Raw genomic sequence first — 459,216 nt, 5'->3', positions numbered from 1 at the left:
TGCAAGGGGGCAACATCTTCCCAACGTCTAGGGCATGTGGGGCCCGCGTATCACACATCGGGGGGAATATGGGAATCGACACCGATCGTTTTCAGATTGTTGCGAACCTTGACGACACCGGGCGTAGACAGCCCAAGCGCTTCCGCCTGTTCGGCAGCCGCCTGCGTTTCGACACTGCCTTCCAATGTTACGATACCGTCCTCGGCATGAACCTCGATGCTGTCTGCATCGATTTCTTTGCTTTCGATGAACCGTTCGGTAATCGCCGCTTCCAGTTCATCGTTATCGATACGGCTGGGTGGCAATGGCCCAATCGTGTGGGCCGTGTCTTCCTCAAGCCCGTTCGTGTCCGCGTTATCTCCAATCAGGCCAGAGGGGGTATCTTCGTCAAAGTTCGCTGGAGTGGTGCCATATTCTCGATTTTCCGGTTCGGTCGAACCTAGGGCGCTTTCGTCGGAATATGGCCAGCCTTCGCGGGCATCGCGATCCTGATAGTCGCGATAGTCCTCTTCTCGCGACAGCGATTTCTTCTTTCGAAACTGTGTCATAGCCAATCTCCTTCCCTTCAGCTCAAGAAACACGCTAAGCTCCGATTTGCTTCTCGGACGCCCATCCGGCTCCGCCGATCTGTTAGTGGTGCTTGAAATATTGCACCTCGCGCTCATGCTTTTCGGCCGCCTCGCGGGTCTTGAACGTCCCGAGATTCTTGCGCTTGTGTGTCTTCGGATCGAGCTTGCGTGAGTAGAGACGATATTCACCGGATTTCAGTTTGCGGATCATGACGGTTTCTCCTTTGCTATGGATATAACCCCCGTCGGCAGCCCTGGTTCCGATCGTGCCAAGCCGCGATAAAAGCCCATCCGAAAGGAAAGACCGGCTTTTCCTTCGCCTGTATCGAGGAGGAAATCATTCCGCGCGCCGTTCGCCGGCGCTTTCTCTCTCTGCCAAAATAAGCGAAGATCTTTTGCCTGGGATCGCCTTCGGGATTGCCGTGAACTGCCTACCAGCCGTAGCTGAAGGTAGCGCCACTGCCATTATCCCCATCCTGCTCCACATCGGTTTCAGTATTTCGTCCGTACTGGAAAATGCCATAGGCATTGTTGTTGCCGTTCTGCCGCAAGGTTGCGGAATGACCATTGCCCTGCTGCTGGATGAAGCCGAGATTGCCTCGGCCGGCCTGGGCAATGCCAGCCGCGTTCCCCCGGCCCAGCTGCCGGATGTCGGCGTCTTTCAGGCCGCGGTACAGCGAATAGACGCGCAGTCCGGTCGAGAAAAGATCCGCATCCTCGGCATTATCAGGCACAAGGTTGAACGAGATCCGGCCACCGGCATAGGCTGGCGCGGACAAGGCGACCTGTCCCAGGCTCCCGGCAAGAAGAGTGATGGTAAGGATCTTAAACACGCTGCGGGTCATCCTGATCTCCATTGGCCGGCTGTCTGAGCCGATGACCAACCTTCGCATCTTTAAGCTGAACCCAGTCGGAATTGCCCGTTCAGTTGTGGTTCAGTCGTCTGGAATTGCGTGAAACCAAAGAGACAGAGCGGTTCAGAGGCTCCGTGAGAAACTGAACCGCTCTAAACCTGATCGAAAGCAAAAGGGCGCCAGGAGCCGGCGCCCTTTTAAAGGGATTTGCAGAGTTTGGAGGCCGATTAGTTGTCGCCGACCTGCTTCGTGCAGCTGAAACTCTTATCTCCGATCACAATATCCAGCGTTGCCCTGTATGCGGTTCCTTTGGAGCCGAGCGAGACGGAGCTGAGGATTGCCGGATGCCCGGCCGTGGCATCGAAATCGCCACTCTGGTTGATCATGGAACTTCCACCGTCTCCCGATTTTTCGACGCGAAACGTGTAAGTCCCGCCGACATGCGTGTCGGCGTGGACGAGCGCATCCAGTCTCACCATACCTGCTCCAGGCGTTGCTTTGATTTCGCAAAGCCCCGCATCGTCAGATTGGTTGGCAGTCGTCATGGCCGCAACGGCGCCGACGGGAAGCAGGACCAGCGCGAGGATCGTCATCAGTCGGCGTGGATGTTTGACGCTATTTGGCATGGGTCATCTCCCCAAATGGTCTGCTGTCGCGTTTGTGACTTCTTTCACGTCATCGCGCGGTCGCTTAAGGGCAGGCCTGGACGAAGGCCGCGACATTGCCGTTGCCGCCCTGGCTGACATTGGCGCTGCAGCCATGGCCGACCTGGACGCCAGCCGCGATGTTGCCATTGCCGTCCTGGGTAAGAATGGTCGTGTGGTTGGAGCCAAACTGGCCGATGCCAGCTATGTTGCGGTCACCGTTCTGATAGGTGGCGCCGTAATTGTCATTGCCTTCCTGACCGATAGCCGAAAGGTTGTGGCGGCCATATTGATGGCCGACGATCCGGTTGTAGGCGCCGTTCTGGTAGGTTCTGATGCGGTTTGCATACCCTTCCTGAGCGCCGCCGGCGGAGTTCGACCAGCCATATTGTTCGATACGCACATCGTTGGCCATGGCGGGGGCCGCGGCGGTGATGCCGACGAGAGCGACGAGTGCGGTTGCAATGAAAGACGTGCGGATCATGACTGTGTCTCCTCAGGCGGATAAGACCGCGGTTGAACGTCTTTCTTTTAGACGCCGCCTTCGGAACAGAAGCTGAAAGCACCATTCAGCCCGGGTTCATTCGCGGAGATCGGTACCAGCCTCTCGCAATTAGCGTTCCGAAGAAATGACATGGTGGCTCATTGGTTTCTAGCGAGCTGGCAGCTACCCGCACGATGAAAATGGATATAGGCCGGCGATTGTCTGCTCTGAAGGTCGGAAACATCGCAGGTAAAGAGCTTCTGCTCGTCGCATTAAAAAAACAATGCAACGGCTTGGTGCATGCGAAGCCCCGCGGGCCGCCTCCCTTGGATCAAGATCAATGTGGCTCGGTGCTATGAAAATCTGTGTTCCTTCCCGGTCAACGGCGTGGCGAACAAAGCCTCGCCGATCTGGATCGGTCGATCGCCGTCGGTGCGTGCGACAAGTGATATCAGTTCGGGGACATCAAGATGAACGACCGTGTCGGCGCCGAGCCGCTCGATATGGCGCCCGATCTCGATGCCGCCCCCTTGATCAATGCAGCACGGACAAGCGCTATTCGGGTTCCTGAAGATCTTGCGATCATCGGCTACGACAACTCTCCGATGGCCGCCATGCCGCTCGTCGGCCTGACGAGCGTCGATCAAAACCAGATGCTGCTCGGGCGGACGGCTGTGGAGGTGCTGCTCGGCAGGATCGATGGCCGGCGCGAGGCCAGACATCCGCTGATCGAACCCCGCGTGGAATTGCGCGGCACCACTTGACGCGCGATCCGGACGAAAAGGTAGTAAGACGCACCCGGTCGTGTCCGCCGCCCCTGCTCGGCATGGGGACAGCCGGATAGCTAACCGCTGTTTGCAAAGGCAGACGGGAAACATGCCGGTGCCAGCAATTGGACCGAGGATTTTTTCCTCCGCCCGATTGCCGGTTTGTCTACTGGCTTTGGCCAGCGCGGCTTGCTGTTCGTTTTTTCAGAACTTGTAGCTCGCGCCAACAAGCACCTTGTTCTGAGTGGCGCCGAACTCTCCGATCGCCGACCCGAAATCCTTGTTTCCAAAATCGGAATAGCGGTATTCGCCGCGAATGATGACATTATCCGTGAAGGCGTGCTCGATGCCGCCGCCGGCCGTCCAGCCGATCAGGATATCGTCTTTTTTCCCAACGCCGGGGGCATCAACCTTGCCGCCGGCGGCAGCGAGACCGGCTGTCGCAAAGAGCAGCGTCCGGTCCAGGGCGTAACCGACGCGAGCGCGGCCCGACGCATCCCATTCGAGATCCGCTTCCTTCTTGTCCTTGAAATTGTAGTTGAAGTCGTTTTCGATACCGTAGACGATATTGCCGGATTGGAAATTATATCCGGCATGAACGCCAGCCGTGCCACCGTCGAGATTGCGGTCGGTGCCCAGAACGGTCCCTTTGTTCCAGACATAGCCGCCCTGTCCGCCGAGATAGAAGCCGGACCAGTCATAGGCCGAATAAGCCTGTTCGGCGGCTGGCGCAGAACGCTCATAGGTGAGGTCGGCGGCGAGGGCCGGAACGGCCAGGAACGACGCCAGGGCGCCGACGACGAAAAGCTTGATATGCATAATGGCAGTGCCTCATGTTTTGCACCAGCGGAAAGGCGTTCGCGTGTCGCATCCGCCCGGCTCATAGGGTGACTATGTCGTCCCGCAAGATTGCTGTGTGTGCTTTCATGTTCATTTTTGTTGCGACGGCGAAAAAACACTGGGGAGTGTCAAAAGATGCAAGGTCGGCGGGTTGTCGGATTTGAAAACGGGGCCATCCCGGCGCGTCCCATGCCGCGTGATTTCGCAGGAAACATCCAGGCCCATGCGGTCAGCGCTTTTCGGCCGCCCCGAACACAGGTTTGGCCGCGAAGCGAAGAAGTCGATGAAGGTTCGAACCTTCATGCGTTCGGCGGCGGGCTTGATAATTCTTGAGCCCCCGGCGGAAACCTTGATTGCGAAGGCACCGGGCATGTACATGTGATGGGAACCGCATTGCTATTCCAGAAGCGGATAAGGTTGGAGAGCCGCATGAACCTCTTCCTCAAAAGCCTTGCAGACGCGCGCCGCGCGGGCAAGCCGGTCGGAATTACGTCGGTATGCTCGGCGCACCCGCTCGTGCTTGAAGCGACGATGTCGCTGGCTCGGCGGGAGGGTGGTCCCGTCCTGATAGAGGCTACCTGTAACCAGGTTAATCAGTTTGGCGGCTACACTGGAAAAACGCCGGCGGATTTTGCCGGAGATGTTCTCGCGCTCGCCGCGGCCAACGGGGTAACGACTTCCGACGTCATCCTCGGTGGCGACCATCTCGGACCCAATCCCTGGCGGCGGGAGACCGCCTCCGCGGCAATGGCCAAGGCCGAGGTCATGGTTGCTGAATATGTGAGAGCGGGCTTCACGAAAATTCACCTCGACGCATCCATGGCATGCGCCGATGACCCATCCGCCCTCGACGATGCGATCGTGGCTCAAAGGGCGGCAAGGCTTGCCAAAATTGCCGAGCAGGCTGCGCGGGAAGTCGGCACCAAGCCGCTCTACGTGCTGGGGACGGAAGTCCCGGTGCCGGGAGGCGCGGACCACGCGCTCGATGTTGTCGAACCGACCGAGGCCGAAGCCGCCACCGCCACCATCGAGATCCATCGCGAGATTTTTGCGAGGGAAGGGTTGTCGGAGGCGTTCGACAGATGCATTGCCTTCGTCGTCCAGCCGGGCGTGGAGTTTGGCAATGAGAACGTCGTTGGCTACAGACCTGAGCTCGCTAGGAAACTAACCAGCGTGCTGGATCATGAAGTGGGTCTGGTTTTCGAAGCGCATTCGACAGACTACCAGTCGGAAAGCGCGCTGACCGCACTGGTACGCGATGGATTTCCAATTCTGAAGGTTGGGCCTGGATTGACGTTCGCGCTGCGAGAAGGTCTCTTGGCGCTCGACTTGATCGCAACGGAACTTGACCCGGACTATGACCGCGACCTTGCCGTCACCATGGAGCGCCTCATGCTGAAACATACGGGCGACTGGGCGGGACATTATCATGGCAGCGAAGAGGCTATACGGCTTCAACTTCGCTACAGTTACAGTGACCGCATCCGTTATTACTGGGGTTATCCGGAGGCTGTTGGCGCCGTTCAAAAGCTGACCGATACACTTCATCGCCGCGAAATTCCGCCGACGCTGGCAAGCCAGTTCCTCGGGCGGATGGCAGACAGGATCGGCGCGAAGGACAGCGTCGACAGGATCGTCAAGACGTTTGTCGGTGGGGTCCTCGAGACCTACGCCCGTGCGTGCCGACAAGCCGGCTGACCGATCGGAAAACGGCTCTCCTGCCGCATATTCCGTTCATCATTGCCACCTAAAGCTCGAAAGGCCTCGCGATCGAGGCTCTTGCCATTCCCGCTTATAGGATCGCCTCCGTCCAGCCTTGTGTCTTCAGGTCGCTGCGGATACGCCATTTCAGGATTTCATCGATCAGGCGGCGTTTGACATCCTGATAGGCGGGGTCGCTCCACAGGTCATTGACTTCATTTGGATCGACAGACAGATCGAAAAGCTGGCCTTCGTCGCTCTCGACGAAGTGGACCAGCTTGAACCGCCTGTCGCGGATCATCGTCATGAATTCCGTGCCGCTCAGGATACGGTCGCCCGCATGTTCGGAGAAGACGAATTCGCGCGGCGTGACGTTCGCACCGGTGAGGTAAGGAGCCAAGGAACGTGCTTCCATCCATTTTGGCGCTTCAAGTCCCGCCAGCTCCAGGATTGTCGGCCCAAAATCGAAGAGCGAAACGAGGTCGCCGACGATCTTGCCACGCTCGACACGGCCCGGCGACCAGACGATTGCCGGCACGCGCACGCTCGGCTCGTACATCGTCCATTTCTGGCTGTGTCCATGATCGTTCAGACAGTCGCCATGATCCGACGTGAAGATGATGATGGTATCCTCAAGAACGCCGCGACGCTCGAGCGCCTCCATGAGCTTGCCGATCTGCGTATCGATCATCGAGACGTTGGCGAAATAATGCTCGCGTTGGCGGCGCAATTGTTCCGGCGTCGGATTTTCAAGATGCACGACCGCATCATGATCGACGCTGATATGTTGTTCTCTAAGCTTCTTGAGTGCCGATGGCTGCCCATCCATTGCCGCATGGTCACGGATCGCTTCTGGCAGATCGCGATCCCTATATTTGTCGAGATAGTCCTGTGTCGGATCGTAGGGCGGGTGCGGACCTGGAATGCCGATCTGCAGGAAGAATGGTTCTTGGCCCCGGTAGCGATCAAGCCACATGGCGGCGAACTCAGGGACGAAATTGTCCGAATGCAGATCTTCAGGCAGATCCCAGACAAAGGCGCCAAGACGTTCGCGATAATCTTCGAGCCGTCGGTATGTGACGCGGCTCGGCTTTTCGATGCCTCGGCTCCAGAAAGCCTTGTCCCAGTTGTCGAGATAAAACGGCAGCCGCTCGGTCGCTCTATCCTTGTTTTCGACAACATGCCTTTCGTGAAAACCGAAGGACTCCTCGAAGGGCGAGGTGTGCATCTTGCCGACATTGACACAGCGATAGCCAGCATCGGCAAGGCGGCGAACCCAGCTATGCGTCCAGCGCTCATCGTTGCGGAAGACGCCGTTGGTGTGCGGATAGAGTCCCGTGAACAGGCTTGCCCGCGAGGGCGCGCAGGACGGTGACGTCACGTACATGTGGCTGAAACACGTGCCGTCCCGAACCAGGCGATCAAGATTCGGCGTGATCATGTAGTCGAAACCGGCCGCCGCGATCGTATCGAAACGCTGCTGGTCGGTCATGACGAAGACGATGTTGGGCCTGTTCCTTGCCTCTGTCACGTCAATCTCCATTCAGGGATTTAAAGGGCGAGCGGGTACTGTCGCGTGCAAGCAGTTCCCAGTCGACCACACTCGTTCGCGGGTCCTCGCCGTTGATCCGCGCGACGATCAATTCGGCCGTGAGTTCGCCGATCCGATGACGGTCGGGCTTGATGGTGCTGAGCGAAGGGGTGACGTAGCTTGCCGCCTCGCTGTCGCCGAAGCCGACGACGCCGATATCGGCGGGCACTTTCCTGCCGCGCTCATGCAGCGCCTTCAGGACACCGAAGGCGACGACGTCGCTGTTGCAGATGATCCCGTCGATCCGTGGATTGCTGTCGAGCAGTTCATGGGCGAGCTCTTCGCCGAGCGCCGGCCGGCCGCCTTCCTGTCGAACAGCATAGACGAGATCCGGCAATCCGGCCGCGGCAATGGCGCGTGCTGAGCCGTGGGCGCGTTTCCTTGCCCGCATGTCGTTTTCGCGCATGCTGCCGAGAAAGGCGAGATGCCGGTAACCGCACGCAATCATGTGGTCGGCCTGCGCCCCGCCGGCCTCCCGATGATCCATGCCGACCGCGGAATCGATGATGTCGCCGCCGACATCCCACATTTCGACGACCGGAACGCCCGAGGACGTCAGCAGCTCAGTGACCTTGGTCGGGTGGTCGACACCGATAATGGCAACCGCGGCTGGGCGCCAACTGAGGATCGAGCGCACGAGCGTTATCTCCTGGTCAGGATCATAGCGCGTATTGGCGAGCATGACCTGAAGATTGTCTTTGAGAAGCGCCGATTGCAGGGCATCGATAATGGAGGCAAATTCAGAATAATAGAGCGATGTCACGACGACGCCGACGATGTCGGATCTCGTCCCCGACAATCCCCCGGCCAGCCGGTTCGGCACATAATTCAGCTCGTCCATGGCCTTGGCGATCTCTCGCCGCAGTTCCGGCCTCACCGTGTTGGGCGCGCGAAGCGCCCGCGAGACCGTATTGATGGAAACCCCGACCCTGACGGCGATCGAAGCCAGTGTTGGTGCGCCGCCCTTTTCTCGCTCCTCCACGTTCGCCCCCATTCTCCTCGCAAAAATTTGCTCAAGTGAGCGTTGCGTTATCGTTAACTTTATGTCATTTCTCGAACGAGGAGACAAGAGCGCAAAATTTTTCCAACGAGACTTTCCATTGAAATTTGCGTTCTGGCAGCAGGGAAGGACGTAAAGCGTGGCCGACCGCCCCAATATCATCCTGATCATGACCGACCAGCAGCGATACGACTCCATCGCCGCGCTTGGATTTCCCTATGCGGTTACGCCCAATCTTGATGCGCTTGTCGAAAAGGGGGTGACGCTGACTGATTGTCATATCAACGCTCCCAGCTGCGTTCCCTCACGAGCCAGCCTCTTCACTGGCTACTATCCACATACCACCGGGGTGCTCGCCAATGGTCAGCGCTGGCAGAGGACATGGGTCGACCAGTTGAGGGATGCCGGCTATCGTTGCGTCAACGTCGGCAAGATGCACACCATTCCCTACAATTCGGACTCCGGTTTCCACGAGCGTTACGTCGTCGAAAACAAGGATCGTTACATGGAGGGGCGCTGGTATTTCGACGAATGGGACAAGGCGCTCGCCGCGAATGGTCTGGTCAAGCAGCAGCGCGAGACCTATCGTCGGCGGGAGGATTATCGCGAGCGTCTTGGCGCCTTTGATTGGGAATTGCCCGAGGAGCTGCATTCCGACGCTTTCGTCGGCAATATGGCGAAGTGGTGGATTGACACATATCCACGGACCGAACCGCTTTTCCTGCAGGTCGGCTTCCCAGGCCCGCATCCGCCGTTCGATCCGCCGGCGCGATATTCCGAGCCTTACCTCAAGCGCAACGATCTGCCGTTGCCCAAGCCGTCGCGCCAGGAGCTCGATTCCTTGCATCAGGAACTGAAGGAGAAGCGACAGCACGACGTCGAGGTCGATCACGATTCGGTTGTCTGGAGCCTTGATCCGTCGCCCGAGCAGATGCAGCGGCTCTGGGCTCACTATCTCGGCAACGTGACGCTGATCGACCAAAAGATCGGTGAGTTGCTGGAAGCCTTGAAGGAGCGCGGCTATCTGGAGGATGCGATCGTCATCTTCACCTCCGACCATGGCGAGTGCCTCGGCGACCACGGCCTGATCCAGAAATGGTCGATGTATGACGTCGTCACACGGGTGCCCACCATCATCTGGTCGACCGCAAATCGATTCGAGGGTGGCAGGGAGCTAAACGGCCTCTGCCAGCTCTTCGATCTCGGTCCGACCATATTGGAATATGCGGGGATCACGCCGCCGAAGAGCTTCGAGGCGCGCAGCCTGAAGTCGGCGCTGGAGACGGGTGAGTGGACGCCTCGTACCCACGTATTCTGCGAGCAGATCGGTGACGTCGCCATGAGCGGCGGCGTGGAATTCATGACCGGCGTGCGTAGCGAGGGATGGAAGTTGGTCCATTTCAAAGGGTCGAGCGACGGACAGTTGTTCGATCTCAAGAACGATCCTGGCGAGGTGCAAAATCTCTGGGACGATCCCGCATGCGAGGCGCGAAAGCGCGAACTTCTCGATGTCATGCGGGACTGGCTCATCGAGTCGAACTACCGCACGCGCGATGTCATGGCGGGTGTGCGGTGACAGATTTTCAGGAGGCAACCGCAACCAGATCGTCCCCGCCCGCAAAGGATGGGATGGTATGGATCGAAGGTGGCAGCTTCCTGATGGGATCGGAAGATTTTTATCCCGAGGAAGGGCCCGTTCATCGCGTGCGGGTCGACGGCTTCTTCATGGATGCCACGCCGGTCACGAACCGGGACTTTTCGCGCTTCGTCGCCGATACCGGTTATGTGACGGTCGCGGAGCAGACGCCGGACCCATCGGTTTATCCCGGCGCCGATCCGGCTATCCTGCAGCCGGGATCATTGGTCTTTCGAGCGCCGCGGAGGTCCGGCGATATGCGCTTCTGGGGTGATTGGTGGCACTTTGCGGCGGGTGCATGTTGGCATCGGCCCGATGGCATCTCGTCTCTGACGGAGGCGATGATGGATCATCCGGTGGTGCAGATCTGCCATGCCGACGCGACAGCCTATGCGCGCTGGGCCGGAAAGGCTTTGCCGAGCGAGGCGGAATGGGAGTTCGCCGCCCGCGGCGGCGTGGAAGGGGCGACCTTCGCCTGGGGCGAGGAGCTCGAGCCCGACGGCCGCAGGATGGCGAATATCTGGAACGGCGATTTTCCGATGGCCAATCTTCCCGGCAAGGCTGAGTTCGGCACCACGCCGGTCGGAGCCTTTCCCGCAAATGGCTATGGTCTTTCCGACATGATCGGCAATGTCTGGGAGTGGACGGACGATTACTGGACGGACCGCCATCCAGACGATGCAGCGAAGCCTTGCTGTGTTCCGAAAAATCCGAGAGTCGCCATTGCCGAGCAAAGCTACGACCCGCGTCAGCCGGCGATCCGCATTCCGCGCAAGGTGTTGAAGGGTGGATCGCATCTTTGCGCGCCGACTTATTGCCGCCGCTATCGGCCGGCGGCCCGGCATCCGGAAATGATCGACAGCGCCACGACCCATATCGGCTTCCGTTGTGTCAGCCGTCAGGCTGACAAGTCTCGCGGCGAGCAATGTGCAGTTGGGAGCGAACGCCAATGACCATCGCGACGAACGCGACCATACGCCCTGGCGCTCCGCGGCGCCCGTTGCTGACGACGCCTGCCGCGATGCTGGGTCTGAATGTGGCCGCTGTCGTCATCGGCATCGGCCTTTGGTGGCTGGTGACGGCCGAAGGGCTGGTTGGTCTGCCAACGCCTGCCCAGGTGGCCGCGGCCGCCGCCGCCGAGGCTAAAAATGGCATCCTGCTCGGCGATGCGCTGGCCAGTCTCGGCCGGGTCATGACGGGCTTCTGCCTCGGCCTGATCGTCGCTGTTCCCGTCGGCTTCCTGATGGGGTGGTATCGCATCGCCCGGGGCATCATCGAGCCCTATGTGCAATTCTTCCGCACCATTCCACCGCTGGCGATCATTCCGCTTGCGATCGTGACGATGGGCATCGACGAGACACCGAAGATCTTTGTCATCTTCCTCGCCGCTTTCCTGTCGAGCGTCGTTGCAACCTACCAGGGGGTGATTAGCGTCGACAAGACACTCATCAACGCCGCGCGCGTATTGGGAGCGGACGATTTCACCATTTTCCGCCGCGTGATCATTCCGGCCTCAACGCCTTATATCATGGTCGGCGTGCGCATTGGCCTCGGTTCGTCCTGGGCCACCGTCGTCGCAGCCGAACTTATCGCCGCGCAGTCCGGCCTGGGCTACCGCATGCAGCAGGCCCAGCTCTATTATGATCTGCCCACCATTTTCGTGAGCCTGATCGCCATCGGCGTTCTCGGCCTGCTCATGGATCGGATCGTCATGATGGCCGACCGTATTCTCACAGCATGGCAGGAAAAGCTATGACGCCGAAGATTTCGTTTCAGAACGTTTCGAAAAGCTTCGATCTTGCGGGTCAGGCAGCCTTTACCGCATTGCAAAACCTTGACCTCGATATCGAGGATGGCGAGTTCATCACCGTCGTCGGCCCTTCCGGCTGCGGCAAGTCGACAGCCATGAACATCGCCGCGGGATTGACCCCGCCGTCATCGGGGCAGGTATTGGTCGACAATATGCCTGTGAAAGGGCCGGGGCCGGAACGCGGTGTCATCTTCCAGCAATATGCCCTGTTTCCGTGGCTGACCGTGCGGCAGAATGTTGAGTTCGGGCTTCAAATCTCCGGCCGTCCCAAGGATGAGCGCCGCGGCATCGCCGACCATTTCATCGAGCTCGTCGGCCTAACGGACTTCGCCGATGCATTGCCGAAGATGCTTTCAGGCGGCATGAAGCAGCGCTGCGCCATTGCCCGGGCCTATGCGGTCAATCCGAAGATATTGCTGATGGATGAACCTTTCGGCGCGCTCGATGCCCTGACGCGCGTGCAATTGCAGGACCAGCTTCTTGCCATGTGGAGCAAGGAGCGCCGTACAGTGATGTTCATCACGCATGATGTCGACGAGGCGGTCTATCTGGCAAGCCGGGTTATTGTGATGGCGGCCCGTCCGGGTCGGCTCCACAAGATCATTCCCGTGGACCTTGCCTTTCCCCGGACGGAGGAGATGCGGCTTTCGCCGCGGTTTTCCGAGCTGCGCAACGAGGTCTGGCGGGCCGTCTATCACCCTGCCTCAAACTGAAGATCAGCAATCACAGGAGGACATGATCATGCTGACGAGACGCAGTTTATTGACGACGGCCGCGGCTCTGACGGCCGCCACCGCGATGCCTATGATCGCTAGGTCGGCCCGCGCGGCCTCAAAGCCGATCCGGATCGGCTATCTCTCCGACTTTCCCAATTCGAGCCTGTTCGCGATTGCCAACGATCAGAAGCTTTGGCAGGCCGAAGGGCTGGAGCCGGACCTGAAGGTGTTCACCAATGGTCCCATTCAGATCCAGGCCATGGGTGCGGGGAGCCTCGATTTCGGGACGATCGGGCCGGGCGCGCTGTGGCTTCCGGCCAGCGGCCATGCCAAGGTGCTCGGCGTCAACGATATCGGGTTCAGCGATCGCGTCATCGCCCAGGCGGCATTTACCTCGATCGCCGATCTCAAGGGCAAGAAGGTCGGTGTCCCACAAGGCACATCCGGAGAGATGATCCTGCGCATGGCTCTCGGCAAGGCTGGCCTGACGATCAAGGACGTGCAGGTCGTCCCGATGGATCCGAGCACCGTCGTGGCTGCATTCTCCTCCAAGCAGATCGATGCGGCGGGCATCTGGTATCCCTTGATCGATGCGATCAAACCACGTGTCCCCGATATGAAGGAGCTGGCCTCGAACAAGGATTTCTATCCCGATACCTCGTTCATCAACACCTTCGTGGCGCGCAACGAGACGATCCAAAGCGATCCCGATCTTGCCAAGAGCTTCCTGAAGGTCATCAAGAAGGCCATGGACTACAGGGTTGCCAATCTCGATCATTCGATTGAGTTGACGGTCGCCTTTACGCAATCGCCTCCCGATGCGACGGCCAAGGTTGCGAAAAGCCGAAAACTTCTAACGAGCGGCGAGCTGAACAAGTTCACCGAGGACGGCAGTGTCACGAAGTGGTTGGGTGAATTCAACAAGATGTTCGTCGATTTCGGAACCATCAAGGATCCGCTGCCACCGGAAAAATATTTCGACGCGACATTGTTCCTCTCCGCTTGAAAACGGGCCTGCATGGCGGCAAGGCTGTCGTGTGGCGCGGCAGCCGCGATCAAACATATTGGCCTTTCATACCGGAAGAGCGTGCCCATAGTCACCATCGTCCATTCGATCGAGGGGCAATCACATGAGGGCAAGCGCCGAATCTACGATCGTCCGGCAAGCAAACAACGGCTGGGGGCACGTGGCGGCGGCGCTTGGTTTCGTCAAATGATGGGAGGCCTTGCCAGCAACCTCCGCGGCCGCATCGCCAGACGGTGATGACAAGCGGATCACCAGAGCCGCGGATGCGGTCCTGGGGCTCATGGTCCATATTTCGGTCTATCCGACCTAATTGGTCACCGGCTCGCCGAGCGTATGCATCAGGCGGTTCGCCCAGCCGAAAATTGCCGACGAGAAGACGAGATCGATGGATTCCAATTCAGACAAGCCCACGTCGGCCAATGCCTGCGCATCTGCTTTCGTGGCTTCGGGCGGCGTTGGCGACAGGCGTGCGGAAAAATCAAAGATCGCCTGCAGGTGCTCGTCGAGTTCCGCATCCAGGCCGTCCGTGAAGATTGCTTCGATCACGTCGGTTCTTTTGGTCTGGCTGATGAAGCGGGAGGCGTGAACCGCGGCGCAGTAGACGCAGTGGTTGACGATGGACGCGGCCGTCGCGCCCAGTTCGCGCTCGCTCGAAGCAAGCCCATCCTTTCCGTACATGATCAGATTGAACAGTGGAGAGCGGACGCTCAGCGATTCCGGATCATGCGCGAGCGTCAGGACATAGGGCGAAATGCCCTTGTTTGATGGCGTCACCTGCATGGCCGCGCGCTGTTCCGCGGTCGCGGTCTCGAGGTCGACTGGAACGACATAAGGCTGCCAGCGCGGAATTTTGGTGGTGAAGGCATGGACGACCTCGCTCATTGTCTTGCTCCGATCAATGCCAATCCCGCGATGACGCGCACCTGGTAGTTCACGAAGGCTGCCAGTTCGGAGAGGCGGACGATGTCGGCATCGGCCACGCCGCTGGCGCGCAATGCCTCTATGTCGGCGCGGGTCGCCTCCCTCGGTGCGACGGTCAGCCGGTCGGCGTGACGAACGATCTCGGCGGCGCGTGGGTCCTCCACGGTCGTGCCAGGTGAGGAGAGCGGGGCAGTCGCGGTTTCGCCCGCCCGCTCCACGAGAGCATCATAGTGGCGCGCCAGCGCCTCGTTGTGATTTTGCCGGGCCATGCGGGCGGCAAGCGCCGCCCGAAGTCCATGGGACAGACCGCCGGGATCGCGTGGCAGCAGCACCGCGTCATGGGCTGCCTCGCTCAGGCGCAGGATCTCAGCGCGCTTTTCCATGGCTTCGGCGAGCGCGGAGCCAGGCTTCACGGAGACTAGGGTTTCGATGAGTGTCAAAACAGGCTCCTCGGGTGCGTCTTTGGGGGCAGCATCTAGGTAGGCGTGACACATCATTATGTCAAATGATAATGATTAAGCGACTTTCATGCGAAATAATTATCTAATTCCGATCGTCAAGTGAGAATTCTTATGCTTTACTCGCATTAAGAGGGGTGTTTCATGTCAATTATGCATTCTAACTCTTTCGATATTCGTCAACTTGAAGCCTTCGCGGCGGTGATTTCCGCGGGTAGCGTGACCGGGGCGGCGCGCTTGCTGGGCCGATCGCAACCGGCGGTCACCAGGCTCATCCAGGATCTGGAAGCCGATATCGGCTATGCGCTCCTGCATCGAAGCGGTCCACGGATCACGCCGACCTCGCGAGGCGTGCTGTTTCATTCCGAGGTCGAGCGCCATCTTGCCAGTCTCACACATATCCGTGAGCGCGCGGAGGCGATCGGTCGTGATGAACCACCCACGCTGACGATCGCGGCCACGCCGTCGCTTGCGGCGGGCGTTCTGCCGCGGGCACTCGCGGCCGTTGCCCCGGATCTGATCCCGCGTCATCTACATGTGCAGGCGCTTGCGGCCGAAAACGTCGTCCAGGCAGTGCTCGCCCGCTCGGCGGATTTGGGGATCGCAAGCCTGCCGCTCGAACATCCGGGCCTCGAAATACACTGGATCGCGGAGGCGCCATGTGTCGTCGCCATCGCCGCGAACGATCCGCTCGCCGACCGTGACGTGGTGCGTCTTGCCGATCTCGCCGATCGCCGCATCATCACCCTGGCAAATCCATATCGCTTGCGGCATCGAGTCGATGAGGCACTGGAACGGGCAGGGGTCTCGCCGGACCGGATTATCGACGTCAATGCTTCACTGACGGCGCTGTCGTTGGTTCGGGCAGGACTAGGGGTTGGCATCGTCGAGCCGGCGACCGTCGTCGGCGTGCCGCTTGACGGTGTCGTGATGCGCGTGCTTGATCACACCATCCCCTTTCTCTTCGGTGCGATATCGCCCGCCGCGCTGCCGCTCACATCGACGATCACGGCAGTGATCGAGGCGGCGCGCGCGGTGGCTTTAACGATGCCAGGCTGCCGCCTGTTCGACTCGAGCGGCGCGGAAGCGCTGGCCGATACCATTTACGGGCAAACCGCGAGACCTGAGGGAGCGTCGATATGAGCGACCTTTCAATCTTGCCGGACGGTCTCGATGCTCTTGAGGCGCGGCTGCGGCAGGATCTCGCCTGGCTGGAACTGCCGGCCAAATCCTGGGTGCCGCCGCGCATGATCGACGGTCAGCCTGTCGTCGATGTCGTCATCATTGGCGCGGGCATGGCCGGGCTCGTCGCCTCCGCGATGCTGAAGAGGCTGGGCGTCGCCAACCATGTCGTGCTCGACAAGGCACCCGCGGGTCGCGAGGGGCCTTGGGTCACCTTCGCCCGAATGCGAACGCTACGCTCTCCCAAACAGCTCACCGGTCCAGCGATGGGGCTGCCCGCCCTGACGTTTCGCGCCTACTATGAAGCGCGCTTTGGCCGGGAGGCGTGGGTCGCACTCGACCGCGCGCCGCGTGAGACGTGGATGGAATATCTGATCTGGTACCGTAAGGTGCTCGAGCTTCCCGTCCGCAACGGCGTGACAGTCGATGCGATCCTCCCACGCGAGGACGGAATGCTTGATCTTGTCTGCACCGAGGACGGTCTCAAGGAGACGATCATTGCGCGTCATGCGGTGTTGGCGACCGGCCGCGATGGTCTGGGCGGCCCGTTCGTGCCAGATATCGCGAAAAGTATCGGTGGCAAGTTCTGGGCGCATACCGCTGACGACATCGATTTCGCGATGCTGCGCGGCAAGCGGATAGGCGTGATTGGTGCCGGCGCCTCGGCGATGGACAATGCAGCGACCGCTCTCGAAGCCGGTGCGGCGCGCCTCGACATGTTCGTGCGCCGCAGGAAGCTGCCGCGGATCAACAAGTTCACGGGCATCGGCAGCCAGGGCGTCGTGCACGGATTCGCCGGCCTTCCCGATGAGTGGAAGTGGCGCTTCCTCAATTATGCCATGGCCCAGCAGACGCCGCCGCCGCGGCCGAGCGTCTTGCGCGTCAGTTCCTTCCCGCAAGCCCATCTCCATCTTGAGAGCCCGATCAGCAGGCTGGAGCAAGAAGGCGACCACGTCATCGTGACGACGCCGAGGGCCAGCTATCCCGTCGACTTTCTGATCTTTGGGACGGGCTTCAAGATCGACTTGAGCAATCGACCGGAGCTTGCCGCCTTCGGCCCACATATACGCTTGTGGCGCGATCGCTTCCCGGTGCCGACGGAGATGCCCAACGCCGAACTCGAGGAATCCCCCGATCTCGGAGAGGCGTTCGAATTCCTCGAAAGAGAGCCGGGCTCGTGCCCGACGCTGGCAAGGATTCACTGCTTCAATTTTCCGGCGACACTCAGTCACGGCAAGCTCACCGGCGACATCCCCGCGATCAGCGAAGGTGCCGACCGCCTGGCGCGTGGCATTGTCCGCGCCCTCTTTGTCGTCGACCGCGAGAAACACTTTGAAAACCTCCAGGCTTTCGACACGCCGGAACTCCTCGGTGACGAGTGGGCGGATGACGATACCAAGGAGCCTTCCGAACTATCTTCCGAAAGGACCTGAGACCCGCAATGCTTGAGATCAAGAACCTAAAGCTGTCTTACGGAAGCACGCAAATTCTAAATGGTGTGGACCTGTCGGTGAAACGGGGCGACGTGGTGTCGATCATCGGCCCGAGCGGCACCGGCAAGACGACGCTTCTCAAGTGCATCAACCATCTGACCAAGCCGTCCTCCGGCTCGATCGCGTTGGATGGCATCCGCATGGATTACGCTCGCCCCGACAAGGCTGCGGTGCAGGCGATCCGTCTTCGCACGGCGATGGTTTTCCAGCAGTTCAACGTCTTCAAGAACATGACCGTCATCCAGAACGTCATGGACCCGCTGGTGGTCGTTCAGCGCAAGCCGAAGGAAGAGGCCCGCGCGATCGCCGCGCGGGAACTCGAGCGCGTCGGACTTGCCGACAAGCTCGACAACTATCCCTCCCAGCTCTCAGGTGGTCAGCTCCAGCGGACCGGCATCGCCCGCGCCTTGGCGGTCAAGCCGGACGTGATGCTGTTCGACGAGCCGACATCATCGCTTGACCCCGAACTAGTGAACGAGGTCCTGAAGGTGATCAAGGATGTGACGTCCTCGGGCATCACATCGCTCCTCGTCACCCATGAGATGCAGTTTGCCAAGAACATCTCGAACCGCATCGTCTTTATGGACGGGGGCGTCGTCGCCGCAGACGGCACTCCGGCTGAAATCTTCGATACACCCTCCAACCCACGCCTCGCTCAGTTTCTCAATTCGGAACGCGCGATCCAGTAGAAAGGATGCCTGAAATGACTTCCATGAGTTCAATCTCACGCCGTGGCCTCGGTCTCGCCGTAGCAGGCGTCGCGATCGCCTTCGCAACCGCCTCGTTCGCCGAGGACGTCCGCACGATCAAGATCGCCACCGCGGCCGAATCGAAGCCGCTCTCCTGGGGCGCGATCGGCGTCGAGCCGCAGGGTTACGAACCCGACGTGCTGAGGGCGATCAACGCGAAGCTGCCCCAGTACAAGTTCGTCATGGAAGGTGCGGCCGACATCGCCCAGGAAACCGGCCTTGCCACCGGCAAGTACGACATCGCGACGGGCGGCTATTATCGCGCGCCCGCTCGTGAAAAGCAGTTCCTCATTCCTGAGGCCCCGATCGGTGCGAGCTTGATCAAGATCTATAGCCGCAAGGATAGCGGCATCAACGAGATGAAGGATCTGGTCGGCAAGAAGATCGTGCCCGTCACCGCAGGCGGCGGCATCTACAAGTTCGCAACGGCATGGCAGGAGCAAAACCCGGCCTACAAGATCGAGATCACCGCCTCAAGCGCCGGCGTTCCCTATCCGGACCGGCTGAAGGAAGTGCAGAACGGCAAATACGATGCGCTCGTGCTGCCATCCAACCTTGGCGAGCAGACCGTGATCGACCAGCAGAAGCTCGACATCAAGACAAGCGAGCCGGTCGCGATCAACCAGACCTTCGTGCTGATCCATCGCTCCGAGGAGAACAAGGCCCTCTCCGACGCCATCGACAAGGCTCTGAAGGAGCTCAAGGCCGACGGCACGCTTGCCAAGCTCTCGCAGAAGTGGTTCGGCGAAGACATCACCACGTATATGAAGTAATGCCGGGCGCCGACCCCGGTGGTCAGGCTCAAAGACTGAGAGAAGGAGTGTTCCGAAGTGGACCTTTCCATCATGATCCCAGAGCTGCTCTCGGCCCTGCCGCTGACGCTTGCGATCACGTTCACGGCCATGATCGCCGGCTTCGTGCTGGCGTTGATCGCGACGACGTTCCGGGTTCGCAGGATCCCGGTGATCAGCCAATTGGCGGATCTCTACGTATCCTATGCCCGCAGCGTGCCCGTCGTCCTGCAATTGTTCGTCGCCTTCTACGGGCTTCCCGTGCTTGTGGGTGTGTTCGGCGTCGCGGACTTCGTGTCCCCGACCATCGCGGCGATGCTGGGCTTGAGCCTCTATCACGGCGGCTATCTGTCCGAAGTCATGCGGCCGGCCTATCTCGCCGTCGAACGCGGCCAGCATGATGCGGCGGACAGTCTTGGCTATACGTTCCGCCAGAAGCTCACGCGCGTTCTCGGTCCACAGGCGGTTCACATCGCGCTTCCCGGCTACGGCAATTCGATCATCTATCTGATCCATAACGTCGCGCTCGTCATGTATATCGGCGCGGCCGATGTCATGGCGACCGCTCATCTTGTCATGGAACGCGACTATAACCAGTACCAGTTCGAAACATACCTCGTGCTGGCGGTGCTCTATTCGTTGCTTTGCCTAGTCGCCTGGTCTGTCGTCCGCTTTTTCGAGCTTCGTTCCGCGAGATTTTCTCCAGGCGCGAAGCGCGGCGGAACCACGATGATGGCAAGCGTCTGATCGAAGGAGTTGCTATATGTTCGATATCGACGTTCTTCTCCCCGATCTTTGGGATATCCTGGGTGCGGTACCCCTCACGCTCGCGATGGCGCTTGCGATCTTCGTCTTCTCGACGATCATAGGCAGCCTGTTTGCCATGGTGGAATATCGGCGTATCCCTGTCCTGCGGCAGCTTGTCGTCGCTTACAAGGTCGCGTTCAAGGGCGTGCCGATGGTCGTGGTGATCTTCCTCGCCTATTATGGCCTTCCCTCGACCCTGCAATTCCTGACATCGCTGATTGGCGTGGACTATAACGGCCATTCGACGCCAAACTGGGTCACGCTCATCGTCGCTCTGACGGCCTGCGTCGCCGCTTTCCAGGCGGAAGTCGTCAAGGGCGCGCTGAATTCTTTCGACACCGGCCAGGCCGATGCAGCCTATTCGCTCGGCTACAAGAAGAGCCAGCTCTTCCGCCGGGTCATGCTTCCGCAGGTCATCGTCGCGGCGATACCGGATCTTGCCAATTCCTTCATGGTCATCATGAAGGCGCTTTCCCTGGGGTTCGCCATCGAGGTGGTCGACATCTTCGCGCAGTCGCAACTGACCGCAGCGCTGAACTTCTACTATCTCGAGGCCTTCCTGGTCGCGGTCGTGATCTACATGGTGATAGCCTATGCAGTAACCCAGATCGCGGACAGGACGGAGCGAGCGCTCAGGGTGCGGACTTGATCTCGACCCAACGCTTCCCACGCGGCAAGACAAGACGGTCTCCATCGGCTGATCGTCCTTGAAAGCCGCGGCCGGGGACGAGCACCCGCGCCGTCTACTCTTTCCTCTCCAGGCCGCCTTTTTGGAAATTCATTTCTCCCCATTCTCGTTAGTCCACTTAATTTATAGACTAAAGTCAAATTGGAGAGAGTGGCAATGAGCATCGAAAAGTCCGACAGCGGTCTAGGAAGACGGGAGCTGCTGAAATTATCCGCGGCGGCTGGAGTTGCCGTTGCCGGCGCTTCGCTGATCGGGCGAAAGCCCGCCTTCGCGGCCGGGGAAGAGCCGTCCCTAAAGGGTAAGCGCATCGCCATCAGCGCGACCGGAACCGACCATTTCTTCGACCTGCAGGCCTATAATGCCCAGATCGAAGAGGTCAAACGCCTCGGGGGCGAGCCGATCGCCGTGGACGCGGGGCGCAACGACGCCAAACTGGTCTCGCAATTGCAGACGCTGATTGCCCAGAAGCCGGATGCCATCGTTCAGATCCTCGGGACGCTCAGCGTCATCGACCCCTGGCTGAAGAAGGCGCGCGACGCCGGCATTCCGGTTCTGACGGTCGACGTCGGCTCGACCAATTCGATCAACAATACCACCTCCGACAACTGGGGCATCGGCAAGGACCTGGCGCTCCAGCTCGTCTCCGATATCGGCGGCGAAGGCAATATCGTCGTCTTCAACGGCTTTTACGGCGTGACGCCTTGCGCGATCCGCTATGACCAGCTGGTCAATGTCGTCAAATATTTCCCGAAGGTGAAGATCCTCCAGCCGGAACTGCGCGACGTCATCCCGAATACCGTGCAGGACGCTTTCACCCAGATCACCGCGATTTTGAACAAATATCCGGAAAAGGGGTCGATCAAGGCGATCTGGTCGGCATGGGACATCCCGCAGCTCGGCGCGACCCAGGCGCTTGCCGCCGCTGGCCGCACCGAAATCCGCACCTACGGCGTCGATGGCAGCCCGGAAGTGCTGCAGCTCATCGCCGATCCGAAATCGCCCGCTGGCGCCGACGTCGCTCAACAACCCGCGGAAATCGGCCGCACCGCCATCCGCAATGTTGCGAAGCTTCTTGCCGGTCAGACGGTGCCGCGCGAGACCTACGTTCCAGCGCTTCTGGCCAACAAGGCCAATGTCGGCGAGGTCACCAAGAAACTCGGCATTGGCTGATAGTCCGCTCCGGGCGATGCCGCCATGGCTGGATCGCCCGGAACATGTCCGCTGGAGACCGAGATGAGCGCCATTTCTTTCAAGCAGCCGGTGACGGCAAAAGACGACATCATCCGCTTTGAAGGCATCGTCAAGCGCTTCGGCGGAGCGCAGGCGCTGGCGGGTGCGTCGCTTGGCGTCAGACGTGGAACCATCCACGGTCTCGTCGGCCAGAACGGTGCGGGCAAGTCGACATTGATCAAGCTGCTTGCCGGTCTTCATCAGCCGGATGACGGGAGGATCGAGATCGAAGGGCAAGCTTTCGATAGGCTGACCCCGCATCTCGCGAAAGAGCTCGGCGTTCACTTCATTCATCAGGATCGGCTTCTCGTGCCGACTTTTACGGTCGGCGAAGCCCTGTTTCTCGGCCGGGAGCCGCGCATACCAGGCACGCCATTTCTCGATCGCCGGCTGATGCAGCGCCGTGCATCCGATATCCTCAAGGATTATTTCGGTGTGCGGTTGCCGAATAGCGCGCTGATCGGTGAATTGTCGACGGCCGAAAAGCAGATCGTCCAGATCACCCGCGCGCTTCTCAACCAGCCTAAGGTGCTTGTCTTCGACGAACCGACGGCGGCATTGGTGCGTCGCGAGGCCGATATCCTCTTCCGCCTGATCCGTCGCCTGCGCGATGAAGGCGTGACCATCATTTACATCTCGCATTACCTGAACGAAATCGAGGAACTCTGCGACCATGTCACCGTGCTGCGCAACGGGCTGGACGTCGCTTCGGTACCGATCCGGGAAACATCGGCCGCAGCGATCGCGCGGCTGATGGTCGAGCGCGACATCAAGGACATGTTTCCGAAGCCGGTTGTTGCTCCCGGCGATGAAATCCTCAAGGTCGAACGGCTTTCGGCGCCCGGAAAATACGAGGATGTCAGCTTCACCCTTCGTCGCGGCGAGGTGCTGGGCCTCACTGGTTTGCTCGGTTCCGGGGCAAAGGAGCTGGTCCGCTCTCTCTTCGGTCTGGATAGGCCGGCCTTCGGCCGTATCGAAATCGGCGGCAAGGCTTTCCGTTTCGCCAATCCCAGTCGCGCGACGGATAACAGGATCGCCCTGGTGCCCGAGGATAGGCGCCGCCATGGCATCGCGCTCGACCTCAGCGTCGCGGAAAATATCAGTCTTTCCAGCCTCGATCGCTTCACGCGCCTCGGCTTTCTCGACCGCACGGGCGAAAGGCGGGAAGTCGATGCCCTGATTGAACGCCTGCAGGTAAAGACCAACGGGCGTAACGCCTTGCTGCGTACGCTTTCGGGTGGCAATCAGCAGAAGGTGGCGATAGCCAAATGGCTCAGTCGCCATTCCGAGGTCTACCTCCTCGACGAGCCGACGGTCGGCGTCGACATCGGCTCCAAGGTCGAGATCTATACGCTGATCGGCGAACTCGCGGCGCGCGGCGCCGGTGTCATAGTCCTGTCTTCCGACCTGCCGGAACTCCTTGGCATCACGGATCGCATCCTTGTGCTCTTCCGTGGCCGGGTGGTGCGGGAATTCATATCGTCGGAGACGACGGCGGATGCCGTGCTCGTCGAAGCCACCGGATCGTCGGAAGGACAGCGCCATGTCGGCTGAGGTAGAATTCGCGCCTTCCGGATTTTCGACCTTAGAAGAACCTGCCCGGCCGGCCGGCAATATAGCGGCCACGGCATTGCGCTTCGGGTCGCTGATCGCCTTTGGGGTCATCCTGATCGTCTTTTCGCTGACCGCGCCTTACTTCCTCAGCATCGGCAATATCGGCAATGTGCTCGGCCAATCAGCCATCTCCGGCGTGCTCGCGATCGGACTGACGATCGTCCTCATCGCCGGCGGCTCCAATGTCGTCACCGGCGGCATCGACCTGTCGCTTGCCGCCAATATGGGCCTCAGCGCCGCCGTCTATGCCAGCCTCACACAACTCGGCTTTGGTGATGTCACGGCGATCCTGGCATCGATCCTGACTGGTACACTGATCGGCGCGGCCAATGCTATCGCCGTCGTCTATGCCGGTATCGTGCCGCTACTCGCCACGCTTGCCGTCATGAACGTCGTTGCCGGCCTGGAACTGGTGCTGACGGGAAATACCGTCCTTCCGGCTTCCACGCCATTCCTGTCGGCGCTTTCTGCTTCGGACTCCCTCGGCATGCCGATCCTCGCCTATGTGCTCATTGGCTTCACGGCGATTGCGACGGCGATCGTGCAATATACGCCGCTTGGTCTGCGCCTTTACGCTGTCGGCGAGTTTCCGGATGCCGCGCGCGCCGCTGGCCTTCCGCTTCGTCGCCTGCTTGCCGGCGCATTCGTCGCCAGCGGCCTATCTGGCGGCATCGCCGGCATCCTCTCGGTTTCCTACCTGAGCGGCAGCACGACGGGTTCCGGCGAGATGCTGTTGCCCGTCGTTGTCACCGCTTTGCTCGGTTCGGTCTTTTCACGCAGGCTGGTTCCAACAGTGACTGGAACGTTGCTTTCAGCTCTGCTGGTCGGCTTCCTCACCAACGGTTTCCAGCTGCTCAATATTTCGAGCACGCTGGTCAGCGGCGTGCAGGGCCTGCTCATTCTCATCGTGGTCTCCGCGACCACCCTGTTGCGTCGGCAGGAGGCCTGAACATGTCGCTCCATGTTTCCGCACACGCCCCGGTTGGCTTGACGCGGCTGATCGCCGCCAACCTAGTGCGCCATGGGCTGATACTCGCGCTGGTTGCGGTCTTCGCCGTCTTTTCCCTGATCACACCGACATTCCTGACCCTTGCCAACCTGCAGAGCATCCTGGTCAACAATTTCACGTTGCTTGCCATCGTTTCCATCGCCATGACCTTCGCCGTTGCATCTGGCGGCATCGATCTTTCGGTGGGAACGGCGATGGATTTCGCAAGCTTTGCCTTCGTCTCGCTTGTCCTTGCCGGACAGCCGGTGGCATTTGCTGCGCTTACCGGATTGGGGGCCGGGGCGCTTGTCGGTGCTTTCAATGCGCTGCTGATCTCAGGGATTGGCGTCTCGCCGTTCCTTGCGACGCTCGGCACGCTGTTCATCGGCCGCAGCATCCAGCAGCTGCTGACCAATGGCGGCAATCCCGTCTATCTGCCGCCGAACGGCGTGCCAGAGGCTTTCCGTTTCCTTGGCCACGGCACGATCGGGGGGGTCCCTGTGCCGCTCGTTGCCGCCATACTCATCATCGCGGTCGCCGCGGTCATTCTTGCCCGCACGCGCTTCGGCCGCGTCGTGCTGTCGATCGGTATCCAGCCGGGTGTCGTGCGCTATTCCGGTATTGCGGCTCCCGCCTATATAGCGGCCACCTTCATATTGGTCGGATTGATCGCAGCCGTCGCTGGCCTGATTCTGACCGCGACCGTCACCGTCTATATCCCGTCTTCCGGCAATGCATTTCTGCTGAATGCCATCGGCGCAACCTTCATCGGCACGACGCTCAGTCCGCTCGGGCGGCCGAACGTCGCTGGTACCGTGCTGGGTGTGCTGCTGCTCAGTATCGTGGCCAATGGACTTTTATTGACCGATCTGAATTTCTACTGGCAGCAGGTCGGTACGGGAACACTGATCTTCACCGTGCTCGCCCTGAGCTTCATGAACCGGAAAGCGGCTGGCCGCCCGTGAGGCAAGCCGCTTTCCGACTGCTCTATCTGCCGCATTTTTCTCGCCCTGTCCGATTCCGAAATCTACGCGCCGAGCCAAGCGTCGGCTACGCTCGCAGATCCACACGCCTAGGTCGGGGCAGTGTTTAGCAACAGGCTTCGCCCGCCGAATTTTACGAAAAAGGGTCCCGGAGGACCCTTTTTGATTATATCGATAATAAACCTCCACCTACGGTGGAGGACTGGACGAGTTCTACACGGTAGTTGAGAGACCTCCTGCTTGAACCGCTGGGGTGGCCCAGACTTCGAACAAGGAGGTTTTATGGATGAGCAGACGCTCTCGCATGCGACGTGGGACTGCAAGTATCACATTGTTTTTGGCAGCAAATACCGAACGAAAAGGCTGTACGGGGACGTACGGCGTGAGTTGGGAGAACTCTTACGTCGGCTGGCACAGCAGAAAGGCTGCCAGATCGAAGAGGGTCATTTGATGCCCGATCATGTGCATATGTTGATCTCGATCCCGCCGAAATATTCGGTTGCGCATATTGTCGGCTTTTTGAAGGGCAAGACAGCCCTTTATGTTGCCAACAAGTATGCGCGCAAGCGCCGCTACAAGGGTTATCACTTTTGGGCGCGCGGCTATTTCGTATCGACGACGGGCTACAATGAGCAGGTCGTCAGACAATATATCCGTCATCAGGAAAAGGCCGACAAAGCTTCCGACTTTGCCGACCTCTTCAATCGTAGCTACTAAGCGCTAACAATACCGCTTCTAGCGGTTCAAGCACAGCGTTTCAAACCTCCACCTCTGGTGGAGGTCATGACTTACGCAGGTGGAAAATCAGCGCTGGAGATTGACCAGCACGTCCAGCAGGTCGGAGCCCGTCTGGAACACCTTGGAGTTGGCCGTATAGCTCTTCTGCGCCTGAATCATGTCGGTGAGCTGGCCCGCCAGATCGACGTTGGAAGCTTCCAGCGAGTTCGACTGGATGTAGCCGAGACCGTTGCTGTTGGCGAAGCTGGTGACGGTCACGCCGGAGTCGGCGTTGGCCTGATAGACGTTGCCGCTCAAGAGCGTCAGCTTGTCAGGGCTTGCAACGGTTGCGAGCGGGATCTGGTAGATCGCCTTCGGATCCCCTTTCGCGTAGTTCGCGTAGACGACGCCGTTCTTGTCGATAGTGACGCCGGTGACTGCGGCTGCCGCCTGCCCGTTAGTCGAGCCGGTGGAAGCGAAATCGGATGCCTTTTGGGTCATCTTGGTCAGATCCATCGAGATCGTACCGCCCGTCTTCGGATCAACGATATTAAACACACCCTTATTATCGATCGACTGATTTCCATTCGCATCGAATGTCAGCTGAGTGGTCCCGACGGGCGCCGATGAGTAAGGGAATGAGCTGCTGCCCGATGTATTTGCATCGTCGTGGCGATAAACCGTTACTTCCCATTGGCCCGATGTTGGTGGGGTTGCGGTGGAATCCGCATCCGCTATTTTGGTGTAATAAACGTCATACATGACGCTGTTACCGAGCTTGTCATAGGCAACAACCGAGCTCTTCTGGGTGTCGGTCGTAACTGTTGCGGTATTCGAGCTACCGGTGTAACCGGTGCTCGGCAGCGCCACGGTCGAGCTGGCTGTGACGGTGGTTGCATTCGAATTGAGGTTGCCTGTGAAGCTGCCGGATGTCGAAGCTTCGTTGGCAAGACCGCTCTGATTGACGTTGATCGGCACCAGGCCGTCGAAGCCGTTGACGACGACAGCCGGCGCTCCAGAAGCATAGGAGTAGCCCATCAGCGTATAGCCAGCGGAGTTCACGAGGTTCCCGTTTGCATCCGGCGTAAAGTCGCCCGCGCGGGTCAGGACGGTCTTGCCGTCGGCGCCCTGCACGACGAAGAAGCCGGCGCCCTGGATCGACAAGTCGCTGCTCGACGAGGTGGAGACGGTGTCGCCCTGCTGCGAGACCGAATAGCTGACGTTGGTTTCGACGCTGCCGGAGTTATAGTTGCCGCCGCCCGAAGGGAGAATCAACGACGAAAAGCTGGTGCTCGCCGACTTGTAGCCCGTTGTATTGACGTTCGCGATGTTGTCCGACACGGTGCTAAGCTTATTTGCCTGCGCGTTCATGCCGGAAACTGCCGTTTTCATGCTACCAAAGATGCTCATTGGTTCCTCGCACGTTGCTGATGCGGGGATGGTAGCGTTAATGACTTGTGTGAAGCTGGCTTTTTGGCGTGCGCCGCCAGTTTGAATCAGTTCAAAACATTCGACGATGCTTGAGCCGGCGCGCGCTCCACATTCCCGATTCGTGGGGCTCAAGGCATGCGATCCGGTTCATATCCTGGACGGCGCGCTTCGCGTTCCGCGGAGACTGCGACACAGGTCTCGATGGCCAGCGTCTCGGACCGCAAGGCATCATGAACGGCTATCGCCTGCCAAAGATCCCTGCCAAAGATAATGCCCTGGCCCCATGTTGGGTATTCGAGCCGGTCGCGGCGGCGCCTTACGTCGCCGTATCAAGATCAGTCCGGATGATGTCGGCCGTTTTCTCATAATGGAGTTGCAGCAACCGCTCGGCCTCCACGGTATCCCGGTCGAGCACGGCTCCGAGGATACGCGCATGCTCATCATTGACCTTGCGCACGCGAAAGGCTTTGCGGATCGAAAGCGCTCGATACCGGTAGAGCCTATCGGCCAGCTGCTCGCAAAAGCCTATCAATGGCTTAGATCCACATCCCCCGATCAGCAGCGCATGAAAGGCGCGGTGAAGCCTTTCCCATTCCGGATTGTCCTCGAACTGCTCCGGGTTGAGTGAGCGCGGGGTGCGCTCCAACCGATGATGGGCGACCAGAAGCGCCTCTTCCCAGTCAGGCGTTGCATTCGCCATGGATTCCCGCAGGGCCAGCGTCTCCACCCAGCAGCGCGTTTTCGTCAGCTCATGCAATTCGTCCAGGCTGATGGGTTTGACGAAGAAGCCGCGCTGTTCCTTTCCGATGACGAGGTCCTCCGTCGTCAATCTGTTCAATGCCTCGCGCAACGGGGTCTGGCCGGCATCATAGTGCTCGATCAGGAAGCGGAGCTGAAGCTTTCGGCCGGGCTCCAGGCGCGTCGAGAGAATGTCGGCCTTCAGCCGCTCATAGATGCTGGTCGCCAATGTCGCGGGGCTTCCGGCCTCTTTCTTCAGCAGGTTGACGTTCATGGTGCTCTCTGGCTTGCAAATCACTTTTTATATACACGAGGAAGCAGCAGCGCAAAATTTATAAATTTTATCTTTACGTGGTAAAGTTTGTACATTATGACGGCTCTTATTGAGGGAGGGCTCCATGAGCGGAACGAAAAAGCGAGCGTCGGGCGCCTTTGCGAACGGCTGCGCTTGTTGCGGCATTGATATCCACTGTCACGTGGTGCCCGCACGTTTTCCGCTTGCGGCAGGGAATGCTCCCACCCGTGGCTGGCCCTCGATGGTTGCCGCGGATGCTTGTCACGCAACGGTCGTTATCGATGACAAGCCTTATCGCACGGTCAGCGATGCCTGCTGGGTGGCCGAACGGCGGCTGGAGGAGATGGACAGGACCGGTATCCGCATCCAGGCTCTGTCTCCCATGCCTGAGCTCTTCGGCTATTGGATCGAAAAGACCGCGGCCCACGACCTTGTCCGATACGTCAACGATGCGATCGCTGTGATGATCGGGCAGGGCCAGGGTCGTTTCGTTGGGCTCGGCGGCCTTCCTCTTCAGGATATTGATCTTGCGATTTCCGAGTTGCATCGCCTCGTCGGCGAACTCGGTTTTCGTGGCGTCGAGATCGGCAGCAATATCAATGACGTGCCTATCGGTGATCCTCGTTTCCATCCCTTTTTTGCGGAGGCGGAGAAGCTGAATGCCGCTGTCTTCGTGCACGCCGTGCGGCCGACCGGCATGGATCGTCTCGTTGGGCCAGCGCCGCTTCAGCAGGTGCTCGCCTATCCGACCGATGTCGGATTGGCGGCAGGATCCGTGATCACCGGCGGGTTGCTTCAGAAATTCCCGAAACTGCGGATCGCCTTCAGCCACGGCGGGGGCACGTTTGCCTCGCTGCTGCCGCGGCTGCAGCAGGGCTATTCGGCCTTCCCGGCGCTCAGCGAAATCACGCATGAGAGCCCTGCCGCGCAGGCGCGGCGTCTCTATGTGGATTCGTTGGTTTTCGATCCGGACATGCTACGCCGCCTTGTCGCCGTCTTCGGCGAAGATCGCATCATGATCGGCACCGACTATCCCTTCAATTTCCGCGAGAAAGAGCCCATCGCTGGCGTCGAGGAGGCGTTTGCGGATGCGAGTTTGCGCGAGCGCCTGACATTTGCGAATGCGCGCGCTTTCCTGGGTTTGGATGAGGTTTGATCCCATGACTGAATTTCCTGTCATCGCTTTGCGCAGCGTGGAACTGGGTACGCCCGATCTCGCGTCGTCTGTCGACTTTTATACCCGCGTCTGGGGCCTGGATGTCGTCGCCGAAGTGGAGGGCAAGGTTTTCCTGGCGGCAACGGGTGCTGATTTTCATGTGTTGGAGCTAAAGCAAAGCAACCGTTCGGAACTGCGCAAGATCAGTTTTCGCGTCGGTTCGGCTGAAGCGCTGGCGTCGCTGTTCGCAAAGACGGTTACCGCAGGCTGTGCTGTCCTGCGCGACATCGGACCCGCTGATGGTGCCGCCGGTGGCGAGCGTTTCGTCATCCGCGAGCCGCAAGGCGCCGTTCTGGAATTCGTGCACGGCGACCGCCGCAAGCATGGCCGCGTGGTTCCCAACCGGCCGGAACGTCTGGCGCATGTCAACATTAACAGCGCTGATATCGAGGCGCTTTCGAACTTCTATCGCAATGTCCTCGGCTTCCGCCTGACGGACCGGTCGAAGCTTATGGCTTTCCTGCGCTGCAACGACGACCATCATGCGGTCGTGCTGGCCGAGGCACCGGTCAATGGGCTGAACCATGTCGCCTTCCTGATGCCCGACCTCGAATCCGTCATGCGAGGTTCTGGTCGCGTCGTCGATCACGGCTATCCGATCGGCTGGGGCGTGGGCCGGCATGGGCCGGGCGACAACGTCTTTGCCTATTTCGTCGACCCGCAAGGCGTAGTGATCGAGTACACCGCCGAAGTCCTGCGGGTGGACGACTCCTATCGCGCCCGAGGACCCGAGGAATGGGTCTGGCCGCCCGGCCGAACCGATCACTGGGGCATTGCGCCTCCCAAAAGCGACGCCTGCAAGAAGGCACAGATTTCCATCGGCTTTTCCGGCGCCTGATGCGCCCAATAGACATTTGCAGAGGCATGCCCGTGACGAACGATAACGATATTTCGAACTCTTATGACGTGCTGGTGGTCGGCTTCGGCCCGGCTGGAGCCGTGGCCGCCGGCATGCTCGGCGCGCAAGGCCATTCCACGCTCGTCGTCGATCGGTTGACCGGTATCTATGACAAGCCGCGCGCTATCGCGCTCGACCACGAAATCCTGCGCCACTTCGACAATATGGGCATCGCCGACGAGGTGCTTCCCCATACCGCGCCGTTCACGGCCTCCCAGCACTTCGGCGCAGAGGGGCAGCTCATCCGTCGTATCGACATGGTGCCGGAACCGTATCCGCTCGGCTACACCCCGAGCATGGTGTTTACCCAGCCTCCGGTCGAAGCCGTGCTGAGACGGCATGCCGAAAGTTTCGACTGCGTGACGATAGAACTTGGCACGGAAATGGTCGATCTCGATCCTCAGGGGAATGAAGTGGTCGCGACGCTTCGGGATTCGTCCGGCGAGAGCCAGAGGATCACAGCGAGATATGTGATCGGCTGCGACGGGGCGTGGAGCCGTGTGCGTGAACTGTCGGGAATGAAGCTTAAGGATCTCGTCTTCGACGAGCCGTGGCTCGTAGTCGATGTGCAGGTACATGAAACCGCGCTGGGCAAGCTACCACAGACTTCGGCCCAGTTCTGCAATCCGGCGCGTCCGACCAGCTACATCATGGGGCCCAAAAATCACCGTCGCTGGGAAATCATGCTTCTGCCGGGTGAGGATCCACGCGAGATGGAAAAGCCCGACAATGTCTGGCGGCTGCTGTCGCCCTGGCTGGCGCCGGAAGACGGCGAGCTTTGGCGGGCCGCCGCCTATCGCTTTCATGCGCTGGTGGCCGACGAATGGCGGCGGGGGAAAGTCATGATCGCCGGCGATGCCGCGCATCAGCAGCCGCCCTTTATCGGCCAGGGCATGTGCCAGGGCCTGCGCGACGTTTCCAATCTCGTCTGGCGGCTCGACCGCATCCTGAAGGGGCAGTCTTCCGAAGCGCTGCTGGATACCTACACGGTGGAACGCAAGCGGCATGTGCAGACGCTGACCGGCAAGATCAAGGCGATTGGCCAGACGATCTGCGAACGCGATCCGGAAGCCGCCGCGGCGCGTGATGCCCGCATACTTGCCGAGGGCGGCGGTCGGCCTCTTACCATTACCCGGCAGGAAATCGTCCCGCCCATCGAGGATGGGCTGATCGCCGAAGAAGGCACGCCGGCGCGAGGATTGTTGTTCCCGCAGCCGGCAATCGTCGAAGACCCCGCTCCGCGCTTGATGGATGCCTTTACCGGAGCGCAATGGCGGCTTGTGCTCGACGGCCGCCGGATCGGGATGGCGGAAGGACAGGCGCTCGCCGACGCGATCGACGGCATCGTGGTGAAGGCTGTTGTGCCTCAAGGCGATAATGCAGCCGATCCGGCCGCGCTCCGAGAAAGGGATGGCGTGCTTTCGGCCTGGTTCGAACGGCATGAAGCGATCGCTGCGCTCGTACGTCCTGACCACTATGTCTTTGGCGCCGCAGGCAACCTCGAGGCGCTTCGCCAGCAGATCGCGGACCTGCGCGCTCGCCTTGCCTGAGTCCCGCATCGGCAATCGCAGTTTTCTTTGAAGTTCTGGGAGGAACATATGTCTGAACCAACCATCGATACCGTCAGCAAATGGCGACCTTTTGCCGTCCTTATCCTGCTTTTCCTGTTCCAGACGCTGAACTTCTTCGACAAGCTCGTCTTCGGCCTTTCCGCGGTGTCGATCATGAAGGACCTCGGTATTTCGCCACAGCAGTTCGGCCTGATCGGCAGCAGCTTCTTTCTGCTGTTCTCGATTTCGGGCGTTCTTGTCGGTCTCTTCATGATCGGTCGTGTCCCCGTCAAATGGATCCTTGTCATTCTGGCGGCAATCTGGTCGATCGCGCAGATCCCGATCTATTTTACCAGCTCGGTGACGGTTCTGGTCGCCTGCCGCATTTTGCTCGGCCTCGGCGAGGGACCTGGGCTGCCGACGGCATTGCATGCCTGCCATAACTGGTTCAGCCCGCAAAAGCGCAGCGTGCCGAGCGCCGTCGTGTTGCAGGGCATCAGTGTCGGCTTGCTCGCCGGTGGGCCGATCCTGACCTATGTCATCGTCAATTACGGCTGGCGTTCGGGCTTCCTGTTCTGCGGGCTGATCGGTGTTGCCTGGATCATCGCCTGGCTGCTCATCGGCGGCGAAGGGCCGCATGCCGTCGCGGAAAATGAAAAGGCGCGCGCCGTAGTGGGCGAGACCCCGATCCCAGCCCGCAAACTCTGGCTCGACCCGACCGTGATCGGTGTCATCATCATGTCGACCATGTCTTACTGGATCGTCGGCATGTCGGCCACGTGGCTGCCGCCCTTCCTGCAGCAGGGCCTTGGCTATTCGCAGACCGAAACCGGCTCGATCATTTCGGCCGTCTATATCTTCCAGTCGCCGCTGTTGCTGGTTGGTTCATGGATCGCGCAGCGCATGCTTCAGAAGGGCGCCAGCAAACGCGCTTCCCTCGGCAGCGCTTCTGGCTATGCGCTTCTCGTCAGTGGATTGGCGCTGATCGCCTCGGTTCATGTCAGTGGTCCATTGCAACTGGCGCTGATCGCGATCGCTTTCGCTGCTCCAAGTCTGACCACGATATACGGCCCGATCACGCTCGGTAGCGTCGCGCCGGCTGTCCAGCGCGGCCGGCTGATCGTCGTGATCTATTCGGCGAATGCGGTGTCCGCACTCGCATCCAACGCCGTCACCGGCATGATCGTGCAGGCAGCCGGACCCGATCATGTCGCGGCCGGCTATGCAAACGCCATGCTGTTCACGGCCGCGATCCTCATCATTGGCGCAATTTCCGCCTTCGCGCTGATCTTCCCGGATCGCACCATCGAGCGCTTCGGCAAGTTAACGCGCTTCACCGATCAAATGCAGCGGGTGTGAACGCGCCCGTCGCCCAGTCCGACCCCCTAAAGGAGCAAGAACCATGAGACTGTCCACCGTCAAGATCGCCGGCTGCACGACCTGGGGCGTCATCGAGGACGATCGCTTCCTCGATGCCGGCGCGGTTCTCGCGTCACGCTATGCCGATCTCAAATCGGCTGTGGCCGGCGACCTTGCCGGCGTTGCCGAGGCCGCTGGTTCCGCCGCCGCCACGCCGCTAGGTGACGTCGAATGGCTGCCGGTCATTCCCAATCCCGACAAGATCCTCTGCGTTGGGCTGAACTATGAAATGCATCGCAAGGAGACGGGGCGTGCGGAGGTGGAAAACCCGACGATCTTTGCCCGCTATGCCAATAGCCAGACGGGCCATCTCGCCCCGATCGTGCGCCCGAGGGTCTCGACGGAACTTGATTTCGAAGGCGAGCTGGCGGTCATCATCGGCAAATCGGGCCGTTACATCACCCGCGATGAGGCCATGGGATACGTTGCTGGCTATGCCTGCTACAATGACGGCAGCGTGCGTGATTTCCAGCGTCATACGCATCAGTTCACACCGGGCAAGAACTTTCCCGACACCGGCGCTTTCGGGCCTTGGATGATGACGCCGGACGAACTTGGTCCGCTGCCCGATCTTCGCATTCAGACGCGCCTCAATGGGACCGTCGTGCAGGATGCGACCTTCGGCCAAATGATTTTCGATATCGCCCGGCAGATCGAATATTGCTCCAGCTTCACACGGCTGGAACCGGGCGACGTCATCGTCAGTGGCACACCGGGCGGGGTTGGCGCCAAGCGGCAGCCGCCGCTGTGGATGAAGCAGGGAGACGTCGTGGAGGTGGAGATCGACAGGCTCGGCATTCTTAGCAACCCGGTCGTTGATGAACTAGGTTAGTATATGCTTACAGTTTGCGGTTGCGAACTGATGGGCATCGACGGGCCGACAGGTGCCGCCAAAGTACATGAGGCGGCACGGTTTGCCCCCTTTAATTTGTCGGGATCGATTGAAATTCTTTGGGGAGGGATGCCGTGAAACAGTTCATTGCCTTATGTGCGGCCGTATCGTTGCTCGCTTCAACGGCTTTGTCGCAGGAGCAGCCGGCGCTTTCGGCCCGCGTCGCCAAGACGCTGACCATTGACGGGCTTTCCTTCAAGGATCTCAATCGCAATGGCAAACTTGATCCTTATGAGGACTGGCGCCTCCCGGCTGCCGAGCGGGCGGCCAATCTCATCAGTCAGATGACGCTAGAGGAGAAGGCCGGCCTCATGATGCATGGCACGGCTCCATCCGCCGGTCCCGGTTCCGGGATGGGGGTCGGGACCGAATATGATCTTGCACGCGCCAAGGAGATGATCGACGGGCGCAAGGTCGTGACCTTCATAACGCGATTGGCGGGCGATGCCGCCCTATTGGCCGAGCAGAACAACAAGCTTCAGGAGATCGCGGAAGCTGGCCGGCTTGGGATTCCAGCGACGATCAGCACCGATCCGCGCAATCATTTCCAATTCGTACTCGGCGCGAGTGTTTCGGCCGGCGGATTCTCGAAATGGCCCGAGACCTTAGGGTTGGCGGCCATAGGCGATCCATCGCTCGTTCGCCGTTTCGGCGACATTGTCCGTCAGGAATACCGCGCCGTCGGCATACAGGAAGCATTGTCTCCGCAAGTGGATCTTGCCAGCGAGCCGCGCTGGCCACGCACCAACGGTACGTTCGGCGAGGATGCGCAACTTTCCAAATCCATGGCGGAAGCCTATGTGGCGGGGTTTCAAAACGGCGAGAACGGCATCAACAAGGACAGTGTCGTCGCCGTGGCCAAACACTGGGTCGGCTACGGTGCGGCAAAAGACGGTTATGACAGCCACAACGCCTATGGACGCCACGCGACCTTTCCAGGCAACAATTTTGCCGAACATCTCATTCCGTTTGAGGGAGCTTTCAAGGCGAAGGTCGGCGGCGTCATGCCGACATATTCGATCCTTGACGGTGTGACGCTCGGCGGCAAGCTGCTGGAGCCGGTGGGCGCGGGATACAGCAAGCAGCTTCTGACCGATCTGCTGCGTGGCCAATACGGCTTCCAGGGTGTCGTTCTCAGCGATTGGCTGATCACCAACGACTGCAAGGGGACTTGCCTGGATGGCGAGAAGCCGGGCGTAAAGCCGACTTTGAACGAGGAAACCTTCGGCATGCCTTGGGGCGTGGAGGATTTGAGCCGTGTCGACCGCTTTGCCAAGGCCGTCAATGCCGGCGTCGATCAGTTCGGCGGTGTCACTTCTTCCGATCTTCTCGTTCAGGCGGTGAAGGAAGGAAAGATCAAGCAACAGCGCATCGATCAATCCGCAACTCGTATCCTTGTCCAGAAATTCGAGCAGGGCCTTTTTGAAAATCCCTATGTCGAACCGCAAAAGGCGCACGTGATTGTTGGCAATGGGGCATTTGCTGCGGAGGCAACCGCCGCTCAAAGCCGCGCCATGGTCTTGCTCGACAATAAGGCTGGCCTGCTGCCTGTGACGCCAGGCAAAAAGGTGTTCCTGTACGGCGTTGATGCAAAAATCGTGTCGGCACGCGGCTTTACCGTGGTGACGGACGCCAAGGATGCCGATTTTGCGGTGATGCGTCTCAGCGCGCCCTATCAGCAGCCTCATATGAACTATTTCTTCGGTTCCCGTCAGCAGGAAGGCGATTTGGATTTCAAGGACGGCAATGCCGATTTCGAGACGTTCAAGGAAACGGCGAAACAGGTTCCGACGGTTGTCTCCATCTATCTGGCCCGTCCGGCAATCCTCACCGGCATACGCGAGCATGCCGCTGCAATCCTCGCCAATTTCGGCGCAAGCGACACAGCCTTGTTCGATGTGATCGAGGGCAAGCGGAAAGCTGAAGGCAGGCTGCCTTTCGAGCTTCCTTCATCGATGGAAGAGGTGCGCGCGCAGAAATCCGATGTGCCGCACGACACATCCCGCCCGCTTTATCCGATCGGTTATCGCATGCAGTACTGATATCGGGCCGGTCCGACCTGGTTTGACAAATCGGCCCGATAGGTCATCAGCAGCCGGCGAAGCTGTTGATCGATCTGGCAATGGTAATATCGAGTTCGCGCATTTGGTCTCCCATCGCGTCTCGATGGGACGCGCCAGCTCAATGATATCTGCCCGAAGCCACCATGGGAGCTATAAGCAGGCGGTTCAAGCCCTTTTGAGACACTCTCTGAAAGACAGCGGAATGAGATCGGCCATGGGCGAAAAAGTCGCGCCAGCGACAATGGTGCTGTCGGTTCGATCCATTCGGCGATCCGATCATCGTTGTTGCGGGTTGCCGCGGGACCGATTGTTGACCTTGACCTTCCTATTCCTTGTAAGATCGTGAAGGTTTGGGAGCTATGTCGCTCTTGCACTGGGGACGACCAGGCTGACGTGACACGCTGGAATTCCGTGTCGGCCGGTCAGATGCGCTGCCGCCGACGCATCGGAAGGCCTTGATGCTTGATCGCCTCCGTCGGCCCCATTCTGGTGGCGCCCTGACCGACGCCTCGAGAAAGCACTCGAAACCAGGGTTCTTCAGCTTTACGTCAGTCAAAGAGACTATTTTCCCAGATAAACAACACGCCGCGGCTGTATGCACGTGTCGGCGGCGTCGGAGCGTTGAATTTGAATCTTGTTCTTAGGCGCTCGTCGTCCGTGGCGTCCGTCCCCGGATACGAGCCTGGCGGCTTCACCTATCGCCGCGATATCGACGGCCTGCGCGCCCTGGCGATCCTTCCGGTCGTTCTCTATCACACCAGCATCCCGGGGTTTGGCGGCGGCTTCGTCGGCGTTGATATATTCTTCGTCATTTCCGGCTTCCTGATGGCATCACTGATTTCCAAGGAAATCGCGACGGGCGAATTCAGTCTCGTCCGATTCTATGAGCGCCGTATCCGGCGGATTTTTCCGGCATTGTTCGCTGTCCTGGCCACGTCTTCGGTCGCGGCATGGTTCCTGCTGATGCCAGCCGAATTTGCCTATTTCGCGCGTAGCTTGAAGGCGGCCGCCCTGTTCACATCGAATATCCAATTCGACAAGGAGAGCGGATACTTCGATATCGGCGCGCAAATGAAGCCGCTGCTGCACACTTGGTCCTTGGCGGTCGAGGAGCAGTTCTACATTCTGTTTCCCTTGCTGTTATTGGTCCTAAACCGGTTTGCGCGACGGTATATCGCATCGATCCTGGCTGGATTGCTGGCCGTGTCTTTCGCAGCGGTCACATGGACGCTGTTCCGGTCGCAGCCCGACGCATTTTATCTGCTGCAATTTCGCGCCTGGGAGCTGCTCCTAGGAGCGATGCTGGCCTTCGGTGTCCTACCGATGCCAAAGCGACCCCAGGTGCGAGCCGGATTGGCCTGCGCCGGTGTGCTTTTGATCGCGATCGCCGTCTTCGGCTTTAGCGAGCGGGCACTCTTCCCCGGGCCGGCAGCTCTGCTACCCTGTCTTGGCGCGGCACTGGTGATCCATGCGCGAGACGAGCTCGGGCCAGCGAGCAGAGTTCTACGATCGCGGCCAATGGTCTTCGTTGGGTTGATCTCCTACTCGCTTTATCTCTGGCATTGGCCGCTCATCGTCTTCAGCCGCGAGGTGACGGGACGGGAGCTTTCGCTGATGCAGGGCGGCCTGATCGTGCTGGCGTCGCTCGCCATGTCCATCATCTCATGGCGCTTCATCGAGCGGCCGTTCCGTGGACGCGGCAGCCTGGTAAAGCGCTCGCCGTTATTTGCTGGGGCACTGACCGTCGTGATCGCCGCTGCCGGATTGGGAGACTATGTCGCCAATCACGGCGGTGTACCCGGTCGACTGCCGGCGGATGTGCAGCGGGTTTATGCTTCCACTTACGATCAGAGCCGCTTCAGCCTACCGCCGTGCTTTGCTGAATCCGACACGGCAGGGCGTCCTGCTGCGGATATTCGTGCGGGCAAGCTTTGTCCGCTTGGGCCGGAGGAGGCGGCGAAACCCACTTTTCTCGTTTGGGGCGATTCCCATTCCGGCGCCATGGCGCCCGCCATCGATGCGGCGGCGAGGCAGGTTGGGATCAGCGGCCTATTCGCAGGCCATTCGTCGTGCCCGCCTTTGCCAGATGTTCAGCTCACACCGCGCGGTGATACCGAGCTTTGCGGCGATTTCAACGGCGCGGTGCTCGATCTGATTAAGGCCCAGCATATTCCACTGGTTTTCCTGGTGGCCTATTGGCCCAAATATGTCCACGATGCCGAAATGCCCAATGAGGGGCCGTATTTCGATGCTTCCGTGCAGCCTCCAGTGGAGGATCGATCGGCGTCGGTCGTCCAATCGATGGACCGCCTGATTGCCGATCTGACTAGTCAGGGCATCAAGGTCGTGCTGGTCTCGGATGTCCCCGAAATGGGGCGCTATATGCCGGAGGCCGTCGCCAAGGCGATGATGCAAGGCACGTCAACGGAGGTTGCTCCCCCCTTGGAGTATATCGAGAAGAGGCAGGCGCTCTCGCATGTGATCCTGAGCCGTGTGGCTGCGAAATATGGTGCAACGATCATCGATCCGCTTCCAGCCATCTGCGGCAGCGATCGTTGCGATGCCGTGCGAAACGGTCTGCCGCTTTATAAGGATGCCGATCATCTCACAGCGACGTTCGCGGCGACCTTGAGCTCGCTCTACGTCCCCGTGCTGTCCGAAGCTCGTCAATCGCTGCGGGCGACCTTGGATTCCTCCGGAAAGTGAGTGGGACGAGAATGTATTTCGTTTCCACGGCTGACTCATGCTGCCGGCGTACGGGGGCAGGGAGGACCGATTGGTCGATCCGTATCGGCAGCCTCTCCCGAAGAAGGATTGGCTGCCGTAGCTGGCGATACAGCGAAATCGATTATATGGCGTTCCTCTAACTGTCCGATCCTGCAGCGCGTAATGCGAATGCTCATACAGCCAAGAAGATGGCCATAAGTGCGACATGGATGGCGGTCGGAGCGGTTCGAATGTCGGGTTTGGCGCTACGCCAGCGAAATCAGAGACTTGTCGCCAGTGCCTCCATCCAGATCGCGACGGCTGCTGCGCCACCGTCTTGGGTGCCGAGAGCTCTTTCGCCAAGATAGCTCGCGCGGCCGAGTTTCGGTACCATATCCGCCGTGCGGCGTGCGCCTTCGGCCGCGGCGGAGGCTGCCTGCTTCCAGGCCTCGGCGGCGGCCACCTTGACGCCGGCTGCCTTGAGCGCTCGCAAGGCCGGATCAAGCGCATCGAGCATGGTGCGGTCACCCGGCTTTGCTCCCCCGATCTCGCTGATGGCAGCAATACCGATCGCGAGGGCGGCGCGAAAATCTTCAGGCGAGAAACGATTGTGCTCGCCGAGATGGCGCCCAGCCCGCGTCAACGCGATTGCATAGAAGGGCCCGGAGCTTCCGGCGATCGCCCGCCGTAGCGCATTGCCGATTGCGACCAGCGCGTTGGCGGGGTTGATCCAGGCGCTTTCGGGCAGGGCGCGAATGGCTTCGGCGCCACGAAGCATGCTCGCGCCGAGATCGCCGTCGCCTGCCTTGCTGTCGAGCTCGGTCAGATGGGCTTCGGCCGCCTCCAGCGCATCACAGACGGCGAGACCGATGCGGCGCAAATCGTGAGGGTCGAACCGGCCCGCATCGCCGAGCGGAGCTTCGCTCTCCGGCATGTTCGGCACCCGCACGATATGGGGTGCTTCCGAGATCGCGCCGCCCCGCGGCCACGCGGTCGCGGACGTATCGGCATCCAGCAGTTCGATATCGCCCTCGTCCAGGTTCAGGAGTGAAATCGAGCAACCCGGCATTTCGAGCGCCGTCAGGAAATTGCCGCTCCAGGCCCGTTCGATCCTGAGACCACGAGAACGCAGCGATGCGATCGCGCGACGGGTGACGACCGCCAGCTCCATGGGCGGCGTTGCTCCGAGCCCATTGATGAGCAATGCGACCCTGGAACCTAACGCAAGCTGCATGTCCGTGACGATCTGCCCGATGATCCTGTCGGTGATGGCGTCCGCAGGCAGATGTTTCGTGCGCTCGACGCCCTTTTCGCCATGGATGCCGAGGCCAAGTTCGATTTCGTCATCAGCGAGCGTGAAACCGGCCTTGCCGGCGGCCGGCACGATGCAGGCACCGAGCGCTACGCCCATTGTGCCGAGTCGCGACGCGGCCGACCGAGCGATGGCGGCAACCTCCTTCAGGCTCTTGCCGCTCGCCGCGGCCGCGCCCGCGATCTTATGGACAAGTACCGTTCCGGCGATGCCGCGGCGGCGCTCACGCGGCACGAGACCGGAAAGCGCCACATCGTCCGCCACGACGACGAGCTCGGTCGGGATTCCCTCGATAGCGGCGAGTTCTCCGGCAAGGCCGAAATTCAAGCGGTCGCCGGTATAATTCTTCACGATCAGCAGCGCGCCGGCGGGGCCGGCGCTGGCGCGAATGGCGGCAAGCACGGCATCGACGCTCGGCGAGGTGAAGACCTCGCCGGTAACAGCCGCGGTCAACATGCCAGGCCCGACATACCCGGCATGGGCCGGTTCATGGCCGGCGCCGCCGCCCGAGATCAGGGCGACCGCCCGGTCCGCGATCGCGGGTAGGTCGGCGCGCAGGATGACATTCTCCGTGTCGAGCAGCGCAAGGCCGGGCGCGAGGGCGACAATGCCCTCCAGCATTTCCCGCACCACGTCAGCGGGTCGATTGATAAGTTTCTTCATTATCCTTCATCCTATTGCTGCTTGCACGGAAGCGCTTTCAGTCGCTTCGCACCTTCCTCGATGAGCGCCAGGATCAACGGCAAAACACATGTGTCGCAATCTTCCCCCCAGGCCCGAAAACCGAGCCCGGTGCGACCCTCACGCCTGCCTTCTCCAGGATCCTGCGCGCCATATCATAGCTGCAAGACGCGCACGTTCGCCAGCTATCGAGTTTCGATCCGATGATTTCGCGCCCACGCGTCGATCGAGCGATGTACACGGCTTTGTCGACTGCTATGGCGCCAGCATATCGGCGAGCGCATGCCGCATGGATTCGCTCGAAATGCCGAAGAGACCGCCATAGGGAAGGTCGAGATCCAAGATGACAAACATGACGCTCGCCACCGAAATGATGGCGACGGTGACAATGGAGCCGGTGAGCGGGTTTCTGGGGGCCTGAAGACCAAAGCTTAGGAATACCAGCATAAGCCAGAAGATCAGGACACCAAGAAACGGTGCCGAAAGCGAGCCGTGCGCGTCCTCGATCACGGTCCATCGCGCCGCCAGGAGATCACTGAAGAGCTGATTACAACGGGTCACGAGCAACTGATGCAAGGGATCGGTGGGCCGCTCGCGGGCAATGCCGAGACCCATATCATTGAGAATTGCTCCAAGAACGGGCGCTTCGCCAGTCAAAGGCAATTTTGATATGTCGGGATATGTCACCCCCGCTGGAACTGGCTCACCTGGCCATGTGCTGGCAATGACGGCGGTTGTGTAGCCGCGCAGAAGTTGTCGCTCATGATCCAATGCCGGGCCGTAATTCCTCAGACAGCGGTCCATCTCTGCCAGGCTGGCGGCGTAGCGGTTGCGATCGTGAGACGCCGTTGTGAATGCGTTCAGCTCCGATGCCAGGAGCAAGCTCATGACGAGTGCGGCAAAGGTGACAAGAAGGGCTGTAACGACCCGGAGAAAGTCCATCGTCTCGTTGCCGCGATGCGGGGCGGGTAATCTCGCGCGCAATATCGAACCGAGCGCGGCGCTAAACACGAGGAGAATAAACAAAGCCAGCGTCCACACCGCTTCGCGCTGCATCGAAAAATGCTCCTGCTCCATATGGCCGTTGATTATGTCATGTATATCGAGGAAGCGGGAGGATAAAAGCTCCATCCTTTCACGGGTGTTCGCATAGCCCAGCAGGCCGGTATCCCTTGCAGCCGGGGGAGTTTTGAAATCAGCTATGCGACAAGTTGGCAGAATGGGTCAGGTGCATACCGCGATGCAAACGGACAGCCAGATCAAGGCGACCCCAAGTGCCAACGCGCGCCTGGCACCGACAACTTTCTCCGCCTCTTCTTCCGCTACCGGCGTCGTTACGATCCAGGGCACGGAGCCGAGAGCCGCGAATCCGATAATGGCTAAGGCCACGACGAAATAATCGGATATGCGCCAAGGCCCCTGCTCATACACTCCCCAATAGCCCAGAAAGGCCATTCCCACTGCAAACATCGTCGCGGACGCCGAGCAAAGCCCCGTGACGGCGCCCGCGGGTGCCCGCAACTTGCTTTTTTCCGGTGTTGACCCGTTCATGACGCCATATCCACGACGGCAAGTCGCCTCTCCGCATATATGTCAGGAATTGCGCGCGACGTGAAGCGATTGAAATCGCCAAAGGCCGGATCGTAAGAATGACGATCATCATGTTCGATCTCCAACCTACAATCCGTCTCTCGCGGCCTCGATTCTCTAAAGCAGGATCAGTGGGCCGGCATCCAGCGCTCCCAGCCCGGCTTCTAACAGACCCGATTGGTCATGAACGGAAGAGGCCTCGAACATTTCAGGCCGCTTCCACTCTTATCCCCTTCACACCTTATCCGGAACCGGAGTGAGCAGTGGGTGCGGGCGGGACGTCGGCGCCCGCACCCTTCTCTTCGGCCGGTCTTTTGGTCCGGAGGAGGGACAGCACAAAGACGAAGAAGACCGGGACGAAGAAGACGGCGAGGATTGTCGCGGAGACCATGCCGCCGAAGACGCCGGTGCCGATCGCGTTCTGGCTGGCGGCACTGGGACCGGTGGCGATGGCGAGCGGTACGACGCCGAGCGTGAAGGCAAGTGACGTCATCACGATCGGGCGGAAGCGGACACGGGCCGCCTCGATCGCCGAATCGAGCAGGGACTTGCCTTGAGCACAGTAATCCCTTGCGAACTCGACGATCAGGATGGCGTTCTTCGCCGACAGGCCGATGATCGCGATGAGCCCAACCTTGAAATAAAGGTCGTTCGGCATCTCGCGCAGGATTGCCGCCAGCACGCAGCCGATGATGCCGAGTGGGACGACAAGCATGACCGATAGCGGGATCGACCAGCTCTCATAAAGGCCTGCAAGCAGCAGAAAGACGAAGAGGATACTGAAGGCGAAGAGGATCGGCGCCTGGCTGCCGGAGGTGATTTCCTCGCGCGACTGGCCGGACCACTCGTAGCCGAAGCCGTCGGAAAGTTCGGATGCGAGGCGTTCCATCTCGGCAATCGCAGCACCCGAAGACTTGCCTACCGCTGCCTCGCCGGTGATGCGGATCGTCGGATAACCATTGTAGCCTACGATCTGCGGATCGCCCTTGCGCCAGTCGGCGGTCGCGAACGACGAGAGCGGCACCATCCCGCCGCTTGCGTTGCGAACGTTCAGTTTCATCATGTCTTCCACCTGCATGCGGCTGCGGCCGTCCGCCTGCACGATGACCTGCTGCATGCGGCCGGCATTCGGATAGTCGTTGATATAGGAAGAGCCGAGGCTTGTGGTGATCGCATCGTTGATGTCGGAGAAGCCGACGCCGAAAGTGTTTGCCTTTTCGCGGTCGATCGCCAGCACGATCTGCGCAGCCTCCTGCATTCCCTCGATGCGGACATTCGTCACCACGCTGCTCTCGGCCGCCTTTGCCATCAACTCGTCTCCGGCCAGCTTCAGCGCCTTTTGCCCGCGCCCGGAGCGATCCTGGAGCCTGAGGGAGAAACCGCTTGCTGTGCCGAAGCCGTCGATCGGCGGCGGCGACAGCGCATAGGAGGTGGCGTCCTTCAATCCGGCGAGCTGTGCGTTGACGCGCTCGGCGATTTCAGGCACCGAACTGCCTGCCGGCCGAACGGCCCAGTCCTTGAGCGTCACGAAGGCGATGGCCGAGTTCGGGCCGTTTCCGGAGAAGCTGAAGCCCTGGACGGCGAAGACGTTCTCGACAGCCGGTTCTGCCCTGAAAATCGCTTCGATCTGCTCCAGCGACGCGATCGTGCGATTGGCGCTCGCTTCCGGCGGTCCCTGGATATCGACGATCAGGATGCCCTGATCTTCCTCCGGCACGAAGGAACCAGGCAGGTTGACGAAAAGATAGCCGAGGCCGACGACGAGCGCGAGATAGACGCCCATCACGCGTCCCGGCCGCCGCGCCAGCCCAGCCGCGATCTCGGTGTAGCTCGCGGTCATTCCATCGAACTTGCGATTGAACCAGCCGCCGAGACCCTTCCTCTCATGGTGATTTCCGTCGATTGGCTTCAGGAAGGTGGCGCAGAGCGCCGGCGTCAGCGACAGCGCCAGAAAGGCCGAGAACATGATCGAGGCGACCATGGTCAGCGAGAACTGGCGGTAGATGATACCGGAGGCTCCTGGGAAGAATGCCATTGGAATGAAGACGCAGGACAGCACCAATGTAATGCCGAGGATGGCGCCGGTGATCTGCTTCATCGCCTTCTGCGTCGCGGCTTTCGGGGGCAAACCTTCTTCGGCCATGATGCGCTCGACATTCTCGACCACGACGATCGCGTCGTCGACAAGGATGCCGATCGCCAGAACCATGGCAAACATGGTCAACACGTTGATGGAGAAGCCTGTCGCATACATGATGGCGCAGGTGCCCAGCAGCGCGACCGGCACGACGAGTGTCGGGATGACCGTGTAGCGGAAGTTCTGCAAGAAGACGAACATCACGATAAAGACGAGCACGATCGCCTCGATGAGCGTGTGAACGACCTTCTCGATCGAGGCATTGACGAAGGGGCTGGTGTCGTAGGGTATCGAGTACTCGACGCCCTTCGGGAAGAATTTCGACAGTTCGTCCATTTTCGCCCTGACGGCGCCCGACACGGCGACGGCGTTGCCGGTCGAGGAAAGCTGGATGGCAAGGCCGGCGCTCGGATTGCCGTTGAGCCGACTTGCGGTCGAATAGGTTTCCGCGCCGTCCTCGACGCGCGCGACGTCGCGCAGGCGCACGGTCGAGCCATCGGGATTGGCGCGGAGGATGACGTCGCCGAATTGCTTCGCACTGTCGAGCTGGCCTTCGACGATCACGGTCACGGTCAAATCCTGGCCGACCGGATTGGGCGTGGCGCCGATCTGGCCGGCCGCGACCTGCGCATTCTGGGCTGCGATTGCCGCACCGATGTCTGCCGCCGTCAAGTGAAGACCCACCATCTTATCCGGGTCGATCCAGACGCGTAGCGCCCGCTGTGAGGCGAAGACCTGAGCCCGGCCTACGCCCGGCAAACGGCGCAGCTCTCCAAGGATATTGCGGTTGATGTAATCGCCAAGCGCGATCTCGTCCATCTTGCCGTCGGTCGAGGTCAGGGCGGCGATCAACAGGAAGCCGGCGCTCGCTTCCTCAACCTGAATGCCCTGCGTGCGGACCGCCTGCGGCAGCCGCGCCTCGACGCGTCGAACGGCGTTTTGGACGTCGACGGTCGCCTTGCCGATATCGGTTCCGGAGACGAAGGTCGCATTGATGCTCACCGAGCCGGAATTGTCGGAGGTCGATTCGAAATAGGCGATGCCATGGACGCCGTTCAGCTCCTCCTCGATCAGGCGGGTAACCCCCTGATAGATTTCCTGCGGGGAAGCGCCGGGGTAGGAGGCGGAAATGGAGAGCTGCGGCGGAGCGACGGCGGGATATTGCGCCACCGGTAATACAGGAATCGTAATGATCCCCGCGATCATGATGAAGAAAGCGAAGACCCATGCGAGGACGGGTCGCCCGATAAAGAACTGTGCCATGATTTAATTACTTTGCGGCCTGGTCTGCGGTGTTCGGCTCCGCGTTTTGTGGCGTCCATGGTTCGGCGGCGACCTTGCCGCCGGGCGTGACCTTCTGGACCCCTTCGGCGATGATGGTTTCGCCGTCCTTCAGGCCCGAAAGGACGATCCATTCGGCGCCGAGGGATGCGCCGAGGGCGATATTGCGTATCTGGGCCGTTTGATCGGAAGAGAGCACGAGGACCTGAGGATTGCCTTCGGCGTCCCTCGTCACGGCTCTCTGCGGAATGGTAATGCCGCTCTTCTGGACGGCCTGCTCGATGCGCACACGCACATACATGCCCGGCAGAAGATCGCCATCGGGATTGGGAAATTCCGCGCGCAGCGTGACCTGTCCCGTATTGGGGTCTACATTCGCATTCGAAAACAAAAGCTTGCCGGACTTGGAATAGCTTTTCCCGCCATCGAGGACGAGTTCGACCAACGCCTCTCCGGGCGCCGGGCTCTGCAGCTTGCCTTCGCTGACGGCGCGCTTCAACGCCAGGAGATCCTGCGCCGATTGCGTGAAGTCGGCATAGACCGGATTGATCTGCTGGATGAGCGCGAGGTTGGACGCGCCCTCGGCAGTCACGAGTGTTCCTTCGGTTACGAGGGCTCCGCCGATGATGCCGGTGATGGGTGCCCGCACCTGCGTATAGCCGAGATTGATCTCCGCCTCGTCGAGCGCCGCTTCCTGGGACGCGACATCGGCGTCGGCCTGGGCAAGATTGACGGCGGCGGTATCGTAGTCGACGGCCGTCGAGACATTGCGCTCACGGAGCGAGCGTTGGCGTTCCAGTTGCTGCTTGGCATTGGCCTGCACGGCCTTTGCCTTCTGCAAGGCCGCCTTGGCGCTCGCCACCCGCACCTGAAACAGTTTCGGGTCGATCCGGTAAAGAACGTCGCCCTGATGGACGAGGCTGCCTTGTTGAAAGACGCGCTCCTGGAGGATGCCCGAGACCCGAGCACGCACTTCGGAGATCCTGGTCGCGGCTATGCGTCCGGGAAGCTCGCTCATGACAGGGACCGGATGCGCCTTGATTTCCAGGACACCGACGGCGGGCGGGGGCGTTTCGCCGCTCCCCTGTGCGTACGCGTGGCCGGAAACCAGCGCGAGCATCGCCGCCGCCGCCAATATTGCCTTCCAGCAAGGCAGTTCGAATGCAGATCGCATGAATGTATTCCCAATTGGCCGTGACGCGCCGAGATCGTCGCTTCGCGTCTTGCCGGCATGAACTATCCGAAAGGAGCCGCTTCAACGCCGGGCGCGAGTGGCACTTTCGTCCGAGCCTAAGCAAACATCGGGATTGTTGTTCTTTGGTCGACGTTTTGTGGAGGTTTCATGGAGGAGGGTGGAGGAATATTGACGTGCAGGCCCGTCTGACGTTTCTTCCGGGCAAAGGAGCCCTGGATGGAAAACGCGCTGATATTGATCGTGGAAGATGAGCCGGAGATTTCCGATATCCTTGAACGCTATTTCGAGAGCGAGGGATTTCGGGTGCTGACGGCCTCGGATGGCGAGATCGGGCTTTCCCATCACCAGCGGCTGAGGCCGGATCTCGTGGTGCTCGATATCAAGCTGCCGAAGCTTGACGGTCACACCGTGCTTGCCACCATTCGCCAAAGAAGCGATACGCCCGTCATCATGGTCACCGCGCTCGCCGACGACCTCGACAAGCTGCATGGGCTGCGCTCGGGCGCCGACGACTATGTGGTCAAGCCGTTCAACCCTGTCGAGGTGGTCGCCCGGGCGCGGGCGGTTCTAAGGAGGGCGACGGGAAGCGCTGCGAATAAGGTGCTGCGGGTCGGCAGGCTCGCCATAGATCCGGTAGCCCATATGGCGGTGGTGGAGGACGGCGAAAGCCGCATCCCGTTGAACCTGACGCGCACCGAATTCCGCATCCTCGAATACATGGCCGGCTTCCCGAACAGGGCCTTCGAACGCGGCGAAATCGTCGATGCCTGCCTTCCCGAGGGAGATGCGCTCGACCGCACCGTGGACAGCCACATGAGCAAACTTCGCCGCAAGCTGGATGCCGCCGGTGTCGGCGATCTTCTCAATGGCGTCAGGGGAGTGGGTTACCGCCTTGGCGACTTCGGTTAGCAACAGCCTTAACAGGCAAATCATCTGGTCGACGACGATCGTGGCTTTCGTCGCCCTGTCGGTGATGTTTTTCGGATTCCTGATCTACGGCTATGCCTACGAATGGCTATTCAAGGACTCCGCTCCGCCGGATGATTGGGCAGTCAGCGATTTCGTCGTGCTCGGCATCAACGTGGCGATCGGCCAGGCCGTCGGCGCCTATGTTGGATGGCGGCTCGCCAGGCGCCTTGTGAAGCCCCTGACGGCCGTGACGGAGGCTGCGCGTCTCATCGCGGAGGGAGACTTTGCCGGCCGGGCGACCGGCGAAGGCAGTTTTGGCGAAGCCGACCGTCTGATCAACGACTTCAACCGCATGGCGGAGGAGCTGCAAAGAGCGGAAAAGGAACTCCAATATTCAAATTCGGCGATCGCGCACGAACTGCGCACGCCTCTGACGATCCTGCGCGGCCGCATGCAGGGGCTGGCGGATGGGGTGTTCGAACCGAGCCAGGAGGTGTTTCGCGGTTTGATAGGGCATATAGATGCCCTGACGCGCATCGTCGACGACCTAAGGACGCTTTCGCTGATGAATGCCGGGCGCATGGAGCTGCAGCAATCGCGCTTCGACCTCGGAGAGGAAATCGGCGACATCCTCGAATCCGTAATGCCGACGCTTTCCAACCTCAACATCAGGATCGAATCCGACTTGCAGGAGATGCCTGTCATTGCCGACCGGGCGCGTATCCGGCAGGCCGTCCTTGCCCTCATCGACAATGTCGCGCGCTACGCTCCAGGCTCGACGCTAGCGGTGACCTCGCAAGCAGTCGACAATCTGTGCGTCATCATGATCTCGGATGACGGTCCGGGCATGACGGCTGCGGAGAGCGAACGGGCCTTCGAACGGTTCTGGAGAGCTGACGATGCCAGAACACGAAGAGGCGGTGGGTCAGGCCTCGGCCTCGCCGTTGTCAAGGCCATAGCCGAGGCACATGGCGGCCACGCGACGATCGACAGCCGCAAGGGCGGCGGCACGACCGTCGTGCTGACGATCCCGGGCTGCTGAAATGGTGTGGTGGGCGGCAAACGATCCGTTGCGGGCATGCAGGGACTGCCTCAGGCGGTGAGAATCCGCCCCAATACCTCCGCTAGTTCGCTCCGGCCTCGACGAATTTCACCGACATCTTGTTCAGCGTCTATTCGGCCCGCATTATGAGCGGCGTAAAGCTCGACGAGAAGTCGCGCGTAGTCCTCGGATAGGCCCGCGCCGATGAGCGCGGCCTGCCACTGGCTCTCGGGAAGCGGCTGGGCAACGACATCGCGACCGGTCAGTGAACCGATGGCCGTCGCAACGTCGTTCGGCGTATAGCGCCGGGGACCCTCTGCATGGACGATCCTGAGAGCGGCGTCCTGCTTCTCCAAAAGCAGCTCGGCGGCGAGCAAGCCCACATCGTGGGCGGAGATGGTCGGAAGAGGCTTGGTCAGCGGATCATAGAAGCTCGGTAATCGGCCGCGTTCTGCCGCCAGCTTCGCCAGACGTCCCCAGTTTTCCATGTGCTCGGCCGACCTCAACAGGATAAGTCTTCGGGCCTCCAGCTGACGCAGCCGTGCTTCGAGGGCGTGGAAGATCAAGGTGACGCCGGTGCCAGAGCTATGCTGTGCGCCATAGTCGGAAATGGCGAGAATGGTTCGCGGCCTGGCGGCCATTAGGGCTTCGCCAAGGCAGTCCACCACTCGCTTCATGCTGGAATAGGCCTCGACGGCACGAATATCGACCGGGCAGATGATCTGGACGGCGCTTACCCCTTTGAATGCGGTCGCCAGCGCCTCCCGGTCATGTATATCAGCAATGGCGATCTCGCAGCCGAGATCGGAAAAAGCCTGTGCTTTCGAGCCATCGCGCAGAATTGCGCGGACAGCAACGTCGGCCTTGCGCAGTGCGGTGATGGTCGTGCGGCCAACCTTGCCGGTGGCGCCCAGAATTGCATGCATTGCATCTTCTCCTGTCGATCCTGCTGCAGCCTAGCCCTGTATGCGCATGGGATCGCGCAGGTTCGGACGGTCAATTGCAGGTTTGGACGACAATCGAAGTCATGAATGCATTCGGCTCAGCATGCCGGGGGTGAGGCCGAGGATCCGCCGCATCCAGTGCGTCATGTGGCTCTGATGGGCAAACCCCGTCGCCAAAGCGATTTCTGCGAGCGGCATGTCGGTGGACAGGATGAGCAGTTTGGCGCGCTCGATCCGGCGCGTCAGTACATAGTGATGAGCCGGCATGCCGAAAGTGGCGCGAAAGAGTGGCTTTAAATGCGATACGCTGAGACCGATCGTCGCGGCGAGATCGCCAAGGGACAGCGACTGATCTATATGGGCTTCGATGAAATCCCTCAGGTGTCTTTGATGACGGATTGTCAAAGTTGCGCCTGTCGCGACTGTACTGACCGAAGACTGTTCGCCGCCTTCCATCAGGCGGATCGCCAGCGCCAATCCCAGCGCTTCCGCGTATGTCCTGTCCGACGGAACCGGCGCCTCGATTTCAGCCTTGATCGCCCAGGCGATCGATTCGATCCGAGAATCCCGAAGCTGGAATTTTGGCGACAGGGAGATGGTATCCGGATTTCCGCCGAGTGCTTCCGCAGCCGATTGAAGGAGTTCCTGCTGGATATTCAGGCGCAGAATGGTGCAGTCCCCGTCGTCCTCCCACCAGCCATCCAGCCCGGCAGGGACGATATCGATATCTCCGTGCGATTGACGACGGTGGTATTGGCGGCCGTCGCATTCGCAAAAAGCATTCACGGCCCGTCCGAAATGAATGCCGAGCCGATGCGTCTGCGACCCCGGCACATGGGTACGGCCGGCCTTGATATGAAGGAAATTCGCCTCCAGGCCCTTCCAGCCGCGATCCTTGCTGGAGAGGAGGGTCGCGGCGGTGCTGCTGAACTGGTCCATGATTGTGTGCTTCCGCCAAATCCCACGTCCGGAATGGAGGACGATCCAGGGAATATAGTTAGGCCGATGCTTTCGGTCGAGCCATCTTCGGATCACGGCTACGCCAATGATCCAATGTTCGGCTCAGGAAGAGCCGATGTCGATGTTCGAGCCTATCACCGATCTTGCCTCGTGTGCCACAGTCGCGGAATGTAGATCGTCGATTGCTGAATTTCGTAGCGCGTTTCAAAATGGCCTACGAGTAGCAGTCTGACTTCGCGCGGCCCGAACTCGAAGCCGCTCGCCGATTCTCGGGTTCTCGTTGAAGTCGCCGGCAAAGCGCGCCTAACGATAAAACTCCGACGGCGGCTTGCCGAAGTGCCGGCGGAACATTGCGGTAAAAGCGCTCTGGCTGGCGTAGCCGCAATCGAAGGCGACGTCGATGATGCGTTCGCCATTCGCCAGTTTGCTCAACGCGGACAGGAGGCGTGCCTGTTCGCGCCATCGCGCGAAGCTCATGCCCGTTTCCCTGGCGAAGAGGCGGTGCACCGTCTTGGCCGTTACATTCAAACGTTCGGCCCATTGCCCCGCGGTCGACGTGTCGGCAGGATGTGCGGTCATCGCCTCGCATATCCGTTTGATACGTTCATCCTCCGGCATGGGAAGATGAAGGGGCAAGACATCGGAGACACGCACTTCATCTAGGAGCAATTGCATGAGACGGTCGTCTCGACTGCCTTCCCCATAGTCGAGCGGAACTTGGACGGCGGCAACGATCAGCTCGCGCAACAGCGGCGAAACCTCGATGACACAGCTTTCCGCCGGCATATGGCGGATTGCCGTCGCATCGATGAAAACGGTTCGGATCTTGACCTCGCCGGACATCTTCACGTCATGCTCCAGCCCGGCGGCGAGCCACAGCGCCCGGTTCGGCGGCACCACCCATGATCCTTCCGCCGACCGCACGATCATCACCCCCTCGATCGCATGGAGCAACTGGCCGCGCGGATGCGAATGCCAGCCGGTGGAGGCGCCGTCAGGATAGTTGACGTCCATGGCCGCCATGGCGCGATGGGTATTATGAAACTCAAGATGTTTGCGCGTCGGATCGCTTTGCATGTCCCAATCTCTACAATCATGGTCATCATAGAGTGATACGGACCGGCTTCAAGACGATAAGCCAGGGCCTTCGAATTGGTCCATGGTTATCGCACATGAAAAACAACCTTGCATTCCTCTATCCCCTCGTCGCCATCGTCCTCTGGTCCGGAAACGTCATTGTCTCCCGGCTGTCAGCGCACACGATCGGACCGGAGGCAATCACCTTCTATCGGCTGCTTCTCGCCGTCTGCTTGATGAGCACCTTCGTCGCCATCCCCGCCTGGCGAAACCGCTTCGTCATCTGGCCGCATCTCGGGCAATTCGCCATTCTCGGCTTCCTTGCCATGTGCTTCTTCCAGAGCCTGTCCTATCTGGCGGCGGAAACGACCACGGCGACAAACATGGCGGTGTTCACGGCCTTGACGCCACTGCTTACGGTGGCTTTGAGCGCCTTTGTGCTGAAGGATACGCCGACCGTCGGCATGGTCGGCGGCGGAGTTCTGTCGCTTGCCGGGCTTATCTATCTGGTGAGTGCCGGCGATCCGACGGCGCTTGCTCGCGATGGCGTGCATCTCGGTGATCCGCTGATATTCATAGCGGCGCTGAGCTATGCCGTATATGGGGTTCTGCTCAAGCGCTGGAGCCTCCCAGTCGCTGGCTGGCAATCGACCTATATGCAGGCGATCTGCGCTCTGGTCATCATGTTTCCGGCGTTCCTGGCAACGCCTGCGCCCTTACGTTCGCTGAATGCCGAGACCTTGCCGCTGATTGCCTATGCCGGAGGCCTTGCCTCCGTCGTTCTTCCGTTCCTGTGGGTGCGCGGCGTCCACATTCTCGGACCAAATCGTTGCGCGGCTTTCATGAACCTCTTGCCGGTCTTCACCGCGCTCGGCGCCATCGTGATGCTCGGCGAGCCGGTGCACGCCTACCACGTCATCGGCGGCGGCGCCGCTCTGGTGGGTGTCGCCTGCGCCGGGCTTTTCCGCCGGCCGTTGCGTGGCTCATCTCCAATTGCCGCCGAGATCGTCGAGTAACGGTCTAAGGCATGGCAGGTGGACGCGGACTCGTTGGAGGCCGCGTCCACCTGTGTCGGTCGAACGTCACTTCCAGCTCGTATAGTCCGAGGCTGTACAGCCAAAGGGCGCGCGTTGATCACCGAAGCGCTTCTTTAGCTGATCGCAGCCCCAGCGGTTGAGTGGCGCCGGCATCATATTGTTGAGATCCATGGCGGGCGAGGTGAACTGCGAACTGGCACTGGTCACATACCAGACCCAGTAACCGAAAATGCCGGCGACGAAGAGAAGTATGACCAGGAAAACCCTGGCAAGCCGCGCCATGACGGACGGCCCATTCTTCCCTTGAGCCACGAGCTGCGGCGGATGACCGCCAAGTTCCGATGTCAGGGGCGCGAGAATGCCGGTACGTTCCTCCGCCGGCATGTCGATCCGCTCCAGTCGGCTGTCCAAAAGTACTGGGAGAGCCGCATTTCCATGCCAGACGGCGAGCGCCACCGCCTTGCCGTTCTTTGCACCGACGACCAGGGGTTCCTGTCCTGGCTCGAGGTTCGTATGGGCCACGCGCCCGGTTTTTCTGCCGGCGATCTTGTCGGTATAGGTCACCGTCAGCCGCTTGCCTCGCCGCTGGAAGGCTGTGATTTCCACCGGGACCGGCTCGAGCTGAGCAGCCCGGCGCAATTGCCCACGAACACGCCAGACACGCAGGATCTGGAAGATCATGGCGATGCAGGCGCCCCCAAGAAGGGCGACGAACACGGCTAGCGTTATGATCCGGTTCCACAGCATATCCAGCCCGAGGCTGAGGGTCGCCAGGTCCGGATGGTCACCGGAGATGACCAGGTCCGTGTCATAGTCACCGACATGGATATCGACGAACATGATCTCCACATCCTTGTCATAGGCCTGGCCATCGTAGACGTAGTTGAGATGCGCCTCGCAGGTTGTGAAGAAGCCCTTCCGGGTCGAGCATTTCCCATCGCGGATATCGCCGTTGGCGAGCTTGACGGGATTTTGGCTGATCGTCCAATCCCTCAATATGCCCGGCACTTCGGAAACAGCCATGAAAACCGTCAGACCGATCAGGATCGGCAGGGAGAAATAGACAGCTTTCGGCATTGAAATAAGGTTCTGGCCAAGCCTCAGCGCTCTCTCTGGAAGTTTGATTGTCGGGAATGTCATTGTCTGCCTGAAACTCCGAGTGATTGTGTGGGCATCCGCAAAGCAGGAAGCGAAGCAGAGGCCTCGCAAAATTCCGGAAGTCCCACTTTGCGCCCACAGCTGCGGCGCGAAGAAATAGACACTCTACCCAATGACTCAATACCCGGTTGTAGGCCATTCGACGAATTCATGGTGATGCTAGAGTAAACCCGTCTGGGTGTGACCTTTTTGTACCGCAACCTTGACCGGTACGGACGAGTCCGTCCGGAGCGCATCGCGATCTCTCAGATTCGTTTCTCGCCCTTAAGACTTCTGATCTCGCGCGTGTCGGTGTCACAAAAACGCTGCGCATTTTTGCGCGTCATGATTTAGCTTCCGCATCCATATGGATTTTCCAGACCGAAGAAGGATATCAATATGACCAATGCCGCCTGGCATGCAGAGCCGCTAAGTTGGGGTCACGGACCTCGTATATTCGAGGTTTTCCTGGAACCGACCTGCCCATTCTCGGTCAGGGCCTTCAACAAGCTCGATGCCTTGCTGGAGCAGGCGGGCGAGGACAGGATCACCATCAGGATCCGCCTGCAATCGCAGCCCTGGCATATGTATTCGGGTGTTCTGGTGCGCTGCATCCTCGCCGCGTCGACACTTGGCGGCGGCAGGGAAACCGCAAGGAAGGTGATGGCCGCGATCGGGGCGCACCGCGAGGAGTTTGAATTCGCCCATCACGCGGGCGGGCCGAATATGGATGTGACGCCGAATGAACTGATCGAGCGGCTGGAGCGCTACAGCGGTATCAAGTTGAAGGAGGCTTTCGCCATCCCGGATCTTGATCGGGAGATCAAGTGGCACTGCAAATATGCCCGGCAGAACGGCATTCACGTTTCCCCGACCTTCATGATCGACGGACTGGTGCAGACCGACATGAGCAGCGGCGATGACGTCGAAGCCTGGGTGAAGAGAATCTCCGCCTCGTGAAAGCCAAAGGACAAGGCGCCGATGTTTCCTCCATGGGCCCTCGCTCCAGAGGGCCCTTAGTCTTCGACGTTCGGCAGCAGGATCGTCAAAAGTCCGATCAGCGGCAGGAAGGCGCAAAGCTCGAATACGAACTCGATGCTGGTGTGGTCGGCAAGCACGCCAAGCGCGGCAGCGCCGATGCCGCCCATGCCGAAGGCGAAGCCGAAGAACAGGCCGGACACCATGCCGACACGACCCGGTAGCAATTCCTGCGCGTAGACGACGATCGCGGAAAAGGCCGACGCAATGACCGTGCCGATGATCGCGCTGAGAATGATCGTCGTTTCGAGATTGGCATGGGGCAGAACGACGGTGAAGGGCAGGATGCCGAGGATCGAACCCCATATGACCTTCTTGCGGCCGATGCGGTCGCCCACGGGGCCGCCGACCATCGTGCCGACGGCGACCGCGGCGAAGAACACGAACTGGCAGAGCTGAGCCGTCCGTTCCGTCACGCCGAACCGTGCCATGAGATAGAAATTGTAGTAGCTGGTGAAACTCGCCAGATAGAAATACTTCGAGAAGATCAGCGCGATCAGGACGGCAATGGCAAGACCGACGCGGGTGCGCGACAGGCTCAGCGCCTTATGGGGCTTGCCAGATTTCGCCGGCGCGCGCAGATGGCTGCCATTCAGCTGATACCAGCGGCCGAGGCCAGCGAGAATAAGAATGCCGGCAAAAGCCAGGCTCGCAAGCGCCGCCATTCCATGCTGGCCACGCGGAAGGATGAAGAAGGCTGCGAGCAGCGGCCCGAGTGAGGTGCCGAAATTGCCGCCGACCTGGAACAGGGACTGGGCGAAGCCATGCTTTCCCCCTGATGCCAGGCGGGCGATGCGGGAGGCTTCCGGATGGAAGATCGAGGAGCCGAAACCGAGCAGTATCGCGCCCATGAGTAGCGCTGGGTAATTGGGCGCCATGCCGAGCGTGATCATGCCGGCGCAGCTGCAGATCATGCCGAATGGCAATGAATAGGGCTGGGGCCGTCCATCCGTGTACCAGCCGACGAAGGGTTGCAGGATCGAGGCCGTGATCTGGTAGACGAATGTCAGCACGCCGAGCTGGGCGAAGCTCAGGTCAAAGCCAGTCTTGAGCACCGGATAGCTTGCCGGCAGCAATGCCTGGGTGACGTCGTTGATGAAGTGGCCAAGGCTCGCCACCATAATAACCGGATATATCGTCGTAGCCGCGCGGGGCGGATTCATCACCTGGCTCATGATCGTCACTTTTCAATGTGTCGTCGCGCTGATATTAGAAAACAAAATTGCCCGCTACCGCGACAGGGCGTAATTCTTACGAGACTGGGCCAGAATGGTCAGGAACAGCCGCATAGACCCATTCATCGATGTCGACCGGCCACTCATCGCCCTTGGCAATGAGTATGGCGACGGCCACCGCGTCGAACCGCACCAGCATCGCCGCGCCCAACTGCTCTACGGTTTTTCCGGCGTCGTGGTGGTGACCACGCCTGACGGCACGCTCGTCATGCCGCCGGAGCGTGGGATGTGGATCCCCCCGGGCGTGATCCATAGCGTTCGCATGCTCGGAAAGGTCAGCATGCGCAGTCTCTACATTGAGCCGGAAGCGATCAAGACGATGCCGGATCACTGTCAGGTGGTCGAAATCTCGCCCCTGCTGCGCACGCTCATCGCCGAAGCCGTCGATATTCCGGTCGATTACGACGTCAATGATCGGGCCGGCGCCCTGATGGCATTGCTTCTGCACGAACTGGCAAGGTTGAGGCCGTTGCCCTTATCCCTGCCGATCCCGCGCAACAGGACGCTGGCTCAGAAATGCCAGGATTTCCTCAGGCGGCCGGCAACGCATGATACGATCGATCTATGGGCCAGCCACATGCGCATGAGCCGCCGCGCGTTTACCCGCATGTTTCGCCTGGAGACGGGGCTGAGCTTCGTCAAATGGCGCGAGCAGGCCTGTCTGCATGCCGCGCTTCCGCGGCTTGTCGCCGGCGTGCCGGTGACGACGATCGCGATTGACCTTGGCTATAAGAATCCGGCCGCCTTTACGACCATGTTCAAGCGCGCCTTCGGTTGTTCGCCACGCGAAATGGCGCGCCAGCACGCTGGAAGCGGCTCCGCCGTTGCGAGTCCCCAGCCATGACCATCATGTCGCGTCGAGATAGGGCTTCAATGGCATGTCGTCGTGCCTGGGCACCGTCTGCCGTTCAATCATGTGGTGGATGACGGGCGGGCGGTCGCCGCGATGCAATCTGTCCAGGCGTTCGGCGACCTCGACATCGGCATGCGTCTGGCGCTGGCTGTGGCGAACATAATCGATCCAGGTCGGCAGATGGTAGCTTTCCGTCCAGGTGTTCGGCTTTTCCAGATCGCGCAACAGCGACCATTGCTTTGCCCCGTCGCGGATTCTCATCCGGCGACGCTGGGCCATGACGGCTAGAAATTCCGCCACATCCTCCTGATCGATGTCGTAGTCCACCATGACCAGGATGGGGCCGCTTCTGGAACGCAGGTCGAGCTGCAATTGTGGTTCGCTGAAGGTGTTCGTCGGATCGAGATTAAGCGATTCGAAATCCGGCTGGCGCAGCAGCAGGCCAAGCAGCCCGCCTATTGCCAGGCCGACGCTTGCGATGAAAAGCGCGCCCGTGACGCCGTGGGCGTCGGCCAGTGCACCCCACAGCCAGCTTCCGACCGCCATACCGCCAAAGGTCGCGGTCTGATAGAGCGACAGAGCGCGGCCGACCACCCAGCGTGGCGTGGAAAGCTGAACCGTGACATTGAAGAGCGAGAAGGCCTGCACCCAGGCGACGCCGGCCGGCATGAGAATGAGGCAGCTCAGCCATACCTGATTGCTTAGCGCAAGCAGGAAACAGCTCACCGCCAATGTGAAGAAGGCGCTGCGGATCACCCATTCATTGCTCAGGATATCGCGGATGCGGCCGATCAGCATCGCGCCGCAGATGGCGCCAAAGCCGAAGAAGCCGAGCATGATGCCGTAGGTGATCGCCGTGCCGTGGACATGGTCGCGCGCCACGAGGGGCAGGAGCGCCAGGATGACGATCGCCGCCAAGCCGAAGACGAAACTGCGGCACATGACCTTGAGAAGGTTCGGCGACATCAGCACATAGCGAAAGCCCGCCGACATCGCACTGCCGAACGGCTCGCGTGGCAGCGTATTGCGAGCGGGCGCGGTCTTCCACCGCCACAGGGTGATGATGAGCGCGAAGTAACAGAAGACATTGAAGAGGAACGCGAAGGCCGCACCGGCGGCCGCGACGATGACGCCGCCGATCGCCGGCCCGATACTGCGCATGAGGTTGTAGCTCATGCTGTTCAGCGCGACCGCACCCGGAAGGTGCTCGCGTGGCACGACATCGCCCATCGAGGCCTGCCATGACGGATTGTGGAGCGCGCCGCCGCAGCCGATCAGGAAGGTGAAGCAGAGCAAAAGCCATGGGGTCAATGCATTGCTGTAGGACAGGATCGCCAGCGTCGCCGAGACCGAGAGCATCAGCGTCTGCGCAATCAGCATGATCCGCCTGCGGTCGTAATTGTCAGCCAGCGCTCCGGCCGCAAGCGAGAAGATCATGACGGGAAGGGTGGTGGAGGACTGAACGAGCGCCACCATGCCATGTGATGTCGCGAGGCTGGTCATCAGCCACGCGGCACCGACGCCTTCGACCAATCCGCCGAGATTGGAGATGAGCGTTGCTGACCAGAGAGAGCGGAAAGTCTTCGACTGGAACGCGACGAGCGGAGAGGGTCTATTGGGCATGTCGGCTTTTCTTCGCAGGATTATCTTGCCCGGCGGCGCAGTGAGCTCGCTCAAAGCGTAGGCGCAGCCGAGTCGAGATCGAGCCTATAGTGATTTGCTAATTTCCGAAACGATTTTGGAATAATATTCTCGCCAATAAAGGCGGAATTCAGCAATCGCATGAATGAAGTCTCGGACGGCAAAGCTGCGAAGAACGGTTTTCACTCGAGCAACGTGCCAATTCGATCGGGGTCATTCTATCCGCCTTCCAATCCAATTGGGTAGCTCACCTAAATCTGCGGTAGATGCTAATATTCTAATTGCCGGCCTGAATGCCACCCTCGGGCCGGACAGTGCAGCGTCCGACGACTGCCCCCATCCTTTGTCGTCGGACGCACCCCTCAATATTGGCATCAGCTTTGAACGGCAGGTCGCTTTCCCCGAGAACTTGTCATCCACTCATTAGGTCAGTGCCGTGCAGTCGGGTATGGGCTAATACTGCCCGTCCGCGGAATCAGCGTCTGCGGTCTTCTCAGGACTTTTGTCTCTGCCAGATTTGGGGCTTCGACCATTTGAGGTTCCGCCGGTATTGCTGTTCTTCCGGTCGACCATGGCGCGGAATTCGGCTTCCGGGACAGGCGGGCTGAAGTAATAACCCTGACTCTCCGAGCAACCGGCCTTGATGACCATGTCGAGTTGGGTCTGCGTCTCGACGCCCTCCGCGGTGGTCAGCATCTTGAGATTACGACCGAGCGTAGCGATGGACTGGACGATGGCAAAGCTGTCGGGCCGGTTTTCCAGATCGCGCACGAAACTGCGATCGATTTTCAATTTATCGAAGGGGAAGCGCTGCAGATAGTTCAGCGAAGAATAGCCGGTGCCGAAATCATCAAGCGCGATGGTCAAGCCGAGCGAACGCAGCCGGTTCAGTACCTCGATGTTCGCCGCATTGTCCCGCAAGAGCACCGACTCGGTGATTTCCAGCTCCAGCCGCCGTGCATCGAATTCCGTGAATTCCAGCACACTCTTGACCATATCGACCAAATCCGTCTGACGGAACTGAACCGGAGAGAGGTTGACCGAAACGCGCACGTCCTCGGGCCAGTTCAGGGCATCCTCGCATGCCCGTTGCAGCACCCATTTGCCGAGCGTATCGATGAAGCCGGTTTCCTCCGCCAGCGGGATGAATTCGGCCGGCGGGATCAGCCCGCGCTCGGGATGGCGCCAGCGCACCAGTGCTTCGCTGGCGACGATCTTGCGGGTCTTATGCGAAATCTGCGGCTGATAGTGAATCTCGAATTGCCCAAGCTTGATGCCATGACGCATATCCGCCTCCAGATTGCGCCGGTTCTGGAGATCCTCCTCCATCTGCGGGGAGAAGATACGGTAGACTCCCTTACCATCGGCCTTGGCCTGGTATAGCGCCAGGTCGGCGTTCTTCATCAGTTGACCGGTATCACCGCCAGCGCGCGGTGCGACCGCGATGCCGATGCAGGTGCTGACAACGATCTCGTTGCCATCGACACGATAAGGCCGGCTGATGCTGGCAATGAGGCGTTCCGACAGATCGCGGGCGCTGTCGAGGGTGGAGTCCAGGCACCGATGCAGCACGGCGAATTCGTCACCGCCCAATCTCGCCACGATGTCATGTTGTGACGCGGTGTTGCGCAGCCGCCTGGCGACCTTGCGCAGCAACACGTCGCCCACCGGGTGGCCCAGCGTGTCGTTGACTTCCTTGAAGCGGTCGAGATCGAGATAGAGTATGGTGAATAACTGGCCGCCGGCCGCCAATGCGCGCAGTGCGTGGCTGACGCTTTCCCAGAACAGCAGCCGATTGGGCATATCAGTGAGTGCGTCGTGATGGGCCATGTGCACCACACGATCCTGCGCGCGATGACGCTCGCTGACATCCTCGAAAGTGCAGACCCAACCGCCTTCAGCCGTCGGCTCGTGCGATACGGCCAGCACCATGCCATTCGCGAGATGATGGATATGGTCGCTGAGCACCGCGATGTCATTCCGGACACGCGCCTTATCGCCAGCAACGCCGGGCGGCCCGCTGGTGGATAGTCCAGGAGGCAGTAATTCGGGCGCGATGAGGTCAGCCAAGGGGGTGCCGATCTTCGCCCGGACTTCGTCCAGACCGAACAGGGCCAGGAACCGGGGATTGTGCACGATGACGCGATATTGGTCGTCAAGCAGACAGAGACCGAGCGACATGGCTTCCATTGCCGCATCGAACCGTGCATTCTGGATTGCCAGGGTCTGCTCCTTGGCCTGCAGGATCTTCTGCGCCCGGCCCAGAAGACCATTGTGAATGAGCAGCAGCAGAATCAGCAGACAACCGCCGATGAGCATGCCGACGGTCACCCATGTCAGGGCCAGTTGCAGCGCGAGGAGGCCACGCCGGTCTTCGGCAATGCGCGCCGAATACCACATGTTGCTGTCGCTGGAGAGCCGCGCCAGCTTCGGATAGATCGGCTCCAGGATCGCAAGGATCCGCGCCGGTGTGCCAGGCACAGAAAGCTGGCTAAGCAGTGGGCGGGTCTGGTTGAGCGCCTCTTCGAGGTCGTCGAGGGTCTCGCCGATATGAGGGTTGGATTGTACGAACTTCTCGACCCCGTTGGATCGCAGGGTCTTGAGGCGATTGACGACGATATCGAAGCGCAGCCTGACTTCGTGTGCATCGACCTGGCCATCGTTCATGCCCATGGCACTGACGCGCTGTTCGAGCCTGGTGAACTCACTCGGAGCTTGGGCTATCGTCCAGGTGATGTTGCCCAGGCCGACATCTTGCAGGGCGGTCTGGCGCTGGAAAACCAAGGCGGAAATATAGATCGCCGAGGTGATGAAACCCAGGATCACAATGATCAGCGCTGTGCGGAGATAGCGCATGCGGCCCCGGGGCTATTTCACGGAGATTGCCTTGACCTGCCAGACGGCACGACCGTGATAGGGCTGTCCCTGCAGGATGGGGTTGCTGTCGAATGGATACATAACAAAGAACGGGCCCTGATCGTCGATAGGCATATATGCGCCATTGCGCTTGACGGCAAGGATCGTGCCGAACTTGGTAAAATCGCTGGTCGGGATATCGACGCTATAATCATTGAGGGCGATGACGGTGGCCGTCGCACCTTGGGCCTTGGCCTTTTCAAGCAACAGCGCCATTGGCACGCCTTCGAAGTTGACGACACCTTCGTTCCAGGGCGTCGAAGTCTTGATCGACACGAGGCCCATCGCCTCAAGCTGATTGCGATCGAAGGTCACCGAGCCCGAGGAACCGGTAATCGTCACTGACGGCACGTCCTGCGCCAGGGCGGGCGCGACGAACAAAGCAAGGACTGCAAAAATAACTGAGGCGAGAAGACGCATTGAGGGTCCGATGCTTTCGGGGTATGGGCCTTGCCCGTTCTATCTCCAGCCTGCACAACTGGCTGTTAAAGATCGGTTAAGTTCCACAGGGCGATGGAAACAAACTTAACAGCTCAAGATTTAGCGTAGCATTTGTCCGAACTCGCTGATCTATTTTCAGCTCGGTAAGATCCGGGTTACGTGCTACTGATCTGCACTTTTGCTATGAAGTCGACGGATGCCGATATGGATTTTCTCGGCAGCTTCGGCGGCTTTAAGGACGTTGCGATTTCATCTCCCCATCAATCATCCCCAAGACGTGCGGTGACCACACCAAAAAGTGACTGGCGCGACAGCACTTCTCCTTGCTACTCCTCGATAGTGAGCAAGTGCAACAAATTCATGATAGATACGGTCCCCGGCTTGCCCGCAACGGTTGGCGTTGCCAGCAAGAAAAATAGTTCAGCTTTTTGTTGAACTCATACGCTTTCCAACTGCGCCGCTCAATACAGAATGCGTCACGCCACCGGCTGCATAACTCCGAGTCGCTCGATTGGCGGGCGCGATGATCTATTGCAGCAGGATCGCGCGGAAGTCGTTGACGTTCGTGCCGGTCGGGCCGCTCACAAAGAGGTCGTCGATAGCGGCGAAGGCCGACCAGCTGTCGTTGCGCTGAAGGAAGTCGGCCGCATCCCTCTTTCGATCGGCAAGCCGGGCAACGGTGGTGCCATCGGCGAAGGCGCCGGCATTGTCCTCCGAGCCGTCGATGCCGTCCGTGTCGGCGGCGAGCGCTGAGATGCCCTTCTGGCCGGAAATGGCGCAGGCGAAGGACAGGAGGAACTCGCTGTTGCGGCCACCTTTGCCCTTGCCCTTGATCGTTACTGTGGTTTCCCCGCCAGACAGAAGAAGCATGGGGTCTTGCGACGCCATACCTCGCTGCAGGATCTTGGCGACGATCGCCGCATGTTGGCGACCGACCTCCGATGCCTCGCCCTCGATAGCATCGGACAACACGATGGTCTCGACGCCGGCCTTGCGGGCGACATCGGCGGCCGCATCCAGCGCGATGGCCGCCGAAGCAACGAGCTTCACCTCGTTGCGAGCGAAACGAGGGTCGGAGGGTAGGGGCGGCTCATCGCTATTATCTGCGAGATGACGCATCACCGCGTCGGGCAAGTCGAGACCGTAATGTTCTATGATCGCAAGTGCATCTGCGCGGATCGTCTCGTCGGCGATGGTCGGGCCGGAGGCGACCAGGGCTGGGTTGTCGCCTGGGATATCGGAAACGACGAGGGAGATGACCCTTGCCGGATGGGCAAGGGCCGCCAGCCTCCCTCCCTTGATGCGCGAGACCTGCTTGCGAACGGCATTCATGGCGCCGATCGGTGCGCCGGAGGCAAGCAGGGCCCGATTGACGGCGATCTCGTCGGCAAGCGTGAGATCGCCTGCCGGCGCGGGCAACAGTGCCGAGCCGCCTCCGCAGATCAGGGCGACGACCAGATCGTCTTCCGTAAGACCATTTACCGCTGCCATTAACCGATCTGATGCATGCAGACCGCTTTCGTCCGGCACGGGATGCGCGGCCTCGAGAACCTCGATGCGCTCACACGGCACGGCATAGCCATAACGCGTGACGACGACACCGGAGAGCGGTGCGTCCCAAAGACGCTCGAAGGCACGCGCCATCTGCGCCGCCCCCTTGCCGGCACCGACCACCACCGTCCGGCCCTTCGGCTTTTCAGGCAGATGGGGAACCAGTGCCTTATCCGGATCGGCGGCTGCGACCGCCGCATAGAACAGCTTTTCCAGAAAGGCGCGGGGATCGGCGATATCAGGCATCGGATTTCTCACACGTTACGCGACGGGATGGTTCGCCATGCGCTCCAGCGCCTTGACGAGACCGGAATGGTCGAGCCCGCTATCGCCATTGGCGACGCATTGGTTGAAAAGCTCCTGCGTCGCCGCGGTGTTCGGCAGTGAGACGCCGAGCGCCTTGGCACCCTGCAGGGCGAGGTTCAAATCCTTCTGATGCAGCGAGATGCGGAATCCGGGTTCGAAAGTGCGCTTGATCATGCGCTCGCCATGCACTTCGAGGATGCGCGAGGAGGCAAAACCGCCCATCAGGGCCGAGCGCACGCGAGCCGGATCGGCGCCGGCCTTAGAGGCGAAGACAAGCGCCTCGGACACGGCCTCGATCGTCAATGCGACGATGATCTGGTTGGCGACCTTGGTAACCTGGCCATCGCCGCAATCGCCAACGAGGGTGATGTTCTTGCCCATCAGTTGGAAGAGGGGCAGCGCCCGCTCGAAACTGGCTTCGGAACCGCCGGCCATGATGGAAAGCGAGGCGTTCTTGGCGCCGACTTCGCCGCCGGAGACGGGCGCGTCGATATATTCGGCGCCGGTCTCGCGAATCTTTCTGGCGAATTCCTTGGTCTCGATCGGCGAGATCGAGCTCATGTCGATGACGAGCTTTCCCTTGGACAGTCCGTAGGCGACGCCGTTCTCGCCGAAGAGCACGTCCTTCACTTCAGGTGTATCCGGCAGCATCAGGATGATTGTGTCGACGGTTTCGGCAAGCTCCTTCGGCGTTTCGACGAATTGCAGACCGTTGTCGAGCAGCTCCTGGCGCGGCGGAATGGCAAACTTTGATGTGACGACGATGTGGCCGGCATTTTGCAGATGACGCGCCATGGGAGTACCCATGATGCCGAGGCCGATAAATCCGATATGTGCCATGCTGTTTAGCTCCTGATATTGAGAATGGCTGCGCTTTCGGCGTGGCGGCCTGCTGCGGCAAACCAGCCGAGCCCCGCCGCGGTCGTGGTGCGCGGCTTGTATTCGCAGCCGATCCAGCCGTCATAGCCGAGCGCATCAAGCGCTTCGAAGACAAAGGGGTAGGCGATCTCGCCGGTGCCCGGCTCATTGCGACCCGGATTGTCGGCGAGCTGCACATGGGCAATCCGTGCCTGATGCTTCCTAAAGGTGCCGATCAATTCGCCCTCGGTGCGCTGCTGATGATAGAGGTCGTACTGAATGAACAGGTTGTCGCTGCCGACCTCGGCGATGATCGAGGCTGCCTGGTCCGGCGCGTTGAGATAGAAGCCGGGAATGTCGAACCGGTTGATCGGCTCAATCAGTAGCCGGATCCCGTGCTTGCCGAGCTCTTCCGCCGCATATTTGAGGTTGACGATGAAGGTAGTCCGCAGCACCTCATCGGGCACACCGGCTGGTGTAATGCCAGAGAGGCAATTGATCTGGCTGCAGCCGAGCGTCGTCGCGTAGTCGATAGCGGAAGCAACGCCGCGGCGGAACTCGTCGATACGATCGGGCAGGATCGCGATCCCCCGCTCGCCGCCGGCCCAGTTGCCGGCGGGCAGATTGTGCAGCACCTGCGCCAAGCCATGACGATCGAGTTCGGCGCGCAGCGCTTCCTTGGCAAAATCGTAAGGAAAGAGATATTCGACGCCCTCGAAGCCCGCCTTGGCGGCCAGCGCGAAACGATCGAGAAACGGCGCCTCGGTGAAGAGCATGGTGAGATTGGCCGCAAATTTCGGCATTGTGTTCCTCCTTCAGTCCAGAAGCGCGAGGATCGCCGTCGGCGCATCCTCGCCGCGCTCGGCAAGCTCCTCGAATTCGACGACGGCATTGATGTCGGCGCCCATGGCGATGTTGGTGACGCGCTCCAGAATGAATTCGATGACGACGGGAACCTGATGCTCCGCCATCAGCTGCTTTGCTGTCGTGAACGCTTCCTGGAACTCGTTCGGGCTGCGCACACGGATCGCCTTGCAGCCGAGGCCTTCGGCAACGGCGACATGGTCGACGCCATAGCCGGGTTCGGCATTATCAGTGGCATTGATGTTCTCGAAGGCGAGGCTGACCTCGAAATCCATGTTGAAGCCGCGCTGGGCCTGACGGATGAGGCCGAGATAGGAATTGTTTACGACCACATGCAGGTAAGGGAGCTTGTGCTGCGCGCCGACGGCCAGCTCCTCGATGAGGAACTGGAAGTCGTAGTCGCCCGACAGCGCGACGATCGGGCGGTCGGGATCTGCCGCGCGCACGCCAAGTGCTGCCGGCAGCGTCCAGCCGAGCGGGCCGGCCTGGCCGCAATTGATCCAGTTGCGCGGCTTGTACACGTGTAGGAACTGCGCGCCGGCGATCTGGCTAAGCCCGATGGTCGAGACATAGCATGTATCGCGATCGAAAGCCTTGTTCATCTCCTCGTAGACACGCTGTGGCTTCAGCGGCGTCTGGTCGAAATGCGTCTTGCGTAGCATGGTCCGCTTGCGCTTGCGGCACTCCTCGGCCCAGGCCGACCAGTCGCGCAGCTTGCCTTCGGTCTTCCATTCGGTCGCGACGTCGAGGAGGAGCTTCAGGGCGGCACCCGCGTCCGAGACGATGCCGAAATCAGGAGCAAAGACACGGCCGATCTGAGTCGGCTCGATATCGACATGAACGAAGGTTCGCCCTTCCGTATAGGTCGAAACATTTCCTGTATGGCGGTTCGCCCAGCGATTGCCGATGCCGATGACGAAATCGGAGGCAAGCAGCGTCGCATTGCCGTAGCGATGCGAGGTCTGCAGCCCGCACATGCCGGCCATCAGGGGATGATCGTCCGGGATCGTCCCCCAGCCCATCAGCGTCGGGATGACCGGGACGCCTGTGATTTCGGCGAATTCGACGAGCAGGTCGGAAGCATCGGCATTGATGATGCCGCCGCCTGCGACGATCAGCGGCCGCTCGGCCGCGTTCAGCATGGCAAGCGCCTTTTCCGCCTGTGCCCGCGTCGCCGAGGGCTTGTAGGGGGCAAGCGGCGCATAGGTGTCGATATCGAACTCGATCTCGGCGAGCTGGACGTCAACGGGCAGATCGATGAGCACAGGGCCAGGGCGACCCGAGCGCATCGTGTGGAATGCCTTCTGGAAGACGTAAGGAACCAGCGCCGGTTCCATGACGGTCACGGCCCACTTGGTGACGGGGGCTGCGATCTTGGCGATATCGACGGCCTGGAAATCCTCCTTGTCCAGACGGGCGCGCGGCGCCTGGCCGGTAATGCAGAGGATCGGGATGGAATCGGCGGAAGCCGAATAAAGGCCGGTGATCATGTCGGTGCCGGCAGGTCCGGACGTTCCGATGCAGACACCGATATTGCCGGCGCGGGCGCGGGTGTAGCCCTCGGCCATATGGCTTGCGCCCTCGACATGGCGGGCAAGTACATGGCGGGTAGAACCACGTGCCTTCATTGCGGAATAGAAGGGGTTGATCGCAGCGCCGGGAACGCCGAAGGCGCAGTTGACGCCTTCCTTTTCCAGAACCAGCACTGCGGCATCGACTGCGCGCATCTTCGCCATGAGATTTCCTCCGTTTCTGGATCGAAGGTACCGCATGGGTGAACAAGCGCAATCTAAAAATGGAAATTAATCCCATCATATGGAAATAAACATTTTCAACGAATCTGGAACAATCGCGGCGAAGCGGATATGTCATGAAGCCCAAGCGGGTCGCGCCAAATTGTGCGGCATGCGTTTGGTCCAGAGTGAGCGTCATGGCGGAAAATCGGGAAAAGACGAGGGGCAGGCCGGGCCGGAAACCGGCAGGGAACGCGGCGGCTTCATCCGTCCAAGTGCTCGATCGCAGTCTGAAACTCTTGGAGTTGGTGGCGCAAGCCGACGGCGCGGTTTTGACCGATCTCGCTGACCGGTCGGCCATGGCGCCGTCCACCGTCCACCGGCTACTGACGTCTCTTGCTCAGCACGGCATGGTGGCGCATGACGATGAGACCGGCGCCTGGACGATCGGGGTGAAAGCCTTCGAGATCGGAACCGCCTACTTGCGCTTCCGCAAGCTCGGCACGATCAGCCGGCCCTTCCTCAAGCAGTTGATGGAGGCATCCGGCGAGACCGCCAATATCGCCATCGAGGAGGACGGTGACGTCGTCTTCATCTCGCAAGCGGAAAGCCACGCGCCGATGCGCGCCTTCTTCCGCCCCGGCCGCCGCGGGCCGATCCATGCATCGGGCATAGGCAAGGCAATCCTCTCCACCTGGGCGGACAGCGAGATAAAAACTTTGCTCCAGGAGCGTCCGTTGCAGCATTTCACCGACAAAACCCGCGACACTCTGCCTATGCTGCTCGCGGATATGGACGAGATCCGCTCGCGCGGCTGGTCGATCGACGATGAGGAACATACGCTCGGCATGCGATGCGTGGCGGCGCCGATCTTCGATGAATATGGCGAGGCTATCGCCGGAATTTCGATTTCAGGCCCGGCTGTGCGGTTGCCGGATGAAAGGGTTGCTGCGCTCGGCCCTGTCGTGCGGGCCGCAGCGGAAGAATTGACGAAGGCAATGGGTGGACGCTCGAAGTGGACCTGAACATCTTCGCCGCCGTCTCTGCCGAGACGACGGCGTTGCCGGTCCGCCACATTTACTTGGTCAGGCGAGCTGCAGTTGTTCGCGTAGCGTCGTATCTGTCTTCTTACCCTTGGTCTTCATCGCCTTGCCGGCGACATAGACTTCGGCAACGCAACGGTCATCACCCATGGTCTGAAGGATAAAGAGCTCCTCCGCCAATGAGGTTGTCGTGCGCATGCGGAATTCCATGGCTGACTTGGCGCTGGAATCCAGCACGACGATATCGGCGTCCGCGCCCGCCTGCAGCGAGCCGATCCGCTTTTCGAGACCGAGCGCCAGGGCGTTGCCGCGCGTCATGCGATAGAAGGAGTTGAACGGCGTCAGCCGCTGCCCCTGCAGATGCAACACCTTGTAGGCTTCATCCATCGTTTCCAGCATGGAGAAGCTGGTCCCGGCGCCGACATCGGTTGCGACCGACCAGCGCGCGCCAAGCCTGTCGAACTGTGCGGCGTTGAAAAGTCCCGAGCCGAGGAAGAGGTTCGAGGTCGGGCAGAAGACACCCACCGCGCCGGTCTCCGCAAGCACCGCGACTTCCCGTTCGCTCATATGGATACAATGGCCGAGCAGCATGCGGTCGTTGAGCAGACCGTAGCGAGCATAGATATCCGTATAATCCTTGGCCTCGGGGTAGAGAGAGGTGGCAAAGGCGATCTCATCCCGATTTTCCGAGAGATGCGTCTGGACATAGCAGTCCGGATGCTCGGCGACGAGCGCCTTGCTCATTTCCATCTGCTCGGGCGTCGAGGTAATCGCAAAGCGAGGGCTGATGGCATAATGGACGCGTCCGCGGCCGTGCCACTTCGCAATCAGCCGCTTTGTTTCGTCATAGCCGCGCTGCGGCGTATCGCGCAGCGCCTCCGGCGCGTTGCGATCCATCATCACCTTACCGCCGATCATGCACATGCCGCGCGCTTGCGCCGCCGCGAAATAGGCGTCGACGCTTTCCGGATGCACCGAACAATAGGCAACCGCCGTCGTCGTGCCGTTCGACAGGAGTTCGTCCATGAAGCGGTCGGCCACTTCGGCCGCATGGGCGGCGCGGGCAAACTTCTGTTCCTCGACGAAAATATAGGTATTCAGCCATTCGAGCAGCTGCGCGCCATAGGAGGCGATCGCCTGCGTCTGCGGGAAATGCAGGTGCGTGTCGATGAAGCCCGGCAGGATGAGGTTCGGGCGATGGTCCGCGATCCTGATGCCGGCGTCAGCCAGCTTTCTCACGTCGCCATAGGTGCCGATTTCCACGATCTTGCCGTCGCGGACGAAGACGGCGCCGTCCTCGATATAGCGATAGGAGGCGGTGTCATCTATGCCTTGCGGCTCGGCAAGGAAGGTCAGCACGCGACCACGGATTAGGACTTCGTTCATTGGGTCTTCTCCCCATTGATGGCACTTTCATACCAGGAGACGAGCAGGCGGCGCTCCTCGTCGGTTATGTGAGAGGCATTGGCGGGCGGCATGGCGTGGCTGCGGCCAGCCTGCAGGTAGATCTCGCGCGCATGGGCGGCGATATCGCGATCGGTCTCGAACATCACCCCCTTCGGCGGAGCCACGATGCCCTCCCAGCTCGGCTCCTTCGCATGGCACATGGAGCAGCGACCCATCACGGTATCGCGGACCTTTGGGAAATCCTGCGCCGTGATGAAGGGCTGCTGGATGGCGGAGATCTTCGTTGTGGGTTCGCCGGTCAGCATTTTCGGTACCGTGGAGAGCCACATGATGATGATGAACAGGATGACGGTGATCAGCCAGGTCCAAGTCGGGTTGCCGGCATTGGCGTGCCGGGTATTGAACCAGTGGCGGATGGTGACGCCCATCAGGAAGACGAGTGAGGCGATGATCCAGTTGAACTGCGTGCCGAAAGCCAGCGGATAGTGGTTCGACAGCATCAGGAACAGCACCGGCAGCGTCAGGTAGTTGTTGTGCGTCGACCGCTGCTTGGCGATCCTGCCGTATTTCGCATCTGGCGTACGGCCGGCAAGCAGGTCGGCAACCACGATCTTCTGGTTCGGGATGATGATGAAGAAGACATTGGCCGACATGATCGTCGCCGTGAAGGCGCCGAGATGCAGGAAGGCGGCGCGGCCGGTAAAGAGATGGGTATAGCCCCAAGCCACCGCTACCAGAATGAAATAGAGCGCCACCATCAGCCGGGTATTATCGTTGCCGAAGGGCGACTTGCAGATCAGGTCGTACAGGAGCCATCCACCGGCGATCGAGCAGAGCGAAATGGCGATCGCCACCGGCTTGGAGACGTCAAGCACGGCCGGGTCGATCATGTAGAGATCGGCGCCGGCATAATAGACGAGACAGAGCATGCCGAAGCCCGACAGCCAGGTGACGTAGCTTTCCCATTTGAACCAGACGAGGTGGTCCGGCATGTTGGCCGGCGCCACCAGATACTTCTGGATATGGTAAAAGCCGCCGCCATGCACCTGCCACTCCTCGCCATAGGCGCCAGGCGGCAGGGCCGGATGTTTCTTGAGGCCGAGGTCGAGTGCCACGAAATAGAATGACGAGCCAATCCAGGCGATGGCGGTGATGACGTGCAGCCAGCGGACGGCGAATGTCAGCCAGTCCCAGGCGATGGCATATTCATACATGGGAACTCCTCCCGGCCTTCATGGGCCTGATCTTCACGGGACTGTTTGCCATCGGGTGATTTTCTCGAAAATCCCGGTGAATCCACCAACACTTTCAAAAAAATCTATAAGATGAACCCTGGTTTGTTCCGCGCGCCAATGTGGTAGAAGGAGCCATGTCCTATCTTGATAATGTCCGCGTCTTCGTTCGTGTGGTCGAACTCGGTACTCTCTCGGCAGCAGGCCGCGACCAGCGCGTCACGCCTGCGGTGGCGAGCAACCGCATCAAGGAGCTCGAGCGTCATCTTGGCGTGCGCCTCTTCAACCGCACCACGCGTAAGCTCTCGCCGACCGAACATGGCCGCGTTTTCTACGAAAAAGCGGTGAAGATCATCGAGGCGGTCAATGAGGCGGAAGCGGCGATCGCCGATCTTTCGCGAAATCCGAAGGGATCGCTGAGGATCACCGCGCCGCTCGGCATCGGCCGAAGGCTGATCGCCTCGGGCATTCCGGAGTTTCATGACAAATATCCGGATATCGAAGTACGCTTGCGCCTGTCGGACCACAATGTCGACATCCTCGCCGAAGGCGTCGACGTCGCCTTCAAGCTTGGCGTGCTGGAGGATTCGAACCTGCGCATGCGCGGTATCCTCAATTGCGAGCGGGTGCTTTGCGCATCACCTGCCTACCTTGCAAGTCGTGGCGTGCCGGCGAGCGCGGATGCGTTGATCGCCGACAAGCATGACTGCCTCTTGCTGCGCTATCCGGGATCGAAGGAGTATTACTGGACGCTGATGACGGCGGAAGGTACCCGCAAGTTCGAGGTCGCAGGCCCTTATGACAGCGATGATGGCGATGTGCTGACCCAATGGGCACTGGAAGACCGCGGCATCATCAACAAACCGCTGTTCGAGGTTAAAGCCTATCTGAGGGAAGGGCGATTGGTGGAGATCCTGAAGGAAAGTCCGCCAGCTCCGGTCCAGCTCGCCGCCATCTATCCGCACAAGCGTTTCCAGGATCCGAAGGTCCGCCTGATGATCGATTTCATGGCGGAGCGCTGTCAGCGGCTCATCGGCAAGCTGCTCGAGGACGAGCCAGTGGCCGCAGCCTCGTGAATCGAACGCGACAGATTGATCTCCACTTGGCTCAATTCAGTGAAATCACATATGACTATCGGTGGTCATATGGAGAGGCGGCATGAAGGAAATCCAGCTCAAGGATGCGAAGGCGAGGCTTTCGGCCGTGGTCGATCAAGCGGTGGCCGGTGAGCCGACCGTTATTACCCGCCATGGCCGGAAGGAAGCGGTGCTGGTTTCCTTCGAGGAATGGCAAAGGGTCTCCAAAGTACCTGATTTCCCCGATCTGCTTCTCGCCTTTCCCGGCGAGCCCGCCGATATTCCAGAGCGATCGCGAAAGCCCGCGCGTTCATTGCGTGAAAATGGCTTCTGATCTTGTATCTTCTGGATACCAATATCGTATCGGCCGATGCGCCGATCAAGCGCCAAGTCGGCGCTGAGGCATTCGCGGCCTGGCTGCGTGCCAATAGTGACCGGCTTTATCTTTCGGCCATCACCATCGCCGAGATCGAGGCAGGCATCGCCCGCATGGTTAGGATTGGGGCGACGACGAAAGCGGAGCACCTGCGCCGCTGGCTCGCCGCGGTGGAACATTTCTATGCCGGCCGTATCCTGCCCTTCGGAGTTGAGGAGGCGCAGCATGCTGGCCTGATGCTTGACCGGGCGCGCGCTCACGACCCCGGCTTCGAGGACATTGCCATCGCCGCCATCGCCGCTGCATGCCGCCTCACGGTTTTGACGGCCAATGAGCGGCATTTCGCGCCGCTCGGCGTGCCGGTCGCCAATCCCTTCAAGCAGTTGCCCGTTATCCGATAACAGGTTTTGTCGCGGCTAGCTGTGCCGCGGCCGTCCAAGTCAGCGCCGCTGTCATGATCTCGGCGGCGGCAAGCGTGGCGATGACCGTGGGACGCTTGTCTTTCACGGCCGTTCCGCCGATTGGGCAGACGAGGCGATCGAAAAGCTCAGCGTGCCCGCTTTCGCGCGACAGCCAGTTGCGGAAAGTGGCGCGCTTCGTCTTGGAGCCGATCATGCCGACATAGGCTGCATCGTTACGTTTGAGCGCCTCGGCGGCAATCAGGAAATCGAGCGCGTGATCATGGGTGAGAATGACGAAGCTGCTGCCGGCCGGCGCATCGCGCACGACAGCCTCAGGCATGGCCGTGAGACAGGTTTCAATGCCTGGCACGGAGCTGGCGACAAGCTCTTCCTCTCGCGTATCGACAAGTACCACGCGTAATGGCGCGAGCGAAAGCGCCATGGCAAGCGCATCGCCGACATGACCGGCGCCGAAAACATAGACATGTGGGCGTGTGGCCATCTCGCGGTCGCTCCGAGCTATGAGATCATTCGCAAGCGCTGGGCTGAGGGCGGTGAAGGCGAGGCCCACCCGACCGCCGCAGCATTGGCCGATCTCCGGGCCGAGCGGTACGTTCATCGGCTCCGCCGCAAGGCCGGAGCGCAATGCCCGTCGCGCCTGGTCGATCGCCATATATTCCAGTGTTCCGCCGCCGATCGTCGCAAAGATTGCCCGCTCCGATACCAGCATCCAGGCATCCGCATCGCGCGGTGCGGAGCCTGCGACCCCCGTCACCTCGACGAGAATCGATGCCGGTTCGCGGCGGAGAAAATCCCGGATGTCTTCACGGGCGGCAGGCATGATCTTACTCCTTCTTCGCCGCCTTGAGACGCTCGATCGCCATCAGTACCCGTTCGGGTGTCGCCGGCGCGTCGAGACGCGGGCAGATCTTGTGGTCGGCGACGCTCGCCACGGCATCCGAAAGGGCATGCAAGACGGAGAGGCCGAGCGGCAGCGGCGGCTCGCCAACCGCCTTGGACCGATGGATCGTCGGCTCATGGGCCTCCGACCAATCGGTTAGGGCCACATTGAAAATCTTTGGCCGGTCGGATGCAAGCGGGATCTTGTAAGTCGAGGGCGCGTGCGTTCGAAGCCGCCCCTTGCCGTCCCACCAGAGCTCTTCCGTCGTCAGCCAGCCCATGCCCTGGATGAAGCCGCCTTCGACCTGGCCGATATCGATGGCTTTATTCAGTGAGCGGCCGGTATCGTGCAGGATATCGGTGCGTTCAACGACATATTCCCCCGTCAGCGTATCGATCGATACTTCCGAGCACGCCGCGCCATAGGCATAGTAGTAGAAGGCATGGCCGCGGCCCGCCTTGCGCTCCCAATGGATTTTCGGCGTCTTGTAGAAGCCGGCGGCCGAAAGCTGGACGCGGGCCATGTAGGCCTTCTTGACGAGATCGTCGAACGGCATTTCGATGTCGCCGATGCGCACCCGGTTGGGCAGGAAGAGAACCTGGTCAGGCGATACCTGATGGCTTTCCGCGGCAAAGGCGATCAGTCGCTCCTTGATCTGGCGTGCGGCGTTCTGGGCCGCCATGCCGTTGAGATCGGCACCCGAGGAGGCCGCGGTCGGTGAGGTGTTCGGCACCTTGGCCGTGGTCGTCGCGGTGATCTTCACCCGGTCGAGATCGATCTGGAATTCTTCCGCCACGACCTGCGCCACCTTCAGGTGCAAGCCTTGTCCCATCTCGGTGCCGCCATGGTTCATGTGCACGGAGCCATCGCTATAGACATGCACCAGCGCGCCGGCCTGGTTCGACTCCGTCTTGGTGAAGGAGATGCCGAATTTCACTGGAGTCAGCGCGATGCCGCGCTTGACGATGCGGCTCTTGGCATTGAACTCGGCGATCGCCTTGCGGCGTCCGGCATAGTCAGCGCTTTCCTCCAGTTCGGCGACGATGCGCTGAATGATGCAGTCCTCGACCTTCTGGTGGTAGGGGGTAAGGTTGCGCTCACCATCGACGCCCATCGCGTCATAGAAATTCAGTTTGCGAATTTCGAGCGGGTCCTTGCCGACGGCGAAGGCCACCTCGTCGATGACCCGTTCGGCGCCGACCATTCCCTGCGGACCGCCGAAGCCGCGAAAGGCCGTGTTGGAGACGGTATTGGTATAGAGCGGCGCCGATTTCGCATGAACATGCGGAAAGAAATAGGCATTGTCGCAGTGAAACAGCGCACGGTCGCCGACCGGACCGGACAGATCGGCGGAGAAGCCGGCGCGAAGCGCGAAGGTATAGTCGACGGCAAGGATGCGGCCCTCGTCGTCAAAGCCCACTTCGTAGTCGATGGCGAAATCATGCCGCTTGCCGGTCGCGATCATGTCTTCGTCGCGGTCGAGCCGGATCTTGACGGCGCGCTTCAGCTTCTTGGCGGCGATGGCAGCGATCGCGGCGCATTGGTTCGCCTGGGTTTCCTTGCCGCCGAAGCCGCCACCCATGCGCCGAACCTCGATCGTAACAGCATTGCTCGGCACGCCAAGCGCATGGGCGACCATGTGCTGCGTCTCGCTCGGGCCTTGGGTGGAGCAATAGACAACCACCTCGTCGTCCTCACCGGGAACAGCGAGCGAGACTTGGCCTTCGAGATAGAAATGATCCTGGCCGCCGAGCCGCATTCGGCCTTTCACGCGCCGCGGAGCATTCGCAAGAGCGTCCGCCGGATCGCCACGCTTCAGCGTTAGCGGCGTGACGACCTGCTTATGAGAGGAAACATCCAGATCCCAAATGTCGATATCAGCAGGCAATTCCTCGTACTCGATCTTTGCCAGCCTTGCCGCGCGGCGCGCCTGCTCGCGCGTTTCGGCGATCACGCAAAAGATCGGCTGGCCATGAAACTCGACCTTGCCGGCGGCAAGCACGGGGTCATCATGCATATAGGAGGGCGAGATATCGTTGACGCCGGGCACATCCTCATGGGTGAGGACGGCAACGACGCCGGGGGCGGCCCGCACGGCTGAGAGATCGACGGATTTCAGGATGCCGTGCGCCACGGTGGACAGGCCGAGGCCGGCGTGAAGCGTGCCCGTGGGTTCGGTGATGTCGTCGATATAGACGGCGGCACCAGAGACATGCTTGTGGGCGGAATCATGGCGCGGGCTGGAATGGACGCCGCCAATGATGGTTTCGGGTTTGAGATCGGGAGTGTGCTTGTTCATGTCTTACGCGGCCTCGTATCTCGATACCTGCGCCGGCGCCGCGATGGACGTCGTTTCCAGGTAGAAGCGCAGCAGCAGGTTTCTGGCAGCCAACGCGCGATATTCCGCCGTGGCGCGCATGTCGGTCAGTGGCGCGTAATCCTCGGCATATTTCTCCATTGCCGTCTCCACGGTCCTCTCGCTCCAGGGCTGGCCGAGCAGCGCCCTTTCGACGGCGAAGGCCCGTTTCGGCGTCGCGGCCATGCCGCCATAGGCGATCCGGATTTCGGCAACCGTGCCATCTTCGCCAAGTACCAGCCGGAAGGCGCCGAGCGTGGCGGTAATGTCCTCGTCCCGGCGCTTCGTCACCTTGTAGATGGCGAATTTCGCCGCGGCTGCAGGAACCGGAATATGGATGGCTTCGACGAATTCGCCAGGCTGGCGGTCCTGTTTGCCATAGGCGATGAAGAAGTCTTCAAGCGCAATGGTGCGCCGAACGATGCCCTTGCGCAAGGTCAGCGACGCGTTGAGCGCAATCAACGCCGGTGGCGTATCGCCGATGGGCGAGCCGTTAGCGATGTTGCCGCCGATCGTGCCCATGTTGCGCACCTGCTGGCCGCCAATGCGGGTAATCAACGGCCCAAGCGCCGGGACATGCTGCGAAAGCGTCGCGAACGCCTCCGAATAGGTGACGCCGGCGCCGATGCTGATCACGCCGTCTTTCACCACGATCGATTTCAACTCCTGCAGCCCGGCAATGAAGATGACCGGCGTGACGTCGCGCATGTGCTTGGTGACCCAGAGGCCGACATCGGTCGAGCCGGCCACCACGGTCGCCGTCGGCGAGGCCTCCAGAACCGAGGCGAAATCATCAAGGTTCGCCGGCACGATCAGCCGATTTCGACCCTCGCCGATTTCGACGCGGGCGCCATCGCGAAGGGCCTGCAGGCGCGCGATCATGGTTTCGCGTTCGATCAGCAGCGGGTCGTCTTGCGTACCGCCATATTGGGAGATGGAGCGGGCGGCGCGCAAGATCGGTTCATAGCCGGTGCAGCGACAGAGATTGCCCTGGAGCGCTGTTTCCATCTGTTGATCCGTGGGATTCGGCGTCTGCATCCAAAGTCCGTAGAGCGACATGACGAAACCAGGCGTGCAGAAGCCGCATTGCGAACCGTGAAAGTCGACCATCGCTTGCTGCACCGGATGCAGGTGTTCGTCGCTCGGGGCGAGATGCTCGACGGTGACCACATGACAGCCATCCAGCGAACCGAGGAAGCGGATGCAGGCGTTGACGCTCTCATAGACGAGGCCACCCGCGGGCGTCAGCCGACCCACAAGCACCGTGCAGGCGCCGCAGTCGCCTTCGGCGCAGCCTTCCTTGGTGCCCTTCAGCGAACGGGAAAGGCGCAGCCAGTCGAGCAGCGTCTGGTCCGGCGCCACGTCGGTAAGAATGATGTCCCAGCCGTTGAGAATGAAACGAAGTTCGGAGCGGATTTTCGTCGATGTCATTTTCAGCTCCCGCGGTAGGTGGAGTAGCTGTAAGGCGAGAGGAGCAGCGGCACATGGTAGTGCGCTTGTTCATCAGCGAGACCGAAGCGGATCGGAATGATGTCTAGAAACATCGGGCTCGCCGATGTGCGGCCAAGATAGTCACCGGCATGGAAGCGCAGCTCGTAGGTGCCGGCCTGCATGGTTTCGCCTGATAGCAGCGGCGCATCGCAGCGACCGTCGTCGTTGGTTTCGGTGGACGTCAGGAGGTGCAGTGCATCGCCCTCGATCCGGTAGAGTTCGATGCGCAAGCCTTCAGCAGGTTTGCCGAGCGCCGTATCCAGGACGTGGGTCGTGAGCCGTCCGGCTCCTGGCGAATGAGACTGCATATTCTTCTCCCGAACGTAGCGCTCCTTTCTCTACTATCCGCCAGGCTCATTCCCATGAAAAGCAGCTGTAACGTTCGAGACTTTCAAAATTTCCAAGGGGAATGGCACGCGTGATTTGCGGTTAGACATTGGATGTCGAAACGTTTGGAGGAGCGTTTCATACGATGTCGCGGCGGGATGGATGAATACGGCTTGCGCGCTTCGCATGCGCTGAGGCCGGGAAATACGTGCCGGTATCGCGATATGCATTTCATGAAAATGCAGATTTCCGTATTGCATGGCGGACGTGATGAGCACGCCGATGTTCGGCCGACCCTGATGGGTATCGGGTAGAGGCGCTTGCGGCAGGGGGAATCCGATGCCGCGGTCTTCGTGATCAGCGTCGGTAGTGATTGACCATGGAAATAGCCGCGGCATGGCGGCCGCCGGGTTGCCAGCCGCGCTCCGGTCGATTTCCGCTGTCCGCACAGCGGGTCAGGTATCAAACCCAAGCGAACATATCGTCGATCGAGGAAGAGATGACTTCGGAGAATGGAAACGGGAGACCCATGAATGAAAGTGATCGAAATTCAGCCGCTGACGAGAGCCGCATTCGCGCCCTTTGGCGATGTCATCGAAATGGAGGGGGCACAAAGTTTCCCCATCAACGCCGGGAAATGCGTTCGTTATCATGATCTCGCAAAGGTCGAAGCGATTGGTGAGGAGGCACGCACGATGATCAGCTGGCTGCGCGGCGAACCCTATGCGCTGCCGCTGGAACTGAAGATGGTCGAGCGGCACCCTCTCGGCAGCCAGGCCTTCGTGCCGCTGACCGGCAATCCGTTCCTCGTCGTTGCGGCGCCGGAGACGGACAATGGTCCGGGCGAGCCCATGGCTTTCCGAACCAGGCCCGGACAAGGCGTCAATATCCGGCGCAACGTCTGGCACGGCATCCTGACGCCCCTCGACGGCATCTCGGATTTCATCGTTGTGGATCGCGGTGGCAAAGGCGTCAATCTTGAGGAGCATTTCTATGACGAGGCGTTCCTGATCCGCTGATCGGATCTCGATCGGTGCAGACAAATAAGGGGCGCTGCGGTTGCAGCGCCCCTTATTTGTCAAAGTGGTTCCCGTTCCTCGCAATCTGCGGAACGCCAAAAGGCCGGGTCATTCCAGCGAACGACCCGGCCTTGAAATCATTCCGCCGTCAATCCGCGAAGAAGGCGAAGCGTACGACGAACAGGGCCGCGACGATCTGTGTTGCCGGATGCAGCATCGACCAGCGGCCGGTGAAGACTTTCACGGCCACATAGGTGATGAAGCCAAAAGCAAGACCATTGGCGATCGAGTAGGTGAAGGGCATAGCAAGCGCGGTGATTGCCGCCGGTGCCGCCTCGGTCAGGTCATCCCATTCTATTTCGGTCAGCTCGCGCATCATCAGGCCCGCGACATAGAGCAGCGCCGGAGCCGTCGCATAGGCTGGCACGGAAGCCGCGAGCGGCGAGAAGAAGAGGGCGGCGATGAAGAGGGCGGCGATGGTGATCGCGGTCAGACCCGTGCGACCACCGGCCTGGACGCCCGACGCGCTTTCGACGAAGGCCGTCGTGCTGCTCGTGCCCATCAGTGAGCCGGCGACGATGGCCGCGCTATCGGCAAGCAGAGCCCGGCTCAGCCTGTTCGGCTTTCCTTCCTGGATCAGGTTCGCCCGCTTGGCGATGCCGATCAGCGTCCCGGTGGCGTCGAAAACCTCGACAAGCACGAAGACGAGGATGATATGGACCAGGCCGCCATGGAGAGCGCCGACGATGTCGAGCTGCAAAAAGGTCGGCATGATCGACGGCGGCGCCGAAACAATGCCGTGGAACTCGCTGACGCCGAAGATCCAGGAGAGAATGGTGACGGCGAGAATACCGATGAGGATCGAACCTCTTATTTTCAGCGCATCGAGAACGGCGATGACGAAGAAGCCGAAGATCGCGAGAAGGGGGCCGGTCTGTTTGAGGTCGCCGAGGCCAATGAGGGTCGCCTTGTTGGCGACGACGATGCCGGCGCTCTTGAGCGCGATGATCGCCAGGAAGAGACCGATACCCGCGGCAATCGCGCTTCTGAGCGAATGCGGGATGCCGGCAATCAGCCAGCTGCGCACGCCGGTTACCGTCAACAGGACGAAAATACAGCCCGAAATGAAGACCGCGCCGAGCGCCTGCTGCCAGGTAAAGCCGAGAGCCGAAACCACGGTGAAGGCGAAGAAGGCATTGAGCCCCATGCCCGGTGCCATGCCGATCGGCCAATTGGCGACGAGGCCCATGACGATCGAACCCAGCGCGGCTGCGAGACAGGTGGCGACAAAGACCGCGTTGCGATCCATGCCGGTCGTCGACAGAATGTCGGGATTGACGAAGATGATATAGGACATCGTCAGGAACGTCGTCACGCCGGCGATGAGTTCGGTGCGCGCGGACGTGCCGTGCTCACTCAATTTGAAAAGTCGTTCAAGCATTGTTCCTCCCTAAGCGTTCCCGACGCTCGTCAAATCATGGGGCTTGTCCCGCATCTCCTCCAGATGCTGGCGCGAGAAGCGGTTTTCGACGCTTCGTGGCGAGGGGAGATTGTGCGCTTTAAATGGCTTTGCGCGCTAGAGCCGGATTTCCCTGCAATTGGCGAAAGACATTCTAATTTTTCAAGCTATTTCGGCGCGAATTTCTTCTGGGTTGGGCACCGTAACGGAGTGGTCGAACCCACCTCTTCGTCCTGCACAATCGCTCGATGTAGTTGGGCAGAAAGATATGCACGATATTTACAGTGGCAAGGTGACAAAGCCAAACTATTTCCATCAGATGGCGAAACCGCGAAGGTTACACGGACGGCGGCCATGGAGGAGTGCGGTGAGCCTCCATATCTAAAATGGAGGTCGACCGAAGGTTTGAATTCCAATCGGAACGAAGCGCCTGATCATGATTGTCCGGCGCGATATTGATCGGCAATGTTCCTGCAGGCGCGGATGGTCAGGGCCATCACGGTCAGCGTGGTGCCGGCAATGCCGCTGCCCGGAAAGGCGGAAGCATCCGTCACGAGCAGGTTAGGGACATCCCAGCTCTGGTTATGGGGATTGAGGACGGAGTCCTTGTTCGATGTTCCCATGCGCGCGCCGCCGGTTTCATGGATGGCGGCGCCCATGCACATGGTCTTGCGGAACCATCTGCGGAACATGAAGCGGCTGAACGGATCGGCCTCGGGAAAGGCTCCACGGCCCATCTCCCTAAGACCGGTGGGCGAGCCGATGAATTCCAGTTCGCCGCCGACGTCACGCACCATGTCGATCAATACCTCTTGCTGCCGGCGCAGCAGGGCATGTTCCTCTTCGCCCATGACGCATCGGATATGGGGCACCGGAATCCCCCAGGCATCCTTGCGCGCTACATCGAGCGTGATGCGATTGTCGGCATAGGGCAGCATGCGGCCGAAGCCGAAGAAGGCCAGCCGCGAAGGCTCGTCATCCGGTGTCGGCGCGCGACCGATACTTCCCTGATAGTCGAAATCGCCGCGGCCTGTGTCGCCCTCTCCAAAGCGCGGTACGAAAATGCCGCCGGATGGATTGTAGAAGGGATCGACAGGCGCGGAATCATCGGCCGTCCAACCCTTCGCCTTGGAGAAGGAGCCGAAGGCAAGGCATGGAAGCTGATCCATGAAATAGCGCCCGAGCGCACCCGAGCTGTTGGCGAGCCCATGGGGGTGGCGAGCCGTGGCCGAATTGAGAAGCAGCCGGACGCTTTCAATCGGCGATGCGGAGAGCACGACGAGGGCAGCGCGCGCGGCCTCGACCTTGCCGGTCGCGCGGTCGATGAACTCGGCACCCGTCGCCCGGCCGCCGGCATCGTCGGTGGTGATACGCCGCACGATGGCGTCATGGCGGATGGTCAGCCGTCCTGTCGCCAACGCCTCGCGCAGCGGCTTCGGCGTCCGTTCGGCATCGGGCGCGATATAGCGCCAGGAAACGACATGCCGCTTCGGCCAGCGTCCTTCGACTTCCGTCTTGAAGATTTCTTCGGCCGGGGTCAGTTTCGCCGGATGGGCGTAGACGCCGTCGGGCAATGTCTCCACGCCATCCTCGTTGCCATAGAGACCAAGGCTTCCTTCGACCTCGGCATAATAGGGCGCGAGCTCGTCGTAGGAAACCGGCCAGTCGACGCCCTTGCCCGTCTTCGAGCGGATCTTGAAATCATCATCCGTCCAGCGCAGCAGCACCCGGCCGAAGCTGTGCAGACGGCCGCCGCCCTGGCGGCCGCGTATCCACAGGAATGGCGCATCCTTGGGGGTCGTATAAGGGTTCTTGCGATCGTTGACGAAGAAATGGCTGAAGCGCTCGGTAAAGAAGGCGGCGCGCGCCTGGATCGGCTGGCCCTTCAGCGTGGCGCGGGCGCGCTCCCAGATATTGATGCTGCTGGCCGGCGCCTTCTTGCGGTTCGGATCGAAATCCTTCTGGGTCACCGCCGGGCCGGCCTCGAGCAGCAGCACCGACAGCCCTTGGGCAGTCAATTCCTTGGCGGCGAAGGAGCCGGCGGCGCCGGAGCCGATCACCAGCGCGTCATAGACAGTCTGAGACATGGATAATTTCCGTATGCTGTGGAAGTGGTCTTAGAGGCGGGCGCCGTCAGCGCCGAAGAGGGAGGCCTTGGCGATATCGAGGCCGGGCGTGATCGCCGCACCCGGCTGGAGCGCGGCATCTCCCATGACGCGGTAGGAGAGGCTTCGGCCCGCCCAGTCGAACCACAGCACGGTATCGGCGCCCATCGGCTCGACGACCGAGACAGTGCCCGGAAGGGTAGGCCAACCCACGTCCGCGCCATTCGGCGCGATATGCTCCGGCCGGATGCCAAGCGTGGCGGGACCTGCCTTGACGGCGCTGAGGAAAGGGTAGCCGGCGAGGGGGATCGCAAGTCCGTTGCTTTCGAAGACCGGCGCGTCCGCCTTCGAAATGATCTCGCCCTCGATGAAGTTCATCGCCGGCGCCCCTATGAAGCCGGCGACGAAGAGATTGGCCGGGCGATGGTAGATCTCGGAAGGGCTGGCGAGCTGCTGGATCACGCCGTCCTTCATGATGGCGATGCGATCGGCAAGCGTCAGCGCCTCGACCTGATCATGCGTGACATAGATCATCGTGTTGCCGAGGCTCTGATGCAGCTTCTTGATCTCGACGCGCAGCTCGTTGCGCAGCTTGGCGTCGAGATTGGATAGCGGTTCGTCGAACAGGAAAACATTGACCTCACGCACAAGGGCGCGGCCGATCGCGACGCGCTGGCGCTGGCCGCCCGATAATTCCGAGGGTCGGCGGTCGAGCAGTTTGTCGAGGTGGAGAAGCGACGTCGTGCGGGCGATGCGCGCCTCGATCTCGGCCTTGGGAAGACCCGCCACGCGCAGGCCGAAGGAGAGATTCTTGCGCACCGACATGCGGGGATAGAGCGCATAGGATTGGAAGACCATGCCGATGCCGCGATCCTTCGGCTCGGCCCAGGTGACATTCTTGTCCGAGATCCAGATCTCGCCGTCGCGGATGTCTTGCAGGCCGGCGATCGAGTTGAGCAGGGTCGACTTTCCGCAGCCGGAAGGGCCGAGCAGCACGAGAAATTCGCGCGGAGCGATGTCGATCGACAGCTTGTCGATGACGGTGTGATCACCATAGGCGATCTTGAGATCCTTGACCGAGACGGCAGGCTGCATGGCATTACCCCTTGACGGCGCCGGCGGCGACACCACGCAGGAACCAGCGGCCGGAGAAGAAATAGATGGCGAGCGGGACGACGGCGGTCAGAATGGTGGCAGCCATGTTCACATTGTAGGCGCGCTCGCCCATGGTGGTGTTGACGATGTTGTTGAGCTGCACCGTCATCGGCAGGTTGTCGCGTCCGGCGAAGACCAGGCCGATCAGGAAGTCGTTCCAGATTCCGGTGAACTGGAAGATCGAGGCGACGACGATCATCGGCACCGACATGGGCAGCATGATCTCGATGAAGATCCGCCAGAAGCCGGCGCCGTCGACGCGAGCCGCTTTGCAGAGCTCCTCGGGAATGGCGACGAAATAGTTGCGAAACAGCAGCGTCACCAGCGGCAGGCCGAAGATCACGTGGACGAGGACCACGCCTGCCACTGAGTTATAAAGGCTGAGGTTGGCGAGCAGCCGCACCAGCGGATAGAGGAAGATCTGGTAGGGGATGAGGCCGCCGGCCATCAGAAGGCCGAATAGCAGGTTCGAGCCCCTCGGCCGCCAGAAGGACAGGGCATAACCGTTGATCGCGCCAATGAAGACGGAAATCGCGACTGCCGGCACCGTGATCCTGACCGAATTCCAGAAGCCGATGCGCACACCCAGACATTGGGTGCCCATGCAGGCTCCCGACCACGCTCTCTTCCAGGCGGTGAAATCGATGGTATCGGGGAAGGCGAAGATGCGACCCTGGCGGATCTCTTCCATCGTCTTTAGCGAGGTGACGAGCATCGTATAAAGCGGCAGCAGGAAGAAGAGCGCGGACAGGATGAGGAAGGCATAGAGCCCGATCTGGCCTGCCGTGAGCCGTGATGGCTTGGGACCACGGGGATGAAGAGCCGCCATCAATGTGCTCCCCTTCTTCTGGCGCGCATATGGAGCGCGTAGCGAAACGGAGCGACGGCCATGACGACCGAAAGCACGAGCACGGTGGCGCCGGCGCTCGCAAGGCCGAGGTTTTGGCGTTCGAAGAGATTATCCATGATGAATTTTGCCGGCACCTCGGTCGAATAGCCGGGGCCCCCACCAGTCTGCGCGACGATGAGGTCATAGGTCTTGATCACGCCCATGGAGAGCAGCATGCCCGATGCGGCAAGCGCCGGCCCAAGCTGCGGCAGGATGATCGAGGCATAGATGCGCCAGACCGGAATGCCATCGATCTGGGCGGCTTTCCATTGCTCCTCGCCAATCCCGCGCATGCCTGACAGTGCGATGACCATGACGAGACCGGCTCCCTGCCAGACACCGGCGAAGACCACCGTATAGATCGCCATGTCGCGATTGACGATCCAGTCGAAGACGAAGCTCTGCCAGCCGAGCGCCCTGACGGTCGCCTGAATGCCGAAGGTCGGGTTCAGCATCCACTGCCAGATGAGGCCGGTAACCACGAAGGACATGGCATAGGGGTAGAGGAAGATGGTGCGAAAGAGGCTTTCGAAACGAACCTTGCGATCGAGGGCCGCGGCGAGCACGAAGCCGAGAACAAGGCAGCCGGCGACGTAGAGAACGCCGAAGATCAGCACGTTTTCCAGGGATGCGAGCCATCGCGATGTCCGGAACAGCTTGGCATATTGGGCAAAGCCGACATAGTTGGACGAGGGGAAAATGGTCGAATCCGTAAAGGACAGGCGCACCGACCAGACCATGGTGCCGATATAGACGACGATCGCGGCAATCCATGTCGGCAGCAGGGCAAAGGTCGCAGCAAGGGGACGTCTGCGCTTGGTTTGCATAGGCAAACTTTCTCGAAAGGATGGGCGGTGCCGATCGACCGGAATTCGAGGATCGGCTCGCTGGAAGGCTATTCGAAGATCGCGAAGAACTTCTCCGCGCCCGAGGCGCTGTCCTCGGACGGATTGGTCCAGAACTCGTCAACGAAGTCGTTGAGTGCGCCGGCCTGCTGCGGCGAAAGGATCAGCGCCTGATCCGGCACGATCTTGCCGGCTCTCATCAGCTCAAGGCCTTTTTGCGCGCAGGTATCGAGCTTGGACTTGTCGACGTCGGTGCGCATCGGCACCGAGCCCTTCTTCAGCGAGAATTCGACCTGCACGGTCGGATCCATGGCGACCTCCGCAAGCAGGGTCTGGCCCTTTTGCGCGGCCGCATCGGCGATCTTTGGGAAGGAGAAGGAATCGGCGACGTAGACCATGCCCGGCGATTGCGGCACGAGCATGCAGCCATAATCCTTGCCCAGTTCCTTGCCGGCTGCAACGAATTCACCCTTGGCCCAATCGCCCATGAATTGCACGCCCGCCTTGCCGGTGATGACCATGGCGGTCGCGTCGTTCCAGTTGCGGCCCGCAGCCCCCTCGTCGACATAGGCGCGAAGCTTGCCGAGAATATCGAGCGTCTTCTTCACGCCCTCGACGGATGTATCGCCCTTGTCCTTGTTTGCATAGATCTTGAGGAAGCCGTCGATGCCGACCTGGGTCAGCAGGATCATGTTGAAGACCTTGGATTCCTGCCAGGATTGGCCGCCCCAGGCGACGGGCTGAATGCCGGCTGCCTTGAGCTTATCGAGTGCCGAGAAGAATTCATCCCAGCTCTTCGGCTCGCCGGTGAGGCCAGCCTTGGCGAAGGCATCCTTGGAATAGAACACCCAGCTCTCGCCATGGGCGCCGGTCGGGGAGAGGTAGACCTTGCCGTTATAGGTGATGAGATCGTAGATCGATTTCGGCAGGACGTCGGCCCATTTGCCGGCTTTCGCCACATCGTCGATCGGGTTCATAAGCCCCTGATTGACGAAATCGGCATTGGCAAGGCCGAGCACGGCCTGTTTTGCGATCGGCGGATCGCCGGCGACCAGACGGTTCTGGAAAGCGGCATCGGCCGCGCCGAAACCGGCGATGGAAGAGTCTTTCCAGGTGCCGCCGCGCTTTTCGAACTCCTGCTTGACGACGCTGAGGGCGGCGGCTTCGCTGCCTGATGTCCAGGAGGTCATCACCTCGGCCTGCGGCTTGTCTTCCGCATGGGCAGGAATGGAAGCCGTAACGAGCGCGGCTCCCATCAGTAGCATTTTCACTATGTCTTTCATCGTTCCACCTCTTCAGGAAAGCCCTCTTGGCGGGGCTATTCGTTTTCGGATCGTTGGTATCAGCGATAAATCGGCGAGAGCGCCTGTCTGACCAGCGTCAGGCCGTTGGCGATATCGCCGACCGGATCGGGCGCGGCATCCAGCTCGAGTATCGCCCAGCCTTCATAGCCGCGGTCGCGCAGCAGCCTGGCCCAGCCCGGCCAGTCGACCCGGCCGAGACCGAAGCCGCAGAAATAGGGGCGATGGCGATCATGGATATGCTCGTCGATGACCGTATCGGCCGGCATCGGGCCAAGCGCATCCTTCCAATGGGCGATGATGACGCGCTCATGGTGACGATCGACAAGCTGCAGCGGATCGGAGCCGGCAACGATGATATGCGCCGTATCCGGGCACATATGCACGTAGGCGGGATCGGTCAGCAGCATCAGCAGATCGACGTCGCGCGCTGCCGCGAAAATCGAATGCGCCTCGGTGTGGAGAGCGAGCCGCACACCCTTGGCGTAGAGAGCGGCGCCGAGGCGATTGAGGAAATCGGCAATCTTGCGCGCCTGCTCGAAATCGAAGAACCGTACCGGCTGAGCGCCGAGCGTCTGGCGAAGCGGCGCGCCGATGACCATGATATCGCTGCCGCATGCCTTGAGGAATTCGGCATATTTTTCTGCCTTACCGATGATGGCGGCCTGGGCGGAGGCCTCGGTGAAATCGCCGGCGGCTTCGAGTTCCGCGAAGAAGCCGCTCGCAAGCGTCAGGCCACGCCTGGAAAGCTCTGCGGCGAAGTTCTCGACCGAACCATAGGTCTTCGTCGCATCCTGCCAGTTGAAGGGCGAGAAGGTCAGTTCCACGCCGGTGACGCCGGAGGCTTGCACGGCATCCAGTATCTTGTCCCAGAAGGCGCGTGGCTCATTGCGCGATAGCGCGATGATGCCGTCATAATCCCCTACGCCCCAAAATCCGGGGTGGAAAAAGGTGACGAGATCGACACCAAAACGCAGCCGTTCCGTAGACGTCATGAGATTATCCGTTCTTAAGACATGGAAGATCGCTCGCGGAACCACGATCCACGGCAAATAATCCATAATGATTTCAATGCACTGCAAGTGGCAAACGTTTGCCGTGCCTAGATAGTAGACAAGTCGTTTTTATATGCAAGCGATTTTTGGCAAACGTTTGCTAAATGATAAGCTTTGCCGTAGCATCCCGCGCGACAGGCATTGGGGAGGACGCCAAAAAGTGAAGAATAACAAGGATCTGCCAGCAGAAGAGCATTCCGGCCCTTTGATGGCCGACGTCGCTCGGCTGGCAGGCGTCGCGATCTCGACGGTGAGCCGGGCGCTTGCCAATCCCGGTCGCGTCAACGAGAAGACCCGCGCCAAGATCGATGCCGCCGCCAAGCAGCTCGGCTATACGCCCAATGCCATGGCGAGGGGGCTTCGTGTCGGCAAGTCCAACGTCGTCATGATCATTCTGCCGGGCTCGCTTTATTACGGTGTCTCGCAGGTCATCCCCCTGGTCCTGCACGGTATAAACCGATCGTTGGGCCAGAACGGCTATCACCTGATGATTGCCAACCTTGATCGCGATGAGGCTTCCGAGCGCCATATCCTCGATCTGGCTTTCGGCGGCACGGTGCGTGGCGCCATCATTCTCTCCTCGGATCTGCCGGTCCATGGCGGTCGGTCACTGAAGGATTCGGCCCTGCCGATCGTCTCGCTTTTGTTCGATATGAGCCACGCGGCCCTGCCGAGCGTCGTGACCAATGATCGGCAGGCCGTTCGCGAGGCCACGGCCGAATTGCTTGCTCTCGGCCACCGGCGTTTCCTTTATCTTGCCGGCCCGGAGGGCAATTATCACGACAGAGAACGCTATCTGGGCGCCGTTGAAGCGCTTGCCGCCGCGGGTCTGCCGGAGACCGCGATCGTCAGGTCCGGCGGCAGCCTCGACTATCAGCATGGTTTCCAGATCGGCGTCGCCGCGGCGGCGGAATTTGCTGATCTCATCTTGAAGCCGACGGCCGTCATTGCCACGAGCGACGACATGGCGATTTCCTTCATGAGTTGCGTTCAACGCATGGGCTGGAAAATTCCGACAGATCTTTCAATCGTATCCTTCGACGGCGCTCCGGTCTGCGAATATTCGCTGCCGCCATTATCGACCATCGAACAGCCGGTGGAGGAAATGGGCCAGATGGCCGTGAGCTTGCTGATGGAGCGGATCGATGCGCCGGATAAGGCAACGGCCCTGCGTCATGTCATCGAAAGCAAGTTCATTCGGCGCGAGAGCTTTGGTCCGGCGCCGTCAAATGGTTAGGAACGGCATTGCATCGCTATCATCGGTGCCTCCATCCCGTCCAAGCGACGAACGGAACAGTCTCGGCGTCGTTCCGGTCCGCCGTTTGAAGATGTCGTAGAACCGGCTGCTGGACCCGAAGCCGCAGTCATAGGCGACCTGAAGGATCGGGCTGTTGGTTTCTGCAAGCTGCTGCATCGCCCGGGCCAGGCGATAGCGCGTCAGATATTCGTTGACGGAGATGCCCAATACGCTGCGGAATAGCTTGTTGGCCGTGCTGGGATGGATGCCGGCGAGCCCTGCCAGCATTGGCAGGCTTACCGGTTCGCAATAACGGGTATGAATAAGGTCCGTCAATGTTTCGGTGCGCTGCACGGCGATGCTGACGGCCGGTACCGAGCGCCGTCGGGCGTAGTCATGGTTGTCGTCGGGAGCATCGAGAACGAAACGCCGTATTCTGAGCTTGACCTCGTCGAGGATCAGCCGACGCCGAGCCATGTCGCCATGCTCCCAATCGGCCACCCATTGCGCCAGGAGCATCGCGTCGGCGGGGTAGGGGCGGCTGTCGGCCGAAAACCGTCCCTGCATGATCGACTGCCGCACGCTACGCTCGATCGGCAAACTCAGGAAATCGACGAGCGGAAGATAGATGCAGATGAGTGGCGCACCAGGGGTGACCGCAATCGTCCTATGCGGAATGGCGGCCCAGAACAGCACCAGTCGCCCCGCTTCGACCTGCTCCTGCCTCCCATTGAAGATATAGGTCATCTGCCCTTCCATGAGGAAGTTCAGCTCGACATGGTCGTGCCAATGCGCGGCGCTCATGGCATCGGCGATGTGCCGCTCGATCAGAAAGCCGCCGGCGGATGTGATGAGAGCTTCGCGCTCGACGGAATGGCTGGGTTTCGGCATGGGACCTATCTGGTGGCGCGAATCCGGGAATAATTTCATTGATAGCAGGAGGAAATTCCGAATTGAAAGAGGCATTGAGGCTCAAAGCTATTCCAAGCGGAGATCCCTTCATGCCAAAGATCTGCCTGATCGGTGCCGGCAGCACCGTCTTTGCCCAGAATATTCTGGGCGACGTCCTTTCCAGTCAGACGGGTGGCGATTACGTCATCAGCCTCTTCGACATCGATCCGGAGCGCCTGAAAACATCCGAAATCGTTGCCCGCCGGCTCTGCGAGGCGCTTCATCTCGACAAGGTGCGCGTCGAGGCGTCGCTCGATCGCCGACAAGCGCTGAAAGGTTCGGATTTCGTCATCCTGATGATGCAGGTCGGCGGCTATAAGCCGGCCACGGTGACTGACTTCGAGATCCCGAAACGGCATGGTCTCCGGCAGACCATAGCCGATACGCTCGGGATCGGTGGTATTTTCCGCGGGCTTCGCACCATTCCTGTTCTCGAAGAAATCTGCCGTGACATGGAAGACATGTGCCCCGACGCCCTGCTGATGCAGTACGTCAACCCGATGGCGATCAATTGCTGGGCGATCAAGGAGATCGCGCCCCACATCCGCACCGTCGGGCTTTGCCACAGCGTGCAGCACACGGCCGCCCATCTTGCCGATTGCCTCGGCGAGAATGTCGCCGATATCAACTATCTCTCGGCCGGCATCAACCATGTCGCCTTCTTTCTCAAATATGAAAAGCTGCACGTCGACGGCAGCCGCGAGGACCTCTATCCGCGTCTGCGCGCTCTCGCCGAAGAAGGACGCATTCCAGCTGACGATCGGGTACGTTTCGACGTTCTAAAAAGACTTGGCTACTTCGTCACGGAATCGAGCGAGCATTTCTCGGAATATACATCCTGGTATATCAAGGAAGGCCGTAGCGATCTGATAGAGCGGCTCAATATTCCCCTGGATGAATATATCCGCCGTTGCGAGGTCCAGATCGCCGACTGGCACGAGTTGCGTCGCGACCTTGAAGGCGGCAAGCCGATCGATGTCTGCCGGAGCAACGAATACGCGGCCGGCATCATTCATGCGGCAGTCACCGGGCAGCCCGCGCTGATCTACGGAAATGTCCCGAACAATGGACTGATCCAAAATCTGCCTGACGAGTGTATTGTCGAAGTTCCATGCCATGTCGATCACAACGGCATTCAGCCGATGCGCATCGGGCGGATACCTTCGCAGCTCGCCGCCGTCATGCGCTTAAGCGTTTCCGTGCAGGAGCTGACGGTCGAAGCGGCAGTGACGAAGAAGCGAGATCGCATCTATCAGGCGGCCCTACTTGATCCGCACACCTCGGCGGAACTGTCACCCGATCAAATATGGACGCTTGTCGACGATATGATCGAGCAGCACGGCAGTCTTTTGCCCGCCTACCACTAGCCCATCACGTCTTCAGCGAAGGTAATTCCCAAGCGCGGTCTCCTCAATAGAGGAGGCCGCGCGTTTGCATTTTTTGGTCTGAGGTGATCACAGGATTAAATCAAAAAAGATCAAAAGTCTGATTGACATTGATCTTATTGGGTGGAAGTTTGAGCGAAATAGAAGCAATTGCGAAAGAGGAACCTTCGTTGAGCCAGGCCGGTGGGGTGAAAGTCGATCGTCTCGATGCTATTCGCAGTCATCTCTATGCGAACGGATTTTCGACCATCCAGGCGCTCGCGGACGCCATCGGCGCGTCCCTGGCAACGGTGCGCAGGGACCTGCAGGTCCTCGAACGGGAAGGCGCCATCGACCGGGTGCATGGCGGCGCTCGCATCGCCGAGGGCTCCTCGGTGGAGCTTGCCTTTCAGGAGCGCGCCAAGCGGCATTTGTCGGCCAAACGTGCAATTGCAACAGCTGCCTACGATTTGCTGAGCCCGCGCACGGCGATCTTTCTCGACGCCGGAACCACCGTCTTGCAGCTCGCGCGTCTTATCCGCCTCAACCCGATCCCACTTCGCATCTTCACCAATGGCCTGACGGTGGCGCAGGAATTCCTTAATATTCCCAATCTGGACGTCGTCTTGCTCGGTGGCCAGCTTCGCAGCGAAAATGCTTCGCTCGTCGGGCCGCAGGCCGAAGCGATGCTTGAGAGCATCTGGTTCGATCAGCTCTTTCTCGGCGCGAGCGCCATCAGCCCGGATGGCGCGATCTATAGTGTCGACAGCGCCGAAGCGAGCCTCAATAAATGCATGCTCAGCCGCTCGGCGCACCGTTTCGTGCTCGCCGATTCCTCCAAATTCGGCACGATGGCGACCTATAAGGTCGCTCCCCTGAGTGCCGCCAAGGTGATAACCGATGCGGGTCTTTCCGCCCATTGGCGCGGCGAACTCGTCAACCTCGGCGTCGAGATGACAATCGCGGACCTCGGAGCGCCGGAATGAGCGACGAGCTGATCCTCGGCATCGATGGCGGCGGCAGCAAGGTGCTGGTCGCGCTCGCTGATAGAGCCGGCAACGTACTCCAGATGACGCGGAGCGGCGGCGTCAATCCGATGGACAATCCGAATTGGCGGCGCGAACTGGATCTTGCCCTGCGCCCCTTCCTGGAGCGGGAGCAGCCGGCCGCCGTCGCCGCCGCGCTGCCGGCCTATGGTGAGGTCGCCCACCTGTCGGAACGGCAGCGCGAGGCGATCGAGACCAGCTTCCCCAAGGCCAAGCGGCATATTCTCAACGATGTCGACGCGGCTCATATCGGCGCCTTCGCCGGAAAGCCTGGTATTCTGATCCTGTCCGGAACGGGTTCCATGGCCTGGGCACGTAACAGTGCTGGCGCATCTGCGCGCGTCGGCGGATGGGGCGATGTCATCGGCGACGAGGGCAGCAGCTATTGGATCGGGCGGGCAGCTCTCAGCCTCGTCAGTCAGAGTCTCGACGGGCGGGCAGGTCCGACCACGCTGGCGAAGGCCATGTTCGAATTCCTGAGCCTCGACAGCATCGACCCGGTCAATGCGCTGGGAGGATGGGTGAGCGAACTCGAAAACCCTCGCGCCGAGATCGCTGCCCTCTCAGTTCTCGTCGATCGCGTTGCGCGCGCTGGTGACGCAGCAGCCAAACGACTGATCGAACAGGCCGCCTCCGAACTGGCAAAGCATGTCGACGCCATAGCGCCGCATTGCGATCCGTCGGCAGACTGGACCCATGCCGGCGGAACATTTGCAAGCCGCGCCCTGCTAGCCGCGCTCGAGCGGCGCATCGGTCGCCCGGCCGTGAGCCCGAAGCTTCCTCCCATCGGCGGCGCCCTCCTGGCGGCCGCCCGACTCCTCGACTGGCCGGTGGATGACGGCTGGATCACGCAAATCGCCGCAACGGTAAAGACCGCAGCGGTGCATTCAGGTGAAGCAGACCTCAATAACAAGGAAAGAAGGGAACATGCGTAAATTTACTTTGCCATTCCTCGCTCTGGCGGCGCTCGTTGCCGCCGTACCGGCTCTCGCTCAGGATGCGAAACCGCTCGCAGGCCAATCGATCACAGTGCTGATGCCTTCGCCGCAGGCGCCGAACATTCCCGGCGACTTCGAAGCCGAGACCGGCATTCACGTCAATATGCAGACACTCTCGTGGGACGATATCCGCCCCAAGCTCGTCACCTCACTGATCGCGGGAACAGCGCCGGCCGATGTCACGGAATTCGATTGGTCATGGACCGGCCAGTTCAGCGCCGCGGACTGGTATCTGCCGCTCAACGACGTGATCGACGCCGATACGGTCAAGGATATCGGTGTCTCCAAGATCTTCACGGTCAACGGCAATCTGCTCGGCGTGCCCTATACCAACGACTTCCGCGTCATGCTGATCAACAAGAAGCATTTCGCCGACGCGGGCATCACGACAATGCCGAGGACACTCGACGAGCTTGTCGCCGCCGCCAAGCAGATCAAGGAAAAGAAGATCGCGACCTATCCGATCGGCCTGCCGCTTTCGGCGACCGAAGGCGCGTCGACCAGCTGGTATCTGCTGACGAAAGCCTTCGGCGGCGAACTGTTCGACAAGGATTTCAAGCCGCTTTTTGTCTCGAAGGATTCGGCCGGCTACAAGGCACTCGCTTTCGAGCTGATGCTGCTGAAGGAGGGGCTCGTCGATCCGGCGTCTACCGGCCTCAAGGACAGCCAGATCAATGAGAGCATGTTTGCCCAGGGCGTCACGAGCATCATGATCTCGGGCGAGCCGGGCAGGATCGGTCAGATGAACGATCCCAAGCAGTCGAAAGTGGCCGGTCAGATCGAGGCGATCCTGGTGCCGACGGCAAGCGGCGAGACCCGCAGCTTCGGCCTTCCCGAAGCACTCGCGATTCCCCGCGTTTCACAAAATAGGGACGCCGCCATCGCCTTCGTCAAATGGTTCACCAGCAAGGACTTCCAGAAGAAGAACGCGGCCAATGGCGCATTGCCGACCCGCACCTCGGCATTGTCCGAGCTCAACGCCGCCGGCCAGCTGCTGAGTGGCGATACGCTGGTCGCGCAATCGAAGACCGTCGAGCCGCTGTTCCCGCAGGGTACGCCTCCTTGGTATCCGGAATTCTCCAGCGCGGTAAATACAGCCATCAATAGCGCGGCGAAGGGCCAGGTCACCGTCGATCAGGCCATGCAGAACATCGCCGAAGCGGCAAAGCAGGCATCGGCGCAATGACAATCGCAGTCTCTGCCGATGGCAGGAGCAGGCGTGGTGCCGGCGTCAAGGCCGACACCATGCTGGGTATCCTGCTTGTCTCGCCGATCCTGATCACGATGGCGGCCCTTGTTTTCTACCCGATCGGAAGAACGGTGTGGGACAGCCTGCACAGGGTCAATCCGATGCAGGCGGGAACACCTTTCGTCGGGCTGGAGAACTACACCCGCATGTTCTCCGACGCGGCGCTTGGTACGACATGGATCAACACATTTCTCTATGTCGTGCTTGCGGTCATCGCTGAAACGGTGTTCGGCGTGCTGGCTGCCGCTCTCATCAATCAGGTCAAGGTTGGACGGCAATGGCTGCTCGCGGCTGTCGTCCTGCCCTGGGCGTTGCCCGGTGTCGTCAACGCGGTGATCTGGCTCTGGATCTATCAGCCCGGCGCGGGATTGCTGAATGGCATTCTATCGGCCGTGGGGTTGCCATTTGAAAACCACGTCTGGTTCAACGATCGCACCAGCGCCATCATCGCCGTCACGGTGGTTCACGTCTGGCGCATGATGCCCCTCACCGTCGTCATCGTGCTGGCCGCCATGCAGAGCATTCCCGCTCATCTCTATGAGGCCGCGCGCATCGATGGTGCAACGCGCACGCAGATGTTCGCCTTGGTCACGCTTCCGCTGGTGCGCAGCGCCATTGCCGTTGCCATGACCAACGCGACCGTCAATGCATTCAACCTCTTCGATGAGGCCTGGGTCTTGGCGGGTTCCAGCCTCGAGACGCGACCGGTTCTCGTCCAGATCTATCTCGAGACCTTCCAGAACCTGCGTTTCTCTTACGGCATGGCCTTGTCTCTCGTGATCACGTTGGTCTCGCTGCTGGTTTCGCTCGTCTATGTCCTGCGGGTCTATCGCAACACCAGGTTTGATTGATGAAACAGAGCCTTTCCTATCGTTTGCTGATCTGGGCCGGTGTCGCGGTTCTCCTGATCTGGTCGCTCGGGCCGATCTACTGGACGCTTGCAAGCTCCATCACTCCGACCGAGGACTTTTCGGCTAGACCGATCCATTTCTTTCCGCAGCATTTCACGCTGGACCATTTCTCGCGCCTCTTCGGCATCGATATTGCCAGGATCGGCGGAGTTCAGGTCTGGTCGCAGTTTCGCGCGGCACTGATCAACAGCATCGTCACCTCGGTGGCCGCGACGCTTCTTTGCGTGGCGATATCGGCCCTCGGCGCCTATGCCTTCACGCGGATCCAGTTTCCTGGTCGTGGTTTTTTGTTTGCAGCTGTGGTCGCGACACTGGCAATCCCCGGCTACGCGGTGCTGATCCCACTTTACCGGATCATGATCAGCCTTCATTTGGTCGACACCTATGTCGGCGTGGCATTGATCTATGTGTCGGCCTATCTGCCTTTGTCCCTGTGGTTGCTGCGCAGCGTCTTCGAGGCATTGCCGATCGCGCTTGAGGAGGCGGCACAGCTCGATGGCGCGGGCAGGCTCTACATCTTCTTCAACATCGTCCTGCCGCTTGCCGGTCCCGGCCTGACGGCGGCGGCCATCCTAACCTTTCTTGGCGCATGGGGGCAGTATCTCGTCCCGCTCATCTTCTCGCCGCAGGCGACGAAGCCCCTGACGGTGCTGATCCCGGAATTCGTCACCAAGAACTTCATCGACTATGGGCTGATCACGGCAAGCGGATCGATCGCCATCATCATTCCCGCCCTGGTCGTCATCTTTCTCAATCGATACCTCGTCAGCGGTCTGCTGGCAGGATCGGTCAAGTAAATCGGAGCTGATATGAATACGACGGAAAAGGTGATCTTCGAACAATTCCCTTATTGGGAAAAGGCGATCGGACCGGTCTCCGCCCCGCATGATGCCGAACTGACGGTTTTTCTGGGCTGCGGCACATCCTACAATCTTGCTTTATCGCTTGCGGCTCACGCCAATCTTGCCGGCTATCCGGCGATTGCCGTACCGGGTGCGGAATGGCTGAACCGGCCAGCCGCCGTCTGGCCACGCTGGCGGAAGGCCCATCTGGTGGCCCTTTCGCGCAGCGGCGAAACGACGGAAACCGTTGCCGCCGCCAAGGCAAGCCGCAAGGCCGGCGTTTTCGTCACCGCCATAACGGTCGAGCCCGAAAGCTCGCTTGCCAAGAACTGCGACCGGCTGATCGAAGCGGCGACCCACGGCGATGAGGGCATCGTCATGACGGTTTCGGCGAGCCTGATGCTGCTTCTGGGCATGCAGATGGTCGGCATGGAGATCCCGCCATCGATCGCCCAATCGGCACGCCGCCTGGCTGATCAGCTCGACGCGGCTCTTCCGAAGATCATCAAAGGTCGCTCGCATTTCGTCTTCCTCGGCAGCGGATCGCTCTACGGCATTGCCTTGGAGGGGGCGCTGAAGCTGATGGAAATGAGCCAGATCGTCACCCAGGGCTTCCATCCGCTCGAATACCGCCATGGTCCGATCAGCCTCGTCGATGAAAATACCGCTGTTGTCATGCTTTACAGCGCCGATCAGAAGGTCGCGGAAGCCCTGCTGATCGAGGAGTTGCGGCAAAAGGGAGCGACTGTCATCGGCTTTGGCGGTCCAGGCGATCTGGAACTGACTGTCGATTGCGATCCGGCACTCGTGAGCCTCTACGTGCTGCCGGCTCTGCAGATCCTTGGAGAAAGGGCAGCACAGTCGAAGGGTGTCGATACGGTATCGCCCCGTCATCTGACCAAGGTTGTGATGCTCGGATGAACGCCTCCTTCGAGCACAATCGCGGCATCGCGCTGAAGAAGCTTCTCGGCGATCGCGTCAAGACACTGCCGCACGGCATCACCTCCGTTTGCTCCGCGCATCCGCTCGTTATCGAGGCGGCGCTCAAGCGTGCGGCTTCGGAAGGGGCGGTCGCGCTGATCGAAGCGACCTGCAATCAGGTCAATCAGGACGGCGGCTATACCGGGATGACACCCCGCGATTTCCGCCGTTTCGTCGAGGAAATCGCCGTCGCGGTCGGCCTTCCCATCGATCGCCTCATCCTGGGCGGCGACCATCTTGGGCCGAACCCGTGGAGGAAGCTTCCCGCGGAGGAAGCAATGGCGAAGGCCGAAGCGATGATTGCCACCTATATCGAGGCGGGCTTCGAAAAGATCCATCTCGATACCTCGATGGGCTGCGCGGGCGAGCCCGTCGCCTTGGCCGACGAACTGACGGCGGAGCGTGCCGCGCGGCTCGCCCGCGTGGCGGAAGAGGCCGCTCGTCGCTCCGGCCTCCGACCACCGGTCTATATTATCGGAACCGAGGTCCCGCCGCCGGGCGGCGCCACCCACGCCCTCGACGAGCTTGAGGTGACGCGAGCAGAGGCGGCGATAAACACGCTGGCGGTGCATCGTGCCGCCTTCGCCAAAGCCGGTGTCGAAAGCGCCCTGGAGCGGGTGATCGCCATCGTCGTCCAGCCCGGCGTCGAGTTCGGCAATGCCAATGTCGTCCTTTACAGACCCGATCGCGCGGATGGCTTGATTGGCGCTCTCGACCAAATGCCCGGCTTGCTCTTTGAGGCGCATTCCACGGACTATCAGCCCCGGGACGCGCTCGCCGCCCTCGTGCAGGGCGGTTTTGCGATCCTCAAGGTCGGCCCGGGCCTGACCTTTGCCTTGCGGGAGGCGCTCTATGGCCTCGATGCCATCGCATCGGTTCTCGCCGGAAGGGCTCCGCCTGATGCGATCTATACGACAATGGAGGCCCTCATGCTCGAAAATCCAGGTCATTGGAATTCCCATTATGGGGGCTCGACCGAGGAACAGCGCCTGCAGCGCCATTTCAGCTATAGCGATCGCATCCGCTACTATTGGCCGAACGAGAAGGCGGCCGCGGCAGTCGAGACCCTGTTCGCGCGCTTCGAAGGCGATATTCCGGAAACGCTCATCAGCCAGTATCTCGGCCGGGTCTATCCGGCAGTGGTCGCAAGGAGGGTTCCGCCTCGGGCGCGCGATCTCTGCATCGCCGCTATCGATGCGGCCCTGGAACCCTATTCCGCGGCCACGCTCGCATAGTCGCCCTAGCGCGCTTTCCGGCCATGGCGGTCGGCAAAGGCGTTGGCGATCAGACACACGCTTTTCTAACTGGAGATCATAATGGCATCGGTCAGCGTGACGAGTGTCCGCAAGAGCTACGGTCACTTCGAAGTTCTGCATGGAGTGGATATCGATATCGAGGATGGCGAATTCGTCATTCTTGTCGGCCCTTCGGGCTGCGGAAAATCGACGCTTCTTCGCATGATCGCCGGACTGGAGGAGATCAGTGGCGGTGAGGTCGCGATCGGCGGTCGGGTGGTCAACGATGTCGAAGCCAAGAGCCGCGACATCGCCATGGTGTTCCAATCCTACGCGCTTTATCCGCATATGACCGTCGCGGCGAACATGGGCTTTTCGCTTCGGCTGGCCAAGGCGCCGAAGGAAGAGATCCGGCAGCGCGTGCGCGATGCGGCGCAGATCCTCGGCTTGGAAAACCTGCTCGAGCGCTATCCGCGCAATCTGTCCGGCGGTCAGCGCCAACGCGTTGCCATGGGCCGCGCGATCGTGCGTCAGCCACAGGTATTTCTCTTCGACGAACCGCTGTCCAATCTGGACGCCAAGCTGCGCGTGCAGATGCGCTCGGAAATCAAGCAACTACACCAACGTTTACGCACGACCACGATCTACGTCACCCATGACCAGATCGAAGCCATGACGATGGCGGACCGGATCGTCGTCATGCGCGACGGCTATGTCGAGCAGATCGGCTCGCCTCTGGAACTGTACGACCGACCCGCCAACCTGTTCGTTGCTGGCTTCATCGGCTCCCCGGGGATGAATCTCATTCGCGGCAAGATCAGCAGCGCTGGCCCGCTGGAATTCCTCGCCGATGGCGGAGCGCGCCTTCCATTGCCCGCAGGGCTCGACGTCAAGCGTGGCGCGGAGGTTGTCTACGGCATGCGGCCCGAAAACATTGCCATGGGCGAGGGCGGCATCGATGCGGAAGTCGTGGTGGTGGAGCCGACCGGAGCGGAGACCCTGATTGTTTGCCGTATCGGGTCCGACGATCTCGTCATAGCGCTGCGCGAGCGGGTGGCCACGCAGGCTGGCGGCCGTCTTTCGTTGATACCTGATCTTGGAAGGCTGCATCTTTTCGACGCGGCGACCGGCCGGCGGCTGGAGTAAGCTCATTCGCCATTGCTCGCCGCCACCGGCCTGAAGATCGGTTGCATCGCGGCATCCGAGGACAGGTAATACAAGTCGGTAGCGGGAAGACCTTGGTTTCAGTCGGCAGCCAGCCAGGCTTTGATCCCTATGAGGCTATGAAACTCGTCGACCGCACGTACTCTTTTCCCGGGTAGCGCAAGAGCTGCCATCTCCGCCAGGGCTCGACCCGGCCCCAGTTCGAGGATCGTCGTCACGCCACGTTCGGCCATGGCTTCGATCACGCCTGCCCAATCGATCCTTTCGGCCAGTTGCCGCGCAAGCCCTCCGCGGGCGCGTTGCGGATCGACGACAATCGTGGCACTGGTGGCGGTCATGAGGCGCAGCGCCGGGCGGTTGACAGCTGCCGAGGCAAGGGCTTTATCAAACGGTGCCACCGCACCGGCGAGCCGCGGTGTATGGGAGGCGACATGCACTGGCATCGGCGCGGCGCGTGCCGCGCCTTCTTCAAGCGCGGCGGTGCATAGCGCATCGATCGATTGTCTGGCGCCGCCGAGGATGAACAGGAGATCGGGGTTCACGATGGCGATTGCGCAGCCGAAACGATCGGCAAGCTCCCGCACCGCCGCCATTGGCAAACCACGCACATAGCCAAGTCCGTCATCTGGGCCGCCGGCGGCGTCCATTTCCCGCGCCCGCTGATCGACCAGCCTCAAAGTGTCCATGGGTGACCAGATCCCAGCCACCCCCCACGCCGCCATTTCACCGACGCTGTAGCCAGCCACCATTGTTTCGCTTGGCGCTCCGGCCGGAAAAAGGACGCGAGCAATCGCAAGCGCACGTATCACGCACAGGATCTGACCTTCGCGGTTCGCATGCAACGCGGCTTCGGGTGCGGTCCGGCAGAAGTCCGTTGGATGCGCCCCAAGCACCGCGGCCGCGGCCTCGAAGATGAGCTGCGCGTCGGGTTCCGCTGCCAGCAGCCGGAACATTTCCCGGCTCTGGTGGCCTTGGCCCGAACACAGCAGCGCGAGGGTCACGATTCCAACACCTCGGTAAACAATGCCATCGCAAGGAGATCGGCGCAACCGCCCGGGCTGAGGTTGCGCGCCACGAACGCCTCGTGAACGGCCTTGGCATCCCATCGCCAACTCGCGCGTCCGACCCCGCCGTCCGCCAGGAAGGCGCTGGTCTTGTCACGCGCGAAATTCAACCCTTCCGGGCCGGCACGATAAAGCAGATTGCTGTCGTCGACCACCGCGATCAGGGCCATGCAGGCATGAACCCTCGCGGCTTCCTCGTTACCCATGGCCAGGCGCCGCCCTTCGGCAAGCGCGGGGCGGGCGACATCGTAGACGGATGGCATGCCGGCGGCAGCCTCGGCCCGCGCGCCGCCGACCTGGTAGCGTCGCGCCACCACGCTGCCGTGAGTGTCGTGCTCCGGCGCATGGTTAAGGATGTCACGTCCCCAACGCTGTGCGACAAGGGTGCCGAGCGGCGCCTGCCAGGCGCGGTTCGCCGCCAGGCCGGCCGCCGCCGCCAGAAGGCCAAGGCCGAAGATGGCGCCGCGATGGGTGTTTACTCCGCCGGTCGCATCCCTCATTGCCTTTTCCGCCTCAATGCCGATTTGCCGCAGGCGATCCATGCCGGCGTTCATCGCGCCCGCCTCCGCAAGCGCGACGAAGAACGGCTCCAGCGTCCGAGCGCTCAGGCGCAGAAGATCCGCGTCCATGTCGGCGTGAGCGCCGTTGTCGATGTGGCTGACCAATCCGGGCTTGGGCCAGGTTTCCACCTCCAGGACGAGCGCTTGGGCGGCATGCCGTCCAATCAGCGCGGGATCGCGATGCTTGACGGCGACGGGACATGGTTCGGTCAGCAATGGAAACGTCATGCGAAGAGCGCCTCCCGCGCAATAAGGGCCGATCCAGTATGGGATTTAACCAGGAGTTCCGGGTTTTCCGACAGCCATTCCCGCCACTGAACGGCCGTGCCGTAGGGCGTGATCAATTCCGCGTCGATCCGCATGGGCGCGTGTTCGGCAACATCGGTCAGTAAAGCCGTCACTCGCCTTGCATCTGCGTCCGAGCGACACTCGACCAGAAGATCGAGATCGGAAGTATCGGCCAGATAGGAAAGGCCGGTCAGGTATTGCCAAGCCAGACTTCCGAAACAGCGACAAGAGGGGGCTGCCTCCAGAAGCGCGCCAATGGCCTGACACCATTGCGCCGGCGCCGCGGGTAGCGCATCCCTCAATAGAGGAGGAGCTGCCGTCTGCATGACGGCAGCTGGCGGGCATGCGAGAGCGAGCCGTTTTCGCCCCATGCCTGGAGGAAGGGGCAGCCCCAAGGGTATGATATCCGTCGCGTCGCCGCTGGTCCGACGACGGAAGATTGCCGGTCGTCCCAATTCCGCCCATGCCAGCAGATCGGGCTCCATTTCGCCCTGGACTCGGCCCTGCAGCAAGCCCAGCCATGCTTCGGAGCGCACATAGACAAGATCGTGACGGCGGAGGGCGGCGACATCAACCATGGAGCAAAGCCAGCCGTTCTATTTCGGCCGCGATCATGGCGGCCTTCGGCCGACCGCCGCGATCCGCGCCCCATTGCGCGCGCGGATCGCGCGAAATGGGCTTGGCGAGAAGCGCGGCGAGCTGGGCGTTCAAGGAGGACGCCGGATCCCACACTTCCGCTATGGCGCCGGTTGCGAGAAGATTATCGAGGCCGGGCGCGAAGACGGGCGTTGTCGCCGCCTTTTCTTTCAGCGTGGCAAGCGGCAGCTTGGTTACCCGGGCCATGGATGGCAGGTCCATGACTTCGGGCCAGGCGGTGGGCAGGGCTGCCAGCGATCCGCAAGCCAGCGCGGTGGCAATGAAGGCGCCGGCAGCACTGCCGCCATAGAGAAGGCCGACCGTACGGTGTCCCGCATGCTCAGCTTGCCACAGCGCCTTTGCCAAATGCGCCAGCGCCTCGCTGAGACCCAGCAGTTCGTCACGCCGGCTCATGCGTTGACTGCCGGAGTCGACCAGGAATAACAGGGGTGAACTGTCCGGCCGCCGGGCGACTGACAGGATACGCCCGGCCAGCGCTATCGCTTCATCGACGCCCGGATAGGTCTTGTCGGCAATGCCGATCAGGTCGATCCGGTTTTGTCGGTCCAACCGCCCCCAGCCGGTAACAAGCCCATCCGCCAGGGTTATCTCGTGGCCGGCGGGAAAGAGTGAGGACAGGATGTCAGCGAGCTGCATCGGCGCTCTCCCGATGGATATTGGCCGTGGTGAGGAAAGTCCCGATGTCCCGCTCCGGTATTTGCCCGGAGTCCTCGATCTGCAGCCGCGCCCATATCTCGGTAGCATCATGGGCATCGCCGAATTGGCGCAATCGATGTTCGAGCCGCGTCTGTTCCGCTTGCAGTACCGTCGGGTCTAAAGTGGCCGGCCGTTGCAGCGCGGCAATCGCACCGGCGCGGAAGGCGGCGATATCGTCCTCGACGAAGATATCGGCTCCGCCGATCAGGTAGCGATGCTTGCCGCCCATGGTTCGCCAGACGAGCGCCCGATCCCGCGAGTCGAATTCTTCCACGCCCCTGTTCGTCTCGATGACCTCCGGCCCGGACACGGATAGGCGACCCTGCTCGGAGATGATGAGCGCCGAGCAGCAGCCGGCGATCAGGCTGCCGCCGCCATAGCAGCCCGCCCGGCCGCCAAGAAGACCGATGACGCGCGCGCCCTCGGATCGCGCCTCCAGCACGGCGCGCATGATCTCGGAGATTGCCAATTCACCGGCATTGGCTTCTTGGAGGCGCACGCCGCCCGTGTCGAAGAGAATGACGATATCCCGCCGCATCTTAGCCGAGGCATGCAGCAGGCCAGTCAGCTTGGCGCCGTGCACCTCGCCAATGGCACCGCCCATGAAGCGCCCTTCCTGGGCGGCTACTAGTACCGGGCGACCGTCGATGCGGCCGGCTCCGACGATGATGCCATCGTCGAACTGCCGGGGCAAATCGAAGAGTGAGAGGTGAGGGCTCGTCTCCCGCCGTTCCGGGCCTAGGAATTCGGTGAAGCTGCCGGCATCGAGCAGATGCAGCAGCCGGCCACGGGCGGAGTCTTCATACCAGCTTCGGCGCGGCGTGCGAGGATCGGTCATTCTGGCTTCTCCATCAGCCGCACACCCTGGGCGAGGCGCAGCGCCACCATATCCGGCCGGGCGCCGCCGTCATTGATCGTGATGCGCAGGCCGCCGGCGGCGGAGCGTGCCGCGAAATCTTCGGTAACCGCTGCCCACAGCTCGGCGAAACCATGGGCCGGCGTCGCGATCTCGATGACGCAAAGGTCCGGCGCCTCTCGCCGTTCAAGCAATACTTCGAGGTTGCCCGACGCGACGACGCCCACCAGGGCGAGGGCGCGGGTCCCGCCAGTCTGCGTCGATTTCAATTCGTAAAGCAGATTTTCCATAGGGATGGCCTACCAATTGCGGAACCGGGAAGGCGGCCTGTAGAGGCCGCCAGAGGCGAGCATCAGATCCTTGATGGAATGCGCGGCCAGCAGACTGCGATCGGCATCCAGGGGATCAATTCCAAGGTCTTCGGGACGCTGGATGACTTTGCGCTGACGCAGGTGCTCCACCATCTTGCGGTCTCGGGCGCGACCGACTTCGGTGTAACCGGCCACGCCGCGGACCGCCTGTTCCCGCTCGTCCCTGTCGCGACACAACAGCAGATTGGCGATCCCCTCTTCGGTCACGATATGGGTCACGTCGTCACCGTAAACCATCACGGGAGCCAGATCGAGCTGTAGCTTGTCGGCCAGATCCAGGGCGGCCAGACGCTCGACGAACATCGGCACCATGCCATCGCCGAAGGTTTCGCCGATCTGAACGACCAGCTTGCGCCCCCGGCGCAGGGCAGGGGTGGCAGCGGAGGGATCGGCTTCCCGGCCGGCACGCAGCCAGGCTTCGCTCGGATGGCGCCGACCTCGTGCGTCCGATCCCATATTGGGGGCGCCGCCGAAACCGGCGACCCTGCTGCCGGTCACGGTCGAACTGTTGCCGGCAAGGTCGATCTGCAAGGTCGAGCCGATGAACATGTCGCAGGCATAGAGTCCGGCGGTCTGGCAGAAGGCGCGGTTGGAACGTAGCGAGCCGTCAGGCCCGGTGAAAAAAATGTCGGGGCGAGCCCGCATATAGTCTTCCATACCCACTTCGGAGCCGAAGGAATGGATCTGCTCCACCCATCCGGCTTCGATGGCGGGGATCAAGGTGGGATGAGGGTTCAGTGCCCAATGCGTGCAGACCTTGCCCTTCAATCCCAGCCGCTCACCGTAAGTCGGCAGCAGCAGCTCGATGGCCGCCGTATTGAAGCCGATGCCATGGTTCAGGCGGCGCACGCCATAGGGCATATAGAGCCCCTTGATCGCCAGCATGGCGGTCAGGATTTGCGTTTCGGTAATCGCCGCCGGATCGCGGGTGAACAGCGGCTCCACATAGAAGGGTCGCTTGGCATCCACGACGAAATGAACCTGGTCGGCGGGAATGTCGACGCGCGGCACGCGGTCGACGATCTCGCCCACCTGCGCGACGACCAGCCCCTTGCCGAAGCTCGTCGCCTCCACGACCGTTGGCGTGTCTTCCGTATTCGGCCCGGTATAGAGATTTCCCTCTCTGTCCGCGCTGACCGCGGCGATGAGCGCCACCTTTGGCGTCAGATCAATAAAATAGCGGGCGAAGAGTTCCAGATAGGTATGGACCGCACCCAGTTCGATCTGGCCGCCGAACATCATGCGCGCAATACGAGCTGACTGCGGGCCGGAATAGGAAAAATCGAGCCTTCGGGCGATGCCGCTTTCGAAAATGTCGAGATGCTCCGGCAGGACCACACCCGACTGTACCATATGCAGGTCGTGTATCTTGGCGACATCGACCTTGGACAGCGCCTTGGCCAAAAGGTCCGCCTGCTTCTGGTTGTCACCTTCGAGGCAGACGCGATCTCCAGGCTTCAGGATCGCTTCCAGGAAAGCGACGAGCTGCTGCGGGTCGACGAGCTTGCCGGCAGAGAAACGCTGGCCGGCCTCGAGACGCGCCAGCCTGTCGCGACCTTTCGTATTCCAATCAAGCATTTGATAGCCCTATGTATGCGCAAGAGCGTGTTTCCGGAAATATAATGTACACACAATTGCGAAAACTGCAACAAAGTGTATTTTAAAATCGTCGTGCGGTCTATCCGTATGCATAGGAGGAGGAAAAATGGTGAACTCGTATTTCTATCGAAGCGCATGCGGGGAGGATCGCTCATGATGATCTCTGGTGTCGCGATGCTTGCCCTTTGCACCCTCTTGGGAAGCGTCCTCGGTGATCTCCTGGGGGTAGCGCTGGGCGTGAAGGCGAATGTCGGCGGTGTCGGCATTGCCATGATCCTGCTTATCGCCACGCGGCTTTGGCTGAGTAGGCGGGGCTTGTTGACGCTGCCGCTCAAACTCGGTGTCGAGTTCTGGGGCGCTCTCTACATCCCGATCGTCGTCGCCATGGCAGCGCAGCAAAACGTGTTGGTGGCCGCGCGCAGCGGTCCGCTGGTGCTGATCGCCGGTATCGTGACGGTTTTCGTTTGTTTCGCGACCGTCGCCCTGATGAGTCGCATCGGCGAGAGAGGCGAAACGATGGACGAAATCGAAGCGAGGGCCAGGGGTGAGCTTGCCACCTCCGGCAATCCGATCTGAGGGAGGCCGCCATGGAGATCTTGAAACACGGCTTGACCGCCAACAGCCTGCTTACCGCATTCGCCATCGTCGGATTGGTCATGTGGCTGTCGAACGCCATTTCGAAACATGTCCTGTTCGGCCGCGTCCACGGCTCGGCCATCGCGATCGTTCTGGGGCTCGCCGCCGCCTTCGCGGCTGGTCTGTGGACCGGAGGCGAAAAAGGGGTGGTGGATATTCCAATCCTTAGTGGCATCGGCCTCATGGGCGGAGCCATGCTGCGCGATTTCGCCATCGTCGCCACGGCCTTCGAGGTCGATGTCGGCCAAGCACGCAAGGCTGGCGCTGTCGGTGCGCTTGCCCTTGGCCTCGGCACGGTTCTTCCGTTCATTGTCGGCTCGTTGCTCGCCGTCGCTTTCGGCTATACGGATGCGGTATCCATAACGACGATCGGCGCCGGTGCCGTTACCTACATCGTGGGACCTGTGACGGGTGCCGCTCTGGGCGCAAGCTCGGCCGTGATCGCGCTGTCGATTGCGACCGGTGTTTTCAAGGCGGTCCTTGTCATGGTCGGAACACCGATCGTGGCCAAGGCGATCGGTCTCGACAATCCCCGCAGCGCTATGGTGTTCGGCGGCCTGATGGGAACCGTCAGCGGCGTGTGCGGCGGCCTGGCGGCGACCGATCGCCGTCTCGTCCCCTATGGCGCACTGACGGCGACGTTTCACACGGGGCTGGGCTGCCTTGTAGCGCCTTCGATCCTTTATCTCGCCGTCAGGGCGATTGCAGGGGGCTGAAACAAAATGGGGAAAGCCGGTCGAACCGGTGCAGAAAAAGGCTTTTAGATGCCGCATCCTGCACGGGATCGCCGGTACGATTTGGGCGCCCGGCTATACCCCGATGCTTGCCGATCCAGCCGTCGTCGATGGCCTCCTCGCCAGCAGGCAAAACGGGCCGAATGCGGCACCATGCTTCATATCGATTGCTATCTGTCGAATTGGATGATGTAAAACTGAATGGTTGCCCGCCAAATCGGAAACAAGGTTTGACATGACGGAATTTGACGAAGCTGGATCGATCGGTCAGCGCATTAAACTGGTGCTGATGGATGAGATTTCCTCCGGCGCTATAAGGCCCGGCACAAGCCTGGACGAGGCAACGCTCAGCAGCCGCTTCGGCGCTTCCCGCACGCCGGTAAGGGATGCTTTACGTCAGTTGGAGGCGATCGGGCTCGTCGAGATTCGTCCGCGGCGAGGCGCAACCGTCCTGCCGCTGACCTTGCCGCGGCTGATGGAGATGTTCGAAGTAACCGCCGAGATGGAATGCATGTGCGTCCGTCTGGCGACCCATCGGATAACGGGCGTGGAGCGCGCGGTTCTGACCGAAATTCATGAGCGTTCCGAACTCGCGGCGAAGGCAGACGACTTTGAACAGTATGACAAGCTCAATTTGTCCTTCCACGAAACGCTATATCGCGGTGCGCATAACGAGTTTCTGTTTGATGAATTGATGAGGCTGCGGGCAAGACTGCTGCCATTCCGCAGGACTCAGCTGCGGCAACCGAAGCGATTGACGGCTTCATTCCTTGAGCACGAGGCGATCCTGCGCGCCATGATCCGGGGCGATGCGACGGAAGCGGCCCTAGTCATGCGCGAACATATGCTGAATGCGGCCTTGGCATTGGCGCGCTACATGGAAATCGACGAGGCAGCGGAATGAACAGCCGAACGATTCCACCGTCGCGCAAGCTGTCCGGATCTCAGGATGCATCCGGCAGGCTACAACCTATCCCAATCTGATCCCGCCCTAAAGCTCGGATCAATCACAGGAATTGCTGCCGCTGCGGCTGATTGATTTTAGCGGGCTGAGCAGCATCCGAGCCGCCTCCCAAGTCCGCTGCGGCTTCTCGATTGGCCTGACCGCCCTCCGGCACCGATAACAGCGCCTTGGTCGGATCGTTGGTGTTTGACTTCAGCCTCTTTCGCGAAGGGCATCGATGACGACGGAGAATGCGCGAAGATTCTGTCGGCGGCTGGGATAATAGAGGTAGTAGCCCGCGAATTTCGGACACCAGTCGTCGAGGACAAGTTGAAGTCGCCCCGCCTCCAGATGGTGCTCGACATAGCTTTCCGGAACGTAGGCAATTCCGTGTCCGTCGAGAGCGGCCGATATCATCTCGCGATCGGTATTAAACGTGAGCTGGCCCTCGACCCTGACCCGGATCTCCTCTCCGTCCTTTTCGAACTCCCAGGCATAGAGACCGCCGATGCGGCCGAGGCGTCGACGAATGCAGTTGTGACGCATCAGCTCCTGTGGGGTCAGCGGTGCTGATCGGGTTCTAAAGTACTCTGGCGAGCCGACCGCCACCAGCCTCCAGTCGGGGCCGATGCGTACCGCGATCATGTCCTTCTCGAGGCTTTCGCCAAGCCTGACGCCGGCATCGAACCCGTCCTCGACGATGTTGCGGAAGCTGCCATCGACGCTGAGTTCAAGCTTGATATCAGGGTAATCGGCAAGGATGGACGACAATTTCGGCCACACGACACTTTCCATGGCGTGGTTGGAAAGCGTGATCCTGACGGTTCCTGCCGGGCGTTCCCGATAGACGGTCAAGGCTTCGATGTCCGCTTCGATCTCGGCGATGCGAGGCGACAGGGACTGTTGGAGCCGTTCGCCCGCCTCCGTCAGTCCAACGCTTCTCGTCGTGCGCGCCAGCAGGCGCATGCCAAGACGTTCTTCAAGTTTCTTCACCGCATGACTGAGCGTCGATTGGGATGTGCCCAGCTTTGCGGCCGCTTTCGTGAAGCTCCGTTCCTCGGCGACGGCCAGGAACACCAGCAGTTCGTTGAAATTTTCCCGTGGCATGAGCTTGTCTTATCCCATAATCGCGGGCCGAATTAATATCAATTTTCGATAGGTTCATGCAAATTACCCCATCTAATCCGATTTATCGAGCGATGCTATGTATTCTCCCGAATGCGAAACGGACAGGCGCAACGCGCCCCGACGGGAGACCGGGCCATGCTCGCGACAATCCTTCATCAATCCCGGAAAGGTCTTCGATCTGGCGGTTCCGCTTGCCGATGTCGCGCATGGTTACAAGGCCATGGATGAGTGCCGGGCCATCAGGGCACTGCTCGGGATGTGAGGAGCAGGCCATGAAGAAAAGGCAATTCATCGCCGCGACGAGCGCCCCTGCCACCATCAAGACTTTCCGCTGAACAGCGCGTTCAGGCAACTTTGGACAATTGTTATGGAAACCACCTATGACCGCGCCGTCGAGCGTGCGGCCAGCCCATGGGCCGCGATCATCTGCATGACGCTGATGACCTTTACCCTCGTCGCTTCCGAGTTTCTTCCCGTCAGCCTGCTAACCCCGATCGCAGAGGAGCTTGGCATTACCGCGGGGCAGGCGGGGCAGGCGATTTCCGTTTCCGGATTTTTCGCGGTCGTCACCAGCCTGTTCAGCAACACGGTGCTGTGGCGGCTGGATCGGCGAACGGTGGTCCTGTCCTATACGATCGTGATGGTGCTCTCGGGTCTGGCGATCACATTCGCGCCCAACTATCTCGTCTTCATGCTCGGCCGCGCGCTGATCGGCATCGCGATCGGCGGTTTCTGGTCGCTGTCCACCTCTATCGTCGCGCGCATCGCTGCCGAACAGGACATTCCAAAGGCCCTCGCCATGCTGCAGGGCGGTACTGCTTTGGCCACGGTCATCGCTCAGCCGTTGGGAAGCTTCCTCGGCGGATTGATAGGCTGGCGCGGTGCCTTCTTCATCGTCGTTCCGGTCGGCATCATCGCCTTCGTCTGGCAAATCTTCGCCTTGCCGCGAATACCCGGCGGTTCGAAGAATGACGGGGGCGGTCCGCTCGGGTTGCTGCGAAACCGCGTCTTGGCAATCAGCATGGCCGCCATGTCCTTCTTCTTCATGGGCCAATTCGCGCTATCGACCTATCTTCGACCGCTCCTTGGAGATGTGACGAGGCTTGATGTGAACGAGCTGTCGGTCGTGCTCCTCGGCATCGGCGTGTTCGGCCTGCTAGGCACGTCCTTGATCGGCTTCCTGCTGCGAGCGCATCTGGATGCCGTCCTCGCCGGATTCCCCGCGGCGCTCGCCGCGATCGCTCTGCTGCTGATCCCGCTCGCACCTTCGGGTATTGCGGTCGCCGCGCTCCTCTGCCTGTTCGGGTTCTTCGCCACGCCCATTCCTGTTGCCTGGAACACATGGATGACCCGGGCCATCCCAGACAAACTCGAGGCCGGCGGCGGGCTGCTGGTGGCGCTGATCCAGGCGGCGATCACCGCCGGTGCCTTCACAGGCGGGCTGCTGTTCGACGGCGTCGGGTGGTGGAGCCCATTCGCCTATAGCGGTGTTCTGTTTCTGGCGGCCGCCATCATTGCGTTCACGGCAAGACGGTCCGAATGATCTGGGACAGATCCAGGCGCGGATAGGCCCGCGATGTGAAATGGGGTCGCGGCCCCGGCCGATAGCCTCGCAGGGCATGCCCCAGGCTGTGGTCGATATTAATCATGTCTGCAAAATATGCCTGCGGGTCAGTTCCTTGAGCATATCGACGTCGCGCTTCTCTATTGCGTCGATCATCTGCTGGTGCTCGCGGCCGGACTGCTCGATGCGGGCTCGGGTTCGCCATTGCGAGACCGGTGCCGATGAGGTGCGTTGCCGGATTTCGGTGATGAGTTCGACAAGCTCCTGATTTCCTGCAAGTACCAGCAGGTAGCGGTGAAAAGCGAGATTGGCTTCGTAAAGCTCGAGCATGGTGCCATTGAGCACCAGATCATCGAAGCGCGAAGCCAGCGCGCGCAAATTGCCAATATCCGCATCGCCGGCATTGGCGACGATGCGATCGCTGATCGCCACTTCGAGGATCACGCGGATATCGCTTACTTCCTGGGCGCGGCGCCCGTCCTGCTCGTGCACGTGATAGCCGCGATTGGGAATGTGCTCGACAAGCCGCTTCTGCACGAGGCGGTCGAGCGCCCGTCGCACCTGCGGCCTCGTACAACTGTACCGACGCTCCAGATCGATCTGCTTCAGCCATGTTCCGGGCGGGAGCCTGCCCGCGAGGATGTCCTGGAGAATGAGCTCGGTCACGTCGGGCGCCTCTCCTCCGTGCGACGGCGCCGCCGCTTCAGCTTCCAGCGAGTTCATGCAGCTCTCCCAGACCTTCCCAAGTTGGCGATGACTATCATAGGTCCACATTTTTCAACACGGCGCGCGCTATGGCTGCCGAAAAAATATTCATGCTCATCTCTTGCGCATCCGCTCTTATTGGCACATAAATTGGTACCAATTTAGTATCCATTATATGAGGCGGATGGCAAGTCCATGCAAAATTCCGATGCGGTCTGGGACATTGTCGAAAGGAAAAGCGCGGAATTCTTCGCGCTCAGCGATCGGATCTGGGACATTCCTGAAACGAACTACCTGGAATACAGATCCGCCGAAGAACATGCCGCGATGCTTGGGCGTCAGGGGTTTCGTGTCGAGCGCGGCATCGCCGGCCTGCCGACGGCTGTCATGGGCGAAGCGGGCGAGGATGGTCCGGTCATCGCGATCCTCGGCGAGTTCGATGCGCTGCCCGGATTGAGCCAGGAAGCCGGTGTCGCGGAAGAGCGGCCTCTGGTCGATGGCGGCAATGGCCATGGCTGCGGCCATAACATGCTGGGCGCCGGCTCGATGCTCGCGGCGGCCGCGGTCAAGGATTTCCTCGCAGAAAACGGCCTGAAGGGCAGGGTGCGCTATTACGGTTGCCCGGCCGAGGAGGGTGGATCCTCCAAGGGCTTCATGGTTCGTGCTGGCGTTTTCGATGATGTCGATATCGCGATCTCCTGGCATCCGGCGGCCTTCGCCGGCGTCAACAATCCCATTTCGCTCGCCTGCAACGAGATCAATTTCCATTTTTCCGGCCGTGCCTCGCACGCTTCTGCCACGCCTCATCTTGGCCGCAGCGCGCTGGATGCGGTCGAGCTGATGAATGTCGGTGTCAACTACATGCGCGAACACATGCCGTCGACGGCGCGCATCCACTATGCCGTCACCGATACCGGCGGCGCGGCCCCCAATGTCGTGCAGGCGCGCGCCACCGTGCGTTATCTCGTGCGGGCGCGGACCCTGCCGGAACTCCTTTCGCTGGTCGCCCGGGTCAAGAAGGTGGCCGAGGGTGCCGCCTTGATGACAGAGACGACGGTTCGCAGCGAGATCATCAGCGGCGACGCCAATCTCGTTGGCAATACACCGCTCGAGGAATGCATGTTCGCGCAGCTGAATCGGCTCGGGCCGCCCGTGTTTGACGACGCGGATCGCGAGACCGCGCTGAAGTTTCAGCAGACCTTCAGCGCGGAGGATATTGCCGCTTCCTACGGCCGATTTGCATTGAAGCCGAAGAAGGGCCAGGCGCTCTGTGAGGAAATCTTTCCGTTGAACGGCGGCGATGGCACCCTGGTCGGCTCGACCGATGTCGGAACGGTCAGCTGGGTCGTCCCGACCGTGCAGATGCGCGGCGCCACCTATGCGATCGGCACGCCCGGCCACTCCTGGCAGCTCGTCGCGCAGGGCAAGCTGCCTGTCGCTCACAAGGGCACCGAACATGCCGCCAAGGTGATGGCGAGCACGGCCGTCGAACTCATCCGCAATCCCGCGCTCATCGCGGCCGCCAAGGAAGATCACAAAGCACGCCTCGAAGGTACGCCCTTCGTCAACCCGATCCCGGACGATGTCGAGCCGCCGCTGCCGGAGAAGGCCAATGGCTGAGGCCGGTCTGAAGCCCGATCGCGCGCGCTTGATGGCGCATATCGGTGAATTCGCGCGCCGAGTAAAGCTTTCGGGCACGGCCGAAGAGCTGGAAAGCTTCCGCTATCTCCAGGCTGAGATGGACGGCTTTGGCTATCGCACGCGGCTTCTGTCGCACGATGCCTTCATCAGCTTGCCACGTGCCGCCACGGTTGAGATCGATGGCGAGAACCTTCGTTGCATCACGCATTCCATGTCGATCTCGACACCAGCCGCGGGAGTAACCGGCAATCTCATCCATGTCGGCGAGGGAACCGAAGCCGATTTCGCCGGCAAGGATATCGCCGGCAAGATCGTCCTGGTCGATGGTATCGCGACCGAAGAAGTGGCCGCGCTTGCGAGTGCTTTCGGCGCGCTCGGCGAACTTCACATCAGTCCGAACGAGCATCTCTATGAGATGTGCGTCTCCCCGGTCTGGGGCAGCCCGTCGCAACACACGCGCGACAGGCTGCCGACGACCGTCATCTGCTCGATCGCTAAGGATGATGGCGGCCGCCTGCGTGAAAGGCTTGCGCGCGGAGAGGCGGTGACTGCAACGCTTTGCGCGGAGGTGGACACGGGTTGGCGCAAGACGCCGTTGCTTGTTGCCGAGCTTCAACCGAAAGGCGACGATGGACCTTTCGTCCTGTTTTCCGGCCATCATGACACCTGGCATTTCGGGGTCATGGACAATGGCGGCGCCAATGCGACGATGCTCGAGGCGGCGCGCCTGCTCGCGCTTCGTGCCTCGGAATGGCGCAGGGGCTTGCGCATATGCTTCTGGTCCGGTCATTCCCATGGCCGCTACTCCGGCTCAGCTTGGTACGCCGACGAGTATTTCGACGAACTCGATCGCCGCTGCGCCGTCCATGTCAATGTCGATTCCACCGGCGGCGAGGGTGCTACCGTCCTCACCAATTCCGGTGTGATCGACGAACTCAGGCCCTTGGCTGCGGATGTGATCGAGCGTGTGACCGGACAGAAACACGCCGGCAGGCGTCATGGCCGCGCCGCGGATCAGTCCTTCTGGGGCATCGGTATTCCCTCGATGTTCGGCAGCCTCAGCCATCAGCCGCCGGGACCCGTCAAGATGCTGACGGCGCTTGGATGGTGGTGGCATACGCCGCACGACACCGCCGAACATATCGATCCGGACAATCTTTGCCGGGACACGGCGATTGTTCTCGAAGTTCTCTGGCGGCTGCTGACTTTGCCCGTCTTGCCGCTGGATTACACTCAATATGCCGCCTCCCTCGACGAGCAGATTGGGCAATTGCAGGCAGCGCTTGCCGGCCGTCTCGATATCTCCGGCTTGTCCCGGGCCATAGAAGACTTGCGCGTCAACGCAAATTCGCTTCTGCAGGTGAGGGATCCCAAGCCGGAACGAGCGGCGCGGATCGATGCCTCGCTGATGCATGCAGGGCGGCATCTGGTGCCGCTGAACTATACGAGCGGCGAACGCTTCCATCCTGATTCCGCGCTGCCGCACGTCGCCTGGCCCTCTCTGGAAGGGCTGCGCTCGCTGGCGAGACTGGATGAGGGCGCGCAGGATACCGCTTTCTACGTCGTTCACGCGCGTCAGACGAGAAATCGCATCGCTTACGCGCTGCGGGAGGCCAATGCCGCCCTGCGAGCGGCTCTGGAGAACTGACGCCGAGAATACCGGATCTGACAAAAGGCCGCTTAGGCGGCCGAAAAGGGGAACGAAGATGAAAAACAGAAAAATGCTTGCCGCCGTATTCGGCATGATTGCCTCCCTTGCTCCGCTGACCGCCGGCGCCAAAGACTGGACGCAGGTGAAGGTCGGCATCGAAGGCGCGTTCCCGCCGTGGAACCTGATGGATTCAAGCGGCAAGCTTGCCGGCTTCGACGTCGATCTCATCAACGATCTCTGCAAGCGCGCCAAGGTCGATTGCGAGTTGATCGCCGGCGAATGGAACGCGATGATCCCAAGCCTGAATGCCGGCAAATTCGATCTGGTGATGACGCTCGGCATCAACGATAAGCGCAAACAGGTGGTCGATTTCACCGTACCCTATGCGAGCGGTGTCGCAAGCTTCCTGCTCGTGAAGGATGGATCGGTTTCACCTCTCCCGATGACGGGTGAGCGGCTCAATCTCAACGACAAGGCGAAAGCGGATCCGGTGATGGCGGAGATCGGCAAGGCCTTGAAGGGCAAGACGGTCGGTGTCGTCCAGTCGACCAGCCAGGAGCAGCTGATCAATTCCTATTTCGGATCCGATGTGACGGTGCGTGCCTATAAGAACTCCGGAGAGCGCGATCTTGATCTCAAGGCAGGCCGCATCGATGCCGGCTTCGACAGCGGCGTCTATGAAACCTCCGTACTCGCCAAACCCGGCAACGACGATCTGATGATGTCCGGCCCCCTGGTGAAGGGTGCGATGTTGGCAACGGAGGTCGCTCTCGGCATGCGCAAGGGCGAGACCGATCTGAAGGCGAAATTCGACGATGCCATCAAGCAAGCGGCCAAGGATGGCACGATCAAGCAGCTCTCGGAAAAATGGAGCAAGATCGACCTGACGCCGACCTTCGAGGCCAATTGAGCGCGTCCCGCATCCACCGTTCCCGGCCGAGGCTAAGACCATGACTTCCCCTGCGCACATCCATTCTTTCAGGTCAAGCGGATGAACCAGCCAACCCTATTCGAGCTTGCTGGCTTCGGTCCGGATGGCTGGGGTCATGCTCTCCTGGCCGGCGCCTGGATGACCATTCTTGTCGCGATTTCCGGCTATGCAGTCGGCGCCTGCATCGGAACGCTCGGCGCGTGGGGCAAGATCGCCGGCAACCGGATTGCACGCGCCACGGCGGATGCCTATACGACGGTTCTTCGCGGCATCCCCGATCTGCTGGTCATCTATCTCTTTTACTTCGGCGGCAGCGCGGTCGTCACGGCCATCGGTAAGATGTTCGGAGCGGAGGGCTTCCTCGGTTTTCCGGGTTTCCTCGCCGGTTCCCTGGCCGTCGGCGTCACGTCCGGTGCGCAGTTCACGGAGGTGCTGCGCGGCGGGTTCAAGGCCGTGCATCCCGGTGAGATCGAGGCCGCCATCGCCTGCGGAATGCCGCGCTGGCTGCGCCTGCGCCGGATTATCGCGCCGCTGACCTTGCGTCATGCGCTGCCGGGGCTCGGTAACGTCTGGCAGGTTGTTCTCAAGGAGTCGGCGCTGGTCTCGATCACTGGCGTCGCCGAATTGCTGCGTCAGGCGCAGGTCGGCGCGGGCTCCACGGGACTGCCGTTCGATTTCTACCTGATCGCAGGGGTGATCTATCTGATGATCTCGACCCTATCCAGCCTGATCATCCAGCAAGCAGAGCGCCATCTGTCGCGCGGTGTGAGGAAACGCTGATGGATTGGCAATTCCTTGAAGAGACTTTCGTGAGCCTTGTCGCGGCGATTCCGTTGACGATCGAACTCGCGGTGACGTCGATCTGCCTCGGCGCCATCCTCGCATTGCTTCTGGCGCTTGCTCGCCTATCGGGCGTCACCGTCCTCGACTGGTTTGCCCGGCTCTACGTTTTCGTCTTTCGCGGCACGCCGTTGCTCGTCCAGATCTTCCTGATCTACTACGGTCTCGGCCAGTTCCCCGTCATCCGTCACAGCATTTTCTGGCCATTTCTGCGCGATCCCTATTGGTGCGCCGTCCTGGCGCTGACACTGAATACCGCGGCCTACGCCAGCGAAATCATCCGCGGCGGTCTGCTCTCGGTGCCGCATGGGCAGGTGGAGGCTGCGCGCGCCTGCGGCATGCATCGACTCATGATGTTCCGGCGCATCATCCTGCCGCTTGCCATCCGTCAGGCGCTGCCGGGCTACGGCAACGAGATGATCTCGATGGTGAAGGCGACATCGCTTGCCTCGATCATCACGCTGATGGAAGTCACGGGCGTCGCGGCGAAGATCATTTCGGAGACCTACCGCGCCATCGAGGTCTTCGTCGTTTCAGGTGCCATCTACCTGGCGATCAACTTCGTGCTGACACGCCTCATCCAGTTTGCCGAGTATCGGCTGAGCCCGCATCTGCGCCCGCCCGTGCCGGTGACGCACGATACCGCCGCCGGGGCGGCCCCCGTAGGAGATCCGCGATGACTGCCACGCCAATCGCACTCAGCGTGCGCGACATGCACAAGAGCTTTGGACCGATCGAGGTGCTCAAGGGTATCTCGCTCGATGCGCTGGAAGGCGACGTCGTCTCGATTCTCGGTTCTTCAGGCTCCGGAAAATCGACATTCCTGCGATGCATCAATTTGCTGGAGACGCCCGATTCCGGTGAGGTGACCGTGGCGGGCGAAACGATCCGCATGCAGCGCACAGCCCGCGGCGCCCATCGTCCAGCCGATGGAAGGCAGGTCGATCGCATCCGTTCCCAACTCGGCATGGTGTTCCAGAGCTTCAATCTCTGGTCCCACAAGACGGTGCTCGAGAACGTGATCGAGGCGCCCGTCCACGTCCAGGGCCGTTCGCGCGCCGAATGCATCGAGGAAGCGGAAGCGCTGCTCGCCAAGGTCGGCATCGCCGACAAGCGCAATTTCTACCCGGCTCATCTTTCGGGGGGCCAGCAACAGCGCGCGGCCATCGCGCGCGCCCTCGCCATGCATCCGAAGGTCATGCTGTTCGATGAACCGACATCGGCGCTCGACCCCGAGCTCGTGGGCGAGGTCCTGAGGGTCATGCGCGCGCTCGCCGAGGAGGGACGCACCATGCTCGTCGTTACGCATGAGATGGGCTTTGCGCGCGATGTCTCGAGCCGCGTCATCTTCCTGCACAAGGGCGTCGTCGAGGAAGACGGCAAGCCGCAGGATGTCTTTGCCGGTTCACGTTCCGAGCGCTTCCGCCAGTTCATCAGCCAATAATTTCAAGTTCAATCACAATGGGGAACTCGATCATGAAATACCTGACCGGACTTCTAACCGCGCTCATAATGGTCGCCACGTTCGCGACGGCGAGCGTCGTGCGCGCCGAGGACAAAAAGTGGACGCATGTCACCATCGCGACCGAAGGCGCTTTTCGTCCATGGAATTTCACCAAGGCGGACGGCAGCCTGGACGGATATGAGATCGAACTGATCAAATATCTCTGCGATCACATGAAAGTCGAATGCACGACCGTCATCCAGCCCTTCGACGGCATGATCCCGGCACTCAATGCGGGTAAATTCGACGCGATCATTTCCGGCATGTCGGCGACCGCCAAGCGGGAGGAGGTCATTGCCTTTAGCGATTCCTACGGCACCACCGGCCAGACGTTCGCAACCCTGAAGGATTCCCCGCTTGCCGATCTTCCCATGAAGGGCCAGGTGTTTTCCCTCGCGACGGATGAAGCCGGCGCGGTCAAGGCGCTGAAGGAACTCGAACCGATGCTCAAGGGCAAGACGATCGGCGTGCAGACGGCATCGATCGCGGCAACCTTCCTCGACAAATATCTGAAGGGCGTCGCCGATATTCGCGAATACAAGACCACCGAGCAGCATGACCTCGACCTGAAGGCCGGCCGCGTCGATCTCATCATGGCGTCGATGGCCTATCTGTCGACGGCCGCGGCAAAACCCGGCAATGAAGATATGACCGTGACCGGACCGCGCTTCCAAGGCGGCCTCCTCGGCCGGGGCAGTTCCGTCGGTCTGCGCAAGGACGACACCCAGCTGAAGGCGATGTTCAACGATGCGATCGCGGCGGCAAAAGCCGACGGTACGATCGCGAAGCTGTCTCAGAAATGGTTCGGCTTCGACGTGACCCCGAAGTAAATCCAGAGCGAGGCTAAACGGTCGCCCCCGCTGCATGCCTTTGATCGTGCCGGGCAACCGCAGCGAAATGCTCTTTCAAACCTGTCATCCCGATGACGCGCAGGTCATCGGGATGATCTGGATGGCCGGCTCAGGCGCGTCGGCGAGATTTGCCTGGGTGCCAAGGCGATTATTTGGCCGTCAGGCGGCGTTATTGCAGTCGGATCGAGCTAGGCGTTCTCGATCGTCCTTGCATTGACGGAATGGAATTCCCGAATTGCACGACTGCTGTGCAACCACACCGGACAGCTTGGTCTACCATCACCCTTCCGATCGGTTGAAATAAGTCCGGTGTCGGCAATCCATCTATCTTCGCCGATCAGTCCACGCTCAGAACGATTTTTCCTTGGACGTGCTCGCTTTCCAGGGTTCGTTGAGCGTCTGCGGCCATATCAAGCGGAAAAACCTTGTGAAGCAGGACTTTGACCTGCCCTTGTTCTATCAGATCGACGATTTCATGAAGCTGGCCCGCATTCGGCGTGGCCATATAGCCGGCAACCCGAATATTACCGGATACGGTGTCCGGTCGTTCCGGCTCGCCTAGTGTCGACACCAGAACGCCTCCGTTCTTGATAACTTCGAACGAGCGCTTTTGTGTTTCACCCCCGACAAGGTCGAAGGCCATATCGACGGGATCGAGCATATCCTCGAAACGTTCGGACTTGTAGTCGATGACCTGATCCGCGCCAAGGCGCCGGGCAAGATCGATGTCCAGCCCCGAAACAGTCGTTGCGACCCAAGCTCCCTTGGCCTTCGCGAACTGGATCGCGAAATGGCCCACGCCTCCACCCCCTCCATGGATCAGAACCCGCTGCTCGCTTCGAAGGCGGCCATGATCAAACAATCCCTGCCATGCGGTCATGGCGGCGAGCGGAATGGCCGCGGCTTCCTCGAAACTGATCGAGGATGGCATTTTCGTGAGCAACGCAGCCGGAACGGCGACATATTCCTCGTAGCCGCCCCGCTTCGTGTCGAGAAACGCGATTACGCGATCGCCGCTGGCAAAGCCGGTTGCTTGGCGACCAAGAGCCTCGACAGTGCCCGCGAGATCGCGTCCGGGAACGATCGGCAGGTCATCTTGCTTGACCGCAGGATAGCCACCCTTGCGGATCTTCCAATCGACAGGATTGACACTTGCCGCCGCGACCCTGACCAAAATCTCGTTTTCACCGGGGGAGGGACGTTCGATCTGGTCAAGCCGCAAGACATCTGCATCGCCGAACTCATGCATTCTAATGGCCATCATCTTGGGCATTTTAAACCGCCTTTCCAGGATCATGGCTGTCGCCGGCGTAAGACCGCCGCCGACATCACGACCGATTGATGAATTTATTGAAGCGACTTTCGCGACCGTCCTCCGTCTCTTCCTGATGGAGGAACGCCAACTTGTTAGCGTCGAAGATCCGGAAGAATTCGTCCCAGCCGATTTCTTCGAAGTTTTGCTCGGGCTCACCAAAATCGATCCGCAAAAGGCCGCCATTTCCGCCGGCGCTTTTCACACGTGATGGACGGCCGTCTCTTGCTTCCACCCATTTACGGATTGTTTCATGGTCCGTGGTTGTTTCCGATGCGGACATGACGTCATTCCTTCGATAATTGCTGGTTCAGGTCTGCGAATGCGCTCCACCGGGTCTGGAGATTTCGGCGAGCGCGGGACCGGCGGACCCATCAGCCATGGAAACGGCGAGATCTCCGAGCGAGAGTATGCCGACCAGCCGCTTGTCTCGGTTGAGCACCGGCAGCCGCCGCACCTGGATGTTCCCCAGGTTTGTCATCACATCGTCGACATCATCGTCTTCGAAGCAGTATTTAACTTCTGCCGACATCACGTCACCGATCCTGGTGTCGGGTCCCTTGCCGCGTGCGACCGCGCGGACTGTAATGTCGCGATCCGTGATCATGCCCACGAGCTTGTCGTTCTCGCCGACAGGAAGAACGCCGGCATCCAGATCGGCCATCATGATCGCGGCGTCGCGAATGGAATGGTTGGGATTTGCGACGCGCACGTCGCGCGTCATTGCTGCGTTCACTTGCATGTCTCTGTCCTCCTTGAAAGAAAGACCCCAACTCGCGTGGGCATCCAGAGTTCCTTCATTGGAGCAAAAGCAGCTGAAAAATGTATCGCCGACTGCCAAAGCGGAACTTTCAGCCATGCCTCCTGAGCTTGCGCCATCTTCGGCGAGCCACCACCGCGCGCTCAACCTGCACGCGCTTCTCCGCAATAAATTATCCAGAGGGAACTTTCGATTTCCTGGTCGATTAGATCGCCGACGCCGTCCAAGCTTTAGAAATCCGCATTCAACATCAAGGAGCAAGTCAATGGATGATGATGAAGCCAAGCGCCGCGAGCGAGCTTATAGGATCTGGGAGGAAGAAGGGCGGCCCGACGGACGCGATCTCGATCATTGGCAACGGGCCGAAGAGCAGCACCAAGAGACGGAACGCGAAGCCGAAACATCTCCGGTCTCTAAAGGCAAAGGGAAAAAAGCAGCCTATGGGCGTCCTATTCGTGAATAACGCTCCGTAAGTCTGCCGGGGTCTGTGTGAGGATTGTCGAGGAATTCGGTTGACCAGACGTCCGGAACAGGCCCGCAACGCCTGATCGACTTGCCGCCCACAAAAACGTCAAGGAGACATCCATCATGAGCTGGACTGGGATTTGGCGCAATCAATATGGCTCGACGGTCAAGATCACCGACGAGCAGGATGGTTTAATCAGAGGGACATTCAAGACCGCGCTGCAAGACAGTGTCTTTTTTGGCTCCGAGTTGCCGGTGGCTGGCGTTTGGTTCGATGATTGCATAAATTTCGCTTTTGGAATGGCGGGCGAAGGTTCGACCTCCATCTGCTCATTCACCGGAATGTTGCGCGAGAAAAAGCTCCAGACGATCTGGCATGTTGTGACCAGCAAGAAGCCCGAGCAATCCGGTAGGGCGCGAAAGCTCGGTTGGGCTCATTCCGTGCAAACCAACGCCGATACGTTCGAGCAAATATCCTAGTGTGCGCCGCGGAGTGTCGGTTCCAGCCGGACGTTGCGTATCAGCATCCCAAGAGCGAAGGGAGTTGATGCGCTATCCTCCCTCCAGTCCGACCCGCCCACGGCTTAGAGCCTGAGCTTAATTCAGCCGCAGCAAGAGGTCGTTGTATTTCGATTTTCTTCCATGAGCCATCGATTGCGCGACTTATAGCTCGCTGGCCGGGCGCCGGCTCGATCATGTATCCAATCGGCCTTTGTAGCCTGTGGCATCGGACTCCGGCCCACATTTGCGGTCTTTTACGAGTAAGGACCCTTTTCCCACGCGTGCAATACAATCCTCGCGGTTGGTTCTCCGTATCAGCGCTTGCCCTAAACGACGGGCTGGCGATAGAAGCTCACCGACGCGCTTTAAAGGCGGGATGAATTCGGAGCCATACGCCATCTCAGTGGCTCGCGAACCCTACCAGAAACCGCTCGGATCGTTGTCCCGTAATGGGCGCCCACGAGCTTCATCATTTTGCCGCTCATGAATGGAGTCCGACGGAAACAAAGCCGTTCCGCGTGTAATGCGCAATCAGCCTTAAGTTGGAGAGAGCGAGCGATAGAGTCCGATGTTCGCCACGCCTCGGTCTCTTCCGACGCTGACAATCGTCTCAGAGACCCTCTTGCCGATTTCCGTATCCGGCCTCGTTGCGGCGAACCGCGAACATGTGCGGATACATGCTCGCCGGTTTCCTTCTCTCTCCGACCGTGGCGCAATTAGGTGGTCCGTTCCGCCGCGCGGGGACGCCACTTGATCAGGCGAGCTTCGACGAAATCCAGGACGAGATCGATCAATAGGACGAACACCGCCAGGATGAAGATGCCCGCGAAGACGCCGACGGCATCGAAGTTACCTTCCGCCTGCGCGATGAGGTATCCCAGGCCGGCCGACGCACCCAGATATTCACCGATGATGGCGCCGACGACCGCGAACCCCACGGATGTTCGAAGCGAAGACAGAATCCAGCTCGCCGCGGCCGGGAAATAGACGTGACGCAGGAGCTCGGACTTCTTCGCGCCGAGGATACGGGCGTTCGACAGCACGACGGGGTTGACTTCACGCACGCCCTGCATCGCGTTGAAAAAGGTCACGAAGAACACGAGCGTGACAGCGAGCGCCACCTTGGACCAAAGCCCCAGACCGAGCCAAAGGACAAAGATCGGAGCAAGGACCACGCGCGGAATGGCGTTCAGGCCTTTGATGAATGGATCCAGGATTCGGGCAGCCGAGCGCGACAGGCCGAGCCATACGCCTGCGGCCACGCCGAGAGCCGTGCCGATAACGTAGCCGAGCACTGTTTCGGTCAAGGTAATGGTCACATGCTTGAAGAAGCTGGGATCGGCAACCCATGCGAACACCTGCTTTATGATATCGACGGGCGAGGGAAAGAAGAAGACATCGACCACGCCGAGGTTCACGCCGATCTCCCAACCGCCGACGATCACCAGCAGCAATGCCAGTTGGGTAAGTCTCTCAGTCATGGCGTTCATAGCTTTTCTCCACTTCACCGCGCAGGGAAGCCCAAATATTGCGATAGAGGTCAGTAAAACGGGGATCGAGCTTGATCTCCGCGACATCGCGAGGACGCTCCAGATCGACAGGGAAACTGTCGATGACGCGCGACCGGGGACCTGACGCCAGAACCACGACACGATCCCCCAGGGCAATCGCTTCCTCGAGATCATGCGTAATCAGAACCACAGCCCGCCGCTCTTCCTGCCACAGGCGAAGCAGTTCATTTTGCATGAGATGCCGGGTATGAATGTCCAAGGCGGAGAATGGCTCGTCCATGAGGATGACTTTCGGCCCCGTTATCAGCGCCTGCGCCATTTGCACACGCTTACGCTGGCCGCCGGAAAGCTGATGCGGATAGCGGTCCTCAAAGCCTTTAAGACCGACCTTGGCCAGCCATTTGAGGGCCCGCTCCCGGCGCTCGCCAGCGCCGACACCTTGGAACAAGGGGCCTAGTTCCACGTTCTCGATCGCGGTTTTCCAAGGGAATAGCGCGTCCTGCTGAAATAGATAGCCGATGTTATTCTGGACGCCCGAGACCACGCCGCCATCAATCGAGACCGAGCCCTTTGCCGGCTTGAGAAGGCCGGCGATCGCATTCAGGATCGTGCTTTTGCCACAGCCGGTCGGCCCCACGATGGCGACGAATTCGCCATCGGCCACCGTCAGATTTACATCCTGGACCGCGACGAAGGAGCCAAAGGACATGGTGACATTTTCGATTGCCACCATTGCCTTGGACGCCGCCGCTGCATGAGGTGTCTGTGTTGCCGGCTTTAAGGCTGTCACGGACATCTTAACCTCCCTTAGTTCGATGCCGTCGCCGGCACCTTCGCTACAAATTCGTTGGTATAGGTCTTGGAAAGGTCGATCTTGGTAGCCTTGACCTTGTCGTTGAACGACGTCAGGACATCGAGAGGCGTCTTGATATCTTTTTCGTCGAGCAGCCCGTCCGTGGAAAAGATCTGCCGCGCGTTTTCAACTGCCTTGATATACGTCTCCTTGTCGCCCGAAATGAATTCCGGCGGAAGCTTTTCGACAATCTCCGCGGCGCTATGCGTCTTCATCCATTGAAGCGCCTTTACCGTTGCATTGGTGACCTTCTGAATGGTCTCCGGATTCTTGGAGATGTAGTCCTGCGTGGCGTAAAGGACCGATGTCGGATAGATGCCGCCATAGATTTCCTTGGCGCCATCGTCGTTGCGGGCATCGATCAGGATCTTTCCGACGCCCTTCTCGACAACGAACGTCGCCGCGGGATCATAATTGACGAGCAGGTCGATCTTGCCCTGCTGAAGAGCCGCCACTGCCGCAGCGCCTGATCCGACGCCGATGATCGAAACGTCGTTCGCCGAGAGCTTATGCCGCTGAAGATAGTAGCGAATGAAGAAATCCGAGGATGAGCCCGGAGCGGTGATTCCGATCTTGGCGCCCTTGATTGTTTCCGGATTTTTCGGATCGAATTTCGCGTCCTTGCCGCCGGCCAGAACGAGCCCGGAATTGCGCCCAAGCTCCACGAAGGCGACAACGTGCTTGTTCTGCGACTGCATCTGAATCGTATGGTCGTAAAAGCCGACAGCAACGTCCGTCGAGCCGGCAACCAGGGCCTGCAAGGTCTTCGATCCGCCTGACGCGAAGTTTTCAACGGTAACCTCCAGCCCTTCTTTCTCATAAAGACCCAAGCCCTGCGCGACCGGGAAAGGCAGGTTGTTGAGGTTGTAGGAACCGACGCTTATGCGAACAGGTTCCGCCAAAGCCGTTCCGGACAGCGCTACCGCTGCCGCGAGTGCGAGAATAAGCTTTTTCATTTGATCTCCTCCATTTTGGCACCCTCCCGGCACCATAGGTTGATTGATTATGCTGCACAAACCAGCGTTTTGGCAGGCTTTGCAAAGACATGGCCCTCGAACAGCCTGCGCGCCGTGCGAAGAATCCCGGCGACGAGCTTCCCATCCCGCAACTGCAACTTCACGTCCAGATGGCCGCTGGGATGTTCGATGGAAAGCACGATAGGCGGTGTTTGAACGCCGATAAGGCGGGATGCGACGGTGTTTTCGCTTACACAGGCCGTTGCGATCCCGACAGCGCCTGTCGTCGCCAGTGACGGATGGCATTCGTTCGGCATGAAGTAGCGAACGTTCAATGCGCCGCCTTGTCGGGCGGGAGAGATGAGGACCGGTTTCGGAGTGACTTGACCGCGAACGTCACCCATTCCCATTTTCTCGCCGGCGAGGATGCGAAGGTCTTCCAGCCGTTCGATCAACGAATGATTGCTGTTCAGTTCGGCAGCGCTCTCGTATCCGGTCACGCCAAGCGAGGCTGCCTCGATCAGGAGCATCGGCATCGCGCAATCGATACAGGTCACATCGATGCCGGCGATCGTCTCTGTCGATTTGCCGCTTGGAAAAAGCTCACCCGTTCGCGCACCCGCCGCATCCTTGAACGTGAGCGCGATCGGAGCGGCCTGACCGGGTACGCCGTCAATTCTCGCGTCGCCGAGATAGGCGACCGCACCATTCGGCGTCGGAACCTCGGCTTCGATCATCTTGCCGGTGTTGACGTTGAAGATCTTGACGAGGGTGGTGTCTCCCGCGACCGGGACAAGCCCCGCCTCTATCGCGAACGGCCCAACAGCCGCCAACATGTTCCCGCAATTGGGTGAGGTATCGACGATCTGCCTGTCGACACGAACCTGCGCGAACAGATAGTCCACATCAGCACCGGGCACCGTTCCCGGTCCGCAGATGGCAACTTTGCTGGTGACCGGATTTCCTCCTCCGATACCATCGATCTGAAGCGGATGCCCCGAGCCCATCACGGACAAAAGCACCTGATCCCGCTCGGCCGGGTCCTGTGGCAGGTCCGACGCCAGAAAGAACGGGCCTTTCGAGGTGCCACCCCGCATCAGGACACACGGTATGGAGAGTAAATCATTCATGCGTTTTTCTCGCCATATGATGTGATTATCGTATTAATTCGCCTTGTTATTGCTATTATGGAATTAATGATTGATATGTGAAATGCTAAAATCGAGGACATTGATACGAAATGAACATCAATTGTGAGATCCTTGACCTTAGAGCCTTCCTCGCCGTGGTCGAGCTGCAGGGCTTTCATCGCGCGGCCGATCAGCTGAACATGTCGCAACCGGCGCTCAGCCGCCGCATTCAAAAGCTGGAGCAGGCGATCGGCGCGCCGCTGCTGGAAAGGACGACGCGCCATGTCGCGGCCACCGCTCTTGGAACCGAACTCGTGCCTCTGGTGCAGCGTATGCTCGAAGAATTCGACGGTTCGCTGTTTTCGATGCGGGAACTGGGAGCCAAGCGCGGAGGCCTGGTAACGATTGCATGCCTGCCGACGGCAGCATTTTATTTCCTGCCTTCCGTCATCCGCCAGTTCAACCATGAATATCCGAATATCCGGCTTCGGATCCTCGATCTGACTGCGACCGAAGCACTTCAGGCTGTGGCGCGCGGCGAAGTCGAATTCGGAATCAATATCATGGGAAGCTCGGACAGCGATCTGGTCTTCGAGAGGCTAGCGGAAGACCCGTTTGTCCTGGCGGCCAAGCGGGACCATCCGCTAGCGGAAAAGAAAGAGGTCCGATGGCAGGATCTCGAGCCTTATCCCCTCATTACGGTTCATCGCTCGAGCGCCAACAGGACTTTGCTCGATGCCGCTCTGGCCAGATCCAACATCAAGCTCAACTGGTTTTACGAAGTGACCCATCTTTCCACATCGCTCGGCCTAGTGGAGGCGGGGCTCGGGATTTCCGTGCTGCCGAAAATGGCGACCCCCCAGGGAGAACATCCCTTCCTGATCACGCGTCCCATCAGAAACCCCGAGATCTCGCGCACCATCGGCATTGTGCGCCGCCGCGGAGGCACCTTGTCCCCCGCTGCAGAGCATTTCATGCGCATGCTGATCGGGGCGTGGCGACAGATTTAGGGCACTTCTCTATTCCGCGTGTTAAGGTCAAGCGCTGGTAGCGGCTCGGTGCAGTTCGAACGTGTCCGGGTCGAGGCACACAAAACTCTTGCAACTTATTTCCGTACGCCTTGACGCCAAAACAAAGTTACTTAATCTAAACTTGGGCTATGCGATCCGCTGGGAGGGAGAGGGGCGCGGGGCCGGCGATCAACTCGCGCTGATTTATTTTCTCCCCCGTCGTCAGTTGCCGATTTCCCGATAGGATCCGCCAATGTCCCTCACTATTGCCCAACGCCTTGATCGCCTGAAAGTCCGCACTACGGAGCTTGCGCATTGGCGCGACAGGAAAAGTCTCGCGATCGACGGCTGGACCTTCGATGGGGAGCCGATTGCGCATCATCAGGACTGGCCGCATCGTGAAGGGACGGTTCGCTTTGCCGCCAAGGCAACGGGGCCGCGGGACTGGCCGCTTGAACAAACCCGCCTGCAGCTCGATCTTGGCGGCGAGAGCCTGCTGACGCTGCGTTACCCTGATGGCGAAGCGGAGACCTTCGGTCTGGACCCCTATCACCAAGAGTTTCCGATCAAGGGTCGCGACTTCCAGATCACAACCGAGAGCGTCGCGCGTTTTCCCTTCGGCGAGCCCAATAGGGCGCCGAAGCTGAACAAGGCGCGATTGATCTGGCTGGATGAGGCCGTCCACCGGTTGCATCTTCTGCTGCAGCAGATCGGCGAGGCTGCCGATATTCTCGATGGCCATGAAGCCGTGCCGCATCTGATCGATGCCGCCGAACGGGCGCTGCGCAGTCTCGACTGGCCATCGGAGACATCAGCCTATATCTCGCGCACCGGAGGGGCGGCAATGCAGCAGAAGATCTGGGAGCTGCCGGAACTTCAGGGCGATCCGGCCGGTCTCAGCGACGCGCAGAGCGCTTCCGCCGCCGCTGCTTATGATCGCCTGCTGGCCCAGCTGAAAGAGCTTCAGGCGCGTTTCCCGCAAAATGGCGAGCTGCTGCTGACGGGCCATGCCCATATCGATCTGGCCTGGCTTTGGCCCTATGGCGAGACGCGTCGCAAGATGCGCCGCACCTTCAATACAGCGCTTTCGCTGATGGAACGCTCCGACGATTTCCGCTTCAATCAATCGACCGCCCAATATTATGCGCAGATGGAAGAGGACGATCCGGAACTGCTCGAGCGCATTAAGAAGAAAGTTACCGAGGGAAAATGGGAAACCGTCGGCGGCATGTGGGTCGAGCCGGATACCAACATGCCGACCGGCGAGAGCCTCGTGCGCCAGGTTCTCTATGGTCAGCGCTATTTCGAAAAGCATTTCGGCCTGCGTCATAGCGTCTGCTGGCTGCCGGATTGTTTCGGCTTTTCAGGTGCCTTGCCGCAAATCCTGCGGCTTGGGGGCATCGATAGCTTCTTCACGATCAAGGTGAACTGGAGCGAAACCAATCACATTCCGTCCGATCTCTTCTGGTGGAAGGGGCTCGATGGCAGCAAGGTGTTGACCCATACATTCGACAATCCCATGCAAGGCTACAACGGCTTCGTGCAACCGGATTGCTTCGTGCCGACCTGGAAGAATTTCCGCGGCAAGACGCAGCACGACACCTCGTTGCTGGCCGTCGGCTACGGCGATGGCGGTGGAGGCGTCACGCCGGAGATGGTCGAGCGTGAGGTACAGCTGCGCGACTTCCCGGCGATCCCGAAGGCGCGCTGGGGGACGGTAAAGAGTTTTTACGAAAAGGCGCACCTCACCGCTAAGGACAAGGAACTTCCGGTCTGGGATGGCGAAATCTACCTCGAACTCCATCGCGCAACGCTGACGACGCAAAGCGGCGTCAAGCGCAAGCATCGCCAGGCCGAACGCGCCCTGATCACGGCGGAGACGCTGGCCTCGCTCGCCCATATGCTGGGCGCCGCCAAACCTCAAAGTCTTGAGGCCGATTGGCGCGTCGTTCTGAAAAACGAGTTTCACGATATCCTTCCCGGATCGAGTATTCGCGAGGTCTACGTGGATGCCGAGCGGGAACTTGACGACGTAATCGGCAAGGCCAAGGCGGAGCAGGCAAGTGCCCTGAAGACGCTGTCGGCCCATCTTCCTCTTGGCGGGGTCGCCGATGCGCTTGTCGTCGTTAACCCGTCTTTGTCGGCGCGCCCGCTCACCGCATTGCTGTCTGATGGAACGGTTCTGGCCTCCGCTGATCCCATCGCGCCTCTTTCCGTCGCGGTCTTCGATCGCGAGGCGATAAGGCCGGCCGGGGTTCTGAAAGCCGATAGCAATCACCTCGAAAACGAGCATTTGTCTATCGTCATCGGTCAGGACGGAGCCGTCTCGAGTCTTGTTCACAAGGCAACGGGGCGGGAGGCGATCGAAGGGGCCGCCAACCAGCTCTGGGTCTATCCCGCCGACAAGCCACGCAACTGGGATGCGTGGGACGTGGATGCCGATTATGCCGAGAAAGGCATCCGGCTCGAACAGCCGGAGAGCATTGCCTTGGTCGAGGAGGGGCCGCATCGCGCCGCGATCCAAGTCGTCTATCGATATCGCAACTCGACCGTGACCCAGTTGTATGTTCTGACGGCCAATGCCCGGAGACTGGATATCGAGACGACCATCGATTGGCATGATCGGCGAACGCTGCTCAGAACCCTGAATCCGGTCGCCGTGCGGTCACGCACCGCGACTTTCGAATGCGCCTTTGGCGTCGTCGAGCGGCAGACGCATACCAACACCTCCTGGGAGCAGGCGATGTTCGAGGCGGCGGCGCACCGCTTCGTCGATCTGAGCGAGCCCGGTTTCGGCGTCGCATTGCTCAACAACGCTAAATATGGTCATAGCGCCCGCGGCAATGTCATCGGCATGAGCCTCGTACGCTCGCCAATCTATCCCGACCCGCTCGCCGACGAAGGCCAGCAGAGTTTTACCTATGCGCTGATGCCGCATGAGGGCGCCTGGTATGACGGCGGCGTCCTATCGGAGGCGATCGATCTCAACCAGCCGCTGGTCAGCATGGAGGCAAGCGGTCTTGCGGCAGGCACCCTGTCGCCAATTGACATCGAAGGCACGCCGGTCGCCTTCTCAGGCCTGAAGCCGGCCGAGGAAGGCGAGGGCCTTATACTGCGGCTTTACGAATCGGCCGGTCGGCGCGGCCGTCTCTCTCTGACGCTGCCGTCGGGATGGCAGGCTTCGGGGTCGCTGAACATTTTGGAGGAGCCGATCGAACGCACCGGTCCAGCCGATATCATGCCGTTCGAAATCCGGACATGGAAGTTGCAGCGGACCTGACGATAGATTAATTCGGCGCCTACCTGCTCCAAAGAGCCGCCCTGTCAGCGGCTCTCCAGGATCCGCATGAGCCGGCCGCGATAGCTGTCGAGAATGACTGCGAGCACGATGACGGCGCCGATGACGATCGGCTTGATGTTGTCGTCGGCGCCCAAGAGCTGCAACCCCGTCGACAGCACCTGCAGAATACAGGCGCCAACCAGTGTCCCGATGATCGAGCCCTTGCCGCCGGATAGGCTGGTGCCTCCGATAATCACGGCCGCGATGGCGTTCAATTCATAGCCAATGCCGGCGACCGGACTGCCGACATTGAGGCGTAGCAGATAGACCATGGCGGCAATGCCGGCGGTCAGTCCGGAGATGGTGAAGACTGCTATCTTGTATTTTTTCGGTTCATGGCCCGAGAGGCGGACCGCCTCCTCATTGGTGCCGATCGCGAAGACGAAACGTCCGAATACGGTGTAGCGCAGCACGAACCAGCCGATGAGGACGACGACGATCGCGATCAGGAAGATCGAGGGAAGAACACCCCAGAAAATCAGATTGCCGAAATCGACGAAGGGCTGCGGCAGGCCGGTGATGGTGGAGTTGTCGCTGACGACACGCGCAAGGCCGCTCGCGACGTTGAGCATGCCGAGCGTGACGATGAAGGATGGAAGTTTCCACTTCTCGCATATCCATCCATTGATGGCGCCCAGGATCGCGCCGGCCCCCATCGAGGCGAGCGATGCAAGAGCGATCGCCTGCCACGGAGAAAACCGCGGATCGATCATGATCGTCGCGCCGATGACCGTGCAAAGTGCCAGCAGCGATCCGACGGAAAGATCGATGCCGCCCGTGAGGATGACGAAGGTCATGCCGGCGGCAAGCACGGTGTTGATAGCGATCTGCACGAAGATCTTCAGGAAGTTCTCCGGCGTCGCGAAATAAGGCGCCGTCAGTGAGAAGAAGATCAAGATCAGGACTAGGGCGATAGCGACGCCGGCCTCTTTCATCGAGATCCGGATGAGCTTGTCCCAGACGCTGGCCTCTTTCGCCTCGGTCGTCTTTTCAATGTTGCCGGACACGACTGTACTCCTTGTAAGCGAGCGAGAGGATCCTGCTCTCGTCAAATTGCTCTCGGGGTATTTCCCCGGCTATCTTGCCGTCCGAGAAGACGATGATGCGATGGCAAATGCTCATCAGTTCCGGCAGGTCCGAAGATACGACGAGGACGCCTTTCCCCTCGGCGGCAAATTTCCACAGGAGCTCGTAGATCTCCGCCTTGGCGCCGACATCGATGCCTCGGGTCGGCTCGTCGAAGATCAACACCTTGGGGCCGCGAAACAGCCATTTGGCGATGACGACTTTCTGCTGGTTGCCACCCGAAAATGTCCTGACGGCCTGATGGATGGATGGTGTCTTTATCCGCAATTCACGCACGAGGCGCTGGGCGGAATCATCCTCCGCCTTGCGCAAAATCAATCCGTTGCGGGAGATCTTACCGAGATTGGTGATGGTGCTGTTTTGCGCGCAGCTCATATCGAGCATGAGACCTTGAATCTTGCGGTCTTCGGTCGCGAGACATAGTCCTGCGGTTACGGCGTCCCTGGGCGAGGCAATCTCGACCGGCTCGCCGTCTATGCGGATTTCGCCGGCCGCCTTGATATCGGCGCCGAATATGGCCCGGACCGCCTCGGTGCGGCCGCTGCCGACAAGCCCGGCAATGCCGACGATCTCTCCCTTGGCGACGGAAAATGACAGCTCCGGGCTATGGTTCGTCACTTTGAGGCCGGAGACGCCGAGCGCCTCGCCGGAGATGGCGCTGTCGCCGCGAAAGGCGTCATGCTGCGCGAGTTCGCGCCCGACCATGAGTTCGACGATTTTTGGAATTCCAAGCCCTTCGAGCGGCCGCGTCATCACATGCTGCCCATCGCGCAGGATGGTCACGTCGTCGCCCACCTCGAAGATCTCTTCGAGCCTGTGCGATATGTAAAGCGTGGTGACACCGCGCGCCTTCAGTCGCTTCAGAATCTCAAAGAGGCGGTCGACTTCCTTCGAGGTTAGGGTCGCCGTCGGCTCATCGAGGACGAGAAGCTTGCTTTCATTGGACAGCGCCTTGGCGATTTCGAGAAGCTGAAGCTGGGCGACGCTCAAGCTGCTGGCAAGCGTCGTCGGCGCCACGTTGAGGCCGACTTCCGCCAGCAGTTCCGTCGCCCTGGCATTCATTTGCTTATAATTTACCAGGCCGTATCGGCGCGGTAGATGCTCAAAGAGCAGGTTTTCGGCAACGGTAAGATTGGAAAGTGGGTGCAGCTCCTGGTGAATGACCCGGATGCCCGCCTGGAACGCTTCCAGCGGAGACGACGGATGATAGGCTTTACCGTCAAACAGGATGCGGCCATCATCCGGCTTGAAGACGCCGCCAAGCAGATTGATCAGGGTCGATTTGCCGGCGCCGTTTTCGCCAAGAAGAATGTGACCCTTGCCACGACCGATCTCTATCGAGACATCCTTCAGGGCCACGACGCCCGGGAAGCGCTTGCCTATTCCTTCCAACTTCAGGATGGCGTCATCTACAGTCTCTGGCACGTCCACCTCATCAGCGTTTCCGTTTTGAATCGGAGATGGCGATCTTCCTCGCGCCGCCTTCCGCTGGGCCTAACGCCTCGCGGTAAAAGGCCGACTAGAAGATCGATCGGAAAGTGGATGCGCCGGCAAATGCCAGCACATCCTTATCCGCAAGGCTGGTTTATCGACTATTTGAGATCCTTGGCGGTGACGAGTGTCACATCCGTCTTGACCCAGCCGGTGAATTTTTCGCCGGCATATTCGCGAAGGCCATACTTGATGCCCATGGCCGCCATTTCCGCGCCGTACTGTTCGACGGTCGCCAGCATCTTGCCATCCTTGAGCAACGGTTTGACGGACGGAATATTGTCGAAGCCGACGACCTTGATCTTGCCCGCCTGGCCTGACGCGTCGAGAGCCTTGACCACGCCAAGCGCCATGGAGTCGTTGGCGGCCATGACGCCCTGAATATCCTTGTACTTGGTCAGGAAATTCGTCATCACGGTGTTGGCTTCTTCCGTCTCCCAATGCGCGGTCTTGCTGTCGAGAAGCTCGAGCTTGCCGTTCTTGATGGAGTCCATGAAGCCTGCCTTGCGCTCCTTGGCATTGTCGGCCTCGGGATTGCCTTCGAGGATCACCACCTTCGCGCCCGGACCAAGATCCTTGGCGAGCGCATCGCCTGCAAGCTTGGCGCCGGCCGTGTTATCCGGCCCGAAGAAGGCGAGATCGATACCGGCCGCCTTCTTGGCATCGGCATCGAGCGGCACGTCGATGTTGATGACCTTCACGCCAGCTTTCACCGCCTTTGCAAGCGGCGTGGCCATGGCCTTGGAATCGGCCGGCGCGACGACGATGATGTCGTATTTCTGCGTGACGAAGTTCTCGACGGCATCGACCTGGGCCGCGAAGTCCCGTTCGTCCTTCATGCCGACGGCCTTGAAGTCGAACTTATCCTTGTTTTCGGCCGCATATTTGTCGGCGCCGGCCTTCATCTGTTTGAAGAACTCATTGGATAGAGACTTCATGATCAGCCCGACTTTCGGCTTGCTGGCGGCAAAGGCGGGCGACACGCCGCAGGACAGCGCGAGCGCCAGGGTGCCGGCAAGCCCCAATTTCAGCGCCGTACGCCGCTTGGTGTTGATCAAGACGGATTCGCGTTTTTTAGAATTGGTCATTTCTTTCCTCCCGAACGGTCCTGGGCTCAGCTCCACCTGAGTTGTCTGCGACAATGAACCGTTTCCACGTATATTGGGTATCATGCCGCCAGGAATTGTCAAGGCGCCGATTTGGCGGTGAAAAACAGGTAAATTTGGAGCTTTACCGGCCTCGGAAGATGGGTATGATGAACCGTTTCCATCGGGCTGGCGTTGCTTTCGCGGTGGAGGATCGGCTTGACATGAAGCCCTTTGACTAAGGCGGCAGAGACCATTAGCTGAGAGGCTGCTCAGGCGCCTCCATGGTCCGGAAGGTGAAATGAAGGGATATTGGTTCCTTATGCCGAAGGTTGGAATTCGAGACGTTGCCAAGCTGGCGGGGGTTTCCACCGGGACCGTCTCAAGGGTTTTGAATGACCATCCTTCCGTGACGGATGAATTGAGGGCACGGGTCAGAAGCATCATCGAAGAGCTCGGTTATACGCCCGATCCTTCTGCCAGAAGCATGCGCGGCAAGGTCAGCCGTCTCATCGGCATCATCATTCCCGATCTCACCAATCCCTTCTTCTCGGAACTCGTCCAGTCCGCGGAGCAAGCGGCGGCGAAGCATGGCTATAACATCATCGTCATGACCTCTTTCGATCACGCGGCCAAGGAAGCGGATCGCATCGGCCAGCTGACAAGTCGGAAGGTGGACGGCATCATCCTTGTTCCGAGCAATGATTTCCATGCGCTCAAGCCGCCGAAGGGCCTGCCAATCGTCATCGTCGACCGTCTCCTGCCGGGATATTCCGGCATTGCCGCCGATCATCGCAGCGGCGTGCGCCTCGGCGTCGAGCATCTTGTGAAGCTTGGCCATCGCCGCATCGGCTTCATTTCGGGTCCCAAAGACTCCGTCCCAGCCAATGATCGCCTCCGGGGCTATCTCGATGCGATGAAGTTGGCCGGCGATGGCGAGCAGAACGCGGCGCCGCTGATCGCGGAAGCGGCTTTCGATTATGAAAGCGGGCGGTCCGCTGGAAACTATCTTCTCGCGCGCGCCCGCCACGAGCGCCCAACTGCCATCTTTGCAAGTTCCGACCAACAGGCGATCGGTTGCATGCGTGCAGCCCATGATTTGGGGATCCCAATCCCGGCTGCCCTTTCCATCGTCGGCTTTGATGGTATTCCGCTCGCGAGCATGACAATACCACGCCTGACCACAGTGAAGCAGCCGATTCAGGAAATAGCGGCAGCGGCGGTCGCCGTTTTGTTGGGCAAGCAGGATGCCCCGGCGCTCGGCAAACCACTCCTGCTGGCCTGTGAGATTACTCAGGGGGAAACAACGTCCTCACCACAACCGGATTAAAAGATGATGCCGTGGTTGTGGATGACACTACACCTAAATATTGATGAACTACATGCATGTCTTTATCCGCTATTGTCCGTGAGACATGTGTTCAGCAGCGTCCGAACTGCGTCGAAATTGTCTTGCCACTGCATTGTTTGTACCCGTCAAATACCCAGTGTATTAAGCCAGTCGCTGAAGCTGGATGTCTTCGTCACGCGTGGTAGATGCTCTACCTTGCATTCCCCGCTATGCCTGCGGACTTCGCTTGGGCTGTAGCCGAATTCATGTGTGAAGGCCCTGCTGAAGTTGGCTGCCGATTCGAAGCCAAGATTACTTGCGATATCAGCAATTTTCTGACCATTGTTCAGGTCGGCTAGTGCTGCGCGTGCGGCCAGGAGGCGTCTTCTGCGCACGTAGTTTAACACGCCACCCGATGCCTGGAACAATTCGTACAGTCTGGTCCGGGAGATTGCCAATTCACGGCTCAACGCTTCCGGCGTGAGCTCCGCTGATCCGAGATTGCTCTGAATAAAGCGACGCGCTTTCGTCATCAGTCCGATCTCAGAGCTGCGATCGCCGATCGCATGGCCATCCACCAGCGGCGTGACGCTATGAAATATCATCTCTTGCAGCTGGTTGCGTACACTGTGTAGATCATCCCTTGTCAAACGGTTGAGGTTCGCTTCGAGAAAAGCGATGTAGTCGGCCAGCAGCTTGACGCGCGCGCCCCCCAGGACGATGTTGTTGCTTGCTCCAGGCAGTCCGCCATGATCGGCGAACAAATCGCAAGGTAGAATGAGGGTAACGGATTGTGCGCTTATGGTGCGGCCATAAAACGGGCAGCCAAGTGCCCGGATTTCCATCATCCCGGGCTCGTTTTCGACCACATGTCCATTGACGCTGGTCCATGTCTTGCCCGTGCGCAGGAATGTGATTTGCCAATGATCTATGGCGCTGAAGCGTAGTTTCTCCGGAGAGCGTTCATAGCTGAAGGCTGGCGTTTGCTGCTGGATGAGAAGCGCCCCTTCAAGATTCCAGACGGTTTGAGATGCCACGAAACCTTCTCCGGCCTGGCCGCTTTCGGGAAGATACGCGTCTATCAGCGGCGCCATATGCTTCTGCCAAGCCGGGAATTGCTGACTGGGAGCCTCATGGGACGTGGAGAATGGCAGTGACACGAGCTCTGGCACATCCGTGGTCTTGCCGCAAATTGGAGCTTCGGAAATGCGGGGCCACCGGCGCCTTTCGACAAAAGCTGGTTGTCCGGCTGTAGTCTCGGTCTTGTTCCACATCATCGTGGCGGCCTTTCGACAAAACGTGCCAAATCGGCTGGCAGTCGCGGCGGTATCCTTACCGCGGGCGGATGGAGGGGACGGGCCCCTATAGGTGATCGACGCCCAAAATGGGTCGCGCGCGGAAAGTACAGGCCTTGTCCGGTTACGATCTTTCCCAATTGTCGCAAAACAGCCTGAATTTCAGTCCATCCGGGCGCCCGCCGGTTGGCGGACGGACATAAGGAAAGTGATCGTTTCATGTCTTGAGCAAAGAATTCTGCCTCGCGGTGCGCCTTGGCCGGCAAACCAAAGAAGTCTGTGGATGTCTGAGCCGAGGCTCTGTGCATCCGCCGAATGTCGCGCCAAGTTATTATCATCGCAGGCAGCATTGTCGCAGGTCCCCGCCCCGAAGGCTGTAAGGGGAAATTAAGCAGATTTCATTAATATTTTCAAGATATTTATAGAAGTTGCTTAAATATTTTCCGCTGAAATACACGAAGGAAACTTGTCAAGGAGAGTAAACTTATGAGTTTTTGGAAGAACTCTTGCAATTTATCCGCAGGTAATCGAAAGGTCGGCGTCTCTTTATCGATAATACTTGCGATTGCATCTTCGGTGGTCATGCATGAAACTGCAAATGCTGCCGAGAATGTGCACGTGAAGAATAAGACTGTGCAGTTGTACATGAAGAAGTATCAAAAGGACAATGTCGTCTTCTATAGCGGAAGTTCACTTACCAGGACGACTTCGGTTTCCGCCGAGAATTACTTCAAAGGTTCTCCTTATATCTGCACACCAAGTGGATTTGGAAGAACGTCGCATTGCTACAATCGCAGCGCATTTTGAGTTGAGCCGGCTGATGCCACGCACTGCGCGCGGCAAAGAATAGGGGCATTTCCCGGATGGCGGTTCGACGGAACAGGTGAGACGCATGCCGCCCGCTATCCAAAAGAAAGCCCCTATGTGAGTATTCGACTTCAACCGGGCAGATGTCTGCGAACATAGTCGCCCGGCCGCAGTTTCAGAACTTCGTCATCATGTTTGATCGGATTATGACGGAACACATACCATTTTCCGCCTGATGCTCGTTTCTGATAGATGATCCCGGCCTTCTTGCGATGCAGGAAGCAGGACACGTTGGGTGCGGCACTTTTCTTGCTGTACCAGACAGCGCTCATGCAGAGCCTACCGCGATCGGTCGCATACCAGATGCCCCTTGCGTAGGATTTTTGAGCGCCCGTATGCGACCAGGCTGTAAATCGACGGTGATGACGCGAGAAGAAGCCGGCCCCGTCCTTCCATATCCAGGAACGTCCCGAGTAGAGCTTTTTCAGTTCCTTGGCGCTCATTGGCATGGCTTGATGGGCCGCACGCGCTGTCATTCGATCGATTTGATGCTGTGTCGCCGCGTTCGCGGTGCCGGCCAGCAGCATCGCGAACATGGCGTTCAGGATGATGAAACGGAACCAAGACATGGGTTTCTCCTCAATCTTTCATCATCGCGGTCAATTCAAGAGAGGCGGCGTGGCGACGCGCCAATCCGGCCTGCCCAGACCATCCGGCCAGGGATAGACTTCACGGTCGTTGAAGTAGACCACCGCTTTCAGGTCAGGGAATTCGGAATGCGGCTTGTTGGCTTCCTCGGCCCACGCGTGAACATAGGCCTCGTTGCCCTGGTAGCCCAGTTCCGCGATCACGATCGGCTTCTTGAAGCGTTTCACACGGTCGTAGCCGGGTTTGGTCGCTTCCACGAAGGTCGAATCTCGCCCGAGCTTGCGCTGATCGAACGGCTGGTAACCGAAGACCGACAGCCCGACGACGTCGACGAATGAATCGCCGGGATAATAGGCTTCAAGCCCATCCTTGCCCATCGGCGACCACATATACTTCGCCGAGGGAAGGCTCTTGCGGCAGACGGTGACGGCGTGCCTGTAGGCCTTCACATACTCCTCCGCATTCCAGTAGGCCCAGGTGAACTGCCCGTTCTTCTCATCCATTTCCTGCGCCCAGCGAATGGTGACGGGTGCATTGAGCTTCGCGGCCGCCGAGCAGATCGCCGTCATGTTGGAATCATAGTGGCCCGCCAGAATTCCATTGAGTAGATCGGTAGGCGTGACGCGCCAGTCGCGGGCCCATGACCAGGGCTCGATGGTGATCAGCAGCGAACGCCCACGCTTGCGGGCATAATCGTCTGCCGTACTCAGCGTCGACAGATCGACGTCTTCCCAAGGCAGGAAAAGATGCTCGATCTTCGGATTGGGGTCACTGGAAAAGTCCCCGTTGGGATCATAGGCACCCCCCGGCAGCGATTGGGGTGTGATGATCGGCCTCTTGTCGTTGAAGAGAGGCCGAGTCTCGGCCTTCGCGTCCAGGCCGTTGCTGGCAGCGTATACGCCCCCGCAGAGGGCGCCAGCCGCAAGCAAGGCCGTCGTCAGCTTTGATAGAGTTTTCATAGCTTTGCCTCCTTCCTCTATTCGGTCTTGTGGACGGTCAAAGAGGTCTTCAAGGCCTCCAGTCGTTGTGAGACCAGATCATCGGCGATCAAGTTTGTCGCCTCGTCGGTTTTCTTGGTGACGGGATGGCGAAACACGAACCATGCTCCGCCAGTCTCGCGTTTCTGATAGATCGTTCCATCGAGAATGCGATGGATGAAGCAGGTCTTGGCGGGAAACTGGCCGTTCGTGGCGTGCCAGGTTGCCTCGAGACACAGACGGCCGGTGTCCGTCACAGCCCAGCGGCCTTCAGCCCAGGATTGTCCGTTGGTCCCGTCGACCCAGGCAGAAAACCGACGGTCGGTATCCTGCATTCGGCCAGCACCATCAGGCCAGCGCCAGCTCTTGTCGTGATAGAGCATGTAAAGTTCAACCGCCGTCATGGGTCTTGCTCCATCCGGCACCTTGGTGGTCGTTGCGGCCAAGGCCGTATTGCTCCCCGCTGCAAGTCCAAGCACGATCGCACATGCCAGCGATGCGGCGGGGACCAGGGAGGTCTGTGTCCTTAATGGCTTCATATTGCTTCTCCCGTATCGTGGATTGGAACGAGCTTTGGGGTTGCCGCCTTTACGGCTCGCTGCCGGTTTCGTCGTTTGGCGATATCGCGCAGGCTGCTATGTGTGCTTGCCGACTTACCTATGGAGCAGACGTGAAAGCCAATCCGGCGGGCGGCTTCCGCATCCAGCGCATTTCGCAGATCTATGAGAACAGGCTGGCGCAGTTTCTTCTTGAGCTGGGCCAGGTCGATCTTTCGGATGGCGTCCCATTCCGTCATGACGACGACGGCATCCGCGTTTCTCGCGCATTCATAAAGATCCTCGTGGAAATCGACGCTGCTGAGGACTTTTGCTGCATTCTCGATGCCGACGGGGTCATATGCCCGGATGCGGGCACCCAGGCGCTGCAGGGTTTCGATGAGCGGCACGGAGGGCGCGTCGCGCATGTCGTCGGTATCGGGTCTGAAGGTCAGGCCGAGAATGGCGATGGTCAGGCCGTCAATATCGCCGCCAAGTGCCTTGCTGACCTTCCGTGCCATGCGCCGCTTGCGCATCTCGTTGACGGCAAGGGTTTCCTCGACGATACGCAACGCCACGCCATGGTCCTGCGCCGTCTGCAACAACGCAAGCGCGCTTTTGGGGAAGCATGAGCCGCCATAGCCAGGGCCGGCGGCAAGGAGGCTTGCCCCGATGCGCTTGTCGAGCCCCATACCGAGCGCCAGCTCTCCGACATCGCTGCCCATCTCCTCGCAAAGATCGGCAAGTTCGTTGATGAAGGTGATCTTCGTGGCGAGAAAGGCATTGGCGGCATGCTTGATCAGCTCAGCCGTCCGACGCATCGTGATGATGACGGGCGTATTCTGGCGCTCGATCGGGACATCATAGAGCTCGACAAGCCGTTTGCAGGCCCATTCCTCCTCCACGCCCAGGACGATGCGGTCCGGAGCGAGAAAATCCTGCACCGCAATGCCTTCGCGCAGAAATTCCGGATTGGAGGCGACGGCGAAGGTGCCAGGCGTCCGGACCGAGCTGATGATCCTGTGCACGGCGTCGCCGGTTCCGACCGGCACCGTCGATCTTATCACCACGATACTATCAGCCGAGATAAGCGCCGCGAGCTCGCGCGCTGCCTGGTAAATGAAGGAAAGGTCGACATCCGCCTGTCCTGGATGCGGGGGCGCAGCGATCGCTATGAAGACGATGGCTGCTCCTTCGACCGCCTTTGCGATGTCGCAAGTGAAGTCCAGCCGTCCCGCGGCATAGTTTCGTTCCACCAGCTCGTCGAGATCCGGTTCGTAGATCGGAATCCTGCCGTGACGAAGGGCGGCGATCTTATCGGCATTCTTGTCCACACAGACGACACGATTGCCCCATTCGGCGAAGCATGTGCCGCTGACCAAGCCCACATATCCGGTTCCAATAACAGCTATCTTCATGTGCGTTCCCGCCAATAGCGTCCTTCCCGTCATGAACCTCAATTGTCCGTGTCACTCACGTGCCAGTGCGGATTGAGCACCATTCTGTGCAGTCCACGCCCGCCAATGCCGGCGCCCGCCACCGAAAAGCGATTGTCGAACAGCACGTAGCCGTCGGTGTCCCAAATCAGTGATTGTACTCCGGCGCGGCCGTGCTCCATGATGCCGACAAATGGCAGCGCCGTCAGAGCAAGCAGAGCGCTGGCGAGCGCTGGCCGATAAAAGCGCTTGTTCGCGCCGAGCGTGTTTTCACGCGCATGCTGGACGATGATGACCAGCAGCAGCAAAGTGTAGATGGCGGCATTCATCGTTGCGAAGATATAAAAGCCGCTGCTCTCCTCCGCGCTGACGGATAGCACCGGCAAGATGGAGGCGAGAGAGAGAAAGCCATAGGGTGCAAGGACCCGGAACGGCAGCGGATCGACCTCCGATGTGCCTTTCGGCGTGACGCGGAAATCCACGAACGATCCGGTCGCCCGATCGTGAATGGCAGCCAGAGCGCCCACGAGTGCCCACGGCCAGCGGGCAAACAGGAACAATGTCATCTCCCAGCTCAGGATCCTGGCATTGGCCGGCCTGAACGTATGCGTACTGCGCCAGCGATAAGCGAACAGGATCAGCAGAACGGATTGCGGCACGAAGTGCAGCAGAAAATCGGGATAGGAGACATCGACGAAGGTCCTGCCTCTAACAAGCGCGATGATGGGCATGACGAACATCAGCGCCATGAAGAGCGAGAAAAGAGAATACCAGAGCTGCGAAAACAGGAACTGGATCTTGAGACGCAGCGGCAGCCGCTTGATCAAGCTTGGCGAATATTGCAGCAGGATCATCATCAGGCTGCGCGACCACTGAAACTCCTGGGTGATGAGATCGGCAAAGGTGCGCGGGCCATCGCCATGCGCAATGGCATCGAGCGCATGAATGCCACGCCAGCCGTGCGCATTCATCATCAGCGTGGTGGAGTGGTCTTCCGCCAGCTCTGGGCCTAGACCGCCAATGCTCTTCAGGGCCTTGGTGCGAACGGCGTAGTGCGAGCCGATGCAAAGCGGCGACAGCCCGTGATTGAACCCCACCTGAAGCGATCCGTGCATGCTGGCTTCCGCATAGAGACGGCCGCGTGCCGACCAGCTTTCACCGGCATTCCGATCGCAGATGCTCGGCGCGGAGACATAGCCGACCGCCGGATCGGCGAAGGGGCGAAGCATCTGAAAAAGATAGCCTTGCTCGGGCACATGATCGGCATCGAGCTGCACGACGAAATCATAGCCTTCATAGCCGTAGTGATCGTAGAAGAAGGCGAGATTGCCTTCCTTGCAGCGGGTGCGCCGCGGCCAGGTCTGGCGGTGATAATCTTCGCGGCCCCTGCGGGTGGATACCTGGACGCCATGTTTGCGGCACCAATCCAGCGTCGAGGGTGACGGATCTTCATCCGCGAGCCAGGTGTCGTGCGGCACATTCTGTGCCAGCATGGCATCCAACGTCCGGGCCACCACCGCGAAGGGCTCCGATGGTGCCTTGGTGACGACCATGGCGATGCGGCTGCCGGCGGGAAGCCGCAATTGCCCCGTCGGCTTTTCGGCGCGAAAGAAGACGATGATGAAATAGGCTGGAATGATCGTCACCCAGGCAAGCACCAGGGTCAGCAAGACCGATCCCATCGGGTCGACATGGTGTGCGGGTGTAAACCACCAGCTCCAGAAATAGACAAGCGCCGCGAGCCATAGCGTGGCGCAAGCGACATATTCCGCGCGCTGGCGACCCCGCAGGACCGGCGTCATCAACGCCCTTTCCTTCATTGCTTCAGCTCGTGTCCGGATCGATGTCATCCTCGCATCTCCAGTCCGAAGAAGGGAGCCGCGGTCCGGATGATTGTTTCGATATTCGAATGCAGAGCGTGGAAGCCGAGTTTCTCGGCGGCAAGTTCGGAAGCGGCATAAAGGACAGGCGGATCGCCCGGTCGCTGCCCGTGCATGGCGATGGGAACCTTGCGTCCGCAAACGCGTTCGATCTCCCCGACGATCTCCTTGATCGACGTGCCGTGCCCTGTTCCCAGATTGACGGCAAGATTGTCACCACCAGCCAATAGATACTCGACTGCCAGGACATGCGCCCTGGCGAGATCCAGCACGTGGATATAGTCGCGCACACAGGTACCATCCGGCGTGTCGTAATCGTCTCCATAGACTTCCAAGGTTTCGATCGCGCCGGCCGCCGCCAGCAACGCGCGTGGAATGAGATGCGTTTCGGGATCATGCCATTCGCCCAGTTCCCGTTCGGGATCGGCGCCCGAGGCGTTAAAGTAGCGTAGTGCCACATAGGAAAGTCCGTATGCGGCTGAATAGTCGGCGAGCATGTGTTCGGCAATCAGCTTCGTTCTGCCATAGGGATTGATGGGTCGAGGCGTCTCGCATTCGCGGATCGGCAGATGGGCGGGAATTCCGTATATCGCGCAGCTCGATGAAAAGATCAGCCTATTGGCTTGCGCGCGGCGGCACGCCTCTAGAACCGACAGCGTGCCGGTGACATTGTTGGCGTAGTATTTCGCGGGATTTTCAACCGACTCGCCGACATAGGCCGAGGCGGCGAAATGTATGACCGCCGCAGGCCTGTGGCCATCGATCGCCTCAACAAGGCGGGGCGTGTCGAGAATATCGCCTTGGACGAAGGGCCCCCAGCGCACGGAGGTCAGGTGGCCCGTCGAGAGATTGTCATAGACGACGGGCTCGAAGCCCTGGCGATGAAGGAGTTTCGCGGTGTGGCTGCCGATGAAGCCGGCGCCACCCACGACGAGTATTTTTTGCCTGGCCATCACGCAACCTCGAAAAGCTCGCTGCTTGGACGAACCAGCTGCCGTTCGAAGTAGGCGATGGTGGACTTCAGCCCATCCGCTAGCGCGACCGACGGTTCCCATCCCAGTTCGCGTTTCGCGACGCTGATGTCGGGCCGGCGCTGACGCGGATCGTCGACCGGCAAGGGCTTATGGACGATCTTTGAGCTGGAGCCGGTGATCGCGATCACCTGTTCGGCAAGATCACGCACGGTAAATTCCCCCGGATTACCGAGATTAACAGGCGTATGGATGACCGTTTGGTCGGCCATAAGGCGGACGAAACCATCGATCAGGTCGGCGACATAGCAGAACGAGCGCGTCTGGGAGCCATCGCCATAGACCGTGATGTCCTGGCCCCTGAGTGCCTGGACGATGAAATTGGATACGACGCGGCCGTCGTCGGGGCGCATGCGCGGCCCATAGGTGTTGAAGATACGGGCAATCCTGATGTCGACGCCGTGCTTAGCGTGAAAGTCACGGAAAAGCGTTTCGGCGGAACGCTTGCCTTCGTCGTAGCACGAGCGGGGGCCGAAGGAATTGACGTTGCCCCAATAGTTCTCAGGCTGCGGATGTACCTGGGGATCTCCATAGATCTCCGATGTGGAGGCCTGGAAGATGCGCGCCTGGTGATGAGCGGCTAGCTCCAGCAGGTTGAGCGAGCCGAAAACGCATGTCTTCATCGTATGGATCGGATCGGCCTGATAGTGCGGTGGAGATGCCGGGCAGGCCAGATTGTAGATCTCGCTGACAGGCAGATCGAGTGACGTTATGACGTCGTGGCGGATAAAGCTGAACGTGTCGTAGCGAAGCAGATGCCACAAATTGTCCATCCGCCCGGTTGAAAAGTCATCCACGCAGATGACTTCATGACCATCCTGCAGAAGCCGGTCGCAAAGGTGCGAGCCGAGGAACCCCGCGCCTCCCGCAACAAGAATCGTACGTCTCTTGGTATTTTTTGGAGTGATGCCTGCAGATTTGAACGCTATGCCCATCAAACCCTCCCGGTACTTTAGACACGCAGCCGAGTATCAAGGCGAAGTAAGACTTCCGCCCTTGTTGTAGGCTGTTTACAACTGGGAATTATTTCTGCAATTTATGGCTATAGTTTACTAACGTTTAACTATGCTGTCGTTATCAAGGAATGCAGAAGTTTTACATTCTGTCCATTTTTGTCGCTATCAGCGCTGATGTATTAATTTAAAATAATTTACATTGGGCGTGCGATTTAAACTGAAGTTTTTACTATAGAATTCATATATACATTAGTATCGTAAGATAATTTAGAGATATCAATGAGTATTGTTATTTATCTCCGTCCCAGATGGCGAAGCCGATAGGCGTAAGGGAGAGTCGACCGAAATTCGGCTTCAAATAAATTCGCGCAATATGTTGTATCACGATGCGCCTCTTCTTCAGAAAGTTTTCGTGTCTGCGCGCTGCGCAACAGCAACAAAGCATCGTGGCTCATCTGAGATCTTGTAAGCGGATAATTCCATAAGGCCGAATGCCGGAACCATGAGCGTTCTGACACCCCGAGGGAGCGGCAAGGATAGGGGCGGGCGCTTGATGGCTAGGTCAGGCGCAGATCCAGGCGCGGATGCAGCTTTTTCAGGTTTGGCAATGATTTCATCTGCCAGGGAATTTGCGACGAGCCACAGACGGTAAGATGAACGTCCGGATGCTTGCGCGCTTCTATCGTCAGTTTTGCTAGCAGGTTGATGCCCGAGGAATTCAAGAATTGCAGACCGGTGAGATCGAAAGTCGCCTTGCCTCCACCCCCATGAAGGATCGTCCTGGCCAGATCATAGACCGGTGCATAGGCGTCGGGACCCGCCAGACGCATGGTTCCGTCAAAATACAGAGTGCTGCCTTCGGACCAGACGCGGAATGCTTCTTCTTTGATTTCCATAAAAGGCCTCTCGCTGGTTCACGCCGATGAAATCGCCATTGCGGCATAGGTTTGCAGCTTGATCCGCTTGTGCGGACCATCCTCGTCGAAATGCCAGGCCAGCTGAACCTGGTAGTCGCTCATCAATGTCAAGAGTCCTAACCCGGATGCATCGTCGCCGGCAAGAACGCTTGCCTCGATCTGTTCTATCAGGAGATCGCCGGGATCGCCGGCCGTAACCCTCAGCAATAATTCCTGGAAGCGTTCAGTCGTGTCACGGTCGATAAAGTTTCCGATCCGCATCCTGAAATGATGGTCATCCCTCAGGGCCTCGATCAGGATCTCGCCCGTGGCGCGGAACTTGATGGAGTTTTCGATGAGCTCGTTGGTCAAATAACCGATATCGTGCCGTACCGTCTTGTATTGGCGCTCGGAAGCACGGAAATCGAGCGCCATCGTTTCCGCGATAAAGTCGGATGTCATGGCCGAATGGCGCCACGCCAGGTGAAGAGGTCCGTCGAACAGGCGAATGCGAAGGGCATTGGTGCCGTCGAACGAAACCAGATGTTCCTTGCCGAAAATTGCTGTTGTCATCTCCTCACCTGTGCCGCATCACCACAAGGGTAATATCGTCATGGATCTTGTGGGTCCCGATGTAAGCCATCAAATCGTCGAGTATGCCCTCGACGACTTCTTCCGCAGTCCCGCCATGTAGCCGGCGGGCATCCTCCAAAAGCCTGTCGAAGCCGAACAGTTCGCCCTTCGAATTCTCCGCTTCGGTGACACCGTCTGTATGCAGGACTACCATGTCGCCCTTCTCGAAGGATACTTGCCGCGTATCGATAAAGGGAGCTATGTCGGGCTCGAGGCCAACAGGAAGACCGAGATCGCCTGTATCTATCCGCTCCACCTTGCCGTCCTGGCGAATGATGATCATGTCCTCGTGCTGGCCGGATATGGTCAATCTCTCGCCGTCATAGTCGAGGAACGACAAGGTGAGATGCTTGTCCGTCCGTGTCCGTTCGATGTTCTTGAAGATCGCGCGGTTGAGATCGGTCAGGAATTTTGCCGGGTCCATCTCGCCTGCTTCCTGCAGGGCGCGGGCGATCGATTGCACCATCAGCATCAGCACGCCGCTCTCCAGACCGTGGCCGGTCACGTCGCCGATGCCGATCTTGAGGTTGTTTCCGTTCTGTAGGACATCGTAATAATCGCCGCCGACTTCGTCGGCCGGGCGCATGTAGGCGGCGATCTCCAGATGCTTGATCGCCGTCAGTTCCTTGGCCCGCGGCAGGACCATGAGCTGGATTTGCTTGGCCACATTGAGCTCCGCACCCAGCCGCAGATTTTCGTTCTTCAATTGGCTGTTGAGGGTCGAAATCTCTTCCTTGGCCGCCTCGATCTCCTTGGTCCGGTCCGAGACGAGCTTTTCGAGGTTTTCGGTGTGGAAGCTGATATCCTCCGCCATCCGGTTGAATGCGATGCCGGCCTCAGCTACCTCGTCCCTGGTCGAGATATCGACCCGGACCGAATAATCCTTCGCCTGTATGCGCTTGGCGGCGCTCGCCAGCGCGCTGATGCCGCTGGTGACGCGTTTCGAAGCAGCGAAGACCGCCGCTGTGACGATCATCAGCGACACAAGGACCGCCATGATCTGATAAAGCAGGATGCGGTTGGTCGCCCGCGATATCTCATCCTTGGCGGCAATGAGCGAGGCGTAGATCTCGCGCTCGGGCACGACTATCCCGAGCGAGATGACCTCGCGTTGCACCGGTCCATCCACCCAAAGATTGGTCGGGTGCAATTGCTTGACGACCGCGAGGTAGGGCACATCCTCTCCCTGCTGGCTGAGGGTGATATGCTGGATCACGCCATCGGCGTCGAGTGGCAGCTTGGTGATTGCCGTTTGCGTGCTGTTGCGCAAGGATCGATCGACGCCGGTGACGCCCTTGGCGGCGGCATCATTGGCGGCACGCAAGCCGATGACCTTCTCGCCCACGGGATTGATCGCGACGACATTTCCATTCGACATGGCAAGGAAGCCGAATCCGGTCTGGGCGACTTTCACATGTTCAACGATTTCGGCAAGTTGCGTGAGCGTGATATCAGCGCCAGCGGCACCGGCCACCTGATGCCGATCCGGCGTCCAGAGCGGATGAAAAAAGCTGACGATCAGCTTGCCGGTGATGGCGTCGGTATAGGGAGCGGTCTGGGTGATGTAATCGGCAACCGGCCGTGATGACGGGTTGGAAGCCCATTGCTGCCAGGATTCGTAGAGGCCTGGAAAGAAGAATGTCCAAAAATCGGCGCTGTTATGGCCGGGATAGAGCCGGTCGAAGGTCTGTGCCTGCGTCGTATAGGGAGCGGTCCGGAAAATCGGACGCTCCCTGGGGCCGATATAATACATCTGCAGCTTCGACGCGCCGTTATGCAGCAATGAAGGGGCGACCAAATCGAGCACCGCGCTCCACTCTATGTCTGCCTGTACCTGGGGCAGGGGATGGTGATCCTTATCGAGCAGGTACCCCCAGACACTGATGACGGAGGGCGTGCCGGGCAAGTTCTGTGACCACTGGCCAACCGGGTCGTAGGACACCGTTACCGCGCCCGGGGACGCCCTGCTCATGGCGGCCCCCACATCCACGCTTCGCGCAGGGTTGTCGATCTGGCCCTGCAGAACGCCCGCCAGCGCCTTCACGTCGGAATGGACCTGGTCGATCAGCAGGCCGACCTCCGCGGCGGTCGAATCCGCATAGGAGCGAATGTAATCCTGGCTCGCCTTCTCCAGGCCTTGTCCCACTTCCGTCGTGGCGTTGCGCGAAAGACGCTGGACGTTCCAAAGCGCAAGGCCGCCGCTGACGAGCAGGTCGAAAAGAACGGCACCCCCGACCACGAGTAGAAATTTGGCGCGAAAGGAGCGCAGTCCGAGCCGTTGCTTGGCGGTTGACGCGTCTGTCATAGCGGTTTCTGTCCCGAGGAAGCCCAGATCGGCCAGCCGGCATAGCCTCTTGGGTGGAGCGCGGCAAAAATATGATCGGCGAAACCTTGTTTGAATCGCTCGATGAATGCGGCTGAATCCCCTCTTCGGACCGCCATCTCATCTGCGTAGACATTCCGCCAAGCCGTGATGATGTCGGCGAAATCCTGGGGATCGCCGTCGAGATTCGTGACCATGAAGCTTTCCATCCGCACATCCTTGAAGCCGGCATCCAGCAGCATGCGGCGGCCCTTGGGACCCATTTCCACATCCATGTCGAAATGGGCAAACAGCTTCGCGACCTCGTTGTAGGTCCATTGGATGCTGTCGGCTCTGGGCTCCCCAAGACAATGGGAGTTCTTCTCGTTGGTGATGTAGACCCTGCCGCCTGGCTTGCATATGCGATAGAGTTCGCGCAGCAGAATATCCGGACGGTCGAAGATCTGCAGCGAATGCCTGCAGGTCACGAAATCGAACTGGTCGCTCTCGAACAGCATCTGGGATGCATCGCCATAGGTATATTCGATATCCTGGACGTCGAAGTCGTCCGCGACCTTGCGGGCATATTCCAGGCTCGGCAACGAGTGATCGAGGGCAACGATCCGCGCCGGCTTGAAATCCTTTCGCAGCAGCATGGCGAAATCGCCGATACCGCAACAGATGTCGGCAATATGCAAACCCTCACGAAGGCCGTGTCGCGGCAATATCTCGCGTTCGTGCCGCCACGTCATTTTCGTCTGGGTTCGGAGGATCGGGATGAAGCTCTGGTTCTCCACGAATGTCTGCCCAGGATAAAAGGCGGAATCGTAGATCTCGACGGCGATGTTGGGCGACAGATCGCTCAAATGGCGAAACAGTCGCGATGCCCATGCGACGACGCTCGAGGCGACGACCGTCAGTTTGAGATCCGGCCTCGACCGGGTGGCATCGAGGAGTGCATGCGTCAGGGCGCGGAACGCCGTATTGTTCATGTGGATGACGCGCTTCAGATTGATGTAGCAGACACCGTTCACCGTCTCGATACCGTTTCGCAGCAGGGCGAGATCATCGGCGAGCTCGGCAACCGAATGCGGTCTGAGGACTCCCGACAGGGAAAATTCCTGATTGTTGGCATCGAATTGCGCTGTGAAACGGCTAGAGGAGGGGTTGTTCAATTGAGTAGCCTTTCGAGTGCGAGATCCACCACGAAAGTCATCACGCCTGTATCCTGATCGGACAGCTCGATATCCGCATCGTAATTGACGGCAAGGCCAAGAAGGATCGCATGCTCGGCACGCGCGGCGTCATCGGTGATGACATCGAGATAGTTTGCAAGCGCTTGGCCGTTTCCGATGCGCTCGACGATTGCCTGATATGAAGCGCGTTGTTCGGCCGAGCAGGGAAAAGTCAGTTCGATTCGCTCGATCAAGCCATTCCGGTAGAAGCGGCAGGTAAGGGTACCGCCGCTTTCCCTGGTATGAAACGACATCTCGAAGAGTTCATTCAGGGCTGACGAAAGCAGGTTGGCATGACGGATGGGATCGTGGCGATCATGGCTGACCATGCGTGCCACATAAGCGGCGCATTGGTCGCAATGCGACCAGTCCGCCACCAGGGTAGCCATCTCCATCTCCAGCTCAAGCAATGGCTCGAAGGCCGCGCCCATTTGCACCTCCTCCATGTTACCCCCTCAAGAAATTCCCGAACGAAATGCGAAACTCACGGGCTGGCGTGATATTCGTCGAATGTGGTGACCGGTTGAGTGCGCGCACCCCGCCTTATGAAATCATCGAGCTTGTCGGCGCTGAGCGGAGGGCTGATGCTATAGCCCTGCAGGCGGTCGCAGCCTTCTTCCCGGAGCCAGGCGGCCTGTTGCTGCGTTTCGACGCCTTCCGCGGTCACCCGCATGTCCAGACCGTGGGCGAGCCCGATCACGGAGCGCACAATGGCTTGGCTTTTGCCGTCCTGCAAAATATCCCTGATGAAGTAGCGATCGATCTTGATCGTATCGAAGGGAAAATTCTTGAGATAGCTGAGCGAGGAATATTCCGTGCCGAAGTCATCGAGGGAAATCTGGATGCCCAGCACGTTCAGCGTGTTCAGAGTGTCCAGATTGTTGGTCGTGCGTTCCAGAAGCACGCCTTCGGTGATTTCCAGCTCCAGGCGCTCGGCTGGAAATCCGACGATATCGAGCGTTTGGGAGATGCGATCGGTCAGGCCCGGCGTCAGGAATTCCGCCGGAGAAAGGTTGACTGCGAGCGTATAGTGCGCCGGCCATGCCAAGGCCTCGCGGCAGGCTTCTTCCAGCATCCACTGACCGATTTCGCGCATCAGGCCGTCGGCTTCGGCCATGGGAATGAAAGCGGCCGGCGGAATGATCCCGAGGGTCGGATGCCGCCAGCGCAGCAGCGCCTCGAAGCCGACTATATGGGACGAAGACTCCACCAGCGGCTGATATTCGATGAAGAACTCGTCACGTTGCAGTGCCACGCGCAGGCTTCGTCGCAGCAGCTCCCTTTGTTCGACCACGATCAGCATGGCCGGATCGAAAGTCCGCGCCCGCCTTCGTCCCTCTTTCTTGGCGGCATAAAGGGCGACATCGGCAGCCTTCATCAGCTGTTCGCCCTCGTTGCCGTCGCGCGGCGCAATTGCAATGCCGACGCTCACGCCGACGAACAGAGAGATGCCGTTGACCGTGAACGGCTTCTTGAATTCGCTCACCAGCGCGTCTGCCAATCGTTCCGCCTCGAAGGCACGCTGCGGTCCGACCTGGATGATGGCGAATTCGTCGCCGGCGAGACGGTAGACCGTTCCGCCCTCGCCGAGCGCTTCCTTGATTCGTTCGGCGGCGAGTTTCAGCACGATGTCGCCGGCACCGTGGCCGAGCGTGTCGTTGACGGGCTTGAAGTCATCGAGATCGAGCTGCATCAGCGCCGGCCCGATCTTGCCGCTCGCCGGAAGGAGCTGCGCGAGCGCGGCACTGAATTGGCGGCGATTGGGCAATCCGGTCAACGCGTCGTGTGTTGCCTGATGGATCAGCCGCGCTTTTTCACCATCGTCGGATGGCAGGTTTCCATTCGAAATTGCCTCATTGGTTTCGATGATCAGGAGGCCCACTCGAATGTAGGAGACGACAACGTTGCGTTTTCCTCGCCTCGGATCGTCGAGCGGGATCGTGCGAGCTTCACCTGTATCGATTACCTGACGAATGAGCTCGGCAAGCGCCGGTTTTGCAAGTGCCGGATAGGCCTCCCACAATGTCACCTTGTTCCGGGTGGGAAGGCCGATATGCTCTTTGAATCCCTTAGAGGAGTCGAGCAGTTTGAGATCGAGGTTCCAAAGCGAAATAACCGCCTCTAAACCGTTGTCGGATTCGGACTCATATGGAATTTGCTGCGACCGATCCACTCGGTTCTCAGGCATATGGCCTCGTCCTCCCCAAGCCGGTCAAACAAAATCCGGCCATTGTTCAGTTTCAACTGGTCCGTTCGCATCGGAGCGTGCGCATCAACAATCGCAGTCTCATCGATCGTGCGGGCGCAAGTCGTAACTTACCAGAACGTGACAGCCGCTTTAAGCGAATATATTACTAGACCTTCATATTTAGCAATGACTGCTAAAACATGTGCAGATTAAATCGACCGCGGCGATATTATCTGTTTCATTTTGAGTGCTAGAAGATTGCACTCCCAGATCGCACGATGCGTTTAGATTGCAGTGTTTCCATCGGGTGATTTCGATGGCTCCATGGTTGATTCGTGGAGTGTCCTCTTTTCCGATCGACGCCAGCGGTCGCAGTCCCGCCGCCTTCTACTGAAGTGTCCTGCTTTGCGGCTCCATCGCAAGGACCGGCAATTGCGCTTCGCGGCCCCCTTGAACGACAGGGTGGCTGCGAAGCCTTGCGGCCTTGCGAATAAGCAACTCCTCATTGATGATCGCTTGCATGCTCGCGGTGAATTTGCGGGGACTGAACTGTTCCGCATGCGCTTGCAGTGTTTCCGGGTGAAAGCGGTGCTGCATGGCCTCGAAATCGATCACGGCCTTGATCAGCGCATCGACGGACTGCTGGTCGAAGAGAATGCCAGTCACTCCCGGCGCGACCGTTTCCAGCGCCCCCCCACTTCCGTAAGCGATGACGGGTCGCCCGCTGGCCATCGCTTCCACCGGAACCATGCCAAAGTCCTCCTCGCCGGGAAAGACCAGCGCACGGCAGCGGGCAAGCTTTTCTCTCAATATTGGAAATGGGGTCCGGCCGAGAAAAGTGATCGAGGGACCGGCGATACGTTTGAGCCCCTCCGCTTCGCTGCCTTCGCCGATGATGACCAGTTGGCGATTCATCCGGGTAAAAGCCTTCACCGCCAGATCAATCCGCTTGTAGGGAACCAACTGGCCGGCGCAGAGATAAAAATCCTCTGTCGATGGCGCCGGCGTGAAGTCATCGACATTGACGGGTGGATAGACCACGGTCGCGGGCCGCCGATAATACTTGCCGATGCGGTCGCAGACATGATGCGAGTTGGCGACGAAGCGGTCGACGCGCATGCTCGTATTGACGTCCCAGGAGCGCAGCATCGGCGCCAGCATCGGCAACATGAGCCGGGATGCGAGGCCCGCATGGGATCGATAGAAGTGATAGTGATCCCAAAGATACCGCATGGGGGAATGGCAATAGCAGATATGCGTCGCCCGCGGCGACGGGATGATACCCTTGGCCGGGCCGGATTCGCTGGAAATGATCAGATCGTAGCCGGTGAGGTCGAAGCTCTCCAACGCGAAGGGCATCAGCGGCAAGAGCGATTGGTAGGTCTTGGCGGCACCCGGAATCCGCTGAAGGAAGGAGGTGAAAATCTTGTGCCTGCGAATCTTCTCGGAGACACGGCTTTCATCATAGACGAGAGTGAAGATATCGGCGTCCGGATACATGTCGCAGAGCGCCTCGACCACTTTTTCTCCGCCGCGCATCGATACCAGCCAATAATGCACGATCGCTACCCGCATTGCTCTTCCCTCCATGGGTCGAGACAACATTGGGCAGCCGGCAACTTTTGCGACAGGGCCTACATCGGTTCAGCGCGGCATACAAATGGCCGAAGCGAGTGACCAAAAGATTTAGCTGCCGGTATGTGCCTGCACACAAGGATATGCCCATCCGACCAAGAGACGGCAGCGTCGCCTACCTCCCTGCCAGAAATGATAAGCCCTGTTGCTTCGGTAGGGGATTTACACGTTATGCGTTCAGCTGCTGATCTCGCTCCATGGCGCCTTTTCCGTGTGATGGCGCAAGCGATCAAGAAAGCGAGATTTAGACTCATGTCCAGAGTGTGCGCTTCGGCTTACCATTCCATCTCCAGGCCATCTCGATTGATGGCGCCCTGGTTGATGGCGTTGCTTCTTTCCGGCGTGGGGATGCATGGCATGGCGAGTGCTGCGGCGGCCGACGCCTATCGTGTCGGACCTCAGGCGCGGATCAAGGTCGCCATCGTCGAATGGATCGCCGCAACCGGCGAATACAAGGAATGGACGGCGCTGAACGGCGAATATGTCGTGTCGCAATCGGGTTCGATCTCAATTCCGATGATCGGAGAAATGCGGGTCGGCGACAAGACCGTTGAGGACATCAGCGCCGATATCGGCGACAAGCTGAAGCAGATCACCGGTCTGGCGCTTGCACCGACCGCTTCGGTCGAGGTGGTCAAATATCCGATGATCTACGTGTCCGGCGCTGTCGAAAAGCCGAGCGAGCTGGAGTTCAGGCCCGGCCTGACGGTGAAGCAGGCGGTTGCCATGGCGGGTGGGCGTGAGCGTCGGTCCAGCCAGACCGGTGACTACTCGGAGGCGCAGCAGGTCAGCTATGCCGGCGAGATCAGCCGGATGGAGCTGCAGCTGAAACAGCTCGGCGCCCGGCGGGCCCGCCTGATGGCCGAACTCAACGATCAGCCGGCGATCACATTCCCGCCGGAGATCAAGGCCGCTCCCGAGGGATCGGCCATCTGGCAGATCATGACGAGCGAAGTAGACCTGTTCAATGCCAGGGCAGATGCTCTGCGTCAGCAACTCGCCGCCGCCGCGGATCTGGAAGTGCTGCTGCGCAACGAAATCAACATCCTTGATGAGAAGATGTCGTCGCAGGACGAGCAGGTGAAGATCGCGCAGGACGAGTTGAGCGACATTTCCAAGCTGGTCGACACGAAGATCCTGACCACCTCTCGGAAAACCTCGCTGGAGCGGATCGTCGCCGAGATGCAGGCAGGCAAGCTGGATCTTGTCGTTGCTTCGATGCAGGCAAAGCAGAAGCTGAGCGAGACCGAACGTGACGCGCTCAATCTCAAGGGCCAGCGCAAGACCGATGCCGGCCAACTGCTGCAGACTACCGAGACCGAAATCGAGGATACCAAACTAAAGCGAAACACGACGCTGCAACTTCTGCAGCTTTCGGGCGCTTCGCTTTCGAGGAGTCAGAGCATGAAGGCGCTCGATCTCCAGCCGATGGAATACTGGATCACCCGCAACGGCGACGAGGCCAATGCGATCAAGGCATCGGAAGCGACCGTGCTGCAGCCGGGGGACGTTCTGGATGTGCGCTACAATATTTCCGGAAGCCTGGACGGCACGGCGCTTTCGTCTGCCGATACCGGCCAATCTCAATAGTGATAAGCGAGCAATGTGGGGCGACAATCATGGCAATTCACGAGATCGGTAAGGGCTTGCGCAGCATTCCTTCGAGCGCCAAGGGGACAGGGGGCAGCGAATATATCTCCTTTCGTGACGTCTGGCGTTTCCTGCAGCGCCACTGGATGATCTTCGCACTGTTTACGGGGGCGGGCCTCGGCGTCGGCGGCTTCTACATGGCGACCACCCAGCCGGTCTATTTGGCGACCACGCGGCTCGTCATGGATCCAGACCAGGGACGCATCGTCTCGCAGGACGCCTTCACCGGAACGGTCATCATCGAGGCGGCGGAAATCGCGAGCCAGGTCGAGATCGTCAAATCCGAGGCGATCGCGCGCGCGGTCGTGCAGAAACTCAATCTCACGGAAGATCCGGAAATAGTCGGCGGCATGTCCTGGCAGGCGACGCTGCATGACAAGCTGCGCGCACTCTTCAGCTACTTCAAGCACGGCGATGATGGCAGCGCGAAAGTGGAAACCACGGAGGATGATCTCATGCGCCGCACCATGGCCTCCTTCCTCTCCAGGGTCGAGGTTACCCGCGTTGGCCAGTCCTACATTCTTGAGATCGGATATAGTTCGGTCGATCCGCAAAAGGCGGCTCTGGCGGCGAACGCGATTGCAGAGGCCTATATCAGCACCGGTCTGTCGGAGCGGGCATCGGCAGCGCAAAGTGGTGCCAAATGGCTGGAGACACGTTTGATCGAAGTCGGACGGCAAGCTCGCGAGGCGGCGATGAATGTCGAGGAGTTTCGCGCTAAAAACGGCATCATGGAGATCAGTACATCGTCCTCCCTCGATCAGCAGCAACTATCGGAGATCAGTAGTCAAGCAGTCGCGGCCAAGGCACAGACGGCGGCAGAATCAGCCAAGCTCGCGACACTCAACCAGCTGATGTCGGGTGGTAAAGTCGAAGGCGATGTCGATGAGACGATGAACAATCCGCGCATACAGAAGCTGCAGGAGGATCTCGGAGCTGCGACAATCAAATTGAACAACCTTACCGGCAGATATGATGCCGATAATCCCGCCATCATTGCCGCGCAGCAGGAAATCGATCGAATAAAGGGAGATATGCGCAAGGAGTTCGAGCGTATCCAGGCAGTCTACAAGGTAAATCTGGAAGTCGCCCAAACCCGCGAGAAGCTGCTCAGCGATGAATTGGCGTCGCTTAAGGACGCCGGAACGGACAAGAATCTGGCAAGGGTGGAGCTGTCGGAGATGGAAAGCCGCGCCACCACCTACCGACGGATGTATGAAAGCATCCTGCAGCAGCTGATTGGCGCGCTGCAAAAGGAATCGTTTCCGCTTGGCAATGTTCGTGTCGTGACCGCGGCCGCCGTGCCGCTGGCAAAGAGCTGGCCGAAGTCTTCCTTCGTCCTGCCCTTCACGGCCATGCTCGGCCTTGCGGCCAGTGTCATGGCGGCGCTCTTGCGGGACGGCCTGGATCGCCGCGTCAGCTCCAGTGAAAAGCTGCGGCGGGAATTGGGGATCAGCTCTCTCGGCCACGTGCCCGTCTACATGAGCCCGTCCTTCCTGCCGGGAAGAATGGCGGCCGCCAGCGCGGGCTGGCGACGAACGATGCTGCCGTTGAGATCCGTGCTCGATACGCCCTATTCGCAATTTTCGGAAGCCTTGCGTGGTGTCAAGCACTCGATCGATTCCGCATTTCCGCCGAACGCACCCATGGTGATCGGCATCACCTCGGTCGGCACCGGCGAAGGCAAGACCACGATCGCGACCAATCTCGCGCAGCTCTATCAGCACGAAGGTGCATCCGTTGTGCTCGTCGACGCCGACTTTCTCAATGCGAGACTGAGCTGCGTGGTTACCGAAGCCGGCACGGATTTCGGCATGGAGGCCTTGAGCATCAACGATGCGCCGCGCCGCTATGCCGTCGCCCATGAAGGCGGCCTGCTTGTCGCGAAGGCCGAGCATGAGCCCGAGGCGGAAGTCATGCAGGCCCATGGTGGCGTCCCGGTCGTCACCGTCGACGAGACCGAAAAATCCGTGACCGCTTTTCAGCGCTATGGGCATCTGCCCGCGCTGAAGGCTGAGATCGACTTGTTGCGCCGGCGATACAAGGTCGTCATCGTCGATATGTCTGCCTTCGAGGATTCTGCCGATACCCGCGTCATCTGCACCTATCTCGAGGGCATTGTCGTCGTCGTCGGTCAGACGAACAAGATGACGGTGGAGAGGCTGTCGGACGCGCTGGCAAGCTTTGGCACGACAACGATCAATATCCTCGGCATCATCGCCAACCGCAGCCATGAGAGGCGCCACCGCCAGGACAAGCGGCTTTGGCGCCGCCGTCAGGATCGTCGCCAGGTGCGCGCGTCGGCGCGACGACTTACGGGCAGCGTAACGGGCCGGCCCTTGAAGATCACGCTCGGTGTCGCAAGCTCCGGCCGCCGCGATATCCTGTCGTCCATCCTCCCCCATGTTGCCAGCCAAACACGGAAGCCGGACGAGATCGTCGTCTGCCTTTCCTCCCCGGAAGACATCGATCCGAGCTGCCTTAGAAATCTTGACATTCCGGTGCGGGTGCTTATCAGCGAGCGCGGGCTCTGCCGTCAGCGCAATCGCATTCTCGACAGCGTTCAGGACGCGGATATCGTCCTTTTCCTCGATGATGATTTTCTGATGACGCCTGCCTATATCGCAGAAACGGAACGACTGTTTCAGCTGCAGCCGGATGTCGCCATGTGCACCGGCACGGTCCTGGCCGACGGCATTACCGGACCGGGCATTTCCGTTCGTGACGGCTTACGATTGGTCGGCACGGAGCGCCGCCGCCGCTCCGAGCCCTCGATGCAAATCCGATCTGTTTACAATGCCTATGGCTGCAACATGGCGATCCGCATGGCCGTCGTCAAAGCCGCGGCCCTGCGTTTTGACGAGAACCTGCCCTTCTATGGCTGGCTCGAGGATGTCGATTTCAGCAGACTCGTGGCCCATTACGGCCAGGTCGTGAGCGTCAAGCAACTCGAAGGCGTTCATCTCGGCACGAAAGGTGGCCGACCGGGCGGTGTTCGTCTCGGCTATTCGCAAATAGCCAACCCGCTCTATCTCATGCGCAAGCGCACGATGAGCGTGCCGCAGGCAACAATGCAGATCGGCCGCAATCTCGCGGCTAACCTCGTCAAGGTCTGGCGACCGGAGCCGTGGGTCGACCGCAAGGGCCGCCTCAAGGGCAATGTCATCGCGCTTCGCGATCTCCTCAAGGGCAGGTTGGCGCCCCAAAACATCGAAGCGCTGGAATAATCCGGTGGCACGCTCATCCGACCTCGATCGTGTCGTCATCATCAACGACCGCTCCGCCAGGATAGGCGGAGCATCGAATCTGGCGATGCTCTCGGCCACTTTGCTGCAGGAAGCCGGGGTAGCCGTGACCTACTTCGCCGGCGATGGCGCCGGCTCCGAACAGCCAGCGGCCGACACCATCAATCTGGCCGCACAGCCGCTAACGCAGCAGCCGCGTCTCAGCGCACTTGCCAGCGGTCTTTATAGCCATCGGGCCTATGAAGGCTTGAGCGCTCTCATGTCGCGCGTCGATACCAAGGGCACTATTTATCATGTCCACGGCTGGTCGAAGATCCTATCGCCGTCGATTTTCCGCGCCCTATGGCCGGTTCGGGACCGAGTCGTCCTGCACGCTCATGACTATTTCCTCTCGTGCCCGAACGGAGGATTTGCCAATTACCGGAGAAGCCAGGTCTGCCCTCTGACGCCGATGTCGCTCGGCTGTCTGGCGACAAACTGCGACAAGCGCGGCTATCACGAGAAGATCTGGAGATCGGCCCGCCATATGGTGAGGGAGCATTATTACCCCATCCAGCAATTTGCCGCCAATATCATCGTCGTACATCAACGTATGCGCGAATACTTCGCCCGCGGCCAGATCAACATGGGCAATATCGAGGCAATTCGCAATCCGGTCGAACCCTTCCTCGGTCATCCTACGGAGCCATGGAAGAAGCGCGATTTCTTCTTTGTTGGTCGGCTGGAGCCGGAAAAGGGATTTGAAGATGCCGCGATCGCGGCGCGGCTTGCCGGTGGAAAGCTGCAGATCATAGGCGACGGCGCCGGCCGCGGTCGGCTGGAGCGGGACTTTCCCGAAGTCGTCATTCACGGCTGGAAATCCAAGAGTGAGATGCGGAACATCCTTTGCGACGCGCGCGCCCTCGTCATTTCCTCCCGGGTGCCGGAACCTTTCGGATTGGCGGCGCTCGAGGCCGTGACGAGCGGCATACCGGTGATCTTGCCGGATACCGCGCTTCTCGGCGACGAACTCGCGATGCTCGGATGCGGACTGACCTTTCAGGGCGGCAAGGTGGAAACGCTGGCAAGCGGAATGCGCCGGCTTGCCAGCGATGACATACTTCTTCGACGGATGAGCGTGAATTGCCTCCGCCGATCAGGCGAGCTGGCGCACACACCTGTCTCATGGCGCGACGCATTGCTTACCCTGTACGATCGTGTTCTCGACCGCGCAAACGCTGCCAGAACGAACTTGCGGTCGACCTTGGACGACGACTTTTCAGCCGCCCATCGACTGATCGACGAAGCGGGCTGAGGCTTGTGGGTAGCTCTGTGCCCAGCGTCCTACGCCAATGGGACTAACCCAATGTCCGCAGGGTCAATTGTCAAGGATTGGGGCAGCTGGCAGCCTTTGAAGGAAGCATGATGGTGGTGAGGGGTCCGGAAGATGTTATCGACTTTTGACAGCATTGCCCATCGCGAGCGATCTCGCCGCGAGGCGAAGCGGGCGGAACGAAGGGGACGCGCCAAGCGTATTGTCGACCTTGTTCTTTCTGGGCTCGGGCTGTTGTTTCTGGCGCCGGCGCTGCTTGTCATCGCGATTGCATTGCTTCTGGTCGACGGCCGGCCCGTCATCTATCGCCATACGCGCGTCGGCCGCGATGGACGCCCGTTCGACTGCCTGAAATTCCGCACGATGCGCAAGGATGCCGATCGGCAGCTGGCGGAGCTGCTGGCACGTGACGAAATGCGAAAGCAGGAGTGGCTATCGACACAGAAGCTGGCGAACGACCCTCGCGTGCACTGGCTCGGGAAATACCTGCGCATGAGCAGCGCCGACGAGCTACCACAACTGGTGAACGTTCAGCGCGGTGAGATGAGCCTGGTCGGACCTCGACCTGTCGTTGCCGCGGAGCTCGATCGCTATGGAGCCAATCTCTATTGTTATCTGGGGCTGCGGCCGGGGATCACGGGCCTCTGGCAGGTCAACCGCCATGCCGATACCACTTACGAGGAGCGTATCCAGTTCGATCTGGATTACTTCCATAGCCGTTCCTTGCGCACCGATTTTGCAATTCTCGTAAAAACGGTTGGCGTCGTGCTGCTCGCACGCAACGAAAAAGAACGTCTCACCAAATGAAAAAAGCGGCTACGGCAATCCAGACGACAAGGCAGAAAATCACCAGAATCCAACGAAGCAAAAGTTTCTGGCGCAATCCACCCGGCTGTTCCGGGGCGATGCGATCATGGTTTTCGTCTTTCATAAGCGGCTCTGCGTGGTGTTTCATGACGATTACCGGCAAGCCCCTCTTCTATTGCCGAGAATTTCCATCGGACCCTGACGTTCAGGGTAATAATTTCTCTGATGCAAAATCGAATAATTCCGGCGCACCCCGCTTGCAGGCAGCGCTTCATTGCACGGAATCATGTCCTGAATGGGAACACTATAGACTTTATCTGGTGCAAGGCTGGAAACAACTGTGGATTATCATGTTACACTTCAACGGGATTTCTCAACCGGGCGATGCGAAGGCCGCCTATGCTCGTATTTACTTGTCGCGACGGTGCGCTGATGGATAACTTTCCGCTTCGCCCCAAGCGTGCCGTCTGGACGAGCATACGTTACTGGCTACGCGCCCGCATGCCCGCGATCGTCGGCGACGGAGCCTCGACGCTTGTTTCGAAAGTCATATCTCAGGTCGTCCAGCTTCTCATATTTCTCGTCGCCGCCCGTGTGCTGGAATCGGCTGAATTCGGTCTTTACGCGTTCAGTTCGGCTATTGTCGTCATGCTTGTCGTGATCTCAGAAGGCGGATGGGGCGAGTTCGTCATGAAGGCCGAGTGTACGGATCGCGAGCTCGACCAGATCGGCACGCTTTCGATCGTTGCCGGGGTGCTCGTGACCATCGTCGGGCTGCTTGCTTCCGCCATTGCCTGGCTTCTTTTTGGCAGGCCGCATGAAGCGCTTCTCCTCGTTCTTTTCAGCTGCTGGTTTTTGCCATCGTCCCTTTACGCGGTTTACGATGGGTTGTTGGTCGCACGTGGCCTGCTGCGCAAGCAGGCCACCATCCGGATAGCAAGCGAAGTTGCCGGGCTTAGCGCTACGATGCTTGGGCTGTGGCTCGGCTGGAATGTGTTTTCGCTCGCGGCCGGTCGGCTCGTTTCGCAGCTCGTTTGTCTTGCCGGCTCGGTGGCCGTGCTTGGCTGGCGTCCCAAGCTGCATCTCACCTGGCCCTTCGCGCTCGAGATTCTCGAATTTTCCAGCCATATCCTGTCGAACCGGCTGATCCTCTTTCTGCGATCCTATTCCGGAACGCTCGCGATCGGCAGCTTTCTGGGCCTCGCGGAGGCAGGTTATTATCGTGTCGCAGAACGTATCGTCGCGGCATTTTCCGAACTCATCGGCGAACCCGCGCGAATGCTGGCCTGGACCTTGTTTCGTCGCGCCGCGATCGTGATCGGGGTGGACGGAAGGCAGATTCGCGACGCCGGACCTTCCGCAACGATCTTCATGACGGTTCTCATGGCAATTTCGACGCCGATCTATCTCGGCCTTTCGCTCATATCGGCCGATTTGGTCGACATCGTCCTCGGCGAAAAATGGGCGCCAGCGGCGATTCTGGTCGCGATCCTGTCGATAAAACAGATCCTGTTGATGCCGGGCTGCGTCACGGAAGCCCTGCTATCTCTGTCGGGCAATATCAGACGCATGCCTCCCACCCTGCTGTTGAATGCGGTGGTCTCCGTCTCCCTGATCCTGCTTCTGGCGCCTTTCGGCGTGGCCGCTGCCGCCTGGGGACAGTGTCTGGCGTCGTTGATCTCCTTTTTAACATCGATGCACCTGCAAAAGAACTATGGCGGCCTTCGGTGGGGGCGTGTGCTGCGCAAGAGCGGTTATCTTGCCATTGCCGTCGTATTGATGGCGTCAGCGGTTTACGGGCTCGGCTATTTCGCCGGATCGCTCAGCATGCAGCGCGTATTGACTGTACTGCTGCAGGTGGTCTCGGGCGGTGCAATCTATGTCTGCACGCTTCTGGCTTTGGAGAAGATGAGCAGAGGCACGGTTTCGATTCTCTCCGGCAGGCGGTGACCGGCGACGACAGGATGGATTGAGATAGGGGGATGCAGGATGACGGCTTCGTTGCAATCCAATGCGTCATGGTCGGCACATGCGCGCTCGGCCTTGAAGAGCGCCGCACAGGCGGCCGCTCAAGGGCTTTCGCCACTGCGCCTTGCCAGAGGACGGCTGAATTATCTCTTGCCCTTTCCACGGCGGTTTACCGGCGCCTATGACACCTATGACGCCGCCATGGCCGCCGCCCGCAGGCAGACCATGGCCGGCTACGATCACGATGAGATCGCGACCGTCGCCTTCGTCAAAATGTGTGAGGTGGCCCCCTGGGATTATCCGGTGCTGTTCTGGGTCCGCAATTTGCTGCACGAGATCGATGGCCTCGTCGACGCTGGTGGGCACATGGGCACGAAATATCGCGCCTTCCGTCCCCTGCTGCCGCTTGACGACGCTTTTCGCTGGGTCGTCTACGATCTGCCGGCCATCGTCCGCGCCGGGCAGAGCCTTGCCGAGAAGGAAGGCCTGACGAGCCTGTCCTTTGTCGATCGGATTGGAGATGCCGGCGAGATGCCTTTGTTGCTTGGATCGGGGCTGATGCAATATCTCGATATGCCGCTGTCCGGACTGCTATCGCAAATGCCCTCCCGGCCGCAGCACCTGATCCTCAACAAGGTTGCGCTCCGCAAGGGCGGCACGGTCGTCACGCTGGAACGCATCGGCAGGTCCTATGTCCCCTATCACATGCGCAACGAGGCGGACTTCATCGACGATATCGCAAGGCTCGGCTACAAGCAGGTCGACCGCTGGTCCATTCCCTCCCTGTCCCACGCCATAGACACGCACCCGGAACTCGGCCGTAGCGAGAGCGCCGGTTTCTATTTTCGGCTGGGCTAGGATAATTCCGGGAAAAGTACATAGCGGTTTTCCGTCGGGAATCGCGCAAAAAGGCCGGAGCATTTCGCGATTCGAGCGGAAGGTTTTAGCCGCGATGGAGCGATAGGTCCGCTTCGTTCCGATGATCCGGTCTGTGCGATTGCTTGGAGGCGTGCCGTTGCTTGAGGTGATCGGCAAGGCGGATAGCCAAGGCGAGTAACATCAGCGTCGGATTGGCGTGGCCCGGCGTCGGGAAGACCGAGCTGCCGGCAACAAACAAGCCATCGATGCCGTGAACCATGGCATTGGTATCGACGACGCTCGTTCGCGGATCGGTTCCCATGCGGGTGGTGCAGGAAGGATGGGCCATATCCATGAAGACGGGCTGGGTGTTCTCCCTCGCCGCGATCCAATCCGGCAGCACTGGTTTCGGTAAGCCAACGCGAACGAATTCTTTCGAGATCAATCCTGCAAGCCGTTTGACACTGGCTATTTCGCGTTGGCCGATTTTCCAGTTGACCCGCGGCAATGGCTGGTCGAAGCGATCGCGCCGTTGGGCGAGCATGATACGACTTTCGGGATCGAGCTGTTGCTCGACCATGACGTCGAAGCGCAATTCCGTCGAGCGATGCGGCAGGCCGCGCTTGCGCACGAGGCGTTCGTAGAGCCCCGAGCTGATCATATCAGCCGATCTCGCGACTGTCGCAAGATCTCCCATGACGGTCTTGCCCGCCCCCTTCGTCAAGCGCTTCAGCGCCGCCCAGGGATCATCCCGAGCATGGAGCTGCACCGGATAGGCGGCGCAGTTGGTAAGGCCTTCATATGCCTGAATTTCCGGACTTAAGGACAGGCCCCTGAGATAGAAATGCGTGCGCCCCTCGTGGCTGAGGCCATAGAAATTGAATTGACGTGCGATCGCATCGATGTCGCGTCCCGTGAAGCGGCAGAGCGATGTTCGAGGGTGGTCGCAAAGATAGCGGCCGACAACATCATGCTCATTGCCTATGCCCGCCGGCAAAAGGGAATTGGATGCGAGCAGCAGGCGTGCATTCTCGACGCCCCCACCGCAAAGAACGATCGTGTTTGCACGGACAGTCGCGCTGCGGCCGGTGGCGCTCCGGAGATTGAGCGAGGTCACCCGACGGCCCTGGCTGTCGACATTGATCTCGGTCACCGTGGCATGCGTCAGGAAGCTTATGTTCGCGGCCGTGATATCGCCAGCAAGTCGGGCAAAGCGCGTCGGCTCGGCACGCGGATGGCGCATGTGGCTGAATTGCCAGAAGAAAGGCTTCAGAAGCTGCTTGTCCAGGCCAAGATCGTCCGGGCGTGAATGGAGCAGCGCAAAAAGGCTTTCATCGTAGAGGTTCGGCCCGAGGTTGAGCAGTTTGCCGGCACGATCGAGAGCAGGCAGCAGCTGCCCGCGATCGATCGGCCAGCCGGAGAGCGGAAGCCACGGTCGGTTCAGGAAATCGATGTCATCGAAGGCGGCGCATTTGCCGATCCATGTATGGCTGCTGCCGCCAAGCATGCGATTTCGCAACTCGAATGCGGGAACATCGTTCAGCCATGCCAATCCGCCGGTATAGCCCCGTCCTTCGGGCACGGCATTCGCCGACACGAATGGCTCGCCAATGTTCTCGACGGAATTCAGCGCCTGTATTTCCGCCTCGTAATCCTGGCCGCCGCTCTCGATGACAATGACGCGAATGCGGGTATCGACCAACTCGCGGGCGATCGCAATTCCGGCCGGTCCGCCACCGACGATCGCAATATCGGCATGTATTTCAATCCCTTCCGGCATAGATCTCAAGTCACTGGTTATCATGATCGTTTTCCCGCTCGTTTTCCTAGTTTTTACCAGCATCGCGAGCATGCGGATAACTGTTCGATTGGCATAGGCGGGCGCGATATCTACCGATTTCGGATAGGTGATCTGATCGGTTCCGGCGCTTCTTTCAGTCGGAAGTCCATGCTGAAAATGCATCAATCACAGGCTAGGCTCTCCAGCAAATGCCGAGTTTCCTGGGAGCGAAGATCATGGCCAAGGTGGGGTTACGGGAGTGGTTGGCGCTCGCGCCGGTATTTGCCTCGGGCAAATTAGCACGCTACAGCGACGAGACCGGCGGCCCGCTCGGGCGCTTCGAAGCCGATTTTTCCAACAAGTTCGGTGTGCGCCATACCTTGGCCACCAGCAGCGGAACCGGCGCATTGATCTCGGCGCTGGTTGCCGCCGGCGTCGGTCCCGGGGATGAAGTGCTCGTGCCCGCCTATACCTGGATCGCGACCGCTGCCGCCCCACTGGCCGCCGGCGCGGTGCCGGTCCTGGTCGATATCGACCACACGCTCACGATGGATCCGCGGGACATACTGCGTAAGATTACGCCACAGACGAGGGCAATCATTCCGGTCCACATGTCGAACATGGTATGCGACATGGACAGCATCATGCGCATTGCCCGGGAGAATAACCTCGTCGTCATCGAGGATGCATGCCAGGCTGTCGGATTGCATTACAAGACCAAGCGGGTTGGGACAATCGGTGATTTCGGAGCCTTCAGCTTCAATCAGTTCAAGAACATCAATTGCGGGGAGGGCGGGGCCGTTGTCACGAACGACGCGCGGCTGTTTGCGCGCGCCCGGATGTATCACGACATCGGCTCCATGTTTCGCGGCCATCTCGACAATGCCAACGAACCGCCCATGCTGGGGGTGAATTTCAAGGCGAGCCAGATTCAAGGCGCCATGCTGAACGTGCAGTTGAAAAAGCTTGATCCGATGATTGCCCGCTTGCGTGAGCGCTACGATGTGATGAGTGAAATCTTCGCCAAGAGCGGACAGATCATGGTGGGGCCCCACAACGATATCGGCAATGCGGCGGGCCTCCACGTCATCTTCGAGACGTCGGACGAGGCCAAGCGATTTGCCGAGGAAAACAAGCGCGGTGTCTATCGGCTGTTCGATTCCAGCCGCCATGTCTATACCAACTGGCAACCTGTTCTGCAGCAACGCACAGGCCATCCGGCGATGAACCCCTTCCACTGGACCGATCGCAAAATCGAATACACACCGGAACTTTGCGCGCAGACACTCGACATCCTGAAGCGCAGCTGCCGCATCAGCCTTGGAGAAAACTATCCCGTCGCTTTGGTCGCCTATATGGCGAGGCGGATGTCACGGCAGGCAAAATCGAAGAACGCCAATCTCTTCTACGCAACGATCTGACATGGAGAATATCGGGCCTGACATAATCGATGTCTGGCACTGGAAGCTGGACATGCCGTTGCCTGATCTCGGCATGTATATCACATTGCTGTCGCTCGACGAATGCGTTCGGACCATTCGCTTCGTCCATGAGCGGGACAGGCATCGTTTCGTCGCCGCCAGGACCGGAATGCGGGTTATCCTCGGGCGCTATCTCGGCATTCCGCCGCGGTCGATAGGCTTCGACTACGGCGACAACGGCAAGCCTTACGTCGCGATCGGCGGCGCTTGTCCCATCCATTTCAATCTCAGCCACAGCGCCGACCGGGCTGTTCTTGCTGTTTCCGATCGTTATGAACTCGGCATCGATATCGAGGAAATTCGGTTCCTGAAGGAAGATATTGCGAAATGGTTCTTCTCTCGCAAGGAGTATCAGACGCTTCGATCTCTGCCGGCTGACAGCTACCTGGATGGTTTCTATCGCTGCTGGACGCGCAAGGAAGCGTTCATCAAAGCCCATGGTGCCGGCTTGTCGCTGCCGCTCGACAGTTTCGATGTCACGTTCGACAGATCGAAGCAATCGCGATTGGAACGGCTGGAGGGGGACGAGGATGCACCGCAAAACTGGGCCATTCTGGAGCTTGCGACACCGGCCAACTTCGCTGGCGCCGTTGTTGCCTCGACCGGCGGGCACCAGGTAGGCCTGCGCTATCGCAATGGAAATATCAGTCAGATGGTCAGCCGCGCATCGAGAATGTAGCGACCGTCGACAGCATCGAAATGATGGCAACCATGAAGTCCGGCCTTGAAAGCCGGGGTGATGGTGCGAATGCGGCGTTCACGATAGTCGTCGAGGGTGAGGCTCTCGATCTCCATGATGTTGAGAGCATAGCCATAAATGCCGTATGCATTGTGCTGCGAGGGCCGCAACAGCCTGCCGCCGCGTTCGAAGATGCGCCCTGCGCCTCGAGCCTCGGTACTCCCGATCACGACCGGATTTCGTTTGTGGGGTCTTATGCCTGTGAGCGCCGGGCCGTCGACTTCGAACAGATAGAGCTCGCTGCAATGGTCTTCATAGGCATGGAAATCCGACAAGTTGGTGAATAGCCACCATTTGCCGCCATGGCGGATCAAGACGCTATCGGCCGGCGATTGGCCCTCGAAGGCAGTGGCGTGCAGCTCCCATTTCACCGGAAACTCACGGCAGCGCCAGACCTCGAGCCGCCGTGCCTGATGCGTTTCCGGTATCATGAAGATCTGGTCGCCATCGCGAAATATGAATGGATAGGAGAGATGGTAGGGGCGCTCCAGTGCCACCCCGACCTGCGTGAGCGCATCGCCGTCGAAACGGCCGACCGCGATATGGGCCTTGCGGTCGCCGTGGGAATAGGCCTCATAGAACAGGTAGCATTTGCCATCCTCCTGAAACAGGAACGGATCGGCCTTGATCCTGTTATCGGAAGGTGGAATTTCCACGGCCTTGCTCGGATCGAAATCATCGATGTGACCGTGTCCCGTATAAAGTGTCCATATGGCCGACTCGGCGCGGAGTCTCGCCCTGATCGATTTGATGGCCTTGACCGAGATCGATCCCGCAACGATGCAGCCGTAGCGAAAGAGATCGCCGGGCGATGGCGCCTGCTCGATGATCGAGCCAGCAAAAGCGGATGGGTTGAACCGCCTGGTGTCGGCGAGCCGCGTCAGCTCCCGCAGCAGAAGGGTAACGCTTCGCTCCCTTACGAAGGCACTCAATCGCGCCGCACTGGGCTTGATGTTGAATGACGCCCGCGCAATCTCGAACCTGCCGGCCTTGCCACCGCGCTTGGCATAAAGGACCAGATCGGCAGTCGACGCGCGAGCAAGGATCTCGGCATAGCCGTACCAATCCACATCCGCCGATCGCTGGTCGGAGAGGTTGAAGGCCCATTCCCCGAATGGGAGAGCCGCGATCGCTTCGTCGGCCATGCTCATTGGAACCATGCGGATGACGAGGTCGAGCTTCAGACGGCGCAGCGCCGCCGCCGTGATGTTGTCGACAGCGCCCGTCTTGTCGCCATCGGATTCGTAGCAGTCGACAAAACGACGGCGGCTATTGAAATGCTTTGGCAAATAGGCGGGTTGACGCGCTAGAGCCTGAGCCTCCAGTCGCGCACTCCAGGACAACAGCTTCGATGCCTTGCCGACGCCGAACGGATGAGGATGGGTCAGCACGGCTGCAAGCTCCAGGCCCGGGGCGGCCAGAATTCGATCCAGGATCATCAGCTCCCAATTTTCGAGCGCATGTCCGCGCGCGACGAGAATGCCGACCCTCAATGGCTTGGTCTCGTTCATAACTGTTTCCTCTATGGCTCGACCATTTGCCGGATATGGTCCGAGGCATTGGCGGCTACCTGAAGCCTTTGCGCTTTCTCGAGTCGCGAAAGCGCTCTATCCTTTTGTTTTCACGTAATTCCGGACTGAAAGCCGCCATGCGCTTTTCGTGGAATTGCTCTAGCCATCGGTGAGTTTTCCCGAGAGCGTCGACGCCAGGTCGCGGATGCCGTTGCTGGTCAGCGAATCCTCATGCCAGCCGTCGATATCGACCACCATGCAGTCCTCTCCGACCGCCTCACCCCATCCAAACCGCATTTTGCGCGCCCGAGGATGGGTCGCACTGCTTCGAAGCAGGACGACGCTTTCGTCCCTTGTCCGCGGCGGCTTATAGCGGCGAGCCGCCGTCACCAGCAATTTGGTAACAGCCTCGTTCGCCTCTTCTTCCGGAGAGTATTGACCGGCCTTGACGCCGAGGATCCTCAGTAGCGCCAGTGAGACTTCGAACTCCTTGAGATAGTCGATCAGCCGGATACGGCGGGACAGCAGTTTCCGGGTGAAATAGGCAAGACGTTTGCGCCGCCGCTCCCGATGCCATCGCGCCTGCTCCCGCTTCGGCAGGGAGGCGAAATAGCCTGGAGCCCAGGCATCGATAATGGCCGTGATGCCGACATCCATGCCTCTCTCGCGCAATTGCCGGCTGATTTCCATCGCGAGGACGCCATTGACGCAGAGCCCAACGATGGCAATGCGGTCCGCGGCCTTGTCGATCCGCATGGCATCGATCGCATGGCTGGCGATATCCTCGATGCTGAGACCGTCCAGGCCGCCCGTCAGATCCGCGTGGAACATGTTGACGTTGTATACCGAAATCTCGTCCGGCAATTCATTGGCAAGACGGTAGTACAGGAATGGATGGTTGAGGGTATAGACCGCCCCGGTCCCCACCCCATGTTTGCAGGTAATCAACTCCCACGGGTTTACTGCTTTTTCCCGCGGTTTCTCGATCTCCTCGCTGTTGAAGACCGCAGCTGCAAAGCCCGCAAACGTCGGCTGTTTGAATAGAAGCTGCAATGTCGGGCTTGCATCAAATCTTGCGCGTGTTTCCGATAGAAGCCGGAGCGCGAGAAGCGAATGGCCACCGAGCGCGAAAAAATCATCATCCGGGCGTATTTGCGGAACCTGTAGGACTTCCTTCCAGATTTCAGCAAGCGCTTCCATTCGCGTATTCGGTGGCGATTTGCCTGTGACGGCGCCATCCATCGGCGCAGTCTCGGCGGCAGCTGCCACGTGCCGGTCCGGCGCAATGAGCGAAGAAAGCGGCGCCTCAGGGCGATCGAGAGCAATTTCATAAGCGTTCCTCCATAGTTGCAGGAGGCTTTCGATGGTGCTGGCTTCGAAAAGGTCGGCATTGTATTCGATCGACATACGCCAGCCTGTCGGCCGTCCGATCATGATGAAGCTTAGGTCGTAGATGACGCCGGGGGATTGCGAGGGCGAGCTGATCAGCTCGAAGCCGCCGTAGCGACGATCCTCGAGAAAGGCTTTCTGCAGATTGAAGTTGACCGAGATCAGCGGGTTGCGCGCCGGATCGCGCACCGGATTGACCAATTCCACGAGCTTGTTGAACGGCATGCGCTGATGGTTCAGCGCCCCTTCGATCGTCGCGCTGACGGAACGAATATGTTCGGCGAAGCTGACATCGGAGCCGAAATCGAAACGCAACACCAGATTGTTGATGAAGACGCCGATCATATCCTCCAGATCGCTATGTTCACGGCCGGCGATCTGCGAGCCGAAGAGCACGGTCGGAGCCTCGGTCAGCCGATGAAGGGCCGCACTGAGGACGGCAGCGCCAAAACTATATTGCGAGACGCAATGAGCGCGCGCGGCCGCATCCATGCGATCGGTGAAGGCGAGTGGCTGGACAATGGAGAGAATATCACCGCGATTGGTTTTAACCTGACCGCGAGGCCGGTCGGAAATGACCTCGAAATAAGGGGCGCCGAGCAGAGTTTCGCGCCAGAAGGTTTTTTCCGTCTCGAAGCCGTAGCTCTGCAGATATTCCTGCTGCCAGAGGGCATAGTCGCCATATTGCAAGGGCAGCTCGGGCAGGACCGGTGCACGCCCCGCATCGATTGCGGCGGCTATTTCGCCGACCTCTCGCCCGAGGACACGGATCGACCAGCCGTCGAAGCAGCTCTGATGGGCCGTGATCAGCAGGAAGCCGCGCTCGTTTTCTGCCATCAGCAGTGTGACGCGGAACAGGCCCGGCGCGCTGAGATCGAATGGCGCCTGCGCCGTCTCCTCGCCGATCGACAGGATCCGCGCCTGGCGCTGCTCGGGCGGCATGCCGCGCAGATCGATCACCGACATCTTGAAGTTGACGTCGCTGACGGCCTGCTGGAAGGGCCTGCCATTCCTCTCGATGAAGCGCGTTCGAAGGATCTCGTGACGCTGAATGATCTTTCGAAAGGCTGCTTCAAGGGTCGAGACCCTGAATACCCCCCGGATCTCCCATCGAACCGCGACATTGAGCGCCGGGTTGCCGGGATTGAGCTGATCGAGAATCCAGCAGCGAAGCTGTGTCTGCGTACAAGGAAATTCACCGATGATCTGCGGTTCGGCAAGCGAACCGCTTGGGCTGTTATCGACTGTACTCATAGAGATGCCCCCAGGCCGCGGCGCGCGCCGTTACGAAAATCTCGCAGTGATGGAATGTGGAGATGCACGGCATCGGATGGATCCCCTCCCTGGGCGTCGGCAAAGGCTGCCAGCGCGGCGATCGTCGGATGACGCAATAGATGTTTTGCCTCGAGCGACAGCCCGTTGTCGCGCATGCGGGCGGCGATACGGAATATGGCAAGTGAATCGGCACCCAGCGCGTAGAGATTGTCGTCAATGCCGATGTCGCCGAGGTTGAGCACATCCTGCCAGATCGCCAGCAGCCGTTGTTCCATCTCGGTTTTCGGCTGGACCTTGGTTGGCGCGACAACACGCTGCGGCACGCCGCGCTGCTGCAAGGTCTTGCGGTCGAGCTTCCCGTTGCCGGTCTGCGGCAGCTCGTTCTCCATCACCCAGAAGCTCGGCACCATATGCGCCGGCAGATTGGCTTTGGCATGCGCCGCGATATCGACCGCAAGTGCTTCGCCGCCCTCCGCGGTCGGCACGATGTAGCAGACCAAGGAACGATCGCCCCTGGCGTTTTCGGCGACGACGGTCGCACATTGGCGCACGCCTTCCACCTTGGAGATGACGGCTTCGATGTCGCCAAGCTCGATGCGGAAGCCGCGCAGCTTGATCTGCTGGTCACGCCGCCCGAGTAGCTGCAGCGACCCATCGGCAAGCCGCCGTCCGACATCACCGGTCTTATAAAGCCGCATCGGCCTGCCGATGGCAAAGCAATGCGGAACGAAAGCCTTCTCGGTGAGATCGAGACGATCGAAGTAGCCTTCGGCAAGCCCGTCGCCTCCGATGTGCAGCTCGCCAATGACACCGACCGGCGCGATATTCTCGCTCTGGTCGAGGATGAAGAGCTGGGTATTGGCGATCGGATGACCGATCGTGATTGGCTGATCCGCATCCGTGATGCGCTGCAGCGACGACCAGATCGTCGTTTCCGTCGGGCCGTACATGTTCCAGAGCTCGCCACCGATTTGAAGTAGGGATCGCGCCAGTTCCTTGGGTAGGGGTTCGCCGCCGCAAAGCATTTTCAGCGCCGGCCGGTCCTTCAGGCCCGCTTCCACCAGCATCTGCCAAAGCGTAGGCGTTGCCTGCAGCACCGTGGCATCGTGTTCGTCGATGAGCTTGACCAGTTCGAAGCCGTCCTGGACCTGGCTCCGGCTGGCGATGACGACCTTTCCGCCCGATATCAGCGGCAGGTAAAGTTCCAGACCGGCTATGTCGAACGAGATGGTCGTGACTGCGACAAGCGTGTCATCCGCACCGAAGCCAGGTTCCTTCGCCATGGAGAGCAGGAAGTTCGTCAGGGACCGATGCGAGACCTCCACGCCCTTCGGCGTGCCGGTGGAACCGGATGTGAAGATGATGTAGGCCGATGCTGTGGTATCGACGGGCAGGGTCTTCAGGGGGAGGCCTGTCATCGAGTTGATCGCCTTGGCATCCTGATCGAGCCGGATAACAGGGATATCCGTCGACGCCAGCCGAGCCATGTCGTCGCTGTCGCAGATCAGGCCGCGGATGCGGGCGATTTCCAGCGTCTGCCGCAAGCGTGGTTCCGGATGCGCCGGATCCATCGGCACGTAGGTATGCCCCGCTTTCATGACGGCGAGGAGGGCGGCGATCATGTTCAGCGAACGCTCGACCAATATAGCAATCCGCTGGCCGGGTTCGGGAAGCGCCATCTGGAGGTAGAGAGCCAGCTGGTTCGATCGAGTTTCCAGCTCACCGTAAGTGATCGACTGGCCGTCATGTTGAGCCGCAACGGCATCCGGATGTTCGGCCGCACGCGCGGAGAAGAGCGAGAAGACGAATTGATCATGATCGTAAGGCATTGCCGTCCGGTTGAGATCGTCGATCAGCCAGGACTTCTCGGCCGCGGAAAGCAGAGGCAGCTCGCCGATCTTGTGATCCATGTCCTTGGCCAAGGCTGCCGCCAGCGTCGAGAAATGGCCGATCCATCGTTCCACGGTCGCGCGGTCGAAGACATCGGCGTTGTAGTCGACATCGATGCGGATGTGGTCGCTCGCCTCGATCATGTTGAAGAACAGGTCGAAGTTGGAGAAGGCCTTTGCATTCGGCTCGATGCTCGGCGTTAGATCACCAAAGGACGATCCGCCGGCCATGCGCTCGAGGTTGAACTGGATCTCGGTGAGCGGCAGGCGGCGTGGATCACGCTTGGTATCGAGTTTGCGCACCAGCGTGCCGTAGGTGTAATCCTGATGTTCAAAAGCCTGAAAGACGAGCTGCTGCGTTGCCTTCAGATGCGCCGCAAACGGCTCTGTGAGCGATACAGCCTGACGCAACGGCAGCAGATTGACGCAATGGCCGACGAGGATCTGGCCGTCAAGCAGGCTTTGACCGGCCGACGGAATGGCGATGACGATATCGTTCTGGCCCGACAGTCGTGATACCATCACCTGGAGGGTCGCCAGCAGCGTCGAAAATAGCGTGGCGCCCGACTTCGCCCCCTTCTTCTTCAGCGCCTTGTAGACGTCGGCATCGATATAGCCGGTGCAGCTGCCGCCGGCAAAGCTGCGATATTCCGGCCGCGGGCGATCCAGCGGCAGATCGGGAAGATCGGGAACCGTCTTGAACTGATCGAGCCAGAATTGCTCGGTCGCCTGCGATTTCTCCGGCCTGGGCGAAAGGTCGATCGAATAGGCGGCGAAGGAAAGTGCCGGTTGGAATTCCGGAACATTTCCGACGCTATAGGCTTTATAGGCCGTCGCCAGCTCTTCGATGAAAGTGTTTATAGACCAGCCGTCGCAGATGATGTGATGAGCCGTAAAGACCAGCACATGCTTTTCGGGGGCCAACCTGATGATGCTGGCGCGTACAAGAGGGCCGTTGATCAGGTCAAAGGGCGTACGGGCATCATCGTCGATGAGAATGGCAAGGCCTTGGTCATCGATGTCTTCAAGGAGCGGCAGGTCGAGCTTGAAATCCGGAATGAAGCGGAAATACTCGCCGCCGCGATCGAAGCGAATATGGAAGGCGTCGTGACGGGCAATGACCGTATCGAACGCCAGCCGGAAGGCTGTCTCGTCCAGGGTCCCCTCCAACGCCAGCGAGAAGGACTCGTTGAACGAGCAGGAGGCTTCGTCGCCCGCCTGGGCCGCAAGCCATATTTCCGTCTGCGCTTCCGTCAGCGGCGCGGATTGCGGCCTTGCCTCGGATGCCTGTACCGGCATTGGCGATAGGGTTGGCTCCCTGATCGCGGTGAATATACCGACGGCCTGCATGGCGTCGAGGCTGTCGCGGAAGGCTTTCGCGATGGAGCGGAAGTCGTCCTCGCTGTGGGCTGTCGTCAGGAAGCAGGGGTAACCGTCCTGTATATGGACGCCATTCAGTCGCATCTGCGCATAAAACAGCGCGCCGAGCGGATCCTGACTGGAGAAGTCGGTGGCAAACCAGCTTTTGTAGCCATGAACGACATCCGCGATGCCGCGCCTGGCGAGATCGGCCTTGATCTCGGCTACGAGTGCCTCCGTTCGCTCTGCGACACGGTCGTAGAGGGCGGAGCCTTCTCCCTTGATATGATGCAACACGGCCTCGGCGGCGGCAAGCACCAGCGGATGACGGACGAAGGTTCCGGCAAAGAATGTCGGTGCCGTCATGGGAACGGAATTATCACCGTAGGTCCAATGGCCGCCGTCGAGGGCGTCCATGAAACGCGGGCTGCCGACCAGCACGCCGATCGGCATACCGCCGCCCACGACCTTGCCATAGGTCGCCATGTCGCCCTTGATGCCCCAGATCGCCTGCATCCCGCCGGGATCGACGCGGAAGCCGGTGACGACCTCGTCGAAGACGAGGGCGAATTCGAATTCAGTGGCGACATCACGCAATTCCCGGACGAATTCGCGCGGCTGCAGTTCCGGATGGCGGCTCTGAATCGGTTCGATGATGACAGCCGCTATATCGGTTGCATTGGCGCGGATGAAATCGAGGCTCTCCGGCGCGCCATAACGCAGGACCGTCATGTTCGACACGGAGGCCAACGGAATGCCGGAGGCGACCGGCAGGGCAATCGGCTTGTCGGCGCGATTGCGGCCCTTGACCAGAACCTCGTCGAACTGGCCGTGATAATCGTTGGCAAAGACCACGACCCGATCGCGGCCGGTGACGGCGCGCGCAATCCGCATCGCGGCCATGACCGCTTCCGAGCCGGTATTGCAGAAGGTTACCCGCTCGTGGCCGGTTACATCGGCGATCATCCTTGCGACATCGCCGGCAAGAGGCGTCTGCGGACCGATCGCAAATCCGCGGTCGGCTTGAGCCTTGACGGCGTCGATTACGAAATCCGGTGCGTGGCCGAAGGCCGTCTGTCCGAAGCCATTGACCAGGTCGACATACTGGTTGCCGTCGATATCCCAGATATAGGCTCCCTTGGAGTGGTCGCAGACGATCGGGAACACCATCTCCTTCCAATCGGCGCGGAAGCCCGATGCGGATCTGGGGTCGGCCAGGTATCCGCGATGCTCCTGTGTGAAGGCCTTGGACTTGGCATTTTTGGTTTCATAGGCCCTGGTGAGATCAGTGATGAAACCCTGCTTGGCGGCGGAAATCTCCGATGTCACGCTTTTGGCGTTCGGACGATAAAGCTTGATGCGCTCGGTGCCGAAATCGCTTTCGGCAGGTGCTGCGGGAGCTACCAGAGCCGACGGGGAGGAGGGCTGGCTTGCTGCAGCTTGCGGCGCCGGCACGATGGGTGCTGCGGGCAGCACACTTGGTACTGCGGTAGCCGGAGCTCCGCCCTGCATGGCCTGCAGCATCAGCAATTGCTGGGAAAACAGGCTTTGCGCCATCTGGATCTGCGATTGCAGCACCGTGGCGAGATCCGATGCTCCAGCCGAGATCGATGCGACCTGTGGAGCAGGCGCAATGATCGGCATCGGCGTCGAAACCGGCATGGGAGGTGCCGCCACTGACGCGATGGGGGCCGCGGCCAATGGTTCAGCCGTCTTCACTGCATCCGGTGGCATCTGACGATCGAGATAAACAGCCAGATCGGCAACGGAGGGAATATCGCTCAGCAGTTCCCGGAAGGAGATCTTGACCTTGAAGTCTTTCTCGATGCGCTGCGCGAACTGGCCGACGAAGAGGGAATCGAAGCCGAGCTCCAGGAAGGTTGCTGTTCGCTCGTCCGGCCCGAGCGTTTCGCCCGACATGTCGCTGAGCAAGGTCAGAAGAGCCGCTTCCAATTGCGGCAGACGGTTGGAGGTGGGAATGGGTGCTGCAACATTCATTGCTCGATTCTCCCCGGTAAGGTTGACGTCAGAGACAAAGGGTTCGGCGGCTGGCCGAGTGTCTGCTTCGGCATTCGGGCGCTGGGTCGATGCGCGACGGGCGGATGACGGAGCATCGATCCAGTGGCGCTGCCGCTGGAAGGGATAGGTTGGCAGGGACAGCCGCTGCCGTGACACCGATGGAAGAGCCGGCCAGTTGAGGCGGCAGCCGGCCATCCAAAGCTTTCCATGAGCCTCTGCAAGCGTTGCCGCGGCAGCGGAGACCCGGTCATGTTCGGGCAGGCTTTGTACGACTGCGGCAAGACTGTCGCGTGCGATCGTCTGGGCGGCAAAGACCGACAGTGTGCGTCCCGGCCCCACTTCGAGAAGAACCGGCTTGCGGTCGCGGCAGAGCGTGGCAAGCCCGTCGGCGAAGCGAACGGCGTCGCGGCAATGCATGGCCCAGTAATCCGGCGAGGTCGCCAATTCAGCCGTCTGCCAATCGCCCGTCACCCCGGAGATGAAGGGTATGGTGGCCGTACCGTAGGTGACCTTCTCGGTCTCCTGGCGTAGCGCCAGAGCCGCATCGTTCATCATGGCGGAATGGAAGGCGTGCGATGTGTGCAGCCGGCTGAAGGCGATCTCAGCTTCCGAAAGTGCCGCGCAAACCATTTCGATATCGGCAAACGGACCGGAGATGACGCAAAGTTTCGGGGCGTTGATCGCGGCGATCTCCACCGCGCCGCGCAGGTAGGAGGCCGTCGTTGCGGCATCGGCACGAACGGATACCATCGCGCCTTGCGGCTGATGCTGCATCAACCGGCCGCGATTGGCCACAAGACGGAGGCCATCCTCGAACGAAATGACGTTGGCGAGCGTAGCGGCAACAAACTCGCCAACGCTGTGACCGATCATGGCATACGGCTTGACGCCGCGGCTGAGCCACAATCGGGCAAGCGCATATTCGACGAGATAGAGGCAGGGCTGCGCGATGCGGGTTTCGCGCTGCTCATCGGTGATGGCCTGCGTCGCCGGGCCGGTGTGGCAGATGTAGTCGCGCAGATCGAGCCCGAGCGTCATCTTCAAAAGCTCGGAACCGCGGTCGATCCAGCGCGCAAACTCCGGCTCCGAGCGGTAAAGCCCGGCACCCATGCCGACATATTGCGCGCCCTGGCCTGGGAACATGAAGGCGACGGACGGCTGATCGGCGGCGGTGAGCGGCTGATAGCTCTCCGTCGTCAGCTTGAGGATCGCTTCCTCGATATTTTCGGCGGCAACGGCCAGCCGGTGGCCGAACTCGCGTCGTCCGGCTTGAAGTGTGTGGGCCAGTTGTGCCATTGAAAGTTTCGGGTTTTCGGCGAGATGATCACTCAGATTGGTGCGCATCTCGGCAAGCGCCGGCTTGCTGCGAGCCGAAAGGGGGAGAATGTAGTGGCCCTCTACCTCTTTCGACTGAGCCGGCGGGTAGGGCGGCTCCTCCAAAACGACGTGAACGTTTGTTCCGCCTACGCCGAAAGCGCTGACACCCGCCCTTCGTGGCGCCTGTCCCCGGGGCCACTCGGTTGCCGTTACTGGAATGTAGAAACGACTTTTCTCAAGATCGATGCGGGGATTGGGCCGCTGATAATTGGGCATCGGCGGGATTTTCCCGCTGCGCAGGGCCAAGGCCGTCTTGATGAGGCCTGTCACGCCGGCCGCCGCGTCGGTATGACCGATGGTGCCCTTGACCGATCCGAGCGCGCAGCGGGCTGGCTGCGACGCATCCTGCGCGAAGGCGCGCATCAATCCGTTGAATTCGATGGGGTCGCCAAGCGGCGTCGCCGTGCCATGGCATTCGATATAGCCGATGGTCGAGGGATCGACGGCCGCATTTGCGAGAGCCGTGGCAATCGCTTCGGCCTGGCCTTCCACACTCGGTGCCGTGAAGCCGACCTTGTCGCTGCCGTCATTGTTGATGCCATAACCGCGAATGACCGCATAGATGTGATCGCCGTCCTTGAGCGCGTCCTCATACCGCTTCAGGAGGACGACGCCCGCCCCGCTGGCAAAAACCGTTCCGGCGGCGTTGGCATCGAACGGCCGACAGGTTCCGTCGGGTGAGGCCATGCCGCCTTCCTGGTAGATGTAGCCTCGCTTTTGCGGAATGGTAACGGAGATGCCGCCGGCCAGAGCCATGTCGCAGCTATAGGTCAGCAGGTTCTGGCATGCCTGGGAAACCGCGAGGAGCGAGGTTGAGCAGGCGGATTGCACGGTGAAAGCCGGACCGCGCAGGTTGAATTTATAGGCGATACGGGTCGCCAGCGTGTCATTGAGCGCGCCAACAAGCTCATGGAAGCAGCCGATCTGGTAGTTCGACGTGAATTCTTCCGCCTTGGCGCGATCGCGCAGAACATTGTTGATCAGGTAGGTCGGCATCGAAGAGCCGGCGAAAACCCCGATCAGGCCGTCATAGCGCTGTGGATCGTAGCCACCGTCCTCGAGGGCTTCCCAGCATATTTCGAGGAAGATCCGGTGCTGCGGATCTGTAACGGCGGCTTCGCGCGGAAACATGCCGAAGAACTCGGCGTCGAACATATCGGCACCGTCGAGATGGGGCCTTGCGGCGACATAATTCCGCTGTGCCCGTTCTTCATCGGTAAAAGCGTCTTCAATCTCATCCGGCGAAAAAAGCGAAAAGGCGTTCTTTCCTTCGAGTACAAGCTGCCAGAGCGCCTGCACCGAGGGGGCTCCGGGAAAGCGGCCGGACATACCGATAATGGCGATATGCCCGGAAATTTGCTCGCTCAGATCCTCATTGTCTTCGAAATCACGCTGATTGCCATTGTCCTGGTGATTCCCTTTCATAAGGAGCTCCTGCGGATATGAGAGATCGCCTTTTTCTGCAGCGCGGCACGCTGCGCCGCGGCGGCAAGACGGGTTGGGCCGGATGCGCGGCCATCCAGGTGAAGTGCGAGTTCGCGAATGGTCGGATGACGCAGCAACGCAACGACATCGATCGCGTGACCGAGCGTCTCTTCGAGACCGGCATGAATTTCCATCAGCTGAAGGGACGTGCCACCGAGATCGAAGAAGTTCCGATCGAGATCGACGCTTTCGAGCGCCAATGCGTCTTGCCATAGCGTCGTCAGCAGTTCCTCCGTCCGGCTCCTGACATCGGCGGGCTTTGTCTGGGTTTCAACCGGAGGCGGCAGCAATTTCGAACGATCGACTTTACCGGCCGGCGTCAGCGGCAAGGCGTCAACGATGACCGTGGCATTCGGGATCATATAGGCGGGAAGAGCCGCGCGCAGTGTCGCCATGACGCCCTGCGCCAGATCGGCGCCCACGCCCACATGGCTTTCCTTCGGGCACAGATAGGCAACGATGCGCTTGAGGTTCTCGCCCTGCATGTGGCAAAGCACGATCCCGTCGGCAAGGCGCGGATCACGGCGAAGTGCTGCCTCGATCTCATCGAGTTCAATGCGTTTGCCGTTGATCTTGATCTGCCGGTCGCGGCGGCCCTTGAAGGTGACGGTGCCATCCGGCTTCAGGCAGGCCACGTCGCCCGTCAGATAGAAGCGCGTCACGCCATCCTTGGTTTCGATGGTGACGAATTTCTGTTCCGTCAGCTCCGGTCGCTTGAAATAGCCGATGGCGAGGCCGTCCCCCGATATCGCCAATTGGCCTTCAATGCCTGGAGGAACAACACGCAATTCCTCGTCTAATATCGCGATTCCGGTATGAGCGATTGCCTTACCGATCGGTAGCTCAGTGCCCGAAAAGCCTGGCAGAACCTGAAAAGCGGTGGCAAAGACGGTCGTCTCGGTCGGCCCATAGGCATTGGTGAGCCTGCAGCCGGGATAGTGCTCCAGGAAACGGCGAGCGTGGACGGCCGAACCGACATCGCCTCCGAAGAGGATATGACGAAGTTTCGGCAGGGTCGCGCGGGCGTGATCGGCGAAGAGATTGAATAGCCCCGTCGTCAGGAAGGCGATAGTGACACCCGTCTCCCGCATGAAATCGGACAGCCGTGAAATCGAGAAATCGGTATCGGGCATGACCGCCAAGGTGCTGCCGTTGAGGAGCGCACCCCAGATTTCGAATGTCGATGCGTCGAAGGAGATGGTGGCTGTGTGCAGGACGACGTCATCGCGGTGGAATTCGATATAGTTCTGATCGAGAACGACCCGCGAAATACTGCGATGGCTGATCATCGTTCCCTTGGGCCGACCGGTTGAGCCGGATGTGTACATGATATAGGCGAGATCGCCGCCCGTTATCTCAATGGACGGCATGGTCGCGCCGGGCCGATGTGCCATTTCCGCGATCATGGCATCCGCTTCGATGACCTTGCCGTTCATGCTCGGCACGCCGGCCAGCTTCTCGCCATGGGCGGAGTCGACGAAAATGACCTTGGGAGCGCATTCCGCGATGACGAAGTCGAGATGCTCCACCGGAAAGGCTGGGTCGAGCGGGAGATAGGCGCCGCCGGCTTTCAGTATGGCCAGGGTACAAATGATCGCATTGATGCTGCGCGGCAGGAAAAGGCCGACGATGTCGGCCTTGTGGACACCTACCTTTATCAAATGCAACGCCAGCGCATCGGATATGCGATCAAGGTCACGATAGGTAATACGGATATCGCCGGAAACAAGAGCTGTTGCTTCCGGTGCGGCCCTGGCCTGTTCGCGCAGGATGTGATGAAGGCAAAGATTGCGATCGTAATGCATACTTGCTGCGCCAATTGCGTCTGCCTGTGCCTCGCGGTCAATCATTATCGCTCTCCGGGTTGTCCTGCGATGGATGACGGCATGTTGCGAAATGCTTCGTCGTCGATCGCAGAATTTCACGCTGGAGCAAAAGCACCAGCTGGTCATTGGGATGATTGTCCGCACCACCGAAAGTCGTAAGTCCTAAGGGCGCGTAGCCATTTTGTCGGAGAGGTCCGCCATGGCAGCCGCAACCCGGCCGAAAGCATTATGCGTGGCATCAATCCTGCCCATCGGAAGGTCACGTGGTCGCCCTGGTTCAGGAAGAATTGCCGGAGAGGGGGACGATGCAGAGGCTATTTGAACTGATAGGCTCTGACGTAATCGACAAACATGAAGGATGGGTCGGCCGCAGCCATTTTGGATATGCCTTCGACGATACCGAGGTCGATGAGCATATACAGCGGCTGGCGATGTTCTGGCGGAATTTTGGTTTTCCAGACGAGATTACCGTCGAAATACATGCGTATGAAATCGGAATCGATCTTCACGCCATAGGTGTGCAAATCAGCGGGATTTGCGGTGGCGAACACCTTGATGCGGGAAAAGGCCGAATCGTGCCGCCCATCCCGATGCCAAACATGCACCGTTGAAGAGTAGGCGCCGGGCTTATCGCCGTAATATTCGATGACATCTATCTCGGCGGTAGCCTTTGACCGATCCTTGCCGATAAGCCAGAAGGCCGGCCAGACACCGGGGCCATCCGGCAATCGCGCCCGCATCTCGAAGTAGCCATATTGCTGAGAAAAGCCATTTCCATGCTCATCGACAGAGGCAATCAAGCCGGAGCGCCATAGACCTTTGCTGTCGCGTGCAGCGGTAATGCGCAACATACCGTCCTGGATTGCGAAGGGGAAGTCGCCACTCGGATCCGAGAAGCGAGCGCCGCCAAAGTCGCCATTCCATGGTGTGTGGGAAATCCAGCGGGTACCAGGACCCCAGGCGGAGATGCTGAGATCGTTGAAAGCATCCTCGAAGGTAAGTGTCATGCTGCTGACATCAAGCGTATCGCCCGTATCACCGGCGCGAACAATTCCTACATCCATGATCGAAACTAACGCAGCCGCAATTGACGCGCGAAGAAATACGCGGCGGTTGCTCCTGCATCGAACATTAGATATCCGCGAGAACTGATCCATGAATGCAAGCATGAACGGTGCAATTTCCGCGGTATAGAACGTATTTCGGCCATAACGTCCACCAAAAGGCTTAGGCGCGGCGGAAATACAGCTGCATGACGCCGTGGTAGTTTGCGGCGACATTGAGGCAGAACAACCGGATTGCCAGACATGAATGCCATGGGGCTCGTAACACTGATTGTAGGAGTTGTTGCGCTGACCGCGCCTGTGCGATGGTCATTCATCATCATGGTTTTGTCGACGGTATTCGGTGCGGCGGCGGCCTTCAGCATACCCGGTCTTGGCGGTGCATCGGTACTCGTTCCGAGCCTGTTTTTGGTATTCTTCGCCGCACGGTTGTTTGCGGCCTACGGGGAGGGGCCGTTCCTCGGCGCCCTGGCTCCCTGGCGCCCTGGTTTCTTTCTGCTGCTTCTGACGGCCTTCGGAATCTTCTCTGCGATTTTCTTCCCGCGCATGTTCCAAGGCATGACGCAGACGATGACGGTCGAACGATCGATTGGGGCACGTAACCTGATTGCATTGGTGCCGCTGCGTTTCTCTTCGAACAATATCACTCAATCGGTCTACGCGGTGGGTGGCCTCATCTGCTTCATAACGACCTTTGCCTTCTTTCGTCGCCAGGGCACCCCTTCGGCCTTTATCAACGGCGTGCTGGTCGTTATCGGTGTCAATCTCGGCTTCGCGCTCGCCGACATAGTGACCCATTTCACACATACAGACTTTCTGCTGAGTTTCGTGCGGACAGCCAATTACGCGCTCCTGACCAATGCCGAAAAGGGCGGCCTGAAGCGCATTTCAGGCACTTTTCCCGAAGCCTCGGCCTTCGCCGATTTCACGCTCGTGCTCTTTGCCATCGTCACCAGCCTCTGGCTTGGGGGCATCCGCTCGAAGGTCACCGGCACTTTTTCAGGTCTGCTGCTGGTCGCGCTGATCCTGTCGACGTCGGCGACCGCACTTGTCGGGCTCGCCGCCATCCTGCCGATCCTCAGCCTCCAGTCGTTTCTGGCCTCCCGTCGCGATCCTGGCGCCGGCCGGCCCGTTCTGATCGTGTCCATTCTGGCGAGCATGCCGCTCGTCATCTTCTTCGTTCTCATCGTCATGCCGGATCTCGCGCATAATCTGCAAGATTTTCTGGACGAGATGCTGTTTTCGAAGGCCGATAGCCAGTCGGGACGGGAGCGCTTCATGTGGAACGCCATGGCTTACCGGGCCTTTCTGGACACGAGCGGTTTTGGCGCCGGCCTTGGAAGTGCCCGGGCATCGAGCTTCGGTCTGGTGCTGCTGTCCAATATCGGCGTCTTCGGCACGCTACTCTTTGCGATGTTCGTCGCTCGGCTGCTCTTGGCCGACATGCGCGGTTCGCATTCATCATCACGGGAAACCACCGCGGTTCTGCGCGCTGCTAAGGCCGGGATCATCACGGTTCTCATTTCAGCGGCCACGTCCGGTACTGTGTATGACCTCGGACTGATGTTCTATATCCTTGCTGGCAGCATTTCCGCGCTGAGTGCCGAAGCACGGCAGATCCGAGGCGAATACACTCCGCGGCTGCGCACCATCGGGGAGATGCAATGAAGGTTGTCGTCTTCAACGTCAAATACAGCGAAAACCTCGGGGACGGGCTGCTTGCGGAATGCGTCGAATCCGCCTTGGCGAGCGGCAGGGATGAGATCGAAGTGGAGACGATCGACCTCGCCGGGCGACAGGCGTTCGCGACAGGCCATGGCGGCCGCAGACGGCTCGTGCTGGGATTACTCCATCGACTGCCCCCGGGCGCCCGTCGGCGGCTCGTTCGCGCCGTACTGGAGCGCAGGCTGCGCGCGCTTCGCGGACAATGGGACGAGAAGGTTGCGGATGCCGATGCCGTGGTGATCGGCGGCGGGAACCTGTTTCAGGACGATGATCTCAATTTCCCGCTGAAGATCGGTGCTGTGCTCGATTGTGTCGTACGGTACGATCGGCCGCTGGCGATCTATGCGGTTGGGGTGGGCGGCCATTGGTCGGAGCCAGCATATCATCTCTTCGCGCGATTGAAGCAAGCGCGCCTTGTTCATCTTTCGGTACGCGACGGCTTCGCGCGGGATAACTGGCGCGAGCACTTTCCCGATGGACCCGATGCGAAGATCGTGCGTGATCCCGGACTGCTGATACAGGCCTCGCCGAGGCAGGAAGGCGTGCGCGCTCCGTCCAAAGGCCCTTTGACCATAGGTCTATGCGTGACGGATCCCATCGTCCTGCATCGGCATGGTGCCGTTCAGACCGATGGTATCCCCTTCGCCGATGTTGAAGCCTATCGTGATCTGATCGAGCTTCTCCTGGATGACGGCCAGCAGGTGGTCTTGTTCTGCAATGGAGCCAAAGAGGATCAAGCTTTTGCGGAGCGTATCGGCGCTTCGGTCGCCAGGCAGCGTATCGCCACGTCCGGCACCCTGGATGTTTCCAGACGCCCGCGGCTTCCGATCGATCTCATCCAGATCATCCAGTCGCTGGATGTGGTTCTGGCTCATAGATTGCACGCATGCATTGCCGCCTATGCGCTCGGAATTCCGCATGTCGGCTTGGCTTGGGACAAGAAGGTCGAAGGTTTCTTCAACTCGGTCGGGCGCGAAACCTACTTTATAAAGGGAGTATCCCCACCGCCGAAGCATGTCGCCCTGCTCCTGAAGGCGGCGCAGCAGGAAGGCATAGAGGCGCGCCGCCATCGCGACACGATTTCGGAAGCCCGCGCCGGAATCTCCAACATGCGGCGACATCTGGTCGAGCGCGACCAATGCGTTATGTCGCGGATATAGGTGCACGCAAAACGATACAAGAGGTCGTTAGTATAGAATTTGTGACGCGGACGGAAATACTAAAAGGTATACATAAAGACCTCGAATTTTGTCCCGCTATGGCGGTAAAAATTCGAGGAACAACGGATATCGATTTGCAATAAAGACATCGTGGATTTTCTATGGTATTGAATACTTGGAACTCACGAAAAATATATTTTCGAAAGGCCCATGGAGCATTCGAAATATGCTTTTCGTCCGAGGGGATGACGGCATGGCAGCGCAGCTTTCAATTGAGCATATTCGCAGCCTCGGTGGTGTAGCGCGGACCTTTGTTGCAGGTAGTGTGATCTGCGACTACGACCACGATACGCCACGCCTTCTCTTTGTGCTCGATGGGTGGGCCTCGCGCAGCAAGATGCTTCCGAACGGCACGCGCTTCATGACGGAATTCGTGTTGCGCGGCGATATGATTTCGACATCCCTGACGGCGCTTTCGCGCGAGACCGTGCGGGCGATCACCAATGTCACGGTGATGGTCTTCCCTGACTTTACTTCTCTGCCGAAGATCGAAGCGCCAACGTTTTTCTATCGTATCGTCATTGCTGAACTGGTGCGACATCAGGCGCGCATGTCTGAGAGGCTCGCCAATATAGGACGCCGCGACGCTCTGGAGAAAACCGGCTACCTGCTGCTCGAGCTCGGGGCGCGCATCGGCACTTCGCGGGACTATGCAAACGCAGAATACTTCGATTGTCCTTTGACCCAGGCGGATATTGGCGACGCGGTTGGCTTGTCAACGGTGCACATCAACCGCGTCCTCAGGGACATGCGTGAAGCCGGCCTGCTGTCCTTCCGCAACGGCATTGTCGCCTTTCTCGATCGGCCGCGTCTAGCCGATCTAGTCGACTTCGACGAGTCCTGTTTCGATACAACTATGGTTTGAGCAATACTTTGTCTCCATTACTAATGGAGCAAGAAAGAATTATTTTATGCAATATTTAAATTCATTATTAACATATGTTAATGCGCGGAAAAACAAAATAAGCAATTACTACGGTAACATAAACCTAAAAAGAGGGGAAAAATATGGGAACTCAAGAAGATCCTCGGCTTAAACGGATGTTATTCTCTTTAAATCGAGTAAATACTCTAAAGGTTGCAAGAAATACAAAGGCCATTTTAAAAGTTGGGGGTAACGGCCATGATTGGACAATCGCTCACAAGTGAAAAATTCACGTCAGACACGGGCGCACGCATCATTTCAGTTCGGACGTCCGACACGTTGAGGCCATTCATTGCATCCGGCACGCCCGGGATCGATGAATGGGAAGACTATATTCTTCTCATAGATTCTCGCGCTCTCGATCGCGAGTGCCTGTCGAAAAGTCTGACCGAATGCGATAGCGCCATGCATATCGTTACCGTGGGTTCGCTCGACGAATGGCAGATGCGCAATATGCAAGTATTACCGTCCGCGGTTCTCTTCATGATCGGCGGCCGTAAGGTTTCCGACGCGGATGTCAGTGCCAAGATCTGCGCTCTGGTGGAAAGATTCCAGACGAGCCCGGTGATCGTGGGCGCTGATGGCGATGAGCTTGCACAGTTGCTGCATGCGCTGGAGTGCGGCGCCCGCGGCTACATCCCGACCAGCGTCGGAATCAAGGTCGCCGCCGAAGCAGTGGCTCTCGCGCGGGCAGGTGGTGTCTTCGTGCCGGCAAGCAGCCTGCTGGCTGCCAAGGAGGCGATCGCACCCGTGGCCAGCCGCAACTGCTGCCTCGACAGCTTGTTTACGCCACGCGAAGTCGTCGTCGCGGAGGCTTTGAGACGAGGCAAGGCAAACAAGATCATCGCCTATGAGATGGATCTTTGCGAGAGCACGGTCAAAGTGCACATTCGCAATATTATGAAGAAACTGAACGCGACGAACCGAACGGAAGTTGCCTACAAGATTCGGGAACTCGTTCGATAATAAGTCGGCCGCGACCACCTATCATATAAAATAATGCCGGGAAGCGCCGTGTCGCTCCAGCTAGAAGCCATAGGCCCCCGGCGCCGGCGCAACAAGTGACCTGCAGGGCAGGTTCGCAAAGCCTCGGCTCTTGAAGCTGCCGTCGCTCGATGGAAAAGCGCCGGCGGCTGATCGCCGCCAAAAGTTGATATAGCAAGTTCGGGATTCCCGCGTATTTGAGCTGCCGGGCCTGTTCTAAGGGGCCGACCAACAGGCATTTCCGCCAAAGTTTGAGTTTGCTGCTTTTGCACGATGAGTGCAGCTTCCACACGCATCGACGACGGCATCTCAAAAAACCAATCCGACAAATGTCGATGCTGTTTGGTGGCCGAAGCTCACGCGGGTCAGCTCAGTGTTGCACCACACGCAGGGACGCGATTTCCGCGGGCTTGTCGTCGATGATCGCACTGACGGTCAGAAGGCCCGGCTGACGCAATCTCAGCGGTGAAAAGACAAGGCTGGCGCCCACGACGACATTGATCGGGATATCACTCGCCTCCGCGTTCTCCACGACATCCTTCTGCTCGCTCAGCTGGGCGGCGTCCAATCGCTCTTCAAGAAGCGGCTGACGGTCGCCGGGCGCGGTGCAACGCAGAACGATCGATCGGTAGGGTTCCGTCGCCAAGGTGATCAGATTCACATGCACGCAGAACTTCGGCAGTGAAAAAGGAAATTCCGGCAGCATCAGGACGCCGCTATAGACGCCGATGAAGCTGAGCTTTTCGCCGATTTCCGTGCGAACGTCGTCGCAAAATATGCAATATCCATAGCGCATGTGTTTCAATCGTCCCGATCGTTGTTGCTGCGAGCAATTATCGTGCGGATGGCCCTTGATGAGCTCCAGGAAACGGCCCCGCCGGACCGAACCGGATAGATAGCTGCCCGGGTCTCCGGTTCGGAGAGGCCACTAACGTCTGCCGTAGACCCCTTGGGATCGCACAGCTCAATGTGGATCTCTTTGTCGAGCGCCCAGGCGAGATCCGCGATCGAACGAAGCGGAAGCTCTGATTGCCCGCAGAGATAACGGTTCAGATCCCTTCGGCTGACGCCGACCAACTCCGCAAGTCGCTGCTGAGTAAACCCTTTCTGCGATCGCCTTTCGAGGACGGCGGCGGCCAGGTCGCTGCGAACATCTGCGATGAAACGGCTGGCCGCCCGCGCCCGCGCCCCTATCTCAAACCGAAATGACATCTTCCGGATTTACTCCCTCTACGCACAACGCATCACCCACACCAAGCGTGCGGCGCAATCGGCGCACCTCCAGCCGATAGCCGCGGTAAAGATCGTGATCCTTCACATGGTCGGCCCAGTCTCCAAAGACAGCGACAAAGCAGTCTCGCATGGCGAACCAGCCGAATATGCGGAAATCGACAGTCTTCAATTCCCAAACCGCATTTCGTTCGACCCGGATTGCCCGGAATTGTCGGCAATGAATGAGCGGTTTCCCTGAAACGAATGTATAGAAAAGAAAATCCAGCTGCTCGACAGGTCTGAGGACCGCACCGAGCGACGATGGTTCGTCTCTGCTTACGCGCTCGCTCAACCAGTTCACGAAGCTTGGTGTCGCGAAAAGCAGTCGCTTGGGTGACTGCTTTCGACCAAGCTGAATCTCAACTTTAACGATTGCTTCGGATGCCACGAGACTGTCAAACGTAGCCATAGCTGTCAATTAATCCATTATCATGTGGCAAGCCTTTCATCGAAGCTATCTATGGGTAGCATGAATTGCTGCACACCTGGATTGTATTTATCTAGCTTTCATATGGGTTAGAATGCCTAATCAAAGAAGAGTATAGCTCATACGTCATAGCGATACACATCTAATCCGTTACTCATTTCGAAGTAGGCGCTTTCTATTTCACATAGACCTGCGTTGCTGTCTTAGTCCGAACGGTTCTCTTGTTCGGCTCTCCTTCCGCGGCCTATTAAAAAGCTCGAGGGCGGCGAATGGTCGCTTGCCCCGTCATGGAGAACAGGGAGGATCACATGAGGACGATTGGAGCTCTCGCCGTCTTGCTGGCAAGCACGTCTTTGACATTTGCCGGGCCCCCGTCGCCGCCAGCCGAAAACGAATCGTTTATCGGCCAGGTGGGTGCATTCAACGGTGCTTTCGTCAGTCAGAACACTGGCAATAATGATGCTCTGACATTCCAGAATGGTGTCGGCAACTTCGCTGTCACCAATCAGGACAAGGCTAAGTCCAACACATCAGCCATCCTGCAATTCGGTGACGGCAACGTCGCCTTCGCCGACCAGAAAGGCAAGACGAACGATCAGAGCACGTTCCAAGCCGGCGTCATGAACTTCGCCTCGACCCTCCAGCGGGACGGCGCGGATAACAGCTCGACGATCGCCCAGTTCGGCTTCGGCAATTCCGCCTTCGCGGACCAGTCCAAGGGAGATAACTCCCAAGACACGTTGCAGGTCGGTGGCCTGAACTTCGCCTCGACCACCCAGACCGACGGCAAGCATGGCGGAAACGACTCCAGTACCATGCAGTTCGGCTGGGGTAATGGCGCCATCGTCGGCCAGGACGGCGGCGGCAACGACCAGACAACGCTGCAGGTCGGCGCCGGCAACTTTGCCGTCACCTCTCAGTTCGGTGTCATCGGCTTCAACGGCAATTCGTCGTCGACGACCCAGTTCGGTTGGGGCAATATATCCTTCGCCGATCAGGCGGGCGGCAACAACTCGCAAGACACGTTGCAGGCGGGCGCGCATAATTTCGCCATGACCGGCCAGTCGTCGTTCTTCGGCACGAACAAGGCGACCACGGCGCAGTTCGGTGTGGGCAACACCGCTCTGACATCCCAGATCGCCAATCCGCTCGGCTCCAACAATTCGATGATCGTGCAGGCCGGCTATCGCAATACCGCGATCGCTTCGCAATCGGGGCTGCAGACAGTGTTCCCCGTCAGCGGTTCGAACCTTCAGGGAACCATCCAGATCGGTTCGGGAAACTATGCCGTTACCTCTCAGACCAGCTCGAGCGGCCTGACGAACACGTCGGTTACGGCGCAGTTCGGCTATCGCAACACGGCCGTTACGGTCCAGCACTGAGTTTGCCGATGGAGGAGGCGAAAGCAAATGTCCGCCTCCTCCTTTAATGCGGCTGAACCAGCCATGTATGCCGGAAACAATGTCGGGCGATCAACATCCATCTTGCTTCTGAAATCCTTCTTGTCCGCGGCCTTGTTGTTCGCGTTCGCCGCTCCTGCCTCGTCTCAGGCTGAGTTTGAGTGCCTGATCAAAGCAGACAGGAAGGATGAGTTTCTTATGGTGCGGGCGATTGCAAAGTCTGTAGTAACAGTATCCGGAACATACAGGCTGGTTCTTTTCAAACATAGCGCAGCAGGTTCAAGCCAGAGCATTCAGCAAGGTAGCTTCGCATTAAAGCCAGGAGCAGAGAACCTTCTTGCCACGACAATGGTCGATTCAGGAAACGGGGTAGAACTGAACGCAAGGCTATTGATCGAAACCGATCGAGGTATATCACAATGCAGATTGCCAGAATGAAACGCCTGAACGATACGAAATCCGTGCTCGGCGCCGCTCTCGTCTTGGCTGCCTCGTTCTGCCAGATTGCAACGGAATGTCGAGCCGAGACGGCCTATGTCGCCCAGATCCCGGTAAATGTCACGACGACGGTGCGGCTCGGAAATCTGCCGCCTCAGCAGCAGCAATATCATTCTTCGTCCTCCCACCTTGCCGCAGGTATGGCCGCTACACCGGAAGCGATCCTAGTGCCGCGAGGCAATAACTTGGCAAGGACGCTGGAAATAGGAGCGCGCAACAGCGTGTATCACCTTCAGTCAGGAACGGGTAACAGCTCGACTGCCGGTATCATAGGGAACTACGGCAATATCAACATCCTGCAGGGCGGCAATAATCTGGAGTCGAATGTCGTATTGCTGAATGGCGCAGGCCTGAACGTAAGTGTTCTTCAACCTGCGGGTTCGGCACCTGTCAATGTGCTGATCGCACGTTTACCCGGTGGTGGCTTGCTCATCAAACGTTGAATGGGCGCAGCAGCCTTTGAAAATAGGGGAGGGGAATAGCAATGAGAATAGATGCGGCAATGATTACAGTTGGTCTGGTAGCCTTAGTGGCGGCGCCGGCCATGGCGGGGCAATTGGTCTATCAGCCGACCAATCCGACATTTGGGGGAAATCCGTTGAATGGTTCGTTCCTTCTTTCGACGGCGCAGACGCAGGGCGCCGGCGTCAAGTCGGGGCAGCAACAGACGCCGGATCTGTCCGGTCTCGACAAGGCCTTGAGTAATCTTGGGAACGTTAATCAAGGTACGGGTTCAACCGGAACATCTCCGGTCATCGTGATCCAGAGCGGCCAGGTGCCGGCCAATCCTTGAACCAAATTGATTGCGTCCTCGTTCGGTGTTGTTGGGAGCGATTTATTCGAGCGTCCATGTCACATGTTGGTTTTCCTGTCGCAGCCATTCTATGCGGATTGGGTCTTGGTGGCTGCGCCGCCGCGGGCAGCAGCCTCGACCCGATGAGCACTCCAGCGACGCTTATGCCCGCCACGAAGTCAGGTGTGGCGTTGGAGAGTCTGCCGCCACCCATACAAAAGCTCGATGTGGCGGTCTATTCCTTTCCCGATCTGACGGGACAGAACAAACCCAATGAAAACTTTGCCGAATATTCCCGCGCTCTGACGCAGGGCGGCGCGCAGTTGTTGACTGACGTGCTGACCAAGGCTGGTAACGGTAACTGGTTCAATGTCGTCGAGCGCACGGATCTGCAGTCGCTGCTGCAGGAGCGCCAGATCATCCAGAACACGAGATCGGCGGTTTACGGCGCGAAGGCTGGCGGCATCCCGCCGCTTCGGTTTGCCGGAGTGCTGCTGGATGGCGGTATCATCGGTTATGATTCCAATGAAACGACTGGCGGTATCGGTGCCAATTATCTCGGGATCGGCGGAAACACACAATACCGAAAGGACATCGTTACCGTATCCTTGCGGGCCGTCAGCGTCAGTACGGGGCGGGTGCTAGCCTCTGTCAGCACGACCAAGACGATCTATTCCGTGCAGTTGCAGGGATCGGCGTTCCGTTTCGTCGGCGTCGACCAGCTGCTCCAGATCGAGGGCGGTATTACACGAAACGCGCCCACGACCTTGGGCGTCCAGGAAGGCATTCAGCTCGCAGTCTATTCGTTGATTTTCGAGGGCGTAAGGAACGGGCTGTGGCAATTCAGGGATGCCGCCGCAGGCGCGGCGTTCATGCGATATCTGGACGAGCATCAAAGAGCCATGACGTACAAGCTCGATGCCAACGGCCGACCGATCGGTCCGGCGGTCGCCGTTCCCGCCGCCAGCGCGGCGCAACCGGCCGTGGAGGCCGCTTCCCAGCCCATCCTGGTCAAGGACAGGCCGAAGAGCTCATGATCGTTGCCGGCGCCAAATCATTTTTTCCGGCAGATTTCGGATTGTGCGTTGTCAGGTCCGCAGGTCGCAGCTCCGTCCTGGGTGCTGGCATTCGGATTTGGTTTGACCGGAGCCTTGCCGGCAGGTCCTTTCTCCAGGTTGCCGTTCTTCCTCGGCGGAATACGTCCTTTCACCTGGGGAATTTGGGTCTCTGAAAATCCGGAACGCCGGATAATGGGTTGACCGCTTGCTAGGACATCGGCTGAGCCAAGCGTTCCGGCAAGAAGCAAGATAGCCGTAACAGCAATGATTTTACTGGGATGCATCATGTCGATACTGCTCCTGAATCGCAATCTTGAGCCGAAATCGAATTATCGGCTCCGAACATGCCGCTCTCGAAGTTTCAGCTGGCCGAGGGCCTCTCGGTTTCATGCTTGCTGCCGCTCTCATTGGCGGTCTTGTTCTCGCCGCGCGCCTGGGGCGGTCGCCTGGTGCTTTGATCATTGCCTGCCGCCAAGATACAGTCAGCGTGATACCGCGCCTGACCCAACCGTTGGCAAATGGCCATCGGCCGGTGCGGCTGCAGCTCGCTCGGTCACGCCATTGCCCACATTCGGAAAAATGCTGCCTGCCAGTCGGACGTTCGCCTGCGTTCGTGATGCTTGCCTCGGCTTGTGCGGCATCACCCGGCGGTTAATCGGAGATCGAGGCACGGGCATGACGGATGTCTCCGGCAGCTGTTCGACGAAGGCAGGGTTTGCTTCCGCGGAGGGAGCCTGTTGCAGATAGCTTTCGTCGCATATGGCGCCATCGGTCAGCGCGAGCATGACGATCAGGGAGTAGCCGACAACGAGTCTTGATGTCATCTGAATCGTTCCCTGCGTTTTATTAGGATATTAAACGCCTATGTCCCTGCATTGAATAAATGAATTGAAATTCTTCGAATTTTTATCTTCTTTAAACGCAATTTGAAATTGATCAATATTCGACATTATTGCAATTGTACTATAAAATTGCAAACAAAATCGGGAGGATGGAATGAATTTATATTTGAAGACATTCCTGTGTTGTGTGATTTTCTCGCTTTGCGGAGCGGGCGTTTCCTCCACGCTCTGGGCCGATGATAGCTCAGCGACGCCGCAATCGGGGTCTCAAAATGTGACGCCGGATGCCGGCAAGAGCGATCCATCCAGCGCCGCGGCGCCGGCTCCGGCTACACCAGCGCCAGCCGGTCCGCAGATTAGCGAACAGAAGTTCGATGCGTGGATATTGCAATGTTCGGGCGACAAAACGATGAAGCCGCGCTGCCAGATCGTCTACCGGTTGACGTCACCGGATCAAAGGCAGGTGTTCATGGTCATCAGCATGGCGCGTTCCGCGGACAAGAAGATTGGCATGCAGATGGCTCTTCCGCTTGGTTTTGCTATTCAGGGTGGTGTGAAGATTGGCTTCGGCAGCAAATATTCGACGATGGCGAAGGTATCGCGCTGCACCACGCAAGGATGCCTAGTGGAGGGGTTGTGCCCACCCGCGATGCTTGCCGCCTTGATGAAGGAAAAGTCGGGAAAAGTCTCGATCCGGATGATGCAGGGAAACATGGCGGAGCTTCCGATCTCCCTGACCGGTTTCGGTGCCGCCTTCCAGGCTATGCAGGCAGACAGCGGATCATGATCGGGACGCTTCCGTCCACTCGCAGGTCATCGTTTTACGGCTACAAATAGAAAACTTCCGATATCGCTGCCAGCGGCCGCTTGGTGATCTCCGAAAATTCAGGATCTTGCCGACTTGTCATGAATTGGCCGGCTCCACGTCCTCACGTGTTTCCGGAAGGGCGGCGAAGGTGGCCACTCGCACGATCTCCTTCGCCGCTTCATCATCAGTCGACGCTACGTTCCATTCATCACCTGCAGGTCGGCGACATCGATGCCGTGCGTGTCGAACCACCATTCCGGTGGCATGTCGGGATATTTTTCGCGAAGGCGCAAATATTTGGAGCGCAATCGTTCCTGACGCACGACTTCCTGTTCGAAATAGGGATGGTCCAGTGCTCCGCCCATCACATGGATGCGGCGAAGGAGCTTTCGCAAGACATATCCCTGCTCCTTGTTTCCCGGCTTGTAGCCGCTCTCGACGATCGTCGTGACAGTGTCGCGCAACGTGCCGAGTGCATCAGCCGGTGGCGTGCCGTTCACGATCATGTCGAGACGTTCGGCGCCGAAACCCACGTCGATACAGGTTCCGAGCGGATTGACGATATTCCCGATCTCGATGCCATCCTTGTAGAACTCGGTGCAGTAGCCGCTGACGTTGCCGTCGCTCCAGGTGCATTCTTCATCCGGAACGATAGGAATGCGATCCCGATAAAGCGGCGTCCAATCCTCCAGTCGGTCCGGATGGATCGTGGTATGGTCCGGGACCAGGCCGAGCGTCCCGAGAAACTCGATCCAGAAGTCGATGGCGTCGCCGACGGTCAGTTCTCGAAACGAGAAAAGCCCTAGCATCGTGAAGTGGAGGAAATGGGTGCCGTCCCCGATTTCGTCGAGATCGCCCATTCTCAGGCAGGCCTGACAGTTCGCAACGGTTCCAATGAAGGATGGATCGGAGAAGAGGGGTTTGTACTGCTGCATCCCAGCGCTGCAGAAGAGCGTGGTATTATCGTGCGGCCGTACGGAGTCTATGCGTGTGAATTTGATGCCTTTGGAAAGGCAGAAGTCTTGGTATTGCTGGATCAGGCGTCCCGCGATGACATAGGCAACCTCCTTTGCTGTTCGTGTGCATTCTTAGAACATAGCGACACGATGTGGGATCTGCAATGCGCAGACGCGAGTTTCAGCTTGCAGGCGGAAAGTGCGTGCTGCTTCAGGTGGTGGATCTTCTTCACCTTTGCTACATGCCTGTCTTGCTTTTGTTGTAGATCAGGTCCCGAGGCGCTGATGTTTATTTTTGACGGGAGCGACGAGATTGCTTCATCGATCGGTTTGGTGTACGGCCTTAGCCCATAATGATCGCAAGCGATCGCCGCGCGACGGTCGTTGCTCTTAGAGAATGCAAGCCTCTCATCAATGCTGATTGTCCATCAACTGCGCTCCGTCGTCGAGCACACACTGAAATATCATGGTTAAACAGACAAAGCCCTTCGTTATCGAAATCAAATCCTCCCGTCGAACAAAAGCAAAGCCAGTCGAATCGGCAAGATCGATCTGGGGAGAGCTTGCAGCCGATCTCAAGCAGACCCTGGCGATGGAGCAGGAAACGCAGCCAAGCGCGTCTCAGCTCGCGGATCGCGCGGCGCTTCCGACACTCGATTGCGAGACGGTTATCGATCATGATGAAGCGACGGCTCCGCGGCCGGCGTTTCAGTTTCTTGAAAAATGGATTGCAAGGAAGGCTGAGAAGCCGAAGGCCGGCACGCAGGGCGTGGTTGAGGCGTTCCTCGCGCGGCTTGACCAGCAAAAGATCCTGCTTGCGGAGTTTCAGTCGGATCCCGACGGTTTCAAGCGCTGGCGCTCAGCGTGGTTTCGCAAGGTCACCGGTGGTTTCGGCGTGAGCGTCAGCCATGACCTGATCGATGCTGGTGGCGGTTTGCGATATGTCGTCGTCGATACGCTTGATGGCGTCTCTCAATTTCTCGAGGATCTCCGTCACCACGCGCAAACCGACGTGGATTTTCAGCGAGCTTTGGCGGTGAACCGCATGCAGCGCGCGGCCCGGCTGACTGGCGGCAAAGCAATCTGATGGCTTTTCGGGACAACGGTATGTCCCAGCTCAAAGACCGGGACTGTGGCGCGATCCGGCGGAGCGGCTTCAGCCACTTAACGTCCTGATCTTCGGTATCCTCGCCCTAAAGCCGCCACCCGCTTTGGCGCATCTGGCTCGTGTTTTCGGGTGCAGGCGGGCCATCTATCGGTGGCGTCTCAATATTTCACGTTCTTCCGGTGAGCGTGCCATGCGGTGCTCCCACAGGATAAGCAGGAAGCTTGAGGCGACGATGAGGAGGGCGCCGGCAAAGACGTTCGTCGCCGGAATCTCGGCCCAGATCACATAGCCGTACACGAAAGCCCAAACGAGGCCGCTATATTCGATGGGCGCCAGCGTCGACGCGGGTGCGTATCGAAAGCCTTCATAGAGCAGAAACTGTCCAATCGTCGAGATAATGCCGAGGGTCAGCATCAGTGCCCAGCCGCTCGCGTCAGGGGTCTTCCATGACCATGGAAAGGATAGGGCGCAGGCAATGCCGAATATCAGGCTCGTGGCATACATCTGGGTAAGCGTGGTCTCGCTTCGGCTGACGAGTCGGATCAGGATCGTGCTCCAAGCCCAGCAAAAACCCGCGACGATGCACATGGCGGCGGGCAGGAGGTTGGGCGAATGGCTTGGATTTGCCGCGATCGCCACCCCGATGAAGCCTCCTATGCAGGCGATCCAGCGGCCCGCATGGACCTTCTCCTTGAGAACGAAGATCGATAGAATCACGACGATCATCGGCGCCGAAAAGTATAGTGTCGTCAGTTCTGCCAGACCCAGATAGCGGGCCGCATTGTAGAAGAGCAGCCAGGCAAGCAGCATCAGCCCGGCGCGCAGGACGACCGTGCCGCGATAGGGGCTTTTGAAAATTGAGGGATGGCGCCGATAACGGACGAGCACGCCTGCGACCAGCACGATGACCAGACTGCGCATGAAGAGGATCTCCGGTACTTCGTAACTGGCGACCAGCCACTTCACCATCGCGTCCTGAAGGGAAAAGCAGGCATATCCCGCGCAGGCGAGCGCGATCCCTGCAATGGGTCCCTTCTCACGGTTTCCGGAAATCATATGGCCTCTCAGGGTATGTCAAATCGATACGGTCGCTTGCCATTGCAGGAAGCGGTTCGCGGTATGGTGGCGCGAGCGATCCTCTGGCTAAGCGCTTTCCCTCGAACTGACAAGAGAGCTCGAAATCATCATGCTGCTTTTATTGCGCTTTTCGTGAGCGCTTCCGTCGGCGATGGAACGAAACGCCGTCTGCGATGTTCCCCAACTGGAAAATCCCGGTGGCGACACTTTCTGGGAGGACATCGTGCCTGACCTTAGCGATATCATGCGGGTGGAGATGGACTGGCTGGATACTGTTGTCCGTCTGGTGCTGGTTGTCATTGCCGGAGGGTTGATCGGCATCAATCGAGAGATGGGCGGGCATGCGGCGGGGTTTCGCACGACGATCCTGGTCGGGCTTGCCGCGTGCCTGTCGATGATCCAGGCTAACCTCCTACTGTCCACATTGGGCAAGACGTCACAATCGTTTGCCTCAATGGATGTGCTGCGCTTTCCGCTCGGCGTCCTGACCGGCGTCGGCTTCATCGGCGGCGGCGCCATCCTTAAGCGCGGAGATCTCGTCACGGGCGTAACGACAGCTGCGACCCTGTGGATCATGACGGCCGTTGGCCTATGCATCGGCGGCGGTCAACTCATTGTCGGTTCTGCCGGCGCCCTCATCGCCTTTGTGGTGCTCTCGCCGTTTAAACAGTTCGATAGGTTGATCCCTCGCAGGCAGAAGGCGCGTATCGTGATAGAGCTGCCTTGCGATGCCGGCGTTGGGATCTCCGATATGCAGGCAGCGCTTGAACCGCTCGGATATGTCTTCTCTTTTGTCGGCAAGGCGGCGGGCTCGAGCGAGGCCACTGCGCATATTTCCTACGAGGTGCGATGGCGGCAGGCAGGACTGGATGGCGGCGGCGCGGGGCTGCTGGCATCCCTTCAAGAGCGTTATAAGGTCGTATCTTTGGAAATGCTGACGAGTGGAACTTGATACGACCCCCACATCGGAACATTCCGGAGCGGTGAAAGTTTGTCCCTAATTAAAGAGGGAGAAAACCATGACCGAAGCCAAGCAACAGACAAGGGCAAAGGATTCTCCGGATCGCGGCGACATACGGACCCTTCAGGCGCTTGATCAGGCCGCCGGTGGCTCGGGGGATGTCGCAGCCGAGGAGACGAGGCGACATCCGTCAAAGGAAATTCGGCCTGAGCAGGGTACGGATGACGCACGCTGCGAGGATTCAGCTGAATCCGACCGGCAGCGCGAGCAAACGGCCGATGAAATTTCCGTCTGGATTTCCAATGTCAGGACGACCTCCGGATCAGGGGAGGCGGGGGGCGACAGAATCTCCGAAGACCCGTCAGCCAGGACCTCCACGCCGACCCCGGAAAGGACCGATGAGGAAATTCGTACCGAGATCGAAGGCAGGCTGAAGGCCGACCGATTGCTAAACGAGGCGAGCATCTTCGTCACTGTCAGTCGCGGGCGAGTCGTTGTCGAAGGGTCTGTTGAAAATCACGAAGCCAAGCAGCGCGCCGAGGCGATCTCCCGGCAAGCCAGCGGCATAATCGGGCATGACAGCAATCTTACCGTGCGCAAATCCTCGTAGGATCAGGACTTCGACATGCGAATGCTGCTGCTCCTCATTTTCGGCTTGATGATCGCGTCCATTCTGGGGATTCTCGTCATTAAGCCGTTTACGTCGAGCGATCATAGAGATTCTGGCGCCGTTACGCACGGTCCCATAGAGCAGCCCGAGCCAAAGCCGTAGGGAAGATCGGCTCTATTTGTTTGGCTGTTGGCCGTTTTGCTGTTCTTTCGGTTGGTCGCCAGGCTTGATGACAGGCGTGTTGCCGACCTGCGGGGCGGGCTTCTCCATTTTGCTGTCACCAACGGGCGGTGGCTTCAGCACGCCGCCGCAGTCGGACAGCTTCTGGCTGGGATTGCCGTCCGGCGTGGACGTCTGCCCGCTTTCCGCATGCCTGTTGTCAGTCTGCCGGTTGGTATCCTCTGCCTTGCATCGATCGTCGTTCGATTGCTGTGCGAACACGAAATTCGATGACATGACGGCCGCGACCGCCGTTATCAGCAGGAAGCCTGCGTATTTGGCCACCGCACTCCGGGTGTTCGAAAGGCGCAATCGATTAAACCGGGGCGGAGATAATGGTGTTGACGCCGACGATTCCCTCGGTGGCACCGCGCTGATAATAATCCTTGTCATTGTTCACCTCGATGACGGTATGGATTGTCGTCGGACACGACCGGGACCACACGGTAGAGCATCAAAGGCCCTTCCCTTTCCGTCTCCTCGAATGTTGGAAAGGTCGCAGATCGGATGGGTAGGAAGCTCGACTGCCGTTTCGTTGGCTATGGAGAGAAAGCGGAAAAATCTCCATATTCTTCAGCACCATCGCGTCCGCTTGGCACGATCTACGACCTCATTGGGCTAACGCCGGGCTTCGCACATTGTTCCGGTTTAATGCCGATCGGATGTAGGTGCTCCTTTGATGGAACCATCTTTCGGCGTCTCTGTTAGGTCCATATGGAATTTGTAGAGATGGAGGCTTGCCATGGCATTCGAGGAACCGAAGAAGCCCCAGGATCAGAAGAAACCATTGTCCGCGACCGAGGCCCGCCAGGGGGTGCGTGGCACGCATCTGTCTACCATCTTGATCACGGCATTGGTTCTGGCGGCAATCGTATGGGCGGGCGTTGAAGTTTGGGGTCGTTATATCGAACCAAACAAACCGCAGAACCCGGCGCCTGCAATAAGTTCCTCAAGCGGTCAGCCGCAGACCGGCACGATAGACAATACGCCGCCAGCAGGGCAATCCATACAACCCGCTCCAACCGATCGCACTGAGAACAACCAGCAAGGCACAAAGAGCACGCCAGCCCAACCAAATCGCGACGGAACGCAGAATTAGCGGGCGGGCTCTGGAAATTCATAGGGATCAATGTGTATCGCGGATATCCGTTCCTCTTTGAGGGATCGGACATGGGAACGGCTTGCCGGCGGGAACTGCCGAAAAATTATCCGACGCGGCGATCCTCGGAGGGGGTGTCTTCCTCGGATTCCTGAGCGTCATTCTTGGGTGGGTTTGTTGCAGCCCTTCGCCGAAACCTTGCGAGCACTTCTTCTCCGTCCACGGAGGCTCGCGTTCTCTCCATAATCTCGCGTTCCTTGGCCGCCTGCTCCCAGTGATGCTGGCTGCAGCCCCAGGGACGGCCGGCTGCTTCCCAAATGGCGTAGGCCCTCTTGCTGATCCACTCGAACCGTTCGTCCGTCATTTTTTCCTCCTTCATGGACGCTCCCACAACTGCGGGTGAGTGCGAATGTTCCCTATTGGGAACAATAATGATTCTGATGTGTTCCACTTTAGGTTCAGAAGTTCACAGGCTCATGAATCCATGACAGCAAGAGGAGGATCGAATGGCTTTGACGTTGATCAGCAAGGCCTTTGCTGAGAATACGCCGATACCGAGCAAATACGCGCTGGATGGAGAAAATATATTCCCGCCGCTTGCCTGGGGCGGCGCTCCCAAAGGGACCCAAAGCTTCGCCTTGATCATCGAGGACCCGGATGCGCCGGCGGGAACATTCCGGCACTGCGGCATCGCCAACATTCCGGCGGAGTGGAGCGGATTGGTTGAAAACGTGGATGCTATACAGGAGCAGGCGCTGCGTTTCTATAAGAATGATTTCGGCAATGCCCGTTACGACGGTCCGCGTCCTCCGGCAGGCGATCCGCCCCATCGGTACGTTTTCCGGCTTGCCGCGCTCGATGTAGCGCGGATGACGCTTCCCGAAGCCGCCGGCGCGGAAGCCATGTGGCAGAAAGTGAAGAAACACATGCTTGCAGAGGCAAGCCTTACTGGCAGCTACCAGTCGTAAGCCACGCTTTGCAGGCAGACATGATCGGCGGTTCCTGCCGCCGAGGGATGGTTGCAATGAGCAGAAGAGACCCAGACGGTGCGTACAAACAGGAACCGCGCACGTTTTCCGCGGAAGATGCACGCCAAGGCGAGATCATCCTGAAGCGACGGTGGCAGCGTCTGGTGTTCATCGGCGGACTTGCCGCCGTAGTCCTCGTTATCCTGCTGGTCCGCTTTGCCGGATAGGTGGGCAAAATTTCAACCTCATCCAAAGGAGATGTCATCATGCCAGCAAAGTCGAAATCACAGCAAATGGCCGCCGGTGCGGCGCTTGCCGCCAAACGTGGCGAACGAAAGAAGAGCGAACTGAAGGGTGCGTCGAAAAGCATGGTCGACTCCATGAGCGAGAAGGAGCTTCACGACATGGCCTCGACCAAGCAAAAGGGAAAGCCGCAGCACGCATCCAAGTCCTGAGATCCAGGAACGCTGCACCGCGGTATTTCCGGCTGCTCTATCGCCTCCACCGCCAATTTGAGACTTCCGGCATATCCTCGCCGTGCCGGCGGACGTAATCGTGATGCTTGGTGAGTTTTGCCTTCAGGCCATCCACGACCTCCGGCACCTTCTCCGATAGGCCGGGAATACGATTGATCGCCTGCAAGGCGAGATGGTAGCGATCGAGTTCATTCAACACGGTCATGTCGAATGGCGTGGTCGTTGTACCCTCTTCGATGAAGCCGCGAACATGGATGTTGTCATGGTTGGTCCGCCGATAGGTCAGGCGGTGGATCAGGTAGGGATAGCCGTGATAGGCGAAGATCACTGGCTTGTCCGTGGTAAAGATCTGATCGAATGCCTGATGATCGAGACCATGCGGATGCTGTTGTGGGTCCTGCAGAGCCAGGAGATCGATCACGTTGACCGTGCGGATCTTGAGATCGGGGATCGCCTCGTGCAGCAGCATGACGGCAGCAAGCGTCTCCATGGTCGGGACATCCCCTGCGCAGGCCATCACGACGTCAGGGGCGATGGTGTTGTCTTCGTAGCTCGCCCAATCCCAGATGCCGACGCCCGTCTTACAATGGGCGGCCGCTTCGTCGATGCCGAGCCATTGCGATTCCGGCTGCTTGCCGGCGACGATGACGTTGATCCGGTCATAGGTCCTGAGGCAATGATCACCGACCCACAGCAGCGTATTGGCGTCCGGCGGCAGATAGATGCGCACGATGTCGGCCTTCTTGTTGGCGACGAGATCGACGAAGCCCGGATCCTGGTGGGAAAAGCCATTGTGATCCTGTCGCCAGACATGCGACGTCAACAGATAGTTCAACGACGAGATCGGCTTGCGCCAGGGCAATTCGCGCGAAACCTTCAGCCATTTGGCATGCTGGTTGAACATGGAATCGACGATATGGATGAAGGCTTCATAGCACGAAAAGAGCCCATGCCGACCCGTGAGCAGGTAGCCCTCCAACCAGCCCTGACATAGATGTTCGCTGAGCACCTCCATCACCCGCCCGTCGCGGGACAGATGGACGTCATAATCCTCGATCGCCTCCATCCAGACCCGATTCGTGGCTTCGAAGACGCTGCCGAGCCGGTTCGATTCCGTCTCGTCGGGGCCGAAGATGCGAAAATTCTGCTTGGCATCATTGAGCTTCAGCGTGTCGCGCAAGTAGTGCGCCAGGATTTCGGTGGATTGTACCTGCTTGCTGCCGCGCTCGCCGATCTCCACGGCGTAATCTTCGATGGACGGAACCAGAAGCTCCTGGCGCAGCAGGCCGCCATTGGCGTGGGGATTGGCGCCCATGCGCCTTTTGCCCCGCGGCGCCAGCGCTTGCAGCTCCTCCTTCAGCCGCCCGCTATGATCGAAAAGATCGTCGGGATCGTAGCTTCGCATCCAGTCTTCCAGGATCTTGCGATGCGCCTCGTCGCCGCGGCAATTGGCGACCGGCACCTGATGCGCGCGCCAGAATCCTTCCACCTTCTTGCCATCGACCTGCTTGGGGCCGGTCCAGCCTTTCGGGCTTCGCAACACGATCATGGGCCAGCGCGGCATGCTTTCCGACGACGTTTGTTCACGTGCGTTTCTTTGTATGTCGCGGATGCGGTCGAACACCTGGTCAAACGTGCCGGCCATCGCCTGATGCATGGCGGGTGGTTCATGTCCCTCGACGAAGAAGGGTTCGTAGCCATAGCCTGAGAGCAGCTTGTGCAGATCGTCGTCATCTGCGCGGCCGAGGATCGTCGGGTTGGCGATCTTGTAGCCGTTGAGGTGGAGGATGGGCAGTACCGCGCCATCGCGCGCCGGATTGAGGAACTTGTTGGAATGCCAGCTCGCAGCCAGAGGTCCGGTTTCGGCCTCGCCGTCGCCGACGACGCAGGCAACAATCAGATCGGGATTGTCGAAGGCGGCGCCGTAGGCATGCACCAGTGCATAGCCCAGTTCGCCGCCCTCGTGGATGGAGCCGGGCGTTTCCGGTGCGGCGTGGCTCGGAATGCCGCCTGGGAAGGAAAACTGCTTGAACAGCCTTTGCATGCCTTCCGTCGTCTCGGAAATATCCGGATAGATCTCGCTATAGGTACCCTCGAGATAGGTGTTGGCAACCATGCCGGGGCCGCCATGGCCGGGGCCGCATATATAGATGACGTCGAGATCGCGTGCCTTGATGATGCGGTTGAGGTGCGCATAAATGAAATTCAATCCGGGCGTCGTGCCCCAGTGGCCGAGCAGTCTCGGCTTGATATGCTCCGGTTTCAGCGCTTCGCGCAGTAGCGGATTGTCCATCAGATAGATTTGGCCGACCGACAGATAGTTTGCCGCTTTCCAGTAGCGGTCGATCAGGGAGAGTTCCTCGGGCGAAAGCGGTGTGGTCACGGCATTCATCTGCGTCTCCTCGTTTTCGTCAGGCGACGAGGGCAACCGCCTCCTCGGCGATCACACGTTCCTCGTCGGTCGGGATCACGAATAGCTTCACGCGGCTGGATGCCGCGTTGATCGAAGTCAAATTGCTGTCGTTTGCATCTTCATCGATCTCAATACCCAGCCACTGCAACCTTCGTGCGACACGCGTCCTGATCTCAGGCTGGTTTTCACCGATGCCGGCGGTGAAGACGATGGCGTCGAGACCGCCCGTCGTTGCGCATAGCCGCCCGATCTCGCCTGAGATGCGCAGGCAGAACAAATCTATGGCCTCGGCGGCTTCCGGGCTCTTGTCATCGAGCAGAACCCGTGTGTCGCCGCTGATGCCGGAGACGCCGAGCAGGCCGCATTGATGGTAGAGGAAATCCTCGATCCGTTCGGGCTGCTGTTTTCCCGTCCTCATGAGATAAAGCAGGGCGCCTGGATCCAGCCAGCCGGGACGCGTTGCCATGGGGATGCCGTCAAGCGCCGAGAAACCCATGCTCGTGTCGCGACTGGTGCCGTTTTCCATCGCGCACAGGCTGGCGCCGCTGCCGAGATGACAGGTGACAACCTTTCCCTTCGCTGCCTCCGGATCGATCTCGCGAAGCTTTGCGGCGATGTATTTATAGGAGAGCCCGTGAAAGCCGTAGCGGCGCACGCCGTCATCATGCATGGCGCGCGGTATCGCCAGCCGCCGCACGACGTCGGCTTGCGACGAATGAAAGGCCGTGTCGAAGGAGGCGGTCTGCTGGACGTCCGGCCGCAGCATTTGCATTGACCGAATGGCACGCAGAGCCTGCGGCTGGTGCAGAGGCGCAAGAGGAACAAGCTTCTCGATCCGCTTGATTGCAGCCTCATCCAAGAGGACAGCCTCCTGAAACGCCATGCCGCCGTGAACGACGCGATGGGCGACCGCCCGGAGCTTGCCGGGAAGATGGGCGAGCAAATGATCCAGCGTGTCGGAGATCACGGAGACGAACTGCGTGCCATTATCGCCCCTGATCGTCTTCTCGTATCTATCCGTGCCGATGGAATAGCGGAGCATCAGCGGGCTCTGATCGAAATCGATCTTGCCGCGGCCGACATTCCTTGCCCCTTCGGTCGCCAGCTCGAAGACCCCGATTTTCAAGGTCGAGGAGCCGGCATTGAATGTCAGCAAGACATCGTCAGACATATCAGCCTCGAATGAAGGGTGTCGACTACCGGAAGCTAGCGCACTCCAGCCCGGAGGCAACCGGGCATAGGGCCGTAGCTCCTCTTATCGATATCGGTCTGTCGCTTAGCGCTTCCGTTGACTGCCTGTTCAAGAGAGCTGCGCATTCGGCGTGTCGTCAGATTTCCATCATATCTTCGAATGCTTCGGGGAAGCTTTCGCGCGCCACTTTCTCGTTGATGACGAGCATGGCCTCATAGGAGAGCGGATCGAAATCCTTGTCGGCGGGCAGTACCTCCCGTCCGAACAGGAGGTTCAGCCGCGCAGCATCGAGATTGCCGCGCTCGAAAGGTTCCGCTCCGAAATAATGCCAGAGCGCGTGCAGGAATGCGGCATCAATCAGATGTTCCTGCGATCCTGGCCGCGCACGCCGCGGCAGTTTCTTGATCGGCGTCACGCCCTTGGGATTTGCGCGGCGAATGGTGAACTGCACCCCTGTGCCCGGCATGCCGGAAGGAAAGCCGCGGTGTTTCGTCATATCGGGAAGCTTGCCCATGGCTGCTGCTCCTCTCTTGATTAAGCAATCGGATGGCGCCTTTTCCGATGTCAGGCAAGCCGATGCGATGGAGAAGGCCGTGTAGCACCTACTCTGTCGTGATTTCCCTCCGGCAGTCAATTGCGGGACGAGGCTTCGTTGTGGAAGCGGCGCCATCCTGGCTCGGCAATGGGGAAAGTTCTCCGTTCCGAAGATAAGGATTAGCGCTCGCCAGAAAGCGGAGGCACTTGTGGAGGAGGGCCCTGCACCGAAAAATACAGTTCCACATCAAGCAAATGATACATGAGCGCGGCGAGGGTGACAAAAAGAACAGTGCCTAGAATGAACCGAAGAAATGTCGGCCACAAGTAAACCATGATGATCGGCGTCAGACGTGCCAACATCGAAAGCCAATCGATAAGTGTGGGCGTCTTCTGTTTGTACATGATGTTTCCCTTGAGGGCTTGCCGATATCGTTCATCACATCACTGTCCCACGGAAGGCCGCATCCCTATCGAGGGGCCTTCGTGTCAACAGCGGCTGCCGCATTAACAAAAATGGCGATTGGTCGCCGCGAGCGTCGGAAGACAACATGAACATCGTGCAGGTTTCATGGAGGCAACATGCAGGCTCGGTGGATCGATTCCCAATGCCCTTCAACTCCGGTATCCGTTTTACTTTTACGTAAGGTTCACTAAGCTCTCCCGTTGATACGCTATTCGCGGAGGGGAGAACGAATGAGCAGTCGTGCAGATGTCGTCATCGTCGGAGCCGGCCTCTCGGGCCTTGTCGCCGCTTGCGAGCTGATGGAGCGCCGAAAACGGGTGATCCTTGTCGATCAGGAGCCGCGCGCAAGCCTCGGAGGGCAAGCCTTCTGGTCGCTCGGCGGGCTGTTCATGATCGATACGCCGGAACAGAGACGCATGTGTATTCGCGACAGTCTCGATCTCGCCCGTCAGGATTGGCTGGGGGCGGCGGGTTTCGACCGGGCCGAGGATTTCTGGCCGCGTGCCTGGGCGGATGCTTATCTCGATTTTGCCGCCGGCGAAATGCGCAGCTGGCTACATGGGCTCGGCATGCGCTGGTTTCCCGTCGTCGGCTGGGCGGAACGTGGCGGAGGCCTTGCCGACGGACATGGCAATTCCGTGCCGCGCTTCCATCTTACCTGGGGCACGGGTCCCGGCGTTCTCGAGCCATTCCTAAAGCGGGTTTTGGCGGCGGAGAGGGAAGGCAAAATCGAGCTGTTGTTCCGTCGGCGAGTGACGCGGCTGATCGGCGATCGCGATGGTATAACCGGCGTGGAAGGCGAGCTTCTGGCGGAGGATGGTACCCCCCGTGGCCGGCAATCGAACCGTGACGTCGTGGGGGATTTCCGCATCGAGGGTACCGTGATCGTGGCAAGCGGCGGCATCGGCGGCAATCCGGAACTGGTTCGCCGCGCCTGGCCCGTCGAACGTCTTGGCGCGCCCCCGGAGCGGATGCTGAGCGGCGTGCCCCATCACGTGGATGGCTTGATGATCGGTCATGCCGAGGCAGTCGGCGCGCGGCCGATCAATGGCGACCGGATGTGGCACTATACCGAAGGCATTGCCAACTGGGACCCGATCTGGCCGAACCACGGTATCCGCATCCTGCCAGGCCCATCCTCGCTCTGGTTCGACGCCAATGGCAATCGCATGCCGGCACCTTGCTTGCCGGGCTTCGACAGCTTCGCGACGCTGCAGCACATCTGCAAGCTCGGTCACAGTTACAGCTGGTTCGTCACCACGCAGAAGATCGTCAAGAAGGAGTTTGCCCTTTCGGGCTCCGAACAGAATCCGGATCTTACGGGACGCGACATCGGGCTCCTACTGCGCAGCCGCTTGGGGCGGTCGGCTCCGCCGCCGGTGGAAGCCTTCAAGGCGAAGGGTCGGGATTTCATCGTTGCTGAAACGCTGGACGAGCTGGTCGCCGGCATGAACCGTATCGGCGATCACCCGCTCGATCTTGGCCATCTGCGTTCCCAGATAGAAGCCCGTGATCGCGAGTTGGACAATCCCTTTGCCAAGGATGCCCAGATCGTCGCGTTGAGACAGGCGCGCGGCTATCTCGGCGATCGATTCATGCGCACCGCCCGACCGCATCGTATATTGGATGTGAAGGCTGGCCCATTGATTGCAGTGCGCCTCAACATTCTCACGCGAAAATCCCTTGGCGGGCTGGAGACCGATCTGAATAGCCAGGCCCTTGGGCAGAGCGGGGCGCCCATACCGGGATTGTATGCCTGCGGCGAGGCGGCAGGCTTCGGCGGCGGTGGATATCACGGCTACAATGCGCTGGAAGGCACTTTCCTGGGAGGATGCATTTTCTCTGGCCGCAAGGCGGGGCAGGCAGCGTGAGCCGGTCGAATTAACCGCTCCTTCACGGGAGGGTGTCCGACGACACTGCGAGGGCATGCAGTCTCGTCGGACGCTGCAATGCCCGGCTCGGGGGTGGCGTCCAAGCCGGTAGAGTAAGTTATAGCATCTACCAGAGGTTTATTTAACCTACCCGAATGGACGGCTGAGAGCCCGGGCGACTTGGGAGGGCAAACGGGGGATCATTCATGTTCGCCGGTCGGCTTGCGAAGCTTCGTTAGGCTTTTCGCCAATGGCGCGAACGTAGAATGTACAGAAGGATCCTCGCTCTTTCGAAATAGCCACGCGTTGCGGGCGAGCTGCCATCGCCATGTAGCGAGGAAGCCTGGCGGAACTTGCGACCGAAGTGGAGCGGCACGGCGTTGCCGGCAATCTCATATCCTGCGATGAACTGTCGTTCGGGTATGGGACGAAGAACGCCAGCGAGTGGCCGGTGATATTGCTCAACCATCTCGCCTGACCCATCGCTATGGGTTTTGACGACGATGAAAGGCCACACCGTAAGCGCCAAAGCGCCGATAAAGAGAAGCATGGGAGGAAAGCAGCGAAGCAACATTCGGAAATCCAGATTGTTGCCAAGCCAATAGAAGCCGAAGATTGCGTCGGCATTACACATGCGCGATAGAGTCGAGCCATGCCCGCAAGCAGGATCGCGGCAGGTTTGCTGCGATCCAGGGCTGACGCGCGTCAGATCTCAGTTGTTGTCATTGTTGCCGAACCAGAAGTCGAGCTCGCGTATGCGACGCTTGTCATAGGGTTGATCCGGCGATTTGATCTGCCAGCTGTCATCATCAGCCAGGCCGGTCCACTTCGGCGTGCCGCCCTGCTTCTGCACGGATTGCCGCCAGCGATACTGGGCATAGATCTCCATGATCTTGCCGGCATATTGGCTGGCAAGATCGCCGTTGCCAGTGATGATTATCAGGTTCTCGTCGTTCACGCCGCTGGCCTTAGGACCCATATTGTGGGAGCCGGTCATGACGACGGGATTGGGACCATATGGATCGACGATGACGACCTTGCTATGGACCATGGCGTGAGCCGTCGGCAGCTTCAGAACTTCCTTCTGCCAATAGGCGAAACGGCCGGGGATGGCGGCGGGCAGGACGACGTCGGCATTGGCGTCGATCCGCTCGCCTCTGTTGAACAGCACGACCGGGTTCTTTGCCGTACCCGGATTCTGGTTGACCACGCCCTGGATGTAGAGATCGGGCTTGAACGAAGGGCTCGACGGAGACGCAAGCTCGATGATGTCGTTGAGAAGCGTACCGCGAGGACCGGGATTGAACATGGCGAACAGGATGCCCTGCTGGGCGCCACGGATCAGCTCGCCTGCCTGTTCTAGATCTAACCCTTCGCGCATGGGCGTGAACCAGACCGTCGTATTCTTGGCTTTCGGCGTTGTTCGGGGCTCGGCATTGCTTTGATAGAGGGCGGGCGGAGAATCGTTGCCGTCGGCGGCCAGCGTCTTCCACTGATCGAGATAGAATTGCGCCACGGCCGGGTTGTCGATCAGGAGCGCATTATTGGCCTGGGTGCAAAGGCCGGTCATTGTCCAGTTCGTGCTGCCGGTCCATACGGCCTGGGGCGATTTGTCGGCGCCGCAGATGACCAGAAATTTGTTGTGCGCCAACGCCCGCGGCGCGCTCATGCGATCCCTGACATCACAGGAAGCCAGTTCGGATCGGGCATCCTCGTTTTCGTCCTCTCCCTTTTTCTTGACGCTGCCATTGCCCAGCACGATATGGGCGCGTTTCTTGAAGCCCTGCAGCAGCGGAATGAGTTCAGGATCATCCAGCTCGAACAGGGCGGCATAGATATGGCCGCCATTCGACCTGACATCATTGAGGAGCGATACCAGCTTGTCGCGGATCGGCCCTGCGAGGAACTGGCGGATTGGGTCCTCCGGGTTGGCGATCGCCTTCTTGAGCTTGGTGGTGGGAGCCTCTTCCGGTAATAGGCGGGCAAGCCATTGGCTGGCGACGATGCCCCGGTTGAAATAGCAACTGACATGGCCGCTGGTTTCCGCTCCGATCTGCACGGCATCGCTCCAGTCCGATACGTGATCGGCCGATTCCTGCAACGCCGTCTCAGGCCCGATCATGGCGGAGACCCGGTAGGCGACGACATCACCCGGATTGACGGCGAAATCGGACCAGAGATATTTCTGGATCGGCCATTCCGTCGTCGGCTTGCGCGTGCCTTCCTCGACGGGCGGCCCGTCGGCGAAGCCGACCCAGCTCGCGACGATCTCCTCATGAAAACCCTCGGCATCGACATCGGAGACCGTATTCGGGCTTTGCGGGCTTCCAGCCGCCCGCTTGATCTTCCGCCGCAGGGCAAAGCCACGGCACTGGTCGATGAAGTCGCTGCGCCAGGCAATAAGAGCGCTATCCACACCGGGATGCACGATCAGACTGATGTTCATTGGACCTCTCCCTCGATGATTGCTCCAGTTGCTACGATTGCTGCCAGGCATGAAATCAGTGCTGACGCTCCTCGCCGCGCGACCTTGGATAGCAAGGTGCGTCAGCTAAGCGGCGCCCCCGTCTGTTCGTCCGTCTTGAGCGCCTGCACGCTAAAGCGCACGAACAGGGCGATGGTCTCGCCGCCCGTAAAACGTATGAATAGCCCGCCATCGCCGTGGACACGATTGTCATCGGCGAAACTGCCGGAGTTGCCTTGCATGAAGTGGATATCGTGGACGCCGCGTTCCGGGCTGAAATGAAAGGTTTCGTCGCTCCCCTGGTCCTGAAAATACTCACCGAAGGCAACGATGACGGCGCCCGTGTCGGCCTTGGCGCGTTCGATCTGTGCGTCGAGCATGTTGGAGAGCGACAGCTGCGCGCCATCGGCCGGAATGGCTGTCATGTCGTCGATCGGGAAGAGCGTATCTCGGATATAGTCGAGACCTTCTCCATCGGGTCCGCTCTGCAAGGGCTTGAAACCCGCAGGCCCTTCGGCGATGCCGGCAATGTCGTGGCCGCTATTGTCCTTGAAGTCCGGGTCGTAGTGAACCAACACTTCGCTGCCATCAACGGACTGGACATTGACGGCACTGCGGAAATCCTCGTCATTCGCTTTGACCCAGATCTCGTAATGCGGCGAAGAGCCGGACGGCTTCATCGTGCCATCGGCGACCTTGCCGACCAGGACGCCGTAGGTGCGCTGGGCACTCCTGGGTTTTCGACGCTGACGTGTCATGAGAAAGGACCTTCATTACGGGCTGGAAAATGCTTGCTGATCGCCTGCCAACAGCTTTTGCGGCATTTGGGATTAAACTCCAGGCAGGAATTTGCGCCGAAACTGAAAACCGTGTCTAACCGACTGCCGGGCCAGTTAGGTGGCTTTATCCCACTTTGCGTCACGGTCGTGACGATCTCATGAATTGCTCTGTGGGCCCTAAAGATGGGCGCAATGCCATTTTGATTTAGAAGTCTTTAGAGCAGTTGAGGAATTCGTGATCCATCGTTGTCTATGAAAATCTCCCTGCAAGTCGAAATGCGATCTTGCGTCTCGAAGCAAGTGGGGCAAGAGTTCCCGAACCCCCTAGCGCCGGTGCGGCACGGCGCGAAAAATTTCGGCAGACTGTATGAAAGCACCCAAAAGAATCGGCATTCTGGACGTCGCCCGATTGGCTGGCGTGTCCGCGACGACCGTATCCCGCGTTCTGAACGGCCAGGCTGACAGCCGCATCAGCCTGGAGACGCAGGAGCGGGTCAAGGCAACGGCAAGCAGCGTCGGCTATGTCGTCAACCGTCTGGCAACATCGCTTCGGACGCACAGGACCGGTGTCTTCGGGGCGATCGTCAACAGCCTCTCCGGCCATTATCAGCCGCATCTGACAAGTCGCCTCCAAATCGTGGCGCAGCGCCGTGGCGTGGAACTGCTGGTCGCGCAGGCTAAGGCGGACGCCGGCGAGATCGCCGGCCAGCTGCGCCTGTTTCAGCAGGATTTCTTCGATGGTGTCATCATGGTCAGCGATCTTCCGGGCCAACAAGCGCTCTGCGATCACCTTGATCTCATGGGCAAGGCACATGTGACGCTTGGCGCGGGACTGACGGGGCCGCTTCCCGCGGTTCTCACCGACGACCGGCAGGGCATAAGATTGCTGTTCGATCACCTGGTGGAGCTCGGACACCGCCGCATCTCCTTCGTCTACCGCGTCAGTCGCAGCGCCCTTCGCGATCGCCTGTCGATATTCCAGGACGCCGTTGCCGGCAGCGCCGGCTTGGTTGTCGGCGACGTCATTTCCTTTGAGAAGGGCGAGCGCGACCGCAAGCTCCTTGCGGATATCTTGGCATCGCCGCAATGCCCGACGGCGCTGGTCTGTGGTAGCGACGGGCTTGCGATCGAAGTCGTCGCTTTCCTGCGCGATTTCGGCCTTCGGATCCCCACCGATATTTCCGTGGTCGGCTATGACAACGTACCCGATACCGCCTATTGGGCTCCGCCTTTGACGACGGTCGCACAGCCGACGGATGCACTGTGCGAAGCATCGCTTGATCTTCTGATTGAGCTTTCAAATCTTCCGGCGGATCTGCGCGTTGAAAAGCGTCCGATCCGGTTCGTTACTCCCGAACTTGTCATACGTGCGTCATCGAGCTCGCCTAGCTTGCGGCCATTCTCCCTTGCGTAGAAGAAACGATGGTTCTGAATGCAAGTGGCCATATTTTATTTGCGCAAACGTTTGTGCAAAGCGTTAATTGGAGAGTGTGCCGATGCCCGAATTTCTGCTCACCGGCCTCAACAGCCCGGTCACCCGTCGTACGACCCTTCTTATGGGAGCCGGCGCCGGCCTCTCCGCCTTTCTCCCGGCGCTGTCCGCTTCCGCTGATGAAAACGCCGATAAAAGGCCGGAGCTTCGTATCGCCGTTCAGATGAATCCGGTCTCGCAGGAGCCCGTCGACGCCGCCAGCAACGTCGCCTTCCGCAACAACTATTCCATCCATGAGACGGTGCTCGCGCTCGACATGCGCGGCGATTTTTCGGTCAAGCCCAATCTCGCGACCTTCTGGACTTGGATCTCTCCGACCGTGCTCGAAATGAAGCTGCGTCCTGGTGTGATCTTCCATGATGGCCGCGAGATGACCGGCGAGGACGTTGCCTTCTCCTTCGGCCCCGAGCGGCTCCTGAACAAGGACGCGCCGGGCTATCCGACCTATCGCACCAATTTCACCAGCCTCGACCATGTCGAGGTGGTCGATCCTCTGACGGTCCGCTTCGTCACCAAGTTCCAGGACCCGATCTTCCTGCAGCGCCTTGCATCCTATGCGGCCGTTGTCATCAGCAAGGATGCCTGGCAGAAAAACGGCGGCAACTGGACGACCTGGCGGCAGAAGCCGGTCGGTGCCGGCCCCTATAAGGTCGAAAGCTATACGGCCAATGAGAGCGTCGTTCTCGCCGCTCACGATCAGGCCTATCGCGGCAAACCGGCCGCCAAGCGCGTGACCTTGCGCATCGTGCCGGAGGTTTCCTCGCGCATTGCCGGCCTGCTGGCCGGCGACTACGACATTGCGACGGACCTGCCGCCGGACCAGCTCTCGGTTGTTACCGCGAGTACCGATCACGAGATCGTCGGCGGTCCGGTTCCGAACAATCGCATTCTGTTCTTCGACAAGAACAATCCCGCGCTGAAGGACCCGCGCGTTCGCCAGGCACTCATCCTCGCCATCGATCGCCAGGCGATCGTCGACACGATCTGGAACGGCCGCACGAAAGTGCCGAACGGGCTACAGTTCGAGCTCTATGGCCCTGTCTATCTCAAGGATTATCCGGCCTATCAGTACGATCCCGATCGCGCGATGCAGCTCCTGAAGGATGCCGGCTATAATGGCGAGGAGATCGAGATCCGCTCGCAGAACAATTACTACACGGCGGAAAACCCGGTGACGCAGGCCGTTGTCGCCATGTGGCAGGCTGTCGGCGTCAACGCCAAGATGAAGTTCGTGGAATCGGGCAAATTGTTTGAGGCCTCGTCGACCCGCGCGACCGGCAACTGGTCCAGCACCGGCCAGGTCCCCGACCCCTATATCTCCTTCTTCACGCAGTTCAGCTCGGCCGGCAACCTGAGCTCGTTCAAGATCTGGCAGAATGCCGATTTCGATGCGCTTGGCGCCAAGATGGAGCAGGCCGTCGATCCGGCCGACCGCGCCAAGATCTTCCGCGACATGCTGCATCTGATCGAATGGGAAGATCCGGGCGAGACCGTCCTGCATCAGAATGCTGTCTTCTTCGGCATCCGCAAGGGCATCAAATGGCAGCCGCTGCCGGCCTTCCAGATGGATCTCGGCGCCGGTAGCCTTTCCTTCGAAGAGCAGAAGAGCTGAGCGGCTGGTCATGGCGACGCCCGTTCTTTCGGTCGACAATCTGAGCATCTCGTTCGGAACGGGCGCGGGGCGGTTTCATCCGGTCAACAACGTGTCTTTCGACCTTGCCGAGGGTGAGATCCTCGGCATCGTCGGCGAGAGCGGATCGGGAAAGAGCCTCACCTGCCTCGCGCTTGCTGGTCTTCTTGGGCCGAGCGCCAGTGCCACCGGCTTTATCTCCTTTCAGGATGCCATGTACGACGCGGCCGAGCTCGGCCCAGGGTCGCGGGTAAAGCTGCCGCCCATCGGGCTGATCTTTCAGGAGCCTGTCTCCTGTCTCGATCCGGTGCGCACGATCGGCTCACAGATCGCCGAGGCGGCCGTCAGTGCCGGCATGTCGGCAAAGGAAGCCAGGGACGAGGCGCTCCGGCTTCTGGCGGAAGTCGCCATTCCACAGCCAGAGACGCGTTACAACGCCTATCCGGCGCAATTTTCCGGCGGCATGTGCCAGCGCGTGATGATCGCCACGGCGCTCGCCATGCAGCCGCGATTGATCATTGCCGACGAGCCGACCACGGCTCTTGATGTGACGGTGCAGGCGCAGGTCGTCGCTCTCCTTGTCAAGGCGGTGCGCGAGCGTGGCATCCCCATGATCTTCATCAGCCATGATCTCGATCTCGTCTCGGAGGTCTGCGACCGTATCGCGGTCATGTATGCGGGCTCCCTGGTCGAGATCAATCGCACGGACGATCTCTACGACAATCCGCGCCATCCCTATACGCGCCTGTTGCTGGAGGCCATGCCCGGACGGGGCAGGCCACTGGAGAGGCTCGCGGATATCCCTGGCGAACTGAAATTGCATGATGAGCTGCCGCAGGCTTGCGCCTTCGCGCCCCGTTGTCCACGCGCGGAGCCGAATTGCGCGACGATGGTTCCGCCGTTGATTGCCGGTGCGGCGGCGCTTGCCTGCTTCAATCCATGGAGTGCCCATGATGCCTGAGAAGCAAATCGCCGCCAATTCAGAGACGAGAATTGCACTTGCCGCCCGCGATCTGCAATTTTCCTATGCTCCGGGTTTCTCCCTTTGGCCGGGACGCGTGAAGGGATTTCACGCGATCAAGGATGTGAGCCTGGAATTGAGACCCGGCGAAACATTGGGTCTTGTCGGCGAGTCCGGTTGCGGCAAGTCCACGCTTGCCTCCTTGCTCTGCGGCGACCGCGAGCCGACATCAGGCGAAATCACGCTGTTCGGTCAGTCCTTCAAAAGCCTGATGAAGCCGAACCGGCGCGGTCTGGCAAAACATCTGCAGGTTATTTCGCAGGATACGATGGGTGCGCTCGATCCGCGCCGGAGCGTCGGCCATCAGATGGTGGAGACGCTCACCATCCACGGCATAGGCTATCCGGCAAGCCGGCTCGATCGCGCGGCGGAGGCGTTTAAAGCTGTCAGCCTGCCGGTCTCCGCCTTGCAGAAATTTCCCCATCAACTCTCCGGCGGCCAGCGTCAGCGCGTCGCCATCGCCCGTGCTCTCGTGGTCGAACCGCAAATTCTGCTCTGCGACGAGCCGGTTTCTGCGCTCGACGTTTCCGTGCAGGCCCAGGTGCTCAACCTCCTGCTCGAACTGCAGCGGGCACGCGGCCTGTCGCTACTTTTCATCAGCCACGACGTGCGCGTGGTCCGTCATGTTTCGCATCGCGTCGCGATCATGGAGGCGGGACAGATCGTGGAAACCGGTCCCATGGAGGATGTCTTCGCGAACCCGGCCCACCCCTATACCGTCAAGCTCCTGTCGGCTGTTCCTCGCGGGCGGCGCGGCAGGGTACGGCAGGCAGCGGCCATGCTTGAAACGCTCTGGCTCTGAGGGAATAGGCAATGCTTCAATCCATCCTGCGGGCGTTTCTGCGAGCATTCGTGACCCTGTTCCTGGCGATGACCTTCACCTTCGTCATCCTGCGCGTCAGCGGTGACCCCTTGCATTCCCTTTTGCCGATCGAGACACCGCCGGAAGTCGTGGCGCTGATGCGGCAGCAATGGGGTCTCGATCAGCCGCTCTACATTCAATACTTCGCCTATCTCGGCCATCTCCTGCGCGGCGATTTCGGCACGTCGCTATTGAACGGGCAGGATGCCCTGACGCTGGTTCTGTCGAAAGTCCCGGCGACGCTGGAATTGATGGGCGCTGCCCTCATATTGGCGTTTGGCGCCGGCGTACCCTTCGGCATTCTGGCCGCGCGCAACCGCGGCGGACTGATCGACCGCCTTGTCATGGCGCTTGCGGTACTGATGCATTCGCTTCCGAATTTCCTGATCGCCATCCTGCTCATCCAGCTTTTCGCCGTCTCCCTGCGGATCTTGCCGAGCGGCGGGGGATCGACGATGGCGCATCTCGTCATGCCCGTTTTGGTCATTGGCCTTTACAATGCCGGCATCATCGCCCGCTTCGTCCGCTCGAGCGTGCTGGAGGTGCTGGGCCAGCGATTCATATTGGCGGCGCGCGCCAAACGCATCGGCGAAAGCGCCCTTCTGTGGCGGCATATCATGCCGAATGCGGCCTTGCCGCTTCTGACCATGCTCGGCTTCCTCGTCGGCGGCATGATCGGCGGCGCGGCCGTGGTTGAGAGCGTTTACGCCTGGCCGGGTGTCGGCCGCTTTCTCGTCTCCTCCGTTGCGCAGCGCGATCTGAACATCGTGCAGACCATCGTGCTGCTCATCACGGCGACGATGGTGACGGCCAATCTCATGATCGATTGTCTCTACATTCTCGCTGATCCGCGTCTGCGGCATCGCGCATCGGCCTGATCGGCCGCCTCGAAAGGTGAAACCATGGCGAATGCAGCGACCGGCGCCGACGTTCCTCGCAAAACCAGATCGGAGCGATCTTTTCAACCCAGGCTTCGGTTCGATTTGATGACGGCCATTTGCGTCATTGTTCTCGTAACCTTCATCACGGTTGCGATCTTCGCCAATGTCCTTGCGCCCCATGGTTTTGCACAGATCGATCTTCATGCCCGCAAGGCGCCGCCGATCCTGTTCGGCGGCTCATTCAAGCATATTCTCGGCACGGACGAGCTTGGCCGCGATATTCTAAGCCGCATTTTCTATGGATTGCGCACCAGCCTGTTGATCGCGCTCGGCGCGTCGGCGATCAGCCTGGCGCTGGGCACGGTGCTTGGGCTGCTTGCCGCTTTCGGTCGCGGATTTGCCGATATGCTGATCCGCGTCGCCGTCGATTTTCAGGCCTCGATGCCGTTCCTCATCATTGCCCTCGCCGTTCTCGCCTTCTTCGGCGACAATCTCTGGCTTTTCATGGCGTTGCTTGGCCTCTACGGCTGGGAGCGTTACGCGCGGTTGGTGCGCACCATGGCAGGGCTGGAGCTGGAGCGAGGCTATGTCGCGGCGCTGAGACGAAATGGTGCGGGAACGGGGCGCATCGCCTTCCTGCATGTTTTGCCCAACACGCTCTCTGTCGTCCTCGTCAACCTCACGATCGTCCTGCCGGAAATCCTGTTGCAGGAATCGGCGTTGAGCTTTCTCGGCCTCGGCATCCAGCCGCCGCTTGTCAGCCTCGGCAGCATGGTCGGCGCTGGCCGCGACTATGTAATGACCGAGTGGTGGATCGCCATCCTGCCGGGCATCGTGATCTTCATCCTGTCGCTGTCGATCAGCCTGATTGGTGACTATCTGCGCGATGTTCTCGATCCGACACTTCACTAGCTCGCCCCCCTAAAGAACCGCCTCCAAGGAGACTTGCATTGCCTTTGCCCCTTCACGCCGCTCGTCGTGGTTCGCTCCGCATCGCCGCTCATCGCGGCTTCAGCCGGCGCTTCCCGGAAAACACTATTCTCGCCTTCCAGGCGGGTGTGAACGCAGGCGCCAACGAGTGCGAAATCGACCTTATGCTGACGCGCGACGACCAGATCGTCGTGATTCACGACAGAACGCTTGATCGCACGACCAATGGCTCCGGCTTCGTTGCCGATCACGATCTCCAGCACATTCTTTCGCTTGATGCCGGCGCGAAATTCGACGCGCGCTTCGCCGGAACCCGCGTGCCGACGCTTGCCGATACGCTGCTGTGGGCAAAGCAAACGGATACCCGCCTAGCGATCGAAATGAAGGAGCCGGAGCGTGCCGATCGTCTCATCGATATCATGATCGCGACACTGCGAGAGCTCGACGCGTTTGACCATGTTGCCATATCCTCCTTTGATCATATCGATCTACGGCGGGTGAAAGAGCTCGAACCGCGCCTTCAGACGGAAGCGATCCTCCACCATCGTCCGGTAGACATCGTCGCCTCGATGCGCGCCGGCGGCATTGATGGCGTCTCGTTGGAATTGAACCGCTTTCACCGCACTGACGCAGAGGCGCTGCAGCAGGCCGGCATTGCAGTGCGTCTGAGCCTGCCGCTGCCGGAAAAGCTTGCCATGTTCTGGCAGGGTGGCCGCGACCTGCTTCCCATGATCCGCGGCTGCGTCAGGGACCGGCTGGTCGATGCCCTTATCGGCGACGATGTGGATTTCCTCCGCATGCTGAGCACGAGCGCCTGAGAATAGCGCCGTCGATCGCCGCTTGACTTATTCATAGCCTGTCAGCTATTGATCTAATCAATAGCCAAAGAGTTATGAATCGGTATGGCAAACCTCCATGATCCCATTTTCCGAGCGCTCGCCGATCCGACGCGGCGGGCGATATTCGAGCGATTGTGCCGTGACGGCGATCAGACCGTCGTCGCACTTACGGCTTATGCCGGCGTCTCCCAGCCGGGCGTTTCAAAGCATCTCGCCGTTCTGAAACAGGCGGGGCTGGTATGCGACCGGCATGAAGGACGCCAGACGCATTATAGCGCACAACGAAACGCTCTTGCGCCGTTGCGTGACTGGACGAGCGAAATGGCCGGTTTCTGGGAAGACAAGTTCGATGATCTCGAAGACTTGCTCGATCGGATGGATCAATGAAAGCGGCATTGGGCGAGGTACGCGCTGTCGTGGTTGAGCGCGAAATTGCGCATCCGCCGGCAAAGGTCTGGCGCGCACTCACACAGCCGCATCTGATCGCAGAGTGGTTGATGAAGAACGACTTCGTTCCCGTCCTCGGACATCGGTTTAGCTTTCGTGGCGATTGGGGTGGCGTCCTGGATTGCGAAGTGCTCGTCGTCGAGCCGAACGCCAGGCTGTCCTATCGATGGAATTTCGCACATGATGACCCGGCTTTCGATCTGAAGAGCGTTGTGACCTTCACGCTCACGCAGACGGACAAGGGAACGCATCTGCGCATGGAGCAGGTCGGCTTCCGACCGGACCAGAAGCAGGCCTATAGCGGTGCCAAGGCGGGATGGCGGCAGTTCCTCGAAAGACTTGAACGGGTGCTGGCAGAAGTGAAGTGAGACCCATTGCTCGCAAGCCCGGAATACAATCATGCGAGCATGGTCCGGCCGCTTGCTTTCACCACGCCGTGCGCGAGCTGACGGTGTGGATGATTCAGAAGGCCGGAATATGAAGTGGATGAGGACATGATTACCGATATCGAGGACTTCTTTACCAAGGGATGTGGGCGCTGCGAACGCTTTGCGACGCCGGACTGCTCGACGATGCTGTGGATTGACGGTCTGAACGAACTGCGCCGAATCTGCCTGGAGGCGGGGCTCGTCGAGACGGTGAAGTGGGCTCATCCGTGCTACATGCATGAGGGACGCAACATCGTGATCATCGGTGCCTTTCGTGGCGATTTTCGCCTCACTTTCTTCAACGCGGCACTGATGAAGGACCCTGAGGGGGTGCTCGAAAAGCAAGGGCAGAATACCCGGCATCCCGATATGATCCGCTTTGTGAGCGATGACGCCGTGGCGACGATGGAGCCCGTCATCCGATCTTATCTGAAGGAGGCAATGGGTTATGCAGAGGCCGGCATCAAGCCGCCGAAAGAGCAAAGCGATATCGAATTGCCTGACGAGCTGATCGAGGCGCTGGATTCCGATCCCGAATTGGCGGAGGCTTTCCATGATCTGACGCCGGGGCGAAAGAAAAGCTATGTGATCAACCTCGGCTCCGTGAAGAAGTCCGAAACGCGGACCGCGCGAATTGCTAAGTTTCGCAATCATATTCTCGCCGGAAAGGGCGCGCTGGAGCGGTAGCCGACAGTTAATCCCTCCTGCTTCTCGATTGCCTCATCCACCGGTGAGATCGAATGGCCGCGCAATCCCGAGTCAGTTCGGTTTGGGATAATACCACGCATAACCAAAGTGATAACGATCCGGCTCCTTTCCGTAGTAATACGGAAGGGCAATGTCCTGCTGCGGTGGCAACTGTGTCGCCGCTCCGAATTTCGATGTGAGCCATTGCTGCAGTGCATTCGGCATGGTTGATTGATGTCCGTCCCGCTCGTTCCAAACCAGCAGAACCGGTCCATTTCCTATGGCCTGCCGGCTTAAATCCGACGCAGGATATTCCGTCGATATGATCGACGTGTGCGGCATGTTCACACGCAGATTGCCGGCCTTCAGCCAGGTCGTCGTCACGACTGCCGAGGGTTGTTTTCCTTCTACGGTAACGACTTTGTCCACGAAGGTGGCGTAGGGCGCGTTCAAATGCTCATAAGAATGGAAAAACCGCGCGAAAAGGACACCTCCGGCTATGATCAGAGGCAGCGCAATCATCATGACGATGGGCAGGTAAAGGAATTTCTTTATATCGGCCTGGCTTTGCAGTCCCGCTGCGTCGAGCTTCAGACAGAAATAGGCCGGTAGTAGGAACAGGAAGGGGAGCAGCCAGCGGTCACGAAACTCCGTGAGCGTGATCACCAGTATCAAGATCAGCAGGATCGCGACGGTGCTTGAAAGTATCCTTCCGACAAAATCACTCCATTCGCTTCTGGCACGCAGCGAATGCAGGAATGATTGACGGAAGAACAGCAGAAAGATCACGCACGTAGGGGCAACGATTGCGACACTGGTTTTGACAAGTTCTAGAAGTCCGAAACCGATATCGGAAAGCTTTCCGCCGGCGCCTTGTTCCGACATGGTGTGGACCGTCGTCGTCAGCACCCGGTCCATATTGGAGACCATCCATATGGCGTGCGGCAGGAACACGAGAACGGCGATTGCCAGCGTTAGCAGAAGGCGCCAGTCGATCAGCCTTTTTCGCCCGACCGGATGCAAGAAGGTTGCTATGACAACGCTGCCAATCACCAGAGCGAAATTATACTTCGTCAGCATGCCAAGCCCGGCCCATAGGCCGATCAGGGCGTAGGAGATGAGCGTCGGGCGACGAATGGTTACGACGACGAAATAGATCAACATGAGCACCGCAAGTAGGGTGCCGACGGTATGCGTCAGGTCTCTCTGCGCCTGCCAGAACATCTGCGGCATCGTCAGGAGCGATAGCGTCCCGACCGCCGCTAGGCTTTTGTCGGTCACAAGTAATCGCAAAAGCTTGTAATAGGCGAGATAGACGAGGAAAAGCAGGAGATTCTTCACGATGACGAGCGATGCGACGCTCGTGCCGAAGATTTCGAAGATGCCGTACTGAATCCAGTTGTAGAGCGGTGGCTGGGCGTCATAACCCCAGGCGAGCCATTGGCCGACGAGAAACTGCTGTGCTTCGTCGATCCGCAGCGAGCTGGAGATGGCGATGCGGATGGCTGCCTGGACGATAAAATATATGGCCAGGCATCCCGGTACCCACCAATATTCGGAGGGTGAGCTGCTGTCGATGGACGCAGCCTGCTGATGCGCACCCGCAAACCTGTCTTTTCCCAGAAAGTTCATCCGGTTCTCCCAGCGATTGCCACTATCGTCGCAGGCGCCATGTCATAGATGTCGCGGCGACACAATCGTTTTCAGTAAGATTTCAGGGGGCGGCATCTCGAGGGCAGATCTGATTTGCCAGATATTATTCCTTCGGTAGCCAGGTCGTCAAAGTATCCTCGTCGTTCTTCGCGTTCAGCGCTCCCGTATGACGCTGGGCGAATCCGCCTGGTCAGATAACCGCCTGTGGCTGCGGGAATATGAATGCCGCGGCACGTGCGAACAAGAATTTTTTCCAGTTTCTGCCTTAATTCGCATCGAACTTGTTGTCAAACATACCGAATGTATGTATATAGAAGCCAAGCTTGGGCGAGGGGGCGTTTTCAAACTCCGAGTCCGCCACAATCCGACACACTGTGTCGGTAGCAGCAGCCCATCGTTCCAATCCGATGCGGCTGCCCACCCCGATCGGTTGACCTCCGATCAAGACGAGAAGGATTCGGCTTTCCCTCCGAATCCTTCTCTTTTTTGTCTCGCCGAGACAGGCGAAGCTTTCCTCGAACGGCAACGTGCTATCGAGATCGCGATGGTTCGGCTGCTTCAATGTCGGATAAACACCGACGGTAAGATTCGTTTCGCCACAGGAGCTAGGACCGCGAGCCTCGGGCATCAATCTCTAACAGAAGGGAACCTTTTGCCATCAAGCGCTTTTCATCTGACGATTTCAGGAACCATGTGGTTGTCATTTGTCGCGTTCATCCCCAAACGACCAGCAGCAAGCCCGAGCTCTCGTCCCACTTGGATTTCTGAATTTCTTCATGGCCGATGTTCAGGCGGGCATCGGACCCTTCCTTGGGGTTTTCCTCGTCGCCCATGGCTGGCAAAGTGGGTCGATCGGCTCCGTCATGACGATCGGCGGGGTTGCGGGGATGGTGATGATGGCGCCTGCCGGAGCCTTCATCGATGAGACGACGCATAAGCGCACATGCGTGATCGTGCTCGGCATCTGCACGGTCCTCGCCTCCATGATCATATTGGTCTCGCAGCTCTTCTGGGTCGTGGCCCTGTCGCAGGTTGCGACCGCTGTTGCCGGTGCCGCGATCGGGCCTGCCCTCAATGGCATCACGCTCGGCATTGTCCGGCAGGCCGGCTTCAATCGGCAGAATGGTTACAATCAGGCATTCAATCATGCCGGCAACCTCGTCGGCGCCGGGCTGTCGGGATGGCTCGGCTGGATGTTCGGGCTGACTGCCGTGTTCTGGTTGTCGGCCATCTTCGGCGTGCTGACCATCATTTCCGTGCTGATGATCCCGGCCGATGCGATCGACGATGACGAAGCGCGTGGCGCTACCCTTGCCGCCCTTGGTCCGGTGGGGGAGATGGAGCCTTCCAGACACCGAAAACCGAGCGGTTTTAAAGTACTCGCCGAGTCGAAGCCGCTGCTGATCCTGGCGGGTGCGCTTGCGCTGTTCCATCTCGGCAACGGCGCGATGTTGCCGTTGTTCGGGCTGGCTGTCGTCTCTGCCGGTCACGCCGATCCCGCTGGCTTTGTCGCCCTGACCGTGGTGGTGGCGCAGGGCACGATGATCATCACCTCCTTGATCGCGATGCATATGGCGGAAAGGAGAGGGCAATGGCTCGTGCTGCTGATTTCGTTTGTCTCCTTGCCGATCCGCGGCTTCGTGGCGGCGCATCTGATTACATCCTGGGGTGTCTATCCCGTTCAGGTTCTCGATGGCATCGGCGCCGGCCTGCAAAGCGTTGCCGTGCCGACGCTCGTCGCGCGCATCCTGAACGGAACCGGCCGCATCAATGTCGGTCAGGGCGTCGTCATGACGATGCAAGGGGTCGGCGCATCCCTGAGCCCGGCGATCGGCGGCTGGCTGGCGCAGGAGATCGGCTATGGCACGATGTTCATGATCCTCGGCAGTTTTGCACTCGGGTCGATTGCGCTTTGGGTCGGGTTTCATGGCGTGCTGCGCGTAGCCGCTTCCGTACCGGGGCAGCCTCAGGGCGTTGTTTTCTCCGGCGATTGAGCTGCTTATCGCGGCCCCATCACGACGCGTCGAGAGCGTCATCCTTCGGCATATCCCGATCAATCCAACCTTACGGTTGCCCGACCGCTTGTCAGATCCTGAATATTGTCAACGACCCGTTCGACCATCGAGGCGGCTATGGTCACGCGGAGCACGGCTCCGGATTCGGTGAAGCGTTCCTCCACAAGCCGCACGCCTGCCTCCGTCAAAAGTTTCGCTTTCACCAGAGCGAGATGTGAAAACTGCACATCGATCGTTGCCGCGACGGTTGGGAGTATTTCTCTCTTCTCCGCGCCTTGCAGACATAGCGCGGCGGTGCCGCCATAAGCGCGGATCAGCCCGCCAGCACCCAAAAGAGTGCCGCCGAACCAGCGTGTCACGACGACGACCACCATATCCAATTCGAAGCCGTCGATGGCCTGGAGGATCGGCTTGCCGGCGGTTCCGCCCGGTTCGCCATCATCGCTGAAGCGATAGGTTTGTCCGATACGCCAGGCCCAGCAATTGTGATTGGCATCCGTGACCGAGTGCTGTGCGACAAACGCCTTTGCTGCCTCGCTATCGGCAATCGGACCGGCCGTCGCAACGAACCGGCTTCGCTTGATTTCCTGATTGGCGGTGGCGATCGAAACAAGCTCAAACATACGGCCTCTTAGCCAATTTCGTGCACTCTGCGAAGAGGCAGTTGCCGCTGTTCCGAGAGACATGAGGTGGCGTGGGACAAAATGAATTGGATGAGGATCGCCGCGAGAGTTTCCCAGGCCTTCAATGGCGTAGCCGAAACTCGTTGAGCGTGGTCAAGGCGGGAAAGCTCTGCCTCATGGGCATGAGGCAGAGCAGAGAGCCTTATCGGCGCCTCGTGCGAAACTTTGTTGGGGGCGCAAGTATCGCACGCACATAGCTTACAACGGGTAGCTGAAACGTAGCTGAGGCCCCAGAGGCAGATGAATTCAGGTCTGTCCAGCCCCAAACAAGAATTCACTTTGAAATCAAATAGATAGAGCGGATGCGCCCAAAAGTCATCCACACTTTTTGGCATTTTGCTTTAGCTGTTAGTCTTATGCACCCACAGCCGGCGAGGTGGTGATCGACGTCACGGCGGCGACGTCGATTCCTCGGCCGTGAGCGGCACGATGTAACTTCGCGACTATTTTGCCGCGGCCCTCGACGTGCCGGCCTGCAGGTCCGCCTCGTCGGCAACGATGGAGGCGGCCTCGTTCTGCAGTATATCCTTTGCGTTCTTGCGGGCCTTTTCGATGGCGATATCGGCGCTCAGGCTGCGCTCGTTGGCCTGCAGGCCATCATCCTCGCCGGTATCGATGCCGTCATTGGACTGTCCGCGTGCCTTGATGCGGTTTGCCTGAGCGGTCAGCTCGTTGCGGCGTTCGGCTTCGTTGAGAGAGATGACCTTCTTGTCGCGCTGCTCCTTCAGCGTGGTGACGTCTTCCACGAAGCGCTGGTATTCCGGATCATCCTTCACGCGCGCGTCATGGCGACTTTGCAGCTGCGGCAGCAGCGCCTGGATGTCACCCCAGGGCTTGTAATTCGCCGGCTTTACCTGTGTCCAAGGCAGCGCGTTGTCGTAGCTGGATTCGCCGAAGGTCTTGAGGTCGGCAAGTCCCGGCAGGCTGATATCCGGCGTCACACCACGCAACTGCGTCGTACCGCCGTTGACGCGGAAGAATTGAGCGACCGTCAGTTTCAGCTCGCCGAATTTCGGTTTCTGATTGTGGGCCACCTGATCGAGATTGACCACGGTTTGCACCGTGCCCTTGCCGAAGCTCGGTTCGCCGATGATCACGCCGCGACCGTAATCCTGGATCGCGGCCGCGAAAATCTCGGAGGCCGATGCCGAGCCTCGATTGATCAGCACGCCGACCGGGCCGGTCCAGGCCGGAGTGGCAAGATCATCGCTCTCGACCTCCACCTCGCCGCCTGCATCGCGCTGCTGGACGACCGGACCCTTGCCGACGAACAGGCCTGTCAGGTCGATCGCTTCGGCCAGCGAGCCGCCGCCATTGTTGCGCAGGTCGATCAGGACGCCGTCGACCTTTTCCTGCTTCAACTCGCCGAGAAGCTTGGCGACGTCGCGGCTGGCGCTGCGGTAGTCCTTATCGCCCTTGCGCCGGGCTTCGAAATCCTCATAGAAAGCCGGCAGAGTGATCACGCCGATCCTGCGCGTCGTATTACCATCCTTTACCGACAGGATCGTCTGCTTGGCAGCCTGCTTATCGAGGCTGATCTTGTCACGGACGAGACTGATGACGTGATGCTTGCCATCTGGCCCGGCATCGGCGGGCAAAATATCAAGGCGCACGACTGACCCCTTGGCGCCGCGTATCATCTGCACGATTTCATCGAGTCGCGTGCCGACGACTTCCTTTATAGGGCCGTTTTCGCCTTGACCGACACCGATGATGCGATCGCCGACCGCGAGCTTGCCGGAGAGTTGCGCCGGGCCGCCTGCGACCAGTTCGCGGATCGTGGTGTAATCATCCCTTTCCTGCAGCACCGCGCCGATACCGACCAGAGAGAGCTTCATGGAAATATCGAACTCGGCCGAGGCGGTCGCGCCGAAATAGTCGGTATGCGGGTCGACCGACGTCGTATAGGCGTCCATGAATGTCTGAAAGACATCGTCGCTCTTGTATCTATAGGCGCGCTCGAGGGAGTTTTCGTAGCGCTTGTCGAGCGTATCGCGAATGGCGGCATCATCCTTGCCGGCAAGCTTGAGGCGCAGCCAGTCGTTCTTGACGCGTTTGCGCCAGAGATCGTTGCTTTCCGCCTCGGTTTGTGGCCAAGGCTCCTTGTCGCGCAGGAGCGCGTAGTCTTCCTTGGTGGTAAAGTCCAGCTTCTGGTTGAGCAGGCTGCGCGCATAGGTCATGCGGTCGACGACGCGCTGCTCGTACACATTGAAAATGGAAAACGGGATATTCAAGTCTTCCTGATTGATGGCGTCATCGATCTTGGTGCTGCCCGCCATGAACTTGTCGATATCGCTCTGCAGGAAGATGACACGGTCCGGATCAAGGGACTTGATGAAGCGATTCATGATCCTGGCGGAGAGGACGTCGTCCAGCGGGACCGGCTTATAGTGGAAGCGCTGCAGAAATTGCGCCGTCAAATGCGCGGCCTGCGCCTGCTGCGGCAGTGGTGTCAAAACTGGCGGTGAACCGGCTTCCAGAGCATATGCCGATGAGGCAAATGCCAGGAACAGGCAGAGGAAACCATATTTCGTACGCATCAAGTCTTGGCCCGATTCTCAATCGTTAAATGTTCAATCTATAATCTAGGTGGAACAATTATGGTTTTTTGGCAACCAGACAGATGCTTTCCTTCGAGAAAGATTCTCGAAACATTTGCGTGAAGCGAGTGTGACTGTCGTCGGCAGATCGACAAAAGCGAAGCCAGGGGCGCCGAAGTCAACCTTCAAATGTCAGAGGCGCCACGCGAGCCGTTCGGTGGCGCCGCCGTAGGCCCGGCGGAATCATCGTCGGATCAGCCCATTGATGATCGACACCCCATCCGATCGCGCGATTGGGGCTTGCCGGCCATGCGGCCTGGAATGACCGCTCGAATACAGCTGCAATAAAATAGAAGAAGACCTGGAGGGAAACCAGGTCTTCTTCCGTCTCTGATCGGAGGTCTAGTTCAGATCAGATTAGAACGTACGCTCGAAGCGGAGAATGCCAGCCCACTGGTCCTGATTGATGGAGTCCCAGTTGGTGTAGGTGACTTCCGGCTCGATGAGCAGGTTCTTAACAGGCTTCCACTTGACGTTCGTCGTTGCCGAGAAGGTCTTGTTGTCGGTGTAGGCGAGCTGCAGGTTCCACTTCAGCTTTTCGTTGACCGGAACGCCAACGCCACCCCAAACAGCCCAGTCGCCCCAGCTCTGGCCGATCGAATCGCCAGGCGCATACTTGTTCAACTTGTCGCCGTCAGTGTTCCAGGCGCCCATCAAGAAGGCCGAGAATACGCCGAAGTCAGCGTCTACGCGAGCCTTGATGGCGCCTTCTTCGACGATGGAGTCGTAACCACCAACGAGCTTGAAGCTCCATGCGCCGGCCTTGTAGCCAGCACCGGCGACCACGTCCGGAGCGTAATGGTTGTGGCTGTCTTCGCCGTTTGCACCCGTGGCACCCGGGCCTGAGTTGCTGTCTTCGAGCGAGATCACAGCCGTGAAGCCGTTGCCGGCGTCGTAGTTGTAGGTGATCTGGTTCAGTTCGTACGGGCCGTCGGCGATCACGTCGTCGTTGATGACGTCGCCGGCATAACCGGTGAAGACGTTGAACTGCGAGTCTTCCTTACCAACGGTGAAGCCACCGAGGCTGATGCTGGCGTGTAGCAGGTTGGTAGCCGTAGCGCCGCCGTCGTTCCAGTCCCAACGCAGCTCGGTGTTGGTTTTCAGCGGGCCGTATTCGGTGTCGGTTGCCGTCTGCAGTTGCAGCTCGGCACGAGTGTGCCAGAGAGTGCCAAAGTGAGTGTCTGGGTTGTAGGCGTCGTACCACTTGCCTTCGGTACGAACCTTACCGCCGATCTTGAGGCAGGTTTCGGTGCCCGGGATGAAGAAGTAACCTGCGCCGTATGCGTCGCAAATGCGGACGTATTCCAGCGGCTCCGGCTCGGCTGCGACGATCGCGTCAGCCGCGTGAGCACCGGATACTGCTGCCAGGGCAGCAGCGGAGCCGAGAAGAAGGCTCTTGATATTCATTTTTTCTCCAATCGATTTGCCGGATCGGAACGCAGCCGGACGTCTTCCGCCACGTTCATCAATTCGGTGTTCCCTCTTACCGAAAGCCCGAAAGACTTTCGTGCTGGCACGTTAGCGGGGCTTTTGATGCATCGGAATAGAATAATTCGGAGCCGTGAAGTAATTATCGTCATAAATTCGTCAAAGATGCAAAAATACACCATAAAATCACGCGATCTTAGTATGTATATGAAGTATATTAGAAATCTATACGTAGTAAACGTACCAAATGTATGTTATTAATCGAGAATATCGCAAAATAATAAGTAAACAATACAAACTATACAGTAAACACCGTGGAGGGCATGTAGCGCGAATCCTGACTCAATCTTACTCAAGTCAGTTAGATGAATTGCGGAGGGATCGGAGGTCGTGGTTTACGACCTGCCAATCTACGGGTGGAGAGGGGAAGTGCTGCTCGGCAGCGCGCCTTGAGCCGAACTTAGCGCAGGCCACTCGCGGACTCGGGCAATGCTTCAATAGCAGGTGTCCCCCGGCCAAATGGCTGGATTACGAGACCGGCGCAATTGTGGGGCCGCCGGTCCACGGGGTTTGGTAGGCGGGCTCAGCCGTGCGGAATGATTCGCAGCCGCCGAAGCAGGTCCCTCTGTGTTCTAATGGGCTTCCGCGGGGACCAATGGAACTTCCGCGCCATTGGCGTCGTAAAGCTTGCCGTTTAGGAAATAATCGCCGTCATGCAGGCCGGCAATGTCCTGATAGCGGATCAGGCGTTCCGTGCCCGCGACGAAGACCGATTGCTGATCCGAGTTTCCGGTCGTCAGGTGATTGAACAGGAGGTTCAGCGCGATCGCCATCAATGCCGCCGAGCTGATGCCGGAGTGGAAGATGGTGATGACCCATGCGGGAAAGTGTTCGTAGAAGCCCGGTGAGGCGATCGGGATCATGCCGAAGCCGATCGAGGTCGCCACGATGATGAGGTTCATGTTGTTCTCATAGTCCACCTTGGCGAGCGTGCGGATACCGCTTGCCGCGACCGTCCCGAACAGGACGAGGCCTGCTCCTCCGAGGACGGAACTCGGAACGGCGGCGACGATGCGGCCGACGATCGGCAGCAAGCCGAGAGCGACGAGAAAGAGGCCGCCGGTCGCCACGACAAATCGGCTCTTGATGCCGGTCACGGCCACGAGGCCGACATTCTGGGCAAAGGCGCTCTGGGTGAAGGAGCCGACAACCGGGGCGAGGATGCTGGAAAGCATGTCGGCACGCAGGCCGTTGCCGAGCCGGCGCGCATCGACCTTGGTGCCGACGATCTCGCCGACGGCGAGGATATCCGCCGAGGTTTCGACCAGCGTCACCATGATGACGATGCACATCGAGATGATCGCCGCGGTATCGATCACGGGATAGCCGAAATGGAAGATCTGCGGCAGCGCGACGAAGGGACCGCTCGTCACCCGCGAGAAGTCCGCTATGCCGGCCGCATAGGCGATCCCCGTCCCGATCATGATGGCGAGCAGGATCGATAGTCTTGATATGGCGGCACTACCCAATTTGCTGAGCAGCAGCACGATCACGAGCGTTACCGCCGCAAGCAGGATATTGGCCTGGCTGCCGAAATCCGGCGCGCTCCGGTTGCCGCCCATCGCCCAGCCCGCCGCGACCGGCATCAGCGTCAACCCGATGGTGGTGATGACGATGCCGGTGACGATCGGCGGAAAGAAGCGGGTGATGCGTGAAAAGACGGGCGTGATGAGGAGCCCGATGAAGGACGCCGCAATGACCGCGCCGAGAACGGCCTGGATGCCCCCATGTCCGGTAATGGCAATCATCGTCGCGACGCCGGAAAAGGATACGCCCTGCACCAGGGGGAGACGACTGCCGAAGAACGGTATCCCGATCGTCTGCAGGATGGTCGCGAGACCGCCGGCAAACAGCGATGCGGTCACGAGCAGGCCGACGTCGGGAGGTGTCAGGCCCGATGCCTGGCCGATGATCAACGGAACGGCAACGATGCCACCATACATGGTCAGGACATGTTGAAGGCCATAGGCCAGATTGGCGCCAAGGCTGAGCTTTTCATCTTCGGGGGCCGGGCGTGCGGTATTTTCCTCTGCTGCTATTGCCAAGGTAATCTCCTCCATACCTTTGCGTTTCTCGTTTCCTCCAAACGAGCGTTGCACGTTACGGTGTGCGCCGTCTCATGACTTTATAGAAAAATGCGAAACACCTTACCAGAAGGCCATGCCCGCGCTGGTCTGGTTGGCGGACCGCGATCTTTCGCTGGTGGAATTGGGAGGGGGGAACGCTCCATGCAGCCGACACGGAGCAGCGACTTTATATCCCCTCGCGTCGACACAAGTGACGATGCGGCCATTGAGGCCGGTTCAGTCTCGCGAAAGAATACATGGGCAGAAACATATAGTCCATTTTCGGGCTCGAGTATCATTCAGAAGATTTGGGTGGGGTATAATGAGCGAGTATCAAAACAAGGCGGTCAGGTTGTTGGCTTCGAGCGTCGGCCACGAGTCCCTGCTGGATTTGAACGATCGCCGGGATGCGTTTTTATATCGAGCTCTGGAGCTCTATTTCGCTGCCGGCGGCGCCTTGGATGCAATCCAGCCGATTATCGAGAAAGTCTATTCGCAGAACAAGCCACGCGTGGATATAGCTGTTGGCGATGTGCTTTATAAATTGGCCGGCGTCGGTCATGCAGCCGATATCGATATCATACAGGCAGGTTATAATAAGCTTGATGACACCAAGCAGAAACTTGCGGGCGAGAACCTCCATCTTTCCCGATAGGAGAGTTGGGACAAAATCATTTGGTCCCCTTGATACCTCGCGCCCTGGAACCGCCTCTATCTTCCGGGGGGATGGCGGATTTTGATGGCGCGATATACCCTGGACGAGTTCGTGCACGTATCGTGCATTCCTTTCCGATTTGTGAAATTACCTTGCGCAAAGATAGGGTTTCTATCTGAAACTTGCGCGCCTTTTGTACGCCCTTGCTGATATTCTGAGCATCAGTGATTTGAGGCGCTGCGGAAGGGAAAATACTCAAGATGGCCGAGAATGCGATCTATGTGTACCAGTCGATTGCTCGTGCGGTTTGCGATCACGATGCGGGCACGATGTTCGGCCTCATGGGCGATGCCAACCTCTTCATGATCGACCACTATGTACGCGGATGCGGCGGCCGCTTCGTGCCGGCGGCCCATGAGGGAAGCTCGGTCCTTATGGCGCTCGCCTATGCCCATGTCTCCGGAAAGGTCGGTGTGGCCAGCGTGACTCACGGTCCGGCTTTGACCAATTGCGTCACCGCTCTCACCGAAGGTGCCCGCGGTTCCATCCCCATGGTGCTCCTGGCGGGCGACACGCCGGTCGTCAACCCGCACCATCTGCAGAGTATAGATCAGCGCGAGGTGGTCAAGGCCACCGGCGCCGGCTTTGAGCAGATGCGCTCGCCAGAAACGGCAACGTGGGACGTTGCCCGCGCTTTCTATCGTGCGAGAGTCGAGCGGCGCCCGATCGTCTTGAACATGCCGGCCGATTTCATGTGGTGCGAGCAGGCCCACATGCGGGCCGTGTTCGAAGTCTTCGATGCCCCCGGATATGTGCCTGAAGGAGATGGATTGGACAGGGCCATTGGCATAATTGCCTCTGCAAAGCGTCCGCTCATCCTCGCGGGCGGCGGGGCTTGCGCTGCGCGCGATCAGCTTATCCGCCTGGCGGACCGGCTGGAGGCTCCGCTTGCGACGACCTTGAAAGCAAAGGGGCTCTTCGGTGGCCATCCCTATAATATGGACATTTTCGGCACGCTCAGCACCCCTGCCGCCTATGACCTGATCGCCAGGACGGATTGCCTGATCTGCTTCGGAGCGGGATTGCATGATTTCACCACTGACAGGGGCAAGCTCCTGAAGGGTAAGCGCGTCGTCCAGATTGACATGGATGCGCGCGCGATCGGCAAGAACATTCATCCGGATGCGGCCTTGGTGGCCGATTCAGGCCTGACGGCAGACAATTTCGTCCATTGGCTGGATGCGGCTGAAATTCCGCCGAGCGGCTTCACGCAAGAACTGGATGTTCCATCGCTGACCACCCATCCACGCGATCAGCGCGGCAAGACGAGCGCGGGATATGTGAACTACATCTGGGCGCTCGAAGAGCTGGAAAAGGCCCTGCCGAAGAACCGAGTGCTTGTGACCGACGGCGGGCGTTTCATGACCGAGGTCTGGTGCCGGATTTCCGTCAGTGACCCGCGGAGTTTTGTCGTGACGGCAAATTTCGGCTCGATCGGCCTGGGATTGCAGGAAGCGATTGGCGCAAGCGTCGCCGCGCCGGATCGCCCGGTGGTGCTTTTCACCGGCGATGGCGGTTTCATGATGAGCGGCGTCAACGAGTTCAATACCGCCGTGCGCCTCGGGCAGGACCTGATCGTCATCGTCTGCAATGATTCCGCCTATGGGGCCGAACATATCCAATTTCGTGATCGCAGCATGGATCCGGGGCTAACCCAGTTCAACTGGCCTTCCTTTGCCGAGGTCGCGACTGCGCTCGGCGGACACGGGGTTGCGGTCAGCTCGGCTCATGAGCTTGAAGGGGCTCTGGACGCCATCAGGAATCGTAGCCGCCCGGTGCTGATCGAGCTGCGCCTCGATCCCAACGATGTGCCACGGATGCGCATCTGACGATCTTTTTCGCTGTCGCGAAAGGCAAATCACCTTCTAGGGGCAAGGTGGGGATATCAACTGATAATTTGGTGTGGGCTGCCGTCTCCGCCGGATCGTTGCGATGCGGTGTCGATGACTGTAAAGCAGAAGAGGTTGTGCTGGGGCTTGGCGTGGAATATCGCCGCAGAAACACGATAATTGCGATGCGCCGATGTATTTGGGTTCTGATCCATGAATGAAAAGAAAGATATTGCCGGGCTCTGCAAGGAGAAGGGGCTGCGCTTGACGGCTCCGAGGCAGGCAATAGCCAAGGTTCTGTCGGAGGCGTCGGATCATCCGGACGCGCTGGAAATTCATCGCCGCGTCACGGCGATCGATCCCGGCATCGCGATCGCCACCGTTTACCGGACGCTGAGCATCCTTGAGGAAAACGGCATTCTCGAGCGTCATTCCTTCGGAAACGGTCCGGCGCGTTTCGAAAGTGCAGATCAGGAGCATCACGACCATCTGATCAATATGGAGACCGGCACGATCACCGAATTCCGGTCCGATGAAATCGAGCGCCTTCAGGAAGAAATTGCGCGCAAGCATGGTTTCGAGATCGTCGGGCACAAGCTCGAGATCTATGTCAGACCCTTGAAAAGAGCGCGCGGCCGCAAGAACATCGGGTAATCCGGCGGCGATGGGCCGTTCGCGAAAATGAGCTTTGCCCGCTTAATATCTCCTGGCGTCGGCTGCTATTCGTGGATCTGCGCTCCCGGCTTGGTGATGAATTCAACGGTCGCGTCATCACTTGCAACGTTCCTTACCATGTCGGCGATGATCGTGAAGGCCGTAATCACTTTGAATTTTCTTCAGCAATGCTTGGGACCGCAGCCAGGGCGGCGGCAAATGCGCCCGCCATTTCCGCCAGGACAGACCATTCCACGCTGTCGAGCATACTACCTCCAGATTGATATTGAGACCTAATTACATCTAGCAGGCGGTCCCGTTCTTTTTGCAATTGATACTGATTTGCAAAAATGGTTGACGCTCGCTCGATTTCCCATATCTTGCAATTAAGAATGATTTGCAATTACAAAATCTATGCCGACTCCCCAAGGCTGGAGAAATGCGATGACTGAAATAGTGAGGCAACCGACATTGTCGGAACGGACGGATGAGCAGATCCGAGAGGTGCTGGCTGGACGGCGGCGAGGTGTCCGCGCGATGCTGCTCTTTGCCGGCCCCGCCATGATCGCCTCCATCGCCTACATGGATCCCGGCAACTTCGCGACGAATATCCAGGCAGGCTCCAGCTATGGTTATTCACTGCTATGGGTGGTGCTGATGGCGAATCTGATCGCCATGCTGTTCCAGGCGCTGTCGGCCAAGCTCGGCATCGTCACCGGCCGCAATCTCGCCGAGATATGTCACGATCGGTTTTCGACGCCGGTTCGCATCGCGATGTGGATTGTCAGCGAGGTTGCCGCCATGGCGACCGATCTTGCCGAGTTCCTCGGGGGCGCCATCGGGCTGTCGCTGCTCTTCCAGATGCCGCTTTTGGCCGGGATGGCGGTGACCGCCATCGTCACCTATGGCGTCCTGTTGTTCGAGGGCCGCGGCTTCCGGCCGATGGAACTCATCATCGGCGCGTTGGTGGCCGTCATCGGCCTTTGCTACGTCATCGAAATGTTCATCGCGCCGGTGGCCTGGGGGCAGGTCGGCTTGGGGCTCGTGACGCCATCCATGCCTGACACGACTGCGTTGACCATCTCTGTCGGCATTATCGGCGCAACGGTCATGCCGCATGCCGTCTATCTGCATTCCGGCCTCACACAGCATCGTGCGCCGGCCCGCAATGATTTCGAGCGGCGCAAGCTGGTTCGTTTTTCGAATTGGGAGTGCATCATCGCACTGGCGGTGGCCGGTGCCGTCAATATCGCCATGGTGGTCATGGCGTCGGCCGCCTTCCATGCCGGCCATCCCGAGGTCGCCGAGATCGAGACAGCCTATCACATGCTGACGCCGCTTCTGGGTGGCGCGGCGGCCGCCGTCTTCCTTGTGTCCCTGATGGCCTCGGGCATTTCGTCGTCGGCTGTGGGCACCATGGCTGGTCAGATGATCATGCAGGGCTTCGTCGGCTTCCATATTCCGATCTGGGTGAGGCGTCTGGTGACGATGCTGCCGGCCTTCGCGGTCGTTCTCTTCGGCGTCAATACGACCGATGCCTTGCTCTATAGCCAGGTTGTCTTGTCCTTCGCGCTGCCGGTTCCGATGATCGCGCTCGTCATGTTCACGCGTAATCGCGCCATCATGGGGGATTTCGCAAACGGCCGGATGACCGATATCGCCGCCATCGTCGGAACGATCGTGATCCTGTGCCTGAACGTGATCCTGCTTCTGCAGACTTTCGGCATTCCGATCCCTGGGCTCGGCTGAGACCGCCGCGCCTGGTCCCCAGAGAAAGCCGGTCCGAAAAATATCGCGCGGTCGGAGGGAAGGGTGGCAGGCCGATGGTTGGCTGTTCGGCGCCTGCTTTTGATTTGCCGCAATCGCGTATTCTTCTGCGAGGCGGTAGATGTCTTCAATACAGTCGATTTTGTTGGGGAGTTCGGTGGAGTTGGTGGGGATTTCGAGGCTGGTCTGTCATCAATGAGATATAGGGTTTCGATGAAGTCGAACGATGCGATGCTGAATTCTTCCTGGCCCCATTCCGGCGTCAATTCAGCGGGGAGGACTTCATGGCGGGCTTGATCCGCGTCTATCGCTATCTGCTTGCCCTGCTCGCTTTATCGGGTATCGCGGTCTCATATATCGCCATCACACCGGGCGTGCATGTTTCACGGCTGACGATGACGGTGAACTTCTTCAGCTATTTCACCATGCAATCCAATCTTTTGCTCGCTGTGACACTACTTTGCGCGCAAACTGCGCCGCTCTCATCGATCGGCAAATGGGCGAACAAGCCGTCGGTACGAAGCGCCCTTCTTCTTTACGTGGGGATCGCCGGCATCGTTTACGCTTTGATGCTAAGGGACGTTTGGCACCCTCGCGGGTGGCAATTGCTCGGAGACCAGATACTCCATTATTGCGTTCCGCTGCTGTACGCCGCGGATTGGATTTTTCTGAGTGAGCGCGGCAGGCTTTCCTGGCGCGATGTGCTCTGGTGGTTGGCTTTTCCCGCGGCATACTCCGCTTATACGCTTGCGCATGGATATGTCTCCCACTTCTATCCATACCCGTTCCTGGATGTCCGCGATATCGGCCTTGAAGCGGTCCTTCTGAACATGGGGTTCCTGGCATCGGCCCTGCTGGTTTTGGGGGGAGTGCTGACTTTTCTCGACTGGGTCAGTGCCAGGCAACGGACCTTTCGGCGCGCATAGGAAATGTTGTCACGAAGGCAAATTCGTCACTGACCAATATGCCCCCGCGCGGCTCTGGTTGGAACTTGGCGGCCCGCTCATTCCGCCAGTTGCGTGACGGCGGCTGAGCCGGACGCACGCGTGCCGGAAAGGCTTGCTTGTCCGAGCGCTACCACCGCGACGGTTGTGATGCTCGCCGCGACCGAAACCCAGAAGCCGTTTGCGGGCCCGAAGCTGTCCACCACCCAGCCGGAGACGAAGGCACCGAGTGCCATGCCGATACCGATGCCGGTCATCACCCAGGTCACGCCTTCGGTCAGCATGGCTTCGGGCACGCGTCGTTCGATCAATCCGAAGGCGGTGATGAAGGTGGGGGAAATGGCAACGCCGCTGAGGAAGACGGCAAAGGCAAGCAGAGCGACCGAGGTGCTGGCAGCCAGAAGCGGCAGGGAGGTAAGGGCGAGAACGCTGACGGCCACCAGCAACTGGCGCTGCAATGGCATCTTGAGGTTCAGCGCTCCGATGATGAGACCGACGATGAAGGAGCCGAGCGCATAGACGCCGATGACGATGCTGGCGGCACCCGGCTCTCCCAGTTGCTTGGTGATGGCAACGGCACTCACTTCCGCCGTGGCGAAGGTGGCGCCGACGAAGATCAGGGCGAGCGTGATGATCTGGACCGGCCGCAGCCGGATCGCCGAGCGTTGCGAGCCTGCGGAGCCAGCCGCGCGCACCTTCGGCTCCGTCGATCGCTGCGCCAGGAAGGCCGCCGATCCAAGCGCGAGGAAGATGGTGCTGACGACCATGCCGGCTTCCGGGAACAGCGAGACCGCTAGCCCGACGGAAAGAGATGCACCCATGATGTAGACGAGCTCGTCGGCGGCGGATTCGAAGGCGAAGGCTGTATTCAATTCGGGCCGGTCCCGGAAGATCTCCGTCCAGCGGGCGCGTACCATTGCCGGTATGCTCGGCATGATTGCCGCGAAGAAGGCCGAGGTAAACAGTGTCCAGGCCGGCCAGACCTGGTTTGCGGCGATAATGAGAATGATGAAGGCGATGACCGAGAGTATGGTGGCGGGCGTAACGACCGCACGCTGACCGAGCCGGTCGACGAGGCGCGATATCTGCGGCGAGACAAACGCATTGGTCAGGGCGAAGGTCGCCGAAACGGCGCCGGCCAGCCAATATTCACCGCGCGTCTGAGACAGCATGGCGACGATGCCGATGGGAGCCATGGCAAGCGGAAGACGGGCAAAGAAGGCCGCGGCCGAAAAGCTCCTGGCGCCTGGTGCGCGGAAAATCGCTCTGTACGGATTGGACATCGGAACATTCCCTGTATTGAACGAAATGGCCGCAAACATACGCGGCGTATGTGAATGAAGTAATTGCATACGCGGCGTATGTCAACTAATATACGTGGCGTATGCAAATTAATGTGCGTGATCGACGGAGACGCAATGCGCAAACCTCGCAGTGAAATGATCGCGGAGACGCGAGCCAAGCTGTTGGCTGCCGGCCGTAAGGCATTCGGTAGCGTCGGCTATGCCGATGCATCGATGGACGACTTTACAGCGGACGCCGGACTGACGCGGGGCGCACTTTATCATCATTTCGGCGACAAGAAGGGGCTTCTGCAGGCCGTCGTCAGCGAGATCGATGCGGAAATGACCACAAGGCTCTGTCAGATCGCGTCGAAAGCGCCGTCGCGCTGGCAGGCATTCGTCGACGAGAATGTCGGTTATGTCGAGATGGCGCTGGAGCCGGAAATCCAGCGCATCATGTTTCGTGACGGGCCTGCCGTGCTCGGCGAGCCCTCCGGATGGCCGAGCGCCAACGGTTGTATCGCCACGATCAGGGAAAGCCTTCGTTGCCTTCGCGAGGAGGGCATCATCGTTGATATCGACGTGGAAGCCGGTGCTCGCCTCATCAATGCTGCAAGCAGCTGTGCCGCGCAGTGGATCGCCAATTCGGACGATCCCGAGACGACCTCGAAACGGGCGGTGGGCGCATTCCGGACTTTCCTTGAGGGCTTGCGGGTCGACAACGGTTGATCGGTCTTAGTTCGCTTAGTCGGCCGATGCGGCGGTGAAGACCGCCAGTTGAGCCTCGAAGGCCCGCTTGTATGCCGGCCGGGCCTCGCCGCAGGCGACATAGGCGGAGAGGTTCGGATATTCCTGCAACAGCCCCGAGTCCTTCAGCCTGAGCAGGACCGATATCATCAGAAGATCGCCGGCACTGAATGCATCCTCGAGCCAGTCGGCGCTGCCGAGGCGATCGGAAAGTTCGTTCAGCCGCTGGTGGATGCGCTCATCGATCATGGACAGGCGCTGCTGGTACCAAATCTGATCGCGCTCCTGGATTCTTGCGATTGCGCGATCGATGATCGGCGGCTCCACCGTGGAGAGCGCAGCAAACATCCATGTGATCGCCCGTGCCCGCGCCTTGGCGTCGTCCGGCAGCAGCCCGGCATGACGCTCCGCGATATGGAACACGATCGACCCCGATTCGAACAAGACAAGGCCGTCCTCTTCATAGGTCGGGATCTGCCCGAAGGGATGAAGGGCGAGATGCGCAGGCTCCTTCATCGCCTTGAAGGAGAGGAGGCGCACCTCATAAGGCTGGCCGACTTCTTCGAGCGCCCAGCGAACGCGCATGTCGCGCGCCAGGCCTCTGCCGCGATCCGGCGATTTTTCAAAGGCGGTGATCGTTATCGTCATTGCTGCTCTCCGTGGCTTTGTCTGCCTTAAAGACGATCGGCTGAGCGAGAATCCGACACTCCATTCTCGAGATGGTTTTCAGAGCCGGGAACGATGCGTGCCAGTGCATCTCATTTCGCAGTTCGACTGCCTGCTGATCAGTTCATGGGTAAGCCGCGCGGCAGACGCGCGTGATGAGATTGCGCAGCCATTTATGAGCGGGGTCGGCGTCGACGCGCGGATGCCATATCGCGGCTACGAGTATTTCCGGCGTTTCAAACGGCAATTCAAAGCTTCGAATACCAAACTCGCCCACCGGCTCGTTCAGCTTGCTCTTGCCGAGGCAGGAGAGGGGGACAGCCGCGATGAAATCCGTCGAAGCTGCAATTCTCATCGCATCCGGAAAACCAGGCACCACGACGCGGATTTCCCGTTTCAGACCTTTCCTTTCCAAGGCCTCATCGACCGTTTCGGCAAATTCTCCCTTTCTGGACGTGGCGAGGTGACGGCAGGCCGCATAGCGCTTTGCCGTTACCGGCCCGCCCGTCAGCAGAGGATGACCTTCCCGCGCCACTCCAACCAGCCGATCGCGAAGCAGAAGCCGCGTGCGCAGCTCGGGCGCAGGCACGCCTAAGACGCCGATTTCCAGATCGATCAATCCTTCCCGCAACATGTGTGGCTCCTTGTCGCGCTTGAGCACGAAGCGGATGCGAACGCGGGGTGCGGCCTCCGTGATGGCCGCGACAAGGGGCGCAGACAAAAGCTCAAGAAAGGCTTCGCTCACGCGGATCGAAAATGTGGTCTCCAATGTGGTAACGTCGAGTTCGCCGGCCGCAGGCCGAAGAATGGCGCGCGCATCCAGTGTGACGGCATGAACGCGATCCCGAAGGGTCTCGGCAAAGCGTGTCGGCACGAGGGATCTGCCTGCCCTGACAAGCAACGGATCCCCCGTCACGGCACGCAGCCGCGACAGCGTGCGGCTCATGGCGGAAGGGCTCAAGCCAAGACGCTTTGCCGCTTCCGTCACACTCCCCTCGGCAAGCAGGACGTCAAGGGCGATGAGAAGATTGAGATCTATGTCTTCCATGGCATTTGGGTAGACCAGATCGATCGCCATGCCTAGCGTCCGACGCAGCTATTCTTTGCATCCTGTGCGTCTGGAGAAATCCGGATCGGGCTTTCATATTGGGCTCACAGCAAACAAAGGAGGCGTGCCCATGCCGTCATCATCATTGTCCACCGGCAGCATCCTGATCATCGGTGCATCACGCGGTCTCGGCCATGCCATGGCCGAAGAATTCTTCAAGAAGGGCTGGTCCGTCGTCGGCACGGTGCGGGCATCGACGGCGAAGACGAAACTGCACGATCTGGCGGACCGTTCCGATGGCCGCGTCACCATCGAAACGCTCGACATCAACGAGCCGGAACAGCTCGCCTCGTTGCGCGCGCGCCTCGACGGCCGCGTCTTCGACATGCTGTTCGTCAATGCGGGAACGACGAATGTCCCGACCGAGACGATAGCGGAGGTGACGACGGAGGAGTTCGTGCGCGTCATGGTGACGAATGCGCTAAGCCCGATGCGGAGCGTGGAAGGATTGCAGGACCTCGTTTCGCCGACGGGGCTGATCGGCGTCATGTCCTCGGGCCAGGGGAGCGTCAGCAACAATACCACGGGCATGCGGGAGGTCTATCGCGGCAGCAAGGCGGCCTTGAACACGTTGATGCGCAGCTATGCCGCCCGGCACGCGGATGACGCGCGTGCATTGGTGCTCATGGCTCCCGGGTGGGTCAAGACCGATCTGGGCGGTCCCGACGGGCGGCTGACGATCGAGGAAAGCATTCCGAACCTGGTGAATGTACTTCTCGGCCAGCAAGGGAAGCGAGGCCTTGAATATCTGGATTATCTCGGCCGAACGGTTCCCTGGTGATCCGTCGTCAACGTAGCACATCAGCCTTGAGGTACCGCTGGATTGGAGCCGGCGCCCGGGATTGGGCTGACGATTGTTCGGCGGATCGCCGAATACATCACGGAAATGAATCGAAGCTGGCCGACCGATTCAAAACACTCGTTGGACCGCAGCCGCGCGATCGACGATTCTTCCGGCATGCTTACTCAGCCCTATCATCTCTATATCGAGCGCACCAATGCCGCGAAGAACATGGCACGCTACTATGTGCTGGAGATATCGACGACCCTGTTCGGCGATACGTGTCTTACGCGACGATGGGGCCGCATAGGCTTCAGCGGACAGACGATGGCGCATCATTTCGAGGATGAAAGGGATGCCGTCAGACTGTTCCTCGCACTGACGCGGCAGAAACGGGCAAAGGGCTACCGCCCATGCCCCGTGCGAAGCAGGGCGCTCACATGATTTCCATGGCGCCCGAGTGCACTACCCGAGATCTCGGGTAGTGACGTGTCCATAATGATTAGAGCGGTCTGACGTTTTCCGCCTTCGACTTGCCCGTCTTCCGGTCCTGACCCAGATCGTAAGAGACGGATTGCCCCTCCCTGAGCACATTGCCGTATTGCAGGGCGGAGACGTGAACGAAAACGTCAGGTCCCCCGCTTTCCGGCGTAATGAAGCCAAAGCCCTTGTCGGTGTTGAAAAACTTAACCGTGCCAGTTGGCATGAAATCCCCATGTCTTTGCAGTTGATCGCGGCGGCAACCTAGCGGGCAACTGCTGTCAGATCAAGCACATCTGCTAATGGCGCCCGTCAGGTCCTGTGATCAAACGTGTTTTTTCGCACCAGATCGTCTTTGAAGTCTTGTATCAGCGATAGCCATTCCTTCCGTGACTCGGCTTTGCCTGCTTTCGTCGAGCATTCGCGCAGCTCCGGTCATCCGCGGTAACTGGAATCTGATAGAACTCTGATGGACTAGCCAGCAAAAGGATCTATTCTTGCTGTCCGTCTTCCAGTTTGGGAAGCATCAATCAATCGATCTGCCAACAAGCACGAGCTCCATCCATGACCAAAGGCTCCGATCTCCTGGTGGCCGCACTCGAAAACGAGGGTGTCGACCGTATCTTCGGTATTCCAGGCGAAGAAAATCTCGATGTTGTCGAGTCGATCCGCAAATCGTCCATTCAGCTGGTGCTGACCCGGCATGAGCAGGCCGCCGCGTTCATGGCCGCGACCTATGGTCGCCTGACCGGCAAGCCGGGCGTCTGCCTGACGACGCTGGGGCCAGGCGCCTTGAACCTTTCGACGGGCGCGGCATACGCGTTGCTCGGCGCCATGCCAATGGTGATGATCACCGGCCAGAAAGGGATACTTTCGTCCCGGCAGGCCCGGTTCCAGGTGGTAGACGTGGTGGCGTCGATGAAGCCGCTCACCAAGCTTGCCCGGCAGATCGTTTCGCCGCAGATGATCCCGACGATGGTCAGGGAGGCATTCCGGATCGCACAGGAGGAGCGGCCGGGACCGGTCCATCTCGAGCTTCCGGAGGACATCGCCGCCGAGGAATGCGCGCCGGTCGCTCTCGTCGCTCCGCATCAACTGGAGCTGCCGATCGCAAGCGACGCGGCCCTCGATCGCGCGGCCACCCTCATCACCGCGGCAAAACGCCCGCTGCTCATGCTCGGGGCGGCCGCTTCGCGTCCCCGGTCGACCTCTGATATCGCGCAGTTCGTCATCCGCACCGGCATCCCGTTCTTCACGACCCAGATGGGCAAGGGAACGGTCCCGGGCGGAACCGAGCTCTACATGGGCACGGCCGCACTGTCGGAGCGGGACTATGTCCACGAGGCGATCGAGCAGGCCGATCTCATTATCACCATCGGCCATGACACGATCGAGAAGCCGCCCTTCATCATGGGCAAGGGTGGTCCGAATGTCGTCCATGTCGGATATCAGCCGGCGACCGTCGAGCAGGTCTACTTTCCTCAGTCGGAGGTCATCGGCGACATTGGCCCATCGTTGAAGGCGCTGGCGGATCGCCTTGAGGGTAAACTGCCGAACGCACAGGCCCTTCTTCATCTTAGGGAACGGATCCTCGAGCGTATCGCGGATCGGGCGATGGAAGATCGGTTCACGCCGCAGCGGCTGGTCCATGACATCCGGGACGTCATGCCGCATGACGGCATCCTCGCGCTCGACAACGGCATGTACAAGATCTGGTTCGCCCGGAACTACCGGACGCGCATGGCGAACACGCTGCTGCTCGACAACGCCCTTGCGACAATGGGTGCCGGGCTCCCTTCGGCCATGGTCGCCTCGATGCTCTATCCCGAGCGGCGTGTCATGGCAGTCTGCGGGGATGGCGGCTTCATGATGAACTCGCAGGAGATTGAGACGGCCGTCCGGCTGAAACTGAACCTTGTCATCCTCGTCATCGAGGATGACGCCTATGGCATGATCCGCTGGAAGCAGGCGGTGGACGAATTTCCAGACTTCGGAATGACGTTCGGCAACCCGGATTTCGTTAGATATGCGCAATCTTATGGCGCCAAGGGAACGAGGGTCGACGACATCAGCCAGTTCAAGCAGGCGCTTGAAGATGCTTTTTCCGGCGGTGGTGTTCATCTCGTCAACGTCCCGGTCGATTATTCGGAAAACGAACGTGTGCTGGTGAAGGAATTGCGCGAACGGCTTCCCGCCATTCTGGAGGATCAAGATGACGCCTAAGCTGAAGGTCTATCAGGCATTCGATCGCGCGCTCATTGCCGAAATACCGGCCGATGATGCCGCTGTTCTCGAGCATAAGCTCGATGTCGCCGCGAAAGCCTATGCCGATCGTAGCGCCTGGTTGCCCACGCATCGCAGGATGGCTATCCTCAAAAGGGTGTCCGAGCTTCTCTCGGAGAACCGTGAACGCTTCGCCATCATGATCGCCCGCGAAGGTGGCAAGCCGCTGACGGATGCGATCGTCGAGGTCACCCGTGGGATCGATGGTCTCCTCAACGCGGCGGACGAGCTGCGCAATTTTGGCGGCAAGGAAATCCCGATGGGCCTGACTGCTGCCAGCACCAACCGATGGGCTTTCACCACCAAGGAGCCGATCGGCGTCGTGGCGGCGATATCGGCGTTCAACCACCCCCTCAATCTCATCATCCACCAGATTGCGCCGGCTGTGGGCGTTGGCTGCCCCGTCATCGTCAAGCCGGCGGCAACCACACCGATTTCCTGCACCGAGATCGTCAAGCTGTTCTGGGAGGCGGGACTGGACGAGCGCTGGTGCCAGACCTTCATCACCGAGGACAATGCGCTTGCCGAGAGCCTTGCTGTGGATCAGCGCGTCGCCTTCCTGAGCTTCATCGGTTCGGCGAAGGTCGGCTGGTATTTGAAAAGCAAGCTGCCGCCAGGCACGAGATGTGCGCTGGAACATGGTGGAGCAGCCCCCGTCATCGTCGATCGCAGCGCCAGCATCGACGCGATCGTCGGGACGATCGTCAAAGGCGGATACTATCACGCGGGGCAGGTCTGCGTGTCGGTGCAGCGCCTCTTCGTGCACGATGATATCCTAGCCAACTTCACCGACGCCCTTGCCGCCAAGGTCGCAAGCCTGCGTGTCGGCGATCCCACGTTGAAGGAGACGGAGGTCGGGCCGCTGATCCTGCCGCGCGAGACGGAACGTGTCGCAAGTTGGATCAAGGAAGCGACCGATGCGGGAGCAAGGCAATTCGGGGGAGGGCGGCTGTCCGAGACGACGCTTCTGCCCTCCATCCTGCTCGATCCACCGGCGGACGCCAAGGTGTCGCGGCTCGAGGTGTTCGGACCGCTGACCTGTGTCTATGGCTATAGCGACATCGACGAGGCGATCCGTACAGCCAACTCGCTGCCCTACGCATTCCAGGCGAGCGTCTTTTCCACCGATATAGCCGTCGCGCTCAAGGCGGCAAGGCATCTCGACGCATCCGCGGTGCTCGTCAACGACCACACGGCGTTTCGAACCGACTGGATGCCTTTTGCCGGGCGCAGGCAGTCGGGATATGGTGTCGGGGGTATTCCCTGGACGATGGAGGAGATGGCCGACGACAAGATGGTGGTGTTCAACGGCGTCAGCTAGGTGAGCCTCGGCAAGCCTGATCCTCGGACCTCCCCCCTCACGCGATCTTTGCGGCCGGACAATTATTTCAGTCGGAAACGGAATTCGCCTGCCTTCAGCGTTGTCATTGAAGCCCTGCGACAATCCTAAAGGCAGAATCTCTCATATCCGACCCGATATCATCTGCGTGATGAGGGTGATGCGGTGAGACCGAAAAGCGGGTCTTATTCTGCCGTGGCGCTCGAGTTCCGCCAATCCGTGGAGCGCCGCCCAGAAAGTCTCGGTAGCGGTATCCCCATCCTTGAAGAATGGCGTGATCACGGTCGCCATGGCTCCAAAACCCTCACGGAGCTGTGCTGGCGTGTCGGATTTGGCGAAGCGGAGACCGGTCGGAAGGATAAACATCGCCTCGTACATTGCAGGCCGGGCGAAGGCGAAATCGAGATAGGCGGTCGCGACACTTTCCACCAATTCTCCGGGCGTGGACGATGACCGGATCGCGGCACGCAGTATTGCCGCCAACTCACTAAAGCCCTCAAGCGCGACCGCGCCGACGATTTCGTCGCGATTTTGGAAATGCGAATAGAGAACGGGCTGGCTGTATTCTATCTCGTCGGCAAGACGCCGGATCGTGACCGAAGCCCAGCCGTCGCGTTCCGCGATCGTCCTTGCGGCAGCAACGATCCTGCGGCGTCGTTCGTCCTTTTCCCGGATCTTGCGTTCGCTGATGCCCACGTTGGCTCCTGTCCTTATTCGCGCGATTTCTCTGCCAATAAAGATATCAAAGAGAATGTTGGTTGACAAACTAGCAGCGCTAGAATATGTGATGGCGCTATAAAAGTTTTCGCCGGTACGGATCGGCAGAGAAGAGAATATCGATGAATCTTCCAGTTCAAATTTTCACAGGCGCAACCGTGCTCGATACCGTTCTGGTCTGGCTCTCCGCAGGGGCGTTTCTCACTGGCGCCATCGTCAACATGAGTGGCCACCAAAAAATCCGCGCGGGCTTTGTACAGCTCGGATTTCCATTCTGGTGGTGCTGGGTTACGGCCGCGCTTGAGCTCTTGACGGCGGTGTTGTTGGTAACAGCCGGTATCCGATACATCGGAGTGGCATTGGGCGCTTGCATCATGCTCGCTGCAATTGCGGCCATTGTCCGCATCCGGAACTATAGAGAACTCCCACCGCCTGTGGTGTTCCTGTTGTTGCTGGTACTGGCCGGCGTCAGCGGTCATGTTTGAGCATCTCGCAGCAGATGAGTTCATCATGCCGAGAACCTCCGCGTAGCTGGCTGGATAAAACCATCTGTCGCCAGACGCTGGACGTCACCCGAACTCCCGCCATCAACTCTTCCGAAGGAAAGTGCCGTACGGAGCGAAATCGCCTTCGGACGGTGTAAAGCAACGGCCCCAAGGAGGCCAGACCATCATGTCACATCGCAAAGCCAATACAGTCGTCGTCTATCACTCCGGTTACGGTCACACCCAACGGATGGCTCAGGCCGTCGCGGAAGGGGCAGGAGGCGTGCTTTACGCCATTGACGCTGATGGCAATCTTTCAGATGAGGGATGGGCCGCGTTGGATGCCGCGGACGCCATCATTTTCGGGTCGCCAACCTACATGGGCGGCCCGAGCTGGCAGTTTAAGAAGTTTGCCGATACGTCCTCGAAGGCCTGGTTTGCCAACAAATGGCGGGACAAGGTATTCGGGGGCTTCACCAACAGCGCCAGTTTGAACGGCGACAAGCTCAACACCCTCGAATACTTCGTGCTTCTGGCGGGACAGCACGGCGGTCTTTGGGTCAGCCTGGGAATGAAACCGGCAAATGTGAAGGCGTCGAAACGAGACGATGCGAACAGGATGGGGTCGTACATCGCGCCCATGGCGCAGTCCGATGCCGACGCAGCTCCAAGTGAAATGTCGAGCGGCGATCTCGAAACCGCCCGCATCTACGGAGAGCGGGTGGCACGAGTTGCGCAGCGGTTAACAGCGGCTCAGGCAGCCTGATGCGAGCGCCAACTCTCGAGACTTGAACAGCTCTGGAGCGGATACTCTGATGGGCGCCGCCGGGCCCAGGAAGAGAAGGGAATGAAACTGAATGAGGTCCGCGATTTGCTGCGCAACGTCGAGGAGCAGATCGCGGCCGCAATCGGTGTACTGGATCGCACTCTCGCTCATGCGCCGACGGACGGAGGGCATCGTGGTTACTTCGCCGTCGGCAAGGTCATCGCTCCAGACGAATTGCTTGAGGAATGGTCGCATTCCATTCACGCAAGTCGGGCATCTGCCACGCATTCCCGATTGTTCATATACTCCTTGAGGCCAGTTGTCCGGCAGCCTGCTATCTTTAAACTCTGCCTGTTGAATTTGTCTTCAAGCAATTCGCTTGCGCGATACGATGCCCATCTCATGAATCTTGCAAATCAACACCGAACAGCTCCTGGTGCATGTGCTCGACTGCGATGCCGATGCCGCCGACCAGAGCCGCCCGATTGCCAAGCTGACTAATCTCGATGCGAGGTGGGTAAGGCGTACAACGTGGCAGATACCTGCGAATGGCTTCAACAAGTTCGGGGCGCGCGCCGATACCGCCGCCCATGATCACCAGCTCCGGATCGAGGGTCGCACCGATCGCGGCAATGGCAAGCGCAATCGATCGCGAAGTTTCCTCAATCACCGCAACAGCGGCCGGCTCGCCAGCCACCAGAGCCGAAAAAAGATCCGCGACCGTTGCGTCGCTCTGCCCACCATATCCGCAATAGCGCCGCACCATCGCCGCACTACCCACGGCGCTTTCAAGAGTACCAAGAGTAAAGCCGCCCGGATCAAACGGCTCTCCGCCGAGAGGCAGATAGGCGATCTCCCCGGCGGCACCGCGTGCGCCACGCATGAGGCTACCATTTGCAATAATGCCCATGCCGATACCGGTGCCTACGGCCACGAAGGCAAAATTATCCGATGTGGCGCCGTGCCCTCGCCATCGCTCTCCTTGCGCGGCAAGATTGACGTCGTTCTCAATGATGACCGGGATTGCCATCCGGTCGCTCAGGAGCCGGCGCAAGTCAATCGTTTCGACTCCGGGGATGTTCGGGGCGACATTGATATGTCCGGTGGTCGGATCAAGCACGCCTGGGGTCGCCAGCACTATGACGCGCAATTTGGAAAGATCGATGTCGGCGCTCCCGGCGAGGTCCTGTACAATGGCGTGGAATTGATCAACGAGATGAACCCCGCCGCGCGAGCTTGTCGGCACCTTGGTTTCAGCAACGATATTTCCAACCAGATCGCAGATGACAGCCGCGATTTTGGTTCCGCCTAGATCGATCGATGCAGCGAAACCGGCACTTGCATCGAGCTCGTAGGTTATTGCGGTTCGCCCCAGGCGCCCATCGGTGTATCCAGTCGGCTTCAACCAACCATTATTTTCGAGATTGCGAACGACGTCGGAAATCGTTTGCTTGGACAAGCCCGTTTGCTTGGCGATATCCGCGCGGGAAATAGGGCCTTTTGCAAGTATGGTCCGAATGACGGAATTTGTTGAAATTTTTCGCGCTATCGGTGTCTGGGTCGCATTTGGCATCAGTGCTGGCTCGGGTTCTGCCTCTAATTAGTTCGGGACCTTTTCCTAATTCATCCAACCTCGCGCGTGGCTGCGCTAGCTTCGGCTGGAATATCGCAAAATTCAAGTGAATCTCCGTGAGTTGGCTAAACAAAACCATTTAATTTGTCCATGTCATTGACAAATTAAGCGCCCAATTTGTAGACTTGCCCAGTGGCTGAGCAAGTTGCGGAGGGGTAATGAAAGCGAGGTCAAAGGATGTGTAATCCCGCATTCGCCGAGGACTTCGTGACGCTCCATTCCGGCGAGTGTACTGGATATTGCAATCTGGATCTCACGCTTGATCCCATCTCTGACACCGCGCGTTGAAAGGTGCTGGATTTGCCATGATGACCCCCACATCCCAAGGCGAAATCACAACCAAGCACCCGGTCATTCTGCCGATCATGGCGCCTCGACTGCAGGCGGACGCGCATCCCGACGGGTATCTTGATCTCGCTCTTTGGGGAAGCGGCCGTCTTGGACGAATACGTTTTTCCAAACTTGCCGGACCTTACGTTTACGGTCCAAACAGGGTCACCGCCGAAGCAGGTGGCATCTTCGTCGCCCAGTCAAAGCCCATCCTTCTGATCCGCAATGCCCGCCTGGAACGAATCCATCCGGCTCGTCGGGGTGCCTGGTGGCATGAGATCGATGAGGACAGTCAGCGAACCAAGATCATCAAACGCGATAGTCGCCGTATCGTCGTGAGTGGCTGGGGTGTGATGATCGTCGAGGTTGGCGACGGAGATATCCGCGTCGCGGCCGGGGCCTCGGAAGAGGAGGCTGAAGCCGCATTGAGCCTTGCCAGCGACGCTATCTTGGCAGAAGCGGCGAATTATGTCGCCCGGTGCGACGTCGCGCCCGATGCCGATCCCGTGATGCGCAGCATGGTGATTCAAGGCACGCATGCCGCGCTTTCCAGCATTCGACTGGACGAGAACGGTGTGTTCGCCGGCCTAGCCGCGGGTCAGGCCTATAGCGCGCCCGCGCGCACCTATTATCGCGATGGCTACTGGACGATGCAAATGCTGCTGAAGCTTGCGCCGGAGGCGGTACGCGATGAAATTCGACTTTTGGCCAAGGGAATTCAGCCTGATGGAGAGGCGCCAAGCGGCGTGATATTGACCGGACCGGCGCAATCTCGTGCCTGGCAGAACTTCGTTCTTGATGCCAAACAAAATCCCGAAAAATATCGTGGCAAGGCTGCTCCGGAGCATCACAATCGTCCAGGTGATTGGTGGAGCGATCATTTTGACAGCCCGCTTTTCTTCATCCTCTTTCTCGTCGATTATGTGGACGCGACCGGGGATACGGCGGAAGCATTGCGGCACTGGCCGCTTGTCACCGCAATCGTTGAACGATACCTGGCCCTCGCTGGCCCTGGCAGCGTATTGCCGCTGAAGCCGCGAAACGACAGGGACTGGGCGGACAATGTCTACCGGGAAGGTCTCGTCTCCTACAATCTCGGCCTTTTTGTCGGCGCGCTGGATGCGGTGGCTAAACTGGGAGCCGGGCATGATCCCGCATTGGCGCGGAAGGCAAGCGAAATAGCGCTGTCCGCTCGCGCCGAAATCGAGGACAAGCTTTTTGTCCCGAGCAGGAACGGTTACGCCGATTTCATCACTTCTGATGGATTTGTCGAGGATCATCTCGTGCTCGACAGTCTGACACTCTCCCGTTATGGGGCGATTTCGCGAACGCGCGCGATTGGTCTCCTGAAGGCGATGGAAGGAGCTCTGGAGGCTCGAAACAATACGAAACAGCCCTATGGCGATTGGGGCGTCCTTTGCGCGTTTCCGCCATTTAAACGGGCGAGTGATGTAAGATCAAAGACCGCGTTCCCCTTTCGCTATCATAATGGATCGGATTGGCCCTATTGGGACGGCGTCTATGCGGAAGAAAGAATACGCCACGGTCTCGGTGGAGCGCGTTATGCGCTTATACGCTGGTGGGAAACCTGCCTCGCAAATGGATGGGCCGGTGCGGTCGAATATTTCTCGCCGCCCTACGGACGCGGTTCCCTTCTGCAGGGATGGAGTGCGATGCCGGCGGCTGTTGTTCTTAAATATGGCCTAGAGGCTGCGAACGCGGAGAATAGGTAATGAGCGGATGGGCCGGATTTTCCTTAGGCTACCGGCTTGTCCAATCTCATGACGAAGGCGAGGTGACCGTTTTGGCTGAGTTCTTCGAAACCGAGATGCCGGTAAAATCCCTTGGCGCGCTCGTTCGCGGGGCTGACACCAAGATGGACGCCAGGTGCGCCATACGCCGTGAGGGCTTTGAGCATGGTCTTGATCATCAGCCGTCCCCATCCGCCCGATTGGGCTTCAGGCAGAATATTGATGTGAAGATGCGCGGGGTAGGTCTCTTCAAGGCCCGGCGTGCCGCTGTGAGGATTGGCTATTCGCTCCAGAACATCGGCGTCTTTTTCCGTCTTGGGTATCAGGCCAGCGGTCTCGCGTCGAACAACCGGCCACCAATCTCTGCGGAGCACTGTGTCAAAGCCCGCGGTATCCGGCGTACCGACAACATAGCCGACCACCCGATCGTGCCTGGCAAGAACGAACGCAAACTCCGGAGCGAATTTGAGATAAGGCACGGCCCATACGTAGCCGGGAAGGCGCGGATTGCTGTAAAGCGCACTCGCGTCGGCCCCTGCATCAGCCGTGACCAGGCAAATGTGAAAGAGGGCGTCAACGTCGTCCTCAGTGGCCGGGCGGATGAAATAATCGTCGATCTTGGGAGGCATGGCATCATCGATCTGCTGGCCGCTGCTCGGTGAGAACTGACGTCAGGCGGCGGTAAAACTGGGAAGTTTGAGGGACTGCATCTGAGGGCCAAACCCGCAGATTTTGGAAAAGAATAAGGAAATTCGTCGGTCCAGTAAAGGCCCGACAATGCAAGACATTCGGCGCGTCTTAGCAAGATCAGCCGGTTGGAATCGATAGAAACTGCCAAAACGCAGCTAGAGGGAACCAATCAATGTTTAGCGATTTCATCTCCACCAATGCAGCATCCATTCTGAAGAAGACAGGAATTTTGGCCGCATCCGTCTTCATTGGCATCGGCATGTCGACAACCGTCTTTGCCGAGACGCTCACGGTTTGGGACGACCACGATTCTGAGTCGAGAGCCGCCGTGATGACCGAACTCAACGCCAATTTCCAGAAGGCGCATCCCGACGTTAAGCTTGATCACACCGTACGCGATTTCCAGGACCTCAATCTCACGCTTAAGCTCGCCGTTTCGTCTGGCGATGGTCCGGTGGTGACTAAGGTCAACCAGGGAGCCGGCGCGATGGGCGCGATGGTGAAGGAAAACCTTCTCGTTCCTGTCGATAACTACCTCAAGAAATATGGATGGGATAAAAACCAGTCCGATAGTCTCCTGGCGCGTGACCGCTGGTCGAGCAAGGGCGAGTTCGGTGTCGGTGAGACCTATGGCATCTCGTCGCTCGCCGAAATCGTCGGCCTGTATTACAATGAAAAGGTTCTGAAAGCCGCTGGCGTCGAACTTCCGATCAAGAACTTCGACGATTTCCTTGCCGCTCTCGATAAGGTCAAGGCGGCAGGCAGCGCGCCGCTGACAATCGGTACAGCCAAGGGCCATCTGGCGCTCCATATGTTGGCCGGGATCAGCCAGGCGCATATCGATGCTTCGGATCGAAAGGCGCTCGATGACCTGATCTATGGCCGCGGCGGCACATGGAATACGCCCGGCAATCTGGAATCGGTGAAACTTGTACAGAAATGGGCAACAAACGGCTATTTCTCAGATGGTTACCAGGGCATCTCGGGCGATGATGCCGTTCAGCTTTTTGTCGCCGGCCAAGGGGCCTTCCTGATTTCGGGCACCTGGTACTTCGGCGATATGCAGAACAATCCCGATATCCATTTCATGCCCATCCCGGCGCCCGCCGGTATCAAGCATCCGCTTTCGGTTGGCGGCGTCGACCTTGCCTGGGCGATCACCAGCCTGGCCAAGAGCGACAAAATGAAGGACCTCGCCGGCGAGTACATCAACTACATGGTCTCCAAGGACGCATCCGTGACCTGGGCCCGCGCCGGCTATCTGCCCGCCACCCCTGTTCCGGCAGACGCCGGGGTTAACGCGTCCCCGCTCCTGAAGGAGGGCATCGCGATCTGGAAATCATTGAACGATGACAATGCACTCGGGCATTATCCCGATTGGGCAAGCCCAACCATGCTCAAGACGTTTGATGAAAACACGCCCCTATTGCTTGCGAACAAGGAAACGCCTGAAGAGCTGATCGCCAAGCTCGACGCGGACTACGCCGCCTACATGAAGAGCAAGTGATTGCCGGCGAACAAGCCAATCCCGCCGCGCTACTCGATCGAAGAAAGGCAGCGGCGGGAAACTTCGCTACGTCTATCCTGATCACGGCCAGAGCGGCGCCATTCGACCTCTGGCATATCCACGAGATGGTGCATGAAACGCTCACCACTTGACGCGAAGGCCAGTAGAAATCTCATCTACGTTCTGCCTGGCTTACTGCTCTATTTTGCTCTCATTCTTGGTCCTATTGTCGCGGCAATCGGTATCAGTTTCACTGAATGGAATGGGATCAGCCCGCCCAATTGGATTGGCATTGGCAATTATGCAAAATTGTTTTCAGATGAAACTTTCTATGTTGCATTGAAAAACAATGCTCTCTTCATGGTGTTTTACTGTGTCATCCCGATTGTCATTGGCCTGTCACTAGCCGCGATGGTCTGGACGTTCAGGCAGCGGGAGCAGTTCGCGCTGCGGACACTGCTATTCCTACCCTATATCATGCCCACCGCCGTGCTTGGCATCATTTGGCACTGGCTTTACAATCCCGCTTTTGGTCCGATCAACCAGGCGTTAAAGCTGGTTGGCCTGGGTTCCATCGCTCTGCCCTGGCTCGGCGATTTCACGTTTGTCCTACCAGCGGTCGGCATTGTTGCGAGCTGGTATTTCTTCGGTTTCTGCATGGTGTTGTTTCTCTCCGGCATCCAGCGGATCGATCCTGCGCTGTTTGAAGCGGCGAGAGTCGATGGTGCCAGCGGAAGTAGGATATTCTTCTTCATTACACTGCCGCTCCTGCTGCCGGAAATACGCATCGCGCTCCTTCTCACGATCATTTCCTCGATCAAGAGTTTTGATCTGATCTTTACGATGACTCGAGGCGGTCCGGCCAACGCCACACTTGTTCCCAACATTTATATGTATGAGCTTGGATTTCAACTGAATCGGTATGGATATGCTTCGGCCGTTGCCATCATCGGTGCGATTCTCGTCTTTACTATCAACTATGCCGTTCACCGGCTGGTGCGCCCTGTGAATGAAGGGAGTGCAACGTGAGCAGAGATTTTCATACGATAGGTGCGGTGCTACCCTCACGTATCATTCTTTGGCTGTTCGCGGTCTTGGCGATTGTTCCCTTTGCCCTTCTGATACTTACGTCTCTGAAGAGCCGTGCCGATCTGATACAAGGCGCATTCGTATTGCCAGCCTATCCGCATTTCGAGAACTATGCAAATGCTTGGATCGATGGCCGGTTTAATGTCTATTTCCTGAATTCCGTCATGATTGTTTTCCCCGTTGTCGTGGTTAGCATCATACTTGGCACGCTGACGGGATTCGGATTCGCGTTCCTGACCTTTCCGTTCAGGCGCACCATTTTCGTCCTTTTAACTGTTGGAATGATGGTGCCGACCGAAGCCTTCATTATTCCACTCTACTATGAAATGCGCTATGTCGGCCTCATAAACACCTATGCTGCGCTGATCCTTCCCCAAATTGCCATGTCTCTGCCTTTCGCCACCATGTTCATGGCTAGCGCGATGCAACAACTGCCATCGGAAATCATAGAAGCAGCGGTTCTCGATGGAGCATCCAGAAGATATATTCTTTCAAAAGTTATCGTACCTTTGATGCTGCCGTCGATGTCCACACTGGCATTGTTCCTGTTTATTTGGACATGGAACGAGTTTCTTATTCCGCTTGTTCTCGTCAATGACGATAACTACCGAACCCTGCCAATTGGTATGTTATTTTTCCAGGGACGTTATACGGTCAATACGCCTGTGTTGACGGCGGGCGCTGTCATCGTTATCGGACCGCTCATTCTTGCCTATATGTTCTTCCAACGGAAACTCATCACAGGCCTGACGGCTGGAGCGACGAAGTAAAATCACCTTGCTCTCGATTGAAAAGATCGGTCGCGCGCTCGGGCGCCATGAAGCAATGGGAATCTTCTTTCGCCGATCATCGCGCCATTCCCGAGCCGAATGCGGCCATGCAATTATCGGATCCCCTAATCGCTTTGCCGGTTGAGATGACGCGCAAATCCGGTTATCTGCCTGTCCGTCCAATTCGCGAATAGTAAGGTCCCGGCCGTATGGCTCCCAATTTCCTCGTCACCCATTCCGGCGGCTTCCATGCCGACGAAGTGTTGTCCAGCGTCATTCTCACGCGGCTTTTCCCTGATGCCCGCCTGGTTCGCAGCAGGACGCCGGAATGGATCACGCCCGGTGTCGATCGCATCGTCTATGATGTCGGCGGCGCTTATGATGCGACTGCCGGGATTTTCGATCATCACCAGCGCGGCGCACCGCGACGCGACGATGATCAGCCCTTCAGTTCGTTCGGGTTGATCTGGAAACATTTCGGTCGCGATTACCTGACAGCCCTCTTGGTCCCAAGCGGCTTTGTCGAAACCGTGCATGCGGCTTTCGATGCCGGCTTCGTCCTGCCGATCGACTTGGTCGACAATGGTGCGCTCAGCCCGGATAGCGCCGGCCTGCTGGCTGGGTTGACCCTGCCGTCGTTGCTCGAAACATTGAAGCCCGTCTTCGACGACGCGGACCTGGAGGCGACCGATCGGGCATTCCACGCCGCCGTTGCGATCGCCCGCAATTTCGTCGAAGCGAAGATTGCCGGGCTCCATGCGAAACTGCGTGCCGAAACTCTGGTGCTGCAGGCGATTGCGTCAGCCGGCGAGAGCCGTGTTCTCGAACTGCCGATAGGCATGCCGTTTCGTTCGGCGATCGTGAAGGCGGGTGCCGATCATCTCCTGTTCGTGGTCCATCCGCGCGAGGCCGACTGGTGCCTGACGGGAATTCGCCGCGCCGAGGAAGGATTCGAACTGCGAGCCGATCTTCCGGTGGGCTGGGCCGGGTTGAGCGGCCGCGACCTGGAGATGGCGACCGGTATTGAGGGCGCAAGTTTCTGCCACAACGGCCGCTTTATCGCCGCCGCCAAAACGCGAGAGGCGGCGCTCGCTCTCGCCAGGTTGGCGGTGAATGACGCGGAGCAAGGAGCCGGTTGACCATCGGCTCGAGGCCGAGCGCAATCGCCGTTTCACGGGGCAACTCCGGCTTGAGCATTGAGCGGATCGGCATACGGAGGCCACTCATTTTGCAACCAGAACCGGATTGCTCTTGAACTCGTACGCTGTTCAGATCGACTGAAAATACTTCCAGCTGAAATTATTTGGGGATGATCCCGCGTCACCGTTGCTCCCATGAGCATGCATTGGCACGATCGCGACACCAAAAAGGAGGCTTGTCATGCGCTTATCCGCCCCGCCGATGTCGAAAGAACGACTTGCGCAGTTGCTCGCTGGTTTTTTGCCGGATACCAAGCAGCAAGTGGGCCAAACCGGTATGCGGAGCCAGGACGGTGGAAAAGTGATATGTGAGGAAGCCTCGCCCGGCGGAACTAATTCGCAGTAGCTTGAGATCGCGCTCGAAGCGTTGGTAGGGAAACGTGCGGACGCGGTAGAAAGGGCGCATCGAGGTGATAGTCAACAGTTTGGCCCATCCGGCAGGCCGTAAACCGCGGCGGGCTGGCTCACACCCTTCAGCGTGAAAATCCCGAGCCGTTCAAATCCGTCTTGGACCTGCGAAGCGAATAGTTCGGAGGCCAACACGCTGCGTTGGACCGTATCGCACAACTTTTCCATCCGGGCCGCCTCGTTGACAGCTCTGCCGATTGCCGTGAAATCAAGTCTGCGGGCAGCTCCGACGTTTCCGTAGAATACGTCTCCGATATGCAGAACGATATCGACGAGGAGCTGTGGTTCCTCGGAAACCATGCGTGCCCGGTTGACCGCCGCATTCGCCTCGATTGCCATCTTCGCCGCGGACAGGGCCCTTTCACACGCGTTGGCCGGATCTTCAATATCGGTCGGGAAGATTGCAAGCAGGCTATCGCCCATGAATTTGAGGATCTCACCGCCGAATTGCTCGACTGGCCCGCCGATCGCATCGAAATGCTCGTTCAGCCAACCGACGATACGCTCGGGCGGAAAACCTTCGTTTAGCGCCGTGAAATTCTTCAGGTCCGCAAGCAGGATGGCGGCATGGATGGCATCACCGTTGCCGCGCCGTGTCTGGCCGCTGAGAATGTGGCCGCTCGTGCGGGCTCCGGTATAAACGGCGAGCATGTCGGTCGCCACACGCATCGCCGCGATGCGGCAGCAGGCGAGGGCGAGAGCCGGTAGAAATTCATTCAGGGCGGCAATCTGGCCGTCGGAGAACCCCTCCGGGTTATCGACGGCCAAGGAGAAGCCGATACCGCCCAGTGCGGTTCCCCCGGGAAACCGGGCAAGTTTCACCAGGTAATCGGTTGCCCCAAGATCGGAGAGTTCGTTTAGCAGCGGGAACCCGGCTGCGTCACCGCCGGGCGGCAGTCTCCAGCGCCCAACATCCAGCTCTCGTGAAAGAAGATATGAAATAGGCGAGCGGCGAAACATCGCGTCACCCGCTTCGCCGTGCTCTTGTATTTCGAGAGAGATGCTCGACGACCGCGACCAGGAAATAGAAGAGCCCTTTTGAAGTGGATCGATGGACGGCATGGCTATGGACGCCCTAACGAGTGGATAGCCGAGCCTGGTCAGCCGTTCTGAAACTCCGGTCAGGATCTCTTCGATGCTGTCGCTGGTCAGGCCCATGGCTATGATCCAGTCGACCAACTCCCGCGTCTGCGTCACTTCGTAGGCTCCTCCGAACGGCAAAGTTTGAGAAGATCGTCGACCGAGTTTGGTGCTCCGGTCCAAATCAATGGCAGCCTAGCATGGAAACTGGCGAAAGTACCTTGTGTGCGCACCAGCAGGTGGGGGCATGAACAAGATCCGCCAATAGGCGCGCGGGTGCAGGTAGTCGTCGACGTGTGGGATGCTGCCGAAGAGCTGCGGGGGTAGGTGCCAACCGTCAGCATATCATTGAAATGCCTGCTGGCAGAAACAAGTGTGGCAAACTGGCGACACGTGTCTATCACTAAGCAAAAAGCCGTAATTTCCTAAGAATAGTCCATAGTTTTCTAAAATACCGCCGCCTCGAATGCAGCCATCCTCGCCGTGGTAACCATTCGGTGCGCTATGGACATTCAATTCTCAGGTTTTGAAATTTTTGCTCCGAAAATAGAGATGGCCTGGACTGTCCTGCAACGGCCAGATGCCCGCCGCCCCCGCGCGGGGACGGAGCTCCCTTCCGATCACATGCATGCTGGACTGCATCCCGCTCCGACGCCGCCGCCGCCCGGAGACACGGATATCACTGCAGATCGAAAGCCAGGCATCTGGATGGGACGCGTACACCAAGAATTGCGAAATTTCGCCGACGGCGCAGGCTTGGATACCGACCAAAGCGTGAAGCGCTTTGCCCGGTTTCCAGCATGCCGGCAACGCCAGGGGCGATCAGGATCAGATCCGACGAGACTTGCATCCGATGATGGATTTTCGCCGCAGGCATGAAACGCGCCCGAGGCATCGGTCATCCATGACTTGTGTGTAGTGCCATACAGCCAGCCTTAGGAATTCGGCAAAGCCGATGCTTCAATTGATCGGGAGAGTCGCATGAACACTGAAAAGATCATAATCTTTGACACCACTTTGCGTGATGGCGAGCAAAGCCCCGGCATCAACCTCGACGCCGGGGAAAAGGTCGAGATCGCGCTTATGCTCGAAGGCCTGAAAGTCGACGTGATCGAGGCCGGCTTTGCCGTCTCCAGTCCAGGCGAGTTCGACGCGATCAAGGCCGTGGCGAGTGTCGTGAAGGACAGCACGATTTGCAGCCTGAGCCGCGCGGTCGAGCGCGATATCGATCTGACGGCGGAGGCTGTTTCCGGTGCGGCATCGTCCCGTATCCATATCGTGCTGGCGACCTCACCCATTCACATGAAATACAAGTTGCAAATGACACCGGAAAACGTGCTCGAACATGCCGTTCGCGCGGTGGCCCACGCGCGACGTTATTCCGAGGATATCGAGTTTTCCTGCGAGGACGCGAGCCGATCGGAGCCCGAATTTCTTGCCCGTTTCGTGGAACAGGTGATCAAAGCCGGCGCGACCACGGTCAGCCTGCCTGATACGGTCGGCTACGCCACGCCTTACGAATACGGCAAGCTATTCACCTATCTGCGCGATGTCGTGCCCAACGCTGACAAGGCCGTGTTCTCCGCGCATTGTCACAATGATCTGGGCATGGCTGTTTCCAACTCGCTCGAAGCGACCCGGCAGGGCGCGCGCCAGATCGAATGCACGATCAATGGTATCGGTGAGCGAGCGGGCAATGCGTCGCTTGAGGAGATCGTCATGGCGCTGCATACACGCGAGGATTTTTTCCGATGCCAAACCTCCGTTGAAACCCGGCGTTTGACGGCCGCATCCAGGCTCGTCTCGGAGATCACGGGTTTCGTTGTGCAGCCTAACAAAGCGATCGTCGGCAGGAATGCCTTCTCGCATCAGTCCGGCATTCACCAGGATGGCATGTTGAAGAACCCGTTGACCTATCAGATCATGACGGCGGCGGAGGTCGGTGCAGACGAGTATCGGCTGGTGCTCGGAAAGAATTCGGGCCGCAACGGTTTTCGCATGTGCATGCGCTCGCTGGGCGTCGAGTTCGGTTCCGACGCCGATCTCGATCGCGCTTTCTCTCGTTTCAAGGATATCGCCGATCAAAAGGCATCGCTTTGCGATGAGGACCTTCTGGCGACGGTTGTCGGTATGGAAGCCCTCTCCAGGGAAAGCCACATCGCCTAGTTCTGCTTCCAGAACGTCTAAACGGGATCGGCCATGTGCCGGAACCGCGCTTGCCGCGGACCTCGGCCGGCCCGGGGGAACCGCGCGTCAATAGTTTGCAGCATTCGGGAACGATGGTCACAGCGGAGAAGCGAGAAAATGACGATGGATCTTGCAGTCGAAACGGCGGGCGACATTCGGATAGCCAAGCCGAGAGCAGTGCCAAAAACAGGATATGAATTCCTGATCGATACGCTTGCGACCTGGAATGTGCGTCACTATGCCGGGGTCACGGGAGGAGGGGTCATCCATTTGCTCAAACACATCGAGCCGATGGTCTCTGCCGACGACGGTGCCGAGTTCCCGGTTTTCTTCAATATCGGAGAGTATGTCGCCGGCTTTATTCCGTTGGGATACTATCTGGCGAGCGGGAAAATCGGTGCGGGTATTGCGACGACGGGAGCCGCAACGCGGCTGCTGACCTGCGGCCTGAGTGATGCGAAATTGCACAATATTCCGGCAATCTATCTCATTCCTCTCAGCCCTGCGGATACGCGATACCGAGCGCCGCTGCAAGATACGAGCCCGGAAGGCGCGGACGTCGTGGCTCAGATGATGGCCGAGCTGCCATCAGGCACATTCGTCCTGAATGATCCGGAACGTATCGGAGAGCAACTCGAGCAGGCCCGCAAACATCTCGATCAGGGCTCGCCTATCGCACTTCTGATGCCGCCGGAGGCGCTCGGAAAGATGGTGCCTGAGCCGGTCCATACGCCTCGGCGTGGTGACTACCCCCATAAACCGAACAGGATCGACCATGGGGCGCTCGCCCATTTTCTGGCCGAATTCCCGCGGCAATCGGCTGGGCGCCGGGTGATCGTGCTCGCTGGAGAAGAGGCGGCCATGTATCCGTATATGCCTGTTCTCACCACACGTTTGTGCAAGGCATTACAGGCACCGATCGTCTGGAGCATAAACGGGGCGAATGCGGTGGCGCGCAACAATGTCTTCGGTTTCGGCTATCTGGGATTTGGCGGTAATGATCGCGCAATGCAGCTCTGGAGAAGCCTTGGCCCTGACGATATTGTCATCACTCTCGGATTTTGCCCTGACGAATATACGCTTAATTTTTCGGACATACCTGCCCATACGACATGGAATTTCACCAATCTGGCCGCCCCTTATGGCAGCGTTGGAGGCGAATTTCGGCATCGCGTACGAGGCGAATATTTCGATGTTCGAGGACCGATCGATCAGGTTCTGAGCGAAGCGATCGGTCGGCTCGAGGACCTTCAGCTGCCGCGCCCTCCGGCACCGGCTTTCGTGGCCGATCTTAATGATCGCGAGATCATGCCGCCACGTCCCGGCACAATCGATATCGCCCGATTTTATCAGGAGCTCGATCGTCATTGGCGGCCGGGAAGCGTCGCATTCGATGATGTGTGCCTTGCCTACAAGGATCGTCAGTATGTCACGCAGCGCCCGCATCCGGACGTCCGCTTCCATTCGCTCTATCGCGGTTCGGCAATGGGCGGAGCATTCGGCGTGGCAATCGGCGCTAAGCTCGCGAAACCGGACGCGACGGTCTTCGCTTTTACGGGTGATGGCTGCTTCCGGCTGATTGCCGGTTGCCTGGCCGAAGCCCGATCATTGGGGCTCGTCCTGTTCGTGCTGGACAACGGCGCGCTTGGCATCATGGTGCAGGGCCTGCCCGTGGTCATTCCCGACTATTCGTCCGATCGCTACCACAGCGATCTGCACCGCATCGACTTTGGATCGATGGCGCGCGCATGCGGTTGGGAAAGCCGCAAGCTGGCGCCGGATCTTAGCAACCTGGCCGAGATCATGCGCGAGAGCTACGGCCCTGGTCGCTCATCCATCCTGGTCGAGGTGCCCGTCGACGCAGAGCAGGTGGTGGGACAAAACCCGCGGGCCAACAACCTGTAGCCCCCAAGCGGTCGATGCCAGATCAATGCAATGGTGTCGAAGGCGTCATCTCCATGTCACCGATGACCGTATCGAAATAGTTGTCGGCGATTTCGAGCAGAGCTTCCGCTATGCACTGAGGTTCCGATCCATCTTGCAGGAGATCCTGCACGGCCGCATCGATTGTCCGCTGGAGTTGCTCGTGGCATTGCTGCTTCGATTGATCCGCAAAACCGATCAGCCATTGCTTAGCTGGCATGACGATGCTCTCCTCCATGACGACAGACGTCCATATTTATCGACAAGGTATAGCGCGGGTGAGCGCAGGCAACCGCTGCAAGGCTATTTTTCAAGCGAAGTACCATCATTTGCTCGCCGTTACGAATGAGCAATTCTCCTATTCTAGGAATGGTTGTAGCACTTGGGAGCGGCCGCCGTGCATTTCAATGAGCCTCGCGGCAGTGGTCACGTACCCACATATGTGCTAATGTGGGCCTTGAGGAGCACGCTAGATGAGCCGTTTAACGATCGACATGACAGACCAGCAACATCAAAGCCTAAAGGCGATGGCCGCTTTGCAGGGTAAGACAATCAAACAGTATGCACTTGAGCGTCTCTTTCCCGGGGATATAGATGGAGATCGAGCCTGGGAGGAGTTAAAGATGTTGATGAATACGCGCATCAATGATGGGCTCGCCGGAAAACTGTCGACTAAAACCGTAGGTGACATCCTCGATGAGGAAATTGCCGAGGATCGTGCTTGACGGCTTACATTCTTACCGCGGATGCAGAATCTGATCTGCGATCTGTAATCCGCTACACGCATGCCCAATGGGGTGCCGCTCAGGTGCGCTGGTACATCGCGGCTTTGGAGCGAGGTTTTGCGAATCTTGCCGAGGGTAAGGGTCCTTTTAAGGATATGAGTGCGCTTTATCCGGCATTGTGAATGGCGCGATGTGAACACTACTATGTCTTTTGTCTGCTTCGCGAAGATGCGCCTGCACTGATCGCGGCGATTTTTCATGAACGAATGGATTTGATGAAGCGATTGGCTAGCCGTCTGAACGAATGATCTTTGGGCGAAGGCGAGATGTCTTGCAGATGGTGGAGGTGGTCGGATAGGATCACGCATCAAGCCCAGTCGTTGTCGATCGATCTACGCGCCGTCGTCGCGACCCCGTTACATATGCAAGCCTCGTGCGCGCCGATGTGTTGAAATTGCTGGCGCCTCCGGTTGGCGTCCGCGGGCGTGTCGCATTGAATGGATCAGCGCCGAATCGAAATATGGTAGGCGGCGGGATGTATATACCCGCAAAGTCACCGCCCCCGCGGTGAGTTCACCTGGAAGTGCCCGTAAAAAATCCCGCTGAAAACCATCGCTGCCGGAAATCGCCCCGCTGATTTTGGCAACAAAGCCATCTACATCGGACTAAAGTCTGGTTTGTGATCGGACCTAGGGCCGAGGACGCAATCTTTGGTCCTAATGCCATGGATTGCCCCGACCTTTGCGCCAGTTGTTTCCCGCGAGGGAAGCGGCGGGATATTCGGCCGCTGTCGTAGTGCATGCGGAGAGATCGATGAATATGAACGGCGCCCGTGAAAGCGGCACCCCAGCCCCGGCATTCACCAATGATTCCGTCGGTAGCTGTATCATCGGCTTCGTCGCCAAGGGTGGCAATGGCTGTGGAAGCTAAGCGAAGGACCACCGTTGCGGTCGTCGTACCGATGTTCAACGCCGAACGAACGATCGGTGCGACCCTGGCCAGCATCTGTCGCCAGACGCATCAGGAGCTCGATATCATCATTGTCGATGATGGTTCTTCGGATCGATCATTATCGATCGTGGCTGAATATGCGAGGCAGGATCGGCGAATTCGGATCCTTCGGCAGGCCAATAGTGGTGTCGCCGTCGCGCGTAACAACGGTGCGGCCGCGACCGATGCCGAATTTCTCGCATTTATCGATGCCGACGATTTATGGGCTCCGTCAAAGATCGCACTTCAGTGGCAAGCGCTTGACGTGGGCGGGCCGTCAGTGGGATTGGCCTATTGCTGGTATGCGCTCATCGACGAACATAGCCGCGTGTTTTCGCTGCATAACCGGCCAAGCCATGAAGGACACGTGCTTCAGCGCATGTGCAGAAACAATTTCGTCGGCAACGGCAGTTCGATGCTCATGCGTCGTTCCGCCTTCGAAGACGCCGGGCAGTTCGACCCATCCTTAAGGGCACGCAACGCGCAGGGTTGCGAGGATCTTCTGATCTGCCTCAGAATTGCGGAGAATTACGAATTCCGCGTCATACAGCAGCACTTGATCGGCTACCGCATGACGAACACGAACATGTCGAGCGACGTCAGGCGGATGCTCTCTTCATGCGAAATCGTCCTCGCCGAGTATCGTGAAAAATATCCTCAGTATGGTAGCGATCTCGATGCCCATCTGGTCGATATGATCCATTGGCTGGTCGTCAGAGCTTTTGTCAGCGGTCGCTTTTTCGATGGTTGTGATCTGTTTCGGCGATTTCTGGCATTGGAGCCACGTCAGGCGATTTCGAGCCTGCCAAACATATTGGACGTATATTGCCGTGCCAGGCTGGTTCCCGATTGGCTCAAGGCTCGGCTGAGGGGATTGCAAAGAAACGCGGAGTTGCGGCCGCTCTATCTGGAGACGGTCCCGTGAGGCCGGGCGGTTCGTTTCTCACGCGCCTGCAACGGCTCTTCCGCCTGGCGGAGGCGCCTGCCTGGGCAGGACCGACCATCATCGGGCTCGGCCTGGCCGCCGCGGTTCTCGAGGGGGCAGGCCTCTTTCTCTTCATTCCCCTCATTCAGAGTCTCGGTGCCGTAGCGGCGCAGCAGGGAGAATGGCAGCGAATTTTCGACCGGCTGCTCGCGGCCGTTCCACAGAGCCATTTGACGGCATTCCTGGTGGGCGTGTTGTGCGTCAGTATCCTTCTGAAGAACGCCGTCCATCTCGTCAATATCTGGGTGACCCGGTATATCGACGGTCTCGTTGCGCATCGGCTAAGAGCAAGGGTCTTCGATCAGACGATAAGCTCGTGCATCGACTACCGGGTGGAAAGCAAACGCTCCGATATCATCACGACGATCGCCAACAACACCTGGAAAGTCAGTCAGGCCTTGAGCCTCGCTTACCGTTTGATGATCTGCTTCTGCACCTTCGCCGTCTTCATGCTGTTGATGCTGCTGATTTCGGTCCGGCTGACCTTCTTCTCGATGATGTTCCTGCTCATGGGCGCCATGGCCATTCGCCTGGCCACTCGGCGCGCGGACGAGACCGGCAAGGCCGTTGTCGAGGAAAACAAGCAGTTCGGCCTGAGGATGTGGGAGAGCATCAACGCTCTGCAATTGATCCGCGCCTTCGCCCAGGAGGACTACGAACGTAACCGCTTCCGGGAGACTTCCGACAATGTGCGGCGACGCCTTCTGAAGCTCGATATGCTGTGGGCGACACCGGGACCCGTCTCGGAAATCTCGATTACGATCCTGATCGGTGCGCTCGTTCTTGTCGCTCAATCGGTAGGATTGGGCATTGCCGCACTGGCCGCGTTTCTCTCGCTGCTATATCGTCTGCAAGGCCCAACGCGCGAGTTGCTGCAATCAAAGATCGCGCTCGATGGGCTCGCCGGCAGCATCGACGATGTCGACGACTTCCTCCGCACGACGGAGAAGCCTTTTCTCTCGCAGGGGCACGTGCAGGCGCCCGCCTTCAGGAAAGCCGTCGAATTTCGCAACGTCTCCTTCCGTTATGCGCCTGGTCAGCCGCTTGCGCTGGAGGATGTCTCCTTCAGCATTCCTGCCGGCAAAACAACTGCGATCGTCGGCGAATCGGGGGCCGGCAAGTCCACGGTGATGGCGCTGCTCTTTCGCTTCATGGATCCGACATCCGGTGCGATCGTGGCAGACGGCATGCCTCTTTCCGAATTCGATCTCCGCAGCTGGCGCAAGCGCCTGTCGCTGATGTCGCAGGAGGTCCATCTCTTCAACGACACGATTGCAGCCAACATCGCCTATGGCGATCTGGAGGCCGGGCCCGCCGAGATCCGCAAGGCTGCCGAAATCGCCAAGGCGGACGATTTCATCCGCCTGCTTCCGGATGGCTACGGCACACGGATCGGCGATCAGGGAATGCGCCTGTCGGGCGGGCAAAGGCAGCGCGTGGCCCTTGCGCGAACGATCCTTCGAAATCCCGATATTCTGCTCCTGGACGAGGCGACGAACGCGCTCGACGCCGAAACCGAACAGGCGTTTCAGCTGGCGCTCGACGAGTACTCACACAACCGCACCGTTGTCGTGATCGCTCACCGGCTCTCGACCGTTCTGGCCGCCGATCAGATCATCGTCATGACGAAGGGCCGTGTGGTCGAGGCTGGTTCGCCGGATGAGCTCTTCAAGCGGCAGGGACATTTTTCCAGGCTCCACGAATTTCAGCACGGTCGCCGCGGCGGGCGGGAGTTGGGTGATGAGTTACAAGCTTATTGATATCGAGTTGTCGAAGCCCCTGGCGCCGATCGAACTCTCGGCTGAGCAGACCGGTGTCGGCTTGATCGCGCGATGGCAAGGCCGGCTGATCGCATTTGAAATGATCGAGCGACCCGCCGGCTCCATGCTGCCGGCCGAGAGCCTGAAATCCCTTGCCGATGAGCGATTTGCGGAACGCATCCTCGTCGCGAAGTTGGAGGAGGAGCTGAGGGCGCGCTTGCCGGCGAGCGAGACGACGCTGCCCAGTCTCAGCATCGCGATCTGCACCAAGGATCGTGCGCAGCGCCTCTCCCGATTGCTGCGGTCGCTCGATCAGGTTCGGGATGGATCTCCTTTCCAGTTCGTCGAAATCATCGTGGTCGACAATGCCTCGGTGGATGCGGCCACGCGCGAAGCCGCCGAGAGTTTCCGCGATATCCGCTACGTTTTCGAACCGAAGGCTGGGTTGGATTTCGCCCGAAACGCCGCCCTTCATGCGGCTTGGGGCGACATTATCGCCTATCTGGACGATGATGTCGTGGTGGACCGCAATTGGCTTGTAGGCCTTGCCAAGGCGTGCCGCGACAACCCTGGCGTCGGCGGTTTCACCGGCCTCGTGCTGCCGTTTCGTCTCGACACCGAGGCGCAGGTCTTTTTCGAGCGACGCGGAGGGTTCGGTCGCGGCTTTGCGCGGCGGGAGTTTCACAAGGCGCGCTTTGACAATCCGCTCCATCCCGTTGGCGCCGGCATTCTCGGCGCCGGCTGCAACATGGCCTTCGACCGCGCGTTGCTGATCGAGCTCGGCGGTTTCGACGAGGCGCTCGATACGGGCGCGCCGCTGCCCGGAGGCGGGGATCTCGATATCTTTTACCGCGTCCTGCGCTCCGGACGCCCGATGATTTATGAGCCGGAATATGCGGTTTATCACGAGCACCGCGAAACCATTCCGCAGCTCAGGCGGCAATACTGGACCTGGGGTCTTGGCATGATGGCCTTTCTCGTCAAGAGCTATCGCACCGATAGCGCGATGCGAGCGCGCCATCGCGCCATGGTCCGCTGGTGGTTCTTCGACCAGTTGAAGGCGCTTGCCCGCGCTGCGCGGCGGCTGCGTGGGCATGAGCTGCGTTTCGGTATCGCGGAGCTGTGGGGCGGAATCTACGGCCTTGCCGGTGAATACGATCGCTCGCGCGCCCGTATCAGGTCGATCCGGGAGCGCAATTCATGACGACAGAACGTTTTGAGGTGAGGCATGTCGATCTTGCCGCTGCGGATATCGGCGGCGCTCGTGCGCCCGCATTGTCGATCTTCTGGTGGAAGGACCTGCCGCTCGGGGCACGGGCATCCCTGGAGGACGAGCTACCTCACGGTGCCTCTCAATTGCGCCAGCTTGCTGCCGAACATGCGGCCGCACAACTCCAAGCGCGCAGCGTCGGGCTGGGCGCGCCGTTGCGTGCCACCTATGAAGGACAGCCCAAGCCCGCGCTCTCGCTGGAGACCGCGCTTGAATCGGAAAATCTGGTAGAGACGCTCGATGCGATCGCAATTCCATCCTCGGCTTCGGCGCGGGATGTCTCCGTGATCGTCTGCACCCGTGATCGTGGTCCGGCCCTGAGCAAATGTCTGGCCAGCCTCGCAGCGCAACGCAGCGCTCCGGGCGAGGTCGTCATCGTCGACAATTCCGAAGACGGGAATGCCAGGGACATCTGCAGGCAATTCCCCGATTTTCGCTATGTCCACGAGCCCCATGCCGGTCTAAGTCGAGCCCGGAACACTGGGATTCAAGTGAGCCAGTTTGATATCGTCGCTTTCACCGACGACGACGTCGAAGCCCATCCGGGCTGGACCGCGGAGATCGCGCGTGCCTTTGCGCAACGGAATGTCGTCGACGCGTTCACCGGTCTTGTGCTGCCGGCGCGTCTCGATACGGCGGCGCAATGCTCCTTTCAGTTCACCATGGGCGGCTTTGGCTCCACCTTTGTGCCGCTCACCTTCGACAGGCGTTTCTTTGAGGAGACGCGGCCGAGCGGAGCCCATGTCTGGAAGATCGGCGCCGGCGCCAACATGGCCTTTCGACGCTGCGTGTTCGAGCGGGTTGGCCTCTTCGACGAACGCCTCGGCGCGGGGGCGGCGGGATGCTCTGAGGATTCGGAGCTTTGGTACCGACTGTTGGCGGCCGGCGGCGTATGCCTCTACGAACCCCGGGCCGTTGTCTTCCACCACCATCGCAGCGACTGGCCCGGCCTCAAGCGGCAGATCAAAGCCTATATGAAGGGCCATGTCGCAGCCCTCGTGACGCAATACGACAATTTCGGCGATCGCGGAAACATCGTGCGCATCGGCAAGCAGCTGCCGGTCTATTTTGCCAAGACCTTCGTCAAGGCGCTTTTCGAAGGGCCTCCGGGCAGGCTCGGAATTTTGGCGGCCGAAGTAGAGGGCTGGCTCACCGGCCTGCAGTTTCTCCTGCGCTTCGGCTGGAGAATGCGGCGAACCCCGATGGGGACCGCTGCTAAGGCTGAAAAGGGAATATCGCGATGATCAAGAAAGCAGCGCTTGGCCAGTTTCTGTCCGGAAACCCTTATCCGAACGGCTTGACGGATGGTCTGTTTTATCGCGAAAAGATGCGCGCCATCCATCGGGTGGCGCCGGCGGAAACCGGAGGCACCGGACGGGTGCTGGAAATCGGCGGCGGTCGCAGCGGTCTTGCCAGCATCCTTTATCCGCAAGCCGAAATCGTCACGCTCGATATCGACCCTGAACTGGCCGACCATCAGCCGTCCTGGGCGAAATCGACCTTCATTTGCGGCGACGCCTGCTCGCTGCCAATGGATGACGACAGTTTCGATATCGTCACCATGTTCGACGTGCTGGAGCACATCGAGGACGACCGCCGCGCAGCGCAGGAGGCGCTGCGGGTGGTACGGCCGGGCGGATATGTCCTGATCTCCACCCCCGAGATCAATTGGCATTATCCCTATTTCAGCGTCATGAAACGCCATTGTCCGCATGAAAGCGAACTGATGCGCGAATGGGGCCATGTCAGGCGGGGATACCGGGACCCGGAACTCGCGGCCCTTTTCGACAGACGCCCGGAACGGCGCGCCACCTTCATCAACGCCGCCACCGCGTTTTTCCACGACGTTTCGTTTTCCCGCATCGGACGCCGTCGTCGCAAGGTCCTCTATGCGCTGGCCGCGCCCGTGACCTTTCTCGGTTACTTGATGCACCGGCCATCCACGCGTGGCACCGAGACGGCCTTTGCCTGGCGCAAATGAGAGGCGACCAGACGTCAAAGGTGATCGCGCTTTTCCCATGGGGAGACGTGATCGAAGAATTTCTCGATCCGATCGGGCTTGAACTTCAGGATTTCGTCGAGCGGATGACGGGAGGCTGGCTGTTCGGCTATGCGGCGGCACTGGGTTCGGCCGGCCACAAGCCGATCATCGTCTGTGCATCGGAGCGAGTGAACAGGATTGAGTGCTATGAGCACCCCGGCCCGGGCACGCCGATCTGGGTCGCACCGGCAAAGCGGCCACGCCAGGGCCATTCCCCTGCCGCCTATAGCCTGCGGCGCTGGTCTGCAACGCCGCTTTCAGCCTTCCGCGAGATTCTTTGCCGCTCCAAATGCGATCTGCTGCTTGCCCAAGAGTATGAATATACGCGCTTCGATGCGCTGGCATGGCTGGCACGAGGCTTGGACCTCCCACTCTATGCCACCTTTCAGGGAGGGGATCGCACGCTGTCCTCGGTCGAGGCCGCTGCAAGACGGCTTTCGCTGCGCGCGTGCCGCGGCCTGATCGTTGCGTCTTCCGCGGAGCGTGAGCGTCTTGCCAGGGCCTATCCACGCATTGCTCCCAATATAGCGAATATCCCCAATCCGCTGGCTACCCAGGAATGGTACGCGATGGATCGCGGCGAGGCGCGAGCAAATCTTGGCCTGCCGCGGGATTGCTTCATCGTCGTCAATCATGGGCGCATCGATATCCGCCGCAAGGGGCTCGATGTGCTTCTCAAGGCCTGGGAACGCTTCGCCGGTGTTTCTGCGTGCCGATTGGTAATCATTGGCTCGGGTCAGGACAATGATGCTTTCGCCAAACTCGTTCGCGCAAGCGAACTGGCGAACGTGCAATGGTTGTCCGGCTACATGACGGACCGAACCTTGATCCGCCGCTGGCTATCGGCCGCGGACGTCTATGTAACGGCTTCCCGTATCGAGGGCATGCCGGTCGCGCCATTGGAAGCCATGGCCTGCGGCCTTCCCGTCATCGCTTCGGATGCACAAGGCCTGCCGGACATTCTCATCGACGGCGAGGCCTCGGGCGGCCTGATGGTCGCGCAGGAACAGCCGGACGAAATCGCGTCGGCCTTGGCGAGATTGAAAGATGATGAAGCTCTTCGCGCGCGATTGGGTGCCGCCGCCCGACGGCGGGTGATGGAAAAGTTTTCGATCGAAGCGGTTGGCGCCGCTCTCGACGAGTTTCTGACAACGGCACGCAGGTAAGGATCACATCCGGTCGCGATACCAGGCGAGCGCCGTCTCGATAATCCTGTCGATGCTGGAATGCCTGGGCACCCATCCAAGCTCTCGCTCGGCTTTATCGGCCGCAGCCACAAGAGCCGGTGGATCGCCAGCCCTGCGCGGACCATAGGCAACCGGAAGGCTGCGTCCACAAATGCGGCTGACGGCATCGACCAATTCCCTAACGGTCGTTCCGTTGCCGGTGCCGAGGTTGTAGATGTGTACACCCTCATCCCGCAACAGCTTCTCTCCACCAAGGACATGAGCCTGCGCGAGATCGCTGACGTGGATGTAGTCGCGGATGGCCGTTCCGTCGCGCGTGTCGAAATCGGTGCCGTTGATGGTGAAGGTTCGGCGCGGTCTGATCGCCGCTTCTATGGCGAGTGGCACGACATGCGTCTCGGGCTCGTGCCGTTCACCGATCTCGCTATCGGGATCGCAGCCGGCTGCATTGAAATATCGCAGCATTACCGCGTTGAGGCCGTGGGCGCGCGAGAAATCCTCCACCATCCGCTCGATCATGAACTTCGACCATCCATAGGGATTGATCGGCCACTGCGGATGAGTCTCGTCAATCGGGGTGCGGCTCGGAATGCCATAGGATGCGCAGGTGCTTGAAAAGATCAGCCGGTTGGCGCCCGCTTTGAGCATTTCCTCGATGAGAACCAGCGTCCCGAATGTGTTGTTCCGATAGTAGAGTTCGGGAAACTCGACGGATTCGCCGACATAGGCATAGGCCGCGAAATGGGCGACCACATCCGGACGGTATTGGCGTAACGTCGCCGCCACCGCCTCGGCGTCGGCAATGTCGCCCTCGACCAGCGGTCCCCATTTCACGGCGTCGCGCCAGCCGCGGGAGAGATTGTCGTAGGTGACAACCGACCATCCAGCCTCGGCGAAGGCCTTGCAGCAATGCGATCCGATATAGCCGGCTCCGCCGGTGACAAGGACCGTCCTCATTCGGCGGCGATCGCGCGCGAACGGCCAGACGAAAGCAGTTCCTCGAAATAGGCGATCGTTTTGCCAAGCCCGGCTTTCAACTGAACCTTCGGTTTCCAGCCGAGTTCGCGCGACGCGACCCCGATATCCGGCTGCCGTTGCCTGGGATCATCGGCCGGCAGTGGCAGGTATTTTATCGCCGAGCGGCTGCCGGTCAGTTCTATCGCGAGATTGGCAAGTTCCAGCATCGTAAACTCCGCCGGGTTGCCGAGATTGATCGGGCCTGTGATCTCGTCCTTTGTTCCCATCAGGCGAACCAGGCCATCTATAAGATCGTCGACATAGCAGAACGAGCGTGTCTGCTGGCCGCTGCCATAAACCGTTATCGGCTTGTTCTGCAGCGCCTGCACGATGAAGTTGGAGACGACGCGGCCGTCATCGGGGCGCATCCTTGGGCCATAGGTGTTGAAGATGCGCGCCACCTTGATCCGTAGCCGGTGTTGACGCCAGTAATCGAAGAACAGGGTCTCCGCGCAGCGCTTGCCCTCGTCGTAGCAGGAGCGCGGGCCTATCGGGTTCACCCGGCCCCAATACTCCTCCTGTTGGGGATGGATCTCGGGATCGCCATAGACTTCGGATGTCGAGGCCTGGAGGATCTTGGCGCCGACCCGCTTGGCGAGGCCAAGCATGTTGATCGCGCCGTGGACGCTGGTCTTGGTGGTCTGCACCGGATCGAACTGATAGTGAACCGGGCTCGCCGGACAGGCGAGGTTGTAGATCTCGTCGACCTCCACATAAAGGGGGAAGGTAATGTCGTGGCGTACGATTTCGAAAGATCTGCTATCGAGCAGATGCGAGACGTTGCTTTTCCGTCCTGTAAAAAAATTATCTACGCAGATAACCTCATGTTTTTCACGCAAAAGCCGTTCGCATAGGAAGGAGCCGAGAAAACCTGCGCCGCCGGTAACTAGGATTCGCTTTGTTTGCTGCATGACGGTTATCTCGCCACTGGTGGCGTGATATCGCCGCCGTCGGAAACTATGTCGGATGCCGGGGCTGGGATGCCGCTTTCAAGGACGCCGTTGATATTCATCGACCTTCTCCGCATGCATTACGACAGCGGCCGGGTATCCGACCACTTCCATCGCCGGAAACAACTGGCGCAAAGGCCCGGGCAATCCATGGCATTAGGACCAAAGATTGCATCTTCGGGCCTAGGTCCTGTCGTGGATTGGACTTTGGTCTGATGGAAGCCGAAAGCCTTCCGGACGGCAGCATGGCGGGCATCGCGTCCTGGCTGCCAATGATCGATTGATCGGCCCTGAATTGGCTGACATAGTGCCGCCGCTATCCGACCATGCCACGCGAAGACCCATCAATGACCGAATCCGCTGCTAATTCCTTTTCGCCCGTTTCCGCTCGCCCGTTGGCGAAGATCAGCCTGAAATGGGGCATGGTCGAGGAGCCTTCGCTCTCCATCCTGGAGAAGTTCCAGCTCCTGCGGGATCTCGGCTATGACGGGGTGGAACTCGATGCGCCCAATGATCTGCCGCTCGGCGAAGTTCTGAATGCCCGCGACAAGACTGGGCTCGCTATCCCCGGCCTCGTCAATGCCGTACACTGGAAGCGTCCGCTGACGGATCCCGATCCATCGGCACGCCAGGCTTGTGTCGATTCGATGATCAAGGCTCTGCATGATGCGAAGCTCTATGGCGCGACGACGGTGCTGCTCGTTCCCGGCATTGTCAATGCGGGCACCAGTTACAAGACCGCTTACGCGAGAGCTCGCGAGGAAATCGCCAGGATCCTGCCCGCCGCGGAAGAGAGCGGCGTATCGATCGCGCTCGAAAACGTGTGGAACGACTTTCTGCTAAGCCCCCTTGAGGCGGCGGATTTCATCGATCGCTTCCGCCATCCGAAGCTCGGCTGGTATTTCGATGTCGGCAATGTACTCCGCTACGGCCGGCCGACAAATTGGATCGAAGCGCTCGGCAAGCGCATCCTGAAAATCGACATCAAGGAATACAGCCTGGAAAAGATGAACAGCGAAGGCCCATGGAAGGGCTTCGATGTCGAACTGGGCGAGGGCGACTGCGATTGGGCCGCGGTCAACAAGGCCCTGTCTGATATTGGCTATTCCGGCTGGGCCTCCCTCGAGGTGCCGGGAGGCGACCGACAGCGCCTCGCCGATTTGAAGAAGCGCGTCGATCGGATCGCCACGCTCTGATGGCAGGATTGCAGCGGGAGATGGTTAGCGGCCGGCGGCGGCCGCAAACATTGCCTTCGCATTCTTCAGGCCGGTTTCACAGCCAAATTGCGTCGGCTCGTTGCCTTCATATTCCAGCGAGACGAAGCCGTCATAGCCCGAAGCGACGATGTCCTCGATGATGGACCTGACAGGCAGGTCGCCATAGCCGAAGACCGAGCCGCGGATTGCCTGGCCGCCGACCGTCCGCAGCCAGTCCGCGCCAGGCGCTGACTGGCGCACATAGAAATCCTTGAGGTGGATGAAACTTGCATGAGAGAGGCAGGCACGCGTCCCCGTGAGCGGATTCTCGTCGACGCAGAGGAAATTGCCGATATCGACGGTCAGCCTGAAGCTCGGCAGATTGACGGCATGAAGAAGCCGCTTGATCCGCTCGCTGGAATTCATGAAGAACCCGTGATCCTCGACGCTGGTGGTCACGCCATAGCGCCCGGCATGCGCGGCGAGCTCATGGGTGGCGTCGGCGATTGCCGGAAATGCCGCTTCGAACTGGCCGGGCTCCGTTGCGCGGAGCGACCAGGGCACGACATCGTGGCGCAGGAAGCGGACACCGAGCTTGTCGCAAAGCTCGACATAACGCTTCAGCCGGCTAAGCTGGAATGCGCGTTCGCCGTCATCAATGAAATTGCCGGACATGCAGAGACCGGAAAGCGGGACGCCGTTTTTCTGGGACGCGCCCTTCAGCCGCTCCAGCATCTCCCCGTCATCGGCGAGTTCATATCGCAGGTCCTGCCCTTCGGGCGCCACGGAAAGCGTTGCTAGTTCGACATGATCGCCGCCATGTTTGCCGACCCAGGCAAAGACATCCTCGATCTGCATGGCGCCGCTCTGCATCAACGGACGGAAACTGTATGAACTCAGACCTACCTTCATCGTGCCTCTCCTCGAGCTTTTCACAAAAACTTTGTTCGGCAACTTAACAATCCCGGTTGACTTCGGCTACGATACATCTTTGTTTGCAATCAAATTGATTTAAGAGTGGGGAATAGCAGGAATGTCTCGTCAGTCCGCCGACGTCGTCATCATCGGAAGTGGCCCGACTGGCTCGGCCTATGCACGGGTCATCAGGAACGACTGGCCGGAAGCGCGTATCCTGATGGTGGAAGCCGGCCCGCAGATTTTGCCGCAAAAGGGCGCACATCTCGACAATATTCTCGATCTCGACGAGCGCGCGGCCTGCGAGGTGCGCGCCCAGGGCGGCGACCGCAGCCCGCGCATGCCAATCAACAAGGAAGAGTGGGAGGCCCGCCGCGCTGGCGGCTTCGATCATTCGTTGCTGCGCCGCTCGGGCCTTTTCATCGCCAATGACGCCGATGCCCAGGATGAGAACCTCTTCGCCGGCTTCTCGGCGGCCAATGTCGGCGGCATGGGCACCAAATGGTCGACCGGCACGCCGGTGCCATCCGAGATCGAACTGGTGCCCTTCATCCCCACCGATGAGATGCATGAGGCCCTGGCCGTGTCGGCGCGATTGCTGGGTACCAACAAGGACCCACGCGCCGGCGATGCCGCGGCAATCGCCATGGGCGAGCGCCTGGGCGAGGTCTTCAATCCCGGTCGCTCACCCGATCGCTTCGTCCAGCCAATGCCACTCGCGGCAACGCCAGGTCCTGACGGCCTGCGCTATCATGGCACTGACGTCGTTCTCGGCAACCTTGTCGACGAGCCGGAGGAGAGCTTTCATATTCTCTCTGAAACCGCCTGCCGCCGCGTGATCCACGAAAATGGTCATGTCACGGGGGTTGAACTTGCCCGCGCCGGCTCGGAGGAAACCTTCATTGTCAAGGCCGGCACGGTCGTCGTTGCATGCGACTCGCTGCACTCCCCTCAGCTGCTCTACGCCTCTGGCATCCGCCCTGAAGCGCTCGGTCGCTACATCAACGACCATTATATCGTCTCGCAGATCACCGAGATGCAAACCGATGTGCCCATGACCGCGATGAGCTGGATTCCGGCTACCAAGGATTTCCCCTATTCGGTCACCATCGCCCCGGCGAGCCTGCACTCGATGCCGCATGCCAGCGACATGAGCGGCCAGCCGATTGGCATGGGCGTTTTCGTGCCCTCCGATATCAGCGCCGACAACCGTGTCACCTTCGATGACGATCGCCGTGACTGGCTCGGGCTGCCGGCTATTTCCATCCATTGGCGTCAGTCGGAGGGCGACAAGGCGCGCCTCGAAGAGGCCAAGGGCCATGCCCAGCGAATTTCCGCCATTATCGGTCGCCCGGCGCCCGGTTTTGCCACCTTCGTGCAGCCGGTCGGCTCGTCGCTGCATTATCAGGGCACGATCCGTATGGGCGAGCGCGACGATGGCACCAGCGTTTGCGACAGGAATTCCAAGGTCTGGGGCTTCGACAACCTCTATGTTGCCGGCAATGGGGTCATTCCCACGAAGACCGCCACAAACCCGACCCTGTTCAGCGTCGCTCTTGCCAGTATCGGCGCCACCCGGATCGCTGCCGCCCGCCGTATCGCCTGATTGAGAGACCCGCTGAATTATTGAGGGAAAACTCGAGGTCCGATCTCGGCCCGCAAGCCTTGCTGAAAGTGGTAGGTCTGCTGGACGATGTCAGGTCGCGTTCAACGCTATGGATCGATGATAGTGAAGGGGTGTGCGCCCTTATCGTCACCCAAAGGCGCCACCGTCGTCCACAGCAGATCGATCAGTAGACCAATCGCGCTCGTATCGTTCCCGGGATCTGGCGAAGCGTGTCAAGTATCTCATTCGCCGTTTGGCCAACGCCTTCCACTTCAATAACCACGTAACCCGTTTCGCCGTGTGTTTGCAGGAACTCGCCGACGATATTCAGCCCGCGCGACGAAAAGATCGTATTCAGGCTGTTTAGGATACCCGGGCGATTTTCGTGGACATGGATGAAGCGCGTGCCGTTTGGACGCGGCGGCAATTGGACCTGCGGGAAATTGACGGCTCCCAGCGTCGAGCCGACATCGGAATATTCAACAAGCTTCCTGGAAACTTCCCTTCCTATACGCTCCTGGGCTTCTTCGGTCGATCCGCCGATATGCGGAGTGAGAATCACATTGTCCAAACCTTGCAGCGGCGTTTCGAAGCGTTCCTTGTTCGATGCCGGCTCCTTGGGGAACACGTCGACGGCCGCGCCGGCGAGGTGTCCCTCTTTCAAGACCTTCGCAAGCGCATCAAGATCGACCACGGTGCCGCGGGAGTTGTTGATGAAGAAGGCACCCTTCTTCATCCTGCGCAGCTCGGCCTCGGTGATCATGTTCTGGGTCGAGCTGGTTTCGGGAACATGCATCGTCACGAAATCCGCGATTTCGAGCAACTCGCCAAGCGAAGCCATGGATTCCGAATTGCCGTGGCGAAGCTTGTCCGACGGATCGAAATAGCGAACGTTCATACCCATGCTTTCGGCAAGGACGCTCAGCTGCGAGCCGATATTGCCGTAGCCGACGATACCGAGCGTTTTTCCGCGCATCTCGCGACTGCCTTCGGCGGATTTGTCCCATCCACCTGCATGAGCCGAAGCCGAACGCGGAAAAATCCGCCTGGTCAGCATGATGATTTCACCGATGACGAGTTCGGCAACCGAGCGCGTATTCGAATAGGGAGCGTTGAACACCGGTATCCCGCGCCGACGCGCCGCATCCAGATCGACCTGATTCGTTCCCACGGAAAAACAGCCGACCGCCATGAGCTTCTTGGCGGAGCCGAAAATCTCTTCTGTCAGCTGCGTGCGCGACCGGATGCCGATGATGTGTGCTTCTGCGATGTGGCTCTTGAGATCCTTGTCATCGAGGGCCTTCGGCAAATGGGTGAGATTGACGTAACCGGATGAGGCAAAATAGTCCACCGCACTCTGGCTGATCCCTTCCAGGAGAAGGACTGAAATCCGGTCACGGGGAAGAGAAAGTTGTCCGGTCATTGAATTACCTTCGATCGTCAAATTCGATTAGGCCGACGTCGCTCGCCGCCACGACCACATGACTTAGACCATCCAAGGGACAGCGCAAGAGCAAACTCAATTCGCTCTGCAGAGAGGAGCTTTGTTCTAGCAAGTCACCATGGTGATGGACCTATCCTTGCTTTCTCGCGGCTGCCGGATCGGCGTCTGCATCAATGAGTGAATTGACGGTTGCACTATATACTACTGAATAATGTATAGAGCTCGGCAACAGGGAGCGAAGTGGGATGTCGGTGAAGGTATCGGTCTCAATTTCCGACCAGCAGGACGTCTTTGCGAGAAAGCTGGTCGAAGAGGGGCGCTTCTCAAGCCTGAGCGCCGTCGTGCAGCATGGGCTTGAACTCGTTCGCCAAGAAGCCGTGCTGAGGGCAGCCGAGCTCGCGGCTTTGAAGGTTCTGATTTCCGAGCGGCAGGTAGGTGACTTTCTGACCTTGGAGGAAGGTCGCCGGCGGACCCAGGAGCTGATCTCCTCCAAGAAGGCATCTCATGGTCTTTAAAGTCGTGCGTTCCGCCGACTGCGACCGGGACCTCGGCCTGATCTTCGACCATCTGATCGAATCCTATATTGCGCTTGGCGATCTGTTGACTGACGCCTTCGATCGTGGTGCAGCGCGCCTTCACGCGATCGAAGGCGACATGGAAGCACTTGCCTAGGCGCATACCAGAGAACGCTTCTGCCCGACGTGGCCCAGGGTTGCGGCAGGTTACAAAGACCCGGGCCATCTTCTATTTCGATCTCGACGAAGAACGGCAAGTTCTTCGAGTGCTTGCTATCGTTTTCGGCGGGCAAGACATCTGCGGCGATACCTGACGCGGCTTGGCCAGGCGGAATAAGCACCGAATACGAGCACGGTTCATCATCGCACCACGCGAGCGCCGAAGCATGTCATCAAAGGTCGGTTCGGGAAAGCTCTCGCCCGTCTTGAGGAAATGTTCCGCACCGGCTGGATATTCCCGGAAAGCCATGACCACCTCGACCGCGACCGCGCAGACCTCCGGACCGATGCCGTCGCCATGAACGACGGCAATCTCTTACATATCCTTCATCGCTGCCTCTTCAGATGCACTTGCCGCCATCGACATTGAGATCGACGCCGGTGATCATGCTCGCTTCGTCCGAGCAGAGGAAAGCAGCGGCGTTGCCCATGTCCGCGGGTGTCGAAAGCCGCCCCATCGGAATGGTGGCGACGATCCGTGCTCGGCTTTCGTCGCTGTCGGAGCCGATGAAGGTCGAGAGCAATGGTGTATCGCCGGCGACGGGATTGATGGCGTTGACGCGAATTCCGAAGGGAGCAAGCTCCACGGCCATCGCTCGGGTGGCGGCTATGCCCCATCCCTTCGAGGCATTGTACCAGGTGAGATTGGGGCGAGGGGAGACGCCGCCGGTCGAGGCGATGTTCAAAATGGCGCCGTGCCGCTCGGCCTTGAAATGCGGCAGCACCGCCCGCGCACCATTGTAGATCGAGCGGATGTTGACATTGAAGATGCGCTCGAACAGGCCTTCGTCCATATCCTCCATCGGCATTGGAGGCTGTCCGATACCGGCATTGTTGACGAGGATGTGCAGGCCGCCGAACCGCGCCAGCGCGAGATCTCGCGCGGCAGCGAGGCTGTCGAGCGTGGCGACATCGCCGGCAAGCGGCGCGACCGATCCTTCGTGCTGCGTTGCCACCCGCTCCGCTGCGGCGAGGTCGCGATCGACGAGCACGACCCGCGCGCCTTCCTCGACGAATTTCCGGACGATTCCTTCGCCGAAACCCGATCCGCCACCGGTAACGATCGCCACTTTTCCCGTAAGACGCATGTCAAGCTCCTCCATTTCCTACAGCATCGGATAACTCGAAGCGATTTCACAGTCCGATTATCTGAACGCCTTTTTAGCTTTCTTTATTTGTATTGTGGCCGTCTGATAGTGAATATCGACAACAGAATGAAGCTGGGAGGCCGCGCCATGACATTGACTTTCGACGCCAAGCAAATGGCGGCTGAGCTTTACGATGGTGGCTTCCGGCCAATGTTCATCGGCGGCCAATGGGTTGCGGCCCAATCCGGCGAAGTCAGCGAGACCTATAATCCGGCGACCGGCGCAGTCCTTGCAACGGTTCCGTTGGCTGCTCCCGCCGATGTCGACCGCGCCGTCGCCGCGGCGCGTCAGGCTCTGGAAGGGCCGTGGTCGAAGTTCTCACCCTATGAGCGTCAGACGCTGCTCCTGAAAATCGCCGACCTGTTTGAGGAGAATTGGGAGCGCCTTTCGGTTTCCGATACACTGAACATGGGCATGCCGATCACGCGCACGCTTGCCAACAAGCGTCGGGTCATCGGCATGCTGCGGTTTTACGCCGGCATGGCGACAGCCCTTCACGGTGAGGTGATCGACAATTCCATACCCGGCGAGATCGTGACCTTCACCCGCCGGGAGCCGATCGGGGTCGTCGGTGCGATCATTCCATGGAACGCGCCCACCGCAGCATCGATCTGGAAGATCGCCCCGGCGCTGGCGACAGGCTGCACGGTGGTTCTGAAACCCTCGGAAGACGCGCCGCTCACGCCGCTGCTGATCGCCAAACTCATGCAAGAGGCCGGCGTGCCGGACGGCGTGGTCAATATCGTCACCGGCAAGGGATCGGTCGCCGGCGCCCGGCTGGCCGAGCATCCCGATGTCAACAAGATCGTCTTCACCGGGTCCACCGTCACCGGACAATCGATCGCCCGTGCCGCGGTCGGCAACTTGAAACGTGTTTCGCTGGAGCTCGGCGGCAAGTCGCCGGTGATTGTCTGCCGCGATGCTGACATAGACCGAGCCGTGCCTGTCGCCGCCATGGCGGTCTTTGCGCATTCGGGGCAGATTTGCATCGCCGGTTCGCGCTTGTTCGTCGCGCGTGAGATCCACGAGGAATTCGTCGCCAAGGTCGCCGATTTTGCCCGGTCGCTTCGGATCGGCCACGGGATCGAAGCCGATACCGACATCGGGCCGTTGATTTCGGCTCGCCAGGCGCGGGTCGTCGAGAGCTTCATCGCATCTGGGCAGGGCGAAGGTGCCTCTTTGGTCGCGGGCGGCACGCGCCTTTCCGGAGCTCTCTACGACAAGGGAAACTTCATCGCGCCGACCGTATTCGGCGGCGTGAAGGACGAGATGCGGATCGCGCGCGAGGAGATCTTCGGGCCGGTCATTTCAGCCATGCCCTTCGATACGATCGAGGAAGCGGTCGAGCGCGCCAATGCATCGCCCTACGGGCTGGCGGCGGGCATCTTCACCCAAAATCTCGGACTGGCGCACAAGCTGGTGCGCCGCATCAAGGCGGGCTCGGTCTGGGTGAACATGTATCATGCGCTCGACCCGGCCGTACCATTCGGGGGCATGAAGATGTCAGGCTACGGGCGCGAGGGTGGTATCGAGCACCTTCACGAGTATCTCGAAACCAAGGCTGTTTGGATACAGACGGACTAGCGTTCAGCCTTCGCCGCGCAGATTGGTGCGGATAAGGGCGATGAGTTGCTCGGCATAGCGCTGCTGCACATAGCCACGGGTCGTGATAATGCCGACAGCCCGCCGGGCGTTGGGATTGTCGAGCGCTACGACGCGGACGCGGCTGTCGACATTCTGCCCCAACGCGATACCAGGCACGATCGAAACGCCGAGCCCCGACGCGGCGAGCGCTAGCGCGGTTTGTGCGCTCTCGACCTCGTATTGAACATCAAGCTCGACGCCTTCCTCGCGCGTCAGGCGATCGACGAGCCCGCGAACGGCGGTCTTGCGATTGAGCATGATCAGCGGGAATTGGGCGATGGTCTCCAGTCGGATCGTTTTTTCACCGCTGTATAGCTCTTCGGGAATGCAGGCGACGAGCGGATCGTCGATGATCGATTCGAAGTGGAAGTCGTTGAGGTTGGGCACCTCCGGGCCGATATAGAATTCCACCTCCTGCTGCTGCCGCATGACGAGTGCCGCCTGCGGCGGCGTTTCCTGCACCTCGACCATGCTGCGCGGATAGCGCAGCTTGAAGGTCGACAGGATGTCGCCGAGCCGGCTGGTGGCAAGCGTCGGGGCGCAGGCGATCTGGACTTTCCCTTTGCGGCGGGCTGCCAATTCCGCCAGCCTGTCGAGACTGGCCTGAACGTCGGCCATGGCACGCCCAACTTCCTCGAACAGCGCCTGGCCCTCGTTGGTGAGATTGACCCGCTGCGGCGTGCGTGTGAACAGGCTGATGCCGATCTGCTCCTCAAGATCCTTGATCTGCATGCTCACCGCCGAAGGTGACCGATTGCTTTCTTCCGCGGCCTTGCGGAAACTTCCGGATTCCGCTGCAAGAAGAAAGGTTTGCAGCAATTTAAGATTGATATTTGGCATGGCTGTTATGGTCTCACTTGCGCCGATCGATACCGATCGACCACCTCCGAGCGTGAGCATATTCATGCGATTGTTACAAGATCGACCATGGAAAAAAGCCGCCTGTGATGCTCGGCGCAAGCGACCCACCAGGCAGCTTGGATCGGGAGGGATCAACGAACGCCGCAAGCATGATTTTCTCTTCGGGTGCATCCAATACTGGAGTTGCGAAGAAGACCGTCTGGAGGCAGCAGGGCGCAAGAGGTACCAGATCGCGATCGAGTACGGGCCAGAACGCGTTTGAGGTCGAGTTCTCGGGCATCTCGTTCATGTTGGCGGCATGAACACGAACACCGAACAAAATCGCAAACTCGCTGAAACGCTCAGGTCATTGTCGCTTGAGCCTTCGTTCCAATCAGTCGGGTCGCCGGTCAAGAAGAGCCGGCGGTTTGTCCTCACGAGTACCATGCTCGCCCTTGGCGTCAGCGCGGTCGCCTTCTTCTGGCCGGATATCGCGCCTCGCCTCAAAACCTCCCTTCAGCCGCAGCCGGAGATCGAGGCCCGGGGCACGGCGCAAACTGGTGACAAATCAAGTGTTCCATCCATTCAGGCGGCCTTCGGTAGCGGTTCGCCGATCCCTTCCGCCAATTCGCTGAGATCGGCATCCGCGCCGGAGATAACCGGGTCCGGCTTCGTCGTCGCCCCACGTATCGTGACGGTCTTTTCCAAATATGAGGGAGAGATCGCATCGGTTGACGTCAGTATCGGCGATCGCGTTGAAGTCGGGCAGGTTATCGTCAGGATCGATGACGTCAGCGCCGGCTTCTCACTCGAACAAGCCAAGGCCGACAGCGACGCAGCCAAGCTTGCCCTTGAGGGAAAGATCCTGGCGCTCAAGCAGGCCGATAGCTCGTTGCAGCGCAATGCGGCGCTCTCTGCGAAGAGCGCTGTCTCGGTCCAGACCGTCGAGGAAGCACAAACAGCCAGAGATACGGCATTGAACGCGGTCGATCAGGCACGCCAAAGCTATGCAAGAGGCCAACTCGACGTGAAGATTGCGCAGGAACATGTTGATGCGTTGACCGTCAAAGCTCCAATCTCGGGCACGGTGACACGGCTCGACGGCCACGTCGGCGGTCGGGTGCTGGCCCGAGTGGACAGTATCAAGGAAAATGAAAGCCTGCTGACGATCACCGATACCAACAGCCTGGTGATCGACGCTGATGTCGCCGAAACCAATATCGGCAAGCTTCGTCCGGGCCTTCGCGGCGAAGCCGTCCTCGACGGCTTTCCGGATAAGCCCTTCGCGACCGAGATCCTGCAGCTTTGGCCGGTCGCTTCGGCGGAAAAGGGCACGATCAGGCTGCGCCTGGCGCTCCTCGATCCACCTGACGGCACCATGCCCAACATGGCCGCCCGTATTCGTATTTCGACCATTCCAGCACAACAGCCAGGAGACACTCCTCGATGATCGCCTCCACAAGCAACGAGCCCTATATCGTGCTCAACAATGTCAAGAAGGGATACAGAATAGGGACCGAGATCGTCCCGATCTTTTCCAATCTCGACCTGCAAATCGCCCGCGGCGAGTTCGTCGCGATCATGGGGCCTTCCGGATCCGGGAAATCGACGCTGCTCAACATGCTGTCGGGCATAGACAAGCCGGATCAGGGCCGCCTGCGCATCGGGGTCAGTAATCTTGATCAGATGGGCGAGGCGGCCCGCTCCTCCTGGCGCGCCCACAACATGGGGATCGTCTTCCAGTTCTATAATCTCCTGCCGATGCTGAACGCGGCCGAGAACATCGAACTGCCACTTCTCTTGAAGCCGCTCTCGTCGAGGGAGCGGCGGGTGCGCGTCGACAAGGTTCTGGATCTGGTCGGACTTTCGGGTCGCCAGAAGCAGTATCCGAAGCTGATGTCGGGCGGTCAGCAGCAGCGCGTCGGTATCGCGCGGGCGATCGTCGCAGACCCGGCATTGCTGCTCTGCGACGAGCCCACGGGCGACCTCGACCGGCGGTCGGCGGACGAGGTGCTGGAAATGCTGCGTTTTCTGAACCGCGAGCTCGGCAAGACAATCATCATGGTGACCCACGACCCGCGGGCCGCAAGCTATGCCGGCCGAACGCTTCATCTCGACAAGGGCCAGTTCGTCGAAGAGCGGAGGGCGGATGCATGACGTTCCTCGATCTTGTGCGAAAAAGCGCGTGGCGAAAGCCGCTGCGCACGATATTGCTGATGGTCAGCGTCGCCACGGCCTTTCTCATCTATGGTCTGACGACGAGCTTCATCGACGGTAGCCAGGGCTCGTCGGCGGCCAGCGAGGACATCCTCGGGGTCATGAGCGCGGCTGGCCGCGCCCAGCCGCTGCCGATGTCCTACCTGAACCGGATCGCCGCCGAACCAGGTGTGGCCGCCGTCGGCTATATGTCGCGCCTGCGCGGCTTTACGACGGTCGAAAAGAACATCATCGCCGTGAGTGCCGCCGATCCCGCGCGACTTTACAGTTCGAACGGCAAGGAGCTCGGGCTGACGCCTTCTCTGATCAGCGCACTCAGCAGGGACCGCAGCACCGTCCTCGTCGGCCAGGCGCTCGCCGAGGCGCAAGGCTGGACCGTCGGCCAGAAGATCACCGTCACCAGCTTCGATACGGCAAAGCAGGATGGCAGCCGTGACTGGTCCTTTGAAATCGCCGGCATCTTCAACGGCGAGAACGCCTCCACCGACACCTATTTCGTCATCGCCCAATACGACTATGTCAATGCGCTCAGAGCCCGCAACAAGGACACGGTTGACGCCTTCATCATTAGGCCTCAGCCTGATGTTCAGACAAGGGAACTTGCCTCGAAGATAGATCAGCTGTTCGCCAATTCGGCGGCGCCGACACAGACTAGATCGGAAAAGCAGTTCCTCGAGGCTTTCCTTCGCCAATATGCCGATATCGGCCTGATCGTGAACATGGTGGTCGGCGCGGCATTCGTCGCCCTGCTGATGATCGTCGGCAACACCATGGTCTTTGCCGTTCGCGAGCGCACCTTCGAGATCGGCGTTTTGAAAACCCTGGGCTTTTCCGGCTCATGGATCATGGCGCTGATCCTTGGCGAAACATTGTTCATATTCTTGGTTGGCGGCACCATCGGCCTCATGCTTGCACTGCTTGCAACGGTCATCACGGGACCTGCGATCGGCCTCGTCTTTTCCAAGGCAATTCTTGCAAGAGCTCTTGCGATGGTCACCCTGTTAGCGCTTGCGACAGGCGCCCTTCCGGCTCTGAACGCGCTCAGGATCCCGATAATCTCCGCATTTAGAACGAGGTAGATTCATGTCCTCCAATGCCAAACAAGCATTCGTCATGATCAGGGCAAACCTGTTCAGCCTGCCGCGACGCATCTCCATTTCCGTCTCCATGGTTTTTTCCGTGGCGCTCGTCGTCTGCGTTCTCGCGGGCTTCCTGGCCATGGCAAGGGGTTTCGAGACGGCCCTGCAAAGTGCCGGCTCAAACTCCCTCGCCGTCGTTCTGGGTGGCGGTACGAACCAGGAGGCCGGCTCCGATGTTCCGGCATCCGTCATTCGCACCCTAAGCGCAATGACCGAGGATATCGGCGTGACGCGAGACACCAACGGCATGCCGATTTTCTCGCGCGAAATCGTCGTTGCCGTCGACGCCAAATCGAACGGGTCGGAAGAGGGCCTGACCTTGGCTCTTCGTGGCATGGATCAGTCCGGTCCCTCCATCCGCGACTATATCGCCCTGCCGTCCGGTCGCCTGTTCACGCCAGGCTCGCGCGAGATCGTCGTCGGGGACCGTCTCGCGCGACAGGTCGGAATATCGATCGGCGGCACCTTGCGGCTCGGCACGGTCGACTGGACGGTGGTCGGCCTGTTCTCGGCGCGCGGCAGCGCCTTCGAGTCCGAAATCTGGGGCGACCTCGACGCGGTACGGTCGGCCTTCGACCGGCAGGGGCAGGTCCAGAGCCTGCGCTTGCGCCTGTCCGATCCCACCTCTGTGTCCCGGCTGCAGGCCAAGCTCGACACAATAAAGACATCGCCGTTGCACGCCGTTATTGAAGCCGACCTCTATTCGGCGCAATCAGCCCGCACGGCCAGTCTCATCCGCCTATTCGGCTGGCCGCTCGCTCTGTTGATGGCCATCGGTGCGACCGCCGGTGCCCTCAACACAATGATGAACTCCGTGTCGGACCGTACCGTCGAGATCGCAACGGTTCGGGCACTCGGCTTCAGCCGGATATCCGCGTTTCTCGGCACATGGGTGGAGGCAATCGTGCTTGCCGCCCTTGGCGTGGCGTTTGGACTGCTCGCATCCTGGCTGGCCTTCAATGGCTGGCAGGCAAGCACGGTTGGGACGAACGGAACGCGAATGGCGTTCCAGCTCTCCGCAACCGGCGATGTCATGGCGACGGCGGGTCTGCTCGGACTTGCGATCGGCATTCTGGGCGGCGCCTTGCCGGCCACCGTCGCCAGCCGACTTCCCTTGACCGCCGCCCTGCGGTCGAGCTGATGTGAGGGTCGCCCGCTCGCTTCCGTTCAGGAGCATGCCATCTGCGGCACATATCGAAGATGTTTGTGGTTCAGCTGGTTGACGAGCCTGTTTGCCGTGCGGCGGCGCAGCACCATTCGGCAGCGTCTTTTTCGTTCAGTGGCCGCGAATAGAGGTAGCCTTGCACCAGCGTGCCCCCCAACCCCCGAAGAGCCACAAGTTCTTCGGGTGTCTCGACGCCTTCAACCACGCATTCCAGCTCCATGTCCCGGCTGAGATTGAGAAGTGATTTCACGATTTTATAGCTGGCGGGCCTTTTGTGCAAATCCGTGACGAAGCTGCGGTCGATCTTGATCTTGGTCAAAGGAAGGGCATGCAGCCGCGTCAAGCTGGAATAACCGGTGCCGAAGTCGTCGAGTGAAATGCCGCAACCGAGATGCCGCAGCATTTCCACCGACGATTTGATTTGCTCGAAATCGTGCGTAAAGGCCGTTTCGGTAATTTCAAGGTCGAGACGCTTCGCGTCAAAGCCGCTGCTTTCGATGATTCCGATCAACGACAGCACCCCTTCGTTGGAATTGAGGTCGTAGGCCGACAGGTTGAACGACAGGCGCAAAGGCTCTTCCCACTCGCATGCGAAGGCAAGTGCCCTTTTGAGCAGCGGCCGTGTCAGTGAACTGACGATACCGGCCCGTTCGGCGATTGGGAAGAATTGCGCGGGCGAGACATGTCCAAGAACCGGGCTGTGCCAGCGGGCCAGGGCCTCGAAGCCCACCGTCTGATCATTCGCCAAGCTCACGATCGGTTGAAACATGACCGAGAGCTCATCTTCCAAATTGGCTTGCCTGAGCAGGTGCTCGATGCGCGCTTCTATATTGATCTGCTTTTCGTGCTCGGCGTCAAATAAAACCGCGCCTCCGCGACGGCTTCTCTTGGCATGGTAAAGGGCATAATCAGCCCTGTCGAAAAGCTGCTCCAGAGTAGAAGCGAGGTTCGGGAAGACCGCTATTCCCATCGACGCGGATACGTGCACCGTTCCTTCCGGCAGGTGATAAGGCGCTCCGAGCCATTCGGAAATCGCATTCGCGTTTTTCACAAGCTGAGCATCTTCAGGCGCGACCGGGGCGACGATTGCAAATTCGTCGCCACCCAATCGAAACGCCCGGCTGGCTTTCAAGCTGGTGGTAAGGCGCCTGCTGACGTCGATCAGCAGCCTGTCCCCGACCGAGTGTCCGTAAAGGTCGTTGACCGGCTTGAAGCCATCGAGATCGATGACGCCAAGAGCCAGCCGCGTGTTTTCGGTCTTGGCCCTTTCGAACTCAGCTTCCAGATGCGTAAAGAACGCGCGACGATTGGGTAATTCCGTCAGGCTGTCGACATTGGCAAGCAAGAGGTTCTCATTGCTAAGCGCTTCCGTGCGTTGCTGCGAGATAATCATGCGCTCGAAATTGCGGTAGTTTGTCAGGAGAATCGACATCATGCCCGCGCACACAAGTGCCACATTGATAGCTATCGCAATAAAAGTGGGTTGCCTTGAGGCCGCGAAAAATAAAACGAATGCTCCATTGACGATCACGGTAACTATGAATGCCGCCGAGCGAACATACATCAGGCAGAAAATGCAGGAAATGACTGTAATCGCCATATAGAAGGCGACATGAGACTGGGCATATGCATCGCCATAGGGCACCAACAAAAATGACCAAACAGTGAATGCAGTAGCGATCCCGATAGCCAGGCGATTGGTGCGGACGAGCGCTGCATAAGCCACTGCGGGCTGAGGATCGACATTGCGTGTCCTCCACCAGAATTTGATCCTGAGCATGCAGCCGAGCGTGAAGAAAGCAGGGATGCCAATGGTGAGCCAAGTCGGTGCCGATTGCATATGGGTAATGGAAAGCGCCCATGTACTCGAAATCAGAATTAAATACATCATCGGCATCTGCCGTGTGAAAGCACGGTACTGAGCTTTCAACAAGTCCGGATTATCGGACCGAATGGACATGAAATGCTGAAATTTCTGTTTGGCTTTTAGTATTTCCATAGCGCCGCTCATAGAGTAACGCCGCTATTCATGACATGGATGGTGTTACATTATTTGAAATGCAAACGGTTAATCAATAAACAATTGCCTCAACCTTCGGATGTAAGCTCGTTGTCCTGATCGGAAGAAGGTCTATTCTTGCAGAGGGAGATTCTTTCCCGCGCCCGGGACGCCAAGTCGTTCCTGACCTGGGTTTCGGCCTTCAATGCCCATTCCGTGCCGGTCATCGGGCCTTCCAGGGGCGGCAGGGACGTCATTCTTGCCGTCGGGCATGGGCATGGGTCCATCGGATTGACCCTGGCGTCCCACACGGCCCAGACGCTCAACGCAATGCTGGCCAGCTAAAGCACGAGAGCAGATGGCATCGCCTCTCGCATCAATCCTTCGTCAGCGATCAACGACGAGATCGCTAAGCGGCTTCGAGCAGCAGGGCAGGAACATCCCGGCATCGATTTCCCGCTGACGGATACCGCCATTGTGATTCATTTCGACCGAGCCAGAGACGAGCTTGGATTTGCACGTGCCGCACATGCCATTCGAACAAGACGAAGGAAGCCTGATGCTACCCTTCTTCGCGGCCGCAAGCACCGTTTGATCGGAGGAGACTTGCAGCATTCGCTTCTGCTTCGAAAACTCGACCCGATAGATCTTCTGGGCCGGTTGTTGCTCGACCTCCAGTCCCGGCTCGTCGATGACAGCCGCATCGAAACTCTCTTCGATGTAGTTTGACGCGGGAACGCCCAATGCCGCGGTGATGGAACGCGCCGCCGCCATGAAGGGGGCCGGGCCGCAGCACATGACGACACGCTCGGCGATGTCGGGAACCGCAAGCTTGAGGTACTCGAGCGAGAGCCGCCCGGTCAATCCCGGCCACGCCGGCTCGCCAGCCACCGTTTCCGGCAGGAACTGGAGACGCAGGCCTTTCATCCTTGTCGCGAGGCCGGAAAGGTCATGGCGGAAGATGAGGTCGGAGGGCGTGCGCGCCGCGTGAAGAAAAACGATGTCCGAGGGTTCGTATCGATCCGCCAGATCGCGTGTGATCGACATGACCGGCGTGATGCCGGATCCGCCCGAGAGCAGCAGGAGTTTCGTCTTTTCGCCTTTCGGACGGATAAAGTGACCGAGCGGCCCCTGGCCCTTGACCATCATGCCGGCAGTCATGGTGTCATGCAGCCAGTTTGAGACCTTGCCGCCGGGCACGCGCTTGACCGTGACGGTGAACGCGTTGTCGCGATGGGGCGACGACGAGATGCTGTAGCAGCGCGCTTCACTATCCGGACCCATCGGGAAATCGAACAAAAAGTACTGCCCGGCATCGAAGCTGAAGCGCTTGCCTTCCGGAGACGCGAATGTGAAACTCTTCACGTCATGCGTCTCCTGGTGCACGTCGATGCATACAAGCGTCTCGTCGTGCTCCGGATCCCACATAGCGACCTGGCCGCGCTGCATCTGAGCGAATTCAATACCCATGGGCGCGCATCCGATCGATATACCAGGTCGCGAACTTGTCCAGATTGGTTTCCGAGAATCGAGAATAGGGGCCGGGCTGGTATGCAGGGTCGAGTACGCCGGCATGCGAGCGGGCGACGAGGCCTGCATCCTGGTCCGTCGTGGCGACCCAGACGTCCGTAAGCTTGTCGAGGTCATAGTCCTTACCTTCGACGGCATCCTTGTGGACCAGCCATTTGGTTCTGACGAGCGTCTTGCCGGCAGAGAGCGGGATGACGATCGCGACGACAGCGTGATCGCCCATGAAGTGATTCCAGCTATTATGGCCCCAAAGATGCGTGTCGCCGAGATCCTTGCGGGTCATCCGACCAAGCAGCTTCGATGACGCCGCGGTCGCATCATGTGTCTGGGATTCGCCGGCCCCGGCGATGATCAGACGCTGTGTGCGGAAGTTCGTGGCGCAGTCGACGAGCTGTTCGACTGCCGCCGACGGGAAACCATCCGCCTCCCAGGCTTTTGTCCGCTCGTCGTAGAGCCGGAAGTGCTCGGCGGCCTGCTCGCGGTCCTCTGGGTTCAACGTTTCCGGATCGAAGCCGAAGTCGAGATCGACGAAGGAGACGCAGAGCTCGGGATGATTGGCGGAACAGTGGTAGCACTCGCGATTGTTTTCCATCGTGAGCTTCCAGTTGCCGTCCTCGATGACATCGGTCTGATAAGCGACCTTGGCATTCCGGATGTCGTAGGGCGCAAGGCGCTCGATCATCACCTGCTCGAGGGTTGCGATGTCTTCCGGCGGATTGTCGGAGAGGCACACATAGATCAGGCCGCCGATCGACTTGAAGTTCACCGGCTTCAGGCTATGGCACCGCTTGTCCAGATCCTTGCCCATGTGTGGCGCATAGCTCAGCTCCCCGGTCAGTTCGTAGGTCCATGTGTGATAGGGACAGACAAGCTTCGAGACGATCGTCTTGCCGGCATCGAGCAGGCGCGACCCGCGATGGCGACAGACGTTGTGAAGCACGCGAATTTCGCCGTCGTCGTCGCGAAGCAGGATCAGGCTGGTCTTGCCAATATCGACAACGGTGGCATCGCCTGGTTCCGGTACGTCGCAGTCGAGGCCGACGCAGATCCAGTGCTTGTGAAAGAAGACGTCGATATCGGCCTCGAAGACATCCTCGCGGGTATAGAGGCCGGCAGGCAGGGAATAACCATCGGCGCGTGCTTCAAGCAGGGCGGAGATGGAGGGTGGAAGCCTGTTTAGCATGATAGCCTCTTATGGTTCTATGATCCGCAGTTTGCCCTTGCATCCGTTATGCTTCAACGGCATTAATTTTCACGAACGCATAACATTATGTAATGTGAGGGATGCATATGAACTTTCGGCGGCGAATTCCCTCCCTGACCGCGTTGATGACGCTCGAGGCCGTTCTACGGCACCGGAGCTTTACGGCGGCGGCGATCGAGCTTGGCGTCACTCAGGCAGCCGTCAGCCGCCAGATCGCGACATTGGAAGAGGAACTCGCTCTGCCGATGTTCGTACGCAAGCATCGCGCCATCGAACCGACTGCTGCGTGCCTCACCCTGGGAACAACGCTCGCGCAAAGCTTCGCCAGCATCGCGGACGCCGTCGATGTGGTCAGATCCTCCCAGCAGAACATCGTGACGATCGGCGCGACCGTCGCCTTCTCCTCCTTCTGGCTGCTCCCGCGGCTGACGGAGTTTCGGCGGGAGAATGCGGGCGTGCAGATCAGGGTCATCTCGCAGGACGCAAGAATCGACCTGGACGCTGGCGGCATAGACGTAGCCATTCGATACGGCAGGCCGCCGTTTGCCGACGCCAAGATAGTCGCCGCCCAGGAGGACGTCGTCGTTCCCGTATGCTCGCCCGACTATTATCGGCGTCGTCCGACGGCGCAGATGTCCGATGCCGATGAGTTCATAGAGACAGACGCTCACGATCGCTCATGGCTCTCCTGGACGCAATGGGTTCAGGAAACGGGCCGGGCGTTGCGAATAAAGCCGCATCTTCGCTTCAACCACTATACGGAGGCGATCGCGGCCGCGCGTGCGGGGCAGGGGATCGCGCTCGGCTGGCGTCTTCTTGTCCAGACTTTCCTGGAGGATGGCACGCTCGTCGCCTTGGAGGAGCCCGAGATCTCCACCCCCGACCGGTATCACGTTCTCCTTCCAGCAAGGCCGCGCCTTACGCTCGCCGCGGAACACGCCGCACACTGGCTTGCCAATGCGCTGACGCGGTAAGGCCAGTTTCGAAACTCAAGCTAGATAAGGCTTGTCGAGATCGCGAATACCGTCGCTGGCCATGACGAAGCACCATGGCGCAGGCCGTTGGAAGACCGGCGGCTGGCGCGGTCACCGGTTCCGCGCGGTCATTTCCTTTCGAAATGCCGCGGGGCTTCTTGCGGTCCACTTCCGGAATGCCCGATGAAAGGCGCTGGGTTCGGAAAAGCCGAGGCGTGTCGCGATCTCCCCGACGCCGAACTTGGTCGTTTGCAGCATCTCGATTGCAAGATCGCGGCGGATTTCATCCCTGATGGCGGCATAGTTCTGGCCCTCGGCATGGAGGCGATGCCGCAGGGTCGAAGGAGACATGCGCATTTGCGCGGCCAAATCGTCAAATGCCTTCCATGAGGCAGGCGATGATTGGCGCAGCCGCTTGCGCACGCTCGCTGCAAGGCCGGCGTCATAGCGGTAACGCACGAGGATATTGGCCGGCGCATTGCGAAGAAATTGCCTCAGGGCTTGCTCGTTGCGTATCACCGGCAGTCTGAGGAGAGCGGCATCGAAGGCGAGCCTGCTAACCGGCTGTAAGAAACGGACGGGCGCCCCGAAGAATTGTCGGTACTCGGCGCCATGATCTGGCTCCGCACAGCGAAAGTCGACCATTCTAAGCGGAATGCGGCGCCCGATGAGCCAGCATGCAATGCCGTGCAGGAGAATCCAGTAGGTCCGATAGGCAAAGGCTGAGCGTTCGCTCGCACGGTCGGTCAGCACGATATGCGCCAACCCATCCGCCACTTCGAGATGCCCTTCCGGATCCTCCAGCACGATGTTTAAGAACCTGAGAGCGCGCCGTAGCGCCTGGTCGAGGGTCCTTGCGTGCAGCACGCAATGGCAAAGCAGCGTGAAGCTGCCGCGACGCATGGGCCTGCCGCCCATGCCGAAGAATTCGTCATCCATCTCGGCCGCGATCGCCAGCCACAGCGCGCCATAGCTTTCGGCCGAAACCGGCACGTCGATCTGCGTGGATAGGCCGAGTGTCGCGAGCAATCGTTCGGGGGATTTTCCATGCCGCCGAAGGCAGTCGATCGCCTCTTTCACGAAGAAAGGTGATATCATCCGCCGCGCGGTTTCCGTCATCGTCATGACCTGTAAAATATGGTAAAACTGGCCGATGATTTGAGACGCTTTTGTCATCGAATGCAATATCGCGCGACGATAAGCTTAGGCGAGGCGCGAGGTAAACGCGCTCTTCCGGGGATGCGATACTGCGGGCGACTGCACGAAGCGTGGAGGCCCTCGGTTGAAATCGGCTGCGCTGGAGGAGAGCGACCATGTTGATCCAGGGAAAGACTTTCGTCGTTACCGGTGGCGGTTCGGGCCTTGGAGCGGCGGTCGCGCGCATGCTGACGGATGAGGGGGCTAATGTCGTCATAGCCGACGTCAATGCCGATGCTGGCGCCGGTATTGTCGGTGAGCTTGGTGCCCGCGCGACCTTTATCAAGACGGATGTCACGCAGGAAGAAGACGCCCAGGCCGCGATCGACATGGCGATAGAACGCTTTGGCCATCTGCATGGGCTCGTCAATTGCGCCGGCGTCGCGCCCGGCGAGAAGGTGATCGGCCGCAACGGTCCGCACCGGCTCGACAGTTTCAGCCGCGCGATCGGCATCAATCTTATCGGCACTTTCAACATGATCCGGCTCGCGGCGGCAGCCATCGCCAAGGAGCAGCCGGATACGGACGGCGAGCGCGGGGTCATCGTCAGCACGGCTTCGATTGCCGCCTTCGACGGACAGATCGGTCAGGCGGCCTATGCGGCTTCCAAGGGCGGCGTTGCCGCCATGACGCTGCCGATCGCTCGCGAATTGGCGCGCAGCGGCATTCGCGTCGTTGCCATCGCGCCAGGCATTTTCGAGACGCCGATGATGGCCGGCATGCCGCAGGAGGTGCAGGATTCGCTGAGCAAGAGCGTGCCCTTTCCGCAGCGCTTCGGAAAGCCGGTGGAATTCGCCGCATTGGTACGCCACATCTGTGAGAACGTCATGCTGAATGGCGAAGTCATCCGCCTCGATGGAGCGTTGCGCATGGCGCCGCACTGAGGCAGGCTCGTAACTGGAGGTTTGATATGACGCGAGAAGATCCGATCGTCATCGTTGGCGCGGCCCGTACCCCAATGGGTAGCTTCCAGGGAGATCTTAGGGATTGCACGGCGCCGGAACTCGGGGCCGCCGCCATCCGCGCGGCCCTCGAGCGCGGCGGTGTTGGCCCGGACGCAATTGAGGAGGTGGTCTTCGGTTGCGTTCTTTCGGCCGGGCAGGGTCAGGCACCGGCAAGACAGGCCGCGATCGGCGCTGGCCTGCCGTTTGCGACGGGAGCGACAACCGTCAACAAGATGTGCGGTTCGGGAATGAAGGCCGTCATGCTGGCACACGATCTGATCGGCGCCGGCAGCGCGTCGATCGCCATTGCCGGCGGCATGGAGAGCATGACAAATGCCCCCTATCTTCTCGATAGGGCACGCGGCGGCTACCGGCTCGGGCACGCCCGCGTCATCGACCATATGTTCCTCGATGGGCTCGAAGACGCCTATGACAAGGGACGCCTCATGGGCACTTTCGCCGAGGATTGCGCCGAAGCCTATCAGTTTACGCGCGCGGCGCAGGACGACTACGCCGTCACATCCCTGACCCGCGCCCGCAAGGCGACCGAGGAGGGTGCATTCGATAGTGAGATCGTGCCAGTCACCGTCAAGACAGGGCGATCCGAACTGGTTGTCGGCCGTGACGAACAGCCCGGCAAGGCGAAACCGGAAAAAATCCCGACGCTCAAGCCGGCTTTCCGTGAAAACGGCACGGTGACCGCCGCGAATGCCTCGTCCATCTCCGATGGTGCCGCCGCGCTGGTGCTGATGCGCCGCTCAACGGCCGAGCGCGAAGGTATCGTACCGCTTGCCACTATCGTCGGCCACGCCACGCATTCGCAGGCGCCCAATCTCTTCGCGACCGCGCCAATCGGCGCGCTGCGCAAGCTTTCCGAACGCACCGGCTGGAGCCTTCGGGATGTCGATCTGTTCGAGATCAATGAGGCTTTTGCTGTCGTCGCCATGGCGGCTATGCGCGATCTCGACCTGCCGCACGACAAGGTCAACGTTCACGGCGGCGCCTGCGCGCTCGGCCATCCGATCGGCGCGTCCGGGGCCCGCGTGCTCGTCACGCTGCTTGCAGCGCTCAAGCGCCACGGCATGAGGCGTGGCATGGCGACGCTTTGCATCGGCGGCGGCGAAGCAACCGCCATGGCCGTCGAACTGAACTGAAGGGTTCGAGGAGGAGACCGGACCATGATCCTGAGCGAAGACCACATCCAGATTCGCGACATGGCGCGTGATTTCGCCAGGGAGCGCCTGGCTCCGGGAGCCGCCGAGCGCGACGCGAAGAGCCTCTTCCCCCGCGAGGAATTGAAGGAGATGGGCGAACTCGGCTTCCTCGGCATGCTCGTGCCCGAGGCCTATGGCGGTTCGGAAACGGGCGTGATCGCCTATACCGTGGCACTTGAGGAAATTGCCGCCGGAGACGGGCCGTGCTCGACCATCATGAGCGTGCACAGCTCCGTCGGTTGCGTACCGATCCTGAAATACGGCACGGAGGAGCAGAAGCAGCGCTTCCTGCCGAAACTGGCAAGCGGCGAATGGATCGGCGGCTTTGCCCTGACGGAGCCGCAGGCTGGCTCCGATGCCTCGAACCTGAAGACTCGTGCCCGCCGAGACGGTGATGATTATGTTATCGACGGCGCCAAGCAGTTCATTACTTCGGGTAAGAATGGCAATGTCATCATCGTCTTTGCCGTCACAGACTCCGAGGCGGGCAAGAGGGGCATTTCCGCCTTTATCGTGCCGACCGACACGCCCGGCTACGAAGTCGTGCGCGTCGAACACAAACTCGGTCTCCACTCGTCCGACACCTGCCAGATCGCCTTTACCGGCATGCGCGTCCCGGTGGAAAATCGGCTCGGCGAGGAAGGCGACGGTTACAGGATCGCCCTGTCGAATCTCGAAGGCGGGCGCATTGGCATCGCATCGCAATCCATCGGCATGGCGCGAGCGGCTTTCGAGGCGGCGCGCGACTATGCCCGCGAACGCAAGACGTTCGGCTCGCCGATCATCGATCATCAGGCTGTCGCCTTCCGGCTTGCCGATATGGCGACGCAGATCGAGGTCGCCCGCCAGATGGTGTTGCACGCGGCACAGTTGAAGGAGGAGGGGCGGCCCTGCCTTACCGAAGCGTCGATGGCGAAGCTGTTCGCGTCGGAAATGGCCGAAAAGGTCTGCTCCGACGCGATCCAGATCCATGGCGGCTACGGATATATGGCGGACTATCCAGTCGAACGCATCTACCGGGACGTCCGCATCTGCCAGATTTACGAGGGAACGAGCGACGTTCAGCGCATCGTTATCGCGCGCAACTTATAGTATGTTTTCGTGGAATGTTTGCGGTCGTGCCCGCCGTGGGGAGCGCGGGAGGGGCGGCCGACAAGGGAGGTATCACAGCGCATGAACGAGGTTCCAAATCTGAGCCTGCACGTCCCCGAGCCGGCGGTGCGGCCAGGCGGCCAGCCGGATTTCTCCAATGTCAAGATCGCCAAGGCCGGCTCCGTGCCAAGACCGGCGGTCGACGTTGCGCCCGAGGAGATCCGCGATCTCGCCTATTCCATCATCCGCGTTCTCAACCGCGACGGCGAGGCGGTCGGCCCGTGGGCCGGATTGCTCTCCGATGAGGAGTTGCTGACGGGCTTGCGCAACATGATGAAGCTCAGGGCCTTCGACGCGCGCATGCTGATGGCGCAGCGACAGGGAAAGACCTCCTTCTATATGCAGCATCTTGGCGAAGAGGCGGTGAGTTCCGCCTTCCGCAAGGCGCTGAACAAAGGGGACATGAACTTTCCGACCTACCGGCAAGCGGGCCTCTTGATCGCCGACGACTATCCGATGGTCGAGATGATGAACCAGATCTACTCGAACGAGGCCGATCCCTTGCGTGGTCGGCAACTGCCGATCATGTATTCATCGAAGGAGCATGGCTTCTTTACCATCTCCGGCAATCTTGCCACCCAATATGTGCAGGCGGTCGGCTGGGCGATGGCGTCGGCCATCAAGAACGACACCAAGATCGCCGCCGCATGGATCGGCGACGGTTCGACGGCCGAATCCGATTTCCATTCGGCGCTGGTCTTCGCCTCCACCTATAAGGCGCCGGTCATCCTCAATATCGTCAACAACCAATGGGCCATCTCCACCTTCCAGGGCATTGCCCGCGGCGGTTCCGGAACCTTCGCCGCTCGCGGCCTTGGCTTCGGCATCCCAGCGCTTCGGGTCGACGGCAATGACTATCTGGCGGTCTATGCCGTCGCCAAATGGGCGGCCGAGCGCGCAAGGCGCAACCTCGGCCCAACACTGATCGAATATGTCACCTACCGCGTCGGCGCCCATTCCACCTCCGATGACCCGAGCGCCTATCGGCCGAAAACCGAATCCGAGGCCTGGCCGCTCGGCGACCCAGTGTTGCGGCTAAAGAAGCATCTGATCGTGCGTGGTGTCTGGTCGGAGGAGCGCCATGCCCAGGCGGAGGCCGAGGTTCTCGATGAAGTTATCGAGGCACAGAAGCAGGCCGAAAGCCACGGCACGCTGCATGCGGGCGGCAAGCCATCGGTGCGCGACATCTTCGAGGGCGTCTACGCGGAAATGCCCGCTCATATCCGCCGCCAGCGGCAGAAGGCAGGGTACTGACATGGCAAGAATGACAATGATCGAGGCCGTGCGCAGCGCCATGGACGTCTCGATGGGGCGTGACGACGATGTCGTCGTCTTCGGCGAGGATGTCGGCTACTTCGGCGGGGTTTTCCGCGCCACGCAAGGACTCCAGGCCAAATACGGCAAGACCCGCTGCTTCGATGCGCCAATCAACGAATCCGGTATTCTCGGTACGGCGATCGGCATGGCCGCCTACGGCTTGAAGCCCTGCGTCGAAATCCAGTTCGCTGATTATATGTATCCGGCCTATGACCAGATCACCCAGGAAGCGGCGCGCATCCGCTACCGCTCCAATGGCGACTTTACCTGCCCGATCGTCGTGCGCATGCCGACCGGCGGCGGCATCTTCGGCGGGCAGACGCATAGCCAGAGCCCGGAAGCGCTGTTTACCCATGTCTGCGGATTGAAGGTGATCGTGCCGTCCAATCCCTACGACGCCAAGGGCCTGCTGATCGCGGCGATAGAGGATCCGGACCCGGTGATGTTCCTCGAACCGAAGCGGCTCTATAACGGCCCCTTCGATGGTCATCACGAAAGGCCGGTGACGCCCTGGTCGAAACATGATCTCGGCGAGGTTCCGGAAGGGCATTACACGATCCCGATCGGCAAGGCGGAAATCCGCCGGCCGGGGAGTGCCGTCACCGTGGTCGCCTACGGTACGATGGTGCATGTGGCGCTTGCCGCCGCCGAGGAGACAGGGATCGATGCCGAGGTGATCGATCTGCGCAGTCTTCTGCCGCTCGACCTCGATACGATCGTCCAGTCGGTGAAGAAGACCGGCCGCTGCGTCGTCGTGCACGAGGCGACGCTTACCTCCGGCTTCGGCGCGGAAGTCGCATCACTGGTTCAGGAGTACTGCTTCTATAGTCTTGAGGCGCCGATCGTGCGCGTGACCGGCTGGGACACGCCGTATCCGCACGCACAGGAATGGGACTATTTCCCCGGTCCCGCCCGTGTCGGCCGGGCGTTGAAAGAAGTGATGGAGGGCTGAGGATGGGTGAATTCGTCATCAAGATGCCCGATGTGGGTGAGGGCGTGGCCGAGGCCGAGCTGGTCGAGTGGCATGTCAAGCCGGGCGACCCGGTGCGTGAGGATATGGTGCTCGCGGCGGTCATGACCGACAAGGCGACGGTGGAAATCCCCTCGCCGGTCGAAGGGGTCGTGCTCTGGCTCGGCGCCGATGTCGGCGATACGGTCGCGGTCAAGGCGCCGCTCTTGCGAATCCAGGTCGCCGGCGAGGATGGGAATGCGAGCGAAGAGGCTTCCTTCGCCGCGGCTCCTCAACCTGTGAAGACCGAACCGGCCAAGGACGAGTGGACGGAGGCCAAGCCGGTCGCACCACCTCCGGCAAGACCGGCGGTCGAAGCGAAGGCTATCCAGTCGACGGCGCCGGTCGGGGGCCCGGTTCCCCGCGAACCGGCGGAGCGTCCGCTTGCTTCCCCTGCCGTGCGGTTGCGTGCCCAGGAGGCTGGTGTCGATTTGCGCCAGGTGCCTGGCACTGGGCCTGCGGGACGCATTACCCATGACAATCTCGATCAGTTCATCGCGCATGGCATGCAGCATGCAACCGCTGCTTCAACCGGCCCCGCCCGCAAGACCGATGTCGAGGAGATCAAGGTCACCGGCCTGCGCCGGCGTATCGCCGAGAAGATGCGCCTCGCCGCCTCGCGCATTCCCCACATCACCTATGTCGAAGAGGTCGATGTCACCGACCTTGAAGACTTGCGAGCGACGATGAATGCCGGCCGCAAGCCCGATCAGCCGAAGCTGACCATTCTGCCCTTCCTGATGCGGGCGATGGTGAAGACGTTGGGCGAGCAGCCCGGTATCAACGCCACCTTCGACGACGATGCCGGTGTCGTTACCCGCTACGGAGCCGTCCATATCGGCATCGCCACGCAGACACCCTCCGGCCTGACCGTACCGGTCGTCCGCCACGCCGAAGCCAGGTCGATCTGGGATTGCGCCGCCGAGCTGACACGCCTTGCCGACGCCGCCCGCAATGGCACCGCCGCACGCGAGGAGCTGTCCGGTTCCACGATCACCATCTCCTCGCTCGGCGCGCTCGGCGGCATCGTGACGACGCCGATCATCAACCATCCCGAAGTCGCGATCGTCGGTGTCAACAAGATCATGACCCAGCCCGTCTGGGACGGGACCCAGTTCATCCCGCGCAAGATCATGAACCTGTCGTCGAGCTTCGACCATCGCATCGTCGACGGCTGGGACGCGGCGGTCTTCGTCCAGCGGATCAAGGCGCTGCTCGAAACCCCCGCGCTGATCTTCATCGAAGGTTGATGACATGAAAGAAATCGTCTGCAAGCTCCTCGTCATCGGTGCCGGACCCGGCGGCTATATCTGCGCCATCCGCGCCGGTCAGCTCGGCGTCGATACGGTGATCGTCGAATCCACAAAGGCTGGCGGCACCTGCCTGAATATCGGCTGCATCCCCTCCAAGGCCCTGATCCACGCGGCCGAGGAGTTCGAAAAGGTCAGCCACATGACCACACCCAACGCGCTCGGCATCACTGTCGAGGCGCCAAAGCTCGATCTCGCGCAGACCATACGCTGGAAAGATGGCATCGTCGGCCGGCTGAACAACGGCGTACTCGGTCTTTTGCGCAAGTCCAAGGTCAAGATCGTGCATGGCCAGGCGACGTTCCGCGACGGCAAGACCGTCGAGGTCGAGACCGAGACCGGAACTCAGGTCATCCGTGCCGAAGCAGTTGTCATCGCGACTGGCTCCGAACCGGTCGAGTTGCCGCTGCTGCCCTTTGGCGGAGCGGTCCTCTCGTCCACCGAGGCGCTGTCGCTGACAAGTGTGCCCAATAGCCTCGCTGTTGTCGGCGGCGGCTATATCGGCCTGGAACTCGGCACTGCCTTCGCCAAGCTGGGCGCGCAGGTCACGGTGGTCGAGGCGATGGCGCAAATCCTGCCGCAATATGACGCCGAGCTCGTCAAGCCGGTTGCCAAGCGCTTGGCTGAGCTCGGCGTGCGCGTTCTGACTGGAGCGAAGGCGAAAGCCTATTCGGGAGAGGCGCTGCTGATCGAGACCGCTGCGGGCGAAGAGGAGCGGATCGCCGCTGGCAAGGTTCTCGTCACAGTCGGGCGCAAGCCACGCACGGAAGGTTGGGGTCTCGAGGAACTCGATCTCGATCGCGCTGGCCGTTTCATTCGCATCGACGAGCGCTGCCGCACTTCCATGCGCGGTGTCTATGCCATCGGCGATGTCACGGGCGAGCCGATGCTTGCCCATCGCGCCATGGCGCAGGGGGAGATGGTTGCGGAGATCGTCGCCGGCCGCAAGCGTGTCTGGGATAAACGTGCCATTCCCGCCGTCTGCTTCACCGATCCCGAGATCGTCACGGCGGGGCTTTCACCTGATGAAGCGCGCGCCCAGGGCTATGAAATCCGCGTCGGTCTCTTTCCTTTCGCCGCCAACGGTCGTGCGATGACCACCCAGTCGGAAGACGGTTTTGTGCGTGCTGTAGCGCGCGCGGACACCAATCTGGTGCTTGGCCTGCAGGCGGTTGGTGCCGGCGTCTCGGAGCTGTCAAGCGCGTTCTCGCTGGCACTCGAGATGGGCGCGCGGCTGGAAGACATCGCCGGGACGATCCACGCCCACCCGACCCGCAGCGAAAGCCTGCAGGAAGCCGCGTTGAAGGCGCTTGGCCATGCCCTGCACATCTGAGCTGGTCTCAGCTGCCAATAGTCATTTTTCCGGAGATTTCGGCGACCAAAGGATGGTTTCGGCCGTCTTTTCGTAGGCCATGCCCTCCGGATAGCTGATGAGCTCCAATTGCAAGCCCCAGGGTGATTGGAAATAGAGGATGCTCTGTCCGGCATTCGGTCCCTCGCTGATGGGGAGCGGTCCGAGGCGGGTCGGGATGCCTTGTGTATCGAGGTAGGCCTTGGCCGCCTGAATGTCTTCGACATAAAGCCCGACATGGAAGGCGCCAATGTCGCTGTTCCTTTGTTCAAGGCGGCGCTGGTCCGGTGCCTCATATTCGAAGAGCTCCAGGCTGGAGCCGTAGCCGACGCGGATAAGCGCCGCGCGCCTGATGCGGGCGCGTGGATGAGTGCCCAGCGCCTGGCGCATGAAATCGCCGTCTTCGTCACCGATCGGGCCGAAGGTATAGGCATGCCTGCAACCAAGGATTCGGACGAAGAAGTCGAGTGCCTCGTCAAGATCAGGAACGGTAATGCCCGTATGGTCTTGACCCAGGAGGCCTGGCAATCCCAGGCTTGTGGCATTTGTCATGCAAGTCTCCCCTTCAACAGTTCCAGGACGAACCGTCGCCTGCGTGGTTCCGCGGCCCCGTCGCGCGGTCGCCGCTATTTTCTACCGAAAGCCTCGCTTCGCAAGTCATGCGATCGATGTTGGTTGCGTCGAGCCTACCCTATGTCAGAATTCAGGCGAGCAGGGTTGGCTTCAAAACCTCGGGACACTCTGTCGCAGGCAGCGAAGCATTGCCGATCGCAGCAATGGCCGGCATACGATGAGAGTAGGGATGTGCTTAGGGGGCGAAAGCGGTGGCAGTCGATTTCAATTCGGAACTTCATGCGCGGCCATCGATCTATTTTTCGGGTCCGGCGCTGGTCGAGCATATCGCCCTGTCGGGCACATCACCCTCGATCTCCGACCTCAGCCACCGCGTTGTCGTTGCCGAGGACGCAATCGAAGGCCCTCGAACACAGGTCGAGTTTCATACCGAGTTCGTGACCGTCACCCGGGTGACACCTCTTGAGGCCGATCCGTCGACCTGGCCCGCGGGTTCCCTGTCGATCGATGAGGCGGCGCGGCTCGCTGGCTTGATCGACTGGGCGTTCATTTGCCGATTGGAAATTCTCATTTGCGGATCGGCGCCCAGCGAACTTGGCCCTCTCCTTTCGTCGCTTCAATTCGGCGATACGGCAGCGTCCACCATTGGCGGCGGAGCCGCGCTCGTTTGCTCGGATTTTCGCGTCGGAGACAATGGTACCAGCCGCACGATCCTTTTCAATCACGACCTCAACGCCTATCGGCTCGGCCGCATGGTGCGCAGGGTCTATGAAATCGAGACCTACCGCGTCATGGCGCTTTTGGGCTTTCCGGAGGCGCGGCGGCTTGGCCCGGTTCTTGGCGGCTACGACCGGAAGCTTGTCGAATTGACCAATCGCCACGTATCGACCTCCGCTGAAGACCATAAGCGGCTGCTCGATGAGATTTCTCAGCTTTCCGCGGAGGTGATCTCCGCGGCGGCACAGACGCGCAATCGCTTCGGCGCAACGGCAGCCTACGCCAAGATCGTCGAGGAACGCATCGCCGAGCTGCGCGAGACCCACGTTCCAGGTTTTCAGCGTTTCGGGGTTTTCGTGGCGCGCCGCTTCAAACCGGCGGTCAGGAGCTGTGAAGCGACCGCATTGCGCTTGGAGCAATTGTCGCATGCGACCATGCATCTGATCGACCTGCTTCAGACCCGCATCCAGGTGGAGATCGAGGTCCAGAACGCCGTTCAGATTCAGGCCATGGCCGAACGCGCCGAAACCCAGGTCAAAATTCAGCGGGCGGTCGAGGGTCTCTCGATCATCGCCATCAGTTACTACCTTCTGAGCCTGATCAAGGTCGCGATCGAGACGGCGGATCATGCCGGCCTTCACATCAATCCGATCTACATGCTGATCTCCATTCCCGTGGTGATCGGAGCGGTTGCCCTCGCGATCCTGAGGGTCAGGCACGCGCTGAAATCCTGAAGTCTTTTTGAACGTAGCGCACGGCAACTGCTGCCAGCACCAGCACGAATCCGAACTCCCACGCGCTTGGCGAGCCGCCAAGCGCGTGTCATGCCGACATGACCTCAATTGGCTGTCGGTCTTGGAAGAAGCACTTATAATTGTAATGAAACAATATACAGATTGACATGATCCATTGTCTCTTTCACGCTGATGTCATGAACATTCAGCCCGAGAAAGAGATGAAATTCGTGACGACGCCGGTTGCATCATTGGCAAGGCATCGGTGCGCGCCATGACAATGATGGTGACGCTGGAGGATATAGAAGCGGCGCGGCGGCGCATTGCCCCAAAGGTGCTGCGCACGCCGTTGCGGCTCTCGCAAGCTCTGTCTCAGCGGACGGGTATTCCAGTTCATCTCAAGCTGGAAAACCATCAGCATACGGGCAGTTTCAAACTTCGCGGCGCCACGAACGCGCTTCTATGTTTGGACGAGAAGGAACGTTCGCGCGGGCTGGTGACGGCATCGACCGGCAATCACGGCAGGGCGGTGGCCCACGCCGCCAAGGCGATGGGCGCCCGTGCGACCATCTGCCTGTCAGCACTTGTTCCGACCAACAAGGTGGAAGCTATCCGAAATCTTGGCGCGGACATCCGTATCGTCGGGCACTCGCAAGATGATGCGATGTCGGAGGTCGAGCGCCTCGTCCGTAAAGAGGGCATGTATTTCGTTCCCCCGTTTGATGATGCCGATGTCATTGCAGGCCAAGGCACGCTCGGACTCGAGGTCGCCGATGACTTGCCTGAGACCGCGCTTGTCCTTGTACCACTCTCGGGCGGAGGGCTGGCCTCGGGCGTTGCGGCCGCGATCAAGAGCCGTCTGCCGGCCGCCAAGGTGGTCGGCGTTTCGATGAAGCGCGGCGCGGCGATGGCGGCAAGCCTTGCGGCGGGTCGTCCAACGGATGTGCAGGAGGTAGAGACCCTGGCGGATTCACTGGGCGGCGGCATTGGGCTCGATAACCGCCTGACGTTCCGAATGTGCCGGACGCTTCTCGATGATGTCATCCTGCTCAGCGAGGAGGAGATCGCCGCCGGCATTCGCCATGCGGCTTTGATCGAGGGATTGACGGTCGAAGGGGCGGGCGCGGTCGGGATAGCGGCCCTGCTTGCCGGCAAGATCAAATCCAATGGTCCAACGGTTGTCGTCGTTTCCGGAGGCAATATCGATCCGGCGACCCATCGGGCTATCGTGAGCGGGCTCGATGAGGGAGTGGCGCCATGACACGCGTGCTGATCCTGACGGAAACAGACCTTCGCAAGGTCGTTCAGCTTGATAGTGATGCTGTCGATTGCGTCGAGCAGGCATTCGCGGCGCTGGCGACGAAGGCCGTGGAAATGCCACCGATCATGCGGCTCGACATCCCCGCCCATCGCGGCGAGGTCGACGTGAAGACGGCCTATGTTCCCGATCTCGCCAGTTTCGCGATCAAGGTCAGCCCCGGCTTCTTCGACAATCCATCACTTGGACTGCCAAGCACCAACGGGCTGATGATGCTCCTGTCGACACGCACCGGCCTTGTCGAGGCGCTCCTGCTCGATAATGGCTATCTGACGGATGTGCGCACGGCCGCCGCAGGGGCCGTTGCCGCGCGACACCTGTCGCGCCCAGATAGCCGGATCGCAGCGATTTTTGGCGCCGGCATGCAAGCCCGTCTGCAATTGCGTGCACTTGCGCTCGTCCGACCAATCGAGGCTGCACGGATTTGGGCGCGCGATCTAGCAAAGGCCGACAAACTCGCGACCGACCTGACGGCCGAACTCGGCTTTCCCGTCGTGGCGGAAGCGGATGCCAAACAAGCCTGCCGTGACGCCGATATTATCGTCACCACCACGCCGTCGGATACGCCGATCCTCGATGCCACCTGGCTGCAGCCGGGCCAGCATGTCACCGCCATGGGTTCCGACGCCGAACACAAGAACGAGATCGATCCGTCCCTGATTTTGAAAGCCACGCCTTACGTCGCCGATAGCCTGAAACAGACGCGGCGGCTGGGCGAGCTTCATCATGCGATCGTCGCAGGACTTGTGAGCGAGAGCGCCGATTTCCCCGAACTCGGCGCCATTATCGCCGGCAAGGCGGCGGGCCGCTGGTCGCCCGAGGCGATCACCCTTTGCGATCTGACCGGGACCGGCGTCCAGGATACCGCCATTGCCACGCTTGCCCATCGACGCGCCGTCTCGGCCGGCGCAGGCCAAGCGATCGAAACGACGAAAGCATCAGGAGACCAAGCGTGAGCGAACCAACCCTCAATTTCACCCGGGCCGAATATGCCGAGCGGCTCGAAAAGACGCGCCGCGCGATGGAAAAAGCCGGTGTCGATCTCGTCATAGTCACGGATCCCTCCAACATGCACTGGCTCACCGGCTATGACGGCTGGTCCTTCTACGTGCATCAATGCGTGCTGGTGCCAGGCTCCGGCGAGCCGATCTGGTATGGCCGTGGCCAGGATGCCAATGGCGCCAAGCGCACCGCCTATCTGGCCCACGACAACATCATCGGCTATCCCGATCACTACGTACAGTCCAATGAGCGCCATCCGATGGATCTGCTCTCGAAGATCATCGAGGAACGCGGCTGGGCCAACGCCTCGATCGCCGTCGAGATGGATAATTATTGGTTCACCGCCGCTGCCTATGCCTCGCTCGTCAAGCACTTGCCGAATGCCCGTTTCAAGGATGCCCAGGGGCTCGTGAACTGGCAGCGCGCCGTCAAGAGCAAGACCGAGCTCGACTATATGCGCAAGGCAGGTCGCATCGTCGAGGCCATGCACCAGCGGATCGTCGAAAAGGTCGAGCCGGGCATTCGCAAATCCGATCTGGTCGCCGAAATCTATGATGCCGGCATTCGCGGCGTTGACGGCTTCGGCGGCGATTACGCTGCCATCGTTCCCTTGCTGCCGTCGGGCGCCGATGCCTCCGCCCCGCATCTGACCTGGGACGACAAGCCGATGAAGAGCGGCGAGGGCACCTTCTTCGAGATCGCCGGCTGCTATCGCCGCTATCATTGCCCGCTGTCGCGCACCGTCTTCCTCGGCAAGCCGACGCAGGCGTTTCTCGACGCGGAGAAGGCGACGCTCGAGGGCATGGAGGCCGGCCTTGCCGCCGCCAAGCCAGGCAACGTCTGCGAGGATATCGCCAACGCTTTCTTCGCGGTCCTGAAGAAATACGGGATCGTCAAGGACAACCGCACCGGCTATCCGATCGGCCTTTCCTATCCGCCGGATTGGGGCGAGCGGACCATGAGCCTGCGCCCCGGCGATCGCACCGAGCTCAAACCAGGCATGACGTTCCATTTCATGACCGGTCTCTGGCTGGAAGACATGGGCATGGAAATCACCGAAAGCATCGTCATCACGGAAAGCGGCGTCGAGTGCCTGTCCAACGTCCCCCGACGACTTGTCGTGAAGTGATCGCCTGAGATGAACAGCATGAGCATATCCAAACGTCCATCGCCGATCACACCATCAGTCGATTTCGATCGCGACGGCATCCAGCACGGGCATCTGCGCCTTCCCTGGTCGCGCGACGATTCCGCCTGGGGTTCGATCATGATCCCCATCTGCGTCATCAGGAACGGCGAGGGGCCGACGGCGCTTTTAACTGGCGCCAATCATGGCGATGAATATGAAGGCCCCGTTGCCCTCTTCGATCTCGCCCGGACGCTGAAGCCGGAGGAGATCAAGGGTAGGATCATCATCGTTCCGGCGATGAATTACCCTGCGTTCCGGGCGGGCACCCGTACCTCGCCGATCGACAAGGGCAATCTCAATCGAAGCTTCCCCGGTCGGCCCGACGGCAGCGTGACCGAGAAGATCGCGGACTACTTCACGCGCTACCTGCTGCCGTTGGCCGATATCGTGCTCGACTTTCATTCGGGCGGCCGTACGCTTGATTTCCTGCCGTACGCCGCAGCGCATGAGTTGCCGGACAAAGGGCAGGAAAAGGCCTGCTTCGCCAGCGTTGCCGCGTTCTCCGCGCCCTATTCCATGCGCATGATCGAGATCGATGCTGTCGGCATGTACGACACAACGGCCGAGGAAATGGGCAAGGTCTTTGTGACCACGGAGCTTTCGGGCGGTGGAACCATATCGGCGCGCACGGCTTCCATTGCCAAGCGCGGCGTATTGAATGTGCTGAAGCACGCCGGAATCCTTGCAGGCGCTCCGGAGATCGAAGCGACGCAATGGCTCGATATGCCGTCGTCGGACTGCTTCATCTTTTCCGATGGCGACGGCCTATTCGAACCGCTCAAGGACCTGGGTGAGAAGGTTTCGCGAGGAGAAATCATCGCCCGTATCCATCCGATTGGACGCACCGGATCGGAGCCCTTTGACTATCGGGCGGCGCTGGACGGTGTTCTCGCCGCACGTCATTTCCCCGGCCTCATCAAGACCGGGGATTGCCTGGCCGTCGTCGCGACCTTGACGGGAGGCCTCTGAATTGCCGCGCCGCGACAGCGCGGCGCGGATCACCAACCCGCGACGGCAAAGAACCGGAAAACCGGACGGCCGATAGCGGAATCCAACCGCAGAGGAGTGAACCATGAGATCGAATTTTTACCGCAGCCTTACCGCCATGGGTCTGACCCTCGGCCTCGCCGTTTCAGCCCATGCCGCCAGCCTCGAGCAGATCAAGAAGGATGGCTACATCCGCGGCGCCAGCGCCAATGAGGTTCCCTATAGCTATATGGACGAGAGCGGTGCCGCCAAGGGCATTGGTCCCGATGTTGCCGCCGCCGTGCTGAAGTCGATGGGTGTCAAGGAAGTCGACTGGACCGTAACGCCATTCGGGTCGCTGATCCCCGGCCTGAAGGCCAAGCGCTTCGACTTCGTTGCCGCCGAGCAGAACATCCTGCCGGAGCGCTGCAAGCAGGTGCAATTCACCACGCCGAATTCGAGCTACGGCGAGGGGTTATTGGTGCCGAAGGGCAATCCGAAGAAGCTGCATTCCTATGAGGATATCAAGAAGGATCCGTCGCTCAAGGTCGCGATCGTATCGGGTGCCGATCAGCTCGATTTCTTCCATGGTCTCGGCATTCCGGAGTCCCAGATCGTCATGATCCAGGCGAATGCGGATGCGCTGTCCACGATCCAGACCGGCCGCGCCGACGCCTATGCGGCAACCGAGCTGACCGTCGCCAAGCTCGTTCAGGGCAGCACGAATGTCGAGCACGCAGAGCCGTTCACGGATCCGGTCATCAACGGGAAATCCGTCAGAAGCTATGGCGGCTTTGATTTCCGGCCCGAGGACAAGGATCTCTACAAGGCCTTCAATACCGCTCTCGAGGCTTTCAAGAAGACCGACGACTACAAGAAAATCCTGATGTCCTATGGTCTCAGCGCCGAAAGCGTCGAGGCCGCGCGCACGAAGAGCACCGATGACCTGTGCGCGGGCAAATGAGCCTATCGATAATCGAGAACGACCTAGCGGCCGTCTGCGGACGATCGCCAGGTTGTTCGGCCCCTGCCATTCTGGAACGGAGGTGACCCGGACATGAGCTGGACCCACTATCTGCCGGCATTGCTGAAGGGCGCGGAGGTGACGGCGCTCATCGCCGTCGCCTCGATGTTCCTGGGCGCGATCCTCGCCTTTGCGGCCGGCCTTGCGCGCTTTGCCGGAGGGCGGCTGCTCTCCGCAATCGCGATCGTCTATATCGAGATCTTTCGCGGTACGTCGCTTCTGGTGCAGCTTTTCTGGCTCTATTACGCGCTGCCGCTGATCGGGATCTCCTTCGATCCCATCACCACGGGCATCGCCGGTCTGGCGCTCAACATCGGCGCCTATGGCGCGGAGGTGGTGCGCGGGGCGTTGCAGGCGGTTCCCGACACGCAACATGAGGCGGCGCGCGCCTTGAATTTCGGGCACGGCCAGACACTCTTCCATATCGTCCTACCGCAGGCCGTGGTCGAAATGATGCCGGCCTTCGGTAATCTCGCCGTCCAGAATCTGAAGGACACCGCATTGGTGTCGCTGATCTCGATCAGCGATCTCACCTTCCAGGCGCAGCAATTGCGCAACATCACGCTCGACAGCGTGACGATCTATTCGCTGACGCTCATCGGATATTTCATCATGGCGCTCATTCTGGTTGCCTTCATGCGCTGGCTGGAGACGATTCTTCGCCGTGGCGTCGCCTTCCCGGGGAGGGCCCCGGCATGATGTATGGCTTCACCTGGGATACGTCGACGACGCTGTCTTTCGCATTGTCGATCCTGCCGATCCTTGGCATCGGCCTGATCGTCACGCTGGAGGCGGCGGCCGCCGGCTTTGCGATCGCGCTTGTTCTCGGCCTTGTCTTCGCCTTGCTGCGGCGCAGCCGCTTCGCGGTGATCTCCTGGCCGACGGCTTTCGTCATCGAGTTCCTGCGCGATACGCCGCTGCTCGTCCAACTCTTCTTCCTCTATTACGTCCTGCCGATCTACGGCATCGTCCTGCCGGCCTTCCTGACCGGTGCGTTGGCGCTCGGTCTGCAGTATTCGGCCTATACGTCGGAGGTCTATCGCGGCGGCCTGGATGCCGTGTCGCTCGGACAATGGGAAGCTGCGACGGCGCTCAATCTCAGCCGCGGCCGCACCTATTGGGATATCATAATCCCACAGGCCATTCCCCGCATCATTCCGGCCATGGGCAACTATCTCGTGTCCATGTTGAAGGAGACACCGGTCCTGTCCGTCGTCACGGTGGTTGATATGCTCAACCTCGCCAATCTTATCGGGGATCGGACGTTCGAGTATCTGGTGCCGCTTTCGCTCGTCGGCCTGATCTTTCTCATCCTCACGCTCGTCTGCTCGGCGGCCATTCATTGGCTCGAAAAGGCGTTGCCGAAAAACGGAATTGCTCTCAAATGACGCAACCACTGATCCGCTTTCAAGATGTGACCAAGCGCTACGGCCACCTGACCGTTCTCGACAATTTCTGCTTCGACGTCACGCCCGGCGAAAAGGTGACATTGATCGGTCCTTCCGGTTCTGGAAAATCGACGGTCCTGCGCATCCTGATGACGCTCGAACCTTTCCAGGAGGGTACCCTGCATCTGGCCGGTATGGCCTATCATCAGGATAACGGCCGTGGTCGTTTCCTCGCCAGCGAGGCGCATCTGCGCCAGATCCGTACCCATGTCGGCATGGTGTTCCAGAGCTTCAACCTGTTTCCGCACATGACCGTGCTGCGCAACGTCGTCGAAGCGCCGACACGCGTGCTCGGGCTTGGCCGGGCGGAGGCCGAGTGCCGCGCGGTCGAGCTTTTGCGCATGGTCGGGCTTTCGGAGAAGAAGGATCATTATCCGAGCCAGCTTTCCGGCGGCCAGCAGCAGCGCGTCGCGATCGCCCGTGCGCTCGCCATGCGTCCAAGGGTGTTGTTGTTCGACGAGCCGACATCGGCGCTCGATCCGCAGCTCGTCGGCGAGGTGCTCGGCGTCATCCGCGATCTGGCCCATGAACATGATCTGACCATGCTGCTCGTCACCCATGAGATGCGCTTTGCCCGCGAAGTCTCCGATCGCGTCTGCTTTTTCGACAGGGGCCGCATCTGCGAGCAAGGTAAGCCGGAAGATATCTTCAGCGCGCCGAAGGAAGACCGCACCAAGGAGTTTCTGCGCTCCGTTCTTTGATCGGATGCAGCGCTGAACTTGACGCCTTCCGTTGCGATTAAACGATCGATCCCACATCGAAGACAGGCGGCAGCTGTTCGAACGTGCCGCGAACGGTTTCGAGCGCCGAGCGAAGGGCGGAATGGGAGAGTCGGCCACCGAGACAGATGCGGATGCCGCCGACCGGCCGCTCTCCACCGGCGACGAACGGATCGGATGGCGTGACCGCCACGCCTTTGCGGGCAAGCGCCCGCACGAGACCTTCCTCGGTCCAACGTTCCGGAACAGAAAGCCAGGCGCAAAGCGACAGCGGATGGCTGCCGGCGACGAATGGCGCCAGCACATCAGAGACGATCGCCTGCCGGGCCTCCGCCTCGCTTCGCTGGACGGCAAGCAGGGCTTGCGCCGTCCCATCCAGTACCCAGCGCGACGCCATTTCGGCGACGACGTTGGTGGCGCTCCATCCGGTGACGCGCAGGATCGAAGCGGCGCGGATCGAATAATGTGCCGGCACGACCAGATAGCCGATGCGCAATCCCGTCATGACGGATTTCGTGAAGCTGGTCACGAAGAAGCCGAGCTCGGGTATGAGGTCCGCCATCGAGGGAAGGGGATCGCGCAGCATCGGCTTGTAAACCTCATCCTCGATGACGAAGACACCATGCCGGCGGGCGATATCCGCGATTGCGCGCCGACGCTCGGCCCCCATGACATGGCTGGTGGGATTGCCAAGCGAGGAAACGATGACAAGCGCCGTTACGTCGCCGATGGCACAGGCCGCCTCGAAGGCCTCGGGCAGGATACCCTCGCGATCGGTCGGAAGACCACGCAGCGTAAAGCCGAGAACATTGGCAAGGCCGATGATGCCGTGATCGGTCAGGCTCTCGGTCAGGACCACTTCGTCGGGACGAACGACCGAAGCGACGGCAAGGAAAAGCCCGTGCGCCGCGCCATTCGTGATCAGGATCCGGTCTGGATCGGTCTTCACCGACAAGCCGGCGAGCCAGACCTGCGCCGCGGCGCGATGGGCATCGAGGCCGGCGATCGGCCGGCAGGGCCGCATGAAGCTGCTATTGTCGCTTTCGGCAAGCGCCTGCATCAGTTCACGGGCCGATCGCTCATGCGCCTCGGTATAGACAGCTCGGATGATGGAGAGATCGGCGCTGCCGCTCGGATCGCGATCGAGCATGAAGCTGTCGGCGCGTTCGGTGACGCGGCTACGCACGAAGGTGCCGCGCCCCACCTCGCCGCGCAGGTAGCCGCGGCGCTCCGCCTCCTTGTAGCTCAAACTCACGGTTTGGACGGAAATTCCCAGTGCATGGGCAAGATCGCGATGCGTTGGCATCTGCGCGTGGACGGGCAGAATGCCGTCATCGATGTCGGAGATGATCTTGTCGGTGAGCAGCTTGTGCTTGGTCACGCCCTTGCGATGCTGAAGGACGGGCTTCCAGGCGCCATTGTCCTGGCTTTTTGAATCATGACGATACATGGATTGATCCGGTACAATTACAGGAGTCCATGTACACCATTCGGCACCGGATGGCGACGACCGAATGCAATGGCGCGGCCTTTTGTCAACAACAGGCCGCGCCATTGGCGTAGGATGTGCAGGGTCGCCTCGTCAGGAGCGGATCAGCGGTTCGAAAATACGCTTTCGATGGCGCCGGCCGCCGCCTTGACGACGATATCGGCTTCCTCGCGCGTCAGGCATAGCGGCGGCGCAAAGCCGAGGATGTCTCCTTGCGGCATGGCGCGGCCGATGACACCGCGCTCGAGCAATGCCGACGCCACCTGCGGTCCGATCTTCTGCGCGGGATCGAAGAACTTGCGATCATCCTTGTCCTCGACGAATTCGATGGCCGCCATCAGCCCGTCGCCACGAACCTCGCCGACATGCCTGTGGCCGCCGACGGCCTTGGCGAGTTCGGAGCGGAAATAGGCGCCGGTAGAGCCTGCATTTTCGACGATGCCGAGTTCGTCGACCAGCTCGAGATTGGCGATACCAGCAGCCGCGCAGATCGGATGCGCCGAATAGGTCCAGCCATGACCGATGGCGCCGAGCTGGTCGGATCCCTGCACGAGAACCTGCCACATCTTGTCGGAGACGATGCTGCCCGAAAGCGGCGCATAGGCGGAAGTCAGGCCCTTGGCGATGGTGATCAGATCCGGCTTCATACCGTAATGATCGGAGCCGAACATCGTGCCGAGACGGCCGAAGCCGGTGACGACCTCGTCGGCGACGAGCAGCACGTCATATTTGTCGAGGACGGCCTGGATCTTCTGCCAGTAGGTCTTCGGTGGCGGAACGATGCCGCCGGTGCCGAGGATCGGCTCGCCGATAAAGGCCGCGACCGTCTCCGGACCTTCAGCGAGGACCATCTCCTCCAGTCTGTCCGCGCAATGCTGCGCGAATTGTTCCTCGTTCATCGCGCGGTCGGCGCGGCGGAAGAAATAGGGCGCCTCGGTGTGGAGGATCGGCGCACGTGGCAGGTCGAAGGCCTTGTGGAACAGTTCGAGACCGGTGAGGCTGCCCGTCATGACGCCTGAGCCATGATAGCCGCGCCAGCGCGAAATGATCTTCTTCTTTTCCGGTCGGCCGAGAATATTGTTGTAGTACCAGATGAGCTTGATGTTGGTCTCGTTGGCATCGGACCCGGAAAGCCCGAAATAGACGCGGCTCATGCCTTCCGGGGCGCGGTCGATGATCATCTTCGAAAGCGTGATGGAAGCTTCCGTGCCGTGGCCGACATAGGCGTGGTAATAGGCAAGGTTCCTTGCCTGCTCGGCGATTGCATTGGCGATTTTCTCTCTTCCATAGCCGACATTGACGCAATAAAGGCCGGCAAAGGCATCGAGGCTCTTCTTGCCAGTGGTATCCGTGATGTAGACGCCTTCGGCGCCGGCGATGACGCGCGTCGGAGTTTCGCCGCGCGCATGCATTCCCATGTGGGTCGAGGGATGGAAGAAATGGTCCCTGTCCCAGGCATTCAATTCGTTGCGCTTGTCCAACATATTCTCGTTCCTTCTTTTTTATTCGCGGCGTCAGGCTGTCGTGTCGACGCAGAGATATTTGAGCTCGGTGAAAGCCTCGATGCCGTGGCGGGAGCCTTCGCGGCCGAGACCGGATTGCTTCCAGCCGCCGAAGGGAATTGGGCCGCCCGTGATCTTCACGCGGTTGATGGCCACCATGCCGTATTCTAGCGATCGGCCAAGCCGCATCTGCCGCGCACCGTTGGCCGTGACAACGTAGGCGACGAGGCCATATTCCGTGTTGTTAGCCCGGGCCACCACCTCGTCCTCGCTGTCGAAGACGCTGACGGCTGCGACCGGCCCGAAGGTTTCTTCGTGCATGATCAACACGTCCGGCGCAGGCTCGACGAGCAGGGTCGGCTGGAAGAAGAGGGAGCCGGCCGCATGGCGCTTGCCGCCGGTAACGAGCCTTGCGCGATGCTGCAAGGCGTCCCTGACCTGCTCCTCGACCTTGGCAACCGCACGTTCATGCATGAGCGGCCCGATGTCGGAGGTGCCATCCAATCCGTTCCCGACCTTAAGAGCTTCGATGCGCTTGGCGAAAGCCGTAACGAAAGCGTCCATGATCGGGCGCTGGACGAAGATACGGTTGGCGGCGAGGCAGTCCTGACCGGAGGTCGCGAATTTGGCACTGATAGCGATATCGACGGCGCGGTCGAGATCCGCATCGTCGAAGACGATCAAGGGCGCATGGCCGCCAAGCTCCATCACAAGACGCTTCATTGTCCCCGCACACTGGCCGGCGATCATCTTGCCGATGCCGGTCGAGCCGGTGAAGCTCAATGCCCTGACCCGGAGGTCGTCGCAGAAGGCGCCGACGATGGTTGCGGCATCACCGGTCACGACATTGAACACACCGGCCGGAAGCCCGGCACGTTCGCCGAGTTCGGCAAGGGCCAGCGCCGATAGCGGAGTTTCGGACGACGGATGAGCGACGACGGTGCAGCCGGCCGCAAGCGCTGCAGCGGCCTTACGCGTGATCATGGCGGAAGGAAAGTTCCAGGGGGTGACGATGCCGACGACGCCAAGCGCTTCCCGGCGCACGATCATTTCGGCATTTGGCAGATGGCTGGTCACGCTCTCAGCATTGATGCGCTTTGACTCCTCGGCATACCATTCGATGAAGCCTGCGGCGTAATCGATCTCGCCGCGGGATTCGGCGAGCGGCTTGCCTTGTTCCAGCGTCATGATGAGCGCCAGATCCTCGCGTGCCTCCAGCATGAGTTCATACCACTTGCGCAGAATCGCTGATCGCTGTTGCGGCAGAAGCGAACGCCAGGCGGCAAAGGCACGCGCGGCAGTATCGATGGCGCCGATGGTCTCCTGCCTGTCGAGACTGGCAACCCAGGCAAGCGTCGCGGACGATGCAGGGTCCGTGACCTCGAAGCTTTGATTGGCTTTGCCGGCGACCCAACGACCGGCAATATAGGAAAGATCTCGCAGCAGATGGCGGTCGTTCAGCCTTGAAAGGGCTTCATGATAGGTGGCGCGAGCGTGGAGCGCGGTCATGGTCGGGTCTCTCGTTCCAGATACCCGATGCTGCCATGGAACGCCGCGAGAGATTGTCCATTGCTGGCGGTTGGAAGAGAGAAAGGACCTAAAGTGAATGGTGTCTGTAGAGAATCTCTCTATTCGCCGCCAGGCGCATCCGGGGAAAGCAGGTCGGCGACGGGAAGCACCGTTTCTTCCTTCACGGTCTTGGTCACGATGTATGTGAAATAGCGTTCGATGCCGAGGTCGCGATTTAGGAGGTCGTCGATCAGACGCTGATAGGCATCGATATCTGCCGCCATGATCTTCAGGATGTAATCGACGCCACCGCCGACGGCCCAGCAGGCAACGATCTCCGGCGTCGCCGCGACCGTTCGTTCGAAGCGCTCGAAATCCGCCTGGCGATGATTGGCGAGCGTGACCTCGACCATGACGCTGGCGATCGGAGCAAGACGCCGCAGTGCCAGATGTGCATGGTAACCGGTGATAATTCCAGCCTTTTCCAGCTTTCGAAGGCGGAGCCAGCATGGTGTCGGCGACAATCCCACCTTATCGGCCAGCGCGAGCTTGGTGATGCGGCCATCGCGCTGAATGGCGTCCAGTATCCGCAGATCGATTGCATCAAGTCTCATGTGAAAGCTGCTTGTCGTCGTCACTTATCGTTTCCAGACCAATGGCACTCGAAACCAGAGCTGACAAGCTTGCTTTGTGGAATTGGGCTGATCGCGCGGCGTTGTCTGATCCTGAATGAGGCTCTTTATCTGCCGGAAGGGCGGCGCTGATTATGTTATGCGGCTATCGGGAAACAGGTTTACGAGCGATGCTCTTCACATCCCGTCAGCGGGGTATCATGGAAAAATATAATAGATATTTCTAATTTGCGCTGCGATGCCAAATCTTCTCGCGCCTATTCTATGATGTTCGGGATCGAGCGTTCAATGCGAACATCCAGACGGATGACGCGCGTGCTGAGAATTTGAGATTCGCGCACGGTTTCGAAAACGGGCAGGAAAACCGGACGAATGATCGTGAACCAGGAAGCGACCTCGTCGATGTTGGCACTGACGCTTGTAGTCTTGCCGCTTTCATCCTTGCCGACGATCAAAAGATTGCCGGCCAGCGGCGAGGGGTGATCTTTCAAATCCGCTATGCTGGAAAGTCCGTCGATAAGGCCGTTATTATCGGCATAGAGAAGATGGGAGTCCGCGATGCGGACGATATCGATCCCACTGGAGCCGACCAACTTGCGGATGTGCTCGATCCGGTTGCCGGCGGGAAGCATCACCGTCCGGATCGTTCCGTCGACCGTGCTTAAAAGATATGACTTGGCTTCTGGCATGGGAATTTCTTCCGTTTGCCGTTCGACGAAGTGCGGTTCTTGCGCACGAACGAGGCGAAGCTGCGGTCGTGCTCTCCTATGGGATTCATATGGGCTATAATCATTCGCCATTCCCATGCCACCTCGAGAATTAGCAGCAGAAGATATTGGCCCTATAGGCGCGAGCTTGTGCAACTTTTGCAAGCATCAAAATTCGTTCGGTGTGTTGCCTTTTCTTCAACGGCGACGTGTCCCCGACGCCTCAAATCCGAATATATTGAGCCACATTTGCTTTAGCGGCCCCCGAATACTTCCGCGATGCATGAATAACGTTACGCGCCAGCGCTCCGGCCTGCCGCTCACGAAAATGACATGAGCGTTGACATCTCAAGCTGGAGTAAAAAATGCGATGCCTGCCACCTTTGATTGATAATGGGTCGACGGAGGCGAGATAGCGCCGTGATGGATAGCGCCGCCGAGCAAGGATCATCCTGTCCAGACAAGGGAGCGACTATTCCAATGAATGCGCGGATGCCTTTCCGGCTCGAACTGCGATCTCATCGAGATATTCCTCGAAATATCTGCGGGCAATGATGGATGTCATCGAGAGGCTGCGTCTGGGGTCAACGATCAAGGAAAGGATCATTGGCGGCAAGCCGCTGTCGGCTAAGCGAGAATAGTGCAATCCGTCCTCATGCGGGAGGGGCATGCCGGAAGCGATCGCGGTCACCCCGAAACCGCAGCCCTCGCGGACCATGGACCGCATGAGCGACAAGCTGTTGGTCGTCAAGACAGGCTGAAAGCGGATGTCGATACGCGCCGCCGCAATATCAACGACATCACGTAGATGACTGCTGGTGTCGGGAACGATCGTCGGCTTCTTGAAGAATTCGCCGATGGAGATGCTGTCCTGCTGCTCTACGCCTGCGGGCAGCATGGCGATGAGATGAAAATCGGCGGAGCGCGTAACAATGACCCCCGGCAGGGGCAGGGGGCTGAAGGTCAGTCCGAAATCTGCGTCCCCGTCCCTGACCAGCTGTCGCACGCGATCGGAATCCTCCACTGCGATCGCATTGCGGATACGAGGGTGGTCCTTCGTGAATCGCGCTATCACTGCCGGCAGGAAATCGGGCACGGTTTCCTGGGAAGCCGCGATTTTCACCTCGCCGCGGCGTAGTCCCTTCAGTTCCTCGATCTCGGATTTGATGCGGGAAAGATCCTTATTCCATTCCCTGTAGCCATTGACGAGCAGTTCGCCCGCCGATGTCAGCCGCATGCCGCGCGGCAGGCGCTCGAAGAGAGCAACACCGAATTCCTCCTCTGCGCTGATGAGCTGCTTGTTGATCGCCGAAGCCGACACATTCAGTCTTTCCGCGGCTTTTCTGATCGAGCCATGGTTGGCTATCTCGTCGAGGTAATGCGCGAAGCGAGAAAACAGGAGTCGGCTCATTCGGAAGTATACCTCGTTGAAGAAAAGGAAACACACCGGACGAATTTTGTTGGTTGTAAAAATTGTGTGATCTAGTGTCTATTAAGACAATAATTTGAATGCAATCAATGTGCCAAGAAGGCCGCAGCATGTATCTGGAGACCCCGCAAACCCATCAGGTGCAGGTTGCAGGCGAGAATTTCAACTTGCCGATCGTCCAGCTGAGCGATCGGCGAGCAATCGCATTGCTGATGGTCATCGACATGGGTATCCAGTTCGGAGAGCTCGTCGGCGAGGCCCTGGCCCGTCATTTTGCGCCGTTGCGGCCCGACATCGTCGTCGGCAGCGCGACCTTGGGCGTCCCGGTCGCCATCGAGGTCTCGCGGCGCCTTGGCATCGATCGATATGTAATCCTGCAGAAATCACCCAAATTTCACCTTGCCGACGCCTTGGTCGAGGATGTTCGTTCCATCACGACCGCAACGCCACAGCGTCTTCTGCTGGATCGCCGTTCGATAAAGCTGCTTCAGGGCAGACGCGTTCTGGTTGTCGACGATGTCATCGCCACCGGTTCCAGCATGGCGGCGGCGATCAGGCTCGTGCGTCGTGCCGGCGCAAACATAATTGGTGCGGGCGCCATTCTGACCGAAGGTCATTCCTGGCGGACGCTACTCGGAGAGGACGCCAAGCTGGTGACCAGTCTGGGCCACATTCCGCAGTTTGATGTTATCGAGGGAGTGGCGACGCCGGATGGCGCGACCGAAAAGGATGCTTGGACGGAAGATCGCGCTTCGGTCAGCAAGCCGATCGCGCGGATCCGGCGGAAACGTTCCATGGCCGAGAAAGACGTCGCGCGAATATAGGCAGGGTGCCGATGATTTGCTGAGCTATCTTTGTGGCACTCGTTGGTCGCGACGCGCATGATTGGATTGGCCTGCCGATACTGCGTGTGCTAGATCAAGTTCCATATGCAATCATGGGTGGTTTTCGTGATTTGAATTTCCTATACGTCGTTTGAATGTTGGAGAGAACTTCCGTGCGCGGGCATTGCATTCCTACTGCAATTCCAAACCGCGCGTTACGCTGGCCTTTTCTCCATTGTCCCTGTGAGTTTTAGGGGGCTGAAGCAGTAGTCTATGGGGGATCCCGAGGGTCTGTAGAGTGTGGTGTCCCGGTCTCCGTTCGTGATTGGATGAAGTCCGGGATCTGAGTAATCGGATGCGTCAATAAGAGAGCGCGAAACTGCGCCCGAATGATCGCGGAGGACCATCCAATGGGTTTTCCGAGAATTTCTGGAAATTGCTTTTTAAAGGGACCAAGATCATGCAACCAGCGACCGTTTCACAAACCGACGGCAATACACTCTTTCCTATCGTACTCTCGATCGTGGCGGCTGCCGCGACTGGCGTGCTTTGGGCTTATGCCAATCCAATCCAGCTCGTGCCTGGCGTCATTCAATGGCGCATTTTCGCCTTTCTGCCATCGGTGATCGGCATTCTGCTCGGCTGGCGCAGCGGCTTCATTTGCGGCTATCTCGGCACCATCGTCTGGTCGCTGCTGGCCGGCACCTTCATACCTGCGCATTCGCTTCTTGTTGACGGCATCATGGTCGGCCTGACCGGCCTCGTGCCAGGGCTGCTTTTCGATCCTGCCAAGACGACCTTCGATCGCAGTGGGCTGATCAAGATTGCCGTGGTCTGCCTTATCGTCGGGCTCGTTATGGTGGCAGCGGTGTCTGCGAGCCTTGCCTATCTCGGCATTTTCCCGTTCTGGTGGGGTTTTGGCTATCTCGGCTTGTCCGACATCGTCCCGATGGTTGTCGGCACGCCGCTTCTGATCATCCCGGCCATGAAAATCCTGAAGAGTGCGCATCCATCCGGTTTCAAGCGCTTCTGAACCCGATCTGGATCAACAAGTGCTCAATATCGCTAATCTGACGATCGGTTTCGGCGGCGCTGCGCCGGTGCTTGCCGAAACCAATCTCATGCTTGACGAGGGGCAGCGGCTTCTCGTCTGTGGTGAAGCGGGCAGCGGCAAGTCGACATTGCTCGGCGTTGCCGCCGGCCTCATTCCGCGCCTTATTCCAGTTGCCGAATTCTCCGGGCAGGTGGAGCTTGCTGGCCGCCCGCTGCTTTCCTTCACAAAGAAGGAACTGTTCGGCACGATTGGCTTCGTGTCGCAAAATAGCGAAGACCAGCTTTGGGATATCTGCGTCGAGGACGTCATCGCCTTTCCCCTGGAAAACAAGGGCATCGAGCGCAACGAGATTCGGGACCGGCTGACCGAACTGATGGCCGAATTCGAGCTACAGGCCCTGAGCGGCCGTCGGGTTCTCACCCTTTCCGGGGGTGAGCGGCGAATGGTCACCATCGCCGCGGCGATCGTCTCGAGCCCATCGATTCTGGTGCTGGACGAACCGACGACCGGGCTTGATCCTGCCGCGCGCGTGCGGCTGTCCAATATCCTGCTGAAAGTGCTGGACAGCACCCCGACACTGCTGGTCTCGGAGCAGGACCCTTTGACACTCCGCTCCGTAATAGACAGCATTGCCCTGATGCGTCGCGGCGGCGTCTCTCCGAGCATGCCGCCGGAGACGGTGCTTAAGCACGACGCCGCCTGGATCGACGCCGGCATTTTGCCGCCGATGCGCGCCCGGCCGGCGCGGCAGACCGTCGAGCCGGGTCGCCCGCTGTTGACCGTTTCGGGTCTGACGAGCCAGCTTTCCCGATCGCGCGACAACCCGGTATTGAAGGACGTCAGTTTCGATATCCGGGCTGGAGACGTGCTGGCGCTCATCGGCCGCAATGGTGCCGGCAAGACGACGCTGTTCAAATCGATCCTCGGGCTGGTGAAAACCACCTCGGGTTCCATTCTTCTCGACGGGACAAAGGCCGACGACTGGTCTGTTGCGGCGAGGGCGCGCAAGATCGCCTACATTCCCCAGAACATGCGCCATATCCTGTTCAACATGACCGTAATCGGCGAGGTGATCTTTGCCATTACGGCGTCGAGCGCATCGTCGAGCGACCCGGCCGTCGTTGCGCGCGCCAAGGCAGCGCTGGAGCGATACGCACTCTCCGACCTGGCGGAAGCCAATCCGTTTGCTCTTTCGGCCCGCCAGCAAGCATTGCTGGGGCTTGCTTGCGCCGATGCGACCGGCGCGCTTGTTGCCATCATCGACGAGCCGCTTTTGAGCAGAGACATCAAAGGCCGGCAAATGCTGGAACGTTTCATCTCGTCGATGCAGTCTTCGGGGCGGGCGGTCATGCTGATCTCGCACGATCTGGAATTGGTCGACGATCTGGCTACCCGCCTGATGATCCTCGACAATGGCAGGATCGCGTTCATGGGGGCGCCCGAAGACGGCTGGGAAAGCGGCACCTTCGGTTCTCTCGGATGGCAAGCACCCTACGATATGACAGCGTGGAGCATGGCATGACGCGGCTTCATGAGCTCAATTTCTTCATCAAGCTGGGAATCGCCTTCATCATCATGATGGCCGCCTGGTTTGCCCCGGGCTGGCGGTTCGGAGTACCCCTTGCGCTTATCTGCCTGGCCCTTCTATGGAGCTTGAGGGTTCCCGGGCTCCGCGGCTACCTCAAGGGCGCCGCGCTGCTGACCGGCATGGTCATGGTGAGCTGGATGATAAATCTCTGGCTGCAGGGTCTTTCGACGCCGGAAGCCTTGTCGGTCGCGGCGGCGATGGCCGCCAGGCTAGTGACCACGACGGCCGCCTTCTATTTCGTCATGGAGACAAGCTCGCCGGGCGAAATATTGGCGGCGGCAAGCGCTGCCAGGCTGCCGTCCATCGCCACGCTCGTCCTGTCACTGACCTTCGGCGTCATTCCGATGCTGCGCGATGATTTCGAGCGCATTGCGGACGCCCAGCGTTCTCGCGGCATGGAGATCGACGATGTCAGCCTGCCGACGAAATTGCGTTTTGCGCTGGCACGCGGCATTCCGCTGCTCGTCCAGGCGATCCGCATGGCGCACGCCATCTCGTTTTCCCTCACCCTTTACGGGTATGATCTGAAACACAAGCGAACAACCTGGCGAGAAGTCGGCCTGATGGTCGAGCAGCGCCTCAGTATGAAGGATAAGGCCCATGACCCCTGAGACCGCGGACCCTAGAACCGGGCAGAACTGGAAGGTCGATGTTGCCGGCTATGCCGTCGAGTTGCCGATCGTGGCGATCAAACCGGATTTTGCCATTTCCCTCATGATGGTCATCGATCTCGGCGTGAAATTCGGTGAGCACGTCGGCATCAAGCTTGCCGCCAAGTTCGCGTCGCTCAAGCCCGACATCGTGGTCGGTACGGCGACACTCGGCATTCCCGTCGCCATTGAAGTGACGCGGGCGCTCGGCCTCGACAACTATGTGGTCCTGCAGAAGTCGCCGAAGATCCATTTGGCAAATGCGCTGGAACAACGCATCTCCTCGATCACTTCCAAGGGCGAGCAGCGCCTGCTGCTGGACCGCGCCGCGATCCCCCTTCTCAAGGGCAAGCGCGTGCTTGTCGTCGACGACGTGGTCGCCTCGGGGTCAAGCCTCAAGGGTTCGCTGGAATTGGTGCGCAAGGCGGGAGCCGAAGTTGTCGGCATTGGCGTTATCCTGACCGAGGCCCGAGACTGGCAGGAGACGCTGGGATCCGATTGCGACCTCATTCAGGGCCTCGCTCATATTCCTCAATTCTCCAGGACCGGCAATTCTGCCTGGGAGCCAATTCCCGGCACCTGAGGCCACGGCTGCAATAAACGTATTTCGTCGCCGCCGCTGTTTCGACACATGTTCGATGCGCTGCGTCTGGGCGTGCCATCTGAACGCCCAGACTTCGGTCATATGGTCCTCAGACGTTCCGAAGTTCCGGCAACGGCGCCTATTGCTTACGGATCCTGCAGATGACGGTACCGTCACCCGTTCGCGCCTTCTTGTTGGGATCGATGCATGTCAAGGCATGGGGATCACAATCCTCGCGGAACTCATACACGCCATTGGGACCCATAGCTTCCAGATTTGGGGTTTGCGACGGGCAATCCACGGCCTCTGTGCCGCGTTGCTCGCATGCGGAAAGCGTGAGACCGATCAAGAGGAGAGCAAGAAACTTGTGCATCATCCGTCTTCGATTACAGGATCATATGATGAATGCAAACCCACCATCATCATGGACCATATCGAAACGAGGCGAATGGCCCTACATCAACCTGTCCTTCGGACTTCCGCATTCCGTTGTAGAAAAATCATGGCCACGAAAATCGTAATCACGATCACGATAGGAATCGGATGACGATTTGCCTTCGCGTGAAGATGGAGCGATCGGCTATCGGTCACGCCCACTTAAAGGGAACTCGCCTCGAAGAGTTCGCGCGTATAGGCGTGGTGCCGGCCTTCAAATCCGCCTTAGTCAGTTCATCGACGAAGGTCCCGTCCTTCATGATCAGCACGCGATCGCATATATGGCTCCTCCCGGGAGTGCGATGTAATACGTATGATGTTGTCTATATGTCATATTATGATTTATCGAAAATCGGCATGGCTTGCAAGGCCAGGCGGATGACCTGATGCGAATGAGCGGAGGTCAAAAGTGGCGACATGAGACCCGGGTTGCCTGAAGCTGGCGTAACGGGCAATCGATCGGTTGCCATGTGGCTTGGCGGTAAAAGGTACCAGATGGGGTGGCATTTGATAAGGCCGGAGATGGGGCGGCTCGATATCAGCGATTGCGCGTGTCGCCTCCTCACGGAGCGGCAATAGCTCTCGACACCTCTAAGAATTCATATTATGTCATATGATACGGATCAATCTCACGGGAGAGACGCTCGGTGTATGTAGGAACACAGGTCGAGGCGCGCGACGACGACGATTATCGCGTTTTCGCGCAATTGGGGCTGAAGCATATATGTGCGGACCCGCCGGGAAAGCCGGAGAGCTGGACGCTATCCGATCTTGAGCGCCTTCGCGACAAGGTCGAGAGTTTCGGGCTGATTCTGGATATGATCCAGCTTCCCTTGCCGTCTCAACCGATCGAAAAGGCATCCTATCCTGATATTCTACTTGCCGGACCGGATCGCGATCGCCAGATCGATGCGGTCTGCAAGCTCATCGAAGATGTGGCGGCGGCCGGCATCCCCGCGGCAAAATACAATCTCAATCTCATCGGCATACCGCGCACGCCGGAAGAGCCTGGACGCGGCGGTTCGATGAATGCGAGCTTCCGCTGGGACAAGGCGGACCACCACGCCGCCCCCGGCCTTGCCGGCGTCCTGTCGGAAGACGAGAACTGGGAGCGCATCGATTATTTCCTGGAGCGGGTTGTGCCCGTGGCGGAGAGCAATCGCGTCCGCCTCGCTTGCCACCCGCATGATCCCTACACACCGCCGGGTTATCGCGGCGTCACGCGTGTGCTCGGCTCCGTGGAAGGCTTGAAGAAGTTCGTGCTGATGCGTGAAAGCCCCTATCACGGGCTGAATTTCTGCCAGGGATCGGTCGGCGAGATGCTCGACAATCCGCGCGAGGAGATCGATGACATCATCCGCTGGTTCGGCACGCGCGGCAAGCTTTTCAACGTCCATTTCCGCAACATTCGCGGTGGCAAGCTCTCCTTCATGGAGACCTTCCCGGATGAGGGCGACATGGACATGGTCCGCTCCGCGAAGGTCTACAAGGAGGTCGGCTACCAATACATGCTGATGCCCGATCATGTTCCGACCATCAGCGGCCGGGACCCGACCGGCGTCGCCTTCGCCTTCTGCTACGGCTACATCGCCGCCCTCGTCCAGTCACTCGAAGGCGCCTGAGACCCATCGCCCCTACCAATCGATAACAGGATTCCGATATGAACCCGATTGAACTGAAAAAGGCGGTTGGCAGCGGTCTGCTGTCCTTTCCCGTCACTCATTTCGACAGCGACCTGAAATTCGACGAGGCGAAGTACCGCCGCCATGTCGAGTGGCTGGCAGGCTATGATGCCGCCGCTCTTTTTGCCGCCGGCGGAACCGGCGAGTTCTTCTCCCTCAACCCCGCCGAAATCCCGCAGGTCGTTCGCGCCGCAAAGGCATCCGCGGGCAATACGCCGATCATCTCAGGCACGGGCTATGGCACGTCGCTTGCCATCGAGATCGCCAAGGCAGCCGAGAAGGCGGGGGCGGACGGTCTGCTGCTCCTGCCGCCTTATCTCATGTTCGCCGAACAGGCCGGCCTGATCGCTCATGTCAAGGCTGTATGCCAATCCGTCGGAATAGGCGTCATCGTTTACAACCGTGACAATGCGGTGCTCAGCACCGACAGCATCGCACGGCTTACCGACGAGTGCCCCAATCTCATCGGCTACAAGGACGGGGTCGGTGAGGTCGACAAGGTGATCGAGATCACCACGACCCTCAAGGACCGTCTCGTCTATGTCGGCGGCATGCCGACCCATGAAGTCTATGCCCAAGCCTATTTCGCCGCAGGCGTCACGACCTATTCCTCCGCCGTCTTCAATTTCATTCCCGCGCTTGCCCAGCGTTTCTACAGCGCGTTGCGGGGCGGAGATCAGGCAACGGTCGATGAAATCCTCACGGGCTTCTTCTTCCCGTTCGTCGCCCTGCGCAATCGAAAGAAGGGCTATGCGGTCTCGATCATCAAGGCCGGCTTGCATGTTCTCGGCAAGGATCCAGGTCCTGTGCGCCCACCGCTGACCGATCTGACGCCGGAGGAACTGGCAGCGCTCGCAAAGATCATCGAGGCGGCCAAGGCCGCGTGAGGCTCAGCCAGGCACATGCGAACGATCGTCGGCAATGCTGGCGATCCCGCTTTGCGGGGGGAAGATACTCGTGATTAGCTTGCCGTCTCGAATTTTTATCGAGATGATGGCCACCTCGGCAATGCTTGCATCTACACATGTCTGTTTGCCAGACATTCGTCCATGCCATGACTAGTCAAATGGCGTGCTCATGCTAATCGACTATTATTCCGTCGACATCGCGCGAACTGGGTCGAAATCGTCACCCATCCCCGATGAGGGACAAAGATCACGGCTGCTTCGTCTCGCGGAGAGGCGTGGTGGCCGTGTAGTCAGCGGTCCGCCTGTCACACCGACCGATTCTTTAGACCAATGACGTCATGGATACGCGATAAGCAATCGCCATGAAGCTGCCGCGTCATGGTCAGGGGATCGCCATGCTATTGCCTCATAGAAAACGTTTGACGGCCACATTGCCGCCGGATCGTTCCTCGACCGTAACCGGCGGCTGAATCCAATATGGTACGCCAAATTTCGCTCTACGCCATCAAAGAGGTGTTCCCCCCGCACGACCAAGAGGAATTGAGATGATGATTCGTCATATGCCCGCTGTATCGTTGACCGCTGCAGCCTTGAGCCTGATGGTTCTCAGCAATCAAGCCTTCGCACAGCAAGCAACACAAGAGCAGCAGCCTGCTCAAGCACAACAGCCCGATAGCAATGCTGCCGCTCCCACGGTCAGCGATCAAAAAATAGAGGCTTTTGCGGTCGCTTATCTCCAGGTGGATAAGATCAGGCAGGAATATTCGGCCAAGATCGGCGCGACACAGGATCCGACCGCGAAACAACAGCTGCAGACCGAGGCAAGCAAGCAGATGGTGCAGGCCGTTCAGACCTCTCCTGGGATGTCGGTAGACGAATACAACGCAATTCTAACGGCTGCAAAGAAGGATCCTGTACTCGTTAAGAAAGTCCAGGATAAGATTCAGAAAGCCGCACCTGCGCAACAGTAAGCGACGAAACGATCTCCACGTAATGTGATATCAGATCGATGCCGCATCTCGGCGCGGCATCGACTGCCATCTTCATCGCGATGGCGGTGAGGCGATCGGCCGGTCTATCGCACGGCCGCTTTCAGCAGGCCGTTGCGAGCGAAGGTCTCGCGCAGCCGCTCGTCGACGGCGATGTAGGAATCGAGTGTCAGCGCGAGCTTTTTTGCAATGAGCGGTAAGCTTTCGGCCAGCTTTATCAGACGCTCCGGATCGGAAAACACGATCTCTGCATAGGTATTGAAGTCATTCTCCGAGGTCGTCGCGCCATAGGCGGAGAGAAAGCCGGTTTCCACCGGTGGAGCGGTCTGGCCATTGCGAGCGATCTGATCGGTCGCACTGTTCTGAAATTGCCATCCGGCTGGCTCGAGCGCGGTGAAGGACCGTTGCAGGGCATCATTGCGGAGCCAGATGAAGGAACTTGTTTCGTGGTGCACGCCAAGCTCCGCGGTCAGCTGACGCGTCTCGGCCGATACGTTGGAGGGTGCGGCGAGAAATATCCAGTCCTGCCCATAGGTGCCGCCCGCTTCGGCGCCGTCGATCAAAATCTTGCCGGCGATGAAGATCGCCTTGATGATCCGGCCGAGACATTGATCCGGATAAGCTTCGAAAGCCCTGGCAATGCCGCGCAGCGAGTCCTTCACGGCGGTGCGGTCGGCAGGGCTCAACACGACGCCCTCTACCGGCGCGTCGGCGGGTAGATAGGGTGGCACGTAGAAGGTTGACGGATCGCCAAAGCCGATCGTCAGGCCCTGTTGCTGGCCAAGCTTGGCCGCATAAGCATCAGCATCGGCAATGGTATCCTCTTTCGGTGTAGATCGGCCGAGAAGGTAGGAACCGCTCCCGGCCAGAACCACCGCTGCGCCAAGTAGAAGACGCCGGGAGACAATCAATGTGCCAGTCCAACCCGGGCGCCGACATGCACGGCGGCTGGAACCGCGGCGCGTGGCAGGGCTGTGGTGGCCGCACCCCGAAGCATGGCGAGGCCGCGCGTCAGCGAGGCGCCGGCGGCCGCGAAGGAGGCCGGATCATCGGCGACGCCGACGCCGCCGGAGAAGAAATCCTCGACGAGGGTGCCGACGACAATGACGCCAGCACCGATGACCAGGCCGGTGCCGATGACGCGGCTCCAGTTTGTTCCTTCATCGGGCTCGCGGATACGCACCGCGTCACGCACGGCCTGCGGCGAAGGCGCAGACGGAGGAATCTGTGCTTTAGGCGTGATCAGAATCACAAAGGCCACGCTCATCGCGACATAGTGGAACGGGCCGATCCTGCCCTGCAGCTTGGGGAAGCGGACCTCGGCACGCAGCTTCGGGATCGGGCTGCCGGAGCTGAACTCGACGCCAACCGCGGTGGCGGCCGCGTTGGGCGTCGTGCTCTGGCTGACCAGCATCGAGCGCACTGTCACTTCCTTTTTCTTCGAATCGTAGATGAAGCGGGTGTCGCCAATGAGCTGGCCGAAAGCGACGTTGGCCTGCTGCGAAATCTGCGTTTCCAGCCGTCCGCCATTGCTCACATAGGTCGCCGGGTAGCGCTTGTCCGTCATCAGGACGACATCGCCGGTCATGCGGAACTCGATCGTCGCCGTCGGGGTCTCAATGACGGGCATTGTCAGATCATTCAAGCGGTACTTGATCGAGATCGGCGAATAGACGTGCGGCAACTCCTTCTTCAGTTCCGTAGCCGGGTTGCCGGTGCGAAGCGGCTGCGGCGAGGCTGAATGCGGCGCCGAAGTGGCGGCGGATGTCGAGGGATTATGATGCTGCGAAATATGCGGTGTATGGTTATGGCCGTTGCTGCCATGCTCGCGCTGACCTGGCAGAACGGGGATCAAAATTGTGCTGCCGGTATGGATCAAATCCGGATCGGGGATTCCATGTCCGGTGGTGCGAATGACATCGCGGCGGTTGTTATAGCGCCAGATACGCGGCCATTGCGCACCATGGCCGAGATGCTCGTGGGCGATAGACCAGAGCGTATCGCCCGCCTTGATCTGATATCGTGTGCCGATCATATTTTTCCCCCGTGTGTTGCTTTACGGAATAGGGTAGTTGGCTGGTGCGCCTGTCAACGCCGTATCAGGTTTTCGCTATCGTCATATGACAATGAGATTACTAATCATACATGACGTAGAGATATTCCACCGTTAGCTGCATAAATATGATCGCGCTGCCGATGGCCGCGGCGGTAAAATCGACAGGATCGACCGTTCCAGAACGCCGAGGCTTGTCGCGGTGGCAAGCAAGTGACTTCGCTATCTGCGCCTGGCCAAGTTCGTCGTTCCGGGGCAAATCCGGAGCGAGACGCTATCGGCTATGGTGAGGTCACGGTCTGATCTGTTGGTGCCGTCGAGCTCATCATAAAAGGTCTGTCCGTCCCACACACCCACTGATTCATTTTTGTTCAGCCTCAGGTTGATATTTTCATCGCCTCCATATCCATTGAGTTGATGTATTGCGGATATTTTCCGTCGCCGTCGCTCTATGGCTGCTCGTCGGTCGCGGGAGCTGAGCCCCACCTGATGATTGACCGGCATCATCGGCCCAGGCAACGGAAATCGCGCAGGAAAGGATAAATAAGGCAATTAGGAAGGGCGCTCGAAACAGTTTGGCAAGTGAAGCCATGCCGTTGGTGCTCCATAGATTTCCGCTTGAATCCCGGCGTTTGACGACGAATGAAGCCGCCGAAAGGCACGGGCAATAAAACCTCGCTACACCTCAGATCACACTACCATGCGTGATCTAGGCGCCTGGTTGATTTTTTCGAGAGGGATGGAAGCTTTTAGTTGCCGTTATGATCGCTTGACGTGCAAGGACAGCAGCGGGCTGGATCCATAAGGCGGGAGAGCCTTCGCCACCAGCATCACGCCGGCCCACCGACGCTCGCCGATCTGATAGGGATTTTGGTTCGCTAGCCCGGGAGCCGACAGGATATGGATGTGCCCGGTCAACCGCCGGGCAGACCCATTGCTTCGGTCAAATCTTTGCAGCCTTGGCGAAAGTCGGATCGAATGTCTTCTCGAAGGGTACGTCGGCATTGGCGAGTTCGGGATCGAGCGTCTTCAACACGCCCATCATGGACTTATAGCCTTCCGGTGTGACCATGCCGTCCGGGGAATACATTTCCTTGGAATTCTTGAATGCCTGCATGTAGAGGTCACGATTGCCGAGTAGATATTCCTCCGGAACGACGCCGGCGGCATCTTCGGGGCTTGCTGTCGCGATCCATTTCAGGGCCTTCATGAAGGCGTTGACCGTCTTTTGCGTGGTGATTGGGTTCTCTTTCGCAAATTCGCGCTTGATGTAGACGGTCGCGGCCGGGTTCGGACTACCGAAAAGCGCACGTGTACCGGCCTCGGTGCGCGTATCCAGAAGCACCGTGACGTCGCCATCATACTGCAACTGCGCGATGACCGGATCGAGATGGGAAAGGCCGTCGATCTGACCGCTCTTGACCGCGGCAACGGCGCCGGCCCCGCCGCCGACGCCGATCAGCGACGCATCGTCCGTCTTCAGTCCGTTCTTCAGCATGGCATATTGGAACATGAGCGCCGTCGAGGAGCCTGGCGCGGTGACGCCGATCTTGCGGCCCTTCATGTCCGCCATCGACTTGATCTCGCCGGCGAGGTCCTTGCGCACGGCGATGACGATGCCGGGGAAGCGGCCAAGATTGCAGATCGCGACGATATCCTGACCCTTGTTCTGCATGCGGATCGTATGTTCATAGGCGCCGGCGACGACATCGAGGGAGCCGCCGATCAGTCCCTCCAGCGACTTCGAACCGCCGGCGAAATCATTGATGGTGACGTTGAGACCCTCTTCCTTGAAGAAGCCCTTCCGTTCGGCGATCGTCAGGGGCAGATAATAGAGCAGCGGCTTGCCGCCGACGCCGATCAACAGGTCCGGCTTTTCCGGCTTCGCATCCTGCGCCACCGCCGGCAGAATCCCCGCAAGCGAAGCGCCGATTCCAAAGCTCGCGGTCCCGATCAGAAATGTCCTGCGTTCCATAGTTTTTCCTCCACGTCTCCGTTTCGTTGCGCTACTGGCCGCGCCAGGCAAGCAGCCGTCGTTCGACCATCGTCATGACCCAATCCACCAGCAGGACGAAAGCGGTCAGAACCGCCATGCCCGCAAAGACGCCCGTCACATCAAAGACACCCTCGGCCTGCTGGATGAGGTAGCCGAGACCAGCGGCGGAACCGAGATATTCGCCGACGACCGCACCGACAACGGCAAAGCCGACCGAAGTATGCAGGCTGGAAAACACCCAGGAAAGCGCGGAGGGCAGATAGACATGGCGCAGCAGCTGCCGCTCGTTCATTCCAAGCATGCGGGCATTGGACAGCACCGGCTGGCTGACTTCCTTGACACCCTGGTAGACGTTGAAAAAGACGATGAAGAAGACGAGCGTGATGCCGAGCGCCACCTTGGACCAGATGCCGAGGCCGAACCACAACGCGAAGATCGGTGCCAGCACGACACGGGGCAGTGCATTCGCCGCCTTCACATAAGGGTCGAAGACTGCCGCGATCAGCGGCCGGCGGGCGAACCAGAAGCCGAAGACGACGCCGCCGAAGGCGCCGAGCAGGAAGGCCAGGATCGATTCCGATAGCGTGATCCAGAGATGATACCAGATCGATCCGCTGGCGAACCATTGGATCACACGTTGCGCGACCTTGAGCGGATCGGCAAAGAAGAAGGATATGGTCTTCGGATTGCCGAAGAGGCCGGTATTCGTCGCCAGATGCCAGAGGACCAGAATGACCAGCGCCACCAGGATCTGTAGCAGGAGAAGGAGGGAGCGGTTCATGCGATCTCTCCGCTGCTCTGGCGATAGGCGGTCATCACCTCGTCGCGCAGCGCCTGCCAGATATCACGATGAAGCTGGTTGAAAACGGGATCGTGCCGGATCTCGCCGATTTCGCGAGGCCGTTCCAGCGGCACCTTGAAGTCACCGATAATGCGGGACTTCGGACCGGCGGACATGATGACGACACGGTCGGCAAGGGCGATCGCCTCATCGAGATCGTGCGTGACGAACATCACGGCTTTGCGGTCCTCGGACCAGAGTTTCAGCAGGAGGTCGCCCATGATCAGGCGGGTCTGCGCATCGAGCGGACCGAATGGTTCGTCCATCAGGAGCAGTTTGGGATTGCGGATGAGCACCTGGGCAAGACCGACCCGCTTGCGTTGGCCGCCCGAGAGCATGCGCGGGAAACGATCGGCAAATGTGGCAAGGCCGACGCGTCCCAACCAATCCCGCGCAATCCTTCTTGCCTCGGCAGTATCCGTTCCCGTGATCTCTAGTCCGATCGCAACATTCTCGAGAACCGTTTTCCATGGCATCAGCGAATCCTGCTGGAAGAGATAGCCTGCCTGGCGGTTGATGGATTTCAGGGGCTGGCCGAAGACTTCGACCGTCCCTGACGCGGGCGTCAAAAGCCCCGCCGTCGCATTGAGAAGTGTGGATTTGCCGCAGCCCGTCGGGCCGACAATAGCCACGAACTCATGCGCCTCAACATTCAGATTGGTCGCCGCTACGGCGTCGAACCGTGTCTTGCCGGCCATTTCAAAGGAAATCGCCACCTGTTTCAGGCTGACCGCCCTCACAGCCTCCATCGTCATGCCCTGCTTTCCTCCCCGATATCCGTCTACCTCCGGCGGGCATCAGGCATCGTCATGTTCAGCCAACAGATCAAAGCAAGCGCGACCAGTCAATATGCGGATTGGCTGAGCTATCGTTCTGCTACAGGGAAAGGATGCGAAAGCCCCGGCAGATGCTGTCGGGGCTTGGCAAGTTTCGCAGGGATCGGGTGGTCAGGCTGCGCGCCGGTGGTGCCGGCCCTCCTGAACCTCCTCGACGATCTTGTCTACGAAGGCGGGAAGATCGTCGGGCGACCTAGATGTGATGATGCCTTCATCAGTCACGACCTTTTCGTCCTTCCAGGTTGCGCCGGCATTTTTGACGTCCGTCTTGATGGACCAGTAGGAGGTTGCCTGGCGCCCACGCAACGCGTCGGCTTCAGCGAGCAGCCAGGGCGCGTGGCATATGGCGGCGACCACCTTGCCGGAATTCAGGAAATCACGGACGACCCGCATGGCATCGCCATCCATGCGCAGCTTGTCGGGATTGATCTGGCCACCCGGCAGCACCAGCGCATCGAACTGGTTCACGTCGACATCCTTAGCGATGATATCGACCTCAACGCTGTCGCCCCAATCGGTCTTGTCCCAGCTCTTGATGCTGTCCTTCTTGATGGAGGCAACCTTGACATCGGCGCCACGCTTCCTGAGTTCGTCGAGGGGAACGCGAAGTTCTGAACGTTCGTAGCCGTCGGTCGCCAGAATGAGGATATGTGCGGAATTGATGGAAGGCATGATCTATCCTTTCGCTGTATCGTTGATCGGAACGCCCGTTTCCAAACCCCAGCCGCAGGCAATCGTTCCCCGGCTTTGTGGGAACCGCAGCGCGATCCCGCGGTTATGATGGAAATCGACAGGGAGAGATCGGATGGAGCAGGCAATCAAATTCGAGCAGTCCGGCTGGATCCCGAATAATCAGCGATTTCCTGTGATCGTCTATCGGCAGGTGCTCGATGGCCCCGACCGAGCTGAGAGTTTCGAACGGCTCTTTCGAACCAATGGCTGGGGCGGCCTCTGGCGAAATGGCGTCTATCCCTTTCACCATTTTCATTCCACGGCGCACGAAATATTGGGCGTTGCGGCAGGTCGGGCCCGGCTGATGATCGGCGGACCCAGCGGCAAGGAAATCACGGTCGAGGCCGGCGATGCCCTGCTGCTACCGGCCGGAACCGGCCATTGCCGGCTGGAGGCGAGCGAAGACCTGCTCGTGATCGGCGGCTATCCTCCCGGTCAGGAGGCCGATCTCTGCCGGGAAATGCCCACGGCCGAGCAGCAGGCGATGATCGAAAAACTTGGCGTGCCCGCAAGGGATCCATTGAAAGGAGGGGCCGGTGGCCTCCTCTCTCTATGGCATGGCAAAGCCTAGCGCCGGCCGAAATCGAGCATTACCAGACACCCGGCAGCAATCGGAACCGCACGCGCCCGGCATAATCGGCATAACCCTCGAGTTCCGCCTGCAGCAGGGCGTCCTCCCAGCTGGTACGCAGAATCAGTACCCCGCTTGCCCAAGCGGCTGGGATTAAAGCCCACCAGGAACCGAGCGCCAGCGCCAGCCCTGCAAATACCAAGATCGCGCTGACATAGCCCGGATGGCGCACATAGGCGTAGGGACCATTGCTGATGACATGTTGGCCGCGTTCGCGCTGGAGGCGGACACCGGGTTCAAAGAAGCGATTGACGGCCTGCGCCCATGTGCCGAGCGCAATGCCGACCGCTAGCAGGATATAACCCAGGATCACGACGGAGGTTGGCATCACCGACCATTTCATCCTGCCGGCATCCAGGGTTCCAAGCGGTATTTCGGCGATCATACCCAGGCAGATGAGCGAGACCAGAATGAGATCCCAACGTTTGGTTCCGGCCTGGAAGCGGCTGCGTGCCCTGAAGATCATGGGGTTTACGCGTCGCATGACCAGTATCGCGATCCCGTAGATTACCAGGAGGAAAACAATAAAGACCCATCCGGGCCGCCAGTCGAGGCGACCGACAGGTAAAAAGACGAGAGCAAGCAGCGCAAGCGGCAGACCGATCGCGTAGGATATGGCCTTCGTGCGGGACATGGGTTCAGGTTCGGTAACAGTCATGCAGTTGCTCCTTGCAAGGCAAACTTGCCGCGCCCTTCGGTGGATTTACGCTGCTTAGATGATGGAAGCGAACGGATCGGGCGGTTCGAAGCCTTGACACGCGATGCGCCGGGTTTAGACCGGCCGAACATCATCATGCTCCTTCCCCCCGGAGATTCCATGAAATTCCTGGCATCCTTTTCCGCCTTCGTCGGCAAGACTTTTTCCATATGGGTCATCCTGTTTGCCGCTCTCGGCTTCTTCCTGCCCGATTTCTTCAAGCAGTTCGCACCCTGGATCGTCGTCCTTCTCGGCATCATCATGTTCGGTATGGGGCTGACCATATCCGTTGACGATTTTCGCGAGCTGGCACGTCGTCCCCATGAAGTCGCGATCGGCGTCATCGCACATTTTGGCATTATGCCGGCGCTGGCACTGCTTTTGACGCGGATCATTCCGATGCCGCCGGAAGTCGCAGCCGGCGTCATTCTGGTCGGCTGCTGCCCAGGCGGCACCTCGAGCAATGTCATGACCTATCTTGCCCGTGGCGACGTGGCGCTGTCGGTCGCCTGCACGAGTGTGACGACGCTCGCAGCGCCCATCGTCACGCCGTTCCTCGTCTGGATGTTCGCGAGCCAGTATCTGCCTGTCAATGCCTGGTCGATGTTCATCAGCATCGTGCAGGTCATCATCGTGCCGCTGCTGCTTGGCGTCATCGCACAAAAGGCCGTGCCCGGCCTGGTTCGCGCGGCAATCCCGGTCCTGCCTCTCGTCAGCGTCATCGGCATCGTACTGATCGTTGCGGCTGTCGTCGGTGCATCGAAGGCAGCCATCGTGCAGTCCGGCTTGCTGATCTTCGCCGTCGTCGTCCTGCACAACGGTCTCGGCTACCTGTTCGGCTATTATGCATCGAAAGTGCTCGGGCTCAATTTCTACAAGCGCAAGGCGCTGGCGATCGAAGTGGGCATGCAGAATTCAGGCCTGGGTGCAGCGCTGGCCACAGCCTATTTCTCGCCGATCGCCGCCGTTCCGAGCGCGATCTTTTCCGTCTGGCACAATATTTCCGGTGCAACCCTGGCAAACTGGTTTTCTTCGCGCCAAGATGCGGACGCGCCGCCGCGGCCGTGAAATCTACGGGTATGGATGGGGCGCGGCTTCAACCCGCGTCGTGCCGGCCGAAATGCTTCCCATCGCTGAATCGTCGTTCAGCTCATATCCGTGGCAAGGGCGCAATAGACGGCTTGATCCACGGTTCCACCAAGTCGCGTTACGGTGAGCGCAATTGGCGGCAGCCGCGATCCGGCGCCAAGACGGATGGTCGCGCCATCGGTGCGCAGGAGGTTCAGTTGCGCCGCCAGATCGGGTTCGTCCAGCCCGTCGAAGATGCCGCGGCCGCTGATCTTCAGCGCAGCCTCCTTTGCGACCCAGAGCCGGTAGCAGACTTCCAGCGCGATCGCGCTATCGAACGTGGCAACCGCGGCCGCTTCCCTCGGCGAGAAGTGGTCGGCGGCAAAAGCGATTGGGTCGAAGCCGTCGATATCCTCGACCTCTATATCCACGCCGACAGCATTGTTGGGTGCAAAGCCCGCCAGTAGCAGATCGGTGCGATGTGAAAGCGAAACACCCAGCTCGTGATAGGGCTGCCTCAGCGCCGGCCGCTCGCTCGGTCGGCGATAGATGGAAAGATCGTCCCGCTGCGTGGCTGTTCTCAAGGCTGTTTGCGCGATCTGATCACGCTCCGCTCGTCCGCCAGGCATCGGGCGGACGAGGATGGCGATCGCATCCGCGACCGCCAGGACGACCTCTAGTCGAGGGGCAGTCATCCCACGCTCACGCCGCGGCGGAGGGCAGGGCTTCTTTCTGAGCGACGGGAGCCGGTTCCTGCTCGGTTTGAACCGCCTGGGCAGGTGCGCCGACCCACGACGTTCCTTGCGGGATGGCCTCACCCTTCATGACCAGGGTCAGCAGTCCGATATCAGCGAAATCGCCGACATTGGCCTCGTAAAGCACGGTGCTGCCCGAGCCGATCGAGACGCCGTCGCCGATCGTGATGCGGCCGACCTTCATGATGCGGTCTTCATAGAGATGGGTCTGCGGGCAGGAGCCCATATTGAGGACGGCGTGGTCGCCGATATGGGTGCAATCGAATTCGCAGATATCGGTGCTGTTGATCCATGCTCCCTGGCCGATCTTGGCGCCGAAGGGACGGAGCAGCCAGGGCAGGAACGGCGTGCCGCGCAGATAGTCGAGCAGCATCTTGCTGGCGAGACCGCCGTAGAAGACCGCGACGGCTTCGGTGCGCATGGCCCACCATGACCACATCGGCCGGTTCATCGGCTTGTAGGTACCAATCAGCGTCCATTTGAATGCGACGGCAACGAGGTAGAGGATGCCGGAGGTGGCGAGGCCGGCGGCCATCAGCGTCCAGAAAAGGCTGCCCCAGGCACCGTTGTCGATTTCGCTGGCCAGCATGTCGGACATGGCGAGTGCCATGACGATGAGGATGGCGGTCGGCAACGACGTATGCATGGCCTCGAACAGGATGCGCACAAGGCGCATGCGGAGCGGCGGTGCATAGGTGGTGTTCGCAGCCGCCTGCAGCCTCTCGCGCGTCGGGAACTGGAAGGCGGGGCTGCCGCACCAGGTTTCGCCCGACTTGACGTGCAGGGAATCGGGCAGGCGCGTCTTGATGCCGACGAGCGAATCGCTCTCGATCACCGCACCCTGCGAGATGACGGAGGAATTGCCGAAGAAGCAGCGATCGCCTGTTTTCAGGCGCTTGAGTATCATCCAGCCATTCTGGATTTCCTCGTCGCCGAAGATGGTCTCGTCACCGATGAAGTTGTCGCGGCCCATTTCGATAAGGTCGTAGCGGCCGGCGAAGTTTGCCGAGATCTCCGTGCCCTTGCCGATCTTGGCCCCCATCAGGCGGTACCAATTGCGCATGAAGACGGTGGCGTAGAGCGAATTCAGGGTTTCCAGCATGGCCTCGGTGGTCAGGCCGACGACCCATTTGCGGAAATAGAGATTGCCGAAAATGGAATAGCGACCCGGTACGACGCGAGGCAACAGTACCCATCTGAGCGCCACGACGACAGCCATCGACACGACGATCAGCAGGAAGGCGGCCGGCCAGGAGAGCGCGGCGATCATACCCCAGGACAAGGCCTCATCGGAGCCGGGCGCGTAGATCTGCTGTACGGCGGAGAACAGATAGAAGGCCGGGAAGATCGGCAGCAGGCCGACGACGAGGCTAAGATTGTAGGCAACGAAATAGGCCGCGAACTGGAAGATGCGTCCGACGGTACCGAGCTCCGGATGGGCGGGCATCTCTTCGTGCTCGGCGTGCCCGGTCTGGCGGGCGGGCGAGCCATCCCAGCGCGTATGGGCTTCAACATGGGTGCCGGCGGCAATCGCCGTCAGATCGCCGATGACGGCGCCGTCATCGATCTTGACATTGTGGCCGATGACGGAGCCGTTGCCGATCTGCACGCCTTCGCCGATATCGATCGTGCCGACATGGATCTCATTGCCGATGACTTCGACATTGGCGAGCTTGATCTTGACACCGAGGCTGGATCTCGCGCCGATGCGCACAAGGTCGATCGCGCCTTCCTCGAACTCATCGATCATCGCATCCTTGCCGACCTTGGCGCCGAGTGCGCGCATATAGACGCGGATAAGCGGCGAACCTCTCAGGAATTTCGGAGCGGTGAGCTGAACGATGCGCTGCATCAGCCAGATGCGGAAATAATAGGTGCCCCACAAGGGATAGACACCGGGCCGCGTGCGGCCGATGACAAGCCATTTGAGGGCGACGACGACCAGCTTCTCACCGAGATTGAGAGCCAGATAGACGCCGCCCAGAATGAGGATTTCATTCCAGACCGACGCGCCGTCATCGATCAGCAGGATGGAGGCGAGCAGTAGGCCGATCCATTGTAGCGTTGCGATCGCGACGATGAAGGGTAGCACCACGGCCTGAGCAAGACCGCAGAGAAAGCGCCGGCGCCAAGGAGCGGGCTCGAAATTCTTGCGCTCCTGTCCGGAAGCGCGCTCCGCGCGCTGCTCCAGGATCGCCGCGATGCCGCGCAAAGTGCGGCCGGCATAGACGTCGCGCAGGGCGATGCCCGCCAGCAGCGGGATCTTACGCACTTCGGAAACAAACCGGGCCGCCAGCATGGAATGGCCGCCGAGCTCGGTGAAGAAATCCGCCTCGAAGCTGATGGAGCGCAGCCGAAGCGCTTCCGTGGCGGCCTTGAGTAGCTGTGCTTCCGTCCATGTGCGCGGCGGCTCTTGTGCCTGGGTCGGCTGATCGCTCACCAGCGGGATGGCGGCAAGCGTCTTGCGATCGATCTTGCCGGAAGGAAGCCGCGGCAGCGAGACATGGCTATGCCAGGCGGCGGGTACCATGTAGGGCGGCAGCTTGGCTGTAAGCACGGCGCGCGCCTTGTCGCGATCGAAGCTGCTGCCCGTGGTAACGACGTGGGCAACCAGCATGTCCTCGCCATCCGGCGGACGATGCACGACGACGGATGCGGCCTTCACGTCGGGAAGCTCGCCCACGACGGTTTCGATCTCGCCGAGCTCGATGCGATAGCCGCGAATCTTGACCTGGTCGTCGATGCGCCCGAGGAAATGGAGCTGCCCTTCCTCGTCCATCAGCACGGCGTCGCCGCTGCGGTAAAGCATCGGGTCGTCATGACCGGCGAAGGGATTGGCGATGAACTTCGCGGCTGTCAGCTGCGGCAGGTTTCTGTAGCCGGCAGCGACACCCGGTCCGCCGATCAGCAATTCACCGGTATCGCCACGTGCCACGAGTTGCAGGTTTTCGTCGACGACATAGGCGGTCGTGTTGGCGATCGGCCCACCGATCGTGATCGGCCGGGATGGATCGAGTTCGGCGTAGGTTGCAACCACCGTCGTCTCGGTCGGGCCGTAGGTATTGATCAGGCGCCGGCCGGCTTTCGAAAAGCGGCTGACGATCGCCGGAGGGCAGGCTTCGCCGCCGACGATGATGACGCGCAGGCTTTCGACATCGCGCTCCAGCATGGTGAGCAGCGTCGGCACCGTGTCGATGACCGTGATCTTTTCTGCTTCCAGTACATCTGCGAGCCTGTCGAGTTCGGCCATAACGGCAGATGTCGCAACCTTCAATGTCGCGCCGACCAGATAGGGAACGAATATCTCCTCGAGCGAAAGATCGAAGGCGACCGAAGCCTGTTGAAGAACGACGTCCGATTCGACCATGCCGAGGACATCGTTGCCTGCCCGCAGATAGTGGCAGATATTCCGGTGCGTGATGACGATGCCCTTCGGCTTGCCCGTGGAGCCGGAGGTGTAGATCGCATAGGCGGGATCGTCATGCGTGGCGGCACGCGGCGCGATGCCATCATTGTCTTCTGCGAGCAGTCCCTTGAGGATCAGGGTCTGGCCGTCGAATTCGGGGGCAAGGGCCGCCTTTTCATCATGGGTCAGCAGCCATTTCGCGCCGCAATCGGCGAGGCTAACCGCCACGCGGTCGGCAGGGGCCGCTGCATCGAAGGGAATATAGGCAGCTCCGGCCTTGAGAATCGCCAAAAGTGCGACATGTAGCTCGAGGGAACGCTGGAACCACAGACCGACGAAGTCACCCGGACCAATGCCGCGACGGCTGAGCGCGCGCGCTGCCTCATCGGAGCGCCGGTCCAGTTCGGCATAGGTCATCGCCTGGTCGGTTCCGATCAGCGTGAGTGCCGTCTTGTGGGAGCTGCGGGCAACCGTTGCCTTGAAGATGTCCACCATGGTTTCATTGCGGACGAATTCAGGCCGAATGCCGCCTGAGGAAACCGAGAGGCTGGCATTTGGGGTAATCGACGAAATCTGGATAGTCATGGTAACTTCTGCGGAACGAAACTCGGCACAATCAGCGTGCCATCTGCTCATGCTTATACACCCTTCAATTTGCAGCTCTCTTACGGGCGTTGTCAGTGAATTGTAATGTTGGGAAAGCTATGCTTGGTTCGCTGCAGGGCGAGCCCTGCGTGCCAGCTCGAAAGAAGGATTGATATTGTTGCGCATATTCGGGCGAGGAGCCGGCTGGCCCCGCTGGCTGTCCGTTCTCTTGGTGGCGGTTCCGCTAAGCTTGCCAGGCATGGAGGCATTCGGTCGCATACATAACAGTGTTCTGGTCGAAGATGCCGGCAGCTTGCGGCCGCTGCGCGACATCTATGCGGTCGTTGCGCGCGAAATGCCGGGAAAGGTGCTTCGCATCAAGCGGGTTCGCCGGGCTGGGCGTCAGGCCTATGCCGTGCGCGTGTTGAAGCCGGATGGCAAACGTGGTGATATAGTGCTCGACGGCGCAACGCTTGCCGTGATCGAGAGACGCTGAGAATGCGCATTCTGATTGCTGAAGATGAGCCCAGTATCGTGGCGGACATGCGCCGCTGCCTGGAGGATCAGCATTATGTCGTCTCGAGCGTGAGCAACGGAGAGGAAGCTTGGTATCGTGGCGATATCGAGCACTTTGATCTTGTCATACTCGATCTCGGACTTCCAAAGCTTGATGGCCTGACGGTTCTGCGGCGCTGGCGCGCAGAAAAACGGGGTATGCCTGTTATCATACTGACGGCGCGCGACGGCTGGCGCGACAAGGTCGACGGCATGGATGCGGGTGCCGATGACTATCTGACCAAGCCCTTCCGTATGGAGGAGCTTCTGGCCCGCGTGCGCGCCCTCATGCGCCGCGCCGCCGGGCAATCTTCTCCCATCCTTTCCAATGGCGTGCTGGAGCTCGACACGCGCCAGCGCACCGTCTCGTTCCGCGGTCAGCCCGTTCAGGTGACCGCGCTGGAATACCGGCTTCTTGCCTATCTGATGCACAATGCCGGCACGGTGCTTTCCCGAACGCAGATCGCCGACAGCATCTATGACGAAGAGACGGAGCTTCTGTCGAACGCGCTCGAAGTGGTTGTCGCACGCCTCAGGCGCAAGTTCGACGGCACCGTCATCGAGACCCGGCGCGGCCAGGGCTACATTATCCCGCGCGAGGCGCCGCCGTCATGACACCGTTCTCGCTGCGAGGGCGGTTGCTGCTGGGTTCCGTGGTGGCGATCATCGTCGCAACCTTTCTGGCGGGGGTCGGCATCAATGCCATTTCCGGGCTGGCCGTCAGAGCTCTCGCCCTCTCGGAGATAGACGAGGAGTTGCGCGTTCTTCTCGCCGCGGTCGATATCAATTCGTCGAATCAGCTCTTCCTTGATGACACGCCGACTGATCCCCGCTTCGGCATTCCGAATGGTGGCTTCTATTGGCAGGTCGGCCGCAATGGCACTGTCGAGCTGCGCTCGCAATCGCTCTGGGAGCAGAATTTGCCTTGGCTGCGTGCCCGGCCTCGCGATGCCGGACGGGCGACGGATATGAAAGGGCCAAATGGCAGCCGTCTTCTCGCCGTCGAACGATCCATTTCGATCCCCTCGGCCACGGGCGACCAGATGGTTGATATCGTCATGGCGCTCGACAACAGCGAGCTTGCACCGGCGCGCTGGCGCTTCTTCTATGCCATGGCGCCCTCTCTTGGCGTGCTGTCAGTCGCCCTGATCGGGGCAGTCGTGGTATTCCTGCGATACGGGCTGCGGCCGCTCAATGACCTGCGCACGGCCCTGATGGCGGTGCAGGAGCGGTCCGCGCGCAAGATCACTGGTCAGTTTCCGCGAGAAGTACAGCCTCTCGTGGACGACCTCAACGGGCTGCTCGCATCGCGTGAAACCCAACTGACACAGGCGCGTGCGCGCGCCGGCGATCTCGCGCATGGCCTGAAGACCCCGCTCGCGGCGCTTGAGGCGACCGCGCGTATTCTCTCCGAAGAGGGGATGTCGGAGCGGGCCGCGGCGATCCAGACGGAGGTGAGCCGGATGGAGGCGCAGATCAAGCGAACGCTTGCGCAAACCCGCGCAAGCCTCGCCGCCGCCCATACCGTTGGCGTCATGGATGCCAGCGCCGATCTCCAGAAGATCATCTCGGTCATGCGGCGTCTCTCGGCCGAGCGGAAAATCGATTTCGAGCTCGTGGCGCCGCCGGAGATGTGGCTGGCGATCGACGAGGCGGATTTTGCCGACATTACCGGCAATCTGATCGACAATGCCAGGAAATGGACGGCCGGCAAGGTCAAGGTTCGCCTGTCGCAGTTGCCCGAGGGCGTGGAACTGTGCATCGAGGACGATGGCCCGGGCCTGCCCGAGGATGCGGAAATGGCTTTCATCCGGCGCGGCAGGCGACTCGACGAAAGCATCGCCGGAACCGGCTTCGGGCTGGCGATCGCCAAGGATCTGGTCGAAGCCTATGACGGCAAGCTAACGCTCGCCCGTTCCAGCCTCGGAGGGCTGTCCGTCACCGTCAATTTGCCGACGCGGCTGGTCAAGGACAAGCAGACGGCGCTGGAGAACTAGTTCGCTATAGGCTCAAGCATTGCCGCCCGCCTTCTTGCTTTCGCAAGGCGGGCGGACGGATCGAATTTGGACCTCGTCGCCTCAGGCCGCGCGCCGGGTGCGTGTTTCGTTGGCGCCCTGCTCGCTAATGCGAAACTGTGCGAGCAGCTCGTTCAAGGTCGCGGCTTCCGACGCCAGACCGTGGCTCGCGGCCGTCTGTTGCTCGACCATGGCGGCGTTCTGCTGCGTGCCCTGATCCATGGTGTTGACCGCCGTATTGATCTCCTGCAGACCTGTCGACTGTTCGCGCGAGGCTCGCACGATCGCTTCGATATTGCGGTTGATCTCCTGAACGTCCCGCACGATCACCTCAAGCGCTTCGCCCGTCTGGTTAACAAGGGTAACGCCGTTCTTGACCTGCTCGCCGGAGGCGGTGATCAGGGATTTGATCTCCTTTGCCGCCTGCGCGGAGCGCTGTGCGAGCTCGCGGACTTCCTGCGCGACCACGGCAAAGCCCTTGCCCGCCTCGCCGGCACGGGCTGCTTCGACACCGGCATTCAGCGCCAGAAGATTGGTCTGGAAGGCGATGTCGTCGATGACGCCGATGATGTTGGAGATCTCGCCGGAGGATTTTTCGATCATGTTCATGGCGCCGACGGCCTTTTCGACGATCTCGCCGGATTTTTCCGCGCCGCCGCGGGCTCGCGTGACGAGTTGGCCGACTTCTTCCGCCCGGCGGGCACTATCCTTGACCGTTGTCGTGATTTCCTCGAGGGCTGCCGCGGTCTCCTCGACAGAAGCGGCCTGTTGCTCGGTGCGGCGTGCAAGATTATCCGCGGCGGCGCGGATTTCTCCCGCACCGGTGTCGATTGCCCGGGCATTGCGCCCGACGGTCGCCATGGCGTCGTGGAGCCGTGCCACCGACGTATTGAAGTCGGTTCTCAGGCGGTCGAGATCACCGGCAAAGGGAACGTTAATGCGATGGACGAGATCGCCATTGGCAAGACGGCCAAGCCCATCGGCGAGCGACTGCACGGCGGAAGCGATCTGTTCCTCCTCAATGGCCCTGAGGGCTTCGCGGTCGCGCCGCTCCTGCTCGCTCAGCATCCGCGTATCTTCGGCCTCCTTCGCAAGGCGACCACGCTGAATCATGTTGTCCCTGAAGACAGCGACCGCCGCGGCCATGCGCCCGAGCTCATCCTTGCGATCGGTTCCTGGAATTTCGGCGGAAACGTCACCGCCGGCAAGCTTGCCCATGGCGCTCGTCATCTGCAGGACCGGGCGGACCACCAATCTCGACAGCAGCATCGCCAAGACGCCGATCAGGGCGACGACGCCGATAGCGGTCGCGGCGGTCGCAGCAACCCGGAATTTGGCGACGCCGGCAAAAGCAGCGTCGCGGTCGATCTGCACGCCGAGATACCAGTCGGTGCGCGGCAAGCCTTGAACGGGCAGGAAGCTGACAAGGACGGACTTGCCGTTGAAGATCGTTTCGGAAATGCCGGAGCCGATCGCAGGCGTTGCCTGCGGAAAGGCATCGGCGAGCTTCTTGGTGACCAGCTGCTGATCCTGATGGACAAGAATGGTTCCATCGTTCTTCACCAGGAATGCCGAACCTTTGCCGCCCATGGTGACCGACTTGATCATGGAGACGAGCGAACCGAGCGAGAAGTCGCTTGCGGCAACGCCGAACAGCTTGCCGTCGCGCTTGACCGGCATGGCGGCGCTGATGATGAGGTTGCCCGTCGAGGCGTCATTATAGGGATCGGTCAGGACCAGCTTGTCGGCCTTCACGGCATCCTTGTACCAGGGCCGCTTGCGCGGGTCGTAATCCGCCGGAAGCGGCTGATTGGGAACGCTGGTGAAGACGCCCTGCTCGTCTCCGACATAGGTGGACATGAATTCGCGCAGCAGAACGGGATTGTCGAAGGCGCCGCTGATGCCAGCCGGATTTCCAGCCTTGGCGGCGGCATTGGCGGCAAGTTCGGTCAGCATGACGCGTGCGCCCAGCCAGTTCGAGATACTCTGCGACGCCTGAAGACCGGAGGATTCGATCTCTCCCTTGACCGCTTCGCTGGCGGCCGTGCGCTGAAGGCTGTCTATGTAAATTGAAAAACCGGAGAGGGCGGCGATGACGACCAGAGATGCCACCACCAAAATTTTCGTCATCAAATTGAAACGGGTTTGCACGGGATCGGTCCTTTACGGTGATCCAGCGTGTCGATGATTGAAGAAGCCGACGCGCCGGATGGGCCAAACGTCATGGTCATTCCAGCAAATGCCGTCATGGCGCCGCGAATGTCTTGATGAGACATGCGGTCAGATATGCTTGAGAAGCGTTAAGGTGCCTTTAATCATGACCGATCGATGACCACTGGGGAAGAAGCAGGCAGCAGATGCCATATTCTTAGCCCAATGAAACCTCAACCTGCGATAGCCTTCAGGTATCTCTCAGTAGAACGTTCCACCACGCGATTGCCGTCGATCTCGATCGTTCGACCGGGGAATGCACCGTATATCGCTTCGAACCGATAGGGTCGAACCGCTTCCGATATCGCCGTCACGGCCTTGGCGTCGAGCGGAACGAGGTTTGGGTAGCTGCGCATGAAGCTGACGAACTGGCGGTCCATGGTCACCTGCATCGTGTCGCCGACGAAGAGCGCGCCGCGCCCGCCTTCGAGCCAAGGGCAATAGAGCACGCAACTGCCGTCGAAATGGCCGCCGCAACGGATCATGGTCGCCTGGCCAATCGACAGTGTCTCGCCTGTCCATGGATGTAGCGCCCCATCGCGCCTTTGCACCCATTCGCTATCGTTGGCGTGGATATGGATCGGCACGCTGACGCCGGCGGCGCTCCATTCGGTCATCGACGAATAGAAATGAGGGTGGGAGATCGCGATCGCGCTTAAGCCGCCCATGGCGGTGATCCGTGCCTTGCTAGGCTCGTCGATAAGGCTGAGGCAGTCCCAGAGGATATTGCCGTCAGGTCCTTCGATCAGAAAGGCGCGCTGGCCAATGCCGAAATGAGGCGAGATCTGCAGACTGTGGACGCCTTCCGCTTCCTCGTTCCAGATTACCTCATGCTTCTGGCCGAGGCTCGCCATGTCTGTCCATTCCTGTCCCGATTGAGGTACGAACTGGCGCTCGTCTTCGCAGATTGGGCAGGCCAGAGGTGGTCCGTCGCCTTCGTCGAACTGTGTGCCGCATGTGATGCAGATAAAATGCGTCATCTCGAACTCCTCGCCAGTGTGTCTTTCCAACCTGCGACCACGGACCCGCCGCACGGCAAGTGAAGGCTTCTGTGCTATATTGGCCAGACCTTGGACGGATCAAAGCAAAAAGGCGACGCAACAACCCTCAGACGATCTCGTTGGAGACAGAAAATCGTCGCTTTCAGGCCGACCTTTCTTGGGAAAATGGATATTCCTAACGAATGGTGGTAGGATTCATGAAAATCCTATATCTATGATTTTTAACGTAAAAACTCTTATTTCATCGATTTATGACAATCTGACCTTGCAAAAGGCGCCAAGACAAAGAAACATAGTCGGCTAATGAAAGTTTAGATAATCGCGATATTGATGCCCAGCATCGTAGGCATATGGAGGACCACTATGGCGCTTATTCTCGGCCTCGTTGCTCTGGCCGGCCACATCGCCCTTCTGCTTTGGGGCACGCGCATGGTCCAGACCGGTATCCAGCGCGCCTTCGGGCCTGATCTGCGCTCTTTTCTCGGCCGGGCGCTCAGCAATCGCACGAAGGCTTTTTTTGCGGGCATCGGTGTCACCGCCATCCTGCAGAGCAGTACGGCAACCGGCCTGATGGCCTCCGGCTTCGCGGCGGGCGGGCTGGTGGATCTCGTGCCGGCACTTGCCGTCATGCTGGGAGCCAATGTCGGCACGACCCTGATCGTTCAGGTGTTGTCTTTCAATGTCGCGGCGGCTTCGCCGGCGCTAATCCTGATCGGCGTGCTGATGTTCCGCCGAACCGGGAATTCACGCGTGCACGATCTTGGCCGCGTCATGATTGGGCTTGGCTTCATGCTTCTGGCACTGCATCAGCTCCTCGACCTGATGACGCAGTATGAGGGGTCGAAGGCGCTCGCCTACGTCCTTGATGCGATCGCCGCGACGCCGGTGCTGAGTATGCTTCTCGCAGCTATTCTGACATGGGCCGCCCATTCCAGCGTGGCCGTGGTTCTGCTCATCATGTCGCTTGCAAGCAAGGGGCTCATCGATGTCGATCAGGCCTTTGCTCTCGTTCTCGGTGCCAATCTCGGCACCGCGATCAACCCACTCATCGAAGGGCAGTCGGGAGCGGATCTATCGGTGAAGCGTTTGCCCATCGGCAATATGCTGACACGCATTGTCGGTGTGATCGCGATGATCGCCCTGTTGGAGCCAGCCGCACGTCTGTCGGCGATGATCGATGGCGACAGCGCCCGAGCTGTCGCCAATTTTCATACCGCCTTCAATGTCGTTTTGGCCGTGGTGTTCATGCCGCTATTGCGGCCCTATGCCGATCTATTGACCAAATTGCTGCCGCGGAAGATCGACGAGGCCGATCCGACGCGCCCGAGATATCTTGATCCGGCGGCCAAGGAAACGCCCGTGGTTGCTCTCGGCGCGGCAGCGCGCGAGGCGCTGAGACTGGTGGACGTGCTCTCGGAAATGCTTGCGGGCGCCAAGTCCGCCTTATCGGACACGGATCGAAAGGCGCTGACGCGATTGCGATCGCTGGACAATATCCTCGACAGCCTGAACACGGCCGTAAAGACCTATCTGACATCGATCGATCCCGACGAGCTTGGAGAAGCCGACCGGCGGCGTCTGAACGAGATCCTGCTGTTTTCGATGAACATGGAACATGCCGGCGACGTGCTCGACCAGAACCTTCTGCCGCACCTGGCAAAACGCCTGCGTCGCGGTTTGAGTTTCTCGAAGGAAGGACAGCTCGAACTGGCGACATTGTTCGACCGATTGCAGTCGAACCTCCAGACGGCGGCTGCCCTGTTCATGACGCAGAATGAAAGTGCCGCCCGTATGCTGGCGGAGGAGAAGGTGATTTTCCGCAAGGCGGAGCGCGAGGGGACGGAAGCCCATTTCCAGCGCTTGCGCCAGGGCGGGATCGAGACCGCCGAGACCAGCTCGCTTCACCTCGACCTTCTGCGCGACCTCAAGCAGATCAATTCCCACCTCGTCGCCGCCGCAGCATATCCCGTTCTGGAGGAGCGCGGCGAACTCTTGCAAAGCCGGACGCCGAGCCCGGTGCCACCGGTTGCAGTGACTGCACATGACTAAAAGATCTATCTCAGCCGTCTGTCGGGCGGCTGGGCCGGAATGCGCGGCGCCGATGTGGCTTCGATATGCCCATTGGTGACAGCTGCCCCGTCGGTCGCAGCGCTGCGCCATCAAAAGTTCCTTTGACCCCATCGTGAGAGCCATCGTGTAGGGAGGTAGTCAGCCAGATCGCTGGGACCTGCAGGTCCTGGCTTATGTGGGGACCCTGAGCCTTTATCATAGATAGTCAGATACTCGCTTCTGTAGGGCAGCGTCCGTCAGGGGGCTCGCCGCCAATTTCGTCGCGAAGGCGCGACCGGGATGGAGAACGTCCCACGGCGAGCGATATTGCGTCGCGACGGTCTGATGCAGGTCAAAGGCTGCTTCCTTGCCGTAACCACGACCCATGGCCTCCTTCGCCAGTTCGAAGCGATGCGTGGCGCTTGGGAACCAGTGGCCGAAATGCCTGATCATTTCAGCCTCGACGACCTCTGGATCCTGCGGCTTGGGTTTGGCGCGGGGAAGACCCGGCGTTTCGTAGAGCAGGATGCCGTCACGGGCGATGTCCACGAAGAAGGGTCAACCATACGCGAGCTGCTTATTGAGGTCCGTGACGGAATGAACGATGAAGTTGACCGGCGTTGCCAGATGTCTGGTGACCGTCAGTTCCCGTAGGAAGCGATCGATACCCCGGTACCAGAAACGTGGATCGGCAAAGGTTTCAGTCGTAACGACGACGAGCAGGTTATATTCGGAACGACCATCGTTTTCGCGGCCCTCTACCCAGTCACAGCGTGCAAGAGGGCTAAAGAGAAGCAGTTTGAGGATACGTCCACCCTTCTCCGTGTCCGACAGTCTGCTCTTTTGCACGTCCTCGAATTCATCGAACAGGATTCGCGCGATCCGTTCCAGTTCACGACGCCTGTTCTCGGGAAGATGGCTGAGGCGTTCAGTAAGGGTCACAGACACGGCAGCCCCCGGTGCAAATGTGCCGTGGAGGGCTTTGCCGTCTTATTTCCCCGAGCAGGCTTTTCATGATGCGCCGCCATTGGCTCCCGGGAGCCGGTCGCTTCCGGGCATGGAGAGACCCGGCTGTAGGGCTTGCCCGATGCGCACCAAATCGGCCAGCGCCGCGCTCACTTGCAGCGAGGGGAAGTCTGGGCCTTTGTCGAAGTGTTCGCCTCCGCACAAGATCACATCACGCTTGCCGGCCACACCAGCAACCGTCGTGGCCGGCATGGCCATCAGGGCGTCGGCCAACTTCATTTCCATGCGGTCAGATTGGATCTCGGCTTTCTCGACACGACTATATCCCAAAGCGTCATCCAGACGATCCCAAACTTCCTGCCGTTCCCGGAAGGCGGCTATTGCTTGCGCCTTCACGGGCTCATGCCCGGCTGCATCGCCGCATATTCGGTCTATGTCTTCCAGGCTGAACGCACGCACCGGCTTCTTTTTTCCGGGCAGTGTGATTTCCACCTGCGGAAATCCGACGGCGGGGACCATCCTGCTTTCAAGGTCCAGCTGTATGTTCCAAAGCCGCTGCGTTTCATTGTGTGCCGCCAGCCATTGCCGCCAAAGGTCCAGCGCGGGATCGGAGACAACATCGCCGGCCAGCGCATCGGCGGCGGCCGCGCCATAGTCGAACGGCCATGTCGCCGTGGCTGCCATCGTGCCCGTCAGCAACATCCTGCGCGTGACGGAAGACAAAGTCGTGTTATTGTCAGAATCAGCCATGATCTGAGCTCCATACAGCTTGGTTGTGGTCAGGCTGGGCGCGGTGCGCGAACACCGTGTTCAGCCGCGTTAAGGGCGATTGATCCTTTTGGATCATGCCGAAATGATCTAAAGGGATCAATGGGCTTTGGTAACAGCAGGACAGATGCGGGCAGCTCGCGCATTGATTGGAATATCACAGGCAGAGCTTGCTCGTCGGGCCGGCGTCTCTGTGCCGACGATTAAGCGTTGCGAAAGTGAGGGCGAGAACATACCCGTCGTATCTTCCGAAACTCAGCGGAAGATATGTTCTGCTCTTGAAGCTGAAGGCATAGAGTTCATCCCGGAGAACGGCGGTGGTCCGGGCGTGCGATTGGCGAAGAAGACCACGCGTTGAGGCCGGAACAGCGATTGTAAGTTTTTCCTTTTTTCCGCCGTCTCTACGCACCAGTACGACGACGGCTAAATACCTATTGCAAAAGGGTAAATCTTGATTTCTCCCTGGTTCAGGAACAACCAGCAGGGGGCAGCGCTGCCATGCCCGTGCCAGACCGTATCATCCGCTTGAATACCGTGCGTTTCCGCACGGGTCTTTCCCGCTCCACCATCTACCGCAAGATCGCCGAGGGTACGTTTCCCGCGCAGATCAGGATCAGCGTCAACGGCGCGGGATGGCATGAATCCGAGATCAACCGCTGGATCGCAAACCCCGTCGCATGGCGGCGGCCGAAGGGAAAGCGCGATGATGGCCGATGATAGAAAGCTCAATGACAGAGAGGAGCTGGCGAATGACAATCAACCGCCTGATGGACAGGAGGGAGCAGGCAAGGCCGAGGCTTCCGAGCGGCTGAACGCGATTGTGCTGTCCATTGCCCGGTTGATCGGCAGGCAGATGGCGCGGGAACACTTCGAAGCGTTGCGGGCTGCCAGTGACAATCGGGGCAGAAGCGAAGACAGCGCAGAGGATGACAATGGATAATGGGATCCACCATTCAAAACATTGACATCCTATGGGATGTCTATAAATTCTCTGCCATGAGGCTGGTTCTGGATACCAATGTGATCGTAGCGGCGTTCCGCAGCCGGAATGGCGCAAGCAACCTGCTTCTGCGCTTTGCTGATCGGGGCATGGTGACGCCGCTTTGTTCGACGGCGGTGTTTCTAGAGTATGAGGCGGTGTTGAGCCGCGAGGAAACCCGACAGGCGACCGGACACAGCCTTGAGGATGTCGCTTCGGTGATGAGCGCGCTTGCCGCCATTGCCGAGGGCGTCGATATCTCGTTTCGGACGCGACCGATGCTCTCCGATGTCGCCGACGAAATGGTGCTGGAAGCTGCCTTAAACGGACAGGCTGAGGCCATCGTGACGTATAACGTCAAGGATTTCCGTCCGGCGCTTGGATTGGGCGTGACCGTGATAACACCGGGAGAGATTGTCAGGAGACTGAATACATGACGCAGACCCAACGCTATAAATACCCGCTGCAACTGCCGCAGTCGCTCAAGGAGACGGCGGCGCGTCTGGCACAAGAAGACGGCGTGTCCCTCAATCAGTGGATTATTTCTGCGGTCGCGCAGAAGATCGGGGCCGTTGAGACGGCCAGCGAATTCCTGAAAGCGCGTGCAGGTACGACGAAGCGCGGTGCGCTGACAGGCTTGCTGGACAAAGCGCCGGATGTGCCGCCGCTGAAGGAAGACACCATCTGATGCAATGCATCGGGCCTGAACGGATGCGGTGAAAGCCTTTTTGCTTGCTGGAGTGGGCCGGAACGAACCGGCGCCCACAAGCGCCCACGAAAGTGGCGCAACTCTCTACGGTCACCACATAGGCGGCGATTCCATTGACAACAGATTGTAGCCGCCGTGGCCGCCTATGATTCTATGAGGCGCTCGGCGCTGAACTTGTCCGTTATCAGCGTATCGATAACTCCGATCCTCAGGGCGCCGGCGATCGCCGCTGTCTTCTTCGCTCCGCCGGCAAGCGCGATGACCCGATCGACCCGTTCGAGATCTTCTAGCGGGAAGCCGATCACGCGCTCATCGAGCGGCGTTTTAACAGGCTTGCCGTCCTTGTCGAAGAACCGCAGCGATATATCGCCGACCGCACCGGCCTCGGCAAGATCGGCGAGCTCCCGCGACGAGAAGATATTGCCGGATCTCGCCAGCAGTTCCGACGGCTCCACGGCGCCGATGCCGACGATGGCGAGCGTGATGCTGCCGAAAAGATCCATGGTCTCCCGCACGAACGGATCCGCCTGCATCAGGAGTTTAGCCTCGCGCGAGGTCGTAACACCCTGTACTGGAAGAAGCTTCGGTTCGGCGCCGGTCAGTCGAGCGAGGCGGGTGGTCAGCTGGGTGGCATGAGTCTGGACCGACGGGTCGCCCATGCCGCCCAGCGTCTGAACGACGTACTTGGCCTGGGCGCTCTTTTGCGGATGAATGTTTTCCACCATCCTGAAGATCGTCTGGCTCCAGCTCGACACGCCGATGATTTCGCCGGGTGCAAGCGTCACCTCCAAAAGATGCGCGGCGGCTTCGCCGATCCGGGCCATGATGGCGCCGTCGCGGTCCTCCGTGCATTCGACGACGATTGCCTCGGGGAGACCGTACTTCTCGCGCAGCGCTCCTTCGAGTTCGCTGTAGGTGCCGACGGGCGGAATGACGCTCGTGCGAACGATATCTTCCGCCTCGGCCCGTTTCAGCATTCGCGACACCGTCGCCTGCGACAGGCGAAGGTGCTGCGCGATATCCGCCTGCCGCTTGCCCTCTATATGGTACATCTGGGCAACTCTTGAGATGAGGCGGAGTTCGTTAAGGCGAGCCATCGTTGATCCCGGGGTGAATTTTTATTCACCTTTAACCGGAGTTGCGCGCAACGTCGAGCGGGCCAGCGCATCATTCCACCTGTTCAGGAGGCCTGTACTGTCGATGTTCTCCGGCTCGATGATCTTATTGTTTCTCGGAAGCGCCGCGATGGCGACGAGATCCGGCCACAGGCCTATCGAGAGACCTGCGAGATAGGCTGCCCCTAGAGCGGAGGCTTCCGGTGCCTCGCACTGGATGATGGCGTGCCTCACCAGGTTTGATACGCACTGCATGAGAAAGTGGTTCTGGCTCGGGCCGCCGTCGACATAAAGCGTGCCGAGATCGTCACCGCTCTGCGCCCGCATGGCCGTAATCACGTCATGGACCTGGAAAGCGATCGAGTCAGTAACCGAGCGCGCCATCTGCGCGCGGGTTGTGCTGAAGTTGATCTGTGAGAAAAGGGCACGGGCGTCGGAATTCCAGTAAGGGGCGCCCAAACCGACGAAGGCGGGCACGAAGCCCGGGCCATCAGGCTCAGCGGTCGCCGCTAGGTCGATAAGGGAGCCAACATCCGGAAGGCCCAGGATGCCGGCCATCCAGGGCAGGCTCGCGGCGCACACGAGGATATTGCCTTCGAATGCGAAGGTCGGTTGTCCGGCGATGCGCCAGGCGACCGTCGTGGTGATGCCGTTGCGCGGCGCGATGAAGCGCGGAAGAGTGGTCATGACGGAAGACCCTGTTCCGAAGGTCGCCTTGCTGTCGCCCGGCTTGAAGGCCCCGTGTCCGAACAGGGCCGCATGGCTGTCCCCGATGGCCGATCTGATCGGCGTGCCGTCCGGAACGCCGGCAAGGCCGTGCGTTGTTCCGAAGTCCGCGGAACTGTCGAGTACCTCCGGAAGGAGCCGGATATCGACTCCGAAAATCGCACCCAATTCCCTGCTCCAGGTTTGGGCCTCAAGGTCGAACAACTGGCTTCGCGCGGCGTTCGAGGCGTCGCAGACATGCTTGCGACCGCCGGTAAGGCAGTGAACGAGCCAGCTGTCGATCGTTCCGATGCGGGCCTTTTTCCCATGCGCGACCCGATCGAGAAGCCATCGGAATTTCGGACCAGGAAACATCGGATCAAGGGGGAGGCCGGTCAGCGCCTCGACGCGCTTGAGATGTCCGTCCGCGATAAGACGCTCGCAATCCGACGCGGTGCGCCGGCATTGCCAGCTCAAGACCGGTCCGAGCGCCTTGCCAGTTTCGGCATCCCAAATGGTGACGGATTCCCGCTGATTGGAGATCGCTATCGCTTCGATTGTCGCGACGGGCGCGCTTCGCAGGCATAGTGCGATCGCTTCACAGACGGATGCGTAAATCCGATCGGGATCCTGCTCGACCCAGCCGGGCCGCGGATAGGAGATGCCTACCGGAGCCGAGCCTCTGGCAATGATGTCTCCGCTCTCGGAGACCAGTACCGCCTTGGAATTGGTGGTTCCCTGGTCGATTGCCAGAATGGCCCGCATCATATCCTCCACCCGAGCATGGTACCGAAAAGTGTGAGCGGTTCTCGAACGACATCATGCTCTATTTCTTTGATTTCAAAGCGGATTCAGACTTTGGCTCTATTCCAGCTAAAATCATCCGCCTCCAATTACTGGAACCGACGGCAATCCGCCTCGGTTCCAATGCGTCTGTTTGTCTACTTGCGCTTGATAAGCGCTTGCGCGGCGTCGGCAATAGCTGGTGGGGCCATGCCGAATTCATCGAGCAGGAATTCGGCAGAACCGGTCGGCGCGTAGATGCCGGGAACGCCGAGGCGCGTCATCGGCACGGGGGCGTTGTCGACGACAACCTCGGCCACGGCCGATCCCAACCCGCCAAAGATCGAATGTTCTTCCGCCGTCACGATCGCGCCGGTTTCCTTGGCGGCGGCAATGATGGCATCCTCGTCGATCGGACGAACCGTGGCGAGATTGATCACCCTGGCCTCTATGCCGCGTCGCGCTAGGATATCGGCGGCCTTCACCATGCGATGGGTCAACGTTCCGTTCGCAATGAGCGTAACATCGGAACCTTCACGCAAGAGATTGGCCTTTCCAAGCTCGAACTTGTAGTCCTCCGGCAGCAGGTCGGGCACGCCGACCCGAGACAGGCGCAGGAAGCAAGGGCCATTGTAATTTGCCGCCCATTCCACAGCCGCCGCCGTCTCTATGCGGTCGCAAGGCGCGATCACGGGGAGGTTGGGCAGAACTCGGGTCCAGGCGAAATCCTCTATCGAGTGATGGGTCGGGCCGAGCTCCCCATAGGCCATGCCGGAGGAAATGCCGACGAGCTTGACGTTAGCGTTCGAGTAGGAGATGTCGGCCTTGATCTGCTCAAGCGATCGACCTGTGAGGAACGGTGACGCGCCGCAGACATAGGGGAGGCGTCCGCCATTGGCGAGGCCCGCGCCCACGCCGACCATGTTCTGCTCGGCGATGCCCACATTGACCAGCCGATCGGGGAATTTGGACTTGAAGCCGCCGAGCTTCGAAGAGCCGACCGAATCGTTGCAGACTGCGACGATCGTTTCGTTCTCGGCGGCAAGGCGTTCGAGCGTCGCTGCGAAAGCGTCTCGGCAATCATGGAGCTTGGGTGCGTTCACGGGCGCGTTCATTAAAGTGCCTCCGACAATTCTGCCAATGCGACTTCGTACTGTTCCTTGTTCGGAACCTTGTGGTGCCAGTCGACACGGTCCTGCATGAAAGAGATTCCGTGCCCCTTGTTGGTGTGGGCCACGATGCAGTGGGGGCGCTCGCTTCGGCGCTCGAGCGCCGGGACGACCTCGTGCATGTTGTTGCCGTCGATTTCGCTGACGTCCCAGCCAAAGGCTTCGAGCTTCGGGCGAAGAGGTGCTATGTCGTTCGTATCCGAAAGCGCGGCACCCTGCTGGAAACGGTTGTGGTCGACGATCAGGGTGAGGTTATCAAGCCGGAACTGCGCCGCGGCCATGATCGCCTCCCAGTTGGAGCCTTCCTGCATCTCGCCATCGCCGGTGATCACGTAGGTATGGTAGCCGGCCCCAGATAATTTCGCCGCCTTGGCCATGCCAACCGCGACCGGCAGGCCGTGTCCGAGAGGACCAGTATTGGTTTCGACGCCCGGCACCTTGTTGCAATTGGGGTGTCCATTGAGCCGCGAATGCGGCTTCAGGAACGTCGAAATCTCGTCTTCCGGGATGAAGCCGCGTTTCGCCAGAGTGACGTAGAGCGCGCACGCCGTATGTCCCTTCGACAGCACAAACCTGTCCCGATCGGGATGTTTCGGCTGATCCGGCCAGACGCGCAGCACGCGGAAATACAACGCGGTCAGAAGGTCGATCACGGACATCTCGCCGCCAATATGTCCGGCCCCTGCCTCGTAGACTGCCTGGAGGTCTCGCAGACGTATCTGGCGAGCAACACGTTCAAGTTCGGAAGGCTCCATTATTCCCTCGTGTGAATAAATATTCATCAGTTTATATTTTTGCACAGGAGGGCCGTTAGTCAAGCCCCCATATGTCCATTGTCAGTAAAACAGGCAGATAAGACCCGGTTGACAGCGCCAAAGTGAGTTGGTAATGAATTTTCCAGCATATGTGAATAAATATTCTAGCTTGAAGTTCTAGCCGCCAGACATGGCCGCTAGCCTCAGGTCCCTGGGAGGAATGATGGTGGCGATCGACGTTAATGAACAGAGCCGTCCGTCCGTGGCATGGCTGAGAAAGCTCACCGGTGCTACCGGACCGCTTGTCGGATTGCTCGCTCTTTGCGTTTTCTTGAGCCTCAGCACCGATGCGTTTCTTTCGCTCCGCAACGGCCTCAACATTCTCGATCAGATCACCGTGCTCGGAATCATGGCCGTCGGCATGACTTTCGTCATCCTGATCGGCGGCATCGACCTTTCCGTCGGTTCGGTTCTTGCGCTGTCCATGATGGTCATGGGCTGGACGGCAAATATCGCCGGCCTGCCGCTTGCCGCCGGCATCGTGGTTGCACTTGCCGCCTCCGCGGTGAGCGGACTGATCGTCGGGCTTCTCGTCACTCTTTTCAGGGTTCCGGCCTTTATCGCAACTTTGGCTATGATGTCGGCCGCGCGGGGCGTCGCGAACATGATCACGGATGGCCAGCAGATCGTCGGATTTCCCGACTGGTTCATGATGCTCGCGATCGATCGCCATTTCGGCGTGCTGACGGCAACGGTCTTCCTGATGCTGGCGGTCGTCGCCGTGGCCTGGGTGTTCCTTCACTTCCGCTCCGAGGGGCGCATGCTCTATGCCGTGGGCGGCAATCCGGAGGTGGCTCGTCTCGCCGGCATCAATGTTCAGCTCGTGACGATTGCTGTCTATGTCGCAAGCGCGGTACTTGCCGGTCTTGCCGGTATCGTACTGGCGGCTCGTCTCGATTCCGTTCAGCCATCCAGCGGCTTTGGATACGAACTCGACACGATTGCGGCCGTCGTCATTGGTGGCACTTCGCTCTCCGGTGGGGCCGGCGGTATCGGCGGCACGCTGATCGGCGTCCTGATCATCGGTGTCCTGCGCAACGGTCTCAATCTTCTCAACGTCTCGCCATTCCTGCAGCAGGTCATCATTGGCATCGTCATCGTGCTCGCGGTCGGTGCGGAAACGATCCGCAGGCGGCGGGCCTGACATTCTGGCCCGCGTCCGGCGGATCCCAGCGATTTCCTCTCCGAAAGGTTTGGAGCGGATCATTTGCCCGAGGGGGAGGATATGCCCAAGGGTTCACTAAAAAAGGAGGAAATGAAATGAAACTTGCGCGCATACTTCTGGCCTCGGCCGCCGTGCTGGCCATGTCGTTGGGCTCTGTTCAGGCAAAAGACACCAAGAAGATCGGTCTGGCGGTCGCGAACCTGCAGGCAAACTTCTTCAACCAGATCAAGCAGTCCGTCGAGGATGAGGCCAAGAAGCGTGGCATTCAGGTCGTCACCGTGGATGCCAAGGGCGATGGTCCGACGCAGATCAACCAGATTCAGGATCTGCTCACCCAGAATATCGACGCCTTGATCTATATTCCGGCCGGTGCCGCTGCCGCGAGTGTTCCGGTAAAGCTCGCCAAGAATGCCGGTATTCCTGTCGTCAACGTCGACCGCAATGCCGACGGCGCGCCGGGCGACACTTTCCTTGCAACGGATTCTGTCGCGTCGGCCAAGGCCGTTTGCGACTACATCCTCAGGCAGGCCGGCGGCAAGGGCAAGATGGTGATCATCCACGGCCAGAAGGGCACGACGCCTGAAGTCGACCGCAGCAAGGGTTGCGCCGAATCGCTGAAGGCAAACCCCGGCGTGAAGGTGGTTGCCGAGCAATATTCCAACATGTGGGCCCAGGACGAGGGCTTCCAGATCATGCAGAACATGCTTCAGGCAAATCCCGACGTATCGATCGTGTTTGCTCAGGCCGACGCGCTTGCCCTCGGCGCCGCGCAGGCGATCAAGGTTGCAAACCCGTCCCAGAAGATCGTTGTCGGCGGCTTCGACGGCGATACGGCGGCTCTGGAAGCGCTCAGCAAGGGTGTCTTCGATGTGACCGCGACGCAGCAGACGCAGAAGATGGGCCGCGACGCGGTCGCGAATGCCGTCAAGCTCGTCGCCGGCGAGAACGTGCCCGCGGTGCAGCTCATGGACGCCACGCTGACGACCAAGGAAAACGTGGCCGGCTTCATCGCCAACCACCCGTAATCGTCCTGAAATCTTGAGGAGGTGTGCCGTGACTGAGCCCGTTCTTTCCCTGAGGGGCATATCCAAGCGCTACGGACCGCTTCAGGTGCTGAAGAATGTCAGCCTTGATGTCTATCCGGGTGAAGTGGTCGCGCTTCTCGGTGAAAACGGCGCCGGCAAATCGACCTTGTCGGGCATCATCGCCGGATCACGCACGCCTTCCGAGGGAACGATGACATGGCTGGGGCAGCCCTATGCCCCCGCCACTCCGCGCGAGGCGATCGACAAGGGCGTCGTCCTGATCCATCAGGAATTGCAGCTCCTGCCGCATCTTTCGATCGCCGAAAATGTCTTCATCGGGCGATGGCCGATGAAGAACGGGGCTGTCGATCGCCCTGAGATGGTCCGGCGCGCCCAGGAACAGCTCGCACGCCTGAACCTACATATTCCAGCGACACGCAAGGTCGCGGGCCTGTCGACTGCCAATCAGCAGCTCATCGAGATCGCCAAGGCGCTGGCGCTCAATGCCAAGCTGCTGATTCTCGATGAGCCGACCGCAGCGCTTGGTGGCGCGGAGACGGAAGCGCTTTTCGAGCAGGTGAGAAAGCTTCGGTCTGAAGGTGTCGGCATCATCTACATCTCCCACCGCATGGAGGAGATCAAGCAGATCACCGATCGCATCGTCGTCCTGCGCGATGGCGAGCGGGTTCAGGAGTTCGCCGACAGCGCCACACCTGTTCGTACCATCGTCGAAAGCATGGTCGGCCGTTCGCTGGACCGGATGTTCCCGGCTCTTCCCGAACCGACGGATCGCCCTGTTTTGCAGGTCAGCGGATTGAGTTCGCCTGACCGGTCCTTCGAGGACGTGACGTTCGAAGTTCGCGCCGGGGAGATCCTCGGCATTGCCGGGCTGGTTGGTGCCGGCCGCACCGAACTCGTCCGTGCCGTTTCTGGCGCTGATCCGATCATCGCCGGCTCGATCAAGCTGGAGGGTGAGGAGCTCAAGCTTCGCAATCCGGCCGATGCGATCGCCAAGGGCATCGTGATGGTGCCCGAGGATCGCAAGGAGCAGGGTCTCGTCGTCGGGCATCGCATCAGTGAAAACATCATCTATGCCAACCTCGACAAGCTCGGTGGACGCTGGATCACATCACGTGTCAAACGTGCTTTCGCCGAAAAGGCTGTGGCGAAATTCGGCGTCAAAGGCCGGGCCGAGCAATATGCCTCGGACCTGTCGGGCGGCAACCAGCAAAAGGTCGTCATCGCAAAGTGGCTGATGCGTGACCCCAAGGTCGTCGTCCTCGATGAGCCGACCCGTGGCATCGATGTCGGCGCGCGAGCCAGCATTTACGACATCATCGTCAACCTCGCAAAGCAGGGGGTGGCCGTCATCGTCGTCAGCTCCGATCTCGAGGAGGTTCTTGGTGTCTCCAACCGGATTCTCGTGCTTGCACAGGGCAAGCAGGCAGGCATTCTCAATCGTGACGAGGCCAATGACGTCTCTGTCATGGAACTTGCGACAATCTAGACAAACAGAAAGGAAGAGCGGTGTCCGACATCACTCTGAACGCCCCGAAGCTTTTCGATCTTGAGGGACAGGTCGCGCTTGTGACCGGCGCCGGAAGCGGGATTGGGCAGCGTATCGCCATCGGTCTTGCGCAGTGCGGCGCCAACGTCGCGCTTCTGGACCGTCGATCCGACGATGGTCTAGCGAACACGGCTTCGCATATCGAAGCTGCCGGTCGCCGTTCCATCCAGATTGCAGCCGATGTGACCAGCAAGTCCTCTCTCGGGGAGGCGGTTGCGCGTACCGAGGCGGAACTTGGGGCCTTGACGCTTGCAGTCAATGCCGCCGGTATCGCCAACGCCAATCCCGCGGAAGAGATGGAAGAAGAACAGTACCAGACGCTGATGGACATCAACCTAAAGGGCGTTTTTCTGTCCTGCCAGACGGAAGCACGCGCGATGCTGAAGAACGGGCGCGGATCGATCGTCAATATCGCCTCTATGTCCGGGGTTATCGTCAATCGCGGCCTGAGCCAGGCTCATTACAACGCCTCCAAAGCCGGTGTGATCCACATGTCGAAGTCGCTCGCGATGGAGTGGGTCGGTCGCGGCGTCCGCGTCAACACCATCTCGCCGGGATACACGGCGACGCCGATGAACACGCGTCCGGAAATGGTTCATCAGACAAAACTTTTCGAAGAGCAGACGCCGATGCAGCGCATGGCAACGGTCGATGAGATGGTCGGCCCCGCCGTCTTCCTGCTGTCGAATGCCGCAAGCTTCGTGACGGGCGTCGATCTGCTCGTCGATGGCGGGTTTTGCTGCTGGTGATGCGATGAGGAAACTGATTGCCGGCAACTGGAAAATGAACGGTCTCGCGTCCTCCCTGGCCGAGATCGAGGCGCTGAAGGGAATAACGGACCACGCGGCGTGTGACATCGTCGTCTGCCCGCCCTTAACGCTGGTCGACAAAGCGGTCGAACGGGTGCGAGGATCAGGGATTGCCATTGGGGCACAGGATTGTCACGCGCGGACCTCAGGCGCCTATACCGGAGATGTTTCCGCCGAGATGCTCGCCGAAATCGGCGCTCGTTTCGTCATTCTGGGACATTCCGAGCGGCGCTCGGCCTATAGGGAGACGGACGGCGCAGTTGCGGCCAAGGCTGTCGCGGTCCATGAGACCAGGCTGACGAGCATCATTTGCGTCGGGGAGACACGTGCGGAACGGGACGAGGGCAGGGCGATCGAAGTGGTTCGTGCCCAGCTAGAAGCATCAATTCCCAACACCGCAACCAGTTCGAACACGGTGATCGCCTATGAACCAGTGTGGGCGATCGGAACAGGGCTAGTTCCGACCCTGGAGCAGATCGAGGAGATGCATTCGTCCATCCGCCAGGCGCTTGAAAAGCGGCTGGGAGAAGAGGGGAGGGATGTCAGGATCCTCTATGGCGGTTCGGTCAAAGCATCGAACGCAAGGGCAATCTTCGGCGTTCGCAACGTCGATGGTGCCCTGGTCGGGGGCGCATCCCTGAAGGCATCGGAGTTTGCCGGGATTATCTCGGCCGCCGTTTGAAGTCGCCAGCAACAGGCGGGCGCTCGGCCCCTTGAGCCGGCGCCTGGCGTGGCTGTCACCGCGAAAGGAATAGGAAATGCAGCGTTTCGAAAACAAGACCGTGGTCATCACCGGCGCGAGCCGCGGCATCGGGGCCGCGATCGCCAGACGGTTCGCGCGTGAGGGCGCCAATCTCGTAGTCTCGGCCAATGAGGATTCCGTCCATGCGGTCGCCGATGCGATCAAGGCTGACGGCGGGAAGGCGATTTCCTTCGTCGGTGACGTGACCGACAAGGCCAGTGTGAAGGGGCTCTACGAGGCGGCCGAGGTGGCCTTCGGTGCCGTCGATGTTTCCATCCAGAATGCCGGTGTCATCACCATCGCCCGCGTCGAGGACATGACCGAGGGCGAATGGGACAAGGTCATGGCGGTCAATACCAAAGGTGTCTTCCTCTGCGCCCAGGAGGCGATTGCCCGCATGCGCAAACATGGCCGCGGCGGCCGCATCATCAATACCGCTTCCGGCCAGGCGCGGGACGGCTTCATATACACGCCGCATTATGCGGCATCGAAGATGGGCGTCGTCGGCATTACCCAGAGCCTTGCCAAGGAAGTCGCGACCGAGGGCATCACAGTGAACGCTTTTTGCCCAGGCATCATCGAAACCGACATGTGGGCCTATAACGACCAGGCTTGGGGGAAGCTTTTGGGCAATTACGGCCCCGGCGAACTCATGAAGGAATGGGTCCAGGGCATTCCGATGAAACGGGCCGGATCGGGCGAAGATGTCGCCGGTCTCGTCACTTTCCTGGCCAGCGACGATGCGGCCTATATCACGGGCCAGACGATCAATGTCGATGGCGGCTTGATCATGTCGTAGTTCGACAATGAGGAACGGTGCGTTCGTTGGGCGGATCGGATTCTCGACGTTTTGGCGATCAAAGCCTCTTGCGGAATGAGGCATTGATCCCTTATCTTTCAATTGTTCTCAGGGCGGGGCGTAATTCCCCACCGGCGGTATGGGGAGTTTCCTCGAGCCCGCGAGCGCCTTCCGAACTTTCGGAAGGGTCAGCAGATCCGGTGAGATGCCGGAGCCGACGGTATAGTCCGGATGGAAGAGAGCAACGCAGGAGACGCCGCGTCGTGGCGGCGTTCACATGCTTGTTCGCCCAAGGGAAAATGGTGGCTTTGACCGGCCATGCACGCCGTTTCGAACGGCAACCCTTGAAAGGCAGGAAAATGGCAATTTCGAAAATTGAAGATGCGATCGCTGCGATTGCGCGGGGCGAGATCATCGTGGTTGTCGATGATCGTGACCGCGAAAACGAAGGCGATCTGGTGATCGCCGCGGAAGCGGTCACACCGCAGGCGATCGCGTTCATGATGAACCATGCCCGTGGTCTCATCTGCGTTCCGATGGAGGGCGAGAGGCTCGACGAGCTCGATATTCCGTTGATGGTGCCGCGCAACACGGAAGTCCTCAAGACCGCCTTCACCGTTTCCGTCGACTACATTCCGGAAACCACGACCGGAATATCCGCCGCCGACAGGGCGGCAACCGTTCAAGCCCTCGTCAGGGACGGATCGCGTCCGGAGGAATTTGCCCGGCCCGGTCATATCTTTCCGCTTCGCGCGCATCCAAACGGCGTCCTGTCGCGTCCTGGGCACACGGAAGCAGCCGTGGATCTGGCCCGGCTTGCCGGCCTTTCGCCGGCCGGCGTCATCTGCGAAGTGGCGAACGACGACGGCACGATGGCGCGCCTTCCAGAGCTTGAGGTCTTTGCCGAGCGGCATGGCCTCCATCTCGTGACGATCGAGGATCTGATTGCCTACAGGGCCGCAAGCGCTCCCTTCAAGGCTGCCTGATCGTTCCGATACAGCCTATTTTGATCCTGCCCGGATCGATGCTTGCGCAAGGCTCTCCTATGCTCCTTGAGGATGAAGGAGAGCCTTCCTCAGCCTATGAATATGCCCGGCGCCGATCCCGCAGCAACCACCGACCATCGTCGCGCCGGCATCGACCCATGAACAGGCGAAGCGCGAATAGGCGTCGTCATTCAGATCCTGACGGGTCGCGTGAAGGCCCTCGTTGGCGGCCGACTCGCCTTGTTCTCCCTCGAAAGCATTGGCATAGACGCCGATCCGCAGATTATCGCCGCCCTGCTTGAAAACCTCCGCTGCCGCATCGACGGCCTTGCGCATGACTTCCGGTTTGCTGCAGTTGAACAGGAGCGCGTCCGCGCCAGACGACGCTGCCCACCGAGCCGCATCCTCGACAAGTTCGCCGGAGCGGAGCTTAGGCGAGGCGCCATTCCTTTGCGCGGCGTCATCCGCAAGCGTGAAGGAGATCCAGAACGGTTTGCCGGTTTCAGCGACCGCCGTCCGAACCGCCTCTCCCTCCGCGATCAAGCTGAGGGTTTCCCCGAGCCAGACATCGACGTAAGGGGCGAGGTTTTCGACCAGAACCTTGAGATAGTCCTGAACGCGTAACGGATCGAAATTCTGTGGTTCGTAGGAGCCGAAGATCGGAGGCAGGGAGCCTGCGACCAGGATTTTTCGATTCTTGCAGGCGTTAGCGGCGTCGCGCGCCAGCCGTCCGGAAAGGGTGATGAGATCGGCCCCTTCCTTCCAGAACCGTTCCTCGCCAATGTGGTAGGGCACGAGCGCGTAGCTGTTGGTCGTAACGACATCCGAGCCGGCAGCGATGAATTCGTCATGCACCTGCCGGACAATCTCCGGTGAATCGACCAGTGCCAGCGCCGACCATTCCGGCTGCTTCAGTTCCGCGCCGAGACGCAGCAGTTCGCGGCTCATGCCGCCGTCGAGGATCAAGGGTTTGCTCATGAATGGGATCTCCAGAATGGCTCGGATCTGCGGAGAGGTTTGATCTCTCCGTCATGCCGGGGTTAGCGCCGCACCGGCACCTGCGCTTCCAGGAACCGGAAGCTTCGCGCGATGATGGCTGTAATGACGAGATAGAAGACGGTGACGACGATCAGAGGCTCGTAGACCAGCAGGGTGTCCTGACGAACCTTGGTGGCAACGGCATAGAGGTCCATCACGGTGACGGTGAAGGCGAGAGGTGTCGCCTTCAACTGCATGACGATTTCGCCTCCGATCGTCGGCAATGCGATGCGAATGGCGCGCGGTAGCCAGATGCGCCGCGTCAGCGTCAGGGGGCGCATGCCGAATGCGCGGCCGGCTTCCAGCTCGCCTTTCGGGACGGCCAGCAACGCGCCGCGCAAAACCTCCGCCTCATAGGGCGCGTAATTCAGCGTGAAGCTGACGGCCGCGAAGAAGAAACCTTCACGTAGGATCGGCCAGAACAGGCTTTGGCGGATTCCCGGGATCATCGGCAGAAGAGAGCCGACGCCGTAGTAGAGCAGCCAGAGCTGTATCAGCAGCGGCGTGCCCCGAAAGAAGGTGCAGTAGCCACGCGCAAGGCTTCGCAGGATGGGGCCGCCGCTGACCTGGGAAAAGGCGAGGCCGATCGCGATGACGAAGCCGAAGACGACGGAAATCACAAGCAGCGACAGCGTTTGCACGGCTCCCGTCAACAGAAGCGGCCAATAGGCGGATATCCATGAGAAGGTCATGCCGGCACCCCTCAGGCAAGCTTCGGCTGGCCGCGGCGCACACGCCGCTCCAGCAGGTCGAAGACGGCGTTCGAGACGAGCGTGAGAGCGAGATAAATGAGGGCGGAAGCCAGGAAAAAGATGAAATAGTGCTTGGTGCTAGCGCCAGCGAGCCGCGTGGCGAGAGCCAGTTCCTGGTAGCCGACGACGGCGACGAGAGCGCTGTCCTTGGTGACCGACATCCATAGATTGGCAAGACCGGGAAGGGCATTCGGCAGCAAGGCGGGTAAGATGATGCGACGGAAACGCAGGCGTGCGCCCATGCCGAAGGCCTTTGCCGCCTCGATCTGGCCGACAGGGATCGCCAGGATCGCGCCGCGCAGGACTTCCGTCATATAGGCGCCCTGCACGAAGCCAAGCACGGCGACCGCGACAGCGAAGCCATTCAATTCGAATGCCGGCAGATTGAGCGCGATGAGGAGCCGATTGAGGCCGTCCATCCCTGCGTAATAGAGCCCGACGATCAGGATCAGCTCGGGGACCGCGCGGACGGCGGTCGTATAGAGTTCGAGCAGCAGCCGGAGCGGCCTGATGCCGGAGAGCTTGCCGAGCGCGCCGCCCGTACCGAGCAGAAGGCCGATCAGAAAAGCGCCGGCGGAGATGGCGACCGTGGAGGCGGCCCCGGTCAAGAGTACTCCACCCCAGCCCGGAGGATAGGGGGAGAGCAGGTCCAGAATGCCCTGAGGAGAGGTCGCCATCGTTGCGATCGTTTACTTGGCGCCGTAGATATCGAAGCTGAAATACTTCTTCGTGATCTCGTCGTATTTGCCGCTGGCGCGTACCGCGGCGATCGCTGCGTTGAGCTTAGCCATGAGCTCGGTGTCGTCTTTGCGAAGACCGCCGGAAACGCCGGCTCCGAGGACTTCCTTGTCGTCGGCGACATCGCCCATCTTGGCGCAGCAATCCTTGCCGCTGTCGCTCTTCAGGAAGGCATCAAGCGCAAGGGAATCGCCGAAGACGTAGTCGATGCGGCCTGCCGCGAGGTCCTGAAACGCCTCGTCGAGCGTCTGGTAGGTCTTTTCGTCGGCAACCTTGGCGAAGTACTTCTTGTAATATTCCGACTGGATCGTCGATACCTGGATGCCGATGGTCTTGCCCTTGACATCGTCTGCCGTCGCTCCGGTCTTCTGGTCCTTCGGGCCGATCAGCGTGCTGGGCGTATTATAATATTTGTCGGTAAAATCAATGATCTTCGAGCGTTCGGCGGTATTCGACATCGACGACCAGATCACGTCGAACTTCTTGCTCTGAAGCGCCGGAATGAGACCGTCCCAGGAAAGCTCGACGATCGAGCATTTCTCTTTCATCTGCTCGCAAACGGCGTCCATCATATCGATTTCCCAGCCCTGCCATTTGCCGGAGGCATCCTTGGCGAAGAAGGGCGGGTAGGATTCGTTCATGATGCCGAAGCGAACCTCGGCCTGCGCCGTCATCGAAGAGAGAGCGAGGGCAAGCCCGGCGAACAGAGTGGAAGCCATTCTCATATAAGGGATTCTCCTAATGGTGTTGTCTGCGAATGGGATGTGGATCAGGACGTGAGCATGCCGGTAAATTCCCGGCATCGGCTGCTGATCGGGGCGTCGAAGATCTGCTTTGGCGGCCCTTCCTCCTCGATCCGTCCCTGATGCAGGAAGAGAACGTGGTTCGAGACATCGCGGGCAAAGCGCATTTCGTGGGTGACCAGCAGCATGGTTCGGCCCTCTTCCGCGAGATCGCGGATGACCTTGAGGACCTCGCCGACCAGCTCGGGATCGAGCGCCGATGTCGGTTCGTCGAAGAGCATCACGGCCGGGTCGATGCAAAGCGCGCGAGCGATCGCCGCTCTTTGCTGCTGTCCGCCGGAGAGAAAGGCCGGATAGGCGTCGCGCTTGTCGTAAAGCCCGACTTTATTGAGAAGAACCTCTGCCTTGTCGATTGCCTCGCGACGGGGGACGCCGAGGACATGCACCGGAGCCTCGATGATGTTTTCGAGAACGGTCATGTGCGCCCAGAGATTGAAGCTCTGAAATACCATTCCCAATCCGCTGCGCATCCGTTCGATCTGCCGCCAGCTTTTCGGCTGCATCTGTCCATGGCGTCCCGGCCTCAGCGCGACTTCCTCGCCGTTGACGAGGATGCGGCCGCGATCGGGCATTTCAAGCAGGTTTATGCAGCGCAGGAACGTGCTTTTCCCGGAACCGGACGAGCCGATGATGGAAATCACGTCCCCTTGATGGGCGGTCGTTGAAACGCCCTTGAGGACCTGATGTGACCCAAAGCTCTTGTGGAGATCTTCCACGCGAAGAGCCTGGGAGGGCAGCTCTGTCATATAGAATTCCGATGAAAAACAATTTGCGGAGAATATCGCGAAGGAGAGCGGAATTTGCGCGCAATTTCCGATTATTTTGCATATAAAAAGCAAAAATGTATTTCTTGTGCATCTTTTATGGTGGAACAGAGATGTCGTCGCCTAAGTTCATCGACGCCGAAAGGAGCGGGAATGGAAAATCTGGATCGCTTTGATCGCGATATTCTCGATATCGTCCAGCGCAATTGCCAGCTCACTGCCGAAGCGATCGCGGAGGAGGTCGGCCTTTCGACTTCGGCTGTGCAACGGCGCCTGAAACGGTTGCGCGAGGACGGTATCATCAAGGCGGAAATCGCGGTCGTCGACCGCAAGGCGACCGGAACTCCAATGGTGTTCATTGTCGGCATGGAAATCGAGCGGGACAATTACGATGCGCTCGCCAAGTTCCGCCTTTGGGCGGAAAAGCAGGATCATCTCCAGCAGGTCTATTACGTCACGGGCGCGGTCGATCTCATTGCGATCGTCACCGCCAGGGATGTCGAGCACTATGACGACATCGCCGCCGTGATCATGGCGGAAAATCCGCAGATCCGGCGCATGCACACGAATGTGGTGCTGCGTGACGTCAAGCTTGGTTTGTTCGTGCCGCTGGCAGATGGCAACGAGGCCGGCCGGTAAGCCGTGGGTCGCGGGATGATCGAGGGCGTGCCGCCGATCATTGACATGCACTAGGCGAGAGGGAACTGTCCTTGGTCCGGCTGATATTGCCTGATCTTCAAGATTTTCAACGAATAATGATGGGGCCTCTGCAGGCGCGCTCAACCCGACCGCAAGGCGTTCGCCGCCTTCAGGCTGTGACGTAACAAGCTGCTTCAATGCATTGTTTCTATTGCTCCCGCCGAGGCGCCGCGGGGTGACAGGTTGCTGGCGCTTTACAAAACGAACTAGTTCGTACATTATTGTTGATGAGGAGTGATGGTGCCGCATCGTGCAGCATCGAAGATTGTCAGGATGATCTCGGATGTCCTTGCAAACGGGTGCAGGCGGAGGCCATATGCGCACGGTTGCGATATGTCCTCGACATTCGAATGCTCTGGGGAGGAACGACCATGAAAAGACAAATCGAACATAAAACACCCAAGCGCGCGGCTCTTGCGAGCTGGTTGGGAAGCGCCGTCGAATATTACGATTTCTTCGTCTACGGTACGGCAGCAGCGCTCATTTTCCCGAAGATATTCTTTTCGGCGGAAGACCCGCAAACGGCCGCCATCGCCTCATTCGCGACCTTTGGCGTCGCCTATATCATGCGGCCGCTGGGGGCGGTCGTCCTGGGTCACGTCGGCGACAAGTTCGGCCGCAAGAAGGTGCTGACCTTCACCCTGCTTCTCATGGGTTTTTCGACTTTCATCATCGGCTGCCTGCCCACCTATAATCAGGCCGGCATCCTGGCGCCCATTCTTCTGGTTCTGGCGCGCGTGCTGCAAGGCATTTCGGCCGCCGGCGAACAGGCCGGCGCCAGCTCCATGACGCTTGAGCACGCGCCAGAAAATAGACGGGCCTTCTTTACCAGCTTCACGCTGAGCGGAACACAGGCCGGACTGATCCTTGCAACATTGGTCTTCATTCCGCTTGGAAAGCTCGATGAAGCCGCGTTGATGTCATGGGGTTGGCGTATCCCGTTCTTCCTGAGCTTCGTGGTGGTCATCGTCGGATTCTGGGTTCGCCGCACGCTTGCCGAAACCCCGGCCTTTCTGGAGGAAACCCAGAAGGGCGAGATCGTAAAGCTGCCGCTCGTCTCGCTGCTCACCAATTATTGGGCGGATGTCCTGCGCATCATCTTCGCGGCGCTGATTTCCGTCGTCAGCACGATCTTCAGCGTCTTCACGCTGTCCTATGCGGTCAATACCATGCATATCGATCGTTCGACGATGCTGACCGTTCTGGTGCTTGCCAATATCGCGGCGCTGGGCGCGATTCCCGCATGGGCCATTCTAGCAGACCGCATCGGCCGCAAACCCGTGTTCATCTTTGGAGCCGTCGGCTGCGCGGTGCTGATCTGGCCCTACATCTGGGCCATCAGCCAGAACAACCTCATGCTCGTCTTCGTCCTCGGCATCCTGCTTTCGGGCGTGGTCTATAGTGCATCGAACGGCATCTGGCCGGCCCTCTATGCCGAAATGTTCGATACCCGCGTGCGTCTGTCCGGCATGGCCGTCGGAACCCAGATCGGTTTCGCGCTCGGCGGCTTCGCGCCAACGATCAGCGCGGCGGTCATGGGCACCGGACCGATGGGTTGGGTGCCAGTCGCGGTCTTTACCTCCATCACAGCCTTGATTGCCGCCATTTCCGCGGCAACCGCGACGGAGACCTACCGGACGCCGATCGATCAGCTTGGCAGGGATGAACGACGCTTGGCAGCTGCCGTTCGCCACGCCGATCGGGCTATCTAGCGGCCAGTCCCGATCTGAGCAGCAATGACGTGTCGCGATCGCGGATGAGTTTGTTGAAAATCGTCAAGTAACGGGATGAAACAATGAAAACCTCGATTGCGACCGTTTCGATCAGCGGTGACCTCAAGGAAAAGCTTCAGGCCATCGCCAAGGCAGGTTTCGATGGCGTCGAAATCTTCGAGAACGACTTTCTCGCTTTCGATGAATCACCGCGCCAGGTGGGTCAGATCGTGAGGGATCATGGGCTGGAGATTACACTCTTTCAGCCCTTCCGGGACTTTGAAGGCATGCCTGAACCCTTCCGCAGCCGGACCTTCGATCGCGCAGAACGCAAGTTCGATCTAATGCAGGAGATGGGGACCGATCTCGTTCTTGTTTGTTCGAACGTCTCGTCCGTGGCGCTGGGCGGGATTGATCGTGCCGCCGCCGACTTCTTCGAGCTCGGCGAGAGAGCGGCCAAACGCGGCTTGCGCGTCGGATATGAGGCGCTCGCCTGGGGACGACACATTAACGACCACCGCGATGCCTGGGAAATCGTCCGCCGTGCCGATCATCCAAATATCGGCCTCATTCTCGACAGCTTCCACACGCTTTCTCGCAAGATCGACGTCAATTCGATCCGGTCGATCCCGAAAGAGAAGATCTTCATCATCCAGCTTGCCGACGCGCCGCTGATCGACATGGATCTGCTCTATTGGAGCCGCCATTTCCGCAACATGCCAGGGGAGGGCGATCTTCCCGTACTCGAATTCATGAAGGCCGTCGCCGCGACGGGCTATGACGGCTATCTGTCGCTGGAGATTTTCAACGACCAGTTCCGCGGCGGCTCGCCGACCGCCATCGCCGTCGATGGCCGGCGCTCGCTCACCTATCTTGGCGACCAGGTTCGTCGCGCGGAGAACAGCGGTCTCACCTTGCCCCCGATGCCGCCGCGTGCCGAAGTGGACGGCGTTGCCTTTGTCGAGTTTACCGTCGACGAAGCCGAGGCGTCTGTCCTTTCTGATCGGCTGCGTGCGCTGGGCTTTCGCCATGTCGGGCGCCATAAGAGCAAGCGTGTCGATGTCTTCCGGCAAGGCGACATTAATCTTGTCGTCAATACCGATCCGGACGGGTTTGCGGGCGCTTCTTACGCTTTGCACGGGCAGTCGGCCTATGCGATGGGATTATGGGTGGATGATGCGGAAGCCGCGGTTGCGCGGGCCGTGGCCCTGGGCGCCGAACGCTTCGAACAACCATTGGATCCCGGCGAGATTGAAATGCCTGGTGTCAGGGGCGTTGGCGGCGGCATCCTGTATTTCCTCGATCGCAGGAGCGCGCTTAGCCGCATATGGGAGATCGAATTCGATCCGGTCCATGACGATACCGATTGGCGACCTGTTGGGTTGACGGGCATAGACCATGTCGCGCAAACGATGAAATACGAAGAGCTGCTGACCTGGCTGCTCTTTTATACCGCGATATTGAATGCGCATAAGACGCCGATGGTCGACATTATCGATCCCGCCGGGGTCGTTCGCAGCCAGGTCGTCGAAAACGAGCCGGGCAGCTTGCGCATCACGCTGAACGGTGCGGAAAATCGCAACACGCTCGCCGGGCATTTCATCGCCGAAACTTTTGGCTCCGGCATCCAGCATCTTGCCTTTGCGACCGATGATATCTTTGCCGCCGCGGCCGCTCTGTCGGACAACGGTTTTGCCACCTTGATGATCTCGCCCAACTACTACGACGATCTGGAAGCGAGATTCGGCCTGGAGCCGGCTTTCACGGATCGCCTGAAGGCGCACAACATCCTCTATGACCGCGACGATCACGGCGAATATTTCCAGCTTTACAGCCCCACTTACGGCGAAGGCTTCTTCTTCGAAATCGTTCAGCGCAGCGGCTATCGTGGATATGGCGCGGCGAATGCCATTTTTCGCATTGCGGCGCTGAGGCGGCATCTGCGACCGATTGGTCTGCCGAAACTTTAGGCCCTCCCCATTGGCGTGAAGCCTGTGTTAAAGCTTTGATCTTCAATGTTGGGCAGGGACAGACCCAGGAAGACGGGCAAGGCATGACCAAAGCGCAAGCGGCCAAGATCGAGCGTCTTACGCGAAAGAACGATCCAGACGCGACCAAGGAGAACATTCTCAAGATCGCCACCGAGGAATTCGTCGCAGCCGGGTTTTCCGGTGCGCGCGTCGATGAGATCGCCGAGCGCACCAAGACGTCCAAGCGCATGATCTACTATTATTTCGGCAGCAAGGAAGGGCTCTATCTCGCCGTTCTCGAGCAGGCCTATACGAAGATTCGTACGCTGGAGAGCGAACTCGATCTCGAAAACATGCCGCCCGTTCAGGCCATGGCGCAATTGATCGCAAGCACCTTCGATCATGATGATCAGAATCCCGATTTCGTGCGCCTCGTCAGCATCGAAAACATTCATCGCGCAGAACATATGAAACGTTCGGTCGTCCTGTCGCAGATGAATATCGCCGTCATCGATATCATCACGGAAATCCTTGAACGGGGCTACGCCGATGGCAGCTTCGTGCGCAGGGTAGACCCCGTCGATCTGCATATGATGATCAGCGCCCAGTGCTTCTTTCGCGTTTCCAATCGCCATACCTTTGGGGCGATCTTCGAGCGTGACCTGTCGTCCGAAGCCTTGAAGAAGCGGCACAAGTCGCTAATCGTCGATGCGATCCTTGCATTTCTGAGACATCCTTCCTCCGAAATGGCCTGACGAGGCCCGGGGTGATTTGATGGGCTTTGGCGTTTTCCGGCGGCGCTCCATCACGCCTCTTATTGACTTTACGTACTAGTTCGTACATTTTGCGAGCAAGCCTGCGGCATGGCTTTGTTTTGCTGCTCGGGAGGAAAGATTGAACACTCAAGCCGCCATTGTTCCTCGTCAACTTCATGTCGGATTGATCGGCGCCGGAATCGGCCGATCGTTGACGCCGGCCATGCATATGCGCGAAGGCGAGCATTGCGGCCTATCCTATCGCTACGATCTCATCGACCTCGACGTCCGTGGTCTCTCCGTATCGGACCTGCCGGCTCTCATCGATGAGGCCGAGGCGATGGGGTTTGCCGGCCTCAATATCACCCATCCTTGCAAGCAGGCGGCCGTCGCGCTGGTGGACGAGCTTTCGCCCGATGCCCAGACGCTGCGATCCATCAACACGATCGTTTTTGATGGGCGGCGCAGGATCGGCCACAATACCGATTGGTGGGGATTTGCCGAAAGCTTCCGGCGCGGGCTGGCCGGGGTTTCACTCGACCATGTCGTGCAGCTGGGCGCGGGCGGCGCCGGCGTTGCCGTGGCGCATGCAATGGCTGAAATGGGCGCGCATTCCGTGGAGATATTCGATCTCGACCCTTCGCGTGCGCGGGCCCTCGTCGACCAGCTTCAGCCGGCACATGCCGCTTGCCGTTTCTCGGTCGGTCATAATCTTGCCGCGGCACTGGATGTCGCCGATGGTCTGATTCATGCAACACCGACCGGCATGGCCGCCCATCCTGGGCTGCCGCTCGATGCGCAACTTCTATCCGATCGTCTCTGGGTCGCGGAAATCGTCTATTTCCCGATCGAGACCGCGCTGGTGAAACGCGCCCGACAGACAGGGTGCCGTGTTCTCGACGGCGGCGGCATGGCGGTATTCCAGGCGGTAAAGGCTTTCGAACTCTTCACCGGCATCCGTCCGGCGGCCGAGCGTATGATGCAGCACTTCAATTCGCTGCGCGCCTAAACGCCGACCAATAATCGAAGAGCCTCGATCCCAAAACTCCGGCGCCGAAGTTTCATCCTCGGCGCCGGAGACGTCACAGATGGTATCAGACCGATTGCTCGATCACCAATACGCCGTAGCCGGCGAGCTCGGTCGCGCCTGATATGGCTTTGCCCGTCAGCAGGTCGGTACCCGCCGGCAGATTGACGATCTTCGTTTCATGCTCGGTATTGAGCACGAACAGCAGCTTCCTGCCGCCACCTTCGCGCAGTGACACTTCGACGCCGTTAGGCAGATCCTGCACCAGCGGCGCGGCAACACCGTTGCTGACGAGAAGCTCGCGAATGACCTCCGCGAGCGGCGCGGTGAGATAGGTGCCGAGGTAGTAGACCTGACCATTGCCATGCCGGCGGCGCGTCAGCATCGGCGTGCCTTCCAGGAAACGGTCGGACCAGCGGCCGATGATCTCGGTATCGGCGGATGTCTCCAGCTTCTCGTAAAGGTGTCCGGCTTCCAGCTGACGATTGCCGATCGTATAGGCATATTTGCGCGAGGCCGAGGTTGCGGCCGGACGTGGGGATGGTTGGTGGCTGCCGATGCCGCCTTCGCGGAAACCGGTGAACAGTCCATCCGCTCCTGGAGCGGAGACAGGGCCGAATTCATGGACACGCACGCCGGAAAGCTCCGCGAGCGCCTTGCCCGGTGCCTGGGTACGGATGATGTGATTGTTTTCGTCGCGAGTTCCGGTCATCGCCGACAGGATGAGCGTGCCGCCGTCGGCGACGAACTTCTCCACGGCTTTCGACCACTCCTCCTTCCACATGACCCAATGGGGGACATAGAGGGCCTTGATGCGCGAGAGATCATCTTCCGGATGGATGAAGCCGCAGGCTATGCCCGCCTCATAGCATGCGCGGTGCAGATGGGCTGCATCCTGCATCGGGCTTGGCAGGCCGATCGCGTAGGTCTTGTACGCTTCCTGATTGTCGAAATCCGCGCCGGCGATGGCAATATCCATGCGGACGGTCGTGCCGAGCAGCTTGTCCTCGATCGTGCGGATGTCGGATGCGAATTGCTTGGCTTCCTCGTAGCGACGGCGCGCAACGTCGTCGTGGTCGATAATGCCGTTCCAGTAGATCTCGGCGCCGAAATGCGCCGGCCGCCAACGGAAGAACATCAGGCCGTCCGCGCCGCGCGACACCGACGTCATCGCCATGCGGCGCATCTCGCCCGGCTCCGGCACGGAGGAGGAAAAGCCCGGCTGGCTGCCGAGGCCGGAGGCCTGTTCCGGGACGATGAAATTGCCGGAATAGGCGCGGCATTGGTCGAGATGGAAGGCTTGCGTGATCGCATGCCCGCCACCGCGGCGCATCTCATCATAGAGGAACGGATAGATGTCGAAGCCGATGAAATCGAGATCCTGGCCGAACTGGCCGCGGAAATCGATATCTACAAGGCCGCCGAGATTGTGGAAGATGAACCATGCGGGATTGGTCGCCCGCAAGATTTCGACCTGATCGTGCTGGAAGAGAGCCGTCGCGAATGCGAGGAAACGATGATAGTCCTGCACGTGACCGGGGCTGGAGAAGGACGGGTTCATCGGCTGCGGGAAGACGATCTGGTCGAAGGTCTGATAGGCCGTTGCCCAGAAATCGCCGCCCCAGGCAAAGTTTAGGGCTTCGATCGTACCATACTTCGCGCGGCAGAACTTCTGGAACTCGATGAGCGCCGAAGGCGAATAGCTTTCGGAGGTCGTCGTATTGAGCTCGTTATCCGTCTGCCAGCCGATGACGTGAGGATTGTCGCGATAATGCTCGGCCATTGCGCGGGTAATCCGTTGGCTGTGCCGGCGCAGCACCGGGCTCGTCGTATCGCAATGCTGGCGCGATCCATGGCTTGCCTCTCTGCCATTGGCATCGACGCGCAGGACTTCCGGATATTTTGCCGTCAGCCAGCGCGGTGGTGTTGCCGTCGGGGTGCAGAGAATGGTCTTGATGCCATGCTTGGCCAGGCCGGCGATTGCCTTGTCGAAGAGCGAGAAGTCGAAATGGTCCTCATGCGGCTCCATGATATGCCAGGCGAATTCCGCCATGCGAACGGTGTTGAAACCGGCGGCCGCCATGCGTTCGGCATCGCGGTCCCAATAACTCTCGTCGACATGTTCGGGATAATGCGGCACGCCGACCAAGAAGCCGTCGAGATTGAGCGTCCGCCAGACGGATAGCGGCTTTCTTTCCAAAACTTTCATGAGGTCACAAGCTTTCTTTACAGAGAGGCAATGATTGACTTCGGCCGGCTGAGGGTTCTGCCATCAGGACCGAAGAGATAGAGGGACGATGTCGAGGCGGATAGCTTGATCTGCTCGCCGGCCGAAAAGCCGGCGGCATTACCGAGCTGAACGGTGAAATTGCGCGTGCCGCTTTCAGACCCGATCGTTGCGAGCGGACCCGCATCGACATAGAGAATGGTTTCACGGCCGAGCTGCTCGACCAACCCGACCTTGCCGTCAAAGGAAATCGCGGCGTCTTCAGTGGAGGAGCCCATCTTCAACGATTCCGGCCGAATTCCCAGCGTCAGGCTGGCTTGCGCCTTAAGATCGCCGACATCGGCCACCGGAACATGGACCGTCGTGCCGCCGCCTTCCAGTGCGACTTCAGCGATACCGTCGCTGAGGGAAACGAGCTTCGCATTGACGAAGTTGATACGCGGTGCGCCCAAAAAGCCAGCGACGAATTGGTTTGCCGGATTGTGATAGAGATTGAGCGGCGCGCCTTCCTGCTCAATGATACCCTTGTTGAACACCACGATGCGGCTCGCCATGGTCATCGCCTCGACCTGATCGTGCGTCACATAGATCATCGTCGAGCCGAGCTGCTGGTGCAGCGTTGAAAGCTCGACGCGCATTTGCGTGCGCAGCGCGGCATCGAGATTGGAGAGCGGTTCGTCGAAGAGGAAGACTTCCGGCGAGCGGGTGATGGCGCGGCCGATGGCGACGCGCTGGCGCTGGCCGCCCGAAAGCTGCTTCGGGCGCTTGTCGAGCTGGTCGGATATTCTGAGGATCTCGGCCGCGCGCTTGACGGCAGCGTCGATCTCGCTTTGCGGGCGCTTCGCCATCTTCAGGCCGAAGCCCATGTTCTCAGCAACCGTCATATGCGGATAAAGCGCATAGGACTGGAAGACCATGGCAATGCCGCGGTCACCAGGCTCTTCGCGCGTCACGTCGCGGCCGTTGATCCAGATCTCGCCGGAGCTGATGTTTTCGAGCCCGGCGATCGTCTTCAGCGTGGTGGACTTGCCGCAGCCCGAAGGGCCGACCATGACAATGAACTCGCCCTTGTCGACGGAAAGATTGACCGAACGCAGGGCGTGATAGCCGCCATAATGTTTGTCGATGTCGATCAGCTTTACATGGCTCATGAGTGATACTCCAAATCTGTTCGCGCGGTGCGGAAAGCGTCAGCCCTTGACGGCGCCCATGGTCAGGCCCGCGATGAAATGTTTCTGCATCAGGAAGAACATCAGGACCGGTGGGACGGCGACGAACAAGGTTGCCGCCGCCACGATATTCCAGGCGGAGGTCCACTCGCCTCTGAGATTGTTCAGGCCCGCCGTTACCGGTTTCACGACATCGCTCTGGGTGAGCACGATCGCCCAGAAGTAATCGTTCCAGACGAAGGTGAAGATCAGGATCGCAAGGGCTGCCAGCGCCGGCCGCATCAGCGGTATGACGACATGGCGCATCGTCTGCCAGGGGGACGCGCCTTCGGCGCGCGCGGCCTGAAACAATTCGTCGGGCAGAGCCGCGATGAAATTGCGCATGAACAGGGTCGCAAAGCCGGTCTGGAAGGCGACATGGAAGATGATCAATGCGAAATAGGTGTCGTAGAGGCCAACCGAGACCATGAGATCGCGCACCGGGATCATCATGATCTGCGCGGGCAGGAAGTTGCCGCCGACGAAGAGCGAGAAGAGCAGGGCGTTGCCGCGAAAATTATAGCGCGCGAGCACATAGCCAGTCAGCGTCGAGAATAGGAGAACTAGCAGCACCGAAGGCAGGGTGATGATGAGGCTATTGATGAAATAGCCCCACATATTCGTCTGCTGGAAGACCGCCTGGAAATTCTCGACGAGATTGACGTGCTCGGGCCATGTCCAGTATTTGCCGGCCATGATTTCATCGGCCGTCTTGGATGCGGTCAACATGACCGCGAAGAGGGGCAGCAGCCAGAGGATCAGGATCAGGCCGACGAAGCCGGCATAAAGGCCGCGAAGTACGGGCTTTTCTTCGGGGATGGGGCGAGGATACATCAGCGTGTCTCCCGTTCCATGCGCACCATGACGCGCAGATACCAGGTGATGAAAACGATCATGATTGCAAAGAGGACGGTGGCGATCGCCGCGCCGTAGCCAAAACGATAGGAGAAGATCGACTGCTCGTACATCTGGTAGGCCAGCACCTCCGACGAGCCGAAGGGCCCGCCTGATGTCATCACCGCGATCATGTCGAAGGATCGCAAGGCGCCGACAACGGTCACGGCAAGAGCGATGAAACCCACCTGGCGCAATTGCGGCAGGACGACGTGCCAGAGCATGTTCCAGCCGCGCGCGCCATCGACCCGTCCAGCCCCGATGATGTCGGAACTCAGATTGTTGAGGCCGGCGAGAAACAGCACCATGCAAAAGGCGATCTGTGGCCAGAGCGCGGCGGCAACCACGGCGAAGGTGACGAAATGCTCATCGGCGAGCAGGGCAGGCGCCGTCGCGCCGAAGAGGTTGAAGATGAGCGCAAGAAGCCCGTAATTCGGATCATAGACCCAGCCGAACACGACACCGACCGTGACCGTGGCGAGTACGAGCGGAATGAAGAAGAGCGACTTCAAGATCCGCATGCCGGCGATCTGCTGGTTGACGAGCAGTGCCAGCGCCAGCCCAAGCGGCGGCGCCGCCATGAACATGACGAGCCAGATGATGTTGTTCTTCAGCGAGACGTAGAATTGCGGGTCGGCAAAAAGCTCGGAATAGTTTGCCAATCCCACCCAGCTCTTCTGTCCGACGCCGTCCCAATCGAAGAAGGAAATCCAGATCGATTGGATCGAGGAAGCGATGATGATCGTTCCGAACAGGATGCATCCCGGCACGATGAAGAGGACAGGCGTCAGCCAGTTCCTGTGTTTTTTCCACATGGCTCAGACTTTTTGGTTCGATAATTCAAGGCACGCGCGGCGGGGTGAGGACTTAAAGCCGATGCCCGCCGCGCCTTGGTCCGGGAGGACTATTTGAAAATGCGCGCGCGGGTCTTTTCGAGCCGCGCCAGGATCTGGTCGCGACGCTCGGGCTTGACCGTGAATTCCTGGAAGCCTTTCATGCCGTCCTGCGCCATGTCCGGGGCGGTGTCACGGTCATAATATTGCGACGTTCCCTTCACGCTCCTGAGCGACTCCACGGCGATGTTGACCAAGGGGTCCTTGCTGGGTGGGCAATCGTTGCGCGGCGGAATGGTGCCTTCGGCTTCGAGGAATGCGCTGAGATTGTCAGGCTGATAAAAGTAAGCAAGGAAATCACGCGCACCCTGCCGGTTCTTCGCCTTGGCCGGGATATGCACGGAGTTGACCGAGAAATCCTCGTAGCGTTCGACGCCGGAGACGATTTCCGGGAAGGGAGCGAAGGCGATCTGGCCCTCGTCGCCTGCCGGGAAGGCGGACTTGATGAAGCCTCCAAGGTCCATCATCGCGGCCTTCTTCTGCGCCAAGGCCGCGCCTGCCTGTTCCCAGCCGAAGGACGGCGCGTTGGCGGAGAAGAAATTGGCCCTGATAAGCTCTTCCCATTTGTCGAAGACCGGCTTCAGCATCGGGTCGGTATAGGCGATCTTGCCTTCCATCAGCGCAAGGTGCTTGTCGAGACCGTTGATGCGCAGGTTCATGTGATCGAACCAGCCTCCGGTCGGCCAGAGTTCCTTCGTACCCATGCTGATCGGGGTCATGCCGGCGGATTTCGCCGCCTCGCCGAATTTCAAGAATTCGTCCCAGTTCTTGGGCGCCGTCCAACCCTTCTCGGCGAAAACATCCTTGCGATAGAAAAGTCCCCAGAGAATGCCGCCAAGCGGCAGACCGTACTGCTTGCCGTTGACGGTGACGGCCGTCATGGTAGCGCCGAGCTTATCGCTATAGCCTTCCTTGGCAAACAGGTCGGAAATGTCGTCGAACAGTCCGCGGTCGACGAAAGCCTTCATGCGATTGCCGGAGAACCAGAAGCAGATATCCGGGGCACCGACGACGAGATAGCTGCGGATGGCCGTCTTGTGAGCCTCGTGATCCATATTGTTGATGGTGACTTTCGTCCCTGTCTTCTTGGCAAAATCGGCAGCGATACGGTCAAGGACGGCGCGCTGATCGGCATTGCCGATATCCGAAATGATCGTCACCTCGCCGCCATTGGCAATTGCCGGCCGATAAAGCGCCGTGGCGGCCAGGGCAGCGCCCGTGCCGATCATGAACTGGCGCCGAGACGCCCTGATTGCATTGACGAGTGAAAGTTCGTTCTTCGATGCCATCTTTTTCCTCCCGAGGCACATCAAATTCCAGGCCCGCCCACCGACGTGAGCAGCCACTAACCTTCAGAAACTACGCAATAAACCGGCAATTCCGCTTGTGCAGATACAAGCAGACATTCCTCCATTGCCATGCGCTATTGCATACCGTATCTTCCGGGAAGCAACAATAGTTAATTTACAAAATAAATTTAAAGGATCCCCGTGCGCGGCAACCCTAGTACCTCCCGAGCCCTCAACCGACGGCTCATCCTGAACCTGCTGCGTAATCGCGGAGCGATGCCGCGCGCCGAAATCGCCACCGTGACGGGCCTCAGCCCGGCGGCCGTGACTTTCGTGGTCACGGAGCTGGTCGAGGAGGGGCTTGTCATCGAGGGAAAAGCGCAGACGGGTGCCACGGGTCGGCGGCCTGTGCCGGTCGATATTAATTATGATGGCCATCTGGCTGTCGGCTTCAAGCTTCGCCACGACAGCATCGATTGTGTCCTGACCGATCTCGCCACGACGCCGATCGCCTCCTTCGATATGCCTGTGCCGGATACGCGACCGGAAACAATGGTCGAGGCGATTGCGATGGCAATCCCGAAGCTGCTGGCCGATGCCGGGCGCACCGGCTTGCCGGTCATGGGGGTCGGCGTTTCCATCCCGGGCGAGGTGGACGCGGTCAACGGCATCTGCGTCCAGAGCCCGCGCTTCGGTTGGCGCAATCTTGCTTTTCCCGAGCTGCTGCGTGAGCGGGTCCATGTTCCGGTCTGGATCGACGACGATATCAGCGCCTTCACCGTCGCGCAGCGGCTCTTCGGCGCGGGCCGCAACTACAGCAATTTCGCGACGATCGCCGTTGGCACCGGCGTCGGGTCATCGCTCGTTATGGGTGGAGAAATCTATCACGGAAGTCACGGCCTAGCCGGGAAACTCGGCCACATCATCACTGTTCCCGGCGGCCGTCTTTGCGAATGCGGGAGAAGGGGCTGCCTTCAGGCGCACACAGCCGAGGCCGCGATGATCGAGGACTGGGGCCGACAAAGAGGCGCAAAGGCCAATCGCGATGAATTCGCAGCCGCGATCGATGGCGGCGATCCGGCGGCTCTCCAGGTCATGGCGGAGGCGGGGGAGCTGATCGGGCGCCATCTGGCCGATCTGGTGAACCTGTTCGATCCCGAGGTCCTCATCGCCGGCGGCGAAGCCATGCAGTTTGGCGAGGCGATTCTTGAGCCGATCCGCCGTTCGATGGCAAAATATGTCTTCTTGAATACGCCAGAATTACTTCCTGATTGGGTGCCGGGCTCCTGGGCGCGGGGCGCCGCAGCTCTGGCGACCCAGCATTTCTTTGATCTGGACGTTGAATGATACCGCTGCGCGCCGTGTCGCCAAAGACCTGAGCTCCGGCTCGCTCTTGATCGGGAGTCCCTTTGGCGAACCTGGCAGTCATCGCGCCATCAGCTCTTCAGGCATGCGCGCGCCGTAACTCCGTGGGAGATTGTCCGTAGAGCCGGCGAAAGAGCCTCGCAAAATGGGACGCGCTGTCGAAGCCGACCTCCAGTGCGATTTCAATGAGCGGAGCCTCTGTCTGGAGAACCAGCTGCTTGGCCCGTTCCATGCGAATACGGGTGTAGACGGCTCCGGGAGAGGTTTTCATTTCCTCGGTGAACAGACGTTCAAGCTGCCGCCGGGACAGTCCGACCGATGCGGCAAGATCTTCGGTCGGGACCACGTCCTCGATATGGCTCTCCATGGTAATCAGCACGGCCTTCAGGCGTGGGTCCTGGCATTCGATCGCGAGCGGCTTGCGCGGCTGGATATCCAGCCCGGATCGAGCGCGCTCGATCTGCAGCACTTCAAGCGCGTTTCGCTCGGCGTCCCGGCTGATGTGCCGTCTGACGAGAAAGGCGGCCATATCGGCGGCGCTGCTTCCGCCGGCGCATGATCCGCGGCTCCGGTCGAGATTGAACAGGCGATCGGAGCGAACGGGGTTTTCGGGGAATTGCTCCCGATAGGCCTGATAATGCAGCCAGCTGACGCAGGTCTGGTGTGTTTTCATCAAGCCAAGGCGTGCCAAGATGAACGTGCCGGTGCAGACCCCGATCAGCGGGATCTTCTGAGCCGCGGCCTTCTTCAGATAATCGGAAGTCTGTTGATCGATCGTGATGTCGGCATTCAAGAGTCCGCCGACGACGACAATGTAGTGGAATTCCTTGGGGTCGATAAAGTCCGACGTCGGTGCGACCTGAACACCGCAGCTCGATGTGATGAGATGCCGGGTGCTACCCAATACCTGCCAGTCGGCCAGCACCCTGCCCGATTTATCGGCTTCGTCGCTCGCCAATCTCAGCGTATCCACGAACAGGGCGAAGGCGGAAAGCGTAAATGATCGCGCGAGGATGAATCCGACCTTCAAGGGATCGTGCTTAGCTTCTTGTTTGACGGATTTCATGCAATGCCTCGACGGACAGACCTCTTCCATTTGATCTGGAAACCATAGGCCAAAGGATCTCGATCGTCGACGAAGATCGTATTTTGGCCGATGATCCGCGCCCAGCCCCCGACGCTGGGCCTGACGTCGCGGAAATCTCCGATTTCAACGTCGGACTCGATGTATGCTTCGAATACCGTGCCGATATCGGTGGCTCAGTGGTTCCCCGTAAACTGGAGATAGGCCGCAAGGCTGACGGCGGAAAGCGCCACAATCGCAGCGGGGTGGGAAAGGCTCTTGCTGATGGCCGCGAGCAGCAGGCCGAGCAAGACGATGGCACTTCCCAGTAACGGCCCCTTATCGGCAAAGGACAATGCAAGGGCCGTCAGGCTGACTGCCGCCGCGACCATCGTAACCGGCATCTGGTTTTGAAGACTGTCACCGCGGCTTGCGAAGGTCAGCAGAAACCTGTTCCAGCTCAAGCCGAGGGAAATGCTCAAAAGTAGCGGCAGGAGAATGGACAGCATGAATATCGTCTCTTCCGATGGATCAATCGTAAAGACGCAATTCATGTGCCAATAGGCGCAGGCGTTGATCCGGCCGGGTATATCGGAGCTCAGGTGTAGACTGCTGCCCGTTTGTGCGGCGATCTGCCGCTCCGTTCAGCATCCCGCCGGAATCGGCAGGCTTAATGCCGGGCAGGAAAGGGGCTTTGAGTTCATCGATAGCGCGGTCCCGCTTGCGTGACGATCACGTCCATCGGAATGTCATGAGCGAGCGGACGGATGGTATCGATCCTCTGCGATTCGAAGCCGACGCCGATGACCAAAGGCTTGCGCTCGAGGGCCGCAAGGGTTCTGTCGAAAAATCCGCCTCCATAACCAAGACGGTAGCAGGCTGGATCGAAGCCGACCAGGGGCGCGATGACGATATCGGGAACCGCTTGCCTGCCCTCTGCCGGCACGGGAATGTTCCATACCCCGCGTTCGAGCCGCTCTCCTGTTTTCCATGATCGGAATATCAAGGGTTCTGCCTTGGCGACAACGACCGGCAACAGGCAATCCGCGCCGCGTGCCGTCAAGGCCGCCATCCATCCTCTCAGGTCCGGCTCTCCCGAGAAGGGCCAGAACAGGCTGATATGTTTGCCGTCGATATCGGTGACAATCTGATCGAGATAGGTGGCGATCGCGCCTGTATATTCATCACGCTTTGCGATTGGCAGCGCCTTTCGCTCGCCGATCAGCCTTTGCCGCTCAGTCCTTCGCCACGCGAAAATATCCGAGATCCGGTCTTCATCGGGTGAAATGCCGCTATAGGCTGGATCGACCTCGTGCAACATGCAGGCAGGCGACGCGTATTCGCGGATTGCCTCGTCGGTTTCATGTCGATCTGGTTTTGCCATCCGCCCGTCAGAACTCCATTCCCTGGCTCGATACCGAAACATGCTTGAGCTGCGACAATGATTTTTATATAGGGAATGATAAGGTAACTTAATTCCTGAATCGAGATCTTTTAATTGGACCTTTCATCAATCGAGATCTTCCTTGCCGTGGCCAGTGACCGCAGCGTGACCAAGGCCGCCAAGGCCGTGGGGCGCGTGCCGTCGAACGTGACGACGCGCATTCAGCAGTTGGAAGACGATCTGGGTGTCCTGCTCTTCAGCCGCAACGGCAAGAAGATGACCCTTACGAAAGAAGGCGAGACATTTCACCGCTATGCCAATCGGCTCGCCGCGCTTGCGCTCGAGGCGCGTCAGGCGGTCCGGCCCCAGCGCCCAACGGGCACATTGCGTCTGGGGACGATGGAAAGCACGGCGGCAAGCCGGCTGCCCGCGGCGCTCAGCCGGTTCAACCAAATGTGGCCGGATGTATCGCTCAAGTTGACGCTTGGCGCCTCCCGCGACCTTGCTCAAGATGTTCTGCGCGATGTTCTGGATTGCGCGCTGATCGCCCGGCCGCCAAAAGCAATGCTGGATGAAGATCCAAGTTTCGCGGCTGAACTCAAGCAGCTCGAAGCCGAACCGGTATTTGTCGAGGATCTGCTGCTTCTGCTGCCATCCGGGCATCCGCCGATCCGGTCGGCTGCCGATTTGCGCGTCGGTTCGATTGCTGCCCTTGAGCCCGGATGCACTTATCGCGGGATTGCTGAAGGCTGGGCGCGCAGGTCGAGCTCTCTGCCAACGACCGAACTTGGCTCCTATCATGCGATTCTGGCCAGTGTGGCGACCGGCAACGCAGCCGGTGTCATGCCAAGATCGGTTCTCGATCTCATGCACTGGCCGGCGACATCGGTGACGCACCAGCTCGCCATCGTCGACACGATCCTGATCTCGCGCAAGAATGGTCGCCCGAGTTCGCTCGATGCGTTTCATGAGGTCCTCGGCGCCACCAGGGGCAAGGGCCTGCCGCTAGCGCCGAACTAGCCGGCGTCCCGCCGTTCATCCAAGGAAAGCCCTTCTCTAAAACTGGTTCCATCATGCAGCATCCAGAGTCCCACAAGGCGGCGTCCAGCCGGTTCCGCCTATTTTCCCCGATCCTGGCCGGAGCCACCTTGCGCGAACGGCTGATCGCGTGCCTTGGTGCCTTGATCGGCATCGGCCTTACCGGCGTGATCAGCGGCTATCTCTTCGGTCAGGGGCCGCATCTACCGCTCATCGTCGCGCCAATGGGAGCATCCGCGGTGCTGCTTTTCGCGGTTCCGGCAAGTCCGCTTGCCCAGCCTTGGTCGATCATTGGCGGCAACACCATTTCAGCCATGATGGGTATCATCGCCGCCTATCTCATCCATGATCCGATCATCGCGATCGGGGTCGGCGTCTCGCTTGCGATCGGAGCGATGTCATTTACGCGATGCCTGCATCCGCCAGGCGGTGCTGCCGCCTTGACCGCCGTTCTTGGCGGCCCGGTCGTCGCAGGCTGGGGCTTCCTGTTTCCGTTCGTGCCGGTTGCCTTGAACTCCTGTATACTCGTCGGCCTCGGACTTATGTTTCACAAGCTTTCCAGGCGCAATTATCCGCATGTCGCCGCAAAGCCTGCCGAGAATATCCATCAGACACGTGATCTTCCGCCGCCCTTGCGGGTGGGCTTTCGAGAAGAAGATGTCGATGCCGCCTTGGGCGTGCTGGACGAGACCTTCGATATCGATCGCGCCGACCTCAGCCGCCTCTTGCGGCAGGTCGAACTGCAGGCAGCGGTGCGATCGCATGGAGATATAAGCTGCGCCGACATCATGTCGCGCGATGTCATCGCCATTGGCGAGGATGCTGAGCCGGATCACGCGAGACATCTTCTGCTGAAGCACAATATTCGAACATTGCCGGTCAAGGATCGGGAGGGCCGCCTGATCGGTACGGTTGGTTTGCGCGAGCTCTCCAGCGGCCTCGACGCCATCGCGCACGCCATATCGAAACCGGCTGTCGCCGGCGCGACCGATCCTGCTCTTTCGCTCCTGCCTGTTCTGACGGACGGACGCACACACGCGGTCATCGTCATTGATGCCGATCGGCGCGTTCTTGGTCTGATATCGCAGACGGATTTGTTGAGCGCGATGGCGCGACTTCTGCCGCCCCGCGATGCCCCGGCTCAGGCCGTCGCCTGAAATCCGCGCGGAGGTTTCGACATACTTCCATCTTGGGCGATGACAATGCCGGTCAATGATCTACCGATTGGTGAGGAAGTCCATGAGCACGACAGCGTTATTGTGCTCGGCGTCTCTCGCACCATAAAGAAGCGTGGCAGTCGATGGCCCGATCTGCTCCCTAAGCTCTTCCACGGCCTTCGAGTTCTTCTTGAGCTCATCCTGGTAACGCCGGCGAAATTCATCCCATTTTTTTGGATCATGATCGAACCAGCGTCGCAGCTCGGCGCTTGGGGCGATGTCCTTCAGCCAGGCGTCAATATGAGCGTCGTTTTTGCTGATGCCGCGAGGCCATAGACGGTCGACGAGGATACGCTTGCCGTCGCCGTCATCAGCGGGTTCGTAAATTCGTTTGATGCGCAGAGGCATGTTCATCGTCTTTCCAGGGCGGCTGCCCTTGCCGATGATAACATCCGTCTGCGGAGCTTGGTCAATAATCAGAAGACCAGTGTTTTTGTGCCTCAGAAATCGGCGACCTTGCCCCAAACGGATGAGGCGAAGCGGCTTGGATGATAGGGCGTCGGGTCGACGACAGGCGCAGCGCCGGTCACGATGTCGGCGATCAAATGGCCGGCGCCGGGTCCGATCCCGAAACCATGGCCGGAAAATCCGGCGGCGAGGATGAAGCCGGGAAGGCCCTGGATTTCCCCAATGCCGGGAACACCGTCCGGCGTGCTGTCGATATAGCCGGCCCAGGCGGCCGTGATCCTCGTCTTGTGAAGCTCCGGCAGGAGTTCCAGGGCTCTCGCATGCGTCAGTTCGATCGTGGCATGGTCCGGTCTTGGATCGAGAATGCGCATATGCTCCATCGGCGTCGTTCGGTCGAGCCGCCAGCGCTTCAGCGATTCATGACCGGAGCGAAAGCCTTCGAGGCCGCCGGGCGACAGGCTTTTTCGCCGCTTGAGGAACATGGGAATGAATTGCGACGAGAACCGCAATTGCTGAGGTGTCACGTCAACCCGGCCGCGACCACTGATGGCCAGCGTATAGCCCCCATCGCCACGTCGCGTGACCGATACGCCGCTGGTGTGCAAGGCATCCGGCAATCCTTCGGCACCGGTCGAAACGGCCAGAATGGATGAACGAACGGAGGCTTGAGGAAAGCGAATGCCCAGCTGTCGGCAGAAGGATGACGCCCAGGCGCCACCGGCGAGAATCGCGGTCTTGGTGCGGATCACGCCGTTTTCGGTGATCACGCCGCTGACGCGCCCCGCTTCCGTTTCCAGACCTCGGGCAGCGCAATTCTGATGGACCGTGCCGCCTAGCTTCATGATCGCGCGTGCCACCGCCGGCGCCGCATTGGCCGGATCGGCAACCCCGTCCGTCGGCGAGAAAACTCCGCCTTTCCAGATGCGCCCCGTGGCGCGGCCACGCTCGGTCGCAGCAGCGCTGTCGAGCATATGCGTCGTGACGCCGACCGTTCTCGCAAAGTCGTGCCAGCGCGCCCAACCGGCGATCTCCTGATCGTCATTGCTGAGATAGAGCAGGCCGCAGCGGCGGAAGCCTGTGTCCTCGCCGCTATCAGGAGCAAATCGTTCCCAGAGATCGAGGCTTTTCGTCGCGATCGGCAGTTCCCGCCCATCGCGGTTCTGCTGCCGGCACCATCCCCAATTGCGGCTGGATTGCTCTGCCCCGACCCGGCCTTTTTCGACAAGGGCGACGCGCAGGCCCGATCGTGCGAGATAGTATGCGGCGAAAACGCCGACAATTCCTCCGCCGATCACGACGACATCGGCTGACTTCGGCAATATCGGCGAGCTTTCGACAAGGCAAAGCGGTGCAGGCATGCGCGATCTCCAGGTTCGAACCAAATCTACCCCATTGCTTCGCCAGACGTTGCCGGAGATGGTGGATCCACAAAATTTTATGCCGTGATTGATGCAGTCTATAAACTATTGTGCTTCAAAGGAGATTTGTCTTCCCGATAGACATAACCGGGCAATATGCTAGGCTCTGCTTTGCGTGATAACAGCATTTTGTGCCGTCTTCTCCCGGCGCTCTTTCAATGGCGGACCTCTGATGAAACTGGATCGGATCGATATCAAAATCCTCTATGAGCTTCAGAGAAACGGCCGCATCACCAATGTCGAGCTGGCGGAACTGGTGGCTCTTTCACCCAGCCCATGCCTGATGCGAGTCAAACGGCTGCAAGCGGAAGGATATATCGAAGGCTATTCGGCCCAGATCAACCTCGCCAAGCTCGGCCAGACGCTGACCGTCTTTACCGAAATCACCCTGAAGAACCACCGGCAGATCGATTTTGCGCGCTTCCTCAACGTGGTCGAGAAAATCGACCAGGTGATCGAGTGCCATCTCGTATCGGGTGGCTACGACTATCTCATCAAGTTCGTCACCGCCGGGATCGGCGAATACCAGACCATCATGGAACGGCTGACCGATATGGATATCGGGATCGACAAATATTTCAGCTTCGTCGTGCTGAAATCACCGATCGTCAAGTCGCATATGCCGCTGACCAGCCTGTTTCCCATGTAACGACCTTTCAAGGCCAGATCGGCGGCTTGAGCCGGATGATTTTAGATCGAGTCGACCTAAAATCTGAATCCGCTCTAGAATCAAAGAAGTAGAGCGTGATGTCGTCCGAAATCCCCTGACACTTTTCGGCATCACGCTCTAGCCGTGCCCATATTCGCGCTTGAGCTCCAGGTCCTGGACGAGATTGTCGAGCCAGGTCGGATCGAGCTTCGGAACCGACCCGAACAGCAGCTGCGAATAGGGGTGGCGGGGCGCATTCGCGGTCTCGCGCGTGATTTGCTCCACCTTCTTGCCGCCATACATCACGACGATCTCGTCGCAGATTGCCTCGACGACCGAAAGATCGTGACTGATGAAGATGTAGGACAGATGCAACTCACGCTGCAGTTCCTTGAGGAGATCGATGATCGCGGCGGCAACGACGGTGTCGAGAGCGGAGGTGATCTCATCGCAGATGATCAGGCGTGGTTCGGCGGCAAGGGCGCGGGCGAAATTCACGCGCTGCTTCTGTCCGCCTGACAATTCCGACGGATAGCGATAGCGAAGCGTGCGGGGCAATCGCACCATGTCAAGCAGTTGATCGACCCTCGCCGCCCGGGCCGCGCGATCCATTCCGTGATAAAATGCCAGGGGCCGCTCGAGAATATCGGCGATCGACTTCGCCGGATTGAGTGCGGTGTCGGCATATTGAAAGACGATCTGCATCTCCCGCAATTGATCGCGCGTACGCGATTTGGCGGCGCGATTGATATCGCTGCCATTGAAGCCGATGGTGCCCGACACGGCCGGCAGTATTCCGGCGATCGCACGCGCCAGCGTCGACTTTCCACATCCGGATTCGCCGATGATGCCGAGATTCCTGCCTTTCTCCACCTCGAGACTCACGGACTGAACCGCGCAGACCGCCGGCAGGCCGTTGGGTTGGAGATCGCCATAGCCGGCAACCAGGCTGTCGATCCTCAATACGGGCGCAATCGACCCGCTTGTCTTGCTATCCCGGATGGCCTGCTTCGGCTCGAAGGCGGCCAACAACTCGCGCGTATAGGGATGGCTTGGTCGCGTCAGGATCGCTTCGGTCTTCGCAAGTTCCTGGATTTCGCCGCCCTTGAGCACGGCGATGCGATCGGCGATCTGGGCGACGACCGCCAGATCATGTGACACATAGACTCCAGCAATATTATCGGCGCGAATGACGGATTTGAATGCTTTAAGCACGTCGATCTGCGTCGTCACATCGAGCGCGGTGGTCGGTTCGTCAAAGATAACGAGCTTGGGTTCGCCGATCAGGGCCATGGCCGCTGCCAGTCTCTGCAACTGGCCGCCGGAGACCTGATGCGGATATCGTTCGCCGATCGTCTCGGGATTTGGCAGCGACAGCGCCCGGAAGAGCTCGATCGCGCGATGACGGGCCTGTTCGGGAGGCATCAGCCGGTGAATGCGGGTAACCTCGATCACCTGTTCCATGATCTTCGTGGCCGGGTTGAAGGCGGCGGCCGCGCTTTGCGGGATATAGGCAACCGTCGTGCCACGAACATTTGCGCGCTCGCTTTCGGAAAGCGCGGCCATGTCCTGACCATCCACGTAAATCTTGCCGCCGGAGATGCGGCAGCCCTCCCGCGCATGTCCCATGAGCGTCAGCGCGATCGTCGTCTTGCCCGAGCCGCTTTCGCCGATGAGGGCGATGATTTCGCCCTTCGCTATGTCGAAGCTGACATCCTTGATAATCTCGATGACGCGGCCGGAATCTGTCCTGGCCTCGACTTTCAAATTCCTGATTTCAACGAGGTTGGTCATCATCATGCGCTCCTGTCCCTGATCCTGCGTGGCAGGTTGTCGATCAGCAGGTTGACGCTGATGGTGAGGCTGGCAATGGCGAAGGAAGGCACGATCACGGCAGGGGCGGCGAAGGGCAGGCCGCCGATGTTCTCGCGGACCAGGGCTCCCCAATCGGCATGGGGCGGCTGCAGGCCGAGGCCGAGAAAGGAAAGGCCCGAGAGCAGGAGCACGACAAAGACGAAGCGCAGGCCGAAGTCCGCCAGGACCGGCCGGATAATGTTCGGCAGGATTTCGGAGGCGATGATATAGCCGACCTTCTCGCCGCGGATACGCGCAACGGTGATGAAGTCCATCGTATTGATATTGACAGCGAGCGCGCGAGCAAAGCGATAGGCGCCGGGCGTGTAGATGACGGCGAGCGTAATGATCAGGACGGGAATGGAAGAGCCAACGGCGGCAACGACCACCAGGCCGAAAAGCTTGCTTGGAATCGAGTTCAGGGCATCGAGAAACCGGCTCAGGATCGTGTCGAACCACCCACCGATGACCGCGGCCGTCATGCCAAGCGCCACGCCGCAAAGACAGCAGAGCGCCACCGCAGCCAAGGAAATGCCGACCGTGTAGCGCGCGCCCATCAGGACGCGCGAAAGCATGTCTCGGCCGAGATAGTCCGAGCCGAGCCATAATTGATCGCTTATCGGACCGAAATAGTCCGTATCGACGATGTCACCGACGGAGTAGGGGATGATATAGGGCGCGAACAGGGCGACGGTCGTCCAGCCGAGAATGATGGCGAAGGCGACGACGCCAACGGGGTTGACCCTGTAGCCAAACAGGGATGGAGTGCGGGGAGCCAAGCTTTTCGTGGTCATCGCAGCCTCGGATTCGACAGGATGGCAATGATGTCGGCGGCGGTGATCAACAGGAGATAACCAAGGCAAAAGATCATCGCGCAGCTCTGGATCAGCGGCAGATCGCGGGTCGCGACCGCGTCCACCATCAGCTTGGCGATGCCTGGATAGTTGAAGATCGTCTCGACGATGATGACGCCGCCGACGAGATAGGAAAGCGAAAGCGCGATGGCATTGACGATCGGCCCGAGAGCATTGGGCAATGCGTGCCTGAACACCATGCGGCTGCGTGAGGCGCCTTTGAGCAGCGCCATTTCGACATAGGGGGTCTTCAGCGTCTCAATAAGCGCTGCCCGGGTCATGCGGATCATTTGCGCGGAGGTGACGAAGGTGAGCGTGATGACCGGCATGGCATAGATTTTCATGAGGTCGAAGAGCGTATGCGCCTCGCTCGTCGACGACAATGCCGGCAGCCAGCGCAGATAGACGGCAAACAGCAACACAGCGAGCGTCGCGACCATGAATTCGGGCACTGATATGACGCCGATCGAGATGACGGTTACGAGCCGATCATAATAGGAGCCGCGAAGCATGGCGGATGTGATGCCGAGCAGCAGCGCGAGCGGCACCGAGACGAGCGTCGTTATGGCGGCAAGCTCCAACGTCGCGACCAGGCGGCCGCCGATCAACTGCGCGACAGGCATGTTATTCGCGTAGGAAATGCCGAGGTCGCCTCTCATCAGACCCAAAAGCCATCCCATGAATCGCAGGATCGCTGGCTCGTCGAGGTGCATGGCCTTGCGCAAGCCCGCAACCGCCTCGGGCGTAGCCGCCTGGCCGAGCAGGATCGAGGCGGTGTCTCCCGGCAGCATGCTGGTTGCAAAAAAGACGGCGAACGACACGATCAACAAGGAGATGATCGCAATTAAAAGCCGGTTCAGGACAAGAATGGAAACCTCGGATCTCAAACAAATCGCTCCTGCGGCGTTCTACGAAACGAATGGCGTTCGCGGGACGGCTCCCGGTGGCGGCCGCGACCGTCCCCGGGAGAGATGTCCAGCAGGGGTCAGGCCTGGAGCCAGAGATATTCCGCCATCGCGTAGCCCATCATGCCACCGAGCGGATTGGCTTCCAATCCGTGTACCTTGCTCGAAATGGCATCCACATTCGAGATATAGGCAGGGATGATGGTGCCCGCCTCGTCGGCGATCATCACCTGCATTTCGTCGTAGATCTGCTTGCGCTTGGTCTGATCGAGCAAGCCGCGAGCTTCGATCAGCATCTTGTCGAATTTCTCCGACTTATACTGGCTCTCGTTCCATGGCGCGTTGGAGGCATAGAGGAGCGAGAACAGGATGTCGGGCGTCGGGCGCGGATTGATGTTGCCGAAATGGATCGGCGCCTTCAGCCAGTAATTATCCCAATAGCCGTCAGACGGAACGCGCTGGACATCGAGCTTCATGCCGATATTCGCGCCCGCGGCCTGGATGATCATTGCCATATCGATCGACGAGCCTGCCGCGTCGGATGCGATCACCGGAATGGACTGTCCGAGCACGCCCGCCTTCTGGAAATGGAACTTGGCCTTGTCCGGATCGAAGGCTTTCGGCTTCAAGTCATTGTTATGGTAGATGTTCGCCGGGGAAACGGGCTGATCGTTGGCCACTTCGCCAAAACCGCGCAGTGCCGATTTGACGATCTGCTCGCGATTGACCAGGGACTTCATCCCGTCGACGAAGTCCTTCTTGTTCCCCGGCGTCATGTCGAGGCGCATGTTGAGGTTGGTGTAGTTGCCGCTTGTCGTTTTCGAAAGTGCGAAGCCGGACTGGCCATCGACCAGCTTCACGGCGCGGGGATTGATGGCGGCGGCAAGATGGATGTCGCCCGAGAGCAGGGCATTCACGCGGGCATTGTCATCGCTGATCGCGAAGAACTCGAAGGAATCGAGATAGGGCTGGCCGGACTTCCAGTAGTTCTTGTTCTTGACGACGACTGACCGATTACCCGGGTCGAAGGTTTCGAGAACGAAGGCGCCGGTGCCGTTGCCTTTCGAAAAGTCCGTCGTGCCATTGGCGACGATCATGAAATGATGCAGGGCCAGAATGGTCGGCAGGTCGGCATTCGGGTCGGCAAGCGTGATTTCGACCGTCGACTTGTCGATGGCCTTGAAGCCGGTCATCTGGGCGGCGATCTTGGCGACCTTGGAGCCGACGCCCGGGTCGAGATGGCGTTTCAGCGAGAAGACGACATCGTCGGCCGTCAGTTCCTTGCCGTCATGGAAGGTTACGCCCTTGCGCAGCTTGATCGTCCAGGTTTTGGCGTCCTTGCTTTCGATGCTCTCGGCAAGCTCCATTTGTGTCACGCCGGCCTTGTCGATGAAGGTCAGGCGATTGTAGAGCGAGCAGCAGCGCACATAGTCCGTCGACAGGGACGCCTTTGCGGGATCCAGCGTGTCGGCGGTCGAGGACGACCAGCCGGCCCCCTTGAAAGCGCCGCCGGAAACCGGCGTCGCTGCGACGGCCTGCGTGGCGCGGCCGAGAATGATGCCCGCCGATGATATCGCAACACCTCCCGCCAGCATCAGTTTCAGGAGGTCGCGCCGCGTTGCACCGCGCCGGATGGCGTTCTCCACCATCGCGTCGTCGGCGGTGGTCCAGTTCGTGATTCTGTCAGTCATCTCATTCCCCTTTTTTCTGTTGATTGATGGGATGCCCGTCTTGGTCGCAAGCTCTCCCGGGTTGGGTCACTGTCTTTCGGTCAGCCTTTCCTTCACCGCCGAGGCGAAGGCCGCCATCGACGTGAAATGGTAGTCGGGTTGAGTGAAGCTCTCTGGCTCTATCGTGCCGCCATAGCCGTCCTGCGCATGACGGCGCTCGATCCAGCAATTGGTCAGCCCGAGCTTTCGCGAAATGCCGATATCGTGGTACTGGCTTTGAGCGACATGCAGAATGTCGTTCTTGCTCGCTCCTTTGCCGCCGACGAATTCGAATACCTGTTCGAAGAAGGCGGGATCCGGCTTTTCCGTGCCGGTGTCGTCGGCCGTGAAGCTCGCGAAGAACGGCGAGCCCAGCTTTTTTTCGAAGTGATCGAGTGCCCAGCGGCGAGCGTTTGTCATGGCGACGAGGCGATGCGTTTTCTTGAGCTCGGCAAGCGCTGCCGCGCTATCGTCGAACGCGTTCCAGTTGGCGACGGAATCACGCAGTCGCTGCGCATATCGATCTTCCGTCGGCAGGCTAAGGGCGGGCGCAATGACCATGTAAACCCGTGAGAGATCATCCGGAAAGAGTTCCGCGTCCTCGCTGTAGCGCGCCCGGCGATAGAGCCTCAGCGCCTCTTCGCCATCGATGGAGGTGCCAGCTTCAGCCGCAATCTCGGCGAGGCAGGTCTTTATGCCACCTTCGAAGTCGATGAGGGTGCCAACGACATCGAAGGTAAGATATTTGAAGTCCTGAAAGTCTTTGGCCAAGTCATGCTCTCCTTCATGATCCGCTGCGGACAAGCCGCTTGCAGCATAAAATTCTGACCCAAAGGGCGGAAATCGTCCTGCCAAGGCCCGGAAAAGCCGGCTTTCAGCCGTTCTAGGAAGCAGTTTGGCAGTTCCTGAACGGCGAAGTCGCCGAATCGATGGTGTACAGCGGCACAAAATTCCGAATTTCTGGCCCTCTCCGACATTTCGCCAACCAAGAATGGCATACGCCCTTCAACGCATGGCTTCCCGAACGTCCGGATCTTCCAAAGTCTGGTCGAGGGTCTTTCGTGTGCGCTCCAGGATCGCGTCGATATCATCATCCGTGCAGCAAAGCGGCGGTGCGTATCCAAGCACGCCATGGGCGAAGGCGCGGATGACGAGGCCATTGTCCCAGGCGCGATCGAAAATCCTGCGCGCCGGCGCGGCAGCACTTGGCAATGGGGTCTTCCTGGCCTTGTCGACGACCAGTTCGACGGCCGCCAGCATGCCGCGACCGCGGACATCGCCGACCAGCGGATGGTCACGCAGATTTTCCAGTCCTTCCATCAGACGCGCACCAGCCTTGACACCATTTTCGAGGAGGCCGCCCTCATAGAGCTTCAGTACTTCGAGCCCGACTGCCGCGCTGACGGGATGGGCCGAATAGGTGTAGCCATGGCCGACCGCCGCACTACCGGCGCTGTCAGCGATGACATCATAGACCCGATCGGACATGAACACGGCGCCCATGGGCACGTAGCCGGAGGTCAGGCCCTTGGCCGTCGTCATGAAGTCAGGGACGATTTCGTCGTACGAGCAGGCGAACAGCGGACCGGTCCTGCCGAAGCCGGTAATGACCTCGTCGGCGATGAAGAGAATGTCATATTGACTGCAGAGATCGCGGATCGCCTTGAGCCAGCCTTTCGGCGGCACGATGACGCCGCCCGATCCCTGGATAGGTTCGGCATAAAATGCCGCCACGCGCTCGGCGCCGATCGCTTCGATCTTTGATTTGAGGTCCGCGATCGAGGCGGCAATGATCGCATCTGCCGTTTCGCCGACCGGATTGCGATACGGATAGGGCGAGGGAATCTTGTGCTGCCAGTCGAAGGGGACGCCGAAGCCTGCATGGAAGCCGGGTAGCGCCGTGAGGCCGGCTCCAACGGTCGAGGAGCCGTGGTAGCCTTGCTCGATCGAGATGAACTGGTCGCGCTCCGGCTTGCCCTTGGCATGCCAGTAGTAGCGGACGAAACGCACCGTGCTGTCGACGGCATCCGATCCGCCGAGCGTGAAGAAGATATGATTGAGATCGCTGGGCGCCCGGTCGGCGAGTTCGGCCGCAAGGCGAATGGCCGCTTCGCAACCGATATCGAAGTAACCCGTCGCATAGGGCAGTTCACGCATCTGGCGGGCTGCTGCTTCAACGATGCTCTCATGCCCGTAGCCCGCGTTCACGCACCAGAGGCCGGCAAAGCCGTCGATAAGCTGATGGCCCGATGCGTCGGTGACGGTTGCGCCTTTTGCTGACCGCAACACCCGCACGCCCAGTTTTTCATGGCCGCGATAGGATGAGACCGGATGGATGAGGTGCGCGCGATCAAGTTCGATGAGCGAGTTGGCGAGCATGATGATCTCCAAATTATCCAAGAGCCTGATTGGCCAATGCAAATATTCTCGCGTCCCGACCGAAGGCTCCAGCGCCGCCCGGGCGCCGCATCGCGATACCGCCACCCACATGGCTAAGGCCGATCTGCGCCAGCCAGCCGGCCAGTCCCGAGCTTTCGTTCGTATCAACGCGCAGGAATTCGCTCGGCTTGCTAAGGGCAAGCGCCGTTATCAGCGATTTCGCATCCTCGGTATTCGATGCGACGACAGGCCCGATCACATCGCCGCGTCCAAAGGCGCGCAGCGCGCCGAAAGCCTCGATACGGCCGCGTCGCCGAATGACGACTATCTGCGCGACATCTGTGAGAGCGTCGATCAACGTGCGGCGATCCGCACCGAAAGCTGCGCGGTCGAGCGCTTTGATCGCGGAAAAATCATCGGCGGTCGCGGCCTCGACATCCCCAGCCGGCGCGAGGTCGGCGAGATGTCCCTGATGTTGAAAGATCTCGCCCTCGGCGACAAAGCCGAGCTTGCGATACAGCGGCAGTCCTTCCGTGGTTGCAATGAGCCTCAGAGGGCGGTGGCCAGCCAGCGCCATTGCCGCATCCATGAGCTTGCGACCAAGCCCGCGGCCGCGCAGGTTTTCGTCGACGATCACCATATTGATCGTCGCGCAATCTTCTCCATAGGGGGTCATCAGAATGGTGCCCACGACGCGGCCCGTCTCGTCCACGGCTGCTGCGCCTTGGCTCAAACGCAAGGCAAGACGCCAGTCCTCGGCACGATGAGGCCATTTGGCTTGACGTGAGAGGGCGAGGGCGCCGTCTATATGCTCCGGTGTGAAGCTGACCAAATTTATGCTGTCGGTTCGCATGGGGCATCCTTTCCTTGCCCCAAGTCTCGGCGATCCCCGCATGGCAGATTATCTGAAGGCATGGTTCGTCGTGATATCTTTCGCCGTAGCGGGCGCGCTTGGCCGCATCTTATGCTGAGGATCCTTTTTCGGTCGCTCCGCGATGGTCCAAAAACAACGTCGCGACGCATATCCGCTGCAACACTCTGCCAAAGGACGCCGCGCATACGAAACAATATGCTTTGCGGACACGCCAATTCGATCACGTCCGTCGTGGGACTTCAGCCTATGATCGTCTCATAAAGAACGCAGATGCCCTTTAGATAGAGGACGAACGGACATGGCGCCTTTCCGGCCGAAATACATCACCTTCGATTGTTATGGCACGCTCATCAATTTCGAGATGGCCGAAGCGGCTCGCGACATCTATGGCGCCGAGCTCGATGAGGCGAGGATGCTGCAATTCATCAAGAATTTTGCCGCCTATCGGCTGGACGAGGTTCTCGGTGATTGGAAGCCATATGCCGACGTCGTTCACAATGCGGTCGAGCGGACCTGCCGCGCGAATGGCGTCAAGTTCCGCGCGGAAGACGCCAAGGCAATTTATGAACGCGTGCCCGGCTGGGGGCCGCATCCCGACGTGCCAACCGGACTGGCGAAGGTTGCCAAGGAAATCCCTCTGGTCATCCTGTCCAACGCGATGAACAGCCAGATCATGTCGAATGTCGAGAAACTTGGCGCGCCTTTCCATGCCGTCTATACGGCAGAGCAGGCCAATGCCTACAAGCCACGCTTCAAGGCGTTCGAATATATGTTCGACATGCTGGGCTGTGGACCGGAGGACATCCTGCATTGCTCGTCCTCTTTCCGCTATGATCTGATGTCGGCGCATGATCTCGGCATCAAGAACAAGGTCTGGGTCAACCGTGGTCATGAGCCGGCAAATCCCTATTACGGCTATGTCGAGATCGCGGACATATCCGGCCTGCCCGGCGTCGTCGGACTTTAAGGGAAAGGCAGCCTCATGAAATTCGTCTCCTATTGGCATGACACGGCGCCGGCCTTTGCCGGAGGCCGGCAAGGCCCCGTCGAAGGGCATTACGACGCCTGTGTCATAGGAGCCGGTTTCACCGGACTGTCCGCGGCCCGGCAACTGGCCAAGGCCGGTGCGAGGGTCGTCGTTCTCGAAGCCGAGCGTGTCGGCTGGGGCGCCTCGGGCCGTAACGGCGGTCATCTGAACAACGGTCTTGCCCATAGTTATCCAGCCGCCAAAGCCGAACTCGGCAAGGAGAGGGCGATCGCGCTCTATAAGGCGCTCGATGCCTCCATCGATACGATCGAGGCGCTTGTCGCCGAAGAGGGCATCGACTGCAATTTTCGGCGGGCCGGAAAGCTGAAGCTGGCATCGAAGTCGCAGCATTTCGGATCGATCGCCCGCAATTTCGAAGAGGTTCATGCCGAAGTCGATCCGGATACGGCGCTGCTTACGCCGGACGATCTCAAACAGGAAATCGGCTCGCCTTTCCATGGAGCCATGCTTTTCAAGAAAAGCGCGATGATGCATATGGGCCGCTACGCTGTCGGCCTCGCGGATGCAGCGGTTCGCCATGGCGCGGCAATTTATGAGGCGGCGCCGGTGACGAACAGGCTGCGGGAAAAGGGCAGGCATCGGTTGGTGACACCGCGCGGCGAGATCACGGCCGACAATGTACTGGTGGCGACCGGCGCCTACACGACCCCGAATTTCAGCTATTTCCGCCGGCGGATCATCTCGGTCGGCAGCTTCCTGATCGCAACCCGACCGCTGACGGCGGATGAGATCGCATCGGTCATGCCGGGAAACCGCACCTGCGTTACCTCGATGAACATCGGCAACTATTTCCGCCTGTCCCCCGACAACCGGTTGCTATTCGGCGGCCGGGCACGATTTTCCGCGACCTCCGACCATCGTTCCGACGCCAAGAGTGGCGCAATTCTGAGGGCGGGTTTGGCCGAGATATTCCCCCGGCTTTCCGGAGTCGATGTCGATTATTGCTGGGGCGGTCTCGTCGATATGACCAAGGATCGCTATCCGCGCGCCGGCTATCATGATGGAAGCTGGTATGCGATGGGCTATTCCGGCCATGGTGCTCAACTGTCGACCCATCTCGGCATCATCATGGCCGATGCCATGCTCGGCCGCGAGGATCGCAATCCCATGAGGGATGTCGATTGGCCGGCCGTGCCGGGTCATTTCGGCAAACCATGGTTCCTGCCGTTGGTGGGCCTCTACTATAAGGCGCTGGACAAGTTCCAGTAACGACAGTTGCCGGGGCCATGGTGGGCCGATCGCGAGCAGATTGACCCGCTATGGTACTGGATTCTGATCTAGCCCAGCCCGCCCATGTGAAAGCTCTTCATTTCGAGATATTCCTCGATACCGGCTTGCGCGCCCTCACGGCCGATCCCGGATTGCTTGACGCCGCCGAAGGGGGCAACTTCCATCGACACCGAGCCGGTATTGAGCCCGACCATGCCGAATTCCAAGGCCTCGCCGACGCGCCAGGCGCGCTTGAGATTGTCGGTATAGAAATAGGACGCCAGGCCAAAGGGCGTGCCGTTGGCGATCGCAATCGCCTCCTCTTCGGTCTCGAAGCGGAAGAGCGGCGCCACCGGCCCGAAGGTCTCTTCGCCGGCAAGCTCCATCTCGGTCGTTGCCCCGGTCAGGACGATCGGAGCCGTATATTGTCCGCCGTCGGGTAGCTGCCGGGCGGCTGTGATGATCGTTGCGCCCTTTGCCAGCGCGTCGCGGACATGCCGGTCGATTTTCTCGATTGCCGCGTGGTTGATCATCGGGCCGATCGACACGCCGGCTTCCGTGCCCGGCCCGACCTTCATGGCATCGACCTTCGCTTTCAGTTTCGCTGCGAAGGTGTCATAGACGCTCGATTGCACAAGGAGCCGGTTGGCGCAGACGCAGGTCTGGCCGCCATTGCGGAACTTGGAGGCAAGCGCGCCTTCGACGGCCAGATCGAGATCGGCGTCGTCGAAGACGATGAAGGGTGCGTTACCGCCGAGTTCGAGGCTGAGCCGCTTGATGCTGCCGGCAGCACCGCGCATCAGCAACGCGCCGACCCTCGTCGAGCCGGTGAAGGAGATCTTGCGCACGGTTTCGTTGCCCATGATCTCGTTGCCGATCTCGGCCGGCATCCCGGTGACGATATTGATCACGCCGGCCGGGATGCCGGCGCGCTCGGCAAGGACCCCGAGGGCGAGCGCGGAATAGGGGGTGAATTCCGAGGGCTTGATGACAACAGCGCAGCCGGCGGCAAGGGCGGGCGCGACCTTGCGCGTGATCATCGCATTGGGAAAATTCCAGGGTGTGATGATGCCGCAGACGCCGACCGGCTCCTTGAGCACGATGATGCGGCGATCGGGTGTGGGAGACGGTATCGTGTGACCGTTGATGCGGCGGGCTTCCTCGGCGAACCACTTCACGAAGGAGGCGCCGTAGCGGATTTCCCCACGGGCTTCATCGAGCGGTTTGCCTTGCTCCGTTGTCAGAATGAGGGCGAGATCGTCGACATTCTCAAGCATGAGATCGTGCCAGGCTTCGAGAAGGGCGGCACGCTGCGCATTCGTCTTGCGCTTCCAGCCGCGCTGCGCGCGCTCGGCAGCCGCGATCGCGTCGCGCGTCTCCCTAGAACCCATGTCGGGCACCGTGCCGATGGCAGCCTGTCTGGCGGGGTCTTGAACATCCACCGCCGCGCCTGAGGCCGCCGCGACCCAGGCTCCATCGATCAATCCCTTGTCACGAAAAAGCTGCTTGTCTTTCAAATCCAACATGAGGTCCTCTGCAATCAGGAGAGCGCGGCGATGATGCCGGCGGTGATGGTTTCCGTTCGATCCTTGCCCGGAAGTGTGCCGATGCCGCGCGCGGTTGCGGCCTCCATCGCCGCGATGATGCGGGTGGCAGCATCCCTCTCGCCCAGATGATCGAGCATCATCGCTCCCGACCAGATGGCGGCGATCGGGTTGGCGATGCCGCGCCCGGCAATGTCCGGTGCTGAACCGTGAACCGGCTCGAACATCGATGGGGCGTTGCGCTGCGGGTTGATGTTGGCTGAAGCCGCAAATCCAAGGCCGCCCTGAATGGCCGCGCCAAGATCGGTCAGGATATCGCCGAACAGATTGGAGGCGACGACGACGTCAAGGCTTTCCGGCGCCATCACCATGCGGGCCGCCATCGCGTCGATGTGATAGCTCGTGACTTCGACATCGGGATATTCCGCCGAAAGCCTGGCGGTGATTTCGTCCCAGAACACCATGGAATATTTCTGGGCATTGGACTTGGTAACGGAGGCAAGCTTGCGGCGCCGGGTACGCGCCTGCTCGAAGCCGAAACGCAGGATGCGCTCGACGCCCGCGCGGGTAAAGATCGACGTCTCCACCGCGACTTCATCACTCGTGCCCTGATGGACGCGACCGCCGGCGCCCGAATATTCACCCTCGGTGTTTTCGCGGATGCAGAGAATGTCGAATGTTTCCGCCCGCAGCGGTCCCTGGACCCCCGGCAGCAGCCGGTGCGGTCGGATATTGGCGTATTGCACGAAGGCCTTGCGGATCGGCAGCAACAGGCCGTGCAGCGAGACCGCATCGGGCACTTCGGCCGGCCAGCCGACGGCCCCGAGTAGGATCGCATCGAACGACCTTAGCGTCTCGATCCCGTCTTCCGGCATCATCCGCCCCGTCTGCTTGTAGAATTGGCAGGACCACGGAAATTCGGTGCTATTCAGTGCAAAGCCGCCAGCCTCGGCGGCGACTTGCAGCACCGACCATGCGGCGTCTGTCACGTCCTTGCCGATGCCGTCACCAGGGATCAGAGCGATGGAATAGGTCTTCATGGTATAGGTCCCTTAAAGGCTGATGAGCACGCTCTTCGTTTTGCGATTGGCAAGGTAAGCCTCGCGTCCCAGGTCCTTGCCGATGCCGGAGCGCTTATAGCCGCCGGTCGGTAAGATATGATCCCGCGAGCGGCTGTAGCGATTGACCCAGACCGTACCTGCCTGGATCTGCCGGCTGAGGCGGATGGTACGCGACAGGTCGGATGTAAACAGGCCCGCGGCAAGCCCGTAGGAGGGGTGATCGGCAAGCACCATCGCTTCGTCTTCGTCCTCGAAAGTCTGCAGCGTCAGGACCGGCCCGAAGATTTCCTCGAGAATGGCGGGAGAAGACGGATCGAGATCGGTCAAAAGCGTCGGTTCGTAGAAATAACCCGGCCTATCCATCGGCTTGCCGCCGGCGATACAGCGGCCGCCTTCGCTGATCGCGGCAGCAACGATCGCGTCGATCCGGTCGCGCTGGCGTTCGGAGATGATCGGCGAATAGCGTGTCGCCTCATCCCAGGTGGGGCCAGGACCGATATCCGCCATCCGCGCGATGAGGGCTTCCGTGAATTGGCCGGCAACGCTTGCCTCCACGATCACGCGCGTCGCGGCGACGCAAGCCTGGCCGGCATTGAAGAGAATGCTGCCGACGATCGCATCGGCCGCTTTCGAAAGATCGGCGTCCTTGAAGACGATCTGCGGGCTCTTGCCGCCAAGCTCCAGGGTCATCGGCTTGATGCCAGACCGGGCGGTATTCTCCATGATCGCGGATCCCGCTCGGGTGGAGCCAGTGAAGCTGACCTTGGCGATATCGGGATGGCCGGTGAGCGCCGTACCGGTGGCGAGCCCGTCGCCGAGAACGACGTTGAAGAGGCCGGCGGGCAATCCGGCCCTCGCGGCGAGCTCGGCTAGGTAAACAGTCGAAAATGGCGTCATTTCCGAAGGTTTGAGGACGACGGCATTGCCTGCGGCAAGCGCCGGACCGAGCTTCCAGCCGGCCATGGAGACCGGAAAGTTCCAGGGCGTGATCGCGCCGACGACCCCATAGGGTTCGCTGAGGATCATGCCGAAGGTCTTGTCATCGGTGGGCACGACATCGCTGCCCTCCTTGTCGGCGAATTCGGCAAAGAAACGAATCTGCTCCGCGGTGACCGCTATGTCGCCGGCCGGCAATTGACTGATCAATCGGGTGGAGGACAGAGCCTCTATTCGAGCCAGCGTCTCCGTCTCCGCTTCAATCAAGTCCGCCCAGGCATGCATTACGCGGACACGTTCGCGCGGCCGCAGGCCGCTCCAGTTGCTGGCCTTCAATGCCGCCTTGGCCGATTCGACGGCGCGGTCCACCATCTCGTGGCTCGCAATCGGGCAACCTGCATAAGGCTTGCCGTCGGAGGGCCTTTTCATGTCGATCTCGCCGGGCGCTTCAATGAGCTCCCCGCCGATGAAATGGCCGATCGGCAATGGCAAGGTGTCAGGATCGAAGCTCAAGCTCATGGGAAGCTCTTTCTTAAGGCTTTGCCAGAGCCTAGCGCCGGCTTACGAGCAGCTTGCTCCGTATGCCGGCGCGCGGGCCGACGAATCTTGCGTTTCAGCCGGGGCGAACAGTGATTTCTGTTGCGGCGGCCAGCAGCTTTCATCCGACAGTCACATAGATCTTGCGAACGGTCTCGATCGTCTTCCATCTGCCCACGAAGCCCGGCTTCATCACAAAGCTGTCGCCGGCCCGGTAGATGACCGGTTCGCCGTCATCGGGGGTGATTTCGACGACACCCGCGAGGATGTGGCAGAATTCGAAGGTCTCGCCCTTGATCGACCGGGTCTCGCCTGGCGTCGCTTCCCAGACACCAGTGCGCACGGCGCCGTCCTTCGCCTCATCCTGCGCCCAGGTCTTGAACGAGGGATCGCCGGCAATCAGTCTTTCCGGCAAGGCTTTGGATTCACGCGGGGCCGTACCGGGATTGGTTACGACGGTCTTGAGGAAGGTCATGGTGAGCCTTTCATTGCTATGGGTTCAATATCCGCGCCGCCGGTCGACGAGCCCGATGGGATCCTGGCCTTCGCGATAACGACGGATGTTGTCGATCACCGCGCGTGCGGCGGTATCGGGCTGTGTAACGCTGGCGATATGCGGAGTGAGCATGATTTTCGGGTGTCGCCATAAAGGGTGACCCGAAGGCAGGGGTTCTGGGTCGGTCACGTCGATCACCGCCGCCGCCAGACGGCCGCTATCGAGCGCCTCGATCAGCGCGTCGGCATCGAGCTGTGGGCCGCGACCGGCATGCACGAGCATCGCCCCCGCCGGAAGGCCGCCAAGAAGCGTGTCGCCCAGGAACCCCGTGGTCTCTTGCGTCAGAGGCAGCAGGCAAATGAGAATGTCCGTCGCAGCCACCATGGTCCTGAGGCCGGTTTCGCCGTGATGACACTCGACGCCCTCGATCGTCCGGGGCGATCTGCTCCAGCCGGCGAGTGGGAAACCGAAGGGCTTCAGCCGCTCGAGCACGGCTGTCCCGAGAACGCCCAATCCCAGAACTCCGATTCGTCTTTCATGCGCCTGGCGCTGAGGCAGGCCGCGCCATTCCCCGGCGCGCTGCTGCGCAAGATAGGAAAGAAGGTCGCGATGCAGCGCGAGCACCGCAAGCGTCACATATTCCTGCATCATCCTGACGATGCCATCCTCGACCATGCGGACGATCTTCACATGTTCAGGCACGAGATCCGTCTTGAACTGGTCAACGCCCGCGCCGATCGAAAACAGGATTTCCAGATTGCGGTAACGGGCGAGGTCGTCGGGCACCGTCCAAGTGATGAGGAAGCGAACCTCATCAGGATCCACGCTCGCCGCATTCATCGAAAATGCCAGATCCGGCAGTTCCTCGGCGAAGGCCTGCGCGAAGATCGCTCCGCGCTTGGCATCCGAATTGAAGAGAAATGTCATGGCGATCGCTCCCTCAAGCCCGTGCGCAGCGCGCGGCCAGGGCCAATATCATCTGGCGGCATTCCTCGAGTTCGTCCTCTAGAATGTATTCGTCGGGCTTGTGCGCGCGCTCTATGTCGCCAGGCCCGCAGATGATCGCATCGATCCCGGCTGCCTGATATAGGCCAGCCTCGGTCCCGTAGCTGACCGCCGCAAGCGACGGCCTGCCGGTCATTTCTTCCAACAGGGCCGCAAGTGGCGCGTCCTTCGCAAGCGACAGCGCGGGATAGGCGCTGAGCGGCGTCCAATCGACGGAAAAGCCCTGTTCCTTGAGCATGTCAGCGCAATGGCGGATTGGGGCAAGCAGTTCCTCAGGGGCCACGTCGGCGATAGCACGTGCCTCGAGGTCGAGCCGGCAGTTGTCGGGGACGATGTTCAGCGCCAGTCCGCCGGACACAATGCCGGCCTGAAGCGTCGAGTACGGCGGCTCGAATACGGGGTCGAACGGGCCGAGCGTCAGCCTCCGAGCTTCATCGACCGCCGAATTGAGCACCCGCGACATGGCATGGATGGCGTTGAGCGCCAGGTCTGGACGAGACGAATGGCCCGCCCGTCCGCCGACGGTGACGCGAGCCGCCGCTTTCCCCTTATGGGCGCGCACGGCCTGCATGCGGCTGGGCTCGCCGATGATAGCGCCTTGCGGGGGTGCGCAGAGTTCCTTCATCCGCGCCAGTAGATGCGGCACGCCCCGGCATCCCGCTTCTTCGTCATAGGAGAATGCGAGATGAATGGGACGGGCAAGATTTGCCCTGGCAAGTTCCGGCGCCGCGGCAAGCGCTGCGGCAAGAAACCCTTTCATGTCGGTCGTACCACGCCCGTGGAGCCGATCGGCCTCCTTTCTGAGCGCGAAAGGTTCCGACGCCCAGCCGGGCTCTCCAGCGGGAACGACATCCATATGGCCAGATAGGATATAACCCGCGACATCCCTGGGGCCGATCGTGGCAAAGATGTTGGACCTGTCACCTTCAGGCCCTGGAAGCACGGTGACGTGGATTCCGAGGCCTTGCAGATACGTCTGGATCCAGCCGACGATCCCGTCATTCGGCGTGCCGACGACGCTCGGAAAGGCGACAAGACGGGCGAGGATTTCAACCGTGTCCATATGCTCCTCGGCGGCTGCGGCATTTGCTGACATTTCCCAATAGCATTGGCCTGCGCTTTCATAATTGCATGCCGAATGTCGAAGTGTTTCAGTCGATTGTTGTGCAGGCACACGCAATTCGAGCTAATTGTATCGGCGGGCGTCGCCTATCCTTGCTGACGGGGAGCGCGTCTGTTTTGGCGCATGGGTATAGGTAGCAGGTTTCGAGGTGGTCCAGTGAAGGTATCTGACAGTTTGCGGGTCGATGCTTTCTCCATGCATATCGGCGACATCAAGGACGTGGAGCTCGATCAGTTGCACGCGCTGTCGATCTCAGTCCGTTGGCCGCATCGAGCCGAAGACTGGGAATTTCTGAGGCAGACGGGTAGCGGCATCGTCGCACTCGATGAGATCGGTCGCGTCATGGGATCTGCCATGTGGTTTCCGCACGGAGACGAGTTTGCCACCGTCGGCATGGTGATTACCTCTCCGCGTTTGCAGACCAATGGCACCGGTCAATGGCTGATGAGCCGGATCCTCGACAAGGTTGCGGGACGCCGCCTCAGCCTCAGCGCGACACGGGCGGCGCGGCGTCTGTATCTTTCGCTGGATTTCAAGCCGGAAAAGACGGTCTACCAATGTCAGGGGGAGGCGCGGATCGCGAAGGATTTCGCGCCGCTGCCTTCGGACGGCACGGTAAGGCGGCTTGGCGCCGACGATCTTGCAGCGATCCTGCGGCTCGATGCCATGGCCTTCGGTGCCGATCGCTCGGAGCTGGTCAGGCGTCTCAACGAGCAATCGATCGGTTACGGCCTGTTCCGGGGAGCGGATTTGCAGGCTTTCGCCTTGTGCCGGCCCTTCGGACGCGGCCATGTCGTCGGGCCCGTGGTTGCGTCGAGTGATGCCGATGCGATCGTCGTGGTCGAGCCACACGTGGTGCATCATGCCGGCCAATTTCTTCGTCTCGACACGCACATGGAGAGCGGCGATTTCGCCTCTTACGTGTCGCAGTGCGGGATGCTTGTCTACGATACCGTCCTGACCATGTCGCTTGGAAACCATCCCTCCAATAGAAACAAGGCCAGCGCCGGTATGGCGGTCACATATGCTCTCGCTAGCCAGGCGCTCGGCTAAAATCTCGGCACGACCTCGCCGCGCGCAGGACTTTCGCGTGTCGGCCAGATGTTATTTAGCCAGACCGAGGAGGCGGCGTGGCGTCATCGTCAGCCGTCTTCCGCCCTCCGGCGTAACAACCACCGTCTCGCTGAATCCAAGCCTGGCGGCTGTCGTATAGACATGGAAAGCCATGCCTTCCTCCAGCGGCCAATTCGCGTCCGGCAGAAAAACCCGGGAGAAATCGCTGGTGCGCGGCGTGCGGGTATAGAGACCAAGCGTATAGGCCGTTACATTGTCATAACGCTGTCTCAGTCCTGACGACATGAGACCCTGACGGACTATGGCATCGACCTCGCAGGCAGGAACGCCCGGCTTCATGGCTTCGATCTGCCGGTCCTGCAGCGCGATGATGCGCGAGGCGATATCCTGAAGCCTTGCCGATGCACTGCCGATGACGATCGGCCGCATGAGACGGGCACCATAGCTGCCCACGCGCGGAATAAGCTCCACGTGCAGAATATCGCCTGCGTCAAGCAATTCACTCTTGAAAGAGCCGTGCAGGAATTGGTGGTCGCCGCTGGCCTTGACGATCGGACCGGTCTCGCCGCTATCAGCACCTTCAAGCAGGAAGGTGGCAGCCGCGGTCGCCGCAGCCGTACGGGTCGAAGAGCCGGCTCGCGTATTCTGCGCTATCGCCAGCATGGCCCTGTCGGCGATGCCGGCCGCTTGCGTCAGAACGGCAATCTCGCGAGCCGATTTGACCCATCGCAGACTGTCGCTGATGCCGGGCAGAGCGACGAATTGCGCTTGGGGCAGGTGCGCCCGAAGCTTGGCCGCCGTATCGGCGCTGAAGCTATAGGAGGCGAAGTCGGCGCCGATGCGGGCGCTGGCGAAACCTCGAGCATGGATGCTGCTGGCGATCGCCTCGTGCGGATTGGTCGTATCGGCGAACCCGATGATATCGGAGATCCAGGTTTTTTCCCTGCACGGCGCTTCGTCGAGCTCGCGCAGGACGAACCAGGGCGCACCGTGTCGCGGGAGAAAGGCGGCGCGGTACATGGTTTCCGAAACGGTATAACCGGTAAGCCACGCAAGGAGCTCACCGCTGTCGATCAGGAGGAGATCGACAGCGGCGGCGTCCATGGCGGCATGTGCCTTGGCGATACGCCAATCATATTCGTCACGAGGAAACATGCGGCCTCAGGCAGCCTCGCAAATATCGAGAATGGTGAGCATGTAGATCCGGATCATGTCGAGATAGTCGACGATGTCGACGCGTTCGTCCGGCATGGTGTTGTACCGGCCGCCTGGTCCGCAGACGATGCCTTCCATGCCGAGTTCATGGTAGAGATGGCCGGCGTCCGTTCCGTAAAAACGCGTGGGCGTAATGGCGCCCGTCGGCTGCGTCTCGCCGCGGACGGTCTCATAGGCGGCGTTGATCGAGGTCACGATGCGTGAAGTCGGCGAGACTTCGAAAGGAGGCATCAGGGGACGGCCTTCGATCATCTCAGGCACCAGCTTGGCTTTCAGCCCGGGAAAGCGCTTTTCGAGCGCGACCAATTCCGCGGCGAGATCGGCAAGCACGCCTTCCTGCGTCTGGCCGGGCGCATAGCGGACCGAACCTCGGATGCGGACGAAATCGGCGACCTGCGGCGGGCGCCATTCCTCCAGCTCACGCCCGAGCGCACCATGGACGACACCGACATGACCGCGATTGATCGAGCGGTGCACTTCGCTTCTAGCGCCGCTGAAGGTCATGGCGTTGATATGCGGGATAAGATCGCAGGCGGCGGCGATGGCGTCGACCGATTGTTCGCGTTTGGACAGGTGCCGCGTGTCGCCGGTCAGCTCGATCACGAAGCTTAGCGCGGCGGCATGCATCGTCACGGCGGCAAGATCGCTCGGCTCGCTGTTGATGAAATAGTCAGCTTTAACGCCGTTGCGGATGGCTGCAAGCGTGCCCACGCCGCCCTGAAGCTCGCCGACGACATAGGTCAGGATCACATCGCCCTTCAGCTTGACGCCGGCGTCGAGTAAGGTCTTGACCGCGCAGAAGTAGGCGGCATCCCCCGCTTTCATGTTGGATACGCCGATGCCATAGATGAATTTATCGTCGACGAGGCCGCCCCAGGGATCGACGGTCCAGCCCTCGGTAACCGGGTTTGTATCGAGATGGCCGTTGAAGAGCAGGCTCTTTCCACCGCCGGTTCCCTTCAGGCGTCCGATCGCATTGAAGCGCTCGCCATTATCGAAGGGTTGCAGTTCGGACTGAAGTCCGATCGCCTCCATCTGGCGCGCCATGATGCGCGCAAGCTCGCGTTCGCCTTCGGTCTGGGAATGGCTCTTCTGGCGAACCATCATCGACAGGAAGTCGAGGCAGCTCTTCTCATCGATTGTTCCGATGAGCGATTTCGGGTCCATTTTTGATGCTCCTTAGAAGTCTCGTTCTGTAGGTGCGGCGCCGACAGGCGTCGGGACCGCGGCAAGCAGCCGGCGCGTATAGTCGGCCCGCTCGGGGCTGGTGATGTCTTCCGCCGGCACGACTTCGAGGAGATCGCCGCGATACATCACCGCGATGCGGTGGGCGATCTGGCGGATGAGGTTGAGGTCGTGGGTGATGAAGAGGAAGGCGGTGGAATGTTCGCGATGCAGTTCCAGCAGCAGCTCGATGATGGAGGCCTGCACCGAGACGTCGAGCGCCGAGGTGATCTCATCGCAGATCACCAGCTTCGGTCTGGATGCGAAGGCGCGCGCGATGGCGACGCGCTGCTTTTCGCCGCCGGAGAGCTGATGCGGATAGCGATCGGCATGGGTACGCGGCAGGCGCACCTGCTCGAGCATGTCGCCAATCCGTTGGGCGATGGCCCCATTCTCGCCTTCGCCATAGAGTTTCAGTGGCCGTGCCAGGATTTCGCGAATCTTCTGGCGTGGATTGAGCGAGGCGTCCGGATGCTGGAAGATCATTTGGACATTCTTGCGATAGGATTTGTCCATGTCGGCAAGGCCTGAAATCGTCCGCCCGGCGAAAGTCATCCGGCCCTCGAAGGGATTGAGCCCGGTCATTGCCTTGGCAAGCGTCGATTTGCCGGAGCCTGATTCCCCGACGATGCCGAGGATCTCTCCCGGCTGCACGCTGAGGCTGATGGCACGATTGCCCGCGAAGCGCTCGAAGGACCGGCCGGTCAGCGTCGACAGGAACGGCTTGCGGCCGTAATGCACGCTGACATTCTCGACCTTCATCAGGGGCTGGTCCTGATAGGACGGGCGTGTCTGCGTCCGGCGGTCGCTCGGCCGCGGCACCGCGGCGGTCAGCTGGCGCGTATAATCATGCTGCGGCGCATGGAAGATCGCGTCGACCGCTCCCTGCTCGACGATTTCGCCGCGCCGGATGACGGCGACCCGTTTCGCGGTGCGCGACAGCAAGGCGAGATCATGCGAGATATAGAGCGAGGCGACGCCCGTCTCGGCCTGCAGGTCGAGGAAGAGGTCGAGGATCTGACGGGAGGTGATGACATCGAGCGCCGTCGTGGGCTCGTCGAAGATGATGCATTCCGGATTGCAGGCAAAGGCGGTGGCGATAACCACGCGCTGCTTTTCGCCGCCCGATGCCTCGTGCGGCATGCGCTTCATCATGTCAGCGGGGCTTTTAAGGCCGACGCGATGCAGCATGGCTTCGCCTTCGTTCCACGCCTGCCTTGCGGTCAGGCCGCGATGGCGCCTCAGCGTTTCCGTGAGCTGCGTGCCAAGCGAGAGCGTCGGGTTGAGCGAGGTGCCGGGGTCCTGGAACACCATGCTGATCCGTTTGCCCCGCATGCGATTGACCTCGGCTGACGATTTCGCCGTTAGATCCTCGCCGCGAAGCCGGATGTCGCCACCGACCTCCCGAGCGTTCGCCGGCAGATAGCGCATGATCGACCAGGCCATTGAGGTTTTGCCCGAGCCGGACTCACCGACGAGGCCGAGAATCTCGCCGGCTCCGACTTGGAGATCGATATTCTTGAGCGCATGAAACACGCCGCCCGCCGTCAGATAGTCGAGCGAATAATTGCGGACCTGTAGGACGATATTGCTTGCCGTTTCTGTCATCTCAGCCTCCGGTGCGCGGGTTGAGCGCATCGCGCAGGCCGTCGCCGAGAAGATTGAAGCCGATGGCGACAATGGCGATGGCGAGACTCGGCCAGATCAGGATGCCGGCGCTGAGGTGCATGTATTGTCTCGCCTCCGAGACCATCAGCCCCCATTCGGTGGCGGGCGGCTGGGCGCCCAGACCAAGGAAGCTCAGCGTCGCGAACAGCATGACGGCAAAGGAAACGCGGATCGTCGTTTCCACCACGATGGGTGCGACGACATTCGGCAGCATTTCGCGCAGGATGATGTAACGCGAGCTTTCGCCGCGGGCGATCGCCGCGCTCACATAGTCCTGCTTGCGCACGGCAAGGGCTACGCTGCGAGTGATGCGCGCCATGCCCGGCGCGAAGGCAACGGCGACGGCGACCAGCGCATTGATGCTGCTGGACCCGAGCAGATTGACGATCAGCAGCGCGAACAGAAGGTTCGGGATTGCCATGATCGCATCGATGGTGCGCATGATGAATTCGTCGGCGCGGCCGCCCAGGAAGGCGGATACCGTTCCGATGAGGGCTCCGGCAAGCGTGCCGGCAAGCGTGGCGAAGACCGCCATCGTTACGGTCGAGCGCGCACCGATCAGCAGGCGACTCAAGATATCGCGGCCGTATTGGTCGGTGCCGAGAAGGAAATTCGCGCTCGGTCCCTTATAGCGGGCAAGGATCGACATGGCTTCCGGATCGCGTGGAGCAAGCCAGGGACCGAAGACGACGACGATGAAGACGAGGACGACCAGGACAAGGCCGACCGCGCCCTGCGGCGTGCGCAGCAGCCGTTTGAGAAGCTCAATCATACTGGATCCTCTTGTCGAGCCATGCGTAGAGAATGTCGGCGGCGAAATTGACGATGGAATAGGTTGCCGCCATGAGCAGCACGCCGGCCTGGATTGCCGGCAGGTCGCGCGTCTGGATGGCGACGATCAACTGCCTGCCGATGCCGGGAAGTGCGAAGATTTCCTCTACGACGATGATGCCGCCGAGGAGATAGCCGACATCGAGCGCGACGACGGTGATGGTCGGCAGCAGGGCGTTGCGCAGCGCATGACCGAACAGCACTCTTGACGTGGAAAGACCCTTTAGCCGAGCCGCGCGGATGTAATCGGTATGCAGCACATCGACGAGTTCGGAACGCACCATGCGAGAGACATGCGCGATGAGGATGATCGACACCACGCAAACCGGCAGCACCAGGTGGGCAAGGCCGTCGACAAAATTCTCGGTCAGTGGCACATAGCCTGTCGGTGGCAAAAGCTTCGCCCAATCGGAGACGAAGAGCACCGCGAGCGTCGCCGTCACGAATTCCGGCAGCGATACGCCGGCATAGGAGATGAGGCTGACGATCATGTCGGCGAGCTTGCCGCGGCGGATCGCTGCGAGGACACCGAGCGGTATGGCAAGCGCGAGCATCAAGGCGATGGAGAGCACGGCGAGTAGAAGCGAGCGGCCGAGAGCCTGGAGCATGGCCGGCCCGACCGGCTGGCCGGTGCGCAGCGACTGGCCGAAATCGCCATGCAGGACGCCGCCCAGCCAATGCAGATATTGCAGCCAGACGGGATCGTTCAATCCCATATGCTGGCGCAGTGCCTCAAGCGCCTGGTCGGTGGCGTTCTCGCCAAGCATCATCACGGCGGCATCCGCCGGCAGGACCTGGGTGATCGCGAAGACGACGAGCGACACGATGAAGAGCGTGTAAACGATCATCAAAAGCCGCTTCAGGAGATAGTTCGGTGACAAGGGCCATTTCCTGGCGTTGGAGCGACCGGTCGCTTCAACATAAGCGCCGATCTTCTTGCTATGGGATGCGTCGCGAAGGTCGTTGGCCTCGCGACGCTCATTCAGCTCGCAGGTGCTATCAGCTCCGCTTCGGCGCCTTGTCCGTCAAGGAGACGTAATCGAGACGGAAGACGGAAGCGCGCGGATGGACCTCGAAACCGGCGACCCAATCCCGCTTGGCGGCGAGAACATCGAAGAAGACCGGAATGATGGAAGGAACGTCCTCATTCATCAGCTTCTGCGCCTCGGCATAAAGCTCCTTGCGCTTGGCTTCGTCGGTGATGCCGCGCGCTTGGTTGACGACCTTGTCGAAGGCGGCATTGTTCCAGCGCGTTTCATTCCAAGCGGCATCGGAGGTGTAGAGCAGCTTGAAGATCGCATCCGCCGTCGGCTGCATGTTGTAGAAGCCGACATAGAAACTGCCCTTCTTCCACACCTGTTCGAGATAGGTCGCGTGCGGCATCGTCTGGACGTTGATGTTGATGCCGGCTTCCTTCGCCATCTCGCGCAATGCGACGGCGAGCTGGGTGCGCTGGCTCGGCTTGTCCGATGCAATCAGCGTCGCCTCGAAGCCGTTCGGATAACCGGCCTCGGCCAGCAGCTTCTTGGCTTCCTCGATATTGGCCTGGCGCAGCGGCAGGTCGGCATAGAAGCGATAGGAGGAATTGAGGGCGGTATCGTTACCCGGCGTGCCGAAGCCTTCGGTGACGAAGTCGACCATCGCCTGCCGGTCGACGGTAAGCGCCAGCGCGCGACGAACGCGGGCATCGTTGAAGGGCTTTGTGTCGCAGCCGAAATTGATGTTGCAGAACTGGCCCGACGGCACGCGCAGCGGATTGACGCCTTGGGCGTCCTTCATCCGCAGATATTCGGTCGGCTGCACGGTCGAAATGATGTCGATATCGCCGGCAAGCAGGGCCGAGGTCTGCGCCGAGGTATCCGGAAAGACCTGGATTTCGACGCGATCTAGATAGGGACGCTTCGGATCGTAATAATCGGGATTGCGCTCGACGACGATCAGACGGTCGGGTTCGTAGGAGACAAGCTTGAACGGGCCGGTGCCGACGGCCGTGGTCGACAGCTTCTTGAAGTCGCCTGTGGCGATGGAGGCTGGGATGATGCGCGCGACCGTGTAGGCTGTCGCCACTGGGAAGTCAGCGTAAGGGGTCGAAAGCTTGAAGACGGCGGTCAGAGGATCGACTGCGATCACATCGGCGATCGGGCCGACATTGTTGAGTGCCGGCGAAGCGTTCTTCGGATCAAGGATTGCCTTGAAGCTCTGGACGACATCGTTTGCGGTCAGCGGCGATCCGTCATGGAACTTGACGCCGCTACGCAGCTTGAAGGTCCATTCCGTCAGCGCATCGTTGGCGCTCCAGCTTTCGGCAAGATCCGGCTCGACCGACATATCGACCTTCAGCCGGGTCAGATTGCTGTAGAGCAACTCGGTGACCATGTATTCCGGGTTGACGCGCGTCAGCAGCGGATGGATCACGCTTGCGGCCTGATCGACGGAAATGCGCAATGTGCCGCCCTTGGCTGGAACGGTGGCCTGAGCAAAGCCGATGGCGGGCGTTGCCAGAATGGCGGCGGTGCTCGCCAGGAAATGACGTCGATTCAGCTTCAGCATTGCGATGTTCCCTTATTTTGATGGTGCGTGTTCTGGAATAAGGCCGGTCTCAAAGTCGCGGGCGAGATAGGCAAGGATGCTCTGCGCCAGCGCGACGATATCCGTGGTCGTCGTATGTTCGTCGGCGCTATGGATGCAGCTCTCCGGACGTCCAAGGCCGCCGAGCAGGACTTCCTGCATCGCACCCGTTTGCTGCACGTAGCCGAAATCGGAGCAGCTGGCGGCACCCCATTTGCTGAAATCGGAATCCTGATAGCCGAAGCCGAGGCTGAGCGCCTTCTGCCAGCGCGGCCAATGCGGACCGTCCGGGTCTGAGGTCGGAATAAGATGGCCGACAAGATCGATCTCGACGCGCAGCTCGGGCGATTTTGCCATGACGGTGCGCACGAGCTCTTCGATCTCAGCCCTTGCCGTTTCGTAACTTTCCTCGGGTGCGTAACGGCGGCTGACGAGGATCTTCAGCTCCGCGGGAACCTGTCCTCCCGACGTACCGCCATTGATGGCGGCGATGGAAAGCTGTGGCCGCAGCGGTCCGCTCGCATGCGGCGGCGCTGGCAAGGCGGATGCGAAGGCAGCCACCTGCGGCTTCAAGGCGTGCAAGGCATTCAGAAGCGGAAGGGCTCCGTCGATGGCATTGATGCCCGAGCCGGTGCGGTTGCCTTCGCCCGCGTGAACCGCATGGCCGCGAATAGTGATCTGAAGATTGAAGACGCCGAAGCAGCCCGCCCAGATGCGTGGTGCCGCCGAACCGTTGAAATTGACGATATGTCCCTTGAGCATGCCCTGCTCGGCGAGATATCGGATTCCCGGATAGAGGCCGCCTTCCTCATCGGTGCAGAGGAGCAGCATCGGATCGTAGGCAAGCTCGACCCCACACGCATCGGCGGCACGCAGCGCAAGGAGGGTCGCCGCGATGGTGCCTTTCATGTCCGCCGCTCCAAGCCCGAAGAGGCGTTGGCCTTCGCGGCGAAGACAGAGCGGATCCTGTTGCCAGGCAGGGGCGGCCGGAACCGTGTCGACGTGGTAGTACAACCCGCAAATCGGCTTGCTGCCGGATCGCTCGGCAATGAGATTAACCCGCGGCCCTTGGGCAGGGCCATTGCTGACCCGCCATAGCTCTTCCGGCACGGTAACCTCCCGGCAATGAAAGCCCATGGGTTCCAGCAGGCCCGACATCAGCGCCGCAAAAGCGGGATAGCCGTCTCCGGGCGGAAAAGAGGTATCGATCGCCACCATCCGCGCGAGGTCGCTGACAGCGCTTTCGACGGTCTCTTCAATGATTTTCAAGGCGCTTGCAAATGGCTCCTCAAAAGATGACAAGATTTGATCGCGCATGCTCGAATTCCGAAAAGACGCGCAGAAACACATGGAGGTTCCGCACTCGTATTTATATAAACTATATAGTAATGATGCTGCCGCTCACGCTTCGAGTCAACTCCAAATAAGAGGCAAATAATTGCGCGAAATGCCCAAATTTTCAGCAGATGTGCCGCGTGCATCCGAGCTCTCCGTTCCGCTCTATGAAGTCGTGAAACGTCAGATCACGGAAGCAATCATGATGGGCAAATGGCCGGCCGGGACCGTGCTGCCGAGCGAGATCGCGCTGTCGCAAAAGTTTGGAGTTGCTGTCGGCACGATCAGGCGTGCCCTGCAGGACCTGACCAATGAGGGCTTGCTCAGCCGCCGGCGCAAGACGGGGACGGTGGTCACCGGTCGTACGCCGCAGCACAGCTTGCGCTTTTTCTTCCAGTATTTTCGCCTGCACGGGCTCGACGGTTCGCTGCAAAACTCGACATCCGACATTCTTTCGCTGAAACGCCGTGGGGCGAACGAAGAAGAGCGGGCCGGACTGCGGCTTGACGATGCGGCTGAAGTCATCTCGATTCACCGGCTGCGCAGCGTCGGAGGCAAGCCGGTCATGCATGAAGTCATGGCACTTTCGGCGAGCATGCTGCCGGAGTTTCCCGATAAGAAGGAGGAGATTCCCTCCCTTCTTTATCTCTTCCTTCTCGATCGCTACGGGATTCGCATTTCCGCCGTGCGAGAGCAGATTGCCGCCGATATGGCGACGGAGGAGGACTGCCGGCTGTTGCAGTTGAGCATGCCCAGCGCCGTGCTGACGATCGACGAAGTGGCCTATGATCAGTCCGCGGTTCCGGTTCTCGTCGCAAAACATCGTGCGACGACCAGAAGTCATCGCTATGTGCATGAGGTTCAATAGCGGGCAAAAGGCGTAGCTCTCCAGCGCCGCAATCCGGAGACCGCGCCGTGTTATCCCGCTGCGGGTGCGCCTGCCATTTGCGCAAAATCCAGAAGGCCCGTCTGCGCTCGTTCACGGTTTGAGTGTCGTGATACGCAATGTTCGCGATTTCGAAGGCACAGACCCCTTCGTTGAGGATTTCGGCCTGACGATCGGCTTTGGAGATTTGCCGCCGCGTCTTTCAGCTCTTTCGTCGGGGCGGCAGAATAACTTCCGTTCTTCTTGTATCACTTGCTGCTCACTGTGCGAGTTGCCCAATGATATAGAGTTAATGGTTGTAATGAAGTTTGGCTTGATTACAGCATAGCGATAGTGTGACTAGGTACGGGGCTATGAAAATCTCGGGGCGTCCTTACGGATTTATTTTATGTTGGGAATGTGATAGCTGACATATATTAAGGCTGCGAGAGTGCGAATGGTAGAATTCAAATTTAGTGAACCACCTGTAGGAAACGGGGCCGATGACATTTCAAACGAGTGCCAGCGCCAATTGCAGCCTATAGTTAGTGAAATCGTTCGGGCCGCGGCTGCGGCTGGATGGAATCAGAAGGATGTTCTTCTAGCGATGGTGGATGTCGCTTGGGACTTATATGAGAAGCGCCGAGGCGATCTTTAGCGGTCACAGCCGCTCCACAATCGTTTTTTCTACTTCGACGCGAACAAAGGTTTAGCCCGACTGCAACCATCTATCGACGTGCGTGGATATATTTGTCCGCGCTAAAGATTGACGTGTTTTTACCGCGTCATTCTTTCTTTACCATATGCGTATCCCCCCTTCCAAACTCAGTGAATTATACTATTTAATCTTGCGCTATAAGCTGGTTTACGGCGGTATCCGGCGGGCAGTGTTGGGAATAATGAGATCTCGGCTGATATTGGGATCTCGTCTGCTTGTTAGCAATTGCATGATTTCGTTCGGGCGGGGCGATGAAGAATGGACTATGCGGGTGAGGTGCGGGAACGTACCGATCGATATGTGTTCGACATAATTCCCGAAAGCGCGGGTCCGAGAAAGGCCACCATGCGGGGGAGCGTCATCAGCTCCGTTCGCGAGCCTGGATCACAGACGTTCCTGGCCAAAGAACATGCGATGGGGATCGTGCTGGCTCCCATGCGTGGCTTGCGAGCGTCTCTCGGCAGCGACAAGATCACCCAGTATGACGCGCCTGTTGGTTGCCTCATCATCAATCCTGCTGGCGTCGACAGCACTCTTGCCTGGTCGGAAACCAGGGAAAATCTGGTGGTCGCGATTCCTCCCCAAATTTTGTCCGAGCTGGCGCTCCAGGAGTTTGATCTTGCCGACGTAGAACTCGAACCTCCAGCATTTGGAACCGTCGATCCTATCGCCCTCGGCATAGCGCAGAGGATTTCCGTCGAGCTAACCGGGAAAGCAACTCCGAATGAACTCTATCTGGATTCATTGGTTACGCTGTTTAGTACCCATCTTCTCCGTACCTATGCGAACAATATGAGACAGCTTCCGTCGCCCAGGGGAGGGCTCTCCGCGAAAAGCGCTCGACGCGTGGAAGAGTATCTTCGCGAACATTTCACCGAAAAGGTTCACGTCGCTGAACTTGCGGCGGTCGCTGGCATTTCGCCCAACCATTTCATCGTGAGGTTCGCCAAGACCTTTGGCATGCCCCCACACCGGTATCTGATAAATCTGCGCCTGGATCTTGCGGAAAAGCTGCTCGCCGAAGGCGAGATCGCGATTGTGGAAATCGCCTACATGACAGGGTTTTCGGATCAAAGCCACCTGGCGACCACGATGAAGAGATACCGTGGACGGACGCCGACGGAGCTTCGATACATGCGATAACCGCGCGGGTTTGTAGGCAACCCCCGGATTCGTCCCAAGCCAATTCGAATATTTCGTAACCCATGATTTTCCGCGGGCTGACCGAGAGGTGCATGTGGCATGGGGTTTTTCTGCTCACGCGGCAGAAGAGATTTTCGGAATGGAAAGAACCGTTTGGCGCCGATCATCAGGCGATTCGCCTCTTCATGCGGAACAGCTTTAGGTTAAGTGTGGCAAAGCGGTTACACCTGCAACCGGCTAAGCAAAAAACCGTAATTTCCTAAAAAAAATCCGGAATTTTCTAAAATACCGTAGTGCTGAAATAAGGCCATGTTCGTGCTGGTAACCATCCGGTGCTTCATGGACATTCAATTCCCTGAATTTGAAATCTTTGCTCCGAAAATCGAGGTAGCCTGGACTGCCTTGCAAGAACGATATGCCAGCCGCCTGACCGGCCCGGAAGTCGATTATCTATTTGCCTGCCTTGTCTTTGGTTTGACCTCTCCGGCCTATGGGGAAGGAGAACCATTATTCCATTTCGATGTCTGCCGCGCCCTGGTGACGATGAAGCTTCCGCCCGATCGGGCTGACGCTGCGTTGTATTCCGTTCCGGAACTGACGCAGCCATGGGCCGACACCGTGCGCGAACAGCTCGAAAGTCAGGCCGCCAAAATGGGTCGTGCGCTTCAGGAAGCGCACAATTTCAATGACGACACAGCCGCAGATGCGGGTTCACGCGCGCTCGGTCGTCCAGATAGCAGCGAGGAGAAAGCAGCATGAGCGAGTGCGTTGGGGAACATCTGCAGACTAAATCGCGTACTGGATTTGCACGAAGCTGGATTTCGGGCGGTGATGGCAATCGCCTGGTTCGCCGGCGGCTGATGGCGGTGCTGCGAATGGCATCTCGCGTGCTCGGCTTCAGGCGGAGCCGTCTGGGGCACGGGATGCTGGGTGTTGGTGGAGCGGTGACACTGGGTGCGATCGCATTCGGGGGTATCGCTACGCCGGCTCTGGCGCAGTATACCGCCGGCGGCGGAACCGCGTCAGGCGGCAACGCCGTCGCCATCGGTAACGGTGCTGCAGCGAATGGCGCGAACAGCGTGGCGCTGGGCACCTCTAACAGCGCAACGGGCGATGCTTCGATCGCCATCGGCTATTCTATGAGCGTCAATGGTCTCAATGCCATAGGAATGGGTGTCTTCGCGCAATCGACCGGCCTCAATGCCCTCGCCGTTGGTGGAGCCGCTCACGCATTGGCGGATGGAGCTTCGGCCTTTGGCGTCAACACTACCGCAAGTGGCACCAGCGCCACCGCGCTAGGCAACGCGGCCAGCGCCACCTCCAATCTAGCAACTGCGGTCGGCACCAGCGCGAATGCCTCAGGGAGCGGGGCCGCATCCGTGGGCTTCAATGCAAAGGCGTCAGCCATTAATGCGGCAGCGTTCGGCGCGAATGCCGCCGCAAGCCAAGCAAACACTTTGGCGCTGGGGGAATCCTCCACAGCCAGCGGTGTGAACAGCACATCGATCGGCGGCGGATCGGTCTCCAGCGGGACCCAGGCGATCTCCTTGGGCATCAACGCAAACGCGGGAGGCGATAACGCAACTGCGATCGGAACCGCAGCCCAGGCCAGTGCCACTTATGCTTTCGCTGCGGGCTATCAGGCCAACGCGGCGGGTCCCGCAGCGGTCGCTGTCGGCAATTTGGCTCGCGCGACGGGGAACACTGCGCTCGCGCTCGGCGGGCAGGCGCTGGCCAGCGGCGACGGCACGGTTGCCGTCGGACAGGGCGCCGGCGCCGGCTCAACCACCGCCAACACGAATTCCCTTGCGGTGGGCATCGCAGCCGGCACGCTTGTGAGCGGTGCCCAGAACAGCGCCATCGGCGGCGGCATCGCCAGCGTCATGCGGGGCGCCGGCTCCGGCGTCACCGGAGCGCGCAATGTCGCGTTGGGAACCGGCGACGGCACCGTGGCCTATGACGCCACGCTCAAGGCGTCCGCAGGCAGCTTGGTGACCGGTAACGACAATATCGCGATCGGCACCAACGCCGGCATTGGCGTCACCAACAACACGACCACGTCGATCGGCTACAACGCGATGGCCAGCGCGACCAATGCGATCGCGATCGGACCTCAAGCCAAGACGACAGGTATCGACGCAGTAGCGCTCGGCAACGTCGCCACGGCTTCGGGAGATTTCGGCGTTGCCTTGGGCAACCAGGCGCAGACGCTCGCTGCAGGTGGTGCCGTGGCGATAGGTTCGGGCGCAACCGTTGCCGCCACCGGGACCTCGAGTGTCGCGCTCGGCAATAACGCGAATGCCAGTGGAGTCCTATCGATTGCCTCGGGCGCCGGCGCCAACGCTAGCGGCGACAATTCCACCGCAACAGGACGCCAGGCCGTCGCCAGTGGCACAAATGCCTCCGCATACGGCTCTGGAACGCAGGCCACAGGCAATAATTCTCTCGCTGCCGGCGTCAGCGCCAATGCCGGCGGAATCGCCAGTACCGCGCTCGGCATCGGCACTGTCGCCAGCGGCGACAATTCGGCAGCTGTGGGCTTCCAGGCCAGCGTAACGGGAGCGAACTCGGCCGCGATTGGTTCTCAAGCCAAGGCCACCGGTGCTCGTGCGTTCGCCGCTGGCCGTATTGCCAATGCCGGAGGGGATGACTCGACCGCCATTGGCACGTCGGCCGTCGCGACAGCAGCAGCTTCGACCGCGATCGGTTCGGGCGCCGTGTCACAAGGCGTGAACGCGATTGCCATCGGCACCGCCGCCGGCTCGCTCTCCGACGATTCCGTCGCCATCGGCACGGGCGCGATCGCCGATGGCGGTCAGGCCGTCGCAATCGGCTACGGCAATAGCGCTTACGGCGACGGCGCGGTCGCGATCGGCGATCCGAGCTATGCAAGCGGCACCGGCGCCTTCACCGGCGGCGCCAACAACATCGCCAACAGCGATGGCACGGCGACGGCCACCGCCGCCAATCAGGCGGCGGGCGCGGTCGCGATCGGTAACAACAATAAGGCAATCGGCCAGGGCTCGGTTGCGCTCGGCAACGGCTCCACTGCCGGTGCTTCCGGTTTCGTCGGCAATGTCGCATTGGGCAACGGTGCAACGGCGGCGGCGAGTTCCGGCGACGTGGCGCTTGGTTCCGGCTCCGTGACTGATGTAGCGGTCGGCACATCAAGCGCGGTGATCGGCGGCAATACCTATAATTTTGCCGGTACGACACCAAGCTCGACAGTGAGTGTGGGCGCGCCGGGTGCCGAGCGCACCATCACCAATGTCGCCGCAGGCCGGCTTAACAATGGTTCGACGGATGCCATCAACGGCTCGCAGCTCTTTGCCACCAACCAACAGGTTGATCTGAACACGACCGGCATCACCAATCTCAGCAATATCGTCAACAACATCAACACCGGTGGCGGCATCAAGTATTTCCATGCCAATTCCACCCTGCCGGACTCCCAAGCTCTCGGCACGGATTCGGTTGCCGTTGGTCCGAATGCGGTCGCCAACAATGCCGGTGACGTGGCCATCGGTCTGAATTCTCAGTCCGGTGCGACGACGGGGGTCTCGGGCGCAACGGTGGGCGGTACCGCCTACACCTTCGCGGGCACGACGCCGGCAGGGGCCTTCTCTGTCGGCTCCGCCGGTGCCGAGCGTCAGATCCAGAATGTCGCGGCTGGCCAGCTCAACGGCGGCTCGACGGATGCGGTCAACGGCTCGCAGCTCTTTGCCACCAACCAGGCGGTCGACAGTCTCAACACGACCGTCACCACGATCGGCGGCAATCTGACCAATCTCGGCAATACGATCAACAATCTCGCCGGTGACACATCGACGACCTATACCGATGCAAACGGTAAGGGCATCCGATATGTGCGCACCAATGACAGCACGCTTGCCGTCAGCGACTCCTCCGCTCAGGGCGTCGGCTCCACGGCGGTCGGCTATAACGCGACCGCGACGGCAGGCGATGCCCTGGCACTTGGAAGACAAAGCCAAGCCACCATCGTCGGCGGAGTTGCCCTCGGTTCCGACTCGGTTTCCGATCGCGCCCTCGCACCGGCAACGGGCCAGATCGCGGCCGGGCCGACGAACTTCATCCAATACAATACGACGGACAAGACCCTGCTGGGCGCCGTTTCGGTCGGTTCGAGCACGGCCTATCGACAGATCATCAATGTGGCTGATGGCACCAACGCGCAGGACGCCGTCACCGTTCGTCAGCTCCAGGGCGCCATCGCTTCGGTGGCGACGACACCAAGCAAATACTTCCATGCCAATTCAGCGGCGGGTGACTCGCTTGCTGTTGGCGCAGAGTCGGTAGCAGTTGGCCCGACGACCGTCGTCAACGGCGACAATGGCATCGGCATCGGCAATGGCGCTGTCGTCGACCAGGTTGCCCCTGGCGGCACGGCCATCGGCCAGAATGCCCATGTCATGCTGGCTGATGGCGTCGCGCTTGGCACGAACTCGCTGGCTGCGGGCGTCCAGTCGGTGGCGCTTGGTGCCGGCGCGCAAGCCAACAACATCAACAGCGTCGCTCTCGGTGCGCAATCCGTAACGACCGTGGGCGCTCAAACCGGCTACACCGGCTTTGCCCTTACTGGCCCGCAAACCTCCGTCGGCGAAGTATCGATCGGCTCGGCCGGCTCGGAACGCAAGCTGACCAATGTTGCTGCCGGTTCGGCAAATACGGATGCAGTGAATGTCAGCCAGCTCAAGGGCCTCGGCACCAACGTTACCAACCTGATCGGCGGCAATACGACGGTAAACCCGGATGGATCGATCACTGGCCCGACCTATAATATCCAGGGCAACAACTACAATACGGTCTATGATGCCTTCGGTGCGGTCGATAACTCCCTGACCAACATCATGAATGGCGGCGGCATCAAGTATTTCCACGCCAACTCGACGCTGGCCGATTCCACCGCCAGCGGCACGGATAGCGTTGCGATCGGTCCGCAGAGTGTCGCCAGCGGCGTGAGCAGCCTGGCGGCAGGACTTGGATCTACGGCGGCAGGGGAGGGGGCGGTTGCCCTCGGCCAGGGGGCGCAGGCTAACAATGCCAATGATGTGGCCTTGGGCTCCGGTTCTACAACACAAGCTGCTGTCGGCACGTCGGGCACGGATATTCAGGGTCAGCACTACGATTTCGCCGGTACCACGCCTGTCGGAACGGTGAGTGTGGGTTCCCAAGGGGCTGAAAGAACCATCACGAACGTCGCTGCCGGCCGCATTTCTTCCGACAGCACCGATGCCATCAACGGATCGCAGCTTTATGCGACCAATCAGGCGATCGACAGCCTGCAGACGGGTGTGGGAACGATCACCAAGAACGCCGTCACCTATGATCTCAATCCCGATGGCAGCAAGAAGAACAGCATCACGCTGCAGGGTGGTGACGTGAATGCGCCGGTGGTCATTTCCAATGTCGGCAAGGGTGTCGCCCCGACGGATGCCGTCAACGTCGCTCAATTGGGTGACAGCATCACTCAGGTCAAATCCTACGCGGACACGGCCGCCGCCACTACGCTGGCTTCCGCGAACAACTATACGGACCAGAAGTTCGGGCAATTGAACCGAGAACTCGGAGACGTACGGTCGGAAGCAAGACAAGCAGCCGCGATTGGACTTGCCGCGGCATCGCTTCGCTATGACGATCGCCCCGGCAAGGTGAGCGTGGCAGTTGGCGGCGGCGTGTGGAGAGGCGAGGGCGCCTTGGCCTTCGGTGCCGGCTACACCAGCGAGAACGGGAGGGTCCGGGCGAATTTGTCCGGTACGGCAGCCGGCGGCCAGGTGGGTGTCGGCGCTGGCCTCAGCTTCACTCTGAATTGAGCCTGTCATGGTCAAAGGAGCGCTTCTCGGCGTCCCGACTTTCCTGATGTGCATGCTCTTGTTCGGCTCGATTGCAGCCGGACAGGAGACTGCCACTCCCGCGTATCGCATAAAGCCGTCCGAGGTCGTTGTTCCTCCGGAAGTAAGGCCTGGCGATTATCAGCGAACCATTCGTCCCTTCGAAAACTGGACGCTGATCTGCGACGAAAATCTCAAAATTCGCCAGCGGGTCTGCAACGTTACCCAGATCATCGAGAACGAGGCGGGACAGGTCGCATTCAGCTGGTCGCTCGCCGCGACGAAAAAGGGTGATCCCTACATGATCTTGCGTGCGGCCCCGATTGCCAAAAGCGACGGCGGTATCCTGTTGCAATTCGACGGCCGCAAGGAGCCGATACAGGTCCGGTTCAACGGCTGCAACAACACGGTATGCGTCGGCATGCTGCCGGTCGGACCCCTACTGCGCGAGCAGATTTCCAAGAATACGGCGCCAACGGTTTCCTATCCGACTGCGGACGGGAGAACGATCAGCGTGACCGCAAATCTCAAAGGCCTTTCCACAGCCGTGAAGGCGATAAAGTGATGGATGGATTTCAATGACCCAGCAATCAATTCACGATCGCATCATGTCGCGAAACACCAAGGACGCCGCAATTCAGAACCTGGCCGTCGAGCAAGCCAATCCGAAGCGAAGCTGGCGAAAGACCGCCGCCCTTTCGGTGCTGGCGATGGCAATCGTCTCCGCTGGCGGCTATGCCGCCTTGCGATACGATGTGTTGGGTAATCTTCTCTCCCAGCCGGCGGTCGCGGCCGCGAACGATGCCAATCAAGGGCTGCCTGATACGCCATTCCTGCAGCACGCCAAGCAGGCCGGACTGCATTCCTGCTCGACGATTTTCCCGGTTCTCGGGCAGCTGTTGACCAATGGCACGCAGTACAATGTCCAATCGGTGTGGAACAAAGAGGCAGCCGACAAGCATGCCGTACAAGCGCTTGTCGGCATGAACTATGCCACACAGGGCTATAGCGGTCCGGCCGCCGGCATCGTATTCGCAGCACCCGTCGCATCCGGCTGTGAAGGATCAATGGTTCGCGTTGCACCGTTCACGATGTCTTGCCCGGAAGTTTCGGCCAAGTTCCCGAATGGAAGCAAGCTCGTCAACAATCTCGACCAGATCGGTGTCTACCAGCTCGGCAACGATGGCGGTGACGCGATGCTTTTGCCGACGGGAAGTGGCTGCGTCGTCATTTCCGTGGCTTCGGCAGCAGGAAACCAAGGGAGCGCAAAATGAGGTTGAAATCCGCGATTGCCGCGATAGGCATGCTGCTTGTCTCCGCCGTCCATCCGTGGGCCGCCGATCTCTTCACTACAGAGCAGCCGCCGGCTCCCCCGCCTGAAGAGCGCGGCATATGGGCAGCCATCGCCTATTCGGCACCGGATGAAAAATACGGCTTCTTCTGGGGAGCCGACAAGCGCCAGGAAGCCATGGATATCGCCCTCAAGCATTGCGAGCGGGATAAGGGCAAGAGCTGCATCGTCGTCAGCGTCTTCCGCAATCATCGTCACTGGGATGACGACGACAAGACCGGCTTTCCCTACAATCATTGCGGCGCACTCGCCATCGGCAAGGAAGGCGGCAAGCGCGTTACGCCATGGGGTGCGAATTCGGCACCGACGCGCGGCGAAGCCGAAGACCTCGCGCTCAAGGCCTGCGAGAGCTCCGGCTCCCGCTGCAGCGTACGGGAGTGGGTATGTACCTGAACGCTTTCGAACATGACCGCCTTTGGGCGCGCCAGTTCGCGTTCAAAGGCGGCCGCCGCCGCTAGCCCGTTATCTTGGCCTTTTGCGCAACCGATTGCACAAGGTCATGTTTCAAGCTGAGAGATTTTATCCCTTGTCAAATTCCGCATTCATTTCATCTCGGACCATCAGCCGCATATCCCATGCGGTACTTGCCTTCATCTCCGCGGGCTTTGCTCTGACGCCCGCACCTTTGGCCTTTGCCCAATCGGCTCTGCCGAACGGCGCATCCAGTCTGCAGGAGACCTATCAGGATTGGCATGTCGCGTGCAATCAGCGCGACAAGGCTGCGTCTTGTGCGCTCTCGCAGGATCAAACCCAGCAGAATGGTCAGAGATTGCTCGCCGTGGAAATGCAGATGCGTCCCGACGGCAGCGCGCTTGCAACGCTGCTGCTGCCGTTCGGTATTGTGCTCGACTCGGGCGTCACCCCGAATATCGACGATCAGCCGCCCCTGAAGCCGGTGCGCTTTCGCACCTGCCTGCCGAACGGCTGCATAGCCTTGCTTCCGATCGATGCTCCGACCCTTGCCAAATTGCGAACTGGCTCGCGCTTGAATCTCAAGGTTGTTGCCGATGGCGGCAATGCCCTTGGATTCCAGGTGTCTCTGCAAGGCTTCTCAGCGGCGGCCGATCGCGTAGTTGCATTGGCCAGCCGATAGAAAGTGCACGGTGCGGATGGCTCGAACGAGTGGCCGCACCGAAGACCCGATGAGCTATTTCTCGAACAACGAGCTGTCTGCCAGCAGCTAGCTATCGAAGATGAGGCTGGCCGCACCGATCAAGCCGGCATGGCGCCCGAGCTGTGCGGCAACGATCGGCACGTTGCGGTAAGCGGGCATGGCGACGCGCGGTGACTTTCGGGGAAGGTAACGGCGCGACGATAACGCCAGCGCTTCGCTCTTGACCAGCTCAGTGGCAAACCTATTGATTTTTTCGACCCGTCGCGTGGAACAGCCGGGCCATTAGCCTATATGGATCGCGCAGCGAGGTTGCCTGCTCCAGCCCAATGAGTGCATCAGCCATACTGTCGTCAAAGCTGTCCGCATCGAGGTGATCTGAGAAAATGCGGATTCCCCTCCACTGGCAGTCGTTGAAACCACATTGCTTCATGCAGTCAACAATTACTGAAGGATCGTCGCCGCGCGTGCTGATGCCGAGATTGCCGATGCTGCTCGCCGCGCGGGTCTCGATCAATTGCCGAGCCAACTCATAGTCTCCTCGGAGTGCTTCGCGAAAACCGTTGGAGAGTGCATTCTTGGTTAGAATACTAAGCAGGCCGCCGGGGCTGACATGGTTTGCTAATGTTTGAATGGCAGCGCCGCTGTCATCCAAGTACATCAACACTCCGTGGCAGCAGACCGCGTCGAATGTCTGCTTTGGCTTGAAATTTTCGATAGTGCCGACTGTAAAATCTAGTCGATTGCGGGCTCGCTCCGACAATTGATCCTTACGCAAATATGCTCGACGCAGCATTTCGGGCGATGCATCGACACCAAGAACATTGAAACCCGCCTCGCATAGACGCACGGCTATTTCACCATCGCCACATCCCATATCCAGAACCGTTCCTCCCGCAGCTGTCAGTTCAGCAACCACCTGAAACACCAGTTCGTGCCGTATTCTGCCGCGTATCCCCTCCGAATATCTCTGATAGGCGCCTCCGACATTTCCGAAATCATTCAGCGACATATCGTCCTCCATGTGTCAGTCGATAAGGCTATAATCGTCCCAGCCTGCCGCCGTAAGTTTTGGCCATACGCTGTTTCATCGGTTAGCTTTCTGCTCAATATCTCACGAGTGGTCTGCTTTTTGTTCGGACGAACGATTCCACCAAGCAGATCAGAGAGCCGAAAGGGGCGCATTGAGTTCCGAGACGCACCATGGCCGGCAAGGCCATAAAGAGCATTGCACGTTCAACGCCGGTCAAGCAGCCCATGCAGGACGAGATCCATATGTGCTTTCACATAGCTTGCCTTGTCCAGAGTTCGCCGCTCGTCGAAAAGAAGCTTGAAGAATAGAAAGGCAATGGCAGGAGCGACGACCGCGTCGCAGAACGCCGCTGGTGCTTGACGGAACTCCCCAAGCTTTACCCCTTCGTCGATAAGGGATTGCATCTGCCGTTCGAGAGGATCGATGAATATGTCGTGGTGCCTGTCGACGATATGTGGAAACCGCGAACCTTCGGCAATGACGAACCTCATCAATTCGCGCAATTTGCGATCATTGATTATGAGATCGTAAATCAGCTCGATATTTTTCCGAAGCCGCTCCGTAGCGGTCCCCTTCAGCTCATTTCCGCTTATCAATAGATCTTCGAGGGGCGTCGAAATGTGCCGGATCATTGCTTCGAAAAGCTGCTCCTTCGTCTCGAAGTAGACGTAGATGGTTCCCTTCGTAACTCCAATCCTGGTGGCTATATCTTCGACGCGCGTCGCGACGTAACCACGTTCGACGAACTCCTCAAACGCAGCATCCAGGATCTGAACGGGGCGGCGGGCTTTCTGCTCCGCGCGCGTCAGCTTTTTCGTATCGGGCATATCCCACCTTGAGCGTTATTCGTCGTTTGGCGTCAAGGCAATTTCCATTGACTTCCTAGTCAGTCAATAATATTCGTCTGCCGAACGGATGCAAGAGGTCAAATTCATGAAAACTGTCCTTGTCGTCGCCTGGCTCGGCGTCAGCGCCGTCGCGCTTGCCTCATGCGAAGAGCAAAGCGCGAGCGAGGCCAAGCCAAAGAATGTGGAGACCGTCGTCGCCAAGGTGACGCCGGTCGTCGAAAACAACAGCATCACCGGCGAAGTCAGTGCCCGGGTCGAGAGCGATCTTTCCTTCAGGGTCAGTGGGCGCATTGTCGAACGCCTCGTCGATGTCGGCTCGTCGGTGAAGGCGGGGCAGGTGCTTGCGCGCATGGATGCGGAAGAACAGAAGGCCGATCTGGGCGTCGCCACGGCGAACCTGCAGTCGGCGCTCGCCCAGCAGACACAGGCTCAGCTCGCCTTCGACCGGCAGCAGAACCTCTTCAAGACGCAGGTTACGACCCGCGCCGCGCTTGATCAGGCCCAGGAAACCCTCCTGACGGCCCAGGGGAGCGTGAAATCGGCGCAAGCGCAGCTCGACACCGCTCAGGACGCGCTTTCCTATACGGAACTGCGCGCTGATGCCGACGGTGTGATCACCGCCAGAAACGCCGAGGTCGGCCAGGTCGCGCAAGCGGCGCAACTGGTCTTTACCCTTGCGCATGACGGTCCGCGCGACGCGGTCTTCAATGTCTTTGAATCCCTTTATCTGGGCCGCAATCTTGAAAACAAGGTCGCTGTCAGCCTCCTTTCGGCGCCGTCTCACAGGATAGAAGCCTCCGTCCGTGAAATCTCGCCCACGATTGACTCGTCGACCGGGACGATCAGGATCAAGGTGGCGCTGGAGGGGGCGCCGGACATGCCGCTCGGCGCTCCGGTGGTCGGGCTGTTTCGGTCCGCGGCGCGGGACGCAATCGAGCTGCCGTGGTCGGCGATGGCGTCGAAGAGCGGTAAGCCGGCCGTCTGGATTGTCGATCCCGCCTCGTCGAGCGTCTCTCTTCGCCAGGTCGAAGTCTCCAGCTATGAAACCGGCCGCTTTGCCGTGCGGGCGGGAGTGTCGCCGGGCGAGATCGTTGTCGCTGACGGTGCGAAATTCCTGCGATCGGGCCAGGCCGTCACATATGACAACGGAGCTGCAAAATGAATATCCGCATCACGACTGGCCTGGCGATCCTCGGGTCATTGCTGCTGGCTTCTTGCGAAAAACAGGATGAAGCCCATTACGAGCCGCCGCGTCCTGTGCTTTCCGTTGTCGCCAAGTCCACGGCGGCTTCGGCGCTGACCCTGCCGGGAACGGTCGAGGCCAAGATCGAGACCCAGCTGGCATTTCGGGTCCTGGGACGGGTCATTGCGCGCAAGGTCAGCGTCGGCGACATCGTCAGGAAAGGCGATGTCGTTGCCGCCATCGATCCGCTTTCGCTCGAGCTTGCGGTCAAGAGCTCTCAGTCCGAGCTTTCGAATGCCCAGGCACAGCTGGTAAATGCCGCATCCACGGAAGAACGCCAACGGTCCCTGCTCGAGAGCCGATCAGGAAGCGAGGCGGCCTACGAAGAAGCCGAACTTGGCCGCAAGAGCGCGAGTGCGGCGGTTGCCAAGGCGCAGGCCAATCTGGACAAGGCCGAGGAGCAGCTGGGCTATGCGCAGCTGCGCGCGGAATTCGATGGCGTCGTGACCGCAACTTCCGCCGAAGTGGGCCAGGTCGTCTCGGCCGGCCAGAGCATCGCCACCGTCGCACGTCCCGACCAGCGCGATGCCATCATCGACATACCGGTGGCAAGCTTCGACGGTCTCAAGGTGGGCTCGCCCTTTGAAGTGGCGCTCCAGCTCGACCCGACCATCCGCGCGAGCGGTGTGGTCCGAGAAATTGCTCCGGAAGCCGAGGCCACCACCCGCACGCGGCGCACGAAAATCACGCTCATCAATCCGCCGGCAGCATTTCGCCTTGGCTCCGTCGTTACCGCGACCGCGACTGTTATCGCGGATCCGATGATCCTGCTGCCGTCCTCATCCGTGCTGGTGAAAGACGGAAAGCCAAACGTCTGGGTGGTCGATACCACGGCTCGCAAGGTCTCCATTCGCGCGATCAAGATCGACGGGGACCTCGTCGAAGGCGGTTCGGTGAGGATCGCCGAAGGCATCAGCCCCGGCGAACGCATCGTCATTGCCGGAGTTCACAAGCTCACGGACGGCCAGGCCGTCAGGGTAGATTAAGGAAAGATCCCCGTGAAAAAATTCAATCTGTCCGACTGGGCGCTCGAACATCGTTCGCTCGTCTGGTACTTCATGATCGTCTTCATTCTGGCCGGCGCCTTTTCCTATATTGGTCTTGGTCGCGAAGAAGATCCCGCCTTCACCATCAAGACCATGATCATTCAGGCCCAATGGCCTGGCGCATCGGCCGAGGAGGTGACTAAACAGGTCACCGACCGCATAGAAAAGAAGCTGGAGGAGCTGGATTCGCTCGACTATACGAAGAGCGAGACGGTTGCCGGCCAGACGACCATTTTCGTCGAGCTTCTGCCGACGACCAAGGCCAAGGATGTCAATGCCATCTGGATGCGGGTCCGCAACATGGTGGGCGACATCAAGGGAGATTTTCCAAGCGGCGTCGTCGGGCCGTTTTTCAACGATAACTTCGGCGACGTCTATGGCAATATCTATGCCTTCACCGGTGATGGGCTGACGCAGCGCCAGCTTCGGGATCTGGTCGAGGATGCGCGCGCGAAGGTGCTGACGGTTCCCAATGTCGGCAAGGTCGATATCATCGGCGCGCAGGACGAGGCCATCTATCTCGAATTTTCCACACGAAAGATCGCCGCTCTCGGCCTTAACCAGCAATCCGTCATCGACACGCTTCAGGCGCAGAACGCCGTCACCCAGTCCGGTTTCGTCGACGCCGGTCCTGAGCGCATCGCCTTGCGGGTGAGCGGACAGTTCACATCCGAGGATAGCCTCAGATCGATCAATCTTCGCGTCAACGATCGCTTCTTTCCGCTGACCGACGTCGCGACGATCAAACGCGGCTATGTCGATCCTCCTTCATCCCTATTCAGATTTAACGGGCAGCCGGCCATCGGGCTTGCCATCGGCATGAAGACCGGGGCAAATCTGCTTGAGTTCGGCAAGGCGCTCGACAAGGAAATCGAGCAGGTCACGGCCGATCTTCCCATCGGCGTCGACGTTCAACGCGTATCCGATCAGCCCGCCGTCGTCGATGAGGCCGTATCGGGCTTCACGCGCGCGCTGTTCGAGGCGATCGTCATCGTGCTTGCGATCAGCTTCATCAGCCTTGGCGTTCGGGCGGGCCTCGTGGTCGCCATTTCCATTCCGCTCGTGCTGGCGATTACCTTTCTCGTTATGGCCTATACCGGCATTTCCATGCAGCGTATTTCGCTTGGAGCGCTGATCATCGCCCTTGGCCTTCTTGTTGACGATGCCATGATCGCCGTCGAGATGATGGTAGCCCGACTGGAAGTGGGCGACGGCCTCAGAAAGGCGGCGACCTACGTCTACACCTCGACCGCCTTCCCGATGTTGACGGGCACGCTTGTGACGGTGGCGGGCTTCATCCCCGTCGGTCTCAATACTAGTGCCGCCGGCGAGTTCACCTTCACTCTCTTCGTGGTCATTGCCGTTTCGCTCCTGGTTTCATGGGTCGTCGCGGTGTTGTTCACGCCGCTTCTAGGCGTGACGATCCTTCCGAAGACCATGAAATCCCACCATGAGCAGAAAGGCCGCTTTGCGCGCGTCTTTGCCTGGCTCCTGAGCCTTGCCCTGCGTTGGCGCTGGATAACCATCGGCGCGACCGTGGCCGCGTTTGCCCTCTCCATCGGCGGGATGAGCCTGGTGCAGCAACAATTCTTCCCTTCCTCCGACAGACCTGAACTGATCGTCGACTGGAACCTGCCGCAGAACAGCTCGATTTCCGAGACGAACAAGCAGATGGCCAGGTTCGAACGCGAGATGCTGGCGAACAACAAGGATATCGATCATTGGACGAGCTATGTCGGGCAAGGCGCTCCTCGCTTCATCCTGTCCTTCGATGTGCAAACGCCCGACGTCTCGTTCGGTCAGACAGTGATCGTCACCAAGGGTCTTGACGTTCGCGACAAGGTCAAAGCCGAATTGCAGGATTATCTGACCAAGACCTTCCCCGGAACCGACGCTTTCGTGAAGCTGCTCGACATCGGCCCTCCGGTCGGCAAGCCGGTGCAGTACCGGATCAGCGGACCCGATGTCCAGAAGGTCCGGGACATCGCCCAGCAATTTGCGGGCATCGTCGGTCAGCATCCGCTGCTGTCCAACATGACCTTCGACTGGAACGAACCTTCGCGCGTCGTCAAAGTCGACGTTCTGCAGGACAAGGCGCGGCAATTGGGCGTCTCGTCCCAAGATATCGCAACGGCTCTGAACGGCATCGTCGAGGGAACGGCCGCAACCAATATTCGCGACGACATCTATCTGATCGATGTGATCGGCAGAGCCCAGACGGCCGAGCGCGGCTCGATCGAGACGCTGCAGAACCTTCTACTGGCCGGTTCGAACGGCAAATCCGTGCCCCTCTCGGCGGTTGCGAATTTCCATTACGAGCTGGAGCAGCCGACGATCTGGCGGCGGACGCGCATACCGACCATCACCATCAAGGCCGCAGTCGTCGGATCGACGCAGCCGGCAACGATCGTCAACGAACTGCAGCCGAAAGTCGACGAATTCCGCAAGACGCTTCCAAGCGGCTACCATATCGTGGATGGCGGCTCGGTCGAGGAAAGCGCCAAAGCGCAAGGGCCGATCGTGGCGGTGGCGCCGCTGATGCTCTTCATCATGGCGACGATCCTGATGATCCAGCTGCAAAGTTTCAGCAGGCTCTTTCTGGTGTTCGCTGTCGCTCCCACAGCACTTATCGGTGTCGTTATCGCACTTCTCTTCAGCAACGCGCCGATGGGGTTCGTCGCAATCCTTGGCGTGCTCGCTCTCATAGGGATCCTGATCCGCAATTCGGTGATCCTCGTCGTGCAGATCGAGCACCTTCGAAGCGAGGGCGTGCCGGCCTGGCAAGCCGTCATCGAGGCGACGGAGCATCGAATGCGGCCCATCATGCTGACGGCCGCTGCGGCAACGCTTGCGCTAATCCCGATCTCCAGGGAGATATTCTGGGGTCCGATGGCCTATGCGATGATGGGCGGCATCGTCGTCGGCACGGCTTTGACGTTGCTTTTCCTTCCCGCCTTGTACGTCGCCTGGTTTCGCATTCCCCGTGATGGCGCGCAGCACGAGGTGATTTGATGTCTGGCGTTCGAAAGGCGACCTGTGCTGCTAGGCGGCCATGTCTTTCTGTCCTGATGACCCTATCGGTATTGGCCGGATGCGCGGGGCGGCTGGAGAATGTTCTCCAGCCGGTCGCCACGGCGGGACCGGGCACCAGCACCGTGGACATGATGGTGGCGACGACACGCCAGCCGACCGACAAGCCAGGCGAGCTTTACTCCGGCGAACGTGGAACGGCGATTTCTCTCAACGATATCGTCGTCTCCATTCCTCCCGATCGAAATCGCAAGATCGGCGAAGTGCAATGGCCATCGCATGCGCCGGCCAATCCCGAAAAGGAGTTCGCTGTCCTCAAGGTCGGAAGGGTGGCGTCCGAGCGCAATATTTTCGAGTGGTTCAGCAAGAACCGCAATGCCAAGCGCCAGGTCGTCATCTTCGTGCACGGCTTCAACAATACCTATTCCGACGCGGTCTTTCGCTTCGCGCAGATCATTCATGATTCGGGAACCGACGCCGCGCCGATCCTCTTCACCTGGCCCTCGCGCGGCAATGTCTTCGACTATCTCTACGACAAGGAGAGCACGAATTTCTCCCGCCGGGCATTGGAGGATCTGATCCTGCAATCTGCCAGAAGCCCTGACGTCGGGGAAGTGACCATTCTTGCCCATTCCATGGGATCCTGGCTGACCGCCGAGGCGCTGCGCGGCGTCGCGATGCGTAACAAGACAATTCCGTCGAAGGTAAAGAATGTCATCCTGGCGTCGCCCGACATCGATATCGACGTCTTTCGCCGGCAGATGATCGAAATGGGGCCGCAGCACCCGCATTTCACGATCTTTTCATCGACAAGGGACAAGGCATTGCAGGTCTCGCGATGGCTCTCCGGCGGCGTCAACCGTGTCGGCGGCTTCGATTCGACACCTTATGCAGCCGATTTGGCTAAGCTCGGTATCACGGTCGTCGATACGAGTTCCGTTAAACCCGACGATGCGCTGGGCCATAATACGTTTGCGGACAATCGCGATATGGTCCAATTGCTTGGACGGCGGCTGGCAGGACAGTCGTTGGATACCGGGCAAACCTCGCTTGCGGATCGGGTCGGCATGGCGGCGGTGCGAACCGCGGGCCTGGCGGGCTCCGCAGCGAAAGTTGTGGTCGCCGCTCCCATGTCTATTGTCAGCGATGATGCGAGGCAGGTGCTGAAGCAGCAGCTTTCATCTGGCTCCTCGTCCATCGTCGATGGACGTATTTCCTACTGAGCTACGGTCGAGAGCCATTGTTCATGAGTGGATCAAATCAATCTGTCGATATTGAAGAGCGCGGCCGGCCCAAGCAGCAATCCAACTCCAATAGCAGCCGAAACGTGCCGAGATTAAACACACGCATGCTCGGCGGGAGCGCGAGAGATTTAATCGGCTACAGAGTTCACGACACGGCAGAGATTGTCGCTCATGTTGGGAGCGACTTGGCCCTGGGGCACCATGAAAAGCGCATCAACCCGGCTGCCCTTGCCACTCTTTCTGACGACGACGCGCAGGGTCTGAGGCCGACCCGAACCGGTCGTTTCCTGCTGCGCGGTTAGCGTGCCGAGCTGCTTCTCGACATTCACATCCACAAAACCTTCGGCCAGGACCGCCCGCGAAACCTTATCAAAGGCGACGGCTGGGCTGATTGACGGGAATTCCATCCAGGTCTTATAGGTCACGCCGGTTACAAGCGGAACGCCGGTGCTCTGATAGTGTTGCGAGCATGGGCTGGCGGCGGCGGGGCCGAGAGAAATAGTGGCTAACGCAAAAGCGTAGAAAGCTGTCTTATACAAAGCGAAAACGTCCTCTGTTGATGATACGACGATAGATCTATGGGGCAGGGCTAGGACAGTCGCGGTGGCCGACCCCACGTGCCGTGCTGCGGCGCGGTTCGTGGCGAAGGTGGCGATCAAGTTCATCTTTTCACCGATTCTATTGCCGACAGCATATTGGTGCGGCCTGGATCATCGGCCGACGTCAATGCGAGCGCCTTCTGAAAATCGGCCAATGCGGACCTGAAGGCCGATTTGCATCGATAAACTTCGGGCGATCGCTCCGTATATGTCGTTCGGCTCGATTAACCTCATAGGCAGAAGGTCGGACCTGATTGAGCCATCGCCTGGTGGATAGGATAAAAGGACCAAGCGCCGCGCTGCTTGCTTCTGTGTCGAACTCGATGGGAGCATCGTCACGCGATATACAATCGCAGTTGTTGTCGCTGACCCAAGCATGAAACCGATCGTTTTCGGGAAAGTCGAGTATTGAGAAATTGAACATGAAGGTCGAAGGCGTCCGGTTCACGGGAACTGTCTACTTTCAGGCCTATGGCCTTTGAGCGATAAATAGAGCAACCGGAGAATGTGGCAATGGGCGCGCGATCAAACGTTTTGCGTGTTCGCGCAAAATCTCGTTCGGAGCCGATTATCCAAACATCTGTGCCCTCGCCATTCGATGCAAGAAGACCATGACGGCATTGATGGCCGACATGCTTAAGGCGCTTTTACCGGAAGCCGCCGCTGCGCGCGTTGCTTCGATCCTCATGATACTTCTCGACGGTGCAACGATCGACGCGCGCGCTTTTCATAATCCGAGCATCGCGACAAAGGCGTAGAAGGGGAGCGGGTCCTCGCCCGTTCAAGCAGAATTCCGTTCGGTTGCTACACCGTCTCGACGGTCCGCTCGACACAATACGCCCGACTGATCTTCTCGACCTCCTGGCGCGAGCCAAAAATCACCGGAACCCGCTGGTGCAAGGAGGTTGGTTCGATGTCGAGGATCGCGGTCTTCCCGGCAATGGCGGAACCGCCCGCGGCTTCGACCAGAAAGCCGATCGGATTTGCCTCATAAAGCAGACGCAGGCGGCCGCCGGAGGCAGGCTTGCTTCGATCAGCGGGATAGAGAAAGATTCCGCCGCGGTTGAAGATGCGATGTGTGTCGGCAACCATCGAACCGACCCAGCGCATATTGTACCCAGGAGTTCCAATGGACCTGTCGACATATTCGGTAATGACGTCGTCCCAGGACGGGCGACGTGCCGCGTTAATCGCAAACTCCTTGGTTTCCGGAACGATCTCGGCATTCGCGGTCGTCATCACGTAGACGTCGTATTGGTCGAGCGTGAAAATCTGTACGCCATCTCCGATCGCAAGCACGAGATTGGTTTGCGGCCCGTAAGCCGCGTACCCCGCAGCCAACTGACTGCGGCCGCTTTTCAGGATCTCAGCCGCGGAGCTAGCCTCGACGATGGAAAAGATCGTTCCGACCGTTACGTTGACATCGAGATTGGAGGATCCATCGAGCGGATCGAAGATCATCGCATATCTGCCAGTGGGATGAATGAGCACTTCGGCATCGAGTTCTTCCGATACGGCAAATGCGACCGCCGGCGATTTACGACATGCCTCGAGCATGATCTCGTTGGAAAGTATATCGAGCGGTTTCTGCGTCTCACCCTGAACGTTGACAGCATCGGTCGCGCCTGTCAGGCCTGACAATGACGAGCTTCTAAGCTTGCCCGAAATCTGCCGGGTAGCCTCGGCAATATTGCGAAGGATGGCGACCATGTCCTCATTCAACAATGTTCCCTTATGGGCATCGAGATAGGCTTCGAATGTCGTCATCAATGTCTTTCTCCTGCGGAAGTGTATCGTTACGGAATCAAGCAGTGCCCGGCGGATGCCAACGCGGCCTGCGCCGAGGTCAAGCTTCGGATCTCCACACTCGAAACAGGCTTAATGGAGGAACGATCAGATCTACCACGCGGTCCGGGCGGTGCTGAGCGCATATGAAAGGCACGACGAAACGTGCGCGGCGAGGGGTTTGACGGTGATGGCGCAGTTTCCTGGACAGAACAGCTTATGCGCGTTCAGGTGCTTCAGCAGCTCATCGACAGTACGTTTGTCTGTAAGCGGAAATGAAATCGTCATTGCGCGTTTCCTGAGAACGGACAGAACAGCCTGAGGCAATTAGGGGTGATTTTCTTCGCGCCGCAACAAGAATTTTTTAATACGCAAATTAAAATCGATTAGCTTCGTATCTCGCTTTTTTAAAATCGATTTAAAAGCTGCGCGGTCGGATTTGACCTCCGCACGGAGCTCATGACGCGTGTTGTCGCCTCGATATCCGCGAGCAGGGAGCCTTCAAGCTATATTGCGGAGCTCTGTTTCATGCGCGATATCGATCGACAAGCGAAACGAGCCGCTCCACCGCGGCTACCGCGGCGGCGTGGTCCTGCGAGAAGTTCAGGCGCACACTGCTATCGCAGAAAGGGCTGAACTCGGTGCCGGGCGTCACGATGACGCTTGCCTGCAACCGGAGGATCCGCACGAAATCCTTGCCGCCGACGGCAAGGGGAGGCAATTGCGGGAATATATAGCTTCCTGCCTCGGTGATGCGAACCTTGATATCCTTGCCCGCGCGAAATAGCCCGAGGAGATCGTCCCGAATGGCCTCATGTTCGCGCACGCGCCGATCCATCCAGCCTTGCGGTTCGTTGAACCAAGTACGGAAAACCGCCTGACTATAGCCGCCGGCGCGCAACGATACGATCGCCTGCAGCTTTTCCATCCGGTTGATGATCGCCTTCGAGCCGAAGGCGACGCCCAAACGGTAACCGCTCAGCGACTCTGTCTTCGAGGGCCCCATGATGGTGATCACGTTTTCCGCGTCGACGGCTTCCGCGCGCAAATGCGCATAATCGACGCCGGAATAGAGCAGCCGCGAATAAAGCTGGTCTACGATGATGGTCGCGCCATAACGGCTGGCCAGCGATGCGATCGTCTTGATTTCTTCGCGCGAATAAACGACGCCGGCCGGGTTGTTCGGATTGGAAAACAGGAAAACTTTCGCCCCGGCCGCGAAGGCATCTTCCAGCTGGCCGAGGTCGAGACCCGCGCGCCCCTCGACATTCAGGTAGTCCATCTGAATGGGCATCATATGGCCCTCGCAGAATTCCACCAGCTTGCGGTTGGCAAAATAATCCGGCTGCACCACCGCGACCTTGTCGCCATGGGCGACGGTGGAGGCGACGGCGAGGAACAGTGCGCCCTGCGTGCCGGGCGTCAGTATCATGCCATCGGCTGGGTCGACCGGGGCGCCCGTGAAGCTCTCAAGACTATGCGCAAGCTGCTCGCGGATCGAGAGATCACCGCGGTATTCGGTATAGGCCTGCTTGCCGCCAGCCTCCACCCCAGCGGTGAAGACTTCGAAAGAGCCTGGTGTCGGCGTAAACGCATCGACGTCACCATGGGAAAAATCGACCTCACGTTCCGCCATCCGTTCACCCCGCAGCAGCGCTTCGATACCTTCGACCTGCTGGCGCACTTCCTGGCCTGGCGCGGCGTCGGTGCCCATGCGCTCGAACTTGGCTTGAATGGTCATTGAAACTCCTTTTGTCGGCGAGGGCGTAAGAATGGAAAGCTAGAATAGCCTGGATTTAAAGCAATAAAATATGCTTGCCAGTTTCTTCAGAAGATAGAAAATATATCTTATGGACACGAAATTCCTCGAAAGCTTCCTCATCGTCGCCGAATGCGGATCGGTCGCCGAAGCCGCGCGGCGCTTGAATATGACGCCGGCGGCGGTCGCTCAGCGCATAAGGGCGCTGGAGACGGAGCTCGGGCAGGCATTGGTTTCTCGCGTGGGGCGCACGGTCCGACCCACTGCGGCGGGACTTGCCGTGCAGCGCCACGGACCGGCGCTTGTGCGCATGGCAAGGGACCTGCGAGCAATAGCTGCGGGCGATCTCCCGAGCGGGCAGCTTCGCCTCGGTGCGACGGCGACGGCCATGACGGGTCTCATTCCCCAGATTACCGCAGCCCTCAGCGAGCGATTTCGGCAGATCGACTATTTCCTCCAGCCGGGTTCGTCTGTGAACCTCTATCATGCGGTTTTGTCAGGTGAGCTGGACGCCGCTCTCATCATCGAGCCGCAATTTCCCATTCCGAAAGCATTCGGCTGGTCGACCATCCGGCGCGAACCTTTGGTCTTGCTGGCGCCCGCGGACCTGGAAATTCACGATTTTCATCTGGCGCTTACGCAGCAGCCCTTCATTCGTTATGACCGCAATCAGTGGGGAGGCCAGATCGTCGATCGTTATCTGCGCCGCCATGCCATCAGCGTGCGCGAATGGGCGGAACTGGACGCGCTGGATGCCATTGCGGCATTGGTCGATCGCGGACTGGGCGTCGCGCTCGTTCCCGACTGGGCTCCGCCGTGGCCGGAGGGACTGCGTCTGCAAAAACATCGCATGGAAGATGGCGAGCTTCGCAATATGGGAGTGCTGTGGGCGAATTCCGGCCCACGGATTGCGGCCATTCGCGCGTTTGTCGAGGCCTGTGAAGGGATCTCCAAAACTTGAAATCCATGTAGGGGAAATGATGAGATATAGAACTATAGGAATTATCGGCGCAGGCGTGATCGGCAGGAGCCTGTTCGACTATGTCAGCAGTCTGGATGGGGTCGAGGTCGTTTATATTCTCGTATCCGACAAGGATAAATACGCGCGGAACGCCGCCATGGCTACGCTCGTCACGGATGATGCCGAATATGCGCTCGACCGGAAGGCGGACCTTGTGCTCGAATGCGCGACGCCGGCTCTTCTGGGTACGCTGGGGCCGGATATCCTTTCCCATTCGGACCTTTGCGGATTCAGTTGCTCCGCGTTGGCGGATCACACCGTGGAGGCGGCGATGCATGCGGCAGCCAGCAGGAGCGGACGACGCTTCTTCGTTCCCCACGGCGCCGTTCTCGGTCTCGATGGTCTGCGCGATGGTCGTGAGCAGATCGAAGAAGTAGTGATAACCACGACGAAAAGCGGCGCGAGCCTCGGTCAGCCGGCCGATGCCAGGGGAACGCTCTTCGATGGCTCGACCCGCGAAGCCTGCATGCGGTTTCCGCGCAACGTCAATGTCCATGCCGCCGTTGCCTTTGCGGGGATCGGTTTCGACCGTACCCGCAGCATCGTTGTCGCCGATCCCGATACGAAAACGATGCAGCACCATATAGCGGTTTCCGGCAGGGGTCTTGAATGGGATATTTCGGTGAGTTCGCAGTCGCTTGGCGGTGTGACCGGCTCCTATACCCCAGCCTCGGCCATCGGATCGCTGAAGAGAATTCTCGGCACCGATGTTTTCGCCAACGCCTGACATTGTACGGCAGCCGGGAACTGCTGCGATAAGATATCGCCGAGGCGGCTGCAACCGCCAAGAACGATTTCGCCATTGTCTTGATACGATGATCGGAAACGCCCTGCCGCTGTGTAAAATTGACTTTGAGTGTCTTGTTGGAAGATTGTGAATTCAAGGGAAACCTGCGAACATGAAAGCAGTTTCTCTTCTGGCGGTTCCCTCATGGACAAAAAAACCGATGCGATCGATGTCGAGGTTGGATTACGTATCCGATTGCGTCGGGAGGAATTGTCAATCGCGCAGGATGCATTGGCCGAGAAGCTTCGCATAAGCCCTCTACAGCTCGACAGATGCGAACGCGGCATCGAAAAAATCAGCGCTGGCCGCCTTCTGCGCATTTCAGAACTCCTCGCTGTACCGGTCATGTTTTTCTTCGAAAGTGCATCGGACGACGCCTTTCCCTCCAAGGAGGCGCTGGCCGATTTTCGACTTGCGAAGCATCATAAGGCCGTTCTGCGCACGGCCTTGTCCGGGATCGAGGACAAGCGTTTGCGGGCGAAGATCCTCGCTTTCGTGCAATCATCCGAACCCGACAACGAGCGCTGACCTGGCAAGATGACATTTCATTTAACGACACTCGGCAGCTGCGCCCTTTATGATGAGATGGGCGATCGCGTGAACGTGCCGAAGCAGGCTCTGCTCATGCTGGCCTATCTCTACGACCGTCGGCAGCCGATGCCGCGGAAAGATTTGGCGGCTTTTCTTTGGTCCAGCAATCTTCAGGCCGCCGGCGCCAATTTGAGGTCGACCCTGCTGCGTTTGGCGACTGCGACGTCCAAATCCCCCCAGCCGCTGATCGGCGGTGTCACGACGGACATTACGTTGAACTTCAACGCGTTGCGGTGCGATCTGGATAGCATCGAAAATGCGTCCGGCCTTGCCAAGCTTAGCGTGCTCGCCGATGCCGTCGCCAAGACGTTTCTACCGGCTTACGGCAATGGCTCCGGAGCTGTGGCTGCCTGGGTACGCGATGTTCGGGCACGGTTTGCACGGGAGCTGCGAGCAGAATTCTTCAAGGCGATGAGCCAACCTTCCTTGTCTCAAAATCGCGGCGAATTGAAGCGTGCAGCCATGCTTCTGCTGGACTGGGACCAGACCGATGATGAAGTCAGGGTCGCGCTCGGTGAAAAAATCACCTCCTACAGTCAGTTGATTAGCGTAACGAGAGATCCGAATCCCGGCCCGTCGGCTCAGGATACGATTGCGATCACCGACAACGCAGTGCCACGTATCGCTCTCCTTCCTCCCGAGACCCTGGAGGATTCGGAGCGTGCCGGATCGGTCGCCAATGCTGTCATCGAAGACCTGACGATCAGTCTTTGTGTCGATCGAAGCGTATCCGTAGTCGCGCCCTATACCGCTGAGCAGATTCGCTCCTCAAGCGACAAGGCCGGACTTCTCAAGCAACATAATGTTGTCTACGCGCTCGATACCAAGAGAACGGGCGACAGCCTTTTCGCGCAGCTGATTTTCATGCCGCGCGACGAGATTGTCTGGGCGACGCGCGTTCAGCTGGACAATGCGGCCATAACAGAACAGCGCAACGCGATTGCCACTGCGATCCAGCATTCCATCATCGAGCGTGTGGGAGCCTTCCACCACATCGTTTCTGACTTTAGCTGCAAGCCGGAAGCCTATTTTGCCTATCTCGAGGGCGTACAATGTCTGTCCCGCCTGAGCCTTCAGAATGTCCGTCGCGCGCGCAAGCATTTTAAGGAGGCGCTCGAGCACGAGCGGGGGTTTGCAGCGGCACTTGCGGGCATTGCCAGAACCTTGACGATGGAATGGGTTCTGACGGCGCGCGGCGATGGCGATCTATTGCATCAAGCGGAAAAAATGGCGGCCGATGCAATCCGGGATGACAACCAGTTTGCCGGAGGCTTCAAGGAAATCGGCGTCGCCCGGCTCTACCGCGGAAATATCGACGGCAGCCTCGAGGCCTTGTCGAATGCCGAGAACCTAAGCCCGCACTATGCCGATGTCATTTGCAGCCACGCCGACAGTCTCACCCATGGCGCCAATCCGAAAGCGGCATTGGAGAAGGTCGTAACCGCTCTCGATCTTAATCCGCTTGCTCCGGACTACTATTACTGGACCGCAGCAGGAGCGAGTTATCTCCTTGGGGAGTATACAGAAGCATTAACCTATCTGGATAGGATGAGAGATCCGGTACCGGCAAGCAGGCTTGCTGCGGCAAGCTGGGCAATGCTTGGCGATCCTGCCAAGGCTAAGACCCATCGACTGCGCGCTCTGCGCGACAATCCGAATTTCGATCTTGAGGCATGGCTCGCCATGGTTCCACTCAAGGAAAAGTGGCAGACAGATCATTACAGGGAAGGCCTGCAGAAGGCCGGTTTTTGAGGGGAAGAGATTATGGCAGGTGTAGTTCTGATTGGAATCAAGGGTGAAAAGGGGCTTTGGCTGGCTGACCTCGAAAAGGGGACTGTCGTTCGATATACGCGGCGGTTGTCGGGCGATCTGGCGAAGGCTGAAGCTTGGCGGGCCAAAGGGGTCAGAGTTGAGAAAGATGTCGATTTCGCTGTGGCGCTGACGTCGGCAAGCGTCGCGGCGTCAGGCCTCCTTGAAGGCTAGGCACTCGTCGATCGGTGTCAAGCAACTTTAGAGCACTCCCGCCTGGCGAAACCTTGTCGAGGGTTTGGCCCTATCTGGGACGACTTGGCATAACCCGTGTTGGCCGCCAGACCGAGCTCGATCGCATAGGTATTCCCGTTTGGTGCGCCTATGCCCCGAATTCGAGGGCGATCGTCATCGCTCAGGGAAAAGGTCTGGACGACGTTTCCGCGAAGACATCCGCGGTGATGGAAGCGATCGAACGATCGGTCGCGACCCAACCCTATTGTTCAACGCTCATGGCAAGCCAGAATGAGCTTGCCGCAAGTGGCCATGCCACAGATTGCCTGGAAGATCTGCTGGCGATCGGCGCGCAACCGATAGAGACCATGGAACAGATCAGATGGTCTCAAGCCCACGATCTGGCAAAGAACGCCTCGATATTCGTACCTTTCGAGGCCATTCATCTTGACCGGACGCATGTCAGCCCGCGATTTTGGGTATCATCGGATGGACTGGCATCGGGGAATACTTGGCACGAGGCAGTCCTGCACGGGTTGCTGGAGCGGGTAGAGCGGGATGCTTGCGTCCTCTGGAATATTGGCGATCCGGCGTGCCGGCATGCGCGCCGGATCGATCCGCATAGCATTGAAGATGAGGGTATTCGCGAGATGCTGGAGAAGATTTTCTCGGCCGACTTCGATCTCGCCCTTTTCGATGTGACGAGCGATCTGGCCGTTGCCTCCATCGTCGCGTTGCTGCGGCCGAAAGGCGATGACGGCTCGCTCAGATATGTCGACTTGACCATGGGGGCAGGGGCATCCTTGTCCCCCGATGTGGCAGCAGCCCGAGCCATTTCCGAGGCCGTGCAGTCGCGGATGACCTTCATCGCCGGTGCCAGAGATGATCTTGTCCAGGAGCTGTTCTCAGGCCGCGCCGATCCCGACCATCTGCAGTCGTTTCAGGCGCGATGCACGACGAACCTGAACGAACTGCCGACGATGTCGGCCACGTCGGCGCAAGATGCGCTCGACCAGCTTGTCGAGACGCTTTTGGAATGCGGAGTTGACCAGCTTTATGCCATCGAGCTGGCACCTGAATGGCTACCGGCATCGGTCGCAAAGGTTTTCGCGCCGCAACTTGAGCATCCAGACGGGGATCGCCGCATTCGTCTCGGCAGCCGCGCATTGTCAAAGGGTTTCCTATGAAAGTGATCTTCGTGGGTCCGAGCCTCCCCGATGCAGAAACGTTCGCCGATGACACAATGGTCATACGGCCGCCGGCATCCCAGGGCGACGTTGTCAGAGCACTTGAGAATGGCGCGACCGCTATCGGTCTTGTCGACGGCCAGTTCGAGTTCGTCGCGCCAGTCTGGCACAAGGAGCTGCTCTTTGCCCTATCCCAGGGCGTTCCCGTGTTCGGAGCAGCCAGCATGGGAGCGCTCCGCGCGATGGAGTGCCAGGCCTACGGCATGGTCGGCATCGGGAGGATATTCGGTGACTATGCCTCCGGGCTCCGGGAGGAGGATGCGGATGTCGCTCTCCTTCATGGTCCAGCGGAATTGAGCTATCCCCCTTTGTCGGTGCCGTTGGTCAATGTCGATGCGACACTAGAGACTGCGATTGACCAGACCATTATCGGCAAGGAAGAGGCTCTGCGGCTCTCCCGGGCGGCACGACGCCTGTTCTTCAAGGATCGGACCTGGAGACGTCTTGCTGAAACCGCCGATATGGACATAGGGCAGGTGAGGGCTCTCGTCGCAAAAGCATGGACTGATCAAAAGCGCGACGATGCCATAGCTCTTATACGCGCCATTGCCGAGGCACCGTTGCTGGCACCTATAACGGACTGGTCATTCAATGCAACTCCGCTGTGGCGCAAACTTTTCCCACAATTTTACCGTATATAATTTATTCCAAAATACAGGCACTGCGTGTGCAACGCTTTTGCAACGCACCGTGTCGATCGAAATATGCCAATCTACCCCAACGAAATCATTTGTTGGGGCTTAAAAGTGACTGATTTTGAAAGACAGGAACGCCAGGGAGAGATTTTGGCGCTTGCAAAAATGATGCAATATGCCGGAGGCGTCGCAAGTGAGCTGAACGCATCGCAGGCCGTATTCCTTATAAAAGCAGCACAAGCTGCTCTTCTTTCGCTTTTGGAAACCGAGTTCCCGATGCTGTCCGGCGAGCATCTAAACGAGCTTGTCGGCGACGCACATGGTCACTGTTAGCAGGCTCTGGTCTTTCTCTTATCAACGATTGATGTCGCGCTGACACACGGAAACTTCGAGAGATCCAGTTTGCTGAGACGAATACTAACCAAGGTGGGATGGTCCGTGAGAAAAGTAAGCTCCACCGATACGGCAGGCATCGTCGCGGATTTCAAAGAAGGGAATATGAGGGTTGCGTTCTTAATATTTGGAGCAATCATCGCTGCATGGCTTGCGATTGCCTACAATATCTGCCGTTCGCTGAACTGGCTCTGATCCAAGGCTGAGAATAGGGATCGCGAGGCGACCCCGATCACGCCGGCGAGACAATCGTTGATAGTGCCTATCGCTGTCGCAATCTCATGCTGCTTGATACCGCCAAGTGTGCTGGTCCACCCCCAAGCTTTATGGGCACGGTCAATGGCGGAAAGAACCTAGGAGAACTCGGCCGGCATACGTGGGGTTGCCAGCAGTCTCGCGGTGGAGATGATGATGGAAAGGTTGAAACGCCTCGCAAAAGGCGCTTTGTCGCAAAGCGAGCTCGAAGTCATAAAACGGGTGTTCGACTTAGCTACGACGCAGAGCTGGTTCGATGACGCTGAATACAGCCGTGAAGGCTTTGCCGTCGCGCTGATCGACCTGTTTCGATGTGGAATAGTCAATCCGACCCAGCTGGAAAAGATCGCGCTGTTCTGGGCATTGAGCGACTTTTCCCAGACAATGTCAAGCACTCAGCGAGCTAAGCTGAGATCGCTCTACGGCGGATGCGAGATAGAGAGAGAAGTTTCCTGTTGAAAGGAGCCTAGGCCCTGTTGACAAAGTCACCGACCTAGTCCGAACTTGATCCTACGATAATGCTTGCGCTCGCCTTCTTCGAAAAAAGGAAAGCGAAGTCCCAAAACACCGGGTATGCTGGGGTGCCCGCGCTGCAGCCAAAACGATTCACTGGTGCTTGCTGAATCAAGGTAACCTACACTTGCGGTCGAATAAGCTCGCTATCAAAGCATTAGGCAGCGAACCCATAAACGGGTTACCTAGCGGAATGCACATCGTCGTCTGGTAGATCGGATAAATCGACGTCACCGATGGGCGGTAACTTGGTTCCGCACCACGGGCAGAAGGCGATCTCAATCACGCTGCTGCCACCATCATGGACGATGATGCCATACCCCCCACGGATTTGATCAATCAAGGCGTCCGGGCAGTCCAAGCGATCAGCGTGCTGTTCGCAAGACTGGTTCAGATCGGCGGCCATTCTACTGCAACAATAATCGGTCATGGGCTTATCCTGCGCGAGCGCCAGGAAAAAGGAAGGGTTCCTTTTGGGGCCAGGGCTGCTTCAGAGTTGGCATGTGCCGATATCATTTGACCAACTTCGGGTGGCACATGATCGAGCCGGTGTTGCCCATTCACCATCGCAACCAAGACTCATTCTCCTGCAAGTTTGTGCACGGCTGCGACAAGTTCCGGTTCGAAGCCGACGGCAAAGGTATAGCAGCGCTTTGGGTTGAACTTCGTGCAGGACGCACTCATCGAACTCATGACGCCAACTGCTTCCAGACCTTGAGGCCCTTGGCGGAGCAACGCCCCACCCGACGCACCATGGCCGGAGGAACAATCTGTGCGAATGCCACTGGCGGCGACGCCATCAATATTGTCGATCGCACGTATCCTACAATCCGTGAGAATTCGCTCGTTCCAGTCGTCGGGAAGAAAGTTGTCCTGGCGAATAGTGGCCATTGTGATCTTTTCGCCCGCAGAAACAGGCTTTGAAGGCATATGATACGGCTCGAACTCGGTCACAGGTTCGGATAGTCGCATCACAACCCAATCAAAGCGGTCCGTCAGCGAACGTTGCTTGGCATCGGGATAGAGGAAAGATCGAACATCGACCTTGTGCCATGTCGACCCTTTGCCGTCGCTCACCTCAAAGCCACAACGCGTTATCGACATCCGACCAGCGTAGCCGCCCATGCTCGCTTCGGGAAAAAGAACATGTCTTGCGGTGACGACAATATTGGACTTGAAAATAAGGAAGGCGCTAGCCTCGCCAAAGGGGCACATGATCCGGCCCGTCGCACCAAACGTCTTGCGGGCCTCATCCGGCGACATGCTGTGTGATTTGGCATACTCATCGATTGGATGCCGATTATCGCCGCCAATGGCTCCTGCTTTGGCGTAAGAAGATCCGAGGATCAATACAAGTATGATTGCGAATAGTTGCGGCAGCTGCCGAGCAACGATTGAGAGCGACCCCATTGATAAACGTGACATGTCTGGCTTTCCCTCCCGCTTCTGTTTGGACCGCGACGCCAAAACCATTCTTCGGATATCCCGCCCGCTAGATCTTCTTGATACAACTACACCGGGCGCAGGTCCAGCAGTCGCTCAACGTGGCTAAGGGTATCGAAGACGAGACGGGCAAACATCGTCGTTTGGCCGTCGCTATTCGAACGCCGTTGGCGTGTCCTACTCGGATCATCAATGATGGCGATCAACGGTCGCATCCAGCGGGAAGGAGAGGTCGTCCATCTGGTCGCGTAGCAGCTATTCGACCTGTCTGGTGATCTGTTCGGCTTGGCCGTTGCGGACTTCCTTGTCGACATTGGCTTAACATTGGCGAATAGAGCAACGTTTACTTCGACGACGGTAGCATTCTATTCCTCAGATAAAGGAACGTTCGCTCTACACAGAACCAGAGAACGGCCGCAACTACCAAGCTCGCGACCAGATAGACCACAAAGCCGCAACTGCCTTGCAGGTTTTCTTCCACGACGATGAGGCGCACAACTTGGAAAACAGATTTGTGTGAAGGTAAAGGCTGTAGGATAGCGTTGCGACAATAGCGGCACCAGGTATGGGCCAGCGAGTTAGAACATGCTCAAGATCGAGCATGGCGCAGAAAATCAGCGCGATGCCGATCGAAATCAGCGGAAATCCCGCGACCGCACCGAGCTGCGCCTGAAACACCGGCAAAATGCCTTGTCCCGCAAGCCGTCCCCAGTCCATGAAGCAAATGAGCGTTGCGGTCACAAATATCAGACCCAAAGGTAGGGAAACTTTCGCTGGCGATACCGGCTGCAAAGCTTGGATTTGTACAAGCGGGCAGCCGCAAGCACCATCCCGAACAACAGCCCATCGAGGCGGGTGTATGACCCAGGACGCATACCGAAGCATCTCGCTGGCAGATTATTCAATTGCTTGCATTTATACAGCGTCGAGATCTTGAAATCACCCCTTGGTGCCTATTTCAATCCTCGTCGTATGGTTGTGAAATGAATGCGATATGTCGTGATGGAGTTATTGGGATGAAGAATTTCAAGGACACTGGACCTTTCCTTCCCGTCGATATCGACTGGACGGCGCTTGCAGCCTTGTCAGAATTCATAAAATTCGATCCCGCTGCACGCTCGTTGACGATCGAAATCGGGAAGTCCAGTGCCACGCTGTGCGAAGACGGCACGATCAAGCTCACTGGTAGGCGTCTAATCCAGGATGTCTCGGAAGACATCCATCTACTGGCAGGACGGATCGAGCTGAACTAATCACAGGTGGGGCCTAATGTGGCAGGTCGATAATAAGACGCCCTTCGCCACCCTTGGATATTTTGTTCGAGACCGCGACGGTTTCGAACATTGGGTTGTGGCCCTGCGGGCAACGTTCAACATTCGAGATGATGGCCTGGTTGCTCTGAGCGAAACGCAAGAATCCGTTCATATCGCACCAGCGTATGCCGACGACAAAGCCGGGGAGTTGTTGGCGGAATCGGATATCGCGCCATTTAGGCCCAAGGTTGACCTGACCGTCAGCGGGGCCGCCGTTGCGGTCAATCAAGCTCCTTTCCGGGAGCTTCCGATCAGCCTCACCGTTGGCAATTTTGAGAAGAAAGCTGTCGCCTTCGGCCGACGCTGGCTCAAGCGTAAAGGGGGCAACGCCGGATGGAGCTTCGAGGCCAGCGAGCAAACCATCACCGTTCCCTTATCATGGTCTATGGCGCTCGGGGGCGCGGATGCGTTCGGGGGAGATAAGGTCTACCCGCTCAATCCGATCGGCAAGGGCTGGTCCACCAACTACGACGATATTTGGCCCGACACACCACTTGAGCTTGCCCAAATCGAGGACCCTGCGCATCCTTTTGATGTGAAACGCTTGCCGTCGCCTGTGGGATTTGGCGCGATCCAGCCAGGATGGCAGCCGCGACTAGTCCATGCGGGCACCTATGATGGAGAATGGGAACGCGGGCGAGCACCTTTGTTGCCACTCGATTTTTCTGAACAGTTCCATCAAGCCGCTCCTCCAGATCAGATACTTGATATCAAGGGTGGCGAGCCTGTCACTGTGGTCGGGCTCAATGCTGAGGGTCCCTATACCTTCATGTTGCCCCAGATCATCTTCGAAGCGGTGACTCGTATGGGCATGCGGCGTGATAGCCATCGACTACGGCTGATCGGAGTTCATATCGAAGCGACCAAGAAGCGATTGTCCATGATCTGGAATGGCAGCCTGCCATGCTCTGACGACATGAGCGTTGACGGATCGATGGTGATGTTCAGGCAGATGGCAGGGGTGAGGCTGCGGTGACCCAGGATGCCATCGTCATCACTGCTGGCCTTTGTTGCCCGCTTGGCAAAAACTTCGAGGCTGCGACAGTGGCGTATTCGAAGGGCGAGAGGAGTCTTGAGCGCGATCGGTCCCTTGTTGGTCACGACGGTGACCCGATAACACTTTCCTACGTCTTTGCCCCCGCAGAGGAGCGTGACTACGAACGGCGTTTGCTGAACTTGCTCAAGAACGCATTTACCGATTGCCTCTTGCGGGCAACAAGTTTGCACAATGTCGGCCCATTGCGCTTCGGACTGATTATCGTGCTGCCGCGTTGGCTGAACGGGCATCCGCTGACCACACGATTAGCAGCGGCCTTTTCGGCGGATTCCGAAGTGCACATCTCCCATCAATGGTTCTGTTTTGGCGCTCAAGCCGAGGCGTTGTGGATGATTGATCTGGCGCGACAGGACATCGCCAATGGTAAGGCCGATGTCGTGTTTGTTGCAGCACTTGACAGTCATATCGACACGCATTTGCTGGACCGATTGGCAACGGAAGGGAGGGCATTCGGTTCAGGTCAGCCGCATTGCTTGGTCCCCAGCGAGGCTTGCACCGTCATTGCCGTAGGCAAAAGCAACCTACGTCTGGAAACCAGCGCTGAAATTCTGGGCTTTGGTGTCGGCGAGGAAGCAGCGGGCGGCAAGCCAATCGGAATTCGTGGTCGCGGACTTGGTAATGCCTTGCGAAGTGCCGCCAGAGGGCCCGAACAATCTGCTCCGGTGATGCGTGCCATGGCTGATTTAAATGGCGAACGCTGGCGAGCTGAACATTATGGCGCAGGCATCGCCAGTTTTGGCAATGGTTTCGGCGAGGCTTTGCTTGACCCTGAATGCTATGCGCTTGCGATGGGCGATGTGGGCGCAGCAGCAGGTGGTGTCATGGTTGCGCTGGCGCTCGGGGCCATGCCATCGCCTCGTGGCCACCCGGCTCACAGCGAACCCATCAAATATCCGACACTGCTCCTTGCCACCAGCCTTCGCGGGCGATCGTGCGCTTTGATGCTGGCGCATGCCAGGAGGAAAGAAGCATGAGAGAAACTGTTGGTATCAACGGCCTGACCCTATGTCACAAGCATTCAGACGGATTTACCCGTTCGACGCTTCCCGATGTCTGCCGCAGCCCACAGTCACCTGTTCCCTACACGAATGTCGCCTATGCACGTGATCTTGCGGACGGCACTACGACTGTGTTTTCGCATGGCGGGGCGATGAATGGTGTCAAAGGTTCGAAATTCGCCATCTCCTTTGGTGATGAGCCTGGAGTTGGGCTCGGAGTCAAATCGGGCACGGTGCAGGCGGAAGCAACATGGCTGAGTTGGTCGCCGAATGTGTTCATGGAAGGTCGCGCCGTCACCCGGCTCACCGACAAAATGCTGATGAACCATGGGAACACGATTTCGGCGGGAGGATATTATACGGGAAAGGTCGAAGGCGAAGCCCGTGAAGTCCTCGAAAAAATGTGTGAATTTGCCTGTAAGTGCAAGGCGGAAGGCAAGCTCACGCAATCCTGCATTGACGACAAAATGCAAGCCTGGGCTGACGAGACCGGGCGCAACGTCACACCAAACGGTGCTTACGAAAAGGGTACAAACGGCAAGTGGCAGAAGCGTCTCGATGGCGATGGCAATCAGACGAAGGGTGGCCCCAGAGGCCATAAACGACCGGACTATACCGACCACGACAACAATACCTTCGGCGAGAACAAGCTGCCCGGTGACCGTTATCGCGGTAATCAGGATGAGTTATATGATCAAATAGAAGAAGAGACTGAACAGAAACGCCATGATCTCAATTTCAAAGATTGTGATTGCAATGCCGGGGAACCGAGTCCGGTGACGCAGCCTGCAGCGAAACCCGAAGAGAGCCGCAGCTTTGCGGAAAACCATCCTTACATTTTTTGGGGAGGCGTGGGCGCTGCGGCTGTCGGTGCAGGAGCACTTACCTGGTGGGCTGGCGGCTCGGGCGGCGCGGCGGTATTGGCATTGTTCGGCGTTGGCGGAACAACGGCGCTGGCAACACAGTGATGCATTCTTAGAGTGAAGACAGGACACTGATCATGGCGACTTACGATGAGGCGATGGCCGCGTTCAAAACCATTGACGATCTGGTCAATCTAACCATTGTCGACCAGCGCGGAAATCCGAAGCTTCAATTCGGCTATGTGCTCAAACTCTACTTTAAGCGGGCCTACGACAATGACGTGCGAGAGAGATTGATCGCGCTCGTTGAGGACTATGGCAAGCTGTTCAAAGGCAGCATCACCCATTACATGCCGTATGAGGGCAAACGCCTAAAGCCGACCAAGGGGTTCGACTATGTTGCGTATTTCCGCAACCATATGCTGAGCATTCCGCCAGATGAGCGCGTGGAAGGGTTTGATGCCGAGCTTTACGGCTTTCCCGACGCCATCGATAAGGATGAGCCGACCCCTTATCACATTGGTGTCGTCGCCAGCCCTGCAATCGATGAAATGAAGTTGGGCAACAAGGATAATGCGCTCGGCCGACTGGAAGCCTATTTTCCCATCAACTGGGCGGAGGGCGATTATCATAAGCTGTTGGAGCTGTTGCAGCGCTGGGCCGAAATCGGCCAACCCATTCATGGCACGTTTGGTTTTGGACTGGTCATGGAGGAGGGCGGGCCTCGCGGCCCAGATATGCCCACTGCCTTCCCCTTCCTGAAGCGCTTCATCGGCCTGGATTATCCCGATCGCAGCCTTTGGAAAGTTCGCAGTGGGGATGCGGAAACGCCAGTCATCCGATCTATCAACTGGCTGTCCCTGATCGACACTATGCGTGCCGATCTCATCGGTGGAGCAGACACGATCCGGAAGGAGCTTGGACCGTCCTGTCCGGTCTATTCCTTTAATGGTGGCATCATCATCCAGGCTGGTCCGAAGCCGGAGATCGGTGATTTCAATCAAGGCGAGAGGCTGGATGACTATCGCGCTGTGGCCCGCGTGTTGAAACCTCTACGGTTCGAGGCGTTTAAAAGACTTGGTCTATTCAGAGACCTCCCCCCGAAATTCGATGACCGCGACGAAACCCTGAAGTGGTTGAGACGGTTTGATTGAGAGCATGGTGGGATCCTGCCGATAATGTAGGCCCACACAGAAACAAGGAAAGCCCACTTGGCGATGAAACTCTGTCTGTCGGCTTCCCGCCAAAATTACGATGCTGGATAGTCGACTTAAGATCGGCTGTTTGGAGCCGCATAGAGGTCACCCGCCCATGGCCTTGGCGTTCTTGGGCAGCTCATGCGCCCACCGACGAACGGTACTGCCAAACCCTCGGAGAGCAGGGTCTGCCCGACATCTCGGCCGTCAACGTTCAGGATGCCGCAGCTCTGACCCTAATTGCACCTGTCAGTTTCGTTCCCGTTTATTCCCCTTTGATCGTAGAAGCGAGTCCCTACGTTTAGGCTAGTAATGACCACAGCTATCGAGAAGCGGTCGCGTCGCGTGCCCCCCGTGGCAGCATGCTAATCGGCTCGGGCTGGCCACCTCGAATAGCGATGCGGCGTTTCACTCTGTCGTTATTCATTGACGCGGACATCCTTCACCACAATAAGGTCAGCCCGATAAACGCGGTAAGCACGTGCGAAGCCATAATAGGAGTATGAGAGTGACTGAACCGACAGTAGCAGATGTAATCGACCGCATTTATGAGTCGCTCCAGGCCGACAATGCCGACATCGATTTGCACATTGCGACCCTTAAGGAAGCCCTTACTCGGGCAGGTTTGAAGGAAGCCGTTTTCGATCCGAGCAGACTCGCGCATGGCAATCGTTCTGGCAGGAAACTTATGCAGGCCTACTTTCGGCAGCGTGGTGTGACCGTGAAATTCGCCACCTCGTGACGGGGTGCCGATCTCGATTCTTTCCAGCGTAGTGCGGTTGGGCATTCTACCGGCGAATTCCCAGCGACTTTAAGGAAGCGTGTGCTTCCTCCATCGCTTCGACGGCCGACGCATAGAGTCCTGACGCCTTTATCCTTTGCCAGAATCCGTCAGGCCATTGGCCTTCATCTTCGCTGGCGGGACCGAAAAATCGCTCTAAGGAAAATCTAAACAGACCGTGCTCCTCGCTCTGCTTGACGATAACGCGGAGTGAGGCTGTCTCGCCAGGGAATATTTCCAACGATTTCCCGGCTCAAGATCTAAACGTGGCGCTTCGGTCATTTGGATTCTCGCTTCAGCCGTTGATGCCGTTCGGTTTAGGCGACCGAGACCTCACCTTGTTGTCCCTGCCTAAAGAAGTCGCAAATCAACGCTATACCTCTCATTCTTTCCTGGCCTGTGGCGCTCGAAAATCTCAACGATATTGTCGAAGATAGTCGGACCTTCTCCTCTTCTTGCCGTCCGGATCTGTTTATTTATTTGCCTTCGAGCGGTCGGATGGCATTGCTCCCGTCGCGCCTCCAACGTGCGGATTGTTTCTTCGTATCCGAGCAGAAACCTCGATGTTTGGTGATGATCCCATAGAAGCACGCAACCTTCCTCGGGTGTTCCGAATCCGCCGCCAAGCATGTCGTCCAGCCCGTCCAAGTGATGTTTCCAATCAATGACATCAGGAAAAAGCTGTCGCGAAATCTCGCCAAAGAAGTCGTCTAGATTTTGTATTTTCTTTCCATCAATTCGAAATTCTATTTTCGTTTTCATATCCATCACCCAGAGCACTTCGTCGGGGCCAGATTGCGAATTTAAGACAGCTGACCTGCGATAGAAACTTGGAAATACAGACGGCTTCAGCCAATTCTCACCATAGGCCTCACGATCTCAACACCCATCCAAGGCTCTGATCTTTGATATTAAAGTTTTGCCATACGTGTAAACAGTCTGGACGTCGGCATGACCACGACACCGCTTGCCTTGTGTGGTTTCATATTCGTATGAGACCCTGACCTCGTCGTGATCGCGCAAAACGGTGCCAGTAAGCCTAATAAGCCTTCGTCGCATGCAGATAATCGAACGTATTCTCCGAGCCAGCAAAGCGAAGATGTAAGAGCTTTCCAGTGGCATCGTTGGAGAAGCTAACCCAAGTGCATCACGCCGGCGTTTAGGGTAGGGGATTACGCCTCTTCCTGCAAATATGCCATGAACACTTCAGCTGGGGTTCT

At 59.6% G+C, this 459,216-nt stretch carries 412 protein-coding genes, 8 pseudogenes and 1 riboswitch; of the genes and pseudogenes, 221 read left to right on the top strand and 199 right to left on the bottom strand.

Translation table 11 applies throughout. The features are described from left to right. Positions 1–50: 50 nt before the first annotated feature. The 5 genes from FBZ97_RS19020 to FBZ97_RS19000 all read right to left on the bottom strand — a co-directional run bounded on the left by FBZ97_RS19020 (position 51) and on the right by FBZ97_RS19000 (position 2,551). Positions 51–548, bottom strand: coding sequence for a BON domain-containing protein (locus FBZ97_RS19020; RefSeq protein WP_113388795.1), 498 nt, complete (start codon positions 546–548; stop codon positions 51–53). Between the two features lie 82 nt (positions 549–630). Further along, positions 631–780: a hypothetical protein gene (locus FBZ97_RS19015; RefSeq protein ID WP_095438695.1), complete on the bottom strand. Its 150-nt coding sequence runs from the start codon at positions 778–780 to the stop codon at positions 631–633. A 220-nt stretch (positions 781–1,000) separates the two neighbouring features. Further along, positions 1,001–1,414, bottom strand: a complete 414-nt coding sequence (locus FBZ97_RS19010; RefSeq protein WP_113353443.1) for a curlin — start codon at positions 1,412–1,414, stop codon at positions 1,001–1,003. Positions 1,415–1,650: 236 nt separating this feature from the next. After that, a complete protein-coding gene (csgH, locus tag FBZ97_RS19005) occupies positions 1,651–2,049 on the bottom strand; it encodes a curli-like amyloid fiber formation chaperone CsgH (RefSeq protein WP_113353442.1) in 399 nt (132 codons plus the stop codon). Positions 2,050–2,113: 64 nt separating this feature from the next. Further along, complete coding sequence (locus tag FBZ97_RS19000) at positions 2,114–2,551, bottom strand: curlin (RefSeq protein WP_113353441.1); 438 nt, start codon at positions 2,549–2,551, stop codon at positions 2,114–2,116. A gap of 470 nt (positions 2,552–3,021) precedes the next feature. Here FBZ97_RS19000 and FBZ97_RS18990 point away from each other — a divergent pair, with 470 nt between their 5' ends. Beyond that, on the top strand, positions 3,022–3,315 hold the full coding sequence (locus FBZ97_RS18990; RefSeq protein ID WP_113388794.1) for a substrate-binding domain-containing protein: 294 nt from the start codon (positions 3,022–3,024) through the stop codon (positions 3,313–3,315). Between the two features lie 207 nt (positions 3,316–3,522). Here FBZ97_RS18990 and FBZ97_RS18985 read toward each other — a convergent pair whose 3' ends face one another. Together FBZ97_RS18985 and FBZ97_RS18980 are read right to left on the bottom strand one after the other, a co-directional pair. Further along, positions 3,523–4,137: an outer membrane protein gene (locus FBZ97_RS18985; protein ID WP_113353439.1), complete on the bottom strand. Its 615-nt coding sequence runs from the start codon at positions 4,135–4,137 to the stop codon at positions 3,523–3,525. A gap of 111 nt (positions 4,138–4,248) precedes the next feature. Beyond that, positions 4,249–4,536 carry a hypothetical protein gene (locus FBZ97_RS18980; RefSeq protein ID WP_113353438.1) on the bottom strand — a complete coding sequence of 96 codons (288 nt, stop codon included), beginning with the start codon at positions 4,534–4,536 and terminating at the stop codon, positions 4,249–4,251. Between the two features lie 51 nt (positions 4,537–4,587). Here FBZ97_RS18980 and FBZ97_RS18975 point away from each other — a divergent pair, with 51 nt between their 5' ends. Further along, positions 4,588–5,856 carry a D-tagatose-bisphosphate aldolase, class II, non-catalytic subunit gene (locus FBZ97_RS18975; RefSeq protein WP_113388793.1) on the top strand — a complete coding sequence of 423 codons (1,269 nt, stop codon included), beginning with the start codon at positions 4,588–4,590 and terminating at the stop codon, positions 5,854–5,856. Positions 5,857–5,950: 94 nt separating this feature from the next. On the opposite strand, the gene FBZ97_RS18970 is transcribed toward FBZ97_RS18975, so the two are convergent. Together FBZ97_RS18970 and FBZ97_RS18965 are read right to left on the bottom strand one after the other, a co-directional pair. Continuing rightward, the gene (locus tag FBZ97_RS18970) at positions 5,951–7,390 is read right to left on the bottom strand and encodes a sulfatase-like hydrolase/transferase (RefSeq protein WP_246661801.1); all 1,440 of its coding nucleotides are present in this window, start codon (positions 7,388–7,390) and stop codon (positions 5,951–5,953) included. 1 nt (position 7,391) lies between these two features. Continuing rightward, positions 7,392–8,444: a LacI family DNA-binding transcriptional regulator gene (locus FBZ97_RS18965; RefSeq protein ID WP_145321211.1), complete on the bottom strand. Its 1,053-nt coding sequence runs from the start codon at positions 8,442–8,444 to the stop codon at positions 7,392–7,394. Positions 8,445–8,589: 145 nt separating this feature from the next. Between FBZ97_RS18965 and FBZ97_RS18960 the strand changes: the two genes are divergently transcribed. The 5 genes and pseudogenes from FBZ97_RS18960 to FBZ97_RS18940 all read left to right on the top strand — a co-directional run bounded on the left by FBZ97_RS18960 (position 8,590) and on the right by FBZ97_RS18940 (position 13,618). Continuing rightward, a complete protein-coding gene (locus tag FBZ97_RS18960; RefSeq protein WP_113388791.1) occupies positions 8,590–10,026 on the top strand; it encodes a sulfatase-like hydrolase/transferase in 1,437 nt (478 codons plus the stop codon). A 53-nt stretch (positions 10,027–10,079) separates the two neighbouring features. Beyond that, a complete protein-coding gene (locus FBZ97_RS18955) occupies positions 10,080–11,039 on the top strand; it encodes a formylglycine-generating enzyme family protein (protein WP_145321214.1) in 960 nt (319 codons plus the stop codon). 68 nt (positions 11,040–11,107) lie between these two features. Then, positions 11,108–11,842 (top strand): ABC transporter permease, encoded by a 735-nt coding sequence (locus tag FBZ97_RS18950; RefSeq protein ID WP_113353587.1) that lies wholly within the window; start codon positions 11,108–11,110, stop codon positions 11,840–11,842. Then, positions 11,839–12,622 (top strand): annotated as a pseudogene (locus tag FBZ97_RS18945) (ABC transporter ATP-binding protein); the annotation flags it as partial. The gene FBZ97_RS18950 and the pseudogene FBZ97_RS18945, both read left to right, overlap by 4 nt. A 72-nt stretch (positions 12,623–12,694) precedes the next feature. Beyond that, complete coding sequence (locus FBZ97_RS18940) at positions 12,695–13,618, top strand: aliphatic sulfonate ABC transporter substrate-binding protein (RefSeq protein WP_233788539.1); 924 nt, start codon at positions 12,695–12,697, stop codon at positions 13,616–13,618. 327 nt (positions 13,619–13,945) lie between these two features. On the opposite strand, the gene FBZ97_RS18935 is transcribed toward FBZ97_RS18940, so the two are convergent. Both FBZ97_RS18935 and FBZ97_RS18930 read right to left on the bottom strand, forming a co-directional pair. Further along, on the bottom strand, positions 13,946–14,521 hold the full coding sequence (locus FBZ97_RS18935; RefSeq protein ID WP_145321216.1) for a peroxidase-related enzyme: 576 nt from the start codon (positions 14,519–14,521) through the stop codon (positions 13,946–13,948). Continuing rightward, positions 14,518–15,000 carry a hypothetical protein gene (locus FBZ97_RS18930; protein WP_113388787.1) on the bottom strand — a complete coding sequence of 161 codons (483 nt, stop codon included), beginning with the start codon at positions 14,998–15,000 and terminating at the stop codon, positions 14,518–14,520. The genes FBZ97_RS18935 and FBZ97_RS18930 overlap by 4 nt, the downstream gene beginning before the upstream one ends. 162 nt (positions 15,001–15,162) lie before the next feature. Here FBZ97_RS18930 and FBZ97_RS18925 point away from each other — a divergent pair, with 162 nt between their 5' ends. The 11 genes from FBZ97_RS18925 to tnpA all read left to right on the top strand — a co-directional run bounded on the left by FBZ97_RS18925 (position 15,163) and on the right by tnpA (position 26,260). Continuing rightward, entirely contained in the window at positions 15,163–16,161 is a 999-nt protein-coding gene (locus tag FBZ97_RS18925; protein WP_145321218.1) for a LysR family transcriptional regulator, read from the top strand. After that, positions 16,158–17,633: an NAD(P)/FAD-dependent oxidoreductase gene (locus FBZ97_RS18920; RefSeq protein ID WP_145321220.1), complete on the top strand. Its 1,476-nt coding sequence runs from the start codon at positions 16,158–16,160 to the stop codon at positions 17,631–17,633. The genes FBZ97_RS18925 and FBZ97_RS18920 overlap by 4 nt, the downstream gene beginning before the upstream one ends. Before the next feature lie 8 nt (positions 17,634–17,641). After that, positions 17,642–18,382, top strand: a complete 741-nt coding sequence (locus FBZ97_RS18915) for an amino acid ABC transporter ATP-binding protein (RefSeq protein WP_145321222.1) — start codon at positions 17,642–17,644, stop codon at positions 18,380–18,382. 14 nt (positions 18,383–18,396) lie between these two features. Then, positions 18,397–19,215 carry an amino acid ABC transporter substrate-binding protein gene (locus FBZ97_RS18910; RefSeq protein WP_145321224.1) on the top strand — a complete coding sequence of 273 codons (819 nt, stop codon included), beginning with the start codon at positions 18,397–18,399 and terminating at the stop codon, positions 19,213–19,215. A 57-nt stretch (positions 19,216–19,272) separates the two neighbouring features. Then, positions 19,273–19,980, top strand: coding sequence for an amino acid ABC transporter permease (locus FBZ97_RS18905; protein WP_145321226.1), 708 nt, complete (start codon positions 19,273–19,275; stop codon positions 19,978–19,980). 16 nt (positions 19,981–19,996) lie between these two features. After that, a complete protein-coding gene (locus FBZ97_RS18900) occupies positions 19,997–20,689 on the top strand; it encodes an amino acid ABC transporter permease (protein WP_113331713.1) in 693 nt (230 codons plus the stop codon). Between the two features lie 195 nt (positions 20,690–20,884). Beyond that, positions 20,885–21,898 (top strand): sugar ABC transporter substrate-binding protein, encoded by a 1,014-nt coding sequence (locus FBZ97_RS18895; RefSeq protein WP_145321228.1) that lies wholly within the window; start codon positions 20,885–20,887, stop codon positions 21,896–21,898. A 63-nt stretch (positions 21,899–21,961) separates the two neighbouring features. Then, positions 21,962–23,512, top strand: a complete 1,551-nt coding sequence (locus tag FBZ97_RS18890; protein ID WP_145321230.1) for a sugar ABC transporter ATP-binding protein — start codon at positions 21,962–21,964, stop codon at positions 23,510–23,512. After that, positions 23,502–24,521 (top strand): ABC transporter permease, encoded by a 1,020-nt coding sequence (locus tag FBZ97_RS18885; protein ID WP_145321232.1) that lies wholly within the window; start codon positions 23,502–23,504, stop codon positions 24,519–24,521. The genes FBZ97_RS18890 and FBZ97_RS18885 overlap by 11 nt, the downstream gene beginning before the upstream one ends. 2 nt (positions 24,522–24,523) lie before the next feature. Next, positions 24,524–25,525 carry an ABC transporter permease gene (locus FBZ97_RS18880; protein ID WP_145321233.1) on the top strand — a complete coding sequence of 334 codons (1,002 nt, stop codon included), beginning with the start codon at positions 24,524–24,526 and terminating at the stop codon, positions 25,523–25,525. Between the two features lie 300 nt (positions 25,526–25,825). Further along, a complete protein-coding gene (tnpA, locus tag FBZ97_RS18875; RefSeq protein WP_145321656.1) occupies positions 25,826–26,260 on the top strand; it encodes an IS200/IS605 family transposase in 435 nt (144 codons plus the stop codon). An 87-nt stretch (positions 26,261–26,347) separates the two neighbouring features. Here the strand turns inward: tnpA and FBZ97_RS18870 are convergent, their stop codons facing one another. Together FBZ97_RS18870 and FBZ97_RS18865 are read right to left on the bottom strand one after the other, a co-directional pair. After that, positions 26,348–27,670, bottom strand: coding sequence for a flagellar hook protein FlgE (locus FBZ97_RS18870; protein ID WP_113331718.1), 1,323 nt, complete (start codon positions 27,668–27,670; stop codon positions 26,348–26,350). A gap of 337 nt (positions 27,671–28,007) precedes the next feature. Continuing rightward, positions 28,008–28,703 carry a GntR family transcriptional regulator gene (locus FBZ97_RS18865; protein WP_113353416.1) on the bottom strand — a complete coding sequence of 232 codons (696 nt, stop codon included), beginning with the start codon at positions 28,701–28,703 and terminating at the stop codon, positions 28,008–28,010. 124 nt (positions 28,704–28,827) lie between these two features. Between FBZ97_RS18865 and FBZ97_RS18860 the strand changes: the two genes are divergently transcribed. The 7 genes from FBZ97_RS18860 (at position 28,828) to FBZ97_RS18830 (ending at position 39,468) form a co-directional block, all read left to right on the top strand. After that, a complete protein-coding gene (locus FBZ97_RS18860; RefSeq protein WP_145321235.1) occupies positions 28,828–29,880 on the top strand; it encodes an amidohydrolase family protein in 1,053 nt (350 codons plus the stop codon). 4 nt (positions 29,881–29,884) lie between these two features. Further along, positions 29,885–30,778, top strand: coding sequence for a VOC family protein (locus FBZ97_RS18855; protein WP_145321237.1), 894 nt, complete (start codon positions 29,885–29,887; stop codon positions 30,776–30,778). Between the two features lie 26 nt (positions 30,779–30,804). Further along, on the top strand, positions 30,805–32,388 hold the full coding sequence (locus tag FBZ97_RS18850) for a bifunctional 3-(3-hydroxy-phenyl)propionate/3-hydroxycinnamic acid hydroxylase (protein WP_145321239.1): 1,584 nt from the start codon (positions 30,805–30,807) through the stop codon (positions 32,386–32,388). 48 nt (positions 32,389–32,436) lie between these two features. Next, entirely contained in the window at positions 32,437–33,747 is a 1,311-nt protein-coding gene (locus FBZ97_RS18845) for an MFS transporter (RefSeq protein WP_113353413.1), read from the top strand. A 43-nt stretch (positions 33,748–33,790) separates the two neighbouring features. After that, positions 33,791–34,639 carry a fumarylacetoacetate hydrolase family protein gene (locus FBZ97_RS18840; RefSeq protein WP_145321241.1) on the top strand — a complete coding sequence of 283 codons (849 nt, stop codon included), beginning with the start codon at positions 33,791–33,793 and terminating at the stop codon, positions 34,637–34,639. A 134-nt stretch (positions 34,640–34,773) separates the two neighbouring features. Next, a complete protein-coding gene (locus FBZ97_RS18835; RefSeq protein ID WP_145321243.1) occupies positions 34,774–36,741 on the top strand; it encodes a glycoside hydrolase family 3 N-terminal domain-containing protein in 1,968 nt (655 codons plus the stop codon). Between the two features lie 648 nt (positions 36,742–37,389). Next, a complete protein-coding gene (locus tag FBZ97_RS18830; protein ID WP_145321246.1) occupies positions 37,390–39,468 on the top strand; it encodes an acyltransferase family protein in 2,079 nt (692 codons plus the stop codon). Positions 39,469–39,748: 280 nt separating this feature from the next. Here the strand turns inward: FBZ97_RS18830 and FBZ97_RS18825 are convergent, their stop codons facing one another. The 5 genes from FBZ97_RS18825 to FBZ97_RS18805 form a co-directional block, all read right to left on the bottom strand. Next, the gene (locus FBZ97_RS18825; protein ID WP_145321248.1) at positions 39,749–41,443 is read right to left on the bottom strand and encodes a dihydroxyacetone kinase family protein; all 1,695 of its coding nucleotides are present in this window, start codon (positions 41,441–41,443) and stop codon (positions 39,749–39,751) included. 273 nt (positions 41,444–41,716) lie between these two features. Continuing rightward, positions 41,717–42,517: a hypothetical protein gene (locus tag FBZ97_RS18820; RefSeq protein ID WP_113353584.1), complete on the bottom strand. Its 801-nt coding sequence runs from the start codon at positions 42,515–42,517 to the stop codon at positions 41,717–41,719. Between the two features lie 168 nt (positions 42,518–42,685). Beyond that, the gene (locus FBZ97_RS18815) at positions 42,686–43,012 is read right to left on the bottom strand and encodes a hypothetical protein (RefSeq protein WP_145321250.1); all 327 of its coding nucleotides are present in this window, start codon (positions 43,010–43,012) and stop codon (positions 42,686–42,688) included. 280 nt (positions 43,013–43,292) lie between these two features. Beyond that, a complete protein-coding gene (locus FBZ97_RS18810; RefSeq protein WP_145321252.1) occupies positions 43,293–46,451 on the bottom strand; it encodes an efflux RND transporter permease subunit in 3,159 nt (1,052 codons plus the stop codon). A gap of 7 nt (positions 46,452–46,458) precedes the next feature. After that, on the bottom strand, positions 46,459–47,643 hold the full coding sequence (locus FBZ97_RS18805) for an efflux RND transporter periplasmic adaptor subunit (protein WP_113420677.1): 1,185 nt from the start codon (positions 47,641–47,643) through the stop codon (positions 46,459–46,461). Positions 47,644–47,880: 237 nt separating this feature from the next. On the opposite strand from FBZ97_RS18805, the gene FBZ97_RS18800 reads away from it, so the two are divergent. Together FBZ97_RS18800 and FBZ97_RS18795 are read left to right on the top strand one after the other, a co-directional pair. Further along, the gene (locus tag FBZ97_RS18800) at positions 47,881–48,573 is read left to right on the top strand and encodes a response regulator (RefSeq protein WP_145321254.1); all 693 of its coding nucleotides are present in this window, start codon (positions 47,881–47,883) and stop codon (positions 48,571–48,573) included. After that, the gene (locus tag FBZ97_RS18795) at positions 48,557–49,615 is read left to right on the top strand and encodes a HAMP domain-containing sensor histidine kinase (RefSeq protein ID WP_113331727.1); all 1,059 of its coding nucleotides are present in this window, start codon (positions 48,557–48,559) and stop codon (positions 49,613–49,615) included. The genes FBZ97_RS18800 and FBZ97_RS18795 overlap by 17 nt, the downstream gene beginning before the upstream one ends. Positions 49,616–49,665: 50 nt before the next feature. On the opposite strand, the gene FBZ97_RS18790 is transcribed toward FBZ97_RS18795, so the two are convergent. The 4 genes and pseudogenes from FBZ97_RS18790 to FBZ97_RS18775 all read right to left on the bottom strand — a co-directional run bounded on the left by FBZ97_RS18790 (position 49,666) and on the right by FBZ97_RS18775 (position 52,596). Further along, positions 49,666–50,541 carry an NmrA family NAD(P)-binding protein gene (locus FBZ97_RS18790; protein ID WP_145321256.1) on the bottom strand — a complete coding sequence of 292 codons (876 nt, stop codon included), beginning with the start codon at positions 50,539–50,541 and terminating at the stop codon, positions 49,666–49,668. A gap of 99 nt (positions 50,542–50,640) precedes the next feature. Then, positions 50,641–51,498: an AraC family transcriptional regulator gene (locus tag FBZ97_RS18785; protein ID WP_145321258.1), complete on the bottom strand. Its 858-nt coding sequence runs from the start codon at positions 51,496–51,498 to the stop codon at positions 50,641–50,643. Positions 51,499–51,653: 155 nt separating this feature from the next. Then, positions 51,654–51,808, bottom strand: a pseudogene (locus FBZ97_RS34755) (type II toxin-antitoxin system RelE/ParE family toxin); the annotation flags it as partial. Between the two features lie 14 nt (positions 51,809–51,822). Continuing rightward, positions 51,823–52,596: a helix-turn-helix transcriptional regulator gene (locus FBZ97_RS18775; protein WP_113388779.1), complete on the bottom strand. Its 774-nt coding sequence runs from the start codon at positions 52,594–52,596 to the stop codon at positions 51,823–51,825. A gap of 95 nt (positions 52,597–52,691) precedes the next feature. On the opposite strand from FBZ97_RS18775, the gene FBZ97_RS18770 reads away from it, so the two are divergent. After that, a complete protein-coding gene (locus FBZ97_RS18770) occupies positions 52,692–53,612 on the top strand; it encodes a DMT family transporter (protein WP_113420680.1) in 921 nt (306 codons plus the stop codon). Between the two features lie 66 nt (positions 53,613–53,678). Here the strand turns inward: FBZ97_RS18770 and FBZ97_RS18765 are convergent, their stop codons facing one another. Beyond that, positions 53,679–54,773: a hypothetical protein gene (locus FBZ97_RS18765; RefSeq protein ID WP_145321259.1), complete on the bottom strand. Its 1,095-nt coding sequence runs from the start codon at positions 54,771–54,773 to the stop codon at positions 53,679–53,681. A gap of 396 nt (positions 54,774–55,169) precedes the next feature. On the opposite strand from FBZ97_RS18765, the gene FBZ97_RS18760 reads away from it, so the two are divergent. Beyond that, positions 55,170–55,730: a thioredoxin domain-containing protein gene (locus FBZ97_RS18760; protein WP_113353401.1), complete on the top strand. Its 561-nt coding sequence runs from the start codon at positions 55,170–55,172 to the stop codon at positions 55,728–55,730. 56 nt (positions 55,731–55,786) lie between these two features. Here the strand turns inward: FBZ97_RS18760 and FBZ97_RS18755 are convergent, their stop codons facing one another. Continuing rightward, positions 55,787–56,983, bottom strand: a complete 1,197-nt coding sequence (locus FBZ97_RS18755; RefSeq protein WP_113353400.1) for an MFS transporter — start codon at positions 56,981–56,983, stop codon at positions 55,787–55,789. Between the two features lie 94 nt (positions 56,984–57,077). On the opposite strand from FBZ97_RS18755, the gene FBZ97_RS18750 reads away from it, so the two are divergent. Further along, positions 57,078–57,887 carry a helix-turn-helix transcriptional regulator gene (locus FBZ97_RS18750; RefSeq protein WP_112721621.1) on the top strand — a complete coding sequence of 270 codons (810 nt, stop codon included), beginning with the start codon at positions 57,078–57,080 and terminating at the stop codon, positions 57,885–57,887. Between the two features lie 3 nt (positions 57,888–57,890). Here FBZ97_RS18750 and FBZ97_RS18745 read toward each other — a convergent pair whose 3' ends face one another. The 3 genes from FBZ97_RS18745 to FBZ97_RS18735 form a co-directional block, all read right to left on the bottom strand. Then, positions 57,891–59,519, bottom strand: coding sequence for an MFS transporter (locus FBZ97_RS18745; protein WP_113395146.1), 1,629 nt, complete (start codon positions 59,517–59,519; stop codon positions 57,891–57,893). A 471-nt stretch (positions 59,520–59,990) separates the two neighbouring features. Next, positions 59,991–62,393 carry an EAL domain-containing protein gene (locus tag FBZ97_RS18740; protein ID WP_113420683.1) on the bottom strand — a complete coding sequence of 801 codons (2,403 nt, stop codon included), beginning with the start codon at positions 62,391–62,393 and terminating at the stop codon, positions 59,991–59,993. A 12-nt stretch (positions 62,394–62,405) separates the two neighbouring features. Then, the gene (locus FBZ97_RS18735; protein ID WP_113353397.1) at positions 62,406–62,873 is read right to left on the bottom strand and encodes a molybdopterin-dependent oxidoreductase; all 468 of its coding nucleotides are present in this window, start codon (positions 62,871–62,873) and stop codon (positions 62,406–62,408) included. 225 nt (positions 62,874–63,098) lie between these two features. Here FBZ97_RS18735 and FBZ97_RS18730 point away from each other — a divergent pair, with 225 nt between their 5' ends. Further along, a complete protein-coding gene (locus FBZ97_RS18730; protein ID WP_145321261.1) occupies positions 63,099–63,329 on the top strand; it encodes a hypothetical protein in 231 nt (76 codons plus the stop codon). 93 nt (positions 63,330–63,422) lie between these two features. Here the strand turns inward: FBZ97_RS18730 and FBZ97_RS18725 are convergent, their stop codons facing one another. Genes FBZ97_RS18725 through gcl form a run of 4 tightly spaced genes read right to left on the bottom strand, consistent with a single transcriptional unit; the run spans position 63,423 to position 68,209 of the window. Continuing rightward, positions 63,423–64,691 (bottom strand): glycerate kinase, encoded by a 1,269-nt coding sequence (locus tag FBZ97_RS18725; RefSeq protein ID WP_113353396.1) that lies wholly within the window; start codon positions 64,689–64,691, stop codon positions 63,423–63,425. 15 nt (positions 64,692–64,706) lie between these two features. After that, positions 64,707–65,591, bottom strand: coding sequence for a 2-hydroxy-3-oxopropionate reductase (gene glxR / locus FBZ97_RS18720; protein ID WP_145321263.1), 885 nt, complete (start codon positions 65,589–65,591; stop codon positions 64,707–64,709). Positions 65,592–65,596: 5 nt separating this feature from the next. Next, positions 65,597–66,412: a hydroxypyruvate isomerase gene (gene hyi, locus FBZ97_RS18715; protein ID WP_113420687.1), complete on the bottom strand. Its 816-nt coding sequence runs from the start codon at positions 66,410–66,412 to the stop codon at positions 65,597–65,599. 12 nt (positions 66,413–66,424) lie between these two features. Then, positions 66,425–68,209, bottom strand: a complete 1,785-nt coding sequence (gcl, locus tag FBZ97_RS18710) for a glyoxylate carboligase (protein WP_145321265.1) — start codon at positions 68,207–68,209, stop codon at positions 66,425–66,427. Between the two features lie 194 nt (positions 68,210–68,403). Between gcl and bhcR the strand changes: the two genes are divergently transcribed. Further along, the gene (gene bhcR, locus FBZ97_RS18705) at positions 68,404–69,231 is read left to right on the top strand and encodes an HTH-type transcriptional regulator BhcR (protein WP_145321267.1); all 828 of its coding nucleotides are present in this window, start codon (positions 68,404–68,406) and stop codon (positions 69,229–69,231) included. Between the two features lie 60 nt (positions 69,232–69,291). Here bhcR and guaD read toward each other — a convergent pair whose 3' ends face one another. Continuing rightward, positions 69,292–70,635, bottom strand: coding sequence for a guanine deaminase (guaD, locus tag FBZ97_RS18700; RefSeq protein ID WP_145321269.1), 1,344 nt, complete (start codon positions 70,633–70,635; stop codon positions 69,292–69,294). Further along, positions 70,632–71,870 carry a urate hydroxylase PuuD gene (locus FBZ97_RS18695; protein WP_113353391.1) on the bottom strand — a complete coding sequence of 413 codons (1,239 nt, stop codon included), beginning with the start codon at positions 71,868–71,870 and terminating at the stop codon, positions 70,632–70,634. The genes guaD and FBZ97_RS18695 overlap by 4 nt, the downstream gene beginning before the upstream one ends. A gap of 155 nt (positions 71,871–72,025) precedes the next feature. Here FBZ97_RS18695 and FBZ97_RS18690 point away from each other — a divergent pair, with 155 nt between their 5' ends. From FBZ97_RS18690 to FBZ97_RS18680, 3 genes are all read left to right on the top strand, one after another. Beyond that, positions 72,026–72,964: a LysR family transcriptional regulator gene (locus FBZ97_RS18690; RefSeq protein ID WP_113353390.1), complete on the top strand. Its 939-nt coding sequence runs from the start codon at positions 72,026–72,028 to the stop codon at positions 72,962–72,964. An 82-nt stretch (positions 72,965–73,046) separates the two neighbouring features. Then, positions 73,047–73,298, top strand: coding sequence for a type II toxin-antitoxin system Phd/YefM family antitoxin (locus tag FBZ97_RS18685; protein WP_113353389.1), 252 nt, complete (start codon positions 73,047–73,049; stop codon positions 73,296–73,298). A 2-nt stretch (positions 73,299–73,300) separates the two neighbouring features. Further along, on the top strand, positions 73,301–73,741 hold the full coding sequence (locus FBZ97_RS18680; RefSeq protein WP_145321271.1) for a PIN domain-containing protein: 441 nt from the start codon (positions 73,301–73,303) through the stop codon (positions 73,739–73,741). Here FBZ97_RS18680 and xdhC read toward each other — a convergent pair. The 4 genes from xdhC to uraH are packed head-to-tail and all read right to left on the bottom strand — an operon-like array spanning position 73,731 to position 78,797. Further along, the gene (gene xdhC / locus FBZ97_RS18675) at positions 73,731–74,582 is read right to left on the bottom strand and encodes a xanthine dehydrogenase accessory protein XdhC (protein WP_145321274.1); all 852 of its coding nucleotides are present in this window, start codon (positions 74,580–74,582) and stop codon (positions 73,731–73,733) included. The genes FBZ97_RS18680 and xdhC overlap by 11 nt on opposite strands. A 4-nt stretch (positions 74,583–74,586) precedes the next feature. Then, positions 74,587–76,941, bottom strand: a complete 2,355-nt coding sequence (gene xdhB, locus FBZ97_RS18670; RefSeq protein WP_145321276.1) for a xanthine dehydrogenase molybdopterin binding subunit — start codon at positions 76,939–76,941, stop codon at positions 74,587–74,589. 3 nt (positions 76,942–76,944) lie between these two features. Beyond that, the gene (gene xdhA / locus FBZ97_RS18665) at positions 76,945–78,429 is read right to left on the bottom strand and encodes a xanthine dehydrogenase small subunit (RefSeq protein WP_145321278.1); all 1,485 of its coding nucleotides are present in this window, start codon (positions 78,427–78,429) and stop codon (positions 76,945–76,947) included. Positions 78,430–78,431: 2 nt separating this feature from the next. Next, positions 78,432–78,797: a hydroxyisourate hydrolase gene (gene uraH / locus FBZ97_RS18660; RefSeq protein ID WP_113331751.1), complete on the bottom strand. Its 366-nt coding sequence runs from the start codon at positions 78,795–78,797 to the stop codon at positions 78,432–78,434. Positions 78,798–79,349: 552 nt separating this feature from the next. On the opposite strand from uraH, the gene FBZ97_RS18655 reads away from it, so the two are divergent. Continuing rightward, on the top strand, positions 79,350–79,835 hold the full coding sequence (locus FBZ97_RS18655; RefSeq protein WP_113420693.1) for an ureidoglycolate lyase: 486 nt from the start codon (positions 79,350–79,352) through the stop codon (positions 79,833–79,835). 148 nt (positions 79,836–79,983) lie between these two features. On the opposite strand, the gene FBZ97_RS18650 is transcribed toward FBZ97_RS18655, so the two are convergent. The 7 genes from FBZ97_RS18650 to FBZ97_RS18620 form a co-directional block, all read right to left on the bottom strand. After that, positions 79,984–81,276 carry an NCS2 family permease gene (locus FBZ97_RS18650; protein WP_069614091.1) on the bottom strand — a complete coding sequence of 431 codons (1,293 nt, stop codon included), beginning with the start codon at positions 81,274–81,276 and terminating at the stop codon, positions 79,984–79,986. 452 nt (positions 81,277–81,728) lie between these two features. Beyond that, entirely contained in the window at positions 81,729–83,381 is a 1,653-nt protein-coding gene (locus tag FBZ97_RS18645; RefSeq protein WP_145321280.1) for a GMC family oxidoreductase, read from the bottom strand. A gap of 30 nt (positions 83,382–83,411) precedes the next feature. Further along, on the bottom strand, positions 83,412–84,494 hold the full coding sequence (locus FBZ97_RS18640) for an ATP-binding cassette domain-containing protein (protein WP_113420695.1): 1,083 nt from the start codon (positions 84,492–84,494) through the stop codon (positions 83,412–83,414). A gap of 4 nt (positions 84,495–84,498) precedes the next feature. Beyond that, complete coding sequence (locus FBZ97_RS18635) at positions 84,499–85,383, bottom strand: carbohydrate ABC transporter permease (protein ID WP_145321282.1); 885 nt, start codon at positions 85,381–85,383, stop codon at positions 84,499–84,501. Then, on the bottom strand, positions 85,383–86,270 hold the full coding sequence (locus tag FBZ97_RS18630) for a sugar ABC transporter permease (protein WP_113420697.1): 888 nt from the start codon (positions 86,268–86,270) through the stop codon (positions 85,383–85,385). The genes FBZ97_RS18635 and FBZ97_RS18630 overlap by 1 nt, the downstream gene beginning before the upstream one ends. A 68-nt stretch (positions 86,271–86,338) precedes the next feature. Next, entirely contained in the window at positions 86,339–87,571 is a 1,233-nt protein-coding gene (locus FBZ97_RS18625) for an ABC transporter substrate-binding protein (RefSeq protein ID WP_113420698.1), read from the bottom strand. Positions 87,572–87,630: 59 nt separating this feature from the next. After that, positions 87,631–88,584 (bottom strand): sugar phosphate isomerase/epimerase, encoded by a 954-nt coding sequence (locus FBZ97_RS18620; RefSeq protein ID WP_113420878.1) that lies wholly within the window; start codon positions 88,582–88,584, stop codon positions 87,631–87,633. Positions 88,585–88,804: 220 nt separating this feature from the next. Here FBZ97_RS18620 and FBZ97_RS18615 point away from each other — a divergent pair, with 220 nt between their 5' ends. Then, complete coding sequence (locus tag FBZ97_RS18615) at positions 88,805–89,881, top strand: LacI family DNA-binding transcriptional regulator (protein ID WP_113353377.1); 1,077 nt, start codon at positions 88,805–88,807, stop codon at positions 89,879–89,881. Here the strand turns inward: FBZ97_RS18615 and FBZ97_RS18610 are convergent. Next, entirely contained in the window at positions 89,870–90,772 is a 903-nt protein-coding gene (locus tag FBZ97_RS18610; RefSeq protein ID WP_113353376.1) for a helix-turn-helix domain-containing protein, read from the bottom strand. The genes FBZ97_RS18615 and FBZ97_RS18610 overlap by 12 nt on opposite strands. Positions 90,773–90,882: 110 nt before the next feature. Here FBZ97_RS18610 and FBZ97_RS18605 point away from each other — a divergent pair, with 110 nt between their 5' ends. The 9 genes from FBZ97_RS18605 to ugpC all read left to right on the top strand — a co-directional run bounded on the left by FBZ97_RS18605 (position 90,883) and on the right by ugpC (position 100,604). Next, positions 90,883–92,199, top strand: coding sequence for an alpha-glucosidase/alpha-galactosidase (locus tag FBZ97_RS18605; protein WP_113353375.1), 1,317 nt, complete (start codon positions 90,883–90,885; stop codon positions 92,197–92,199). A 188-nt stretch (positions 92,200–92,387) separates the two neighbouring features. Further along, the gene (locus tag FBZ97_RS18600) at positions 92,388–93,182 is read left to right on the top strand and encodes a DeoR/GlpR family DNA-binding transcription regulator (protein WP_113331763.1); all 795 of its coding nucleotides are present in this window, start codon (positions 92,388–92,390) and stop codon (positions 93,180–93,182) included. Continuing rightward, complete coding sequence (locus FBZ97_RS18595; protein WP_145321284.1) at positions 93,179–94,177, top strand: BadF/BadG/BcrA/BcrD ATPase family protein; 999 nt, start codon at positions 93,179–93,181, stop codon at positions 94,175–94,177. The genes FBZ97_RS18600 and FBZ97_RS18595 overlap by 4 nt, the downstream gene beginning before the upstream one ends. Then, the gene (locus FBZ97_RS18590) at positions 94,170–95,426 is read left to right on the top strand and encodes a sugar ABC transporter substrate-binding protein (RefSeq protein ID WP_145321287.1); all 1,257 of its coding nucleotides are present in this window, start codon (positions 94,170–94,172) and stop codon (positions 95,424–95,426) included. The genes FBZ97_RS18595 and FBZ97_RS18590 overlap by 8 nt, the downstream gene beginning before the upstream one ends. Beyond that, positions 95,423–96,340 carry a sugar ABC transporter permease gene (locus tag FBZ97_RS18585; RefSeq protein WP_145321289.1) on the top strand — a complete coding sequence of 306 codons (918 nt, stop codon included), beginning with the start codon at positions 95,423–95,425 and terminating at the stop codon, positions 96,338–96,340. The genes FBZ97_RS18590 and FBZ97_RS18585 overlap by 4 nt, the downstream gene beginning before the upstream one ends. Next, positions 96,340–97,197 carry a carbohydrate ABC transporter permease gene (locus FBZ97_RS18580; RefSeq protein WP_095438757.1) on the top strand — a complete coding sequence of 286 codons (858 nt, stop codon included), beginning with the start codon at positions 96,340–96,342 and terminating at the stop codon, positions 97,195–97,197. The genes FBZ97_RS18585 and FBZ97_RS18580 overlap by 1 nt, the downstream gene beginning before the upstream one ends. 12 nt (positions 97,198–97,209) lie before the next feature. Next, positions 97,210–98,163, top strand: a complete 954-nt coding sequence (locus tag FBZ97_RS18575; RefSeq protein ID WP_145321291.1) for an SIS domain-containing protein — start codon at positions 97,210–97,212, stop codon at positions 98,161–98,163. Continuing rightward, positions 98,160–99,458 (top strand): D-tagatose-bisphosphate aldolase, class II, non-catalytic subunit, encoded by a 1,299-nt coding sequence (locus FBZ97_RS18570; RefSeq protein ID WP_145321293.1) that lies wholly within the window; start codon positions 98,160–98,162, stop codon positions 99,456–99,458. Before FBZ97_RS18575 ends, FBZ97_RS18570 begins: the two co-directional genes overlap by 4 nt. Before the next feature lie 81 nt (positions 99,459–99,539). After that, positions 99,540–100,604 (top strand): sn-glycerol-3-phosphate ABC transporter ATP-binding protein UgpC, encoded by a 1,065-nt coding sequence (gene ugpC, locus FBZ97_RS18565; RefSeq protein ID WP_113420705.1) that lies wholly within the window; start codon positions 99,540–99,542, stop codon positions 100,602–100,604. A 98-nt stretch (positions 100,605–100,702) separates the two neighbouring features. On the opposite strand, the gene FBZ97_RS18560 is transcribed toward ugpC, so the two are convergent. Genes FBZ97_RS18560 through mdcA form a run of 7 tightly spaced genes read right to left on the bottom strand, consistent with a single transcriptional unit; the run spans position 100,703 to position 106,692 of the window. After that, on the bottom strand, positions 100,703–101,623 hold the full coding sequence (locus tag FBZ97_RS18560; protein WP_145321295.1) for an acyltransferase domain-containing protein: 921 nt from the start codon (positions 101,621–101,623) through the stop codon (positions 100,703–100,705). Beyond that, a complete protein-coding gene (gene mdcB, locus FBZ97_RS18555; protein WP_145321297.1) occupies positions 101,620–102,474 on the bottom strand; it encodes a triphosphoribosyl-dephospho-CoA synthase MdcB in 855 nt (284 codons plus the stop codon). The genes FBZ97_RS18560 and mdcB overlap by 4 nt, the downstream gene beginning before the upstream one ends. After that, on the bottom strand, positions 102,471–103,112 hold the full coding sequence (gene mdcG, locus FBZ97_RS18550; RefSeq protein WP_145321299.1) for a malonate decarboxylase holo-[acyl-carrier-protein] synthase: 642 nt from the start codon (positions 103,110–103,112) through the stop codon (positions 102,471–102,473). The genes mdcB and mdcG overlap by 4 nt, the downstream gene beginning before the upstream one ends. Continuing rightward, positions 103,105–103,827, bottom strand: a complete 723-nt coding sequence (locus tag FBZ97_RS18545; RefSeq protein ID WP_145321301.1) for a biotin-independent malonate decarboxylase subunit gamma — start codon at positions 103,825–103,827, stop codon at positions 103,105–103,107. The genes mdcG and FBZ97_RS18545 overlap by 8 nt, the downstream gene beginning before the upstream one ends. Beyond that, complete coding sequence (locus FBZ97_RS18540; RefSeq protein WP_145321303.1) at positions 103,814–104,725, bottom strand: biotin-independent malonate decarboxylase subunit beta; 912 nt, start codon at positions 104,723–104,725, stop codon at positions 103,814–103,816. The genes FBZ97_RS18545 and FBZ97_RS18540 overlap by 14 nt, the downstream gene beginning before the upstream one ends. Then, entirely contained in the window at positions 104,722–105,033 is a 312-nt protein-coding gene (gene mdcC / locus FBZ97_RS18535) for a malonate decarboxylase acyl carrier protein (RefSeq protein WP_113353361.1), read from the bottom strand. Before mdcC ends, FBZ97_RS18540 begins: the two co-directional genes overlap by 4 nt. 9 nt (positions 105,034–105,042) lie before the next feature. Next, a complete protein-coding gene (mdcA, locus tag FBZ97_RS18530; protein ID WP_113353360.1) occupies positions 105,043–106,692 on the bottom strand; it encodes a malonate decarboxylase subunit alpha in 1,650 nt (549 codons plus the stop codon). A 174-nt stretch (positions 106,693–106,866) separates the two neighbouring features. Here mdcA and madL point away from each other — a divergent pair, with 174 nt between their 5' ends. From madL to FBZ97_RS18515, 3 genes are all read left to right on the top strand, one after another. Beyond that, the gene (madL, locus tag FBZ97_RS18525; RefSeq protein WP_145321305.1) at positions 106,867–107,289 is read left to right on the top strand and encodes a malonate transporter subunit MadL; all 423 of its coding nucleotides are present in this window, start codon (positions 106,867–106,869) and stop codon (positions 107,287–107,289) included. Between the two features lie 11 nt (positions 107,290–107,300). After that, the gene (gene madM / locus FBZ97_RS18520) at positions 107,301–108,065 is read left to right on the top strand and encodes a malonate transporter subunit MadM (protein WP_145321307.1); all 765 of its coding nucleotides are present in this window, start codon (positions 107,301–107,303) and stop codon (positions 108,063–108,065) included. 253 nt (positions 108,066–108,318) lie between these two features. Beyond that, a complete protein-coding gene (locus FBZ97_RS18515) occupies positions 108,319–108,987 on the top strand; it encodes a GntR family transcriptional regulator (protein ID WP_069614115.1) in 669 nt (222 codons plus the stop codon). 252 nt (positions 108,988–109,239) lie between these two features. Here the strand turns inward: FBZ97_RS18515 and FBZ97_RS18510 are convergent, their stop codons facing one another. Beyond that, positions 109,240–110,133 (bottom strand): LysR family transcriptional regulator, encoded by an 894-nt coding sequence (locus tag FBZ97_RS18510; protein ID WP_145321310.1) that lies wholly within the window; start codon positions 110,131–110,133, stop codon positions 109,240–109,242. 97 nt (positions 110,134–110,230) lie between these two features. Here FBZ97_RS18510 and FBZ97_RS18505 point away from each other — a divergent pair, with 97 nt between their 5' ends. Next, on the top strand, positions 110,231–110,416 hold the full coding sequence (locus FBZ97_RS18505; protein ID WP_197044215.1) for a hypothetical protein: 186 nt from the start codon (positions 110,231–110,233) through the stop codon (positions 110,414–110,416). A 105-nt stretch (positions 110,417–110,521) separates the two neighbouring features. Next, on the top strand, positions 110,522–111,697 hold the full coding sequence (locus tag FBZ97_RS18500; protein WP_113353355.1) for an MFS transporter: 1,176 nt from the start codon (positions 110,522–110,524) through the stop codon (positions 111,695–111,697). A gap of 102 nt (positions 111,698–111,799) precedes the next feature. Here the strand turns inward: FBZ97_RS18500 and FBZ97_RS18495 are convergent, their stop codons facing one another. After that, positions 111,800–112,441 (bottom strand): GntR family transcriptional regulator, encoded by a 642-nt coding sequence (locus FBZ97_RS18495; protein ID WP_113353354.1) that lies wholly within the window; start codon positions 112,439–112,441, stop codon positions 111,800–111,802. A 177-nt stretch (positions 112,442–112,618) separates the two neighbouring features. Between FBZ97_RS18495 and FBZ97_RS18490 the strand changes: the two genes are divergently transcribed. The 7 genes from FBZ97_RS18490 (at position 112,619) to FBZ97_RS18460 (ending at position 119,820) form a co-directional block, all read left to right on the top strand. Beyond that, a complete protein-coding gene (locus FBZ97_RS18490) occupies positions 112,619–114,043 on the top strand; it encodes a M20 family metallopeptidase (protein ID WP_113353353.1) in 1,425 nt (474 codons plus the stop codon). Continuing rightward, the gene (locus FBZ97_RS18485; RefSeq protein ID WP_113353352.1) at positions 114,036–115,712 is read left to right on the top strand and encodes a M28 family peptidase; all 1,677 of its coding nucleotides are present in this window, start codon (positions 114,036–114,038) and stop codon (positions 115,710–115,712) included. Before FBZ97_RS18490 ends, FBZ97_RS18485 begins: the two co-directional genes overlap by 8 nt. 58 nt (positions 115,713–115,770) lie before the next feature. After that, positions 115,771–116,625: a transporter substrate-binding domain-containing protein gene (locus tag FBZ97_RS18480; protein ID WP_145321312.1), complete on the top strand. Its 855-nt coding sequence runs from the start codon at positions 115,771–115,773 to the stop codon at positions 116,623–116,625. Positions 116,626–116,706: 81 nt separating this feature from the next. Continuing rightward, the gene (locus tag FBZ97_RS18475) at positions 116,707–117,426 is read left to right on the top strand and encodes an ABC transporter permease subunit (RefSeq protein WP_112721666.1); all 720 of its coding nucleotides are present in this window, start codon (positions 116,707–116,709) and stop codon (positions 117,424–117,426) included. Beyond that, entirely contained in the window at positions 117,426–118,166 is a 741-nt protein-coding gene (locus FBZ97_RS18470) for an ABC transporter permease (protein ID WP_113331783.1), read from the top strand. The genes FBZ97_RS18475 and FBZ97_RS18470 overlap by 1 nt, the downstream gene beginning before the upstream one ends. Then, positions 118,163–118,930, top strand: a complete 768-nt coding sequence (locus FBZ97_RS18465; protein ID WP_113353350.1) for an ATP-binding cassette domain-containing protein — start codon at positions 118,163–118,165, stop codon at positions 118,928–118,930. Before FBZ97_RS18470 ends, FBZ97_RS18465 begins: the two co-directional genes overlap by 4 nt. A 32-nt stretch (positions 118,931–118,962) precedes the next feature. Then, the gene (locus FBZ97_RS18460; RefSeq protein WP_113353349.1) at positions 118,963–119,820 is read left to right on the top strand and encodes a transporter substrate-binding domain-containing protein; all 858 of its coding nucleotides are present in this window, start codon (positions 118,963–118,965) and stop codon (positions 119,818–119,820) included. A gap of 358 nt (positions 119,821–120,178) precedes the next feature. On the opposite strand, the gene FBZ97_RS18455 is transcribed toward FBZ97_RS18460, so the two are convergent. From FBZ97_RS18455 to FBZ97_RS18445, 3 genes are read right to left on the bottom strand one after another with little or no spacing between them, the layout of a single operon-like run. Next, positions 120,179–121,114 carry an NADP-dependent oxidoreductase gene (locus FBZ97_RS18455; protein WP_246661800.1) on the bottom strand — a complete coding sequence of 312 codons (936 nt, stop codon included), beginning with the start codon at positions 121,112–121,114 and terminating at the stop codon, positions 120,179–120,181. Positions 121,115–121,169: 55 nt separating this feature from the next. Continuing rightward, positions 121,170–121,436: a hypothetical protein gene (locus FBZ97_RS18450; protein WP_145321314.1), complete on the bottom strand. Its 267-nt coding sequence runs from the start codon at positions 121,434–121,436 to the stop codon at positions 121,170–121,172. Positions 121,437–121,463: 27 nt separating this feature from the next. Further along, positions 121,464–121,895 carry a CBS domain-containing protein gene (locus FBZ97_RS18445; protein ID WP_113331865.1) on the bottom strand — a complete coding sequence of 144 codons (432 nt, stop codon included), beginning with the start codon at positions 121,893–121,895 and terminating at the stop codon, positions 121,464–121,466. Positions 121,896–122,178: 283 nt separating this feature from the next. Between FBZ97_RS18445 and FBZ97_RS34750 the strand changes: the two genes are divergently transcribed. Together FBZ97_RS34750 and FBZ97_RS18435 are read left to right on the top strand one after the other, a co-directional pair. Next, positions 122,179–122,376, top strand: coding sequence for a DUF2934 domain-containing protein (locus FBZ97_RS34750; protein WP_113353347.1), 198 nt, complete (start codon positions 122,179–122,181; stop codon positions 122,374–122,376). 125 nt (positions 122,377–122,501) lie between these two features. After that, on the top strand, positions 122,502–122,858 hold the full coding sequence (locus FBZ97_RS18435; RefSeq protein ID WP_113353346.1) for an avidin/streptavidin family protein: 357 nt from the start codon (positions 122,502–122,504) through the stop codon (positions 122,856–122,858). A 737-nt stretch (positions 122,859–123,595) separates the two neighbouring features. Here the strand turns inward: FBZ97_RS18435 and FBZ97_RS18430 are convergent. The 4 genes from FBZ97_RS18430 to FBZ97_RS18415 all read right to left on the bottom strand — a co-directional run bounded on the left by FBZ97_RS18430 (position 123,596) and on the right by FBZ97_RS18415 (position 127,329). After that, positions 123,596–124,369: an ABC transporter permease gene (locus tag FBZ97_RS18430; protein ID WP_113331803.1), complete on the bottom strand. Its 774-nt coding sequence runs from the start codon at positions 124,367–124,369 to the stop codon at positions 123,596–123,598. Further along, positions 124,353–125,123: an ABC transporter ATP-binding protein gene (locus FBZ97_RS18425; protein ID WP_173002534.1), complete on the bottom strand. Its 771-nt coding sequence runs from the start codon at positions 125,121–125,123 to the stop codon at positions 124,353–124,355. The genes FBZ97_RS18430 and FBZ97_RS18425 overlap by 17 nt, the downstream gene beginning before the upstream one ends. 74 nt (positions 125,124–125,197) lie before the next feature. Next, positions 125,198–126,199 carry an ABC transporter substrate-binding protein gene (locus FBZ97_RS18420; RefSeq protein ID WP_145321316.1) on the bottom strand — a complete coding sequence of 334 codons (1,002 nt, stop codon included), beginning with the start codon at positions 126,197–126,199 and terminating at the stop codon, positions 125,198–125,200. A gap of 47 nt (positions 126,200–126,246) precedes the next feature. Then, entirely contained in the window at positions 126,247–127,329 is a 1,083-nt protein-coding gene (locus tag FBZ97_RS18415; protein WP_113353343.1) for a 4-oxalomesaconate tautomerase, read from the bottom strand. Between the two features lie 110 nt (positions 127,330–127,439). Here FBZ97_RS18415 and FBZ97_RS18410 point away from each other — a divergent pair, with 110 nt between their 5' ends. After that, positions 127,440–128,339 (top strand): LysR family transcriptional regulator, encoded by a 900-nt coding sequence (locus tag FBZ97_RS18410; RefSeq protein ID WP_113331799.1) that lies wholly within the window; start codon positions 127,440–127,442, stop codon positions 128,337–128,339. Between the two features lie 253 nt (positions 128,340–128,592). After that, positions 128,593–131,619 (top strand): glycoside hydrolase family 38 C-terminal domain-containing protein, encoded by a 3,027-nt coding sequence (locus FBZ97_RS18405; protein ID WP_145321318.1) that lies wholly within the window; start codon positions 128,593–128,595, stop codon positions 131,617–131,619. Between the two features lie 44 nt (positions 131,620–131,663). Here FBZ97_RS18405 and FBZ97_RS18400 read toward each other — a convergent pair whose 3' ends face one another. The 3 genes from FBZ97_RS18400 to FBZ97_RS18390 form a co-directional block, all read right to left on the bottom strand. Further along, positions 131,664–132,686 (bottom strand): ABC transporter permease, encoded by a 1,023-nt coding sequence (locus FBZ97_RS18400; RefSeq protein ID WP_112338060.1) that lies wholly within the window; start codon positions 132,684–132,686, stop codon positions 131,664–131,666. Continuing rightward, the gene (locus FBZ97_RS18395) at positions 132,670–134,190 is read right to left on the bottom strand and encodes a sugar ABC transporter ATP-binding protein (RefSeq protein WP_113420880.1); all 1,521 of its coding nucleotides are present in this window, start codon (positions 134,188–134,190) and stop codon (positions 132,670–132,672) included. The genes FBZ97_RS18400 and FBZ97_RS18395 overlap by 17 nt, the downstream gene beginning before the upstream one ends. Positions 134,191–134,357: 167 nt before the next feature. Next, the gene (locus FBZ97_RS18390; RefSeq protein WP_113353341.1) at positions 134,358–135,344 is read right to left on the bottom strand and encodes a sugar ABC transporter substrate-binding protein; all 987 of its coding nucleotides are present in this window, start codon (positions 135,342–135,344) and stop codon (positions 134,358–134,360) included. A 319-nt stretch (positions 135,345–135,663) separates the two neighbouring features. Between FBZ97_RS18390 and FBZ97_RS18385 the strand changes: the two genes are divergently transcribed. Continuing rightward, positions 135,664–136,671, top strand: coding sequence for a LacI family DNA-binding transcriptional regulator (locus tag FBZ97_RS18385; RefSeq protein ID WP_145321321.1), 1,008 nt, complete (start codon positions 135,664–135,666; stop codon positions 136,669–136,671). Between the two features lie 146 nt (positions 136,672–136,817). Here the strand turns inward: FBZ97_RS18385 and FBZ97_RS18380 are convergent, their stop codons facing one another. The 15 genes from FBZ97_RS18380 to FBZ97_RS18305 all read right to left on the bottom strand — a co-directional run bounded on the left by FBZ97_RS18380 (position 136,818) and on the right by FBZ97_RS18305 (position 155,066). Next, positions 136,818–137,765 (bottom strand): AraC family transcriptional regulator, encoded by a 948-nt coding sequence (locus tag FBZ97_RS18380; protein WP_233788493.1) that lies wholly within the window; start codon positions 137,763–137,765, stop codon positions 136,818–136,820. A gap of 1,139 nt (positions 137,766–138,904) precedes the next feature. Beyond that, positions 138,905–139,402 (bottom strand): DUF995 domain-containing protein, encoded by a 498-nt coding sequence (locus FBZ97_RS18370; protein WP_113353337.1) that lies wholly within the window; start codon positions 139,400–139,402, stop codon positions 138,905–138,907. Between the two features lie 30 nt (positions 139,403–139,432). Then, the gene (locus tag FBZ97_RS18365) at positions 139,433–140,380 is read right to left on the bottom strand and encodes a glycoside hydrolase family 26 protein (RefSeq protein WP_113353336.1); all 948 of its coding nucleotides are present in this window, start codon (positions 140,378–140,380) and stop codon (positions 139,433–139,435) included. Positions 140,381–140,397: 17 nt separating this feature from the next. Beyond that, entirely contained in the window at positions 140,398–140,937 is a 540-nt protein-coding gene (locus FBZ97_RS18360) for a DUF995 domain-containing protein (protein WP_113353335.1), read from the bottom strand. Further along, positions 140,934–142,352 carry a UDP-glucose/GDP-mannose dehydrogenase family protein gene (locus FBZ97_RS18355; RefSeq protein ID WP_113353334.1) on the bottom strand — a complete coding sequence of 473 codons (1,419 nt, stop codon included), beginning with the start codon at positions 142,350–142,352 and terminating at the stop codon, positions 140,934–140,936. Before FBZ97_RS18355 ends, FBZ97_RS18360 begins: the two co-directional genes overlap by 4 nt. 38 nt (positions 142,353–142,390) lie before the next feature. Continuing rightward, on the bottom strand, positions 142,391–144,220 hold the full coding sequence (locus FBZ97_RS18350; protein WP_246661136.1) for a glycosyltransferase family 2 protein: 1,830 nt from the start codon (positions 144,218–144,220) through the stop codon (positions 142,391–142,393). Further along, complete coding sequence (gene galE / locus FBZ97_RS18345; RefSeq protein ID WP_113353333.1) at positions 144,217–145,203, bottom strand: UDP-glucose 4-epimerase GalE; 987 nt, start codon at positions 145,201–145,203, stop codon at positions 144,217–144,219. The genes FBZ97_RS18350 and galE (FBZ97_RS18345) overlap by 4 nt, the downstream gene beginning before the upstream one ends. After that, positions 145,203–146,216 (bottom strand): UDP-glucuronic acid decarboxylase family protein, encoded by a 1,014-nt coding sequence (locus tag FBZ97_RS18340; protein ID WP_145321323.1) that lies wholly within the window; start codon positions 146,214–146,216, stop codon positions 145,203–145,205. The genes galE (FBZ97_RS18345) and FBZ97_RS18340 overlap by 1 nt, the downstream gene beginning before the upstream one ends. A gap of 578 nt (positions 146,217–146,794) precedes the next feature. Next, positions 146,795–147,133: a hypothetical protein gene (locus tag FBZ97_RS18335; protein ID WP_069615114.1), complete on the bottom strand. Its 339-nt coding sequence runs from the start codon at positions 147,131–147,133 to the stop codon at positions 146,795–146,797. An 18-nt stretch (positions 147,134–147,151) separates the two neighbouring features. Continuing rightward, complete coding sequence (locus tag FBZ97_RS18330; protein WP_145321325.1) at positions 147,152–147,706, bottom strand: ATP-binding protein; 555 nt, start codon at positions 147,704–147,706, stop codon at positions 147,152–147,154. A 4-nt stretch (positions 147,707–147,710) separates the two neighbouring features. After that, on the bottom strand, positions 147,711–150,071 hold the full coding sequence (locus FBZ97_RS18325) for a SpoIIE family protein phosphatase (RefSeq protein WP_145321327.1): 2,361 nt from the start codon (positions 150,069–150,071) through the stop codon (positions 147,711–147,713). After that, complete coding sequence (locus FBZ97_RS18320) at positions 150,068–151,243, bottom strand: class I SAM-dependent methyltransferase (protein ID WP_145321329.1); 1,176 nt, start codon at positions 151,241–151,243, stop codon at positions 150,068–150,070. The genes FBZ97_RS18325 and FBZ97_RS18320 overlap by 4 nt, the downstream gene beginning before the upstream one ends. Then, entirely contained in the window at positions 151,240–151,749 is a 510-nt protein-coding gene (locus tag FBZ97_RS18315; RefSeq protein ID WP_113395130.1) for a ubiquinone biosynthesis methyltransferase UbiE, read from the bottom strand. Before FBZ97_RS18315 ends, FBZ97_RS18320 begins: the two co-directional genes overlap by 4 nt. A gap of 38 nt (positions 151,750–151,787) precedes the next feature. Beyond that, the gene (locus FBZ97_RS18310) at positions 151,788–153,491 is read right to left on the bottom strand and encodes a GGDEF domain-containing phosphodiesterase (protein WP_145321331.1); all 1,704 of its coding nucleotides are present in this window, start codon (positions 153,489–153,491) and stop codon (positions 151,788–151,790) included. A 387-nt stretch (positions 153,492–153,878) separates the two neighbouring features. Continuing rightward, complete coding sequence (locus tag FBZ97_RS18305; RefSeq protein WP_145321333.1) at positions 153,879–155,066, bottom strand: glycosyltransferase; 1,188 nt, start codon at positions 155,064–155,066, stop codon at positions 153,879–153,881. A 381-nt stretch (positions 155,067–155,447) separates the two neighbouring features. On the opposite strand from FBZ97_RS18305, the gene FBZ97_RS18300 reads away from it, so the two are divergent. The 4 genes from FBZ97_RS18300 to FBZ97_RS18285 all read left to right on the top strand — a co-directional run bounded on the left by FBZ97_RS18300 (position 155,448) and on the right by FBZ97_RS18285 (position 162,140). Beyond that, on the top strand, positions 155,448–156,716 hold the full coding sequence (locus FBZ97_RS18300) for a polysaccharide biosynthesis/export family protein (RefSeq protein WP_233788494.1): 1,269 nt from the start codon (positions 155,448–155,450) through the stop codon (positions 156,714–156,716). Positions 156,717–156,745: 29 nt separating this feature from the next. Further along, positions 156,746–160,003 (top strand): GNVR domain-containing protein, encoded by a 3,258-nt coding sequence (locus tag FBZ97_RS18295; RefSeq protein ID WP_246661799.1) that lies wholly within the window; start codon positions 156,746–156,748, stop codon positions 160,001–160,003. 4 nt (positions 160,004–160,007) lie between these two features. Continuing rightward, the gene (locus FBZ97_RS18290) at positions 160,008–161,315 is read left to right on the top strand and encodes a glycosyltransferase family 4 protein (RefSeq protein ID WP_145321335.1); all 1,308 of its coding nucleotides are present in this window, start codon (positions 160,008–160,010) and stop codon (positions 161,313–161,315) included. A 132-nt stretch (positions 161,316–161,447) separates the two neighbouring features. After that, on the top strand, positions 161,448–162,140 hold the full coding sequence (locus FBZ97_RS18285; RefSeq protein WP_145321337.1) for a sugar transferase: 693 nt from the start codon (positions 161,448–161,450) through the stop codon (positions 162,138–162,140). On the opposite strand, the gene FBZ97_RS34615 is transcribed toward FBZ97_RS18285, so the two are convergent. Next, entirely contained in the window at positions 162,130–162,303 is a 174-nt protein-coding gene (locus FBZ97_RS34615; RefSeq protein ID WP_210249242.1) for a hypothetical protein, read from the bottom strand. The genes FBZ97_RS18285 and FBZ97_RS34615 overlap by 11 nt on opposite strands. Positions 162,304–162,539: 236 nt before the next feature. Here FBZ97_RS34615 and FBZ97_RS18280 point away from each other — a divergent pair, with 236 nt between their 5' ends. Together FBZ97_RS18280 and FBZ97_RS18275 are read left to right on the top strand one after the other, a co-directional pair. Beyond that, the gene (locus FBZ97_RS18280) at positions 162,540–164,090 is read left to right on the top strand and encodes an oligosaccharide flippase family protein (RefSeq protein WP_246661798.1); all 1,551 of its coding nucleotides are present in this window, start codon (positions 162,540–162,542) and stop codon (positions 164,088–164,090) included. A gap of 39 nt (positions 164,091–164,129) precedes the next feature. Next, on the top strand, positions 164,130–164,966 hold the full coding sequence (locus tag FBZ97_RS18275) for a methyltransferase, TIGR04325 family (RefSeq protein ID WP_113353325.1): 837 nt from the start codon (positions 164,130–164,132) through the stop codon (positions 164,964–164,966). A gap of 85 nt (positions 164,967–165,051) precedes the next feature. Here FBZ97_RS18275 and FBZ97_RS18270 read toward each other — a convergent pair whose 3' ends face one another. Beyond that, on the bottom strand, positions 165,052–166,770 hold the full coding sequence (locus FBZ97_RS18270) for a GMC family oxidoreductase (protein WP_246661797.1): 1,719 nt from the start codon (positions 166,768–166,770) through the stop codon (positions 165,052–165,054). 212 nt (positions 166,771–166,982) lie between these two features. Between FBZ97_RS18270 and FBZ97_RS18265 the strand changes: the two genes are divergently transcribed. After that, positions 166,983–168,167, top strand: coding sequence for a DegT/DnrJ/EryC1/StrS family aminotransferase (locus tag FBZ97_RS18265; RefSeq protein WP_145321340.1), 1,185 nt, complete (start codon positions 166,983–166,985; stop codon positions 168,165–168,167). A gap of 1 nt (position 168,168) precedes the next feature. Beyond that, the gene (locus tag FBZ97_RS18260; protein ID WP_113353324.1) at positions 168,169–168,906 is read left to right on the top strand and encodes a 4'-phosphopantetheinyl transferase superfamily protein; all 738 of its coding nucleotides are present in this window, start codon (positions 168,169–168,171) and stop codon (positions 168,904–168,906) included. Here FBZ97_RS18260 and FBZ97_RS18255 read toward each other — a convergent pair. From FBZ97_RS18255 to FBZ97_RS18235, 5 genes are all read right to left on the bottom strand, one after another. Continuing rightward, complete coding sequence (locus tag FBZ97_RS18255; RefSeq protein ID WP_113353323.1) at positions 168,876–170,477, bottom strand: hypothetical protein; 1,602 nt, start codon at positions 170,475–170,477, stop codon at positions 168,876–168,878. The two genes, FBZ97_RS18260 and FBZ97_RS18255, sit on opposite strands and share 31 nt — an antisense overlap. A 159-nt stretch (positions 170,478–170,636) precedes the next feature. Further along, a complete protein-coding gene (locus FBZ97_RS18250) occupies positions 170,637–173,120 on the bottom strand; it encodes a condensation domain-containing protein (protein WP_145321342.1) in 2,484 nt (827 codons plus the stop codon). Next, positions 173,117–181,210 (bottom strand): non-ribosomal peptide synthetase/type I polyketide synthase, encoded by an 8,094-nt coding sequence (locus tag FBZ97_RS18245; RefSeq protein ID WP_145321344.1) that lies wholly within the window; start codon positions 181,208–181,210, stop codon positions 173,117–173,119. The genes FBZ97_RS18250 and FBZ97_RS18245 overlap by 4 nt, the downstream gene beginning before the upstream one ends. Then, positions 181,207–183,120, bottom strand: coding sequence for a non-ribosomal peptide synthetase (locus FBZ97_RS18240; RefSeq protein WP_145321346.1), 1,914 nt, complete (start codon positions 183,118–183,120; stop codon positions 181,207–181,209). The genes FBZ97_RS18245 and FBZ97_RS18240 overlap by 4 nt, the downstream gene beginning before the upstream one ends. Before the next feature lie 290 nt (positions 183,121–183,410). Continuing rightward, positions 183,411–184,376: a glycoside hydrolase family 16 protein gene (locus FBZ97_RS18235; RefSeq protein ID WP_233788498.1), complete on the bottom strand. Its 966-nt coding sequence runs from the start codon at positions 184,374–184,376 to the stop codon at positions 183,411–183,413. A 27-nt stretch (positions 184,377–184,403) separates the two neighbouring features. Between FBZ97_RS18235 and FBZ97_RS18230 the strand changes: the two genes are divergently transcribed. The 4 genes from FBZ97_RS18230 to FBZ97_RS18215 all read left to right on the top strand — a co-directional run bounded on the left by FBZ97_RS18230 (position 184,404) and on the right by FBZ97_RS18215 (position 188,996). Beyond that, a complete protein-coding gene (locus tag FBZ97_RS18230) occupies positions 184,404–185,828 on the top strand; it encodes a hypothetical protein (RefSeq protein WP_183810074.1) in 1,425 nt (474 codons plus the stop codon). Further along, complete coding sequence (locus FBZ97_RS18225; RefSeq protein WP_145321348.1) at positions 185,825–187,045, top strand: polysaccharide pyruvyl transferase family protein; 1,221 nt, start codon at positions 185,825–185,827, stop codon at positions 187,043–187,045. The genes FBZ97_RS18230 and FBZ97_RS18225 overlap by 4 nt, the downstream gene beginning before the upstream one ends. A gap of 253 nt (positions 187,046–187,298) precedes the next feature. Continuing rightward, positions 187,299–187,970: a Crp/Fnr family transcriptional regulator gene (locus tag FBZ97_RS18220; RefSeq protein WP_162746339.1), complete on the top strand. Its 672-nt coding sequence runs from the start codon at positions 187,299–187,301 to the stop codon at positions 187,968–187,970. A gap of 465 nt (positions 187,971–188,435) precedes the next feature. Next, positions 188,436–188,996: a response regulator transcription factor gene (locus FBZ97_RS18215; RefSeq protein ID WP_348642380.1), complete on the top strand. Its 561-nt coding sequence runs from the start codon at positions 188,436–188,438 to the stop codon at positions 188,994–188,996. Between the two features lie 388 nt (positions 188,997–189,384). Here FBZ97_RS18215 and FBZ97_RS18210 read toward each other — a convergent pair whose 3' ends face one another. Beyond that, positions 189,385–189,810 carry a hypothetical protein gene (locus tag FBZ97_RS18210; protein ID WP_113331208.1) on the bottom strand — a complete coding sequence of 142 codons (426 nt, stop codon included), beginning with the start codon at positions 189,808–189,810 and terminating at the stop codon, positions 189,385–189,387. A 399-nt stretch (positions 189,811–190,209) separates the two neighbouring features. Next, the gene (locus FBZ97_RS18205) at positions 190,210–190,674 is read right to left on the bottom strand and encodes a hypothetical protein (RefSeq protein WP_246661796.1); all 465 of its coding nucleotides are present in this window, start codon (positions 190,672–190,674) and stop codon (positions 190,210–190,212) included. Positions 190,675–191,021: 347 nt separating this feature from the next. Between FBZ97_RS18205 and FBZ97_RS18200 the strand changes: the two genes are divergently transcribed. Genes FBZ97_RS18200 through FBZ97_RS18180 form a run of 5 tightly spaced genes read left to right on the top strand, consistent with a single transcriptional unit; the run spans position 191,022 to position 194,441 of the window. Further along, positions 191,022–192,095 carry a hypothetical protein gene (locus FBZ97_RS18200; RefSeq protein WP_113353317.1) on the top strand — a complete coding sequence of 358 codons (1,074 nt, stop codon included), beginning with the start codon at positions 191,022–191,024 and terminating at the stop codon, positions 192,093–192,095. 27 nt (positions 192,096–192,122) lie between these two features. Further along, positions 192,123–192,551 (top strand): curli-like amyloid fiber formation chaperone CsgH, encoded by a 429-nt coding sequence (gene csgH, locus FBZ97_RS18195; RefSeq protein ID WP_145321352.1) that lies wholly within the window; start codon positions 192,123–192,125, stop codon positions 192,549–192,551. Beyond that, positions 192,533–193,054 (top strand): hypothetical protein, encoded by a 522-nt coding sequence (locus FBZ97_RS18190; protein ID WP_145321354.1) that lies wholly within the window; start codon positions 192,533–192,535, stop codon positions 193,052–193,054. Before csgH (FBZ97_RS18195) ends, FBZ97_RS18190 begins: the two co-directional genes overlap by 19 nt. 41 nt (positions 193,055–193,095) lie before the next feature. Beyond that, entirely contained in the window at positions 193,096–193,404 is a 309-nt protein-coding gene (locus FBZ97_RS18185) for a curli assembly protein CsgF (protein WP_145321356.1), read from the top strand. 56 nt (positions 193,405–193,460) lie between these two features. Further along, the gene (locus tag FBZ97_RS18180) at positions 193,461–194,441 is read left to right on the top strand and encodes a CsgG/HfaB family protein (RefSeq protein WP_083258300.1); all 981 of its coding nucleotides are present in this window, start codon (positions 193,461–193,463) and stop codon (positions 194,439–194,441) included. Positions 194,442–194,458: 17 nt separating this feature from the next. Here FBZ97_RS18180 and FBZ97_RS18175 read toward each other — a convergent pair whose 3' ends face one another. Further along, positions 194,459–194,749 carry a hypothetical protein gene (locus FBZ97_RS18175; protein WP_145321358.1) on the bottom strand — a complete coding sequence of 97 codons (291 nt, stop codon included), beginning with the start codon at positions 194,747–194,749 and terminating at the stop codon, positions 194,459–194,461. Positions 194,750–194,944: 195 nt separating this feature from the next. Further along, complete coding sequence (locus FBZ97_RS18170; RefSeq protein WP_145321361.1) at positions 194,945–195,286, bottom strand: hypothetical protein; 342 nt, start codon at positions 195,284–195,286, stop codon at positions 194,945–194,947. A 172-nt stretch (positions 195,287–195,458) separates the two neighbouring features. On the opposite strand from FBZ97_RS18170, the gene FBZ97_RS35070 reads away from it, so the two are divergent. After that, positions 195,459–196,091: an invasion associated locus B family protein gene (locus tag FBZ97_RS35070; RefSeq protein ID WP_113331199.1), complete on the top strand. Its 633-nt coding sequence runs from the start codon at positions 195,459–195,461 to the stop codon at positions 196,089–196,091. A 215-nt stretch (positions 196,092–196,306) separates the two neighbouring features. On the opposite strand, the gene FBZ97_RS18160 is transcribed toward FBZ97_RS35070, so the two are convergent. Continuing rightward, a complete protein-coding gene (locus FBZ97_RS18160) occupies positions 196,307–197,164 on the bottom strand; it encodes an alanine--tRNA ligase-related protein (protein ID WP_145321363.1) in 858 nt (285 codons plus the stop codon). A 370-nt stretch (positions 197,165–197,534) separates the two neighbouring features. Between FBZ97_RS18160 and FBZ97_RS18155 the strand changes: the two genes are divergently transcribed. Further along, entirely contained in the window at positions 197,535–198,155 is a 621-nt protein-coding gene (locus FBZ97_RS18155; RefSeq protein ID WP_145321365.1) for a hypothetical protein, read from the top strand. 165 nt (positions 198,156–198,320) lie between these two features. On the opposite strand, the gene FBZ97_RS18150 is transcribed toward FBZ97_RS18155, so the two are convergent. After that, on the bottom strand, positions 198,321–199,232 hold the full coding sequence (locus FBZ97_RS18150; protein WP_145321367.1) for a DMT family transporter: 912 nt from the start codon (positions 199,230–199,232) through the stop codon (positions 198,321–198,323). 265 nt (positions 199,233–199,497) lie between these two features. Here FBZ97_RS18150 and FBZ97_RS18145 point away from each other — a divergent pair, with 265 nt between their 5' ends. Together FBZ97_RS18145 and FBZ97_RS18140 are read left to right on the top strand one after the other, a co-directional pair. Continuing rightward, positions 199,498–200,205, top strand: a complete 708-nt coding sequence (locus FBZ97_RS18145) for an MgtC/SapB family protein (RefSeq protein WP_145321660.1) — start codon at positions 199,498–199,500, stop codon at positions 200,203–200,205. Positions 200,206–200,272: 67 nt separating this feature from the next. Beyond that, positions 200,273–200,824 carry a BON domain-containing protein gene (locus FBZ97_RS18140; RefSeq protein ID WP_145321369.1) on the top strand — a complete coding sequence of 184 codons (552 nt, stop codon included), beginning with the start codon at positions 200,273–200,275 and terminating at the stop codon, positions 200,822–200,824. Positions 200,825–200,998: 174 nt separating this feature from the next. Here the strand turns inward: FBZ97_RS18140 and FBZ97_RS18135 are convergent, their stop codons facing one another. Then, a complete protein-coding gene (locus tag FBZ97_RS18135) occupies positions 200,999–201,436 on the bottom strand; it encodes a hypothetical protein (RefSeq protein ID WP_145321371.1) in 438 nt (145 codons plus the stop codon). 349 nt (positions 201,437–201,785) lie between these two features. Between FBZ97_RS18135 and FBZ97_RS18125 the strand changes: the two genes are divergently transcribed. After that, on the top strand, positions 201,786–202,142 hold the full coding sequence (locus tag FBZ97_RS18125; RefSeq protein ID WP_145321373.1) for a hypothetical protein: 357 nt from the start codon (positions 201,786–201,788) through the stop codon (positions 202,140–202,142). A gap of 106 nt (positions 202,143–202,248) precedes the next feature. Here FBZ97_RS18125 and FBZ97_RS18120 read toward each other — a convergent pair whose 3' ends face one another. Next, entirely contained in the window at positions 202,249–202,506 is a 258-nt protein-coding gene (locus tag FBZ97_RS18120; RefSeq protein WP_145321375.1) for a DUF2934 domain-containing protein, read from the bottom strand. Positions 202,507–202,648: 142 nt separating this feature from the next. Here FBZ97_RS18120 and FBZ97_RS18115 point away from each other — a divergent pair, with 142 nt between their 5' ends. Genes FBZ97_RS18115 through FBZ97_RS18110 form a run of 3 tightly spaced genes read left to right on the top strand, consistent with a single transcriptional unit; the run spans position 202,649 to position 203,565 of the window. Continuing rightward, a complete protein-coding gene (locus FBZ97_RS18115) occupies positions 202,649–203,110 on the top strand; it encodes a YbhB/YbcL family Raf kinase inhibitor-like protein (RefSeq protein ID WP_145321377.1) in 462 nt (153 codons plus the stop codon). A 56-nt stretch (positions 203,111–203,166) separates the two neighbouring features. After that, entirely contained in the window at positions 203,167–203,337 is a 171-nt protein-coding gene (locus FBZ97_RS34450; protein WP_186449511.1) for a hypothetical protein, read from the top strand. Positions 203,338–203,376: 39 nt separating this feature from the next. Next, complete coding sequence (locus tag FBZ97_RS18110; protein WP_095438378.1) at positions 203,377–203,565, top strand: DUF3008 family protein; 189 nt, start codon at positions 203,377–203,379, stop codon at positions 203,563–203,565. Between the two features lie 37 nt (positions 203,566–203,602). Here the strand turns inward: FBZ97_RS18110 and FBZ97_RS18105 are convergent, their stop codons facing one another. From FBZ97_RS18105 to FBZ97_RS18090, 4 genes are all read right to left on the bottom strand, one after another. Then, positions 203,603–205,978, bottom strand: coding sequence for a phosphoketolase family protein (locus FBZ97_RS18105; protein ID WP_145321379.1), 2,376 nt, complete (start codon positions 205,976–205,978; stop codon positions 203,603–203,605). A 19-nt stretch (positions 205,979–205,997) separates the two neighbouring features. Next, on the bottom strand, positions 205,998–207,170 hold the full coding sequence (locus FBZ97_RS18100; protein ID WP_145321381.1) for an acetate/propionate family kinase: 1,173 nt from the start codon (positions 207,168–207,170) through the stop codon (positions 205,998–206,000). Between the two features lie 157 nt (positions 207,171–207,327). Continuing rightward, positions 207,328–207,705, bottom strand: a complete 378-nt coding sequence (locus tag FBZ97_RS18095; RefSeq protein ID WP_145321383.1) for a hypothetical protein — start codon at positions 207,703–207,705, stop codon at positions 207,328–207,330. A 200-nt stretch (positions 207,706–207,905) separates the two neighbouring features. Continuing rightward, positions 207,906–208,130, bottom strand: coding sequence for a hypothetical protein (locus FBZ97_RS18090; RefSeq protein ID WP_113395105.1), 225 nt, complete (start codon positions 208,128–208,130; stop codon positions 207,906–207,908). A gap of 291 nt (positions 208,131–208,421) precedes the next feature. Between FBZ97_RS18090 and FBZ97_RS18085 the strand changes: the two genes are divergently transcribed. Then, a complete protein-coding gene (locus FBZ97_RS18085) occupies positions 208,422–210,062 on the top strand; it encodes an FAD-binding dehydrogenase (RefSeq protein WP_145321385.1) in 1,641 nt (546 codons plus the stop codon). Between the two features lie 712 nt (positions 210,063–210,774). On the opposite strand, the gene FBZ97_RS18080 is transcribed toward FBZ97_RS18085, so the two are convergent. Next, positions 210,775–212,508, bottom strand: coding sequence for a phospholipase D-like domain-containing protein (locus FBZ97_RS18080; RefSeq protein ID WP_145321387.1), 1,734 nt, complete (start codon positions 212,506–212,508; stop codon positions 210,775–210,777). 101 nt (positions 212,509–212,609) lie between these two features. After that, entirely contained in the window at positions 212,610–213,284 is a 675-nt protein-coding gene (locus FBZ97_RS18075) for a DUF2278 family protein (RefSeq protein WP_145321389.1), read from the bottom strand. Between the two features lie 388 nt (positions 213,285–213,672). Between FBZ97_RS18075 and FBZ97_RS18070 the strand changes: the two genes are divergently transcribed. The 10 genes from FBZ97_RS18070 (at position 213,673) to FBZ97_RS18025 (ending at position 222,522) form a co-directional block, all read left to right on the top strand. Next, positions 213,673–214,719 (top strand): LacI family DNA-binding transcriptional regulator, encoded by a 1,047-nt coding sequence (locus tag FBZ97_RS18070; protein WP_246661795.1) that lies wholly within the window; start codon positions 213,673–213,675, stop codon positions 214,717–214,719. 82 nt (positions 214,720–214,801) lie between these two features. Next, positions 214,802–216,409: an ABC transporter substrate-binding protein gene (locus FBZ97_RS18065; protein WP_145321391.1), complete on the top strand. Its 1,608-nt coding sequence runs from the start codon at positions 214,802–214,804 to the stop codon at positions 216,407–216,409. Between the two features lie 10 nt (positions 216,410–216,419). Beyond that, on the top strand, positions 216,420–217,388 hold the full coding sequence (locus FBZ97_RS18060; protein WP_113353299.1) for an ABC transporter ATP-binding protein: 969 nt from the start codon (positions 216,420–216,422) through the stop codon (positions 217,386–217,388). Further along, positions 217,381–218,250, top strand: a complete 870-nt coding sequence (locus FBZ97_RS18055) for an ATP-binding cassette domain-containing protein (RefSeq protein ID WP_113353573.1) — start codon at positions 217,381–217,383, stop codon at positions 218,248–218,250. Before FBZ97_RS18060 ends, FBZ97_RS18055 begins: the two co-directional genes overlap by 8 nt. A gap of 11 nt (positions 218,251–218,261) precedes the next feature. After that, entirely contained in the window at positions 218,262–219,188 is a 927-nt protein-coding gene (locus tag FBZ97_RS18050) for an ABC transporter permease (RefSeq protein ID WP_113353298.1), read from the top strand. Between the two features lie 108 nt (positions 219,189–219,296). Then, a complete protein-coding gene (locus FBZ97_RS18045; RefSeq protein WP_246661794.1) occupies positions 219,297–220,103 on the top strand; it encodes an ABC transporter permease in 807 nt (268 codons plus the stop codon). Positions 220,104–220,141: 38 nt separating this feature from the next. Continuing rightward, positions 220,142–220,939, top strand: a complete 798-nt coding sequence (locus FBZ97_RS18040) for a glycerophosphodiester phosphodiesterase family protein (protein ID WP_113331179.1) — start codon at positions 220,142–220,144, stop codon at positions 220,937–220,939. Positions 220,940–221,023: 84 nt separating this feature from the next. Beyond that, positions 221,024–221,347, top strand: a complete 324-nt coding sequence (locus tag FBZ97_RS18035; RefSeq protein WP_145321393.1) for a metalloregulator ArsR/SmtB family transcription factor — start codon at positions 221,024–221,026, stop codon at positions 221,345–221,347. Between the two features lie 8 nt (positions 221,348–221,355). Beyond that, positions 221,356–221,775: an SRPBCC domain-containing protein gene (locus tag FBZ97_RS18030; protein WP_145321662.1), complete on the top strand. Its 420-nt coding sequence runs from the start codon at positions 221,356–221,358 to the stop codon at positions 221,773–221,775. Between the two features lie 126 nt (positions 221,776–221,901). Beyond that, positions 221,902–222,522: a YdeI/OmpD-associated family protein gene (locus tag FBZ97_RS18025; RefSeq protein ID WP_145321395.1), complete on the top strand. Its 621-nt coding sequence runs from the start codon at positions 221,902–221,904 to the stop codon at positions 222,520–222,522. A gap of 72 nt (positions 222,523–222,594) precedes the next feature. On the opposite strand, the gene FBZ97_RS18020 is transcribed toward FBZ97_RS18025, so the two are convergent. Beyond that, positions 222,595–224,154 carry a glycosyltransferase family 39 protein gene (locus tag FBZ97_RS18020; protein WP_113420749.1) on the bottom strand — a complete coding sequence of 520 codons (1,560 nt, stop codon included), beginning with the start codon at positions 224,152–224,154 and terminating at the stop codon, positions 222,595–222,597. Between the two features lie 725 nt (positions 224,155–224,879). Here FBZ97_RS18020 and FBZ97_RS18015 point away from each other — a divergent pair. Next, entirely contained in the window at positions 224,880–226,169 is a 1,290-nt protein-coding gene (locus FBZ97_RS18015; protein WP_113353292.1) for an MFS transporter, read from the top strand. Between the two features lie 59 nt (positions 226,170–226,228). Here FBZ97_RS18015 and FBZ97_RS18010 read toward each other — a convergent pair whose 3' ends face one another. From FBZ97_RS18010 to FBZ97_RS17995, 4 genes are all read right to left on the bottom strand, one after another. Further along, positions 226,229–226,813, bottom strand: coding sequence for a YigZ family protein (locus FBZ97_RS18010; protein WP_145321397.1), 585 nt, complete (start codon positions 226,811–226,813; stop codon positions 226,229–226,231). A 503-nt stretch (positions 226,814–227,316) separates the two neighbouring features. Beyond that, positions 227,317–229,413, bottom strand: a complete 2,097-nt coding sequence (locus FBZ97_RS18005) for a carboxy terminal-processing peptidase (protein WP_145321400.1) — start codon at positions 229,411–229,413, stop codon at positions 227,317–227,319. 417 nt (positions 229,414–229,830) lie between these two features. Next, a complete protein-coding gene (locus FBZ97_RS18000) occupies positions 229,831–230,880 on the bottom strand; it encodes a porin (protein ID WP_113331171.1) in 1,050 nt (349 codons plus the stop codon). Positions 230,881–231,533: 653 nt separating this feature from the next. Then, entirely contained in the window at positions 231,534–233,006 is a 1,473-nt protein-coding gene (locus FBZ97_RS17995; protein WP_145321402.1) for a nucleobase:cation symporter-2 family protein, read from the bottom strand. Positions 233,007–233,349: 343 nt separating this feature from the next. On the opposite strand from FBZ97_RS17995, the gene FBZ97_RS17990 reads away from it, so the two are divergent. The 3 genes from FBZ97_RS17990 (at position 233,350) to FBZ97_RS17980 (ending at position 236,225) form a co-directional block, all read left to right on the top strand. Next, positions 233,350–233,682, top strand: a complete 333-nt coding sequence (locus FBZ97_RS17990) for a hypothetical protein (protein WP_229002209.1) — start codon at positions 233,350–233,352, stop codon at positions 233,680–233,682. A gap of 260 nt (positions 233,683–233,942) precedes the next feature. After that, positions 233,943–235,571, top strand: coding sequence for a thiamine pyrophosphate-binding protein (locus FBZ97_RS17985; RefSeq protein WP_113353288.1), 1,629 nt, complete (start codon positions 233,943–233,945; stop codon positions 235,569–235,571). A gap of 213 nt (positions 235,572–235,784) precedes the next feature. Then, on the top strand, positions 235,785–236,225 hold the full coding sequence (locus FBZ97_RS17980) for a Fur family transcriptional regulator (RefSeq protein ID WP_145321404.1): 441 nt from the start codon (positions 235,785–235,787) through the stop codon (positions 236,223–236,225). 68 nt (positions 236,226–236,293) lie between these two features. Here FBZ97_RS17980 and FBZ97_RS17975 read toward each other — a convergent pair. Continuing rightward, positions 236,294–236,404 (bottom strand): annotated as a pseudogene (locus FBZ97_RS17975) (metal ABC transporter substrate-binding protein); the annotation flags it as partial. Continuing rightward, positions 236,392–236,628, bottom strand: a complete 237-nt coding sequence (locus FBZ97_RS17970; RefSeq protein ID WP_145321408.1) for a hypothetical protein — start codon at positions 236,626–236,628, stop codon at positions 236,392–236,394. The pseudogene FBZ97_RS17975 and the gene FBZ97_RS17970, both read right to left, overlap by 13 nt. Before the next feature lie 41 nt (positions 236,629–236,669). Between FBZ97_RS17970 and FBZ97_RS17965 the strand changes: the two genes are divergently transcribed. Beyond that, positions 236,670–237,974, top strand: a complete 1,305-nt coding sequence (locus FBZ97_RS17965) for an Nramp family divalent metal transporter (RefSeq protein ID WP_145321410.1) — start codon at positions 236,670–236,672, stop codon at positions 237,972–237,974. Positions 237,975–238,276: 302 nt separating this feature from the next. After that, positions 238,277–238,918, top strand: coding sequence for a Pr6Pr family membrane protein (locus FBZ97_RS17955; protein ID WP_246661793.1), 642 nt, complete (start codon positions 238,277–238,279; stop codon positions 238,916–238,918). Between the two features lie 77 nt (positions 238,919–238,995). Here FBZ97_RS17955 and FBZ97_RS17950 read toward each other — a convergent pair whose 3' ends face one another. After that, positions 238,996–240,219, bottom strand: coding sequence for an MFS transporter (locus tag FBZ97_RS17950; protein ID WP_113388754.1), 1,224 nt, complete (start codon positions 240,217–240,219; stop codon positions 238,996–238,998). Positions 240,220–240,354: 135 nt separating this feature from the next. On the opposite strand from FBZ97_RS17950, the gene FBZ97_RS17945 reads away from it, so the two are divergent. Then, positions 240,355–240,948, top strand: coding sequence for a TetR/AcrR family transcriptional regulator (locus tag FBZ97_RS17945; RefSeq protein ID WP_162748838.1), 594 nt, complete (start codon positions 240,355–240,357; stop codon positions 240,946–240,948). A gap of 15 nt (positions 240,949–240,963) precedes the next feature. Here the strand turns inward: FBZ97_RS17945 and FBZ97_RS17940 are convergent, their stop codons facing one another. Beyond that, positions 240,964–241,614 carry a glutathione S-transferase family protein gene (locus tag FBZ97_RS17940; RefSeq protein ID WP_113353285.1) on the bottom strand — a complete coding sequence of 217 codons (651 nt, stop codon included), beginning with the start codon at positions 241,612–241,614 and terminating at the stop codon, positions 240,964–240,966. A gap of 142 nt (positions 241,615–241,756) precedes the next feature. Further along, positions 241,757–242,680: a LysR family transcriptional regulator gene (locus FBZ97_RS17935; protein ID WP_113353568.1), complete on the bottom strand. Its 924-nt coding sequence runs from the start codon at positions 242,678–242,680 to the stop codon at positions 241,757–241,759. A gap of 130 nt (positions 242,681–242,810) precedes the next feature. Here FBZ97_RS17935 and FBZ97_RS17930 point away from each other — a divergent pair, with 130 nt between their 5' ends. Both FBZ97_RS17930 and FBZ97_RS17925 read left to right on the top strand, forming a co-directional pair. Then, positions 242,811–243,521 (top strand): SDR family NAD(P)-dependent oxidoreductase, encoded by a 711-nt coding sequence (locus FBZ97_RS17930; RefSeq protein ID WP_113353284.1) that lies wholly within the window; start codon positions 242,811–242,813, stop codon positions 243,519–243,521. 177 nt (positions 243,522–243,698) lie between these two features. After that, positions 243,699–243,965, top strand: coding sequence for a WGR domain-containing protein (locus FBZ97_RS17925; protein ID WP_113353567.1), 267 nt, complete (start codon positions 243,699–243,701; stop codon positions 243,963–243,965). 58 nt (positions 243,966–244,023) lie between these two features. On the opposite strand, the gene FBZ97_RS17920 is transcribed toward FBZ97_RS17925, so the two are convergent. Beyond that, the gene (locus FBZ97_RS17920) at positions 244,024–244,227 is read right to left on the bottom strand and encodes a cold-shock protein (protein ID WP_047631453.1); all 204 of its coding nucleotides are present in this window, start codon (positions 244,225–244,227) and stop codon (positions 244,024–244,026) included. A gap of 338 nt (positions 244,228–244,565) precedes the next feature. Here FBZ97_RS17920 and FBZ97_RS17915 point away from each other — a divergent pair, with 338 nt between their 5' ends. After that, complete coding sequence (locus FBZ97_RS17915; protein WP_145321412.1) at positions 244,566–246,224, top strand: acetolactate synthase large subunit; 1,659 nt, start codon at positions 244,566–244,568, stop codon at positions 246,222–246,224. Next, a complete protein-coding gene (locus FBZ97_RS17910) occupies positions 246,214–247,605 on the top strand; it encodes an aldehyde dehydrogenase family protein (RefSeq protein ID WP_145321414.1) in 1,392 nt (463 codons plus the stop codon). Before FBZ97_RS17915 ends, FBZ97_RS17910 begins: the two co-directional genes overlap by 11 nt. 141 nt (positions 247,606–247,746) lie before the next feature. Here the strand turns inward: FBZ97_RS17910 and FBZ97_RS17905 are convergent, their stop codons facing one another. Then, positions 247,747–248,319 carry a TetR/AcrR family transcriptional regulator gene (locus FBZ97_RS17905; RefSeq protein ID WP_145321416.1) on the bottom strand — a complete coding sequence of 191 codons (573 nt, stop codon included), beginning with the start codon at positions 248,317–248,319 and terminating at the stop codon, positions 247,747–247,749. A 143-nt stretch (positions 248,320–248,462) separates the two neighbouring features. Here FBZ97_RS17905 and FBZ97_RS17900 point away from each other — a divergent pair, with 143 nt between their 5' ends. Further along, positions 248,463–248,825 carry a DoxX family protein gene (locus tag FBZ97_RS17900; protein ID WP_113353281.1) on the top strand — a complete coding sequence of 121 codons (363 nt, stop codon included), beginning with the start codon at positions 248,463–248,465 and terminating at the stop codon, positions 248,823–248,825. 187 nt (positions 248,826–249,012) lie between these two features. Beyond that, complete coding sequence (locus FBZ97_RS17895) at positions 249,013–249,591, top strand: flavodoxin family protein (protein WP_162748836.1); 579 nt, start codon at positions 249,013–249,015, stop codon at positions 249,589–249,591. A gap of 400 nt (positions 249,592–249,991) precedes the next feature. Here the strand turns inward: FBZ97_RS17895 and FBZ97_RS17890 are convergent, their stop codons facing one another. Next, a complete protein-coding gene (locus FBZ97_RS17890) occupies positions 249,992–251,164 on the bottom strand; it encodes an ROK family transcriptional regulator (protein WP_145321418.1) in 1,173 nt (390 codons plus the stop codon). Positions 251,165–251,529: 365 nt separating this feature from the next. Between FBZ97_RS17890 and FBZ97_RS17885 the strand changes: the two genes are divergently transcribed. After that, positions 251,530–253,287, top strand: coding sequence for a glycogen debranching protein (locus FBZ97_RS17885; RefSeq protein WP_145321420.1), 1,758 nt, complete (start codon positions 251,530–251,532; stop codon positions 253,285–253,287). A 23-nt stretch (positions 253,288–253,310) separates the two neighbouring features. Here the strand turns inward: FBZ97_RS17885 and FBZ97_RS17880 are convergent, their stop codons facing one another. Further along, positions 253,311–253,934 (bottom strand): GNAT family N-acetyltransferase, encoded by a 624-nt coding sequence (locus tag FBZ97_RS17880; protein ID WP_145321422.1) that lies wholly within the window; start codon positions 253,932–253,934, stop codon positions 253,311–253,313. A 320-nt stretch (positions 253,935–254,254) separates the two neighbouring features. Here FBZ97_RS17880 and FBZ97_RS17875 point away from each other — a divergent pair, with 320 nt between their 5' ends. The 4 genes from FBZ97_RS17875 to FBZ97_RS17860 all read left to right on the top strand — a co-directional run bounded on the left by FBZ97_RS17875 (position 254,255) and on the right by FBZ97_RS17860 (position 258,500). Continuing rightward, entirely contained in the window at positions 254,255–255,502 is a 1,248-nt protein-coding gene (locus FBZ97_RS17875; RefSeq protein WP_233788540.1) for an extracellular solute-binding protein, read from the top strand. Between the two features lie 132 nt (positions 255,503–255,634). After that, positions 255,635–256,531: a sugar ABC transporter permease gene (locus FBZ97_RS17870; RefSeq protein WP_113388750.1), complete on the top strand. Its 897-nt coding sequence runs from the start codon at positions 255,635–255,637 to the stop codon at positions 256,529–256,531. Then, positions 256,528–257,361 carry a carbohydrate ABC transporter permease gene (locus FBZ97_RS17865; RefSeq protein WP_113331154.1) on the top strand — a complete coding sequence of 278 codons (834 nt, stop codon included), beginning with the start codon at positions 256,528–256,530 and terminating at the stop codon, positions 257,359–257,361. Before FBZ97_RS17870 ends, FBZ97_RS17865 begins: the two co-directional genes overlap by 4 nt. Before the next feature lie 209 nt (positions 257,362–257,570). Continuing rightward, entirely contained in the window at positions 257,571–258,500 is a 930-nt protein-coding gene (locus FBZ97_RS17860; RefSeq protein ID WP_145321424.1) for an MYG1 family protein, read from the top strand. Positions 258,501–258,977: 477 nt separating this feature from the next. Here the strand turns inward: FBZ97_RS17860 and FBZ97_RS17855 are convergent, their stop codons facing one another. Beyond that, on the bottom strand, positions 258,978–260,165 hold the full coding sequence (locus FBZ97_RS17855; protein ID WP_145321668.1) for an adenylate/guanylate cyclase domain-containing protein: 1,188 nt from the start codon (positions 260,163–260,165) through the stop codon (positions 258,978–258,980). A gap of 864 nt (positions 260,166–261,029) precedes the next feature. Between FBZ97_RS17855 and FBZ97_RS17845 the strand changes: the two genes are divergently transcribed. Together FBZ97_RS17845 and FBZ97_RS17840 are read left to right on the top strand one after the other, a co-directional pair. Beyond that, positions 261,030–262,214 carry a 2-isopropylmalate synthase gene (locus tag FBZ97_RS17845; RefSeq protein ID WP_145321428.1) on the top strand — a complete coding sequence of 395 codons (1,185 nt, stop codon included), beginning with the start codon at positions 261,030–261,032 and terminating at the stop codon, positions 262,212–262,214. Positions 262,215–262,352: 138 nt separating this feature from the next. Continuing rightward, positions 262,353–264,140, top strand: coding sequence for a thiamine pyrophosphate-dependent enzyme (locus FBZ97_RS17840; RefSeq protein WP_145321430.1), 1,788 nt, complete (start codon positions 262,353–262,355; stop codon positions 264,138–264,140). Between the two features lie 22 nt (positions 264,141–264,162). Here the strand turns inward: FBZ97_RS17840 and FBZ97_RS17835 are convergent, their stop codons facing one another. Continuing rightward, a complete protein-coding gene (locus FBZ97_RS17835) occupies positions 264,163–264,378 on the bottom strand; it encodes a hypothetical protein (RefSeq protein ID WP_113391713.1) in 216 nt (71 codons plus the stop codon). A 253-nt stretch (positions 264,379–264,631) separates the two neighbouring features. Here FBZ97_RS17835 and FBZ97_RS17830 point away from each other — a divergent pair, with 253 nt between their 5' ends. The 8 genes and pseudogenes from FBZ97_RS17830 (at position 264,632) to FBZ97_RS17795 (ending at position 273,095) form a co-directional block, all read left to right on the top strand. Further along, positions 264,632–264,883: an antitoxin gene (locus tag FBZ97_RS17830; RefSeq protein WP_069615183.1), complete on the top strand. Its 252-nt coding sequence runs from the start codon at positions 264,632–264,634 to the stop codon at positions 264,881–264,883. After that, positions 264,880–265,191: pseudogene (locus FBZ97_RS17825) on the top strand (type II toxin-antitoxin system RelE/ParE family toxin). The gene FBZ97_RS17830 and the pseudogene FBZ97_RS17825 overlap by 4 nt, the downstream one beginning before the upstream one ends. Before the next feature lie 605 nt (positions 265,192–265,796). Next, on the top strand, positions 265,797–266,798 hold the full coding sequence (locus FBZ97_RS17820; protein ID WP_173002523.1) for a glycosyltransferase family A protein: 1,002 nt from the start codon (positions 265,797–265,799) through the stop codon (positions 266,796–266,798). Continuing rightward, positions 266,795–268,618, top strand: a complete 1,824-nt coding sequence (locus tag FBZ97_RS17815; protein WP_145321435.1) for an ABC transporter ATP-binding protein — start codon at positions 266,795–266,797, stop codon at positions 268,616–268,618. Before FBZ97_RS17820 ends, FBZ97_RS17815 begins: the two co-directional genes overlap by 4 nt. Next, entirely contained in the window at positions 268,599–269,822 is a 1,224-nt protein-coding gene (locus FBZ97_RS17810; RefSeq protein ID WP_145321437.1) for a glycosyltransferase, read from the top strand. The genes FBZ97_RS17815 and FBZ97_RS17810 overlap by 20 nt, the downstream gene beginning before the upstream one ends. Beyond that, a complete protein-coding gene (locus tag FBZ97_RS17805) occupies positions 269,819–271,132 on the top strand; it encodes a glycosyltransferase (RefSeq protein WP_145321439.1) in 1,314 nt (437 codons plus the stop codon). Before FBZ97_RS17810 ends, FBZ97_RS17805 begins: the two co-directional genes overlap by 4 nt. After that, positions 271,129–271,869: a class I SAM-dependent methyltransferase gene (locus tag FBZ97_RS17800; RefSeq protein WP_113331142.1), complete on the top strand. Its 741-nt coding sequence runs from the start codon at positions 271,129–271,131 to the stop codon at positions 271,867–271,869. Before FBZ97_RS17805 ends, FBZ97_RS17800 begins: the two co-directional genes overlap by 4 nt. Before the next feature lie 47 nt (positions 271,870–271,916). Continuing rightward, the gene (locus FBZ97_RS17795) at positions 271,917–273,095 is read left to right on the top strand and encodes a glycosyltransferase family 4 protein (protein WP_246661792.1); all 1,179 of its coding nucleotides are present in this window, start codon (positions 271,917–271,919) and stop codon (positions 273,093–273,095) included. Positions 273,096–273,098: 3 nt separating this feature from the next. Here FBZ97_RS17795 and galE (FBZ97_RS17790) read toward each other — a convergent pair whose 3' ends face one another. Together galE (FBZ97_RS17790) and FBZ97_RS17785 are read right to left on the bottom strand one after the other, a co-directional pair. Then, positions 273,099–274,073, bottom strand: a complete 975-nt coding sequence (gene galE / locus FBZ97_RS17790) for a UDP-glucose 4-epimerase GalE (RefSeq protein ID WP_113353261.1) — start codon at positions 274,071–274,073, stop codon at positions 273,099–273,101. Then, the gene (locus FBZ97_RS17785; protein WP_113353260.1) at positions 274,070–275,044 is read right to left on the bottom strand and encodes a UDP-glucuronic acid decarboxylase family protein; all 975 of its coding nucleotides are present in this window, start codon (positions 275,042–275,044) and stop codon (positions 274,070–274,072) included. Before FBZ97_RS17785 ends, galE (FBZ97_RS17790) begins: the two co-directional genes overlap by 4 nt. Before the next feature lie 386 nt (positions 275,045–275,430). On the opposite strand from FBZ97_RS17785, the gene FBZ97_RS17780 reads away from it, so the two are divergent. Beyond that, positions 275,431–276,279: a sugar phosphate isomerase/epimerase family protein gene (locus FBZ97_RS17780; protein WP_233788504.1), complete on the top strand. Its 849-nt coding sequence runs from the start codon at positions 275,431–275,433 to the stop codon at positions 276,277–276,279. Positions 276,280–276,303: 24 nt separating this feature from the next. Here the strand turns inward: FBZ97_RS17780 and FBZ97_RS17775 are convergent, their stop codons facing one another. Further along, the gene (locus FBZ97_RS17775) at positions 276,304–277,191 is read right to left on the bottom strand and encodes a sugar phosphate isomerase/epimerase family protein (RefSeq protein WP_113353259.1); all 888 of its coding nucleotides are present in this window, start codon (positions 277,189–277,191) and stop codon (positions 276,304–276,306) included. 121 nt (positions 277,192–277,312) lie between these two features. Between FBZ97_RS17775 and FBZ97_RS17770 the strand changes: the two genes are divergently transcribed. Further along, the gene (locus FBZ97_RS17770; protein ID WP_145321443.1) at positions 277,313–278,800 is read left to right on the top strand and encodes a GMC oxidoreductase; all 1,488 of its coding nucleotides are present in this window, start codon (positions 277,313–277,315) and stop codon (positions 278,798–278,800) included. Between the two features lie 184 nt (positions 278,801–278,984). Here FBZ97_RS17770 and serA read toward each other — a convergent pair whose 3' ends face one another. Beyond that, positions 278,985–280,223, bottom strand: coding sequence for a phosphoglycerate dehydrogenase (serA, locus tag FBZ97_RS17765; protein ID WP_113331136.1), 1,239 nt, complete (start codon positions 280,221–280,223; stop codon positions 278,985–278,987). Positions 280,224–280,489: 266 nt separating this feature from the next. On the opposite strand from serA, the gene FBZ97_RS17760 reads away from it, so the two are divergent. Continuing rightward, the gene (locus FBZ97_RS17760) at positions 280,490–280,759 is read left to right on the top strand and encodes a type II toxin-antitoxin system ParD family antitoxin (RefSeq protein ID WP_145321445.1); all 270 of its coding nucleotides are present in this window, start codon (positions 280,490–280,492) and stop codon (positions 280,757–280,759) included. Further along, positions 280,749–280,916, top strand: a complete 168-nt coding sequence (locus FBZ97_RS34445) for a hypothetical protein (RefSeq protein WP_156090763.1) — start codon at positions 280,749–280,751, stop codon at positions 280,914–280,916. Before FBZ97_RS17760 ends, FBZ97_RS34445 begins: the two co-directional genes overlap by 11 nt. A 403-nt stretch (positions 280,917–281,319) precedes the next feature. On the opposite strand, the gene FBZ97_RS17750 is transcribed toward FBZ97_RS34445, so the two are convergent. After that, the gene (locus FBZ97_RS17750; RefSeq protein WP_113331310.1) at positions 281,320–282,066 is read right to left on the bottom strand and encodes a glucose 1-dehydrogenase; all 747 of its coding nucleotides are present in this window, start codon (positions 282,064–282,066) and stop codon (positions 281,320–281,322) included. Between the two features lie 147 nt (positions 282,067–282,213). Between FBZ97_RS17750 and FBZ97_RS17745 the strand changes: the two genes are divergently transcribed. Beyond that, positions 282,214–283,710 carry an aldehyde dehydrogenase family protein gene (locus FBZ97_RS17745; RefSeq protein ID WP_145321448.1) on the top strand — a complete coding sequence of 499 codons (1,497 nt, stop codon included), beginning with the start codon at positions 282,214–282,216 and terminating at the stop codon, positions 283,708–283,710. A gap of 3 nt (positions 283,711–283,713) precedes the next feature. Here FBZ97_RS17745 and FBZ97_RS17740 read toward each other — a convergent pair whose 3' ends face one another. Further along, positions 283,714–284,610: a LysR family transcriptional regulator gene (locus FBZ97_RS17740; RefSeq protein WP_145321450.1), complete on the bottom strand. Its 897-nt coding sequence runs from the start codon at positions 284,608–284,610 to the stop codon at positions 283,714–283,716. Between FBZ97_RS17740 and FBZ97_RS34610 the strand changes: the two genes are divergently transcribed. From FBZ97_RS34610 to FBZ97_RS17720, 5 genes are read left to right on the top strand one after another with little or no spacing between them, the layout of a single operon-like run. Continuing rightward, positions 284,501–284,893, top strand: a complete 393-nt coding sequence (locus FBZ97_RS34610) for a hypothetical protein (RefSeq protein ID WP_210249243.1) — start codon at positions 284,501–284,503, stop codon at positions 284,891–284,893. The genes FBZ97_RS17740 and FBZ97_RS34610 overlap by 110 nt on opposite strands. 36 nt (positions 284,894–284,929) lie before the next feature. Further along, the gene (locus FBZ97_RS17735; protein ID WP_145321452.1) at positions 284,930–286,060 is read left to right on the top strand and encodes an efflux RND transporter periplasmic adaptor subunit; all 1,131 of its coding nucleotides are present in this window, start codon (positions 284,930–284,932) and stop codon (positions 286,058–286,060) included. Beyond that, positions 286,057–286,767: an ABC transporter ATP-binding protein gene (locus tag FBZ97_RS17730; protein WP_145321454.1), complete on the top strand. Its 711-nt coding sequence runs from the start codon at positions 286,057–286,059 to the stop codon at positions 286,765–286,767. The genes FBZ97_RS17735 and FBZ97_RS17730 overlap by 4 nt, the downstream gene beginning before the upstream one ends. Continuing rightward, positions 286,764–287,906 (top strand): ABC transporter permease, encoded by a 1,143-nt coding sequence (locus tag FBZ97_RS17725; RefSeq protein WP_145321456.1) that lies wholly within the window; start codon positions 286,764–286,766, stop codon positions 287,904–287,906. The genes FBZ97_RS17730 and FBZ97_RS17725 overlap by 4 nt, the downstream gene beginning before the upstream one ends. A gap of 4 nt (positions 287,907–287,910) precedes the next feature. Next, positions 287,911–289,107 (top strand): ABC transporter permease, encoded by a 1,197-nt coding sequence (locus tag FBZ97_RS17720; RefSeq protein WP_145321458.1) that lies wholly within the window; start codon positions 287,911–287,913, stop codon positions 289,105–289,107. 70 nt (positions 289,108–289,177) lie between these two features. Here FBZ97_RS17720 and FBZ97_RS17715 read toward each other — a convergent pair whose 3' ends face one another. Next, the gene (locus FBZ97_RS17715; protein WP_186449510.1) at positions 289,178–291,130 is read right to left on the bottom strand and encodes an EAL domain-containing protein; all 1,953 of its coding nucleotides are present in this window, start codon (positions 291,128–291,130) and stop codon (positions 289,178–289,180) included. 148 nt (positions 291,131–291,278) lie between these two features. Here FBZ97_RS17715 and FBZ97_RS17710 point away from each other — a divergent pair. Next, positions 291,279–291,475: pseudogene (locus tag FBZ97_RS17710) on the top strand (FAD-dependent oxidoreductase); the annotation flags it as partial. A gap of 42 nt (positions 291,476–291,517) precedes the next feature. On the opposite strand, the gene FBZ97_RS17705 reads toward FBZ97_RS17710, so the two are convergent. Further along, positions 291,518–292,600 (bottom strand): FAD-binding oxidoreductase, encoded by a 1,083-nt coding sequence (locus FBZ97_RS17705; protein ID WP_145321460.1) that lies wholly within the window; start codon positions 292,598–292,600, stop codon positions 291,518–291,520. Further along, the gene (locus FBZ97_RS17700) at positions 292,590–293,843 is read right to left on the bottom strand and encodes an aromatic ring-hydroxylating dioxygenase subunit alpha (protein WP_145321462.1); all 1,254 of its coding nucleotides are present in this window, start codon (positions 293,841–293,843) and stop codon (positions 292,590–292,592) included. The genes FBZ97_RS17705 and FBZ97_RS17700 overlap by 11 nt, the downstream gene beginning before the upstream one ends. A gap of 107 nt (positions 293,844–293,950) precedes the next feature. On the opposite strand from FBZ97_RS17700, the gene FBZ97_RS17695 reads away from it, so the two are divergent. Continuing rightward, the gene (locus FBZ97_RS17695; protein ID WP_145321464.1) at positions 293,951–294,838 is read left to right on the top strand and encodes a LysR substrate-binding domain-containing protein; all 888 of its coding nucleotides are present in this window, start codon (positions 293,951–293,953) and stop codon (positions 294,836–294,838) included. Positions 294,839–294,949: 111 nt separating this feature from the next. On the opposite strand, the gene FBZ97_RS17690 is transcribed toward FBZ97_RS17695, so the two are convergent. Further along, positions 294,950–295,957, bottom strand: a complete 1,008-nt coding sequence (locus tag FBZ97_RS17690; RefSeq protein WP_113353561.1) for an AraC family transcriptional regulator — start codon at positions 295,955–295,957, stop codon at positions 294,950–294,952. Between the two features lie 194 nt (positions 295,958–296,151). Here FBZ97_RS17690 and FBZ97_RS17685 point away from each other — a divergent pair, with 194 nt between their 5' ends. From FBZ97_RS17685 to lpdA, 7 genes are all read left to right on the top strand, one after another. Next, positions 296,152–296,919, top strand: a complete 768-nt coding sequence (locus FBZ97_RS17685) for a 3-hydroxyacyl-CoA dehydrogenase (protein WP_145321467.1) — start codon at positions 296,152–296,154, stop codon at positions 296,917–296,919. Between the two features lie 26 nt (positions 296,920–296,945). Beyond that, entirely contained in the window at positions 296,946–298,133 is a 1,188-nt protein-coding gene (locus FBZ97_RS17680) for an acetyl-CoA C-acyltransferase (RefSeq protein WP_113353247.1), read from the top strand. A 24-nt stretch (positions 298,134–298,157) separates the two neighbouring features. Further along, positions 298,158–299,285 carry an acyl-CoA dehydrogenase family protein gene (locus FBZ97_RS17675; protein ID WP_113353246.1) on the top strand — a complete coding sequence of 376 codons (1,128 nt, stop codon included), beginning with the start codon at positions 298,158–298,160 and terminating at the stop codon, positions 299,283–299,285. An 81-nt stretch (positions 299,286–299,366) separates the two neighbouring features. Next, positions 299,367–300,599, top strand: coding sequence for a 3-methyl-2-oxobutanoate dehydrogenase (2-methylpropanoyl-transferring) subunit alpha (locus FBZ97_RS17670; protein ID WP_113395078.1), 1,233 nt, complete (start codon positions 299,367–299,369; stop codon positions 300,597–300,599). A 1-nt stretch (position 300,600) separates the two neighbouring features. Further along, a complete protein-coding gene (locus tag FBZ97_RS17665) occupies positions 300,601–301,614 on the top strand; it encodes an alpha-ketoacid dehydrogenase subunit beta (protein ID WP_113353244.1) in 1,014 nt (337 codons plus the stop codon). Between the two features lie 2 nt (positions 301,615–301,616). Then, a complete protein-coding gene (locus tag FBZ97_RS17660) occupies positions 301,617–302,921 on the top strand; it encodes a dihydrolipoamide acetyltransferase family protein (protein WP_113420763.1) in 1,305 nt (434 codons plus the stop codon). Between the two features lie 4 nt (positions 302,922–302,925). Continuing rightward, a complete protein-coding gene (gene lpdA, locus FBZ97_RS17655) occupies positions 302,926–304,314 on the top strand; it encodes a dihydrolipoyl dehydrogenase (RefSeq protein ID WP_113353242.1) in 1,389 nt (462 codons plus the stop codon). 21 nt (positions 304,315–304,335) lie between these two features. Here lpdA and FBZ97_RS17650 read toward each other — a convergent pair whose 3' ends face one another. Then, on the bottom strand, positions 304,336–304,884 hold the full coding sequence (locus FBZ97_RS17650; RefSeq protein ID WP_113353241.1) for a VOC family protein: 549 nt from the start codon (positions 304,882–304,884) through the stop codon (positions 304,336–304,338). Positions 304,885–305,156: 272 nt separating this feature from the next. Between FBZ97_RS17650 and FBZ97_RS17645 the strand changes: the two genes are divergently transcribed. The 9 genes from FBZ97_RS17645 (at position 305,157) to ehuA (ending at position 314,004) form a co-directional block, all read left to right on the top strand. Continuing rightward, a complete protein-coding gene (locus FBZ97_RS17645; protein ID WP_113353240.1) occupies positions 305,157–306,356 on the top strand; it encodes a DUF3422 domain-containing protein in 1,200 nt (399 codons plus the stop codon). 274 nt (positions 306,357–306,630) lie between these two features. Beyond that, positions 306,631–307,617, top strand: coding sequence for a hydroxyectoine utilization dehydratase EutB (gene eutB, locus FBZ97_RS17640; protein ID WP_173004548.1), 987 nt, complete (start codon positions 306,631–306,633; stop codon positions 307,615–307,617). After that, positions 307,614–308,630 carry an ectoine utilization protein EutC gene (gene eutC, locus FBZ97_RS17635; RefSeq protein WP_145321468.1) on the top strand — a complete coding sequence of 339 codons (1,017 nt, stop codon included), beginning with the start codon at positions 307,614–307,616 and terminating at the stop codon, positions 308,628–308,630. Before eutB ends, eutC begins: the two co-directional genes overlap by 4 nt. Then, the gene (gene doeA / locus FBZ97_RS17630) at positions 308,627–309,805 is read left to right on the top strand and encodes an ectoine hydrolase DoeA (RefSeq protein ID WP_113353238.1); all 1,179 of its coding nucleotides are present in this window, start codon (positions 308,627–308,629) and stop codon (positions 309,803–309,805) included. Before eutC ends, doeA begins: the two co-directional genes overlap by 4 nt. 9 nt (positions 309,806–309,814) lie before the next feature. Next, entirely contained in the window at positions 309,815–310,834 is a 1,020-nt protein-coding gene (gene doeB, locus FBZ97_RS17625; protein WP_145321470.1) for a N(2)-acetyl-L-2,4-diaminobutanoate deacetylase DoeB, read from the top strand. 103 nt (positions 310,835–310,937) lie between these two features. Continuing rightward, entirely contained in the window at positions 310,938–311,795 is an 858-nt protein-coding gene (gene ehuB / locus FBZ97_RS17620; protein ID WP_113353236.1) for an ectoine/hydroxyectoine ABC transporter substrate-binding protein EhuB, read from the top strand. 93 nt (positions 311,796–311,888) lie between these two features. Continuing rightward, complete coding sequence (ehuC, locus tag FBZ97_RS17615; RefSeq protein ID WP_113353235.1) at positions 311,889–312,554, top strand: ectoine/hydroxyectoine ABC transporter permease subunit EhuC; 666 nt, start codon at positions 311,889–311,891, stop codon at positions 312,552–312,554. Further along, positions 312,551–313,243: an ectoine/hydroxyectoine ABC transporter permease subunit EhuD gene (ehuD, locus tag FBZ97_RS17610; RefSeq protein WP_113353234.1), complete on the top strand. Its 693-nt coding sequence runs from the start codon at positions 312,551–312,553 to the stop codon at positions 313,241–313,243. Before ehuC ends, ehuD begins: the two co-directional genes overlap by 4 nt. Next, positions 313,240–314,004, top strand: a complete 765-nt coding sequence (gene ehuA, locus FBZ97_RS17605) for an ectoine/hydroxyectoine ABC transporter ATP-binding protein EhuA (RefSeq protein WP_145321472.1) — start codon at positions 313,240–313,242, stop codon at positions 314,002–314,004. The genes ehuD and ehuA overlap by 4 nt, the downstream gene beginning before the upstream one ends. A 37-nt stretch (positions 314,005–314,041) precedes the next feature. On the opposite strand, the gene FBZ97_RS17600 is transcribed toward ehuA, so the two are convergent. The 6 genes from FBZ97_RS17600 to FBZ97_RS17575 form a co-directional block, all read right to left on the bottom strand. Beyond that, positions 314,042–315,472, bottom strand: coding sequence for a PLP-dependent aminotransferase family protein (locus tag FBZ97_RS17600; protein ID WP_113353232.1), 1,431 nt, complete (start codon positions 315,470–315,472; stop codon positions 314,042–314,044). A gap of 143 nt (positions 315,473–315,615) precedes the next feature. Beyond that, entirely contained in the window at positions 315,616–316,995 is a 1,380-nt protein-coding gene (locus FBZ97_RS17595) for an aspartate aminotransferase family protein (RefSeq protein WP_145321474.1), read from the bottom strand. 30 nt (positions 316,996–317,025) lie between these two features. Beyond that, entirely contained in the window at positions 317,026–318,522 is a 1,497-nt protein-coding gene (locus FBZ97_RS17590) for an NAD-dependent succinate-semialdehyde dehydrogenase (RefSeq protein WP_145321476.1), read from the bottom strand. Between the two features lie 119 nt (positions 318,523–318,641). After that, positions 318,642–319,136, bottom strand: a complete 495-nt coding sequence (locus FBZ97_RS17585; protein WP_113331108.1) for an Lrp/AsnC family transcriptional regulator — start codon at positions 319,134–319,136, stop codon at positions 318,642–318,644. A 275-nt stretch (positions 319,137–319,411) separates the two neighbouring features. Continuing rightward, a complete protein-coding gene (locus FBZ97_RS17580) occupies positions 319,412–320,026 on the bottom strand; it encodes a hypothetical protein (protein WP_233789999.1) in 615 nt (204 codons plus the stop codon). A 307-nt stretch (positions 320,027–320,333) separates the two neighbouring features. Next, positions 320,334–321,272 carry a LysR family transcriptional regulator gene (locus tag FBZ97_RS17575; RefSeq protein ID WP_113353227.1) on the bottom strand — a complete coding sequence of 313 codons (939 nt, stop codon included), beginning with the start codon at positions 321,270–321,272 and terminating at the stop codon, positions 320,334–320,336. 128 nt (positions 321,273–321,400) lie between these two features. Here FBZ97_RS17575 and FBZ97_RS17570 point away from each other — a divergent pair, with 128 nt between their 5' ends. From FBZ97_RS17570 to FBZ97_RS17550, 5 genes are all read left to right on the top strand, one after another. Then, positions 321,401–322,114: a phosphoribosyltransferase family protein gene (locus FBZ97_RS17570; protein ID WP_145321478.1), complete on the top strand. Its 714-nt coding sequence runs from the start codon at positions 321,401–321,403 to the stop codon at positions 322,112–322,114. A 460-nt stretch (positions 322,115–322,574) separates the two neighbouring features. Then, on the top strand, positions 322,575–323,147 hold the full coding sequence (locus FBZ97_RS17565; RefSeq protein WP_113353226.1) for an aminotriazole resistance protein: 573 nt from the start codon (positions 322,575–322,577) through the stop codon (positions 323,145–323,147). Between the two features lie 19 nt (positions 323,148–323,166). Beyond that, on the top strand, positions 323,167–324,690 hold the full coding sequence (locus tag FBZ97_RS17560; protein ID WP_145321480.1) for an ABC transporter ATP-binding protein: 1,524 nt from the start codon (positions 323,167–323,169) through the stop codon (positions 324,688–324,690). After that, a complete protein-coding gene (locus tag FBZ97_RS17555; protein WP_145321481.1) occupies positions 324,687–325,367 on the top strand; it encodes an energy-coupling factor transporter transmembrane component T in 681 nt (226 codons plus the stop codon). The genes FBZ97_RS17560 and FBZ97_RS17555 overlap by 4 nt, the downstream gene beginning before the upstream one ends. Beyond that, entirely contained in the window at positions 325,357–325,989 is a 633-nt protein-coding gene (locus FBZ97_RS17550) for a phosphoribosyltransferase family protein (RefSeq protein WP_113331104.1), read from the top strand. Before FBZ97_RS17555 ends, FBZ97_RS17550 begins: the two co-directional genes overlap by 11 nt. 597 nt (positions 325,990–326,586) lie before the next feature. Here the strand turns inward: FBZ97_RS17550 and FBZ97_RS34740 are convergent. Next, positions 326,587–326,711 (bottom strand): annotated as a pseudogene (locus FBZ97_RS34740) (ABC transporter ATP-binding protein); the annotation flags it as partial. A 360-nt stretch (positions 326,712–327,071) separates the two neighbouring features. Between FBZ97_RS34740 and FBZ97_RS17540 the strand changes: the two are divergent. The 3 genes from FBZ97_RS17540 (at position 327,072) to FBZ97_RS17530 (ending at position 329,985) form a co-directional block, all read left to right on the top strand. Then, the gene (locus tag FBZ97_RS17540) at positions 327,072–328,046 is read left to right on the top strand and encodes a mannonate dehydratase (RefSeq protein ID WP_113353222.1); all 975 of its coding nucleotides are present in this window, start codon (positions 327,072–327,074) and stop codon (positions 328,044–328,046) included. 38 nt (positions 328,047–328,084) lie between these two features. After that, a complete protein-coding gene (gene kdgD / locus FBZ97_RS17535; protein ID WP_145321484.1) occupies positions 328,085–328,993 on the top strand; it encodes a 5-dehydro-4-deoxyglucarate dehydratase in 909 nt (302 codons plus the stop codon). A 566-nt stretch (positions 328,994–329,559) separates the two neighbouring features. Further along, positions 329,560–329,985: a DUF4168 domain-containing protein gene (locus tag FBZ97_RS17530; RefSeq protein WP_113353220.1), complete on the top strand. Its 426-nt coding sequence runs from the start codon at positions 329,560–329,562 to the stop codon at positions 329,983–329,985. A gap of 104 nt (positions 329,986–330,089) precedes the next feature. Here the strand turns inward: FBZ97_RS17530 and FBZ97_RS17525 are convergent, their stop codons facing one another. The 6 genes from FBZ97_RS17525 to FBZ97_RS17500 form a co-directional block, all read right to left on the bottom strand. Continuing rightward, positions 330,090–330,914, bottom strand: a complete 825-nt coding sequence (locus FBZ97_RS17525; RefSeq protein ID WP_145321486.1) for a hypothetical protein — start codon at positions 330,912–330,914, stop codon at positions 330,090–330,092. Continuing rightward, on the bottom strand, positions 330,911–332,038 hold the full coding sequence (locus FBZ97_RS17520) for a LysM peptidoglycan-binding domain-containing protein (protein ID WP_113420777.1): 1,128 nt from the start codon (positions 332,036–332,038) through the stop codon (positions 330,911–330,913). Before FBZ97_RS17520 ends, FBZ97_RS17525 begins: the two co-directional genes overlap by 4 nt. Positions 332,039–332,999: 961 nt before the next feature. After that, positions 333,000–334,031: an ABC transporter substrate-binding protein gene (locus FBZ97_RS17515; RefSeq protein ID WP_145321488.1), complete on the bottom strand. Its 1,032-nt coding sequence runs from the start codon at positions 334,029–334,031 to the stop codon at positions 333,000–333,002. Between the two features lie 31 nt (positions 334,032–334,062). After that, positions 334,063–334,833 (bottom strand): ABC transporter permease, encoded by a 771-nt coding sequence (locus tag FBZ97_RS17510; protein WP_113353216.1) that lies wholly within the window; start codon positions 334,831–334,833, stop codon positions 334,063–334,065. Beyond that, positions 334,830–335,648, bottom strand: a complete 819-nt coding sequence (locus FBZ97_RS17505) for an ABC transporter ATP-binding protein (protein ID WP_113353215.1) — start codon at positions 335,646–335,648, stop codon at positions 334,830–334,832. The genes FBZ97_RS17510 and FBZ97_RS17505 overlap by 4 nt, the downstream gene beginning before the upstream one ends. 192 nt (positions 335,649–335,840) lie before the next feature. After that, the gene (locus FBZ97_RS17500) at positions 335,841–336,401 is read right to left on the bottom strand and encodes a type 1 glutamine amidotransferase domain-containing protein (protein WP_113395066.1); all 561 of its coding nucleotides are present in this window, start codon (positions 336,399–336,401) and stop codon (positions 335,841–335,843) included. 133 nt (positions 336,402–336,534) lie between these two features. Here FBZ97_RS17500 and FBZ97_RS17495 point away from each other — a divergent pair, with 133 nt between their 5' ends. Continuing rightward, the gene (locus FBZ97_RS17495) at positions 336,535–337,032 is read left to right on the top strand and encodes a cupin domain-containing protein (RefSeq protein WP_145321490.1); all 498 of its coding nucleotides are present in this window, start codon (positions 336,535–336,537) and stop codon (positions 337,030–337,032) included. 19 nt (positions 337,033–337,051) lie between these two features. Here the strand turns inward: FBZ97_RS17495 and FBZ97_RS17490 are convergent, their stop codons facing one another. Continuing rightward, positions 337,052–337,750: an isoprenylcysteine carboxylmethyltransferase family protein gene (locus FBZ97_RS17490; protein ID WP_173002526.1), complete on the bottom strand. Its 699-nt coding sequence runs from the start codon at positions 337,748–337,750 to the stop codon at positions 337,052–337,054. Positions 337,751–337,909: 159 nt separating this feature from the next. On the opposite strand from FBZ97_RS17490, the gene FBZ97_RS17485 reads away from it, so the two are divergent. Further along, entirely contained in the window at positions 337,910–338,857 is a 948-nt protein-coding gene (locus tag FBZ97_RS17485) for a bile acid:sodium symporter family protein (RefSeq protein ID WP_145321492.1), read from the top strand. A gap of 77 nt (positions 338,858–338,934) precedes the next feature. Here FBZ97_RS17485 and FBZ97_RS17480 read toward each other — a convergent pair whose 3' ends face one another. Next, complete coding sequence (locus FBZ97_RS17480; RefSeq protein WP_145321494.1) at positions 338,935–339,552, bottom strand: 4'-phosphopantetheinyl transferase superfamily protein; 618 nt, start codon at positions 339,550–339,552, stop codon at positions 338,935–338,937. A gap of 7 nt (positions 339,553–339,559) precedes the next feature. After that, positions 339,560–343,603 carry a Pls/PosA family non-ribosomal peptide synthetase gene (locus tag FBZ97_RS17475; RefSeq protein ID WP_145321496.1) on the bottom strand — a complete coding sequence of 1,348 codons (4,044 nt, stop codon included), beginning with the start codon at positions 343,601–343,603 and terminating at the stop codon, positions 339,560–339,562. Between the two features lie 178 nt (positions 343,604–343,781). Here FBZ97_RS17475 and FBZ97_RS17470 point away from each other — a divergent pair, with 178 nt between their 5' ends. The 3 genes from FBZ97_RS17470 to FBZ97_RS17460 are packed head-to-tail and all read left to right on the top strand — an operon-like array spanning position 343,782 to position 346,155. Then, the gene (locus FBZ97_RS17470; protein ID WP_246661791.1) at positions 343,782–344,099 is read left to right on the top strand and encodes a hypothetical protein; all 318 of its coding nucleotides are present in this window, start codon (positions 343,782–343,784) and stop codon (positions 344,097–344,099) included. Between the two features lie 2 nt (positions 344,100–344,101). Next, positions 344,102–344,773, top strand: a complete 672-nt coding sequence (locus FBZ97_RS17465; protein ID WP_113353208.1) for a response regulator transcription factor — start codon at positions 344,102–344,104, stop codon at positions 344,771–344,773. Further along, complete coding sequence (locus FBZ97_RS17460) at positions 344,770–346,155, top strand: HAMP domain-containing sensor histidine kinase (RefSeq protein WP_113353207.1); 1,386 nt, start codon at positions 344,770–344,772, stop codon at positions 346,153–346,155. Before FBZ97_RS17465 ends, FBZ97_RS17460 begins: the two co-directional genes overlap by 4 nt. A gap of 81 nt (positions 346,156–346,236) precedes the next feature. Here the strand turns inward: FBZ97_RS17460 and FBZ97_RS17455 are convergent, their stop codons facing one another. Beyond that, a complete protein-coding gene (locus FBZ97_RS17455; protein ID WP_145321498.1) occupies positions 346,237–348,303 on the bottom strand; it encodes a methyl-accepting chemotaxis protein in 2,067 nt (688 codons plus the stop codon). Between the two features lie 254 nt (positions 348,304–348,557). Beyond that, positions 348,558–349,364 (bottom strand): MBL fold metallo-hydrolase, encoded by an 807-nt coding sequence (locus FBZ97_RS17450; RefSeq protein WP_113353205.1) that lies wholly within the window; start codon positions 349,362–349,364, stop codon positions 348,558–348,560. A 384-nt stretch (positions 349,365–349,748) separates the two neighbouring features. On the opposite strand from FBZ97_RS17450, the gene FBZ97_RS17445 reads away from it, so the two are divergent. Beyond that, positions 349,749–351,434, top strand: coding sequence for a Na/Pi cotransporter family protein (locus FBZ97_RS17445; RefSeq protein ID WP_145321500.1), 1,686 nt, complete (start codon positions 349,749–349,751; stop codon positions 351,432–351,434). Between the two features lie 216 nt (positions 351,435–351,650). Here FBZ97_RS17445 and FBZ97_RS17440 read toward each other — a convergent pair whose 3' ends face one another. The 3 genes from FBZ97_RS17440 to FBZ97_RS17430 form a co-directional block, all read right to left on the bottom strand. After that, the gene (locus FBZ97_RS17440) at positions 351,651–351,983 is read right to left on the bottom strand and encodes a hypothetical protein (protein WP_145321502.1); all 333 of its coding nucleotides are present in this window, start codon (positions 351,981–351,983) and stop codon (positions 351,651–351,653) included. 9 nt (positions 351,984–351,992) lie between these two features. Further along, positions 351,993–352,382: a hypothetical protein gene (locus FBZ97_RS17435; protein WP_145321504.1), complete on the bottom strand. Its 390-nt coding sequence runs from the start codon at positions 352,380–352,382 to the stop codon at positions 351,993–351,995. 63 nt (positions 352,383–352,445) lie between these two features. Next, positions 352,446–353,150, bottom strand: coding sequence for a hypothetical protein (locus FBZ97_RS17430; RefSeq protein WP_145321506.1), 705 nt, complete (start codon positions 353,148–353,150; stop codon positions 352,446–352,448). A gap of 145 nt (positions 353,151–353,295) precedes the next feature. Here FBZ97_RS17430 and FBZ97_RS17425 point away from each other — a divergent pair, with 145 nt between their 5' ends. The 5 genes from FBZ97_RS17425 (at position 353,296) to FBZ97_RS17405 (ending at position 354,835) form a co-directional block, all read left to right on the top strand. After that, positions 353,296–353,526, top strand: coding sequence for a helix-turn-helix transcriptional regulator (locus FBZ97_RS17425; protein ID WP_233788507.1), 231 nt, complete (start codon positions 353,296–353,298; stop codon positions 353,524–353,526). Positions 353,527–353,666: 140 nt separating this feature from the next. Then, on the top strand, positions 353,667–353,885 hold the full coding sequence (locus FBZ97_RS17420) for an AlpA family phage regulatory protein (RefSeq protein WP_113353199.1): 219 nt from the start codon (positions 353,667–353,669) through the stop codon (positions 353,883–353,885). Beyond that, on the top strand, positions 353,872–354,108 hold the full coding sequence (locus tag FBZ97_RS17415; RefSeq protein ID WP_145321508.1) for a hypothetical protein: 237 nt from the start codon (positions 353,872–353,874) through the stop codon (positions 354,106–354,108). The genes FBZ97_RS17420 and FBZ97_RS17415 overlap by 14 nt, the downstream gene beginning before the upstream one ends. Further along, positions 354,108–354,584, top strand: coding sequence for a putative toxin-antitoxin system toxin component, PIN family (locus FBZ97_RS17410; protein WP_233788508.1), 477 nt, complete (start codon positions 354,108–354,110; stop codon positions 354,582–354,584). Before FBZ97_RS17415 ends, FBZ97_RS17410 begins: the two co-directional genes overlap by 1 nt. Then, the gene (locus FBZ97_RS17405; protein WP_037155628.1) at positions 354,581–354,835 is read left to right on the top strand and encodes a toxin-antitoxin system HicB family antitoxin; all 255 of its coding nucleotides are present in this window, start codon (positions 354,581–354,583) and stop codon (positions 354,833–354,835) included. The genes FBZ97_RS17410 and FBZ97_RS17405 overlap by 4 nt, the downstream gene beginning before the upstream one ends. A gap of 164 nt (positions 354,836–354,999) precedes the next feature. On the opposite strand, the gene FBZ97_RS17400 is transcribed toward FBZ97_RS17405, so the two are convergent. The 4 genes from FBZ97_RS17400 to FBZ97_RS17385 all read right to left on the bottom strand — a co-directional run bounded on the left by FBZ97_RS17400 (position 355,000) and on the right by FBZ97_RS17385 (position 359,383). Further along, a complete protein-coding gene (locus tag FBZ97_RS17400) occupies positions 355,000–355,953 on the bottom strand; it encodes a sugar-binding transcriptional regulator (protein WP_113353198.1) in 954 nt (317 codons plus the stop codon). A gap of 21 nt (positions 355,954–355,974) precedes the next feature. Then, a complete protein-coding gene (locus tag FBZ97_RS17395) occupies positions 355,975–357,441 on the bottom strand; it encodes an FGGY-family carbohydrate kinase (protein WP_113420792.1) in 1,467 nt (488 codons plus the stop codon). A gap of 176 nt (positions 357,442–357,617) precedes the next feature. Continuing rightward, entirely contained in the window at positions 357,618–358,574 is a 957-nt protein-coding gene (locus FBZ97_RS17390) for a transketolase family protein (RefSeq protein WP_113353196.1), read from the bottom strand. Further along, positions 358,574–359,383: a transketolase gene (locus FBZ97_RS17385; RefSeq protein WP_113331069.1), complete on the bottom strand. Its 810-nt coding sequence runs from the start codon at positions 359,381–359,383 to the stop codon at positions 358,574–358,576. The genes FBZ97_RS17390 and FBZ97_RS17385 overlap by 1 nt, the downstream gene beginning before the upstream one ends. Positions 359,384–359,606: 223 nt before the next feature. Between FBZ97_RS17385 and FBZ97_RS17380 the strand changes: the two genes are divergently transcribed. The 7 genes from FBZ97_RS17380 (at position 359,607) to ribB (ending at position 366,536) form a co-directional block, all read left to right on the top strand. Beyond that, the gene (locus tag FBZ97_RS17380) at positions 359,607–360,587 is read left to right on the top strand and encodes an ABC transporter permease (protein WP_113331068.1); all 981 of its coding nucleotides are present in this window, start codon (positions 359,607–359,609) and stop codon (positions 360,585–360,587) included. A gap of 116 nt (positions 360,588–360,703) precedes the next feature. Continuing rightward, the gene (locus tag FBZ97_RS17375) at positions 360,704–361,633 is read left to right on the top strand and encodes a sugar ABC transporter substrate-binding protein (protein ID WP_145321510.1); all 930 of its coding nucleotides are present in this window, start codon (positions 360,704–360,706) and stop codon (positions 361,631–361,633) included. A 28-nt stretch (positions 361,634–361,661) separates the two neighbouring features. Continuing rightward, positions 361,662–363,140 (top strand): sugar ABC transporter ATP-binding protein, encoded by a 1,479-nt coding sequence (locus tag FBZ97_RS17370; protein ID WP_145321512.1) that lies wholly within the window; start codon positions 361,662–361,664, stop codon positions 363,138–363,140. Between the two features lie 20 nt (positions 363,141–363,160). Beyond that, complete coding sequence (locus FBZ97_RS17365; protein WP_145321514.1) at positions 363,161–363,949, top strand: SDR family oxidoreductase; 789 nt, start codon at positions 363,161–363,163, stop codon at positions 363,947–363,949. A gap of 4 nt (positions 363,950–363,953) precedes the next feature. Beyond that, the gene (gene tpiA, locus FBZ97_RS17360; RefSeq protein ID WP_145321516.1) at positions 363,954–364,691 is read left to right on the top strand and encodes a triose-phosphate isomerase; all 738 of its coding nucleotides are present in this window, start codon (positions 363,954–363,956) and stop codon (positions 364,689–364,691) included. A gap of 76 nt (positions 364,692–364,767) precedes the next feature. Beyond that, entirely contained in the window at positions 364,768–365,550 is a 783-nt protein-coding gene (locus FBZ97_RS17355; RefSeq protein ID WP_113331064.1) for a glucose 1-dehydrogenase, read from the top strand. Positions 365,551–365,650: 100 nt separating this feature from the next. Beyond that, positions 365,651–365,797: riboswitch (FMN riboswitch) on the top strand. A 112-nt stretch (positions 365,798–365,909) separates the two neighbouring features. Then, positions 365,910–366,536, top strand: coding sequence for a 3,4-dihydroxy-2-butanone-4-phosphate synthase (gene ribB / locus FBZ97_RS17350; protein WP_113353554.1), 627 nt, complete (start codon positions 365,910–365,912; stop codon positions 366,534–366,536). A 57-nt stretch (positions 366,537–366,593) separates the two neighbouring features. Here the strand turns inward: ribB and FBZ97_RS17345 are convergent, their stop codons facing one another. The 5 genes from FBZ97_RS17345 to FBZ97_RS17325 form a co-directional block, all read right to left on the bottom strand. Continuing rightward, positions 366,594–367,514: a homocysteine S-methyltransferase family protein gene (locus tag FBZ97_RS17345; protein ID WP_145321518.1), complete on the bottom strand. Its 921-nt coding sequence runs from the start codon at positions 367,512–367,514 to the stop codon at positions 366,594–366,596. 62 nt (positions 367,515–367,576) lie between these two features. Next, on the bottom strand, positions 367,577–368,266 hold the full coding sequence (locus FBZ97_RS17340; RefSeq protein ID WP_145321519.1) for an ABC transporter permease: 690 nt from the start codon (positions 368,264–368,266) through the stop codon (positions 367,577–367,579). 11 nt (positions 368,267–368,277) lie between these two features. After that, positions 368,278–369,003 (bottom strand): ABC transporter permease subunit, encoded by a 726-nt coding sequence (locus FBZ97_RS17335; RefSeq protein WP_145321520.1) that lies wholly within the window; start codon positions 369,001–369,003, stop codon positions 368,278–368,280. 12 nt (positions 369,004–369,015) lie between these two features. Continuing rightward, positions 369,016–369,789, bottom strand: coding sequence for a transporter substrate-binding domain-containing protein (locus FBZ97_RS17330; RefSeq protein WP_145321521.1), 774 nt, complete (start codon positions 369,787–369,789; stop codon positions 369,016–369,018). Positions 369,790–369,833: 44 nt separating this feature from the next. Then, positions 369,834–370,613, bottom strand: coding sequence for an ATP-binding cassette domain-containing protein (locus FBZ97_RS17325; RefSeq protein ID WP_145321522.1), 780 nt, complete (start codon positions 370,611–370,613; stop codon positions 369,834–369,836). A gap of 171 nt (positions 370,614–370,784) precedes the next feature. Between FBZ97_RS17325 and FBZ97_RS17320 the strand changes: the two genes are divergently transcribed. The 5 genes from FBZ97_RS17320 to FBZ97_RS17300 all read left to right on the top strand — a co-directional run bounded on the left by FBZ97_RS17320 (position 370,785) and on the right by FBZ97_RS17300 (position 376,776). Further along, the gene (locus FBZ97_RS17320; RefSeq protein WP_145321524.1) at positions 370,785–371,270 is read left to right on the top strand and encodes an Lrp/AsnC family transcriptional regulator; all 486 of its coding nucleotides are present in this window, start codon (positions 370,785–370,787) and stop codon (positions 371,268–371,270) included. A 431-nt stretch (positions 371,271–371,701) separates the two neighbouring features. After that, positions 371,702–373,042, top strand: a complete 1,341-nt coding sequence (locus FBZ97_RS17315) for an MFS transporter (RefSeq protein WP_145321526.1) — start codon at positions 371,702–371,704, stop codon at positions 373,040–373,042. An 83-nt stretch (positions 373,043–373,125) separates the two neighbouring features. After that, the gene (locus FBZ97_RS17310; protein WP_145321528.1) at positions 373,126–375,012 is read left to right on the top strand and encodes a sugar phosphate isomerase/epimerase and 4-hydroxyphenylpyruvate domain-containing protein; all 1,887 of its coding nucleotides are present in this window, start codon (positions 373,126–373,128) and stop codon (positions 375,010–375,012) included. Between the two features lie 83 nt (positions 375,013–375,095). Beyond that, positions 375,096–375,767 carry a TetR/AcrR family transcriptional regulator gene (locus FBZ97_RS17305; RefSeq protein WP_113331056.1) on the top strand — a complete coding sequence of 224 codons (672 nt, stop codon included), beginning with the start codon at positions 375,096–375,098 and terminating at the stop codon, positions 375,765–375,767. A 139-nt stretch (positions 375,768–375,906) separates the two neighbouring features. Continuing rightward, on the top strand, positions 375,907–376,776 hold the full coding sequence (locus FBZ97_RS17300) for a shikimate dehydrogenase (protein WP_113353184.1): 870 nt from the start codon (positions 375,907–375,909) through the stop codon (positions 376,774–376,776). Positions 376,777–376,861: 85 nt separating this feature from the next. On the opposite strand, the gene FBZ97_RS17295 is transcribed toward FBZ97_RS17300, so the two are convergent. From FBZ97_RS17295 to FBZ97_RS17275, 5 genes are all read right to left on the bottom strand, one after another. After that, a complete protein-coding gene (locus FBZ97_RS17295) occupies positions 376,862–379,003 on the bottom strand; it encodes a beta-galactosidase (RefSeq protein ID WP_113353183.1) in 2,142 nt (713 codons plus the stop codon). A gap of 17 nt (positions 379,004–379,020) precedes the next feature. Continuing rightward, positions 379,021–380,172, bottom strand: coding sequence for an ABC transporter ATP-binding protein (locus FBZ97_RS17290; RefSeq protein WP_113353182.1), 1,152 nt, complete (start codon positions 380,170–380,172; stop codon positions 379,021–379,023). 39 nt (positions 380,173–380,211) lie between these two features. Continuing rightward, the gene (locus tag FBZ97_RS17285; protein WP_113388728.1) at positions 380,212–381,063 is read right to left on the bottom strand and encodes a carbohydrate ABC transporter permease; all 852 of its coding nucleotides are present in this window, start codon (positions 381,061–381,063) and stop codon (positions 380,212–380,214) included. Beyond that, positions 381,063–381,938: a sugar ABC transporter permease gene (locus FBZ97_RS17280; protein WP_113353180.1), complete on the bottom strand. Its 876-nt coding sequence runs from the start codon at positions 381,936–381,938 to the stop codon at positions 381,063–381,065. The genes FBZ97_RS17285 and FBZ97_RS17280 overlap by 1 nt, the downstream gene beginning before the upstream one ends. An 89-nt stretch (positions 381,939–382,027) precedes the next feature. Next, the gene (locus tag FBZ97_RS17275) at positions 382,028–383,305 is read right to left on the bottom strand and encodes an extracellular solute-binding protein (protein WP_145321530.1); all 1,278 of its coding nucleotides are present in this window, start codon (positions 383,303–383,305) and stop codon (positions 382,028–382,030) included. A gap of 201 nt (positions 383,306–383,506) precedes the next feature. Between FBZ97_RS17275 and FBZ97_RS17270 the strand changes: the two genes are divergently transcribed. Beyond that, positions 383,507–384,652 carry an ROK family transcriptional regulator gene (locus tag FBZ97_RS17270; RefSeq protein ID WP_145321532.1) on the top strand — a complete coding sequence of 382 codons (1,146 nt, stop codon included), beginning with the start codon at positions 383,507–383,509 and terminating at the stop codon, positions 384,650–384,652. A 97-nt stretch (positions 384,653–384,749) separates the two neighbouring features. On the opposite strand, the gene FBZ97_RS17265 is transcribed toward FBZ97_RS17270, so the two are convergent. From FBZ97_RS17265 to FBZ97_RS17250, 4 genes and pseudogenes are all read right to left on the bottom strand, one after another. Further along, complete coding sequence (locus FBZ97_RS17265) at positions 384,750–385,736, bottom strand: GlxA family transcriptional regulator (protein WP_092713702.1); 987 nt, start codon at positions 385,734–385,736, stop codon at positions 384,750–384,752. Beyond that, positions 385,733–385,921: pseudogene (locus FBZ97_RS17260) on the bottom strand (proline racemase family protein); the annotation flags it as partial. The pseudogene FBZ97_RS17260 and the gene FBZ97_RS17265, both read right to left, overlap by 4 nt. Before the next feature lie 9 nt (positions 385,922–385,930). Next, positions 385,931–386,242 (bottom strand): hypothetical protein, encoded by a 312-nt coding sequence (locus FBZ97_RS17255; protein ID WP_113353552.1) that lies wholly within the window; start codon positions 386,240–386,242, stop codon positions 385,931–385,933. A 191-nt stretch (positions 386,243–386,433) separates the two neighbouring features. Beyond that, the gene (locus FBZ97_RS17250) at positions 386,434–387,117 is read right to left on the bottom strand and encodes a 5-formyltetrahydrofolate cyclo-ligase (protein WP_145321534.1); all 684 of its coding nucleotides are present in this window, start codon (positions 387,115–387,117) and stop codon (positions 386,434–386,436) included. A 114-nt stretch (positions 387,118–387,231) separates the two neighbouring features. Between FBZ97_RS17250 and FBZ97_RS17245 the strand changes: the two genes are divergently transcribed. Further along, positions 387,232–388,137: a LysR substrate-binding domain-containing protein gene (locus FBZ97_RS17245; RefSeq protein ID WP_145321536.1), complete on the top strand. Its 906-nt coding sequence runs from the start codon at positions 387,232–387,234 to the stop codon at positions 388,135–388,137. A gap of 53 nt (positions 388,138–388,190) precedes the next feature. Further along, positions 388,191–389,312 carry an HPP family protein gene (locus FBZ97_RS17240; protein WP_145321538.1) on the top strand — a complete coding sequence of 374 codons (1,122 nt, stop codon included), beginning with the start codon at positions 388,191–388,193 and terminating at the stop codon, positions 389,310–389,312. Between the two features lie 60 nt (positions 389,313–389,372). On the opposite strand, the gene FBZ97_RS17235 is transcribed toward FBZ97_RS17240, so the two are convergent. Continuing rightward, a complete protein-coding gene (locus tag FBZ97_RS17235; protein WP_113388855.1) occupies positions 389,373–389,720 on the bottom strand; it encodes a DUF488 domain-containing protein in 348 nt (115 codons plus the stop codon). A gap of 92 nt (positions 389,721–389,812) precedes the next feature. Further along, positions 389,813–391,138, bottom strand: a complete 1,326-nt coding sequence (locus FBZ97_RS17230; RefSeq protein WP_145321541.1) for an FAD-binding oxidoreductase — start codon at positions 391,136–391,138, stop codon at positions 389,813–389,815. A gap of 232 nt (positions 391,139–391,370) precedes the next feature. On the opposite strand from FBZ97_RS17230, the gene FBZ97_RS17225 reads away from it, so the two are divergent. Further along, positions 391,371–391,847, top strand: a complete 477-nt coding sequence (locus FBZ97_RS17225) for an Lrp/AsnC family transcriptional regulator (RefSeq protein ID WP_092713673.1) — start codon at positions 391,371–391,373, stop codon at positions 391,845–391,847. Between the two features lie 138 nt (positions 391,848–391,985). Here the strand turns inward: FBZ97_RS17225 and FBZ97_RS17220 are convergent, their stop codons facing one another. The 7 genes from FBZ97_RS17220 to FBZ97_RS17190 all read right to left on the bottom strand — a co-directional run bounded on the left by FBZ97_RS17220 (position 391,986) and on the right by FBZ97_RS17190 (position 400,401). Continuing rightward, positions 391,986–393,641, bottom strand: coding sequence for an ABC transporter ATP-binding protein (locus FBZ97_RS17220; protein ID WP_145321677.1), 1,656 nt, complete (start codon positions 393,639–393,641; stop codon positions 391,986–391,988). A 2-nt stretch (positions 393,642–393,643) separates the two neighbouring features. Further along, positions 393,644–394,495 (bottom strand): ABC transporter permease, encoded by an 852-nt coding sequence (locus FBZ97_RS17215; RefSeq protein WP_145321543.1) that lies wholly within the window; start codon positions 394,493–394,495, stop codon positions 393,644–393,646. Beyond that, complete coding sequence (locus tag FBZ97_RS17210; RefSeq protein ID WP_145321546.1) at positions 394,492–395,442, bottom strand: ABC transporter permease; 951 nt, start codon at positions 395,440–395,442, stop codon at positions 394,492–394,494. The genes FBZ97_RS17215 and FBZ97_RS17210 overlap by 4 nt, the downstream gene beginning before the upstream one ends. Before the next feature lie 98 nt (positions 395,443–395,540). After that, a complete protein-coding gene (locus FBZ97_RS17205) occupies positions 395,541–397,151 on the bottom strand; it encodes an ABC transporter substrate-binding protein (RefSeq protein ID WP_145321548.1) in 1,611 nt (536 codons plus the stop codon). A 66-nt stretch (positions 397,152–397,217) separates the two neighbouring features. Continuing rightward, a complete protein-coding gene (locus FBZ97_RS17200) occupies positions 397,218–397,940 on the bottom strand; it encodes an HAD-IA family hydrolase (RefSeq protein WP_145321550.1) in 723 nt (240 codons plus the stop codon). Positions 397,941–398,174: 234 nt separating this feature from the next. Next, positions 398,175–399,548, bottom strand: a complete 1,374-nt coding sequence (locus tag FBZ97_RS17195) for an aspartate aminotransferase family protein (RefSeq protein ID WP_145321552.1) — start codon at positions 399,546–399,548, stop codon at positions 398,175–398,177. Positions 399,549–399,561: 13 nt separating this feature from the next. Continuing rightward, positions 399,562–400,401: a GNAT family N-acetyltransferase gene (locus tag FBZ97_RS17190; protein ID WP_145321554.1), complete on the bottom strand. Its 840-nt coding sequence runs from the start codon at positions 400,399–400,401 to the stop codon at positions 399,562–399,564. 319 nt (positions 400,402–400,720) lie between these two features. Here FBZ97_RS17190 and FBZ97_RS17185 point away from each other — a divergent pair, with 319 nt between their 5' ends. Both FBZ97_RS17185 and FBZ97_RS17180 read left to right on the top strand, forming a co-directional pair. After that, positions 400,721–401,389 carry a haloacid dehalogenase type II gene (locus FBZ97_RS17185; RefSeq protein WP_145321556.1) on the top strand — a complete coding sequence of 223 codons (669 nt, stop codon included), beginning with the start codon at positions 400,721–400,723 and terminating at the stop codon, positions 401,387–401,389. Between the two features lie 15 nt (positions 401,390–401,404). Next, on the top strand, positions 401,405–402,679 hold the full coding sequence (locus tag FBZ97_RS17180; protein ID WP_145321558.1) for an FAD-binding oxidoreductase: 1,275 nt from the start codon (positions 401,405–401,407) through the stop codon (positions 402,677–402,679). 68 nt (positions 402,680–402,747) lie between these two features. Here FBZ97_RS17180 and FBZ97_RS17175 read toward each other — a convergent pair whose 3' ends face one another. From FBZ97_RS17175 to argE, 6 genes are all read right to left on the bottom strand, one after another. After that, a complete protein-coding gene (locus FBZ97_RS17175) occupies positions 402,748–404,205 on the bottom strand; it encodes an NAD-dependent succinate-semialdehyde dehydrogenase (protein ID WP_145321561.1) in 1,458 nt (485 codons plus the stop codon). 14 nt (positions 404,206–404,219) lie between these two features. Then, positions 404,220–405,263, bottom strand: coding sequence for a tartrate dehydrogenase (locus FBZ97_RS17170; protein WP_145321563.1), 1,044 nt, complete (start codon positions 405,261–405,263; stop codon positions 404,220–404,222). A gap of 12 nt (positions 405,264–405,275) precedes the next feature. Then, positions 405,276–406,739, bottom strand: a complete 1,464-nt coding sequence (locus FBZ97_RS17165) for an aldehyde dehydrogenase family protein (RefSeq protein ID WP_145321566.1) — start codon at positions 406,737–406,739, stop codon at positions 405,276–405,278. 139 nt (positions 406,740–406,878) lie between these two features. Beyond that, entirely contained in the window at positions 406,879–407,232 is a 354-nt protein-coding gene (locus tag FBZ97_RS17160) for a cupin domain-containing protein (protein ID WP_113331033.1), read from the bottom strand. Positions 407,233–407,256: 24 nt separating this feature from the next. Next, positions 407,257–408,180: a glyoxylate/hydroxypyruvate reductase A gene (locus tag FBZ97_RS17155; protein ID WP_145321569.1), complete on the bottom strand. Its 924-nt coding sequence runs from the start codon at positions 408,178–408,180 to the stop codon at positions 407,257–407,259. 13 nt (positions 408,181–408,193) lie between these two features. Next, positions 408,194–409,321 (bottom strand): acetylornithine deacetylase, encoded by a 1,128-nt coding sequence (argE, locus tag FBZ97_RS17150; RefSeq protein WP_145321571.1) that lies wholly within the window; start codon positions 409,319–409,321, stop codon positions 408,194–408,196. 255 nt (positions 409,322–409,576) lie between these two features. On the opposite strand from argE, the gene FBZ97_RS17145 reads away from it, so the two are divergent. Next, entirely contained in the window at positions 409,577–410,434 is an 858-nt protein-coding gene (locus FBZ97_RS17145; protein WP_246661813.1) for a GNAT family N-acetyltransferase, read from the top strand. A gap of 51 nt (positions 410,435–410,485) precedes the next feature. Here the strand turns inward: FBZ97_RS17145 and FBZ97_RS17140 are convergent, their stop codons facing one another. The 7 genes from FBZ97_RS17140 to FBZ97_RS17110 all read right to left on the bottom strand — a co-directional run bounded on the left by FBZ97_RS17140 (position 410,486) and on the right by FBZ97_RS17110 (position 419,278). Further along, positions 410,486–411,610, bottom strand: a complete 1,125-nt coding sequence (locus tag FBZ97_RS17140; RefSeq protein WP_145321575.1) for a Xaa-Pro peptidase family protein — start codon at positions 411,608–411,610, stop codon at positions 410,486–410,488. A gap of 6 nt (positions 411,611–411,616) precedes the next feature. After that, complete coding sequence (locus FBZ97_RS17135; RefSeq protein ID WP_145321577.1) at positions 411,617–412,837, bottom strand: M20/M25/M40 family metallo-hydrolase; 1,221 nt, start codon at positions 412,835–412,837, stop codon at positions 411,617–411,619. Positions 412,838–412,849: 12 nt separating this feature from the next. Then, a complete protein-coding gene (locus FBZ97_RS17130) occupies positions 412,850–414,502 on the bottom strand; it encodes an ABC transporter ATP-binding protein (protein WP_145321579.1) in 1,653 nt (550 codons plus the stop codon). Position 414,503: 1 nt separating this feature from the next. Continuing rightward, the gene (locus tag FBZ97_RS17125; protein ID WP_069614362.1) at positions 414,504–415,334 is read right to left on the bottom strand and encodes an ABC transporter permease; all 831 of its coding nucleotides are present in this window, start codon (positions 415,332–415,334) and stop codon (positions 414,504–414,506) included. Next, positions 415,327–416,274, bottom strand: a complete 948-nt coding sequence (locus FBZ97_RS17120; protein WP_145321581.1) for an ABC transporter permease — start codon at positions 416,272–416,274, stop codon at positions 415,327–415,329. Before FBZ97_RS17120 ends, FBZ97_RS17125 begins: the two co-directional genes overlap by 8 nt. A gap of 118 nt (positions 416,275–416,392) precedes the next feature. Continuing rightward, positions 416,393–417,943: an ABC transporter substrate-binding protein gene (locus FBZ97_RS17115; RefSeq protein WP_145321583.1), complete on the bottom strand. Its 1,551-nt coding sequence runs from the start codon at positions 417,941–417,943 to the stop codon at positions 416,393–416,395. Positions 417,944–417,955: 12 nt separating this feature from the next. Next, entirely contained in the window at positions 417,956–419,278 is a 1,323-nt protein-coding gene (locus FBZ97_RS17110) for a M20/M25/M40 family metallo-hydrolase (RefSeq protein ID WP_145321585.1), read from the bottom strand. Positions 419,279–419,408: 130 nt separating this feature from the next. Here FBZ97_RS17110 and FBZ97_RS17105 point away from each other — a divergent pair, with 130 nt between their 5' ends. The 8 genes from FBZ97_RS17105 to FBZ97_RS17065 all read left to right on the top strand — a co-directional run bounded on the left by FBZ97_RS17105 (position 419,409) and on the right by FBZ97_RS17065 (position 430,315). Next, positions 419,409–420,164 carry a GntR family transcriptional regulator gene (locus FBZ97_RS17105; RefSeq protein WP_113331023.1) on the top strand — a complete coding sequence of 252 codons (756 nt, stop codon included), beginning with the start codon at positions 419,409–419,411 and terminating at the stop codon, positions 420,162–420,164. 973 nt (positions 420,165–421,137) lie between these two features. Further along, the gene (locus FBZ97_RS17095) at positions 421,138–422,022 is read left to right on the top strand and encodes an AraC family transcriptional regulator (protein WP_113353155.1); all 885 of its coding nucleotides are present in this window, start codon (positions 421,138–421,140) and stop codon (positions 422,020–422,022) included. Between the two features lie 309 nt (positions 422,023–422,331). Next, positions 422,332–422,781, top strand: a complete 450-nt coding sequence (locus FBZ97_RS17090) for a hypothetical protein (protein WP_233788509.1) — start codon at positions 422,332–422,334, stop codon at positions 422,779–422,781. Further along, positions 422,778–427,853: a YadA-like family protein gene (locus tag FBZ97_RS17085; protein ID WP_145321587.1), complete on the top strand. Its 5,076-nt coding sequence runs from the start codon at positions 422,778–422,780 to the stop codon at positions 427,851–427,853. Before FBZ97_RS17090 ends, FBZ97_RS17085 begins: the two co-directional genes overlap by 4 nt. 7 nt (positions 427,854–427,860) lie before the next feature. Further along, a complete protein-coding gene (locus tag FBZ97_RS17080) occupies positions 427,861–428,436 on the top strand; it encodes an invasion associated locus B family protein (RefSeq protein WP_145321589.1) in 576 nt (191 codons plus the stop codon). Between the two features lie 13 nt (positions 428,437–428,449). Beyond that, positions 428,450–429,145, top strand: coding sequence for a hypothetical protein (locus tag FBZ97_RS17075; protein WP_145321591.1), 696 nt, complete (start codon positions 428,450–428,452; stop codon positions 429,143–429,145). Next, entirely contained in the window at positions 429,142–429,615 is a 474-nt protein-coding gene (locus tag FBZ97_RS17070; protein WP_145321593.1) for a DUF4189 domain-containing protein, read from the top strand. Before FBZ97_RS17075 ends, FBZ97_RS17070 begins: the two co-directional genes overlap by 4 nt. A 133-nt stretch (positions 429,616–429,748) precedes the next feature. Further along, complete coding sequence (locus FBZ97_RS17065) at positions 429,749–430,315, top strand: invasion associated locus B family protein (RefSeq protein WP_113420837.1); 567 nt, start codon at positions 429,749–429,751, stop codon at positions 430,313–430,315. Positions 430,316–430,577: 262 nt separating this feature from the next. Here FBZ97_RS17065 and FBZ97_RS17060 read toward each other — a convergent pair whose 3' ends face one another. Beyond that, on the bottom strand, positions 430,578–431,345 hold the full coding sequence (locus FBZ97_RS17060) for a methyltransferase (RefSeq protein WP_173004552.1): 768 nt from the start codon (positions 431,343–431,345) through the stop codon (positions 430,578–430,580). 224 nt (positions 431,346–431,569) lie between these two features. Continuing rightward, a complete protein-coding gene (locus FBZ97_RS17050; RefSeq protein ID WP_113353148.1) occupies positions 431,570–432,193 on the bottom strand; it encodes a TetR/AcrR family transcriptional regulator in 624 nt (207 codons plus the stop codon). Between the two features lie 106 nt (positions 432,194–432,299). Between FBZ97_RS17050 and FBZ97_RS17045 the strand changes: the two genes are divergently transcribed. The 4 genes from FBZ97_RS17045 to FBZ97_RS17030 are packed head-to-tail and all read left to right on the top strand — an operon-like array spanning position 432,300 to position 438,756. Continuing rightward, positions 432,300–433,376 carry an efflux RND transporter periplasmic adaptor subunit gene (locus FBZ97_RS17045; RefSeq protein ID WP_113353547.1) on the top strand — a complete coding sequence of 359 codons (1,077 nt, stop codon included), beginning with the start codon at positions 432,300–432,302 and terminating at the stop codon, positions 433,374–433,376. Beyond that, complete coding sequence (locus FBZ97_RS17040; protein WP_145321597.1) at positions 433,373–434,443, top strand: efflux RND transporter periplasmic adaptor subunit; 1,071 nt, start codon at positions 433,373–433,375, stop codon at positions 434,441–434,443. The genes FBZ97_RS17045 and FBZ97_RS17040 overlap by 4 nt, the downstream gene beginning before the upstream one ends. A gap of 12 nt (positions 434,444–434,455) precedes the next feature. Beyond that, complete coding sequence (locus FBZ97_RS17035; RefSeq protein WP_145321599.1) at positions 434,456–437,515, top strand: efflux RND transporter permease subunit; 3,060 nt, start codon at positions 434,456–434,458, stop codon at positions 437,513–437,515. Then, complete coding sequence (locus FBZ97_RS17030) at positions 437,515–438,756, top strand: alpha/beta hydrolase (protein ID WP_246661790.1); 1,242 nt, start codon at positions 437,515–437,517, stop codon at positions 438,754–438,756. Before FBZ97_RS17035 ends, FBZ97_RS17030 begins: the two co-directional genes overlap by 1 nt. A 149-nt stretch (positions 438,757–438,905) precedes the next feature. On the opposite strand, the gene FBZ97_RS17025 is transcribed toward FBZ97_RS17030, so the two are convergent. Beyond that, on the bottom strand, positions 438,906–439,442 hold the full coding sequence (locus FBZ97_RS17025; protein ID WP_246661789.1) for a hypothetical protein: 537 nt from the start codon (positions 439,440–439,442) through the stop codon (positions 438,906–438,908). A 557-nt stretch (positions 439,443–439,999) separates the two neighbouring features. Here FBZ97_RS17025 and FBZ97_RS35065 point away from each other — a divergent pair. Beyond that, positions 440,000–440,134: a hypothetical protein gene (locus FBZ97_RS35065; protein WP_267903955.1), complete on the top strand. Its 135-nt coding sequence runs from the start codon at positions 440,000–440,002 to the stop codon at positions 440,132–440,134. A gap of 46 nt (positions 440,135–440,180) precedes the next feature. Here FBZ97_RS35065 and FBZ97_RS17020 read toward each other — a convergent pair whose 3' ends face one another. The 3 genes from FBZ97_RS17020 to FBZ97_RS17015 form a co-directional block, all read right to left on the bottom strand. After that, the gene (locus tag FBZ97_RS17020; protein WP_145321601.1) at positions 440,181–441,143 is read right to left on the bottom strand and encodes a class 1 fructose-bisphosphatase; all 963 of its coding nucleotides are present in this window, start codon (positions 441,141–441,143) and stop codon (positions 440,181–440,183) included. 132 nt (positions 441,144–441,275) lie between these two features. Further along, positions 441,276–441,449, bottom strand: a complete 174-nt coding sequence (locus FBZ97_RS34440) for a hypothetical protein (RefSeq protein WP_173004553.1) — start codon at positions 441,447–441,449, stop codon at positions 441,276–441,278. A gap of 238 nt (positions 441,450–441,687) precedes the next feature. Next, complete coding sequence (locus FBZ97_RS17015) at positions 441,688–442,902, bottom strand: pyridoxal phosphate-dependent aminotransferase (RefSeq protein ID WP_145651014.1); 1,215 nt, start codon at positions 442,900–442,902, stop codon at positions 441,688–441,690. Positions 442,903–443,011: 109 nt separating this feature from the next. Between FBZ97_RS17015 and FBZ97_RS17010 the strand changes: the two genes are divergently transcribed. From FBZ97_RS17010 to FBZ97_RS16970, 9 genes are all read left to right on the top strand, one after another. Continuing rightward, positions 443,012–443,881, top strand: coding sequence for a LysR family transcriptional regulator (locus FBZ97_RS17010; RefSeq protein ID WP_145321605.1), 870 nt, complete (start codon positions 443,012–443,014; stop codon positions 443,879–443,881). 19 nt (positions 443,882–443,900) lie between these two features. After that, positions 443,901–444,668, top strand: a complete 768-nt coding sequence (locus tag FBZ97_RS17005) for an aspartate dehydrogenase domain-containing protein (RefSeq protein WP_246661788.1) — start codon at positions 443,901–443,903, stop codon at positions 444,666–444,668. 204 nt (positions 444,669–444,872) lie between these two features. Next, positions 444,873–445,256: a helix-turn-helix transcriptional regulator gene (locus FBZ97_RS17000; RefSeq protein WP_113353141.1), complete on the top strand. Its 384-nt coding sequence runs from the start codon at positions 444,873–444,875 to the stop codon at positions 445,254–445,256. Between the two features lie 9 nt (positions 445,257–445,265). After that, a complete protein-coding gene (locus FBZ97_RS16995) occupies positions 445,266–447,071 on the top strand; it encodes a hypothetical protein (RefSeq protein ID WP_145321609.1) in 1,806 nt (601 codons plus the stop codon). Between the two features lie 12 nt (positions 447,072–447,083). Continuing rightward, positions 447,084–447,302, top strand: coding sequence for a hypothetical protein (locus FBZ97_RS16990; protein WP_145321611.1), 219 nt, complete (start codon positions 447,084–447,086; stop codon positions 447,300–447,302). A gap of 53 nt (positions 447,303–447,355) precedes the next feature. After that, a complete protein-coding gene (locus tag FBZ97_RS16985) occupies positions 447,356–448,489 on the top strand; it encodes a YcaO-like family protein (protein ID WP_246661787.1) in 1,134 nt (377 codons plus the stop codon). A gap of 56 nt (positions 448,490–448,545) precedes the next feature. After that, positions 448,546–449,190, top strand: a complete 645-nt coding sequence (locus FBZ97_RS16980) for a TfuA-like protein (protein WP_348642466.1) — start codon at positions 448,546–448,548, stop codon at positions 449,188–449,190. Between the two features lie 63 nt (positions 449,191–449,253). Then, entirely contained in the window at positions 449,254–449,517 is a 264-nt protein-coding gene (locus FBZ97_RS16975) for a hypothetical protein (protein WP_210296314.1), read from the top strand. Between the two features lie 471 nt (positions 449,518–449,988). Then, positions 449,989–450,291, top strand: a complete 303-nt coding sequence (locus FBZ97_RS16970; protein WP_113420860.1) for a hypothetical protein — start codon at positions 449,989–449,991, stop codon at positions 450,289–450,291. A gap of 235 nt (positions 450,292–450,526) precedes the next feature. Here FBZ97_RS16970 and FBZ97_RS16965 read toward each other — a convergent pair whose 3' ends face one another. From FBZ97_RS16965 to FBZ97_RS16955, 3 genes are all read right to left on the bottom strand, one after another. After that, positions 450,527–450,775: a hypothetical protein gene (locus FBZ97_RS16965; protein WP_113420861.1), complete on the bottom strand. Its 249-nt coding sequence runs from the start codon at positions 450,773–450,775 to the stop codon at positions 450,527–450,529. A gap of 149 nt (positions 450,776–450,924) precedes the next feature. Next, positions 450,925–451,770, bottom strand: coding sequence for a serine protease (locus FBZ97_RS16960; RefSeq protein WP_186449508.1), 846 nt, complete (start codon positions 451,768–451,770; stop codon positions 450,925–450,927). A gap of 438 nt (positions 451,771–452,208) precedes the next feature. Continuing rightward, complete coding sequence (locus FBZ97_RS16955; protein WP_145651011.1) at positions 452,209–452,529, bottom strand: hypothetical protein; 321 nt, start codon at positions 452,527–452,529, stop codon at positions 452,209–452,211. 275 nt (positions 452,530–452,804) lie between these two features. Between FBZ97_RS16955 and FBZ97_RS16950 the strand changes: the two genes are divergently transcribed. Genes FBZ97_RS16950 through FBZ97_RS16935 form a run of 5 tightly spaced genes read left to right on the top strand, consistent with a single transcriptional unit; the run spans position 452,805 to position 457,173 of the window. After that, positions 452,805–453,041: a hypothetical protein gene (locus FBZ97_RS16950; protein ID WP_113420864.1), complete on the top strand. Its 237-nt coding sequence runs from the start codon at positions 452,805–452,807 to the stop codon at positions 453,039–453,041. Positions 453,042–453,057: 16 nt separating this feature from the next. Beyond that, entirely contained in the window at positions 453,058–454,077 is a 1,020-nt protein-coding gene (locus FBZ97_RS16945) for a DUF2169 domain-containing protein (RefSeq protein ID WP_145321621.1), read from the top strand. After that, entirely contained in the window at positions 454,074–455,132 is a 1,059-nt protein-coding gene (locus tag FBZ97_RS34435; RefSeq protein ID WP_186449507.1) for a hypothetical protein, read from the top strand. The genes FBZ97_RS16945 and FBZ97_RS34435 overlap by 4 nt, the downstream gene beginning before the upstream one ends. After that, entirely contained in the window at positions 455,129–456,124 is a 996-nt protein-coding gene (locus FBZ97_RS16940; protein WP_162759642.1) for a DUF4150 domain-containing protein, read from the top strand. Before FBZ97_RS34435 ends, FBZ97_RS16940 begins: the two co-directional genes overlap by 4 nt. A gap of 32 nt (positions 456,125–456,156) precedes the next feature. Continuing rightward, on the top strand, positions 456,157–457,173 hold the full coding sequence (locus tag FBZ97_RS16935; RefSeq protein ID WP_145321623.1) for a type VI immunity family protein: 1,017 nt from the start codon (positions 456,157–456,159) through the stop codon (positions 457,171–457,173). 116 nt (positions 457,174–457,289) lie between these two features. Here FBZ97_RS16935 and FBZ97_RS34730 read toward each other — a convergent pair. Beyond that, positions 457,290–457,469: pseudogene (locus FBZ97_RS34730) on the bottom strand (hypothetical protein); the annotation flags it as partial. 248 nt (positions 457,470–457,717) lie between these two features. Between FBZ97_RS34730 and FBZ97_RS16930 the strand changes: the two are divergent. Continuing rightward, the gene (locus FBZ97_RS16930) at positions 457,718–457,957 is read left to right on the top strand and encodes a hypothetical protein (RefSeq protein WP_113420868.1); all 240 of its coding nucleotides are present in this window, start codon (positions 457,718–457,720) and stop codon (positions 457,955–457,957) included. A gap of 390 nt (positions 457,958–458,347) precedes the next feature. Here FBZ97_RS16930 and FBZ97_RS16925 read toward each other — a convergent pair whose 3' ends face one another. Continuing rightward, positions 458,348–458,758: a barstar family protein gene (locus FBZ97_RS16925; protein ID WP_186449506.1), complete on the bottom strand. Its 411-nt coding sequence runs from the start codon at positions 458,756–458,758 to the stop codon at positions 458,348–458,350. Positions 458,759–459,216: the final 458 nt, after the last annotated feature.

This window comes from Rhizobium sp. ERR 942, from assembly GCF_007828395.1.
Taxonomy (GTDB): domain Bacteria; phylum Pseudomonadota; class Alphaproteobacteria; order Rhizobiales; family Rhizobiaceae; genus Rhizobium; species Rhizobium dioscoreae.
Note: the sequence above shows the minus strand (reverse complement) of the source record. Positions and strands in the feature narration are given on the sequence as shown.

Coding starts and splice junctions, on each gene's coding strand:
- FBZ97_RS19020 (WP_113388795.1), bottom strand. CDS start 548: ATGACACAGTTTCGAAAGAAGAAATCGCTGTCGCGAGAAGAGGACTAT.
- FBZ97_RS19015 (WP_095438695.1), bottom strand. CDS start 780: ATGATCCGCAAACTGAAATCCGGTGAATATCGTCTCTACTCACGCAAG.
- FBZ97_RS19010 (WP_113353443.1), bottom strand. CDS start 1,414: ATGACCCGCAGCGTGTTTAAGATCCTTACCATCACTCTTCTTGCCGGG.
- csgH (WP_113353442.1), bottom strand. CDS start 2,049: ATGCCAAATAGCGTCAAACATCCACGCCGACTGATGACGATCCTCGCG.
- FBZ97_RS19000 (WP_113353441.1), bottom strand. CDS start 2,551: ATGATCCGCACGTCTTTCATTGCAACCGCACTCGTCGCTCTCGTCGGC.
- FBZ97_RS18990 (WP_113388794.1), top strand. CDS start 3,022: ATGAACGACCGTGTCGGCGCCGAGCCGCTCGATATGGCGCCCGATCTC.
- FBZ97_RS18985 (WP_113353439.1), bottom strand. CDS start 4,137: ATGCATATCAAGCTTTTCGTCGTCGGCGCCCTGGCGTCGTTCCTGGCC.
- FBZ97_RS18980 (WP_113353438.1), bottom strand. CDS start 4,536: ATGTACATGCCCGGTGCCTTCGCAATCAAGGTTTCCGCCGGGGGCTCA.
- FBZ97_RS18975 (WP_113388793.1), top strand. CDS start 4,588: ATGAACCTCTTCCTCAAAAGCCTTGCAGACGCGCGCCGCGCGGGCAAG.
- FBZ97_RS18965 (WP_145321211.1), bottom strand. CDS start 8,444: ATGGGGGCGAACGTGGAGGAGCGAGAAAAGGGCGGCGCACCAACACTG.
- FBZ97_RS18955 (WP_145321214.1), top strand. CDS start 10,080: ATGGTATGGATCGAAGGTGGCAGCTTCCTGATGGGATCGGAAGATTTT.
- FBZ97_RS18950 (WP_113353587.1), top strand. CDS start 11,108: ATGCTGGGTCTGAATGTGGCCGCTGTCGTCATCGGCATCGGCCTTTGG.
- FBZ97_RS18940 (WP_233788539.1), top strand. CDS start 12,695: ATGCCTATGATCGCTAGGTCGGCCCGCGCGGCCTCAAAGCCGATCCGG.
- FBZ97_RS18935 (WP_145321216.1), bottom strand. CDS start 14,521: ATGAGCGAGGTCGTCCATGCCTTCACCACCAAAATTCCGCGCTGGCAG.
- FBZ97_RS18925 (WP_145321218.1), top strand. CDS start 15,163: ATGTCAATTATGCATTCTAACTCTTTCGATATTCGTCAACTTGAAGCC.
- FBZ97_RS18920 (WP_145321220.1), top strand. CDS start 16,158: ATGAGCGACCTTTCAATCTTGCCGGACGGTCTCGATGCTCTTGAGGCG.
- FBZ97_RS18915 (WP_145321222.1), top strand. CDS start 17,642: ATGCTTGAGATCAAGAACCTAAAGCTGTCTTACGGAAGCACGCAAATT.
- FBZ97_RS18910 (WP_145321224.1), top strand. CDS start 18,397: ATGACTTCCATGAGTTCAATCTCACGCCGTGGCCTCGGTCTCGCCGTA.
- FBZ97_RS18900 (WP_113331713.1), top strand. CDS start 19,997: ATGTTCGATATCGACGTTCTTCTCCCCGATCTTTGGGATATCCTGGGT.
- FBZ97_RS18895 (WP_145321228.1), top strand. CDS start 20,885: ATGAGCATCGAAAAGTCCGACAGCGGTCTAGGAAGACGGGAGCTGCTG.
- FBZ97_RS18890 (WP_145321230.1), top strand. CDS start 21,962: ATGAGCGCCATTTCTTTCAAGCAGCCGGTGACGGCAAAAGACGACATC.
- FBZ97_RS18885 (WP_145321232.1), top strand. CDS start 23,502: ATGTCGGCTGAGGTAGAATTCGCGCCTTCCGGATTTTCGACCTTAGAA.
- FBZ97_RS18880 (WP_145321233.1), top strand. CDS start 24,524: ATGTCGCTCCATGTTTCCGCACACGCCCCGGTTGGCTTGACGCGGCTG.
- tnpA (WP_145321656.1), top strand. CDS start 25,826: ATGGATGAGCAGACGCTCTCGCATGCGACGTGGGACTGCAAGTATCAC.
- FBZ97_RS18870 (WP_113331718.1), bottom strand. CDS start 27,670: ATGAGCATCTTTGGTAGCATGAAAACGGCAGTTTCCGGCATGAACGCG.
- FBZ97_RS18865 (WP_113353416.1), bottom strand. CDS start 28,703: ATGAACGTCAACCTGCTGAAGAAAGAGGCCGGAAGCCCCGCGACATTG.
- FBZ97_RS18860 (WP_145321235.1), top strand. CDS start 28,828: ATGAGCGGAACGAAAAAGCGAGCGTCGGGCGCCTTTGCGAACGGCTGC.
- FBZ97_RS18855 (WP_145321237.1), top strand. CDS start 29,885: ATGACTGAATTTCCTGTCATCGCTTTGCGCAGCGTGGAACTGGGTACG.
- FBZ97_RS18850 (WP_145321239.1), top strand. CDS start 30,805: ATGCCCGTGACGAACGATAACGATATTTCGAACTCTTATGACGTGCTG.
- FBZ97_RS18845 (WP_113353413.1), top strand. CDS start 32,437: ATGTCTGAACCAACCATCGATACCGTCAGCAAATGGCGACCTTTTGCC.
- FBZ97_RS18840 (WP_145321241.1), top strand. CDS start 33,791: ATGAGACTGTCCACCGTCAAGATCGCCGGCTGCACGACCTGGGGCGTC.
- FBZ97_RS18825 (WP_145321248.1), bottom strand. CDS start 41,443: ATGAAGAAACTTATCAATCGACCCGCTGACGTGGTGCGGGAAATGCTG.
- FBZ97_RS18820 (WP_113353584.1), bottom strand. CDS start 42,517: ATGCAGCGCGAAGCGGTGTGGACGCTGGCTTTGTTTATTCTCCTCGTG.
- FBZ97_RS18815 (WP_145321250.1), bottom strand. CDS start 43,012: ATGAACGGGTCAACACCGGAAAAAAGCAAGTTGCGGGCACCCGCGGGC.
- FBZ97_RS18810 (WP_145321252.1), bottom strand. CDS start 46,451: ATGGCACAGTTCTTTATCGGGCGACCCGTCCTCGCATGGGTCTTCGCT.
- FBZ97_RS18805 (WP_113420677.1), bottom strand. CDS start 47,643: ATGCGATCTGCATTCGAACTGCCTTGCTGGAAGGCAATATTGGCGGCG.
- FBZ97_RS18800 (WP_145321254.1), top strand. CDS start 47,881: ATGGAAAACGCGCTGATATTGATCGTGGAAGATGAGCCGGAGATTTCC.
- FBZ97_RS18790 (WP_145321256.1), bottom strand. CDS start 50,541: ATGCATGCAATTCTGGGCGCCACCGGCAAGGTTGGCCGCACGACCATC.
- FBZ97_RS18785 (WP_145321258.1), bottom strand. CDS start 51,498: ATGGACCAGTTCAGCAGCACCGCCGCGACCCTCCTCTCCAGCAAGGAT.
- FBZ97_RS18775 (WP_113388779.1), bottom strand. CDS start 52,596: ATGCAAAGCGATCCGACGCGCAAACATCTTGAGTTTCATAATACCCAT.
- FBZ97_RS18770 (WP_113420680.1), top strand. CDS start 52,692: ATGAAAAACAACCTTGCATTCCTCTATCCCCTCGTCGCCATCGTCCTC.
- FBZ97_RS18765 (WP_145321259.1), bottom strand. CDS start 54,773: ATGACATTCCCGACAATCAAACTTCCAGAGAGAGCGCTGAGGCTTGGC.
- FBZ97_RS18760 (WP_113353401.1), top strand. CDS start 55,170: ATGACCAATGCCGCCTGGCATGCAGAGCCGCTAAGTTGGGGTCACGGA.
- FBZ97_RS18755 (WP_113353400.1), bottom strand. CDS start 56,983: ATGAGCCAGGTGATGAATCCGCCCCGCGCGGCTACGACGATATATCCG.
- FBZ97_RS18750 (WP_112721621.1), top strand. CDS start 57,078: ATGGTCAGGAACAGCCGCATAGACCCATTCATCGATGTCGACCGGCCA.
- FBZ97_RS18745 (WP_113395146.1), bottom strand. CDS start 59,519: ATGCCCAATAGACCCTCTCCGCTCGTCGCGTTCCAGTCGAAGACTTTC.
- FBZ97_RS18740 (WP_113420683.1), bottom strand. CDS start 62,393: ATGCGCTATCTCCGCACAGCGCTGATCATTGTGATCCTGGGTTTCATC.
- FBZ97_RS18735 (WP_113353397.1), bottom strand. CDS start 62,873: ATGCGTCTTCTCGCCTCAGTTATTTTTGCAGTCCTTGCTTTGTTCGTC.
- FBZ97_RS18730 (WP_145321261.1), top strand. CDS start 63,099: ATGGATTTTCTCGGCAGCTTCGGCGGCTTTAAGGACGTTGCGATTTCA.
- FBZ97_RS18725 (WP_113353396.1), bottom strand. CDS start 64,691: ATGCCTGATATCGCCGATCCCCGCGCCTTTCTGGAAAAGCTGTTCTAT.
- glxR (WP_145321263.1), bottom strand. CDS start 65,591: ATGGCACATATCGGATTTATCGGCCTCGGCATCATGGGTACTCCCATG.
- hyi (WP_113420687.1), bottom strand. CDS start 66,412: ATGCCGAAATTTGCGGCCAATCTCACCATGCTCTTCACCGAGGCGCCG.
- gcl (WP_145321265.1), bottom strand. CDS start 68,209: ATGGCGAAGATGCGCGCAGTCGATGCCGCAGTGCTGGTTCTGGAAAAG.
- bhcR (WP_145321267.1), top strand. CDS start 68,404: ATGGCGGAAAATCGGGAAAAGACGAGGGGCAGGCCGGGCCGGAAACCG.
- guaD (WP_145321269.1), bottom strand. CDS start 70,635: ATGAACGAAGTCCTAATCCGTGGTCGCGTGCTGACCTTCCTTGCCGAG.
- FBZ97_RS18695 (WP_113353391.1), bottom strand. CDS start 71,870: ATGTATGAATATGCCATCGCCTGGGACTGGCTGACATTCGCCGTCCGC.
- FBZ97_RS18690 (WP_113353390.1), top strand. CDS start 72,026: ATGTCCTATCTTGATAATGTCCGCGTCTTCGTTCGTGTGGTCGAACTC.
- FBZ97_RS18685 (WP_113353389.1), top strand. CDS start 73,047: ATGAAGGAAATCCAGCTCAAGGATGCGAAGGCGAGGCTTTCGGCCGTG.
- xdhC (WP_145321274.1), bottom strand. CDS start 74,582: ATGCCTGCCGCCCGTGAAGACATCCGGGATTTTCTCCGCCGCGAACCG.
- xdhB (WP_145321276.1), bottom strand. CDS start 76,941: ATGAACAAGCACACTCCCGATCTCAAACCCGAAACCATCATTGGCGGC.
- xdhA (WP_145321278.1), bottom strand. CDS start 78,429: ATGACATCGACGAAAATCCGCTCCGAACTTCGTTTCATTCTCAACGGC.
- uraH (WP_113331751.1), bottom strand. CDS start 78,797: ATGCAGTCTCATTCGCCAGGAGCCGGACGGCTCACGACCCACGTCCTG.
- FBZ97_RS18655 (WP_113420693.1), top strand. CDS start 79,350: ATGAAAGTGATCGAAATTCAGCCGCTGACGAGAGCCGCATTCGCGCCC.
- FBZ97_RS18650 (WP_069614091.1), bottom strand. CDS start 81,276: ATGCTTGAACGACTTTTCAAATTGAGTGAGCACGGCACGTCCGCGCGC.
- FBZ97_RS18645 (WP_145321280.1), bottom strand. CDS start 83,381: ATGTCTCAGACTGTCTATGACGCGCTGGTGATCGGCTCCGGCGCCGCC.
- FBZ97_RS18640 (WP_113420695.1), bottom strand. CDS start 84,494: ATGCAGCCTGCCGTCTCGGTCAAGGATCTCAAGATCGCCTATGGTGAT.
- FBZ97_RS18635 (WP_145321282.1), bottom strand. CDS start 85,383: ATGGCGGCTCTTCATCCCCGTGGTCCCAAGCCATCACGGCTCACGGCA.
- FBZ97_RS18630 (WP_113420697.1), bottom strand. CDS start 86,270: ATGCAAACCAAGCGCAGACGTCCCCTTGCTGCGACCTTTGCCCTGCTG.
- FBZ97_RS18625 (WP_113420698.1), bottom strand. CDS start 87,571: ATGAAAGACATAGTGAAAATGCTACTGATGGGAGCCGCGCTCGTTACG.
- FBZ97_RS18620 (WP_113420878.1), bottom strand. CDS start 88,584: ATGACGTCTACGGAACGGCTGCGTTTTGGTGTCGATCTCGTCACCTTT.
- FBZ97_RS18610 (WP_113353376.1), bottom strand. CDS start 90,772: ATGCCGAAACCCAGCCATTCCGTCGAGCGCGAAGCTCTCATCACATCC.
- FBZ97_RS18605 (WP_113353375.1), top strand. CDS start 90,883: ATGCCAAAGATCTGCCTGATCGGTGCCGGCAGCACCGTCTTTGCCCAG.
- FBZ97_RS18595 (WP_145321284.1), top strand. CDS start 93,179: ATGAGCGACGAGCTGATCCTCGGCATCGATGGCGGCGGCAGCAAGGTG.
- FBZ97_RS18590 (WP_145321287.1), top strand. CDS start 94,170: ATGCGTAAATTTACTTTGCCATTCCTCGCTCTGGCGGCGCTCGTTGCC.
- FBZ97_RS18585 (WP_145321289.1), top strand. CDS start 95,423: ATGACAATCGCAGTCTCTGCCGATGGCAGGAGCAGGCGTGGTGCCGGC.
- FBZ97_RS18580 (WP_095438757.1), top strand. CDS start 96,340: ATGAAACAGAGCCTTTCCTATCGTTTGCTGATCTGGGCCGGTGTCGCG.
- FBZ97_RS18575 (WP_145321291.1), top strand. CDS start 97,210: ATGAATACGACGGAAAAGGTGATCTTCGAACAATTCCCTTATTGGGAA.
- FBZ97_RS18570 (WP_145321293.1), top strand. CDS start 98,160: ATGAACGCCTCCTTCGAGCACAATCGCGGCATCGCGCTGAAGAAGCTT.
- ugpC (WP_113420705.1), top strand. CDS start 99,540: ATGGCATCGGTCAGCGTGACGAGTGTCCGCAAGAGCTACGGTCACTTC.
- mdcB (WP_145321297.1), bottom strand. CDS start 102,474: ATGACGTTTCCATTGCTGACCGAACCATGTCCCGTCGCCGTCAAGCAT.
- mdcG (WP_145321299.1), bottom strand. CDS start 103,112: ATGGTTGATGTCGCCGCCCTCCGCCGTCACGATCTTGTCTATGTGCGC.
- FBZ97_RS18545 (WP_145321301.1), bottom strand. CDS start 103,827: ATGCAGCTCGCTGACATCCTGTCCTCACTCTTTCCCGCCGGCCACGAG.
- FBZ97_RS18540 (WP_145321303.1), bottom strand. CDS start 104,725: ATGACCGATCCTCGCACGCCGCGCCGAAGCTGGTATGAAGACTCCGCC.
- mdcC (WP_113353361.1), bottom strand. CDS start 105,033: ATGGAAAATCTGCTTTACGAATTGAAATCGACGCAGACTGGCGGGACC.
- mdcA (WP_113353360.1), bottom strand. CDS start 106,692: ATGCTTGATTGGAATACGAAAGGTCGCGACAGGCTGGCGCGTCTCGAG.
- madL (WP_145321305.1), top strand. CDS start 106,867: ATGATGATCTCTGGTGTCGCGATGCTTGCCCTTTGCACCCTCTTGGGA.
- madM (WP_145321307.1), top strand. CDS start 107,301: ATGGAGATCTTGAAACACGGCTTGACCGCCAACAGCCTGCTTACCGCA.
- FBZ97_RS18515 (WP_069614115.1), top strand. CDS start 108,319: ATGACGGAATTTGACGAAGCTGGATCGATCGGTCAGCGCATTAAACTG.
- FBZ97_RS18510 (WP_145321310.1), bottom strand. CDS start 110,133: ATGCCACGGGAAAATTTCAACGAACTGCTGGTGTTCCTGGCCGTCGCC.
- FBZ97_RS18505 (WP_197044215.1), top strand. CDS start 110,231: ATGTATTCTCCCGAATGCGAAACGGACAGGCGCAACGCGCCCCGACGG.
- FBZ97_RS18500 (WP_113353355.1), top strand. CDS start 110,522: ATGGAAACCACCTATGACCGCGCCGTCGAGCGTGCGGCCAGCCCATGG.
- FBZ97_RS18495 (WP_113353354.1), bottom strand. CDS start 112,441: ATGAACTCGCTGGAAGCTGAAGCGGCGGCGCCGTCGCACGGAGGAGAG.
- FBZ97_RS18490 (WP_113353353.1), top strand. CDS start 112,619: ATGCAAAATTCCGATGCGGTCTGGGACATTGTCGAAAGGAAAAGCGCG.
- FBZ97_RS18485 (WP_113353352.1), top strand. CDS start 114,036: ATGGCTGAGGCCGGTCTGAAGCCCGATCGCGCGCGCTTGATGGCGCAT.
- FBZ97_RS18480 (WP_145321312.1), top strand. CDS start 115,771: ATGAAAAACAGAAAAATGCTTGCCGCCGTATTCGGCATGATTGCCTCC.
- FBZ97_RS18475 (WP_112721666.1), top strand. CDS start 116,707: ATGAACCAGCCAACCCTATTCGAGCTTGCTGGCTTCGGTCCGGATGGC.
- FBZ97_RS18470 (WP_113331783.1), top strand. CDS start 117,426: ATGGATTGGCAATTCCTTGAAGAGACTTTCGTGAGCCTTGTCGCGGCG.
- FBZ97_RS18465 (WP_113353350.1), top strand. CDS start 118,163: ATGACTGCCACGCCAATCGCACTCAGCGTGCGCGACATGCACAAGAGC.
- FBZ97_RS18460 (WP_113353349.1), top strand. CDS start 118,963: ATGAAATACCTGACCGGACTTCTAACCGCGCTCATAATGGTCGCCACG.
- FBZ97_RS18455 (WP_246661800.1), bottom strand. CDS start 121,114: ATGCCCAAGATGATGGCCATTAGAATGCATGAGTTCGGCGATGCAGAT.
- FBZ97_RS18450 (WP_145321314.1), bottom strand. CDS start 121,436: ATGTCCGCATCGGAAACAACCACGGACCATGAAACAATCCGTAAATGG.
- FBZ97_RS18445 (WP_113331865.1), bottom strand. CDS start 121,895: ATGCAAGTGAACGCAGCAATGACGCGCGACGTGCGCGTCGCAAATCCC.
- FBZ97_RS34750 (WP_113353347.1), top strand. CDS start 122,179: ATGGATGATGATGAAGCCAAGCGCCGCGAGCGAGCTTATAGGATCTGG.
- FBZ97_RS18435 (WP_113353346.1), top strand. CDS start 122,502: ATGAGCTGGACTGGGATTTGGCGCAATCAATATGGCTCGACGGTCAAG.
- FBZ97_RS18430 (WP_113331803.1), bottom strand. CDS start 124,369: ATGAACGCCATGACTGAGAGACTTACCCAACTGGCATTGCTGCTGGTG.
- FBZ97_RS18425 (WP_173002534.1), bottom strand. CDS start 125,123: ATGGTGGCAATCGAAAATGTCACCATGTCCTTTGGCTCCTTCGTCGCG.
- FBZ97_RS18420 (WP_145321316.1), bottom strand. CDS start 126,199: ATGAAAAAGCTTATTCTCGCACTCGCGGCAGCGGTAGCGCTGTCCGGA.
- FBZ97_RS18415 (WP_113353343.1), bottom strand. CDS start 127,329: ATGAATGATTTACTCTCCATACCGTGTGTCCTGATGCGGGGTGGCACC.
- FBZ97_RS18410 (WP_113331799.1), top strand. CDS start 127,440: ATGAACATCAATTGTGAGATCCTTGACCTTAGAGCCTTCCTCGCCGTG.
- FBZ97_RS18405 (WP_145321318.1), top strand. CDS start 128,593: ATGTCCCTCACTATTGCCCAACGCCTTGATCGCCTGAAAGTCCGCACT.
- FBZ97_RS18390 (WP_113353341.1), bottom strand. CDS start 135,344: ATGACCAATTCTAAAAAACGCGAATCCGTCTTGATCAACACCAAGCGG.
- FBZ97_RS18385 (WP_145321321.1), top strand. CDS start 135,664: ATGCCGAAGGTTGGAATTCGAGACGTTGCCAAGCTGGCGGGGGTTTCC.
- FBZ97_RS18380 (WP_233788493.1), bottom strand. CDS start 137,765: ATGGCGCCGCTGATAGACGCGTATCTTCCCGAAAGCGGCCAGGCCGGA.
- FBZ97_RS18370 (WP_113353337.1), bottom strand. CDS start 139,402: ATGTCTTGGTTCCGTTTCATCATCCTGAACGCCATGTTCGCGATGCTG.
- FBZ97_RS18365 (WP_113353336.1), bottom strand. CDS start 140,380: ATGAAAACTCTATCAAAGCTGACGACGGCCTTGCTTGCGGCTGGCGCC.
- FBZ97_RS18360 (WP_113353335.1), bottom strand. CDS start 140,937: ATGAAGCCATTAAGGACACAGACCTCCCTGGTCCCCGCCGCATCGCTG.
- FBZ97_RS18355 (WP_113353334.1), bottom strand. CDS start 142,352: ATGAAGATAGCTGTTATTGGAACCGGATATGTGGGCTTGGTCAGCGGC.
- FBZ97_RS18350 (WP_246661136.1), bottom strand. CDS start 144,220: ATGACATCGATCCGGACACGAGCTGAAGCAATGAAGGAAAGGGCGTTG.
- galE (WP_113353333.1), bottom strand. CDS start 145,203: ATGGCCAGGCAAAAAATACTCGTCGTGGGTGGCGCCGGCTTCATCGGC.
- FBZ97_RS18340 (WP_145321323.1), bottom strand. CDS start 146,216: ATGGGCATAGCGTTCAAATCTGCAGGCATCACTCCAAAAAATACCAAG.
- FBZ97_RS18335 (WP_069615114.1), bottom strand. CDS start 147,133: ATGGAAATCAAAGAAGAAGCATTCCGCGTCTGGTCCGAAGGCAGCACT.
- FBZ97_RS18330 (WP_145321325.1), bottom strand. CDS start 147,706: ATGACAACAGCAATTTTCGGCAAGGAACATCTGGTTTCGTTCGACGGC.
- FBZ97_RS18325 (WP_145321327.1), bottom strand. CDS start 150,071: ATGACAGACGCGTCAACCGCCAAGCAACGGCTCGGACTGCGCTCCTTT.
- FBZ97_RS18315 (WP_113395130.1), bottom strand. CDS start 151,749: ATGGAGGAGGTGCAAATGGGCGCGGCCTTCGAGCCATTGCTTGAGCTG.
- FBZ97_RS18310 (WP_145321331.1), bottom strand. CDS start 153,491: ATGCCTGAGAACCGAGTGGATCGGTCGCAGCAAATTCCATATGAGTCC.
- FBZ97_RS18305 (WP_145321333.1), bottom strand. CDS start 155,066: ATGCGGGTAGCGATCGTGCATTATTGGCTGGTATCGATGCGCGGCGGA.
- FBZ97_RS18300 (WP_233788494.1), top strand. CDS start 155,448: ATGGCGTTGCTTCTTTCCGGCGTGGGGATGCATGGCATGGCGAGTGCT.
- FBZ97_RS18295 (WP_246661799.1), top strand. CDS start 156,746: ATGGCAATTCACGAGATCGGTAAGGGCTTGCGCAGCATTCCTTCGAGC.
- FBZ97_RS18285 (WP_145321337.1), top strand. CDS start 161,448: ATGTTATCGACTTTTGACAGCATTGCCCATCGCGAGCGATCTCGCCGC.
- FBZ97_RS18280 (WP_246661798.1), top strand. CDS start 162,540: ATGCTCGTATTTACTTGTCGCGACGGTGCGCTGATGGATAACTTTCCG.
- FBZ97_RS18275 (WP_113353325.1), top strand. CDS start 164,130: ATGACGGCTTCGTTGCAATCCAATGCGTCATGGTCGGCACATGCGCGC.
- FBZ97_RS18270 (WP_246661797.1), bottom strand. CDS start 166,770: ATGATAACCAGTGACTTGAGATCTATGCCGGAAGGGATTGAAATACAT.
- FBZ97_RS18265 (WP_145321340.1), top strand. CDS start 166,983: ATGGCCAAGGTGGGGTTACGGGAGTGGTTGGCGCTCGCGCCGGTATTT.
- FBZ97_RS18260 (WP_113353324.1), top strand. CDS start 168,169: ATGGAGAATATCGGGCCTGACATAATCGATGTCTGGCACTGGAAGCTG.
- FBZ97_RS18255 (WP_113353323.1), bottom strand. CDS start 170,477: ATGAACGAGACCAAGCCATTGAGGGTCGGCATTCTCGTCGCGCGCGGA.
- FBZ97_RS18250 (WP_145321342.1), bottom strand. CDS start 173,120: ATGAGTACAGTCGATAACAGCCCAAGCGGTTCGCTTGCCGAACCGCAG.
- FBZ97_RS18245 (WP_145321344.1), bottom strand. CDS start 181,210: ATGAAAGGGAATCACCAGGACAATGGCAATCAGCGTGATTTCGAAGAC.
- FBZ97_RS18240 (WP_145321346.1), bottom strand. CDS start 183,120: ATGATTGACCGCGAGGCACAGGCAGACGCAATTGGCGCAGCAAGTATG.
- FBZ97_RS18235 (WP_233788498.1), bottom strand. CDS start 184,376: ATGTCGCCGCAAACTACCACGGCGTCATGCAGCTGTATTTCCGCCGCG.
- FBZ97_RS18230 (WP_183810074.1), top strand. CDS start 184,404: ATGAATGCCATGGGGCTCGTAACACTGATTGTAGGAGTTGTTGCGCTG.
- FBZ97_RS18225 (WP_145321348.1), top strand. CDS start 185,825: ATGAAGGTTGTCGTCTTCAACGTCAAATACAGCGAAAACCTCGGGGAC.
- FBZ97_RS18220 (WP_162746339.1), top strand. CDS start 187,299: ATGGCAGCGCAGCTTTCAATTGAGCATATTCGCAGCCTCGGTGGTGTA.
- FBZ97_RS18215 (WP_348642380.1), top strand. CDS start 188,436: ATGCATATCGTTACCGTGGGTTCGCTCGACGAATGGCAGATGCGCAAT.
- FBZ97_RS18210 (WP_113331208.1), bottom strand. CDS start 189,810: ATGCGCTATGGATATTGCATATTTTGCGACGACGTTCGCACGGAAATC.
- FBZ97_RS18200 (WP_113353317.1), top strand. CDS start 191,022: ATGAGGACGATTGGAGCTCTCGCCGTCTTGCTGGCAAGCACGTCTTTG.
- csgH (WP_145321352.1), top strand. CDS start 192,123: ATGTCCGCCTCCTCCTTTAATGCGGCTGAACCAGCCATGTATGCCGGA.
- FBZ97_RS18190 (WP_145321354.1), top strand. CDS start 192,533: ATGCAGATTGCCAGAATGAAACGCCTGAACGATACGAAATCCGTGCTC.
- FBZ97_RS18185 (WP_145321356.1), top strand. CDS start 193,096: ATGAGAATAGATGCGGCAATGATTACAGTTGGTCTGGTAGCCTTAGTG.
- FBZ97_RS18180 (WP_083258300.1), top strand. CDS start 193,461: ATGTCACATGTTGGTTTTCCTGTCGCAGCCATTCTATGCGGATTGGGT.
- FBZ97_RS18175 (WP_145321358.1), bottom strand. CDS start 194,749: ATGATGCATCCCAGTAAAATCATTGCTGTTACGGCTATCTTGCTTCTT.
- FBZ97_RS18170 (WP_145321361.1), bottom strand. CDS start 195,286: ATGACATCAAGACTCGTTGTCGGCTACTCCCTGATCGTCATGCTCGCG.
- FBZ97_RS35070 (WP_113331199.1), top strand. CDS start 195,459: ATGAATTTATATTTGAAGACATTCCTGTGTTGTGTGATTTTCTCGCTT.
- FBZ97_RS18155 (WP_145321365.1), top strand. CDS start 197,535: ATGGTTAAACAGACAAAGCCCTTCGTTATCGAAATCAAATCCTCCCGT.
- FBZ97_RS18150 (WP_145321367.1), bottom strand. CDS start 199,232: ATGATTTCCGGAAACCGTGAGAAGGGACCCATTGCAGGGATCGCGCTC.
- FBZ97_RS18145 (WP_145321660.1), top strand. CDS start 199,498: ATGCGGGTGGAGATGGACTGGCTGGATACTGTTGTCCGTCTGGTGCTG.
- FBZ97_RS18140 (WP_145321369.1), top strand. CDS start 200,273: ATGACCGAAGCCAAGCAACAGACAAGGGCAAAGGATTCTCCGGATCGC.
- FBZ97_RS18135 (WP_145321371.1), bottom strand. CDS start 201,436: ATGACAAGGATTATTATCAGCGCGGTGCCACCGAGGGAATCGTCGGCG.
- FBZ97_RS18125 (WP_145321373.1), top strand. CDS start 201,786: ATGGCATTCGAGGAACCGAAGAAGCCCCAGGATCAGAAGAAACCATTG.
- FBZ97_RS18120 (WP_145321375.1), bottom strand. CDS start 202,506: ATGACGGACGAACGGTTCGAGTGGATCAGCAAGAGGGCCTACGCCATT.
- FBZ97_RS18115 (WP_145321377.1), top strand. CDS start 202,649: ATGGCTTTGACGTTGATCAGCAAGGCCTTTGCTGAGAATACGCCGATA.
- FBZ97_RS34450 (WP_186449511.1), top strand. CDS start 203,167: ATGAGCAGAAGAGACCCAGACGGTGCGTACAAACAGGAACCGCGCACG.
- FBZ97_RS18110 (WP_095438378.1), top strand. CDS start 203,377: ATGCCAGCAAAGTCGAAATCACAGCAAATGGCCGCCGGTGCGGCGCTT.
- FBZ97_RS18105 (WP_145321379.1), bottom strand. CDS start 205,978: ATGAATGCCGTGACCACACCGCTTTCGCCCGAGGAACTCTCCCTGATC.
- FBZ97_RS18100 (WP_145321381.1), bottom strand. CDS start 207,170: ATGTCTGACGATGTCTTGCTGACATTCAATGCCGGCTCCTCGACCTTG.
- FBZ97_RS18095 (WP_145321383.1), bottom strand. CDS start 207,705: ATGGGCAAGCTTCCCGATATGACGAAACACCGCGGCTTTCCTTCCGGC.
- FBZ97_RS18090 (WP_113395105.1), bottom strand. CDS start 208,130: ATGTACAAACAGAAGACGCCCACACTTATCGATTGGCTTTCGATGTTG.
- FBZ97_RS18085 (WP_145321385.1), top strand. CDS start 208,422: ATGAGCAGTCGTGCAGATGTCGTCATCGTCGGAGCCGGCCTCTCGGGC.
- FBZ97_RS18080 (WP_145321387.1), bottom strand. CDS start 212,508: ATGAACATCAGTCTGATCGTGCATCCCGGTGTGGATAGCGCTCTTATT.
- FBZ97_RS18075 (WP_145321389.1), bottom strand. CDS start 213,284: ATGACACGTCAGCGTCGAAAACCCAGGAGTGCCCAGCGCACCTACGGC.
- FBZ97_RS18070 (WP_246661795.1), top strand. CDS start 213,673: ATGAAAGCACCCAAAAGAATCGGCATTCTGGACGTCGCCCGATTGGCT.
- FBZ97_RS18065 (WP_145321391.1), top strand. CDS start 214,802: ATGCCCGAATTTCTGCTCACCGGCCTCAACAGCCCGGTCACCCGTCGT.
- FBZ97_RS18060 (WP_113353299.1), top strand. CDS start 216,420: ATGGCGACGCCCGTTCTTTCGGTCGACAATCTGAGCATCTCGTTCGGA.
- FBZ97_RS18055 (WP_113353573.1), top strand. CDS start 217,381: ATGCCTGAGAAGCAAATCGCCGCCAATTCAGAGACGAGAATTGCACTT.
- FBZ97_RS18050 (WP_113353298.1), top strand. CDS start 218,262: ATGCTTCAATCCATCCTGCGGGCGTTTCTGCGAGCATTCGTGACCCTG.
- FBZ97_RS18045 (WP_246661794.1), top strand. CDS start 219,297: ATGACGGCCATTTGCGTCATTGTTCTCGTAACCTTCATCACGGTTGCG.
- FBZ97_RS18035 (WP_145321393.1), top strand. CDS start 221,024: ATGGCAAACCTCCATGATCCCATTTTCCGAGCGCTCGCCGATCCGACG.
- FBZ97_RS18025 (WP_145321395.1), top strand. CDS start 221,902: ATGATTACCGATATCGAGGACTTCTTTACCAAGGGATGTGGGCGCTGC.
- FBZ97_RS18020 (WP_113420749.1), bottom strand. CDS start 224,154: ATGAACTTTCTGGGAAAAGACAGGTTTGCGGGTGCGCATCAGCAGGCT.
- FBZ97_RS18010 (WP_145321397.1), bottom strand. CDS start 226,813: ATGTTTGAGCTTGTTTCGATCGCCACCGCCAATCAGGAAATCAAGCGA.
- FBZ97_RS18005 (WP_145321400.1), bottom strand. CDS start 229,413: ATGCGTACGAAATATGGTTTCCTCTGCCTGTTCCTGGCATTTGCCTCA.
- FBZ97_RS18000 (WP_113331171.1), bottom strand. CDS start 230,880: ATGAATATCAAGAGCCTTCTTCTCGGCTCCGCTGCTGCCCTGGCAGCA.
- FBZ97_RS17990 (WP_229002209.1), top strand. CDS start 233,350: ATGAGCGAGTATCAAAACAAGGCGGTCAGGTTGTTGGCTTCGAGCGTC.
- FBZ97_RS17985 (WP_113353288.1), top strand. CDS start 233,943: ATGGCCGAGAATGCGATCTATGTGTACCAGTCGATTGCTCGTGCGGTT.
- FBZ97_RS17980 (WP_145321404.1), top strand. CDS start 235,785: ATGAATGAAAAGAAAGATATTGCCGGGCTCTGCAAGGAGAAGGGGCTG.
- FBZ97_RS17965 (WP_145321410.1), top strand. CDS start 236,670: ATGACTGAAATAGTGAGGCAACCGACATTGTCGGAACGGACGGATGAG.
- FBZ97_RS17955 (WP_246661793.1), top strand. CDS start 238,277: ATGGCGGGCTTGATCCGCGTCTATCGCTATCTGCTTGCCCTGCTCGCT.
- FBZ97_RS17950 (WP_113388754.1), bottom strand. CDS start 240,219: ATGTCCAATCCGTACAGAGCGATTTTCCGCGCACCAGGCGCCAGGAGC.
- FBZ97_RS17945 (WP_162748838.1), top strand. CDS start 240,355: ATGCGCAAACCTCGCAGTGAAATGATCGCGGAGACGCGAGCCAAGCTG.
- FBZ97_RS17940 (WP_113353285.1), bottom strand. CDS start 241,614: ATGACGATAACGATCACCGCCTTTGAAAAATCGCCGGATCGCGGCAGA.
- FBZ97_RS17935 (WP_113353568.1), bottom strand. CDS start 242,680: ATGGAAGACATAGATCTCAATCTTCTCATCGCCCTTGACGTCCTGCTT.
- FBZ97_RS17930 (WP_113353284.1), top strand. CDS start 242,811: ATGCCGTCATCATCATTGTCCACCGGCAGCATCCTGATCATCGGTGCA.
- FBZ97_RS17925 (WP_113353567.1), top strand. CDS start 243,699: ATGCTTACTCAGCCCTATCATCTCTATATCGAGCGCACCAATGCCGCG.
- FBZ97_RS17920 (WP_047631453.1), bottom strand. CDS start 244,227: ATGCCAACTGGCACGGTTAAGTTTTTCAACACCGACAAGGGCTTTGGC.
- FBZ97_RS17915 (WP_145321412.1), top strand. CDS start 244,566: ATGACCAAAGGCTCCGATCTCCTGGTGGCCGCACTCGAAAACGAGGGT.
- FBZ97_RS17910 (WP_145321414.1), top strand. CDS start 246,214: ATGACGCCTAAGCTGAAGGTCTATCAGGCATTCGATCGCGCGCTCATT.
- FBZ97_RS17900 (WP_113353281.1), top strand. CDS start 248,463: ATGAATCTTCCAGTTCAAATTTTCACAGGCGCAACCGTGCTCGATACC.
- FBZ97_RS17895 (WP_162748836.1), top strand. CDS start 249,013: ATGTCACATCGCAAAGCCAATACAGTCGTCGTCTATCACTCCGGTTAC.
- FBZ97_RS17890 (WP_145321418.1), bottom strand. CDS start 251,164: ATGCCAAATGCGACCCAGACACCGATAGCGCGAAAAATTTCAACAAAT.
- FBZ97_RS17885 (WP_145321420.1), top strand. CDS start 251,530: ATGATGACCCCCACATCCCAAGGCGAAATCACAACCAAGCACCCGGTC.
- FBZ97_RS17880 (WP_145321422.1), bottom strand. CDS start 253,934: ATGCCTCCCAAGATCGACGATTATTTCATCCGCCCGGCCACTGAGGAC.
- FBZ97_RS17875 (WP_233788540.1), top strand. CDS start 254,255: ATGTCGACAACCGTCTTTGCCGAGACGCTCACGGTTTGGGACGACCAC.
- FBZ97_RS17870 (WP_113388750.1), top strand. CDS start 255,635: ATGAAACGCTCACCACTTGACGCGAAGGCCAGTAGAAATCTCATCTAC.
- FBZ97_RS17860 (WP_145321424.1), top strand. CDS start 257,571: ATGGCTCCCAATTTCCTCGTCACCCATTCCGGCGGCTTCCATGCCGAC.
- FBZ97_RS17845 (WP_145321428.1), top strand. CDS start 261,030: ATGAACACTGAAAAGATCATAATCTTTGACACCACTTTGCGTGATGGC.
- FBZ97_RS17840 (WP_145321430.1), top strand. CDS start 262,353: ATGACGATGGATCTTGCAGTCGAAACGGCGGGCGACATTCGGATAGCC.
- FBZ97_RS17835 (WP_113391713.1), bottom strand. CDS start 264,378: ATGCCAGCTAAGCAATGGCTGATCGGTTTTGCGGATCAATCGAAGCAG.
- FBZ97_RS17830 (WP_069615183.1), top strand. CDS start 264,632: ATGAGCCGTTTAACGATCGACATGACAGACCAGCAACATCAAAGCCTA.
- FBZ97_RS17820 (WP_173002523.1), top strand. CDS start 265,797: ATGGCTGTGGAAGCTAAGCGAAGGACCACCGTTGCGGTCGTCGTACCG.
- FBZ97_RS17810 (WP_145321437.1), top strand. CDS start 268,599: ATGAGTTACAAGCTTATTGATATCGAGTTGTCGAAGCCCCTGGCGCCG.
- FBZ97_RS17805 (WP_145321439.1), top strand. CDS start 269,819: ATGACGACAGAACGTTTTGAGGTGAGGCATGTCGATCTTGCCGCTGCG.
- FBZ97_RS17800 (WP_113331142.1), top strand. CDS start 271,129: ATGATCAAGAAAGCAGCGCTTGGCCAGTTTCTGTCCGGAAACCCTTAT.
- galE (WP_113353261.1), bottom strand. CDS start 274,073: ATGAGGACGGTCCTTGTCACCGGCGGAGCCGGCTATATCGGATCGCAT.
- FBZ97_RS17785 (WP_113353260.1), bottom strand. CDS start 275,044: ATGCAGCAAACAAAGCGAATCCTAGTTACCGGCGGCGCAGGTTTTCTC.
- FBZ97_RS17780 (WP_233788504.1), top strand. CDS start 275,431: ATGACCGAATCCGCTGCTAATTCCTTTTCGCCCGTTTCCGCTCGCCCG.
- FBZ97_RS17775 (WP_113353259.1), bottom strand. CDS start 277,191: ATGAAGGTAGGTCTGAGTTCATACAGTTTCCGTCCGTTGATGCAGAGC.
- FBZ97_RS17770 (WP_145321443.1), top strand. CDS start 277,313: ATGTCTCGTCAGTCCGCCGACGTCGTCATCATCGGAAGTGGCCCGACT.
- serA (WP_113331136.1), bottom strand. CDS start 280,223: ATGACCGGACAACTTTCTCTTCCCCGTGACCGGATTTCAGTCCTTCTC.
- FBZ97_RS17760 (WP_145321445.1), top strand. CDS start 280,490: ATGTCGGTGAAGGTATCGGTCTCAATTTCCGACCAGCAGGACGTCTTT.
- FBZ97_RS34445 (WP_156090763.1), top strand. CDS start 280,749: ATGGTCTTTAAAGTCGTGCGTTCCGCCGACTGCGACCGGGACCTCGGC.
- FBZ97_RS17750 (WP_113331310.1), bottom strand. CDS start 282,066: ATGCGTCTTACGGGAAAAGTGGCGATCGTTACCGGTGGCGGATCGGGT.
- FBZ97_RS17745 (WP_145321448.1), top strand. CDS start 282,214: ATGACATTGACTTTCGACGCCAAGCAAATGGCGGCTGAGCTTTACGAT.
- FBZ97_RS34610 (WP_210249243.1), top strand. CDS start 284,501: ATGCTCACCGCCGAAGGTGACCGATTGCTTTCTTCCGCGGCCTTGCGG.
- FBZ97_RS17740 (WP_145321450.1), bottom strand. CDS start 284,610: ATGCCAAATATCAATCTTAAATTGCTGCAAACCTTTCTTCTTGCAGCG.
- FBZ97_RS17735 (WP_145321452.1), top strand. CDS start 284,930: ATGAACACGAACACCGAACAAAATCGCAAACTCGCTGAAACGCTCAGG.
- FBZ97_RS17730 (WP_145321454.1), top strand. CDS start 286,057: ATGATCGCCTCCACAAGCAACGAGCCCTATATCGTGCTCAACAATGTC.
- FBZ97_RS17725 (WP_145321456.1), top strand. CDS start 286,764: ATGACGTTCCTCGATCTTGTGCGAAAAAGCGCGTGGCGAAAGCCGCTG.
- FBZ97_RS17720 (WP_145321458.1), top strand. CDS start 287,911: ATGTCCTCCAATGCCAAACAAGCATTCGTCATGATCAGGGCAAACCTG.
- FBZ97_RS17715 (WP_186449510.1), bottom strand. CDS start 291,130: ATGGAAATACTAAAAGCCAAACAGAAATTTCAGCATTTCATGTCCATT.
- FBZ97_RS17705 (WP_145321460.1), bottom strand. CDS start 292,600: ATGGGTATTGAATTCGCTCAGATGCAGCGCGGCCAGGTCGCTATGTGG.
- FBZ97_RS17700 (WP_145321462.1), bottom strand. CDS start 293,843: ATGCTAAACAGGCTTCCACCCTCCATCTCCGCCCTGCTTGAAGCACGC.
- FBZ97_RS17695 (WP_145321464.1), top strand. CDS start 293,951: ATGAACTTTCGGCGGCGAATTCCCTCCCTGACCGCGTTGATGACGCTC.
- FBZ97_RS17690 (WP_113353561.1), bottom strand. CDS start 295,957: ATGACGGAAACCGCGCGGCGGATGATATCACCTTTCTTCGTGAAAGAG.
- FBZ97_RS17685 (WP_145321467.1), top strand. CDS start 296,152: ATGTTGATCCAGGGAAAGACTTTCGTCGTTACCGGTGGCGGTTCGGGC.
- FBZ97_RS17680 (WP_113353247.1), top strand. CDS start 296,946: ATGACGCGAGAAGATCCGATCGTCATCGTTGGCGCGGCCCGTACCCCA.
- FBZ97_RS17675 (WP_113353246.1), top strand. CDS start 298,158: ATGATCCTGAGCGAAGACCACATCCAGATTCGCGACATGGCGCGTGAT.
- FBZ97_RS17670 (WP_113395078.1), top strand. CDS start 299,367: ATGAACGAGGTTCCAAATCTGAGCCTGCACGTCCCCGAGCCGGCGGTG.
- FBZ97_RS17665 (WP_113353244.1), top strand. CDS start 300,601: ATGGCAAGAATGACAATGATCGAGGCCGTGCGCAGCGCCATGGACGTC.
- FBZ97_RS17660 (WP_113420763.1), top strand. CDS start 301,617: ATGGGTGAATTCGTCATCAAGATGCCCGATGTGGGTGAGGGCGTGGCC.
- lpdA (WP_113353242.1), top strand. CDS start 302,926: ATGAAAGAAATCGTCTGCAAGCTCCTCGTCATCGGTGCCGGACCCGGC.
- FBZ97_RS17650 (WP_113353241.1), bottom strand. CDS start 304,884: ATGACAAATGCCACAAGCCTGGGATTGCCAGGCCTCCTGGGTCAAGAC.
- eutB (WP_173004548.1), top strand. CDS start 306,631: ATGACAATGATGGTGACGCTGGAGGATATAGAAGCGGCGCGGCGGCGC.
- eutC (WP_145321468.1), top strand. CDS start 307,614: ATGACACGCGTGCTGATCCTGACGGAAACAGACCTTCGCAAGGTCGTT.
- doeB (WP_145321470.1), top strand. CDS start 309,815: ATGAACAGCATGAGCATATCCAAACGTCCATCGCCGATCACACCATCA.
- ehuB (WP_113353236.1), top strand. CDS start 310,938: ATGAGATCGAATTTTTACCGCAGCCTTACCGCCATGGGTCTGACCCTC.
- ehuC (WP_113353235.1), top strand. CDS start 311,889: ATGAGCTGGACCCACTATCTGCCGGCATTGCTGAAGGGCGCGGAGGTG.
- ehuD (WP_113353234.1), top strand. CDS start 312,551: ATGATGTATGGCTTCACCTGGGATACGTCGACGACGCTGTCTTTCGCA.
- ehuA (WP_145321472.1), top strand. CDS start 313,240: ATGACGCAACCACTGATCCGCTTTCAAGATGTGACCAAGCGCTACGGC.
- FBZ97_RS17600 (WP_113353232.1), bottom strand. CDS start 315,472: ATGTATCGTCATGATTCAAAAAGCCAGGACAATGGCGCCTGGAAGCCC.
- FBZ97_RS17595 (WP_145321474.1), bottom strand. CDS start 316,995: ATGTTGGACAAGCGCAACGAATTGAATGCCTGGGACAGGGACCATTTC.
- FBZ97_RS17590 (WP_145321476.1), bottom strand. CDS start 318,522: ATGACCGCGCTCCACGCTCGCGCCACCTATCATGAAGCCCTTTCAAGG.
- FBZ97_RS17585 (WP_113331108.1), bottom strand. CDS start 319,136: ATGAGACTTGATGCAATCGATCTGCGGATACTGGACGCCATTCAGCGC.
- FBZ97_RS17575 (WP_113353227.1), bottom strand. CDS start 321,272: ATGAGCCGACTCCTGTTTTCTCGCTTCGCGCATTACCTCGACGAGATA.
- FBZ97_RS17570 (WP_145321478.1), top strand. CDS start 321,401: ATGTATCTGGAGACCCCGCAAACCCATCAGGTGCAGGTTGCAGGCGAG.
- FBZ97_RS17565 (WP_113353226.1), top strand. CDS start 322,575: ATGCAACCAGCGACCGTTTCACAAACCGACGGCAATACACTCTTTCCT.
- FBZ97_RS17555 (WP_145321481.1), top strand. CDS start 324,687: ATGACGCGGCTTCATGAGCTCAATTTCTTCATCAAGCTGGGAATCGCC.
- FBZ97_RS17550 (WP_113331104.1), top strand. CDS start 325,357: ATGACCCCTGAGACCGCGGACCCTAGAACCGGGCAGAACTGGAAGGTC.
- kdgD (WP_145321484.1), top strand. CDS start 328,085: ATGAACCCGATTGAACTGAAAAAGGCGGTTGGCAGCGGTCTGCTGTCC.
- FBZ97_RS17530 (WP_113353220.1), top strand. CDS start 329,560: ATGATGATTCGTCATATGCCCGCTGTATCGTTGACCGCTGCAGCCTTG.
- FBZ97_RS17520 (WP_113420777.1), bottom strand. CDS start 332,038: ATGATCGGCACACGATATCAGATCAAGGCGGGCGATACGCTCTGGTCT.
- FBZ97_RS17515 (WP_145321488.1), bottom strand. CDS start 334,031: ATGGAACGCAGGACATTTCTGATCGGGACCGCGAGCTTTGGAATCGGC.
- FBZ97_RS17510 (WP_113353216.1), bottom strand. CDS start 334,833: ATGAACCGCTCCCTCCTTCTCCTGCTACAGATCCTGGTGGCGCTGGTC.
- FBZ97_RS17505 (WP_113353215.1), bottom strand. CDS start 335,648: ATGACGATGGAGGCTGTGAGGGCGGTCAGCCTGAAACAGGTGGCGATT.
- FBZ97_RS17500 (WP_113395066.1), bottom strand. CDS start 336,401: ATGCCTTCCATCAATTCCGCACATATCCTCATTCTGGCGACCGACGGC.
- FBZ97_RS17495 (WP_145321490.1), top strand. CDS start 336,535: ATGGAGCAGGCAATCAAATTCGAGCAGTCCGGCTGGATCCCGAATAAT.
- FBZ97_RS17490 (WP_173002526.1), bottom strand. CDS start 337,750: ATGACTGTTACCGAACCTGAACCCATGTCCCGCACGAAGGCCATATCC.
- FBZ97_RS17485 (WP_145321492.1), top strand. CDS start 337,910: ATGAAATTCCTGGCATCCTTTTCCGCCTTCGTCGGCAAGACTTTTTCC.
- FBZ97_RS17480 (WP_145321494.1), bottom strand. CDS start 339,552: ATGACTGCCCCTCGACTAGAGGTCGTCCTGGCGGTCGCGGATGCGATC.
- FBZ97_RS17475 (WP_145321496.1), bottom strand. CDS start 343,603: ATGACTATCCAGATTTCGTCGATTACCCCAAATGCCAGCCTCTCGGTT.
- FBZ97_RS17465 (WP_113353208.1), top strand. CDS start 344,102: ATGCGCATTCTGATTGCTGAAGATGAGCCCAGTATCGTGGCGGACATG.
- FBZ97_RS17460 (WP_113353207.1), top strand. CDS start 344,770: ATGACACCGTTCTCGCTGCGAGGGCGGTTGCTGCTGGGTTCCGTGGTG.
- FBZ97_RS17455 (WP_145321498.1), bottom strand. CDS start 348,303: ATGACGAAAATTTTGGTGGTGGCATCTCTGGTCGTCATCGCCGCCCTC.
- FBZ97_RS17450 (WP_113353205.1), bottom strand. CDS start 349,364: ATGACGCATTTTATCTGCATCACATGCGGCACACAGTTCGACGAAGGC.
- FBZ97_RS17445 (WP_145321500.1), top strand. CDS start 349,749: ATGGCGCTTATTCTCGGCCTCGTTGCTCTGGCCGGCCACATCGCCCTT.
- FBZ97_RS17430 (WP_145321506.1), bottom strand. CDS start 353,150: ATGGCTGATTCTGACAATAACACGACTTTGTCTTCCGTCACGCGCAGG.
- FBZ97_RS17425 (WP_233788507.1), top strand. CDS start 353,296: ATGCGGGCAGCTCGCGCATTGATTGGAATATCACAGGCAGAGCTTGCT.
- FBZ97_RS17420 (WP_113353199.1), top strand. CDS start 353,667: ATGCCCGTGCCAGACCGTATCATCCGCTTGAATACCGTGCGTTTCCGC.
- FBZ97_RS17415 (WP_145321508.1), top strand. CDS start 353,872: ATGATGGCCGATGATAGAAAGCTCAATGACAGAGAGGAGCTGGCGAAT.
- FBZ97_RS17410 (WP_233788508.1), top strand. CDS start 354,108: ATGGGATCCACCATTCAAAACATTGACATCCTATGGGATGTCTATAAA.
- FBZ97_RS17405 (WP_037155628.1), top strand. CDS start 354,581: ATGACGCAGACCCAACGCTATAAATACCCGCTGCAACTGCCGCAGTCG.
- FBZ97_RS17400 (WP_113353198.1), bottom strand. CDS start 355,953: ATGGCTCGCCTTAACGAACTCCGCCTCATCTCAAGAGTTGCCCAGATG.
- FBZ97_RS17395 (WP_113420792.1), bottom strand. CDS start 357,441: ATGCGGGCCATTCTGGCAATCGACCAGGGAACCACCAATTCCAAGGCG.
- FBZ97_RS17390 (WP_113353196.1), bottom strand. CDS start 358,574: ATGAACGCGCCCGTGAACGCACCCAAGCTCCATGATTGCCGAGACGCT.
- FBZ97_RS17385 (WP_113331069.1), bottom strand. CDS start 359,383: ATGGAGCCTTCCGAACTTGAACGTGTTGCTCGCCAGATACGTCTGCGA.
- FBZ97_RS17380 (WP_113331068.1), top strand. CDS start 359,607: ATGGTGGCGATCGACGTTAATGAACAGAGCCGTCCGTCCGTGGCATGG.
- FBZ97_RS17375 (WP_145321510.1), top strand. CDS start 360,704: ATGAAACTTGCGCGCATACTTCTGGCCTCGGCCGCCGTGCTGGCCATG.
- tpiA (WP_145321516.1), top strand. CDS start 363,954: ATGAGGAAACTGATTGCCGGCAACTGGAAAATGAACGGTCTCGCGTCC.
- FBZ97_RS17355 (WP_113331064.1), top strand. CDS start 364,768: ATGCAGCGTTTCGAAAACAAGACCGTGGTCATCACCGGCGCGAGCCGC.
- ribB (WP_113353554.1), top strand. CDS start 365,910: ATGGCAATTTCGAAAATTGAAGATGCGATCGCTGCGATTGCGCGGGGC.
- FBZ97_RS17345 (WP_145321518.1), bottom strand. CDS start 367,514: ATGAGCAAACCCTTGATCCTCGACGGCGGCATGAGCCGCGAACTGCTG.
- FBZ97_RS17340 (WP_145321519.1), bottom strand. CDS start 368,266: ATGACCTTCTCATGGATATCCGCCTATTGGCCGCTTCTGTTGACGGGA.
- FBZ97_RS17335 (WP_145321520.1), bottom strand. CDS start 369,003: ATGGCGACCTCTCCTCAGGGCATTCTGGACCTGCTCTCCCCCTATCCT.
- FBZ97_RS17330 (WP_145321521.1), bottom strand. CDS start 369,789: ATGAGAATGGCTTCCACTCTGTTCGCCGGGCTTGCCCTCGCTCTCTCT.
- FBZ97_RS17325 (WP_145321522.1), bottom strand. CDS start 370,613: ATGACAGAGCTGCCCTCCCAGGCTCTTCGCGTGGAAGATCTCCACAAG.
- FBZ97_RS17320 (WP_145321524.1), top strand. CDS start 370,785: ATGGAAAATCTGGATCGCTTTGATCGCGATATTCTCGATATCGTCCAG.
- FBZ97_RS17315 (WP_145321526.1), top strand. CDS start 371,702: ATGAAAAGACAAATCGAACATAAAACACCCAAGCGCGCGGCTCTTGCG.
- FBZ97_RS17310 (WP_145321528.1), top strand. CDS start 373,126: ATGAAAACCTCGATTGCGACCGTTTCGATCAGCGGTGACCTCAAGGAA.
- FBZ97_RS17305 (WP_113331056.1), top strand. CDS start 375,096: ATGACCAAAGCGCAAGCGGCCAAGATCGAGCGTCTTACGCGAAAGAAC.
- FBZ97_RS17295 (WP_113353183.1), bottom strand. CDS start 379,003: ATGAAAGTTTTGGAAAGAAAGCCGCTATCCGTCTGGCGGACGCTCAAT.
- FBZ97_RS17290 (WP_113353182.1), bottom strand. CDS start 380,172: ATGAGCCATGTAAAGCTGATCGACATCGACAAACATTATGGCGGCTAT.
- FBZ97_RS17285 (WP_113388728.1), bottom strand. CDS start 381,063: ATGTATCCTCGCCCCATCCCCGAAGAAAAGCCCGTACTTCGCGGCCTT.
- FBZ97_RS17280 (WP_113353180.1), bottom strand. CDS start 381,938: ATGTGGAAAAAACACAGGAACTGGCTGACGCCTGTCCTCTTCATCGTG.
- FBZ97_RS17275 (WP_145321530.1), bottom strand. CDS start 383,305: ATGGCATCGAAGAACGAACTTTCACTCGTCAATGCAATCAGGGCGTCT.
- FBZ97_RS17265 (WP_092713702.1), bottom strand. CDS start 385,736: ATGAAATCCGTCAAACAAGAAGCTAAGCACGATCCCTTGAAGGTCGGA.
- FBZ97_RS17255 (WP_113353552.1), bottom strand. CDS start 386,242: ATGCTGTCCATTCTCCTGCCGCTACTTTTGAGCATTTCCCTCGGCTTG.
- FBZ97_RS17250 (WP_145321534.1), bottom strand. CDS start 387,117: ATGGCAAAACCAGATCGACATGAAACCGACGAGGCAATCCGCGAATAC.
- FBZ97_RS17240 (WP_145321538.1), top strand. CDS start 388,191: ATGCAGCATCCAGAGTCCCACAAGGCGGCGTCCAGCCGGTTCCGCCTA.
- FBZ97_RS17235 (WP_113388855.1), bottom strand. CDS start 389,720: ATGCCTCTGCGCATCAAACGAATTTACGAACCCGCTGATGACGGCGAC.
- FBZ97_RS17230 (WP_145321541.1), bottom strand. CDS start 391,138: ATGCCTGCACCGCTTTGCCTTGTCGAAAGCTCGCCGATATTGCCGAAG.
- FBZ97_RS17225 (WP_092713673.1), top strand. CDS start 391,371: ATGAAACTGGATCGGATCGATATCAAAATCCTCTATGAGCTTCAGAGA.
- FBZ97_RS17220 (WP_145321677.1), bottom strand. CDS start 393,641: ATGACCAACCTCGTTGAAATCAGGAATTTGAAAGTCGAGGCCAGGACA.
- FBZ97_RS17215 (WP_145321543.1), bottom strand. CDS start 394,495: ATGACCACGAAAAGCTTGGCTCCCCGCACTCCATCCCTGTTTGGCTAC.
- FBZ97_RS17205 (WP_145321548.1), bottom strand. CDS start 397,151: ATGACTGACAGAATCACGAACTGGACCACCGCCGACGACGCGATGGTG.
- FBZ97_RS17195 (WP_145321552.1), bottom strand. CDS start 399,548: ATGCTCGCCAACTCGCTCATCGAACTTGATCGCGCGCACCTCATCCAT.
- FBZ97_RS17190 (WP_145321554.1), bottom strand. CDS start 400,401: ATGCGAACCGACAGCATAAATTTGGTCAGCTTCACACCGGAGCATATA.
- FBZ97_RS17185 (WP_145321556.1), top strand. CDS start 400,721: ATGGCGCCTTTCCGGCCGAAATACATCACCTTCGATTGTTATGGCACG.
- FBZ97_RS17180 (WP_145321558.1), top strand. CDS start 401,405: ATGAAATTCGTCTCCTATTGGCATGACACGGCGCCGGCCTTTGCCGGA.
- FBZ97_RS17175 (WP_145321561.1), bottom strand. CDS start 404,205: ATGTTGGATTTGAAAGACAAGCAGCTTTTTCGTGACAAGGGATTGATC.
- FBZ97_RS17170 (WP_145321563.1), bottom strand. CDS start 405,263: ATGAAGACCTATTCCATCGCTCTGATCCCTGGTGACGGCATCGGCAAG.
- FBZ97_RS17165 (WP_145321566.1), bottom strand. CDS start 406,739: ATGAGCTTGAGCTTCGATCCTGACACCTTGCCATTGCCGATCGGCCAT.
- FBZ97_RS17160 (WP_113331033.1), bottom strand. CDS start 407,232: ATGACCTTCCTCAAGACCGTCGTAACCAATCCCGGTACGGCCCCGCGT.
- FBZ97_RS17155 (WP_145321569.1), bottom strand. CDS start 408,180: ATGACATTTCTCTTCAATTCGGATGCCAAGCGCGGAGCGATCTTCGCG.
- argE (WP_145321571.1), bottom strand. CDS start 409,321: ATGGACACGGTTGAAATCCTCGCCCGTCTTGTCGCCTTTCCGAGCGTC.
- FBZ97_RS17145 (WP_246661813.1), top strand. CDS start 409,577: ATGCATATCGGCGACATCAAGGACGTGGAGCTCGATCAGTTGCACGCG.
- FBZ97_RS17140 (WP_145321575.1), bottom strand. CDS start 411,610: ATGTTTCCTCGTGACGAATATGATTGGCGTATCGCCAAGGCACATGCC.
- FBZ97_RS17135 (WP_145321577.1), bottom strand. CDS start 412,837: ATGGACCCGAAATCGCTCATCGGAACAATCGATGAGAAGAGCTGCCTC.
- FBZ97_RS17130 (WP_145321579.1), bottom strand. CDS start 414,502: ATGACAGAAACGGCAAGCAATATCGTCCTACAGGTCCGCAATTATTCG.
- FBZ97_RS17125 (WP_069614362.1), bottom strand. CDS start 415,334: ATGATTGAGCTTCTCAAACGGCTGCTGCGCACGCCGCAGGGCGCGGTC.
- FBZ97_RS17115 (WP_145321583.1), bottom strand. CDS start 417,943: ATGCTGAAGCTGAATCGACGTCATTTCCTGGCGAGCACCGCCGCCATT.
- FBZ97_RS17110 (WP_145321585.1), bottom strand. CDS start 419,278: ATGCGCGATCAAATCTTGTCATCTTTTGAGGAGCCATTTGCAAGCGCC.
- FBZ97_RS17105 (WP_113331023.1), top strand. CDS start 419,409: ATGCCCAAATTTTCAGCAGATGTGCCGCGTGCATCCGAGCTCTCCGTT.
- FBZ97_RS17095 (WP_113353155.1), top strand. CDS start 421,138: ATGGACTATGCGGGTGAGGTGCGGGAACGTACCGATCGATATGTGTTC.
- FBZ97_RS17090 (WP_233788509.1), top strand. CDS start 422,332: ATGTTCGTGCTGGTAACCATCCGGTGCTTCATGGACATTCAATTCCCT.
- FBZ97_RS17085 (WP_145321587.1), top strand. CDS start 422,778: ATGAGCGAGTGCGTTGGGGAACATCTGCAGACTAAATCGCGTACTGGA.
- FBZ97_RS17080 (WP_145321589.1), top strand. CDS start 427,861: ATGGTCAAAGGAGCGCTTCTCGGCGTCCCGACTTTCCTGATGTGCATG.
- FBZ97_RS17075 (WP_145321591.1), top strand. CDS start 428,450: ATGACCCAGCAATCAATTCACGATCGCATCATGTCGCGAAACACCAAG.
- FBZ97_RS17070 (WP_145321593.1), top strand. CDS start 429,142: ATGAGGTTGAAATCCGCGATTGCCGCGATAGGCATGCTGCTTGTCTCC.
- FBZ97_RS17060 (WP_173004552.1), bottom strand. CDS start 431,345: ATGTCGCTGAATGATTTCGGAAATGTCGGAGGCGCCTATCAGAGATAT.
- FBZ97_RS17050 (WP_113353148.1), bottom strand. CDS start 432,193: ATGCCCGATACGAAAAAGCTGACGCGCGCGGAGCAGAAAGCCCGCCGC.
- FBZ97_RS17045 (WP_113353547.1), top strand. CDS start 432,300: ATGAAAACTGTCCTTGTCGTCGCCTGGCTCGGCGTCAGCGCCGTCGCG.
- FBZ97_RS17040 (WP_145321597.1), top strand. CDS start 433,373: ATGAATATCCGCATCACGACTGGCCTGGCGATCCTCGGGTCATTGCTG.
- FBZ97_RS17030 (WP_246661790.1), top strand. CDS start 437,515: ATGTCTGGCGTTCGAAAGGCGACCTGTGCTGCTAGGCGGCCATGTCTT.
- FBZ97_RS17025 (WP_246661789.1), bottom strand. CDS start 439,442: ATGAACTTGATCGCCACCTTCGCCACGAACCGCGCCGCAGCACGGCAC.
- FBZ97_RS35065 (WP_267903955.1), top strand. CDS start 440,000: ATGGCCGACATGCTTAAGGCGCTTTTACCGGAAGCCGCCGCTGCGCGC.
- FBZ97_RS17020 (WP_145321601.1), bottom strand. CDS start 441,143: ATGACGACATTCGAAGCCTATCTCGATGCCCATAAGGGAACATTGTTG.
- FBZ97_RS34440 (WP_173004553.1), bottom strand. CDS start 441,449: ATGACGATTTCATTTCCGCTTACAGACAAACGTACTGTCGATGAGCTG.
- FBZ97_RS17015 (WP_145651014.1), bottom strand. CDS start 442,902: ATGACCATTCAAGCCAAGTTCGAGCGCATGGGCACCGACGCCGCGCCA.
- FBZ97_RS17010 (WP_145321605.1), top strand. CDS start 443,012: ATGGACACGAAATTCCTCGAAAGCTTCCTCATCGTCGCCGAATGCGGA.
- FBZ97_RS17005 (WP_246661788.1), top strand. CDS start 443,901: ATGAGATATAGAACTATAGGAATTATCGGCGCAGGCGTGATCGGCAGG.
- FBZ97_RS17000 (WP_113353141.1), top strand. CDS start 444,873: ATGGACAAAAAAACCGATGCGATCGATGTCGAGGTTGGATTACGTATC.
- FBZ97_RS16995 (WP_145321609.1), top strand. CDS start 445,266: ATGACATTTCATTTAACGACACTCGGCAGCTGCGCCCTTTATGATGAG.
- FBZ97_RS16990 (WP_145321611.1), top strand. CDS start 447,084: ATGGCAGGTGTAGTTCTGATTGGAATCAAGGGTGAAAAGGGGCTTTGG.
- FBZ97_RS16980 (WP_348642466.1), top strand. CDS start 448,546: ATGGTCATACGGCCGCCGGCATCCCAGGGCGACGTTGTCAGAGCACTT.
- FBZ97_RS16975 (WP_210296314.1), top strand. CDS start 449,254: ATGCCAATCTACCCCAACGAAATCATTTGTTGGGGCTTAAAAGTGACT.
- FBZ97_RS16970 (WP_113420860.1), top strand. CDS start 449,989: ATGGAAAGGTTGAAACGCCTCGCAAAAGGCGCTTTGTCGCAAAGCGAG.
- FBZ97_RS16965 (WP_113420861.1), bottom strand. CDS start 450,775: ATGACCGATTATTGTTGCAGTAGAATGGCCGCCGATCTGAACCAGTCT.
- FBZ97_RS16960 (WP_186449508.1), bottom strand. CDS start 451,770: ATGTCACGTTTATCAATGGGGTCGCTCTCAATCGTTGCTCGGCAGCTG.
- FBZ97_RS16950 (WP_113420864.1), top strand. CDS start 452,805: ATGAAGAATTTCAAGGACACTGGACCTTTCCTTCCCGTCGATATCGAC.
- FBZ97_RS16945 (WP_145321621.1), top strand. CDS start 453,058: ATGTGGCAGGTCGATAATAAGACGCCCTTCGCCACCCTTGGATATTTT.
- FBZ97_RS16940 (WP_162759642.1), top strand. CDS start 455,129: ATGAGAGAAACTGTTGGTATCAACGGCCTGACCCTATGTCACAAGCAT.
- FBZ97_RS16935 (WP_145321623.1), top strand. CDS start 456,157: ATGGCGACTTACGATGAGGCGATGGCCGCGTTCAAAACCATTGACGAT.
- FBZ97_RS16930 (WP_113420868.1), top strand. CDS start 457,718: ATGAGAGTGACTGAACCGACAGTAGCAGATGTAATCGACCGCATTTAT.
- FBZ97_RS16925 (WP_186449506.1), bottom strand. CDS start 458,758: ATGAAAACGAAAATAGAATTTCGAATTGATGGAAAGAAAATACAAAAT.